Here is a 451864-nt window from a genome sequence, read left to right on the forward strand (position 1 = left end):
GCGAGGCCCGCGTCGGCGAGCACGCCCTGGACCGCGGGTGTCAGCAGCTCGGCGTGCTTCGTCCCCGACGGGACGGCACGCTCGGCGAGCACCGTGGTGCCGTGGTCGGCCGACCACCGCGCCAGGCCGGCGACGAGCGTCGGGGTGGCGGTGTCGAGCGCGAGGACCAGCACGACCGATCAGCGTAGGCGAGTGCCGGCGGCCACCTCGTGGACGATCTCGAGACCGTCCTCCTCGTCGACCTGCTCGCCGACGGCCACGAACCCCTCGGCGAGCACCAGATCCAGGGATGCCGTGTTCGACGGCGCGACCGAGGCGCGCACGGTGGTCACCGCCGGCTCGTCGGCCGCCCACGCCAGCAGGGCGCGCAGCGCCGCTCGCGCGTACCCCTGCCGCCGGTGCGCCGGATCGATGGAGTAGCCGACCTCCACCATGCCCGCGGCGTCCGGCGGGCCGTGGAACCCGGCCCGGCCGACGGACAACTGCCGCTCCGGGTCGTGGACCACCCGGGTGATCCAGGGTGCGCTGGACGGGTCCGCGAGCACCTGCTCGGCCCGGACGCCCCAGACCCAGCGGCACTCGTCGCCGGCGAGGTAGGGACTCAGGGGCACCGGGGCTGCCGCCTCGGCCGCGGTCAGGTCCCCGACGGCGAGCGCGCGGAGCGCGGTCGGGCTCAGCGCGACCAGCTCCACCCGGCGGCCCACGGGCGGAAGACTAGCCACGACCCGCCCGCTGCACCGACGTCCCGGAGTCCTCGGCAACCGGCTGCTCCCGGCGCTCAGCTCCCGTCGAGCCGGGCCGCCCAGCTGGGGCCGTGCGGCACCAGCAGGGCCGTGCGGACGTCGTCCTCGCGCCGGTCCAGCCGCACCTCGAGGTGCTCGTCGGCCAGCTGCTCGACCAGCCCCTGCCCCCACTCGACGACGGTCACCGATTCGTCGGTCGAGGCATCCAGGTCCAGGTCGTCGACGTCGGCGTGGCCACCGAGCCGGTAGGCGTCGACGTGCACCAGCGGGATGCGACCGCCGCGGTGCACCCGGGCGATGACGAACGTGGGCGAGGTGACCGGCTCCCGGAGGCCGAGCCCGACGCCGATGCCCTGGGTGAGGGCCGTCTTGCCCGCGCCCAGGGGACCGACGAGCACCAGCAGGTCACCGGGGCGCGCGAGGACGGCCAGCGCCTCGCCCAGGGCGTGGGTGTCGGCGAGCTCGGGCAGCACGTGCTCGCGGTTCACGCGACCTCCTCCAGCGACCCGGCGACGGCGGTCAGATCGGCCAGCAGCCCCGCGCGGGGGGCGCCGTTCGGACCGAACCGGATGGCGGCCGACGGGTGGTAGGTGGCCCAGACGGCGCGGCCGTCGACGTCGTGCGGACGCCCGCGGACCGCGCCGAGCACCGTGCGCGGGCCGAGGAACCACTTGGCCGAGGAGAGCCCGAGCGCCACGACGACGGGGGTGTCGAGGAGCTCCAGCTGGCGGCGGAGCCAGCCGCTGCACCGCGCCACCTCGGGCGCCTTCGGCGTGCGGTTGCCCGGCGGCCGGCACTTCACGATGTTGAGCACGGCCGCCTCGGTCCGCGACAGCCCGGCCTCGGCCAGCAACTGGTCCAGCAGCGCCCCCGACTTCCCGACGAACGGCCGGCCGGTCTCGTCCTCGGTCGCGCCGGGCGCCTCGCCCACCAGCACGAACCGGGCCCGGCCGCTGCGCGGGAGGTCCCCGATGACGACGTGCTGCCGGGCGGCCGCGAGCTCTGGGCAGGCCAGGCAGCCACGTGCCGCGGTGGCCAGGGCCGCCCAGTCGGGGGCGGCCGCAGCCGTGCGGGCCACCTCGTCGGCGGCGGCGTCGAGCCTCGGCGGGCGGGGTGCGGCCACCTGCGCACCCTAGCGAGCTAGTCCGGGGTCGCCGCCCGCGCGGCCGCCACGCGGCGCAGCAGGCCGGTGAGCGCGCGGCTCACCTCGTCCGGCGCCTCCAGCGTGACCATGTGCCCGGACCCGGGGACGACGACGTACTCGGCATCCGGCAACCGCTCCACGATCAGGTCGCTGTGCCCCTTCGGGATCATCTTGTCCTCGTCGCCGGTGAGGACCAGCGTCGGGACCCGGCGCAGCGGCTCCAGCCGCCCGGTCTCGTCCAGACCCGCCAGCGCCGAGTAGAACTCCGCGATGACGTCGACCGGGGTGCCGGCGATCATCGCGTCCACGTACCGGCTCAGCGCGGGGTCGACGTCGGCCGAGCCGAACGACAGCGAACGGGTCGCGGCGGACACCAGGTCGGCGGCGACGCGCCGGGTGCGCTCGGCGAACGCCGGACGCCGCCGCATCGTCCACGCCGCGACCGGAAGCACCGCCGAGCGCACCCGGGTGAGCAGCTCGGGGAGGCCGAAGTCCAGCTCGGCCAGGTTCCCGCTGGAGGTGGAGATCAGCGCCGTTCCGGCGATCCGGGTACCGAACAGCTCCGGCCGCAGCGCCGCCGCCCCCATGATCGTCATGCCACCCATGGAGTGCCCGACCAGCACGACCGGGCCACGGGGAACCCGGGCATCCAGGACCGCGACGAGATCGCGGGCGAGCTGCTCGATGGTCGAGTTCTCGGACGGCCCCCGGCCGGACGATCCGTGGCCGCGCTGGTCGTAGAACACCAGCCGGGCCAGGGGCCGGTGCCCGTTGGCGGTGGCCAGCTCGGCGGCCAGCGTGCGTCGCTGGAACGCCCACGAGGCCATCGAGAGCGTGTAGCCGTGCACGAAGACGACGGTCAGCGGGGCGTCCCGGGGGCCGATCTCCTCCACGGCAAGCAGGACGCCGTCGTCGGCCTGGACCAGCGCCGTGCGGTCGGCGGGGCGGGCGTCGGCGCCGAGCGGATCGGCGTGGCGCAGCTGCGCCTCGGTCAGGCCCTGCGCGATCTCGGCGGCCGGCCCGAGCTCGGCGGCCCGGACCCGCCGCGCGGCGATCCGGCTGACGGCGACCCCGGCCGCGGTGCCGGCGGCGGCCAGGCCGACGACCGCGCCGAGGACCCCGGCGGTGTGCCCGCGGGGGTGCTTGCCGGCGGCCGGCCGTGCGCGCGCCATCAGACGGCTCCCGCCGAGCCGACGTAGCGGCGGCCGAACCGGCCGCCGATGCGGGTGACCAGCTCGTAGTGGATGGTGCCGGTCGCGTCGGCCCACTGCTGGGCGGTGGGCTCACCCTGGTCGCCCGGCCCCCAGAGCACCACCTCGTCGCCGGCCGCCACCGTGGCGTCGCCGACGTCGAGGACGAACTGGTCCATGCACACCCGGCCGGCGATCGTGCGCTGCGCCCCGGCCACGAGCACCGGGGCCTGGTTGCCGGCGGCCCGGGGCACCCCGTCGGCGTAGCCGACCGGCACCAGCGCCAGCGTCGTCTCGGCCGGGGTCGCGTAGGTGTGCCCGTAGGACACGCCGGCACCGGCCGCCACCCGTTTGGTCAGCGCCACCCCGGCCCGCACTGTCATCGCCGGACGGAGGCCGTGGTCGGCGGCGTTCCCGCCGAGCGGGTCGAGCCCGTAGACGGCGACGCCGGGCCGCACCATGTCGAACCAGGTCTCGGGCAGCGCCACCGTGGCCGCGGAGTTGGCCAGGTGCCGGCGGGCCCCGGTGAGCCCGGCGGCGTGCGCGATCGCGACGGCCTCCTCGAACACCCGTACCTGCGCGCCGATCGTGGGGTGGGTCGGCGCGTCGGCGTAGGCCATGTGGCTCCACAGCCCGACGACCTCGACGTCGCCGTCCGCCCGGGCCCGCGCCGCCGCGGCGACCAGGTCCGGCCAGTCCGCGACGGCCGCGCCCTCGCGGGAGAGCCCGGTGTCGACGCACAGGTGCAGCCGGGCGGTGCGGCCCGTGGCCCGGGCGGCCGCGACCACATCGGCCAGGCCCCGGAGGTCGTTGACCGAGACCTCGACGTCGGCCTCCAGCGCCGCGGCGAAGTCGGCGCCGGGCCCGTTCAGCCAGGCGAGCACCGGCGCGGTGACCCCGGCCGCGCGCAGGGCCAGCGCCTCGTGCAGCACGGCGACGCCCAGCTGGTCGGCCCCGCCGGCCAGCGCCGCCCGCGCCGCCGGCACCAGACCGTGCCCGTAGCCGTCGGCCTTGACCACCGCCATGAGCGGGCGGCCGACCCGCTCCCGCAGCACCGCGGTGTTCGCGGCGATGGCGTCGAGGTCGACGACCACCTCGGCCCCGGTCCCGTTCGTCACGGCTCCGAGTCTGGCAGGTGCTCGGCCCGGACCCCACGCACCCGGTACACGGCCTCGGGGAGGCGCCGCACCAGGTCGCCGGCGAGCAACGGCCCCCGCGCGGCGGCGAGCTGCCCCGCCCGGCCGTGCACGTGCGCGGCCACGGCGGCCGCCTCCGCGGCCGGCAGGCCGCTGGCCAGCAGCGCGCCGGCGATGCCCGACAGCACGTCCCCGGTGCCGGCGGTGGCCAGCCACGGGGTGCCGGTGGCGTTGACGAACGCCGTGCCGTCGGGGTCGGCGACGACGGTGGCCTCGCCCTTCAGCAGGACGACGGCGCCCAGGCCGGCGGCCAGCCGGCGCGCGGCCCCGATGCGGTCGGGGCCGACCTCCTCCCCGAACCGGGCGAACTCCCGGTCGTGCGGGGTGAGCACCGTGGGTGCCCGGCGGCCGCGGACGAGGTCCTGGTCACGGGCGAGCATGGTGAGCGCATCGGCGTCCGCGAGCACCGGCAGGTCGGTGGCGAGCACCTCGGCCAGCACGCTCCGCGCGTCGTCGTCGGTGCCCATGCCCGGGCCCACCACCCAGCACTGCACGCGCCCCGCGTCACCCGGCCGGCCCGCGGTGACGATCGCCTCCGGCCAGGCGGCGCGCACCCCGTCGGCCGCCGTCCCGGCGTAGCGCACCAGGCCCGGCCGGGTCCGCAGCGCGGCGCCCGTGCACAGGACGCCGGCCCCCGGATAGGTGGCCGAGCCGGCGACGACGCCGACCACGCCCTGCGAGTACTTGTCGTCGTCGGCGTCCGGGACGGGAAGGCGGGCCGCGGCGTCGGCGTCGGTGAGCTGCTGGGCTCCCGGGGACGGCAGGACGGCACCCAGCCCGATGTCCACCAGGTGGACCTCGCCCGCGTGGCCCCGCCCGTCCCCGACGACCAGGCCGGGCTTGACCGCTCCGAAGGTGACCGTGTGGGTGGCCGGGAAGGCCGCGCCCTCGACCGCGCCGGTGTCGGCGTCCACCCCGCTCGGCACGTCGACGGCGACCATGAGCGCCGGACCGGCGGCCGCCCGCCCGGCGAGCTCGGCGGCCGGGGGCCGCAACCCGCCCGATCCGCCGATGCCCACGATGCCGTCGAGCACGAGGTGGGCGCGGTCGAGGAGCGGGCCGCCCGCCCCGGGGGACACGGTGCGCCCGCCCGCACCACGGAAAGCGGCCAGCCCGGCCGGGTGGGCCCGACCGGGCTCCAGCAGCACGGCGTGGACCCGCGCACCCCGGCGGGCGAGCTGCGCGCCGGCGATCAGGGCGTCACCCCCGTTGTTCCCGGCACCCACGAGCAGGACGACGCGGGCACCGTACGGGCGGCCGAGCAGGCGCAGGCAGACGGTCGCCAGGCCGGTGGCGGCGCGCTGCATCAGCGCGCCCTCGGGCAGGGCGGCCAGCAGCGGGGCCTCGGCGGCGCGGACCTCGGCGGCCGTGTGCAGCCCGATCACGCCGGCTTCCGCCCCAGGCCCTCGGCGACGACGACCGCCGAGGCGATGCCGCCGTCGTGGCTCAGCGAGACGTGCCAGGCGGTGACGCCCAGCTGCGCCGCCCGGCCGGCCACCGACCCGCGGACCTCCAGGTGCGGACGACCGTGGTCGCCGACCGTGACCTCGGCGTCGTGCCAGTGCAGGTCACCCGGCGCTCCGAGGGCCTTGGCCACCGCCTCCTTGGCGGCGAACCGGGCGGCCAACGACTCGCCGGTCCGCGGGCTGCCCGAGGGTGTGCGCTGCTCGTCGGCGGTGAACAGGCGGTTCCGCAGCCCCGGCGTGCGGGCGAGCGACTCCGCGAAACGGTCCACCGGCACGACGTCGATCCCCACCCCGATGATCACCCGGCCAGTCTGCCGCGCGACCGTCCGGATCGCCGCCCGGGCTCCGGGGAAGCTGGTCCTCCCTCAACTGGCGGCGTCCTCCCTCGGCGTCGGCGGTGCGGGAGGACGCTCGATGATCAGGTCACCTGATCATCGACGGGCTCACTCGACGGTGACGCTCTTGGCCAGGTTGCGGGGCTGGTCGACGTCGTAGCCCCTGGTGTCGGCGATCTCGCAGGCCAGCACCTGCAGCGGCACCGTGGTGACCACCGGCGCGAGCAGGGTCGGCGTGCGCGGCACCCGGATGACGTGGTCGGCGTAGGGCAGGACGTCGTCGTCGCCCTCCTCGGCGATGACGATCGTGCGCGCCCCGCGGGCCCGGACCTCCTGGATGTTGGAGACCACCTTGCTGTGCACCGAGTTGCGGCTGCGGGGCGAGGGGACGACCACCACCACGGGGGTGCCCTGGTCGATCAGGGCGATGGGCCCGTGCTTGAGCTCGCCGGCGGCGAAGCCCTCGGCGTGGATGTAGGCCAGCTCCTTGAGCTTCAGCGCGCCTTCGAGCGCCACCGGGAACCCGACGTGGCGGCCCAGGAACAGGATCGTGTCCGCGCCGGCGAGCGTCCGGCCCAGGGCGCGCACCGGCTCCATCTGCTCGAGCACCGTCGCGACGGCCTCCGGCAGCCGGCGCAGGTCGTCGACGATGGCGGCGACCTCGTCCTCGAACTTGATCCCGCGGACCTGGGCCAGGAACAGGCCCACCAGGTAGCAGGCGACGATCTGGCTGAGGAACGCCTTGGTGGAGGCGACGGCGATCTCGGGGCCGGCGTGCGTGTAGAGGACGGCGTCGGACTCGCGCGGGATGGTCGAGCCGTTGGCGTTGCAGATCGCCAGGACGCGGGCCTTCTGCTCCTTGGCGTGCCGCAGCGCCATCAGGGTGTCCATGGTCTCCCCGGACTGGCTGATGACGATCACCAGCGTCGACCGGTCCAGCACCGGGTCGCGGTAGCGGAACTCGCTGGCCACCTCGACCTCGACGGGGATGCGGGTCCAGTGCTCGATGGCGTACTTGGCGATCAGGCCCGCGTGGTAGGAGGTGCCGCAGGAGACGACGAAGATCTTGTCGATGTCACGGAGCTCCTGGTCCGACAGGCGGACCTCGTCGAGCACCAGCTCGCCGTCCTCGGCGAGGCGGCCCAGCAGGGTGTCGGCGACCGCCTGCGGCTGCTCGGCGATCTCCTTGAGCATGAACCAGTCGTAGCCGCCCTTCTCGGCGGCTGCGGCGTCCCAGTCGACCGTGTAGGCCGTGGGCTCGACCGTCGTGCCGTCGAAGCCGGTGACGGTCAGCCCGCGGGTGCGGTCGATCTCGACGACCTGGTCCTGGCCCAGCTCGCGGGCCTCCCGGGTGTGCCCGATGAACGCGGCGACGTCGGAGCCCAGGAAGTACTCGGCGGCACCGTCGGCCGTCTCCCCGATGCCGACCACCAGCGGGCTGCTGCGCCGCGCGGCCACCAGGGTGTCGGGCTCGGCGACGTGCGTGGCCACCAGCGTGAAGGCACCCTCCAGCCGCTGGCAGACCGCGCGCATCGACTCGGCCAGCCGCCCGGGCCCGTCCGGGGTGGCCGCGTACTCGGCGGCGAGCAGGTGCGCCACGACCTCGGTGTCGGTCTCGGAGGCGAACTCGACACCGGCGGTCTCGCACTCGACGCGCAGCGCGGCGAAGTTCTCGATGATCCCGTTGTGGATGACCGCGACCGAGCCGTCGGCGGACACGTGCGGGTGGGCGTTGCGGTCGGTGGGCCCGCCGTGGGTGGCCCAGCGGGTGTGCCCGATCCCGATCGTCGCCTCCGGCAACGGCTGGTCGGCCAGCACCTTCTCCAGGTTGGCCAGCTTGCCGGCCTTCTTCGCCGTGCTCAGCTCACCGCCGGAGACGACGGCGACGCCCGCGGAGTCGTACCCGCGGTACTCGAGCCGGCGCAGCCCCTCCAGAACGACGCCGAGGGCGTCCTGCGGACCGACGTAACCCACGATGCCGCACATTGCACCGAGGGTACCGGGAGCGGCCCCGCGATCGGACCCGCGCGGGTCCGACGGACCCCGACGGGTGAGCCGGGGCGGCGGTCAGCCCGCGGCGACGACGGCCGCGAGGCGCCGGGCCACGGCGTCGGCCTGCTCCTGGGTGGGCGCCTCGACCATGACCCGGACCAGCTGCTCGGTGCCCGACGGCCGCAGCAGCACCCGGCCGGACTCGCCCAGCTCCGCCTCCACCGCGTTGACGGCGGCGGCGACCTCCTCGCTCTCGGCGACCGCGAGCCGGTCGTGGACCGGGACGTTGACCAGCACCTGCGGCAACCGCTGCACCACGGAGGTGAGCTCCGCCAGCGAGGCGCCGGTCGCGGCCATGCGGGACAGCAGGGCCAGGCCGGTGAGCAACCCGTCCCCGGTGGTGGCGTGCTCCAGGAACACCAGGTGCCCGCTCTGCTCCCCGCCGAGGCTGAGGTCGGCGGCGCGCAGGGCCTCCAGCACGTAGCGGTCGCCGACGGCGGTGGTGCTGACCGAGATGCCGGCGTCGCGCATGGTGTGGTGGAAGCCGAGGTTGCTCATCACCGTGGCGACGACGGTGTCGGACTTGAGGGCCCCGCGCTCGTGCAGGGCCAGCGCGCACACCGCCAGGATGGCGTCGCCGTCGACGACCTCCCCGGCGGCGGTCACGGCCAGGCAGCGGTCGGCATCGCCGTCGTGGGCGATGCCGATGTCGGCGCCGCGCTCGCGGACGGCCTCGACCAGCGGCCCCAGGTGGGTGGAGCCGACGCCGTCGTTGATGTTCCAGCCGTCGGGGTCGCAGCCGATCGAGTGGACGGTGGCCCCGGCGCGGCGGTAGACCTCCGGCGCGGCGGTGGCGGCGGCACCGTGGGCGGCGTCGACGACGACGGAGAGACCGGTCAGGGGCCGGTCCACGGTCGACAGCAGGTGCTCGACGTAGGCGTCGGTGCCGTCGGCGAGCGCGCTGACACGGCCGATGAGGTTCCCGGTGGGGCGGTGCCCGTCCGAGGAGCCGGAGGCGACGGTCTGCTCGACCGCGGCCTCGACGGCGTCGGGCAGCTTGTGGCCGCCCCGGCTGAAGAGCTTGATGCCGTTGTCGGGCATCGGGTTGTGGCTGGCCGAGATCATGACGCCGAGGTCGGCGTCGTTCCGGCCGGTCAGCCAGGCCAGCGCCGGCGTGGGGACCACCCCGGCGAGGAGCACCTCGGCTCCGGCGCTCGTGAGACCCGCGACGACCGCGGCCTCGAGCATCTCCCCGCTGGCTCGGGGGTCGCGGCCGACGACCGCGACGGGACGCGAGGTCCCGTCGCGGTCGGCGAGCACGCCTGCGGCGGCACGTGCCACCGAGAGGGCCAGCTCCGGCGTGAGGTCGGAGTTGGCCCGACCCCGGACGCCGTCGGTCCCGAAGAGGCGACCCACGGACGTACCGGTCAGCGCTTGGAGTACTGAGGCGCCTTGCGGGCCTTCTTGAGCCCGTACTTCTTGCGCTCCTTGACCCGGGGGTCACGGGTCAGGAAGCCGGCCTTCTTGAGGGCCGGGCGGTCCTCGGCCTCGATCTCGATGAGAGCGCGGGCGATCGCCAGGCGCAGCGCGCCGGCCTGGCCGGTGACGCCGCCACCCTTGAGCAGGCCGACGACGTCGTACTGCTCGCCCTTCTCGAGGGTCACGAACGGCTCGCGGATGAGCTGCTGGTGCACCTTGTTCGGGAAGTACTCCTCGAGGGTGCGGCCGTTGAGCTTGAACTGGCCGGTGCCGGGCAGCAGCCGCACGCGGACGACTGCCTCCTTGCGCCGGCCGACGGTCTGGACCGGACGCCCCTCGGCGTCGGTCACGGTCAGTGCACTCGTCACTGGGCCACCTGCTTGATCTCGTAGGTCTGGGGCTGCTGCGCGGCGTGCGGGTGCTCCGGGCCGGCGTAGACCTTCAGCTTCTTGAGCATCTGCCGGCCGAGGCTGTTGTGCGGCAGCATGCCCTTGATCGCGCGCTCGATGACGCGGTCGGGGTGCGTGCGCAGCTGGTCGCCGACGTTGGTGGTCTTGAGACCGCCCGGGTGACCGGAGTGCCGGTAGGCGACCTTGTCCTCCCGCTTGGACCCGGTGAGGGCGACCTTGCCGGCGTTGACGATGACGACGAAGTCGCCGACGTCCACGTGCGGGGCGTACTGGGGCTTGTGCTTGCCGCGCAGGATCTGCGCGGTCTGGCTGGCCAGTCGACCGAGCACCACGTCGGTGGCGTCGATGACATGCCAGGCCCGGGCGACCTCGCCGGGCTTGGGGGTGTACGTGCGCACGGCGCTCGTGTCCTCCGTCGTCGTCGGGATGGCTGGTGGGATCGCCTCACCGAGCACGGGAGACGGATCTGCACGCGCGGCACCAGCCGGCACACGCGCCAACCGAGCACGATACCAGCAGCGCCGGGGCGGTCTCCCGCCCGCGTTCAGACGACCTCGCGCAGCCGCCCGGTGTCGACGTCGTAGACCGTGCCCCGCACCTCGGCGGCGAGCAGGTACGCGCTCTCGCGCACCAGGCGGATCGACTCGCGGACGTCGTCGTCGACGTCGGCGAAGGCGCGCATCGGCCACGGGGGCCGCTGCCCGGTCGCCTGCTCCACCTGCTCGGCGAAGGCGGCCTCGTCGGCTCCGGCCAGGCCGCAGCGGGTGTGGTGCACCAGGAGCACCTCGCGCGTGCCGAGCACGTGCTGGGAGATGGCCAGCGAGCGGAGCACGTCGTCGGTCACCACCCCGCCGGCGTTGCGGATGACGTGCGCCTCCCCGGGCGCGAGGCCCAGGAGCCGGTAGACGTCCATCCGCGCGTCCATGCACGCCACGACGGCCACGCCCCGGGCCGGGCGGGCCGGTCCGCCGTCGCCGGGCGCCTGCTCCGCCCACGCCGCGTTCGCCTCGAGCATCCGATCGATCTCAGCCACGGCCGGACGATAACCGGCTCACCCGGAGCGGTGCCGCCGGACCACCTCGCCGAGCGTGGCCGCATCCAGCTCCGGCCGCCCACCGGCGTGCGCGACCGTCCCGGCGGCGGCGGCCGCGGCCACCCAGGCGGCGTCCTCGGGTGCCGCGCCCCCGAGCAGCGTGGCGGTGAGGGCGGCGACCCAGACGTCGCCGGCGCCGGTGGGGTCCACCGGCGCCTCCCCGAGCAGCGGGACGACGACCTCGCCGTCGGCCCACCGCGGGTCGGCCTCCAGCTCCGTCGCCGCGACGCCCAGCGCCGGGCCCGCCCGCCAGGCCACCAGGTCCCCGGCCTCCCCCACGGCCAGCGCGACCAGCCGCGGACCGGCGGTCAGCAGCTCCGCGGCCGCCTCGCCCGCGGCGGCCACGTCCGGCAGCTCCCGGCCGACCAGCTGCGCCGCCTCGGCCGCGTTCGCCCGGACGACGTCCGCGCGCGCCAGCACCGCGGCCCGCGTCTCCGCGTCCTCCGGGGCGCCGTCGGCCACCACGACGGCGGTCCCCGGCACCCGCTGCAGCGCCGCCCGCACCGCTGCGCCCGGCTGCTGCAGCTGCAGGCTCAGCACCTGGCAGGCGGCCAGCTGCCCGCCCGCGCCGGCGACGTCATCGGCGGTCAGGTGCACGTCGGGCGGCACGTGCTCGACCAGCCGCCGGCGTCCACCGTCCTCGACCAGGTCCACCAGGAGGGCGGTCTCGGCGCCCGCGCGGGGAACGACCGAGGAGACGTCGATCCCGTCGGCGGCGGCCTGCGCCAGCACGTCACGACCGGCGTCGTCGTCGCCCACGACGCCCACCAGCGCGACCGGGACGCCGAGCTGGCGCAGGGCCACCGCCTGGTTCGCGCCCTTGCCGCCGAGCAGCTCCCGCCGCCCCGAGGCCGCCACCGAGCCCCCGGCCGCGGGCAGCCCGCTCATCCGGAGCACCAGGTCGCGGCCGATCTGACCCAGCACGACGACGTCGGCCATCCACCCTCCTCACGGTCGGTCCCCGGCGCCACCCGGCCGGCGATCAGCGAGGATGTGCCCCGTGCGCACGGTCGAGGAACACCAGGCGGTGGTGAGCGCCCTGCTGCCCGCGCTCGCGGAGGAGTCGGTGCCGCTGGCGGCCGCGCACGGACGGGTGCTGGCCCGCGACGTGGTCGCGCAGGTGCCGCTGCCCGGCTTCGACAACTCGGCGATGGACGGCTACGCCGCCCGGTGGGCGGAGGTCGGACGGGCCTCGGAGAGCCCGGTGCGGCTGCCGGTGGCCGAGGACATCCCCGCCGGCCGCACCGACGTCGTCCCGCTGGCGCCGGGCACCGTGCACCGCATCATGACCGGCGCGCCGCTGCCGCCGGGCGCCGACGTCGTCGTCCCGGTGGAGCTCACCGACGGCGGCACCGACGTCGTCCTGATCAGCGACTGCCCCCCGGCCGGCAGCCATCTGCGCCGTGCCGGCGAGGACATCGCGGCGGGCACCGTCGCGCTCACCGCGGGATCACCCCTCGGGTCGTCGCAACTGGGCCTGGCCGCCGCCGTGGGCGTGACCGAGCTGCCGGTCCGCCGACGCCCCCGGGTGCTCGTCCTGTCGACGGGCAGCGAGCTCGTCGCCCCCGGGGAGGAGCTCGCCCCGGGGCAGATCTACGAGTCCAACTCCACGCTGCTCGCCGCGGCGGTCGAGGAGGCCGGCGGCATCCCGCGCCGGCTGCACTTCGTCCCCGACGACGTCGACCAGTTCCTCACCACGGTGCGGGCCGAGCTGACGACGGCCGACCTGCTCATCACCAGCGGCGGGGTGAGCGCCGGCGCCTACGAGGTGGTGAAGGACGCCTTCGGGACGCTGGGCACGGTCGAGTTCGGCAAGGTGGCGATGCAGCCCGGCGGTCCTCAGGGCGCCGGCACCGTCGACGGCGTCCCCGTGGTCACGTTGCCCGGCAACCCGGTGAGCGCCTTCGTGTCCTTCGAGGTGTTCGTGCGACCGGCGCTGCGCCGTGCGCTCGGCCACGCCTCCCCCGACCGGCTCCGCGTCCCCGCCCGACTGACCGCGCCGCTGCGCTCGCCCGCGGGCCGCCGCCAGTTCCTGCGCGGCCGCTACGACGGCGGCGAGGTCTCGCAGGTCGGTGGGCCGGGGTCGCACCTGGTCGCCCACCTGGCCCGCGCCAACTGCCTGGTGGCCGTCCCCGAGGACGTCACCGAACTGCCCGCCGGCGCCGAGGTGCAGGTCGTGCTGATCGAAGGAGCGCTCCGATGAGCGAGCGTGCGAGCTCACGCATGGGCACAGTGACCGAGGAACGAGCCCGACGAGCGCCAGCGAGGAGGACGAAGTGACGGAACCCCGGCTCACCCACGTCGACGAGACCGGCGCGGCGCGCATGGTCGACGTCAGCGCCAAGGCCGTCACCGCCCGGGAGGCCACGGCCGCCGGCCGGGTCCTCGTGAGCGCCGAGGTCGTCGGCCTGCTCCGCGGGAAGGGGGTGCCGAAGGGGGACGCGGTGGCCGTCGCCCGCATCGCCGGCATCGCCGGGGCCAAGCGCACGCCCGACCTCGTGCCGCTGTGCCACCCCATCGCGCTGCACGGCGTCACGGTCGACGTCGAGGTCACCGACGACACCGTCGAGATCACCGCCACGGCCCGGACGGCCGACCGCACGGGCGTGGAGATGGAGGCCCTCACCGCGGTCACCGTCGCCGGGCTCACGATGATCGACATGGTCAAGGCCGTCGACCCGCGGGCGTCGATCACCGACGTGCGGCTGCTCCGCAAGAGCGGCGGCAAGAGCGGGGACTGGGCCCGATGAGCGAGTTGCCCCCGGGCGCCCGTGCGCTCGTGCTGACCGCCTCCAACCGGGCCTACGCCGGGATCTACGACGACCGCAGTGGCCGGGCCCTCGCCGAGGGTCTGGCGGCACTGGGCTTCGCCGTGGAGGGGCCGCACGTGCGCCCCGACGACCCCGACGAGCTGGAGGCGGTCATGCGGGCCGCGGTCGACCTCGGCGTCGACGTCGTCGTCACCACCGGCGGCACCGGCCTCTCCCCCAGCGACGTCACGCCCGAGGCGACCCGCCGGGTGCTGGAACGCGAGGCACCGGGCCTCGCCGACGCCGTCCGCCGCTACGGGGCCGACAACGGTGTGCCGACGGCGGTGCTCTCCCGCGGGGTGGCCGGCACGGCGGCCCGCACGCTGATCGTCAACCTGCCCGGCTCGACCGGCGGGGTGAAGGACGGGCTGGCCGTGCTCGGGCCACTGCTCCCCCACGTCGTCAGCCAGCTCCGTGGCGGCGACCATGTCTGAGCACATCGCGGTCCTCCGGACCGCACCGCGGCCAGGTGCCGTTCCCCTGGTGCGCTGAGCGTGTCCTCCCCTGCGTCGCGGGAGCCTCCGGCCCCCACTCCTCCGGTCGCCTCGCAGGGCGGCTCACGTTGCTGAGGCGGCGTGGTTCAGTCCAGCAGGATCCGCTCCTGGTGGGTGTAGACGTTGCAGCCGTCGCCGCGGAGGAAGCCGACCAGGGTGATGCCCACCTCGCGGGCGAGCTCCACGGCCAGCGACGACGGCGCCGACACCGCGGCGAGCACCGGGATGCCGGCCATCGCCGCCTTCTGGGTCAGCTCGAAGCTCGCGCGGCCGCTGACCATCAGCACGTGGCCGGCCAGGGGCAGCCGGCCGGCACGGACGCCGTCCCCGATCACCTTGTCGACGGCGTTGTGCCGGCCCACGTCCTCGCGGACCGCGACCAGGTCCCCGTCGGTCGTGAGGAGCCCGGCGGCGTGCAGTCCCCCGGTCTTGTCGAAGACCTGCTGGGCGGCCCGCAGGCGGTCCGGCAGCGCCAGGAGCACCTCCAGCGGGAGGCGCACGGGGTCGGCGGCGACATCGAACGCGGTCTTCGTCCGGATGGCGTCGATGCTGGCCTTGCCGCACACCCCGCACGAGCTGGACGTGTAGAAGTTCCGCTCGAGCCCGGTGTCGGGCATCGGCACCCCGGGGGCGAGGTCGACGTCGACGACGTTGTAGGTGTTGCGGCCGTCGGCGTCCACGGAGTCGCAGTACCGCAGGCCCGCGACCTCGTCGGCCCCCCGGATGACGCCCTCGGTGGCGAGGAAACCGTGCACCAGGTCGAAGTCGTCACCCGGCGTGCGCATGGTGATCGCCAGGGCGGTACCGCCGAGCCGGATCTCCAGCGGCTCCTCCGCCGCGACGGCGTCGGGCCGGGTGGTGCGTTGCTGACCGCGGATGCGCAGCACCGGGGTGCGGCTGGTGACTCGTCCCACGGCGTGGACGGTACCCACCTGCGGCGGCCTACGGTGCTGCCATGGAGGAGCTCCCGCCGTACGCCGCCGTGGTACTGGCCGGCGGCCGGGGCGCGCGGCTGGGCGGGCGGGCGAAGCCCCAGCTGACGGTCGGGGGCCGGACCATGCTCGCGGCCGTGCTCACCGCCGTGGACGACGCCGCTCAGCGCGTGGTGGTCGGGCCCCCGCAGCCCGCCCCGCCCGACGTGGTGCTCACCCGGGAGGACCCACCCGGGGGCGGCCCGGTGGCCGCCCTCCGGGCCGGGCTGGCGCGGGTGGACGCCGACGTCGTCGCCGTCCTCGCCGGCGACCTGCCGTTCGTGACCGGCGCCGTGATCGGTGCGCTGCGCCGGCGGCTGCGGGCTGACGGCGTCCTGGTCGTCGACGACACCGGCCGGGACCAGCTGCTGCTGGGCGTGTGGCGCACCGCGGCCCTCCGCGATGCGGTGCGGGACCCGGCGGGCCCGGGGGCGCTGCACCGGGCGGTGGCGGGCCTCGCCGTCGACCGCCACCGGCCGCCGGTGGCTCCCGACGAGGTGCCGCCGTGGCTCGACTGCGACACCCCCGAGGAGCTGGCCCGCGCCCGGGAGGTAGCCGCCCGCACGGCCGGGTAGGGCCGGGACATGCGCATCGTCCTCGCCGGGGCCCACGGGCAGGTCGCCCGCCGCCTCGGCCGCCTGCTGTCCGGCCGCGGCGACACCGTCCTCGGCCTCGTCCGCAATCCCGACCACCGGGCCGACCTCGAGTCCGATGGCGTGACGCCGGTGGTCCTCGACCTCGAGTCGGCCTCGGTCGACGAGGTCGCGGAGGTGGTCTCCGGCGCCGATGGCGTGGTGTTCGCCGCCGGTGCCGGCCCCGGCAGCGGCCCCGAACGCAAGGACACCGTCGACCGCGGCGCGGCGGTGCTGCTCGCCGACGCCGCGGAGCGGGCCGGGGTCCGCCCCTACCTCCTGGTCTCCTCCATGGGCGCCGACCTCGTCGCCGACGGCGCGACCCCCGACGGCGTCGACGAGGTGTTCGTCGCGTACCTGCGGGCCAAGCTCGCCGCGGAGGAGAACCTGCTGGCCCGCCCGGGGCTCGCGGTCACGGTCCTGCGGCCGGGCGGCCTCACCGACGAACCCGGCACCGGTCGGGTCACCCTCGCCCGGCACGTCGAGCGCGGGGAGATCCCCCGGGACGATGTCGCCGCCGTCCTGCTGGCCTTCCTCGACTCCCCGCGCGACGGCGCCGTGGTGGAGCTGGTCGCCGGCGAGACCCCGGTGGAGGAGGCGGTCGCCTCGGTGCCCTGAGCCCCTGCCGGCCGGGCCGCGCCTCAGGCCCGGCGGGCGCGGGTGACCTCCGCGCGGGCGGCGAGCTCGGCGTCGGCCGGGTAGTCCACGGCCACGAGCGTCAGCCCGTGCGCCGGCGCCACGGGCACCTCACCGGCCCGCTCCGTGCGGCTGAGCAGGCTCGCGGGCCAGTCCAGCGGCCGCCGCCCCTCACCGACGGCGATCAGCCCGCCGACGAGGCTGCGGACCATCGAGTGGCAGAACGCGTCGGCCGAGGCGTCGATCCGCACGGTCTCCGAGCCGTCGTCCTCGGTCTGCCGGGCGACGGCCAGCCGGAGCAGGGTGCGGATCGTCGTCGCGCCCTCGCGGCGCTTGCAGTAGGCGGCGAAGTCGTTCTGCCCGAGCAGCAGCCCGGCCGCGAGGTCCATCGCCGCGGCGTCGAGGCGGCGGGGCCACGCCACCGTGTCCGCACGCCGGAGCGGCGACGGGCCGGCCGGGTCGTCGGACAGCCGGTACACGTAGTGCCGGGCCAGCGCCCCGAACCGGGCGTCGAACGACGGGTGCGCCTCCTGCGCCCGGGGCACGGCGATGTCGCGCGGGAGGACGCCCCGCAACCGGCGGACCAGCCTGGCTGCGTGCTCCTCCCAGACCGCGCGGGGCAGATCGCAGTGCACCACCTGGCCGGTGGCGTGCACCCCGGCGTCGGTGCGGCCGGCGACCGTCAGGTCGAGGTCGTGGCGCAGCACGGTGGCCAGCGCCTGCTCCAGCTCGGCCTGCACGGTGCGCTGCGCGGGCTGGCGGGCCCAGCCGTGGAACGCCGTACCGTCGTACTGGACCGCCAGCCGGAGACGGACGAGCCCGCCACCGGTATCGGTGGCGGGCTCGTCACGGTGGTCGTGCTCGGTCAGCGACCGCTCACTTCGGGTCGGGCGCGGCGTCGCCGCCCTGGTACTGCTGGCTGGCGGTCGCGGCGTCGCCGAGCTCGGCGGCCTCGATCTCCGCCGCCGCCGCGCGGGCGACCTCGGGCGAGAGCACCGGGTCCTCGACGACGGCGGCGTTCTGCCGCTCGGGCTCGGGCGTCACGTCGGCGTCGTCCTGCCGGTCACCGTCGGGGTTGAAGACGTCGGTGACGATCTCCTGCGCCTCGTCGGTGACGCTGCCGTCGGTCACGGCCGGGGAGGTGTCGCCGCCGGGGCCCGTGGTCTCGCCCTCGAACGTGGCCCCCTGGTCGCCGCCACCGGCGGACACGCCGGCCGCGCCCGCGCCCGGGACGTCCTGGGGCTCGCTCATCGGGCGTCCGTGCCCTCGGCGTCGGCGGCGGGCGCCTCGGCGTCGGTGTCCTCGGCGACGGCCTCATCGGCGGCCGGCGCGGCCGCCGTCTCGTCCGAGGCGGTCTCCTCGACGGTGGTGTCCTCGGGCGTCTCGACCGCGTCCGCCGTCACCTCGCCCGCCGCGGACGCCGCACCGGCGCCGCTGGCGAACGTCGTGCCACGGGCGCGCTCGGCCTCGCCGACGGCCTGCTGAGCGACGGTCAGCGCGTCGACGAGCTCGATGACCGCCATGGGGGCGTTGTCACCCTTGCGGGGACCCACCTTGGTGATGCGCGTGTAGCCGCCGGGACGGTTCTCGAAGCGAGGACCGATCTCGGCGAACAGCGTGTGGACGACGTCCTTGTCACGGATGGTCGTCATGACCTGACGACGGGCGTGCAGGTCACCGCGCTTGGCGAAGGTCACCAGCTTCTCGGCCAGCGGACGGAGCCGCTTGGCCTTCGCCTCGGTCGTGGTGATCCGCCCGTGCTCGAACAGCGAGGTGGCCAGGTTGGCCAGCATCAGCCGCTCGTGCGCGGGGGACCCGCCGAGACGGGGGCCCTTGGTGGGGGTGGGCATGTCGGTCCTTCCTCAGGCGGCCGGGCGCTCGCTGCCGGCTGCATCCGTGATGCTGCTGTCGTCCGTACTGCGGTGGTGCTGCACTGCTCGGCGCGTCAGTGTCGCGCGCTCCGCGGCCGGGCCGGACGGCGGGTGCTCCCCGCCGTCCGGCCCGCACCGGTCAGAGCTGCTCGGTCTCCTGGTAGGAGCCCTCGTCGTACTGCGCCTGCTCGTAGCCCGCGGCGTACTCGCCGGTGCCCTGGTAGGCGTCGGTCTCGTAGCCCTCGTCGTAGCTCTCGATCGAGGTGGGGATGAACCCGGGCGGGCTGTCCTTGAGCGCGAGGCCCATGGCCGCCAGCTTCATCTTGACCTCGTCGATCGACTTGGCCCCGAAGTTCCGGATGTCGAGCAGGTCGGCCTCGGACCGCGTGACGAGCTCACCGACGGTGTGCACGCCCTCGCGCTTCAAGCAGTTGTAGGACCGGACGGTGAGGTCCATGTCCTCGATCGGCATCGAGAAGTTGGCGATGTCGGCGGCCTCGGCCGGGCTGGGCCCGACCTCGATGCCCTCGGCGTCGACGTTCAGCTCGCGCAGGAGGCCGAACAGCTCCACCAGCGTCGAGCCCGCGGACGCGATAGCGTCGCGCGGCGCGATCGACGGCTTGGTCTCGACGTCGACCACGAGGCGGTCGAAGTCGGTGCGCTGCTCGACACGGGTCGCCTCGACCGCGTAGGTCACCTTGAGGACCGGGGAGTAGATCGAGTCGACGGGGATCCGACCGATCTCCTGGCCGGGCTGCTTGTTCTGCGGGGCGGGCACGTAGCCACGACCGCGCTCGACGACCAGCTCGATCTCCAGCCGGCCCTTGCCGTTCAGGGTGGCGATGTGCAGCTCGGGGTTGTGCACCTCGACGCCGGCCGGCGGAGCGATGTCCGCGGCGGTCACCTCACCGGGGCCCTGCTTGCGCAGGTACATGGTCACCGGCTCGTCGGAGTCGGAGCTGACGACCAGGCCCTTGAGGTTGAGGATGATCTCGGTGACGTCCTCCTTGACGCCCGGCACGGTGGTGAACTCGTGCAGGGTGCCCTCGATGCGGATGCTGGTGACCGCCGCACCGGGGATGGACGACAGCAGCGTGCGCCGCAGGGAGTTGCCGAGGGTGTAGCCGAAACCCGGCTCGAGCGGCTCGATGACGAACCGCGAGCGCTGCTCCGAGATGGTCTCCTCGGTCAGCGTGGGGCGCTGTGCGATGAGCATTGCTTCTCCTTGAGGTCCTCCGGCACCCGCCATATGACGCCGTGAGGGGTGGTGCTGGCTCCGGCGGGCATCTGTCCGCCCGCCGGAGCCGGTGGTGCTGTGGTGCCTACTTCGAGTAGAGCTCGACGATCAGCTGCTCCTGGACCGGGGTGTCGATCACCTGGCGGGCCGGGATGCTGTGCACGAGCACGCGCAGCTGGCTGCTGATGACCTCCAGCCACGCCGGCACGGGACGCTCGCCGGCGCGCGCCTGGGCGATCTCGAACGGCAGCATCGTGCGCGACTTCTCGGCCACCTCGATGATGTCGTTCTCGCTGACCCGGTAGGACGGGATGTCGACCTTGCGGCCGTTCACCCGGATGTGGCCGTGGCGCACCAGCTGGCGCGCCATGTCGCGGGACTCGGCGAAGCCGGCCCGGTAGACCACGTTGTCCAGCCGCGACTCGAGGATCTGCAGCAGGACCTCACCGGTCTTGCCCGTCTTGCGGTTCGCCTCTTCGTAGTAGCCGCGGAACTGCTTCTCCAGCACGCCGTAGATGCGGCGGGCCTTCTGCTTCTCACGCAGCTGCAGCAGGTACTCGCTGTCCTTGCTGCGGCCCCGGCCGTGCTCGCCCGGCGGGTAGGGCCGGATCTCGATCGGGCACTTCGGGGACTCGCACTTGCTGCCCTTGAGGAACAGCTTCATCTTCTCGCGCCGGCACAGGCGGCAGTCGGCTCCGGTGTAGCGGGCCACGTCAGGTACTCCTCGTTCGTCTCAGCGGTGGCCGGTCAGACCCGGCGGCGCTTCTTGGGGCGGCAGCCGTTGTGCGGCTGGGGGGTGACGTCCTGGATCTGGCCCACCTCCAGGCCGGTGGCCTGGAGCGAGCGGATCGCGGTCTCGCGGCCGGAGCCGGGACCCTTCACGAAGACGTCCACCTTGCGCATGCCGTGCTCCTGCGCCTTGCGGGCCGCGTTCTCGGCGGCCATCTGCGCGGCGAAGGGAGTGGACTTGCGCGAGCCCTTGAAGCCGACGTGGCCGGCGGAGGCCCAGCTGATCACGTTCCCGTTGGGGTCGGTGATCGAGACGATCGTGTTGTTGAACGTGCTCTTGATGTGCGCAGCACCGTGAGCGACGTTCTTCTTTTCCTTGCGGCGGACCTTCTTGGCGCCGGCCGCGGCGCGAGCCCTGGGAGGCATGTGTCTGTCGGATTCCTTCTCTTCGTGGCCTAGAGAGGCAGCACGCGTGCGCGCCGACGCTCCCCCCTCACGGGATCTGCGGCGACGCGCTCTCGCGGCTTACTTCTTGCCGGCCTTCTTCTTGCCGGCGATGGTCTTGCGCGGGCCCTTGCTCGAGCGCGCGTTGGTCTTCGTGCGCTGACCGTGCACCGGGAGCCCGCGGCGGTGCCGCAGACCCTGGTAGCAGCCAATCTCCACCTTGCGACGGATGTCGGCGGCCACCTCGCGGCGCAGGTCACCCTCGACGCGGAAGTGCTCGTCGATGTAGTCACGGAGCTTCAGCAGGTCCTCGTCACTGAGGTCCTTGGCGCGCAGGTCCGGGCTGACGCCCGTCGCGGCCAGGGTCTCCTTGGCGTGGTGCTTGCCGATGCCATAGATGTAGGTGAGCGCGATCTCCATCCGCTTCTCGCGGGGCAGGTCGACGCCAGCCAGTCGTGCCATGTTCAGGTACTCCCTCAGCCCTGGCGCTGCTTGTGCCGGGCGTTGTCGCAGATGACCATGACCCGGCCGTGCCGGCGGATCACCTTGCACTTGTCACAGATCTTCTTCACCGACGGCTGGACCTTCACCGGTGCCGCCCCTCATTCCTGTCGATCGTGTGCCGGTCCCGCGCTGCCCAACGGCACGACGCGGTCCGGGCGATTACTTGTACCGGTAGACGATGCGACCGCGGGTCAGGTCGTAGGGCGAGAGCTCCACGACCACGCGGTCCTCGGGCAGGATGCGGATGTAGTGCTGCCGCATCTTGCCGCTGATGTGGGCGAGCACCCGGTGCCCGTTCTGCAACTCGACCCGGAACATCGCGTTGGGCAGCGGCTCGACGACGCGACCCTCGACCTCGATGGCCCCGTCCTTCTTCGCCATGCCCGACCCGCACTCCTTGACTCGGTGGTACTGGATCCTCGTGCGCCCGCGCCGGGACCCGGCTGGACGCGCTCGGAGATTGCAGAACAGGTGGTGCTGACGCTCTCGCAGAGGGCGTTCCGGATCATGCGGCCACAGCACGACCACGGAACGGCGCTAGCGCCACAGAAGATCGTACCCCGATGCCCGACCAGTCACCAACCCGCCTCCGGAGACGGATGGGTGACAGCGAGCACTCAGGTGCGCGGGGTGATGCCGAACGGGGCGAGCCCGGCGACCCCGCCGTCCTCGGCGGTGAGGACCCACGGCCCCTCGGGGGTGATGGCGACCGTGTGCTCGAAGTGGGCCGCGCGGGAGCCGTCCTTGGTGACGACGGTCCAGCCGTCCTCCAGCTCCACCGTCGCCGGGTCGCCCACGGTCACCATGGGCTCGATGGCCAGCGCCAGCCCGGCGACCAGCTTGGGCCCGCGGCCGGGGCGTCCGTAGTTCAGCACGTGCGGGTCCTGGTGCATCTCGGTGCCGATGCCGTGCCCGCCGTAGTGGTCGACGATGCCGTAGGGGTGGTCCTCGGCGCGGATGACCTGCTCCACCGCGGAGCTGATGTCGGTGAGCCGGCCACCGGCGACGGCCCGGGCGAGCCCCGCCCACATCGACCGCTCGGTGACCGCCATGAGCGCCGCGTCCTCGGCCGAGGGCTCCCCCACCGTGAGGGTCACCGCGGAATCACCGTGCCACCCCTGCAGGATGGCGCCGCAGTCGATGGAGATGTTGTCCCCCGCGGCGAGCGCGCGGCTCCCGTGCGGGATGCCGTGGACGATCTCGTCGTTGATCGACGCGCAGATGCTGCCGGTGAAGCCGTGGTAGCCGAGGAACGACGGCACGGCGCCCGCGCTGCGGATGTGGTCCTCGGCGATGGCGTCGAGCTCCCCGGTGGTCACCCCCGGCCGGATCGCGGCGCGAACGGCCGCGATGGCGCCGGCGACCACGAGTCCGGCGCCACGCATGAGCTCGATCTCGTGCGGTGTCTTGATCTGGATCATGCGTCCACTCCACTTCGCGAGCAGCGGGAGACGGCCCAGGATCCCGCCCGTCATCTGCCGCGCCCGTTCCTCAGCCTGCGCTCGGACGCCCGCACCCATCGAGAGCGGCCAGCGCACGCGCGGTGACCTCCTCGACGGAGCCGATCGCGTCGATGCGAGCGAGCATGCCCTCGGTCTCGTAGAACCCGGAGAGCGGCGCGGTCTGTTCCCGGTAGACCTTCAGCCGGTGCCGGACCGTCTCGGGCTTGTCGTCGTCACGCTGGACCATCTGGCCGTCGACGAGCATCCGCCGGCCGGACAGCCGTCGCACGAGCTCGTCCTCGTCGACGACCAGCTCCAGGACGCAGTCGAGCCGGTCGCCCAGGTCGGCGAGGGACGCGCGCAGCTGCTCGGCCTGCGAGATGGTGCGCGGGAAGCCGTCGAGGAGGAAGCCCGACTTCGCGTCGGGTTCGGCGAGCCGGTCCTTGACCATGGCCACCGTGATCTCGTCGGGGACGAGGTCGCCGGCGTCCATGTAGACCTTGGCCTGCTGGCCGAGCTCGGTCTTCCCGCTGACGTTCGCGCGGAAGATGTCGCCGGTCGAGATCGCCGGCACGCCGAGCTCACCGGCGATGATCTGGGCCTGGGTGCCCTTGCCCGCTCCGGGAGGGCCCAGGAGGACGACGCGCACTACTTCAGGAACCCTTCGTAGTTCCGCTGATTCAGTTGCGTCTCGATCTGCTTCACCGTCTCCAACCCCACTCCGACCATGATGAGCACCGCGACCCCGCCGAACGGGAAGTTCTGGTTCTGCCCCGGCTGCGTGACGGCGAGGAAGAAGTTCGGGAGCACCGCCACGATGCCCAGGTACATCGATCCGGGCAGGGTGATCCGCGAGAGCACGTACTGCAGATACTCGGCGGTCGGCCGACCGGGGCGGATGCCCGGGATGAAGCCGCCGTAGCGCTTCATGTCGTCCGCCCGCTCCTCCGGGTTGAACGTGATCGACACGTAGAAGTACGTGAAGAACACGATCAGGCCGAAGAACACCGCGATGTGCACCGGGCTGCTCTGGTCGATGATGTAGGTCTCGAAGAACTGGCGCACCCCGCCCGTCTCGGCACCCTGCAGCTGGGTCAGCAGCTGAGGCAGGTACAGCAGCGACGACGCGAAGATCACCGGGATGACGCCGGCCTGGTTGACCTTCAGCGGCAGGTAGGTCGAGGTCCCGCCGTACATGCGGCGCCCCACCATGCGCTTGGCGTACTGCACCGGGATCCGGCGCTGCGCCTGCTCGACGTAGACGACCGTGCCGATGATGACGACGGCGAAGGCGCAGACGACGGCGAAGACGACACCGCCGCGGGCCTGCAGGATCGAGCCGCCCTCGGCCGGGATGCGCGCCGCGATCGAGGTGAAGATCAGCACGGACATGCCGTTGCCGATCCCCTTCTCGGTCAGCAGCTCGCCGAGCCACATGATCAGCGCGGTGCCGGCGGTCAGGGCGATCACCAGGATGACCGTCGTCCAGACCGATTGCGACGGGATGATCTGCTCGCTGCAGTTCGGGAAGAGCTGACCGCTGCGGGCGAGGGCGATGATGCCGGTGCTCTGCAGGACGGCGAGGGCGATGGTCAGGTACCGGGTGTACTGGGTCAGCTTGGCCTGACCCGACTGCCCTTCCTTCTTCAGCACCTCGAACCGTGGGATCACGACGACGAGCAGCTGCACGATGATGCTCGCGGTGATGTACGGCATGATGCCGAGCGCGAAGACGCTCAGCCGCAGCAGCGCGCCGCCCGAGAACAGGTTGACCAGCGAGTAGATGTCGCGCTGGTCGGAGGCCTGCGCCTGCTCGAGGCAGCTGTTGATCGCCTCGACCGAGACCCCGGGCCCCGGCACCGCGGCGCCCAGCCGGTAGACGGCGATGATCGCCAGGGAGAACAGCAGCTTGCGCCGGAGGTCTGGCGTCCGGAACGCCGCGGCGAACGCCTGCAGCACGTGCCCTCCCCTGATCGGTCGAGTGAGGTTAGCAACGAGCCCGCCCCGTGGAGCGGGGCGGGCAGCAAGCGAGCCCCGCGGCAGCAGTATGTCGCTCCCGCGGGGCTCGCCGGCGTCAGATACGGGTGGTGCTGCCTCCGGCCGCGGCGATCTTCTCGGCCGCGGAGGCGGAGAAGGCGTTCGCGTGCACGTCGACCTTGACGCCGCCGAGGTCGCCGGTGCCGAGCACCTTGACCGGCTGGCCGCGCCGGACGGCGCCGGCCTCCGCCAGCGTGTCCGGGTTGACCTGACCGCCCTGCGGGAACAGCGCCGCGATCCGGTCGAGGTTGACGACCTGGAAGACGACCTTGTTGTTGTTCTTGAAGCCCGAGAGCTTGGGCAGCCGCATGTGCAGCGGGGTCTGCCCACCCTCGAACCGCGCGTTCACGTTGCCACGCGCGCCGGTGCCCTTGGTACCGCGCCCGGCCGTCTTGCCCTTGGAGCCCTCACCGCGACCCACACGGGTCTTGGCGGTGTGGGCACCGGGGGCCGGACGCAGGTGGTGGACCTTCAGAGTCATAGCGAGTCTTTCCTCAGACTTCTTCGACGGTGACCAGGTGGGGCACCGTCGCGACCATCCCGCGGATCTCGGGACGGTCCTCCTGAACGACCGAGTCGTTGATCTTCTTCAGGCCCAGCGAGCGCAGCGTCTGGCGCTGGTTGGGCTTGGTGCCGATCGCGGACTTGACCTGGGTGACCTTCAGCTGCGCCATCTCAGACCCCCTGACCCGCACGGGCACGCAGCATGGCGGCCGGGGCGACGTCCTCGAGCGGCAGACCACGGCGGGCCGCGATCTCCTCGGGGCGGACGAGGTCCTTCAGCGCCTGCATCGTGGCGTGCACGATGTTGATCGGGTTCGACGACCCGAGGCTCTTGGAGAGCACGTCGTGGATCCCGGCGCACTCCAGCACGGCACGCACCGGGCCACCGGCGATGACACCGGTACCCGGGCTCGCCGGCTTGAGCAGCACGACACCGGCCGCCGCCTCACCCTGCACCGGGTGCGGGATGGTGCTGGCGATCCGAGGCACCTTGTAGAAGTGCTTCTTGGCCTCCTCGACGCCCTTGGCGATCGCCGCGGGCACCTCCTTGGCCTTGCCGTAGCCGACGCCCACGGTGCCGTCACCGTCGCCCACGATCACGAGGGCGGTGAAGCTGAAGCGCCGACCGCCCTTGACGACCTTGGACACGCGGTTGATGGCGACCACGCGCTCGATGTAGTTGCTCTTCTCGGCGGGAGCGCCACCGGGGCCCCGCCCGCCGTCACGACGGTCGCGGCGGTCGTTACCGCCGCCGGCGCCGCCGCCGCGTCGCTGTGGTCCTGGCATCAGACGTCCCTCTCGATCTGCTCGCTGGTGCTGCTGGCATGGGTGGTCATCAGAAGTCCAGCCCACCCTCGCGGGCACCGTCGGCCAGGGCGGCGATGCGCCCGGCGTAGCGGTTGCCTCCGCGGTCGAAGACGACCGACGAGATGCCGGCCGCCTTGGCGCGCTCGGCCACCAGGGCACCGACCTGACGGGCCTGGGCGGACTTGTCGCCCTCGGCGCCGCGGAGGCCGGCGTCCATCGTGGAGGCGCTGACCACGGTGCGGCCGACGGTGTCGTCGACGACCTGCACGTGGATGTGCCGCGAGCTGCGCTTGACCACCAGGCGCGGACGCTCCGGCGTGCCGGAGACCCGCTTGCGCAGCCGGTTGTGACGACGCAGCCGCGATACGCGGCGCGCCGTGCTGATGTCGGTACCGACGGGCTTGTGGACCCGAGCGGCCTTGTCTGCCTGAGCCATCACTTACCCGTCTTCCCGACCTTGCGCTTGACGACCTCGCCCTGGTACCGCACACCCTTGCCCTTGTACGGGTCGGGCTTGCGGATCTTGCGGATCTTGGCTGCGACCTCACCGACGAGCTGCTTGTCGATGCCACTGACCCGCAGGCGGGTCGGGGACTCGACGGCGAAGGAGATCCCCTCGGGGGCCTTCACCGGCACGGGGTGGCTGAAGCCCAGGGCGAACTCGAGGTCCGAGCCGCGCGCCTGGACGCGGTATCCGACACCGACGATCTCGAGGGTCTTCGTGTAGCCCTCGGTCACGCCGGTGATCATGTTGGCGATGAGCGTCCGCGAGAGCCCGTGGAGGGCGCGGTTCTGCCGCTCGTCGTTGGGGCGCTGCACCCGCAGCGTGCCGTCCTCGTCGCGCTCGACGGTGATCGGCGTGGCGACCGTGTGGCGCAGCTCGCCCTTGGGTCCCTTCACGCTGACCGTCTGACCGTCGATGGCGACGTCGACACCACCGGGCACGGCGATCGGGAGTCGTCCGATCCGTGACATCTTCGCTCGCTCCTCTTACCAGACGTAGGCGAGGACTTCCCCACCCACGCCCTTCTTGTTCGCCTGCTTGTCGGTCAGCAGCCCGGTCGAGGTCGAGATGATCGCCACGCCGAGCCCGCCGAGCACCTTGGGCAGGGCGGTGGACTTCGCGTACACCCGCAGGCCCGGCTTCGACACCCGGCGCACACCGGCGATGCTGCGCTCACGGTTCGGGCCGTACTTGAGGTCGATCACCAGCTGCTTGAAGGTGGTGCCGTCCTTCTCGACGTCGTCGACGGTCCAGCCGGCGATGTAGCCCTCCTGCTGGAGGATCTCGGCGATGTGCGTCTTCAACTTCGACGACGGCATGACCGCGGAGTCGTGGTACGCCTGGTTGGCGTTCCGCAGACGCGTCAGCATGTCCGCGATCGGGTCGGTCATGGTCATGGCGTGTGGTGCCTCTCTCGCCGCGGTTCCTCATGCGCCGGGTCTTCCGGACTTGGCGCGTGGGCCTCTCGGCGATCGGTGGTGCTCGGATGGAAATCGGCCCTGCGGACCGGTGCTGCTGCTAGCCAGCGAACTGGACCACGGTGGTGGCTCGGGTCACCAGCTGGACTTGCGCACGCCGGGGAGCTCCCCCGCGTGGGCCATCTCCCGCAGGCAGATCCGGCACAGGCCGAACTTGCGGAAGACGGAGTGCGGGCGACCGCACCGCTGGCAGCGGGTGTAACCGCGGACCGCGAACTTCGGCTTGCGGGCCGCCTTGTTGATCAGCGCCTTCTTGGCCATTGGTTTCTCCTACCGGCTCAGCGGATGGTGGTCACGACGGGCTGGCCGGCGAAGGGGAAGCCGAGCTGGCGGAGCAGCTCGCGACCCTCCTCGTCGTTCGTGGCGGTGGTGACCAGCGTGATGTCCATGCCGCGCTGCCGGTCGATCTTGTCGACGTCGATCTCACGGAACATCGACTGCTCGTTCAGGCCGAACGTGTAGTTGCCGTGGCCGTCGAACTGCTTTGGGTTCAGCCCGCGGAAGTCACGGATACGGGGCAGGGCCAGCGACAGCAGCCGGTCCAGGAACTCCCACATCCGGTCGCCGCGGAGGGTGACCTTCGCGCCGATCGGCATGCCCTCGCGCAGCTTGAACTGCGCGATGGACTTGCGGGCCTTGACCACGGCCGGCTTCTGGCCGGTGATGGCCGTCAGGTCGCGGACCGCGCCGTCCATCAGCTTCGCGTCACGGGTCGCCTCGCCGACGCCCATGTTGACGACGATCTTCGTCAACCGCGGGATCTGCATGACGTTCTCGTAGCCGAACTCCGACTGGAGCGCCGGCGCGATGGTCTCGCGGTAGTGCTCGAGCATGCGGGGCAGCTCACGCGTGGGTGCGCTCATGGGGATCAGAGGTCCTTACCGGTGCGCCGCGAGACCCGGATGCTGCGGCCTTCCTCGTCCTTGCGGTAGCCGACCCGGGTCGGCTTGTCCTCGGAGTCGATCACCATCACGTTGCTCACGTGGATGGGCGCCTCCTGCGTGACGATCCCGCCCTGCTGGGCGCCGCGCTGCGTCGAGCTGATGCGGGTGTGCTTCTTCACCCGGCCGACGCCCTCCACCAGCACCTTCTGGAGCTTGGGGTAGGCGGCGATGACACGGCCCTTCGCGCCCTTGTCCTTGCCGGACAGCACGAGGACGGTGTCGCCCTTCTTGACCTTCATCGACGGGGTCTTCCCGCTCGTCGGCTGAGCCATGATCACAACACCTCCGGGGCGAGCGAGATGATCCGCATGAAGCGCTTGTCGCGGAGCTCACGGCCCACCGGGCCGAAGATGCGCGTGCCGCGCGGGTCGCCGCTGTCGCGGATGATCACCGCGGCGTTCTCGTCGAAACGGATGTAGGAGCCGTCCGGACGACGACGCTCCTTCACCGTGCGGACGACGACGGCCTTGACGACGTCGCCCTTCTTGACGCCGGCGCCGGGCAGTGCGTCCTTGACGGTGCCGACGATGATGTCGCCGATGCCCGCGTAGCGTCGCCCGGAACCGCCGAGCACCCGGATGCAGAGGATCTCCTTCGCACCGGTGTTGTCGGCGACTCGCAGTCGCGACTCCTGCTGGATCACGTCCAACTCCCCAAATACTTGTGGTGACAGCCGGGCCGGAACGGTGAACCGGCTGTCCGGCACCCGCGTGCGGACGCACCGGCGGCGCTGGGCCGCCGGTGCGTCCGAAGCACGGGTACCGGGATGCGGCGCGCGCCCTGAGACGCGCGCCAGTCGTTCAGCGTACTCCTACCTGCGCCGGCCCCGGAGGGCCGGCCCAGGTGCGAGGCCTTCGCTACTTCGCCTTCTCCAGGACCTCGACCAGCCGCCACCGCTTGGTGGCCGACGTCGGCCGGGTCTCCATGATCTGCACGCGGTCACCGATACCGGCGACCCCCTGCTCGTCGTGCGCCTTCAGCTTGCTCGTCCGGCGGATGACCTTGCCGTACAGGCCGTGCTTCACGCGGTCCTCGACCTCGACGACGATGGTCTTCTCCATCTTGTCGCTGACGACCAGGCCCTCGCGGACCTTGCGGTAGCCGCGGCCGGCCAGGCCGGGTCCGCTCGACTCCTGGGTCTCGCTCATGCCACACCCTCGCTCGGGGCGACGGAGAGACCGAGCTCGCGCTCACGCATGATCGTGTAGATCCGCGCGATGTCGCGGCGGACGGTCTGCAGTCGCCGGTTGTTGTCCAGCTGGCCGGTGGCCACCTGGAACCGCAGGTTGAACAGTTCTTCCTTCGACTCGCGCAGCCGCGAGGCGAGCTCGTCGACAGACAGCTCGCGCAGCTCGGGAGCGGTCAGACCAGCGGCCATCACACTTCTCCTTCACGCGTGATGAAGCGGCACTTCATCGGCAGCTTGTGGATCGCGCGGCGCATGGCCTCACGGGCCACGGGCTCGGCGACACCGGACAGCTCGAACAGCACGCGCCCGGGCTTGACGTTGGCGACCCACCACTCGGGCGAACCCTTACCGGAACCCATGCGGGTCTCGGCCGGCTTCTTGGTGAGCGGACGGTCGGGGTAGATCGAGATCCAGACCTTCCCGCCTCGGCGGATGTGCCGGGTCATCGCGATACGCGCCGACTCGATCTGCCGGTTGGTCACGTAGGCCGGCTCCAGGGCCTGGATGGCGTACTCACCGAAGTTGATCTCGGTGCCGCCCTTGGCCCGGCCGGAGCGGCTCGGGTGGTGCTGCTTGCGGTGCTTCACGCGCCGTGGGATCAGCACGTCTCAGCCCTCCGTCGTCTGGTTCTGGGTGGCCGTGGTCTCGGCCGCCGCGGTGGCCTCGGGGCCGGCGGCCTGGGCGACCGTCTGCTCGCTGACGGCCTGCCCGGACGTCTGCGCCACCACGGCCTCCGTCGTGTCGGCGGCCGGCCCGGTCGTGGACTGGGCCGCGCGGCCGGCCTCGGTCCCGCCCGCGGTGGTGCCGGAGGAACCCGAACGACGCTGCGGGCGCTGAGCCCGCTCACGCCGCTGCTGACGGTCGGCGAGGGCCTCGAGTGCCGCGCGCTCGGCGCGCGAGCCGCTCACGTCACCCTTGTAGATCCACACCTTGACGCCGATGCGACCGAAGGTCGTGCGGGCCTCGTAGATGCCGTAGTCGATGTTCGCGCGGAGCGTGTGCAAGGGCACGCGGCCCTCGCGGTAGAACTCCGAACGGCTCATCTCCGTGCCGCCGAGGCGACCGGAGCACTGCACCCGGATGCCCTTGACCTGCGGGCTGCGCTGCGCCGACTGCATCGCCTTGCGCATGGCACGCCGGAAGCTGACCCGGCTGGAGAGCTGCTCGGCGACACCCTGGGCGACCAGCTGCGCATCGGACTCGGGGTTCTTGACCTCGAGGATGTTCAGCTGCACCTGCTTGCCGGTGAGCTTCTCGAGCTCACCGCGGATGCGGTCGGCCTCCGCGCCGCGACGGCCGATGACGATGCCCGGCCGGGCGGTGTGGATGTCGACGCGGACCCGGTCACGGGTGCGCTCGATCTCGACCTTGGAGATGCCGGCCCGCTCCATGCCCTTGGACATGAGCTTGCGGATCGCGACGTCTTCCTTGACGTAGTCCTTGTACAGCTTGTCCGCGTACCACCGGGACTTGTAGTCGGTGGTGATACCGAGTCGGAACCCGTGCGGGTTGACCTTCTGACCCACTAGCGGGTCCCTCCCCTCGTGTTGCTGCTGGACTGCTGGGTCGCCGGGCCGGACTGGCCGGTGTCCCGGCGCGCCTTGCGCGACTTCTGCGCGAGGACGGCGCTGCCGGCGACCTCGCTCACCTCGATGGTGATGTGGCTGGTCCGCTTGTTGATGCGGAACGCCCGGCCCTGCGCACGCGGACGGATCCGCTTGAGCGTGGGGCCCTCGTCGACGTAGGCGGCGCTGACGACCAGCGCGGCCGGGTCGAGCTGCAGGTTGTGCTCGGCGTTGGCCACCGCGCTGGCGACGACCTTGGCGACGGGCTCACTGGCGGCCTGCGGCGCGAACCGCAGCAGCGCCAGGGCCTCGTCGGTCGGCAGGTAGCGGATCAGGTCCACCACCCGGCGGGCCTTCATGGGGGTCACGCGGACGAACCGGGCCGTAGCCCGGGCGACCGGTGCCTCCTGTCCCAACTGGGAAGTCATCTGAATCTCTCTCTACCTGGTCAGCCGCGCCGGGAGCGGCGGTCGTCCTTGATGTGCCCGCGGAAGGTGCGCGTGGGCGCGAACTCCCCGAGCTTGTGCCCGACCATCGCCTCGGTCACGAACACCGGGACGTGCTTGCGGCCGTCGTGCACCGCGAGGGTGTGACCCAGCATGTCGGGGATGATCGTCGAACGGCGTGACCAGGTACGGATCACGTTCTTGGTGCCCTTGGCGTTCTGTGCGTCCACCTTGGCGAGCAGGTGGTCGTCGACGAACGGGCCCTTCTTCAGGCTGCGTGGCATGTCTGTCGGACTCCTTTACCCGCTCAGCGCTTCTTGTTGGTGCGCCGGCGGCGCACGATCAGGGCGTCACTTGCCTTCCGCTTGCGCGTCCGGCCCTCCGGCTTGCCCTTCGGGTTCACCGGGTGGCGACCACCGGAGGTCTTGCCCTCACCACCACCGTGCGGGTGGTCCACCGGGTTCATGGCGACACCGCGGACGGTCGGGCGCTTGCCCTTCCACCGCATGCGGCCGGCCTTGCCCCAGTTGATGTTCGACTGCTCGGCGTTGCCCACCTCACCGACGGTCGCGCGGCAGCGCACGTCGACGTTGCGGATCTCCCCCGACGGCATGCGGAGCTGCGCGAAGCGACCCTCACGGGCGACCAGCTGGACACTGGTACCCGCGGAACGGGCGATCTTCGCGCCGCCACCGGGACGGAGCTCAATGGCGTGAACCACGGTGCCGACCGGGATGTTCCGCAGCGGCAGGTTGTTGCCGGGCTTGATGTCGGCCGCGGGGCCGCACTCGACCGTGTCGCCCTGGTGCAGGCGGGCCGGCGCGATGATGTAGCGCTTCTCGCCGTCGGCGAAGTGCAGGAGCGCGATCCGCGACGTGCGGTTGGGGTCGTACTCGATGTGGGCGACCTTGGCCGGCACGCCGTCCTTGTCGGCCCGACGGAAGTCGATCACCCGGTAGGCGCGCTTGTGACCGCCGCCCTGGTGACGAGCGGTGACCTTCCCGTGCACGTTGCGCCCGCCGCGACCGTGCAGCGGTCGGACCAGCGACTTCTCGGGGTGGTCGCGGGTGACCTCGGCGAAGTCGGCGACGCTGGACCCGCGGCGGCCCGGCGTCGTCGGCTTGTACTTGCGGATAGCCATTGCTGACTCAGTCCCTGTCTTCTATCTCTGGTCCGTGGGTCCGGGGTGGCGGTTGGGCTGGACGCCCAGCCGCTCAAACCCCCGGGCCCCCGAAGATCTCGATGCGGTCGCCGGCAGCCACGGAGACGATGGCGCGCTTGGTGTCCTTGCGCTTCCCCATCTGCGCGCCCCGGCTGCGCTTGCGCTTGCCCTGACGGTTGATCGTGTTCACGCCGAGGACCTTCACCCTGAAGATCTGCTCGACCGCGATCTTGATCTGCGTCTTGTTGGCGTCCGGTCGCACGATGAACGTGTACTGGTTGCCGTCGAGCAGCCCGTAGCTCTTCTCGGAGATGACCGGGGCGAGCAGGACGTCCCGGGGGTCGCGGACGCTCATGCCTTCTCCTCGGTGGTCTCTTCGACGGTGCCCTCGCCGGCGGCGGGGGCGATGGACGGGATGCCACCGGGGGTCTCGTGGGTGGCGAGGTCCGGCAGGTCGGTGCCCGAACGCTTGCCCTTCACGGGTCCGGCCACGTACTCGGCCAGCGCGGCCTCGGTGAAGATGACCTCGTCGGCCACCAGCACGTCGTAGGTGTTCAGCTGCCCGGCCTCGATCAGGTGGACCTCCGGCACGTTGCGCAGGCTCACCCAGTTGAGGACGTCGTCCCGGTCGAGCACGATGAGCACGCGCTTGGCCTGGGTGACCGAGTTCAGCGTGGCCAGGGCCGCCTTCGTCTTCGGGGCGTCCCCGTCGACGAACGCGGAGACCACGTGCACCCGGCCCTCGCGGGCCCGGTCGGAGAGGGCGCCGCGCAGGGCGGCGGCCTTCATCTTCTTCGGGGTCTTCTGCTCGTAGTTCCGCGGCTGCGGGCCGTGCACGACGCCACCGCCGGCGAACTGCGGAGCGCGGGTCGAGCCCTGACGGGCGCGACCGGTGCCCTTCTGGCGGTACGGCTTGGCGCCACCACCGCTGACCTGGCCACGCGACTTGGTCGAGTGCGTGCCCTGGCGGGCAGCGGCCAGCTGGGCCACGACGACCTGGTGCATCAGGGAGACGTTCGCGCTGGCGTCGAAGAGCTCACCGGGCAGCGTGACGCTGCCGGAGGTCTCCCCCGCCGGGGTGCGGACGTCGACCTGGCGGTCGGTGCGCGTCTCGGTCGACTGGGTCACTTGTCGTCACTCCCCACGGGGCCACCCTTGACGGCCGAACGGACGAGCACGAGGCCGCCCTTCGGGCCGGGGATGGCGCCCTTGATCAGCAGCAGGCCGCGCTCGGCGTCCACCTTGTGGACGTTCAGCGACAGGGTCGTGGTCTTCACCGCGCCCATGCGGCCGGCCATGCGCAGACCCTTGAAGACGCGGCCGGGGGTGGACGCGCCACCGATGGAGCCCGGCGACCGGTGCTTGCGCTGGGTGCCGTGCGACGCGCCGAGGCCCTTGAAGCCGTGACGCTTCATGACACCGGCGGTGCCCTTGCCCTTGCTGGTGCCGATGACGTCGACCTTGGCCACGCCGTCGAACACGTCGGTGGTCAGCTCCTGGCCGACCGTGTAGCTGCCGGCGTCCGAGGTGCGCAGTTCCACCAGGTGCCGCCGCGGCGTCACGCCCGCCTTGGTGAAGTGCCCGCCCTCGGGGCGGTTCACCTTGCGCGGGTCGATGTCACCGAAGCCGAGCTGGACGGCCGAGTAGCCGTCGACCTCGGGGGTGCGCACCTGGGTCACCACACACGGGCCCGCCTTGACGACGGTCACCGGCACGAGGCGGTTGTTCTCGTCGAAAACCTGGGTCATCCCCAGCTTCTCACCGAGGAGACCGCGAAATGTGCTCGCCATGTCTGCTGACTGCCCTTACTGGATGTTGACGTCGACCGAGGCCGGCAGGTCGATGCGCATGAGCGCGTCGACCGTCTTCGGCGTCGGGTCGAGGATGTCGATGAGCCGCTTGTGGGTCCGCATTTCGAAGTGCTCGAAAGAGTCCTTGTACTTGTGCGGAGACCGGATCACGGCATAGACGTTCTTCTCCGTCGGCAGCGGCACCGGACCGACGACGCGCGCTCCGGTCTTCGTCACCGTTTCCACGATGCGCCGCGCCGAGGCATCGATCGCCTCGTGGTCGTAGGCCTTCAGCCGGATGCGGATCTTCTGTCCCGCCATCGCCTGTTCTCGCTCCTGCCGATCGGTTGTGAAAGTTCAAGTGGGTCTGCTGACCCGCGAGTGGGCCCGTGGACCCTTCAACGGGCGGCGGCCGTTCCCCGGCCGCCGCCCGTCGAGGTGTTACTTGAGGATCTTCGTGACGCGCCCGGCGCCGACGGTGCGGCCACCCTCGCGGATGGCGAAGCGGAGGCCCTCCTCCATGGCGATGGGCTGGATCAGCTCCACCGTCATCTCGGTGTTGTCGCCCGGCATGACCATCTCGGTCCCGGAGGGCAGGGTCACCACACCGGTCACGTCCGTCGTCCGGAAGTAGAACTGGGGACGGTAGTTGTTGAAGAACGGCGTGTGACGACCGCCCTCGTCCTTCGAGAGGATGTAGACCGAGCCCTCGAAGTTGGTGTGCGGGGTGATCGAGCCCGGCTTCACGACGACCTGGCCGCGCTCCACGTCCTCGCGCTTGATGCCGCGGAGGAGCAGACCCACGTTGTCGCCGGCCTGGCCCTGGTCGAGCAGCTTGCGGAACATCTCGACGCCGGTGACGGTCGTCTTCGTCGAACCCTCGCGGATACCGACGATCTCGATCTCCTCGGAGACCTTGACGATGCCGCGCTCGACGCGACCGGTCACGACGGTGCCACGACCGGTGATGGTGAAGACGTCCTCGACGGGCATGAGGAACGGCTTGTCGATCTCGCGCTCCGGCTCCGGGATCGCGGTGTCGACGGCGTTCATCAGCTCCATGAGCTTGTCGCCCCACTCGGCGTCGCCCTCGAGCGCCTTGAGCGCCGACACGCGGACCACGGGGACGTCGTCGCCCGGGAACTCGTACTCGGAGAGCAGCTCACGGACCTCCAGCTCGACGAGCTCGAGGATCTCCTCGTCGTCGACCATGTCGGCCTTGTTGAGCGCCACCACGATGTAGGGGACGCCGACCTGGCGGGCCAGGAGCACGTGCTCCTTGGTCTGCGGCATCGGGCCGTCGGTGGCGGCGACCACCAGGATGGCGCCGTCCATCTGCGCGGCACCGGTGATCATGTTCTTGATGTAGTCGGCGTGCCCGGGGCAGTCGACGTGCGCGTAGTGCCGGTTCTCGGTCTGGTACTCGACGTGCGCGATCGAGATCGTGATGCCGCGAGCCTTCTCCTCGGGCGCCTTGTCGATCTGGTCGAACGCCGAGGCCTCGTTGAGGTTCGGGTACTTGTCGTGCAGGACCTTGGTGATCGCCGCGGTCAGCGTCGTCTTCCCGTGGTCGATGTGCCCGATGGTCCCGATGTTGACGTGCGGCTTGGTCCGCTCGAACTTGGCCTTGGCCACTGGGGTTCCTCTCCTCGTGGTTACGCAGGTGGTGCGTGCTCTGGGGTGGTGGCACTGCTCGGAGAACGCGGGCGGTGGGCCCGCATTCCGGTCGTTCGACTGCTACTCGCCGGTCACCTTGGGGGCGACCATGGCTCGATTCCGGGATCGCTCCGCTCCTCGGGCCACGGACGGCCCTGCGATGCTCACTCCCCCGTCACCTTCGCGATGATCTCCTTGGCGACGTTGGCCGGGACCTCGGCGTACGAGTCGAACACCATCGAGTAGCTCGCCCGTCCCTGGGTGCGGCTGCGCAGGTCGCCCACGTAGCCGAACATCTCCGACAGCGGCACCAGGGCCTTGACGACGCGGGCGCCGGAGCGCTCCTCCATCGCCTGGATGGTCCCGCGGCGGGAGTTGAGGTCGCCGATGACGTCACCCATGTTGTCCTCGGGCGTCGTCACCTCGACCGCCATCAGCGGCTCCAGCAGGGCCGGGCTGGCCTTGCGCGCCGCCTCCTTGAAGGCGATCGATCCGGCGATCTTGAAGGCCATCTCCGAGGAGTCGACCTCGTGGTACTGGCCGTCGAGCAGGCTCGCCTTGACGCCCACCATCGGGTAGCCGGCCAGCACGCCGTACTGCATGGCGTCCTGCATGCCCTGGTCGACCGAAGGGATGTACTCCTTCGGGATGCGACCGCCGGTGACCTTGTTCTCGAACTCGTAGGTCGCCGAGTCGGCGGACATCTCCAGCGGCTCGATCGCGATCTGGACCTTTGCGAACTGCCCGGAGCCACCGGTCTGCTTCTTGTGCGTGTAGTCGTAGCGCTCGACGGCCTTGCGGATGGTCTCGCGGTAGGCCACCTGCGGCTTGCCGACGTTGGCCTCGACGTTGAACTCGCGCCGCATGCGGTCGACGAGGATCTCCAGGTGCAGCTCGCCCATACCGGAGATGACGGTCTGGCCGGTCTCCTCGTCCAGCTTCACCTGGAAGGTCGGGTCCTCCTCGGCGAGCTTCTGGATCGCGGTGCCGAGCTTCTCCTGGTCGCTCTTGGTCTTCGGCTCGATGGCGACCGAGATGACCGGGGCGGGGAAGCTCATCGACTCGAGGATCACCGGCTTCTGCGGGTCGCAGAGGGTGTCACCCGTCGTCGTCTGCTTGAGGCCGTTGACCGCCACGATCTGACCCGCGCCCACGCCGGCGCGCTCTTCACGCTTGTTGGCGTGCATCTGGTAGATCTTGCCGATCCGCTCCTTGCGGTCCTTGGTGCTGTTGAGCACCGCGGACCCGGCGTCGAGCCGGCCGGAGTAGACGCGGACGTAGGTGAGCTTGCCCAGGTGCTGGTCGGTCTGGATCTTGAAGGCCAGCGCCGAGAACGGCTCGTCCTCGTCGGCGTGCCGCAGGACCTCGGTCTCGCCGTCCAGCGCGGTGCCGACGATCGCCTCGATGTCCAGCGGGCTGGGGAGGTACTCCACGACCGCGTCGAGCAGGGGCTGCACGCCCTTGTTCTTGAACGCGGTGCCGGTGAGGACCGGGTTGACCTGGCCGCCGATCGTGGCCTTGCGGATGGCCGCCTTCAGCCGGTCGACCTCGATCTCCTCGCCGCCGAGGTAGTCCTCCATCAGCGAGTCGTCGAAGTCGGCGATGTTCTCGAGCAGCTTCTCGCGGTACTCGGCGGCCTGGTCGGCGAGCTCGGCGGGGATCTCCTCGATGGCGTAGTCCTCGCCCATCTTGGTCTCACCACGCCAGGTGAGGGCCTTCATGGTGACCAGGTCGACGACGCCGATGAAGTCGGCCTCGGCACCGATCGGCAGCTGCAGGACCAGCGGGTTGGCCGCCAGCCGCTCCACCATCATGTCGACGCAGCGGAAGAAGTCGGCACCGGTGCGGTCGAGCTTGTTGACGAAGCACATGCGCGGGACGCCGTACTTCTCCGCCTGCCGCCACACCTGCTCGGTCTGCGGCTCGACGCCCGCGACACCGTCGTAGACGGCGACCGCGCCGTCGAGGACGCGCAGCGACCGCTCCACCTCGACGGTGAAGTCGACGTGCCCGGGGGTGTCGATGATGTTGATGTCGTGGCCGTTCCAGGAGCACTTCGTCGCGGCCGACGTGATGGTGATGCCGCGCTCCTGCTCCTGCTCCATCCAGTCCATCGTGGCCGCGCCGTCGTGGACCTCACCGATCTTGTACGTGATACCGGTGTAGAAGAGGATGCGCTCGGTGGTGGTCGTCTTGCCGGCGTCGATGTGCGCCATGATCCCGATGTTCCGGGTCTTGCGGAGCTGGGCCTCGTTGCTGGCCATTGCTTCTCCTCTTGGATCAGGTCCGTGTGCGGGTGCCGGGGCTACGACATCGAGAAGCGCCCCGGGAGTCCCGCCGACGGCGGGCGCTGGTGATTACCAGCGGTAGTGCGCGAAGGCCTTGTTCGACTCGGCCATCTTGTGCGTGTCCTCGCGCCGCTTGACGGCGGCACCGAGACCGTTGCTGGCGTCGAGCAGCTCGTTCATGAGGCGCTCGGTCATCGTCTTCTCGCGGCGGGCCCGGCTGTACTGGATGAGCCAGCGCAGGCCGAGGGTCGTGCTGCGGGAGGCGCGGACCTCGACCGGGACCTGGTAGGTCGCGCCACCGACACGGCGGCTGCGGACCTCGAGGGCCGGCTTGACGTTGTCCAGCGCGCGCTTGAGCGTGACCACCGGGTCGGTGTCGGTCTTGGCGCGGGCACCCTCGAGGGCGCCGTAGACGATCGCCTCGGCGACCGAGCGCTTGCCGTCGACCAGGACCTTGTTCACCAGCTGGGTCACCAGCGGCGACTGGTACACCGGGTCGGCGACCAGCGGACGCTTCGGCGCGGGGCCCTTGCGCGGCATTAGCTCTTCTCCTTCTTCGCGCCGTACCGGCTGCGAGCCTGCTTGCGGTTGCGGACACCCTGGGTGTCCAGCGACCCGCGGATGATCTTGTAGCGCACGCCGGGCAGGTCTTTCACACGGCCGCCGCGCACGAGCACCATCGAGTGCTCCTGCAGGTTGTGGCCGACGCCCGGGATGTAGGCGGTCACCTCGATGCCACTGGTCAGGCGGACGCGAGCGACCTTGCGCAGCGCCGAGTTCGGCTTCTTCGGCGTCGTCGTGTAAACGCGCGTGCAGACTCCGCGACGCTGGGGCGAACCCTTGAGCGCCGGGGTCTTGGTCTTCTCGACCTTGTCCTCGCGGCCCTTGCGGACCAGCTGGTTGATCGTGGGCATGGGTGGCCTGGATCTCCTACCTGCGCTGGGGTGAAGCTGTCGATTTCCTGCTGACTACGTCGTGCTCTGCGGGGTGGTGCTCGGGTGCCGGCTCCTGGCGGAACCTTCCCGACCCCGGCCGTGTTCCACCGTCCGGTCCACGCGGTCGGGTGTGTCGCCCTCCCCGGGACCGGCCCGTGTCGGACCGAACTCGGTTGCCCCTCGCGACTCGGCGCCGCCACCCTCCCCGGCAGGGCCGGGAGGACGGTCCCCGGCGACCTCGAGATTGTCATCTCTGGCCGCCCAGGCGCACCGCGAACGGGAGCAGGCCCAGGGCACCCTGGGCACGGCTGACCACGATACCCGCGCCTGCGGAGCCGGTCAAAGCCGGGTGCCTCACACCCGTCGACAGGTCGACCGGGAACGGCGCGGGCGGCAGCCGGGGTGACCGGACACTACCGGCGCCGGCCTCTCCCGGACAGCTCCACCGGGCCCCCCGTGCCGGGACCGATAGCGTGCGGACGGCGCCAACGGTGGCGCCGGGAGACAGAGGAGTGCACGTGCGCATCGGCATCCAGGCCAGCTACAGCGGTGGCTTCCAGGAGACGGCGGCGGAGATCCGCGACCTGGAGGCCGCCGGTCTCGACCTCGCCATGGTGGCCGAGGTCTACACGTTCGACGCGGTGAGCCAGCTGGGGTACCTCGCGGCCGTCACGGAGCGCGTGGAGCTGCTCAGCGGCATCCTGCCCATCTACAGCCGGACGCCGGCGCTCACCGCGATGACGGCGGCCGGCCTGGACTTCGTCTCCGGCGGCCGCTTCACCCTCGGCCTGGGCGCCTCGGGGCCGCAGGTGATCGAGGGCTGGCACGGGCTGCCCTACGACGCGCCGCTGCAGCGCACCCGCGAGGTCGTGGAGATCTGCCGGCAGGTCTGGCGCCGCGAGCGGCTGGACCACCAGGGCAAGAAGTACAGCGTGCCGCTGCCCGCCGACCAGGGCACCGGCCTCGGCAAGCCGCTGAAGCTGATCAACACGCCGGTGCGCGAGCGGATCCCGGTCATGCTGGCCGCCCTCGGCCCGAAGAACGTCGAGCTCGCCGCGGAGATCGCCGAGGCGTGGGAGCCGATCTTCTTCGTGCCCGAGAAGGCGGCGTCGGTGTGGGGCGAGTCCCTGGCCGCCGGCAAGGCCAAGCGCGACCCCGCACTGGGCGACCTGCAGGTGATCACCGGCGTCCCGGTGGCGATCGGCGACGACGTCGAGGGCATGCTGGACTTCGTCCGGCCGGCGCTCGCCCTCTACATCGGCGGCATGGGCGCCCGCGGCAAGAACTTCTACAACGACCTCGCCGTCCGCTACGGCTACGCCGACGAGGCGAAGACGATCCAGGACCTCTACCTCGACGGGAAGAAGGACGAGGCGGCCGCCGCGGTGCCCGACGAGCTGGTGCGGGCGTCGTCCCTCATCGGTCCCGAGTCCTACGTGGCCGAGCGGATCGCCGCCTTCCGCGAGGCGGGCGTCTCGACGCTGATGCTCCAGCCGCTCGACGGCAGCCGCGAGGGTCGCCTGAGGACCGTGGAGACGATGAAGCGTCTCGCCGGCTGAGCACCCCGCGCCGCGCCTCCTCCCCCACCGCCGCGCGTCCTCCCTCACCGTCCGCGCTGGGGGAGGACGCGCCACGATCAGGTCACCTGATCCCGGCGCACCCGCCCCGGCACGCGAAAGGGCCCCGCAGGTCAGCCGACCTGCGGGGCCCTTTCGTCACTGCCTAGGCGAGGGGATCAGCCCCGCCAGTCGTACTCCTCGAGCCGCACGGCCTCGCCGGTGCCCTGCCCGAAGACGTCCGGGCTGTAGTACTGCCCGTCCTCGTAGCCGGCCATCGTGTAGACCGCGGCGCGCGCCTCCTCGGTGGGCTCGACCGTGATGTTCCGGTAGCGGCTGATGCCCGTACCCGCCGGGATCAGCTTTCCGATGATCACGTTCTCCTTGAGCCCCAGCAGGCTGTCGCTCTTGCCCTGGATCGCGGCGTCGGTGAGCACCTTGGTCGTCTCCTGGAAGGAGGCGGCCGACAGCCACGACTCGGTCGCGAGCGAGGCCTTGGTGATGCCCATCAGGACCGGACGGGCCGAGGCCGGCTCGCCGCCCTCGGCGACGACGCGGCGGTTCTCCGTCTCGAAGATCGTCCGCTCGACCAGCGCACCGGGCAGGAACTCCGTCGCGCCCGAGTCGATGATGGTCACCCGCTTCAGCATCTGGCGGATGATCACCTCGATGTGCTTGTCGTGGATCGACACACCCTGCGAGCGGTAGACCTCCTGGACCTCGCGGACGAGGTGCAGCTGCACCTCGCGCGGGCCCATGATCCGCAGCACCTCGTGCGGGTCGACCGCACCCTCGGTCAGCTGCTCCCCCACCTCGACGTGCGCGCCGTCCTCGACCCGCAGCCGCGACCGGCGCGACAGCTTGTCGTAGACGACCTCGTCCGAGCCGTCGTCCGGGGTGATCGTCAGCTTGCGGAACTGCTCGCCGTCCTCGATCCGGACGGTGCCCGCCAGCTCGGCGATCGGCGCCTTGCCCTTGGGGACGCGGGCCTCGAAGAGCTCCACCACACGCGGCAGACCGTGGGTGATGTCCTCACCCGCGACACCACCGGTGTGGAAGGTGCGCATCGTCAGCTGGGTGCCGGGCTCACCGATCGACTGGGCGGCGATGATGCCGACCGCCTCGCCGACGTCCACGAGCTTGCCGGTCGCGAGGGACCGGCCGTAGCAGGTGGCGCAGGTGCCGAGCAGCGACTCGCAGGTCAGGACGCACCGGACCTTGACCTCGGACACCTGGGCGTCGATCAGCGCCTGGATCAGCACGTCACCCAGGTCGGAGTTGGCCTGCGCGATGACCGTCCCGTCCTCGGCCACCACGTCGGCGGCCAGGGCGCGGGCGTAGACGCTGGTCTCCACGTGGGCGTCACGGGTGACCCGGCCGTCGACCACGGTGCCGATCGGCATGAGGACGCCGCGGTCGGTGCCGCAGTCCTCCTCGCGGATGATGACGTCCTGCGAGACGTCCACCAGACGACGGGTGAGGTACCCGGAGTCGGCGGTCCGCAGCGCCGTGTCGGCCAGACCCTTGCGGGCACCGTGCGTGGAGATGAAGTACTCCAGCACCGACAGACCCTCCCGGAAGTTGGCCTTGATCGGCCGCGGGATGATCTCGCCCTTCGGGTTGGCGACCAGACCACGCATACCGGCGATCTGGCTGATCTGCATCATGTTGCCTCGGGCACCCGAGTTGACCATGACCCAGACGGGGTTGGTGGTCGGGAAGTTGTCCACCATCGCCTGGGAGACCTCGGCCCGCGCGCGGGTCCAGATCTCGATCAGCTCGCCACGACGCTCGGCGTCGGTGATGACGCCGCGCTCGTACTGCTTCTCGATCTTGGCGGCCTCGGCCTCGTGCCGGTCCAGGATCTCCTGCTTGGCCGGCGGGGTGACCACGTCGTCGATGGCGATCGTGATCCCCGCGCGGGTGGCCCAGTGGAAACCGGCCGACTTGAGGGCGTCCAGCGTCGCCGCGACCTGCACCTTGGGGTAGCGCTCGGCGAGGTCGTTGACGATCGCCCCGAGCTCCTTCTTCGGCACCTGGTAGTTGACGAAGCGGTAGTCCTCGGGCAGGGCCTCGTTGAACAGCACCCGGCCCAGGCTGGTCTGCACGATCGCGGGGGCGCCCGGCGTCCAGTCCTCCGGCTGCTCCCACGGATCGTTGACCGCACCGTTGTCGACGCCGTAGACCTCGTCGAGCCGGATCCAGGCGCGCTCCTGCAGCGCCAGGTCACCCTTGTCGTAGGCCATGACGGCCTCGGCGGCCGACGAGAAGGCACGCGGCTGGCCACCGTCGGCCTCCAGCGGCGAGGCCACCAGGGTCGTCAGGTGGTACAGGCCCAGCACCATGTCCTGGGTCGGCGCGGTGATCGGACGACCGTCGGCCGGGCTCAGGATGTTGTTGCTGGACAGCATCAGGATCCGGGCCTCGGCCTGAGCCTCGGCCGACAGCGGAAGGTGCACCGCCATCTGGTCACCGTCGAAGTCCGCGTTGAACGCGGTGCAGACGAGCGGGTGGATCTGGATGGCCTTGCCCTCGACCAGCTGCGGCTCGAAGGCCTGGATGCCCAGGCGGTGCAGCGTCGGCGCCCGGTTCAGCAGGACCGGGTGCTCGGTGATGACCTCTTCCAGCACGTCCCAGACGACGGGGCGGGCGCGCTCGACCATCCGCTTGGCGGACTTGATGTTCTGCGCGTGGTTGAGGTCGACCAGCCGCTTCATCACGAAGGGCTTGAACAGCTCCAGCGCCATCTGCTTGGGCAGGCCGCACTGGTGCAGCTTCAGCTGCGGGCCGACGACGATGACCGAACGGCCGGAGTAGTCGACGCGCTTGCCGAGCAGGTTCTGGCGGAACCGGCCCTGCTTGCCCTTGAGCAGGTCGCTCAGGGACTTCAGCGGACGGTTGCCCGGACCGGTGACCGGCCGGCCGCGACGGCCGTTGTCGAACAGCGCGTCCACGGACTCCTGGAGCATCCGCTTCTCGTTGTTCACGATGATCTCGGGGGCGCCCAGGTCGAGCAGTCGCTTCAGCCGGTTGTTCCGGTTGATCACGCGGCGGTACAGGTCGTTCATGTCGCTGGTGGCGAAGCGGCCACCGTCGAGCTGCACCATCGGGCGCAGGTCCGGCGGGATGACCGGGACGCAGTCCAGCACCATGCCCATGGGCGAGTTGCGGGTCTGCTGGAAGGCCGCGACGACCTTCAGCCGCTTGAGCGCCCGCAGCTTGCGCTGGCCCTTGCCGCTGCGGATCGTCTCGCGCAGGGAGACGGCCTCGGCGTCCAGGTCGAAGCCGGCGAGCAGCTTCTGCAGCGCCGCGGCGCCCATGCCGCCCTCGAAGTACTCACCGAAGCGGTCGCGCAGCTCCCGGTAGAGGCCCTCGTCGGCGATGAGCTGCTTGACCTCGAGCTTGCGGAAGGTGTCCATCACCTCGTCGAGGCGGTCGATCTCCCGCTGGGAGCGGTCGCGCAGCTGGCGCATCTCGCGCTCGCCGCCCTCGCGCACCTTGCGGCGGACGTCGGACTTGGCGCCCTCGGCCTCGAGCTCGGCCAGGTCGGCCTCGAGCTTCTGCTGGCGCGCCTCGACGTTGGCGTCCCGCTGACCCTCGAGGTTGGACTTCTCCGCGCTGATCTCGGCCTCGATGGTCGGGAGGTCGCGGTGGCGCGCCTCGTCGTCGACCGAGGTGATCATGTAGGCCGCGAAGTAGATGATCTTCTCGAGGTCCTTGGGCGCCAGGTCGAGCAGGTAGCCCAGCCGCGACGGCACCCCCTTGAAGAACCAGATGTGGGTGACCGGCGCGGCCAGCTCGATGTGGCCCATCCGCTCACGGCGGACCTTGGCGCGGGTCACCTCGACGCCGCAGCGCTCGCAGATGATGCCCTTGAACCGGACCCGCTTGTACTTGCCGCAGTAGCACTCCCAGTCCCGGGTGGGACCGAAGATCTTCTCGCAGAAGAGACCGTCCTTCTCCGGACGCAGGGTCCGGTAGTTGATGGTCTCGGGCTTCTTCACCTCACCGTGCGACCACTGGCGGATGTCGTCGCCGGTGGCCAGGCCGATGCGGAGCTCGTCGAAGAAGTTGACGTCGAGCAAGGTGGTGACCCCTTTCCGGGGCTAGTTCTTCGCTTCTAGGTCAGAGGTGGGGAGCCGGCCGGCCCCGATGGCTCGGGGCCGGCCGGCGGCCGATCAGACGTCCTCGACGGACGACGGCTCGCGGCGGGACAGGTCGATGCCCAGCTCCTCCGCGGCCCGGAAGACCTCGTCGTCGGTGTCGCGCAGCTCGATCGCCTGCCCGTCGCCGGAGAGCACCTCGACGTTGAGGCACAGCGACTGGAGCTCCTTGAGCAACACCTTGAACGACTCCGGGATGCCCGGCTCGGGGATGTTCTCGCCCTTGACGATCGCCTCGTAGACCTTGACGCGGCCGAGGATGTCGTCGGACTTGATGGTGAGCAGCTCCTGCAGCGCGTAGGCCGCGCCGTAGGCCTGCATCGCCCAGCACTCCATCTCGCCGAAGCGCTGGCCACCGAACTGCGCCTTACCACCCAGCGGCTGCTGCGTGATCATCGAGTACGGGCCGGTCGAGCGGGCGTGGATCTTGTCGTCGACCAGGTGCAGCAGCTTCAGGATGTAGACGTAGCCCACCGAGATCGGCTCGGGGAAGGGCTCCCCGGACCGGCCGTCGAACAGCCGCGCCTTGCCGGTCTCCTTGACCATCCGGTCGCCGTCCCGGTTCGGGATCGTCGAGCCGAGGAGTCCGACGATCTCGTCCTCCTTGGCGCCGTCGAACACCGGGGTGGCGGTACGGGTGCCGGGCCCGGCGGCCTTCGCCTTCTCGGGCAGGTTCTTCGCCCAGTCCGGATCCCCGTCGACCTGCCAGCCCTGCTTGGCGACCCACCCGAGGTGGGTCTCCAGGACCTGGCCGACGTTCATGCGGCCGGGGACGCCGAGCGGGTTCAGGACGATGTCGACCGGGGTGCCGTCCTCGAGGAACGGCATGTCCTCCTGCGGCAGGATCTTCGAGATGACGCCCTTGTTGCCGTGGCGGCCGGCGAGCTTGTCGCCGTCGGAGATCTTGCGCATCTGGGCGACGTAGACCCGGATCAGCTCGTTGACGCCGGCGGGCAGCTCGTCGCCGTCCTCGCGCGAGAACACGCGGACGCCGATGACCTTGCCGGACTCACCGTGCTTGACCTTGAGGCTGGTGTCGCGGACCTCGCGGGCCTTCTCGCCGAAGATCGCCCGCAGCAGCCGTTCCTCGGGGGTCAGCTCGGTCTCGCCCTTGGGGGTCACCTTGCCGACGAGGATGTCGCCGGGGACGACCTCGGCACCGATGCGGATGATGCCGCGCTCGTCCAGGTCGGCCAGCACGTCCTCGGAGACGTTCGGGATGTCCCGCGTGATCTCCTCGGCACCGAGCTTGGTGTCGCGGGCGTCGACCTCGAACTCCTCGATGTGAATCGAGGACAGGACGTCGTCCTGCACGAGGCGCTGCGACAGGATGATCGCGTCCTCGTAGTTGTGGCCCTCCCACGGCATGAAGGCGACGAGCAGGTTCTTGCCCAGCGCCATCTCGCCCTTGTCGGTGCACGGACCGTCGGCGATGACCTGGCCGACCTCGACCCGCTGGCCCTCGTCGACGACGGGGCTCTGGTTGATCGAGGTGCCCTGGTTGGAGCGACGGAACTTCAGCAGCCGGTAGGTCTGCCGGGTGCCGTCGTCGGCCATGACCGTGACGTAGTCGGCGGTGGAGTCCTCGACCACACCGGCCTTCTCCGCCACGACGACGTCGCCGGCGTCGACGGCGGCACGCAGCTCCATGCCGGTGCCGACCAGCGGCGCCTCGCTGCGCAGCAGCGGGACGGCCTGACGCTGCATGTTCGCGCCCATGAGCGCGCGGTTGGCGTCGTCGTGCTCGAGGAACGGGATCATCGCCGTCGCGACCGAGGTCATCTGCCGCGGGGAGACGTCCATGTAGTCCACGTTCTCGGGGGCGAGGTAGTCGACCTCACCGCCCTTGGTGCGGACCAGGACGCGCTCCTCGGCGAGGCGACCCTGCGCGTCGAGCGGGCTGTTGGCCTGCGCGACGACGAAGCGGTCCTCCTCGTCGGCGGTCAGGTAGTCGATCTGGGTGGTGACGGTGCCGTTCTCGACCTTGCGGTACGGCGTCTCGATGAAGCCGAAGGCGTTCACCCGGCCGAACGAGGACAGCGAGCCGATCAGGCCGATGTTCGGGCCTTCCGGGGTCTCGATCGGGCACATCCGGCCGTAGTGGCTGGGGTGCACGTCGCGGACCTCCATGCCCGCGCGCTCACGGGACAGACCACCCGGGCCCAGCGCCGAGAGGCGGCGCTTGTGGGTCAGGCCCGCGAGCGGGTTGGTCTGGTCCATGAACTGCGAGAGCTGGCTGGTGCCGAAGAACTCCTTGATGGAGGCGACGACCGGCCGGATGTTGATCAGCGTCTGCGGCGTGATCGCCTCGACGTCCTGGGTGGTCATCCGCTCGCGGACGACGCGCTCCATGCGGGACAGGCCGACCCGGATCTGGTTCTGGATCAGCTCGCCGACGGTGCGGAGGCGGCGGTTGCCGAAGTGGTCGATGTCGTCGGTGCCGTGCTCGGGCTCGCCGGCGTGCAGGCGCACGACGTACTCGATGGTGGCGACGATGTCGTCCTCGGTCAGCGTCTGCGTGCCCTGCGGGACGTCGACACCCAGCTTCTTGTTGACCTTGTACCGGCCCACCTTCGCCAGGTCGTAGCGCTTCGGGTTGAAGAACAGGTTCTCCAGCAGCGCCTGCGCCGACTCACGCGTCGGCGGCTCGCCCGGCCGCAGCTTGCGGTAGATGTCGAGCAGGGCCTCGTCCTGCCCGGCGATGTGGTCCTTCTCCAGGGTGGCGAGGATCGTGGGCGACCACTGGAAGTGCTCGCGGATGCGGTCCTCGCCCCAGCCCAGCGCCTTCAGCAGCACGGTGACCGGCTGGCGGCGCTTGCGGTCGATGCGGACGCCGACGGTGTCGCGCTTGTCGACGTCGAACTCCAGCCACGCACCGCGGCTCGGGATGACCTTGGCGGAGAAGACGTCCTTGTCCGAGGTCTTGTCCAGCGTCTTGTCGAAGTAGACGCCGGGGCTGCGGACCAGCTGCGAGACGACGACGCGCTCGGTCCCGTTGATGACGAAGGTGCCCTTGTTCGTCATGATCGGGAAGTCGCCCATGAACACCGTCTGGCTCTTGATCTCGCCGGTGGTGTTGTTCATGAACTCGGCGGTGACGAACAGCGGCGCCGCGTACGTCATGTCCTTGTCCTTGCACTCCTCGAGGGACGCCTTGACGTCCTCGAAGCGCGGGTTGGAGAAGGACAGGGACATCGAGCCGCTGAAGTCCTCGATCGGCGAGATCTCCTCGAGGATCTCGGCCAGGCCGCCGACGGCCGCGGCCTGCTCCTCGGGCGAGAGGGTGGCCCGCCACTCGGGGCTGCCGACCAGCCAGTCGAACGACGCGGTCTGCAGCGCCAGCAGGTCGGGGACCTCGAGCGGCTCGGAGATCTTGGCGAACGAGACGCGGAGCGGCGCGCCCGGGATCTTCGCCTGGTCGGCCTCGCCGGTGCGGGGACCCGCCGCGGGAGACTGGTTCTGCATGCCCGAGGGGCCGGATTCGGTGGTGCTGGGGTTGATGCTGGTGGGGCGAGAGCCTGCCAAGATGCGTCCTTCCAAGGACCTCACGACGTGCGGGCGGTGTGCTGCGGGGTCGTCCTGGGTCGTCGTCGGTAATGGCGAGGCTGTCCGCGACGGCCGTACGCCCTGCGACGGGTCAGCGCGGGAGTCACCCGGAGGATTCCCGGGCACCCGTCGTGACCCGTCTTGGCGGGCAGGCAGTCAGAGGGCAGCGCAACAGGAGACCCTACCCCTGCTCTTGCGCGTTGTCCACGCGGGGGGTACCGGTGCGACCGGCACCACATCCCGGGACGCGCGGGCCCGGGATGACCGGGGCCGGCGGGGTGTGCGCCGGCTCCATGATGCCAGCCGGCCGTCGTCACCGGGACCGCCACGCCGAGGGGCAGGACCCCTCCTCCCCGCCCTCCCGCGCCCGGGGACGGGACCTGCGCACATGCCACAGGGGCCGCCCTCCGTGCGGAGGACGGCCCCTGTGCGGGGTGGTGCGATCCCCGGCTCACGCCGGGGAGGGGTCACGTGACCGTGACGTACCCGGCGATCGAGACCGCCGGGCAGGGGGTCACTTGACGGTGACGGTGGCGCCGGCGCCCTCGAGAGCGGCCTTGGCCTTCTCGGCGGCGTCCTTGGCGACCTTCTCCAGGACCGGCTTCGGCGCGTTGTCGACCAGGTCCTTGGCCTCCTTGAGGCCGAGCGAGGTCAGGCCGCGCACCTCCTTGATGACCTGGATCTTCTTGTCGCCAGCAGCCTCGAGGATGACGTCGAACTCGTCCTGCTCGGCGGCGGCCTCGTCGCCACCGCCGCCGCCACCGGCGGCCGGGGCGGCCGCGACGGCGACCGGGGCAGCCGCGGTGACGTCGAACGTCTCCTCGAACTGCTTCACGAAGTCGGACAGCTCGAGGAGGGTCATCTCCTTGAAGGCGTCGAGCAGCTCGGCGCTGGAAAGCTTGGCCATGGTGTCTCCTTCTGGGATCAGTCGTCGCTGGCCGCGTCGGCGGCCGGCGATTCGGTGGCCTCGGCGGCCGTGTCAGGGGTGGTGTCGGCAGCAGCGGTCTCGGCGGCGGGAGCCTCGGCAGCCGGTGCGTCGGCGGCCTTCTTCTCCTGCAGCGCGGCGGCCAGCCGGGCGACCTGCGACAGCGGGGCCTGGAACAGCCCGGCAGCCTTGGTCAGGTTGCCCTTCATCGCGCCGGCCAGCTTGGCCAGCAGGACCTCACGGCTCTCGACGTCGGCGAGGCGGGTGACCTCGGCGGCGTCGACCGTGCGGCCCTCGACCACGCCGCCCTTGACGACGAGCAGCGGGTGGGCGCGCGCGAAGTCACGGATGGCCTTGGCGGCGTTCACCGGGTCGCCCTGGATGAAGGCGATCGCGGTGGGGCCGTTGAGCAGCGGGCCCAGGTCGGAGAACCCGATCTGGTCCGCCGCACGCTTCGTCAGGGTGTTCTTGACGACGGCGTAGCTGCTGCCCTCACCGAGGGAACGGCGCAGCTGGGTCAGCTGGGCCACGGTCAGCCCGCGGTACTCGGTGAGCACCGCTGCGCTGGACGACTGGAACCGCTCGGTGATCTCGTCGATCACCGCGGCCTTCGCCTGCGTGGGCATGGGCCTCCTCTCGTCTGTCGGGCGACCTCTGGCCGCGGCACGACGACGGGCGATCGACGCCCCGGAGACACGAAACGCCCCGGCGCAGGGCGCACGGGGCGAAGGGCGGGCGCACATCGGCACCCGACTCTCGAACCGTCCTCCTGCGCGGGCCGCCCGGTATCCGGGCCCTTCGATCGCACGCGGACGTGCGACGACCAGCGGTCTTGGGGGGAACAGCCAGAAGGATACGCCATCCGGTGGCGCCGGCGGCGACCACCCGGTCGGAAGGGACGTGGATCACGCGAACCCACCCCCGGGACGGCGGAGGCCCCGCCGCGCAGCTGCGCGGCGGGGCCCCTTCGGTCGCGTGTCAGGCGGTCGGCTCGTCCACCGTGAGGTTGCGGGTGCGGTTCGGGTCGACCGGGATGCCCGGGCCCATCGTCGTGGAGATGGTGACCTTCTTGACGTACCGGCCCTTGGCGGCGGCGGGCTTGGCCCGGAGCACCTCGTCGAGCGCGGCGGCGTAGTTCTCGACCAGCTTGGTCTGGTCGAACGACGTCTTGCCGATCACCAGGTGCAGGTTGGCCTGCTTGTCGACGCGGAAGTTGATCTTCCCGCCCTTGATGTCGTTGACGGCCTTGGTGACGTCGGGGGTCACGGTGCCGGTCTTCGGGTTCGGCATCAGGCCGCGGGGGCCGAGGATGCGGGCGATCCGGCCGACCTTGGCCATCTGGTCCGGCGTCGCGATCGCCGCGTCGAAGTCCAGGAAGCCGCCCTGGATGCGCTCGATCAGGTCGTCGGAGCCCACGACGTCGGCGCCGGCGGCCTCGGCCTCGGCGGCCTTGTCACCGGTCGCGAAGACGATGACGCGGGCGGTCTTGCCGGTGCCGTGGGGCAGGTTGACCGTGCCACGGACCATCTGGTCGGCCTTGCGCGGGTCGACACCCAGCCGCATGGCGACCTCGACGGTGGCGTCGTAGGCGGTCGTCGACGTCTCCTTGGCCAGCGAGGCGGCCTGGAGCGGGGTGTACAGGTTGTCGCGGTCGACCTTGTCGGCCGCGGCGCGGAACTTCTTGCCGTGCTTCGCCATGGTGATTCCTCTCCGGGCTGCGCCCGGTCGTGTGGTGCACGGGCCGGCGTGGCCCTCCCACAGTTGCTGCTGGAGCGGCCCGCTGCGTGCGCAACGGGATCCTGCCTACTTGACCGTGATGCCCATCGACCGCGCGGTGCCGGCGATGATCTTCTCGGCCTGCTCGAGGTCGTTGGCGTTGAGGTCGGCCATCTTCGTCTGGGCGATCTCGCGGACCTGGTCACGGGTGACCGAGGCGACCTTGGTCTTGTGCGGCTCGCCCGAGCCCTTCTCGACACCGGCGGCCTTGAGCAGCATGCGCGCCGCCGGCGGGGTCTTGGTGACGAACGTGAAGGTCCGGTCCTCGAAGACCGAGATCTCCACGGGGATGACGTTGCCGCGCTGCGACTCGGTCGCGGCGTTGTACGCCTTGCAGAACTCCATGATGTTGACGCCGTGCTGGCCCAGCGCCGGACCCACGGGCGGCGCGGGGGTGGCCGCACCGGCGTTGATCTGGAGCTTGATGACCGCGGTCAACCGCTTCCTGGGGGGCATGCTCTGTTCTCCGGTTCAGGTTGGGTGGTGAAGTCTTCGGGGCTCGTCCGTCAGATCTTCTGGACCTGGCTGAACGACAGCTCGACGGGCGTCTCGCGGCCGAAGATGGAAACCAGCACCTGCAGCTTCTGCTGCTCGGCGTTGATCTCGTTGATGGTGGCGGGCAGCGTCGCGAACGGGCCGTCCATGACGGTGATCGACTCGCCGACCTCGAAGTCGACGACGGCGGCCGGGGCGGCGGCAGCGCCGCCACCGGTCGACGCGGCCGCCTCGGCGGCCCGCGGTGCCTGCGGGGCGGTCGCCGGGACGAGGATCTTGACGACCTCGTCGAGGGTGAGCGGCGAGGGCTTGGACGTGGCGCCGACGAAGCCGGTGACGCCGGGGGTGTTGCGGACCGCGCCCCACGACTCGTCGTTGAGCTCCATGCGGACCAGCAGGTACCCCGGCAGGACCTTGCGGTTGACCTGCGACCGCTTGCCGTTCTTGATCTCGGTGACCTCCTCGGTGGGCACCTCGATCTGGTAGATGTAGTCCTCCACGTCGAGGGACTGGATGCGCGCCTCGAGGTTGGTCTTCACCTTGTTCTCGTAGCCGGCGTACGAGTGGACGACGTACCAGTCGCCCGGTGCGATCCGCAGCGCCTTCTTCATCGCCTCGGCCGGGTCCTCGTCCTCCTCGACGGCGAGGTCGGAGTCGGCGGCTGGCTCGGCGAGGGGGTCGGTGCCCAGGGTGTCGGGGTCGCCGCTCTCGATCTCCGGGGTCACGTCGGCCACCTCGCCGTCGGAGATGGGGACGCCTGCGGCGATGTCGGCGGTGTCGCTGGAGCCCTCGGCGGCGTTGGCCTCGCCGGCGCCGGTCTCGACGTCGGCGGTGCCACGCGCGTCGAAGCGGGCGTCGTCCAGATCGATGCCCTCGACCGCGCTGTCGGTCTCGAAGGGCTCGCGGGGGTCGGTCACAGAAGTCTCTTCTTTCTCAGGGGGCGTTCAGGCACGGGACGACGGGTCAGCCGAAGACGGCGATCACGCCCTGTGCGAAGAGCAGGTCGAGCCCGGCCACCAGGGCGACGATGAACGCCACGAACACGATGACCACGGTGGTGTAGGTGATCAGCTCGCGCCGGCCCGGCCAGATGACCTTGCGCAGCTCGGCGGCCACCTCGCGGAGGAACCGCAGGAGCGAACGCCGGGGCCGGTTCTCCTCGGCCCGGTCACGCTCCGCCGCTGCCCGGGAGCGCGTCGGGGCGCCCTCGCGGGCCGGGACCGACGCGGTGCTGGCGGCGCGCCGTGTGCGGGGCGCCGGCTCCTCGTCCTCGTCGTCGTCGGCGGTGATCCGGCCGCGCCGCCGACGGGTGGGCCCGGCGACGACCTTGTCCTCCTCGGACTCCGCCTCGCCGACCACCTCGTCCTCGGCGGCCTCGAGCGCCCCGGCGTCGTCGACGCCCGGGGCCTCGTGGTCGAGCTGCTCGTCGGTGAGCTCGGCGTCGGAGGCGGCGCGAGCGTCGTCCTCGCGGTCCGGCTTCTCGTCGCTCACTGCGCCTCGCTCGCCTCGTCGTGGTGGCCGCTCGCGCGAGGGCCGTCTGCCGTGTGGTGCGGGATCGTGCTGGCAGGGGTGACAGGACTTGAACCTGCAGCCTGCGGTTTTGGAGACCGCTGCTCTGCCAATTGAGCTACACCCCTGTGCCCTGAGCGGGCCCCGGGACCGCCGTCCCGCCGCGGTGGCACCCGACCTCGGGAGAGATCCGGGGCACGCCGGTGGCGGGGTCAACTGCCCCGAGGCCAGCAAGTGTACGGGACCGGCCCGGCGGTCGGCCAACCTCCTGCCGGGCCACCACCCGGCGGCGGCCCGCGCGGCCACGGCGGCGGTCGCCCCGCCCGCCCGCCGCCGTCTTTGACACGATGGGCCCATGACCGCCGCCTCCGCCCCGGAGCCCGCCCACCCGACCGACCAGCCGGCCACCGAGCGTCGCATCTCCCGCCGCGTCGGCGCGATCGCCGAGTCCGCGACGCTGGCGGTCGACGCCAAGGCCAAGGCGCTGAAGGCCGCCGGCAAGCCGGTGATCGGGTTCGGGGCCGGGGAGCCGGACTTCCCGACGCCGGACTACATCGTCGAGGCCGCCGCCGCCGCGTGCCGCCAGCCGGCGATGCACCGGTACACCCCGGCCGGCGGCCTCCCCGCGCTCAAGGACGCGATCGTGGCCAAGACCGCGCGCGACTCCGGCCTGCAGGTCGCCGCCAACCAGGTGCTGGTCACCAACGGCGGGAAGCAGGCCGTCTACGAGGCGTTCGCCGCCCTGCTCGACCCGGGCGACGAGGTGCTGCTGCCCGCGCCGTACTGGACGACCTACCCGGAGGCGATCGCGCTCGCCGGCGCGGTGCCCGTGCCGGTGGTCGCCGACGAGCAGAGCGGCTACCTGGTCTCGGTGTCGGAGCTCGAGGCGGCCCGCACGCCGCGGACCAAGGTGCTGCTGTTCTGCTCGCCCTCGAACCCGACCGGTGCGGTCTACCCGGCCGAGCAGGTCGAGGAGATCGGCCGGTGGGCCGCCGAGCACGGGCTGTGGGTGCTCACCGACGAGATCTACGAGCACCTCACCTACGGCGGGGCGACCGCCCCCTCGATGCCGGTGCTGGTGCCCGAGCTGGCCGACCGCTGCGTGGTCGTCAACGGCGTGGCCAAGACCTACGCCATGACCGGCTGGCGGGTCGGCTGGATCCTCGGCCCGGCCGACGTCGTCAAGGCGGCGACGAACCTGCAGTCGCACGCCACGTCCAACGTCGCCAACGTCTCGCAGGCGGCGGCGGTGGCGGCGCTGACCGGTGACCTGTCCGCGGTGGCCACGATGCGCCAGGCGTTCGACCGGCGCCGGCAGACCATCGTGTCGATGCTGCGGGAGATCCCCGGCGTCGCCTGCCCCGAGCCGCAGGGGGCGTTCTACGTCTACCCGTCGGTGAAGGGGCTGCTCGGCCGGGAGATCGCCGGCCGCACGGCGCACAGCAGCGTGGAGCTGGCCGAGCTGATCCTGGACGAGGCCGAGGTCGCCGTCGTGCCCGGTGAGGCGTTCGGCACCCCCGGGTACCTGCGCATGTCCTACGCCCTGGGCGACGACGACCTCGTCGAGGGCGTCGGCCGGCTGCAGCGGCTGCTCGGTCAAGCCGACTGAACGAGGACCCCGTCCCCCCTCACGCCTCCGCGAGAAGGGGGACGGGGCCTCAGCGGGCTGCGCGAGGGGTCACCGCAGCTGCACGGTGGCCCGGGCCAGGGAGAGCACCTTCTCGCCGTCGCTGGTGACCGTCAGGTCCACGCGGGCACGCCGGCCCTCCAGGAGGGCCCCCACCTTGCCCCGGACCGTCACCTCGGCACCGCGGTCGTCGTCGGGGACGACGACCGGGCGGCCGAACCGGACGTGGTACTCGACGAGGGCCGCGGGATCACCGCTCCAGGCGGTCACGGCGCGGGCCGCGAGGGCCATCGTGAACATCCCGTGGGCGATGACACCGGGCAGGCCGACCGAGGTCGCCACCCGGTCGCTCCAGTGGATGGGGTTGAAGTCACCGGAGGCGCCGGCGTACCGGACGAGGTCCGCGCGGGTGACCCGGACGACGAGTTCGGGGAGCTCGGTGCCGACGGCGACGTCGCCGTGGTCGAGGGTCACGCCGCGCCCCGGGCGACGAGCATCGACGTCGCCGTGCAGACGGGCTCGCCGTCCTCCGTGGAGAGGTCGACGCGGGTGGTGAGCAGGTCGTTGCCCGCCACGCTCCGGACGGCGTCGATCGTGGTCGTCGCCACGAGCCGGTCGCCGACGCGGATCGGGCGGTGGTGGGCGAACTTCTGCTCGCCGTGCACCACCCGGCTGAAGTCGAGCCCGACGTCGGGGTCGCTCAGCACGACGAACGCCGCCTCGAGGCTGACCACGATGGCGAAGGTGGGCGGCGCGATGACGTCGGGGTGGCCGGCGGCGCGGGCCGCGTCCGCATCCCGGTGGAGCGGGTCGTCGGCGCCGATCGCGGCGGCGAACTGGGCGATCGCGGCCCGGCCCACCTCGTAGACGGCAGAGGGCGGGTAGCTGCGCCCGACCAGGTCCAGGTCCAGCGTCATGCTCCCGCCCTCGCTCAGCCGCGCCGGACCGTCAGCGGGTCTCGCGGTGCAGCGTGTGCTTGCGGTCGCGCGGGCAGTACTTCTTCAGCTCGAGCCGGTCGGGGTCGTTCCGCCGGTTCTTGCGGGTGATGTAGTTGCGGTTCTTGCACTCCTGGCAGGCCAGGGTGATCTTCGGACGGATGTCGGTGGCTGCCACAGGAGTGCTCCTAGCCTTGTCGGGCGAGGACCCGCTCCGGGTCCTCGTGCCGTGGCGGCCGGGGGCCGACACGGCGACGGACCCCGGGGTGCGGGGTCCGTCGGGAGTAGCGGTGACCGGACTTGAACCGGTGACACAGCGATTATGAGCCGCTTGCTCTACCAGGCTGAGCTACACCGCCGGGATGACCACGCGGCCCGGTCTCACGACAGGACCGGTAGGTCAGCTTACTGCCAGAGCCCCTTTACGGAATCGAACCGTAGACCTTCTCCTTACCATGGAGACGCTCTGCCGACTGAGCTAAAGGGGCGTGCTCCGAGCCGTCGAAGACTGTACCTGGCCGTGCTGGCCGGGTCTGCGCCGGGGGCGCAGGTCCCCTCCGAACCGTGCGGGAGGACTCTATCAGTCAGGTCCGGACGAACAGTCGGCGGTGGGTGGCACCGGGGGCGACGGAGCGGATCCCGGTGCGCGCCAGCAGCCACTTCTCCAGCCGGTCCTCGGGCAACGGCCGGCTGATCAGGAAACCCTGCAGCTTGTCGCAGCCCATGGTCGCCAGCTGGTTGCGGGTCATCTCGTCCTCGACGCCCTCGGCGACCACGCAGAGCCCCAGGTTGTGCGCCAGCTCGATGATGGAGCGCGCGATGGACGACTCCCCCTGGCTGGTGGCCATCGTCAGCACGAAGGACTTGTCGATCTTCAGCTCGTCGATGGGCAGCTGCCGCAGCTGCGACAGCGACGAGTAGCCGGTGCCGAAGTCGTCCATGGACAGCGAGATCCCGAGGTCGTGCAGGTCCTCGAGCACCGTGGACTCGCGGACGGAGTCGTCGACGACGCTGCTCTCGGTGAGCTCCAGGACGAGCAGCTGCCCGGGCACCTCGTGCCGCTCCAGCGCGCGCCGGATCCGGTCGACCAGGTCCGGCTCGGTCAGCGACCGGGCGGAGATGTTGACCGACACCGAGAGCGAGATGCCCTGGTCCAGCCATCGCCGGCAGCGCGCCAGTGCCAGGTCGAGGACGTGGTCGGTCACGGCGCCGATGCGGCCGATCTGCTCGGCCAGGCCGATCACGTCCTCGGGCGGGATGCTGCCGTACCGGGGATGGGTCCAGCGGACGAGCGTCTCCACCGACACGATGTCCGACGTCTGGGCGTCGATGACCGGCTGGTAGACCACGCCGATCTGCCCGTCGGCCATGGCCTGCTCCAGCTCGGTGCCCAGCTGCAGCCGGCGCAGGCTCTGCTGGTCGAGCACCGGGTGGTAGCTGGCGACGCCGCCGGAGCCACCGGCGGCCAGCAGGGCGACGTCGGCCCGCTGCATGAGCGTCCCGGCGTCGGTCCCGTGCACCGGGGCGGCGGCGACGCCGATGGTGAGCGACACCTCGAGGTCCAGCCCGGCGACGCGCACGCGGGTCGCGGCCGCCTCCCGCAGCCGGCGGGCGGCCTGCTCGGTCGCCGCCAGCGAGAGCCCGGGCAGGAGCACGGCGAACTGCTCGCGCTCCATGCGGGCCAGGAGGGCGCCCGGCGGGGCGTGCTCGCGGAGCAGCCCGGCGGTGACGAGCAGCAGCTCGTCGCTGGCCGCGTGACCCAGGGTGTCGGTGACGTCGCCGTAGGTGCCCAGGCAGGCGAGGATGAGGCCGGCCCGGCCACCCCCGGGCTCGGCCGACAGGAGCTGGCCGATCTCGGCGGCCATGCGCTGCCGGTTCGGCAGACCGGTCAGCCGGTCGTGGTCGGCGTCGTAGCGGATCCGGGTGAGCAGCTGCTGCTGCCGGATCGCGGCGTTGACGTGGGTGAGCATCGAGTCCAGCGCGCCGCGCTCGCTGCGCCCGAAGGACGCCGTGTCGCTGCGCCGGTCGCACACCTCGAGGTATCCGGGCTCCCCCGCGGCCGTGGTCACCGGCGCGCCCAGCAGCTCGGTCGCCCCCCGGCGGCCGAGCGCGGCGATCTCCACCTGGTCGGCCCGGGCCAGGGAGACGTAGACCGCACCGCCGGTCGACGCGACCGCCCGGCGCCGCAGTGGGTCGTCGGGGTCACCGGGACCGTCGTACCAGTCCGCGCCGTCCTCGGCGGACACCACGAGCCGCGGCCCCTCGTCGAGGTAGGGCGGCAGCCAGAGGGCGACGCGCTCGGCGTTCAGGAGCTCCCGGACCGCCTGGACGATCTGGCGGGTGCCGGCTTCGTCGGGGCCCACCTGCTCCACCGTGCGCGCGAACTCGTAGACCCGCTGCACCGAGTGCGCCTCGCGGGTCACCTCCGCGAACCGGCGGTAGAGGAGCACGAGCGCCGCGGCCAGGGGGGCGATGAGCAGCCAGCCCCAGAGGGTGGCGTGCAGCAGCAGCACGATGGCCAGGCCGATGAGCACCGCCACGGGCTGCACGACGACGACGGGCACGAGCAGGCTCGTCCAGACGGTGCGGCCCGGATAGCCCTGGGTCACGGTGATGGCGCCGGCCACCAGGCACGCGGCGACGGCGTTGGCGGCGAAGATGGCGGCCAGGCTGGACAGCCAGGTCAGCGGCGAGGTCACGTCGCCCGCCGGCAGCAACGAGAGGACGAACACCGCGACGGCGGTCTCGATCACCGCCACGGCCACGTTGAAGACGATCTTGGGCGCCGGGAACCGCTGGATCACCAGCACCAGCCCGACCGCGCCGGCACGGGTCACGGCCGTCCACACGCCGCCGATCTCGAGCAGGGCGATCACGAAGGCCAGTTCGCTGGCCGAGTTGACGAAGCTCTGCGTGCGGAACTCGATGTGGACGTACACCCACTCGGCCACCACGGCGGTGAGGAACACCGCGATCAGGACTGCGAGGTCCACGTCCTCGGGGCCGCGCGTGAGGACGGCCGCACCGAGCGGGACGGCGAGCGACACCGCCAGCAGCGCGACCGCCCACGGGCTGCGCGCCGGGTGCGGCCGGCCAGGCGCGCCAAGGTCCTGCTCAGCCACGTGTACCTGCGCTCCCCGGGTCGGTTGGGCGGGCGAAGGCTAACAGCGAGATCGGTCACCACCAGCCCCATCCGCCCCGGAAGAGTCAGTCGGCCGGAAGGGGAAATCGGCGTCCACGTGCAGGAACGCCACGGGGCGGCCGCTCCGGGGAGCGGCCGCCCCGTGGTGCGGGCGTTCGGGTCGGTCAGGCCTGGGCGCGGCCCCAACGGACCCCGCGACCCCAACGGACGCCGCGACCCCAACGGACGCCGCGGGCGGACTGGGACTCTCGCTGCATGCTGCTGTTCATGGACGTCTCCCTCTGAGCACGACTGATTGGCTGGCGCGGCAGCCATCCACGCGCGGGGCAAGGCGTCGTCGAATACGGACCGCGCGGGAGACACTCCTTCCCGTCACGACCGGCGGCAAGCTTGTCGGCGAGGACACGCCGCGAAGATCGTCATGTCGTGACCATCCGTCACTTTGATCACACGATGCGTATCCACCGAGGAGGCAGACCCGTCCTGGACGCACCGTCGGGGCCGTCGGCGTCCACAGGGAGAGCCGGGTGCCACGGGGACGGGTGAACCGTCGTCCACAGTGTCCACAGATCGTGTCCACAGGTGGTGGACGGCGACGGACCGGTGCTTACGCTCCGGCGCGTGCACCCCGGCCAGGACGATCGCGAGCGCGGCTCGACGCTGCCCTTCGTGCTGGTCTGCTGGCTGGTGGCGGCCCTCATGGTGGTCGGCGGCATCGCGGCCTCCGACGCCTTCCTGGAGCAGCAGGAGGTCCAGTCGGTCTGCGACGGCGCCGCGCTCGCCGCGGCCAACCAGGCCGACGAGGCCGTCCTCTACGCACGGGGGGTCGGCACCGAGCTGCCGCTCACCCGCGCCGCCGCGCAGGCTGCGGTGGCCGACCAGCTCGCCGACGGCGGGGTGCGGCTGGACAGCTGGTCGGCCGAGACCGACGGCGCCGAGGTGACCGTGCGGTGCACCCGCCACGTCGACATCGCGTTCGGCTGGCTGTTCCTCGGCGGGCAGCCGCTGGAGCGGACCGCCGTGTCGGGCGCGCGGGCGCCCACGCTGCCGTGAGCCGGCCGGGACGGCGACGGCCCCCGACCGGGTGGTCGGGGGCCGTCGTACCGGGTGTGGCGGGTGAAGGATTCGAACCTTCGTAGGCTAAGCCGACGGATTTACAGTCCGCTCCCATTGGCCACTCGGGCAACCCGCCGCGTTTGGTACGCGGGAGAGACTACAAGACGGGGGACCCCGCGTGTGACGGGTCCCCGGCGACGGCGCCCGGGACCGGGCCCGTCCGGGACGGAGAGGAACGACATGGCCGACGCATCCTTCGACGTCGTCAGCAAGGTCGACCGGCAGGAGGTCGACAACGCCCTCAACCAGGCGGGCAAGGAGCTCTCGCAGCGCTTCGACTTCCGCGGCACGAACGCCACCATCGCGTGGGCCGGCGAGGACGGCGTGACGCTCCAGGCCGACACCGAGGAGCGGGTGGCCGCGGCGCTGGAGGTCTTCAAGGAGAAGCTCGTCAAGCGGAGCATCTCGCTCAAGGTGCTCGACGCGGGAGAGCCGCAGGCCTCCGGCAAGAGCTACAAGATCGGCGCGAAGATCAAGCAGGGCATCGAGTCCGACACCGCGAAGAAGATCGCGAAGATCATCCGCGACGAGGGCCCCAAGGGCGTGCAGGCGCAGATCCAGGGCGACCAGCTCCGGGTGACCGGCAAGAAGCGGGACGACCTGCAGGCGGTGCAGCAGCTGCTGCGCGGCAAGGACCTCGACGTCGCCCTCCAGTTCGACAACTACCGCTGAGCCGCCGACCCGGCGGGCGGCGGAGCCCCGGGACGGCGTCGGCGGTCCGGTCGCACCGGGTCGTACTGTCGAGGGCCGACGCCCGTCCCGGGCGCCGCCCGACCCGTGGAAGGCCCCTGTGACCCCCCGCAGAAGCATCGCCGCCCTGACCGGCGCGGTGGTCGTCGGCGGCTTCGCCGTCTTCGTGGCGAGCTACGTCCCGCCCAACGAGCGCAGGAGCGTCGACGAGGGGGTCGAGCTGCTCAGCGGCCCCCTCGTCGGCGCCGGCTCCAGCGCCCAGCAGGCGGCCATGCAGGGCTGGACCGCCGGCTTCACCGCCGTCCAGCCCCGGGTGACCGTCAGCTACGACCCCATCGGCTCCGGCGGCGGCCGCGAGCAGTTCCTCGCCGGCGGCACCGACTTCGCCGGCTCCGACGCGGCGCTGGACTCCGAGGAGCTCGCGCAGGCCGAGGAGCGCTGCGGCCCCTCCGGCGTCTTCGAACTGCCGAACTACATCTCCCCCATCGCCGTCGTGTACAGCCTCGAGGGAATCGAGCAGCTCAACCTCTCCCCCGAGACCCTCGCCGGCATCTTCGACCAGCGGATCACCACCTGGAACGACCCGGCGATCGCCGCCGACAACCCCGGCACCGCGCTGCCGGACCTGCCGATCACGCCGGTCAACCGCGCCGACGACTCCGGCACCACCGAGAACTTCACCGAATACCTGGCCGCCGCGGCAGGCCCTGGGTGGCCGCACGAGCCCGACGGCACCTGGCCGGTCGCCGGCGGTGAGGCGGCCCAGGGGAACTCCGGCGTCGTGGCCGCCGTGGGTGGCGGGCAGGGCACCATCGGCTACGCCGACCTGAGCCAGGCCGGAGACCTCGGCGTCGCGAACATCGGCGTCGGCGACGAGTTCGTCGCCCCGACGGCCGAGGCCGCCGCCGCCGTCGTCGAGAACTCCCCGCGCCTCGAGGGGCGCAGCGAGCACGACGTCGTCATCGAGCTCAACCGGGACACCACCGGGTCCGGCGAGTACCCGATCGTGCTCGTCAGCTACCACATCGGCTGCATGGAGTACGAGGACCCGGAGGTCGCCGAGCGGCTCCAGGCCTTCATGACCTACGTCGTCAGCCCCGAAGGGCAGCAGGCCGCCGCCGAGGTCGCCGGGTCCGCGCCCATCTCCGACGGCCTCCGGGAGCAGGCCCTGGACGCGATCGACGCGGTCCGGGCCACCTGACCCGAGCGCGTCAGCCGCGGCCGGACTCCCGGGCCATCTGCTCCAGCCGGGCGATCCGCTCCGGCATCGGCGGGTGGCTGGCGAACAGCGACGCCAGGCCCTGGCCGCGGAACGGATTGGCGATCATCAGGTGGCTCTGGGTGACCAGCCGCTCCTCCTGCGGGAGCGGCCGGGCCGCCGTCCCCCGCTCGATCACCCGCAGGGCGTCGGCCAGCGCCAGCGGGTCCTGCGACAGCTCGGCACCCGAGGCGTCGGCCTGGAACTCGCGGCTGCGGCTGACCGCCATCTGCACCATCCCGGCGGCCAGCGGGCCGAGCAGCATGAGCAGCAGCCCGCCGATCATGTTGCCGCCGCCGCGGTCCGCGTCGGACCGGCCACCGAACAGCGACGCGAACATCGCCATGTGCGCCAGGTAGGTGATCACCGTGGCCATGGCGCCGGCGACCGAGCTGATCAGGATGTCGCGGTTGTAGACGTGCGAGAGCTCGTGGGCGAGCACACCGCGCAGCTGCCGGCGGTCCAGCAGCTCCAGGATTCCCTGGGTGACGCAGACGGCGGCGTTGCGTGGGTTGCGACCGGTGGCGAAGGCGTTGGGCTGCGCCGTCGGGCTGACGTAGAGCCGCGGCATCGGCTGCCGCGCCTCGGTGGCCAGCTCGCGGACGATCGCGTAGAGCGCGGGCGCCTGGGTCTGCGTGACCGGGAAGGCCCGCATCGACCGCAGCGCCAGCTTGTCGGAGTTGAAGTACGCGTAGCCGTTGACGCCGAGCGCGATCACCAGCGCGATGAGCAGGCCACCGCGCCCGCCGATGAGCGCACCCGCCATCAGGATCAGCCCACCCATGAGGCCCAGGAGCAGGGCGGTCTTCAGTCCGTTGTTCCAGCGATGCACGTCCGCTCCAACGTCGTCCTCCGGGCCCCCGTTCCCGCCGTCCCCCGGTGGAATGACGGAGCCACCGGCACGGTTGTCACCCCCGAACGCGGTGAAATCGTCGCCGCTGCAGCGTGTCCGGTTGCACAGCCCGGCCGCCGACACACGCACGTAACCTCGCCCGGTGGAGGTAGACCGCTGATGACTGGCACCAACCCGACCGTCGCGCCCTCGGACTCGAACGGCGCCCTGGCCACCACGGTGTCCAGCTCGGCCCCCGGCGGGCTCGTCAAGAGCGTCGTGGAGCTCGACCGCGTCGTGATCCGGCTGGCCGGTGACTCCGGCGACGGCATGCAGCTGACCGGCAACCGCTTCACCAGCGAGACGGCGTCCTTCGGCAACGACCTGAAGACGCTGCCCAACTTCCCCGCCGAGATCCGGGCGCCGACGGGCACCCTGCCGGGTGTCAGCTCCTTCCAGCTGCAGTTCGCCGACCACGACGTCATGACGCCGGGCGACGCCCCGGACGTCCTCGTGGCGATGAACCCGGCCGCGCTCAAGGCCAACCTCGGCGAACTCCCCGGCGGTGGCCTGCTGATCGTCGACTCCGACGAGTTCACGCCGCGCAACCTGGCCAAGGTCGGCTACGCCACCAACCCGCTCGACGACGGCTCGCTCGAGGGGTGGCAGACCGTCAGCGTGCCGCTGACGTCGATGACCCTGGACGCGCTCGCCGACTCCGGCCTGGGCAAGAAGGAGGCCGAGCGCAGCAAGAACATGTTCACGCTCGGCCTGCTCTCGTGGATGTACCACCGCCCCACCGAGGGCACGATCCGCTTCCTCGAGCGCACCTTCCGCCGGAAGCCGGAGATCGCCGCGGCCAACATCGCCGCGTTCCGCGCCGGCTACAACTACGGCGACACCACCGAGGCCTTCGCCGTCTCCTACGAGATCAAGCCGGCCCCGATGAAGCCGGGCCGCTACCGGAACATCTCCGGCAACCAGGCGCTGGCCCTCGGGCTCGTCGCCGCCGGCCAGCGGTCGGGGCTGCCGGTGTTCCTCGGCGCCTACCCGATCACCCCGGCGTCGGACATCCTCCACGAGCTGTCCCGGCACAAGGCCTTCGGCGTGCGCACGTTCCAGGCCGAGGACGAGATCGCCGGCATCGGTGCGGCCCTCGGCGCCTCCTTCGGCGGTGCGCTGGGCATCACGACGACGTCGGGCCCCGGCGTGGCGCTCAAGGCGGAGACGATCGGGCTGGCGGTCATGACCGAGCTGCCGCTGGTCATCGTCGACGTCCAGCGCGGTGGCCCCTCCACAGGTCTGCCGACGAAGACCGAGCAGTCGGACCTGCTGCAGGCGATGTTCGGCCGCAACGGCGAGGCGCCGGTGCCGGTCATCGCCCCGCGCTCCCCCGGCGACTGCTTCGACGCGGCCGTCGAGGCGGCGCGGATCGCGCTGACCTACCGGACGCCGGTCATGCTGCTGTCGGACGGCTACCTCGCCAACGGCGCGGAGCCGTGGGCGATCCCGGCCACCGACTCGCTCCCCGACCTCACCGGGTCGGCCGCCTTCGCCACCGAGCCCAACGGCGAGGACGGCGAGTTCCTCCCCTACCTGCGCGACCCCGAGACCCTGGCCCGCGCCTGGGCCATCCCGGGCACCGCGGGCATGCAGCACCGCATCGGTGGGCTGGAGAAGGCCGACCGGACCGGCAACATCTCCTACGACCCGGCCAACCACGACTTCATGACCCGCACCCGGCAGGCGAAGATCGACGGCATCGCCGCCTCGATCCCGGCCACCGACGTCGAGGACCCGGACGGCGACGCGCGCGTCGCCGTCATCGGGTGGGGCTCCACCTACGGCCCGATCGGCGCCGCCTGCCGGCGGATCCGCACCTCCGGCCGCAAGGTCGCGCAGATCCACCTGCGGCACATCAACCCGTTCCCGGCCGACCTCGGCGAGGTCCTGGCCCGGTACGACCGGGTGATCTGCCCCGAGATGAACCTCGGGCAGCTGGCGCTGCTGCTGCGCGCGAAGTACCTGGTCGACGTCCAGAGCCACACCCAGGTGCGCGGGCTGCCCTTCCGCGCCGCCGAGCTGGCCGCGGTCATCCAGGACGCCATCGACACCGGAAACCCTGCCGCTGTGAACGGAGCACTCCAGTGACCACCATCGACCTCGGTATGCCCGTCGAAGGCCCGATCGCGGACGCCATCACCGCCTCGGTCGCGAGCCAGGGCGAGAAGCAGACGGCGCTCAAGGCCAAGGACCTCAAGACCGACCAGGAGGTGCGCTGGTGCCCCGGGTGCGGTGACTACGTCATCCTCAACGCGGTCCAGAGCTTCCTGCCGAGCCTCGGCATCGCCCGCGAGGACATGGTGATCGTCTCGGGCATCGGCTGCTCGTCGCGCTTCCCGTACTACCTGAACACCTACGGGATGCACTCGATCCACGGCCGCGCCCCCGCGATCGCCACCGGCCTCGCCGCTTCCCGCCCCGACCTGTCGGTGTGGGTCGTGACCGGGGACGGCGACGCGCTGTCGATCGGCGGCAACCACCTGATCCACGCGCTGCGCCGCAACGTCAACATGACGATCCTGCTGTTCAACAACCGGATCTACGGGCTGACCAAGGGCCAGTACTCGCCCACCTCCGAGGTCGGCAAGGTCACCAAGTCCACGCCGATGGGCTCGCTGGACCACCCGTTCAACCCGGTGTCGCTGGCCCTGGGCGCCGACGCCACCTTCGTCGGGCGTGCCATGGACTCCGACCGCAAGGGCCTCACGGAGGTGCTCCGGCAGGCCGCCGAGCACCAGGGCACCTCGCTGGTGGAGATCTACCAGAACTGCAACATCTTCAACGACGGCGCGTTCGACCTGCTCAAGGACCCGGCCACGGGCCCGATGTGGACGATCCCGCTGGAGCACGGCAAGCCGCTGGTGTTCGGCCCGGACGGTGCCTCGTGCGTGGTCCGCGACGAGTTCGGCGGGCTGCGGATCGCCGAGACCAACCAGGTCGACGCGAGCGAGATCGTGGTCCACGACGCGACCCGCGAGGACCCGTCCTACGCGTTCGCGCTGTCCCGGCTGTCCAGCCAGGACCTCCGCTACACGCCGATGGGGGTCTTCCGGAAGGTGGCGAAGCCCAGCTACGAGGCGATGATGGCCGAACAGCTCCACGAGGCCACCCTGCAGGGCCCCGGGGATCTGGACGCCCTGCTCGCCGGCGGCGACACCTGGGAAGTGAAGGCCTGACGATCTAGGCCGGGACCGCGGGCCCGTCCTCCTCCGGGAGGGCGGGCCCGCGGTCGTTCCCGGGGCGTTCGCGCAGGACATCGCCCAGCACGGCCAGCGCGCCGCGCAGCTCCTCGCGGGTCGGGGCGGCGAAGCCCAGCACCAGACCCGACCGGTGGCTGCCGGATCCGGCGAGGTGGTGCCGGCCGAGCCCGTCGAGCGCGATCCCCCGCCGCGCGGCGCGCGCGATCACCTCCGCCTCGACCACGGCATCGGCCAGCGGCACCAGCACGTGGGCACCGGCCGGATCGCCCTCGGCGGTGCACCCGGCCGCGGCCACCGCGGCACGCACCTCGTCCCGCCGGGCCACCAGCTCGCGGCGCAACCGGCGCAGGTGCCGGGCGAGATCCCCGGACTGCGCCAGCGCGGTCAGCACCCGCTGGCCGGCCCGCGCGGGGCGGGTGCCGGTGGCCACGCGACGGGCCAGCAGATCGTCCCGCAGCGGCTCGGGCGCCACCAGCCAGCCGACGCCCAGCGTCGGGCTGACGATCTTGCTCGTGGTGCCGAGGTGGACGACGACGTCGGACCCCAGGGCGCCCAGCAGCGGCAGCGGAGCGACGTCGTAGCGCAGTTCGCCGTCGTAGTCGTCCTCGAGCACCCACCAGCCCTCGGCGCGGGCCCGGGCAACCAGCGCCACCCGCCGGGCCGCCGACATGCGGCGGCCGAGCGGGTACTGGTGCGCCGGCGTGCAGTAGACGGCGGCCAGCCGCGACGGCAGCGCGTCGACGACCAGGCCGTCCGCGTCGACGGGCACCGGGACGACCTCGGCGCCTGCGTCGCGCAGCGCGCCCACGACCCGCTGGTAGCCGGGGTCCTCCACCGCGACCCGGCTGCCCGGCGCGAGGGTGCTCGCCACCTCGCCCACCGCCGCGGAGGTGCCCGCGGTGGCGAGCACGTCGTCGGGACCGGCGACCAGGCCCCGGTGGCGGAGCAGGTGCTCGCTCACCGCCGTCCGGAACCCCGGGTCGCCGGCGGCGTCGGGGCGGAGATCGGCCGGCAGGTCACCGGCCGCCCGCCAGCCGCGCCGCCAGGCGGCCCGGTCGAGCACCTCCAGGCACGGTGAGCCGGCCCGCAGGTCGACCAGCGCGGGGACCGCCGCGCCGGGCCGGGCCGGAGACACCGGAGCGACCGGGGACGTGGGCGCGGCGCCCAGCACGAAGGTCCCGACACCCCGCCGACCACCGGCCCACCCCTCGGCGAGCAGCTGGTCATAGGCGGCCGCCGTGACCGTGCGACTGACCCGCAGGGCGCCGGCGAGCTCGCGGGTGGACGGCAGCCGGTCGCCGGGCCGCAGGCTCCCCTCCGCGGCGGCGACACGCAGGGCGTCGGCGAGCTGCACCGACAGCGGAACGCCGGCGCCGCGGTCGAGCACGAGGGGCGGGATGCCGGTCACGGGTCCTCCTCGGGGCAGCGGTGGCCTGCCGGAAAGCTAGCCGATTGGCCGTTCCGTACGGCCACCACCGCCCCGGAGGATGACGGCATGGACACCGCCGCCCCGCTCTCCCCCACCGACCGCAGCACCGTGCGCCGGGGCAGCAAGCGCGCCCGTAGCGACCGCGCGGACCTCTACGCGGTGCTCGACGCGGGCCTGATCGGCCACCTCGGCGTGCAGCTCGGCGGCGCCCCGGTCGTGCTGCCCACCGGCTACGGCCGTCGCGGCGACACCCTCTACCTGCACGGCTCGACGGGAGCCGCGACGCTGCGGGCCGCCGCCGCCAGCGTGCCGGTCTGCTTCACCGTCACCCACCTGGACGGCATCGTGTACGCGCGCTCGGCGTTCCACCACTCGGTCAACTACCGGTGCGCCGTCGTGCACGGCACCGCCCGGCTGCTCGACGACCCGGCGGAGCGGCTGCTCGGCCTGGAGGTGCTGACCGAGCACCTCGCGCCCGGCTCGTGGTCGGCGACCCGGCTGCCCGACCGCAAGGAGCTCGCCGCCACCGCGGTGCTCGCGCTGGACCTGGCCGAGGCCAGCGTGAAGATCCGCACCGGGCCGCCCGGCGACGACGATCGCGACCTGCCGGCCGCCGGCACTCCCGACCCCGTCTGGGCCGGGGTGCTCCCGCTGCGCACGGTGGCCGGGGAGCCCGAGCCCTGCCCGCGGCTGCCCGCCGGCACACCCGTCCCCGGGCGGGTGCGCGACCGGGCGCTCAGCCCGTCGGCGTGACCCGCAGCAGCACGTCCTGGTCGTCGCCGTTGTCGGTGGTCACGTAGAGCGCGCCGTCGGTGCCCTGCTCGACGGTGCGGATGCGCCCGTAGGTGCCGTCCAGCTCGGGCAGCCGGAACTGCTCGACGAGGGAACCGGCCTCGTCCAGGCGGAGCGCCAGGACGTGCTGCCCGCGGAGCGCGCCGAGCAGGAGGAGCCCGTCGTAGTCGGCCCACTGATCGCCGTCGAGGAAGGTGCCGTCGCTCGGTGCGATGGGCGGGGCGCCGGAGTCCCAGACCGCCGGCACCGCCCCCTCGATCTCCGGATCGGTCATCGGGACGCTCTCGTCGTACCCCCCGCCGCCCACGGGGTCCCAGCCGTAGTTGCCGTCGGGCTGCAGCAGGTTCACCTCGTCGTTCCGGTCGGGGCCGTGCTCGACCGAGTAGAGCTGCTCCGTGCCGGGCCGCGCCGCCAGGCCCTGCACGTTGCGGTGCCCGTAGGTGTAGATCAGGTCGGCGGCGCCGTCGTCCGGAGCGACGAACGGGTTGTCCGGCGGCGCTTCCCCGGTGGCCGGGTCGGCGCGCAGCACCTTGCCCGCCAGCGAGCCGAGGTCCTGCGGGTAGCTGCCGACCGCGTTGTCCCCGGTGCCGACGAACAGCGCACCGTCCGGGCCGAACTCGAGCCGGCAGCCGCCGTGCCGCCCGATGCGCTCGTTGAGCGGGATGCCGCCGATCAGCGGGGCGTCGACCCGGGTGGCCGACGACCAGTCGTCCGCCACCGTCCACGCGACGACGCCGATGAACCCGTCCTGGTCGCCCTGGCACGTGTAGAACCGCCGGTTCTCGGCGAACGCCGGATCCAGCGCCAGGCCCATCAACCCGGTCTCCCCCGCGACGAACAGGTCGCCGAAGTCGGCCTGCACCTCCTGGACGGTGCCGTCCGGGAGCACGGCGGTGAAGCCGCCCGCGCGCTCGTCGAGCAGGAGTGTTCCGTCCTCGGCCTGGGCGACGTCCCACGGGTGGTCCAGACCGTCGGCGATCACCTCGATCTCCAGCGCCGGGGCACCGGTGGGGGGCGACGTCGTGGGAGGTGTCGAGACGGACCCGGCCTCCTCCTCCGCCACCCCGTTCGAGCAGGCCGTGAGCGGAAGCGTCAGCACCAGCACGCAGGCGAGGGAGGACCGCATGCCTGGTCCGTGCCCACCTCGCTCAGCTGGTACGCGTGACCACGTAGTCGCAGAGCGCCGACAGCGCGTCCCGGACGTCGCCCTCGGGGACGGCGTCCAGCCGGCGGCGGGCACGGTCGGCGTACTCCCGCAGCACCTCGGTGGCCCGCTCCAGCGACCGCGAGGACCGCAGCAGCGCCAGCGACTCGGCGTGCTCGGCGTCGTCGGTGACCGGGCCGGCCACCAGCTCGCGCAGCCTCGCCTCGGCGGGGTCGTCCCCGGCCAGGGCGAACAGCACGGGCAGCGTGGCGATCCCCTCGCGCAGGTCGGTGCCGGGCAGCTTCCCCGAGACGCCGTCGACGCTGACGATGTCGATCAGGTCGTCGGAGATCTGGAAGGCGACCCCGACCTCCTCGCCGAACTCGGTCAGCGCCGCCACGAGCTCCGCCTCCACGCCGGCGAAGGAGGCGCCGAACCGGGCCGCCGTCGCCACCAGCGAGCCCGTCTTGTCGGCCAGCACGTCCAGGTAGTGGGCGATCGGGTCGTCCCCGGGCTGGGCGCCCACGGTCTCCCTGATCTGCCCGGTGACCAGCCGCTCGAAGGTGCGGGCCTGGATCCGCACGGCCTCGGGACCGAGGTCGGCCAGGATGTCCGACGCCCGCGCGAACAGCAGGTCACCGGTGAGGATGGCGACGCTGTTGCTCCACCGGCTGTTGGCGCTGGGCGCCCCCCGGCGCACGGCGGCCTCGTCCATGACGTCGTCGTGGTAGAGCGTCGCCAGGTGGGTGAGCTCGCAGACGACCGCGCCCTGCGTGACCTGCGGGGCGGTGGGATCCCCGAGCTGCGCGGCGACCAGCGCGAGCATGGGGCGGAAGCGCTTGCCGCCGGCGGCCATCAGGTGGCCGGCCGCCTCGCGCACGAACGGGTGCTCGCTCCCGACGGCGACGACCAGCTCGGCCTCCACCCGGGACAGGCCCTCGGCGAGCGCCTCGCCGAGGGCGCCCTCGGGCAGCCAGGGGCCGATGGTCGACGCCGGGGTGGACATCCGGTGCCAGACCTCGGGGGGAGTGCCATCGACTGCGGCACGGGCTCCGGTCATCAACCGACGAAGATAGCCGCCTGCCGCGCGAGGTCGAGCACCGCCCCGGGCAGGATGCCGAGCGCCAGCGTCGCCGTCGCGGTCACCGCGAGCACCACGGTCGTGGGCAGGCCGGGCACGCCCACGGTGGGGCCGTCGGCGGCCGGCTCGGAGAAGTACATGAGCACGATCACCCGCAGGTAGAAGAAGGCGGCGACCGCGCTCGCCAGCAGGGCCACCACCACCAGCGGCCACGCGCCCTGCTCGATCGCCGCCCGGAAGACGGCGAACTTCCCGGTGAACCCGGCGGTCAGCGGGATGCCCGCCAGCGCCAGCAGGAACAGGCTCATCACCGCCGCGGTGACCGGGGACCGGGCGCCGAGACCGGCCCACTGGGAGAGGTGGCTAGCCTCGCCGTCGCCGTCGCGCACGAGCGTGAGGACGGCGAAGGCCCCCAGCGTGGTGAACCCGTAGGTGAGCAGGTAGAACATCGTCGCCGCGAGGCCGGAGCCGCCCCCGCCGTCGGCCCCGAGCCCGAGGACGCCGGTCAGCAGGAAGCCGGCGTGCGCGACCGACGAGTAGGCGAGCATGCGCTTGAGGTCGGTCTGGGTGAGCGCGAGCACCGCGCCGACGACCATGGAGACGATGGCGGCGGCGTAGATCAGCGGCCGCCAGGTCCACTCGGCGGTGCCGAACGCGACGTAGAGCAGCCGCAGGATCGCACCGAAGGCGGCGACCTTGGTGCACGCGGCCATGAAGGCGGTGACCGGCGTCGGGGCGCCCTGGTAGACGTCCGGCGTCCACGAGTGGAACGGCGCGACGCTGGCCTTGAACAGCAGCCCGACGATCAGCAGGGCCAGCCCCAGGACCAGGAGCACGCCCCCGGTCTCGCCGGTGGTGGCCTCACGGATGTCGCGGAACCGCACGCTGCCGGTTGCCCCGTAGACCAGCGCGAGTCCGTAGAGGAAGAACGCCGAGGCGAAGGCGCCGAGCAGGAAGTACTTGACCGCCGCCTCCTGGGACAGCAGCCGGCGCCGCCGGGCCATCCCGCTGAGCAGGTACAGCGGAAGGCTCAGCACCTCCAGCGCCACGAACATGACCAGCAGGTCGTTGGCCGTGACGAACAGCATCATCCCGCCGATGGCGAACAGCGCCAGCGGGTAGACCTCGGTCTGCACGCGCGGGACCGTCGTCAGCTCCCGGTCCCGCGGGCTGCCCGCCGGGACGGCGGCGCTCACCACGAACGCCGACCGCGCGGGGTCGAGCGCGCGCTCGGCGAACAGCAGGATCGACAGCGCGCCGAACCCGGCGATCATGGCCTGCAGGAACAGCCCGGCGCCGTCGACGGCGAGCGCTCCGACCGCGGTCACCTCCTCGGCGCCGGCGAGCAGCAGCGTCGCGACGAACCCGCCGACGGTGCCGACGAGGGCCAGCCCCACCTGCAGCGGGTGCCGCGACTCGCGGGGCGCGAACGCCTCCACCAGGACCCCGGCGCAGGCCGCGCCGAAGACGAACAGCAGGGGCGCGAGAGCCGCCCAGGAGAGGTCGGGCGCCTCGATCATCGGTCGGTCCCTCCAGGGACACCCAGGTCGCCCATGGTGGCGACGACGGCGGGCTCGATCAGGTCCAGCAGTGGCTGCGGGTACACACCGAGGCCGATGATCAGGGCGATCAGCGGCGCCACCACGGCCAGCTCCCGCCGGTCGAGGTCGGTGAACCGGCGCAGCCCGCGGGCGGGCGCCGGTGCGGTCACGGTGGCGGTCGCGGCCGAGGCGCCGCCCCGGGCCGGCTCGGACCCGGGACCGGGCGCGGGGTCGCCACCGTGGACGTCGTCGAGCAGCACCCCGCGCGGCGGGCCGTGCATGGTCCGCTGGTACATCAGCAGCACGTACAGGGCCGCCAGGATGATGCCGACGGTGGCCAGGACCGTGAACACCGGCCGCTCGGGGAACGAGCCGATCAGCACGAGGAACTCGCTGACGAAGCTGTTGGTGCCCGGCAGCGCGAGGGAGGCTAGACCGGCGATCAGGAAGGCGCCGGCCAGCAGCGGTGCGTGCGCCGCGACGCCGCCGTAGTCGGCGATCCGGCGGGAGCCACCCCGGCTGATCAGCATGCCGACGACGATGAACAGCAGCCCGGTCGCGATGCCGTGGTTGACCATGTAGAGCACGGCACCGGTGGCGGCCTCGGTGGTGAACACGAAGATGCCCAGGGCGATGAAGCCGAAGTGCGAGATCGACGTGTAGGACACCAGCCGCTTCATGTCGGTCTGGCCCATGGCCAGCAGCGCGGCGTAGAGGATGCCGACGACGGCGAGGACGAGGACGAACGGGGCGAAGTACCGCGAGGCGTCGGGGAACAGCGGCAGGCAGTAGCGCAGGAAGCCGAAGGTGCCGACCTTGTCGAGCACGCCGACCAGCAGCACCGAGCCGCCGATCGGCGCCTCGGAACCGGAGTCGGGCAGCCAGGTGTGGAACGGCACCAGCGGCGCCTTGATGGCGAAGGCGATGAAGAAGCCGAGGAACAGCAGCTTCTGCACGTCCGGGTCGATGTCGAGCTGTCGCAGCGCGTCGAAGGCGAAGGTGCCCTCGCCCAGCTGGCTGGTGCTCACCACGTAGAGCCCGATCACCGAGGCGAGCATGACGAGCCCGCCGACCAGGCTGTAGAGGAAGAACTTGACCGCCGCGTACTGCCGGCGTGGCCCCCCGAAGCTGCCGATCAGGAAGTACATCGGGACGAGCATCGCCTCGAAGAACACGTAGAACAGCAGCACGTCGGTGGCGGCGAAGACGCCGACCATCATCGCCTCGAGCAGCAGCAGCCAGGCGAAGAAGACCCGGGCCGGCCGGGGTCCGGCGTCGGCCTCGTGCCAGGAGGAGGCGACCACCAGCGGCACGAGCACGCCGACGAGCAGCAGCAGCACCAGGGCGATGCCGTCGACCCCCAGCGCGAACTCGGAGCCGAAGTCGGGGATCCAGGAGACCGACGTGGTCAGCTGGAACCGTTCGCCGCCGACGTCGAAGGCGGCCGTGGCGAGCACCACCAGCGCGAGCACCAGCAGGCTGATCCCGAGGGTCACCTGCTTGGCCAGCAGCTCCCGGCCCCGGGGCAGCGCGGCGACGACCGCGGCGCCGATCGCCGGGACCGCGATCATCGCGATCAGGAACGGGAAGTCAGCCACCGAGCACGTCCTCTCCGACAGACCGGTCGGCGGTCATCGCCGTCCGATCGCTACTGCGGAGCGCTCCGCTCCTCGCTCGTTCCGCACTGCGCTCCTCACGCCCCAGTGCGCTCATCCGGCCGTCACCGCCAGGAGGGCACCCGCCACCATCACGGCACCACCGAGCATCCCCAGCGCGTACGTGCGCACGAAGCCGGTCTGCGCGCGGCCGAGCCGCGACGACGAGCCGCCGAGCCCGGCGGCCAGGCCGTTGACCGCGCCGTCGACGCCCCGGTTGTCGACCCAGACCAGGGCGCGGGTGAGCCACTGGCCGGGGCGCATGAACAGCGACTCGTTCACCGTGTCGGCGTAGAGCGCGTTCCGGGCCGCCCGGGTGACCGGCGAGACCCGCACCGGGGCGGTCACCGGCACCTCGCGGCGGCCGACGAACAGCCAGGCGAGCGCGACACCGGCGAAGGCGACGAGCGTGACGACGAGCCCGATGACGGCGGGGGCCACCACGTGCGCGGCCTCCGCCGGCTCGCCGTAGACCGGCGCCAGCCAGTCGGCGAGCGGGAACACCGCGACCAGCAGCGCACCGGCGAACACCGAGCCGAACGCCAGCACGACCATCGGCGCGGTCATCACCGCCGGCGCCTCGTGCGGGTGGACGCCCTCCTCCCACCGGGCCCGGCCGAAGAAGGTCATCAGCATCAGCCGGGTCATGTAGAAGGCGGTCAGCCCGGCGCCGAGGACCATCACGCCACCGAGCACCCAGCCCCAGACGTCGTCCCGGTCCAGCGCTACCTCGATGATCGCGTCCTTGGTGAAGTAGCCGGACAGGAACGGGAAGCCGATCAGCGCGAGGTAGCCCAGACCGAAGGTGCCGAAGGTGACCGGCAACCTCTTCCACAGCGCGCCGAAGCGGCGCATGTCCACCGAGTCGTTCATCGCGTGCATCACCGAACCGGCGCCCAGGAACAGCCCGGCCTTGAAGAAGCCGTGCGCCAGCAGGTGCGCCAGGCCCGCCACGTAGCCGGCCGGGCCGAGCCCGACGGCCAGGAACATGTAGCCGATCTGGCTGACGGTCGAGTACGCCAGGACCTTCTTGATGTCGTCGAAGGCGCAGCCGGCGATCGCGCCGATCAGCAGCGTCACCGCGCCGATCGCGAGGATGACCGCGCGGGCGGTGGGCGTGAGGTCGTAGATCGGTGCCGAGCGGGCGATGAGGTAGACCCCGGCGGTGACCATGGTCGCGGCGTGGATCAGCGCCGAGACCGGGGTGGGGCCCTCCATGGCGTCGGGCAGCCACGCCTGCAGCGGGAACTGGCCGGACTTCCCGCAGGCGCCGAGCAGCAGGAGCAGCCCGATCGCGGTGACCGTGCCGCCCGCCAGCGTGCCGACCGCGCCGAAGACGCCCGCGTAGGACGTCGTCCCGAGCTGGGCGAACATGATGAAGATCGCCAGCGCCAGGCCGACGTCGCCGACCCGGTTCATGATGAACGCCTTCTTGGCGGCGGTCGCCGCGGCCGGGCGGGTGTACCAGAACGCGATCAGCAGGTAGGACGCCAGACCGACGCCCTCCCACCCGACGTACAGCAGCACGTAGCCGTTGCCGAGGACCAGCAGCAGCATCGCCGCGACGAAGAGGTTCAGGTAGGCGAAGAACCGGCGGCGCGCGGGGTCGTGCGCCATGTAGCCGATCGAGTACACGTGGATCAGCGAGCCGACGCCGGTGATCAGCAGGGCGAACGTCGCCGACAGCGGGTCGAACAGCAGCCCGGCGGTGACGTCGAGGTCGCCGGTGGCGATGAACGTGAACAGCTCGACGTCGGCCGCGCGCTCGTCGAGGCCGGCCAGCTGCGCGGTGCACGCCACGGCGAGGATGAAGGCCGTGACGACCGTCGCCGTCCCCAGCAGGTGACCCCAGCGGTCGGTGCGCCGGCCACCCAGCAGCAGCACCGCGGCGCCGGCCAGCGGCAGCGCGATCAGCAGCCACGACCAGCCGAGCAGCCCGTCGGCCGGCAGCGTCTCAGACACAGATGTCCCCGTCTCGCCGTCAGTACTTCAGCAGGTTGGCGTCGTCGACCGAGGCGGACCGGCGGGTCCGGTAGATCGACATGATGATGGCGAGGCCCACGACCACCTCGGCGGCGGCGACGACCATCACGAACAGCGCGATGATCTGGCCGTCGACGGTCCCGGTGGACCGGGCGAAGGTGATCAGCGTCAGGTTCACCGCGTTGAGCATCAGCTCGATGCACATGAAGACGACGATCGCGTTGCGCCGAACGAGGACGCCGACGGCGCCGATCGTGAACAGGATCGCCGCGAGCACCAGGTAGTAGCTGAGCGTCATCGGTGCTCCCCTCCCGTGCGGCCGCCCGGGGTGTCGCTGAGCGTGGGGTCGAGGGCGCCGAGCGCGGCGTCCGGGGAGCCGAGCTGCTCGCGGCCGGTGGGCCGGGGCATCTGCTCGACCTGCTCCGGCTCGATCCCGGTGCCGAAGCTGTCCTCGGCCAGGCTGCCGTCGGGCAGCAGCGCGGGGGCGCCGACCGAGGTGGCGCGGGCGTGGACGCCGGGCCCGGGGAGGGTCTGCGGGCGGTCGGTGAGGAAGCGTGCCCGCGACCGCTCCTTCTGCGTCTGCTTGGTGCCCGGTTCCCGCTCCACGTGGGTGAGCAGCAGCGCGCCGACGGCGGCCACGATGAGCAGCGCGCCGGTGACCTCGAAGGCCAGCAGGTACCGGGTGTAGAGCAGCGCCGCGATCACCTCGACGTTGCCCGACGTCGGGCCGCGCACCCCGCCCTGCACCGCCTCGAGGCCGAGGACGGGCAGGTCCTGGGTGGCGCGGGCGATGCCGGCGCCCACGAGCGCGGCGAAGCCGGCGCCCAGCACGAGCGCCGCGACCCGCTGCCCGCGCAGCGTCTCGACCACCGAGTCGGAGGAGTCCCGGCCGACGAGCATGAGCACGAACAGGAACAGGATCATGATCGCGCCGGTGTAGACGATCACCTGCACGACGCCGAGGAAGGGCGCCTCCTGGACGACGTAGAAGACACCCAGCGAGAGCATCGTGAGCACCAGCCACAGCGCCGAGTGCACCGCGTTGCGGCTGAGCACCATGCCCAGCGCCCCGGCCAGGGCGACCGGGCCGAGGATCCAGAAGACGACGGCCTCGCCGGTGCCGATGACGACGGTCTCGAGCCCGTTCACACCTTCTCCTCGGCGACCGGTTCCGCGGTCGAGCCCTTCTCGGGCGCGCGCAGGTAGTAGTCCTTCTCGTCGTCGCCGAGCCGCATCGGGTGCGGCGGCTGCTCCATGCCGGGCAGCAGCGGCGCCATCAGCTGCTCCTTGGTGTAGATCAGGTCCTGGCGGTTGTCGTCGGCGAGCTCGAAGTCGTTGCTCATCGTCAGCGAGCGGGTGGGGCAGGCCTCGATGCACAGCCCGCAGAAGATGCAGCGCAGGTAGTTGATCTGGTAGACCGCGCCGTAGCGCTCGCCGGGCGAGAAGCGGGCGTCCTCGGTGTTGTCACCGCCCTCGACGTAGATGGCGTCCGCCGGGCAGGCCCAGGCGCACAGCTCGCACCCGACGCACTTCTCCAGGCCGTCCGGGTGCCGGTTGAGCACGTGCCGGCCGTGGTACCGCGCCTTGGTCACCTTCGGCTCGTACGGGTACTGCTCGGTGGTCACCGTGCGGAAGATCTGCGCGAACGTGACGCCGAACCCCTGCACCGCGGCGGGCAGCAGGCTGTCGCGCACCGCCGGCCGGTTCCGGCCGCCCTCGGACGAGCGTTCGACCTCCCCCCGGGAGCGCCGCACCATGTCCTGCTCGCCGGGCTTGCTGCGTTCAGGCATCGCCGTCCTCCTCGGATGTGGTGGCGCCGCGCCGCCCGGTGCCGACGACCGCGCCGGGCACCGGCTCGCCGCCGGTGCTCACCGGCTGGCGCCGCAGCCGCGGGGACGGCGGCACCGTCAGGTCCATCGGCGGGACCGGGAAGCCGCCCTCGGCCCGGCTCGGGCCTCCGCTCGGCTGCCGGCGCGCGCCGGCCGGGGGCAGCACCTCGGGCTCGGTGCTCGTCGGGTGGTTGGAGCCGGCCGCCGCCTCGACGGCGGCCAGGCGGGTGTCGCGGTGGCCGGCCCGGCCGGCGAGCCAGAGGCCCAGCAGCAGGACGACCGCGATGGGCACGCCCACGTAGAACGCGACCTCACCGGCGGAGAGTTCGGCCTCCCGGGACACGGCGCGCATCGTCGCGACGACGAGGATCCACACCAGCGAGACCGGGACCAGCACCTTCCAGCCGAACCGCATGAACTGGTCGTACCGGAGCCGCGGCAGCGTGCCGCGCAGCCAGATGAAGACGAACAGCGCGACGACGACCTTGAGGAAGAACCACAGCAGCGGCCACCAGCCGGTGTTCGCGCCGTCCCAGATCGAGATCGGCCACGGCGCCCGCCAGCCGCCGAGGAACAGCGTCGCGGCCAGGGCGGAGACGGTGACCATGTTGATGTACTCGGCCAGGAAGAACAGCGCGAACTTCAGCGACGAGTACTCGGTGTGGAAGCCGCCGACCAGCTCGCTCTCGGCCTCGGGCAGGTCGAACGGCGCGCGGTTGGTCTCGCCCACGACGGCGATCGCGTAGATGACGAAGGAGACCGGGAGCAGGACCACGTACCAGCTCGGCCCGGTGAACTCCCAGCCGAAGAAGGACAGCTGCGACCCGTCGGCCTGGGCGGCGACGATCTCGGACGTGGACATCGTCCCGGCGTAGAGGAAGACGGCGACCAGAGAGAGCCCCATCGCGATCTCGTAGCTGATCATCTGGGCCGCGCTGCGCAGGCTGCCCAGCAGGGGGTAGGTCGAGCCGGACGCCCAGCCGCCCAGGACGATGCCGTAGATGCCCATCGCCGACATCGCCAGGATGATCAGCACGCCGATCGGGGCATCGGTGAGCTGCAGCGGCGTCTGCTCGCCGAAGATGCTCACGACCGGCCCCATGGGGATGACGGAGAACGCCACGAACGCGGGGATCGTCGCGATCACCGGGGCCAGGAAGTAGACCGGCTTGTCGGCCATCGCCGGCATGATGTCTTCCTTGAAGGCCAGCTTCAGCCCGTCGGCGAGGCTCTGCAGGTAGCCGCGGGGGCCGACCCGGTTGGGGCCGATCCGCTGCTGCATGCGGGCAACGACCTTGCGCTCGAACACGATGGCGAACAGCGTCATCGCCACCAGCACGCCGAAGACACCGACGATCTTGATGAGGACGATCCACCAGACGTCGTTGCCGAAGTCCTCCAGGGTCGGCTGGTCGGCCGCGGCCCACACGTTCATCGCACGCCCTCCACGCCGGTGCGGGCCAGCCGCACGACACCGCCGGGCCCGGTGCCCAGCGCCGTCCGGATCTCGCTGCCGGGCGAGCGCATCGGCAGCCACACCACCTGGTCGGGCATCGCCGTGACCGTGACAGGGAGGCTGACCGAGCCGGTGAGCCCGCTGACGGTCAGCCGGTCGCCGTCGGCGAGGCCGAGCCGGGCGGCCGCCTCCGGGCTGATGCGGGCGACCGGGCGCCGCGCCGTGCCGGCCAGCTCCGGCTCGTCCCGCTGCAGCGTGCCGACGTCGAGCAGCTGCCGCCAGGAGGCGAGGACCGCCTCGTCGTCGCCCAGCCGCGGCGCGGCGGGCGGTGCGACGTCGAGGCCCGGGGCCTGCGCCGCCGAGCGACGGGCACCGAGCGCCGACAGCGCCGCGCGGGCGGTCTGCGGGCTGGGCAGCCGGAGGTCGACGTCCATCTCCTCGGCGAGGCCGTGGAGCACCCGGCCGTCGGTCAGCCGTCCGGTGCCGTGCAGGGTCGCGTCGAACGACCGCAGCCGGCCCTCCCAGTCCAGGTAGCTGCCCGCCTTCTCCGGCGCGGCCGCGACCGGCAGCACGACGTCGGCGCGCTCGGTGACCGCGCTGGGGAACATCTCCAGGCTGACGACGAACGCGGCCGCGTCGAGCGCGGCGACCGCCAGGTCGGGGTCGGGCAGGTCGGCGGGGTCGACCCCGCCCACCAGCAGCCCGGGCAGCCGGCCGCTGCGCGCGGCGGTGAGGATGCCGGTGAGGTCCCGCCCGGGGGCGTCGGGCACGGCCGCGGGGTCGATGCCCCAGACGGCGGCCACCTCGGCGCGGGCCGCGGCGTCCTCGACGCTGCGGCCGCCGGGCAGCAGGGTCGGCAGCGCGCCGGCCTCGACGGCTCCCCGCTCGCCCGCGCGGCGGGGCACCCAGGCCAGGCGGGCCCCGGTCGCGCGGGAGAGCTCCAGCAGCGCGGTGAACGCGCCGGGCATCTCGGCCAGCCGCTCGCCGGCGAGGACGACGGCGCCCGGCTCGCGCAGGGCCGCCACGGCCGGGCCGCCCCAGCTGCCCTCGGCCAGCGCGTGCAGCGAGCGCGCCTCGGCCCCGGGCAGCGTGGTGAGCACCGTGGCCTGGAGCTTCTCCGCCGCCCGGGTGGCGAAGGGCGCCAGGTCGAACACCGACAGCCCCCCGGTGCGCACGGCCCGGCGCAGCCGAAGGAACAGGATCGGCGACTCCTCCTCCGGCTCCAGCCCGGCCAGCAGCACGGCGGGCGCCGACCCGACGTCGTCGTAGGTGACGGCGCCGGTCGCGGGACCGGTGCCGGCGATGGCGACCTCCAGGAACGCCAGTTCCTCGGCCGAGTGCGCACGGGCGCGGGCGTCCACGTCGTTGGTGCCCAGCGCCACGCGGGCGAAGGTCGCCCACGCGTAGGCGTCCTCGAACGTCAGCCGGCCGCCGGGCAGCACCCCGACGCCGCCGTCGGCGCGGGCCTGCCGCAGGCCGGCGGCGGCCGCGGCCCACGCCTCGGGCCACGAGGCGGGCTCCAGGACCCCGTCGCGCCGGACCAGCGGCGTCGTCAGCCGCTCGTTCGCCGTGGCGTAGCGGAACGCGTAGCGGCCCTTGTCGCAGGTCCACTCCTCGTTGACCGCGGGGTCGTCACCGGCCTGCCGGCGGGTGATCTTCCCCCGCCGGTAGTCGGTGCGCATCGCGCAGCCCGACGCGCAGTGCTCGCACGCGCTGTCCTCGCTGCGCAGGTCGAAGGGCCGGGCGCGGAACCGGTACTGGGCGCTGGTGAGCGCGCCGACCGGGCAGATCTGGGTGGTGTTGCCGGAGAAGTAGGACTCGAACGGCTCGTCCTCGTAGATCGCCACCTGCTCCAGCGCACCGCGCTCGAACAGCTCGATGAACGGGTCGCCGGCGACCTGCTGGGAGAACCGGGTGCACCGGGCGCACAGCACGCAGCGTTCGCGGTCGAGCAGCACCTGGCTGCTGATCGGCAGCGGCTTCGGGTAGGTCCGCTTCTCGTCGACGAACCGGCTCTCGGTGCGGCCGTGGCCCATCGCCTGGTTCTGCAGCGGGCACTCGCCGCCCTTGTCGCACGTGGGGCAGTCCAGCGGGTGGTTGATCAGCAGCAGCTCCATCGTGCCCTGCTGCGCCTTGTCGGCCACCGGGCTGGTCAGCTGCGTCTTGACCGCCATGCCGTCGGTGACGGGCATGGTGCAGGAGGCGACCGGCTTGCGCTGCCCCTCCACCTCGACCAGGCACTGCCGGCAGGCGCCGACCGGCTCCAGCAGCGGGTGGTCGCAGAACCGCGGGATGAAGACGCCGACCTGCTCGGCCGCGCGGATGATGAGCGTCCCCTTCGGGACGGCGACGTCGAAGCCGTCGATGGTGCAGTGGACGGCGTCCGGCGGGGTGTGCGGACCCGGGGCGCCCGGGGGCACCGCGGGTGCGGGTGGCGGGTTGGTGGGCGTGAGCGTCATGATGCGGCTCCGACCGGCTCGAGGCGGAGGGAGCGGCCGATCCGGGCCTGCTCCTCGGGCGGCAGCAGGGCGACGTAGTCGTCCTTGAAGTACTTGAGCGAGCTGGTGATGCAGCTGGTCGCACCGTCTCCGAGGGCGCAGAACGACCGGCCCAGGATGTTGTCGCAGGTGTCGACCAGGATGTCGAGGTCTTGGGCGGTCCCCCGCCCGTGCGCGATCCGCTCGAGGATCTGCACCAGCCAGTAGGTGCCCTCGCGGCAGGGCGTGCACTTGCCGCAGCTCTCGTGCGCGTAGAACTCGGTGAACCGCAGGGTGGCCTCGACGATGGAGTCGGTCTCGTCGAACACCATCAGCGCGGTCGTCCCGAGCATCGAGCCGGCCGCCGCCACGGAGTCGAAGTCCAGCGGGACGTCGAGGTGCTCGGCGGTGAAGTAGGGCGTGGACGAGCCGCCCGGCGTCCAGAACTTCAGCTCGTGGCCGGGGCGGACGCCGCCGGCCATCTCGAGCAGCTCGCGCATCGTCGTCCCCATGGGGGCCTCGTACTGGCCCGGCCGGACGACCCGTCCCGACAGCGAGTAGATCTTGGGCCCCGGCGACTTCTCCGGCCCGAAGGCCTTGAACCACTCGGCGCCGCCGCGGACGACGAACGGCACGCTGGCCAGGGTCTCCACGTTGTTGATGACTGTGGGCGCCCCGTACAGGCCCGCGACGGCGGGGAACGGCGGCTTCAGCCGGGGCTGGCCGCGGTAGCCCTCGAGCGAGTCGAGCAGCGCCGTCTCCTCGCCGCAGATGTAGGCGCCGGCCCCGGCGTGCACGATGAGCTCGAGGTCGTAGCCGGAGCCGAGGATGTCCGAGCCCAGGTAGCCGGCGGCGTAGGCCTCCCCCACGGCGTTCATCAGCCGGCGGTGCGCGTGCACGGCCTCGCCGCGGACGTAGATGACGGCGAAGTTCGACCGGATCGCGTAGGCGGAGATGATCACGCCCTCGATGAGCGAGTGCGGGTCGGCCATCATCAGCGGCAGGTCCTTGCAGGTACCCGGCTCCCCCTCGTCGGCGTTGACCACGAGGTACTTGGGCATCGCCGCGGGGCCGCTCGGCTCCTCCCCCGGCTTGGGCTGCGGGATGAAGCTCCACTTCATGCCGGTCGGGAACCCGGCGCCGCCGCGGCCGCGCAGCCCGGAGTCCTTGACCAGCGTGACCAGCTCGTCGGGCGCCATCGACAGCGCCGTGCGCAGGGCCGAGTAGCCGTCGAGCCGCTCGTAGGTGGACAGCCGCCACGAGTTCTCGGCGCCCCAGCGGGTGGTGAGGACAGGAGTGAGGGGCATGGCTCAGGCCTTCCCGGGACCTTGGCCGGAGGTTCCCGGCTCGGACCCCGCAGGGGTGTCGGTGCCTTCCCGGCCGTCGGGCAACCGCCGTCCGGCCGGTTCGGGGGCGTCCGGGTGCGAACCGGCGGCGCCGGCCTTCTCCGCCGGGGTGTCGGCGGCGGCGACCCGGGCGTCCGCCGCCTCCTTGCCCGGGGTCTCCCCGGTCTCCCCGGAGGGACGCACGGTCTCGCGCGGCTCGCCGGCGTCGGGCTCCTTCGGCGCCGGGCCGGGCATCGGTGGCGCCGACTCGCCGCGCTCGGCGGCCAGCGCCAGCCCGGCCAGCGTGGGCCCCAGCGAGCCGGGGGCGTCGACGGCAGTCGCAGCCCCGGCCTCGTCGGCGTGCTGCGAGAAGCCGGCCAGCTGCCGGGAGATGCCCCTGAAGTCGGTGAGCGGGGCGCCGCGGGTCGGCAGCGGCTTCTCGCCCCGGCGCAGCGCGGCCACCAGGGCCCGGGCGCTGTCGACGTCCTGCTGGTCGTAGAACTCGTAGTCGACGGTGACCACCGGCGCGTAGTCGCAGGCGGCCAGGCACTCGGCGTGCTCGAGGGTGATCGACCCGTCGGCGGCGGTCTCGTCGTGGTGGACGCCCAGGTCCGCCGACAGCGCGTCCATGATCCGCTGGCCGCCGAGCACGCTGCACAGCGTGTTCGTGCAGACGCTGACCAGGTGCCGGCCGGTCGGGCGGCGCTTGTACATCGTGTAGAAGGTCGCGACCGCGCCCACCTCGGCCTTGGTCAGCCCCAGCTCCTCGGCGCACAGCGCGACGCCCTCGGGCGTGACGTAGCCCTGGTAGCTCTGCACCAGGTGCAGCATCGGCAGCAGCGCCGAGCGCGGCACGGGGTAACGGGCGATGATCGCCCGCGCCTCGAGCCGGGCCTGCTCGGGCAGCAGTGGGACCTCGGCCAGGGACGCGGTGTCGACCGGGCTCGAGTCGAGCCCGGTGACCGCCGTCCCCTCGGGGCTCCCCGGAAGTGCGCTCATCGGTCCACACTCCGTCCCTGGGTCGTCTCCGCGGCCGCTCCGCTCCTCGCTCGCTGGCGCTCGCTGCGATGCTCACTCACCTGTCGACTCCTCCCATCACGGGGTCGATCGATGCGATGGCCGCGATGACGTCGGCGATCATGCCGCCCTCGCTCATCGCCGCCGTCGCCTGCAGGTTGACGAAGCTGGGGTCGCGCACGTGGACCCGCCACGGCCGGGTGCTGCCGTCGCTGACCACGTGGTAGCCGAGCTCCCCGCGGGGCGACTCGATCGGCACGTAGACCTGCCCGGCCGGTACCCGGAAGCCCTCGGTGACCAGCTTGAAGTGGTGGATCAGGGCCTCCATCGACTGGCCCATGATGTGCCGCACGTGGTCCAGCGAGTTCCCCATGCCGTCGGCGCCGAGGGACAGCTGCGCGGGCCAGGCGATCTTCTTGTCCTCGACCATGACCGGGCCCGGCTCCAGCCGGTCCAGCGCCTGGGCGATGAGCTTCAGCGACTCGTTCACCTCCGCCATGCGGACCAGGTAGCGGCCCCAGGCGTCGCAGGTGTCGGCGGTCGGCACCTCGAAGTCGTAGGTCTCGTAGCCGAGGTAGGGCTCGACCTTGCGCAGGTCCCAGGCCAGGCCGGTGGCCCGCAGGATCGGCCCGGTGACGCCGAGCGCGACGCAGCCGGTGAGGTCGAGGTAGCCGGCGTCCTTGAGCCGGTTCTGCCAGATCGGCTGGCCGGTGAGCAGCCGGTGGAAGTCGGCCACCCGCTTCGGGAAGACCTGCAGGAACTCGCGGATGTGCTCGACGGTGCCCTCGGGGAGGTCCTGCGCCAGGCCGCCGGGGCGGATGTAGGCGTGGTTCATCCGCAGGCCGGTGATCTCCTCGAGCAGGTCGAGAACCGTCTCGCGCTCGCGGAAGCCGTTGGTCATGCCCGTGAGGGCACCCATCTCCATGCCGAACGTGGCCAGGGCGACCAGGTGCGAGGCGATCCGGTTGAGCTCCATGACGAGCACGCGGATCGTCTGGGCCCGCTGCGGGACCTCCACGCCGAGCAGTTTCTCGACGGACATGCAGTAGCCGGCCTCGTTGAACAGCGGGGCCAGGTAGTCCATCCGGGTCACGAACGTGGTGCCCTGCACCCAGTTCCGGTACTCGGTGTTCTTCTCGATGCCGGTGTGCAGGTAGCCGATGACCACCCGCGCCTTGGTCACCGTCTCGCCCTCGAGATCGAGGACCAGCCGCAGCACGCCGTGGGTGGACGGGTGCTGCGGGCCCATGTTGACGACGAGGCGCTCCTCGCCGTGCGGGTCGGCCCCCAGCGTCAGGTCCCAGTCCCCACCGGTCACGGTGTAGACGCGGCCCTCGGTCGTCTCGCGGGAGCCGGCGTAGGGGTCGCTCGGGTTGTAGACGGTGCTCATCTCTGCCCCTCCTCGACTCCGGACTCGTTCCGCTCCTCGGTCGCTGGCGCTCCCTGCGATGCTCGCTCGCCCGTCGTCATCGGTAGGCCCTCCGGGTGTCCGGCGGCGGGATGGTCGCGTCGTGGTACTCCACGGGGATCCCGCCGAGCGGGTAGTCCTTGCGCTGGGGGTGGCCGTCCCAGTCGTCGGGCATGAGGATCCGGGTCAGCGCCGGGTGCCCGTCGAAGACGATCCCGAACATGTCCCACGTCTCGCGCTCGTGCCAGTCCGCCGTCGGGTAGATGCCGGTCACCGACGGCACGTGCGGGTCCTCGGCGGTCACCGCCACCTCCAGCCGGATGCGGCGCCGGTAGGTCATCGAGGTCAGGTGGTAGACGACGTGCAGCCGCGGGCGGCCGGGCTCCACGGCGGGGCCGCCGCTGTCGAGGTAGTCGACGCCGGAGACGCTGCTGCAGAGCTCGAAGCGCAGCGCCTCGTCGTCGCGCAGGGGCTGCACGAGGGTCAGCAGGTGCTCGCGGGCAACGAAGTAGGTGATCTCGCCGCGGTCGACCAGCACCCGGGTGACGGCGGCCGCCCAGGTGGCCTCGCCCACCGCGTCGATCAGCGCGTCGGTGACCTCGTCGAAGTAGCTGCCGTAGGGCCGCTCGGTGGAGTGCAGCGCCACCGCGCCGCCGGGCTCGACGCGCACGAGCCCGCCGAACCCGGAGGTGTCGCCGCTGCCGCTGACGCCGAAGGCGCCCTTCCGGAAGCCGCCCGAGGGCGCCGTGCTGTCGTCGTACCCGGCCTCCTCGCGGCCCGGGACGACCTCGCCGCCGTCGTTGCTCATCGCCGGTCCTCTGCCCCGGGGAGCAGCACGGCGTTCCCGCCGCGCCGCTCGATGGCGAACTGGCCGGCGCGCCCCTCGGCGGCCGCCTGCTCGTAGGCCCGGCGGGCGTCCTTGTCCACCCGCACGGTCGACGGCATCTCGACCAGCAGGTCCCGCGCGGTGCCGTCCTCGCGGGCCTGCCGCTGCTGCCGGGCCCGCTTCTCGCCCAGCGGCTCGTGCTGGATCTTGTGGTGGAGCTTGAGGATGGCGTCCATCAGCATCTCGGGCCGGGGCGGGCAGCCGGGCAGGTACATGTCCACCGGGACGACGTGGTCGACGCCCTGGACGATCGCGTAGTTGTTGAACATGCCGCCGGAGCTGGCGCAGACCCCCATCGCGAGCACCCAGCGGGGCTCGGGCATCTGGTCGTAGATCTGCCGCAGGACCGGCGCCATCTTCTGGCTCACCCGGCCGGCGACGATCATCAGGTCGGCCTGCCGCGGCGAGGCGCGGAAGACCTCCATGCCGAACCGGGCGAGGTCGTAGCGTCCGGCCCCGGACGCCATCATCTCGATCGCGCAGCAGGCCAGCCCGAACGTCGCGGGCCACAGCGATGACTTGCGGGTCCAGTTGACCAGCTTCTCGACGCTGGTCAGCAGGACCCCGCTGGGGATCTTCTCCTCGAGTCCCATGGTCAGGCTCCCCTCAGTCCCACTCGAGCCCGCCGCGCCGCCACTCGTAGGCGAAGGCGAGGAAGACGGTGCCGATGAACACGACCATCGCGACCAGGCCCCACACGCCCAGCGCGTCGTTGGCGACGGCCCAGGGGTAGAGGAAGACGATCTCGATGTCGAAGACGATGAACAACATGGCGGTCAGGTAGTACTTGACCGGGAAACGGCCGCCGGTGAGCGGCTGGTCGACCGGCTCGATGCCGCATTCGTAGGCCGCCAGCTTGGCCCGGTTGTACCGGCGCGGACCGACGAACGGCGCGACGGCGACCGAGAAGAGCGCGAACGCCGCGGCCAGGACGAACAGGCCGACGATCGGGGCGTAGGTCGAGAGCATCATCGCCACCCTAGGGTGATCCCGGTCACGCACGGGTCACGGTCCGGACACGGAGAGTTCGTGTCGGGTCGACATGTCGTCATGGCGGCCACCTCAGGTCGCCGGGGTCAGGCGGAGGAGGACGGCCAGGGCGCGGTCGACGGCGTCGCCGTCGCGACCGTCGGTCAGGTTGCCCATGAGCCGCAGCGCGGCGTCGGCCTGCGCCGGCCGGCGCAGGCCGCGGGCGGCCAGCAGCCGGACGACGGCGGGACGGGCCAGCAGCGCCAGGAACCCCAGCCCGAGCCGGTGGTGGCGGCCCAGCTCGGCGCGCAGCCGCGCGGGGTAGCGGTGCAGCGCCGCCTCGCGCGCGGCCCCCTCCGGGAGGGCGAGCGCCGCGGTGGCGGCCTCGGCGGCCATCCGGCCGCTCTCGATGGCGGAGCTGATGCCCTCCCCGTTGCAGGGGTTCACCGTCCCGGCCGCGTCCCCGGCCAGCAGGAGCCCGCGGGTGTAGGCCGGGCCGCGGCTCAGCGCCATCGGCAGGCCGGCCCCGCGCAGCGCGCCGACCGCGTCGTCCTCCCCCAGCCCGTCCGCCGCCGGGAAGGTGTCGAGCCAGCGGCGGAGGATCGCGCGACGGTCCGCCCCGGTGCCGCGGCGGGTGTCGAGCAGGCCGTACCCGACGTTCGCCGTCCCGTCGCCCATCCCGAAGATCCAGCCGTAGCCGGGCAGCGAGTCCCGGGTGGGGCCGTCGGCGGTCAGGTCGAAGGCGATGTCGAGGTAGGTGTCGTCGCTGCGGCGGCTGCGCGCGTAGCGGCGGAGGGCGACGCCGAGCGGCCGGTCGGTGCGGCGCAGCAGGCCGAGGCTCTTCGCCAGCCGGCCCGACAGCCCCTCGGCCGACACGACCAGCGGCGCCCGCCACGTCACCGGCGCGCGGTCCTCCCCCGCGTCGCCGTGGACCCCGACCACCCGGCCGGCGTCGTCGAGCAGCGGCCCGGTGACGGTCGTGCCGGTGACCAGCCGCGCGCCGGACCGCTGGGCGTGGGCGGCCAGCAGCGCATCGAGCTCGCGGCGGGTGCGGACCAGCCCGTGGTCGGGCCAGGAGTCCAGCCGCGGCCAGTCGACCTCGGCCACGCGGCCGCCGCCGTGCACGCGCAGGCCCCGGCGGCGCACCCAGCCGGGGGCGGAGGTGTCCACGCCCATGTCGCGCAGGGCCTGCACGCCGCGTGGGGTCAGCCCGTCGCCGCAGACCTTCTCGCGGGGGAACTCGGCCTTCTCGAGCACCGCGACGTCGACACCGCCGCTCGCCAGGTGCCAGGCGGCGCTCGACCCGGCCGGCCCGGCTCCGACCACGACGACGTCGGCGTGCTGCACGGTCCCGCGCTCGGTCATGGTCACCCCCGGCTCGTCGTCGGCCCCCGGCACTTTGTGAAAAGGTTCACAAGGTGCCACGGTCCGAGTCTAGGCCCGGGTGTGAGCTAGGTGACAACGGCCCCTCTACGGAAGCCCCTCCGCGCCACGGCGCCGGTCGGCCGATCCGGGTCAGGAGGGGGCCGGCAACCAGGTCCTCAGCCAGGCCACGGAGCGGTCGATCACCTGCTCGAGGGCGCCCGGCTCGGGGAACAGGTGGGTGGCCGCGGGGACGACGGCGACCTCGTGCTCGACGGCGAGCCGGTCGGCGGCCTGCCGGTTGAGCTCGATGACCTGCGCGTCGGCGCCGCCCACGATGAGCAGCACGGGCGCGCGCACCTGGTCGAGCGCGCTGCCGGCCAGGTCGGGACGACCACCGCGGGAGATCACCGCCCGGACCCGGTCCGGTCGCTCGGCCGCGGTGATCAGGGCGGCCGCGGCGCCGGTGCTGGCACCGAAGGTGGCGACCGGGAGGCCGGCGAGACCGGGCCGGCCGAGCAGCCAGTCGGTCGCGCCGGTCAGCCGCCCGGCCAGCAGCGGGATGTCGAAGCGCAGCTCGCGCGTGCGCGCGTCGACCTCCTCCTCGGCGAGGGTCAGCAGGTCCAGCAGCAGGGTCGCGTACCCGGCGGCGTGCAGGCCCTCGGCGACCTGCTGGTTGCGCGGGCTGCGCCGGCTGCTCCCGCTGCCGTGCGCGAAGACCACCACACCGTGCGGATCAGCCGGGCCGACGAGGTCGGCACGCAACACCGCCCCGGGCACGTCGACGACGACGTCCTCCTGGAAGGCGGGCACGCCCGGGTCAGCCGGCACCGCTGCCCTCCTCCGGCTCGCCGGGGCGGGCCTGCGCGAGGGCGGCGCGCACCTCGTCGTCCTCCGTCGCACGGAAGTCGGCGTAGCCCTGGCCGACGGCGGAGAAGTCCTCGGGAGCCCAGAGGCAGAGCAGTTCCTCCACGTCCGGCGCGATCTGCCCGCAGGCGTTGGGCGAGGCCACGGGGACGGCGACGGTCAGGTGCGCGGGCTCCTGGTGGCGGACGGCGGCGACCGCGGCGCGCATGGTCGAGCCGGTGGCCAGGCCGTCGTCGACCAGGACGACGCGCCGGCCGGCCAGGGCCAGCGGTGGGCGGTCGCCGCGGTAGGCCGCGGTGCGCCGGCGCAGCTCGGACACCTCCTCGGCGCGCACTCTCTCGAAGGTGGCGGCGTCCACCCCGGCGCGGTCCAGGACGTTCTCCTGCCGGACCGTCTCGATCTCGTCCCCCACGGCGGCGATCGCGCCCATGGCCAGCTCCGGGTGCCAGGGCAGGCCCACCTTGCGGACGACGACGATGTCGAGCGCTGCGTCCAGGGCGGCGGCGACCTCCGCCCCGATGACGACGCCGCCCCGCGGCAGGCCGAGCACGACCACGTCGCTGCGCCCGGGGGGCACCAGGCCGTCGTCCACCAGTCGCGCGGCGAGCGCCCGCCCGGCCTCCCGGCGATCTGCGAAAGGTCTCCGGTCTCCAACCATGCGTGTCGGGCTACCCGGCCTGACGGGCGGTTAACGATCGGGCGCCGCCGGGGTCAGACCGGGCGGGGGCCGGCGGGCGGCGGCGCGGTGGGGTCCGTCGGACCGGGTGTCGGGTAGGGGGCCGGCCCGGGTGGCGGCGTCGGGTCGGTCGGCGTCGGCGAGGGCGACGGCGGCTGCGGGGGTGGCGGCGGTGTCGTCATGCGCCGACGCTAGTGCCGGCCGGCCCTCCGCAGGGCCGGATGGCCCCTTCCTGCGCCCCACCGCACCGCGATCCCGGGTCCCGGGACGACGGGCGGCACGGCCTCAGGGCTTGCGGCCCCGGTGCAGCGCGACGATCCCACCGGTCAGGTCGTGCCACGCGACGTCGGCCCAGCCGGCCTCCTGCAGCCGGCCGGCGAGCGCCGGCTGGTCGGGCCAGGCGCGGATCGACTCGGCGAGGTAGACGTAGGCCTCCGGGTTGCTGCTCACCGCGCGGGCGATCCGGGGCAGCGCCTTCATCAGGTACTCGGTGTAGACCGTCCGGAACGGGGCCCAGGTGGGGCTGGAGAACTCGCAGACCACGAGCGTGCCGCCGGGCCGGGTGACCCGGGCGAACTCGCGCAGCGCGGCGTCCGGGTCGGCCACGTTGCGCAGCCCGAAGGAGATGACGACGCCGTCGACGCTCTCGTCGGCGAGCGGCAGGGCCATCGCGTCACCGGCCACCTTCGGCACGGGCCGCGCCGCCCCGGCACGGAGCATCCCCTGGGAGAAGTCGCACGCGATGGCCCGCACCCCACCGGCGGCCAGCTCCACCGTGGAGACGGCCGTCCCGGCGGCGACGTCGAGCACCGTCTGCCCCGGGCGGGCTCCCAGCGCCTCCCGGGTGGCCCGCCGCCACCCGGCGTCCAGGCCCGCGGAGAGCACGGTGTTGGTGATGTCGTAGCGCTCCGCCACGCGGTCGAACATGGCCGCGACGTCGGCCGGTCGCTTGTCCAGCCCGGCCCGCGTGCCGGCGGTGTGCGGGTTCTCTCGCCGGTCTGCCACGGCGTCGACGCTACAAGGCCTCCTACTCTGGACCCGTGACCGCGGCGGCCCTGACCTCACCGGCGGCGGCGTCGCGCAGCGTCACCACGGTCCGCTCGGACGCCGCCGGAGAGCTGCTCGACCTCCTCCCGGCGCGGGGCGGGCTGTCCTGGGTGCGCCACGGCGAGGGGCTGGTCGGCTGGGGCGAGGCCGCCCGCCTGGAGGTCTCCGGCCCCCGGGCGCTGGCCTCCGCGGCCGCGTGGTGGGCGGACTACACCGCCGGCCTGGACGTCGCCGACGAGCTGGGTGTGCCCGGCAGCGGTCCGGTCCTGTTCGCCAGCATCGCCTTCGACCCCGACGCGGGGACGTCGGTCTTCGTCGTCCCCGAGGTCGTCGTCGGACGGCGCGACGGCGTCGGCTGGGTGACCGCCCTCGGCACCGCCCCGGAGCTCCCGGAACCGGTGCCGCACGACGAGGGTCCCGCCCCCCGCCTGCGCTACGCCGACGGTGCGATGGACCCGGCCCGCTGGTGCGCCGCCGTGTCCGCCGCCGTCAGCCGCATCGACGCCGGCGACCTGGAGAAGGTGGTGCTCGCCCGCGACCTGCTCGTCTCCGCCGACGTGCCGCTCGACCCGCGGCGGATCCTGCGCCGGATGGCCGCGCGGTTCCCCGGCTGCTGGACCTTCGCCGTCGACGGCCTGCTCGGCGCCACCCCGGAGCTGCTGCTGCGCCGCACCGGCCGGCAGCTGTCCTGCCGCGTGCTGGCCGGGACCGCGCCGCGCGGGGCCGGCGCCGAGGACCAGCGGCTGGCCGCGGCGCTGCTGAACTCGGAGAAGGACCGCGGCGAGCACGCGCTCGCCGTCGACTCCCTGGTGCGCGCGCTGGAGCCGTACTGCCGGAAGCTGTCGGCACCCGCCGAGCCCGAGCTGCTCACCCTGGCGAACGTCCGGCACCTGGCCACCGACGTCGTCGGGACCCAGCGCGGCTCCGCGGGCCTGCTGGAGCTGGTCGGCGCGGTGCACCCGACCGCCGCCGTGTGCGGCACCCCGACGCCGGACGCGGCCGCGCTGATCGGCGAGCTCGAGGGCATGGACCGCGGCCGGTACGCCGGCCCGGTCGGCTGGCTGGACGCCGCCGGGGACGGCGAGTTCGGCCTGGCGCTGCGCTGCGCCGAACTCGTGGGCGACGACGGTGCGCGGCTGTTCGCCGGCTGCGGGATCGTCGCCGGCTCCGACCCGGCCGCGGAGCTGGCGGAGACCCAGTCGAAGTTCGCCGCCTTCCAGGCCGCGCTCGAGGGCTGACAGCCTCAGCCGCGCGGCGCAGGAGGCGCCCCGCGGCCGATGGCCGCGCCGATCGCCACCCCGAGGACCAGCGGGATCAGGCCGAGCAGGGCGACGCCGACCGCGGCATTCACGAGGTGGTCCGTCCATCCCTCCTGGCCGGGCACCAGGAGGGTCCAGCCGAGCGCGAACAGCGGCAGCGACACGACCCCCGTGCCCAGCGCGGCCGCGGCGCGCACGGTCCGGCCGGCCCGCCGGAACGGCAGCGCCCCGAGGACGGCGGGCACGAAGGTGAACAGCCAGTGCAGCACCGGGATGAGCGCGTCCACCACGGTCGTCGAGTAGGCCGCCGAGTAGAGGGCGTTCCACGCCAGGACGGCGGCCGTCAGCACGAGGACCGTCAGCCACGCCACCGCGGCCGGCCCGCGGAACCACGGCCCCGCCGCACGCCGGGTCGCGGCCGCCGCGACGACCAGGCAGACCACGGTCAGCCCGAGGACGAGCGCCCAGAGCGCCGCGGGCACGTCGTCGACCATCAGCCCGCCCCTGGTCAGCCGGGGGAGCGGCCAGTCCGCGATGCCGAGGGCCATCGCGGCGACGGTCAGCCCGGCGACGGCGAGCACGAGCGGCCAGGACCGCGCGGGCGCTGCGGGGGATCTCATGGTGCGCACCGTCCCACGCGTCAGCGCGGGGCGAGGGCCTGGGCCGCCACGACGCGCAGGTCGGCGGCGAGCGCGGCCTCCGCACGCTGGTCGGTGCCGACGACGACGACCCGCGGCCCGCCGAGCCCCAGCACCTCCGGGAGCTCCTCGGCCGAGCCGACCCGCGACGCGGCCCACCCGAGCGCCGAGGCCACCGCCACCAGGTCGCGGCCGTGCGGCGTCCCGAACACCCGGCGGTAGTTCCGGGCATGGCGGTCCTGCCCCGGCTCGAGCTGGGCGAAGATCCCGCCGCCGTCGTTGTCGGGCACGACGACCGTGAGGTCGGGACGGGGCTCACCCTCGCCCAGCAGGAGCCCGGTGAGGTCGTGCAGGAACGTCAGGTCGCCCATCAGCGCGAACGCCGGCCCGCCGTGCACCAGCGCCGCACCCACGGCCGTCGAGACCGTGCCGTCGATGCCCGCGACACCGCGGTTGGCGAGCACCGTGAGGTCGGGCCGCGGCACCGCGAGCCGGTCGACGTCGCGGACCGGCGTCGAGGACCCCAGCACCAGCAGCGCCCCGGACGGCAGCGCGGCGACGACGTCGCGGGCCAGCCGGGCGGCGGTCAGCCCCGGAGCGGCGTCGAGCGCCGCGTCCACGGCGTCGCCGACCCGTTCCGCGGCGACGCGCCAGGCGGCCGCCCACGGCTCGTCGGCCGCGTCGTCGGGCCCGGTACCGGCGAACAGCCGCGCGACCCGGCTGCTCGACCGGCCGGCGTCGGCCCACCGCGGGGACGCGCTCACCGTCTCGACCGCGACCGCCGGGTCGGCCAGCAGGGCGCTGACCGGCCGGGAGAGCGTCGGCCGCCCCACGACCAGCACCCGCTCGGGCCGGTGCGCGGCCAGCCAGGTGCCGGCACCGAGGAGCAGCGCACCGCCCCGCAGGGCCGCCCCGTGCCCCCAGAAGCCGCTGCTGGGCTCGGCGAGGACCGGCCGGCCGACGCCCTCGGACAGCCCCGGTGCGGCGTGCCGCGGCCCGTCGCCGGCGATCACCAGCATCCGCGGCGGCAGCCGGTGCGCCTGCGCCGCCCAGCCGGCCGACGGCTCCGCCGCGGTCCAGGGCCGCCCGCCGGGGCGGCCGGCCCAGGGCGCGGCGAGCTCGGCCGGCGGCTCCTCGTCGGGGAGCAGCGGGTCCCGCAGCGCGAGGTTGAGCTGCACCGGCCCCGGGTCGGCCGAGAGCGTGCCGGCGGCGATGGTCAGCGCCTTGGCCACCACGGACCGCCAGTAGCGGTTCTGCTCGGGCTCGCGGCCGCCCTCGGGGACGCCGACGTCGGCCGCCCAGCGGACCGCGCCGCCGTAGAGGCCGGGCTGCTCGATCGTCTGGTTGGCCCCGGTGGCCCGCAGCTCCGGCGGGCGGTCGGCGGTCAGCGCCAGCAGGGGCACCCCGCTCGCGTCGGCCTCGAGCACGGCGGCGTGCAGGTGCGCGGTCGCCGTCCCGGACGTGGTGAGCACCGGCACCGGGCGGCCCGAGGCCTTCGCCAGCCCCAGCGCCAGGAAGGCGGCGGTCCGCTCGTCGATCCGCACGTGCAGCCGCAGCCGGCCGTTCCGCTCGGCCGCGGCCAGGGCGAGCGCGACCGGCGCGGACCGGGAGCCGGGCGAGAGCACGGCGTCGCCGACCCCGCCGCGCACCAGCTCGTCGACCAGGACGCGGGCGAACGCGGTCGAGGGGTTCACGCGGCCCGCACCTCGGCGATCCGGGCGAGCCACCGCGCGGCCGTCGCCTCGCCGGCGGCCACCGCGGCGAGCCGGTCGGGCTCGGGCCGGCCGACGGGCAGCGCGCCGTCGACCGGCAGCAGCGGCGTGCTGCTCACGTCGTCGGCGAGCAGGGCCACCGTCGCCAGCCCGCAGGCGAACGGCAGCTCCGGCAGGGCGGCCGCCAGCGCGACCCCGGCGGCGATCCCGACCGAGGACTCCAGCGCCGAGGAGACGACGCACGGCAGGCCGTGCGCCTCGGCGACCCGCAGCGCCGCCCGCACCCCGCCGAGGGGCTGCACCTTGAGGACGACGACGTCGCAGGCCTCGCGCAGGTCCACCCGCAGCGGGTCGTCGGACCGCCGCACCACCTCGTCGGCGGCGATCCGCACGTCGATCCGCCGGCGCAGCGCGGCCAGCTCGGCGAGGGACGCGCACGGCTGCTCGACGTACTCGAGGCCCGTCCGGTCGAGCTCGCGGATCCGGGCGACGGCGGTGTCGACGTCCCAGGCCGCGTTCGCGTCCACCCGGATCGCGCCCCCGGGGCCCAGCGCGTCGCGGACCGCCTCCACCCGCGCCACGTCCTCGGCCGCCGGCCGGCCGGGCTCGGCCACCTTCACCTTCGCCGTCCGGCAGCCGGAGGCGCGGACGATCGCGTGCGCCCGCTCCGGCCCCACCGCGGGGACCGTGACGTTCACCGGGACCGCGTCCCGCACCGGCGCCGGCCAGCCCTCGACGGCCGACTCCACGGCCGAGGCCCACCAGCGGCGGCTCTCGGCGGCGGGGTAGTCCCAGAACGGCGAGAACTCACCCCAGCCGGCCGGGCCGCGCAGCAGCACGCCGTCGCGGACGTCGATCCCGCGGAAGCGGGTGCGCATCGGCACCTCGTACACCCGCAGGTCGGTGATCCCCGCCGGGAGCGCGGCGGCGGGGGCGGCGGTCATGCGGATCAGCGTAGTTCGGCAGGGTCGTAGGCTTGCGCGTCGTGGCGGGATCCGGAGGGGGCGGCGCAGCGAGGCGGCTCACCGCCGTGCCGGCGGCCGGGCTCACCTCCGCCGACGTCCGCGCCGCCCTCGACGGCGAGCGCCCGCTCGCCGTCCTCCCCGCCGGTCCCCCGGCCGTGGTCGACGCGGCGCGCGCGGTCCTGCGCCCCGGCGAGCCGCTGGAGCCCGGCGCCGACCTGGTCGTCGTCACCTCCGGCTCCACCGGGGGCGGGCGCGGCGTGCTGCTGTCCGCCGATGCTGTCCACGCCTCGGCGGCGGCCACCCACGACCGGCTCGGTGGCCCCGGCAGCTGGCTGCTCGCGCTCCCGGTGTCCGCCGTCGCCGGGCTGCAGGTGCTGTGCCGCAGCGCCCTGGCCGGCCGGCCGGTGACCCGGCTGGAGGTCGGGGAGCCGTTGGCCGCGGCGCTGGACCGGATGCCGGGCGACGGCCGCCGCTACACCTCGATGGTGCCCACCCAGCTGCGCCGGTTCCTCGACGCCGAGCCCGGCGCGCTGTCCGCCTTCGACGCGGTCCTGGTCGGCGGGGCCGCGGCTGACCCGGCCCTGCTGACCCGGGCCCGCGCGGCGGGCGTCACCGTCGTCACCACCTACGGGATGACCGAGACCGCCGGCGGCTGCGTGTACGACGGGGTGCCCCTCGACGGGGTCGGCGTGCGCGTGACCGCCACCGGGCCCGCAGGACCCGGCGGTGGGCACGTCGAGCTGGCCGGGCCCACCCTGGCCCTCGGCTACCGCGGTGACCCGGCGGGCACCGCCGCGGCCTTCGCCGACGGCTGGTTCCGCACCCGCGACGCCGGCACGCTCGACGCCGCCGGCCGGCTCACCGTGCACGGTCGGCTCGACGACGTGGTGATCAGCGGTGGGGTGAACGTGGCGCCGGCCGCCGTGGAGGCCGCCCTGCGCGAGCACCCCGACGTCGCCGACGCGGTGGTCTTCGGCCGGCCCGACGCCGAGTGGGGGCAGCGCGTCGTCGCGGCCGTCGTCCCCTCCCCCGGCGCGATGCCGGAACTCGCCGTCCTGCGACCGTGGGTGGGCGAGCGGCTGGGCGTGCCCGCCGCGCCGCGCGAGCTGCACGTGATCGCCGCCGTCCCGACCCTGCACACCGGCAAGCCCGACCGCCGCGGCGTCGCCGCCTCGATCCCCCAGGGAGCGCACTGACATGGCCACCCCCGCCCAGTGGCTGGCCGGCGCGCGCCCGCGCACGCTGCCCGCGGCGCTGGCGCCGGTGCTCGTCGGCACCGGCACCGCCGTCGCGCTCGACGGCTTCCGCCTCGTCCCGGCCCTGCTGGCGCTGCTCGTGGCCCTCGCCCTGCAGGTCGCGGTGAACTACGCCAACGACTACTCCGACGGCACGCGCGGCACCGACGCCGACCGGGTCGGCCCCGTGCGCCTGGTCGGCTCGGGCGCGGCCACCCCGCGGCAGGTGCTGGTCGCGGCGATGGCGTCCTTCGCCGTCGCCGGGGTGGCCGGGCTGGTGCTCGCGGCGCTGTCCAGCTGGTGGCTGGTCGCGGTGGGCGCGGTCTGCATCGCCGCCGCGTGGACCTACACCGGCGGCCCGCTGCCCTACGGCTACCGGGCGCTGGGCGAGGTGTTCGTCTTCGTCTTCTTCGGCCCGGTCGCCGTCGTCGGGACGACGTACGTGCAGACCCGGACCCTGCCGGGGCTGGCCTTCGCGGTCTCGGTGCCGATCGGGCTGCTCATCGTGGCGATCCTGGTGGTGAACAACCTGCGCGACATCGAGGGCGATGCGCAGGTCGGCAAGCGCACCCTCGCAGTGCTCCTCGGTGACCGCGCCACCCGCATCGGGTACGCGGCGCTGCTCGTCGTGCCGTTCCTCGTCATCGCCGCGGTCGGCACCACCCGGCCGTGGGCGCTGCTCGGGCTGGCCGCCGCGCCGCTGGCGCTCTCCCCGGCCCGCACGGTGCTCGCCGGCGCCCGCGGCCCGGCGCTCATCGGTGTCCTGCAGTCCACCGGCCTGCTCACCCTCGCCACCGGCGTGCTGCTCGGCACCGGGCTGGCGCTGAGCTGACGGCGGCTACTGCCCGCCGCTGAGCCGGTCGCGCAGGTCCTGCTTCGCCTGGCGACGGGCCACGCTGCGCGCCGCCAGCGCCTCGGTGAGCCGGTCGCGGGACGGGCGCAGCAGCACGTAGGACACCGGCATCGACAGCAGCAGCCCGAAGAGCAGGCCGGGGAAGCTGCCCAGGCCGGCCCACCAGAGGACCAGCACGAGCGTGGCCGCGATCGCGAGGCGGCCCACCGTGTACATCAGCAGCCACGGCAGGACCTTCGGCGGCGTCGCCGTACCGCCCGCCGGGCTCACCGGCGTGCCGGTGGTCGCGTTCTTCTCAGCCATGTCGGCCCTCCCACTTGGTCGAGAGAACGACCGTCGTCCTCGTCCGTGCGACCCCTCGGATCCTGTTCAACGCGTCGATGGCGGCCTCGAGTGCCGGGATGTCGGTCACGCGCACCTTCAGCACGTAGCCCTCGCTGCCGGCGACCCGCCAGCAGTCCTCCACCTCGGGGATCTCCCGCAGCCCCGCCTCGAGTCCGGTGTCGTCGACCGCGTCGCTCTCGATGACGCTCACGAGCGCGGTCACGTCCAGCCCGATCGCCGCGGGATCGACGTCGGCCCGGTACCCGGTGATGACGCCGGCGGCCTCGAGCTTCCCCACGCGCTCGTGCACGGCGGGCGAGGACAGGCCCACCTGCCGGGCGAGCTCGGCGTAGCTGGCGCGGCCGTTGGCCCGCAGCAGGTCGATCAGCTGCCGGTCGACGGCGTCGATGGTCGTTCTCCGTCCTGCCCCGGAGCGGAATCCTCCGCTCGTCGGCACCGAGTATCGCCGCGGACGTACGCTGGATGGCGACGAGGGGGTGGGCATCGTGGCTTTCCTGGTGGTGCTGGTGTTGGCAGTGGTGGTCGTGGCGCTCGTGATGCGTGCCGCGGCCAACTCCGGTCCGGACGGCCGGCCGGGCGGCGAGCGCCGGCCGCAGCGGCCGCAGGGGCCGGTCCGGTTCGTGGCTCCCGACGACGACCCGGAGTTCCTGCGGGAGCTCGAGCGGCGGGCGCGGCGGGACGACGGCTCCCCCACCTGACCCCGCGCGGACCGGCCGCCGGCGCTCAGGCGCCGGCCGGCCCGCCGTCCCGAGCGCTGCCGTCCTCCGGCCAGCCGAGCTCACCGCTGCCCTCGCGGGGCGCGCCCGGCCAGCCGAGGTCGCCCTCCTCCGCGCCGGCGCTCGACGCCGCCCCCGCGCTCGATGCCGCCACCGCGTCCGGCCCGGCCACCGCGTCCGGACGGGTCACTCGAGCCCGCCGTAGCTGTGCAGGCCGGTCGAGACCATGTTCACGTAGAGCAGGTTGAACAGCACGACGGCGAACCCGAGGACGTTGATCCAGGCGGCGGGCCGGCCACGCCAGCCGGCCGTCGTCCGGGCGTGCAGGTAGGCGGCGTACACGACCCAGGAGATGAACATCCAGGTCTCCTTGGGATCCCAGCCCCAGAACCGGCCCCAGGCGCTCTCCGCCCAGATCGCCCCGGCGATCATGGCGAAGGTGTAGATCGGGAAGCCGAAGACGGCGGTGCGGTGGGCCACCCGGTCCAGCCCCGCGGCCGACGGCAGCCGGGACAGCAGACCCGACTCAGCCCCCGGAGCACCCGCGCTCCGGCGGGTGCGGACCAGGTACAGGGCGCTGGCGATGCCGCTCACCAGGAAGACGCCGGAGCCGAGGACCGCGCTGGTCACGTGCACGGCCAGCCAGCTGGACCGGAGCGCGGCGACCAGCGGCCCGGCCTCGGCGTAGAGGAACAGGCCGATGCCGACCATCGCGAGCACCACCGGCCCGAGCACGAAGACGCCCATGTGCCGCAGCGTCGGCTGGCGCACGGCCAGCACGAAGAAGGCGACCATGGCGACGAGGACCACCGCGGTGGCGAACTCGTACATGTTGCCCAGGGGCATCCGCCCGGTGGCCACCCCGCGGGCGACCAGGACACCGGCGTGGGCCAGCACGCCCAGCGCGGTCACCGCCATGCCGAGGACGCCCCAGCGGTTGGCCCGGGCCGGCTCCGGCGTCTCGGCGTCCGGGGCCGGGACGACCGCCGGGCCGCCGCCGGCGGCGACCAGCTCCCGCGCCCGGGCGGTCCGCCGGCCGAAGGCCAGCTCCGCGCAGAAGGCGAGCAGCGCCACCGAGTAGAGCGCGACGCTGACGGAGAAGAGGCTGTCCGACAGCTCGGCCAGCGAGGAGTCAGTCACGCGGGGGGACCTCCGGTTCGGATGCGGTGCGGGCGGGTGGGGCGCTCAGCGCCCCGCGCAGGTCGTCGGACAGGGCGGCGAAGCGCGACCCGCTCTCGCCACCGCCGCGGGCGAGCGCGGCGAGCGTCAGCACGGTACCGCCGCCGTCGGCGCCGGGTTCGGCCCGGGCGAACACCCGCTCGCGGCGGAGCAGGAGCATCCCGAGCAGCCCGACCAGCACGGCGATCGCCGCACCGAGCACCCAGAGCTGGCCGGGGTCGTGCGAGTACTGCATCGCCGCGAACTCCTTGACACCGCTGAAGGTGATGCGGGTGCCGTCGGGCAGGTCCATCGACTCGCCCACCGAGAGGTTGGCCGCGCCGACCTCGCTGAGCCGGCCGCGCTCGATCTGGCTGGCGTCGAGCGAGTACACCGACTGCGGCAACCCGGAGTCCAGACCGAGATAGCCCTGGTAGGCGACGAGCGCGACCTGCGGTGCGAGCGGCCGCGGGTCGACGGAGGTCAGCACCCCGCCCTGCACCAGCCCCGTGGGGGCGAAGAAGCCCTCGAGGGCCAGTTGGTCCTCCTGGCCGGGGACGTCGGGCAGCTTGAGCGCGCCCTGGCTGGCCAGCGTCGTCTGGTCACTGGGGAGGAACGGGGCGCAGACGTCGGTGAACGTCGTCCCACCGGGCGCGGCCACGGTGAAGCACGGGGTGAAGCCGTGACCGGTCACGTACACCCGGTCGCCGTCGACGCGCAGCGGGTCGTTGACCCCGATGGTGGTCGGTCGCCCCTCGGCGGAGGGCGGGCCGTAGCTGATGTCAGCGGTGAACGAGGCGGCGGTGAGGTTCTCCTCGTACTCGGCCCGGAACTGCTCCAGGTCGACGCAGAGCGCGCCGAGATCGCCGCTGTCGACCAGCGGGCCCGCGGAGTAGGTGTCGTACTGCTGGAACGAGTTGCAGAAGCCCTGGCCCTCGGTGACCAGGATGCTGCCCTCGTAGCCCCACAGCTTGCCGCCGGCCAGGCCGAACAGCAGGGCGAGCAGGGAGAGGTGGAACAGCAGGTTCCCGGTCTCCTTGAGGTGGCCCTTCTCGGCCGACAGCTCGGGGCCGCGCGCCCCGTCGCGGCGGACCACGCGGAACCGGCGGACCCGCAGCTCCTCCTCGACGGCGTCGAGGGCGGCACGTTCGGCCAGCGGGGTGCGCAGCGCCGTGGAGTCGGGCAGCCGCAGCAGGTTCCGCGGCGCCGGGGGCGGCGGGGTGCGCAGCGCGCGGGCGTGCTCGACGGCGCGCGGGACCACGCAGCCGATCAGCGAGATGAACAGCAGCAGGTACACCGCGGCGAACCACGGCGAGCTGAAGACGTCGAACAGGTAGAGCCGGTCGAGCCACGGCCCCAGCTCGGGGTGATCGGCGAGGTACTGCCGCACGTTGTTCTGCGACAGCGAGCGCTGCGGCAGCAGCGAGCCGGGCACCGCGGCCAGCGCGAGCAGGAACAGCAGGATGATCGCCGTCCGCATGGCCGTCAGCCGCCGCCACCAGCGCAGCAGCTGGCCGCCCAGCCGCCGGGCCGCGGAGGGCCGCGGCGCCGGTGCGGGCGTGGCCGGCCGCGGGGGTGCCTCGACGCTCACAGCGCCGACTCCCCGAGCCCGGTGACGGCCAGCCACGAACGCAGCCAGCCCATCATCTCCGTCCACGCGCCGGTGACCAGCAGCAGCCCGACGAGCACCAGCACCGCGCCGCCGAAGCGGGTGACCGCCCGCGCGTGCCGGCGCAGGAACGTCGTCGCCCCCACGGCCCAGCGGGCGCCGAGGGCCACGAGCACGAACGGCACGCCGAGGCCGAGGCAGTAGGCCAGGCCCAGCAGGGCGCCGCGGCCGGCGGTGGCCTCCTGGAAGGCGAGGTTCTGGACGGCGGCCAGCGTGGGGCCCAGGCACGGCGTCCAGCCGAGCCCGAAGACGATCCCGAGCAGCGGCGCGCCGGCAAGCCCCATCGTGGGCCGCAGGGTCAGCCGCTTGGTCCGCTGCAGCATCGGCAGCCACCCGAGGAACGCCAGGCCGACGACGACGGTGACCACGCCCATCACCCGGGTGATGGCCTCGTTGTGCACCAGGAGCAGCCGGCCGAGCCCGCCGAACGCCGTGCTGATCGCCACGAACACCGCGGTGAACCCGAGGACGAACAGCAGCGCCCCGAGCACCATGCGACCGCGGGGGGCCCGCTCGTCCACCGGCCGCACCGCGGTGGCCGTGCCGCCACCCCCTGCAGCGGTGGTCTGCGCCGTCGTCGCCGTCGTCGCCGTCGTCACCGTTCCGCTGCCGACCAGGCCGGTGACGTACGACAGGTAGCCGGGCACCAGCGGCAGCACGCAGGGCGAGGCGAAGCTGATCAGGCCGACGAGGGCCGCCACCGCCGCGGCCACGAGCAGCGGCCCGTCGGCGACCAGCCCGGCGAAGGTCTCCCCCACGGCTCAGCCCTCCGCCGTCAGCAGGTCGAGCGTGCTCCGCAGGTCCTCCTGGGACACCTCGGCGGTGTACACCGCGGCCACCCGCCCCTCGCGGTCGAGGAGGATCGTCGAGGGGACGGCGGTCGCCGGGTAGTCGCGGAACGCGAGGGCGACCTCGCCGCGCGGGTCGTAGATGGAGGGGAACTCGATCCCGAACCGGTCGATGAACGCGAGCGCGAACTGGTCGCTGGTCTCCTTCACGTTCAGGCCGAGGAACTGCACGCCCTCGTCCCGCACGTCGGCGTAGACCTCCTGGAACTCCGGCGTCTCCACGCGGCAGGGCCCGCACCACGAGCCCCAGAAGTTGAGGACGGCGACGTCGCCGGCCAGCTGCTCGGAGGAGAACTGCCCGCCCCCGAGCAGCGAGCCGGAGAACTCCGGCGCCGACGCGCGCTCGGACTCGGGGATCACCTCGCCGCGCGGCGTGCCGGCGACGAACCGGAACTCGCCGCCGTTGTTCACCTCGACCGCGTCGGAGCCGGTGCTGCACCCGGTGAGCAGCGCAGCCGCCAGCACGGCAGGAAGCAGTCGTCTCATGCGCCGGGCACCGCGTCGGGGTCGGTGGCGCCGGCCGGCTCGGCGTAGGAGACGCCCTGCAGCTGGTCGCCGTCGTAGGTCAGGGACGTGATGCTGGCCAGCGAGCACTGCCGGCGGCGCGGGTCGTGGGCGAACCGGCGCCCCTCGACGTGCAGCCGGGTGGTCCAGATGGGCAGCTGGTGGCTGACCAGCACGGCCTCGCGCCCGCGGGCGGCGTCGCGCGCCGCCTCGACCGCGGCCAGCATCCGGGCGGCGATCTCCACGTACGGCTCACCCCAGGACGGCTGGAACGGGTTGCGCAGCTTCCACCAGTTGCGCGGCGCCCGGAAGACCCCGCCGGCGCCGCCGACGATCCTGCCCTCGAAGGCGTTGCCGGCCTCGATGATCCGCTCGTCGATCCGGACGTCGAGCCCGGTCGCCTCGGCGAGGGGGCGCGCGGTCTGCCGCGCCCGCTCCAGGGGGCTCGACACCAGGTGGGCGACGTCGTGCCCGGCGAACCAGTCCGCGGCGCGACGGGCCATGTCCTCGCCCGCGGTGGACAGCCGGAACCCCGGCAGCCGGCCGTAGAGCACGCGCCCGGGGTTGTGCACCTCGCCGTGCCGGAGCAGGTGGACGACGGTGAGCTCGCTCACGAGGACCGCTCGCTGTCCAGCGCGCCGGTGCGGTGGGTCTCGACCTCGGCGGCGGCGCGGGCCGCGGCCGGCAGCGCATCGAGCACCCGCTCCAGCGCCTCGCCGGAGAGCTGGGCGTTGACGAACCAGGCCTCGAACGCCGACGGGGGCAGGTACACGCCCCGGGCGAGCAGCGCGTGGAAGAACGCGGTGTAGCGGGCGACGTCCTGGGTGCGGGCGTCGGCGTAGTCGCGCACCTGTCGCTCGTCGGGCACGAAGAAGATCGAGAACATGTTGCCGGCCTGCTGCACCCGGTGCGGCACGCCGGCGGAGAACAGGGCCGCGCTGGCCGCTCCGCGGAGCACGGCGGAGACCTCGTCGCAGTGGGCGTAGACCTCGTCGGTGCAGTTGCGCAGCGTGGCCAGCCCCGCGGCCACCGCGACCGGGTTCCCGGAGAGCGTTCCGGCCTGGTAGACCGGGCCGCTCGGCGCGAGGTGGTCCATCAGGTCCGCCCGGCCGCCGAACGCCGCGGCCGGCAGGCCACCGCCCATGACCTTGCCGAAGGTGAACAGGTCGGCGTCGACGGGGTCCAGGCCGTACCAGCCCGAGGCCGAGACGCGGAACCCGGTCATCACCTCGTCGAGGACCAGCAGCGCACCGTACGCGGCGGTGATCCGGCGCAGCTCGGTGTTGAACCCGTCCAGCGGGGGCACCACGCCCATGTTGCCGGGGGCGGCCTCGCTGACGACCGCGGCGATCTGCGGGCCGCGCTCGGCGAAGACGGCCTCGACGGCGGCGACGTCGTTGTAGGGCAGCACGATCGTGTCGGCGGCCGCGCCGGTGGTGACGCCGGGGGTGTCCGGGAGCCCCAGGGTGGCCACGCCCGAGCCGGCGGAGGCCAGCAGCGCGTCGACGTGGCCGTGGTAGCAGCCGGCGAACTTGACCAGCAGCGGGCGGCCCGTGGCCCCGCGCGCCAGGCGGACGGCGGAGAGCACCGCCTCGGTGCCGGAGTTGACCAGCCGGACCCGCTCCACCGGCGCGACCCGGCGCCGGATCTCCTCCGCCAGCTCCAGCTCGCCCTCGGTGGGGGCGCCGAAGGAGAGCCCCCGGCGGGCGGCGGTGCCGACCGCGTCGACGACGTCGGGGTGGGCGTGCCCGAGGATCATCGGCCCCCAGGAGCTGACCAGGTCGACGTAGCGGCGCCCGTCGGCGTCGGTGATCCACGGGCCGGAGCCCTCGACCATGAAACGCGGCGTGCCACCGACGGCCTGGAACGCACGGACCGGGCTGTTCACCCCGCCGGGGGTGACCTCCTGTCCACGGGCGAAGAGGCCGGCCGACACCGGGGCCTCGTAGGTGTAGGGCGAGCTGTCCAGCGAGGTCACGGTCCCAGTGTCCCCTCTGATCCCGTGCCGCGGCCGGAGGCATCGCGCACACCGGCCAGGAGCGCGGCCCGCAGCGCCGCGGGGTCCCTCGTCGGCACCAGGACCGTCCGGCCGTCGGCGAGCCGCAGCGGCAGACCCGTGCGGCCGCGGGGCAGCGACCCGGCTCCGCCGAGGACGGGGGCCCCGGCGTCCACGCCCGAGTCGCCCGACCGCAGATGGGCGGTGTCGACGTCGGCCAGCGGCACCCGCTCGCGCCCGACGGTGAGCGCCGCGTCGGGGCCCTGCCCGTCCACCCGCACCGTCCAGACCCGCCGCGCCGAGAGACAGCCCACCGCCACGACGCCGGGGACGACGACGAGTGCGAGGCCCCGGAGCAGCGGCGGCACGTCCGGGCCCGGCAGCGCCAGGTCCGCGACGAGGAGGAGACCGAGGACCCCGACGACCGTCCAGAACGGCCGCCAGGAGCCCCCGGGCTCGACGTACGGGTCCACCGGGGTCAGCGCGAGACCAGGCGCGCGGCCTCGACCGCCCAGTAGGTGAGCACCTGGCCCGCCCCGGCGCGGCGGATGGCGATCAGCGTCTCCAGGATCGCCCGCTCGCGGTCGATCCAGCCGTTGGCCGCGGCCGCCTCGACCATCGCGTACTCGCCGCTGACCTGGTAGGCGCTCACCGGCACGTCGACCGCGTCGGCCACCCGGGCCACGATGTCGAGGTAGGGCAGCGCGGGCTTGACCATGACGGCGTCCGCGCCCTCGGCGAGGTCCTGCCGGACCTCGCGCAGCGCCTCGTCGGCGTTCGGCGGGTCCATCTGGTAGGTCGACCGGTCGCCGAACTGCGGGGCGCCCTCGGCCGCCTCGCGGAACGGCCCGTAGAAGCCCGAGGCGTACTTGGCGGCGTAGGCCAGGATCGGCACCTCGGTGAACGCGGCGCTGTCCAGCCCGGCGCGGATCGCCGCGACCTGGCCGTCCATCATCCCGCTCGGCGCGACGAGGTGGGCGCCGGCCTGGGCCTGCGCGATCGCCACCGCCGCGTACCGGTCCAGCGTCGGGTCGTTGTCCACGACGCCCGCGGGCGTGACGACGCCGCAGTGCCCGTGGTCGGTGTACTCGCACAGGCACAGGTCGGCCATGAGCACCAGCTCGTCGCCCAGGTCCGACCGGAGCTGCTGCAGCGCCACGTTGACGACCCCGTCGGCGGCGTCGGCCTGGGAGCCGACCGGGTCCTTGTCCGCGGGGATGCCGAAGAGCATCAGCCCGCCGATGCCGGCCTCGGCCGCCTCCTGCGCCGCCTTCCGCAGCGAGTCGGGCGTGTGCTGGACGACGCCGGGCATCGAGCCGATCGGGACCGGCGAGTCGATGCCCTGCTTGACGAAGACCGGCAGCACCAGGTCGGCCGGGGCCAGCCGGGTCTGCGCGGTCAGCCGCCGCAGCGCGGGCGTCGAGCGCAGCCGGCGCCCGCGCGCGAAGCCCGGGTTCGCACCGCCCCGGTGGGCGTCGCTCACCTGCCCTCGCCGTCCTCCGCCTCGCGCAGCGACAGCGCGTACTCGGCCAGCGCGTCCACCAGCGGGGCGACCGCGGCGGTCTCCGGCTGGACGTCGACGCGCAGGCCGAACTCCTGGGCGCTGGCCGCCGTCGCCGGGCCGATCACCGCGACGACGGTCTTGGCGTGCGGCTTGCCGGCGATGCCGACCAGGTTGCGGACCGTGCTCGACGAGGTGAAGCAGACGGCGTCGAAGCCACCGCCCTTGATCGCCTCGCGCACCGATGCGGCCGGCGGCGCGGCGCGCACCGTCCGGTAGGCGGTGACGTCGTCGATCTCCCAGCCCCGCTCGACCAGGCCGGCAGCCAGGGTCTCGGTCGCGATGTCGGCGCGCGGCAGGAGGACGCGGTCGATCGGGTCGAACACGTCGTCGTAGGGCGGGAAGTCGGCCAGCAGTCCCTGGCTGGACTGCTCGCCGGTCGGCACCAGCTCCGGCTGGATGCCGAAGTCGCGGACGGCCTCGGCGGTCTGCTCCCCGACGCAGGCGACCTTCACCCCGGCGAAGGCGCGGGCGTCGAGGCCGAGCTCCACGAACTTCTCGCGCACGGCCTTCACCGCGTTCACCGAGGTGAACACGATCCAGCCGTAGCGGCCGGTGACCAGGCCCTTGATGGCGCGGTCCATCTGCGCGGGGCTGCGCGGCGGCTCGACGGCGATCGTCGGCACCTCGACCGGCACCGCGCCGTAGGCCCGCAGCCGGTCGCTCATCTCGCCGGCCTGGTCCTTCGTGCGCGGCACCAGCACCCGCCAGCCGAACAGCGGGCGGCTCTCCCACCACGACGTCCGGGCGCGCTTGTCGACGGCGGCGCCGACGGTGGCCACGACCGCGCCGCTGAGCGGGTCGAGCCCGGCGGTCTTCTCCGCGACGGCCGACAGCTTGGTGACGATGCTCTTCTGGCCGGTGCCCGATCCGCCGGTGGTGACCACGACCGGGGTGCTGCCGGAGAGCCCGCCCTCGACCAGCCGCACGGCCGCGTCGGGGAGCTGGTCGGCCGTGCCCTGCAGCACCAGCGTGCCGCCGGCGCCGGCGGTCGCGGCGGCCAGGGAGGCGACGTCCACCCCGCTGCGCAGGTCCGCGGTGAGCGCGGTGCTGCCCATGGCCACACCGGCGAAGGCGGGGACGGCGGTCGCGGTGGCCACGCCGGGCACGACGTCGAAGGGCACCGAGGTGCGGCCGACGGCGAACACCTCCTTGACCACGTCGTCGGAGGTGTACGGATCGCCGGTGACGAGCCGGACCACGACCGACCCGTTCTTGGCGCTCGCGACCGCGCCCTTGGCGATGTCGGCCGGCTCGCCGGAGACCGGCGTCAGCTCCGTCTCGGGGTTGGCCTCGCGGACGGCGTCCTGGACGGCGGGCGGGACGTCGGGGTCGACGAGGACCACCGCCGCCTCGGCCAGCGCCGCGGTCGCCCGGGCGGTGAGCATGCCGGGGTCACCGGGGCCGGCGCCGACGAACACGACCCGGCCGGACTGGCCTGCGGTCTTGCGGAAGCGCGTCATCGCGTGCTCCTGATCCTGGCCCGGGGGTCCCGGGCTTCTGTCATGGCCCGGTACCGGGCCGTTGGGGGGGTCTGTGGGGGTCGGGAGCTCACTCGCCGGCCGCCATGAGCGCGGCCGCGCCGCGGTCGAGCAGCTCGGCGGCGAGCGTGCGGCCGAGCGCGGCGGCGTCGGCCAGCGGCCCGGTGGTGGAGCCGCGGACGGCATCGCTGCCGTCGAGCGCGGTCACCGAGGCCCGGAGGTAGAGCTCCGGGCCGGTCTCGCCCTCGGCGACCTCCGCGTAGGCGGCGACCGGCGCGCTGCAGCCGGCCTCGAGCGTGGCCAGCGTGGCCCGCTCGGCCACCACGCAGGCGCGGGTCGAGGCGTCCTCCAGCCGGCCCAGCAGCTCCCGTGTCCGGGCGTCGCTGGTCCGGCACTCCACCGCCAGGGCGCCCTGGGCGGGCGCGGGCAGCACCTGCAGCGGATCGAGGGTCTCGGTGATCCGCTCCAGGCGGCCGATCCGGCTGAGCCCGGCGCGGGCCAGCACGACGGCGTCCAGGTCACCGGGGCCCGTGCCGGCGCCGGCCACGCGGCCGAGCCGGGTGTCGACGTTGCCCCGGATCGGCACGATCTCCAGGCCCAGGCCGAGCGCCCGCAGCTGGGCGACCCGCCGGGGGGCGCCGGTACCGATCCGGGATCCGGCCGGCAGCTCGCCGAGCGTCAGCCCGTCCCGCGCCACCAGGGCGTCCCGCGGGTCCTCGCGACCCGGGACCGCCGCGAGGCTCAGCCCGGGCTCCGGCGCGGTGGGGAGGTCCTTGTAGCTGTGCACCGCCAGGTCGACCTCCCCGGCCAGGAGGGCCCGGCGGATGGCGGTGACGAACACGCCGGTGCCCCCCAGCTGGGCGATCGCGGCCGACGAGCGGTCACCCTCGGTGCTGATGAACACCAGCTCGACCGGTACGCCGGTCGCGGCGGTGAGTGCGTCGGCGATGGTCTGCGACTGGGTGCGGGCCAGCTCGCTGGCGCGGGTGCCGAGGCGCAGCGGCACGCCGCCGCCCGCGGTGACGGCGGCCGCCGGCTGCAGGTCGGTGGCGGTCACGCGGAGCCTCCCGGACGCTCGGGGTCGACGGTGACGGCATCGGCCAGCCGGCCCGCACCGGGCGTGACGTCGGCGTCGATGCCGAGGCCGAACAGGGCCCGCAGCGCCCCGGCGTAGTCGGTCTCCCCGGGCGTGGCGGCCAGCTCCTTGACCCGCACGGTCGGCTCGTGCAGCAGCTTGTCGACGACGCGGCGCACCGTGCGCGCGATCTCCGCGCGTGCCCGGGCGTCGAGATCGGGCAGCCGCCCGGCCAGTCGCAGCAGCTCGGCGTCGACGACCTCCGCCGCCTGGCTGCGCAGCGCGGAGACGGTGGGCCCGACCGCGGCGGCCTGGCGCTCGGCGCGCAGCAGCGCGGTCTCGGCCTCGATCATGGCGCGCGCGGTGCTGATGTCGTCGGCGGCGACGGGTCCTCCGGGAGCGCCGTCCCTCCGCTCCCCCTGCAGGAGGGCCAGGTCGACGACGTGGACGCCCGGCAGGGCCGCGACCCCCGGGTCCACGTCCCGGGGCAGCGCCAGGTCGACGACGACCAGCGGCCGGTTCCCGCGGCCGGCCATCGCCGCCGAGACGACGTCGGTGGTCACCACCAGGCCGGTCGCGCCCGTGCAGGTCAGCAGGACGTCGGCGGCGGCCAGCTCCTCGGGCAGGTGGTCCATGGGGGCCGGCCGGCCGGCGACGGCCTCGGCGAGCCGGCGGGCCGAGCCCTCGGTGCGGCTGCTGACGACGACGTCGGCGCCGCGACGGGCCAGCGTGGTGGCGGCCAGCGCACCCATCGAGCCCGCGCCGACCACCAGCACCGGGCGGCCGGCGAGGTCGCCGATGCGCGCCTCGGTGCGGTCGAGCGCGACCGAGACGAGCGAGGCGCCGGCCCGGTCGATGCCGGTCTCGGAGTGCACCCGCTTGCCCACCCGTAGCGCGCGCTGGGCCACGGGGTGCAGCGCGCGGCCGACGGTGCCCTCCTCCCGGGCCAGCGCGTACGCCGCGCGCAGCTGGCCGAGCACCTGGGTCTCGCCGACGACCATCGAGTCCAGCCCGGCGGCGACGGTGAACAGGTGGGCGACGGCCTGGTCCTCGTAGTGCACCGTGACGTACGGGGAGAGCTCCTCCACCGTGGCCCCGGCCTGGCGGGCGAGCACCCGGCTGACGTCGGTGACGCCGCCGTGGAAGCGCTCGACCTCGGCGAACACCTCGACCCGGTTGCAGGTCGCCAGCACGAGGGCCTCGCTGACGTGGTCGCTCTCGACCAGTTCGTGCAGCGCCTTCACGCGGTCGTCGGCAGCCATCGCGAACTGCTCGAGCAGCGCGACGGGTGCGGTCTGGTGGCTCACGCCCACCGCCAGCAGACTCACGCCGACTCCTCCCCCGCGGGCACGGCGCGCTGCTGGCCCAGGAAGGCCAGCACCTGCAGCTCGACGGACAGGTCGACCTGGCGGACGTCGACGCCCGCGGGCGCCGCCAGCGTCACAGGTGCGAAGTTCAAGATGCTCCTCACCCCGGCCGCGATCAGCCGGTCGCAGACCGGCTGGGCCACGTCGGCCGGCGTCGCGATGACCCCGATGGAGGCCTCCCGCGCCGGAACGGTGGCTTCCAGTTCGGCCAGGGACTGCACCGTCAGCCCCCCGATGCGCTGGCCGACGCGGGCCGGCGCGGCGTCGAAGAGACCGACGAACCGGAAGCCCCGGCTCCCGAAACCCGCGTAGTCGGCGAGCGCCGTGCCGAGGTTCCCGATGCCGACGAGCACGCAGGCCCGCGACTGCTCGGCGCCGAGCACGCGGGCGATCCGCTCGCGCAGGGCACGGACGTCGTAGCCGACCCCGCGCACGCCGCAGGAGCCCAGGTGGGACAGGTCCTTGCGCAGGCCGGCCGGGTTGACCCCCGCGGCGGAGGCGAGGTCCCCGGAGGAGACGGTGGTCCGGCCGCCGTCGGCGAAGCTGGTCAGCACCCGCAGGTACACGGCCAGACGTGCGACGGTGGCCTCCGGGATGGTCCGGGGCCGCGGCTGGATCACGGGCTCTCCACAGCGGTCGCACCCGGGAGACCCGGCGGGCGCCGGGGGCGGGAACTGCGACATCGGGACACGCGAGCAGCACGTGCTCGCGTCCGCCACGGTAACCGCTTGTGAACGCAGGAACAAAGTTGCCGAGGGGGCAGGGGCCCCCTGACCTGGCCGATTCCGGCCGGTTGTGGCAGAGACCACCGTAACCGCCCTCCGGGAGCCACCCGGACGGGGGGCCCGCGGCCCCCGGAGGGATCAGCGAAGGCCCAGGTCGCGGCGCAGCCGGGGCACGTCGAGGGTGAAGTAGGAGTGCTCGCGGCCGTCGAGCAGCAGCACCGGGACCCGGTCGCCGTACTCGGCCTGCAGCTCCGGGTCGGTGTCGACGTCGACCTCGTGGACGTCGACACCGGCCTCGGCGGCGATCGGGACGAGCTGCTCGGCCGCGGTCAGGCAGAGGTGGCAGCCCTCGCGCCCCAGCAGCTGCAGCCGCGGCTCACTCACCGGCGGCCTCCTCCGCGCCCGCGGCCACCGCCGCCGGCTCGGCGCCCGTGAGCCCGAGCTCGCGCAGCCGCGCCCGGCTGACCTTGCCGGTGAGCGAGTGCGGCAGCGACGGGAGGAACTGCACCGACGTCGGCACCTTGTAGCGGGCCAGCGACTCCGCCGCATGGGCCTGCAGCTCCTCCACCGCCGGCTGCTCCCCCGGCGCCGCGACGACGACGGCCCGCACGGAAGCGCCGGTGCGGGGGTGGGGGACACCGATCACCGCGCTCTCCACGATCGCGGGGTGCTGGTCGAGCACCCGCTCCACCTCGGCCGGGTAGACGTTGAAGCCGCTGACGAGGATGAGGTCGCTGCGCCGGTCGACCAGGTGCAGATCCCCGTCCGCGTCGCGGTAGGCGAGGTCGCCGGTGCCGATCCAGCCCTCGGCGTCCGGCCCGTCGGCGCCGTCGGGCCAGTAGCCGGCGAACAGGTTCGGACCGCGCACCCAGATCTCCCCCGGGCCCTCGTCGTCGGAGTCGTCGGAGGCCGAGGTGGCGTGCGGGTCGGCCGGGTCGGCGGATCCGTCGGGTGCGGTGGCCTCGTCCGCGGCCGGCTGGTCGGCGGGCGGCAGCCCGCTCGTCGCCGTGTCCCGCAGCACCAGCTCCAGGCCGGGCACGGGGCCGCCGATGCAGGCGGGCTTGGCGCGCCCCGTGGCCAGGGTGCTGGCGACCACCGGCGCGGCCTCGGTCAGCCCGTAGCCCTCCCACACGGTGACCCCGGCGCGCTCGCGCATCGCCGTCCAGACGTCCTCGGGGAGCGGCGCCGCTCCGGCGGAGGCGACCCGCACGGCGGCGAACCCCCGCCGCAGCTCGGCGTCGCTGCAGGCGGCGAGCCATGCCTGGTACATCGGCGGTGCGCCCGGCACCGCGGTGACCTCTTCCTCGGCCATGACCGTCAGCGACGCCCGGGGGTCGAAGCTCTCCTGCAGGACGGTGCAGGCTCCGGTGGCGGCCGCCAGGCCGAAGCCGGCGTTGAGGCCGTAGACGTGGAACAACGGCAGTACCAGCAGCACCCGGTCGTCGGTGCGCACCGGCGGCGACGCCATCGCCAGGCACTGCTCCTGGTTGGCGCGCAGCGCGCCGGAGGTGAGCATCGCGCCGCGCGGCCGCCCCGTCGTCCCGCTGGTGTAGCAGAGGAAGGCGAGCGCGTCGGGGTCGTCGGCGACCCCGGCGGCCGGGTCTTCCGCCTCGGGCGGGCCGGGGCAGACGGGCACCTCGGCCGGCGAGCCCCGGTCCCCGGCGGCCACCAGGAGCGCCGCGCCGGAGTCGGTGAGCACGTGCTCGAGCTCGGGATCGGTGTAGGCGGTGTTGACCGGGACCACGACCAGCCCGGCGCGCAGGGCCCCGACGACGGCGCGCAGCCAGTCGATCCCGTTCGGCAGCTGGACGGCGACCCGGTCCCCCGGAGCCAGGCCGCGGGCGGCGTACCCCGCGGCCACCCGGTCGGCCAGCTCGTCCAGCCGGCCCCAGGTCAGCCGCCGGTCGCCGGCCACCACCGCCGGGGCGTCGGGATCGCGCTGCGCCGCCGCGCGCACGAGCGCGGCGAGCGACGTGCCTGCCTCGGACACGGGCATCTCCTGTCGTCGGTGCGGCAGGCAACCGGCCGTCGGCGCGCGGTGACGGGCGCGCCAGGGCAAGCTGCCGTGGACGAGCTGGGGCGATGTTGTCACCATGGCGCCTGCGCCGCAGCCCGCGTGCGCCGTTCCGGCGCGCCCCGGGAACCAGGACGGTCCAGGACAGCGGGCCGACGAGGAGGTCGATCGCCCGCATGCCGCAGCCGCTGGACGCCGAGCTGCCCGCCGGGGCGGTTCCGCACTACCGGCCCGGGGCACGCCCCACGCCGTTCCCGCGCGCGAGCACGGAGGCGCTGTCCGCCGACGCCGGCCTCGGTCGGAGCGCCGGGGCAGCGCACGCCGGCTCCGCAGCGACGGCGGAGCTGCCCGCCGGGGTGGCCGCTGAGCTCGCCGCGGCCGAGGCCGGGGCCGCCGCCTCCGGGAACGTCGACGTCTGGCACCTGGTCGGGCGGTCGCAGGCCGGCGACGCGGAGGCGTTCGGCCGGCTCTACGACCACTACGTGACGCTGGTGCACCGCTACGCCTACCACCGGGTCGGTGACCGGGCGACGGCCGAGGACATCACCAGCGAGACCTTCGTGCGCGCTCTGCGGCGGATCGACTCGCTGTCCTTCCAGGGCCGCGACGTCGGTGCCTGGCTGATCACGATCGCCCGCAACATCATCCGCGACCAGGTCAAGAGCAGCCGCTTCCGCCTCGAGGTCACCATCGCCGACATGCGCGACGCCGACCGGGCCACCGACGGGCCCGAGGACGCGGTGCTCCAGCACCTGACGAACGAGCAACTGCTGGCGTGCGTGCGACAGCTGGGGAGCGAGCAACAGGAGTGCATCGTGCTGCGCTTCCTGCACGGTCTGTCGGTCTCGGAGACTGCCGAGATCATGGGCAAGAAGGACGGCGCCATCAAGGCGCTCCAGCACCGGGCGGTCCGGCGGCTGGCGAGCCTTCTGCCCCACGGGCTGCGATGAGCCCGGGCCGGGGCATCCGCGTCACCGACCCGTTCCGCCGCCCGTCGGCCGGATCGGAGCGGGCCCGCGGCGGGAGCGGCCGCCGGAACGATGTCAGGACGGGAGGTCGCCGGTGAACCAGCACGACGACGGCGCACCCCCACCCGGTCCCACGGTGCTGCAGGACCGCGAGGAGGCGGTCGCCCACCGCCTCCGGGCTCTCTCGGGGCAGCTCGACACCGCCCCGGACCCGCAGTACCGGGCCCGGGCCCGGGCTCGCCTGGTCGCGATGACCGCGGTGCGCGGTCCGGCGCCCGCTCACCGCCCGCTGCGGGACCGGCTGCTCGCCGCCCGGGCGGCCGACCGCCCGCCCTCGCGCTGGCGCACCCGGCTCACCGCCGGGCTGGCCGGCGCCGCCGTCGGCGTGACCGGGCTGGCCGCGCTCGTCGCCGTCGCGGCGGGCGCCCAGCCCGGCGACCCGCTCTACGACCTCAAGCGCGGCACCGAGCAGACGCAGCTGGCGCTCGCCGGTGAGAGCCGCGGGCAGACCCTGCTGGAGCTGGCGCGCACGCGGCTCGCCGAGCTCGAGCGGCTGGACCCCGGCGGTGACGCCGGCCTGGCCCTGGCCACCCTGCGGGCGATGGACCGGCACACCCTGGAGGGCGCCGCCTGGCTCACGGAGCGGGCGGTCCAGGCGCGCGACGCCGGGGCCCTGGACGAGCTGCTGAACTGGGCGGCCACGCAGTCGGGACGGCTCCGCGCGCTCGGGGCGAACCTGCCGATGGGTGCCCGGCCGGCGTCGGACGACTCGGCGACCCTCCTGGACCAGGTCACCGTCCGCACCGACGGGCTGAGCGCGGCGCTGGGCTGCCGGTCCGGCCCGGTCGTCATCGGCGCCGACCGGCTGGGCCCGGTGCCCGGCGACTGCCCCGGGGACGCCGCGCCGTCCCCCGCGCCCGAGGAGCCCCCGGTGCCCGCCGTCCCCTCACCGGGAACCGACGGCCCGCCCCCGGCGGCGCCGCAGAGCCCGTCGGCGCCACCGACCACCGAAGGCCCTCCTCCGGCCGGTGCGCCGGGCGGCGCGCCGGGCCGCGCACCGGGCGGTGCCCCCAGCGATTCCCCCGGCTCCGGCGCACCGCCCCTCACCGGTGGACCCGCGCCGTGGGCGGTGCCGGAGGTGTCGGTTCCCGGCCGCGGCACCGGGACGCCGCCCGTGCCACCGGTGGTGGACGTCCCGGCGCCCGGGCCGCTGAGGCTCTGCCTGCCGCCGCTGGCCACCATCGGCGACTGCTGACCGGGACCTCGACCGCCACCCGGAACCGGTTAGGGTTCCGTGCACCGACCCTGACGCTCGGGGCGGAGCCAGCCAGGGAGGTCCCGTGCCGCGACTGCCGGTGCCCGGCCGCCGGGCCGCACGGTCCGGGGGGCGTCTCGACGAGGAGACGCGCGCGCACGTCGCCGGGGCGGCGTCGGCCGCGGCGGCAGATGTCGCGGCACCGGCGATGGTCCGTCCCGACCTCACCGGGGCGGCGTTCTTCGACGTCGACAACACCATGATGATGGGCGCGTCCCTGTTCTGGTTCGCTCGCGGGCTGGCCGCGCGGGAGTACTTCTCCAGCCGGGATCTCGCGCGCTTCGTCTGGCAGCAGGCGAAGTTCCGGATCGCCGGCAACGAGAGCGCCGACGACATGATCACCATCCGGGAGAACGCCCTGGCGTTCGTCGCCGGCCGCGAGGTCAGCGAGATCATGGAGGCCGGCGAGGAGATCTACGACGAGCTGATGGCCGACCGGATCTGGTCGGGCACTCGGGTGCTGGCGCAGCAGCACCTCGACGCCGGCCAGCGGGTGTGGCTGGTGACGGCCACCCCCGTGGAGCTCGCGTCGATCATCGCCCGGCGGCTGGGTCTGACCGGCGCCCTGGGGACCGTCGCCGAGGTCGTCGACGGCCGGTACACCGGCCGGCTGGTCGGTGAGCTCATGCACGGCCCGGCCAAGGCCGAGGCGGTGCTCGCCCTCGCCGAGCGGGAAGGGCTCGACCTCTCTCGCTGCACCGCCTACAGCGATTCGGCCAACGACCTGCCGATGCTCTCCCTCACCGGGACGGCGGTCGCGGTCAACCCCGACACCGAGCTGCGGGCGGCGGCACGGGCCCGCGGCTGGACCATCCGCGACTACCGCACCGGACGGAAAGCGGCACGGATCGGCGTCCCCACGATCGCCGCGGCCGCGCTGTCCGGCGGTCTCGTGGGCGGCGCGCTGGCCCTGCGGCGGCGCAACAAACTGCCCTGGTGGACCACCGAACCGATCGTCCCGGTCGCCGAACCGGGGCTGACGCTGCAGGCGCTTCAGGCGCCGAAGACGCTCTTCCGGCGCAGGAGCAGCTGGTAGAGCGAGTGCTGGATGGTCTCACGCACCTGATCGGTGAGGTTGAAGACCAGCATCGGGTCCTCGGCGGCGGCCGGGCCGTAGGACGCCGTCTCGATCGGCTCCCCGAAGGCGATGAGCCACTTCGACGGCAGCGGCACCAGGCCGAGCGGGCCCAGCAGCGGGAACGTCGGCGTGACCGGGAAGTAGGGCAGGCCGAGCAGCCGCGCGGCCGTCTTCGCGTTCCCGACCATCGGGTAGATCTCCTCGGCGCCCACGATCGCGCACGGGATGATCGGTGCCCCGGTCCGCAAGGCCGCCGAGACGAAGCCGCCGCGGCCGAACCGCTGCAGGGTGTACCGCTCGCGGAACGGCTTGCCGATGCCCTTGAAGCCCTCCGGGAAGACGCCGACCAGCTCGCCCTCGGTGAGCAGCCGCTCGGCGTCCTCGTTGCAGGCGAGCGTGGCGCCGAACTTGCGGGCCAGCGCGCCGACGACCGGGAGCTCGAACACGAGGTCGGCGCCGAGCAGGCGGAAGCGCCGGGCCGCGGGGTGCTCGTCGTGCAGCGCGACGGTCGTCATCAGCGCGTCGACGGGGATCGTGCCGGAGTGGTTCGCGACGACGAGCGCGCCCCTGTCGGCCGGCACGTTCTCCAGGCCGACGGTCTCCACGCGGAACCACTTCTGGAACAGCGGGCGGAGCGCCGGCAGCAGGACGTGGTCGGCGAGGTCCGGGTCGAACCCGAACTCGTCGGTGTCGTACTCACCGGTGAGCCGCCGCTGCAGGAACTGGAGCCCTCCGGCGAGCTGGTCCTCCCAGCCCGGCGCCGGCGGGGGCGGCACGAACTGGTCGTCGTCGTCCGGCCGCAGCGGGATCACGCGCGCCTCAGGCATCGCGCACCGCCCGGAGACCCGGGACCGGCGGAGCCGGCCGCAGCCAGCGCTCGACCGCCGTGGCGGTGCCGCCGACGTGGCCGAGCAGGGAGCGCAATCCGCCGGTGACGGAATGCACCGCTTCCGGAGCGACCACCGGCGAGACGGTACGGGCGTAGTCGGCCAGCGCCGCGGCCGTCGAGTACCGGGGGGTGTAGCCGAACTCCGTGCGCAGGACCGTGGTGTCCACGACCCGGCCGAAGTTGAGGAACCGCATCTGCTCCGGGGAGTAGTCGACGAAGCCGAACCGGCGCGAGAGCCGGCCGATCGAGCCGAGCGTCGGCGAGGGCAGCGGCACCTCGATCCGGCCGAGCCGGCGGATGGCCTGGGACAGCAGCAGGGTGCCCTGACCCCCCACGTTGACCGTGCCGACGAAGTCGCCGGTGGTGGCGCGGGTGAGGACCGCGAGGGCGTCGTCCTCGTGCAGGAGCTGCACGCGGGCGTCGTATCCCAGGGCGGTCGGGACCACCGGCATGCGCAGGAACCCGGTGAGCAGCGAGTCGATCCGCGGACCGATGAAGTTCGTGAAGCGCAGGACCGCGACGTCCACGTCGGGACGGCGGCGGCCGAACGAACGCACGTAGCCCTCGATGTCGACGCTGTCCTTCGCGAACCCGCCGGACGGCACCTGCCGCGCCTGCATCGCCTCGCTGAAGACCGCGGGATCGCGGGACGAGGCGCCGTAGACGGCGCTGGTCGACTTGAGGACGAACCGGCGCACCGACGACGCCCGCTGGCAGGCCGCCAGCAGCTGCATGGTGCCGATGACGTTGAGCTCCTTCATCGGCACCCGCCCACCGGACCCGGCGGGGGTCGAACTGATGTTCATGTGCACGACGGTGTCGACCGACGCCGCGGCGATGACCTTGCCTATCAACGGGTTGCGAATGTCGGCGCGCACGAACTCGGTGCGACCGAGCCGGCGCAGCATCGCCGGCGACGGCGGGACGGTGTCCACGCCGATGACCCGCTGGATGCTCGGGTCTGCTGCGAGCTCGGCCGCCAGCGCGCCACCCAGCCACCGGCTCACACCGGTGACGAGGACGACCGCGGGCGGCACGAGCGTCAGCTCACTTCTTGTTGCGACGCTGAACGCGCGTCTTCTTCAGCAGCTTGCGGTGCTTCTTCTTCGCCATCCGCTTGCGCCGCTTCTTGATGACCGAACCCACGTGGTGCTCCCGACGTCGTCACTACTCTGATCAGCTCGAATGCGACAGCGGGTCGCCCCCGGTGCCGCTCGGCGACCGAGCGTACCCGAGCCGCCCCGCGGCGATGCTGCCGCGGGCGGCCGGTACCGGGACGGGAGCGGGCTCAGGCGATGCCTCCGGCGCGACTCCGCGCGCCGGTCCGCTCCTCGCTCGTTCCTCGCTGCGATGCTCCCGACGCTGTCGTCACGCGATGTCGGTGTAGGCGTCTCGCAGGTAGTCCTGGACGGCGCGCTCCGGCACGCGGAAGGACCGGCCGACGCGCACGGCGGCGAGCTCGCCGGCGTGCACGAGGCGGTACACGGTCATCTTGGAGACGCGCATCATCGAGGCGACCTCGGCGACGGTCAGGAAGGCGACGGCGGCGCGAGGGGCCGGGACGGCCGGGCGGCCGATGGGCATGGCGGCGGGGTGCTGAGCCGGCACCGGGCGGGCCATCGCGGCGGCGTTCATCGGGCGACCCATCTGACGGGGCATGGGCATCCCCGGACGGACGACGGTGGCGGCAGCGTGGCGCTGGGGCATGGTCATGTCTTCGTCTCCGGTACCTAGCTCGTGTCGTGGCGCCGGCTTCCCCACCGGCAACTGAACACGCACGCGCTGGTACTGAGAGTAAGGGGACGCACGGGGCTGAAGCGATGGTTGAAACGAACAGGCGGACCGGTCCGTCCTAGGCAGAACTACACCTATGCAACACGGTGCACACCCGTTCCGGCGCGTGTAGCGACACGGTGAGCAAATAGTGACGCAGCGTCGACCACATTCGCCCCTGGGTGCACTACCGTGTTCGACCCTTGACGCTCAGTGGCCGTCGACCTGTCGACGACCGGGACCGCCCGGTGTCGACAGGTCGACCCCGCTCCGCGCGGACGACGTCGCGCCCGGACGTCGACGTCAGGACGTGTCGCGGCCCAGCTCCACCGAGCGGGCGTGCGCCGCCTCGATGGCGGCGATCAGGGCCGCACGCACCCCGTGCCGCTCCAGCTCCCGGACGGCGGCGATCGTCGTCCCGCCGGGACTGGTGACGGCCTCGCGGAGCTGGACCGGGTGCTCACCCGAGTCGCGCATCATGACCGCCGCGCCGAGCGCCGTCTGCACGATGAGGTCGGCGGCCAGCGCCCGCGGCAGGCCGAGCAGGATGCCCGCGTCGACCATGGCCTCGACCAGGAAGAAGAAGTACGCCGGGCCGCTGCCCGACAGCGCAGTCACCGCGTCCTGCTGCGACTCGGGCACCCGGCGCACCTGACCCACGGCCGCCAGCAGTGCCTCGGCCTCGTCCAGGTCCTCGTCCCCCGCGTGCGCGCCGGCGGAGAGCACGCTCATCCCCTCGTCCACCAGCGCCGGGGTGTTCGGCATGACCCGGACCACCGGGACGCCCGCCGGCAGGGCCGCCTCGATCCGTGCCGTCGGCACCCCGGCGGCCACCGAGACCACGAGGTGGCCGTGGTCCACGTGCCCGGCCACGAGCCCGAGGAGCGTGTCGATGTCCTGAGGCTTGACCGCGAGGAGCAGGACGCGGGCCCGGGCGGCCGCGTCGGCCAGCCCCACCGTCGGCACCCCGTAGCGCTCGGTCAGCTGCGCGGCACGTTCCGGGCTCCGTTCGACCACCAGGATGCCGTCGGCTCCCCCGCGCCGCACCAGCCCCGACAGCAGCGCCTCGCCGATCTTCCCGCCGCCGATGATCGCCAGCCCGCGGCGGCCGGTCGCGGTCACGACGGGCTCCCCTCGACGGGCGCCGGCAGACGGACGGCGTGGCCGGCGGCCAGCACGCGGTGCTGGTCCTCGGTCGGTTCTCCCCAGGGCATGACGTGCTCCCAGCTGTCGGGCGTCCGGCCGTTCCAGGCCGGGCGCGCACCGGTGATGGCGATCTGTCGTGGATCGACGGCCGTGCCGGCGGGCACCCCGCCACCGGCCATCAGGACGCTCAGGCAGCGCACGAGGAGCAGCTCCCCACGCGTCCCCCGGCGGTCCGGACGGCGTCCTCCGCTCCGGACCCCGGGCGCGCGGGCCGGCCGGGCAGCCGACGGGAGCGCGGACGGACGGGCACGCCCGAAACCGTAGTGCGCGGGCGTGTGCCCGCTCCGGGGGCCGGGTAGCGCCGCCCACATGGCAGGAGAACTGAACGGGATGAGGGTGGCCGTGCTGGCCACCGACGGTGTGGAGCAGGTCGAGCTGGACCGGCCCTGGCAGGCCCTCGAGGACGCCGGCGCCGAACCGGAGCTGGTGTCGTTCAGCACGGGGACCATCACCGCCTACGAGCACATCGACAAGGGGGAGCGCCGCACGGTCGACACCGACCTGGGATCGGCCGATCCGGACGACTACGCGGCGCTGGTGCTGCCCGGCGGCGTGATCAACGGCGACTTCGTCCGCGCCGACGCCGACGCGGTGACCTTCGTGAAGGCGTTCTTCGACGCCGGCAAGCCGGTGGCCGCGATCTGCCACGCCCCCTGGGTCCTGATCGAGGCCGGCGTCGTCCGCGGTCGCCGCATGACGTCGTGGCCCTCGCTGCAGACCGATCTGCGCAACGCCGGCGCCGACTGGGTGGACGAGGAGGTCGTCGTCGACGGGACGCTGATCACCAGCCGCAAGCCCGACGACCTCGACGCGTTCGGCGCCGCGATCGTCGAGGAGTTCGCCGCGTCACGGGATGAGGAGACCGCCGACGCCTGACCGCTCCGGCCGGTCAGGAGGCGGCGAGCAGCCCGGCCGCCGGGGCGATGGTGAGCAGGGTGCCGGCGAACACGAGGACGGCGAGCATCCGCGCGCCGACCGGCTCGGCACCCTGCCGCTGGCGCCACAGGTTGACCCCGCCCACCAGGCCGGTGACGGCGAGCGGCGCCAGGAGGACCGCCAGGTACGGGACGATCTCCCAGATCACGGTGGCCGCGAAGTAGATCCCCACCCCGGCCGCCAGCGCGATCGCCAGCTCGCCCGCGAAGCGCAACCAGGCCAGTGCGCTCTCGCGCGGCGTGCTGTCGGCGTCGACGTCCCCGGCCCGGACCACCGGGATCGGGCCCGTCGAGGGGTTCCCGGCGCGGTCGTCGGCGGCGGTGCTCCCGGCCGCGCGTGCGGTGACCCGCTGCGCTCCGGCGGCCGTGTCGTCCGGGCGCCGCAGCGAGGGCACCGGCTGCGAGAGCTGCGGGACCCCGGGCTTGCGGTCCGGCCGCAGGCCCGGGATGGCGGCCGTGACCGGGTCGGCCGCGGCGGGGCGCCTGGGTGACCGGGGCGCGCGGGCGGGCGCCGGGTCGGACGCCTGCTGGTCACTTCGCCGCCGGCCGTACCCGGCCCGCTCGGAGGCGGCGGTGTCGTCGGCGCGGCGCTGCCGGATGCCGGTGTCGTCGTCGTCGACACGGCGGCGGCGGGCGGTGCGGGCCGCGGACTCGATGCCGGCCTCACGGAGGATCTCGGCCAGCGAGCGCCCCCCGGTGTCCGGGTTCCAGTCCGGTTCGGCCATCACGCCCCTCCCAACGAGTCCAGCCTGCGCAGGATGACACCTTCGCGCAGGGCCCACGGGCAGATCCGCACGCACCGTACGTCGAGCGCACGCAGAGTTGCGGCAGCGACAACCGCTCCCGCGGGAACCTGGTGCGCACGATCGGGCGAGACGCCCGGCAGTTCGGCCAGCGCGTCGGACTCGATCCGCGACACGAAGCCCACCAGCTGACCGAGGCCCGTCGCGGTCAGCTCCCGCGGCGTCCGCAGCCCCGCCGACGACGGCGCGGCGCCGGCGAGCCGGGCGAGGGTCCGGAAGGTCTTGCTGGTGGCGACCACCAGGTCCGGGGGGCCGACCGCGGCGATCTTCTCGGCAGCCGGCGCGAGCAGGTCGTCGGCGTGCCCGGCGAGCGCGTCGAGCGCCGCCAGGTCGGGGCGCCCGCCGGCACGGGCCGCGGGGAGGTAGCGCCGGGTCATGCGACCGGCGCCCAGCGGGAGCGACAGCGCGACGTCGGGGTCCTCGTCGATGCCGGCGGCCAGCTCCAGCGATCCGCCGCCGATGTCGAGCACCAGCAGCCGGCCGGCGCTCCAGCCGAACCAGCGCCGGACGGCGAGGAAGGTCAGCCGCGCCTCGTCCTCCCCGCTGAGCACCTGCATGTCGACGCCGGTGCGCACGCGGATCCGGTCGAGCACCTCGAGCCCGTTGGCCGCCTCGCGGATCGCGGAGGTGACCAGGGCCATGAACTCGTCGCAGTTCTGCCTCTCGGCCTGCTCGCAGGCGTTCTGCACCGCGCGCAGCAACGCCTTCTCCCCCGCCTTGGAGAGGACGTCGTCGGGCCCGACGTGCTCGGCCAGGCGCAGCACCGACTTGTCGTCGTGCATCGGGGTGGGGTGCGCCCCGCGGTGCGCGTCCACGACCAGCAGGTGCACCGTGTTCGATCCGACGTCCAGTACCCCGAGGCGCATGGGGCCGATTCTGCCGGTCACCGTCGGCCTAGGCTGGGCCGGTGCGGAACGAGCCCCCCGAGGAGGTCGGCGCGGACTTCGCCCGGGAGTGGGTGGAGTTCCCCGATCCCGCCGATCCCGGGCACGTGGTGCGGGCCGATCTCACCTGGCTGACCTCGGCCTGGACCTGTGTCTTCGGGCGGGGGTGCGCCGGCGTCGTCGAAGGCCGCCCCGACGACGGCTGCTGCAGCCACGGGGCGTTCTTCACCGACGAGGACGACCTGGCGCGCGTGACCGCCGCGGTCGCGGAGCTGACCGACGAGGACTGGCAGCTCGCGCCCGCCGGGCGCGGCGCGTGGACCGAGGAGGACGACGCCGAGGACGCCCCCACCGACGGCGCCGAGGCCGTGCGGTCGCTGCGCACCCGGGTCGTCGACGGGGCGTGCGTGTTCCTCAACCGGCCCGGCTTCGCCGGCGGCAGCGGCTGCGCCCTGCACGGCATGGCCGTGCGCACCGGCCTGCACCCCCTCACGACCAAGCCGGACGTCTGCTGGCAGCTGCCGGTGCGGCGGGAGCAGGAGCACGTCGACCGGCCCGACGGCACCCAGGTGCTGATGTCGACCGTCGGGGAGTTCGACCGGCGGGGCTGGGGGCCCGGGGGTCACGACCTGCACTGGTGGTGCACCGGCTCGCCCACGGCGCACGTCTCCCCCGAGCCGCTCGTGCTCACCTACGCCGCGGAGCTGACCGCGCTCCTCGGCGCCCCGGCCTACGCCGAGCTACGCCGGCTGACCGAGGCCCGCCTCGACCAGGGGCTGGTCGCCCCCCATCCCGCCAGCCCGGAGCTCCCGGCCCGCCGGGGGCCGGTGCCCGTCGAGGTGCACCGGCGTCGTCCCGGCGTCTGAACGACCGCCGGCCCGGAAGGTCTGCCGGTAGGCCCGCGGGGACACCCCGCGCCGCCGGCCGAACTGCTCCCGGAGACCGGCCGCGGTGCCGAAACCGACCAGTCTGGCGATCTCCTCGACCGGGGCGTCGCTGTTCTCCAGCAGTTCCTCCGCTGCGGCCAGCCGCTGGCCCAGCAGCCAGGCGTGCGGTGTCGTGCCGGTGGTCGCCTTGAACCGGCGGGCGAAGGTGCGCGAGCTCATGAGGGCACGGCGGGCGAGGTCGTCGACGCTAATGTCCTCGCCGAGATGGGCGGCCGCCCAGGCCAGGGCCACGCCCAGCAGGTCGTCCTGGCAGGCCGGCACCGGGGCGTCGATGAACTGCGCCTGGCCGCCGTCGCGGTGCGGCGGGACGACCATCTCGCGGGCGAGCGCGTTCGCCGCCGCCGCGCCCCACTCCCGGCGGAGCAGGTGCAACAGGGCGTCCACGCCGGCGGCGGTGCCGGCCCCGGTGATGATGCTGCCGTTGTCGACGTAGAGCACCGCCGGGTCCACGTCGAGCGCCGGGTACCGCGCGGCCAGCTCGCCGGCGTACTTCCAGTGGGTCGTGACCCGCTTGCCGTCCAGCAGCCCGGTCTCGGCGAGCACGAACGCGCCCGTGCAGTGGCTGACCAGGACCGCGCCCCTGGCATGGGCCGCCCGCAGCGCGTCGAGCAGCGGCCCGGCCGGCGCCTCGTCGAACAGCTCCCAGGCGGTGATCAGCACGATGTCGGAGCGGTCGAGGCGGTCCAGCCCGTGCTCCACGGTGACCGGGATGCCGGTGTCGGTGCGCAGCACCCCCGGCCGCTCGGTGACCAGCGCGAAGTCGAACCGCGGCAGCCCGAGGTGGCGGCGGTCGTAGCCGAACACCTCGGCGGCGACGCCGAGGCCGAAGCTGCCGATCTGGCCGTCGGCGACGACGACGCTGACCACGACGGGACGCTCGCTGCCGGTCATGGGCACACTATGGCAGAAAAGATGCGGTGACGGTCGGTCCGGCCACTCGTCCCGGCGACCCGTCCGGCGCAGGCTCGCCACATGCTGCTGATCACCTGCCCCGTGACCCGGTCCGACGAGCTGGTCGCCGACCGGCGGATCCGGTCGGCCACCAACCACCCGACGCACATCGCCCTGCACGTGGAGTGCCCGGCCTGCCAGGGGGTGCACGTCTACCGCACCGGTCGCCGCTGGGACGCCGTCCGGGAGGCCCGGGCGACAACTCCCGCTCGGGAGGCGAAGCACCTGGCTCACGCCTAGCATCGAACACATGAGCGAAGCCAACTCCGCGGACCAGACCACCGAGAAGGACCCCGACACCTGGGTCACCGGCGACGAGCCGGCCACCGGCGCGCAGAAGAGCTATCTCGAGACCCTCGCCCGGGGCACCGACGAGGAGGTCCCCGAGGATCTCTCGAAGGCCGACGCCTCGAAGAAGATCGACGAGCTCAAGAACGACTGACGGCTGCCGTCAGGCCCTACCCCTGAGCCCGACTCCGCGCCCCGGTCCGCTCCTCGCTCGTTCCTCGCTGCGATGCTCCCGTGGCTGTCGTCAGGCCCTACGCCTCGAGCTTGTAGCCCAGACCCCGCACCGTCAGCAGGTACTTCGGGTTCGCGGGGTCGGGCTCCACCTTCGCGCGCAGCCGCTTCACGTGGACGTCGAGGGTCTTCGTGTCGCCGACGTAGTCCGAGCCCCAGACACGGTCGATCAGCTGCGCCCGGGTGAGCACCCGGCCGGCGTTGCGGAGCAGGAACTCCAGCAGGTCGAACTCCTTGAGCGGGAGCGACACCTGCTCGCCGTCCACCGCGACCACGTGCCGCTCCACGTCCATCCGGACCGGCCCCGCCACGAGCACGCCGTCCGAGGATGCCGCCTCGGCCGCCTCGCCGCGCCGCCGCAGCACCGCACGGATGCGGGCGACGAGCTCACGCGCCGAGTAGGGCTTCGTGACGTAGTCGTCGGCTCCCAGCTCCAGGCCGACGACCTTGTCGATCTCGGAGTCCTTCGCGGTGAGCATGATGATCGGGACGTTGCCCCGGGCCCGGAGCGCCCGGCACACCTCCGTGCCCGGCAGTCCGGGCAGCATCAGGTCGAGGAGCACGATGTCGGCCCCGTCGCGGTCGTACTCGGCCAGCGCGTCGGGGCCGTTGGCGGCCACGACGGTGTCGAAGCCCTCCCGCCGCAGCATGTAGGACAACGCGTCGGAGAAGGACTCCTCGTCCTCGACGACCAGCACACGGCTCATGAACGCTCGTTCTCCAGACTCAGGGGGGTGGCGACGACAGGAGTTCCGGCCGCCGGATGATCGGCAGGGCCGGCGAGCGGGATGCGCAGGGTGAAGGTCGACCCCAGCCCCTCCTCGCTCCACACGGTCACCGAGCCACCGTGGTTGCTCGCGACGTGCTTGACGATGGCCAGCCCGAGGCCGGTGCCACCGGTACTGCTGGCCCGGGACTGGTCCACGCGGTAGAACCGCTCGAACACCCGGTGCCGGTCCGCGCGCGGGATGCCGATGCCGCTGTCGGTCACGGCGATCTCGGCGAAGCCCGAACGGGCGCGGGCCGCGACGGCCACCCGGCTCTTGCCGGTGCTGTAGGCCACCGCGTTGGCCAGCAGGTTCGTCACGGCGGTGACCAACTGGCTCTCCACCCCGCGCACCACCAGCCCGGGCTGCCCGCCCACGACGATGTCGAGCTCCCGGGCCCGGGCCGCGGTGCGCGTCCGGTCGACCGCCTCGGCCAGCACCCGGTCCACGTCCACCGGCACCAGGTCCGGCAGGGGCTCACCGCCCTGGAGCCGCGACAGGTCGATCAGCTCGCGCACCAGCCGGGCGAGCCGGTCGGCCTCGTGGGCGATCCGGGCCGCGAACCGCTGCACCGCCTCCGGGTCGTCGGCGGCGCCCTCGATGGCCTCGGCCAGCAGGGCCAGCGCACCCACCGGCGTCTTCAGCTCGTGGCCGACGTTCGCGACGAAGTCCCGGCGGACCGCCTCGACCCGCCGGGCCTCGGTGACGTCCTGCAGCACCAGCGCGACCGGTCCGGCCGGGCGCGCCGTGCCGCTGTCGAGCCGGACGCCGTGGACCCCGACCAGGCGGGGACCGGAACCGACGAGGTCGCCGGGCAGGCGGACGTCCCCACGGCGACTGCCGCCGGTCCGGGCCGCGCGCGAGAGCGCGAGCAGCTCCGGGACGAGCAGTCGGGTCCCCCGCACGATGCCGAGCGCCCGGGCCGCCGGGTTGGCCAGGATCACCGCGTCGTCGGCGTCGACCACCACGATCGCCGGGTCCATGAGGTCGAACAGCCGCCGGGCCAGAGCCGCCTCGGGCAGCGGGACGGCCGCCCCGTCGGAGGACTGCCCAAAATCGGAACGGGAGCGGAGAATGACCGTGGCGGCCACCACCCCACCCAGGAGGAGGCCGACCACCAGGGCGACCAGTGGACTCACGCTCACGATGCTAGGTCCGGGAACACCAGTGAACAGCGATCCGGAAGAGGTTCACCGCTCGAACGAGCCACTGTTCACCACAGCGTGGGCAGTCGTTCACCGGGCGGCGGCCGGGCCAGCCCCGGGCACGCCTACTGTCGGCCGAGGATCACGACGAGAGGACGACCGTGCGGGACAGCTACCGCGAGGAGCTCGACGACATCAACGACTGCCTGGTGGCCATGGCCAACTCGGTGGGGTCGGCGATGGGTACCGCGACGACCGCGTTGCTCGACGCCGACGTCGCCCTGGCCGACCTGGTGATCGCCGGCGACGAGGAGATCGACGCCACCCGGGAGAGCATCGAACAGCGCTGCTTCACCCTCCTGGCCCGGCAGCAGCCGGTCGCCTTCGACCTGCGCATCATCACCACCGCGATGCGGATCGTCAGCGACCTCGAGCGCATGGGTGACCTCGCCGAGCACATCGCGAAGGTCGCCCGGATGCGGTTCCCCGACCACGCCGTGCCGCAGGACGTCCGCCCCGCGTTCCTCGAGGCCGGTCAGGTCGCCGAGCTGCTCATCACCAAGGCGGCGACGGTGATCGCCAAGCGCGACCTCGACGCCGCTCGTGAGCTCGAGACCGACGACGACGCCATGGACCGGATCCACCGCGGCCTGTTCCGGCAGCTGCTGTCGGAGGAGTGGCCGCACGGCGTCGAGACGGCGATCGACATCACGCTGCTCGGCCGCTACTACGAGCGGTTCGCCGACCACGCCGTCAGCGTCGCCCGTCGCGTCGTCTACCTGGTCACCGGCGAGCGCTACGCGGCCTGAAGCCGTGACGTCGTCGTCCGCCGGACGGCGACGTCACGGCTCTGACACCGTCACCCTCCGGGCGACACCGCGGCCAGGTGCCGTTCCCCTGCTGAGCCGAGCCCGTCCCCACCCGCTCCTCGGGTACCCTCCGGGCCCCGCTCGTCGCGGGGCCACGCAGGGCGGCCGTCACACTGTCGTCCTCCGGACGACGACCGCGGCCAGGTGCCGTCCCCCGGCCGCGGTGAGCCGCTGCATCGCACCTGCGCGGACCCCTCCGGGGCCCACTCGGCGCGATCGAGCTGCTACTTCTTGCCCTGGTTCTTGACGGCCTCGATGGCGGCTGCGGCCGCGTCGGGGTCGAGGTACTCCCCGCCCGGCTTCACCGGGCGCAGGTCGGCGTCGAGGTCGTAGCGCAGCGGGACACCCGTCGGGATGTTCAGCCCGACGACCTCGTCGGCGCCCATGCCGTCGAGGTGCTTCACCAGGGCGCGCAGGCTGTTGCCGTGCGCGGCGACCAGGACGGTCTGCCCCAGGCGCAGGTCCGGCACGATCGCGTCGTACCAGTAGGGGAGCATCCGCACGACGACGTCGGCGAGGCACTCGGTCGCCGGCCGCGCCTCCGGCGGCAGGAAGGAGTAGCGGGCGTCGCCGTCCTGCGAGTACTCGCTGCCCGGCTTGATCGGCGGCGGGGGCGTGTCGTAGGAGCGGCGCCAGGTCATGAACTGCTCCTCGCCGTACTCGGCGAGCGTCGCGGCCTTGTCCTTGCCCTGCAGCGCGCCGTAGTGCCGCTCGTTGAGCCGCCAGGAGCGCTTCACCGGGATCCACTGCCGGTCGGCCTCGTGCAGCGCCAGCTCGGCGGTCATGATCGCCCGGCGGAGCAGGGAGGTGTGCGAGACGTCGGGCAGCAGTCCGTGCTCGGCCATGAGCCGCCCGCCGCGCGCCGCCTCCTCACGCCCCTTGTCCGTGAGCGGTACATCCACCCAGCCGGTGAAGAGATTGGCCTTGTTCCACTCGCTCTCGCCGTGGCGGAGCAGCACCAGCGTTCCCGGGGAGGTCGTCACGGCGATCATCCTGCCCGACGCCACCGGTACGGGCAGCAGCGCCGTCGGACAGCGTCCGCGAGCCCGACCCGTGCCGTCAGGCGAAGGCGAGCTCGCGATCCCCGTCCCGGGTGGCCCGGACCGCGGCCGCCACGACCTGCGCGGCCTCGCGCAGCTGCTCGTCGGTGTGCGTCGCCATCACCGTCAGGCGCAGCACGCCCTTGCCGCGCGGGACCGCCGGGTAGGCCACGGCATTGGTGTAGACGCCGGCGTCGAAGCTGGCCCGCCACGCGGCCGCGGTGACGTCCTCGCTGCCCGTCGGGACGGCCAGGACGGCCCCGCGCCCCGGCACCGGGTCGGCTCCGGCAGCCGCCAGCTCGCGGCGCAGCAGCTCGCCGTTGTGCTGGAGCCGGAGCAGCCGCTCGGGCTCGGCGCGCAGGATCCGCAGGGCGGTGAGCGCGGCGGCGACCGACGCCGGGTCGTTGGCGGCGCTGAACACGTAGGGCATGGCGCCCGCGCGGATGCCGTCGGCGACCGCGCGCGAGGTCAGCACCGCCCCGCCGACGCTGGCCAGTGACTTGCTGAGGGCGACGGTCACCGCGTCGACCCGGTCGAGGACGCCCACCTGCTCGGCGGCGCCCCGCCCGGTCGCCCCGAGGACGCCCAGGCCGTGGGCCTCGTCGACGACCAGACGCACCCCGTACCGCTCGCAGAGCGCGACGATCCCGGCCAGCGGCGCCAGCTCCCCGGTCATCGAGTAGACGCCGTCGACGACGACGATCCCGCCCGCGCGGGGGTCGAGGGCGGCGAGGCGCGCCTCCAGCGAGCCGAGGTCGTTGTGCCGCCAGCGCACCACCGTGCCGCGGCTGGCCGCGGCGGCCGCATGCAGGCTGGCGTGCACGTGGGCGTCGACCAGCAGGACGTCGTCCGGCCCGCAGGCCGCCGAGAGCAGCGCCAGGTTCGCGTTGACCCCGGACGAGGTGAGGACGGCGGCCTCGGTCCCGTAGTGGTCGGCCAGCTCCTCCTCCAGCGCGAGGTGCAGGGCCGAGGTGCCGTTGAGCACCCGGCTGCCCGAGGCGCTCGTGCCGTACCGGTGCAGCGCGGCTTCCGCGGCCTCGATCACCCGCGGGTCGCCGGCCAGCCCGAGGTAGTTGCCGGTGCCGAGGTTGATCCGCGCCCGGCCGTCGGCGTAGGTGGTGACCGGCAGCGGCGCCCCGGCGGTGGGGACCGCGTGGGTGGCCCGATCGGTGCTGAGGTGCTGGCGCAGCATGGCGGCGAGCGGGTTGTGCAGCAGGGGCGCGAACGGGTCGCGCCGCCGCGCGCTCGCGCTGTCGACGTACTCGGGCACGGGAGGCTCCCTCCGGATCGGCGCGGGGAGCCCCGCCTGCGTCGCGCGCCAGCCTGGGCAACGGACCGGCGATCGTCAACTGTCCGTTGCCCTATCGAGTCAGCGAGTGACCGACGGCACCTCCGGCCGCCGGCCCGGCAGCCAGATGAGCACGACGACGGCGGCCACCAGGCTGGCGGCCGCCGTCCCGACGGCGGTCACGTGCATGGCCGAGATGAAGGCCTCGCGAGCCGGCTGCACCACTCCTGCGGCCGCGCGGGTCGCCTCGGGTTCACCCTCGGCCTGCACCCGGCGGACCGCTTCCAGGGTGCCGATGATCGACTCGCTCGCCTCCGCGCGCGCCGCGGGAGGCAGGTCGTCGACCACCGGGCGGAGGTAGGCCGCGTAGGAGGCGGCCAGCAGCGACCCCAGGATGGCGACGCCGAGCGCCCCGCCCACCTGGCGCACCGAGTTGTTCACAGCCGCGCCCGCGCCCGCCTTGTCCCGGGGCACGACGGACATGATCGACTCGGTGGCGGGCGCCATGACCGCCCCCATGCCCAGGCCCTGCACCGACAGCACCGCCAGCAGCAGCCAGACCGGTGACGTGAGGTCGAGGAGCTGCACCCCGAGGAACGACAGGGTGATGAGCAGGAAGCCGGTCGCGCAGACGGCCTTGGCCCCGAACCGTTCGGCCAGCCCGGAGCTCCGGGGCGCCATGAGCGCCATGCCGAGCGCGACGGGGATCAGCGCCGCGCCGCTCTGCAGGGGCGAGTAGCCGCGCACGCCCTGCAGGTAGAACACCAGGTAGAACGTGGCGCCGAGGAGCGCGAAGAAGTTCAGGCCCAGTGCCGCGGCGGCGGCGGAGAAGGCCGGGTTGCGGAACAGCGAGACGTCCAGCGCCGGGTGGGCCGACCGCCGCTGCAGCCAGACGAAGAGCGCCAGCAGGACCAGGCCGCCGAGCAGCGGCACGAGCACGCCCGGCGTCGTCCACCCTGCGCCGCCACCGCCGTGGATGATGCCGTAGACGAGGCCGGCGAGCGCGACGATGGACAGCAGCACACCCGGCAGGTCGAGCCGTCCCGGGGAGGGGTCCCTCGACTCCGGGACGAAGGCGAGCACCGCGACGATCCCGAGCACCGCCACGGGGACGCCGACGAGGAAGACCGCCCCCCACCAGAAGTGCTCGAGCACCGCACCACCGGCCAGCGGGCCACCCGCGACCGCGATCCCCGCCGTCCCCGCCCAGACGCCGATGGCGCGCCCGCGCTCGCGGGGCGGGAAGACGTTGGTGATGACCGCGAGCGTCGTCGGCTGGACCGCCGCCCCGCCGATGCCCATCACCGCCCGCCAGGCGATGAGCTCCAGGGGGCTGTCGCTCAGCGCGGCGAACACCGACCCCACCGCGAAGACGCCCAGCCCGATGAGCAGCACCCGCCGGCGGCCGATCCGGTCGCCGATGACGCCCCAGGTGAACAGCAGGCCGGCGAACACGAGGATGTAGGCGTCGACGACCCACTGCAGTTCGCCCTGGCTGGCGTCCAGCTCCCGCTGCAGCGTCGGGAGCGCGACGTTGAGGATCGTGTTGCCCATGATCACCACGAGCAGGCAGACCGTCATCGTGGCGAGCACCCACCACCGCCGCGCGTAACCGGTGGGCAGCGCCTCGCCGGGCACGACCGCGCCCGGCTGCGACTTGTCGGTCGCCGTCACGCCTCGCCGTCGGAGTGACGGCGGGTGGGGTCCGCGAACGCGGCGAAGGCCTCGAGGTTGCGCAGCGACTCCCCGCGCTTGACCCGCCACTCCCACTCCCGGCGGATCGACGTGCCGAAGCCGATCTCCAGCATCGTGTTGAAGTGGTCGTCGGCGTAGCTGAGCACCGCGCCGAGGATGCGGTCGAGCTCGTCGGGGGTGACGGCGGCGTGCGGCAGCCGGCCCGTGAGGTAGACGTCGCCGACCGCGTCGATCGAGTAGCTGACGCCGTACATGCGCGCGTTGTGCTGCAGGAGGTAGGTCCACAGCTGCTCGCGGTTCTCGTCGGGCTGGCGGCAGACGAAGGCCTCCACCCGGAGCGAGTGCTCCCCGACGATCAGCCCGCAGACGGTCTTGAGCTTCTTGGTGCCGGGCAGGTCGACCAGCCACGTCCCTGGCGCGGGGTGCTCGTGGACCAGTTCGCCGTCGCGCAGCACCTGCTCGATGACGGCGTCGAGCTCCGCCGCGCCCCTCCCGCCGGCCGGACGGCTCACCGGGCCACCCCCATCCCTGGCAGCGCCCGCAGCGGCCCGCCGCGCCGCGCCGGCGGCGCGATCACGGCCATCTCCGCCGCCGCCGCGGCGTAGGCCGCCACGAGGGCGTCGGCCGTGCGGTCCCAGGAGAAGCGGGCGGCGTGGCGCCGGGCGCCGGCGGCCAGCAGCTCACGGCGGGCGAGGACGGCCCGCACGGCGGCCGCGTAGTCGACCGGGTCGTGGCCGTCGACGAGGACCCCGGAGACGCCGTCGCGGACCGCTGTGGGGAGGCCGCCCACCGCGGCGGCGACGACGGGGGTGCCGCAGGCCTGCGATTCCAGCGCCACGAGACCGAAGGACTCGTTGTGGCTGGGGACGACGGTGACGTCGGCCGCGCGGTAGAAGTCGGCGAGCCGCTCGGGGGGCTGCGGCGGGTGGAACCGCACCAGGTCCGCGATGCCGAGGGAGACGGCCAGCTGCTCGAGCTGGCGCGGCGCAGCGAGCCCGGAGCCACTGGGCGCGCCGACGACGTGCACCTGCAGCCGGCGCCGGAGGGCCGGATCGGCGGCGAGCATCCGCGCGGCCGTGCCGAGCAGCACGTCGGGGGCCTTGAGCGGCTGGATGCGACCGACGAAGAGCAGGACGACGGCGTCCTCGGCCACCCCGACCGCGCGGCGAGCCGCCGCCCGGTTGCCGGGGGTGAACCGGTCGAGGTCCACACCCGGCGGGACGACGAGGGTGCGCGCCGGATCGGCGCCGTACAGGCGCACCAGCTGGCGGGCCTCCTCGTCGGTGTTCGCGATCAGCCGGTCGGCCTCGGCGACCACCTGCTCCTCGCCGATGACGCGGGAGCGGGGCTCGGGCCGGTCGCCGGCGGCGAGCGCCTCGTTCTTCACCTTGGCGAGGGTGTGCGCGGTGTGGATCAGCGGCACGCTCCACCGGTCCCGCGCCAGCCAGCCCACCTGCCCCGACAGCCAGTAGTGCGAGTGGACGACGTCGTAGTAACCGGGCTCGTGCTGCGCCTCCTCGCGGAGCACGGCGGCCGTGAACGCGCACAGCTGGGCGGGCAGCTCCTCCTTGCCGAGGCCCTCGAAGGGGCCGGCGCTGACGTGCCGCACGGTGACGCCCGGGCTCATCTCGACCACGGGCGGGAGGTCGCTGGAGGTGGCACGGGTGAAGACGTCCACCTCGATGCCGCGCGCGGCCAGCCGGCGGGAGACCTCGACGATGTAGACGTTCATGCCCCCGGCGTCGCCTGCACCGGGCTGGTCGAGCGGGCTCGTGTGCACCGAGAGGGTGGCCACCCGGGACGGCACGCGGGAGCCGGGGTAGCGGCGAGCGGACACGTGGGACCTCCGCTCTGCGCCTGCCGGGTCGGGGCCGCACGGCACCCCTGTCGGTCCCCCATCCTGCATCAGCGCCAGGATGGGCACATGTCAGGTTCCTCACCCACGACCCCGTCGGGGTACCGCGCACTGCCCGGGAGCGGCCGCACCGCCGTCGTCACGGGGGCCTCGAGCGGGATCGGGGCCGCCACCACCCGGCGGCTGGCGGCCGAGGGGTTCGACGTCGTCGTCGGGGCCCGTCGCACCGACCGGCTGGCTGCGCTCGCGGAGTCGATCGGGGCCCGCGCGCTCCACCTGGACGTCACCGACCCCGGCTCGGTGTCCGCGTTCGCCGGCGCCCTCGACCGGGTCGACGTCCTGGTGAACAACGCCGGTGGCGCCTTCGACACGGCGGCGGTGGCCGACGCCGACCTGGATTCGTGGGCGCGCACCTACGAGGTGAACGTGCTGGGCACGGTGCGGCTGACCAAGGCGCTGCTGCCGGCGCTGCGGGCCTCCGGCGCGGGTGACGTGCTCTTCGTCGGGTCGACGGCCGGGTTGATCTCCTACGAGGGCGGGGCGTCGTACACCGCGGCCAAGCACGGGGTGCACACGCTGGCCGAGACGCTCCGGCTGGAGCTGTGCGGCGAGCCGGTCCGGGTCATCGAGATCGCGCCCGGGATGGTGCGGACCGAGGAGTTCTCGCTGAACCGGACCGGTGACCAGGCCAGGGCCGACGCCGTCTACCGCGGGGTCCGCGAGCCGCTGGTCGCCGAGGACGTCGCCGACTGCATCGCCTGGACGCTCACCCGGCCGCACCACGTGAACGTGGATCTGCTGGTGGTGCGCCCCCGCGCGCAGGCCGCCCAGCACAAGGTCGCACGGGAGGAGTGACCGGTCACCGCACCGGCGCGGACCACCGGCGTCCGTTGCGCTGGCCGGGATGGGCCCGTGCGGCAGCGGCCTGGGCGACGCTCTTCGCCGCGCTGCACGTGTTCTGGGCGCTGGGTGGGTCCTTCGGGCTGGCCGGGTCGGCCGGCCGGGACCTGGCCGAGCAGCGGCCGGCGTGGTTCGTCCTCGGAGGCCTCTGGGGCGTCGCCGTCCTCCTGCTCGTCGCGGCCGGGCTCGGGATGGTGCTGGCGAGGACGGAACCGCCGCCTCGGCCGGCCGTGGTCGTCCTCGGTGCGGCCGTGGGGCCGCTCCTCCTGCTCCGGGGCCTGGTGATCGAGGTCCTGCTGCTCAGCGGCGCACTGGACGGCAACACCGCCATCGCGGCCGACCAGCGACGGTGGTCGCTGTTCCTGTGGAATCCGTGGTTCCTCGTCGGTGGGGCGTTCTTCGCGCTGGCGGCGCTGGCGGCCTACCAGCGGAGGAGGTGATCACGGCCGGACGGCGGTCGGCTCGCGCTCGAGCGTGACGCCGAACTTCTCCCGGACGGTCGCGACGACGCGGTCGGCGAAGGCCAGCAGTTCGGCGGCGGTCGCGCCGTCCTCGGTCGTGAGGGCGAGGCTGTGCCGTGACGACGTCCCGACGTACCCGTCGCGGGTGCCGCGGCCGAAGCCGGCGTGCTGCACCAGCCAGGCGGCGCTGAGCTTGACGTGCCCGTCACCGGCCGGCCAGCCGGGGCACCCGTCGACGGCCTGCCCGGCGGGCACGATCGGGTTGGTGAAGAACGACCCGGCGCTGCGGCTGTCGGGGTCGGCCGGGTCCCACACCATGCCCTTGCCGCGGCGCAGCGCGAGCACCGCGTCGCGGACGTCGGCCAGCGGTGCGGTCTGCCCGACCGCGATGCCGAGGCTGCGGGCGAGCTCGGCGTAGCCGACCGGCCGGGAGAGGTCGCCGGGGTCGAGAGCGAAGGTCACGTCGAGGACGACGAACCGCCCGGGCTCCCGCTTGAGCCGGCTGTCGCGGTAGGCGAAGCCGCACTCGGCGGGCGTCAGCGTGCGGTCGGTCTTCTCGGCGCGGTCGTACACGCGGACGGCGGTGATGGTCTGGGCCACCTCCTGGCCGTACGCGCCGACGTTCTGCACCGGCGTGGCGCCCGTGGAGCCGGGGATGCCGGACAGCGCCTCGATCCCGGCCAGCCGGTGCGCGACCGTGTGGGCGACCAGCGCGTCCCAGTCCTCCCCCGCCTGCACCGTCAGCCGGTCGCCGTCGCGCTCGATGCCGCGGGTCCGGACGGCGACGACGTCGCCGGGCCACCCCGCGTCGGGCGCGATCAGGTTGGAGCCACCGCCGATCAGCAGCAGCGGCCGGCCGGACTCATCGGCCTCGCGGACCGCGGCGACCAGCTCGTCGGCGGTCTCGGCCTCGATCAGCCGCTCGACCGGGCCGCCGACGGCGAGGGTCGTCAGCTCCGCCAGCCGGACGTCGGTTCGCACCTGCACGGGGTCGACGGTAGCCGGGACTAACCTGGGACCCCGTGGGCGAGCCGGGCAACGAGCACAAGCGCCGGGCCTCCCTGCCCGGTCAGCCGCAGCGGAAGGCGCCCCGGCTGGCCGCCGGACGGGCCCGGGCCCTGGGGCTGCCCACCCGGGGCACCACGAACGCCAACCGGTTGCGCCGGGTCGACCGCTGGCTCCTGGCCACCCAGGTGCCCCGGCTGCGCGACTCCGCGCGCCCGCTGGTCGTGGACCTGGGCTACGGCTCCTCGGCCGTCACCACCCTGGAACTGGTGGAGCGCCTCGGCCCCGAGGTGGACCGCCTGGAGGTCGTCGGGCTGGAGATCGATCCGGAGCGGGTGCGGGCCGTGGCAGCCGACCGCGACCCGCCGCGGGTCGACTTCCGGGTGGGCGGGTTCGAGCTGGCCTGCCTGCGCCCGGTGCTGGTGCGGGCGTTCAACGTGCTGCGCCAGTACGACGAGGAGTCGGCAGCCAGGGCCTGGGACACGATGCGCGGCGCGCTCGCGCCCGGGGGCCTGATCGTCGAGGGCACCTGCGACGAGTGGGGCCGCCGCTCGGCCTGGGTGGCGCTGGACGCCGACGGCCCGCTCACCCTCACGCTCGCCACCCGGGTCTCCGACATCGCGACGCCGTCGGACCTCGCCGAGCGCCTGCCCAAGGCGCTGATCCACCACAACGTCCCGGGTCAGCCGGTGCACGAGTTCCTGCGCGCCTTCGACGCCGGCTGGGCCGCCGCGGCGGGCATGTCGGCGTTCGGCCCTCGGCAGCGCTGGACGGCGGCGGTCGAGGCGCTGGGCGAGCAGGGCTGGCCGCTGGTGGGGTCGAGCCGGCGGTGGCGGCACGGCGAGGTGACGGTGCGCTGGCCGGCGGTCGCCCCGGTCCGCGCGTGAGGATCCCGCCGGGGCCCGTCGCCGTCGCCGGCGGCACGGCCGAGCTGCTCGCCGACGCCGACCGGGACGGCTCCTGGGTGCTGATGGTGGACGGCACCCCGCAGTCGCACGTCGACCTCGACGACCCGGCGCACCTGGAGTTCGAGTACGTCCGCCGGATGGGCCACGTGCTCGACCTGGCCGGGCAGCCCGGTGCCGCCCTCGACATCGTGCACCTGGGCGGGGGCGCGCTGACCCTGCCCCGCTACGTCGCGCACACCAGGCCCGGGTCCCGCCAGCGGGTCGTCGAGATCGACCAGCCGCTCACCGACCTGGTCCGCGAGCACCTGCCGCTCCCCCGCCACGCCCGGATCCGGGTGCGCGCGGCCGATGCGCGCGAGGCGCTCGCCACCCTGCACACGGCCGCCGCCGACGTCGTCGTCACCGACGTCTTCGCCGGTGCCCGCACGCCGGCGCACCTCACCAGCGCCGAGTTCGCCGCCGAGGCCGCCCGGGTGCTGCGCCCCGGGGGCGTCTACGTGGCCAACGTCGCCGACGGTCCGCCGCTGCGCTTCGCACGCGGCCAGGTCGCCACCTTGCGCACGGCCTTCCGCCACGTCTGCCTGCTCGCCGAGCCGGGGACGCTGCGCGGCCGCCGGTTCGGCAACCTGGTCGCGGTCGCCTCCGACGTCGAGCTGCCGCTGGCCGAGCTCAGCCGCGCCTGCGCGCGCGACCCGATGCCGTCGCGCGTGGTCGACGGCGAGGACCTCGACCGCTTCACCGGCAGCGCCCAGCCGGTGCGCGACGTCGACGCGGCGCCGTCACCGGAGCCACCTGCCGGCGTCTTCGGCCGCTGAGCCCGACCGGTGCGCTCAGCCGGTGCGAAGACCTACCAGTTGCTGTTGCCGCGCTGCAGGCCACCGACCGCGGGACGGACGTCGACCAGGTAGACGATCGCCGCGATCACCGCGGGCAGGCCGAGCAGCGACATCGGGGTCTTCTGCCAGAAGATGATCAGCAGCGCGAGCCCGGTGATCGCCGCCCAGCCGGGCTTGCTGAGCTTCCCGGCGGCGACGTACCCGGAGGCCGGCCGGATCAGGGCGTCGATGAACGCCCAGGCGGTCAGCGCCAGGGACGCCCAGTACAGGAGCAGCATCAGCCACCCGTCGAACACGCCCATGGGCCGAGCCTACCCGCGCCCGCGGCCACCGCGGCCCCCTCCGGCTGCCGACTCGCCCGAAGGAGGGCCCGGACGGCACAGGGCCCCGGAGCGCTGGTGGCAGCTCCGGGGCCCTGGTCGGACGCCGTGGGGTCAGTTCTTCTTGGCGGGCACGGCGGTCGGGTCGCTCCGGCGGGCGGTACGCGCGCGGGTGACCCGGGCGGACGCGGCCGGAGCCTTCGAGGTGGCGGCGCTGCTCTTCTTCGCGGGCGCCTTCCGCTTGGGGGCCTCGGCGGCCGGCTCGGTGGTCTCGGCGACGGCCGACTTGGTCGACTCGGCCGTCTCGTGCACGGCCTCCTCGGCCTTCGCGGCGGCCTTGCCGGCCTTGGCCGCGGTCTTCTGCGCGACCGAGGTGACCTCGTCCGACGCCTCGGACACGGCCTCGGCGGCCTCGTCGATCGCGTCCTCGAGGCTGCCCTCGACGGTCTCCACGACCTGCTCGGTGCGGCGGCCGATCCGCCGGACGCTCGGCTGGCGGCGCAGGTCCTCGAGCACCTCGGCGCCACGCCCGGCCAGCGTCTCCACCGTGGTGGAGGCCTGGGTCCGCGCGGTGCCGACCAGCCCGGTGACGGTGCTGAGCAGCGTCTCGGGGCGGACGGCCCCGGCCACCTGCTGCGCCGTCGTGCGGGCGGTGCCGGCGGCCTCGGTGGCCCGGGTGCGGGCCTCCTTCACGGCCAGGTCGGCCTGGACCTGGGCCTCGCCGGGCAGCGCCAGCACCGAGGAGGCGGCCTGGGTACGGAACTGGCCGAACACGGTCCGGGCGCGCTCGACGGCCAGGTCACCGGCGCCGATGGCGGCGAGCACGGCGGGCCGGGCGGCGGTCACGGCGAACTCGCCGTACTGCTTCACGATCTGGGTGGTGCTCATGTCGACTCCTTGGGAGGAAATGGGGGGAGCTAGCTGGCAGCCGCGGAGGACGCCCGGTGCTCCCGGACGTAGGTCTCGTAGAGCTCGAGCAGGACGGCCTTGTGCCGCTCGGACAGCTCATCGTCGGAACGGATCGCCGCCACGGTGTCCGGGTTCCCGGGACGCCGGTCGAGGATCCCCGCCTGCTCGTAGAGCGTCTCGGCCGAGATCTTCAGGCCCCGGGCGATCGCCGCGAGGATCTCCGCCGAGGGCTTGCGGAGGCCCCGCTCCACCTGGGACAGGTAGGGATTGCTGACCCCTGCGGTGCGGGCCAGCTCGCGCAGGGAGACTCGCGCGGCACTGCGCTGCTCACGGATGAAGTCACCCACCGAGGAGCCCACCGCCGAGACGCCCGGCGACTCGCCGACCGAGTCGGCCACGCTGCCGGCGACCCGGTCCACCGTCTCGCGGACCGAGGTCACCTGGTCGCGGACGAACTCACCGGGGGTCTGCACCTGTCCCACGGTAGTCCGGAGTGCTAGCTCCTGCAAGCGGAGGAGTTAGCACCGGACGTGAACAGCCTCACAGTCACCGACGCCCAGCTCAGGCGTTCAGCTCCGCCGCTTCCCGGACCTCGCCGACGACGCCGTTCCCACCCTGGACCGCCGGCCGCGCCCACGGAGCAAGCACCTCCGCCGGCACCCCGAGCCGCCGCAGGCCCGCCCCGAGCGCCGGCGTGCGGCCGCGGTCCCCGCCGTCGTCGAGCTTCAGGGCCACCGCCCCGGCGCCCGGCAGCGCCGCCACGTGCACCCCGTCGGCGCCGCCCTTGACCAGCAGCCGCGGCACCGCCCGCATCAGGTCGGTGTCCTCGCGGCCGGTCCCCGCCACGAACCACGGGTGCGCCCGCATCGCATCCGCGACCGCCCGTTCCCGCGACCCGCCGGGCGCCTCGACGAGGGACAGCACACCGCGGGCCAGCCCGGTGAGCGACAGGGCGTGCTGCGGAGCCCCGCAGCCGTCCACCACGACCGCCGCCACGGGTTCCCCGGCCGCCTCGCCCAGCCGCACCTCGATCGCCTGCTGCAGCGGGTGCCCGCGGTCGAGGTACCCCGCGGTCGGCCAGCCCGCCGCGACGCACGCCGAGAGCATCGCCGCGTGCTTGCCGGAGCAGTTCATGGCGAGGGGGTCCGGGGACCGGCCGGCCGCCAGCCAGCCCGCCTTCGTCGTCTCGTGCTGGGGCAGGGCCGGCGGGCAGCCCAGGTCGCCGGGCCCGAGGCCGACCGCCGCGAGCATCCCCGCGGCCAGCTCCCGGTGTCCGTCCTCGCCGGTGTGCGACCCGGCGCCGATCGCCAGCTCCTCGCCCGAGCGCGGCTCCCACCCGGCGGCCAGCATCGCCGTCGCCTGCACCGGCTTGTTGGCCGAACGCGGCAGGACCGGCCGGGTGACGTCGCCGGCGGCGAACCGCAGGCCGCCGTCGGCGCCGAGCACCACGAGCGCACCCCGGTGCACCGACTCCAGGAACCCGGAGCGGTGGACCTCGACGAGGACCGGGTTGTCCGGCCAGCCCGCGGTCGCCCCCAGGGCGTTCAGTGCCGTCCCTCGTCGGCCAGCAGCGCGGCGACGTCGGCCTCGCCGTCGCGGTACCGGCGGCCCAGCTCGGCCGCCAGCCCGTCCATCACCTGCTGCACCCCGCGGCGGCGCTCCGACAGGCCCGTCTCGGCCGCGGCCAGCGCCCGCGCCGCCGACTCCAGCGACTCGTCGGACAGATCGGTGATGGCCGACAGGTCGGCGCCGGGAGTCAGCGAGTTCACCCAGGCCTCGTAGTCCTCCGGGCTCGCCGGCTGCACCGTCTGGTGACGCCCCAGGCCGTGCGCAGGCCCGCGGCCCTTCTCGGCGAGGATCTCGGGCAGGAGGTCGACCAGCGACCGCCCGTCGTGCTCGGCCCGCCGCTGCAGCTCCCGGCGCACGATGTCCAGCCGGCCCTGGAGCAGCCGGCGGGTGTAGGAGAGGTTGACCTCCTCCTGCTCCGCCTGCCGGCGCAGCCGCCGGACGTCGCTCATCGGCTGCCGCACCGCGTCCTCGAGGAACGACGGGTCCAGCAGCGCGTCGACGGCGGCGCCGCCGGCGGGGGGCGTCGGGGAACTCACGGGGCGGCCTCCAGGATCGGGACACCCGGCACGCGGGCATCGGCGAGGGTCATCGGCGGGCGCCGGCGGGGCGGTGCGGCGCGGTCACGGCGCGATCGTCCCAGACCGGACGGCCCGGACGCGGTCGCGCGTCGCCGCCTGGGTGTCGTCGAGCGCCGGCGGGGCGTCGTCGGGGTCGACGGCCGCGGTCGACCCGCCGACCGCGAGCCCGGCGCCCTGCGCCACGGACTGCTTCACCAGCGCCAGCGCGACCACGCCCAGCTCGTGGTGGCGGACCACGGTGCCGACCCGGCCGACCGTCCGGCTCCCGGCGAGCACCGGCTCACCGGGGGCCGGCAGGTCCTCGCTGACGCCGTCGAGGTGCAGCAGCACGAGCCGGCGGGGCGGGCGGCCGAGGTTGTGCACGCGGGCCACCGTCTCCTGGCCGCGGTAGCAGCCCTTCTCCAGGTGGACGGCGGTGCTCAGCCACTCCAGCTCGTTCGGAATGGTGCGGTGGTCGCTGTCCACGCCGAACCGCGGACGCCGGGCCTCGACCCGCAGCGCCTCGTAGGCCGCGATGCCGCTCGGGGTGGCCCCGGCGGCGAGCAGCCGGTCCGCCACGGCGTCCAGCTCGGCGCGCGGCACGAGCAGGTCGAACACCACGGCCCCGCCGTCCCCGACCGGGGGCATCCGCCGCACCCAGCCGGCCCCGGCCGGCCGGACCTCGTAACTCGCATCCGGCACCGGCAGCCCGGCCGCGGCGAGCACCTCGGGGCCGCGCGGCCCGACGACGGAGAGCACCGCCCACTCGGCGGTGACCAACTGCGGCTCCACCCGCAGCATGAACCGCATCCGCTCGAGGTAGGCCTGCAGCGCCGCGCCGGTGCCCGGCTCGACGTCGGCCCACGTGGTGCCCGCCAGCTCGGCGACGACGAGGTGGTGCTCGACGTGCCCGTGCGGGCTGAGCACCAGCGCCTCGCTGCCGGCGCCGTCGGGGAGGCGCTCGACGTGCTGGCTGGTGATGCTGTGCAGCCACGAGAGGCGATCGGCGCCCGGCACCGCGAGCACGTCCCGGTCGCTGCGGTCGACGAGCCCGGCGCCCTCCGCCAGGACCCGCTGCTCGCGCAGGGGGTCCCCGTAGTGGGCGGCGACGGTGCGGACGGCCTCGGCGCGGGACTCGTCCGGGGCGACCTCCACGGGCACCGCCCCGGGACGGGCGAGCAGGGGCGAGGGGGTGGTCATGAGGGCTCCGTTCCGGCGCGTTCTCGGCAGGCGCGGCACGTGCCCGAGAGCGCCACGTGCCCGACGTCCACGGTGAAACCCAGCTCGGCCGCCAGACGTTCCGCCGCCTGGTCCAGGAGGTCCGGCGCGGCCGACGCGATCTCCCCGCAGGAGGCGCAGACGACGTGCAGGTGCGGCCGCTCGGCGGCGTGGTAGACCGGCGCGCCGCGCCCCAGGTGGGTGTGCCAGACCAGGCCGAGCCGTTCCAGCAGCTCCAGGGTGCGGTAGACGGTCGAGGTGTCGGGCGCACTCCCGCCCGGCCCCGCCTCCTCCCGCAGCCGCGCGCCGATCGCCTCCGGTGTCGCGTGTGCGAGCGCCCCCACCGCCGCCAGCACCCGCGCGCGTTGCGGGGTCAGCCGCAGGCCGCGGGCCCGCAGCTGTTCGGCCAGCGGCGCGGCGACGTCGTCCGGGCCCATGGCGGCAGCCTATGCCGGGGGTGCGGCAGGCTGGGACCCGTGACGGAGCAGCGCAGGGTCGCGACCTGGCGGGACGGCGCGGTGACGGCCGTCCCCGCGGAGCAGCCGGTGGTGACGGCCTTCGACCTGGGCCTCGCCCGCGGTGACGGCGTCTTCGAGTCCGTGGCCGTCGTCGACGGGGGCACACCACACCTCGGGGCGCACCTGGCCCGGCTGGCCCGCTCCGCCGACCGGCTGGCGCTGACCGATCCCGGGGACGGCGTCTGGCGGGCGCTGGTCGCCACGGTCCTGGCCGACTGGCCCGCCGGCGTCGAGGGCGTCTGCCGGCTGCTCCTCACCCGCGGGCTCGGGCAGGGGGCGCCACCCACGGCGCTGGCCCTGCTCGCCCCCGTTCCCGCCGAGGTGCTGCGCCAGCGCAGCGCGGGGATCTCCGTCGTCACGCTCGGCCTGGGCGTCCCGGCCGACTTCCGCGAGCAGGCGCCGTGGCTGCTCGGCGGGGCGAAGACGCTGTCGTACGCGGTGAACATGGCCGCCCAGCGGCACGCGCACGACCTGGGCGCCGACGACGTCGTCCTCACCAGCCTGGAGGGACAGCTGCTGGAGGGCCCGACCTCGACGGTGGTGTGGGCGGCCGGCGGCGCCCTGCACACGCCGCCCCAGGAGACCGGCATCCTGCCCGGCACCACCCAGGCCCGGCTGTTCGCCGCCGCCGAGCGGGACGGCTGGCCGACACGGGTGCGGCCGGGCACGGTGGACGACCTGCACGCCGCCGACGCCGTCTGGCTGCTCTCCGGCGTGCGCGGAGCCGCGCCGGTGCACACGATCGACGGGGTCCGCCGCGGGGACGCCGGGCTGTCCGGGCGGGTCAGGGAACTTCTCGCCAGGTAGCGTGATCACCAGGTGCGCCGGGAAGTCTGGTCGGCAGTCCTTTCGCCGTCCCCTATCGCCGGAGCCGTTCTGTGACCTCTCCCCCCTCCACCCGCCTCCTCGGTCGCGGCTCCTGGGCCGAAGCGCAGCGGGTCACCTCCGTCCTCCGCAAGGAGACCGTCGGTGGTGCCCTGCTGCTGATCGGCGCGGCGATCGCGCTGATCTGGGCGAACTCCCCCTGGGGGGAGACCTACGAGGCCCTGCGCGACACCCGCGTCGGGCCGGCCGCCCTGCACCTGGACCTGACGCTGGGCACGTGGGCCGCCGACGGCCTGCTGGCGATCTTCTTCTTCGTCGCCGGCCTGGAGCTCAAGCGGGAGTTCGTGGCCGGCGACCTCCGTGACCCGCGCCGCGCGGCGCTGCCGATCGCCGCCGCCGTCGGCGGGATGGCGGTGCCCGCCGTGTTCTTCGTGCTGCTCAACCTGGGGGGAGCCGACAACGCGCTGCGCGGCTGGGCCATCCCGGCGGCCACCGACATCGCCTTCGCGCTCGCCGTCCTCGCGGTGATCAGCACCCACCTGCCCAGCGCGCTGCGCACGTTCCTGCTCACCCTCGCCGTCGTCGACGACCTCCTGGCCATCGTCGTCATCGCGATCTTCTACACCGCCGAGCTCGTCGTCCCGGCGCTGCTGCTGTCCCTGGTGCCGCTGGCGATCTTCGGCTTCCTCGTGCAGAAGCGGATCCGCTCGTGGTGGCTGCTGCTGCCCCTGGCGGCGGTCACCTGGGTCCTGATGCACGAGTCCGGCGTGCACGCGACGGTCGCCGGCGTGCTGCTGGCCTTCACCGTGCCGGTCGTCCGCAGCCAGGCGGCCGGCGGGCCGGAGGCCGGGCCGGGGCTCGCCGAGCACTTCGAGCACCGCATCCGGCCCCTGTCGGCCGGCGTCGCCGTCCCGGTGTTCGCCTTCTTCTCCGCGGGCGTGGCCGTCGGCGGCCTCTCCGGCCTGGGCGAGTCCCTCGGCGACAGCATCGCCATCGGCATCATGGTCGGCCTGGTGGCCGGCAAGGCGATCGGGATCACCGGTGCCACGTGGCTGGTCTCCCGGTTCACCCGCGCCCAGCTCGACGAGAACCTGGGGTGGCCCGACGTCGTGGGGCTGTCCCTGCTCGGCGGCATGGGCTTCACGGTCTCGCTGCTCATCACCGAGCTGGCCTACGGCGCCGAGACCGAGAGCTACGAGCACGCGAAGGTGGGCATCCTGTTCGGGACGCTGCTCGCCGCGGTGCTCGCCGCGGTCATCCTGCGGCTGCGGAACCGCCGTTACAAGCAGATGTACGCGGCGGAGATCTCCGACGTCGACCACGACGGCATCCCCGACGCCTGGGACACCGTCGACGACCGGGCGGAGCACGACCCCGACTGGGACGGCACCCTGCCGCCGGGACGGACCCTGGCCGACGTGGAGGTCGACAACACCGACCCCGACGCCGCTCCCCCGCCCCACTACGAGACGGTCGACGACGAGGCCGAGCACGACCCGGACTGGGAAGGCACCCGTCCGCCGGGACGCACCCTCGGGCCCGGCAGCGGCAGCTGAGCGGGGCCGACACGCCGGTCAGGGTCCGCGACCAGCGCGTTCGCTGAGAGCTGAGCAATCCGCTTGCCCGGCCCGTTCCGGTGGTCGTACCGTCGTGGCACACGAGAGAGGAGGTGGTCCGTAACTTTGCTTAGCTACAGGACTCGTGAGGTGGCTGTCCGCTAGCCGCCGTCCAGATGGGCCGCCCGTTCGGAGTGGAATCCGAACGACGGCACTCTTCGCCCGTCCGTCGCACGGCGGCGAGCGAGAACCGGACAGTCACCCGACCCCCGGGCTGCCGACAGTTGTCCAGTCGGCCCGCGTGCTGCTCCCCCCGACCGGGGGCTGGGCGCCGCGGAGCGGCCCGGGGGTTGTCCGTTGTCCAGGGGAGGTCCGCGTGCAGCTCGGCGGCTTGCCGATCGAGCACGACGTCTCCGCCGGCACCTGGCTCGCCGACGCCGTGGGCCGGTCGCACTGGAGCACCGTGGGGTCGCTCGTGCCACCGGTCTTCCCCGCCTACGCGCGGGTCCTCCACCCCGCCTATCGGTACGACGGCGACGACGACGTGGAGATCCCCTGGGCCGAGGTCGCGCGACTCAACGGCACCGTCCACCACCCGCGCATGCAGTGGCCGGCGGTCACCCGCGGCTGGGAGTACCTGCACGAGGACAGCCAGCCCCCCACCTGGGACGGCATCCCCGCCGAGGGCCATCTGCCCGGCACGCTCGCCGCGCGCATGGCCACCGTGCTCGCCCGGCACACCGCCACCCCGGAGCGGTGCTTCTTCGGGCGGTGGGCCGGCTCCGGGTACGACGCCGCCGATCTCCGGGACACCCCCCGGCTGCCGCTGCCGCGGGCACGCGACGTCGTCCTGGTCCGCGGCCGGGTGGAGGACGCCGTCCGCAACCTCGCCCCCGAGCCGTCCGAGCAGAGCGCCAACCTCTGGTGGCCGGCCGACCGGGCGTGGTCCGTAGCCACCGACATCGACCTGATGTGCACCTACGTGGCCGGCAGCCGGGCCTGCATCGACGACCTGCTGGACACGCCCGGCCTGGAGGCCCTCCCCGCCGACCCCGCCGACCGCGTCGGGCACGCCGACGACCCGGTCAACGAGGTCCCACCGCGCTGATACCGGCCCTCACGGGTCGAGGACGACCCACTCGCCGGCCACGTCGACGACCACGCCGGCGTCGACCAGGCCGATGTCGGTGACCCGCTGGGCGAACGGCAGCGGGTCCAGCGGCACGCGGAAGGTGAACCGCTGGTCCAGCAGCAGTTCGCTGACCCGGTCCAGGCCCTCGATGCCGCCGAACCGGGTCGGCTGCACCACCAGCTCGCCGTCCTCCGACCCGATGTCGGCGTCCGCGGAGGCCTCCAGGGTGGCGCCCAGCACGTCGACCGAGCCGTTGACCATCAGCTCCCCGTCGTCGGCCTCGGCCAGGGTGAGCGGGCGGCCGGTGAGGTCGAGGTACTCGTTGAGGTCGTCATAGGTCAGCAGCGCCTCGGCCTCGGTGTACCGGATGACGACCTCGTCGGTCTCGCCGTGGAGCAGGTCGTGGAAGGAGAGGTAGACGTCGTCCAGCTCGGCCCGGACGGAGTCGATCCGCAGGGGGCCGGACACCAGCCCCTCCATCGCGATGTCGACCTCCTCGTAGCGGCCGCGGAGGACCTGGGGCAGGAAGAACGCTCCGCGCACCTGCACGGTGGGCCGCTCGAACGTCCCGGTCTGCTCCTGCAGCGCCTGGGCGACCAGCCCTTCCGCGGCGCGACGCGCCAGCAGGTCGGCGGCCCAGAGCAGTGCCGCGGTGGTCAGCAGCACGCCGAGCGCGAGGACCACCGTCCGCGTCTCCGGCCCCCGTCTCCTGCGCCGCCCCCCGGGCTCGGCCGGGCCGGGGCGCCCCTGGCCCCCCGTCCCCGGGTCGGCCGGCCCGGCCACCGGGTCCGCCGGCCGTCCGGTGTCCGCACGCCCGGCGGTGGCGGCGGCCGGGGCAGGAGCGGGCGGACGCGCCGGCGCGGAAGCCAGCGACCGGGTGCTGTGGTCGGCGGGCTCGACCGCGGGACGTCCGCCCCCTGCCCCGGTCCCCCGGGAGGGACGCGCGCCGGCCGCCCAGAGCAGCGCCGCGGCGCCCAGCAGCAGCCCGAGCGCGAGCCCCAGCACCCGCCGGCCCGCTCGCGTGCCCATGCCCTCGCCTCCCGTCACGTGCCCGGCGCACCGGCCCCGGCGAGAACCGGCTCCTCGCGGGCGTCGTCCTCCCGCTGCTCCAGGAGCGCGTTCTGCTCGGCCGCCCCGATCGGCTGCTCTGAGATCCGGATCCGCCGGCTCGGCCACCCCGCCGCCCGCCCGAGCAGGGTGAGGATCGCCGGCGTGAGCACCGGCCGGATGAGGAAGGTGTCGATCAGCAGGCCGAGCGCCATGATGAAGGCCACCTGCCGGAAGCTGTCCAGCGGGATGATCGCCACCATGGCGAAGGTCGCGGCGAGGATCACCCCGGCCGCGCTGATGGCCCGCGACGTGGCGGGCATGGCGACGGCGATCGCCTCGCGCAGGGGTCGCCGGCCCGCCTCGTCCCAGATGGAGCCCACCGCGAAGACGTTGTAGTCCGATCCGAGCGCGAGCAGCAGCACGGCGGTGGTGAACGGCACGTAGAACGTCAGCCCGGGGTCCTCCAGGAGATCCTGGAACACCAGGACGGCCACGCCCAGTGAGGCGGCGACCCCCAGCGCGCTCGCGGCCAGCAGGAACAGCGGGGCGAGGACCGCCCGCAGGTAGAACGCGAGGATCACGAACTCCACGATCAACACGGCGATCATGGTGCGCCAGAGGTTCTCCTGCGTGATCAGCGCCAGCTCGGAGGCGACCGCCGTCTGCCCGGCGACGCCCACCGTCGCGCCGTCGACCCCGGCCTGCTCGAGCAGCCCCGGCAGCCGGTCCTCCAGCCGGCGGAGGTCGCTGATCGCGGTCGCGGCGAGCGGATCGCTGTCGAAGATGACCACGAACCGCGCCGCGTCGCCGTCGGCGGAGAAGACGATCCCGTACTCCTCCGCCAGCGGGCTCTGGGCCGCCCCCAGCACCTCCGCCACCCCCGGCTGCCGGTTCAGCAGCTGCTGGAAGCGCTCCAGGGCCGCCCGCTGGTCGGCGACGTCGGGGCCCTCCACGAGCAGCTCGGTGGGCGCGACCACGCCGCGCACCCCCGCGTCGTCGAGGACCTCGGCCCCTTGCCGCACCGGGTCGCCCGAGGGCAGTCCCGAGCTGAACGACAGGTCCAGCCGCAGGCCCGTCACGGGCAGCGCCGCCGGCAGGAGGATGCCGACCCCCACCAGGAGGGCCACCCACGCGCCCCGGCGGGAGGAGGCCGAGCGCGCGAGCCACCGGGCGCCGCGGCCGGCCCGGCGGTCGAGCGCGTGCCCGCGGGCGACCCCCGAGGGGAAGAACAACCGCGGCCCCAGCACCGCCATCATCGCCGGCACGAGCGTGAGCGAGACGACGACCCCGACGACGACGGTGAGCGAGAGCGCCGGCCCGAACGCCCGGAACAGCTCGAAGTCGGCCACCAGGAGGGCCGCCGTCCCCGCCGCGACCGTGATCCCGGCGACCGCGATGATCGGGCCGTCGGTGGTGACCGCGCGCCGGGCCGCCTCGTGCGACGGGAGACCGGCGTCCAGGTGCCGGCGCATGCCGGAGAAGAAGAGGACGCAGTAGTCGGTGACGACCCCGATGAGCAGGGCGGCGGTGAGCGGCTGGAGCTGGTCGGGCAGCGCGAACCCGAGGGCCGCGGCCGCCCGGGCGAGCAGATGGGTGGCGACCAGGTAGCCGATCCCCGCCGCGAGCAGCACCACGAGCGGGGCGACCGCCGAGCGGAACGTCAGGGCGACGACCACCGCGATGAGCACGAGCGTGGCGACCTCGAAAAGGTGCAGCCGCGACTCGAGGTGGTAGGCCTGCTGCACCCGCGCCGGGGTGATCCCCGTGACGTAGGCGTCGACGCCGGCCTGGTTGCGGAAGTGGGCCGCGTACTGGCGGGCCAGCGCGGTGCTGTCGGCCAGTGACGTGCCGCCGGTCGTGTAGAGGTAGGTGACCGCCGTCTCCGGCGTCGAGGTCGGCAGGGGGACGGCGGCGATGATGTTCCCGCGCCCCGTCGGCGCCTCGCCCCGCAGGAACTCCTGGGTGTGCTGCAGTGCCCACAGCGCGATGTCGGCCCGGGTGAGCGCGCTGAGCCCGCCCGGGTCGTGGACGACCACCGCCGTCTGGGACAGGACCGGCACGCTGAACTTCTCGATCGACCGCTGCTGCACCTGCGCGGCCTCGCTGCTGGGCGGCAGGAGACTGCCGAAGTTGTTGCTCCCCCCGCCGCCCGACGGAGTGGGCAGGAGGACGGCGGCGACGGCGGCGGCCAGCCAGGCAGCGATGACGAGCCACCGCCCGGCCACCACCGCCGACCGGAAGGCGCGCCCGGCCGCGGACGCGGCGCTCGCCGGCGCCCTGAGCGCTGACCGCGCCGACGACCGTGCAGCCAACACGGCCTCCAAGCCTGTGCTCGGCACTCCGAATACCGGTGGTGGGAGAAGGGTAGGACGGCGCGCGACGGATCGCCCGGCGAGAGGAGCCCGATGCCCGAGGACCGAGCCGAGCCGACGGCCGGTGCGTCGGGGGCCTCGGGCGTCCACGAGGGGACCACCGTCCGGAGCGCCTGGACCTGGTGGCTCGCGGCGCCGGCGTTCGTCCTGGGCATGATCGTCGGCGCGGTGACGCTGGGGCTGCTCCGGGAGGATCCTCCCCTCCCCGCCGCCGCGGCGGAGGCGCCGCCGGACTCCGCCGAGGAGTCGCCCGGGGCGGCCCCGACCCCGTCACCGGGAGCGTCCGCGGAGATCACCGTCAACGAGGCGTGCCTGCGCGTGGTCAACGAGACCCAGGACCTCGTCGACGTCATCGAGGGACTGGGCAGCTCGGCCGCCGACCTGGACATCGCGGGCGTGGACCAGTCGATCCGGCGCCTGCAGCCGCTGGAGACCCGGTTGCGGGCGGACCTCGCCGCGTGCGAGGCCGACACGGACCTCCCCGCCGACCTGTCGCCGACACCGGACACCGGGGAGCCGGCGGACGACACGGCCGACCCCGCGCCGACCTCCGCGCCGGGCTGACGCCCGAGCCCGACGGGTCAGGTCCCGGTCACAGCCGGGCGAGCTCCGTGGCGAGGTCGTCGAGCCCCAGCGAGCCCTGGGAGAGCGCGGCCATGTGCCAGGCCTTGAGGTCGAACTCCGCACCGCGGGCCCGCTGCGCCGCTTCCCGGCCCTCCCGCCACGCCCGCTCACCGAGCTTGTAGCTGATCGCCTGCCCCGGCATGCCGAGGTAGCGCACCAGCTCGCTGTCGAGGAAGGCGACCTCGGCGCCGGAGTGGTCGGCGAGGAACGCCCGGGCCAGCGACGGCGTCCAGGGCTGCCCGCGGTGGTCGGCGAGGACGCCCTCGGCGTCGTCGGGGACCGGGAGCCGCAGGTGCATCCCGATGTCGACGACCACCCGGATCGACCGCAGCTGCTGGGCATCGAGGTAGCCGAGCCGCTCCCCCGGGTCGGCGAAGTAGCCGAGCTCGTCCATCAGCCGCTCCGCGTAGAGCGCCCAGCCCTCGACGTTCGCGCCGACCGAGCCCAGCGACGTCTGGTAGGCCGACAGGCGGCCCGAGACCAGCGCCCACTGGGCCAGCTGCAGGTGATGCCCCGGAACGCCCTCGTGGTACCAGATCGAGACCAGGTCCCAGAGCGGGAAGCGGGTGCGCCCGAGGGTGGGCAGCCAGGTGCGGCCGGGCCGGGAGAAGTCCTGGGCCGGCCGCGTGTAGTACGGCGCCGCCGCGCTGCCGGCCGGGGCGATCATCGCCTCGACCCGCTTCACGGGCTCGGCCAGGTCGAAGTGCGTGCCGTCCAGCGCGGTGATCGCGCCGTCCATCATCGCCTGGAGCCGCTCGCGGATCGCCTCGACGCCGTCGACCGCCGGGCCGTGGAGCGACAGCCAGCGCATCGCCTCCAGCGGCGTCGCCCCCGGGCGCACCCGCTCCGCCTCGGCGCGCTGCTCCGCGAGGATCCGGCGGTGCTCGGCCCAGCCCCACGCGTAGGCCTCCTCGAGCCCCTGCCCGGTGCCGAGATCCGAGCCCGTCCACCGCCGGGCCGCGACCGCGTACCGCTCGCGGCCGACGGCGTCCGGGGTGCCCTCGGCGCGCGGCGCGTACTCGTCGCGGAGGAAGTCGCGGATCTCGGCGACGGCGCCGTCCGCGGCGCGGGCGGCGGTGTCCAGCTCGGCCCGCAGCCCCTCGGGGCCGGCGGCCGCCAGCCCGCTGAAGAACCGGCCGGCCAGCCACGCGTCCAGCTGGCCGACGACGGTGTCCACCTGGCGGGGGGCCACCAGGAGCCCGCGGCGGGCTCCCTCCGCGAGGGTCTCCCGGTAACCGCGGTAGGCCTCGGGCACGCGGGCCAGCCGGCGGGCGAGGACGGACCAGTCCTCCTCGGTGACCGAGGGCATCAGCAGGAAGACCTGCCGCACCGAGTGCAGCGGGGTGAACAGGTTGTTCAGCGAGCGGAAGCCCTCGCCGGCATCGTGCGATGCGAGCTCGGCGCCCAGCCGCTCCCGCAGCAGCCGGGCGCAGCGGCGCTCCACCGGGTCGTCGGCCACCGACGGAGAGGCCAGCACCCGGTCCAGCTCGGCCAGCGTGGCCCGGGCGAGGGCCGCCTCGGCCTCGAGCCCGGCCGGGCTCGTGTCGGGGAGCCGGTCGTCGCCCCGGCGGGTGCCCAGCGAGGTCGCGACGATCGGGTCCAGGTCGCAGACCGCGTCGACGTAGCGGTCGGCGACCTGCCGCGGGGTGGTGGCCGGAGCCGTCACCGGATGCGCTCGAGCCGGGCCGACATCGTCGGGCGCAGCGGCTCGTCCGCACCGGCGCGGTCGATGGCGTACATCAGCGCACCCTCGACGATGCCGTACAGCCGCACCGCCCGGGTGACCTCCGGCGCGTCGGGGGTGCGGGCCAGCACGTCGCTGGTCAGCTCCCAGCTGGTCGTCGTCCGCGCGGTGCCCACGTAGATCTCCACCAGCCCGTCGGGGCTGGCGACCAGCAGTTCGACGTCGTCGTTCCCACGGGGTCGCCAGAAGCCCGACTCCCGCACGTCGGGGCCCGCGATCCTCCCGTCGTCGGTGAGCCGCCAGGTCCGGGACTCGTAGGCGAGGAACCCCCGGCCGTCGTGGCCGAACCGGATCCACTGACCGAACCGGAGATCCTGGTCGGAACCGGCCACGGCACCGCTCAGGACGCCCTCCCCGTGCCACTCCCCGAGCAGGGGCAGGACCGACAGGATCTCCTCGGAGACCTCCGGCCCGCTGCGCACGTCGGCGGTGTCGGGCACCGGCAGCTCGGTCGGCCCGGTCATCGCCGGGCCGCCTTCGGGCGGCGGGACAGCCGGACGGCGCCGTAGCCGAGCCCGCCGGCCGACAGCGCCGTCAGGGTGATCAGGACCCAGGCGGAGAGCATGGCGACCACCGTAGTGACGGCGCCGCCGGCCGGCCTCAGCCGGCCACCGGGGCGGTCCCGGCCGTCGCGGCCACCACCTCGGTCCACGGCGTCGGGGCGATGCCGAAGGTGGCGGTCGTGGCCGCGGCGTCGATCACGTACTCCTGGTCGAACTGGTGCCGGACGGCGACCACCTCCCGCATGACCGGGACCGCGAGACCGATCGCCCGCAGCACCGGCCACGGGATGCCGCGCACCGTGGGTGCCGGTGCCGACATGGCCGCGGCCAGGTCGCCCAGCGCCTCCCGCTGCGACCGCGGCCTGCTGCTGGGGACGTGCCAGGCCTGTCCCAGCGCCCGCTCGTCGGTGCCCAGGGTGACCAGCGTGGTGGCCACGTCGGGGAGGTAGGCCCAGCTGCGCGGCGCGTCGGGGTCGCCGACGACCCAGGCGGTGCGGCCGCGGCGCAGGGTGGCCAGCTGCCGGCCGAGGTGGGAGTTCCCCGGCGGCACCTGCGGGCCGATGAAGTCCGCGGCCCGCGCCTCGGTGACCCGCACCCGGCCGGCCTCGTGCGCGGCCCGCGCGTCGGCCCACATCCGCGCCCGCACGCGCCCCTTGGTGTCGGCGGCGGCCAGGGGGCTGTCCGGCGACATGGGCCCGTCGGGGCGCCCGTACCCGTAGAGGTTGGACATCGTGACCAGCACGGCCCCGGCACGCTCCGTCGCCGCGAGCAGCGCGGCGGCGACCGGGGGCCAGTCGGTGGCCCAGCGGTGGTAGGCGGGGTTGACGGCGTTGTAGACCGCCGCGGCTCCTCGCGTCGCCGAGGCCAGCGCTGCCGGGTCCGCCGCGTCGGCCCGGTGGTGCTCGATCCCGTCCCCGGAGGCGCCGCCGCTGCGGGAGACCACCCGCACCTCGTGTCCTCGATCGCGCAGCTGCCGTGCGGTGGTCAGGCCCACCGGCCCCTTGCCGACGACGACGTGCAGTGCCATGGGTGCTCCCCGGGTCGCTGATGTGAGCGGTGCTCTCGTGCGAGACGGATGCTCTCGGTCGGGCCGGCGCCTGTCAAGAGCACTGCTCACAGTTGCGTGCAGCGCTCTCACCACGGCACACTCCCGGCATGCCTTCCGCCCGCGAGCGCGTCCGTGCCGAACTCACGACGGAGATCGCCGACGCGGCCCGGCGCCAGCTCGCCGAGGTGGGGGCGGCCGCCCTCTCGCTGCGCGCCGTGGCCCGCGAACTGGGCATGGCGTCGTCCGCGGTCTACCGCTACGTCCCGAGCCGGGACGACCTGCTGACCCGGCTGATCATCGACGGCTACGACGACCTCGGCGCCGCCGCGGAGGCGGCCGACACCCCGTCCGCGCCGCCCCGGGCCCGCTGGGTCGCCGTCTGCCGCGCGGTCCGGGCCTGGGCCCGTGACCATCCGCACGAGTACACCCTCCTGTACGGCTCCCCCGTGCCGGGCTACGAGGCACCGGAGGACACCGTGCCGGCGGCGTCGCGCGTAGGCGTCGTCCTCGGCCGGATCCTCGGCGACGCCGCCCGGAGCGGGCAGCTGCCGGAGACGTCCGGGGAGCGGGACCCCTCCCTGATCAGCGACGGCGCGCTGGCCGTCCTGGGCGGCGAGCACCCGGCGCTGGACGAGGCGGTGCGCGTACGCGCCCTGCTCGCGTGGTCCTCGCTCTTCGGGACCATCAGCTTCGAGCTGTTCGGGCACTTCGTAGGCTCCGTGCAGGACGGCGACCGGTACTTCGACCGGGCGATGACCGACCTGGCCGCCCTCCTCGGCCTGTAGCGGCGCCGCCGGGTCCACCCGGGCGGGGAGCCGGCGCGGCGCGGCCGACAGGGCGAGCCGCTGGTCTGCCCGGGAGTTGTGCGGCAGGCTGGACGGGGGACCGCCGCCGGCGGGCAGCAGCGAGGAGGAGCAGTCATCGAGAAGGCCGAGGCCGGCCGGGGCGCGACGCCGACCCCGGACGACGAGGCGCTACCGGGCACCCCCTCGTGGTTCTCGGTGCTGCACGAGTCCTCGTTCATGTTCGCCGCGGTCTGCGACACCGCCGGGACGCTGCTCACCGCCAACCGCCTGGCCATCGAGGGCCGCGGCTTCGACCGCCGCCGACACCTGGGCCGCCCCTTCTGGGAGGCCGGCTGGTGGGCCGGTGACCCGGACGTGGGCGCCACGATCCGCGAGTGGTGCCTGAAGGTGGCCGCCGGCGGTGAACCGGTCCGCGCGGTCACCAGCTTCTTCCGCGCCGACGGCACGCGGCGCACCGCCGACCTCACCATGCAGCTCGTCCGCGAAGGTGAGCAGCAGGAGTTCCTCCTGGTCACCGGTCTGGACATCACCGATCGGCTGCAGACCGAGCGGGTCACCGCCGAGGCGCGCGCGGCGGGCATGGAGGCGTCCACGCTGCGCCAGATCGCCACCGCCCGGGCCCGCGACCTGGAGGTTCTCCGCGAGACGGAGGCCAAGCTCACCCGCGCGCTCGCCATCTCCGAGCGGGTGCTGGCCAACGTGGCCGACGGCATCTACGGGCTCGACATCGACGGCCGGGTGGAGTTCCTCAACCCCGCCGCCGCGCGGCTCACCGGGTACCGGCCCGAGGACCAGCTGGGCTGCGACCAGCACGCGCTGATCCACGCCCGGCGCCCGGACGGCTCGCCCTACCCACGCGAGGAGTGCCCGGTCTGGCGGGCCCTCCGGACCGGTCGCACCGTGTTCGCCGACGACGAGACGTTCTGGCGCAGCGACGGCACGGCGATCCCGGTGGAGATGGTCGTCGTGCCGACGGTGGAGGAGGGCGCGTTCACCGGCGTCGTCGTCTCGTTCCGCGACCTCACCGACCGGCGGGCCGCCCAGCGGCAGGCGGCCGAGCTCGAGGCGCTCGCCGCCCGCGCCGCGGCCGAACGGGCGCTGTCGGACCGGCTGCAGCAGTCGCTGCTCACCCCGCCGCCGGAGCCCGACCACCTGCAGATCGCCGTCCGCTACCGCCCGGCCGCGCACGAGGCGCACGTGGGCGGCGACTGGTACGACGCCTTCCTCCAGCCCGACGGGGCGACCATGCTCGTCATCGGCGACGTCATCGGCCACGACAGCCGCGCGGCCGCGGCGATGGGCCAGGTCCGGGGGCTCCTGCGCGCCCTCGCCTACGACGACGAGGAGGGGCCCGCGGCCACGCTCACCCGCGTCGAGCACGCCGCCCGGGGGCTCGCGGTCTCGACCATGGCCACCGGCGTCCTCGCCCGGATCGAGCGCCACCCCGACGCGCCGGACGCCGTCAGCCGCCTCCTCCGCTGGAGCAACGCCGGCCACCTGCCACCGATCCTGCTGGCGCCCGACGGCACGAGCACGCTGCTCACCACCCCGCCGGAGCTGATGCTGGGCATCGACCCCGACGCCCCGCGCACCGACCACGCCGTCGACCTGCCCGACGGGTACACCCTCCTGCTGGTCACCGACGGCCTGGTCGAGCGCCGCGACATCGATCTCGACCAGGGCTTCGAACGGCTGCAGGACGCGCTGCGGGACCTCGGCGGCACGCCGCTGGAGGAGCTGCTGGACACGGTGCTCGCCCGGCTGCTGCCCGAGGCGGGCGCCGACGACGTCGCGATCGTGGCCGTGCGCACCTTCCCCGAGGACCGCCCGCGGCCGCCGGAGGCCGGACCCAACCGGCTGCCGCCCGGGATGGGCTGACGGCGCACGACAGCGCCCGCCCCGGAGGACCGGGACGGGCGCTGTCGGTCGTTCGGCCCCCCGTGAGGAGGGCAGCTTCTCAATCGATGACGACGGTGGTCTCGTTCAGCCCGACCTCGGCCGACAGGACCCGCTCGCCCTTGCCGACCGCGGCCAGCGAGCGCAGCTTCCACGGGCCCGGCGCGGCGAAGAAGCGGAACTCACCCTCGGGGCTGGTGACCACCTCGGCGGTGAACTCGTCGGTCGAGTCGAGCAGCCGGACGTAGGCGCCGGCCACCGGAGCCCCGTCGTGCCACACCTGGCCCTGGATGACCGTCTGGGTGTTCAAGTCGATCCCGGCGAGGGAACCGCCCTGCTCGGGCGCTGCGCACATGTCAGCTCACTTCTCGATCGGGACGCCGACGAGCGAGCCGTACTCGACCCAGCTGCCGTCGTAGTTCTTGACGTCGGTCTTGCCGAGCAGCTCGCGCAGCACGAACCAGGTGTGGCTCGAGCGCTCGCCGATGCGGCAGTAGGCGATGGTCGGCTTGCTCTCGTCGTAACCCTGCTCGGCGTAGAGCGCCGCGAGCTGCTGGTCGGACTTGAAGGTGCCGTCCTCGTTGGCCGCCTTGCTCCACGGGATGTTGATCGCCGTGGGGACGTGGCCGGCCTTCTGCGACTGCTCCTGCGGCAGGTGCGCGGGGGCGAGGATCTTGCCGGAGAACTCGTCGGGCGAGCGGACGTCGACGATGTTCTTGCTGCCGATGGAGGCCACGACCTCGTCGCGGAACGCACGGATCGACAGGTCGGGCTCGCCGGCCTTGTACTGCGTGGCCGGGCGCTCGACGGCGTCCTTGGACAGCGGACGGCCGTCCAGCTCCCACTTCTTCCGGCCGCCGTCCATGAGCTTCACGTCGGAGTGGCCGTAGATCTTGAAGTACCAGTAGGCGTAGGCGGCGAACCAGTTGTTGTTGCCGCCGTAGAGGACGACGGTGTCGTCGTTGCCGATGCCCTTGGCCGACATGAGCTCCTCGAAGGCGCTCTTGTCGAGGAAGTCGCGGCGCAGCGGGTCCTGCAGGTCCTTCTTCCAGTCCAGCTTGACGGCGCCCTCGATGTGGCCGCCGTCGTAGGCGCTGGTGTCCTCGTCGACCTCGACGAGGACGATGCCGGGCTGGCCCAGGTGCTCCTGGACCCAGTCCACCGAGACGAGTACGTCGTTACGGCTCATGGGTGGTGTTCCTCCGGATGATCGGTGTGCGGTCGGTCGGTCTGGTGGTGCAGGGACGACGCGGATCGCTCAGACCGCGGAAGTCACGGGAGAAAGGGGCATCCCGACGGCGCGGAGAGCGCGTCTGGACGGCGCGGTGCCGCCCTCAGAGGGGCGGACACAGGCAGCTGCCGACGCGGCACAGGTCGACCGTGCGGCGCGAGGTCAGCAGGATGCCCACGACGCGAGGGTATCCGATCACCACCGGTCCCCCGCATGCGCGTCTACCAGAGCCGTCAGCTCCGCCGGCACCGGCGCGCCGCTGCTGCGACCGAGCACCCGGCCGGCGCGGTCGAGGTAGAACAGCGTGGGCGTGCGCCGGACGTCGAGTGCGCGCACCTCGTCGAGATGGCTCTCCGCGTCGACCTGGACCACGGCCAGTCCGGGACGGGTGGCCTGCAGCTGGGCGAGCCGGGCCCGGGTCACGCGGCAGGGGGCGCAGAAGGCGGTCGAGAACTGGACGACCGTGAGCTCCGCATCGGCCGGGCGCACGCCCAGCCGCTCGAGCACCGCGGCGGTTCCGCCCACACCCACGGTCCGGTCCACCCGCGGCACAACCCACCCGGCCGGGCGGGCTATTCCGCCGCGAGCACGGTGTCCACGGCCTCCACCCGGACGTCCACCCCGTCCTCGGCCGGCTGCACCTCGAGCAGGCGCAGGCCGAAGGGCAACTCGATCGGGTAACGGAGGTCGAGCAGGTCGTTCGCCCGCTCCACGAGCTCGTCGGGCACCGGTAGCCCCGCGCCTGAGGCCCGCTCGACGTCGATGACCAGCTCGTCGCCGTCGAGGGCCACCGTCCCGGCGGCGGTGAGCGGCACCGAGCGGCCGAGCAGCTCGACGGTGCGGGTGATCCGCAGCCCGTCGCCCTCGCGCCGCAGCACGGTGTCACCACCGAGCTCGTCCGAGAGCAGGGCGTAGGACAGCGTCGCCGTGCCGTCGATCCGCTCGACCGGCACCTCCTGCACCTGGCCGGAGAGCACCGCCGACAGCGGCACCCACACCCCGGTGAGCGCGACCTCGGCCTGCGTGCCCTCGCGCCGGCCCAGCGTCTCGGCGTCCAGCGAGATGCGGACGTCCTCGTACCGGCCGCCGACCGCCTGGGTGAGGAACGGGAAGCCGCGGATGTCCACATCCGGCGGGCCCGCCAGCGCGCTCTGCGCGGCCAGCTGCCGGGCCACCTGCCCCTCGGCGATGGCCATGGCGACCCGGTCGGCCAGCACCCCGAGGCCGAGGAGCACGAGCAGGACGACGGCGAGGGCCTTCACAGGACGGCCTTCACAGGACGGTCAGGAGGCCGAGGGCGACAGGCGCGCCGGCGGCGAGCGGCAGCACCACCTGGACGGTGCTCGTCGCCCAGGGGGACAGCGTCTCCGCCGCGCCGCCCATGGCCGTCTCGACGGCGAGATAGCTGCCGGCGACGGCCACCAGCGCGACGACCCCGGCGACGACCGCGCCCGCCGCCAGCGCCCGCAGTGCGCCGAGGTCGGCGACGTCCCGGGCGGCCCAGGCGGTCGCCGCCCCGGCCAGGACGGCGAGCACCGCCCCCGTGAGGCCGCGGGGCACGCCGACAGCCAGCCGCGGCCGGGGCAGCACCTGGTCGGTGAGGTGGCCGACCAGGAGGGCGGCGCCGGTGACCAGCGCCGCGACCACCAGGCGCTCCTCGGCCAGGCGGCCGAGGAGCAGGAACGCGGCGAGGGCGCCGACCGCGGTGAGCAGCACGGCCGACCCGGCGAGCGAGTCGACCAGGGCGTGCCGCGGCGTGCGCAGCATCTGCTGCAGCACGGCGCCCAGGAATCCGACGCCCAGCACGGCCAGCAGCCCACCCAGGTGCGGCCGCTCCGGGAGCAGCAGCGCGAGGTCGGCCGCGACGGCGGCGGCCGTGCCCACGGCCAGGGAGGCGGCGAACCCCTGCATCCCGGCGGCGAGCACCCAGGAGAGCACCAGCGCCAGCTGCAGCACCAGGACGGCGGCCAGCGTCCCCACCTCGCCCAGCGCCGGCGGCAGCCCCGCCAGCAGCCCGGCCGCGACGACCGAGAGCCCGGCGGCCGGGAGGTGGTGCGCCCGGGCCGGCGTCGAGGGGAGGACGGCGGGGGAACTCACGGACCGATGCTCTCAGAAGCCCGGCCTCCGGTCCGCTCGACGAGCGGACCGTCGCCGGAACGGGGACCACCGCACCCCTCGACCGACCGTGCGCCGACGAGATCCGCCTGGTCGACCAGCACCTCCGCTATCCTGCGAGCTCACCTCGACAGCGTTGTCGTAGGTCCGGCCGGTGCCCCGCCGGCCCCGGACCCCTGAGGGAGACGACATGCGACTCGTGCTCATGACCGCGGCGCGGCAGGCCACGACCGAGGTGCTGCCCGCGCTCGGGCTGCTCGGCCACCAGGTGCGCGTGATGGCCCCGGAGCTCTCCAGCCTCCTGGACGGCGACTCCGGGGACGTGGTCCTCGTCGACGCCCGCCACGATCTGATCCGGGCCCGCACCCTCTGCGGCCTGCTCTCCTCCACCGGCGTGGCCGCGGCCCTGGTCGCCGTCCTCTCCGAGGGGGGCCTGGTCGCGCTCTCGGCGGACTGGGGGGTCGACGACGTGCTGCTCGACACCGCCGGCCCCGCCGAGGTCGACGCCCGGCTCAAGTGGGCCACCGCGCGCCGGCTGGCGGCCGCGACGCCCGCCGACGGCGCCGACGGCGGCGTCACCCAGGCCGGCGAGCTGGTCATCGACGAGCACAGCTACTCGGCGAAGCTGCGCGGCCGCCCGCTCGATCTCACCTACAAGGAGTTCGAGCTGCTGAAGTACCTGGCCCAGCACCCGGGCCGGGTCTTCTCGCGGGCCCAGCTGCTCCAGGAGATCTGGGGCTACGACTACTTCGGCGGCACCCGCACCGTCGACGTCCACGTGCGCCGGCTGCGGGCCAAGCTGGGCACCGAGCACGAGGCGCTCATCGGCACGGTGCGCAACGTGGGCTACAAGCTCGACCAGCAGGTGGCCGACGCGACCGCCAAGGCCGCCCGGGCGGAGACCGACGCCGAACTGGTCTGATGGCCCGGTGAGCAACGATCCCGACGTCGCCGAGGTCCTCGCGCTGCTGCGCGCCGCCACCGCCGCCGACGGGGTGCGCCCGGTCTCCGAGGAGGCCGAGCTCCGCCTGCAGCACCGCTCGCCCGGCGGACGCGACCTCGTCGTCCGCACCGGCGACGGCGCCCTGGCCGGCTACGCCCGGATCGACGACGGCACCGCCGAGCTGGTCGTGCACCCCGCCCACCGGCGCCGGGGCCACGGGACGGCGCTGCTGCGGCAGCTCCTCGATCTGACCGCCGAGCGGCCGCTGAGCATCTGGGCCCACGGGGACCTGCCGGGCTCGGCCGAGCTGCTGGCCCCGCACGGCTTCACCCGGGCCCGGGTGCTGCTGCAGATGCGCCTGCCGGACCTGACTGCCGCCGCGGTCGACCCGAACCCCGCGCTGCCCGAGGACGTGCGGGTGCTGCCGTTCCGCCGCGGACGGGACGAGGAGGCGTGGTTGCGGGTCAACGCCCGCGCGTTCGCCTGGCACCCGGAGCAGGGCCGGATGACCCGGGAGGACCTGGAGCTGCGGGAGGCCGAGCCCTGGTTCGACCCCGAGGGCTTCCTCATGGCCTGGCGCGGGGATCCCCACGCGGACGGCGAGCTGCTGGGCTTCCACTGGACGAAGGTGCACCCGCCGGGCGACGCCGCCGAGGACGCGGTCGGCGAGATCTACGTGCTGGGCGTGGATCCGGGGGCCCAGGGGCTGCGGCTGGGGCGCGCGCTCACCGACCTGGGGCTGGCGCACCTGCGCGGGCGGGGCCTCGGGGAGGTGCTGCTCTACGTCGAGGAGGACAACACCGCGGCCGTCGGGCTCTACGAGGGGCGCGGGTTCCGGCGGTTCGCGGTGGACGTCGCCTGGCGGCGCGAGCCCGCCGGGGACTGAGGCCCGAAGGGCGCTCCTGCCCGGATCGTGACCCGCGGCACGCATGGTCATCAAGATCCTCAACGCCCGTTCATCGACCGTTCACCTCGGTACGGGGAGCACGCCACCTGCGCTCCCTAGCGTCGCTCCCGTCGGTCCAACGCTGCCCGGAACGGGTCCGGGCGAATCTCGAGAGGCCCTGAGTTGAAGCTCAGCACCAAGACGCGCGCCACCACGCTCTCCGTGGCGCTCGCCAGCACCCTCGCGCTCGCCGCCTGTGGTGCGTCCAACGAGTCCGAGAACGCCGTGGGCGGCAACGTCAGCAGCAGCGAGGAGTCGCTCAGCGGCACGCTCGTCGGGGCCGGCGCCAGCAGCCAGCAGGCGGCCATGCAGGGCTGGACCGCGGGGTACAACAGCGTCCAGCCCGACGTGACGGTCAACTACGACCCGGTCGGCTCGGGCGGCGGCCGGGAGCAGTTCCTCGCCGGCGGCACGGACTTCGCGGGCTCGGACGCCGCGCTGGACGAGGAGGAGCTCGCCCAGGCCGAGGAGCGCTGCGGCACCTCGGGGATCTTCGAGCTGGTCAACTACATCGCCCCGATCGCGGTCGTCTACAACCTCGAGGGCGTCGACGAGCTGAACCTCTCCCCCGAGACCCTCGCCGGGATCTTCAACCAGGAGATCACCAACTGGAACGACCCGGCGATCGCCGCCGACAACCCGGGCGCCACGCTGCCCGACCTGGCCATCACCCCGGTCAACCGCGCGGACGACTCCGGCACCACCGAGAACTTCACCGAGTACCTGGCCGCGGCGGCCGGCGAGGCGTGGCCGCACGAGCCGGACGGCGTCTGGCCGGTGCCCGGCGGCGAGGCCGCCCAGGGCACCTCGGGCGTGGTCAGCGCGGTCGGGGCCGGCGACGGGACCATCGGCTACGCCGACCTGAGCCAGGCCGGCGACCTCGGCGTGGCGAGCATCGGCGTGGGCGAGGAGTACGTCGCGCCGTCGGCCGAGGCGGCCGCCGCCGTCGTCGAGAACTCCGACCCGATCGAGGGCCGGGGCGAGTACGACTTCGCCATCGAGCTCGCCCGCGACACGACCGAGTCGGGCAACTACCCGATCGTGCTGGTCAGCTACCACATCGGCTGCATCGAGTACGACGACCAGGAGACCGCGGACCTGGTCAAGGACTTCATGGGCTACGTGATCAGCGAGGAGGGCCAGCAGGCCGCGGCCGAGGCCGCCGGCTCGGCACCGATCTCGGACGGCCTGCGGGAGCAGAACCGGTCGGCGGTCGACGCGATCACCGCTGGGTGATCCGGCACCATCATCAGTAACGGCCCGGAGCGTCTGAGACGCTCCGGGCCGTTACGCCGCCCGCCGCACGCGGGCACCGAGCCCCGACGGGCACCTACCGACGCGCAGCAGACGGAGCAGCGGTGACAGTCACCAGTCCCCCGCAGGAACCGACGGCTCCCCGGGCCGTACGCCGGCCAGGCGACCGGATCTTCGCCGGCAGCGCCAAGGGCGCCGGGATCCTGATCCTCGTCATCCTCGCCGGGGTGACGCTCTTCCTCCTCGCCGAGTCCTTCCCGGCGCTGACCGCGCCGGCCGAGGAGCTCCCGGGCGAGGGCGGGCTGGTCTCCTACATCTGGCCGCTGATCTTCGGCACGCTGCTGTCCGCCGCGATCGCCCTGCTGGTGGCCACGCCGCTGGCGGTGGGCATCGCGCTGTTCATCACCCACTACGCGCCGCGCCGGCTGGCCCAGGCCCTCGGCTACGTCGTCGACCTCCTCGCCGCGATCCCGAGCATCGTCTACGGGTTCTGGGGCATCTTCTGGCTCGCGCCGCGGCTGGTCCCCTTCTACCGCTGGCTCGAGGAGAACCTCGGCTTCATCCCGCTGTTCGCCGGCCCGGTCTCGGCCACGGGCCGGACGATGCTCACCATCGGGCTGGTGCTGGCGGTCATGATCCTGCCGATCGTCAGCGCCATCTCCCGCGAGGTCTTCACCCAGGTGCCCACGCTGCACACGGAGGCCGCGCTCGCCCTGGGCGCCACCCGCTGGGAGATGATCAAGATGGCGGTCATCCCCTACGGCAAGAGCGGCGTCATCGGTGGCGCCATGCTCGGCCTGGGACGCGCACTGGGCGAGACCATGGCGGTCGCCATCATCCTCTCCGGCTCGGCCGCCGGGATCACCTTCGCGCTGATCTCCAGCGCCAACCCGCAGACCATCGCGGCCAACATCGCGCTGCAGTTCCCGGAGTCCACCGGGCTGGACGTGAACACGCTGATCGCCAGCGGCCTGGTGCTGTTCCTGATCACGCTCCTGGTCAACATGCTCGCCCGCTGGATCGTCAACCGCCGGGCCGACTTCTCCGGAGCCAACTGATGAGCACGTCGATCCAGCAGCGCGAGACCGGGACCGGTTCCCCGAGCGCACCCCCCGAGCGGCGAGGTGCCGGCCGGCTGCCCCGCTGGGCCCCCTGGGCCGCGTTCGGCGCAGCGCTCGCGCTGGCGGCTCTCCTGGGCGCCCTGACCGGTTCGAACATCGTCCTGCTGGTCATCTACACCGTCGTCCTGGGCACCGTCCTGCTCTACGTGGCCTCGCGCGTCGTCGAGGGCCGGCGACGGGCCGTGGACCGGCTCGTCACCTGCCTGGTCGTGTCGGCGTTCGGGATCGCCATGGTGCCGCTGGTGTCCCTCGCCTACGAGGTCATCCGCCGCGGCGCCGAGCGGTTCGACGGCGAGTTCTTCGGCTCCTCGCTCCTCGGCGTGATCGGTGAGGGCGGCGGCGCCTACCACGCGATCATGGGCACCCTGATCATCACCGCCCTGACGACGTTGATCTCCGTGCCGATCGGCCTGATGACCGCCATCTACCTGGTCGAGTACGGCACCGGCAAGCTCAAGCGGTCGATCACCTTCTTCGTCGACGTGATGACCGGCATCCCCTCGATCGTCGCCGGCCTCTTCGCCTACGCCCTCTTCGTGATCTTCTTCGGCCCGGGTATCCGGCTCGGCATCATGGGCGCCGTGGCGCTGTCGGTGCTGATGATCCCGGTGGTGGTCCGCTCCGCCGAAGAGGTCCTGAAGCTCGTGCCCAACGAGCTGCGCGAGGCCGCCTACGCCCTCGGCGTGCCGAAGTGGCGCACGATCCTCAAGGTCGTCATCCCCACGGCGATCGCCGGCCTCGGGACCGGCATCACGCTGGCCATCGCCCGCGTGATCGGCGAGACCGCTCCGCTCCTGGTGACCGTCGGCATCACCAACGCCACCAACTTCGATCCGTTCGACGGCCGCATGGCCACGCTGCCGGTCTACGCCTACTACCAGCTGACCCAGCCGGGTGTGCCCCCCGAGTACGCGATCGACCGGGCCTGGACGGCAGCCCTGGTCCTCGTCATGCTGGTCATGGGCCTCAACGTGGTCGCCCGCCTGATCAGCCGCTTCTTCGCCCCCAAGACCAGTCGCTGAGCGTCATCCACCCAGGAAGGGACCACCCGTGGCCAAGCGCATCGAGGTGTCGGACCTCGACATCTACTACGGCAAGTTCCTCGCCGTGCAAGGCGTCAACGTCTCGATCGAGCCACGCAGCATCACGGCGCTGATCGGGCCGTCGGGCTGCGGCAAGTCGACGTTCCTGCGCACGCTCAACCGCATGCACGAGGTCATCCCCGGCGCGCGGGTGGAGGGCAAGGTCGTCATGGACGGCCAGGACCTCTACGGCTCCGACACCGACCCGGTGACCGTCCGCCGGCAGATCGGCATGGTCTTCCAGCGGCCCAATCCGTTCCCGACGATGTCCATCTACGACAACGTCGCGGCCGGTATGCGCCTGAACGCCAAGCGGATGAGCAAGTCGGACACCGACGAGCTCGTCGAGCGCTCGCTGCGCGGGGCCAACCTGTGGGAAGAGGTCAAGGACCGGCTCGACCGGCCCGGCTCGGGGCTGTCCGGCGGTCAGCAGCAGCGGCTCTGCATCGCCCGCGCCATCGCCGTCGAGCCCGACGTCCTGCTGATGGACGAGCCCTGCTCGGCGCTGGACCCCATCTCCACGCTCGCCATCGAGGACCTGATGACGGAGCTCAAGGAGCGGTTCACCATCGTCATCGTCACGCACAACATGCAGCAGGCCGCTCGCGTGAGCGAGCAGACCGGGTTCTTCAACCTCAACGGCGTCGGGCAGCCGGGGCGGCTGATCGAGTTCAACCCGACGGAGAAGATCTTCAGCAATCCCGACCAGAAGGCCACCGAGGACTACATCTCCGGTCGCTTCGGCTGAGTCGCCGCACCCGCCCGGCCAGGACCCCGCCCCCACCAGGGGCGGGGTCCTGCTCGTTCCGGGGCCTTGTCTCAGCCGCGGACCGGCTCTCCGGGCGGCTGGATCAGGCGCAGCTGACCGGCTCGGCCGCTGCCGGCTCGGGCGCCACGGCCGTCGCCTCGGTCTGCAGCTGCGCGGGCGCCGGCCCGCCGATCTCCACCGGGACGACCGAGGAGTAGCCCGGGCCGATCACCAGCTGCACCGCCGACGGCCCGATGGAGTCACTCTGCTCGACGACCGCACCCGGGACCGCGGCCGCCACGGTGCGGGCCTGCTCGAGCGCCGCGGGGCCGTGCCGTACGACGCTCTGGGTGACCGTGCCGAGCTCGTTGCCGACCGCGCCCACGGTGAAGCCCTGGCCGCGGAGAGCATCGGCCACCGTCGCGGCGAGGCCCGTCGTCGCCGTGCCGTTGAGGACGTCCACGGTGATCTCCGCGGGGGCGGCGGTGAGCGGCTCGGGGCCGGCCGGGGCCTCCGGCGCCGGTTCCACGGCGACCTCGGGCGGAGCGGTCTGCGCGGCCCGTTGCGCCTCGAGCACCTCGGCCGGGAGCCGTGTGCCGTCGATGACCTCGTCGAACACCGCGCGCGTGGCGGCGCGGTCCAGCACCACGTACGCCTGGTCGGTGCCGGCCGGCACGTAGCCGACCTGGGCCACCGGCAGCCCGGCCCGCTGGACGGCGTCCCCGGACAGGTCGCCCAGCGCGCCGGCGACCACGCGCAGGTCACCCAGGGTGGTCTGCGCGTCCAGGGTGAGGGCGTCGGAGGCGCGGGTGAGGAAGCGTGCCAGGCGCACCGGGTCGAGCAGCGTGTCGGCCGACATCGCCGTCCGCAGCGTGGAGGTGAGCAGACGCTGGGCCCGCTCCGCGACGGCCGCACCGGCCACGTCAGCACCCGCGTCCCCCGGCTCCAGGAAGCCGGAGGCGTCGTCCGCCGACAGCTCGGAGGGGCCGGCCGGCGGGGGGACGGCCGCGGCGGCGACCGCGTCGGAGGGCACCACGCAGACCGGGACGCCACCGAGGGCCTCCACCATGCCCGGCACGCCGGCGAGGTCGACGCCGAGGTAGTGGTCGATCCGCAGCCCGGAGAGCTGCTGGACCGCTCGGACGGCGCATGCCGGCCCGCCGTCCAGCAGCGAGCTCGCGAACGCCTCAGTGACCGGGTTGCGCAGCTCGCCGTCCGAGGTGCGGCAGGCCGGTGTGTCCACCAGCGCGGTGGGCGGGATGCTCACCAGCACGGCGCGCTCGCGGTCGGCCGACAACGAGACCACCTGCGTGGCCACGGAGGCCGTACCGGTCTGGCCGGGGATCCCGTTGCTCACGACGAGGTAGGTCTCCGAGCCGTCCTGCAGTCGAGGGGCCAGCACCTCGGGCCCGTCGAGGGCCAGTGCCTCGACGCGGTCGATGCGCTGGTCGACGTAGAAGTACAGGCCCAGGTGGTACAGGACGATCACGCCGACGATCCCTGCCAGGGCGATCCCCGCCCGCACCAGCCGTCGCCGCCCGGGACTCCGCGGCGGACGGTCGACGGACGGCCGACGACGGCGGGAACCCGCCGGCGGCGGTGGCGGTGCCAGACCCGGCAGGGGCGGGACGGGGCCGCTGCGTCGCGAGGGCCGCTCCTCCGGAGCCCACGCGGCCGGCCCGGGAGTGGGCACCGGCGGCAGCCCCGGCTGCACCTGCGGCGGGCCCGGTTGCGCGGCGGGCACCGGCGGGACCCCGGGTCGGGCAGCGCCGGACTCCTGGGGACGCGCGACCGGCCGTGCGGCCGGCACCGGCGGCAGCCCCGCTCGGACGGCGGGTGCATCGCCGGGTGCAGCGGCGGGCGCGGGGGAGCCGGCGGAGGCGGCGGAGGCGGCGGTGGCACCCCGGCCGGCGCGTGGTGCCACCGACGGGGTGGCCTCGCCACGGCGGGCGGCGCGTCGGCTGCCCACCGCGCTCCCCTGCCGGGCGATCAGCTGCTCGACGGTCACCGGCTCGGCGCCCCCGCCGCCGCCCGCGCGCCCGCGACGGGTGCGGCCGGGGAGGTCGCGGTCGCCCGCGCCGTCCCTCGTCGGCTGATCACCCACAGGTGTCGACACCTTCTCGTCGTCCGCACGTCCGTGTCCCGTCGTCCCACGATACGGGCGGCCGGCCGTCCGCCACGCCGACGCGCGGCAACGACCGGTCGTGACGCAGGCAATCGAATGGTGGCCCACGGGCGGAGTGCGTAGCGTTTCCGCGGTGCGCCTGCCTTCCGTCCCCGGCCCCTCCGACGTCGCGGCCCTGGTGGGAGGTGTGCGCGACGGCATGAGCGAGGTCCTCGCCCTCGTTCCGCGTGTGGCCGGCGCGCTCGGGCAGCTGGAAGGGCTGCTGGGCCGCGTGTCGAAGCTGGTCGACCGGGCGGAGGAGATCGTCGACCGGGCGGACGTGGCGATCACCGGTCTGGATGCCACCCGGATCGCCGCCGACGAGGCGATCGTCGCCGTCGGCCGGACCCGGATCGCCGCGGACGAGGCGATCGTCGCCGTCGGCCGGACCCGGATCGCCGCGGACGAGGCCGTCGACGCCGTGGGCCTCACCCGCGCCAAAGCCGACGACGCCATCGACGCCATGGGCCACACCCGCGCCAAAGCCGACGACGCCATCGACGCCATGGGCCACACCCGCGCCAAAGCCGACGACGCCATCGACGCCATGGGCCACACCCGCGCCAAAGCCGACGACGCCATCGACGCCATGGGCCACACCCGCGCCAAAGCCGACGACGCCATCGACGCCATGGGCCACACCCGCGCCAAAGCCGACGACGCCATCGACGCCATGGGCCACACCCGCGCCAAAGCCGACGACGCCATCGACGCCATGGGCCACACCCGCGCCAAGGCCGACGAGGCGGTCGAGCAGGCCCGGGGCACCACCGCTCGTGCCGAGGGCATCGTCGGCCGGACGGAGGGGCTGGTGGGGCGGATCGAGCCGATCGTCACCGACTACGAGCCGGCCCTGACCGCCCTCGCCCCGGCGATCCGCCGACTGGCCGCCACCTTCGACGCGTCCGAGGTCGACGCGCTTATCACGCTCATCGACCGGCTGCCCCAGCTGGTCACGCACCTGGACGAGGACATCCTCCCCGTGCTGGAGGGCCTCGAGAGCGTCGGCACCGACGTCCACGACCTGGTCGACACGGTCCAGGACATGCGTCAGATCGTGAAGGGCTTCCCCGGCTCGAAGCTGTTCCGCCGGCGCGGCGCGGAGGAGATCGCGGACGGCGAGGCGCGGGAGAGAGAAGCGGAGGGCGCCGGCTCCTGAGCCGGCGCCCTCCGCCTCGGACGCGGTCGGGTCGACCGCGGCGCCGGGGCTATGCGCCCGGGCCCGGCCCGGTCTCCGTCGGGTAGCCGAGGGCCCGCGCGACGTCGCCGATCCGCTCGAACGTCTCACCCTCGGGGAGCCGCTGCAGCTCTGCCACGACGGCGTCGGGCGCCCGGCTGTCCCGCGCCGCCTCGACGAGGTCGTCGCGGCTGCCGGGGAAGGGCTCACGGGTCAGCCAGCGCGCCAGCTCCGCGCGGGCGACGACGGCGTCGTCGGTCATCCCCACCGGCGTGCCGCCGACGAGGGTGCCGGCCGGGTCGGCGTCGACGTCGGGGTCGCCCTCGGCGACCGGCTCGACCTCGCGCCACTCGTGCGCCCGGGTGGCCCGCTCGGCCTTCATCATCCCCTGCGTCTCGTGCTCGAGCTCCTCGTCGAGCCGCGGGTTGTGCTTGGTGCTGCGCGAGCCGGCGAATTCGCCTGGGGACTCGGTCACGTGTGCCTCCTGGTGTTCGGGCCCGGCACCGCCGGGCCGTGGATCGTCCGCGAGGGGTCAGGCCTCGTCGAGCGCGCTCGGCTTGTGCACCGCGGTGCGCCCGCTCTTGTCGCTGCGGACCTCGTACTGCGGGTCGTCCTCACTGGCGCGCACGGTGCGGCCGGATGCCTCGGTGTCGGAGGTGATCTTCCGTTCCACCGTGCCCTCGGTCGTGCTCCCGTGGCTGTTCCAGGTGACGTGGTCACCCTTCTTCAGGTCGGACATCGCCTCTCCCCGGCTCGCGGACGGTGCTGTTCTGCCGTGCCCCCGGCGACCCCCGGGCACACATCGGTCGGCCGCGACCGCGGGCACACCTAGGCTGGGCCGACGTGACCTCTCCCGACGGCGCCGTCTTCACCGACGGCCTGCGACCGGTCGACGTCCTCACGGTCGTCGCGGTCACCGACGTGACCCCCTCGGTGCGCCGGGTGACCCTGTCCGGGGACGCCGCCGTCGTGGCCGCGGCCGGGCCCACCGTGAACCTGCTCGTGCCGCGGGTGGACGACCCGGACCCGCGCTGGCCGCGGATCCAGCGGGACGGCCGGATCGTGTGGCCCGAGGGGAGCCACGGCATCGCGCTGCGCAGCTACACCGCACGCCGGCAGGACCCGGCCGCGGGCGAGGTGGACATCGACTTCGTCCTGCACGGCGACGGCCCGGCCGCCGCCTGGGCCGCCGCGGCGCGGCCGGGCGCGCTGCTCGGGATCGCCGGTGCCGCCTCGCTGGCCGAGCGACCGGCCCGGTGGCTGCTGCTCGTCGCCGACGAGACCGCGCTGCCGGCCGTGAGCCGCATCCTCGCCGCCGCGGCACCGGACACGACGGGGGTCGCCTTCCTGGAGGTGGCCGGCCCGGAGGAGGAGCAGCCGCTCCCCGCGCCCGCCGGGGTCGCCGTGCACTGGCTGCACCGCGGGGCGACCGCTCCCGGGGAGAGCACCCTGCTGACCGATGCCGTCGCCGGCCTCGATCGGCCGCCGGGCGACGACGTGTTCGCCTGGGTGGGCGCCGAGTCCGCGGCCGTCCGGGCGATCCGCGCGGACCTGCGCGGGCGCTGGGGTCTCGGCCGCGCGCAGCACCACGCGATCGGCTACTGGCGCCGCGGCCGCTCCATGGCCCCCGCCGGCTGACCGCTCCGCTCCAGGCATAGGAAGCTATGCCTATGGATTCCGGGTCGGAACCACAGGCATAGCTTCCTATGCCGATGGGGCCGGGGCGGTGGCGATGACCGGCGTCGGCGCAGACGCAGCGCTCCCAGGTGCTTCACAGGTAGCGTCCAGTCCCACCGCAGCCGGACCCCCGATCCTCGGGGCATGACCACCGCATCGGCACACGCGACCGGAGGAGCAGTGTCCGGGAACCAGCCCACCGGGCGCACGGCCCCGGAGGCCCGCCTGCTCGTGGTGGACGACGAGCCGAACATCCGCGAACTGCTCTCCGCGAGCCTGCGCTACGCCGGGTTCGAGGTGGCCACGGCCGCCGACGGCCAGCAGGCCCTGTCGATGGCCGCCTCGTTCCACCCCGACCTGCTGGTGCTCGACGTGATGATGCCCGGGCTCGACGGCTTCGGCGTCGTCCGGCGCCTGCGCGAGACGGGCCGGCACACCCCGGTGCTGTTCCTGACCGCCCGGGACGCGCCGGAGGACAAGATCTCGGGGCTGACCCTCGGTGGCGACGACTACGTGACCAAGCCGTTCAGCCTGGACGAGGTCGTCGCCCGCATCCGGGCGGTGCTGCGGCGCACCAGCGGTGCGCAGCGCGCCGCCGAGGCGCCGCGGCTGACCTTCGCCGACATCGAGCTCGACGAGGAGACCCACGAGGTCATCAAGGCCGGGGAGGTCATCAGCCTCTCCCCCACCGAGTTCAAGCTGCTGCGCTACCTCATGGCCAACGCCGGGCGGGTGCTGTCGAAGGCGCAGATCCTCGACCACGTGTGGAACTACGACTTCAACGGTGAGGCCAACGTCGTGGAGTCCTACATCTCCTACCTGCGCCGGAAGATCGACACCACCGAGCCCCGCCTGCTCCAGACCATCCGCGGGGTCGGCTACACCCTCCGGCTGCCGCGCGGTACGTGAGCCGGGCACGACGCAGCCGCGTCCCGCTGCGGGTCACCCTGGTCGCTCTGCTGGTGGCCCTGGTGGCCGTCGCCCTGGCCGCGACCGGGTTCGCGGCGACGTCCCTGCTCAAGGACTACCTGCAGGACCAGCGCGACGCCGAGCTCGTCGCGGAGGCGCGCTACTACGACGACGCGCCCGGGCTCCTCGATGCCTGCATGGACCCACCACCCAGGCCGCAGCCGAACCGGACCTACGTCGCGTGCCTGGCGCCCGGCGACGACGCCCCGGTCGTCCTCGCCGGACCGGACCGGCGCGGCCTCGGCCTGCCCGAGCTGACGCCGTCCGTCGTCGACGGCCTCCGTGGCGGCGCCGGCCCCACCACCGTGGATTCCAGCGGCCGGACCACCTGGCGTGTGGCGGCGGAGGAGCTCCCCGCGGGGTGGACGGTCGTCGTCGGCAGCGACGGGGGCGGCGACGAGGCCGCCATCGGCCGCCTGGTCGCGATCGAGCTCGTCGTGGGGCTCATCGTCCTGACGCTCCTCGGCGCCGCCGGCTACCTGCTCGTCCGCAACTCGCTGCGGCCGCTGGCCGAGGTGGAGCGCACCGCCGCGGCCATCGCCGCGGGCGACCTCTCCCAGCGCGTGCCGGAGGGTGACGAGCGCACCGAGGTGGGGCGGCTGTCGACGGCGCTCAACGGGATGCTCGCCCGGATCGAGAGCGCCTTCCGCGCCCAGCAGGCGTCGGAGGAGCAGGCGCGGGGTTCCGAGCAGCGGATGCGCCGCTTCGTCGCCGACGCCAGCCACGAGCTGCGCACGCCGCTGACGTCGATCCGGGGCTTCGCCGAGCTGTACCGCCAGGGCGCCGCTCGCTCCGAGGAGGACGTCGCCCGGCTGATGCAGCGGATCGAGGCCGAGGGCGGCCGGATGGGCCTACTGGTCGAGGACCTGCTGCTGCTGGCCCGCATGGACCAGCAGCGACCGCTGGCGACGGCGCCGGTGGACCTGGCAGCGGTCGCCGGCGACGCCGTGCACGACGCGCGGGCGGTGCAGCCCGACCGGCCCATCGCGCTGCACCTCGACGAGTCGCTCACCGACGCGCCGGTGGTCCGCGGGGACGAGAGCCGGCTGCGCCAGGTGGTGGGCAACCTGGTGACCAACGCCCTCACGCACACGCCGCCGGGCACCCGGGTGCAGGTCTCGGTGGCGCAGGACCCGGCCCACGACGACGTGCTGCTGCTGCGCGTGGCCGACGACGGCCCGGGCATGGCCGCCGAGGACGCGGCGCGGGCGTTCGAGCGGTTCTACCGCGCGGACGCCTCCCGTACCCGCGCCGCGGGCGGGACCGGCCTCGGCCTGTCGATCGTCTCCTCGCTCGCCGCGGCCCACGGTGGCTCCGCCGATCTGCGCACCGCACCGGGCGCGGGTGTGACCGTCACCGTCCGCCTGCCCCGCGGCGGCCCGGACGGCGGCCCGGCCGGGGGTGCCGCGCGGCCGCGCTGAGCGGCCCTGGGACGATCCCGCGGTGACGACGAACGACGGCGGCCTCGACGGCGGGGCCCCTGACGCCGGGCTGCTGGCCGCGGCCGAGGACCTCGCTGCGGCGCTGCGCGAGCTGATCGAGCTCTCGGCGACCACCACCGCCGGGGCTGCCGAGGTGGCCTCCGCCGCCGAGCTGGTGCGGTCCGCCGCCGAGCGGATCGAGGGGCCGCGCCGGCCGCTGACCCAGCTGCCACCCCTGGACGACCGCGCGCGTGGCCGCCGGGTGTTCAACCCGGTGAGCGGTTCGGCCAGCGGCATCGCACCGCCGCTGCGCTTCGTCCGCGAGGACGGCGTCGTCTCCGCCGTGGCCACCCTCGGGGCGGCCTACGAGGGCCCGCCGACCTTCCTGCACGGCGGCATGAGCGCGCTGTTCATGGACCAGGTGCTCGGGGACACCGCCGCCGTCAACGGGCTGTGGGGCATGACCGCGCACCTGGAGCTGGACTACCGGGGGCCGGTGCCGCTCGGTCGGCCGCTGCGCTTCCGCGGCTGGGTCGAGGAGACGGTGGGCCGCAAGTCGGTCATCGCCGGCTCGATCGCGCTCGACGACGCGCCGGACCGGCCGCTCGTCGAGGCTCGGGGGGTGTTCGTCATGCCGCGGCCGGAAAAGCTGGCGGCCTACTTCGGCTCGGTCACCGACGTCTCCGGCACGCACCGCCCGCCGGGCAACGCCGGCGACGCCAACGCCGTCGAGCGGGGCTGAACGCCGTGCGCACCGACGTCGAGGTCGCCGCACTCGCCGCCCGGGCGGCGGCCGAGGCGCTGCTGCCGCTCCGCTCGTCGGGGCTGTCCGGCCGGCAGTTGGGCGACGTCGGGGACGCGGCCGGTCAGCGCGCGATCGCCGGCGTGCTCGCGGCCGAGCGGTCCGGTGACGCCGTCTTCAGCGAGGAGGCCACCGACGACGCCCGGCGGTTGTCGGCCGACCGGGTCTGGATCGTCGACCCGCTCGACGGCACCCGGGAGTACGGGGACCCCGAGCGCGCCGACTGGGCCGTGCACGTGGCGCTGTGGGTCCGGGGGGAGCTGTCGGCCGCCGCCGTCGCCCTGCCGGCGCTGGGCGAGGTGCACGTCACCGACCCGGCGCCCGCACTGCCCGCCCGCCCGGACGGACCGGTCCGGATCGCCGTCAGCCGGACCCGCCCGCCGGCCGAGGCCGAGGCGGTGGCCGCCGCGCTCGGTGGCCGGCTGGTCCCGCTGGGCTCGGCCGGGTACAAGACGCTGGCCGTCGTCCGCGGGGAGGTCGACGCCTACGTGCACTCCGGCGGCATGTACCAGTGGGACTCCGCCGCGCCGGTGGCGATCGCCCGCGCCGCGGGGCTGGTGACCTGCCGGCTCGACGGCTCCCCACTGGTCTACAACCGGCCCGATCCCTCGCTCCCGGACCTCGTCGTCAGCCGCCCGGAGCTGGCCGACCGGGTGCTGGCTGCGGCCGGCGCCGCGCGATAGCGGACACTGGACGGGAATCCCCACCATGCCGATCGGGTTTGTGCACGTCGAACCGGTCCCGAGTCCCTGGAGCTTCCGCGCGTGACGACCCCCGACTACCGGCTGAGCCAGCTGGAGACGCTGGAGGCCGAGTCCATCCACGTCCTCCGTGAGGTGGTCGCCGAGCTCGAGCGGCCGGTGCTGCTGTTCTCCGGCGGCAAGGACTCCATCGTGATGCTCGAGCTGGCCCGGAAGGCGTTCGCCCCGGCCCGCATCCCGTTCCCCGTCATGCACGTGGACACCGGGCTGAACTTCCCCGAGGTGCTGGAGTTCCGCGACAAGCGGGTGGCCGAGCTCGGCGTGCAGCTGGTCGTCGCCTCCGTGCCCGACGCGATCGCCGCGGGCACGGTCAAGGAGGAGCCCAACGGCTCGCGCAACCGGATCCAGACGCCGGTGCTGCTCGACGCGGTGGAGGAGCACGGTTTCACCGCGCTGTTCGGCGGCGCCCGCCGCGACGAGGACAAGGCCCGCGCGAAGGAGCGAGTCTTCTCCTTCCGCGACGAGTTCGGCCAGTGGGACCCGAAGAACCAGCGCCCCGAGCTCTGGGACCTCTACAACGGCCGCATCCATCTCGGCGAGTCGATCCGGGTCTTCCCGCTGTCGAACTGGACCGAGCTCGACATCTGGCAGTACATCGCCCACGAGCAGATCGCGATCCCGGAGCTGTACCTCGCGCAGGAGCGCGAGGTCGTGGAGCGCCAGGGCATGCTCTACGCGGTCAACGAGTTCATCCGGCCCCGCGACGGCGAGCAGGTCCGCCGGGAGAGCGTCCGCTACCGCACCGTCGGGGACGCCAACCTGACCGCGGCCGTGCCGTCCACCGCGACGACGGTCCACGAGGTCATCGCCGAGATCGCGGTGACCCGGATGACCGAGCGCGGGGCGACGCGGGGCGACGACAAGGTGAGCGACGCCGCCATGGAGGACCGGAAGAAGGAGGGCTACTTCTGATGCCCGCCCGCCTTCCGACGGCGGCGCCACAGGGCCACCAGCACGCGAGCCACCACGGCGAGCAGCACCAGGCCGGTGATCCAGCCCGCCACCTCCGGCGTGCCGGCGGGTTCACCGGCCACCAGCGTGCAGAGCCACTCGGTGGCCGCGAAGCCCACGACGTAGCCCACGACGACCACCATCAGCGCGGGCACCGCCGCGACCAGCACGAACATGCGGTCCTCTCCGGGGGGTCGGGTTCCAGCGTCCGCCCTCCCGCCGTCGCCTGCCAGGAGAACTCCCGATGACCCCCGTCGACAGCGCGGACACCGCCGCCCACACCCCGATCGACGTCCACTCCCCCGCCGCGGAGGCGGCCGCCGAGATCGCGACGGCGCGCAAGGACATCCTGCGGATCGCCACCGCCGGGTCGGTCGACGACGGCAAGAGCACCCTCATCGGCCGGCTGCTCTACGACAGCAAGGCCGTGTTCGAGGACCAGTACGAGGCGGTCGAGCGGGCCAGCGCCGGTGGCGACTACGTGAACCTGGCGCTGCTCACCGACGGGCTGCGCGCCGAGCGCGAACAGGGCATCACCATCGACGTCGCCTACCGGTACTTCGCCACCCCCCGGCGCACGTTCATCCTGGCCGACACCCCCGGCCACGTTCAGTACACGCGGAACATGGTCACCGGCGCCTCCACCGCCGACCTGGCGATCGTGCTGGTCGACGCCCGCAAGGGCATGGTCGAGCAGAGCCGCCGGCACGCGTTCCTCGCCTCGCTGCTGCGGGTGCCACACCTGGTCGTCGCGGTCAACAAGATGGACCTCGTCGACTGGTCGGAGGACGTCTACGAGTCCATCCGCGACGAGTTCACCGCCTTCGCCGCCAAGCTCGAGGTCCCCGACCTCACCGTCGTCCCGATCTCGGCGCTGCACGGCGACAACGTCGTCCGCCGGTCCGAGCACACCCCCTGGTACCAGGGCTCCTCGCTGCTGCACCACCTCGAGCACGTGCACGTCGCCAGCGACCGCAACCTCGTCGACGTCCGCTTCCCGGTGCAGTACGTGATCCGCCCGCAGTCCGACGCGCACCACGACTACCGGGGCTACGCCGGGACGGTCGCCAGCGGGGTGCTGCGGCCGGGGGACGAGGTGCAGGTGCTGCCCAGCGGGCTGACGACGACGATCGCCGGCATCGACGGCCCGCGCGGCCCGGTGGACGAGGCCTTCGCCCCGATGTCGGTGACCGTGCGGCTCGCCGACGATCTCGACGTCTCCCGCGGCGACCTGATCTGCCGGCCGGCGAACGCCCCGCACGTGGTCCAGGACCTCGACGCGCTGGTGTGCTGGATGACCGACGAGCCGCTGCGCCCGCGCCAGCGTCTGGCCGTCAAGCACACGACCCGCAGCGTGCGGGCGGTGGTGAAGGACGTGCAGTACCGGCTCGACGTCAACACGCTGCACCGCGAGCCGGAGATCGGCGAGCTCGGCCTCAACGACATCGGCCGGGTGCGGCTGCGCACCACCCAGCCGCTGTTCGTCGACGAGTACTCCCGCAACCGGGTGACCGGCCGGTTCATCCTCGTCGACGAGGCGACCAACGCCACGGTCGGCGCCGGGATGCTGGTCCCGGGCAGCTAGCGCAGGACCACCGGCAGCACCTCGAAGCCACGGAGGGTCTGCAGGTTCCGGCGCACCGGCCGGCCGGCCACCCGCAGGCCGGGGAAGCGCTCGCTCAGCGCCTGCAGACCGATGGCGCCCTCGAGCCGGGCCAGCCCCGCACCCAGGCAGTAGTGGATGCCGCCGGAGAAGGCCAGGTGCTCGCGGGCGTTGGCCCGGGTGATGTCGAAGCGCTGCGGGTCGGGGAAGACCTCGGGGTCCCGGTTGGCCGCGCCCAACAGGAGCGTGACCCGGGTGCCGGCGGCGACGGTGCGCCCGCCCAGCTCGACCTCCGCACGGGCCGACCGGCCGGTGAGCTGCACGGGGCTGTCGAGGCGGAGCACCTCCTCCACCGCGGCCTCCCAGCCGGCCGGCTCGGCGCGCAGCGCGTCCCACTGCCCACGGTGGGCGTCGAGCAGCACGACGGCGTTGCCGAGCAGGTTGACCGTCGTCTCGAACCCGGCGCCGAGGAGCAGCAGCACGGTGGCGTGCAGCTCCCGGTCGGTGAGGGCCTCCTCCGGCGGCAGCGTGACCAGCCGGCTGACCAGGTCCTCGCCGGGGTCCCGCCGCAGCCGCGCGAAGTGGTCGCCGAGGAACTCGTGCATGTCCCGCAGCGCTCGCTCCGCGACGAGGTAGCGGCGCAGCGGCAGGCCGGGGTCCAGCGTGGCCGCCGCCGCTGCGCCCCAGCGCAGGAAGTCCTCCCGGCGGGCGACGGGGACGCCCAGCAGATCGGCGATCACCAGGACCGGGAGCTGGGCGGCGTAGGCCTCGACCAGGTCGACGGTCCCGGCCCGGCGCGCCAGGTCGTCCAGCAGGCGCTCGGCGGTGCGCCGGATCGTCGGTTCGAACGCCGCCGTCGCCCGTGGCGTGAAGGCGCGGCTGACCAGCCGGCGGAAGCGGGTGTGGTCCGGCGGGTCGACGACCAGCATGGACGGCGGCTCGGCGACCCCGGCCGCCGCCGGGTCGTCGCCGAACCTCAGCGCCCAGCGGATCGTCCGGGGCGCACCCGAACGATCCCAACCGACGCCGAACCGGTCGCTGCGCAGCACCTGCTGGGCGACGGCGTGCGACGTCGTCACCAGGCCGAGGCTGCTGGCCGACAACGGCCCACGGGCACGGACCTGCTCGTACAGCCCGTAGGGCTGCTCACGCAGGGCGGGGTCGCGCATCAGGCGGCCGATCGGGTCGCCCCGGCGGGCGCTGCGGGAGAGGTAGACCGCCGGCAGACCGTGCCGGACGGCCCAGCGCGCCGCTGTCCGGGCGGGCCGGGTCAGCGGCCCCAGCGGACCGGTCACCGGGGCCGGTCGCGTCGCTGGTGTGGCGCTCATCACCGCAGTCTGTCAGCGCCCACCCCGACGCGGCACCGCCCCCGTCCCGGAGCGGGGCGGGGGCGGTGCGGAGATGCGGGGTCTCAGGCCTGGTCGGTCGGCGCCGGCGCGGCGCCCGGGTCGCCGTCCCAGTCCTTGCCCGCGACGTCGGCGTTCTCCGAGGCGCTGTCGGTCTGGCCCGCGACGGTCTCGATCATCTCCTCGTCGGAGACGTTCTCACCGGCAGCATGGGTGTTCGGCTCGCTCATCGCGCAGTCCCTTCCTTCGGCTGGCTTCCTCCTCGCCGGTCCCCGATCGGGGACCGTGGCAAACCAGCCGGTGGGTCACAGCCGGGGCGGCCGGAGCTCGAACCAGACCCGCTTGCCGTCGCGGTGGTCCTCGCAGCCCCACCGGTCGGCCAGCGCCTCGACCATGAGCATCCCGCGGCCGCGCGGCCGGTCGGCGGAGAACTGCTGGACGACCGGGCGGCGGGGCGAGCAGTCGACGACGGCCAGCCGCAGCCAGTCGTCGGAGAGCGTGGCCTCCAGGGTCAGGCAGTCGCTCCCGCCCACGTGGTCCACGACGTTGGCGACCAGTTCGGTGACCAGCAGCGCCGCTTCGCCGTGGTCCTGCCGGGCCCCCCACGCCTGGAGCAGCACACCCACCAGGCGACGGGCCCCCGGCACGCTGGCGGCGACCGGCGGCAGGTCCGTGCTCGCGGTGAGGGTCGACATGCTGGTGTCCGTTTCTGCCGGCGGTGGAAGCGGTGCCCCCGTGCCGCAGCAGCGGCCAGAGCCCTGCACGCGGATAAGTTGCGGGCAACTATCTACCGACGACGGCACATGCGCAACCCCTATTGCACCCCAGGTGTGTTGCGGCGATGCTCGTGCCGGTCGCGCCGTCGCGCGCGGCTGCCCGCCCCGCCCAGGAGAGGACCATGCGCGCGTCCGACCATTCCGCCGACGACGTGACGCTCCAGGCGCTCGAGCAGCTGATCACCTGTCTCGGCGCGAGCGTCGACGAGCTGCAGCGGGCTCAGGCCCGGGCCGAGCAGCTCCTGGCCGACCGCCGAGCGGGCCGCCCCTGGCTGGATCTGGTGACCGAGGAGGCCCGCCCCCTGGTCGTGGAGAGCGTCTCGTCGGTGCTGTCCGCACTCGCCGGCGCAGGACACGACTGGCGCCGGGAGGAGGCGGCGGCGCTGCGACGCGAGGAGGTGAGCATCAACCGGATCGCCGCCCTGTTCGGCGTCACCCGCCAGCGCATCTCCGCTCTCCTCCGCGAGTCCCGCGACGACCCGACCGCCTGACCTCCCCCGGGCGGTCGAGCGCACGACGTGCTCAGGGCAGCAGCGCGTCGATCGCCTTGTAGATGCGCTGCTCCGAGACCGGGCGCGGCGTGCCGACGCCCTGGGCGAACAACCCGACCCGCAGCTCCTCGACCATCCAGCGGATCCGCGTGACCGGGTCGTCGGGCGCTCCGGTCGGTGGCACCTGCCGCCGAAGCTGCTCGAACTCGGCCGTCACCGCGGCGACCTGCTGCATCCCCAGCTCGTCCCGGGCGGCGTTGGCCGGGAGCTTCTCCAGCCGACGGGACATGGCCGTGAGGTAGCGCACGACGTCGGGCAGCCGCCTGCGTCCGGTGGCGGCCACGAAGCCGCGGTGCAGGAGCCCGGTCATCTGCCGGCGCAGGTCGGCGACGGCCGCCTCCGGCACCCGGCGGGCCGGCGCGGCGCCGATCGCCACCGCCGTCTCCCGCGCCTGCGTGAGCACCGCCTCGACCCGGCCCACGGTGTCGGTGGTCAGGTGGAGCAGCTGCCCCTTCGCCGCCGCCACGAGCGCGTCGAAGGCCGCCTGATCGTGCGGCGGGCCACCGGCGGCGGCGATCAGCTCGTCGGCGGCGGCGTCCACGCAGTCGGCGACGAGGTCGGGGATCTCCCCGTCGGGGTTGAACTGCAGGGCCAGCCGGGTGGCCGGCCGGAGCCCCTTGACCACCTGCTTGACCGGCGAACCCGCGACCAGCACCAGCAGCCGCCGCGCCCCGCGCCAGGACAGCCGGGTGGCCTCGGCCTCGGTCGGCACCACGCGGACGCCGACGGTCGCGCCCTCGTCCACCAGCGCCGGGTACGCGGTCACCACGTGCGATCCGCGGCGCACCTCCACCGTCCGCGGCAGCGTGCCGACGTCCCAGGTGGTCAGACCGGTGCGTTCCAGCTCGGACGCGGCCCGCGCCAGGCTGGCCCGCGCCTGGGGGGCGACCTGCGCCTTCAGCGCCGCGAGGTCCTTGCCGGTGGCCAGCGGCCGGTGCTGGTCGTCGAGCACCCGGAACGTGGCGCGCAGGTGGTCGGGCACCTGGTCCGGCTGCCAGGCGTCGGGCGGGACGACCACGGCCGCCGCCCGCCGGAGCTCCCGCTCCAGGGCTGGCAGCAACGGCTCCCCGGGGTCGACGTTCGGCAGCACGGCCCGGACCCGGTCCGGGATCGGGACCAGGGCCCGGCGCAGCTGCTTGGGGAGCGTGCGCAGCAGCGCGGTCACCAGCTCCTCCCGCAGGCCGGGCACCGTGAAGGCCAGGGACTCCCCGGAGGTCCGCTGCGCGACGCTGTCGAGGACGCCGAGCGGCACGTCGACCGTCACGCCGTCCTCGGCCGCGCCGGGCGCGAAGGCGTAGGACAGCGGCAGGGTGAGCCCCTGGGTCAGGCGCACCTCGTCGGGGTAGTCGTCGGGGCGGACCTCGGCCGCGACGGCGGCGTTGGTCAGCATCTCCGGGGTGAAGGTGAGCAGCTCCGGCTGTCGGTGCCGGGCCTGCTTCCACCAGCGGTCGAAGTGCCGGGTGGAGACGACGTCGGCGGGGATGCGCGCGTCGTAGAGCTCGAACAGCGTCTCGTCGTCGACGGCGATGTCCCGCCGCCGGGCACGCTCCTCCAGCGCCGCCACCTGCTCGATGGCCCGCTGGTTCTCGGCCCAGAAGCGGTGATGGGTGGTCCACTCCCCCTGCACCAGCGCGTGCCGGATGAACAGCTCCCGGGAGACGACCGGGTCGATCGAGCCGTACTGCACCCGCCGGCCGACGACGAGCGGCAGCCCGTAGAGCGTGACCCGCTCGGTGGCGACGACGGAGCCGCGCTTGGCGTCCCACCGGGGCTCGGAGTACTGCCGCTTGACCAGGTGCTCGGCGAGCTTCTCCACGGTCTCGGGATCGATCCGTGCGACGGTGCGGGCGAACAGCCGGCTGGTCTCGACCAGCTCGGCGGCCACCACCCAGCGCGGCGGTTTCTTCGCGAGCGGGGTACCGGGAGCGATCACGAAGCGGGTGTTCCGGGTGCCCAGGTACTCGCGGCCGGGGCGCTTGTCCCCCTTCGCCTGCTCGACCTGGAGCCCGACGTGGGAGAGCAGCCCGGCCAGCAGGGCGGCGTGGATGCCCCGCTCGTCCGGCTCGGCGGCCGGCTCGCCGACCGTCATGCCGAGCCGCCGGGCGGTGCCGCGGAGCTGCCCGTGCAGGTCCTGCCACTCCCGGATGCGCAGGTAGTGCAGGAACTCCCGCTTGACCGTGCGGCGGAACTGGTTGCCGCTCAACGCGTCGGCCTGCTCGCCGAGGTACCGCCACAGGTTGAGCAGGGCCAGGAAGTCGGAGTTCTCGTCGGCGAACCGGGCGTGCATCTGGTCCGCGGCCTGCTGGTGCTCGGTCGGCCGCTCGCGCGGGTCCTGGATGGTCAGGCCCGCGGCGATGACGAGGACCTCGTCGAGCACGCCCCGCTTGTCGGCCTCGACCACCATCCGCGCCATCCGGGGGTCCAGCGGCAGCGCGGCCAGCGCCCGGCCGGTCTCGGTGAGCTTCCCGTGCTCGTCCAGGGCGTGCAGCTCCTCCAGCAGCGCCAGGCCGTCGGCGACGGCGCGGCGGTCGGGGGGATCCACGAACGGAAAGTCCTCGACGGCGCCCAGGTCCAGGGCGGCCATCTGGAGCAGCACCGAGGCCAGGTTGGTGCGCAGGATCTCCGGGTCGGTGAACTCCGGCCGGCTGTCGAAGTCGGCCTCGGTGTACAGCCGGATCGCGATGCCCGGGCCGAGCCGGCCGCACCGGCCGGAGCGCTGGCGGGCCGAGGCCTGGCTCACCGGCTCGATGGGCAGCCGCTGGACCTTGGTCCGATGGCTGTACCGGGAGATGCGGGCGGTGCCCGGGTCGATCACGTAGCGGATCCCCGGAACCGTCAGTGACGTCTCGGCCACGTTGGTCGAGAGCACGACCCGCCGTCCGGCGTGCGGCGCGAAGACCTTGTGCTGGTCGGCGGCCGACAGCCGCGAGTACAGCGGGACGACCTCCGTGCCCGGCATCGCGCGCTCGGCCAGGGCGTCCTGGGTGTCGCGGATCTCCCGCTCGCCCGCGAGGAAGACCAGGACGTCGCCCGGGCCCTCGGCCACCAGTTCGTCGACGGCGTCGAGGATCGCGCTGACCTGGTCGCGGTCGGGGTCGGCGTCCTCGTCGTCGGAGTCCACGACCGGTCGGTAGCGGACCTCGACCGGATAGGTGCGGCCGCTGACCTCGACCACCGGGGCGCCGGAGAAGTGTGCGGCCACCCGCTCGACGTCGATCGTCGCCGAGGTGATGACCAGCTTGAGGTCGGGCCGCTTCGGCAGCAGCTGGGCCAGGTAGCCCAGCAGGAAGTCGATGTTGAGGCTCCGCTCGTGGGCCTCGTCGAGGATGATCGTGTCGTACTGGCGGAGCAGCCGGTCGTGCGCGATCTCGGCGAGCAGCACGCCGTCGGTCATCAGCTTGACCAGCGTCGAGTCCGACACCTGGTCGTTGAACCGCATCTTGTAGCCGACGGCCTCGCCCAGCGGCGTGCCCAGCTCCTCGGCGATCCGCTCCGCGACGCTCCGGGCGGCGATGCGGCGCGGCTGGGTGTGCCCGATCCGCCCGCGCACGCCCCGCCCGAGCTCGAGGGCGATCTTGGGCAGCTGGGTCGTCTTGCCCGACCCGGTCTCGCCGGCCACGACGACGACCTGGGCGTCGCGCAGCGCCGCGGCGATGTCGTCCCGTCGCCCGCTGACCGGCAGGTCCTCGGGATAGCTGATCGCCGGGACGGCGGCGCGGCGGCGCGCGATCCGCTCCTCGGCGGCGGCGACGTCGGCCTCGATCCGCTCCCGCTGCCGCGCACGGGCCTGCGGGTCGCGCGTCTTCCGCAACCCGTCCAGGCGGCGGCGCAGCCGGTGCTCGTCGGCCAGGGTGAGGTCCGGAAGGCGATCCCGGAGGTCGTCGCGCGCCCGGACGGCGTCTGGCGGGGCACTCACGGGCGGGCTCGCGTTCCTCTCGGGTCGACAGGGGTACCGACGGGTCGCCCCACCGGGGACGACCAGGGGCCACCACCCAGGATCGCACTGCCGGGCGGCGACGCGGGCCAGGTGCCTCGAATCACCATCCGTGCACGGTGCAACTGGTTGCTTGCACTGCACAACGGGTTGTAGTGTGCACCTGTTTCCACCGTCCTTGGAGTCCCATGTCGCCCTCGTCCCCGGACGCGGCCTCCGGCGCCGATCGGCTCGCCGCCGTGGCTGCGCTCTCGGAGCAGCTCCCCCGGTTCATGCGGGTGGTGCACGCCCTGAAAGCCCAGCTCGCCGGCCCGGACTCGCGGGACCGCGCCGCCCTGGTGCTGCTCTTCCCACTGGCCCGGCAGGGTCCGCTCCGGCAGAGCGCACTCGCCGAGCTCGTGCACGCCGACCCCTCCACGGTCAGCCGGCACGTCGCCGCCCTCGTGGACGAGGGCCTGGTCCGCCGGGTGGCCGACGAGACCGACGGCCGCGCCAGCCGCCTGGTCGTCACCGAGGCCGGCCACGCGGCGCTGGACTCGCTGCGCGCCGAGCGGACGGCCCACCTCGAGCAGGTGACCGCCGACTGGGACCCGACCGACCTCGCCACGCTCACCACCCTCTTCGGGCGACTCGTCGACGACATCGCGGCCGGCCTGCCCGGAACCGCCGCGGAGCCCGCCCCCACGCGAACGACCACCGACCAGCCGAGAGAGAACCGATGAGCCAGTCCACCCGCACCACCGCGGCCGTCCGCCGGGACGCCCGCGCCGCGGCCGCCGCCCCGGATGCCGGCGGCAGCTTCACCCACCGGCAGATCGTCACGATCCTGGCCGGGCTCATGGTCGCGATGTTCCTGGCCGCGCTGGACCAGACCGTGGTGGCGACGGCGATCCGGACGATCGCCGACGACCTGCAGGGCTACGACCTCCAGGCCTGGGCGACGACGGCCTTCCTGATCACCTCCACGATCTCCACCCCGCTGTACGGGAAGCTCTCCGACATCTACGGACGACGGCCGTTCTACCTGTTCGCGATCCTCGTCTTCGTGGTCGGCTCGGCGCTGTGCGGCCTCGCCGACTCGATGTACCAGCTGGCCGCCTACCGGGCGGTCCAGGGCATCGGTGCCGGGGGCCTGATGTCGCTCGCGCTGGCGATCATCGGGGACATCGTCCCGCCGCGGCAGCGGTCGCGGTACCAGGGCTACTTCATGGCCGTCTTCGGCACCTCGAGCGTGCTCGGCCCGGTCATCGGGGGCTTCTTCGCCGGCCACGACTCGATCCTCGGCGTGGACGGCTGGCGCTGGATCTTCTGGATCAACGTGCCGCTCGGCGTGCTCGCCTTCGCCGCCGTGTGGCGGGTGCTGCACCTCCCGCACGAGCGCCGAGAGCACCGGATCGACTGGCCCGGCGCCCTGGCGCTGATCGCCTTCCTCGTCCCACTGCTGGTCGTGGCCGAGCAGGGCCGCACGTGGGGCTGGGCATCGTCGGGCGCCCTCACCTGCTACGTCATCGGCGCCATCGGCTTCGTGCTGTTCGTGCTGGCGGAGCGGGCGTACCGCGACGACGCGCTGCTGCCGCTGCGGCTGTTCCGCAACCGCAGCTTCGCCGTCAGCGGCATCGGCAGCGCGGTCATGGGCGCCGGCATGTTCGGCGGCCTGCTGCTGCTCCCGCAGTACCTGCAGATCGTGCAGGGCTCCAGCGCCACGGTCGCCGGCCTGCAGATGATCCCGCTCGTGGGCGGCATCATGGTCGGGGCGCTGAGCTCGGGCATCGCCATCTCGAAGACCGGCAGGTACAAGGTGTTCCCGCTGGTCGGCATCGCCCTGATGGTGGTCGCGCTGCTGTCGCTGTCCTTCCTCGTCGGCGCCGACACCTCCATCCTGGTGCTGATGCCGTTCATGGTCCTGCTGGGCCTGGGGCTCGGGTTCAACTTCCAGCCGGTGATCCTCGCCGTCCAGAACGCCGTCTCCCCCCGGGAGATGGGCGTGGCCACCTCGTCGGTGACCTTCTTCCGCCAGATGGGCGGCACGATCGGGACGGCGGCCTTCCTGTCGATCCTGTTCACCCGGCTGCCCCAGGACATCGGGGACGCCGTCCAGGAGACGGTGCGGGCGAACCCGGAGCTGGCGCCGCAGTTCCAGCAGCTGGGCGCCGGCAGCGGTGACATCCTCGACGACACCTCTTTCATCCAGGAGCTACCCGCCGCCCTGGCCGAGCCGTTCAAGGTCGGCTTCTCGAACTCGATCGACCTGGTGTTCCTCATCGCCGCCGGCGTCGTGGCGATCGGGTTCTTCGTCTTCCTGTTCCTGCCGGAGCTGGCGCTGAGCGACAAGTCCGGCATCCAGGCCCGGCAGGGCGCGGCGGCCGGGACGGCGACGAGCGACCCGGACGACCCGGCCGAGGAGGCGACCGAGGCCGTCGGCGCCGCGGCCCCGACCTCCGTGCCCCCGCCGGTGGGCCAGCCGGGCGACCGCCCCGACGCGCCCCGCTGATCACCCACCCCGGGGACGCCCCTCGGCGGCACACCGACGGCCCCTCCCGGCACCCGGAGGGGCCGTCGTGCGCCTGAGCTCAGGCCAGCGGCCGACCGGGCCTGACGAGGTCGACTCGTGCGTGAGCGTTCGGGTTCTGCGGTGAGGCGGGGGAGGATGAGGATCTCGGTGCCGTCGGGCCGGTAGGCGTGCCATCGGCCGCTGGTATCTCGTTCGATCCGGAAGCCGTGGTGGACCTTGGTGTGGTGGCGTTCGCACAGCAGCCCTGAGTTCTCCAGCGAGGTCTCTCCGCCGTCGGCCCAGTGCACGAGGTGGTGGACGTCGCACCAGGAGGCGGGGGCGTCGCAGCCGGCGAACACGCATCCCCGGTCGCGGTACTCCACCGCGCGGCGCAGGGCCGGCGGGACCACCCGGTGCCGGCGGCCCAGGTCCAGGAGCTCGCCGTCGGGGCCGATGACGATCCGGGAGACGTTGCCGTCACACGCCAGCCACCGGGCGCGGGCGGCGGAGATCGTCGCCCCGAACCCGGTGGTGGCCGCGCCCGGTCCGGTGGCGGGGTCGACCAGGTCGGTGAGGTCGATCCGGACGATGACGTGCGGCTTGTGGGTGCGCAGAACCGGCAGGGCGCCCGAGGCGAGCTGGTTGTCGCACAGCTGGACCAGGGCGTCGGCGGACTGCTGGGCGCGGGTGCGCGTGTCCCCGGCCGGGCGGGATGCCTGCACGATCGACTCCACCGCGGCCTGGAACTTCTCACCGCCGACGGCATCCAGGTCGAACCGGCCGGTAATGCTGCCGTCGGCGTGCCGGACCACCACCAGCGACCGGCCCTCGGTCGGATCGGGTTCGGGGCCGTCGGGGTCGAGCCGGGCCAGGTAGTGCTGCACCACCTGGCGCAGTTCGTCCAGCGGGCGGGCCGCGGCCACCTCGGCCAACGTCGCGTCGACCCCGGCCAGCTCCACGTCCTGCGCCTGCGCGGCCGCCACGTTCCGCGGTGCGGCGACCGGGGCGATCACCGCGACCTGCTCGGCGGTGATCGCGCCCACGGCGGCGGCCTCGGCCACCGCCGGCAGCTCGGCGAGCGCCCGTCCGGAGCGCACCATCCGCGACGCCGCCGCGGGGGACAGCCGGGCGTGCCCGCGCAGCCAGGAGGTCATCGCCTTCTGCCCGTCGTGCTCGGCGGCGGAGGTGACCTCGCACTCCCGCACCGTGCGGGTGACCTCCGCCGCCAGCCGGTTCTGCGCGGTCAGCAGCGGCCGCAGCCGGTCGAGCAGCTGTGAGCCGAACCGACCGGACAGGTCCTCGGCCGCCAGGTCGTCCAGCGCGGCCGTCAACCGATCCAGCGCATCACCCGCAGCCGTCGAACGCACGTACGAAGACTACCGGGATCGATCTCTGCCGACAACCCGAAACCGCAGGTCAACGCCGTGAAACGCCGCCGAAGCGCAGGGCAGCGATCGCATTCACTGGCCGGACACCCGCAGCGGGCATCGGGTGTCTCCCGCCCTCAGGGCTGGAAGACCGCGCGCACGCAGCCGTCCTCCTTCTCCTTGAACATCCGGTAGCCGCGGGGGGCCTCGGCGAGCGGCATGACGTGCGTGGCCAGGTGCTCGGTGACCAGCTCGTCGCGCTGCATGCGCTCGAGCAACTCCGGGATGTAGCGCTGGGCGTGGACCTGCGCGCCGCGCAGCGTCAGCCCCTTGTTCATCGCCGCCCCGAGCGGGAACTTGTCCACCATCGCGGCGAACACCCCGAGGGTGAACACGCTCCCGCCCTTGCGGCAAGCCATGATCGCCTCGCGCACCGCCGTCGGCCGGTCGGTCTGCAGCCGCAGCTGCTGCTTGACCTGGTCGTAGATCCCGGGCGCACCGGGGGCGTGCGCCTCCATCCCGACGGCCTCGATGCAGACGTCCGGGCCCCGCCCGCCGGTGCGCTCGCGAAGCTCCGCGACGACGTCGGTGGCCGTGTAGTCCACCGCCTCGGCGCCCACGTGATCGCGCACCTGCGCCAGGCGCTCGGGGATCCGGTCGATGACGACCACCTGCGCGGCGCCCAGCAGCATCGCTGCGCGCGCGGCCATCTGGCCCACCCCGCCGGCGCCCCAGACCGCGACGACGTCACCGGGCCGGGTGCCCCCGAGGTGCGCGCCCATCCACCCGGTCGAGGCGGCGTCGGAGGCGAACAGTGCACGGGTGTCCGAGACGCCCTCGGGCACGACGAAGGTGCCGACGTCGGCATAGGGCACCCGCATGTACTCGGCGTGGCTGCCGGCGTAGCCCCCCATGGCGTGCGAGTAGCCGAAGCAGCCACCGGGGCTCTGACCCCACAGCCCCTCGGTGATCCCCGGGTCCGGGTTGCCGTTGTCGCACAGCGAGAAGAGCTCCTGCCGGCAGTACCAGCAGTTGCCGCAGGCGGCGAACGGCGCGACGACGACGCGGTCGCCGACCTTCCGGTGCTTCACGGCCTTGCCGACCTCGGCGACGTCGCCGATGAACTCGTGGCCCAGGACGTCACCGGCCCGCATGAACGGGATGTACCCGCCGAGCAGGTGCAGGTCGGTGCCGCAGGTGACGCTCTGCCGGATCTCCAGGATCACGTCGTGGTCGTTGAGGATCCGCGGTTCGGGGACGTCCTCCACCGACACCTCGTCCACCCCGGTCCAGGTCGCCGCCTTCACAGCACGCCCTCCTCGTCCGCCCGCTCCGTCATCCCCGCGAGCGCGGCACCCTGCGGCGTCGGCTCGCGGTGGCCGTGCGGCTGCGGGTCGACCCGGAGGACCTCACCGGTCTCGAGCCGCTGCTTGGCCTCCCGCAGCGCGGCGCGCAGCTCACCGATCTCCTCGTCCGACGGCGTCCCGCGGAACCGCGCCGCGAGCTCGGTGCCCTTCTCGCCAGGGGCCGCCCCGACACGCACCTCGACGCGGTCGCCGAACCGGTCCAGCGGAGGCGGCGGCGCCTCGGGGGTCCCGACACGGTCCGGGGACCGGAGCACGGTGACCGCGCGCCAGCGCCGGGCTGCGGTGGCCGGGTCGTCGGTGACCGACGCCTGGCCCACCCCCGGCAGGCGGACGTGCTGCAGCGTGCCCAGCAGGGCGCTCCCCGCACGGCTGGCGATGGCTCGTAGTTCCACGCGTGCTCCTCGGTCGACGGCGGGGTCGGGACCTACCCCTGCCAGGCCGTCGGGGAACCGGCCTAGTGTGAGGTGGTTCGCACCCGCCGAAGCACCCGCGCTGGAGACCTCGTGCCGTCGTCGCTGATCCTGTCCCGCCGTGACCTGGACTTCCTGCTGCACGAGTGGCTCGACGCCGAGTCGCTGACCAAGCGGTCGCGGTTCGCCGAGCACTCGCGCGAGACGTTCGACGCGGTGCTCGACCTCGCGGAGCAGATCGCCACCGAGCACTTCGCGCCGCACAACCGCACGGCCGACGAGAACGAGCCGCGGATGGTCGACGGCAAGGTGGAGATGATCCCCGAGGTCGCCCGGGCGCTGAAGGTGTTCGCCGAGGCGGGCCTGATGGCCGGCGAGTTCGACGAGGAGTTCGGCGGCATGCAGCTGCCGCACGTCGTCGGCCAGGCGGTGTTCGCCTGGTTCAAGGCGGCCAACGTGGGCACCTCGGCCTACCCGTTCCTGACCATGGCCAACGCCCGCCTGCTGCTCACGCACGGCAGCCGCGAGCAGATCGACACCTACGTGGCGCCGGAGATCGAGGGCCGCTGGTTCGGCACCATGGCCCTGTCCGAGCCGCAGGCCGGCTCGTCGCTGGCCGACATCACCACCAAGGCGGTGCCGCAGGACGACGGCACCTACCGGCTGAGCGGCAACAAGATGTGGATCTCCGGCGGCGACCACGAGCTGACCGAGAACATCGTCCACCTGGTCCTGGCCAAGATCCCCGGCGGCCCGCCCGGCGTGAAGGGCATCTCGCTGTTCATCGTGCCGAAGTTCCTGGTGAACGAGGACGGTTCGCTCGGCGAGCGCAACGACGTCGTCCTCGCCGGGCTCAACCACAAGATGGGCTATCGCGGGACGACGAACACCCTGCTGAACTTCGGCGAGGGCGTGCACACCCCGGGCGGGCAGGCGGGCGCGGTGGGCTACCTCGTGGGCGAGCCGCACCGCGGCCTGACCTACATGTTCACCATGATGAACGAGGCGCGGATCGGCGTCGGCGTGGGCGCGACCGTCCTCGGCTACACCGGTTACCTGCACGCACTGGAGTACGCGCGCACCCGCACCCAGGGCCGCCCGCCCGCGGGCAAGGACCCCGCCTCGCCGATGGTGCCGATCATCGAGCACACCGACGTCCGCCGGATGCTGCTGGCCGCCAAGTCCTACGTCGAGGGCGGCATGGCCCTCGGTCTGTACTGCGCCCGCCTCGTGGACGAGGAGCAGACCGCCGAGACCGAGGAGGAGCGGGCCCGCGCCCACCTGCTGCTGGAGATGCTCACGCCGATCGCCAAGGCGTGGCCGTCCCAGTGGGGCCCGGTCGCCGACGACCTGGCGATCCAGGTGCACGGCGGCTACGGCTACACCCGCGACTACCCGGTCGAGCAGTTCTACCGGGACAACCGGCTGAACCCGATCCACGAGGGCACCCAGGGCATCCAGTCGCTGGACCTGCTCGGCCGCAAGGTGGTCATGCGGGACGGCGCCGGGCTGGCCCTGCTCGGCGAGACGATCACGGCGACGACGGCCCGCGCCGCCGGCACCCAGTGGGCCGGGTTCGCCGCCGACCTCGACGCCGCCGTCGCTCGCATGGCATCGGTCACCGCGACCCTGTGGGGGGCCGGGGACCCGGACGTCACCCTGGCCAACTCGCACGTCTACCTGGAGGCCGCCGGGCACCTCGTCGTCGGCTGGCTCTGGCTGGAGCAGGCGCTGGCGGCCGAGAACGGCAGCACCGACTTCCACGAGGGCAAGCGCGCCGCGGCCCGCTACTTCTGGCGCTGGGAGCTCCCCCGCACCCGCGCCCAGTTCGACCTGCTGGAGTCGCTGGACCGCACCGTCCTCGACACCCGGGACGCCTGTCTCTGAGCGAGGCCCTCCCTGCCCGGGAGGGATCGTCGGCCGAGGCCGCACAGCACGGCGCCCCGCCCTCCGTGCGGAGGACGGGGCGCCGTCGCGTGCTGGGGTGCTGCGGGGCTCAGGCCCGGACGGCCTCGGAGGCGTTCTGCCGGCCGCTCGAGGCGCGGGTCGCCGCCCGCTTCTCCTGCTCGTACCGAGCGGTGGACTGCGTGCCCATGGCAATGACCAGGGCCGTCAGGACCAGGAAGCCCAGCAGGGTCACGGCCGCCCACAACATCATCAGATCGCTCTCCTCAGTACTCCGGGTATCGCCGCCGGGTCAGGGGCTGGCGGCACGTCGTCGAGCCACTCTTCCCCCGTTCCACGCCGTCTCAATCGTCCGATCCGGCACTTCACCTGACGGGGTGTGAGGCGGAACACAAGAACGGCTGCCCGGGGCCGCGCCGTCCCGGGGTGTCCGGGGCTCGTGGTCTGATCAGCGGGTGTCCGACCCCACAGCCGCCACGGCAGCCCGGGCCGGAACCCGTCCCGGGGCGCTGATCCTCGCGCTGTCGCTCGGCGTGACGACGCTGTCGCTCCTGCAGAGCCTGGTCGTCCCCGCGCTGGGCCGGATCGAGGACCAGCTCGACGTCTCGGCCGCCGCCGCCGGGTGGGTGCTCACCGCGAACCTGCTCGCCGCGGCCGTCCTCACCCCCGTGCTCGGCCGGCTCGGCGACCTCCGGGGCGAGCGGCCCGTCATCCTCGGCATCCTCGTGGTCGTCTCGCTCGGCACCCTGCTGGCGATCGTGACGACGTCGCTGCCGCTGCTGCTCGTCGCCCGCGTGCTGCAGGGCGCCTCCTACGGCCTGTTCCCCCTGTCGATCAGCGTGCTGCGCCGCGAGCTGCCCGAGGCGCGGCTCAGCGTGGCGATGTCGATCGTCAGCAGCACCCTCGCCGTCGGCGGGGTGGCCGGACTCGTGGCGACCGGGCTGCTCACCGGGAACGGCGGCGACTACCGGCACCCCTTCTGGATCGGGCTCGCCGTCGCACTGCTGTCCCTGGCGCTCACCGCGTGGCTGCTGCCGGCCCGTCCGGTCACCGGGAGCGGCACGGTCGACTGGTGGGGCGCGATCGTGCTCGGGGCCGGCCTGGTGCTCCTGCTGCTGCCGGTCTCGCAGGGCCACCGCTGGGGGTGGGCGTCCCCGGCCACCCTCGGCTGCCTGGCCGGAGCCGTGGTGGTGCTCGCCGGCTGGGTGGTGCTGCAACGGCGCACCGCACAGCCGCTCGTCCGCCCCGCCATGCTCGCCGACCGGCGCACCGTCGTGCCGAACGTGGCCGGGCTCATGACCGGCATCGCCCTGTTCGCCTCGTTCCTCGCCGTCCTGCAGTACGTGCAGGCGCCGCCGGAGATCACCGGGTACGGCTTCGGGGCCAGCGTGCTGGAGGCGGCGGTGGTCTACCTGCTGCCCGGCGGCGTCGTCGGCATCGTCGTGGCGCCGTTCGCCGGCCGGGTCGTCGGCCGGTTCGGCGCCCTGCCCACCCTGGCCGCCGGGGCGCTGTCCGGGGTCGCCGGGTTCGGCGTGCTGGCCGGGCTGCGCGGGGAGCCGTGGCTGGTGATCGTCGCCGGCATCCTCACCCAGTTGTCCGTCACCGTCGCCTACGCCGCGCTCCCCGCCCTGGTCGTCGACGCGGTGCACGAGGAGGAGACCGGGGTCGCGAACGCGGTGAACTCGATCGCCCGCTCGGTCGGCCAGGCGCTGGGCAGCACCCTCGCCGTCACCCTGATCGCCGGGAGCATCGACCCGGCCACCGGCTTGCCGCGGGCCGTCGCCTTCACCCTGGTGGCGCTCATCGGGGTGGTCTCCACCGCGATCGTCGTGGCCGTGGCGCTCCTGGCGATGTTCGGCGACCGGCGACGGGCTGCCCGGCGGGGTCCCGACCCGCTGACCGACGTGGAACAGGCCACCGCCGGCGCCGGGGAGTGGTCACCGGTCTCGGGCATCCGCTGACGCATTCGGGCGACACGCCGCGGCACTCGGCATGGAACCGATCCGTGCGGGGCATCGGGGGATGCGACCGCACCCCATGTCCGGAGGACTCTCCATGGCCCGACCCACCGGCTCGTCCAGCCGCACCGCGGCGGACACCCGCTTCCACGGCAACCGTGCCGCGACCGACCCCGCACCCGACGACGACGTCGTCAACGGAACACGGGCCGACTACGCCCCGACCGGCGCCGACACCGGCACCGGAACGGGCGCGACGGTCAAGCGCGCCGCCAAGGAGTTCAGCGAAGACGGCATGACCGACTGGGCCGCCTCGCTGACGTACTACGGCGTGCTGGCCCTCTTCCCCGCGCTCACCGCCCTGGCGGCCATCGCGGGCATCTTCACCACCCCGCAGCAGCTCACCGACGCGCTGACCGCGGTGGTGCCCCAGTCCGCGGCGGAGACCCTCAACCCGGTCATCGAGGACATCGCGGGCAACAACAGCGCGGCCGGCTTCGCCCTCGTGCTCGGTCTCATCGGTGCGCTGTGGACCGCGTCCGGCTACGTCGGGGCGTTCACCCGCGCGGCGAACGTCGTCTACGAGACGCCCGAAGGCCGCAAGTTCTTGAAGCTGAAGCCGCTGCAGCTGCTGATCACCCTGGTCGGCATCCTGTTCGCGGCGCTGATCGTCGCCATGCTCGTGCTCAGCGGGCCGGTGGTCGACGCGGTCGCCCAGGCGATCGGCCTGGGCGACACCGCCCTGACCGTCTGGACCTGGGCCAAGTGGCCGGTCATCCTCGTCGTCCTGGCGCTGATGATCGCCGTGCTCTACTACTCGACCCCGAACGTGAAGCTGCGCGGGTTCAAGTTCATCAGCCCCGGCGCCGCCGTGGCCATCGTGGTCGCGGTCGTCGCCTCGGCGCTGTTCGCGTTCTACGTGGCCAACTTCGGCAACTACAACGCCACCTACGGCGCGCTCGCCGGCGTGGTGATCTTCCTGATCTGGTTCTGGCTGATCAACCTCGCCCTGCTCTTCGGCATCGAGTTCGACGCCGAGATGGAGCGGAGCAAGGAGCTGAAGGACGGCGTCCCGCGGGCCGACAAGGAGATCCAGCTCGACGCCCGCGACGAGCCGAAGGACCAGCAGACGACGTAAGCGCGGACTGCACGCAGCACGGCCCCCTCCCGATCCGGGAGGGGGCCGTTCTCGTCAGCGGCTGGTCGGCGGCCCATCGCCCCGGCGGGCGAGCGGCACCCGCTCGACGACGCCGGCGACGGCGGCCAGGCCCTGGCTCACCGCCCGGCCGACCGGGGCGAACCGGTCCGGCACGCGGCGGACGCCCGCGTCGACGACGTCGCGGGTGCGGTCGACGAGCGTCAACGGCAGGCCCGAGAGGGCGTTGCCCGGTGGCCGGCGGGAGACGGTGGGGTGCGGCCGCGTCGGGGACACGCGGCGCACGATCGCCCAGCGGCGGCCCAGCGCGCGGAGCTCCCCGGGGGTGAGCCGCTCCTGCAGCCGGGGGAACAGCACGTCCTCCTCGTCGCGCGCGTCCTCCCGGAGCACCTCGGCGAGCCGAGCCAGCCGCTCGGGACGGCGCGGGTCGTCGAGCCCGTCCCGCTCGAGGGCGCTGACCAGCTCGTTGACCTCCTGGTGCTCCTCCTCGACCTGGCGGGTGAGCTGGTCGCCGTCGGGCAGGACGCGACGGAGCACCGGCCACAGCACCACCTCCTCGGCGAACGCGTGGCTGAAGACCAGCCTGTCCAGGCGCGTCAGCACCTCCTCCTGGGCGGTGCCGGTGGTGGTGCCGAGCTCGTGCAGCAGGCGCTCGAGCTCGGCGTGGTCGCGGCGCTGGTGGACGAGCACGCTGGCGTGCCCGCCGAGCTCCGCGATGGTCTGGTCGGCGATGGATCGGGTCACGGGAGCCTCCGGGGGTCACGGGTGGGCGACCTCCTGCCCGATCCGCCGCCCGCCCATGCCCGGGGGCCGCCCCGACCCCGGTTGCGCGGGGACCCCACGGGTAGGTGCCCCGCACAGTTCCCCGCCGAGGAGGCAGCACCGCGATGAGCGACCGGTCGACGATCACGTCGGACTTCTACGACCTCGAGGCCCTGCTCGACGACGACGACCGGGCGCTGCTGCACCGGGTGCGCGGGTTCATGGACGAGCAGGTCGAACCGATCATCAACGAGTACTGGACGCGAGCGGAGTTCCCGCACCAGCTCATCCCGGCCATGGCCGAGCTGGGCATCGCCGGCACCTCGATCCAGGGGTACGGCTGCCGGGGCCGCTCGCCGCTGCTCGACGGGATGATCTCCATGGAGCTGTCCAAGGGCGACCCCTCGATCTCCACGTTCATGGGCGTCCACGGCGGCCTGGCCATGGGGTCGATCTACCTCTGCGGCTCCGAGGAGCAGAAGGAGCGCTGGCTGCCGGCCATGGCCCGCATGGAGCTGATCGGCGCGTTCGGGCTCACCGAGCCCGAGCACGGCTCCGACGTGGCCCGCGGCCTGCAGACGACGTGCCGGCGGGACGGCGACTCCTGGGTGCTCGACGGCGAGAAGAAGTGGATCGGCAACGCCAGCTTCGCCGACCTGACCATCATCTGGGCCCGGGACGTCGACACCGAGCGGGTGCTCGGCTTCGTCGTCGAAGCGGGGACACCGGGCTTCACCACCGTGAACCTCGAGGACAAGATCGCGCTGCGCGTGGTGCAGAACGCGCACATCACCCTCGCGGGCGTCCGGGTGCCCGAGGAGAACCGGCTGCAGGAGGCGCACAGCTTCCGCGAGACCGCCGACGTGCTGCGGATGACCCGCGCCGGCGTCGCCTGGTCGGCCGTGGGCTGCTCCCGCGGGGCCTACGAGCACGCCCTGCGCTACGCCCTGGGGCGGGAGCAGTTCGGCCAGCCGATCGTGGAGTTCCAGCTCGTGCAGGACCTGCTGGTGCGCATGCTCGGCAACATCACCTCCTCGGTGGCGATGTGCGCCCGCCTGTCGCAGCTGCAGGGCGCAGGGACGATGACCGACGAGCAGGCGTCGCTGGCCAAGGCCTTCTGCACCATGCGGATGCGCGAGACCGTCGGCTGGGCCCGCGAGCTCATGGGCGGCAACGGCATCCTGCTGGAGAACCACGTGGGCCGCTACGTCGCCGACGCCGAGGCCATCTACTCCTACGAGGGCACCCGCGAGGTGAACACGCTGATCGTCGGCCGGGGCGTGACCGGCGCCAGCGCCATCGTCTGAGCCATCGGCCCGCACGGCCTGCCGGGGCCGGTGCCCTGTGGTTGAGTGGGACAGGTCACAACCGCGTCTCGGGAGACGGCGCCGCCGCGTCCCGGGGCAGCGCGCCGAAGGAGAACCGCGATGGCCCAGCCTGCGACCGAACCGGCCCGGACGGCGTCGGCTCCCCCGCCCGGGCGCCCCGACAGCGCGCCCGCCGCCGGCGCCCCCGAGGAGGCGGTGGAGGCGGCGACGGGCCTGGACATGGTGCTCGTCGACGCCGCCTCCGGGCCGCTGCGCCGGCTGGTGCCGCCGGCGGGGACCGCGTTGCGGTTCGGCGCCGCGCTGGCCCGCCGGCCCGACACGGTCGCCCGCCGCGGCGGTGAGCTGGCCCGGGAGCTCGGGAAGGTCGCGCTCGGCCGCTCCGAGCTGGCACCGGGCAAGAAGGACAAGCGGTTCGCCGACCCCGCCTGGAGCGGCAACCCGCTGCTCAAGCGCACCATGCAGGCGCACCTGGCGACGGCGCGGGTGGCCTGGGAGCTGATCGAGGACGCCGACCTCGACTGGCAGGACGACGAGCGGATCCGCTTCACCGCCACGAACCTCGTCGACGCGCTGGCCCCCAGCAACGTCCCGGTCCTCAACCCGCTGTCCCTGAAGGCGGTGATCGACACCGGCGGGGCCAGCGCCCTCAAGGGCCTGCGGCGCATGCTCTCCGACCTGACGAGCCCGCCGCGGGTGCCGTCGATGGTGGAGCCGGACGCGTTCACCGTCGGCGAGGACCTGGCGGTCACCCCGGGGGCCGTGGTCTTCCGCACCGACGTCTTCGAGCTCATCCAGTACCGGCCCACGACGGAGACCGTCCGGTCGGTGCCGCTGGTGATCGTGCCGCCGACGATCAACAAGTACTACATCACCGACCTCGCACCCGGCCGCAGCATCGTGGAGCACTACGTGGCCGGCGGCCAGCAGGTGTTCATGATCGTGTGGCGCAACCCCGACGAGCGGCACGCCGACTGGGGCCTGGACACCTACGGCCAGGCGGTGCTGGACGCGATGGACGCCGTCGAGCGGATCACCGGCCAGGAGCAGGCGAGCGTCCAGGCCTTCTGCTCCGGCGGGATCATCACCGCGATGGTGCTGGCGCACCTGGCCGCCACCGGACGGCAGGACCGCGTCCGCTCGGCCAGCTACGCCGTCACCGTCCTCGACTGGGAACGCGCCGGCACCATGTCCGCGCTCATGGACCCCGAGGCCGTCCAGGCCGCCATCGAGCGCTCGCGGCGGAAGGGCTACCTCGACGGCGCCCAGCTGGCCGAGGTGTTCGCCTGGCTGCGCCCCAACGACCTGATCTGGAACTACTGGGTCAACAACTACCTGCAGGGCAAGCCGCCGCCGAACTTCGACATCCTCTTCTGGAACGCCGACACGACCCGGATGAGCGCGGCCCTGCACCGCGACTTCATCGAGGTGGCGCTGGGCAACGCGCTGACCGAACCGGGCCGGGCCGGCATGCTCGGCTCGCCGGTGGACCTCTCGGCGGTCACCGTCGACTCCTACGTCACCGCGGGCATCGCCGACCACCTCTGCCCGTGGCAGGCCTGCTACCGGACGACCCAGCTCGTCGGGGGCGAGAGCCGGTTCGTGCTCTCGACCAGCGGGCACATCGCCTCGCTGGTCAACCCGCCGGGCAATCCGAAGTCGACGTTCCAGGTGGCGTCCTCCACCCCGCCAGACCCGCAGGAGTGGCTGCGGCAGGCCGAGACGGTGCAGGGCTCCTGGTGGCCCGACTACGTGGCGTGGCTCGGCGAGCGGTCGGGCGAGGAGATCCCCGCCCCCCAGCAGCTGGGGGGCAACGGTCTCGAGCCGCTGGCCGACGCCCCGGGGACGTATGTCTTCGACAAGTAGCCCGGAGGTCGTGCGCAGCCTGACCGTCGGCGGCCGCACGCTGCGGGTGGCGGTGCGGCCGGGTACCGACGACGCGGTGCCCCCGCTGCTGCTGATGAACGGCATCGGCGCCAGCCTGGAGGTGCTGCAGCCGTTCGTGGACGCCCTCGACGCCCGGCGGACGGTGATCCGCTTCGACGTGCCCGGCGTGGGTGGGTCGCCACGCCCCGTCGTCCCCTACGTGCTGTCCACGCTGACCCCGGTGGTGACCGGGGTGCTCACCCGGCTCGGCTACGACCAGCCGGTCGACGTCCTCGGCCTGTCCTGGGGCGGCGGGCTGGCCCAGCAGTTCGCCGTGCAGCACCGGCGGCGCTGCCGGCGGCTGGTGCTGGCCGCGACGGGGACCGGGACGCTGATGGTGCCGGCGCACCCGCGGGTGCTGGCGCGGATGCTCACCCCGCGCCGGCACCGTGACCCGGCGTACGCCCGGGAGATCGCCGGGCTGATCTACGGCGGCACGATGCGCACCGACCCGGAGCGGGCCGCGCAGGCGCTGCACTCGCACACGCGGGTCGGGCCCCGGCGCGGCTACTACTACCAGCTGGCGGCGAGCACCGGCTGGAGCAGCCTGCCGTTCCTCCGGCTGATCCGGCAGCCGACGCTGGTCATCGCCGGCGACGACGACCCGATCATCCCGGTGGTGAACGCACGCGTCATGGCCCGGCTGATCCCCCGCGCCCAGCTGCACGTCTACCGGGGCGGGCACATCGCGCTGATCACCGAGGCCGAGGAGCTGGCCCCGGTGATCGAGGACTTCCTCGACGCCTGACCCGGTGGCTCAGCCGGCGCGCGTCCGGGTCTCCAGGTGCCGCTCGAACTTCTGCAGGACGTCGTCGATCAGCTGGGCGTGGGTGTAGTTCATGACGTCGTAGCCGGCCTCCTCGGACTCCCGGTCCCCGGCGCCGAGGCGGACGTCGAGCCGCGAGTCCGGCGCGTCCGCCCACGGGCGGGACGCCTGACCGGGCTGGATCCGGTAGCGGAAGGGGGCGCCGCCGTCGACCTCCGCCGTCAGCTCCACGGAGCGGCTCCCGGAGTCGTCCACGACCCAGCGGGCATCGGACGCGAGGTTGCGGGCCCGCAGCTCGGCCGCCGCGTCGCCCAGGGCCGGCCGGGCGGTCTCGGAGAGGTACTGGGCGGCCCGCTCCCGGCCGCTGGGGACCGGCGCGCGGCGGCGTCGCAACCGCGCCCGCCGCCGGGCACGGGGCCGGCGGGAGGGCAGGACACCGTGCCGGCCGGCGGCCCGGTCGGCCTCGTTCCGCAGTGCCCGGTACAGGCCGACCATCACCAGCACCATCACGAAGCCGAACGGCAGCCCCATGATGATGGTCGCGTTCTGCAGCGCCGGCACGCCACCGACCACGAGCATCGCCGCGGTCAGGACGCCGGTGGCGAACGCCCAGACGATCCGCACCCCGGCGGACGCGTCGTCCTGCGGCCGAGCCAGCCGCGAGGAGAGGTTCGCCATCACCAGCGCGCCCGAGTCGGCCGACGTCACGTAGAACAGCAGACCGACGAACGTCGCGATCGCGGCGACGAACAGGAAGGCCGGGTACTCCGCGAGCAGCGTGTAGAAGCCCCGCTCCGGGGTGTTCATCGCCGTCTCGCCGAACGCCGCGTCCCCCTGCCGGATGCGGTCGATGGCGCTGTTCCCGAAGATCGACACCCACATGAGGATGTAGCTGAACGGCAGGAGCAGCGTGCCCGCGACGAACTGCCGGATCGTCCGTCCCCGTGAGATCCGGGCGAGGAAGAGCCCGACGAAGGAGGCCCAGGCGATCCACCACGCCCAGAAGAACAGCGTCCAGCCGTTGAGCCACTCGTCCGGCCGGTCGTAGGCGAAGGTCTGCATGGTCAGCCCGGGGAAGCTGCTCACGAAGTCGCCGACGTTGAGCACCAGCGCGTTGAGCAGGAAAGCGGTGTTGCCGGTGACGAGGACGAAGCCGGCCAGGCCCAGGGCGAGGACGACGTTCAGCTGCGAGAGCCGCTTGATCCCCCGGTCCACCCCGCTCACCGCGGAGACCGTGGCCACGCCCACGGCGAGCGCGATCAGGCCGAGCTGCGCGGCCCGCCCCTCGGGGATGCCGAACAGCACGAAGAGCCCGTAGTTCAGCTGCACGACGCCGATGCCGAGCGAGGTGGCGACGCCGAAGATCGTCCCGAGCACGGCCGCGATGTCCACCCCGTCGCCCAACGGGCCGTGCACGCGCCGGCCGAAGATCGGGTAGAGCACCGAGCGGATGGCCAGCGGCATGTTCATGCGGTAGGCGAAGTAGGCCAGCGCCATCCCCATCAGCGCGTACATGCCCCAGCCGTTGACGCCGTAGTGGAACAGCGTCCACACCGTGGCCTCGCGGGCCGCCTCGACCGTCTCCCCCTCCCCGACCGGCGGGGCGAGGTACTGCGTCACCGGCTCGGCGACGGCGAAGAACATCAGGTCGGTGCCGATCCCGGCGGCGAAGAGCATCGACGCCCAGGCGAAGGTGCTGTACTCCGGGGCGGAGTGCTCGGGGCCGAGCTTCACCCGCCCGTACCGGGAGAACGCGATGGCCAGCACGAAGACGAGCACGGCGGTGGCGAAGGCGATGTAGAACCAGCCGAACCACTCCGACGTCCAGCCCACCAGCGAGCCGATGGTGCCGGCGGCGGAGACCGGGCTGGACATCGCCCAGAGGGCGACGAGCAGGACGCCGGCGACCGAGCCGTAGAAGACCGGGCGCTTCAGCCCGTTGCCCTGTTCACGACGTTCGTTGTCCGCATCCACCGGGCGGATGGTGGCACACCCTGCCGCCTGCGGCTCGGTGAGCGCCCATCGGCGCCGCTCATCCCCCGGGGCGGCCCCGGCCCGGGGTGAACGTCCGCCGGACCCGGCTCCAGCGGTCGGGGGTGCGTTCGGCGTCGAGCAGCTCGGTCGCGGCCAGCGCGCGGTCGACCACGTGCTGGGGCGGCGGCTCGAACGGCCGCAGCGACCGGCCGGTCGTGGTGCGCAGGCTGTCGACCGCGCGGACGAGCGACCCACCGGATGCCCCGACCGCGGCGGCCACCGCGGCGGGTTCGACCCCGAGGTGCTCGCCGAGCAGACGGTGGCGCATCCGGACGACGACCCCGGCGAGCCCGGCGCGGCCGGGGTCGTCCGGACGCGCCTCGACGGTGAGGTCGCACTCGGTGTCCAGGCCCATGGAGCGGTTGTTCAGGTTCGAGCTGCCGATCCGCATCAGCCGGTCGTCGACCAGCAGCACCTTCGCGTGCACGTACACCGGCCGGCCGCCTTCGGTCACCGGCACGTACATCCGGAAGCGGTCGTGGACGTCGGCCTGCCGGACCATCGCGAGCAACCGGGCGCGGGCGGCGCCCATGGCCTTCTCCTCGAGCCATCCCTCCGCCGACTCCGGGGTCACGAGGACGAACTCCGGGCCGTCGGCCTCGCCCAGCCGCTCGGCGATCGCCTCCGCGATCCGACGGTTGGCGAAGTACTGGGCCTCGATGTAGACGGTCTCCCGGGCGGCCGCGATCGCGGCCAGCCACAGCAGCTCGACCTCGTGCACCAGGTCGTCGCCGCCGTGCCGCGGGCGGGTGCGCGAGATCGCGACGTCGACGTCGGTCAGCAGCGGCTCCACCTCCGGGGGCCAGCACGGTTCGGCCCCCTCGACCGGGTCCAGTCGCCGGCCGGTGCCGCTCTCCCACCGGGCGCGCGCCAGATCACCCAGCGCCCGTGCGGCGGGGCCGGAGACCAGGCTCGTCACGTCGTGCCAGGGGCCGGTCGGGCGGGGCGAGTGCGGCCGGTGCCGGTGCCGGTGCCAGTCGAGGTGGTCGGAGGTGTCCCACCGGTCGGCCGTGACGTCGATGCCGCCGGCGAAGGCGAGGCAGTCGTCGATGACGACGATCTTCTGGTGGTGCGCGGCGCCCAGCGGATGGTGGTGGTCGACGGCGAACCTGAGCCGCTCGTGCGTCCGGCGGCGGAGCAGCGGAACGGGGAGCACCCCGCGCCGCAGCGACTCCAGCATCCCCATCCCCCACTGGAGGACCCCGATCTCCAGGTCGGGGTTGGCCCGCACGGCCGCCTCGAGCACCCGGACCAGCCGGTCGTCCCGCGCCCGGCCGGGCGTGCGGGGATCCATCCGGATCCGGGGCTCGAAGTCCCAGCCGATGAACAGCACCCGGCGCTCCGCGCGCAGGACCGCCTGCTTGAGGACGGCGAAGTAGTCGGCGGCGTCGACGAAGATCGCGTACCGGTCCGCCCGCTCGATCCGCCAGCACGTCTCGCCGGGCACCAGGACCGTGTCGTACCCGACCCGCGGGATCGTCCGCCCCGCGCCGTCCGGTGCCGTGGTTCCGGCGTCAGCCACCCTCGCCTCCCGTCCGGGAGCGTGGCGACGGCCTCCGGCCGGGGCGTGGCCGGAAGGCGCGACGGTCGTTCACGCCGGGGAGTCTGCCCCAGCCCGACGGCCGAGGGCATCGGTGATCACCCGGCCGTGGGGTCGCCGCCGCCCGACCGGTCGTCGGGCCGGTCAGCTCGCACCTGCCCTCGCCCCCGTGCGCAGCAGCGCACCGGCCTCGGCGGCCCGCATCGGCCGGTGGATCAGGTAGCCCTGCGCCTGGTCGCAGGCCTGCTCCTTGAGGCGGGCCAGCTGGGCGGGCTCCTCCACGCCCTCGGCGACGACGGTGAGCCCGAACGTGTGCGCCGCCCGGATCATCAGCGCGACCAGCTCGCGGTGGGCGGGCTCGGCCGAGGCGACGAAGCTCCGGTCGATCTTGAGCGTGTCCACGGGCATGTTCCGCAACTGCCCGATGGAGGTGTAGCCGGTCCCGAAGTCGTCGATGGCGATGGCGACGCCCATGGCCCGCAGCTCGGTGAGGTGGTCGAAGGCGACGGGGTCGTCCACGAGCACGGTCTCGGTGACCTCGAGGACGAGCAGCCGGGCCGGCAACCCGGAGGCTTCCAGCGCATCGGCGACGTCGGCGACGATCCGCCGGTCGGCGAGGTGCCGCCCGGAGATGTTCACCGCCACGGTGGCCTCGGGCCGGCCGGGCACCGCCGGGCAGCCGGCCCGCCACTCGGCGAGCTGGCGGGTCGCCTCCCGCAGCACCCAGCGGTCGACGTCGCCGATGAGGCGGGAGCCCTCCGCCACCGGGATGAACTCGTCCGGCGGGACCATGCCCACGCCCGGGCGCTCCCAGCGGATCAGGGCCTCGTAGCCCGCCAGCCGGCCGCGCGCCACGTCGACGACCGGCTGGTAGTGCAGCTCCATCTCCCCGTTCGCCAGGCCGTGCAGGATGGCGGCCTCGAGCTCGGTCCGCCGGCTGAGCTGGGCCCGCAGTGCCTCGTCGAAGATCTCCGCCCGGCCGCGGCCGTGTGCCTTGGCCCGGTACGCGGCGGTGTCGGCCTCGGCGAACAGGACGTCGGCATCGGTGCCGCCGTCCCGGCTGACGGCCACGCCGACGCTGGCGCCGACGCGCACGGCGGTGTTTCCACCGAGCGTGATCGGTTCGCTGACCGAGGCGATCAGCCGGTCGGCGAGCTGGAGCAGGTCGTGCTCGCTGTGCACCGGTTCGACGAGCACGACGAACTCGTCGCCCCCGAGGCGGCACACGACGTCCCCGGGCCGCACGGCGTCGCGCAGCCGCCGGGAGACCTCCCGGAGGACCTCGTCGCCCACGGCGTGGCCGTGGGCGTCGTTGACGGCCTTGAACGCGTCGAGGTCGACGAACAGGAGCCCGGTCATCTCGCCGGCCCGCCGGCCGCGGTGCAGGGCGGAGGTCACGAGCGTGACCGCCTGGGCGCGGTTGGGCAGTTCGGTGAGCGGGTCGTGGGTCGCCTGGTGGGCGAGGGCGAACTGCAGCTCCTCGCGCTGGCGCACCGAGTGGACGATCTGCTTGACCGAGGCGTGGACGACCTCGCCCAGCGGGCCGGGAAGGGGCTGGTCGAGCAGCGCGTCGTCCAGGTCGCCGCGGGCCACGGCCTGGGCCTGGGCCTGGATCCGGCGCAGCCCGGCGACGGCGGCGCCCAGGGCGGCCGAGACGGTGCGCACCTCACGGGGGCCGGCGACCTCGACCTCGACCAGGGAGCCCTGGCTGATCTCCGTGGCCTGGCCGGCGAGCAGCCGCAGGGCCCGGGCGACGCTGCGTCCCAGCAGGACCGCCCCGAGCAGCGAGCCGGCGAGGAGGCCGCCACCGAGCACGAGGACGAGCTGCAGGCTGTCGTTGGCGCGCTCCCGGTCGGCGGCCGCGAGGGCCTGGGCCTCGCCGGCAGCCGTCTCCACCAGGCCGGTGAGCATGGCGTTGCGCTCCTGCCCCCCGAGCAGCAGGGAGGCCAGCTCGGTGATCGGCAGGTGGCGGACGGGGTTGCCGGAGAGCCCTCCGGCCATCGCCCCTTCCACCCGGGACACCACGGAGGACGTGCGGACCTCGTCCCACGCGACCCGCAGCGACTCCTGGGAGAGGGTCTGCATCTGGCGCCGCACGTCGAGGTAGTCCAGCCAGACCGTCTGCCAGGCCGTGCGCGAGCCGATCAGCTCGTCGCCGCCGCCCCCGAGGAGCGAGCCGAGGAACAGCGGCAGCTGCCGGCTCGCGCTCTGCGCCAGCTGCGCGATGGTCTGCACGTCGCGGATGGCCCGCAGGGTCGCACCCGGGATCCCCTGCGAGGTCGCGGCCGCGGCGGCCGCGATCTCCGCGTGCATCAGGTCGTTGGAGACGGTCAGGAACTCCATGTAGACGCCTTCGACGTCGAGCGCGCCGGCGTCGCTGCCGGCACGCAGGACCGCGAGGTCCTCGGCGGCACGCTCGGCCGCGTCCTCGCCCACCGAACCGGCGGGCACCATGGCCAGCGCCAGGTCGGTGACCTCCCGGGCGCGCTGGGCCTCGGCGAACGCGGTCTTCCGCTGGGCCTGCAGCAGGAAGTCCGGCAGCCCGAGGGCGGCCGCGGCCGCCGGGTTCTCGATCACCCGCAGCGACAGGACGGGCATCATCTCCTGCTCGACCGCGCTCCGTGCCGCGTCCAGCAGGGCGAGCGTCCGCACGGCCTGCTCGGCCCGTTCGGCGCCCGCCGCCTCCGCTGCCCGCGCCTGGGCGGCGGCGGCCGCGAGGACGACCACACCGATGAGCGGGAGCAGCACGAGGGCGGTCAGGTACCGCCACAGCGGTGCACCGCGCCGCCGGCCGTGGCCCGCTGCCCGGATGATTCGCACGATTCCGTATCGGCATCGCCGGGCACGCCTTGAGGAAGCCACCCACCCCCTTCGGGTCGGTCGCTCCGGGGACGGGTGGTCAGGGAGTTCACAGCCGTCCGCCCGGGGAATGTCAGACCCGGCCGCGATGCTCGGCGGGACTCCAGCCCCGAAGGGAACCGTGCCCGACATGCCCGACCGCCCCACCCGCTCGACCCCGGCGGCGATCTCGCCGGCCGCCCGCCGTCTGCCGGCGAGGTTGCGCGGCCGCCCCACCCTCGTGGTGCCACCCGCGTCGAGCGCCCCCGCACTCCGGCCCTGACGCACGGCCGGCGCCGCGGCCGGCGCCCGGCGGCGCCCCGCCACCGGCGACGGCGGCCTCCGGCTCCCGCCCGCGCTCATCGGGGCGACGTGGTCACCAGGTGGGCTCCGGTGGATCCCACCTCCTCGACCGGGAAGCCCAGCTGCCGCAGCACCGTGACGACGGCGGTGGTCATGGTCCGCTGCACCGCGGCGTCGGCCGCCGCGCCCCGCACCTGCTGCAGGCTCATCCGGTCGTGCTGACGCCAGGTGACGACGACGCCCAGGCCGGCCGGATGCGGCGTCAGGCAGACCCCGCCGGCGCCGTCCGGCCCGTCGCAGTCGTGCAGCGCCAGGCCTGCCTCGAGCACCGCCGCGGTCACCTCGACCGCCAGCGTGGTCAGCGCGTCGTCGTCGTCGGAGACGTACGGGTCCCAGTCCTCGGGGAGCCGGTCCAGCTGGTGCCCGAGCTCGGCCAGCCAGCTGCGCTCCTGCGGCGACTGCCGCCGGACCACGGAACCGTCGGGACGGCGCACGCCGTAGACGGCACGCGCGCTGTCCAGCCCACTGCCGGACACGGCCGCCCAGTCGGCCTCGAGCGAGTCGGCGAACGGGCCCGCCAGCGCCGTCCCCTCCAGCTCGTCGACCAGCCACCAGGCCGTGGCCGCCGGGCCGTCGGCGAGCCGGCGCCCGGCCGGGTGGGTGGCCAGGCCCACGGCCGTCCGCTCGGGGGCGGAGCGCTCCCGGCCCTCGCCACCACCGGCCGGCCGGCCGGCCGCACCCATCGGTGCCTCCGTCCGCTCCGGCGGGGCCTCGTGGAGCTGCCGCGCCGGCACGTGGTTGCGCTCGAACTCGTAGCGCGCCGTGGAGCTGGCACCCAGGACGACGATCAGCGCGATCAGCCCGAGGCAGCCCAGCATCGGGGCCACGACCGCCACCAGCTCACCAGGCACGCCAGGCCCCCTGCGGTCCCGCACCCCAGGACGACGCCCACCGCGACAGCTCCTGCACGCGCGTGGTCCACGGCGGGCTCGGGGGCCCGGCCGGCCGCGGCGGTGCGACGGGTTCGTCAGCCATCAGGTCGAGCAGCAGGGCCAGACCGTCGCCGTCGAGCTCGTCGTCGAGGTGGGTGGAGGGATGGTGGACGGGAACCGCGGTCGCGTGCACAGGTACTCCTCGCAGGTGCTGCTCCGCGGCTGGGGAAGCGCCGCGGACGACCCGAAGGCTAGGTCCGGACGAGCTGCGGGACGGCCGCCCGGACGGCCTCGGGAACCGGCCCGTGTCCCATTCGTTGCGGAGGGCTTCCCGGGGGTCGGACGACCCGTCTTCCACGGCGACGACCTGTCGACAAGGCGGCCGGTTCCGAGCGTGGAACGGCCGATCCGGCGGCCGGTCACTCCGCCCGGCCGGCGGCGCGCCGGCGTGTCGTCAGCCGGCTGCGGCCAGGAATCCGAGCACGCGCTCCCGCACCAGCGCCGCGGCCACCGCGTCGTGGTCGGGCAGGCTCCGGTCGGTGAACAGGTGCCGGTCGCCGGGGTAGAGGAACAACTCCGCGCCGTCGATCCGCGCGGCGAGGGCCCAGGCGACGTCGACGTCCCCCCGTTCATCGGCGTCCATCGTGTGGATCTGCACCGGGACGCCGTGGGGCCAGGTGTCCCCGAGCTCCCCCAAGGGGACGGCGGCGTGCATCAGCACCGCTGCGGCCGCGCCCGGCCGGGTCTGGGCGAACAACTGCGCCGGCAGCACCCCGAGGGAGAACCCCGCGTAGACGAGGCGTTCCGGAAGGCCCTCGACGGCGGCCCGGGCACGCTCGACGACGGTGTCGAACCCGACCGCCTGCACGTGGGCCATGCCGTCGTCGAGGGAGCCGAACGTGCGGCCGTCGTACAGGTCGGGGGTGTGCACCACGTGCCCCGCCGCCCGCAGCTCGTCGGCGAAGGCCACGCACCCGGCCGTGAGCCCCTGCGCGTGGTGGAACAGCACCAGCTCCGCCATGCCTGCACGCTAGCTGCGCGGTACGACATGACCGACGCCGAGAACGCCGACCGGGTGGGCCCCGTGGGGATCGAACCCACAACCCGCGGATTAAAAGTCCGCTGCTCTGCCAGTTGAGCTAGAGGCCCGGTGGGTGCAGGAAACCCTCCGGAGATCCACGCGACGACGCACGAGGCCTACGGCCGCCTCGCGACCCCGGTGCCAGGCTACCGCCGGGCACTGCGCCCACCCGATGGACGCGGGTCCGCGGCGGGCGGCCGGGCAGCCGCCGCGGCGACCAGCACGGTGACGGGGATGCCCGGCCCGGGACCGTTCGCTCCGATGTCACCGGAAGAGCACTCGTGAGGTCCGCACTGCAACGTGTCCGGCTGGACGAGGATGGCGCAATGGACGTCCTGAGCAGCCGCACCCTCCTGCGACCGTCGGATCCGCGACGGTCGCAGTCGTTCTACCGCGACGTCCTCGGGCTGGCGGTGTACCGCGAGTTCGGCCCGGCGGAGCATCCGGGGGTCGTCTTCTTCCTCGGGAACGGACTGCTCGAGGTGTCCGGTCAGGCGGAGCAGAGCCCCGAGGGGCTGGCGCTGTGGCTGCAGGTCCGGGACGTCGTCGCCGAGCACCATCGGCTCGCGGCGGCTGGCGTGACCGTCGTCCAGCCGCCCCGGCTCGAGCCATGGGGGCTGGTCGAGATGTGGATCGAGGATCCCGACGGGGTCCGGATCGCTCTGGTCGAGATCCCCCACGACCATCCGCTGCGCCGCGACCAGCGCTGAGTTCGCGACCGGCCGGCGCTCACCCGGCAGGGGTGAAGGTGCCCACACCGGTACCGCATCAGCAGGCCGATCGCGCCGGTCATAGCCTTGACACCGGTTCTCCCGACCACGCGGTGATCGAGTTCACAAGCCCGCGGTCGCACGTACCGGCCACTTTCGGCCGACGATCGAAAGCAAAGCGCGAGCGCCGCAGTGCCTCGCTGAGCACAGCCAGAGAGGCAGACGTGACTTCCGAGCGCAGCGTTCCCGACAGCGCGAACCCCGACGTCGTACTCGTCGGGGGCGGCATCATGAGCGCCACCCTGGCGGAGCTGCTGCGCGTCGTCGCCCCCGAGTGGAGCGTCGCCGTTTTCGAGTCGGGCAGCGCCGTCGCCGGCGAGAGCTCCGGCCCCTGGAACAACGCCGGCACCGGGCACGCCGCCCTCTGCGAGCTCAACTACACGCCCGCGGGCCCTGACGGCCAGGTCGACCCGACCAAGGCCGTCACGATCAACGAGCAGTTCCAGGTCTCCCGGCAGTTCTGGTCGCACCTCGTGCGCGGCGGCCTGACCGGGTCCCCGAAGGACTTCATCACCCCGGTCCCCCACCTGAGCTTCGTCACGGGCGAGAACGGGCGCCGGTACATGCGCAACCGGCACGCCGCGCTCGCCGCCCAGCCCGTGTTCGAGGGGCTCGAGTACACCGACAGCCCGGCCGTGATGGCCGAGTGGCTGCCGCTGATGATGGAGGGCCGCGACCCCGAGCAGATCGTCGCCGCCACCCGCTCCGTCGCCGGCACCGACGTCAACTTCGGCGCCCTCACCCGCCTCATGCTCGACGACGTCGCCGGCCACGGGGTCGACGTCCACGTGAACCAGCGGGTTGAGGGCCTGGAGAAGGAGACCGACGGGCGCTGGAAGGTGACCGTGCGCGACACCGTCTCCGGAGAGCGCCTGACCCTGCGCACCCGGTTCGTCTTCGTCGGCGCCGGTGGCGGCGCCCTGCCGCTCCTGCAGAAGGCCGGCATCCCGGAGATCCGCGGCTTCGGCGGGTTCCCCGTCAGCGGCATGTTCCTGCGCACGCGGTCGCCCGAACTGGTGGCCCGACACCAGGCCAAGGTCTACGGGCAGGCCGCCGTCGGCGCCCCGCCCATGTCGGTCCCGCACCTCGACCTCCGCCTCATCGACGGCGACCACTCCCTGATGTTCGGCCCCTACGCCGGCTTCTCGCCCAAGTTCCTCAAGGCCGGGTCGATGTTCGACCTGCCCAAGAGCGTCAAGCCCAACAACCTGGGCTCGATGCTGGGCGTCGCCCGCACCGAGATGGCGCTGACCAAGTACCTGGTGGGCGAGCTGCTCCAGTCGCGCTCGGCCCGGCACCGCACGCTGGAGGGCTTCGTGCCCACCGCCGAGCAGGACGACTGGGACATGGTCACCGCCGGCCAGCGGGTCCAGGTCATCAAGCAGGACCCGAAGAGCGGCAAGGGCGTCCTGCAGTTCGGCACCGAGCTCATCGTCGGGGGCGACGGCAGCATCGCCGGCCTCCTCGGCGCCTCCCCCGGCGCCTCGACCGCCGTGTCCGCGATGCTCACCCTGCTCGAGCGCTGCTTCCCGCAGCGCATCGACGCCTGGCGCCCGCTGCTGCAGCAGGCCATCCCGTCCTACGGCCACTCGCTGAACGCGGAACCGGCGCTGCTCGCGCAGGTCCGCACCGACACGATGCAGACCCTCGAGCTCAACGGCTGATCCGCAGCCACCCGGCCGTACGCAGGGGGCCACCGCTTCCCTGACGCCCGGGTGACCGGCCCCGCACGGACCGGTCACCCGGGCGTCAGATCACGTTCAGGACCATCAGCAGGATCAGCGTCAGCACGGCCGAGATCAGCAGGGAGCCCAGGCAGCCCAACCGGCTGGAGAAGAGGAAGAACATCCTCCCCCGGTGCCCGCCGGGCCCCCGCACCTACACCTCGTGTGCGGCGGGTCACCGGGGCCGGCCGCGGACCACCCGTTCAGGGGATCGCCGGGGACGGCTCCGGTTACGTACGGTCATCACCACACCGGTCGGGGCGCGACACCGCAGTCCTGACCGCCGAACCGTCCGTCTGCGCCCACGCGCCGGCGGGTACGACCCCGGCCCGGCTGACCCGTTCCCCCCGGGCGGCCGGGCCGGCTACTTTCCCGGCACCCGGCGCCCCGCACCTCCTGCGCCCCGCACCTCCGGCACCCGACACCTCCGGCCCCCGCGGGCGGTCCTCAGCCCCCGCGCTCGCACACCCGCGCGACCAGGTCGGTGAGCGCCCGGCGCAGCTCGACCGCGACCCGGCCCCGGGCGGTCAGCGATGGCGGCTGGGCACCCGGGCCTTCACCCGGCCGGCCTCCATGCGGATCACCAGCTTCTCCTGCGGGTTGGCCGCCGGGCCGCGCCGCGGCTGGCCGTCGTCGAGGTCGAACGCGGACCCGTGCCACGGGCACACCAGGCACTCGCTGCCGCGCACCGTCTCGACCACTCCTTCGTCGAGCGGACCCGACAGGTGCGAGCAGGCGCCCACGAACACGTCGACCCGCGCCCCGCGACGGACCACGGCCAGCGGCACCGACATGCTGCTGCCCTTCCCGGTGCGCATCGTCGGCCGGCCCTCCGGCAGGTCGTCCAGCGGCCCGAGGTCGATCCAGTCCGTCGACAGGGCACGCACCGCCGTCGCGGCGTGCGAGGCACCGGAGGACTGCGCGTAGGACATGTGGCCGCCGATCGCCGCGGACCCGCCGGCGACGCTCAGACCGCCGTAGGCCAGCACCCGCCCGAGCGTGCCGCGGCCCTGCGCCCGGGCGACCAGCGAGCCGACGTAGAGCCCGAGGGCCGCGGTGTTCATCAGCGCGTGCAGCGCCCCCAGCCGGCGGACCCCGGAGCCCTGCTCCGACCAGTCGGCCGCCCCGGACAGCGCGGCCGGGACGGCGACGACCACACCGGTGCCGATCAGCGCCGTCGCCGCCGGCCGCAGCGGCGGGATCGCGTCGAGCAGGCCGGCGGACACCCAGCTCCCCACGGGAACCTGCACCAGCACCGGGTGCAGCGGGTGCCCCAGCCACGTCCCGTGCAGCACGTCCTTGACCGCGCTGGGCATGCCCTGGACGGCACGCCGCGCGGGCTCGATCGCCTTGTCGAACGCCGACACGTCCGCGATGCGGTCCAGGAACCCCATGAGACTCATGGGCGCCCCCTACCCCGGTGTCCCCGGCACGATGCCCCGCCTGCACGGGGAACCAGCGGGAACCCTGCCGTGCGATGCACAGGTGACCGTGAGGAAGGACACGGGTGAGCCACAGGTCGCCCCGGCATGGTCAGGGGTGACAAGGGCATTGCCGAGGAGGAGCCTTGACCCCGCTCACCACTTCCCGCTCACCCGCCCCACGAAGGACCCCCGTGACCTGCCCGTCCCTGCTCCGCCGCCACCACGCGGCCGAGTCCGTCGGCGACCTGCCGCGGACGACGGCGCAGTGGCCGCAGGAGCGCGAGCCGGGCATCGCCGCTCGCCTGCGCCGGGACGACACGACGGCGCAGTTCGTGCGGTTCGTCCTCGTCGGGGGAGTCACCACCGTCGTCTACGCGCTGCTGTTCGTCGCGCTGGGCGGCTGGCGCGGCTACCTGACCGCACACCTGGTGGCGACGGCGGTCTCCACGGTGCTGGCCAACGAACTGCACCGCCGGCTGACCTTCCACGCCGACGAGCGGGTGCACTGGTTCACCGCGCAGTGGGAGGCCGGCGGCGTCACGGTCGTCGGTCTGCTGGCCACGAGCAGCGCCCTGGGCTGGCTCCACGCCGTCACCGACGGCACCCACGCGGGTCTGCAGATCGCGACCGTCGTGACGGTCACCGCCGTCATCGGCCTCATGCGGTTCCTGGCGCTGCGCTGGATCTTCCGCCCGGCGCCGGCGACGGCGTAGGGGCTCGCCCGACGCGCCCATCCCCGGCTCCTCACCGGTTGTCGCTAGCCTCGTCGCGATGAGCGAGCCCAGCACGCCGACCTCCCCGTGGCCGGGTCGCACCCGACTGGCGGGGCGGTGGGCCGCCCGCCTCGCCCTCGCGCTCGGCGGCGCGCTCGTGGCCGTCCTGCTCCTCGCCCGCGTCTCGGCGCCGATCGGGCCGTTCGACGCCACCCTCGCCTTCCGCCCTGCGGCGGGCGGCGCCGAGGTCGCCGTCCCACCGCTGGGATCGCTCGCCGTCGACGTCTACGACGGCCCGCTCCGGCTGGACATCTCCCTGGAGCGGGTCGACCGGGAGCGGGTCGAGCTCCTCGCCACCGACCCCGTGCGGCTGGCCGGCGTCGTCGACCAGGTGACCGAGGACCTGAGGTCCGCCGTCGTCCGGCTGGTGTGGGTGACCGTGCTGGTCGCGCTCGGCGGCGCGGCGCTCACCTCGTGGGCGGTGCTGCGCCGCCGTCGGGAACCCCTGATCGCCGCGGGGCTCACCACGGTCCTGCTGGCCACCACGGGCGCCCTCGGAGCCGCCACCTGGCGCCCGGAGGCGCTGTCCCAGCCCACGTACACGGGCCTGCTCGTGAACGCCAACAGCCTGATCGGCAGCGCCGAGGACATCATCGCCCGGTTCGACGCCTACCGGGCCTCGCTGGAGGACCTGGTGGCCAACGTGGGCACCCTGTACTCGACGCTGGCCGCCCTGCCCGCGCCGACGGGTGGGATCGACTCGGTGGCGCTGCTGCACGTCTCCGACATCCACCTCAACCCGTCCGGCTTCGACCTCGTCCGCCAGGTGGTCGAGAAGTTCGACGTCGACGGCGTCCTCGACACCGGCGACCTCACCGACTGGGGCAGTGAGCCGGAGAACCGCCTGATCACCGCGGTGGGCGACATCGACGTCCCCTACGTCTACATCCGCGGCAACCACGACTCGGCGGTGACCGCCGCCATCCTCGCCGCCCAGCCCAACGTCACGGTGCTCGACGACTCCGCGGTCACCGTCGCGGGCATCCGCGTCGTCGGCACCCCCGATCCCCGCTTCACGCCCGACAAGAGCACCGGCGACGACGACGCCTCGCCCGACCTCCTGGAGGCGTCCGGCGAGGAACTGGCGGACTTCGTCCGGACGCTGCCGGAGCCGCCGGCGGTCGCGCTCGTGCACGACCCGAAGCAGGCCGCTCCCCTGGACGGCCTCGCCCCGTTGGTGCTCGCCGGGCACACCCACGAGCGGAAGATCGAGCGGCTGTCCGACGACACGCTGCTGATGGTGCAGGGCTCCACCGGCGGCGCCGGGCTGCGCGCACTGGAGGGCGAGTACCCCGAGCCCCTCACGTGCACCGTGCTCTACTTCGACCCGTCGACCGGGGCGTTGCAGGCCTACGACGAGATCACCCTGGGCGGGCTCGGGTCCACGGAGGTGACCGTGCAGCGTGTCCTCGTGTCGGCCGACGCGGGCGGCAGCGAAGCGGCGGTCGCTCCCGCCGAGGGCGGTGCCGCGACGCCCGGGACCCCGGGCCCCGGCACCGTCGACGGCGCGGTCGACCCGGCCTCCCCGCCGGGATGACCCCGTCCTCCTAGGGTGACGGCATGTCGTCGACGACCCGCACCCACCGGCTCGCCGGGGGACTGCTCGCCGCAGGCCTGTCGCTGGCCTCCCTCGCCGGGTGCAGCCTCTCCTCCGAGAACGTCTCCTGCTCGACCTCGTCGTGCACGGTGACCCTGTCCGACGCGGGAGCCGAGGCCGACATCTTCGGCACCACGGTCTCGTTCGGGGGCACGGAGGACGGCCGCGCCTCGCTCACCGTCGGCGGGACCAGCGTGTCCTGCGGTGAGGGCGAGAGCCTCAGCGCAGGTCCGCTGCAGGTCTCCTGCTCCAGCGTCACCGGGGACTCCGTCCAGCTGACGGCGACGCTGGGCTAACCGTGAGCCCGGCCGGGGACGGCCCACCGGCCGCTCTCGTTCAGCCCTCGTGGGTGACCTCGACGACCACCCGGGCCGGGTCCTCCAGCAGGTAGACGCGGAACGGCGCCTGCGTCCCGGTCCCGACGAACGCCGTCGTCGTGCCCTCGTACGTCGCCCCGAAGACGACCTCCTCGACGGCCCCGGTGCCCGTGCCCGTCAGCGGCCCGCCCGCGTACTCCTCGACACCCGTGTCGAAGGGGTAGCCGGCACCGGTGATCCGCACCTGCAGGACGGCGTTCCCGGCCACCTCCACCGGCCGGCCGCTGCCGGGGGCCGACGCCTCGTCGACGTACCGGACGTCCCAGCCGGGCACGCCGGTGCCACCGGTCTCGAAGACCAGCCGGTCGTGGCCCTCGTGCCCGCCGAGGCGCACGTCGCGCACGGTGACGCGGGCGTCGGCGGACGGATCGGCGGTCTCGGCCCCGGTGTCGCCGTCGGAGGGCGCCTGCGGCACGGAGGACCCCGACGCCTGCTCGACGCCCGCGCCGGAACCGTCCCCACCCTGAGCCGCGCAGCCGGAGAGGAGGAGCAGCGACGTCACGAGAGCGGGGACGACCACCGCGGAGCCAGTTCGCACGGGGACACCCTCGCACCCGGGGGACCCCCCGTCGGAGGAGGCGCGGCGGGCATGTATTGTTCTCGCTGCCCCCGGCGAACACGAGCCCCCATCGTCTAGCGGTCCAGGACGCCGCCCTTTCAAGGCGGTAGCACGGGTTCGAACCCCGTTGGGGGCACGCACGATCAGCAAGGCCCTGTAGCGCAGTTGGTTAGCGCGCCGCCCTGTCACGGCGGAGGTCGCGGGTTCGAGTCCCGTCAGGGTCGCTTCCCCGGGTGGAGACACCCGGGAGGGGCAGGTAGCTCAGTCGGTACGAGCGCTCGCCTGAAAAGCGAGAGGTCGGCGGTTCGACCCCGCCCCTGCCCACACTCTCTGGATCGGGCCCGGCATCCGCCGGGCCCGTTCGCGTTCCTCAGGCCCAGCCGCGGTCGGCGGCGACCTGCGCGTAGACGTCGGCGTGCACCTGCTGCACCGCGGCCCGCTGCTCGAGCCGCCATGCCCGGTCCGCCGGTCGCGGCATGGGCCGGGTGAGCGCCGCGCCGATCGCCGCGGCGAGCGAGACCCCGTCCAGGCCCCCGCACCGGTCGTGCCCGTAGAGCACGACCTCCGACCACTGGTCGCCGAACCAGCCGCAGCTGGGCGCCACCACACCGGTACCGACGTCGCGGCAGATCTCCAGGTCGCGGGAGTGGCTGCCGCACCGCTCGGCCACGACGGCCACGTGCAGCTGCTGCAGCTGGGCCGCCCGGTCAGCGGCGCGGTAGCGCACCAGTTCGAACTCACCGGCGTCGGCCAGCTCGGTGACGGCCGGGACCGGCACCGTCGTCTCGTCGACGAGGACGCGCAGCCGGCCGCCGCCCGACACCGCGCCCGACAGCGCCGCCCGCACCAGCCCGGTGGGATCGGGAACGGCCGGGGACGGCGGGCCCAGCAACACCCCCACGAGGCCGCGCTCGGCGCCCAGGTCGGGATCGGGGGTGACGATCGAAGGATGGGCGACGACGATCGCCGTCCGCCCGTACCTCCCGGCGATCTCGTCGGCCGCGCCGGGGGTGAGGGTCAGCACCACCTCGGCGGTCGCCAGCACCGCGGCCAGGTGCGCGTCGGACCGGGAGGCCAGGGCCTGGTGCGGGTCGCTCAGCTGGTGGACCGTGACCACGAGCGGGATGCCCAGCCGCTGCAGCTCCTCGGTCCAGACCTCCAGCTCCGCGGTGGCGAGGTCGGCGTGGCCGACGTGCAGGTGCACCACGTCGACGTCGCCGGCCTGCGCGGCCAGGTGAGCGACGTCCAGCCACGGGCTCGGCTCGCTCGCACGCCCCACCGGCATCACGCCGTCCGGGAGGACGGCGGTGACGTAGGGGTCGGCGCCCGGGATCGAGAGCACCCGCAGACCGGCCCACGGCATCGTGGGCAGCCCTGGGTGCCGGGTCTCTGCGTGGCTCACGCGGTGGTGCGTCTCCTCGTGCGGTCGAGTCCTGCGACAGCACGACGGTGCCGCTCGACGTCCTCAGGACCTGGCCGCGGGTCTCGAGCCGGTCCGGTCCGTCCTACCCCATGGCTGCCCGCCCCAACCGGTGATCAACTCCATCGGGTGAGGTGGCGCGTCCATCCTGTCACCGGTTCCGCGGATGTCCGAGCAGGCGTGCGGCGGCATAGGCGGGCTCCCGGAAGCGGGCCATCGGACCGTCGGCCGACAGGCCCGGGGGCGCATGGCGCACCGCGTCGAAGCGGACGGCCGGATCCAGCGGCTCCCGCGGCCCGGTGGTGCGCAGCCGCGCGAACGGTCGCCACTCCCCCAGCCCGACGGCCGCCGCGAGCGTGAAGGAGAGCGTCCCGTCCGCGGCCCCGGCGGCGACCGCACCGGGTTCGGTGGGCACCTCGGCGCGCTCGGGCAGGGCCGCCAGGCGCACCGGACCGGCGGCCGACCGGTAGGCCATGATCGAGCTGTGGGTCGCCGCCCCGTCGACACGGGGGACCGGCACCAGGCGGGTCAGCGGCCCCCGGCCGGTCGTCGAGAGCAGGAGATCCACGTGGCTGCCGCCCTCGGCGGGAAGCCGTATCGCCAGGCCCAGCACGTCGGGGAGCGGAGCCGGGAGCCCGGCCCCGCGGGAGAGCCGGACGAGTGCCGGATCGGTGCGCTGCTGGTCCAGCCACGGGACGCCGAACGGCGGCGTGCCGCCGCGCCGCTCCAGCACCGCGTCGAGGACGGCGCCCCGGGGATGGATGGGTCTGCCGCGCCACCGCGCCACGGCGCCCATCGGCACCGCCACCAGCCGACCGGCGGTCTCGGCCAGACTCCCCACGACGCCCCCCTCGGTCCCGCGACGGCGACTGCCTACCCCCTCCGGCGCACCGGCTATGCAGGCGGAACGCGGCCCGTTACCGTGGGCCGGGTCGGTCGCCGGAGCGAAGTCTGCGCATGTCGGCGGTGATCTTCAGAGACATCTGCCCGGCCGGTCCCGGTGACACGGAACAGTCCTCCCCCTACGCTGAGTACATGCTCTCGACGCTCCTGGTCATCGGCGGTGTGCTGGTCGGTCTTCTCGTGCTGCTGGCCGTGATCGTGAGCCTGAGTGCCCGCCCGGCGACGGTCACCCGCGGTACGCAGACGGGTCCCCGCACGCCGGCCTGGGCCGCCGACGCCGGCCGCCCGCATCCCGACGCGTGGTCGCCGGCGAACTCCACGACCACCAACGAGATGCCCGCCGTCCGCTGACCCGCAGACCCCAGGAGGTCCCGGCGGCTGCGACGGCGCGCCGCCGGGACCTCCTGGCCGTGGCCGCGCGGGCCGGTCACGGCTCAGCGACCGGCCATGAGCTCCGCGGCACGTTCCCCGACGAGCACGGCGCTGGCGGCCGGCCCACGGCTGGGCACCCGCGGCAGCACGGACGTGTCGGCCACGCGCAGCCCCTCGACGCCGCGCACGCGCAGCTCCTGGTCGACCACCGCCGACGGATCGCTCTCCGGCCCCATGCGCGCGGTACCGGCGAGGTGCACGGCGGTGGTCAGCCGCGCCGTGATCCAGCCGTCCAGCGCCGCGTCGTCGGCCAGGACGGCGCCGGTCAGGCCGCCCGCGGGCGTGCCGACGGACGCCAGCGCTGCGGTGCGCAGCAGCTCGGCGGTGAGCCGGACGCCCTCCCGCATCCGCCGTCGGTCGGCCTCCTCGGCCAGGTGCCGGTACTCGGCCACCGGCGGCCGTGCCGGGTCCCCGTCGGCCAGGACCAGCCGCCCCCGCCCCACGGTGCGCTGCAGCCCGACGCCGATCTCGACCGGCTCCCCGGCCGGCGCCGGCCGGCCGGTCATCACCTGGGCGAACGGCGCCAGCCAGGGCAGCACCTCCAGGTCGCCCGGCACCTCGGCGCCGTCCGAGGTGACGTGGAGGACACCGTGCAGCGGCGACCGTCCCGGGGCGGCCCCCGCGCCGTCGGCGGCGGAGAAGGGCACGTGGACCAGCGGGTGGTCGGTGCACCCCTCCCCCACACCCGGGGCGTCGACCAGCAGCTCGATGCCCGCGGCGCCCAGTGCGGCCGCGGGGCCGATACCGGAGAGCAGCAGCAGGTGCGCCGACCCGACGGCCCCGGCGGTGAGCACGACCTCGTCGGCCCGGACGTCCCCGGCCGTCGTCCGCACGCCCACCGCACGGCCCCGCTCGACCAGGACCCGGAGCACCTGCACGCCCCCGCGGACGGTCAGGCCGGGATGCACGCGACGCGGGGCCAGGTAGGCGTCGGCGGTGCTGATCCGCCGTCCGCCGACGACGTTGCGCGGCAGTGGGCCGTACCCCGGCGCGCCCCCGGCGTTCTTGTCCTGCTCGGCGGGCAGCCCCAGTTCCTCGGTCGCGCGGCCGAAGGCCTCGGCCAACGGCGGCCCCCCGGCCGGTCGCACCACTGGCACCGGCCCGTCGGCCCCGTGCCCGGGGCGGTCGCCGAAGTCGTGGTCGCTCTCCAGCCGCCGCAGCGCCGGGAGCAGGTTCTCCCACGACCACAGGTCGTTGCCCGCGGCGGCCCAGTCGGCGGCGTCGTCGGGGGTCGGCCGCACGAAGTAGCCCGCGTTGACGGCGCTCGAGCCACCGACCACCCGCCCGCGGGGCACGCGGATCGGGCGTCCGCCGGGGAGCAGACCGGGCAGGTCCCAGTTCGCCGGGTGCCCGCTCACCGCGGCCCGCAGGCTCGAGCCGTCCCGCAGCTCGGCGGGCGCCTCCCGGTGGTCGGCGCCGGCCTCCAGCAGGAGCACCCGCCGTCCGGCGTCGGCCAGCCGCGCGGCCAGCGGGCAGCCCGCCGTCCCGGCGCCGACGACGACGACGTCCCAGTGCTCAGCCATCCGGGAGCCCCAGCACCCCCGGCAGGTCCAGCCGCCGCACCTTGCCGGTGGAGGTGCGGGGCAGCTCGGCCACCGCGTGCAACGTCTTGGGCCGCTTGGCCGGCGCCAGCCGCTCCCGGGCCCAGCCGGCCAGCTCGACCGGATCGGCGTCGCCCACGAAGGCCCCGACCACCCGCTGACCCCAGTCGGCGTCGGGCACCCCGAACACGGCGCTCTCGACGACGCCCGAGTGGGCGTCGAGCACCGCCTCCACCTCGGCGGGGTAGACGTTGACCCCACCGGAGATCACCAGGTCCTCGCGGCGGCCGTCCAGCCACACCGTCCCGTCGTCGTCCACCCGGCCGAGATCGCCCACGGTGACCAGGTCGCCGCGCCAGGCCGCCGCCGTCTTCTCCGGTGCCCGCCAGTACTCGAACCGCGCCCAGCGGGGCACGGCGCACCACAGCTGCCCGCGCTCATCGGCCTCCAGCCGGCGGCCGGGGCGGGCGCGCCCGACGCTGCCCGGGTGCGCCCGCCAGTCGTCGGGCGAGCAGACGGTGAACTGGGCCTCCGTGCTGCCGTAGAACTCCCAGACGCTGCCCTCCGGCAGCGCCGCCAGGACGGCCCGCTTGAGCGGCTCGGGGCACGGCGCCCCGGCGTGCACCAGCCGCCGGAACGACGACCAGTCGACGTCGCCGTGCGCGAGGAGCCGCTGCAGGTGCGTGGGCACGCAGAACGTCGTCGTCGGGCGCAGCGTGGAGATGGTCCGGGCTGCCCGGCCGACGTCGAACGGGCCCGGCAGCACGACCTCGCCACCGGCCAGCAGGGTGTGGACGGCGAACCGCAGGGGGGCGCTGTGGTGCAGCGGCGAGAGGACGAGGTGCCGGTCCCGCGGGCCGAACGCCCACAGGTCGATCTCCTCGCGGGCCAGGGCGGCGGCGTCGTCCTCGGCCAGGACGCCGGACCACACGCCCTTCCGCCGGCCGGTGGTGCCCGACGTGTAGTGCATGGGGCGGGCGAGGGGGACGGGGGCCAGCTCTGCCTCGGCCTCCCCGAGCAGGCGGGCCGGGTCGTCGCCGGCGTCCAGCGCCGGGTCGGCGTCCGCGGCCAGGGCGGCGCGCTCGGCCGACGGCAGCGCCGGATCCAGCACGACCGGGACGATGCCCGTGCGCAGCGCGCCCAGGACGACCGCCAGCAGCGCGGGCGAGGCGGCCGCGGAGACCAGGACCCGTTCGCCGGGCCGCAGACCCGCGGCGGCCAGCGACGCGGCGGCCCGGCGCTGGTCGCGTTCGCTGTCGGCGGCGCGGACGATCGGCGGAGCGCTCACGCCGGGCGCACCCCACCGTCGTCGTCCAGCTCGACGCGCCCCTCGGCGGCCAGCTTGGCCAGCGTCGCCCGGGTGGACTGCGCCGCGGCGGGCCACAGCTCGCGGGGCACCTGGGCGTAGACGGCCGCGACCAGCTCGTCGACGCTCCGGGCGCCGTCCGCCAGCGCATCGAGCAGCTGCCGCTCCCGGTAGGCGCGGTGCGCCAGGTAGAACTCCAGCACCGCGCCCGGATCCTCGGTCAGCGCGGGGCCGTGGCCGGGGTAGAGGGCGCTCGGTCCCAGCGCGTGCACCCGCCGGAGCGACTCCAGGTAGGCGAGGACGTCGCCCTCGGGGTGGGTGACGACCGACGTCCCGCGGCCGAGGACGTGGTCGCCGACCAGGACCGCACCGGACTCCACGCGGAAGGCCAGGTGGTCGGCCGTGTGGCCGGGGGTGGGAACGACGTCGATCACCGTCCCGGCCAGGCGCAGCCGTTCCCCCGGCTGCAGGACCCGCCCACCCGGACCGGCCACCGCCGGCGCCGCCGCGGCGACGACGGCACCGAACCGCGTCCCCCACGGGAGGGCGGCCTCGGCGTGGTCGCCGTGGTGGTGGGTGACGAGGACCGCGACGCACCGGGCGTCGCGGCCGGCCAGCGCGGCCTCGACCGCCGCCAGGTGCGCCGGCTCGTCGGGGCCGGGGTCCACGACGACCGCCTGCCCGCTGCCCGGTGCGCCCACGAGGTAGGTGTTGGTGCCGTCGAGCGTCATGGGCGAGGGGTTGGCGGCCAGCACGCGGCTGACCAAGGGCTCCAGGTCGGCCGTCCTCGGCAGGGCACCGGGCGGCGGCAGGAGCCACGAGCCCCGGGGATCGATCGGTACGGTCACGACCGCACGCTAGCCGCGCGGCCCCCACGATGCGCACCAGGCGACTACCCTGCGGCCATGCGCCGATCTCTCCTCCGCTGCGGGATCCTGCCCGCGGCCGCCGCCCTGGCCGTGCTCACCGGCTGCACCTCCGACGAACCGGACATCACCGGGTCCGAGGAGACCACCGCCGCCGAGACCACCAGCGGGTCCGGCACGGAGACGGAGACCGAGACCGAGACCGGAGCCGCCGCCGACGAGGAGTTCTGCACGGCGGCGAGCACCATCCAGGAGCGCATCGCCGGGAGCGCCTCCGCCAACCCCGCCGACCTGCCGCAGACCTTCCGCGACGCGGCGGAGGAGATCCGGTCCATCGAGGCGCCCCCCGAGCTCGCCCCCGACTGGACCGCCCTCGCCGACGGTGTCGAGCAGTTCGCCGCGACGCTGCAGGACATCGACCTGACCGACCCGAACGCGCTGGCCACCCTGGAGCAGCAGCTCGCGCCGCTGGAGCAGGAGCTCACCCAGGCCTCGGCCAACGTGGAGACCTACCTGGCCGAGGAGTGCGGCATCGGCACGACCGAGGAGAGCACGCCCACGAGCTGAGCTCCGGCGCCCCGAGCGGCTGCGGCCCGCCACCGATCCCCGAGGTGGCGGGCCGCAGGCCTGTCCGGACGGATCAGCAGCGCTCCATCGGGACGCCGCGGGCCCGCAGCCACGGCACCGGGTCCACCTGACCGCTGTGCCGGGCGCCGTTCGGGTGCACCTCGAAGTGCAGGTGCGGGCCGGTGGACTGGCCGCGGTTGCCGACCTCGGCGATGACCTCCCCGACGGTGACCCGGTCCCCGGTGCGCACGAACTCCTCGTTCACGTGGCCGTACACGGTCATGGCCCCGTCGTCGCCGAGGATGTAGAGCGCCAGCCCGAAGCCGTTGGCGTACCCGTGGCGGACGACCCGGCCGGACGTGGCCGCGTAGACCGGGGTGCCCACCGGTGCCGCGATGTCCACGCCGCCGTGCAGGGCGCCCCAGCGGAAGCCGTAGCAGCTGCTGATCCGGCCCGACGTCGGCCGCACGTAGCCGGCCCCGCTCACCGCATTCCGGTCGCCCCCGTCGGAGCCGCCGCCGCCACCGGAGCTGCCGCCGCCACCGGAGCTGCCGCCGCCACCGGAGTTCTCCCGCGCGCGGGCGGCCGCCTCGGCCGCCTCCCGGGCGGCGCGTTCGGCAGCGGCCGCTGCGGCGGCCTCCTCGGCCCGCTTCTGCGCCTCCCACTGCTGGTAGGCGTTGCGCGCCCCCTGCAGCTCCAGCAGGCGGATCTGGGCGGCCTGCAGCTGCTGCTCGTGCTCTGCCTTCTGCGCGAGGACCTGCTCGTAGGCCGACTGCTGCGCGGCGAGCTGCGCATCGGCGGCCTCCTTGGCCGCCTCCGCCGCGTCCTCCGCCGCCGCCCGCTCGTCGCGGGCGGCGCGGGCGGTGGAGTCGGCGTTCGCCTGCCGGATGCGGGCGACCTCCAGCTCCCCGAGCACGTCGAGCTGGTTGCTGGCCACGTAGTCGAGGATGGCGGCGCGCTGGATGAGCTCACCGGGGCCCGCGGAGTCGAGGAGGGCGGCCGAGCTGGTCAGCGACGAGCCGTTCATGTAGCTGTCCCGGGAGAACAGCGCGATCCGCGCCTCCGCGGCGGCGACCTGGTCCGCGGCGGCCCGCAGCTCGGCGGCGGCGACGTCCGCCGCCTGCTGGGCGAGCAGCAGCGCCTCCTCGGCCGCGAGGTAGGCGGTGCCGGCGGCCTCGGCCTGATGGGCGACCCGCTCGAGCTCGGACTCCGAGGCGGCGACGAGCGCGGCGATGCGCCCGACCTCGGCCGCGGCGGCGGCCTGGGCGCCCTGCGCCTCCCCGAGCTGGGTGTCGCTCGGGTTGACCGGCGGGCCGGGGACGGCGACGGCGGAGGTGGCCGTGGTGATCAGCGCTGCGCCGACCACGGCTCCGACGAGGACGGTGCGCAGGGACCGGGCCGGGCGGCCGTGCGCGTTCCGGCGGTGGCCGGATAGCGGGCCGGCCGGTCCGGTCGGACGGCGCTGGGGCATGTGCTCGCTCCCTGGGGAAGAGGGTGAGGCGGTCTGGCCCACGCACCGTCCCACTGTCACCGGGAGTCACAAAGGCAACACGCAGGACTTGTGGCGCGCCGCGTCAAGAACGATCGGTGACCGCTCCGTGGCTGTCGGTATGTCGATACCGATGGCAGCCTGCACCCTCCGGGCGGCCTCGCGCTAGCTCCCCGGCCGCTCCAGTTCGTGGCCGAGCGCCTCCAGCTCGGCACCCCCGGCCATCAGGCGGGTCAGCTCGTCCCGGCTGATGTCGGCCTTGGCGAACTCGCCCATGCTCCGGCCCCGGTTCAGCACGAGGAACCGGTCGCCCACCGGGTGGGCGTGGTGCGGGTTGTGCGTGATCAGTACGACGCCGACGCCGCGGTCCCGCGCCTGGGCGACGTACCGCAGCACGACGCCCGCCTGCTTGACCCCCAGCGCCGAGGTCGGCTCGTCCAGGATGAGCAGCCGCGCCCCGAAGTGCACCGCCCGGGCGATCGCCACCGACTGCCGCTCCCCGCCGGAGAGCGTGCCCACCGGCTGGTCCGGGTCCCGGACGTCGATGCCCATGGCCGCCAGCTCCCGTCGGGTGGTCTCCCTGGCCCGGGCGACGTCGAACCGGCGGAACGGACCCACGCCGCGGGTGGGTTCCGCGCCGAGGAAGAAGTTCCGCCAGATGGACATGAGCGGGATCATCGCGAGGTCCTGGTAGACGGTGGCGATGCCGGCGTCGAGCGCCTCGCGCGGCGATCCGAACGCCGCCGGCCGCCCGTCGAGGAGCACCTCCCCGCGGTCGGGCCGGTGGACGCCGGCCAGGATCTTGATCAGCGTCGACTTCCCGGCACCGTTGTCCCCCAGGACGCAGGTGACCTCGCCGGCGCGCACGGTGCTGCTCACGCCGTCCAGCGCGATCACCGACCCGTAGTCCTTGCCGACGTCGCGCAGCTCGAGCAGCGGCGGCCGGGCCGGGTCCGTGCGCGGCGCAGTCATCGCCGGGCCGCCTCGGCGTAGCGCCGGACCAGCCGGTTGGCCAGCACGGCGAGCAGCAGCATCGCGCCCAGGAAGAAGTAGAACCAGTCGGCGTCCCAGCGCAGGTACGGGATGCCGAGCTGCGTCATCCCGAAGATCAGCGCGCCCAGCGCCGCACCGACCGCCGACCCGAACCCGCCGGTCAGCAGACAGCCCCCGATGACCGCGGCGACGATGTAGATGAGCTCCTGGCCTATGCCGGTGTTCGCCTGCACCGAGGTCAGGCGCACGGCGAGCGTCGTGCCGACGAACCAGGCCGCCGCCGCCGTCGTCATGAACAGCGCGATCGTGGTGCGCCGCGCCGGCACGCCCACGTTGCGGGCGGCCATCTCGTCGCCGCCGGTGGCGAACACCCAGTTGCCGAAGCGGGTGCGCAGCAGCACCCAGGTGGCCAGCGCCGTGAACAGCAGCCACCAGAGCACCGCGACGCGGATCTCGGCGCCGAGGATCTCCACGCGCGAGGCGAACACCCACTCGGCGGTGGCGTAGCCCGGCACGTCGTCGATGCCGCCCACGGTGACCGTGTCGGTGAACAGCTTGGTCAGGCCCAGGTTCAGCCCCTGCAGCATCAGGAACGTGCCGAGCGTGACGATGAAGCTGGGCAGCCGGGTGCGGGTGACCAGCCAGCCGTTGCCGAAACCGATCGCCAGCGCGACCACCAGCGCGATCCCGATGGCCACCCACAGGTTCTGACGGAACTCCACGGCGACGATGCCCACCGTGAGCGCCGTCGTGCCGGTCATGACCCCGGCCGACAGGTCGAAGTGCCCACCGATCATGAGCAGCGCGACGGCGACCGCCATGATCCCCAGCGTCGAGGCCGGGTCCAGCCAGTTGGCGATGCCCCTCGGCGAACGGAAGGCCGGCGACTGCACCGCGAAGAAGACGAACACCACCACCGCGCCCACCAGCGCGCCCAGCTCCGGCCGGGCCAGCAGCCGGCGCAGCGGCCCGGGAGGGCTCAGCCGCTCGTCGGCCCGCGGACCCGCCGGTGCGGCGGCCTCCCGGGTGCTCAGCGGGTGCCGGCCGAGGCCAGGTCGGCGATCGCGTCGACGTTGTCCGCGTCCACGATCCCGGGCCCGGTCAGCACCGGCTGCCCCCCGCCGACCGTGTTCAGGTTCTCGGCGTACAGCTTGAGCATCACGACCGGCAGGTAGCCCTGCGTGTACTGCTGCTGGTCGACGGCGAAGGCGATGTCGCCGTCCTGGATGCCGCTGATGACGTCCTCGTTCAGGTCGAAGGTGGCCACCTGCGCGTCCGACCCGGCATCCGCCGCGGCCTCCACGGCCACGCCCGCGACCGCCGAGTTGAGCGTGAGCACCGCGTCGATGCCCGTCGTGCCCTGCAGCTGCGAGGTGATCGCCGACTGGGCGCCGGTGAGGTCGTTGATGTCGACCTGGAGCGTGTCGAACGAGCCGCCGAAGCCCTCGTCCGCGCCGGAGCAACGCTGCTCGAGGCCCACGTTGCCGGGCTCGTGGATCACGCACAGCACGCTGGTGGCGCCCTCCTCGGCGAGCCGCCGACCGGCGCCCAGCCCCGCGATCCGCTCGTCCTGGCCGACGTGGCCGATGGCGCCGAACTCCGTCGACCGCTCACCGCCGGAGTTGATGGTGACCACGCCGATCCCCGCCCCGACCGCCGCCTCGATCGACTCCTGGAGCGCATCGGGGTTGGCCATCGAGACCACGAGGCCGTCCACGCCGCGGTTGACCGCGGCCTCGATGAGCTGCGCCTGCCGCTGCGGGTCGCCGTCGCTCTGGTAGTCGACCTCGATGCCGAGGTCCTCACCGGCCGCCACGGCGCCGTTCTGGACTACATCCCAGAAGGCGTCACCGGCGGAGCCGTGCGTGACGACCGCGACGGCGAGGTCACCACCACCGGCGTCACCCCCGCTGCCGGCCTGGCCGGAGCCGTCCTCGCTCGAGTCCGTGGTGCAGGCCGAGAGGAGCAGGGGCCCGGCCAGGGCCAGTGCCAGCAGTCGCTTGGGTGCGGCCATCGAGAGTCCTCCTGTGCTCGCGGGCCCGGGCCCACGCCATCGTTCCGACCCAGGATCATGCTCCTCCGCCCCGGCGACCGGTCCGCCGGAGGCGCCGGCGCGGCTGGGAGCCTCCTCCGACCGGGCGACGGCCGCCGGGCGATCTAGGCTCCTGGCGTGGACGTCCTGGGTTCCGGTCATGAGCAGGTCGTGTTCTGCAGCGACCCCGAGTCGGGGTTGCGGGCGGTCATCGCCATCCACTCCACGGCCCTGGGGCCGGCGCTGGGGGGCACGCGGTTCTATCCCTACGCCGGCGAGGAGGCCGCCGTCGCCGACGCGCTGCGACTCTCGGCCGCCATGTCGTACAAGAACAGCCTCGCCGGACTGGACCTCGGCGGCGGGAAGGCCGTGATCATCGGCGACCCACGCACTGACAAGACCGAGGCGCTGCTGCGCGCATACGGCCGGTTCGTCGAGTCGCTGGGTGGCCGGTACCTCACCGCGTGCGACGTCGGGACGTTCAACGCCGACCTCGACGTGGTCGCCCGGGAGACCCGGTTCGCGCACGGCCGGTCGGAGGCCTACGGCGGGTGCGGCGACTCCTCCGTGCTGACCGCCTACGGCGTCTTCCAGGGCATGCGGGCGGCCGCCCAGCACTGCTGGGGCTCGCCGTCGCTCGCCGGGCGCACGGTGGCCGTGGCGGGTGTGGGCAAGGTCGGCTCGTGGCTGGTGGGCCACCTGGTGGACGACGGCGCCGACGTCGTCGTCACCGACGTGGATCCGGGCGCCGTGGAGCGCCTGCGAGCCCGGCACCCCGCCGTGCGCGCCGTCCCGGACACCGCCGCGCTGGTGCGCACCCCGCACGACGTCTACGCGCCGTGCGCACTGGGCGGCGCCCTCGACGAGGAGACGGTCTCGGTCCTGCCCGCGCGGGTGGTCTGCGGCGGGGCGAACAACCAGCTGGCCACCCCGGAGATGGCCGAGCGGCTCCGCGCCCGGGAGATCCTCTACGCCCCGGACTTCCTGGTGAACGCCGGCGGCGTGATCCAGGTCGAGGACGAGCGGCACGGCTTCTCCTTCGCCCGTGCTCAGGCCAAGGCCTCGGGCATCCACGACGTCGCCCTGCGGGTGTTCGCGCTCGCCGACGCCGAGGGGATCTCCCCCGCCGTGGCGGCCGAGCGGCTGGCCGAGGAGCGGATCCGATCGGTCGGCCGACTGGCCACGATCCGGCTGCCCCGCTGACCCGGCGCGGCGCGCGCACCACCCGGAGGGGGAGGGCGTGTGCCCGCCGCCGATCCGTGTCGTAATGTTGTCCGAGACATAGTCACTCAGTCGGGGTCGCCACGCGGGCCGCATCAGCCGCTTGGCTGGGCCTCCGCACTCCGTAATGAGGGGGTCGAGCCGATGGGGCGCGGCCGAGCGAAGGCCAAGCAGACACGCGTGGCCCGTGAGCTCAAGTACAGCTCACCCAACACCGACCTCACCGCGTTGCAGCGGGAGTTGGCCGGTTCGTCGTCGTCGCCGTACGCCGCGCCCAGCGCGGCGAACGACGACGAGGACGACGAGGACGAGTACGCCGACCGCTGGGCGGACGACGACTCGGACGACGACTGGGCGGCCAGCCGCTGACCCGCGGCTCGACGTCCCGATCCGTCTGACACCACGACACCGCTGCCCTCCGGGACAGCGGTGTCGTGGTGCTACGGGCGCACGCGCAGGCGACCCCGGGCCGGGGTGGCGCGGGTCGCCTCAGCGGTAGGCGCCGGTGAGCTCCGCGGCGGGAGCGTCGCCGGCGGGGCGCTCGCGCACGCTGCCGGCGATCCAGGCGGGCACCCCGCGGGACGTGAGAAACGTCACGGCTTCCTCCGCCCGGTCCGGGGCGACGGCGGCGACCATGCCGACGCCGCAGTTGAAGGCGCGCTCGGACTCCACCCGCGGCACCCCGTGCTCCTCCATGAGGCGCACCGCGGCCGGCAGCGCCCAGGTGCCGCGGTCCAGGACCGCCTGAAGCCCGTCGGGGACCACCCGGGCGGTGTTGCCGGCCAGCCCGCCGCCGGTGATGTGCGCGTAGGCGTGCACGCCTTCGACGCCCAGCCGCTCGACGAGCGCCAGGCAGTCGAGCGCGTAGATGCGGGTGGGCTCCAGCAGCTCGTCACCCAGTGGGCGGTCCAGCCCCGCCGGGGTCCCGGTCAGGTCCAGCCCCGCCGACGCGACCACGCGGCGCACCAGCGAGTAGCCGTTGGAGTGGAAGCCCGACGACGCCATGGCCACGACGACGTCGCCCGCGCGCACCCGCTCGGGGCCGAGGACGGCGTCGGCCTCCACCACACCCACCGCCGTGGCGGCGAGGTCGTACTCGTCGGCGTCCATGAGGTCGCCGTGCTCCGCGGTCTCCCCGCCCACGAGCGCCGCCCCGGCCTGGGTGCAGCCGGCCGCGATGCCGGTGACGATGGCCGCGATCCGCTCGGGGACGACCTTCCCGCAGGCCACGTAGTCCTGGAGGAACAGCGGCTCCGCGCCGCAGGCCACCAGGTCGTCCACGACCATCGCCACCAGGTCGATGCCCACGGTGTCGTGCCGGTCCAGCTGGCGGGCCAGCGCGATCTTGGTCCCGACCCCGTCGGTGGAGGAGGCCAGCAACGGCTTCCGGTACTTCGCCGTGTCGAGGGCGAACAGCCCGGCGAACCCGCCCAGGCCGCCGACGACCTCCGGCCGGTTGGTGCGCTCCACGGCCGCCCGCATCAGCGTGACGGCGCGCTCACCGGCGTCGATGTCGACACCGGAGGCGGCGTAGGTGAACGTCTCGCTCACGGCCGCCTCAGCGCGTCCTCGGCGCCACCGGGCACGATCGCGCTGCCGGCCTGCTGCCCGGTCCAGCCGCTCACGGCGCGCTGGCCGATGCCCTCCAGCACGTGCTTGCCGAGCACCTCGGGCTCGCCGAGGTCGATCGGGTACTCACCGGTGAAGCAGGCCGTGCACAGCCGGTTGACCGGCTGCTCGGTGGCGGCGATCAGGCCCTGCTCGGAGACGTAGCCCAGCGAGTCGGCGTTGATCGAGGCGCGGACGCCGTCGACGTCCAGGCCGTTGGCGATGAGCTCGGCCCGGCTGGCGAAGTCGATCCCGTAGAAGCACGGCCACTTGACCGGGGGGGAGGCGATCCGCACGTGCACCTCCACCGCCCCCGCCTCGCGCAGCATCCGGATCAGCGCCCGCTGGGTGTTGCCGCGCACGATCGAGTCGTCGACGACGACCAGCCTCTTGCCGCGGATGACGTCGCGCAGGGGGTTCAGCTTGAGCCGGATGCCCAGCTGCCGGATGGTCTGGCTGGGCTGGATGAACGTGCGGCCGACGTAGGAGTTCTTGACCAGACCCAGCCCGTAGGGGATGCCCGATGCCTCGGCGTACCCGACCGCGGCCGGGACGCCGGACTCGGGGACCGGGATGACCAGGTCGGCCTCGGCCGGGTGCTCGGCGGCCAGCCGCCGGCCGATCTCGACGCGGGCGGCGTGCACCCCGCGCCCGGAGATCGTGGTGTCGGGGCGGGCGAGGTAGACGTACTCGAAGACGCAGCCCTTGGGGTCGGCGGGGGCGAAGTGCTGGCTGCGCAGGCCGTTCTCGTCGATGGCGATCAGCTCACCGGGCTCGACCTCGCGCACCACCGAGGCCCCGACGATGTCGAGCGCCGCCGTCTCGCTGGCCACGACCCAGCCGCGCTCCAGGCGGCCGAGCACCAGCGGCCGCACGCCCTGCGGGTCGCGTGCGGCGTAGAGGGTGTCCTCGTCCATGAAGGTGAGGCTGAACGCACCGCGCAGCTGCGGCAGCACCTCCATCGCGGCGGCCTCGACCGAGAGGTCGGGGCGGGCCGCGATGAGCGCGGTGACCAGATCGGAGTCGTTGGTGGCCACGAAGGCACCCGGCACCCCGGCGTCGGCGGCTCTGCTGGCCAGCTCCGCGGTGTTCACCAGGTTGCCGTTGTGGCACAGCGCCAGGCCGGTGCCGGCCTCGGTGGTGCGGAACGTGGGCTGGGCGTTCTCCCAGGTGGAGGCCCCCGTGGTGGAGTACCGGGCGTGGCCGACCGCCAGGTGGCCGCGCAGGCTGCCGAGGGTCGGTTCGTCGAAGACCTGGCTCACCAGGCCGAGATCCTTGTAGACGACGACGGAGACGCCGTCGGACACCGCGATGCCCGCCGCCTCCTGACCGCGGTGCTGGAGGGCGTACAGACCGAAATAGGTCAGCTTCGCGACCTCCTCCCCTGGCGCCCAGACACCGAAGACGCCGCAGGCATCCTGAGGTCCGGGGGACTGGGGATCGAGGTCGTGCGTCAGCCGTCCATCACCGCGAGGCACCTCACGAGACTACCGGCGTCAAGCCGCCTGCCCACCCCCGCACCGGTGGTCCGCGTCACCGTGCCGCGTGTCCCTCCGGTTCGGGGGTCGATTCCGGGGCACGGAACTCAAGCCGGGAGCGATGCGTTGACGTCTGACCCGCTCACCGTCCGGCCGCTCCGCGCCGGACGACGTGCTCGCGACGAGCGACAGGAGACATGGGATGGCAAGCAACGGACCCGATCCGCGCGACTTCCTCGACATGGCGCAGCGGATGCTGCGCCAGCTCTTCGACGAGCCGCGCCGCGACGACCAGCCGTGGGCGGACGTGACGCGCGAGGCCGCGCGGCGCCGTCCCGAGCCGAGCCCCGAGGAGCAGCGGGAGAACCTGACGTTCGCCCTCGCGACGCGCGCCGTCGAGGCGCTCGAGGACCTCGCGCTCAACGTCGCGGCGATCCGCCAGCGGCTCGAGCGCGCGGACGCGGAGTCGCACGACCGACCCACGCAGGGCGATCCGCCGGGGCGGTGACCGGGCCGGGCCCGGCCACGGACACCGCCTCAGCGGACGTTCGACAGCTCCGCGGCGATCGTCGTGTCGTCGCCGTGCCCGGTCTTCACGACGGTGTCGCCGTGCAGGCTGAGCAGCTGCGCCCGGATCGAGTTCACGATCGTCGGGTGGTCGGTGAAACTGCGGCCGGTGGCGCCCGGCCCGCCGCAGAACAGCGTGTCGCCGGTGAAGACCGTGCGCAGGTCCGCCGCGTGAAGGCACGTGCTGCCCGGCGAGTGGCCCGGCGTGTGCAGGGCCACGAGCCGGGTGCCGGCGACGTCGAACCGGGTTCCGGCCTGCAGGTCCTCGTCGGGCGCGGTGTCCGGGTGCGTCATGTCCCAGAGCATCCGGTCGGCGCTGTTGAACCAGATCGGGGCGCCGGTGGCCTCGCGCAGGGCGGGCGCGGCGGTGATGTGGTCGTTGTGGCCGTGGGTCAGGACGATCGCGGTGACCCGTCGGCCGCCGATCGTCTCGACGATCGGGGCGGGGTCGTGCGGGGCGTCGATCACCAGCACCTCGTCGTCGTTCCCGACGAGCCACACGTTGTTCTCGACGTCGAAGTCCTGCCCGTCCAGGGAGAAGACGCCCGGGACGACGACCTTGTCGATGCGCGGGCCGCTCACTTGTCGAACACCACCACGGAGCGCAGCACCTCGCCGTGGTGCATCTTCTCGAACGCCTTCTCGACGTCGCCCAGCCCGATCGTCTCGGAAACGAAGGCGTCCAGGTCGAAGCGGCCCTGCAGGTAGAGGTCGACGAGCATCGGGAAGTCGCGGCTGGGCAGGCAGTCGCCGTACCAGGAGGACTTGATCGATCCACCCCGGCCGAAGATCTCGATCGCCGGCAGGGTGACCTCCATGCCCGGCGTCGGGACGCCGACCATGACCACCCGGCCCGCGAGGTCGCGGGCGTAGAAGGCCTGCTCGAACACCTTCGGGTGACCGACGGCGTCGATCGCGACGTCCACACCGAAGCCGCCGGTGAGCGCCTTGATCGCCTCGACGGCGTCGGTCTCCTTCGAGTTCACCGTGTGGGTGGCGCCGAACTGCTTCGCCCACTCGAGCTTCCGGTCCTCGATGTCGACGGCGATGATCGTCGTCGCCCCGGCGAGCTTGGCCCCGGCGATCGCGGCGTCACCGACGCCGCCGCAGCCGAACACGGCCACGGTCTCGCCGCGCTGCACGCCGCCGGTGTTGATCGCGGCGCCGACGCCGGCCATCACGCCGCAACCGAGCAGGCCGGCGGACGTCGGGGGCGCGGCGGGGTCGACCTTCGTGCACTGGCCGGAGTGGACCAGGGTCTTCTCGGCGAAGGCGCCGATGCCCAGGGCCGGGGAGAGCTCGGTGCCGTCGGTGAGGGTCATCTTCTGCGCCGCGTTGTGGGTGTTGAAGCAGTACTGCAGCTCACCCTTGCGGCAGGCGCGGCACTCGCCGCACACCGCCCGCCAGTTGAGGACCACGTAGTCGCCGACGGCGACGTTGGTGACGCCCTCACCGACGGCCGACACCACCCCGGCCGCCTCGTGACCGAGCAGGAACGGGAAGTCGTCGTTGATGCCACCCTCGCGGTAGTGCAGGTCGGTGTGGCAGACCCCGCAGGCCTGCACGTCGACCACGGCCTCCCCCGGCCCCGGGTCCGGCACCACGATCGTCTCGACGCTGACCGGCTGCCCCTTGCCGCGGGCCACGACCCCACGCACCTCGTATGCCATGCGCCGGAGCCTAGGTCGGCAGCACGGCGGCAGCGAGGGGCGCTTCCGTCCTGTGGAGGTCGGATCACGTGCTGGTCACGTCCGCCTGTTCCCCGCGCGGGACAGCGCACGAGGACGTAGCGTGCCACCAGATCGCGACCTATGTCACAGGCCGCGTCCCGGTTGTGCCGCCCGGCCGTACCGGTCCCGTCCCCGGAGGTTCCTCGTGGCAGTTCCCGGCTTCCTGGCGCGCGAGCGGATCATCGCCCGCCCAGGATTCAACCGCTGGCTGATCCCGCCGGCGGCCCTCGCCGTGCACCTGAGCATCGGCCAGGCCTACGCGACCAGTGTCTACAAGGTGGCCCTCGTCGAGCACTTCGACACGGGCCTCACCCAGATCGGGATCATCTTCTCGATCGCCATCGTGATGCTTGGCCTCTCGGCCGCCGTCTTCGGCACCTGGGTGGACAAGAACGGCCCCCGCGCCGCGATGTTCGCCTCGGCCGTCTTCTGGGTCAGCGGCTTCCTCGTCGGCTCGCTCGGCATCTACACCAACCAGCTGTGGCTGCTCTACCTCGGCTACGGGTTCCTCGGCGGCATCGGCCTGGGCATCGGCTACATCTCGCCGGTCTCCACGCTGATCAAGTGGTTCCCCGACCGCCCGGGTCTGGCCACCGGCATGGCGATCATGGGGTTCGGTGGCGGTGCGCTCATCGCCTCGCCGCTGTCCCGCCAGCTGATGAACTGGTACGACCCGAACTACGACCCCGCCGTCGCCGGCACCGTCCCCAGCGGCAACGCCGTCGCGGGCCTGTTCCTGACCCTCGGGCTCATCTACCTGGTCTTCATGATGTTCGGCGCCTTCATCATCCGGGTGCCCGCCGCCAACTGGCGCCCCCACGGGTTCGACCCGGCCACGGTGAAGTCCAAGTCGCTGGTGACCACCGAGAACGTCTCCGCGAACAACGCCATCAAGACGCCGCAGTTCTGGCTGCTCTGGACGGTGCTGTTCTGCAACGTGACCGCGGGCATCGGCATCCTCGAGCAGGCCGCGCCGATGATCCAGGACTTCTTCCGCACCGGTGAGACCTCCGCGGTCCTCGCCGCGGCGGCCGCCGGCTTCGTCGGCCTGCTGTCGCTGTTCAACATGGCCGGCCGGTTCGTGTGGTCCTCGACCTCGGACTACATCGGTCGCAAGCCGATCTACATGGTCTACCTGGGCGTCGGCCTGATCCTGTACGTCCTGCTGGCCACCATCGGCAGCACGGCCACGTGGATCTTCGTCGTCCTCGCCGCGGTCATCATCTCCTTCTACGGAGGTGGCTTCGCGACCGTCCCGGCCTACCTGCGCGACCTCTTCGGCACCTACCAGGTCGGCGCCATCCACGGCCGGCTGCTGACCGCGTGGGCGGCCGCGGGCGTCGTCGGTCCGCTGATCATCAACGGCGTCCTCGACGCCCGCGGTACGCCGGGTCAGCTGGTGGCCGCCGACTACCGGCCGGCGCTGTTCATCATGGTCGGCCTCCTGGCCGTCGGCTTCGTCGCCAACCTGCTGATCAAGCCGGTCGCCGAGAAGTGGTGGGAGCCCAAGCCCACCGACGTCCCCACCGCCGCATCCACGACCGGAGACCGGAGCCTGACCCGATGAGCACTCCCGCGTCCACGCAGGGCGAGCAGCCGACCACGCACACCCCCGTCGGGCTGATCGCGTTCGCCTGGGCCCTGGTCGGCGTCCCGCTGGCCTACGGGCTCTACAACACCGTGGTGGCGGCCAGCGCGCTCTTCGGCTGACGCATCCGCGCACCCGCGACGGCGGGGATCCCTCCGGGGGTCCCCGCCGTCGTCGTCTTCCGGGGCGTCATGTGCGCATGACGCCGCGGCGGTCAGCGGAGGGGGCGCAGCGGCAGGTGGGCGGAGAGGTCGGCGCGGTTGCCGCTGGCGGAGACCCTGCCCCCGGCCAGCGCCTCGTCCCAGGTGACCGACCCGGTGGCCAGCCCCAGCCACGTCGCGGCATCGGTCTCGACGACGTTCGGCGGGGTGCCTCGGGTGTGCCGGGGCCCCTCGATGCACTGGACGGCGACGTGCGGGGGCACCCGCAGCTCCACCGCGCGGCCCGGTACCTGCTGGGCCAGCCAGCGCGCCGTCGTCTTCACCGCGGCGCCGACGACCGCGCGGGGCGGCTGCTCGGCCTCCCCCTCGAGCCAGGGGCGCACCGGCTCGAGCACCGCACGGAGCTCCTCGGCCGGGATGGGGCCGACCGCCGGCATCAGGAGGTGGGGACGGTGCCCGCCGGAACGGTGCCGACCGCGTCCTCCGGGCGGCCGAACAGCGCCGGGAGCGTGGCGCTCCACGCCGCCCGGAGCTCGTCCAGCGGCAGGTCCAGGAGCCCGTCGGCGACCAGCGCGCCACCGCCCGTCGTCCCCAGCTCCGTGACCGGCACACCGGCCCACTGCGCCGTCGTCTTCACGCCGCCGGGGTCCGACGTCGTGATGACCGCGCGGGCGGTGGACTCGCTGAACAGCGCGGTGAACGGGTCCTCACCCAGCTCCAGCCGGGCGCCGACGCCGTAGCGGAGCGCCGACTCGGCCAGCGCCTGCGCGAGCCCGCCGTCGGCGAGGTCGTGGGCGGAGCTGATCAGGCCCTCCCGGCCGAGAGCGCCCATGAGGTCACCCAGCGCGCGCTCGGCGGCCAGGTCGACCCGCGGCGGGGTCCCGCCGAGGTGACCGTGGACGACGCTCGCCCAGGCGGAGCCGCCGAACTCCGCCGCCGTCGTGCCGAGGAGCAGCACCGTCTCCCCCGCCGTCCGCCAGCCGGTGGACACCCGGGTGCGGACGTCGTCGTGCACGCCCAGAACCCCGATCACCGGCGTCGGGTTGATCGCGACGTCGCTGGTCTGGTTGTAGAGGCTCACGTTGCCGCCGGTGACCGGCAGGCCCAGTTCCCGGCAGGCGTCGGCCAGGCCGCGGACGGCCTCGGCGAACTGCCACATCACCTCGGGCTCCTCGGGGGAGCCGAAGTTGAGGCAGTTGGTGACGGCCAGCGGCTTCGCGCCGGACACGGCGACGTTGCGGTAGGCCTCCGCCAGGTTCAGCTGCGCACCGGCGTACGGGTCGAGCCGCGCGTACCGGGCGTTGCCGTCCAGGGAGAGCGCGATGCCGCGGTGGCTCTCCTCGTCGATGCGGATCACGCCCGCGTCGTCGGGCTGGGCGAGCACGGTGTTGCCGCGGACGTAGCGGTCGTACTGCTCGGTGACCCAGGTCTTGTCCGCGCCGTCCGGGCTGCTGACGACGGCCAGCCAGTGGGCCTGGAGCTCCGCACCGGTGGCCGGGCGGGCCAGCGCCCCGGCGTCGTCGGCCCGCAGCGCGTCGAGGTCGGCGGGGCGGGCCATCGGCCGCTCGTAGACCGGCCCCTCGTGGGCGACGGTGCGCGGCGGGACGTCGATGATCCGCTCGCCGTGCCAGTCGACGGTGAGCCGGTCCCCGTCGGTGACCTCACCGATGACGGTGGCCAGCACGTCCCACTTGCGGCAGACGGCGAGGAAGGCGTCGACCTTGTCCGGCTCGACGATCGCGCACATGCGCTCCTGCGACTCGCTCATCAGGATCTCGGCCGGGGTGAGCGTGCTGTCGCGCAGCGGGACTGTGTCGAGGTCGACGTGCATGCCGCCGGTGCCGGCGCTGGCCAGCTCGGAGGTGGCGCAGGAGAGCCCGGCGCCGCCGAGGTCCTGGATGCCGGTGACGAGGTCCGCGGCGAAGATCTCCAGGCACGCCTCGATGAGCAGCTTCTCGGTGAACGGGTCGCCCACCTGCACGCTCGGCCGCTTGGCCGGGCCCTCGGCGTCGAAGGTCTCGGACGCCAGGACCGAGACCCCGCCGATGCCGTCACCGCCGGTGCGCGCGCCGAACAGGATGACCTTGTTGCCGACGCCCTCGGCCTTGGCCAGCCGCACGTCCTCGTGCTTCATCACGCCCACGCACAGGGCGTTGACCAGCGGGTTGCCCGCGTAGCAGTCGTCGAAGAGGAGCTCGCCGCCGATGTTGGGCAGGCCCAGGCAGTTGCCGTAGCCGCCGACGCCCGCCACCACGCCGGGCAGCACGCGGGCGGTGTCGGGGGCGTCGGCCCGGCCGAAGCGCAGCGAGTCCATGACCGCGATCGGGCGGGCGCCCATGGTGAGGATGTCGCGGACGATGCCGCCGACGCCGGTGGCCGCGCCCTGGTAGGGCTCGACGTAGCTCGGGTGGTTGTGCGACTCGACCTTGAAGGTCACGGCGTAGCCGTCGCCGACGTCGACCACACCGGCGTTCTCGCCGATGCCGACCAGCAGGGCGTCGCTGGGCGGGAGGTCGCCGAACCGGCGCAGGTGGACCTTGGAGCTCTTGTACGAGCAGTGCTCGCTCCACATGACCGAGTACATGGCCAGCTCGGCGGTGGTGGGCCGGCGGCCCAGGATGCCCTTGATCCGCGCGTACTCGTCGGCCTTGAGCCCGAGCTCGGCGTAGGGCTGCGCGTCGTCGGGCGTGCCCGCCGCCAGATCGACGGTGTCGAGCCGGTTCGCGAGCCGGCCCGGGCCGGTGTCGAGGTCGGAGAGCCCCGCCGTTGCCGACTCACTCATGCGCTGACGACCGCCTTCAGGATGCTGGTGAAGAACCCGAGCCCGTCGGTGCCCGGCCCGGTCAGGTCCTCGACGGCGTGCTCCGGGTGCGGCATGAGACCCACGACCCGGCCGTTCTCGCTGGTGACGCCGGCGATGTCACGGCTGGACCCGTTGGGGTTGCCGCCCACGTAGCGGAACACCACCCGGTCCTCGGCCTCGAGGCGGTCGAGGTCGGCGTCGGACGCGACGTACCGGCCCTCGCCGTTCTTCACCGGGATGACGATGTGCTGGCCGGTCGTGTAGTCCTGCGTCCAGGCGGTGTCGGCGCGCTCGACGCTCAGCACCTGGTCGCGGTTGCGGAAGTGCAGGTGGCTGTTGCGGGTGAGCGCGCCCGGCAGCAGGCCCGCCTCGCACAGCACCTGGAAGCCGTTGCAGATGCCGAGCACCGGGAGGCCGCGGTTCGCCGCGGCCACGACGTCCTGCATCAGCGGGGAGCGCGCGGCGATGGCACCCGCACGCAGGTAGTCGCCGTAGGAGAAGCCGCCCGGCAGGACGACGGCGTCGACGTCCTTCAGGTCGTGGTCGGCGTGCCAGAGGGCGACCGGGTCCCCACCGGCGAGCCGCACCGCGCGCGCGGCGTCGACGTCGTCCAGGGAGCCCGGGAAGGTGATGACACCGATGCGCACGGTCGCTCTCTCAGTCGGTGGGGAGGTGCAGTTCGACGTCCTCGATGACCGGGTTGGCCAGCAGCGTCTCGGCGATCTGCTTCAGCTCCGCCTCGTCGGGGGTGCCGTCGACCTCGAGCACGAAGTGCTTGCCCTGGCGGACGCTCCGGACGGAGTCGTGGCCGAGCCGGCCGAGGGCGCCGAGGACCGCCTGCCCCTGGGGGTCGGAGATCTCTGGCTTCAGGACGACGTCGACGACCACCCGGGACACACCGACGAGGGTACCTGGGCGCGTTTTGTCCCTCGAGGACGGCGCGGTGTGCACACTGAGCCGCCCAGTTCCACAACCCCCGTTGAGCTGGGCGTTTCCGGTGCCTGCCGAGGAGATGAGTGTGCGTTCGCTGAAGGTGGCCGTGGCCGCCGCGCTGGTGGTCCTCTCCGCCAGCCCCGCCTCGGCCGAGCCGGTGAACCAGTCGCCGGTCGCCGTCGACGACGCGGTCACCTACCGGAACTACGGGGGCGTCGACTACCCGGTCGCCGTGCTGGCGAACGACAGCGACGCGGACGGAGACCCACTCACCGTCACCGCCGTGACGCCGGCCGCCAAGGGCAACGCCTACCTGCGCGACGGCACCGTCTTCTACAAGCCGTACTTCGGGGAGTCCGGCTCCGACTCGTTCACCTACACCGTCTCCGACGGCCAGGGCAACACCGCCACCGCCACCGTGAGGGCCACGCTCTGGCTCGACCCGGCGATGCCTGGCAGCCCCTTCACGATCACCATCCCGGCCCCCGGCTCCGCGACGCTGACCTGGTCCGCGGCCACGCGCGCTGACCAGTACCGGATCTACCGGGACGACCGGCTCGTGCACACGACGTCCGAGCTCACCTGGACCGACTCGGGGTTGCTCGACGAGTCCTACTACAGCTACCGGGTCGCGGGCGTCAACGGCGGCGGCTGGGAAGGTCCCAGCCAGCGTCTGTACCGGGAGCGCCAGCGGCTGACGCCGACGGCCCTGGCGGTGACCCCCATCGACGACCCGACGGCGGTGTCGCTGACCTGGGAAGCCGGCGGCCAGTGGGGGCCCTGGCTCGTGTTCCGGGACGGCGTGCACGTGGCCACGACCAGGGAGGCGAGGTTCGAGGAGTCCGGTCTGGTGACCGGGCGCGAGTACAGCTACCAGGTGCAGCTGGTCGATGCGCCGTCGCCCAACGGCTACGACTACGACGTCAGCCCCGACAGCCCCCTGTCCGAGCCCGTACGCGCCACTCCTGCGCCACTCACCCCCATCGCGCGGTTCTTCATGGAGCGCGGCGCGGCACGCAGCGATCTGGGGTCGGTGACGGTGCCGGAGCGCGCCGTTCCGGGCGGGCGCCAGCAGGACCACGTCAACGGGATCGTCGTCCAGAAGGACGGCGGTGACCCGTACGCGGTCCTCCACTACTTCGCCACCGCCTACGCGGCGGTCGGCGGCGTCTCCGGCGACCTGGGCTTCCCGCTCATGGAGCTCGAGTGCGGGTTGCGGGACGGCGGCTGCGGACAGCTCTTCGAGGGCGGCAGCATCTGGAGCTGGTGGCACTTGACCCATGCGGTCCTGCAGGTCATCGAGGACGGCTGGGCCGCGGCGGGCTGGGAGGAGGGCCCGCTGGGCTACCCGGTCGGCGATCAGGTGGTCCTTCCCGGGGGCCTCTCGCAGCCCTTCCAGGACGGCGGCGTGTACTGGAGCGCGGTCACCGGATCCCATGGGGTGGCCGCCGAGACCCACGACACCTACGCCGCGTGGGGTGGTCCGACGGGTCGCCTGGGCTTCCCCACCACCGGGGACAACTGCGGCCTGCGCGGTGACGGCTGCTGGCAGGCCTTCCAGGGCGGCACCATCCACTGGTCCCCTGCCACCGGAGCGCACGTCACCGACGGCATGATCCGCGACGCCTGGGCCCGCACCGGCTGGGAGAACGGCCGGCTGGGCTACCCCACCACCGACGCCGTCTGCGGCCTGCGCGGCGGCGGCTGCTGGCAGGGCTTCCAGGGCGGCACCATCCACTGGTCCCCTGCCACGGGCGCGCGCGTGACCGACGGCGCGATGCGCGACGCCTGGGCCCGTGCGGGGTGGAAGAACGGCCGGCTCGGCTACCCCACCACCGACGCCAACTGCGGTCTCCGCGGCGGCGGCTGCTGGCAGGGCTTCCAGGGCGGCACCATCCACTGGTCCCCCGCCACCGGCGCCCACGCCACCGACGGCGCCATGCGCGACGCCTGGGCCCGCACCGGTTGGGAGAACGGCCGCCTGGGCTACCCGACCACCGACGCCGTCTGCGGTCTGCGCGGCGGCGGCTGCTGGCAGGGCTTCCAGGGCGGCACCATCCACTGGTCCCCCGCCACCGGAGCACACGCCACCGACGGCGCCATGCGCGGCGCCTGGGCCCGCGCCGGTTGGGAGAACGGGCGCCTGGGCTACCCGACCACCGATGCCGTCTGCGGGCTGCGCGGCGGCGGCTGCTGGCAGGACTTCCAGGGCGGCACCATCCACTGGTCGCCCACCACCGGAGCACACGCCACCGACGGCGCCATGCGCGGCGCCTGGGCCCGCGCCGGCTGGGAGAACGGGCGCCTGGGCTACCCCACCACCGACGCCACCTGCGGGCTGCGCGGCGGCGGCTGCTGGCAGGGCTTCCAGGGCGGCACCATCCACTGGTCCCCGGCCAGCGGCGCGCACGCGACCAGCGGCGCGATCCGCGACGCCTGGGCCCGCGAGGGCTGGGAGAACGGCCGCCTGGGCTATCCCGTCGGCATGGAGGGGATGGGTCTCTCCTCTGGAGGAATCCGGCAGCGGTTCCAGGGTGGGGAGATCACGGTCGACCAGCGCACCGGCCGGGTCACCGTCCGCTGACTGGTTCCACGACGTCGGGCGCGTGGGCCGTCAGGCGAAGCGGCGGCCGGTGAGCTGCTCGTAGGCGGTCACGTAGCGCTCGCGGGTGGCGGCGACGACGTCGTCCGGCAGCTCCGGCGGCTCGGAGACGCGATCCCAGCCGGACGACGTCAGCCAGTCGCGGACGAACTGCTTGTCGTACGACGGCTGGACCGCCCCGGGCGACCAGGTGTCCGCCGGCCAGAAGCGGGACGAGTCGGGGGTGAGCACCTCGTCGCCCAGGACCAGGGACTCCCCCGCCAGCCCGAACTCGAACTTGGTGTCGGCCAGCACGATGCCGGCGTCCCGGGCGATCTCCGCACCGCGCCGGTACAGCGCCAGCGTCAGCTCGCGCAGTTCCGCCGCCCGCTCGGCACCCACGGCGGAGACGACGGCGGCGAAGTCGATCGCCTCGTCGTGCTCCCCCACCTCGGCCTTGGTCGACGGCGTGAACACCGGCACGGGCAGCTGCGAGCCCTCGACCAGCCCGGCGGGCAGCGGGACGTCGCGGATCGACCCGGTCCGCTCGTACTCCTTGGTCCCCGAGCCGGACAGGTAACCGCGCGCGACGCACTCCACCGGCAGCATCTCCAGCCGGCGGACCAGCATCCCGCGGCCGGCCACGGAGGCGGGGACGTCCGACGCCGACACCAGGTGGTGCGTCGCCCCGAAGGAGTCCAGCACCGGCGTCAGCTGGTCGAACCACCACACCGACAGCTGGGTGAGCACTCGCCCCTTGTCCGGGATCGGCGTGGGCAGCACCCAGTCGTAGGCCGAGATGCGGTCCGAGGCGACCAGCAGCAGCCGGTCGGGGGCGGCCGGGGAGGAGGCGTCGTAGATCTCCCGCACCTTGCCGCGGGCGATCAGCGGGAGATCGAGGCTCATGAGAGCGCGGCCAGGCGGTCGAACAGCGGACCGAGGTTGGCCACGTACCGCTCCGGCCGGCAGATCTCGTCCAGCCGGGCCTCGTCCAGCGTCACGCCGGAGGCGGCCGCACGCTCGCGCAGCGTCGACCGGAACGGCGTCCCGGTCTTCCAGGTCTCCATCGCCGCGGACTGGACGAGGGCGTAGGCGTCCTCGCGGGACTGCCCGCTCTCCACCAGCTCCAGCAGCACCGACGAGGTGTAGATCAGCCCGCCCGTGGACTCCAGGTTCGCCCGCATGCGCTCGGCGTCGACGACCAGGTTCTCCACCAGGCCCGCCGTCAGGTCGAGCAGGTAGTCGGTGGTGATCGCGGCGTCGGGCAGGAACACCCGCTCGGTCGACGAGTGCGAGATGTCGCGCTCGTGCCACAGCGGGATGCCCTCCATCACCGGCACGATCGCCGCCCGGACGACGCGTGCCAGGCCGGCGATCCGCTCGGAGCGGATGGGGTTCTTCTTGTGCGGCATCGCGCTCGAGCCCTTCTGGCCCGACCCGAACGCCTCCGACAGCTCCCGCACCTCGGTGCGCTGGCCGTGCCGGACCTCCAGCGCGATCGCCTCGCAGACGGTCGCGATGATCGCCAGCGCCGAGACCCACTCGCTGATCGAGTCGCGCAGCACCACCTGGGTCGAGGCCTCGGCCGGCCGCAGCCCCAGGGCCTCGGCGACCGACACCTCCACCGACGGGTCGATCAGCGAGTACGTGCCGACGGCGCCGGAGATGGCGACGACGCCGACGCGCTCGCGGGCGGCCCGCAGCCGGTCCCGGGAGCGGGCCGCGGCGAAGGCGAGGTCGGCGACCCGGTGGCCCCACACGTCCGGCTCGGCGTGCACGCCGTGCGTGCGGCCGACCTTGATCGTGTCCCTGTGCGCCAGCCCGTGGTCGCGCAGCGCGGCCACGAGCCGGTCGGCCTTGGCCAGCAGGACGTCGGTGGCGTCGGTGAGCTGGACGGCCAGCGCGGTGTCCAGCAGGTCCGACGACGTCATCCCGTGGTGCACGTACGCCGCGGCCGACCGGGGCTCGGTGTTGTCGGCCCACGCGGTGAGGAAGGCGATGACGTCGTGCTGCGTCGTCTCCTCGATCTCGGCCACCCGCTCCGGGGTGGGCGGCGGCGCGTTGCGCACCGGCTCCACGACGTCGGCGGGCACCCGGCCGGCGTTCGCGTGCGCCTCGAGCACGAGGGTCTCCACCCGGCACCACAGTTCGTACTTGTGCTGGTCGCTCCAGACCCGGCCCATCTCGGGGAGCGTGTAGCGCTCGATCATCCGGGTACCGCCTGCCACTGCTCAGCTCGTCGCACCACGGGCACATCCTCCCGCAGGGCCGACGGCGCCCACCCCGTGGGGCTGCGATGATCATCGCGGCCCCCACTGCCCCGCCGGAGGTGCACGATGCTGCGCCGCGCCAACGTCCTCGCCGCACGGGCGCGGGAGCGCATCCGCGCCGCCCGCGAGCACGACCCGCACGCCTGGCCGGAGGCGTACGACGACGTCGTCCTCCCCGAGGTGGACGGCGCGCCCACGACCGCGCCCGGCGGCCACGGGGCCACCGCCGCGGCGGACGGCGACGGCGCGCGGCCCCCGCTGGGCAGCCCCGAGCCGGGCGCGCCCGATCTGGACGGGCCGCTCGGGCCCAGCGGGGTCAGCGGCCCACCGGAGGGCGGGCGCCCGCCACGGCCCGGTGAACGCACCCGTACCCTGCTCGCGCCGCAGCGGCGCGGACGCATCGAGGACGGCGTGCCGACGGCGCTGCGCACGGCGGCCGCGTGGTCGTGGCGGCTGCTGGTGGTGCTGGCCGGCCTGTACGCACTCCTCTACGCGATGGCGCACGTGGCGGTCGTCGTGGTGCCGGTCATCGTCGCGCTGCTGCTCGCGGCGCTGCTGCAGCCGGGCGCCGCCTCGCTGGTGCGGCACGGCTGGCCGCGCCCCCTGGCCGCCTTCACGATGCTCGTCGTCGGCCTCGGCGTCGTCGCGGGGATCATCACGCTGGTGGTGAACCGGGTGCTCGCGGGGTTCACCGACCTCGCCAGCCAGGTGAGCGAGGGGCTGGAACGGGTCGAGAGCTTCGTCGTCCGCAGCTTCCCGATCACGGCGAACCAGCTCGAGGACGCGGTCGGCCAGGCCCAGGAGTTCCTGGTCAGCAACGAGCAGGAGCTCGCCACCGGGGCCATCAGCACCGCCACGACGGTCGGCGAGGTCTTTACCGGCATCGTCCTGGCGCTGTTCACCCTCTTCTTCTTCCTGAAGGACGGCCGGTCGATCTGGCTGTGGCTGGTCGGCCTCTTCCCGCGCGAGTCGCGGGCCTACGTCGACGAGGCGGCCCGCCGCTCGTGGCGGACGCTCATCTCCTACGTGCGCGCCACCGTGGCCGTCGCCCTCGTCGACGCGATCGGCATCGGCATCGGCCTGGCGGTTCTCGGCGTGCCGCTGGTCATCCCGCTGGCCGCGCTGGTGTTCCTCGGCGCGTTCATCCCGATCATCGGCTCGTTCCTGGCCGGCTCGGTCGCGGTGCTCGTCGCGCTGGTCGCCGCCGGCCCGATCAAGGCGCTGATCGCCCTGGCGATCGTCGTCGCGGTCATGCAGCTGGAGGGGCACGTCCTCCAGCCGCTGCTGCTCGGGCGCGCGGTGCACGTGCACCCGCTGGCGGTCGTGCTCGCCATCGCCGCGGGGCTGCTGGTCGGCGGCATCTTCGGGGCGCTGATCGCCGTTCCGACGGTGGCCTGCGCCAACGTCGCCGGCACCTACCTCAGCCGCCGCCACGAGGGGCCGCGGCCGCCCGAGCCCAGGCCGGAACGCGCCCGGCCGGTGGTCGGCACCGGCTGATGACTGCGCGGGAGCCTCAGCCGTCCAGGGGTGCGTAGGCCTCCGGGTGGCGGTCGAGGTGGGCCCGGAACGCTCGGTCGATCGTCTCGTCCCCCTCGGGCAGCGCCTCGTCGTAGCGCCGGTCCGCCTCGGCCTCGAGCCCCTCTGCGGCCTCGAGGTCACCCTCGGGGAGGTCGGCCGTCGCCCGGGCGACGTCCTCGACGGCCTGCGCGGCCGCGTCCAGGCCGAGCAGGCGGAAGCCGGCCACCGCCCGGGCCCGCTGGTCGGGCTCCAGCCCCTCGACGGCGGAGAGCAGGCCGCCGTTCATGGCCATGCCGTGGCAGAGCAGCACCGCCGCCAGCGCGGCGTCACCGGGGTGCCCGACGGGGACGGAGGGATCGCAGGCGCGGGTCCAGATCTCGTCGGCGTCCTCGGCGCGGGGGGTGGTCACGGGGTGATCCGGCCCTCGACGGCGGCCAGCGCGATGTCGGTGCGCCAGTGCGCGTCGGCCAGGCGCACCCCGGCGACCCGCTCGTAGGCGGCCTGCCGGGCAGCGGCGAGGTCGCTCCCGGTCGCGGTCACCGCGAGCACCCGCCCCCCGGCGGACAGCACGGTGCCGTCGGCGGCGAGCACCGTGCCGGCGTGCAGCACGCCGTCGGCGTCCGCCCCGGTCACCGGGTCACCGGTGCGCGGTGCCTCCGGGTAGCCCGCGGCCGCGACGACGACGGTGACGGCGGCGCCGTCGCGCCAGCGCAGCGGCGGGTGGTCGGCGAGCGTGCCCGTGGCGGCGGCGTGCAGCAGCCCGCCCAGGGGCGTCTCCAGGAGCGGCAGCACGACCTGGGTCTCGGGGTCGCCGAAGCGGGCGTTGAACTCGACCACCCGCACGCCGCGGGAGGTGAGCGCCAGGCCGGCGTAGAGCAGCCCGGCGAACGGCTCCCCGCGGCGGGCCATCTCGTCGACGGTCGGCTGCAGCACGGTGGCCAGCACGTCCTCGACCAGGCCGGGAGGCGCCCACGGGAGAGGCGCGTAGGCGCCCATGCCGCCGGTGTTCGGGCCGGCGTCGCCGTCGTCGCGCCGCTTCGCGTCCTGGGCGGGCACGAGGGGCAGCACCGTCGCGCCGTCGGTGACGGCGAACAGCGACACCTCCGGCCCGTCCAGGTACTCCTCGATCAGCACCGACCCGCCGGCGTCGAGCACCCGGCGGCCGTGATCCGCCGCCGCCGCACGGTCGGACGTCACGACGACGCCCTTGCCGGCGGCCAGGCCGTCGTCCTTGACCACGTAGGGCGCGCCCCCCGTGAGGGCGGCCACCTCGTCGAGGGCGGTCTCCAGCTCGGCCGGGCCGCCCACGGCCCAGGACCGCGCAGTCGGGACGCCGGCGGCGGTCATGACGTGCTTGGCGAAGGACTTGCTGCCCTCCAACCGGGCGGCCTGCGCCGACGGGCCGAAGCACGCGATGCCGGCCTCGCGGACGGCGTCGGCAGCGCCGGCGACCAACGGGACCTCCGGGCCGACGACGACGAGGTCGGCCCGCCACTCGCGGGCGGCGGAGGCGACGGCCACCGGGTCGGCCGCGTCCACCGGGAGGGCGTCGGCCAGCGTGCGCGTCCCGGCGTTGCCGGGGGCGCAGGCGAGCGCGCTCACCGCTGGGTCGGACTGCAGAGCCACGCACAGGGCGTGCTCCCGGGCACCGGAGCCGATCACCAGCACGCGCACGAGCGGCGACCCTACCGACTGCGTGCTGCGGGTCGGCGGGGGAGGCGTGGGCGGCGGCCTCCGGGCAGGTGCCGGAACTCCTGCGGGTGCCCGGCACACACCGGCTTCATCCCACCAGCCACACACGCATCGTAAGATGTGCGTCACATACGGTTCTGAAGACCGCTGGTCAGCGCAACGGCTGCTCGATTGTGCGCAATCCGTCCCCTCCAGTTCCCCCCTGATTCATCCGATTCATGTGTTGTGGGAGTCATGCGCGCGACCGAGTCGCTGGCGAATCGGCCAGTGACACGTCTTCCCCGCCCTGTCGTCATCGGACACCGCGGCGCCCCGGCCTACCGGCCGGAGCACACGCGGGCCAGCTTCGAGCTGGCCATCGACCTCGGCGCCGATCTCATCGAGCCCGACGTCGTCGTCACCGGGGACGGGGTGCTCGTCGTCCGGCACGAGAACGAGCTCTCGCTCTCCACCGACGTGGCCGAGCACCCCGAGTTCGCCGACCGCCGCACCAGCAAGGTCGTCGACGGCGAGCTCTGCACCGGCTGGTTCACCGAGGACTTCACCTACGCGGAGCTGCGCGCCCTGCGCTCGGTCGAGCGGATGCCCTCGCTGCGCCCGCTGAACACCGCCTACGACGGCCGGTTCGGCATCCTCACGCTCGCCGAGGTGATCGAGCTGGCCCGCTGCCGCTCGACCGCCGAGCGCCCCGTCCGCGTCCTGGCCGAGCTCAAGCACCCGGAGTGGGCGACCTCGCTGGGCCTGCCGATGGGCGAGCTCGTGGCCGACGATCTGCGCCGGCTGGGCGCCGACACGGCCGACGGCACGGTCGTGATCCAGTCGTTCGACGCGTCGGTGCTCCGCGAACTGCGCACCCGCCTCGGCGAGGACGGCCCCCAGATGGCCCAGCTGGTCGGTGACGCCCCCGCGTCCGACGTCCTGGTGTCACCGTCCGGACTCCGCGAGATCTCCACGTACGCGCAGGCGGTGGCCCCGAGCCGGGAGCGGGTCCTGGCCAGCGCCGACGACCACTTGCTCACCGGCACGCCGCACCTCGTGCAGCAGGCGCACGCGGCCGAGCTGGCGGTGTTCTGCTGGACGCTGCGGGCGGAGAACGCCTTCCTCCCCGAGCACCTGCGCCGCGGCGACGCCCCCGACGCCCACGGCGACGCGGTCGGCGACGCCCTGCAGCTGCTGGCCCTGGGCGTCGACGGGCTGATCACCGACTCCCCCGACCACGCCGTCCGGGCCCGGACGGCCGTCACCGCACAGCTGGTCTGAGCCGGACGGGTCAGACCAGCCGGGGGACGGCGCCCGGCCGCGGTGCCGTCCGGAAGACGGCAGTGACGGAGATCAGCCGATCAGGTCGTGGAGGACCACGTTCTCCTCGCGGCCGGGACCGACGCCGATCACGCTGATCCGCGCACCGGAGAGCTCCTCGAGCCGGCGCACGTAGGCCTGCGCGTTCGCCGGCAGCTCGTCGAAGGTCCGGCAGTGCCGGATGTCCTCGAACCAGCCCGGCATCTCCTCGTAGACCGGCTTCGCGTGGTGGAAGTCGGTCTGCGTCATGGGCATCTCCTCGTGCCGGACGCCGTCGACCTCGTAGGCCACGCAGATCGGCACGGTGTCCAGCCCGGAGAGCACGTCGAGCTTGGTGAGGAAGTAGTCGGTGATGCCGTTGACCCGGCTGGCGTACCGGGCGACGACGGCGTCGAACCAGCCGCACCGCCGGTCGCGGCCGGTCGTCACACCGACCTCGCCGCCCTGCTTGCGCAGGTACTCGCCCCACTGGTCGTGCAGCTCGGTCGGGAACGGGCCGGAGCCGACGCGGGTCGTGTAGGCCTTGAGGATGCCGACGACCCGCTCGATCCGGGTCGGACCCACCCCGGCCCCCACGGCGGCGCCGCCGGCGGTCGGGTTGGACGACGTCACGAACGGATAGGTGCCGTGGTCGACGTCGAGCAGGGTGCCCTGCGAGCCCTCGAGCAGCACCCACTCCCCGGCGTCGAGGGCCTTGCCCAGCAGCAGCCGGGTGTCGACGATGCGGTGCCGGAGCGCCTCGGCGTACGCCGTGTACTCCTCGACGACCTCGTCGACGTCGATGGCCTTCCGGTTGTAGACCTTGACCAGGATCTGGTTCTTCTCCTGGAGCGTGCCCTCGAGCTTCTGGCGGAGGATGGACAGGTCGAGGAGGTCCTGCACCCGGACGCCCGCGCGGGCGACCTTGTCGCCGTAGGCGGGGCCGATCCCGCGGCCGGTGGTGCCGATCTTGCGCTTGCCCAGGAACCGCTCGGTGACCTTGTCGAGGGCACGGTGGTGCGGCATGATCAAGTGCGCGTCGGAGGAGATGACCAGTCGCGAGGTGTCCACCCCCCGCTCCTCCAGTCCGGCGAGCTCCCTGATCAGCACCTCGGGGTCGATCACGACGCCGTTGCCGATGACCGGCGTGCAGCCCGGCGTCAGGATCCCCGAGGGGATCAGGTGCAGGGCGTACTTCTCCCCGTCGGGCGTGATGACGGTGTGCCCGGCGTTGTTGCCACCCTGGTAGCGGACGACGTAGGGGACGCGGCCGCCGAGCAGGTCGGTGGCCTTGCCCTTGCCTTCGTCGCCCCACTGGGCACCGATCAGCACGACAGCGGGCATCGGCTCCTGGTTCTCCTGTCCATCGACACCCGGGTCGATCCCGGCCGGCAGGTGGCAGGGTATCGGCATGCCGTCGGTCGAGCTGGACCTCCGCCGCCTGGACCCCACCGAAGCGCCCCGCGCCGCCCTGCTGGAGCCCGTCGCCACCGCCGATGCGCTGGTGGTGCGCGGCCCGGTCGCCGGCCTGAACGCCGTGCTCGCGGCCCTGGTGAAGTCCGGGCGGAACGCGGAGGTGCCGGTGGCGTGGGAGCCGGCCCGGGACAAGGCGTCGGCCGCCCTCGCCCGCGACCTCGGGATCGGCACCGGCGCGCCGCGGGACCTGACCCTGGTCCGTGACGACCACGGTGGCGTGCTGCTGCACCACGGCCGCATCGAAGCGGCCGGCGGCGGGCGGCGGTCGCTGTCCCGCCGGCTGGGGCTGCAGGCCCACCACGACGAGATCAAGGTCGCCGACGGCGAGATCACCCGGATCGACGTCCGGCCCGACTGGTCGGCCGTCGACACCATCGGCGTGACGGTGATGACCCTGCCGTTGCGGCCGACCCGGCACACCAGCGGCCGCGCTCTGCAGACGGCGTCGGACCCGGCGCGGATCGTGCGCGACGGCGTGCCGTACCTGCGGCCGGTCAGCCGCTGGACGTGGTACGCCGACATGCGGGTGCGCTGGCGGCTGCAGCCCTGAGCGGACCGTCCTCGTCCCCGCGACCCGCACGCTCGGCGCGGGCCCGTGCGGGTGGCTGGCGGCGTCGTGGACACTGGGGGCACCCCGCTCGCCGAGGAGGACCCGCTGCCGACGTCCTGCATCCCCACCGGGGAGCCCCGCCGGTGACCAGCGACCGCCTGTCCACCTTCGGCCACCGCCCCGCCCCGCTGCCGCTCGGACGCCGGGTGCTGGGACGTGCGCTGGCCCGGCCGAGCCTGCCCGCCGTCGTCGGGCTCGTGCTCGTCGTCGTCTTCTTCGCCCTGCAGGTGCCGGACCTGCTGACCCCGTTCGGGCTGGCCACGGTCCTCGACACCGCCGCCCTGCTGGGGATCGGCGGCGTCGCCGTCGCGCTGCTGCTGGTGGCCGGCCAGTTCGACCTGTCGGTCGGGGCGCTCGCGGTCTCCAGCTCGCTCCTCACCGCGCTGCTGATCGGCTACGGGGGCTGGGGCACCTGGCCGGCGCTGCTCGTCTCGCTGCTCGCCGCACTGGCGGTCGGGGTGGTCAACGGCGTGCTGGTCGTCAACACCGGCCTGCCGAGCTTCCTCGTCACGCTGGCGACGTTCCTGATCCTCCAGGGCACCTCGCAGGCCGGCGCGCAGGCGGTCGCGGGGTCCACCCGGGTCAGCGGCCTGGACCGGACGCCCGGCTGGTCGTCGGCGAGCGCCATGTTCGACGCCACCGTGGAGGTTGGCAACGGCCGGTTCAGCGTCGCCATCCTGTGGTGGCTGGGCCTGACGGCGCTGGCCACCTGGGCCCTGTGGCGCACCAAGTTCGGCAACGCGGTCTTCGCCAGCGGCGGCGCCCGCCAGGCCGCGCGGGAGCTCGGCGTGCCGGTCCGGCGGACCACCGTGGCCCTCTTCTGCCTCACCGCGACGGCGGGCTGGCTGCTGGGCACCTTCACGCTCGTGCGGCTGGGCAGCGTGCAGGCGGGCGGCACCGTGGGGATCCTCAGCGGTATCGACTTCATCGTGATCGCGGTCATCGGCGGCTGCCTGCTCACCGGCGGCTACGGCTCCGCGATCGGTGCCGCCGTCGGCGCCCTGCTCTACGCGGTCGCGCGGCAGGGCATCACGCTCGCCGACTGGGACACCCGCTGGTTCTCGGCGCTGCTGGGAGTGCTCCTCCTGGTGGCCCTGCTCGCCAACGGCGAGGTGCATCGCCGGCTCAAGGCGAGGCCCCGGTCGTGAGCACCGCCCTGCCAGCCGACGGCGAGACCGGCCCCTGCCCCGTCGTGGAGCTGCGCGACCTCACGGTGCGCCACGGCAACGTGCCGGCGCTCAGCCGCGTGCACGCGACACTGCTGCCCGGCCAGATCACCTGTGTGCTGGGGGAGAACGGCTCGGGCAAGTCGACGCTGGTGTCGGTCCTGTCCGGGCTGCGCCGGCACGACGAGGGCGAGCTCCGGGTGGACGGTTCCCCGGTGCGGTTCCGCTCCGCCCGCCAGGCCCGCGAAGCCGGCATCGCCACGGTGTGGGAGGACCTCGCCGTCGCCCCGCTGCTGTCGATCTGGCGGAACTTCTTCCTCGGCGCGGAGCCCACTCGAGGGATCTGGCCGCTGCGCCGGCTCGACGTGACCGGAGCCCGCGAGACGACGGTGCGGGCGATGGCCCGGGTCGGGATCACCGGCCTGGACCCGGACCAGCCCGCCAGCAGGCTGCGCGCCGGGGAGCGGCAGAGCCTCGCCGTCGCCCGGGCCCTGCACTTCGGTGCCCGCATGCTGGTCATCGACGAGCCGGTGACTCCCATGACGGTCGCCCGGCAGACGCTGTTCGGGCAGGCGATCCTCGCCGCCCGGAGCCAGGGGCTCGCGGTCGTCGTCGTCACCAACAACCCGCGGTACGCGCACCTCATCGGCGACCGGTTCCTGCTGCTGGCGCACGGCCAGGTGGCGGGGAACCTCACGCGCGAGGACGTCGACGCCGACGTGCTCACCGCGCTGATGGCCGGTGGTGAGCAGCTCACCACCCTGACCGACGCGCTGACCTCGCTGCACCCGGAGCTCGGCGACCGCTGAGGCGGCCGCCGAGCCCGGGTGATCGGTCAGGTGAAGATACTGACTCCGCCGGGGCCGACCAGCAGACCGAGCACGATCAGGACGATCCCCCAGACGATCTCCTTGCGGACGATCGCGACGACGCCGGCGACCACAAGGACGACGGCGAGGATCCACAACAGGGTGGCCATCAGAGAGTCCCCTCTCTAGGGCGCCGGGACGACGCCGTGCACTCTCCGTGGTGGACAACCGCAGCGATTCTCAAACCCCGACCGGAAGAAGGCCTGCTCACGGGTGAACCGGTGGCAGGCAACCTGATCGCCTGTCACCCGTTGTGACCGTCAGGGCGCCAGCGTCGGATCGCAGTCGCGCAGCAGCTGGATGCAGCGCTCGTGCTCTCCGTGCTCCCCGATCGCCTCGGCGGCCGTCGCCAGGGCCTGCACGCACCGCAGGAAGCCGCGGTTGGGCTCGTGCGACCACGGCACCGGGCCGAAGCCCTTCCACCCGTTGCGGCGCAGCGAGTCCAGCCCGCGGTGGTAGCCGGTGCGGGCGTAGGCGTAGGCCTCGATGGTGTCGGTCAGCTGGCGCTCGGGACGGGTCAGCGCCGCCTCGGCCAGCGTGGCCCACAGGGCGCTCACCGTGGGGTGGTGGGCGACGGTCTCGGCGGCCGTCGCGCCCTGCGCCAGCTCGGCGTCGGCCTCCGGGGTCGGCGGCAGCAGCGTCGCGGGCGGCTCGCCCAGCAGGTTGTGGTGGGAGTGGCTCATGCTCACGCCCCCTGCGACTGACCGGCCGAGAGCAGGTGCTCGCAGGCCTCGACGATCCGGGCGGCCATGCCGGTCTCGGCCGCCTTGAGGTAGCCGCGCGGGTCGTAGGCCTTCTTGTTGCCGACCTCGCCGTCGATCTTCAGCACGCCGTCGTAGTTGCTGAACATGTGGCCGGCGATCGGGCGGGTGAAGGCGTACTGGGTGTCGGTGTCGACGTTCATCTTCACCACGCCGTAGGAGAGCGCCTCGCGGATCTCCTCGGGCGCGGAGCCCGAGCCGCCGTGGAAGACCAGGTTGAACGGCTTGGCGCCCTCGCCCAGGTCGAACTCCTTGGCCACGAGGGCCTGGCCGCGCTGCAGCACGTCGGGGCGCAACTTCACGTTGCCGGGCTTGTAGACGCCGTGCACGTTGCCGAAGGTGGCGGCCAGCAGGTAGACGCCCCGCTCGCCCAGGCCCAGCTGCTGGGCGGTGCGCAGGAAGTCGCCGTCGGCGGTGTAGAGCTTCTCGTTGATCTCGGCGACGACGCCGTCCTCCTCGCCGCCGACGATGCCGATCTCCAGCTCGAGCACGATCTTGGCCGCCGCGGCCTTCTCCATGAGCTCCTCGGCGATGTCGAGGTTCTCGGTGAGCTCGATCGCCGACCCGTCCCACATGTGCGACTGGAACAGCGGCGCCTGGCCGGCGTCCACCCGGTCCTTCGACAGCGCGATCAGCGGGCGGACGTAGGAGTCCAGCTTGTCCTTGGGGCAGTGGTCGGTGTGCAGCGCGACGTTGACCGGGTACTTCTCGGCCACCACGTGCGCGAACTCGGCCAGGGCCACCGCGCCGGTGACCATGTCCTTCACCCCGGTGCCGGAGCCGAACTCCGCACCCCCGGTGGAGAACTGGATGATCCCGTCACTGCCGGCGTCGGCGAAGCCGCGCAGCGCCGCGTTGATCGTCTCGGAGGAGGTGCAGTTGATCGCCGGGTAGGCGAAACCGCCCTCCTTGGCCCGGCTGATCATGTCGGCGTAGACCTCGGGGCTGGCGATGGGCATGCGGGCACTCCTCCGTCGGGAACGGCTGTACTGCGCTGTACGTGCGGACGTCGGTGATCAGTATCGCGCTGCGCCCCCCGCCTGCGACAGCGTGGGCGGCAGCGGAGCCCGACCGGGCGACACCGGGGCCGGCCGGTGGTGGCGGCTCAGCCCTGCTCGATCCGGCTGACCACCCGCGCGGCGACGACCACGGGGTCGTAGGTCGGGGAGAACGGCGGCGCGTAGGACAGGTCGGAGCCGGCGAGGTCCTCGGCGGTCATCCCCGCCCAGATGGCGGCGGCCAGCACGTCGATCCGCTTGCCGGAACCGGGGCCACCGACGATCTGGGCGCCGAGCAGCCGCCCCGACCCGGCCTCGCTCAGCAGCTTGATCGCGATCTCCTCGGCGCCGGGGTAGTAGCCGGCCTTCGTCGTCGCCTCGATCGTGTCGGTGCGGTAGTCGAACCCGGCCTGCTCGGCCTCGGTGGTGCACAGCCCGGTGCGGCCGATCTCCAGGTCGCCCACCTTGGTCAGGGCCGTGCCCAGGACACCGGCGAAGCGGGCCGCCCGGCCGCCGATGACCGAGCCGGCCACCCGGCCCTGCTTGTTCGCGTGGGTGCCCAGCGCGATGTGGGTGGCCTCGCCGGTGACCCGGTGGAAGGTCTGCGAGCAGTCGCCGGCGGCGTAGATCTCCGGGTGCGAGCGGGTGCGCTGCGTGCGGTCGACGGCGATGGCGCCGGTGGTGCCCAGCCGGATCCCGGCGCGCTCGGCCAGCCCCACCTCCGGGCCCATGCCGAGGCCGAGCACGATCAGGTCGGCGTCGTAGCTGCCGGCGTCGGTGCGCACGCCGCGGGCGCGGCCGGACTCGTCGACCAGGATCTCCCGCACCGCCTGGTCGGGGTGCATCTCCATGCCCATGGCGCCCATGCCGGCGCACACCCGTTCGGCCATGTCGGCGTCGAGCAGCTGCATCGGCAGCGGGTCGGCGAGGACGACGGTGACCTCCAGCCCGCGCCGCTGCAGGGCCTCGGCCATCTCCAGCCCGATGTAGCCGCCGCCCAGGACCAGCGCCCGGCGCGGCCCGGCGTCCAGCGCGGCGCGGATCGCGGCGCCGTCGTCGAGCCGGTGGACGCCGAAGACACCCGGGGCGTCCAGGCCGGGGATCGGCGGCCGGTTCGGGCGCCCCCCGGTCGCCACCAGCAGCCGGTCGTAGCCGATCCGCTCGCCGGTGTCGGTGACCACCTTCCCGGCGCCGGCGTCGATCTCCGTCGCCCGGGTGCCGGTGTGCACGGTGATGTCCCGGGCGGCGAACTCCACCGGCGTCCGAGCGATCAGGTCGTCCCGGTCCTCGACCTGCCCACCGACCCAGTACGGGATGCCGCAGGCGGAGTAGGAGACGACGTCGCCCTGCTCCAGCACGACGATCTCCAGGTCGTCGGCCGTCCGCAGCCGGCGGGCCTGGGCCGCCGCCGACATCCCCGCCGCGTCGCCGCCGATGACGACCAGTCGCTCGGTGCTCATGGGTCCAGCCTGGCATCCGGGGGCGACGGGCGGCAGCTCATCGGGAGCGGAACCCGGGCCCGGCCGCCGTCCCGGCGCGGAAGACCTTGCCGGGGTTGAGCAGGCCGCCGGGGTCGAGGGCGGACTTGATCGAGCGGTGCACGTCCAGCGCCACCGGGCCGATCTCCCGCTCCAGCCAGTCCACCTTCAGGTTCCCCACGCCGTGCTCGCCGGTGATCGTGCCGCCGAGGGCCAGCCCGAGCTCGAGGATGTCGTCGAACGCGCCGAAGGCCCGCGCTCGCTGGCCGTCGTCGGTGGGGTCGAACACGACGGTGGGGTGCATGTTGCCGTCACCGGCGTGGCCGACGACGCCGATGACCAGCCCGCGCGCCGCGGCGATGGCGTCGCAGCCGTCGAGGAACGCGGCGATCCGGGACCGCGGGACGGCGACGTCGTCGATCAGCGTGCTGCCCAGCCGCTCCAGCGCGGGCAGGGCCATCCGCCGGGCGGCCAGCAGCAGGTCGCCCTCGGCCTGGTCCTCGGTCGTGTGCACGAACTCGGCCCCGGCCTCCCGGCAGAGCCCGGCGAGGACCGCGATCTCCGCGGCGGCGGCCGCTCCCCCGGTGTCGGACTGCGCCACCAGCAGCGCGTGCGCCGAGCGGTCGAGGTCGGCCTTCAGCAGGTCGTCGACCGCGCGGATGCAGGTGTTGTCCATGACCTCCAGCAGGCTGGGTACCAGCCCCGCGGTCACGACGCGCTCGACCACCTGACCGGTCTGCGCCGTCGTGGCGAAGGTGGCGACGAGGGTCACCGGCTCCTTCGGGGCCGGGCGGAGCGCGAGGGTCGCCTCGGTGATGATCCCGAGCGTCCCCTCCGAGCCCACGAACAGCCGGGCCAGGTCGTAGCCGGCCACGCCCTTGACCGTGCGCCGGCCGGTGCGCAACACGCGCCCGTCGGCGAGCACGACCTCCAGGCCGAGCACGTAGTCGGTGGTGACCCCGTACTTCACGCAGCACAGGCCACCGGAGTTCGTGGAGAGGTTGCCGCCGATCGTGCACCAGTCGTAGCTGGAGGGGTCCGGTGGGTAGAACAGCCCGGCCCCGGCGACGGCGTCGCGCAGCTGCTTGTTGACCACGCCCGGCTGGACGACGGCGAGCCGGTCGGCCGGGGAGACCTCCAGGACGGCGTCCATCCGGGTCATCACCACGGTGATCGCGCCGTCGACGGCGTTGCTGGACCCGGCCAGGCCGGAGCCGGCGCCGCGCGGCACCACGGGGATGCCGTGGCGGGTCGCCGTCCGCAGCACCGCGACGACGTCGTCCGTGCAGCGCGGGAAGACCACCGCGGCCGGGGTGCCGGCCGGGGCGAGCATGGCCTGGTCGCGGGCGTACGAGGAGGTGACGCCGGGGTCGAGGAGGACGCCGTCGGCGCCCAGCGCGTCCTGCAGTTCGGCCACCCACGCCGTCGTCACTGTGGTCACCGTCACACGGTACGACTCCGCCGTCACCACGATCAGGGACCCTGATCGTGGCGCGTCCTCCCTCATGTCCCACGGTGAGGGAGGACGCTCGATGATCAGGGAAGCTGATCCCGGCGGGTCAGGCGAGGCCGAGGTCGGCGAGGGTGAAGGCGGCGCGGTACTGGAACCCGGCCTCCTCCACCGCCGCGCGCCCACCCCGGTCGACGATCACCGCGACCGCCACCACCTCGGCGCCGGCCTCCTGCAGCGCCTGCGCGGCGGTGAGCGGGCTGCCGCCGGTCGTGGAGACGTCCTCGACCACGAGCACCGCCCGGCCGGCGACGTCGGGGCCCTCGATGCGGCGCTGCAGCCCGTGCGCCTTGCCGGCCTTCCGCACGACGCACGCGTCGAGGAAGCCCTCGCCCGCCGCCGCGGCGTGCAGCATGGCCGCGGCGACCGGGTCGGCGCCCAGGGTCAGCCCGCCGACGACGTCGTAGCGCAGGTCGCCGGTGAGCTGGCGCATCACGCGGCCGACCAGCGGTGCGCCCTCGTGGTGCAGCGTCAGCCGGCGCATGTCGATGTACCAGTCGGCCTCCTTGCCCGAGGAGAGCGTGACCTTCCCGTGCACCACGGCGAGGTCGACGATCAGCTGGAGCAGCCGGTCGCGATCGGGCAGGGTCGGGGCAGCCGTCATGCAGCCGACCCTACTGAGGCGCGGGGACGGGGCACGTCGCTGCGCGGACGCACCCGGGCGAGCACCCGTCCTCAGGAGGTGGGGGCGAGCACCTGGTCGATGATGTAGACGGTGGCGTTGGCGGTCTGCACGTTCCCGCAGATCACCGAGGCCTCCATCTGGCCGAGGAGGGTGCCGTCGGCGCCGATCGTGAAGTCCTCGCCGGAGCCCTCGATGGTGACCTCGTCGTTGTTCAGCGTGGTGTGCGTGCCGGCCAGCTCGTCGGGCGCCAGACGGCCGGGGATCACGTGGTGGGTGAGCACCGCGGTCAGCTGCGGGGTGTCGGCCAGCAGTTCGTTCAGCGCGTCGGCCGGCACGGCCTCGAACGCCGGGTCGGCCGGAGCCAGCACGGTGATGTCCTCGGTCGTGTTGAGGGTGTCGACCAGTTCGGCGGCCTGGACCGCCTGCGCGAGCGTCGACAGCGCCGGGTTGTTGCTCGCCGCAGTGGCGACCGGGTCGTCGGCCATCCCCTCGACGCTGCCCTCGCCCTCGGTCGGGACCGCGGCACAGCCCTCGCCGAACGGCTCGTCCGACGTCGGCACCGGGCTGGTCTCGACGGCCTCCGGGACCGCGGGGGTCGTGGCCTCGCCCAGGGCGACCTCACCGGTGGTCCCGGTGCCTTCCTCCGCGCCGCAGGCGCTCGTCGTGATGGCGAGGGTGGAGACGGCGGCGAGCAGGATGCCGCGGGTGAGGCTGCGCTTCATGGTGGTGCTCCTGTCGTGTGTCCGAGCGACGGCGGTGTCGCGCTCGGGTGGTACGCCGGCCGTGCCCGGTGACGGTGACGACTGGACTTCCCGGGCCGACGACGATCCGGATTCATCCCGGCCGGGATTTCTCCCGGCCACCGACGCCGTCCCGGGGGCCGCCCGCCGGTCTGCCAGGCTGAGCCGGTGCCGGCCTCACCCTCTCCCCGTCCCGCCGGCGACGCCAGCCCGCAGATGCCGGTGTCGGCGCGGGTCGCGGTCGCCCTGCTCGCCACGCTGGCGGTCCTGCTCCTGCTCTACGTGGTGATCACGTGGCTCGGCCGCGACGGCCTCCTGGAGGTGCTCACGGAAGCCGGCCTCACCCGGGCCGAGGCGGAGCAGTACGTGATCGTCAACACGGCCGCGCCCGCCGTGCTCGGCCTGGTCTTCGCGGTCTCGGCGTGGGCCCTGGGGAGCCGCCGGTCGTGGGGTCGCTGGACCGGGGTGGCGGCTGCCGCGGTGCTGGGCCTGCTGGTGCTCTCCACGATGGTCACCGCCGGCGGGATCACGGTGATCTCGCTGCTGCTCCTGGTGCTGTCGATCGCCGCTGCGACCAGCCTGCTCGCGCAGCCCACGCGGGAGTGGCTCGCGCCGGCCCGCGGCTGACGAGGGGCCGGCGCGGGCCCGCGCCGGCGGTCAGCGCTGGCCGGTGGCCCGCTGCCACTTGCGGAAGCGGTACCAGTCGTTGGAGGGCTTGAGCGCCAGCAGCACCACGCCGACGGCGACCAGGACGACCTGGAACCAGGTCAGCGCGGTGACGAACGGGAACGGGCCGGTGGACATCGTGTTGAACGGCGCCGTCAGCAGGGTCAGGCCACCCAGCACCCAGAGGATGATCCGGGCCCAGTTGCGGCCCTGCCAGGCGAACCAGAGCACCAGCAGCTGCAGCAGGAGGAAGAGGACCGAGAACGCCAGACTGACCTGCAGGATCAGCTCGGACATGGCCTCGACGTCGAAGCCCTCCAGCTCCGGGTCGTCGATCCCGGCGCCGGACTGCGCGAGGGTCCAGTCCAGGACCTCGTCCCAGTTGAGCAGCATGGCGACCGACGCGATCGCGCTGAGGACGAGGGAGGCCATGAAGGCGCCGATGCCCGCGCGCACGGTCAGCGGGCGCTCCATCGGTGTCGGGGCATCGGGACCCCAGCCGGGGGCGGACGGCGCGGGCGCGTACCCGTACGGCTGCTGCCCGTAGGGCAGCTGGCCATAGGGGTGCTGGCCGTACGGGGGCTGCCCGTAGGGCGGAGCCTGACCGTACGGGGGCTGCTGGCCGTGCGGCGGCTGCTGGCCGTACGGCGGCTGGCCCTGCTGGGGCGCCGGCGGCCAGCCGGACGGCTGCCCACCCTGGGCCTGCGGCTGCTCGTCCTGGCCCTGCGGCCGGCCGTCCGGCTGCCCCTGCTGGTCGCCCTGACCCGCCGTCATCGCGCCTCCGCTCCTCGGTCCCCGTCGTTCGCCGCGATCATGGACGACGACGGGGACCGAGGACCAGCCGGGCGCGCGGGTGCACCCGATCGGACGCGGCGGCGCGCGAGGTCAGCCGCGGGCGACGCTGAGCCCGGCGTCGGCCTGCCCGGCGACGTCGGACCGCCAGTCGACGACGACCTCGTCGCCGTCCCGGATCTCGCCCGACAGCAGCGCCTTCGCCAGCTGGTCGCCGATCGCCGACTGCACCAGCCGGCGCAGCGGCCGCGCGCCGTAGACGGGGTCGAACCCGTTGAGCGCCAGCCACTCCCGCGCGGCGTCGGTCACCCGCAGCGTGAGCCGGCGGGCGGCCAGCCGGCGGGCCAGCACCCCGACCTGGATGTCGACAATCCCGGCCAGCTCGTCGGTGCCGAGCGCCCGGAACACGACGACGTCGTCGAGCCGGTTGAGGAACTCCGGCTTGAAGTGCGACCGGACCACCTCCAGGACGGCGTCCCTGCGCCGGTCCTCGGGCACCGACTGGTCGGCGATGATCTGCGACCCGAGGTTCGAGGTGAGGATCAGGATGGTGTTCCGGAAGTCCACCGTCCGGCCCTGGCCGTCGGTGAGCCGGCCGTCGTCGAGCACCTGCAGGAGCACGTCGAAGACGTCCGGGTGCGCCTTCTCGACCTCGTCGAGCAGGACCACGGTGTACGGACGGCGCCGCACCGCCTCGGTGAGCTGTCCGCCGGCCTCGTAGCCGACGTAGCCGGGGGGCGCCCCGACGAGGCGCGCCACCGAGTGCTTCTCGGAGTACTCGCTCATGTCGATGCGGACCATCGCCCGCTCGTCGTCGAAGAGGAACTCCGCGAGCGCCTTGGCCAGCTCCGTCTTGCCGACACCCGTGGGGCCGAGGAACAGGAACGAACCGGTCGGGCGGTCGGGGTCGGCGACCCCGGAGCGCGCCCGGCGGACGGCGTCGGACACCGCCCGCACCGCGTCGGGCTGGCCGACGACCCGACCGGTGAGGCCCTCGTCCATGCGCAGCAGCTTCTGCGTCTCGCCCTCGAGCAGCCGGCCGGCCGGGATCCCGGTCCAGGCCTGGACGACCTCGGCGATGTCGTCGGGGCCGACCTCCTCCTTGAGCATGGAGTCACCGGTCTCGACGGACGCCTCGGCCTCGGCCAGGGACTTCTCCAGCTGCGGCAGCCGGCCGTAGCGCAGCTCGGCGACCCGCGCGAGCTCACCGTCCCGCTCCGCCCGCTCGGCCTCGAGGCGCAGCCGCTCGAGCTCCTCCTTGATCGCCTGGATCCGGCCGATGGCGCTCTTGTCCTGCTGCCAGCGGGCGGTCAGCTCGGCGAGCTCCTCGCGCTTGTCGGCGAGGTCCTCGCGGAGGGCGGCCAGCCGCTCGATCGAGGACGGGTCGTCCTCCTTGGACAGCGCCATCTCCTCGATCTCCAGCCGGCGCACGGCGCGCTCTACCTCGTCGACCTCGACCGGGCGGCTGTCGATCTCCATCCGCAGCCGGCTGGCGGCCTCGTCGACCAGGTCGATCGCCTTGTCCGGCAGGAACCGGGACGTGACGTACCGGTCCGACAGGGTGGCCGCGGCGACGATCGCGCCGTCGGTGATCCGGACGCCGTGGTGGACCTCGTAGCGCTCCTTGAGCCCGCGCAGGATGCCGATGGTGTCCTCCACCGAGGGCTCGCCCACGAAGACCTGCTGGAACCGGCGTTCCAGCGCCGCGTCCTTCTCGATGTGCTCGCGGTACTCGTCCAGCGTCGTCGCGCCGACCATGCGCAGCTCACCGCGGGCCAGCATCGGCTTGATCATGTTGCCGGCGTCCATCGCCGAGTCGCCGGTGGCACCGGCGCCCACGATGGTGTGCAGCTCGTCGATGAAGGTGACGACCTGCCCCTCGGCCTCGGTGATCTCCTGGAGGACGGCCTTGAGCCGCTCCTCGAACTCGCCGCGGTACTTCGCGCCGGCCACCATGGCCCCCAGGTCCAGCGCCATGAGGCGCTTGCCCTTGAGGCTCTCCGGGACGTCGCCGGCCACGATCCGCTGCGCGAGCCCCTCGACGATCGCCGTCTTGCCGACCCCGGGCTCGCCGATCAGCACCGGGTTGTTCTTGGTCCGGCGGGACAGCACCTGCACCACGCGGCGGATCTCGGTGTCCCGGCCGATGACCGGGTCGATCTTCCCGTCGCGGGCCCGCTCGGTGAGGTCGACGGCGTACTTCTCCAGCGCCTGGAAAGTGCTCTCCGGGTCCGCCGTCGTGACCTTGCGGTTGCCGCGGACCGTGCGGAAGGCGGCCAGCAGTGCGTCGCGGGTGGCGCCGGCGCTGGTCAGGACGGCGGCGGCCTCTCCCTCGGAGCCGGCCAGGCCCACCAGCAGGTGCTCGGTGGAGACGTACTCGTCCCCGAGCGCCCCCGCCTGCTCGGACGCGGCGTTGATGACCCGCAGGAACTCGCGCGACGGCGCGGGTGCGGACACGGTGGCGCCACTGACGCTCGGCATCCGGCGCAGCGCGGCGTCGGCCTTGCTGCGCACGTCCACCGGGTCGGCGCCGACGGCGGTCAGCAGCGGGCCGGCGATGCCGTCGGACTGCTCCAGCAGGGCGGCCAGCAGGTGCAACGGCTCCAGCGCCGCCTGACCCCGGTCGACGGCGAGGCGCTGGGCCCCCGCGACGGCCTCCTGCGAACGGGTCGTGAGCTTGCTGTCCATGCTCGGGCGACGTCCTTTCGTCTCTCGGGATGCGCCGTCCTTCCGTGGACGACGCGGTTCGCCGGGTGCAACGACCGATGGGTTGAGTCTGTTCCGCTCAACTCTGCCAGCCGCGGGGGCGTTCCCGCAGCCCCCGCGGCCCCCACCCCGAGGGGCCGGCCGGGACCGCGACGTTTGCTCCCCCGCGCGGCGCGCCCCGTAGACTGGGGGGATGACCGCCCTGCCGGCGCCGAGCGTGGCGCTCGACGACCAGCTGTGCTTCGCGCTGTACGCCGCCTCGCGCGCGGTGACCGCGCGGTACCGCCCCATGCTCGACGCGATCGGTCTGACCTATCCGCAGTACCTGGTGATGCTGCTCCTCTGGGAGTCGGACAACCAGACCGTCGGGCAGCTCGGCTCGCGGCTGGCGCTGGACAGCGGCACGCTGTCCCCCCTGCTCAAGCGGCTCACGGCGGCGGGCCTGGTCACCCGTCACCGTCGCGTGGAGGACGAGCGGTCGGTCTCGATCGCCCTCACCGACGCCGGCCGCGCCCTGCAGGACAAGGCCGTCGCCATCTCCGAGGAGATGATCGGCGCCATCGGGTTCGACGCCACCGAGTTCGACGACCTCAAGGCCCGGCTGCGGCTGCTCACCGAGCGGGTCAACGGCGTCGCCGCGGTCGAGGCCGGTTCCGGGCCGCGACGGTAGGCCGGCGCCACCCCGGGTAGGAGGACGGCCACGGCGCCGCCCGAGCCAGGGGCGGCCATGGCCCGGAAGGGGCAGCATGCCCACACGTACCGCCCGCACCGCCTGGAACGGCACCCTCCAGGAGGGCTCCGGACAGGTCGAGCTCTCCAGCTCCAAGGTCGGCACCTACGAGGTGTCCTTCCCCAAGCGTGCCGCTGACGAGGCCGGCGGCACCACCAGCCCCGAGGAGCTCATCGCGGCCGCGCACTCGTCCTGCTTCGCGATGGCCCTGTCGAACGAGATCGGGAAGGCCGGGGGCACCCCGCAGTCCCTGGAGGTCTCCGCCGAGGTCACGCTGGGCCAGAAGGACGGCGCCCCGGCGATCACCGGGATCCAGCTGACCGTGCGCGGCGAGGTCGAGGGCCTCGACGCCAGCGGTTTCGAGAAGGCCGCGCAGGCGGCCAAGGTCGGCTGCCCGGTCAGCAAGGCGCTCACCGGCACCGAGATCACCCTGGACGCGTCACTGGAGCAGTGACGCGGCACCCCTGACACCACGACGGCCCGCCTCCCGACCGATCGGGAGGCGGGCCGTCGTCGGTCGTCAACGGGCGGCGTGAGCCGATCCGGCGTGCGCCACCTCGCCGGAGCGCTCTCCCTCGGCACCCCGGCCCTCGATGCGGTCGGCGTCGATGCGCACCGCCTCGGCCCGCTCCGCCTGCCGGCGCTCGTCGCCGGTCTCGGTGCGCAGCGCGACCTCCCGGATGAAGAGGACGGCGACCACGGTGACCACCGACACCGCGGCGGCGACCAGGAAGACCCGGTCCGTCGCATCCCCGTAGGAGATGCGGATGAGCTCCTGGATCGGAGCAGGTGCGTCGGGGAGGTCCGCCAGACCGACCTGCCGGCCACCGGCGGCGGCCTCACTCGCCCCCGGGGCGCGGCCCAGCCCGTCCTGGATGAGGTCGCCGACGTGGTTGCCGAGCACCGCCCCCAGGACCGAGACGCCGACGGTGCCACCGAGGCCGCGGAAGAAGGCGACCGCGGAACTGGCCGCGCCGAGGTCGCCGGCCGCCACGGTGTTCTGCACGGCGAGCACCAGGTTCTGCATGCTCATCCCGATGCCGGCGCCGAGGACGAACAGGAAGACGCTCAGGAGCACCATGTCGGTCCGATGGTCGATCGTGGCCAGCAGCCCGAACCCGGCCATGATCAGCACCGCCCCGGCCGAGAGGTAGGCCTTCCACCGGCCGAAGCGGGTGATCAGCAGGCCCGAGACGGTGGAGGAGATCAGCAGCCCACCGACCATGGGCAGGGTGAGCAGGCCCGCCGCGGTCGGGGAGTAGCCGCGGGACATCTGCAGGTACTGGCCGAGGAAGACCGTGGACCCGAACATCGCCACGCCCACGGGGATGCTCGCGACGATCGCGAGGGTGGTGGTGCGGTCCCGGAACAGCCGCAGGGGCACGATCGGCTCGGACGCCCTCAGCTCGGTGGCGACGAAGGCGCCGAGCGCCAGCACCGTGCCGCCCAGGAAGAGAACCGTCTCGGCCGAGGCCCACGCGAAGCTGCTGCCGGCCAGGGTGACCCAGATCAGCAGTGCGGAGACGCCGGCGGCGAGGAAGGCGGCGCCGAGGTAGTCGATCGTCACCTTCCGCCTGGTGACCGGCAGGTGCAGGGTGCGCTGCAGCAGGACGAGCGCGACGGCGGCGAAGGGCACGCCGACGTAGAAGCACCACCGCCAGCCCAGCCAGCTGGTGTCGACCAGCAGGCCGCCGAGCAGCGGACCACCGACGGTCGCGACCGCCATGACCGCGCCCATGAGCCCGGCGTACCGGCCCCGCTCCCGGGGGCTGATCATCGCGGCGATCGCGATCTGCACGAGCGCCTGCAGGCCGCCGAGGCCCAGCCCCTGCAGCACCCGCCAGGCGATCAGGGTCTCCACCGACTGCGCGAGACCGGCCAGCATCGAGCCGACGATGAAGACGACGATCGAGAGCTGGATGAGCAGCTTCTTGCTGAACAGGTCGGCGAGCTTGCCCCAGACCGGCGTCGACGCAGTGGACGACAGCAGCGTCGCCGTGATCACCCAGGTGTACTGGTTCTGCGTGCCGCGCAGGTCGGTGATGATCGTGGGCAGGGCGTTCGAGACGACGGTCGCGGACAGGAACGCCACGAACATCGCCAGCAGCAGCCCCGACATGGCCTCGAGCACCTGCCGGTGCGTCATCCTCCCCTGCCGCTCGACCGGCGCCTGGGGCGTGTCGGTCGGGGCGGTGCGCACGGGACTCCGGGTCGGGTCTGCTGCGGTGGCGGGACGAGGCAACGGGAAGCGGAGCGTCATCCGGCGACCCCCACCGCACCGGCCACGGCGGCCACGGGCCGGTCCCGGGTCTGGGGAGTGAGCGACACGGCGACGTCCTCGGCGTGGACAAGTAATTGCAGACCGCAACCATACGCCCGTATGGTTGCGGTCTGCAACGCCCATGCGCTGTGTCCCGGCTCACCTCACCGGTCGGGCGGCGGCTCCTTCGACTCGGCCTCGCGCGCGTCGCCGATCCGGTTGAGCCGCCCGAGCAGCGCCGCCAGCGTCGCGACGTCGTCGGCCGGCCATCCGGCCAGGTCGCTCTCCCAGCGGGCCCGGCGGGCCGAGCGGATCCGGCTGAGCCGGGCCGAGCCCTCCGCCGACGGGCTGAGCACCTGGGCCCGACCGTCCTCGGGGTCGGCGGCGCGGTCGACCAGCCCCAGGTCGACCAGGCTCGCGACCTGCCGGCTCACGGTGCTCTTGTCCAGCCCCAGGCGGGCCACCAGGTCGCTGGCGCGCAAGGGTCCGGCGTCCTCCAGCAGGGCGAGCAAGCCGTAGGCGGCGCCGTCGAGATCCGGGTGGAGCTCCCGCGCCAGCCGGGCGGAGATGGCGCGGGAACGGCGCAGCAGCAGCCCGATCTCCCGCTCCAGCGCCACGTACGCCGCGTGCGACTCCGAGGGTGCGCCGGTCACCGGGCGGCCCCTGGCCGCCAGACCACCAGCGCGGAGCTCGACCGGCGGTGCGGCACCAGGTCGGCCCGGTAGGCGGCCGGGACGGCTGCCTCCGCCGCCATCCGGCGGTTCTCGGAGTGCTGGAGCTCCTCGAGCAGCTCGTGCACCCGCGCCCGGAGCGCCTCGACCTGCGACTCGAGGTCGATGATCCGCTTGATGCCGGCCAGGTTGACGCCATCCTCCTGCGACAGCCGCTGCACCTCCCGGAGGAGGGCCACATCGCGCGGGCTGTACCGGCGGCCACCGCCCGGCGTCCGGCCGGGGCTGACCAGACCCAGCCGGTCGTACTGGCGCAGCGTCTGCGCGTGCATGCCGGCCAGCTCGGCCGCCACGGAGATGACGAAGACCGGCGCGTCCTCGGCCACGGCCCGCCCGGCGTCGGCGGCGGCCCGGCCCGGTGGCATCGTCACGACCCGCCTCCCGCCCGCACCGCGGCGGTGATCTGCGGCCGCGGGTCCTCGTCCATCTCCTCGGCCAGCGTCTCGATCACCTTGCGCTGCGCCGCCGTCAACCGCACCGGGACGGCGATCTCGACCGTGACCAGCAGGTCCCCGGCCCGGCCCTTGCCCGGCGCACCGCGCCCGCGGACCCGCAGGGTGCGACCGCTCGCCGTGCCGGCCGGCACCTTGAGCGAGACGGTGCCGTCGAGGGTCGGCACCGTGAGCGTGGTCCCCAGCGCCGCCTCGGCGAAGGTGATCGGCACGGTGAGCGTGAGGTCGTCGCCCTTGCGCCCGAACAGCGAGTGCTCGGACACGTGCACGACGACGAAGAGGTCGCCCGCCGGTCCACCACGGCGGCCCGGCGCACCCTTGCCGGCCAGCCGGATGCGCTGGCCGTCCTTGACGCCGGCCGGGATCCGCACGGTGATCGTGCGGGTCTGGCTGGTGATCCCGCTCCCCGCGCAGGTGGGGCACGGGTCGTCGACCACCTGGCCGCTGCCGCGACAGCTGCGGCACGGCTCGGAGAAGGCGAACGCCCCCTGGCTGCGGCTGGTCACGCCGGCGCCCTGGCACACCGGGCAGGTGTGCGGTGACGTGCCGGGCTTGGCACCGCTGCCGGCGCAGGTCGGGCAGCTGCCCGGGCTCTGCATGCGCAGCGGCACCGTGACCCCCAGCACCGCCTCCTCGAAGGAGAGCGTCGCCTCGGTCTCGACGTCCTGCCCGCGCGCCGGCCCGGACGCCGCCTGGCTGCGGGCCCGGGGGCCCCCGGCCCCGCCGAACAGGCCGCCCAGGATGTCCCCCAGCCCACCGGCCCCCCGGGGGCCCGCACCGCCCCCGGCACCCCCGAACAGGTCACCGAGGTCGAAGGCCTGGCCCCCGGCTCCGGGGAAGCCGCCGGGGAACCCGGCACGGGCACCGGCTCCCCCGGCACCGAACAGCCGCCGCGCCTCGTCGTACTCCCCGCGCCGCTTCGGATCGGAGAGGACGTCGTAGGCCTCGGAGACGTCCTTGAAGCGGGCCTCGGCGTCGGTGTTGCCCGGGTTCTTGTCCGGGTGCAGCTCCGTGGCCAGCTTGCGGTACGCCTTCTTGATGGTGGCGGCGTCGGCGTCCTGGGGGACGCCGAGCGCGCCGTAGTAGTCCTTCTCGATGAAGTCACGGGTGCTCATCGGACGCCCCCTCTCGTCGCTGTCGTGCGGTTCAGTCGGCCGCCGGGCCGGCGTCGCCGCCGTCCTGCGGCTGGGCGGCGGCCGGGGACTCCGGCTCGGTCACCGCCACCATCGCCGTCCGCAGCACGCGGTCGCCGCGGCGGTAGCCCTGGCGCAGCACCGTCGTGGCGGTCGGCACGCTCACCTCGGCGGAGGTGTCGTGCATGACGGCCTCGTGCAGCGACGGGTCGAACTCGTCGCCGGCCTTCCCGAAGGCCTCCACGCCCAGGCCGTCGAGCAGGCCCAGGATGCGGTCGGCGACGAGCTTGAAGGCCCCGGTGAGGTCACCGTGGTCCCGGGCCCGCTCGATGTCGTCGACGATCGGGAACAGCTGGGTCGCGAACCGCTCCGCCGCCTGGTCGACGACGAGCGACCGGTCCCGGTCGATGCGCCGCCGGTAGTTGGCGTACTCGGCGGTGACCCGCTGCAGGTCCTCGGTGCGCTCGGCCAGCTGGCGGGCGAGGTCGCCCTCCGGGGCGCCGTCGCCGGACTGCGCCGTCGCCGGCTGGTCGGCCACCGGCGTCTCGTGCTCGCTCATCTGCTCCCCTGGGAGATCGGTGCCGGGCCGGACGCCGGCCGGCTGCTCGCCGGCCGGCGTCCGGACTGCGCCACTGGTCGGATCGATGCGCCGCTTGTCGCGGATGACGACCCGCGGCTGCTCCTCCCCCTGCGGCACGTCGCTCATCGGCGGTCGTTGTCCTCGTCGACGATCTCGGCGTCGACGACGTCGTCGTCACCGCCGGCCTGGGTGCCGGTGGCACCGGTCGCGCCCTCGGCACCGGCGTCGGCGCCGGGAGCGCCGGCACCGGCCGCACCGGCCGCACCGGCCTCGGCCTGCTGGGCGTAGAGCGCCCCGCCGACCTCCTGGGACACGCGGGCCACCTTCTCCTGCGCGGACTTGATCGCCTCGATGTCGGACCCGCCCAGCGCGCTGCGCAGCTCGGTCAGCGCCTCGCCGAGCTCGTCCTTCTTCTCGGCCGGGATCTTGTCGCCGTTCTCGGCCAGGAACTTCTCGGTCTGGTACTGCAGCGACTCGGCGAGGTTGCGGGTCTCGGCCTCGTCGCGGCGGCGCTTGTCCTCCTCGGCGTGCGCCTCGGCGTCCTTCATCATCCGCTCGATGTCCTCCTTCGGGAGGGCCGAGCCGCCGGTGATGGTCATCGACTGCTCCTTGCCCGTGCCGAGGTCCTTCGCGTGGACGTGGACGATGCCGTTGGCGTCGATGTCGAAGGCGACCTCGATCTGCGGGACGCCGCGGGGCGCCGGCGGCAGACCGGTCAGCTCGAACATGCCGAGCTTCTTGTTGTACATCGCCATCTCGCGCTCGCCCTGGAACACCTGGATCTGCACGGACGGCTGGTTGTCGTCGGCCGTCGTGAAGATCTCCGAGCGCTTGGTCGGGATCGTGGTGTTGCGCTCGATCAGCTTCGTCATGATGCCGCCCTTGGTCTCGATGCCCAGGGACAGCGGGGTGACGTCGAGGAGCAGGACGTCCTTGACCTCGCCGCGGAGGACACCGGCCTGCAGCGCGGCGCCGATGGCCACGACCTCGTCGGGGTTGACGCCCTTGTTGGGCTCCTTGCCACCGGTGAGCTCGCGCACCAGGTCGGAGACGGCCGGCATGCGGGTCGAGCCACCGACCAGGACGACGTGGTCGATCTGGCCGACGGAGATGCCGGCGTCGCGGATCGCCTGGTTGAACGGCGCCTTGGTGCGGTCGAGCAGGTCCTGGGTCATCCGCTGGAACTCGGCGCGGGTGATCGTGACGTCGAGGTGCAGCGGACCCTCGGCGCCGGCGGTGATGTAGGGCAGGTTGATGTTGCTCGACTGCGCGCCCGACAGCTCGATCTTGGCCTTCTCGGCGGCCTCGCGGAGCCGCTGCATGGCGAGCTTGTCCTTGGACAGGTCGATGCCGTTCTGCGCGTTGAAGGTCTGCACCAGGTGCTTGACCACGCGCTCGTCCCAGTCGTCACCACCGAGGTGGTTGTCACCGGCGGTGGCCTTCACCTCGATGACGCCGTCCCCGATCTCGAGCAGGGAGACGTCGAAGGTGCCGCCACCGAGGTCGAAGACGAGGATCGTCTGCTCGGTCTCGCCCTTGTCCAGGCCGTAGGCCAGCGCGGCCGCGGTCGGCTCGTTGACGATGCGCAGGACGTTGAGGCCCGCGATCTCACCGGCCTCCTTGGTGGCCTGGCGCTGCGCGTCCTCGAAGTAGGCCGGCACGGTGATGACGGCGTCGGTGACCGGCTCGCCGAGGTAGGTCTCGGCGTCCCGCTTGAGCTTCTGCAGCACCCGGGCGGAGATCTCCTGCGGGGTGTACTGCTTGCCGTCGATGTCGGCGGACTTCCAGTTCGTGCCCATCTCGCGCTTGACGCTGCGGATGGTGCGGTCGACGTTGGTGACCGCCTGGTTCTTGGCCGACTGGCCGACGAGGACCTCGCCGTTCTTGGCGAAGGCGACGACCGAGGGGGTGGTGCGGGAGCCCTCGGAGTTGGCGATGACCGTCGGCTCGCCGCCCTCCAGGACGGTGACGACGGAGTTGGTGGTGCCGAGGTCGATACCGACCGCTCGAGCCATGGAGATGGCCTCTCTTCCGTGTGCTGGGGTGGTTCTGGTCCTTGGGGGAAGCCGGTGTCCGCCCTTGCGCGGGGTCCACTCAACTTTCCTGCCCAGCCTAACGGCAGTCCGGCCGGTCGTGTTCCCGGGGGGCACATCCCTGGTCGCCCCGCCCACTCGACCTCGCCGCGCATCCGCCGACCACGCCGCATCCCGCGAGGAAGGGTGACGCACCGCGCGGTCGGCGCCGTGGCTGTCCACAGACCTGGGCGGACCGACCACCACGCGCACCGCCGTCGCCCAGACTCCCGCCGTGCACCCCCTCCTCCGCGCCGCGACCGAGCGCCAACTGGGCCTGTTCACCGCCGCCGATGCCCGCCGCGCCGGCTACGGCCACCCGGAGATCAGGCGTCACCTGGCCGCGGGCACCTGGGCGCGACTGCGCCGCGGCGTCTACGCGACCGCCGAGACGATCGCTGCCGCCGACACCGCTGCGCGGCGGCACGTCCTCGACTGCCTCGCCGTGCTGCTGGACCTCGGCCGCCCTCTGGCCGTGGTGAGCCACGGCTCCGCCGCCCGGCTGCACGGCTTCACCGTGCGTCGCGACCTCGATCCGACCGTGCGCCTCACCGACCCGTCGTCGTGGCGGCACGGACGCGGCTCCCTCGTGGCCCGCGCGCCGCTCGCCGCCCACGACCTGGTGGGCCGGCACCCCTTCGGCGCGACCGCTGCAGCCCGGACGCTCGTCGACTGCGCACGCGAGTGGGACCTCGACGACAGCGTCGTCGCCATGGACGCGGCGCTCCTGGCCGAGCGGGTCACCGCCGGCGACCTCCGGTCCGCGGCCGCCGCGGCGGGGAGCCGGCCGGGGGGTATCGCGGCCCGGCGCGCGGTGGGGCTCGCCGACGGGCGCGCGGAGTCGCCGCTGGCGAGCCGCGGCCGGGTCCGCATGCTCGGCGCCGGGCTCCCGCCGCCCGAGCTGCAGGTGGAGATCCGGGCCGAGGGCCGGCTCGTCGGCGTGGTCGACGCCTGGTTCGACGCCGCCGCCGTCGCGGTGGAGTTCGACGGGAAGGTCACGTACACCGATCCGTGGCGCGGGCGGACGCCCGCCCAGGTCCTCTGGGAGGAGAAGCGCCGCGAGGACGAACTGCGCGCGCTCGGCATCCGCGTGGTCCGGGTGGCTGACGAGGACGTCGACCGCGGCTGGCCCCGGATCGAGACGCGGCTGCGCGACCTGCTCGCCACCCGGGGCCCGGTATCGCGCACGTTCCGTGCGACCCCCCGGGACCGGAGCCGTCGCCGCGCCGGCTGACCGGTCCTCCTCGCCGCGGATCCGCCGACCACGCGGCACACCGCGAGGAGGAGGACCGCACCGCGCGGTCGAGCGAGCCGGGCGGGGGTGGGCGCGGCGCACGGGGAGCGGCGGCGAAGTCGTTGCTCAGCGCCCGGGGTTACCAGTGAGTAGCCCGTGTCGGGGCCAGCTATCGTGCGACGCAGTGCGGGCAGCGGCGCCCGCACGCGATCCGCGCGCCGGCCACCAGCCGGGGCGGGCGACGGTTCGGGCACCAACCAGCGCCCTGTCGCCACCGCGCGGCCGACGCGAGTCAACCGGCGCCGCCAGGCGTACGGGGGAGGAAAACATGACGGGCCCCTTGCAGATCGTCCTGGGCACGATCAGCGTCCTGTTCCTGATCGTGGCTTCCGTGATGGCCTACCGGGCCGTGCGGGCGATGGTGCGGATCATCCGCACCGGCCAACCCGACGGCACCCGGTTCGGCCCGTTTTGGCCGCGCATGAAGACGCTGGTGGTCGAGTCGCTGGCGCACACCCGCATGCTCAAGTGGACGCCCCAGGGGATCGCCCACTGGTTCGTCTTCGTCGGCTTCTACGGCCTGTTCCTCACGCTGATCGAGGCCTTCGCCGAGGTGTTCAACCCCGCGTTCCACCTGCCGCTCATCGGCGCGTGGAGTGTGTGGAACCTCTTCGTCGACTTCATCGGCACCGCTACGGTCCTCGGGATCCTCGTCCTGATCGCGCTCCGTCAGCGCGACCACCCGCGCCGGAAGGGCCGGAGCAGCCGGTTCGCCGGATCCAACGAGGGCCGCGCCTACTTCGTCGAGTCCGTCGTCCTGCTGGTCGGCCTCTGCATCCTGGGCATCCGCGCGGCGAAGATCGCCTCCGGCCTGGACTTCGCGCCCACCTGGTCGCATCCGGTGTCCAGCGCGCTGTCGACCTTCTTCCCGGACAACCCGGACCTGGTCTCCATCATCGCGTTCATCAAGATCGTGGTGTCGCTGACCTGGCTGGTCGTGCTCAGCCGCACCCTGAACATGGGCGTTGCCTGGCACCGGTTCAGCGCCTTCCCGAACATCTACTTCAAGCGGGAGGGCACCAGCGGCGCCCCGGCGCTCGGCCCGATGCTGCCGATGACCTCGGGTGGCAAGCCGATCGACTTCGAGGACCCGGGCGAGGACGACGTCTTCGGTCGCGGCAAGATCGAGGACTTCACCTGGAAGGGGATGCTGGACTTCACCACCTGCACCGAGTGCGGGCGGTGCCAGAGCCAGTGCCCGGCGTGGAACACGGGCAAGCCGCTCAGCCCCAAGATGGTGATCATGGACCTCCGCGATCACCTCTACGCGAAGGCCCCCTACCTCCTGGGCGAGAAGACGGCGTCCGAGTCGGCGCCCGACTACGACCTCCTCAAGCCCAGCGACGAGCAGGTCTGGGCGTCGGGCTACGCCCGGATCGAGGGCACCAACGACGCCCAGGCGCACCGCCCGCTGGTCGGCACCCTCGAGGAGGGCGGGGTCATCGACCCCGACGTCCTGTGGAGCTGCACCAACTGCGGCGCCTGCGTCGAGCAGTGCCCGGTGGACATCGAGCACGTCGACCACATCAACGACATGCGCCGGTACCAGGTGCTGATCGAGTCGAACTTCCCGTCCGAGGCCGGCGTCATGCTGCGGAACATCGAGAACCGCGGCAACCCGTGGGGCATGGGCGGGAGCGCCCGCACCGACTGGATCAAGGAGGTCGACTTCGACGTCCGCGTCGCCGACGGCCCGCTGCCCAACGAGGTCGAGTACCTGTTCTGGGTCGGCTGCGCCGGCGCCATCGACGACCGCGCCAAGAAGGTCACCAAGGCCGTCGCGGAGCTGCTGCACACCGCCGGCGTCGAGTTCGCCGTCCTCGGTGACGGCGAGACCTGCTCCGGCGACCCGGCCCGCCGCCTCGGCAACGAGTTCGTCTTCCAGATGCAGGCGATGCAGAACGTCGAGACGCTCGACGGCGTCTTCGAGGGCCGGGTGCCCGGCACCCGCAAGATCGTGGCCACCTGCCCGCACTGCTTCAACACCCTGGGCCGGGAGTACCCGCAGGTGGGCGGCGAGTACGAGGTCGTCCACCACACCCAGCTGCTCGGCAAGCTGGTGGAGGAGGGCCGGCTGACCCCCGTCACGCCGGTCGACCGCAAGGTGACCTACCACGACCCGTGCTTCCTGGGCCGGCACAACAAGGTCTACACCCCGCCGCGCGAGATCCTCGACTCCGTCCAGGGCCTCACCACCCAGGAGATGCACCGCTGCAAGGACCGCGGCTTCTGCTGCGGCGCCGGTGGTGCGCGCATGTGGATGGAGGAGAAGATCGGCAAGCGGATCAACGTCGAGCGCACCGAGGAGGCGCTCGAGCTCGATCCCGACGTCATCTCCACCGCGTGCCCGTTCTGCATCACCATGCTGTCCGACGCGCTCACGGCGAAGAAGCAGAACGGTGAGGCCGGCGAGCACGTCGAGGTCCTCGACGTCAGCCAGATCCTGCTCCGCTCGCTGACGCCGGTCGGCGTGAGCGCCCCGGGCGAGGAGTCCGGCGCGGACGTCGGCACCAAGGCCGACGACGTGGTCGGGCTCGACTCCGCGGCCACGGAGCACGACCCGAAGGGCTGATCCACCCGCACGACCGCCGACGGCGCGCGCTCCCCGCGAGGGGGACGCGCGCCGTCGTCGTTCCGGCGGTCCACCGCACCGGCCCGGCATGGTTGCGGTACGCACCCACCCGGGGCGGGTGTGGGCCACGTCATGGAGGACGATCGAGCGAGTGACCAGCACCGCCCCGTCCGCCGTGGCAGGACCGGCCGGCGGGACGGCCCGCCGAGGCCTGACGCTCGTCGCGGTGGCCATCGTGCTCACGGGCCTGAACCTGCGCACCGCCGTCAACAGCGTCGGGCCGGTGCTCGAGGAGATCCAGCGCGGGCTGGGCCTGTCCAGCAGCCTGGCCGGACTGGTCACGTCGCTGCCGGTCCTGTGCTTCGCCGCCCTGGCGTTCGCCGGGCCCCCGTTGTCGGCGCGTTTCCGCGACTCGCACGTCCTGGCCGGCGCGATGCTGGCCATGGCCGCCGGGCTGGTGCTCCGCAGCGTCGCCGGCTCGTTCGCGGTCTTCGTGCTCGGCACCGCGGTGGCCATGACCGGCGGCGCGCTGGGCAACGTCCTGCTGCCGAGCATCGTGAAGCGGTACTTCCCGCACCGCACCGGCCTGCTGGTCGGCGCCTACAGCACCGCCCTGAGCGTGGGCGCCGCGGTGGCCGCGGTCGTCACCCAGCCCCTCGCCGACGCGGTGGGGCCCGGCGGCTGGCGCTGGGCGCTCGGGGTGTGGGCGGTCCTGGCGCTGGTGGCGGCGCTGCCCTGGCTGCCGGTGCGGCCGGCGCCCGGCGCGTCCCGCGCCTCGCACACCGCCGTCCCGCTGCGGTTGCTGCTGCGCAGCCGCCTGGCCGTGGCGCTCACCGTGTTCTTCGGCCTCCAGGCCATGCAGGCGTACGTGATCGTGGGCTGGTCGGCCCAGTACCTGCGGGACACCGGGCTGAGCGCCGCCACCGCCGGGCTGCTGCTCGGGATCAACTCGATCGTCGCGATCCCGGTGAACGCGGTCGTGCCGGTGCTCACCGTCCGGGCGCGCCTGCAGTGGCCGCTGCTGTGCGTCCTCATGGTCTGCTACGCCGTCGGCTGGCTGGGCCTGTGGACGGCGCCGCTGGCCGCCCCGTGGCTGTGGATGATCCTGCTCGGCTTGGGGCTGGGCACCTTCTCGATGGTGCTGTCCCTGCTCGGGCTGCGGGCCCGCACCCCGGTGACGACCGCCGCGCTCTCCACGGTCACCCAGGGCTGGGGCTACCTGATCGCCGGTGTCGGGCCGCTCCTGGTCGGCGTGCTGCGCGGGGTCACCGGCGGCTACGACGGCATGTTCGTGCTGATGCTCGCCGGCGTCGCCGGGCTGTGGGCGCTGGGGTGGCTGGTGACCCGCGACCGGCACGTCGACGACGAGCTGCCCCCGTGGCTGCCCGGCCCGCGGCAGGGCGACGCCGACGCCGACGCCGGCGACATCGAGGTCGCCGGCGTCGAGCCTCCGGTCAGCCCGCGGGCGGAGCGGGACGGCGCGTCTCCGCGCGGGTGAAGTTGCGGAAGGCCCGCGACGGCGTCGGCCCGCGCTGGTCCTGGTACCGGGAGCCGTAGACCGCCGACCCGTACGGGTGCTCGGCGGCACTGGTCAGCCGGAACAGGCAGAGCTGGCCGATCTTCATGCCCGGCCACAGCGTGATCGGCAGGTTCGCCACGTTGGACAGCTCCAGCGTGATGTGCCCGGAGAACCCCGGGTCGACGAAGCCCGCCGTCGAGTGGGTGAGCAGTCCCAGCCGGCCCAGCGAGCTCTTGCCCTCGAGCCTGGCCGCCAGGTCGTCGGGGATGCTCACGACCTCCAGCGTGGAGCCGAGCACGAACTCCCCCGGGTGCAGGACGAAGGGGTCGTCGCCGTCGGGCTCGACCAGGGTGGTGAGGTCGTCCTGCTGCTTCGCCGGGTCGATGTGGGTGTAGCGCGCGTTGTTGAAGACGCGGAAGAACCGGTCCAGCCGCACATCGATGCTCGACGGCTGCACCAGCCCCGGGTCGTAGGGCTCGATGCCGAGGCGTCCCCCGGCGATCGCGGCCGTGATGTCGCGGTCGCTCAGCAGCATGGCGCGGAGTCTAGGGAACGCCGGCTGCCCTCCCTCCGGGTGAACCGGCCCCCGCGGACCTCAATCCCACCGGTGGGTGGGCCGACGTGACGAGGAGGCGCCCGCCGCGACCCGTGCCCCCGGTCCCGGCGCGCGCTCCGAGCCACCGCGCCCCGTCCGACTTCCCCGTGCGGACGGGGCGCGGTGCCCGCTCCCGAGGGTCCCGGACGACGTCCCGGCTGCCGATGTACCGGAGGCAACCGGACGACCCCAGGGAGACCTCCACGTGCTCGACACCAGGCCGGCGCCTCGCGGCCCCCGTGCTCCCGTCCGCCCCACCGGGCGGGAACGGAGCTTCTCCGCCGACGAGCTGATCGTCTCGAAGACCGACCCGCGGGGTGTCATCACCTACGCCAACGACGTCTTCCTCCGGGTGAGCGGGTACGGCCAGGAGGAGGTGCTCGGACAGCCGCACAACCTCATCCGGCACCCCGAGATGCCGCGGGCCGTCTTCAAGCTCCTGTGGGACACCCTGGGCGCCGGCCAGGAGGTGTTCGCCTACATCAACAACCTGGCCGTCGACGGCGGCCACTACTGGGTGCTGGCCCACGTGACGCCCTCCTACGACGCCGCTCACCGGCTCACCGGCTACCACTCCAACCGCCGCCGGCCCGCGCGTGGCGCGGTGCAGCGCATCGTGCCGATCTACCAGCGGCTGCTCGCCGAGGAGCGGCGGCAGCCGAACGCCCGCGCCGCGGTCGAGGCGTCGGCGCGGGTGCTCGCCGACGTGCTGGCCGAGCAGGGGCAGACCTACGAGGAGTTCGTCTGGTCGGTCATCAACCGGGAGGAGAGCTGAGATGGGCATCCGATCCGCCCGCGGCGCCGACACCGACGAGCTGGCGGTGTACCGCGCGTTCGTGCGCCAGCTGACCGCGGCCTGCGAATCGGCGTCCCGTGGCGACCTCGAGGCCCGCAGCCGCCTGGAGCCCGACGCCGGCGCCGTCCCCGAGCTCGCGGCGCTGCACCACGCCCTCAACCGGGTGCTCGACGTCTCGGACGCGTTCGTGCGCGAGTCCTCCGCCGCCCTGGGCTCGGCGGCCGAGGGCCGCTTCCACCGCACGCTGCTCACCACCGGGCTGCACGGCTCGTTCCGGCGCGGCGCCGTCGACATCAACGCCGCCCGCACCGCCATGCGCGAGAACGCCGGGCGGGTCACCGAGGCGCAGAGCAGCCGGCTGCGGCTGGCCGACGACTTCGAGTCGGTGGTGCTGTCGATGTCCGAGCAGGTGGCGACGGCGTCGACGGAGCTGAGCGCCTCGGCGTCGGGGCTGACCGCCGCGGCATCGGCGGCGACCGCGGAGGTGGGCACCGCGCGGGGCACCATCGGCTCGCTCACCCGCTCGTCGGCCGAGATCGCGGAGATCATCGCGCTGATCGACTCGGTCGCGGCCCAGACCCGGCTCCTCGCCCTCAACGCCACCATCGAGGCCGCCCGCGCCGGTGAGGCCGGCAAGGGGTTCGCCGTCGTCGCCTCCGAGGTCAAGGACCTGGCCGACCAGACCGGCCGCGCGACCGAGCGGGTCACCGCCCAGGTCGAGCAGATCCGCCAGGCGTCGGAGGACGTCGCGGAGGTGATGAGCAGCGTCGGCGCGACCGTCGACGAGATGAACGGCCTCGTCGACGGCATCGCCGCCGCCGTGGACGGATCGGGCTCGCTGAACACCGGGGCCGACGACGTCACGGGGCTGTCGCGGATGGCGGAGACGCTGCGGTCGGAGGCCACCGGCTTCCTGGCGGAGATGCGCCGCTGATCCGGGGCGCTTGCCGCGGGGACGGGGCGACCAGGTAGTCTCGTCCTCGAACGCGGGTGTAGTTCAATGGTAGAACATCAGCTTCCCAAGCTGACAGTGCGAGTTCGATTCTCGTCACCCGCTCCACGACGCCCCGAGGCCCCGGTCCACCGACCGGGGCCTCGTCGCGTCCGGGGGTGCGGCCGGCCGGTCAGGCGGGCAGCAGCAGCGCGGCGTACAGCGTGAGCCCGGGGCCGAACGCCATGGCGACGATCGGGCCGTCGACGTCGGCCAGCTCCTGCAGGACCAGCAGCACGGTGGCCGAGGAGCAGTTGCCGTGCTCGGCGAGCACCCGGCGGGAGGCGCCCACCTGCTCCTCGGTGAGGCCGAGCTCGTCGCGGACGACGTCGATGATCCGCGGGCCGCCCGGGTGCACGGCCCAGCCTGCGACGTCCTCGGCCCGCAGCCCGGCCGCGCTCAGCAGCTCGTCGACGACGTCACCGACGTGCCGGGACAGCACGTCGGGCACCCGCGGGGACAACCCCATGCGGAAGCCCAGGTCGGTGACGTCCCAGGTCATGTGGTCGGCCGTGGAGGCGTCGGTCCGGGCGACGATCCCGGCCAGCCGGTGCCCGCGCGAGGCCCCCGGCTCGACGACCACGGCCGCCGCGGCGTCGGAGAACAGCGCGTGCGCGACGACCTGCTCGAGGTCGGCCTGGGCCGGCTGCACGTGCAGGCTGGTCAGCTCGCAGCAGAGCAGCACCGCCGGGCGGGCGCGCGCGGTGACGAAGTCGCCGACGGCGGCCAGCCCGGGGATCGCCGCGTAGCAGCCCATGTGGCCGACGAGCAGCCGCTGCAGACCCGGCGGCATGCCCAGGTCGCTGGCGAGCCGGATGTCCAGGCCGGGCGTGGCGTAGCCGGTGCACGTGGCGACGGCGAAGAGCCCGACGTCCCCCGGCGCCAGCCCGGCTGCGTCGAGCGCACCGGCGACGGCCTGCTTGCCCAGCGGCAGCGCCTCCTCGACGTACCGCGCCATCCGCGCGCCGGTGCTCCAGCCGCTGAGGTCCTCGTCCATCGGGTTGGCCACGGCGTGCCGGCGGCGCACCCCGGCACCCAGGAAGATCCGGCGGGCGGCCCGCACGCCCTCGTAGTGGGCGGCGAAGAAGCCGTCCCAGGCGGCCTGCTGGTCCAGGGTGGTGGGCAGCGCGGCGCCGGCGCCGGTGACGACGGCCGCGGTCACGGGCGCGACTCCACGGCGGACGTGCTCGGGATCATGCGTGCGACGGTACGTGCGCGGCCGCGGCGTCGCCCGCTGGTCGCTTGCGCCCGTAACCGGCGAAGACGACGGCGGTGGAGCGGAGCGGCTTCATCCGCACGCCCTCGCGGCGGCCCAGCCGCCAGGCCACCGCGTCGCGCACCGACGGGCGCAGGCCGACCAGCCGGAGGTCCAGCCCCAGCCGGTCGGCGGCGGCCAGCAGCCGCTCGCGGTCGACGAACAGCGCGGGATCGTGGATGCCCGGGGGCGGGCCGCCGGGAAGCCGCTCGGCCACCGTGACCATGAGGAACCGGCCGAGCCGGGTGGCGGCCAGCGCGTCGATCACCAGCGTGCCGCCGGGACGCAGCAGACGGGCGCACTCGGCCAGCACCGCGACGTCGTCGTCGACGTGCTCGAGGATCTCGCCGGCGACCACGACGTCGGCGCAGCCGTCGGCGAGGGGAACGGCCAGCACCGATCCGCGCACCGCCAGCACGCCGTGGGCGGCGGCCCTCCGCAGCCCCTCCAGCCCGAGGTCGACGCCGACGTGCCGGTAGCCGAGCCGCGCGACGTGCGGCGCCATGAGCCCACCGCCGCAGGCGAGGTCGACCAGGACCGCGCCCGGTGCCGCGGCGGGCGGGATGTGCTCGGCCCGCGAGGCGGCCAGCCAGTGGAGGGCCGCGAACCCCCCGGCGGGCTCCCACCACTGGTCGGCGAGCTCGTCGTACTGAGCGGGGTCGTTGCGCGGTAGGACGGTGTCTCGCACGGCGGGCCTAGCCCTTCTTGAGCGGATCGTGCCCCCAGTTCATCAGGGAGTACCGCCACCGGGAGGTCTCGACGTCCTCCTCGGCCGGGCGCTGGGCGAGGTGGCGCGCCACGTAGCCGTGGACCTTGCGCATGTGGGCGAGGTCGTCGTCGGTGAGGTCGTCCTTCTTCGTGCGCAGCAGGTCGACGATGCGCCGGCCGGAGGCGTGGCCGGTGGACTCGCCGTCGCCGTCCTTCTGCCCGACGGCCTGCGACTCGTCGGTCACCAGCCACTCCTCCAACTCGCCGGCGGTCATGTTCACCGCCTCGCGGAACTCGCGCCGGACGTCGTCGTGGTCCTCGCTGGTCATCGTTCCTCCGCTCGGTCGTCGTCCACCCGTACCGCGGCGCCGTCCGGGGGAAACGGCGGATCTGGTACTGCTGGTCCTCTGCCCAGCCCCGGAGGTCCGCCCGTGTCCGTCACCGTCGTCGGCAGCCTGAACGAGGACGTCCTGGTGGCCGTCGACCGGCTGCCCGGGCGCGGGGAGACCGTCGTCGCCCGCGCCGCCACCGCGGCCCCGGGCGGCAAGGGCGCCAACCAGGCCGCCGCCGCCGGGTTGCTGGGGCCGGGCGTGCACATGGTCGGCCGGGTGGGCGAGGACGCGGCCGGCCACCGCCAGCTGGCGGCGCTGGCCGCGTCGCGGGTGAACGTGGGCCGGGTGCTGCGCACCGCCGGCGCACCGACCGGCAGCGCCACGATCCCGGTGGAGGAGGGCAGCGGCGAGAACCTGATCGTCGTCGTGCCGGGTGCCAACGGGCGGCTGACGCCGGAGGACGTCGACGTGGCCTCGGTGCGCGAGGCCCGGGTGCTGCTGCTGCAGCTGGAGGTGCCGATGGCGGCGGTGGAGGCGGCCGCGCGGATCGCGACCGGCACCGTCGTGCTCACCCCCGCTCCCCCGCAGCCGCTGCCTGCCGGGCTGCTCGGCCGGGTGGACGTGCTCGTCCCGAACGAGCACGAGCTGGTGGAGCTGGCCGGCGCCGGGCCGGGCGACCGCTCCCCCGCCGAGCTCGCGGAGCTGGCCCGCCGGGTGACGCCGGGCGCCGTGGTGGTCACGCTCGGCGCGCGCGGCGCCCTGGTGGTCCCCTCCGACGGTGGCCCGGTGGTGCTGCAGGCGCCACCGCCGGTGGTCGCGGTCGACACGACCGGGGCCGGCGACTGCTTCTGCGGCGCGCTGGGCCAGGCACTGGCCTCCGGTGCCGGGCTCCCGGACGCGGTGCGGCACGCGGTCGCGGCGGCGGCGCTGTCCACGACCGGGCCGGGGGCGCGCGGTGCACTCCCCGACGAGGACGCCGTGCGGGCGCTCCTCCCCCGCGTGCCGGAGGCGACCGCGTCGGCTGAGCTGCGGTTCACCGGCCGGGGGACCGGGCACAGTCCCATCCGATCGGTGAACCGACGAGGAGGAACCCCATGAGCGAGCCCCACCGCACGCCGCACAGCGCCGAGCGCGCCGAGGGCGACCCGGCCGGCGAGGAATCCGGCAGCGGCCGCACGCCGCACCCGGAGGAGCCGGCCGAGGGCCGGCAGGACGCCGCGGGCGGCGGCGCGGACACCCCCGACGTCTGACCCCCGGCGGGGCCGGGGCGCGGGCGCCGATCCGGTCTCCCCGGGGACCCGTGGGCCGCCCGCACCGTGGCCCGAGAATGATTGTCAGTGGCAGTACGATCGGATCCGTGACCGCCCGAGCCTCGACCCCCGCGACCCCGGGGGCGGTCGGAGCGCTCCCCGGCGGCCCCGCCTCCGGTGCCTCCGTCCCGTGGCAATCCGCTCGGCGCCAGGACGCCGCCGACGCGCTCCGGACGGCTCCGTGAGCCTGCCGGCGGTCGCGGCGGCCCGGCCCGGCACCGCTCCCGCCGACCGTCCGCCCGCGCTGGTCCTCGACGACGTCCACGTGGCGCGGGGCGGCCGGACGGTGTGGTCGGAGGGCAGCCTCTCGGTCGCGGCCGGTGCCGTCGTCGGTGTGATCGGCCCGAACGGCGCCGGCAAGACGACCCTCTTCCAGGTGGTCCTCGGCCTGCTGCCGGTCACCTCCGGCCGGGTCGAGGTGCTGGGCGCGCCTCCCCGCCGGGGGAACCGCCGCATCGGCTACGTGCCGCAGAACTACACCGCCGCGCTGGGCGAGGCGGTCCGTTGCCGCGACCTGGTCACCCTCGGGCTCACCGGCACCCGTTTCGGGCTTCGCCGCACATCGGCCGCCGAGCGCGCCCGGGTCGACTCCGCCCTGGAGCGGGTGGGGGCCACCGGCTTCGCCGACCGACGGATGTCCGAGCTCTCCGGCGGCCAGCAGCAGCGGGTGGCGATCGCCCAGGCCATCGTCGACGACGCCGACCTGCTGCTGCTCGACGAGCCGCTGGCCAACCTCGACCTGCGCAACCAGCAGGAGGTCGTCCAGCTGCTGGGCGACCTGCACCGGGAGCGGGACGTGACGATCATGGTCGTGGCGCACGACCTCAACCCGCTGCTGCCGGTCCTGACCGAGGCGATCTACCTGCTCGACGGCCACCCGCACCACGACCCGATCACCGACGTGGTGCAGGAGGACCTGCTCACCCACCTCTACGGGACGCCGGTCGGGGTCGTGCGCACCGCGCAGGGCGATCTGTTCACCCGCGCCACCTGGCGGGACCCCCGGCCGTGACCCTCACCCTCGCCGCCGTGGAGTTCCAGTCGAACTGGCTGGACGTCCTGCAGGCACCGTTCATGCGTCACGCACTGATCGGCGGCTCCCTGGTCGCGATCGCCGCCGGGCTGCTCGGCTACTTCGTGATCACGCGGCAGAACGCCTTCGCCGCGCACGCCCTGGCCCACATCGGCTTCCCCGGGGCCACGGGCGCGATCCTGGTCGGCGCTCCGGTGACCCTCGGCCTCGCCGTCTTCTGCGTCGTCGGCGGGGTGCTCATCGGCCTGCTGGGGCGGCGGGTGGCCGACCGGGAGATGGCCACGGGCACGATCCTGGCGCTGGCGACGGCGCTGGGCGTGCTGTTCGCGTCGCTGGCCAGCGCGAACGCCAGCACGACGACGGCGGTCCTGTTCGGCAACCTGCTCGCGATCACCACCGACCAGCTCGTCGTCTACGGGCTGTTCACGGCGGTGGTGGTGCTGGCGCTGGCCCTCATCGCGCGCCCGCTGGTGTTCGCCTCGGTGGACCCTGCCGTCGCCGAGGCCCGGGGGGTCCCCGTGCGGGCGCTCGGACTGGCCTTCGTCGTCCTGCTGGCGCTCACCATCACCATGGCCGTGCAGGTGGTGGGCACCCTCCTGCTGTTCGCGCTCGTGGTGACCCCGGCCGCCACCGCGCTGCGGGTCACCGCCCGCCCGGGGCGCGTGGCCGCGCTCGCCGTGGCGCTGGCGCTCGGCTCGGTCTGGGGCGGGCTGGTGCTGGCGGCGATGGTGAACCTGCCGCCGAGCTTCCTCATCGTGGCCCTGGCCGTCCTGGCGTGGATCGTGGTCCTGGTGGCGACCGGACCCCGGGCCGCCCGGCGGGTCAACCGACCGTTGCCGGACACCCACCACGCGCACGCGCATGCGCACTGAGGTGCGGGCGGTGACCGACGTCTCAGCGCCCACCGGTTTCGGGCGGGACCCTGCCAGGGCAGGGTCGGGAACATGGAGAAGACCCTGAACCAGCACCGGTCCACCGAGGAATCCGCCACCGCAGCGCACGAGGACGCCCGCACCGAGGCGACGGTCCGCGCCGTCGCCCAGCTGCTCGCCAACCCGCGCCGCACGCGCCGCGACTGATCGATCCCGGAGCCGGGCAGGCCACGCACGGTAATCACATCGGTACCACAGCCCCCCGGCGCCCCGGGCAACCCGCGCGCCTCTCGTCACCCAGCGCGACCAGGACGGCGTGCCGCGAACTGCTCCGTCACGTCCTGGTGCACCATCGATGACGTGACCGCCGCCCTGCCCCTCGCCGCCGACGACACCTCGGCACCGGTCCGCCGCAGCCGCGCCGAGCGGCAGGCGATCGTGCTGGACACCGCGGAGCGGCTCTTCTCCAGCCGCAGCTCCCGTAGCGTCGGCATGGACGAGCTGGTCCGCGAGACCGGCCTGGGCAAGATGACGGTCTACCGGTTGTTCAAGAGCAAGGACGACCTCGTCGGCGCCTACCTCGCCCGCAAGGCCGCCACCGTGCTGGCCTTCATCGACGCCGAGCTGGACCGTCTCGAGGGCGACCCGCGCGCCGCGCTGCTGTCCGTCGTCGACGCCGTCGAGCGGGACGTGACCCGCACCGGGTTCCGGGGCTGCCCGTTCACCAACGTCAGCAGCGAGTACGACGACCCGCAGCACCCGGCGCGCAGCGCCGCGGCCGACTACAAGTTCGAGCTGCACACCCGGCTGGAGCGGCTGGCCGACGAGATCGTGCCGGGCAACGGGGACGACCTCGCCGCGCAGATCCACCTGATCATCGACGGCATGTACCTCTCGGGCGGCCTGCTGGGTCCCGACGGTCCCGCCGCTCACGGCCGGCAGCTGGCCGAGCGGCTGATCGAGATCGCGGCCACCCGCTCCTGACCTGCGGGCCGCTCCGGCGGCCCCCAGGATGGGCCGGTGACGAACGACCGCACCCGACCCGACCTGGACGACGCCACCGTCGAGGGGCTGGGGAAGCTCTCCGAGGCCCTCGAGACCGTCGACCAGGCGCGTGGCTTCCTGTACGCGTTCCACCAGCTCACCGGCAAGGCCGACCGGCTGCTGCAGGAGGCCGTCGACCTGCTGGGCGACGCCGGGCACACCGAGCTGGCCGGCGACCTCGACCGCGACCTGGTCGGCCGCAACGTCATCGCCGACCGGTGGACCTTCCAGATCGTCGAGGACTTCGACGACAACTACTGGGCCACCTTCCGCGCCTTCGACGCCCGGGCCCGCGACGAGCTGTCCGGCGGCGACCGGCACGTGTTCGAGGCCCGCATGAAGCAGCGCGAGCGCACCCAGGGCCACCCCGCGCACGAGGCCGGCCCGGCGCTCAGCGACTGAGGAGCAACCGGGGCCGGCAAGTGGCCGCGGTGTCGCCCGGAGGGCGACAATGAGCAGGTGACCATGCCCGACGAGAACAACGTAGGCTCCGACCGCGACGCCCAGCCGCTCGGCGCGCAGAAGGCACCCGGCGAGGACCGCGACTCGCTCGGCGCCACCGAAGGGCCGGCCGACGGCATCGCCGGCCCCGCCTACCCGCCGGCCGACACCGAACCGGACGCCCAGTGACCGGCCCCGACCAGCGCCCGGCGGCCGGCAGGTCCGACGATCCGTACGACGTGGGGCTGGGGCAGCAGAACTCCGCCGGCACGCCGCTCAGCGACCCTGCGCAGCCGGCGGCCGCCGAACCGGCGCCCGCCCCCGCCAAGGAGAAGCACACCGGCCGCGCGATCGGTCGCACGCTGGCGCTGGTGCTCCTGCTGTTCGTCACCGTCGTCCTGGTGCTGTTCGTGGTGTTCAACGGCCAGACGGTGCAGATCAGCCTCGTCTTCACCGACGTCCAGGCACCGCTGGTGGTCGCGCTGGTCATCGCGGCCGCACTGGGCGGGCTGCTGGTGTGGCTCGCCGGCATCGCCACCCGGGCCCGGCGCCGCCGCCGCTGAACCCGGTTCCGACTCACCCCGAGGGGCGTGTCGGCTCAAGTGCTTGCTCCTTCCTACCGACCAGTAATAGCGTTTGTTACTAGTCGGTAGGAATCGCCGGCCGTCGGCAAGGAGCACGGGAGCCAGCGCGCATGAGTCACTACACCGCCAACCTGCGGGATCTCGAGTTCAACCTCTTCGAGTTCCTGGACACGAAGGACCACCTCGGCACCGGGCCGTTCGCGCAGATGGACGCCGAGACCGCCCGTGGCGTGCTCGCCGAGATCCGCAAGCTCGCCGAGGGCCCGATCGCCGCGTCGTTCGCCGACGCCGACCGCAACCCGCCGGTCTTCGACCCGGCCACGCACTCGGTGACGCTGCCCGAGTCGTTCAAGAAGTCGGTGCAGGCGCTCAACGACGGCGAGTGGTGGCGGCTGGACCTCTCGGAGGAGCTGGGCGGGTTCGGCGCCCCGGCGGCGCTCACCTGGGGCGCCTACGAGATGGTGCTCGGCGCGAACCCCGCCGTCTTCATGTACGGCTCCGGCCCCGGCTTCGCCCAGACCCTGTTCGACCTGGGCACCGAGGACCAGAAGAAGCTGGCCCGCCTGATGATCGACAAGGGCTGGGGCGCCACCATGGTGCTCACCGAGCCCGACGCCGGCTCCGACGTCGGCGCCGGCCGCACCAAGGCCGTGCAGCAGCCCGACGGCTCCTGGCACATCACCGGCGTGAAGCGCTTCATCACCTCCGCCGAGCACGACCTCAGCGACAACATCATCCACCTGGTCCTGGCCCGCCCCGAGGGCGCGAAGGCCGGCACCAAGGGCCTGTCGCTGTTCGTCGTCCCCAAGTTCCACGTCGACCTCGAGACCGGCGAGCTCGGCGAGCGCAACGGCGCCTACGTCACCAACGTCGAGAAGAAGATGGGCCTCAAGGTCTCCACGACCTGCGAGGTCACCTTCGGCGACGGCCCGGTGCCGGCCCAGGGCTGGCTCGTGGGCGAGGTGCACGACGGCATCGCGCAGATGTTCAGGATCATCGAGTACGCCCGCATGTTCGTCGGCACCAAGGCGATCGCCACGCTCTCGGCCGGCTACCAGGTGGCGCTGGACTACGCGAAGAACCGCGTCCAGGGGGCCGACCTCACCGCCACCAGCAAGGACGCCCCGCGGGTGACCATCACGCACCACCCCGACGTCCGCCGCTCGCTGATGCTGCAGAAGTCCTACGCCGAGGGCATGCGTGCGCTGTACCTGTACGCCGCGAGCTTCCGCGACCAGGTCACCGCCGCCGAGGCCGAGGGCACCGCGGAGAGCGCGGACGCGACGCTGGCCGAGCGGGTCAACGACCTGCTGCTGCCGATCGTGAAGGGGTTCGGCTCCGAGCGGGCCACCCAGCTGCTCACCGCCGAGTCGCTGCAGACCCTGGGTGGCTCCGGCTTCCTCCAGGACTACCCGATCGAGCAGTACATCCGCGACTCCAAGATCGACACCCTCTACGAGGGCACCACGGCGATCCAGGGTCAGGACTTCTTCTTCCGGAAGATCGTCAAGGACGGCGGCGTCGCCCTGACCTGGCTGGCGTCGCAGATCCAGTCCACGATCGACGCCGAGGCGGGCAACGGCCGGCTCAAGGAGGAGCGGGCGCTGCTGGCCACCGCCCTCTCCGACGTCCAGGGCATGCTCACCGCCATGTTCGGGCAGCTGACCGCGGCCCAGGAGGACATGACCAGCCTCTACAAGGTCGGGCAGAACACCTCCCGCCTGCTGCTCGCCGTCGGCGACCTGGTCACCGCCTGGCTGCTGGTCCGCCAGTCCGGGGTGGCCCTGGCCGCGCTGTCGGGCGAGGTCAGCGAGAAGGACCGCCACTTCTACGAGGGCAAGCTCGCCGCCACCCGCTTCTTCGCCACCCAGGTGCTGCCCCGGCTGAGCTCCGAGCGGGTCGTCGTCGAGAACACCGACAACGCCCTCATGGAGGTCGACGAAGCCGCCTTCTGATCCCCGCACCCCGGCGGCGGCCGTCTCCCTTCCCGGGAGACGGCCGCCGGCCGTTTCGCGACGCCGCCGGCGGGCATGGGCCCGGGGGACAGCGCCGACGGACAGGAGGCCGGCATGACCGATCCGCAGGGCAGCGACCGCATCCAGCAGGACGTCCCCACCTCGTCCGGCACCGGGGACAACAGCGACCTCGCCTCGTCGTTCGACGACGTGCCCCTGACCGCGGACGACGCGATCGAGCGGGACGCCGCCCAGGGCGACGACCTGCCCGCCCGCGCGGACGGCGACATCGCCCGCGCCACCCGGGCCGGCGCGTCCGGCGAGGTGCCCGCCCCCACCAACCGATCCGGAGACGACGGCCGATGACCGAGTCCCAGCCGACCGGCTACCGCGAGTCCCCCGACACCGCCGACGACGGCAGCACGCCGGCCCGCGGCGACGACGAGGTCACCCTCACCACCGACGACGACGCCCAGCTCGACGAGTCGGTGGCCCGCCCGGGCAACGAGGCGGACTGACCCCCCGCTCCACCACCTGGAGCCGCCCGCCAGGGCATGCCCGCCACCGTGCGGCACGTCACACCGGGGGCCTACCGTTCCCACCATGTCGGTCAACGGTCCCCTGGTCGGGCGGCGAGCACTCATCACCGGTGGGGCGTCGGGCATCGGCCGCGCCTGCGCGGTCCGGCTGGCCGCCGAGGGAGCCGACGTCGTGGTCGTCGACCGGGACGCCGAGGCGGCCCGGGCCGTCGCCGCCGACGTGGGGGGCACCGCGGTCACGGCGGACCTGTCCGATCTCGCCGCCGTGGACGACCTGGACCTGGCCGTCGACATCCTCGTCAACAACGCCGGCGTGCAGCACGTCGCACCCGTCCACGAGTTCCCGGTCGACCGCTTCTCCTCCATCCTGCGGCTCATGGTCGAGGCGCCGTTCCGGCTGGTCCGCGGCGCGCTGCCGCACATGTACGACCGGGGGTGGGGCCGGGTCGTGAACATCAGCTCCGTCCACGGGCTGCGCGCCTCGCCGTACAAGGTGGCCTACGTGACGGCCAAGCACGGCCTGGAGGGGCTGTCGAAGGTGGTCGCCCTCGAGGGCGCCACCCGGGGCGTCACGTCGAACTGCGTGAACCCCGCCTACGTGCGGACCCCGCTGGTCGAGGGCCAGATCGCCGACCAGGCGAAGGCGCACGGACTGTCGGAGGACCAGGTCGTCGAGCAGGTGATGCTGGCGCCGGCGGCGATCAAGCGGCTGATCGAGCCGGCGGAGGTGGCCGACGCGGTCGCCTGGCTGTGCTCACCCGCCGCTGCATCGGTCACGGGCACCTCCCTGGTGATGGACGGCGGGTGGAGCGCGCGCTGAGCCCCCGGCCGGTGCCCGGTGCCGCTGGGAGCTGTGACTCGCCGCTCTAATCTGGACGGGTGCAGCCGGTCCTCGCTCAGCCGTCGGTCCTGCCGGCGGAGGAGTGGCGGGCGCGGGCCACCGCCCACGAGGCACGTGTCGACCGGTGGGTGGCTCCCCACCGTGACCGCCGCCGCCGGGGCGAGACGCATCCCGTCCTGGACTTCCTGTTCACCTACTACTCCGAGACGCCCGGCCGGCTGCGCCGCTGGCATCCCGGCCCGGACGTGGCGCTGGCCGGTCCCGCACCGCATGCCGGCTGGCGCTGGTACGCGTCCGACGGCGGCCGGGTGCGCCTGGACGTCGACGCCTTCGCCGCCGACCGCGGCGACACCCTGCGCTTCGTCCGCAGGCTGCTCGCCGCCACGGCCTCGCGCCCGGCCTTCAGCGGCTGCTTCGGTCTGCACGAGTGGGCGATGGTGTACCGCGACACCGGGACGCGGCACCCGGTCCCGCTCCGCCTCGGGCAGCAGGGCACGGACGCCGTCGTCGAGGCGCACCCCATCCGGTGCAGCCACTTCGACGCCTTCCGCTTCTTCACCGCGCCCGCCGTCGGCCGCAACCGCCTGCAGCCCACCCGCGCGACCCAGGTCGAGCTCGAGCAGCCGGGGTGCCTGCACGCCGGCATGGACCTCTACAAGTGGGCCTACAAGCTCAGCCCGGCGACGCCGGGCGAGCTGGTCGCCGACTGCTTCCAACTCGCCGTGGAGATCCGCGAGCTGGACATGCGGGCCTCCCCGTACGACCTGCGCGACCACGGGTACGAGCCGGTCGCGATCGAGACGCCGGAGGGGAAGGCGCAGTACGTGGCCGCGCAGCGGACGTTCGCCGAACGGGGGGCGGCGCTGCGGCGACGGCTGGTGTCGGTGTGCGAGCGGCTGCTCGCTGACGCTCCCGCCGACGCCGTACCGTCGCAGCCGTGACCTCCACGCACACCGGCCGCTGGATCCGGCTCGACGGCACCACGAACATGCGGGACCTCGGCGGGCTGCCGACCACCGACGGCGGGCGGACGGCGCCCGGGCGGATCCTGCGCAGCGACAACCTCCAGACGCTCAGCGACGCCGACGTGCGGCGGCTGGTCGGTGAGATCGGCCTGCGCCAGGTGATCGACCTGCGCACCACGGCGGAGATCCTGCTGGAGGGCCGCGGGCCGCTGCGCGCCGTTCCCGAGGTGACCCACCAGCACTTCACGCTGCTGCCCGAGCGGGGCCACCACACCGACGTGTTCGCGGTGGAGGAGGAGGACGTGCGGCTCGACCTCCCGGCCGGGTGGGCGGAGTCGCTGCTGCCCCGGCAGGTCGCCGCCCACGACGAGGGCGAGCCGCCGGCCGTGCGGTCCTACCTCGGGTACCTCGGGCAGCGCTCGGACAACGTGGTCGGCGCGCTGCGGGCGCTGACCCAGGCCCAGGACGGGGCGTCGGTGGTGCACTGCGCGGCGGGCAAGGACCGCACCGGCGTCGTCTGCGCCCTGGCGCTCGCGGTCGCCGGCGTGCCGCACGACGAGATCGTGGCCGACTACGCCCTCACGGCGGAGATCATCGACGCGCTGGTCGCCAAGCTGGCCGCGTCCCCGACGTACGCCGACGACATGGTCACCCGTGACGTCTCCAGCCACACCCCGCGCGCGGAGACGATGGACCGGGTGCTCACCCTGCTCGACGAGCGGTTCGGCGGCGCGAGCGGCTGGCTCGACGCGCACGGCTTCGGCGCCGACGAGCAGGCGGCTCTCCGGGCGCGGCTGCGCGACTGACCCCGCGGGGTCACCGGCCGGCGGCTGCCACGGCGCGCCGGAGCTGCTTGTGCCGGTACATCGCCGCGTCCGCCTCGCGGAGCAGCTCGTCGGCGGTGCGGTCGCGGTCGGCGCCCAGCACGGCCACGCCGACGCTCGTGCCGACCGGCACGGGGGTGCCGTCCAGCCGGAACGGCTCGGCGAAGCAGCCGGTGACCCGGTCGGCCAGGTGGCGCGCGTCGTCGTCGTCGGCCAGGTCGGGGAGCACGACGGCGAACTCGTCGCCGCTGAGCCGGCCCACGGTGTCCCCGGGGCGCACGACGGCGCGCAGCCGGGCGGCCACCTGCCGCAGCAGCTCGTCGCCGGCCGCGTGCCCGAGGGTGTCGTTGACCTGCTTGAATCCGTCGAGATCGCAGAACAGCACGCCCGGGCGGCCGTCCTGGCCGGCGTCGGCGAGCGTGGCCTGGAGCCGCTCCAGGAACAGCACGCGGTTGGGCAGGCCGGTCAGCGCGTCGTGGGTGGCCTGGTGCCGCACGGTCTCGAGCAGACGGGCCTTCTGCAGCGCGGTGGAGGCCTGGTCGCCGACGCCGCGCAGCCGGGCGAGGACGTCGCCGTCGAGCTCCGCCGGCGCGCGGCCGGCCTCCCAGCTGGCCGTCGCCACCCCCAGGAAGGTGCTGCCGGCCAGCAGCGGCACGGCGACCACGTCCGACACGTCGATGGCGGCCATGAGCTGCCGCAGGGCCGGGCTGCTGTCGGCGGCGCGGATGATGCGCGGTTCCCGGTCGGTGAGCATCCCCACCAGCTCGGGGGTGTCCTCGGGGTGCAGCGGGGTGTTGAGGAACAGGTCCCGCGCCACCCCCGTGCCGATCGAGGACCGGCCCTGGAGCTGGCCCCGGGTCGGGTCCCAGAGCATCACCGAGGCGCTGCTGCAGCCGATCACCCGGGGCAGCGCCGCGGAGACGATGGCGCTGACGGCCGTCGGGTCGGAGGCCCCGGCCAGCTGGTGCGCGAGGGCGAGCAGCGCACCCGCCCGGTCGGCCTGCCGCCGCGCGTCCTGGAGCGCGAAGAGCAGGTCCAGAGCGGCCGCGGCGTGGCCGGCGTACGCGGCGAGCATGGTGTGCTCGTCGACCGTCGAGCCCTCGCCCGACGGATAGATCGCGGCCAGCCGGCCGTGCCGGCGGCGCGCGGAGGCCACCTCCACCACGACGGCCGTGGGGCCCAGGTCCTCACCGGCCAGGAGCCGGTCGGCCAGGTCGTCCAGGTCGTCCGCGGGGACGCCCGCCCCGTGGACCAGCGGCGGCCCGCCGTCGGGGGCGGCGACGGCGAGCAGGTGGGCCGGCGCGAGGACCGCCTCACCGGCGCGGGCGACGATGCGGTGGAGCACGGAGTCGAGGTCGTCGCTGGCGACCAGCTCGCCGGCCGCGGACTGCAGGGTGCGCAGCTGACCGCGCAGCGCGGCGAGCTCCGTATCGGCGGCCCCCCGGTCGCGGCGCCGCCGGGGCAGGCGGGACCGGCGCTCCCAGACCACGCGGTAGGTGCAGACCCGGCTGCCGTCGGCCTGGCACTGCGCGGTGGCGATGACGCCGGGCGGGAGGCCGAAGATGGTGGGCACCGTGACCGCCAGGCCGCGGGCGTACTCGCAGTCGAGCACGGAGTGGGGGTAGCCCTCGGCCAGCCGCAGGGCCATGGTCGCCGACGTCGGCGTCGTCTCCACCACCTCCATGGTGGAGACCGTGGTGAACTTGGCGGTGGTGCGCGGCAGGGTCCGGAAGACCTGGCGCGGCGTACCGAGCGCGCGCAGCACCAGGAGCAGCGAGTGGGCAAGGCCGCTCTCCACCGCTGACGCACCGATGCGGAACATGGCGTCCGGGTCGTCGAGCACGTCGATCGTCGACCGGAACAGCCTGATGCGGGTGTCGTAGCTCCACCAGCGGGACTGGTCGGCCAGCTCGTCCGCGCGGGAGGACAGCCCCGCCCCGCGGAGGACCGCCGCGACGGCGTCGTCCCCGCCGTGGCGGCGGACGTACCGGAGCACGCCGGAGGTGGTCGCGCCCGACGTCTCGCGCGCCTCCTCCGGCGGGGGTGCGGTCATGCCGCTGCCGCCCGGCGCTCCTGTACCCACCGTGCGAGCATCGGTCGGACCTGTGGACAGCTTGAGCGGAACCGACCGGTTCGGGTGAGACGGGCCCGGGTCAGCCGCGTGCCGAGGTCGGGCGGCTCGCGTGCTTGTGGCGGTACATCGCGGCATCGGCCTCCCGCAGCAGCTGCTGGGCGGTGTCGCAGCCGGCGCGGTGCACGGCGACCCCGACGCTGGTGCCCACCGCCACGTCGGTGCCCTCGAGCCGGAAGGGCTCGGTGAAGCAGTCCACGACGCGCGCGGCGAGGCCGTCGGCGTCGGCGGCGTCAGGGAGACCGGGGAGGATGACGGCGAACTCGTCGCCGCTGAGCCGGCCCACGGTGTCCCCGGGCCGCACGACGGCACGCAGCCGGGCGGCCACCTGCCGCAGCAGCTCGTCCCCGGCCGCGTGCCCGAGGGTGTCGTTGACCTGCTTGAAGCGGTCGAGGTCGCAGAAGAGCACGGCGAGGTGGGTGCGCCGGTGGGCCGCCGCGATCGCGGCGGTGAGCCGTTCCAGGAAGAGGACCCGGTTCGGCAGCCCGGTGAGCGCGTCGTGCGTGGCCTGGTGCCGCACCGTCTGGAGCAGGCGGGCCTTCTGCAGTGCGGTCGTCGCCTGGTCGCCGATCCCGCGCAGCCGGGTGAGGACCTCGCCCTCGAGGTGCACGGGGGCCTCGCCCCGGCGCCAGCCGGCGGTGGCCACGCCGAGGAAGACGCCGTCGGCGAGCAGGGGGACGGCGACGGCGTCGGTGGTACCCACCCCCTCGAGCAGCTGCCGCATGACCGGACTGCTGGTCGCGGTCCGCACGACCTGCGGCTCCCGGCTGGTCAGCATCCCCACCAGCTCGGGGACGTCCTCGGCCCGCAGCGCCGTGGCCTGCAGCAGGTCGTGCGCGGCCCCGCCCAGCCTCACCGACGAGTGCGAGCGCAGGGTTCCGGTGGTCGCGTCCCACAGCAGGATGCCTGCGGTGGTGCAGCCGACGACCCGCGGCAGGGCCTCGGTGACCAGCTCCGCCACCTCCGCCGCATCGGTCGTGGCGGCGAGCTCGTGCGCCAGTGCCAGCAGGGCGCCGGCGCGCTCGGCCTCGGTGCGCGCCTCCTCCAGCGCGATGATGAGGTCCAGCGCGGCGGCGGCGTGCCCGGCGTAGGCCGACAGCATGGCCGCCTCCTCACCCATGGCGCCGTCCCCGGCGCGGTAGAGGGCGGCCAGCCGGCCGTGCGACCGGCGGGCCGAGGCCACGTCCACGACGACGGCGCCCGGCCCGAGGTCACCGCCGTCGAGCAGGGCGGCGGCCAGCTCGGGGATCCGCTCCGGCGGCAGCCCCGAACCGTGCACCAGCGGGGCGCCGCCTCCGGGAGCGTGGACGGCGAGCAGGTAGGCCGGCGCCAGCACGGCCTCGGCGGCCCGGGACACGATGCGCTCGAGGACCGTGTCGACGTCGTCGCTGGCGACGAGGTCGCCGGCGGCCGACTGGAGGATCTGCAGCTGCCCCCGGAGGGCGTGCAGCTCGGGGTCGACGGCCGGCGTGCCACGGCGGCGCCACGGCAGTCGCGACCGGCGGTTCCAGGTCACGTGGTAGATGCACGCCTCGTACCCGTCGGACTGGCACTCCTCGTGGACCACCCGGGCCGGCGGGAGGGTGAAGATCTGCGGGACGGTGCTGAGCAGCCCCTGGGTGTAGTCGCAGTCGAGCCGGGAGTGCCGGTACCCGTCGTGCAGCCGGTAGCGGACCGTCGCCGACGTGGAGGCCGCCTCGAGGACCTCCATCGTCGAGGTGCTGCTGAACTTCTGGACGGCGCGGGGCAGCTGGCGGAAGACCTGGCGTGGCGTGCCCATGGCGCGCAGGAGGATGACCAGCGAGTGGGCCAGGCCGGTCTGCAGCACGGCCCGGCCGACGTCGAACATGGTGCGGGGGTCGTCGAGGACCTCGGTCGCGGCGGCGAACAGGGCGATCCGGGTGTCGTAGCTCCACCAGCGGGACTGGTCGTCGAGCTCGGCCGGTGTGGCGCTGATGCCGGCCTGCGCCAGCACCTGGGCGACGGCGTGGTCGCCGCCCCGGCTGCGGACGTAGCGCAGCAGTCCCCCGGTGGTGGCACCGGAGGTCTCGCGCCCGTCGGCGGGCTGCATCATCACGTCTCCCCTGCACCCGTCGCGGCAGCCCGAGTGCACTGCCGCCGCGCGGGGACGAATCGGGTGCGGCACCCACTCGACACGGATGGTGCGCGCACCGCTACAGAGTGACAGCTTTTCGTCAGTGCGGCATCTCCTGTCCCCCGAACGCATGCGACCCCGGTCTCACGGAGACCGGGGTCGGGATGTCGCGGGCCGCTCGGAGCGACCGCAGACTCAGCGGCCGAGGACGTCGCTGCTGTTCGCCAAGGTCAGGAGCTCGTCGCGCATGGCCGGGCTACTGGTGCGAGCGAGGGCCCGGTCGAGCGCCCGCCGGGTACGCGCCACCTGCCGACGCCGCCGCCAGCTGGTCGTCACGCTGCTCATGATGTGGTGCCTCTTTCGTCGGAGTTGATCGCCTGCAGCCGTAGTAACGCAGGCAGGCACCACGATAATCCGACGAAACGTCGGCGAACCTGAGACATGACCGAGGATTGGTCACCAGTTCGGGTGAGAGTCGTCACCCGGCCATGTTCGGCGCCCCATCGGCACCGGCCCCGGACGGACGACGGCGCCCGCCCCCGGAGGGGCGGGCGCCGTCGGCGGTCCGGGATCGCGTCAGCTCGGGCGCGGCACGTCCCCGCGCCAGGCACCGGTCTCGGTGCCGCGGCTCTCGATGAACTCCTTGAACTTCTTCGCGTCGGCCTTCACCTGGCGGTCGTCGAAGCCGAGCGCCGCGCCCGCCTTCTCGACCAGGCCCTCGGGCTCCCAGTCGATCTGGATCATCACGCGGGTCTTGGCGTCGTCCAGCCGGTGGAAGGTGACCACCCCGGCGTGCTTGGCCTCACCGCTCGTGCTGGTCCAGGCCACCCGCTCCTCGGGGTGCTGCTCGGTGATCTCCGCGTCGAACTCCCGCTTCACACCGTCGATGTTGGTGACCCAGTGGGTGTGGGTGGCATCGAGCTGCGTGATGCGCTCGACCCCGCCCATGAACTGGGGGAACGACTCGAACTGGGTCCACTGGTCGTAGGCGACCCGGATCGGGACGTCGACGTCGATGGCTTCCTGCACGCTGGCCACGTTCTCAGCTCCTCGTGTCGCTTGTTCGGTCGTGCACCAGCTACCCGGGGACACGAGACCCGACACGTGGGAACCGGCAGCTCAACGAAGCGCGGCGGCCAGGCTCCCCCGCACCGGCCGGCCGTCGAGCAGCAGCATCTGCGCCAGGTGGTAGGCATCCGGCTGCCCGGCCCAGGTGCCGGAGGCGGGCTCTCCGCCCGGCGTCAGCTCGTGGTGCCAGCTGCCCGTCGCGGGATCGGCGAACCGCGCCTCCCCGTGCGCCCGCCAGCGGTCGGCCAGCTCCCGGTAGCGGCGCGCTCCCGTGACCTCGGCCAGCACGGTCGCGGCCGCGACCGCCTCGCAGAGCGCCCAGTGCATGCGCGCACCGACGACGGGCCGGTCGGCCCAGTCGAGGGTGTACGGGAACCCGTCCTCCCCGTCGGCGGCCCAGCCCCGGTCGGTGGCCGCGTCGAACAGCGCGACCGCGTCCTCCAGCAGCCAGCCGGGCGGATCGGCCAGGGTGGCCCGAAGGTGCAGGCACAGCCGCGCCCACTCGAACTGGTGCCCGACCGTCACGCCGTACGGCCGGAACGGGTCGGCCGGGCGGTCGCGGTTGTACTCGGGCAGCGGCTCCCAGGCGGCCGTGAAGTGCTCGGGCAGCCGCCAGTCGCGGTCCCGCGCCCAGCCGTGGACGACCCGCCCGGCGCTGCGCAGGGCCTGCCCTCGGAGCCGGGCCGCCAGCGCCGGGTCGCCCACGGCGTCCGCCGCGGCCAGGGTGGCCTCGACGCCGTGCATGTTGGCGTTCGCACCCCGGTAGTCCGACAGCCGGGTCCAGGCCCGGTCCCACTCCTCGACCGCGAGCCCGGCGTCCTCGTCCCAGAAGTCCCGTTGCCAGACGGCGAGGGCCTCCTCGAGCAGCGCCCGCCCGCCCTCGACGCCGGCCACGGTCGCGGTCGCGCCGGCCAGGACGACGAAGGCGTGCACGTAGGCGGCCTTGGTGTCGTCGTCGGTCGCCGACCGCCAGCCGCCGTGCTCGCCGTCGTGCAGGGGTCCGGTCCGCAGTGCGTCGACGCCGTGACGGACCAGTTCGCCCGCCCCCGGCCGGCCCAGCAGGTGGGCCAGCCCGAACACGTGCGTCATCCGGGCGACGATCCACGTCTCCTGCGGCCGGCCGGGCAGCACCCGGCCGTCGGAGCCCAGGTAGCCGAAGCCGTCGGGCAGCCGCGAGCGGGCGGCGAAGTCCAGCAGCCGGTCGAGGTCGGTCACGCGGCCCAGGCTAGGGGGAGCGGTGACCGCCCCGTCAGAACGCCAGGGCGCTCCCCGGGTCGTGCAGCAGCGCGCCGACGTCGGCCAGGAACCGCGACCCCAGCTCGCCGTCGACGATGCGGTGGTCGAACGAGAGCGCCAGCTGGGTGACCTGCCGGACGCGGATCTTCCCCTTGTGCACCCACGGCATCTCCCGCACCGCGCCGAAGGCCAGGATCGCCGACTCCCCCGGGTTGAGGATCGGCGTCCCGGTGTCGACGCCGAAGACGCCGACGTTGGTGATGGTGAGGGTGCCCCCGCTCATGTCGGCCGGCGCGGTGCGCCCGGCGCGGGCGGTCTCGGTCAGTTCCCCGAGGGCCGCGGCCAGCTCGGGCAGGGTCAGCCGGCCGGCGTCCTTGATGTTCGGCACGATCAGGCCCCGCGGGGTGGCCGCGGCGATGCCCAGGTTGACCTGGCCGTGGACGACGATCTCCTGCGCCGCCTCGTCCCACGAGCTGTTCACCATCGGGTGGCGCTTCGCGGCCAGCAGCACCGCCTTGGCCACGAACAGCAGCGGGCTCACCTTCAGGTCGGCGAGCTCCGGCCGGGCGGCCAGCCGGGCGCGTAGCTTCATCATCCGCGTGACGTCGACGGTCAGGAACTCGGTGACGTGCGGCGCGGTGAAGGCGCTGGCGACCATCGCGGCCGCGGTCGCCTTGCGCACCCCCTTGATCGGGATCCGCTCCCCCCCGGTGACGACGCCCTCGCCCGTGTCCGCCGGAGCCGTGCGGGCGGCGACGGCGGCGTCGACGTCGGCCCGGGTGATGCACCCGTCGGTGCCCGAACCGGTGACCGTGGTCAGGTCGACCCCGAGGTCCTTGGCGTACTTCCGCACCGGTGGCTTGGCGAGCGGACGTGGCCCCCGGCGTCCGGGCTGGGCTCCCTGCGCCGTCGCGGCGTCCTCGCGGCGCGCCGCGGCCTCCGCCTGCCGGCCCACCTCCAGGCCCCCGTGCCGGACCGGCTTGCTGCGCATGTCCGGAGCGGTCGCCAGCAGCGGCGGGCCGTCGTCGGACGGCGGCGGTGGGCGGTCGGTGCCGCCCGAGCCGTAGTCGGCGCCGGGCAGCTCGGTGGCGCGGGCCGCGGCCCCGGCACCCGACCGCCGCGGTCGGCGCCGGGCCTCGGTGGTGCGCGGGCCGTAGCCGACGAGCACCGCCGTCCGGCCGCCGGGAGCGGAGCCGCCGATCAGGCCGTCGGCGGGCTCGGCATCGGCCGCCGGTTCTGCGGAGGTCTCGGGCTCCGGCGCGGCGCCGCCACCGCCCACGTCGATGGTGATGATCGGCGTCCCGACGTCGACCATCGTGCCGGCCTCGTGCAGCAGCTCGGTCACCGTGCCGGCCCAGGGCGAGGGCAGCTCCACGGCAGCCTTCGCCGTCTCGATCTCGCACAGCGGCTGGTTGACGGTGACCGTGTCACCGACGGCGACCAGCCACTGCAGGATCTCGCCCTCGGTGAGGCCCTCACCGACGTCGGGCAGCGGGAACTGACGGAGCGTGGACGTCTGCGTCATGGCTCAGAACCCCATCGCGCGGTCGACGGCGTCCAGCACCCGGTCGAGGTCGGGGAGGTACTCCTCCTCGAGCTTCGACGGCGGGTAGGGGGTGTCGTACCCGCCCACCCGCAGCACCGGCGCCTCCAGGGAGTGGAAGCAGGTCTCGGTCACCCGGGCGGCGATCTCGGCGCCGAGGCCGAGGGTCACCGGCGCCTCGTGGACGACGATGCAGCGGCCGGTCCGGCGCACCGACTCGAACACCGGCTCCAGATCCAGCGGCGACACCGTCCGCAGGTCGACGACCTCCAGCGACCGGCCCTCCTCCGCCGCGGCCTCCGCGGCCTGCAGGGCGGTCTTCACCATCGGCCCGTAGGCCAGCACGGTGACGTCGTCCCCGCCGTGGACCACGCGGGAGGCGAAGAGCGGGTCGGGCGTCGCGTCGACGTCGACCTCCGCCTTCTCCCAGTAGCGGCGCTTGGGCTCGAGGAAGACGATCGGGTCGGGGTGGGCGATGGCCTGCTGGATGCCCCAGTAGGCGTCCACCGGGTTGCTGACGGCGACCACCTTGAGGCCGGCGGTGTGCGCGAAGTAGGCCTCGGGGCTCTCGCTGTGGTGCTCGACCGCGCCGATGCCGCCGCCGAACGGGATGCGGATGACGATCGGCATCGGCAGCTTGCCCTTCGAGCGGGCGTGGATCTTGGCGACCTGGGTGACGATCTGGTTGTAGGCGGGGAAGACGAAGCCGTCGAACTGGATCTCGCAGACCGGCCGGTAGCCGCGCATGGCCAGGCCGACGGCGGTGCCGAGGATGCCGGCCTCGGCCAGCGGCGTGTCGACGACGCGGGCCTCGCCGAAGTCCTTCTGCAGGCCGTCGGTGATCCGGAAGACCCCGCCGAGCTTGCCGATGTCCTCGCCCATGAGGACCACCTTCGCGTCGTCCTCCATCGCCTTGCGCAGGCCGAGGTTGAGCGCCTTGCCGATCGTGAGCATCTGGCCCATCAGTGCTCGCCCCCCTCGAACGACGCCTGGTAGGCGACGAAGTCGGCCCGCTGCTGCGCCAGCTGCGGGGTCTGCTCGGCGTAGACGTGGTCGAACATCTCCGTCGGTGCCGGGGCGGGCATGTCGACGGTGCCGCTGCGGATGCGGTCGGCCAGCTCGTCGGCCTCGGCCTCGACACCCTGGAAGAACGCGGCGTCGGCGATCGAGCTGCGCGAGAGGTGGGCCTTGAGCCGGGCGATCGGGTCGCGCAGCTTCCACTCCTCCAGCTCGCTGGCCAGCCGGTAGCGGGTGGGGTCGTCGGAGGTGGTGTGCGCCCCCATGCGGTAGGTGAAGGCCTCGATGAACGTCGGGCCCTGGCCCTCCCGGGCGGCCGCGAGCGCCGACCGGGTCACGGCGAGGACGGCGAGGACGTCGTTGCCGTCGACCCGGACGCCGGGGAAGCCGAAGCCGGCGGCCCGCTGGTACAGCGGCACCCGCGACTGCCGCTCCAGCGGGACGCTGATCGCGTACTGGTTGTTCTGGCAGAAGAAGACGACGGGGGCGGAGAAGCTGGCCGCCCAGATCATCGCCTCGTTGACCTCGCCCTGGCTGGTCGCGCCGTCGCCCAGGAAAGCCAGCGCCGCGCTCTCCGCGCCGTCGCGCTGCAGCCCCATGGCGTAGCCGGTGGCGTGCAGCGTCTGCGCGCCGATCACCACGGTGTAGAGGTTGAACCCGGTGGCCACCGGGTCCCAGCCGCCGTTGTCGACGCCGCGGAAGAGGCTGATCACGTGCAGCGGGTCGACGCCGCGGGTCCAGGCGACGCCGTGCTCCCGGTAGGTGGGGAACGCCATGTCCGACTCGGCCATCGCGCGGCCGGCGCCGATCTGGGCGGCCTCCTGGCCCAGCAGCGAGGCCCAGATGCCCAGCTGGCCCTGGCGCTGCAGCGCGGTGGCCTCGACGTCCCACCGGCGGACCAGCACCAGGTCGCGGTAGAGCTCGCGGAGCTCCTGCTCGCCGATGTCCAGGGAGTAGTCGGGGTGCTCGACCCGGTCACCCTCCGGCGTGAGGAGCTGGACCAGCTCGGCCCGCTGCGGCAGGTGGGGCGCGGCGGCCCCCGGGACGGGATCGACCATCTCCGTGGTCTCGGGCAACGCTGTCACGGGTCGCGCTCCTCGTCGTCGGCCACCGCGGCCGGGGTCACCGGGGTGGCGGTGGTGCTGGACGTTCCGCACCGCCGGGTGTGGCGACGCTCACATCCATCCTGGCACGGCCGGGCGGCGGAGACCAGCCCTTGTCGAGTGCGATCTGCACATCGGGTTCTTCGTCAACTGCGCAGAAAGCGAGCCGATTCCGGCCGCCACCTGTCAGACTGCGCAACGTGTCCGAGATCGATGCCACCGACGCGCGGCTGCTCCTGGCGCTGACCGAGGACCCCCGGGCGAGCGTGATGGCCCTGTCGCAGCGGCTGGGGCTGGCCCGCAACACGGTGCAGACGCGGCTGGCCCGCCTGGAGGGCAACGGTGTCCTGGCCCCGCTGGACCAGCGGGTGCGCCCGGAGTCACTGGGCCACCACCTGGGCGCCTACATGTCGGTGCAGGTCGCCCAGCGCGGGCTCGCCGAGGTCAGCTCCGCGCTGGCCGACCTGCCCGAGGTGCTCGAGGTGACGGGCCTGTCCGGAGCCACCGACCTGCTCGTGCACGTGGCGGCCACCGACGCCGACCACCTGTGGCGGATCACCGAGGCCGTGCTCGCCATCGGCGGGGTGCAGCGGGTCGACACCGCGCTGGCCATGCGCCGCTTCGTCGACCGCCGGACGGTGCCGCTGCTCCGGCTGGCCGCGGGCCACCCACCAGGAGAGGCAGAGCGGTCAGGAGCGGCGCCGACCGGCGACGGAGCCTCGCGGGACGGGTGACCCGGCCCGCCGCCGGGTACGGCGGGCAGATGGCGAAACGGACCTCGGTCGGGACGATCGGCAAGGGCAGGCGAGGGATCAGCACGCTGGGGTGGGCGCTGCGGGGCGCGGCCGCCGGTGCGGCGGGCACGACGGCGCTCAACGCGGTCACCTACCTGGACATGGTGGTGCGCGGCCGCGGCAGCAGTTCCACCCCGGAGAAGACGGTGGAGAAGCTCGCCGACAAGGCCCACGTGCAGATCCCCGGGGACGACGAGACGCGGCAGAACCGGCTGCAGGGGCTCGGCCCGATGACCGGGCTGCTGGCCGGCGTCGGCGTCGGCGTCACCGTGGGCCTGGTGCGGGCCTCGGGCTTCCGGGCGCAGCCGCTCGTGGGCACCCTGCTGACCACCCTCGGCGTGCTCGTCGCGGCCAACGGGCCGATGACGGCGCTCGGCGTGACCGACCCCCGCACGTGGTCGGCCACCGACTGGCTCAGCGACCTGGTGCCGCACGTCGTCTACGGCGCCGTCGTCAAGACCACGATGGACGCGTTCGACCGCCCCTGAGCCCGGCCCGGCAGGGCAGGATGCCCAGCGTGCACGAGATCACCAGCGAGGACGAGCTCCGGGCCCTGCTCGGCGAACCCGCCCCGGCGGCCCTGGCCAAGGAGCGGACGGCGCTCGCCGACGTCGACCGGACCTGGCTGGCCGCCTCCCCGTTCTGCCTGGTCGCGACCAGTGCCGCGGACGGCAGCTGCGACGTCTCGCCGAAGGGTGATCCGCCCGGGTTCACCCTGGTGCTCGACGAGCGGACGATCGCCCTGCCGGAGCGGGCCGGCAACCGGCGGGCCGACGGGTACCGCAACATCCTGGCCAATCCGCACGTCGGGCTGATCTACCTGCTGCCCGGCCGCACCGACACGCTGCGCATCAACGGCCGGGCCCGGCTCACCACCGACCCCGACCTGCTGGACCGCATGGTGGTCAAGGGCCACCGTCCCGTCCTGGCCGTCGTCGTGGAGATCGACCAGGTCTTCCACCACTGCGGCAAGGCCTTCCTGCGGTCGCAGCTGTGGGACGCCGAGAGCTGGCGGCCCGACGCCGTTCCGCCGCGGGCCCGCATCGCGCACGCCCTCGAACGCCGGCACGAACGGCTCGAGGACCTCGAGCGGTACTACGCCGAGCAGTACGCGGCGGGCCTCTACCCCACCGGCTGATCCCGCCCGCGCTCCGCGCGACGATCAGCCGACCTGATCATCGAGCGTCCTCCCTCACCGCCCACCGTGAGGGAGGACGCAGCATGATCAGGTGAGGTGGATTCAAGGAGTGGTCGCAACACCGGTTGATTGATCACTGGAGAGTAGGGCGGCCATGGCTTCGGCGGGGGTGTCCCAGCCGAGTGTTTTGCGGGGGCGGCCATTGAGTTCGTTGGCGACGAAGGTCAGTGCCTCGGGGTCATGGACTGAGAGGTCGGTGCCTTTGGGGAAGTACTGGCGCAGCAGCCCGTTGGTGTTCTCGTTGGTGCCTCGCTGCCAGGGTGAGCGCGGGTCGCAGAAGTAGACCGGCAGGTCGGCGGCGAGGATGATCTCGGTGTGCCGGCGCATCTCCAGGCCTTGGTCCCAGGTCAGGGAGCGCCGTAGGAATGCGGGCAAGGTGCCGATGGTGGCCACGATCTGATCGCGGACGGCGATCGGGTCCCCGGGCCCGCCCGGCAGGTGCAGCAGCATGCAGAAGCGGGTGGAACGCTCGACCAGCGTGCCGATCGCGGAGCGGTTGTTCTTGCCCAGGATGAGGTCGCCCTCCCAATGCCCAGGAACCGCCCGGTCGGCGACCTCGGCCGGCCGTTCGCTGATCATGACCTTGTCCGGAATACGCCGGTCGGGATCGGCGCGGCCATCGACCCGCTTGCGCGGCTTGCGGATCGCCCGGCCGGTGCGCAGGCAGCTAGCCAGCTCCCGACGTAGTTCACCGCGGCCTTGGACGTAGAGCGCCCGGTAGATCGTCTCGTGAGAGGCCTCCATCGCCTCATCGTCGGGGAACCGCCGCCGCAGTCGGGCGGCGATCTCCTCCGGGGACCACTTCCTGGACAGATCGGCCTGCACCGCCACCCGCAGCGGCTCGTGCTCCAGCTTGCGCCGCTTGGGTCGCCGAGCCCGCGCCTCGGCAGCCCGCTGAGCATGGACTGCCCGATACGGCTTGCGCCCCGGCGGCCGGTTGCGGCGCAGCTCGCGGCTGATCGTGGACCGATCACGGCCGATCCGACGGGCGATCTCGGCCTGGCTGCACCCGGCGGCCAGGCCCCGCGAGATCTCTTCCCGCTCGGACAACGACAACAACCGGCCGCTCGGCTCGCTCAGGTCTACAGGTGCCACCCCGCCACACTCACGGAACCATCGCCGCGCCACGACCTGATCCACCCGGGCCTCAGCGGCGGCTGCAGCGGTCGAGGCACCCCGCCTCACCACCGCCCGCCAGAACCGCCGCTCCTTCTCCCGCGTCACCGCCACGCCCACCCCCGGGCTCAGGGAGTTGCAACGACCCCCTGAGCCCGGGTGAGCTGATCGTGGCGCGGGGTGAGCCGGACGGTCCTTCAGCAGCGCCAGCCGCGCTCGTCCACGCCGCCGGGCACGGGAGCCGCGGGGTCGTAGGGCCTGCGGGTGAAGACGAAGGTGTCCAGGTCCAGGTGGTCGGCGGCGATGCGCAGCGTCTCGCCGGCGAAGTAGCCGTCCAGGCCCACCCACCTGCCGTCGGCGCCGCGGGCGAACCGGCTCGCCCGCCCCGGCCGGCCGGGCAGCGGGCCGAGGTGCAGCAGCCCGCCGCCCACCGCCCGGAGCGCGTACGGCGCCGGCCCCCAGAACCAGACGCCGAGGCTCTCCAGCGGCACCGGTGACGGCGAGGGCGCCCACGGCTCGACGATCCGCGGCTCGGCGGCCCGCAGGTCGGCCAGCAGCCCGAAGACCAGCGGGTCCAGGCCGCTGGTGGTGTTGGCCAGCGAGACCGCGCCGGCCTGCTCGTCCCGGTCGACGAAGACCCCGGCGAGGAAACCCGGCATCGACCCGCCGTGCCCGACGAGCGTCCGGCCGTCCACCCGCACCACCTGCAGGCCCAGGCCGTACCCCGACCAGCCCGGCGCCGACGAGTCCACCCCGGCGGGCACGGTCATCTCCTCGAGCGTGGCCGGGTCGAGGACGTCGGCGGTGTCGCCGAGCAGGAAGGCCGCGAACCGCCCGAGATCTGCCAGCGTGGCCCACAGCTGACCGGCGGCGGCCATCACGCCGGCGTGGTGCTCGGGCTCGGGGAGCACGACGTCGGCCCACGGGTGCACCGCGCGGCCCTCGGCGGCGGGGGCCACCGGTCGCGGCGTCGTCCGGTCCATGCCGAGCGGCGCGAGCACCTCCGCCCGCACCGCGTCGTCCCAGGAGGTGCCCCGCAGGCGGGCCACCAGCTCCCCGAGCAGGCCGAAGCCGAGATTGGAGTAGTGGAACCGGCGGGCGGCGCCGAGGACGACATCGGTGTCCCCCAGCCCCAGCTCGTCGAGCGAGCCGCCCGGGGTCCGCTCCCACCAGCCGCCTGGGCTCTCGGCCGACGCACCGGCGAGGTGCGACAGCAGCTGCCCGACCGTCCGGTCGCCGAACGGTGTCCCCGGCAGGTGCCGGTCCAGCGGGTCGTCGAGGTGCAGGCGCCCCTCGTCGCGCAGGCGCAGGACCACCACCGCCGTCACGCTCTTGCTGATGGACCCCAGCCGGTACTGGACGTCGGTGTGCGGCCCGGGCACGTCGCCCCGGCCGGTCGACCACACCAGGCCGCCGTCGCGGACCACCCCGGCGACCAGGCCGGGGGCCCGCCCCTCGCGCTGGACGCGAGCGGTCCGCGCCAGCAGGAGGCGGGCGGTGCTGGGGAGGACGGCCTCGGGCATGACGGCGACCGTAGCGAGCCGCCCCGCCCGGCGGGTCAGGCGGTCAGGGCCTCGCGCGTGGGCAGCTCACCGGAGCGGGTGGCCCGCCGTTCGAACCAGACCGTGGCCAGCGGCGGGACCGAGGCGGCCAGCGCGAGCACCGTGGTGCCCCGCGACCAGCCCAGCACGCGGGCGGCGACGAGCGCGACCACGAGGTAGAGCACGAAGATCCCGCCGTGGATCGGGCCGAAGACCTGGACGCCGACCTCTGAGGCCTCGAGCACCCGCTTGACGAACATCCCGGCCAGCAGGCCGATCCAGGACAGCGCCTCGGCGACGGCGACGATGCGGAAGGCGGTGGCGGCGGTGCGGGGGTTCAACGGACGTCCTCCGGTCGGTGGGGGTTCCCGATCCTCAACGCCCCGGGGCGCGACCGGGTCCCCGTCGCGGGTGTGACCTTCGCGGCAGCCGGCGGCGTGGCAGGGTCGGGCACGTGCGCGGACTGGCCCGGCGGGAGTTCTGCCTGGTGCTGCTGCGCCGGATGGCCGACGTCCGTCCCGACCTCACGGCCGCGGCGCTCCCGCGGCTCGGCGCCACCCGGGCCGAGGCGCACGCCGCGCACACCCGCTGGCAGGCGCTGCAGCACTCCCCCCGGGCCCCTCGCGGGCTGGCGCTGCGCGTGGCGGTCCTCGGCCCACCGGAGGAGCTGGAGGACCGGCGCTTCGGCGACCTCGACGTCCAGGTCCGCCGCTGGCCGTTGCCGCTGTGGCCGCACCTGTGGTGGGAGATGCTCACGGGCCCGGGTGGATCGGTGCTGAACGAGCACCTGGTCCGGGCGCCGGGGTCCCGCGTCCCCGCGGCGTCGGCCGGCCGGCTGCTCGTCTGGGAGCACGTGCTCGACGACGTCGTCGGCCTGCCGGGTGCACGCGGGGTCGATCCCCGGGTGGTCACCCGCTGGGAGGTACACCTGCCCGGCGGCGTCCGTGCGGCGTTCGTCTGGGGGCTGCTCCAGCAGGTGACCGGGCCGGGTCGGGCGGCGTTCCCGCCCTGACCCGGCCCCGCAGCTGAGCCGTCAGCTCGCGACGCGGTTGAACTTGGGGGTGGCGCCCATGGAGTCGACGCTCGCCACCTTCACGACGTCACCGGACGTCGGCGCGTGCACCATCTGGCCGTTGCCGATGTAGATGCCGATGTGGCTCACCGGGCTGTAGAAGGACACCAGGTCGCCGGGGCGGGCCTCGGCGCGGGACACCGGCTGGCCGGTGGCCGCCTGGTTGCGGCTGGCGCGCGGAAGGCTGATGCCGGCCGCCCGGTACGCGTAGCTGGTGAGTCCCGAGCAGTCGAAGGAGCCCGGCCCCGACGCGGCCCACACGTACGGCTTGCCGCGCTGGGCCATGGCCGTGTCGACGGCGATCTGCGCGGCCGAACCGTTCGCGACGACCGGCGCCGGCGGCGCGGCGCCGGGCGCGGGGGCGGTCCGCTCGGTACGGCTGGCCCGCTCCGGCGCGGCGCTGCGCTCCTCCGCCACCTCGGCGGCGTGCGCGGTGGCGTGGGCGGCCGCGGCGGCCGCTGCGGCCGCCTGCTGCTCCGCGGCGCTGAGCCGCTCGTACTGGGCCTGGTAGTCGGCGACCTGCCGCTCCAGGTCGGCCTGCTGCGCGGCGACGGCGTCGTAGGCGGCCTGCGCGTCCGCGGCGGTCGTCTCGGCGGCGGCCTGCGCCTGTGCGGCGGCGACGTTGGCCTCCGCGGCGTGGTCGAGGACGCCGTTCTGGTGGCCGGCGATCGCCTGCAGCGTGGCGACGCGGCTGACGAACTCGTCGGCCGACTCGCTGGTCATGAGGGCCTGCAGCGACCCGAGGCTCTCGCCGGTGAACGCGCTGCGCGCGACGCCCCGTACCGCCTCCTGCGCGGCGGCCAGGGCGGCGGTGGCCTGCTCCAGCTGAGCGGCCGCGGCCTCCGCGGCGGCCTGCTGGGCGTCGAGCGCATCGCGCGCCTCGTTGAACTGCTCGGTGATGATCTCGAGCTCGTGGCCGCGCTCGGCGATCAGCTGGGCGGCCTCCGCCGAGGTGCTCGGGTCTCCGGGGTCCGCGGACGCGGGAACCGCGGTCAGCAGGAGCCCGACCGTGCCGGCGAGGGCCAGACCGGCCCGGACGGTGCGGCGGCGGGCGGGCGTGCGCAGGGGGGTCGCCATGGTGCGGCGGCTCTCCGATCTCATCCACGAGCCGCCTACCGGGTTAGCTGACGGGTTCGAGCGGGAGTTCGCCCGGCGCGACGGCACATGGCCGCCCGCGCTACACCCCAGTGCTGCGGTGGGTCCCCGGCCCGCGCACCCACAATTGTGGATGACCGGCTCGACGGCGCCCGGCGGGGTGTCACTCAAGCAGTGACGTGGGGCCCCGGCGGACGGACCCACCGTAGGGCCGTGACCGGACCGTGACAATCCCTGGGCCACATTTCCCGACCTGGACGGCTGCGCGCCTCGTCACGTTGCGCGGCACCGCCGGTCTGCGATCCGTCATCTCCCGGCCGGCGCCCCGCACGCGGCGGCGGGCGTGCGGACGGTGCGCCGGCCCCGTTTCGGCACCCCACGCGAGGACCACTACGGAGGGATGCTCCCGTTCGGCACCCGGCCGTGGCCGCGTGCCCTGCTGACCGGCGTCACCTCCGGCGTACGCACCCGGCTGCGGGGCCGGGACCTGGCGCTGATCGCCGCCGGCCTGACCTTCTACGCCGGGATCGCGGTGGTGCCCCTGCTCGTGCTGGCGTTCGGCCTGACGACCTGGCTCACCTCCGCCGGCCGCGTGCACGACCTGGGGGCCCGGCTGGCCGACCTGCTGCCCGGTGACCTCGGCGCGCCGGCCGCCGTCGCGCGCCTGGTGGACGCCGGCGTGGACCTGGATCCGATCGGGGCGCTGCTGGCCCTGCTCCCGATGTCGCTCTACGGCGAGGGCCTGCGCCGCGCGCTCATGCGGTTCAGTGCCCGGAAGGAGGGGATGACCGGCTGGCGCGGCCGGCTGGCGACCCTTCCCCTCCTCGTCCTCGCGCCGGCGCTGCTGTACCCGCTCCTGCTGGTCGCCTCGCTCATGGCCGACCTCGCCGACCGAGGTGGCGTCGCCGCCACGCTGGGGCAGGTCGCGGTGGGGTTCTACGCGGTCCTCGCGGCCCTCACCGTCCCGCTCGCGTGGGGGTTCCAGGTGGTGGGCGGCGGCCGGGTCCGCTGGCCGGCCCTGGCCGCGGGCGCGCTCTTCACCGCCGCCTGCCTGTCGGGCTTCCTCCAGGGCTTCGTGCTGTTCCTCTCCCTCCCGCTGGACCTCGGTGCACCGTTCGGCGGGCTCGACGTCGTCGGCGGGGTGGTCGCGCTCGGCCTCTGGCTGTTCCTGCTGCACCTCGTCGTGCTGTGCGGCTGGCTGGCGACGGAGTCGCTGGACGACCTGCTCGGCCGGCGGCCCGGGCCCGCCCGGCGGTCAGGAGGGCAGCCGGTCGCGCCAGGACCGGGTCTCGACCACGTCCGGTGAGTCCGGCGGCTCCGTGCCGCCGTCCGGAACTGTGTCCGGTGCCGGCGGTGCCGGCGGGGCCGGCGGCTCGGGAACGGGCGCCGGCGGCGGCTGGGGAACGGGCGGCGGAGGCAGCGGAGGGGGTGGCGGCGGCGGGACGTGGCGCGAGCCGTTGCTGACCAGGATGGCGACCACCTGGCCGCGGACGGCGCGGCCTCCCGCCGGCGGGCTCGTGCCCACCAGCTCCCCCGGCGCCAGGTCGCTGTCCACCCGGATGACCCAGTCGACGAGGCCGGCCCGCCGCAGCGCGTCCTGGCAGTCGAACGGGTCCGAGCAGCTCGGCACCCGGATCGTGTTGCCCCGGACCACGGCCGGGTCGGCCGGCGGGAAGTCGCTGCTGCCGCGGGCCGTGAGGATCGGCGCCATCGCGTCGTGCCAGATGGTGGCGCCCTTGCCGCCGCCGAAGCCGCCGACGTCCTCCTTCTCCGTGGGGTTGAAGACCATGACGCTCGCCGCGATCTCCGGGGTGTAGCCGACGAAGGCGACCGAGACGTTCTCCTGGGTGGTGCCGGTCTTGCCGGCGATCTGGTGGCCGGGGACGTAGGCGCGCCGGCCGGTCTGCCCGGCGTAGCCGGGTTCGACGTCCTTGCGCAGCATCTGGTTGAGGGTGTTCGCGACCCCGGCCGGGATGGCGTCGGAGGTGCACCGGTCCCCGCCGACCAGCGGCTCGCCGTCGTCGTCGAGGACCGGCTCCCCGGAGCGGTCGAGCAGCGCGGTGACCGGGACGACGTCGCACTGCGTCCCGCTCGCGGCCAGCGTCGAGTAGGCACCGGCCAGCCCCAGCGGGCTGGTGGCCTCGGGGCCGAAGGCGAACGAGCCGTTGTTCTGCTCGATCGTCTTCTCGGCCAGCCCGGCGGGGCCGTGCTCGTACAGGCCCATCCGCTCGGCGATGCGCACCGGCTCCTCGATGCTGCCCAGGGCGTCCTCGAGGGCCAGGAAGTAGGTGTTGGACGACTGGTACAGCGCCGTGGTCAGGTCCAGGGTCGCGCGGTAGGTCCCGGAGTTCCGGACGTCGTACGGGCCGCCCTGGTCCCGGTAGACGCGGGAGTGGTACGGGCTCGGGGCGGTGAGGGTGTACTCGGTCGAGTACCCCCGGGCCAGCGCGGCCGCCGCGACGAAGACCTTGTACGTCGACCCGGCACCGCGGCTGGGCGCGGCGTTGAGGTTGACCGACTCCTGGGTCCGGTCGTTCTCGTCGTAGCCGAAGACCCGGTTCACGCTCATCGCCAGCAGGTGCCCGGTGCCCGGCTCGACCGCCGTGAACGTCGCCGCCAGCGAGCTGTCGAGGGGCTCGGTCGCCAGCACCGCGGCGTCACCGGAGCGCTGCAGCTCCGGGTCCAGCGTGGTCTGGATGACGTAGCCGTTGCGGTCCAGGTCCTCCTGGGTGAGGCCGAGCTCCCCGATCAGGTAGCGCTGCACGAAGTCGCAGACGTAGGCGCCGACGGTCGCCTCGGCGCAGCCGCGGGCGGGGGCCGCCCCGGGGGCCAGCCCGAGGGGCTCGGCCGATGCCGTGGCCTGCTGCTCGGGGGTGATGTACCCCTGGTCGGCCATGCGGGCCAGCACCTGGTTGCGACGGATCGTGGCACCCTCGGGGTTGACGAACGGATCGTGGTCGGACGGGTTCTGCACCAGCCCGGCCAGCATCGCCGCCTGCGGCAGGGTGAGGGCCGCCGCATCGACCCCGAAGAACGCCTGGGCCGCGGGCTGGACCCCGTAGGCGTTGCGCCCGAAGTAGACGATGTTGAGGTACCGCGTGAGCAGCTCGTCCTTGGAGTGGGTGGCCTCCAGCGCCAGCGCCAGGCGCGCCTCGCGCAGCTTGCGGGCGACCGTCTTCTCGACGGCGGCGTCCCGCTCGGCCTGCGTCCGGGCGGCCTGCAGCAGGGTCTGCTTGACCAGCTGCTGGGTGAGCGTGGAGCCGCCCTCCTCGATCTCCCCCGCGGCGAGGTTGGTGACCAGCGCACGGACGGTGCCCTGCACGTCGAGGCCGCCGTGGTCGTAGAACCGCGCGTCCTCGATCGCGATGAGGGCCTGCCGCACGACCTCGGCCATCTGGTCGGCCTCGACCGGCGCCCGGTTCTCGGCGTAGAAGTGCGTGATCGGCTCACCGTCGGCCGCGAGCATCACGGTGTTGCGGCGGGGCGGGCCGATGGTCAGCTCCTCCGCGGGCTCGCCGAGCAGCGCCGACGAGCTCTGGGCGCCCAGCGCCGGGCCACCGACCCAGGGCAGGAGCAGCCCGGCCAGCAGGACGCCGGCCAGCAGCACGGCCCCGACCAGGGACAGCAGCGTGCGGCCCGTTCCCCTGCGCGACTGCATGACCTTCCCTCCCGGCTTCGGCGACCAGCTCAGCGGGGATGATCTCGGGTTCCGACCACGGTTCCGGCGAAGGCGCGACCGGGACGGTCCCGGGAGCCCCGCCCGCCCCATCCGCCGCCGGGCGCCACGGCCCGCGGCCCCGGGGGACCGCTCGGGCACGGGCACCGGTGGTGTGCCGCGCGGGCCGGCTCGGTAGGAACGGACCATGACTGACTCGATGCTGGCCGGCCGGCTGAACGTGCGGACCCGCGAGTTCGTGGTGAAGGAGGTGCCGAAGCCGGTGCCGGGGCCGGGTGAGGTGGTGATCGCGGTGGCCGCCGCGGGCATCTGCCTCTCCGACGTGCACCTGATCGAGGGGCAGCTCTCCCCGCTGTTCCTGGCCGGCGACGAGGTGACCCTCGGCCACGAGGTCGCGGGCACCGTGGCCGAGCTGGGCGACGGCGTCACCGGCCGGACGCTGGGCCAGCGGGTGCTGCTGCAGGCCGGCGAGGAGAAGGACGGCTGGGTGCACACCCGCGGGGTGGACTACGACGGCGGCTGGGCGCAGTACGCCCTGGCCACCGCGGACACGGTCGTCCCGATCCCCGACGACCTCCCGTTCGAGCAGGCGTGCATCGTGCCCGACGCGGTGTCGACGCCGTGGGCCTCGATCGTGCGGACCGCCCAGGTGCGCGCCGCCCAGCCGGTCGGCGTGTGGGGCATCGGCGGACTGGGGGCGCACGCGGTGCAGCTGCTGCGCCTGGCCGGGGCCGCCCCGATCGTCGCCGTCGACCCGGTGCCGGCCGCCCGGCAGCGCGCGCTGGACTTCGGCGCCGACCTGGCCCTCGACCCGGCCGAGGACATCGCCGCGCGCGTCCGGGAGCTCACCGGGGGCGCCGGGCTGGCGTACGCGTTCGACTTCGCCGGCGTCGCCCCGGTCCGCGAGCAGGCGGTGCGCTGCCTGGAGCGGGACGGGGCGCTGGTGCTCGTCGGCCTCACCGACCAGCCGCTGTCGATCCGCAACGGCACCCAGTTCAGCTACTTCGGGCAGCGGATCCTCGGCCACTACGGCTCCGAGCCCGGGCACGTGGAGGAGCTGGTCTCCCTCGTCCGGCACCACCGGCTCGACCTCTCCCGGTCGATCTCCGGCACCCTGCCGCTGACCGAGGCCGCCGACGGCGTCGAGCGGCTGGCCCGCAAGGAGGGCGACCCCATCCGCCTGGTCATCACGCCGTGACGCCGTCGTCCTCCGGGCGACACCGCGGCCGGGCGCCGTCGCCCCGCTGACCGGAGCCGGCCGGACGACGACGTCAGGAGCGGTCCTGCGGCTCCACGATGTGCACGTCGACCGCGCGGAACTGCCTCGGCGTCTCCAGCAGGACGGCCTTCGTCGGGTCCCCGACGTCCAGCGCCGGCTCGCGGCGGGCGGCCGCCAGCGGACGGAGCCGGGGATCGGCGAGCACGTCGTCGACCAGCCCGCGGTCACCGCCGGTGAAGAGCCCGGCGAGCTCGCCGGCGTGCGGCAGCAGGACCCGCGCGGCCGTCCCGATCGCGTGCTCGACGACGGCGTCGGTCTGGTTCCCGCGGCGGCGGGCGAACCGCTGCTGCGACCAGCCACCGGCCGCCGTCCGGCCCTGCACCTGCCGGGCGTCGACCTTCGAGACCACGAGCTCCGGGCCGTCGAACACCCCGACGGCCCACCGGCCGCGGCGGACCAGCAGCACCGCGGCGCGGCGCGGCCGGCCGGCGGCGGCCGTGAACTCCCCGATCAGTGGCGGGGCGGGCGCCCAGCCGAACGGCGCCCGCAGCACGACCGTGGTGGTGTCGGCGCAGGTGATCCGCAGCCCGTCGCCGGCCGGGACCACGTCGGTGAAGGCGCCGTGCCGGGACGCGACGCCGTCGAGCCAGCGGCCGAGCCGCTCGGGGGCGACCCCGAGGCGCCGGCCCCCTCCCGCGGCCGGCCGGGGCCGGGTCACGGCCGGCTCAGCCGGCCAGTGCCGGCTCGGCGGCGTGCTCGGCGGGCACGTGCAGCAACCGCTGGAACGCCGCGACGACGACGGCGGCGATCGCGGCCGCCACCGTGGACACCAGGAAGGCGGTGTTGGCCCCGGCGACGTCCACGAGCTTGCCCGCCACCGACGCGCCCACGGCGACGCCGAGGCCCAGTGCCGTGCCGATCCAGGTGAACGCCTCGGTGACCGACGCCCGCGGCACCAGCAGCTCGGCCAGCGTGAAGGAGCTGATCAGCGACGGCGAGACGGCGATCCCGGCCACGATCACGAACGGCACCATGAGCCAGACGTCGCGGACCAGCGTCAGCGGCACGGTGAGCAGGGTGAGGACCGCGAGCGCGACGGCCAGGCGGAGGCGCAGCGGGATGCGCCAGTGGACCATCCCCCAGCCGATGCCGCTGGCCATCGACCCGACCGCGAGGCCGGCGATCAGGACGCCTGACAGCGCCATGTAGCCCTGCTCGTCGGCGAAGGCGACCAGCGCGATCTCGAGGGTCCCGAGGATCGCGCCCACCGCGGCGCCGACGACGAACAGCACCCGCAGGCCGGTGGTGCGGATCGCCGAGGGGCCCTGCCGGCTGGCGTGCCCGTGCGGCTCGGGTTCGGTGCGGCGCTGGGCGGCGAACAGCAGGCTGCCCACGGTGGCGAGGGTGAACGCCGTGACCACGCCCGAGGTGGCGTGCCCGGTGGTGGAGAGGAACGTCACCAGCACCGGGCCGATGATGAACACGAACTCGTCGACGACGGACTCCATCGACAGCGCCGTGTGCAGCCGGTGGCTGCCCCGCAGCAGGTGGGTCCACCGGACGCGGATCATCGACGACACCGGCGGGATGCAGGCTCCGGCCAGCCCGGCCGAGGCGAAGACGATCCACAGCGGCCAGGCCTCGCGGACCGAGAACAGGAAGACGAACCCGGAGGCGACGAAGACCGCCAGCACCGGCAGCAGCACCCGGCGCTGACCGTGGGTGTCGGCCCACCGGCCCAGCAGGGGCCCGGCGATCGCCGTCGTCACCGCCCCCACCGCGGCGACCGCCCCGCCGAGGCCGTAGGAGCCGGTCTCGGAGGCCACCAGGAGCACCGAGCCCAGCCCGACCATCGACAGGGGGAGCCGGCCGACGAACGCCGCCAGCACCATCGGCAGGGCATGCGGCGTCCGGAGGACCTGCAGATAGGGATTGGCCACGAGTGGGGTTGCCTCCGGGGACGGGAAGGGGCGGCAGCCACGCTAACCGACCGGGCGCCGACACGCTGTGAGGGCGGACCGGTCGGGGAACGGCCGAGGCCCGGGACCACGACGGTCCCGGGCCTCGGTCGGCCCCCTTCCCGGATCGGGAAGGGCCCTCGATCAGGCGAGTCGGCTCTTCAGGATCTCGAGCTCGTCCCACATCGTGCTGGGCAGCTTGTCACCGAACTTCTCGAACCACTCGGTGATCTGCGGGATCTCCTCCCGCCACTCCTCCGGCTTGACCGCGAGCGCCTTCTCGACCTGCTCGGGGGCCATGTCGAGCCCGGAGACGTCGAGCGAGTCGGCCGTGGGAACGTGGCCGACCGGCGTCTCGACGGCGGCAGCGGTGCCCTCGAGGCGCTCGACGACCCACTTGAGGACCCGGCTGTTCTCGCCGAAGCCCGGCCACAGGAAGCCGCCGTCCTCGTCGCGCCGGAACCAGTTCACGTAGAAGATCCGGGGCAGCTTGCTGGCGTCGTGCTGCTTGCCGGTGTTCACCCAGTGGCCGAAGTAGTCACCGGCGTTGTAACCGATGAACGGCAGCATGGCGAACGGGTCGCGGCGGACGACGCCGACGGCACCGGTGGCGGCGGCGGTGGTCTCCGAGGAGAGCGTCGCGCCCATGAAGACGCCGTGGTTCCAGTCCCGGGCCTCGCTGATCAGCGGGATGGTGGTCTTGCGGCGGCCGCCGAAGAGGATCGCCGAGATCGGCACGCCCTTCGGGTCGTCGTACTCCGGCGCCAGGATGGGGCACTGGGTGATCGGGGTGCAGAACCGCGAGTTCGGGTGCGACGAGAGCTCGTCGGACTCCGGCGTCCAGTCCCGGCCCTTCCAGTCGGTCAGGTGGGCCGGCGGCTCGTCGGTCATGCCCTCCCACCAGATGTCGCCGTCGTCGGTGAGAGCGACGTTGGTGAAGACCGAGTTGCCCTGGTCGATCGTGCGCATGGCGTTGGGGTTGGTGTCCCAGCCGGTGCCCGGCGCGACGCCGAAGAGGCCGAACTCGGGGTTGAGGGCGTAGAGGCGGCCGTCCTCACCGAAGCGCATCCAGGCGATGTCGTCGCCCAGGGTCTCGACCTTCCAGCCGGGGATGGTCGGCTCGAGCATCGCCAGGTTGGTCTTCCCGCAGGCCGAGGGGAAGGCGGCGGCGATGTAGTAGGTCTTCTGCTGCGGGTTGGTGAGCTTGAGGATGAGCATGTGCTCGGCCAGCCAGCCCTCGTCGCGGGCCATGACCGAGGCGATGCGCAGCGAGTAGCACTTCTTGCCCAGCAGCGCGTTGCCGCCGTACCCGGAGCCGTAGGACCAGATGGCCCGCTCCTCGGGGAAGTGCACGATGTACTTGGTGTCGCTGCAGGGCCACGGGACGTCGGCCTGGCCCTCCTCGAGCGGGGCGCCGAGGGAGTGCATGGCCGGCACGAACGGGCGGTCGGTGCCCATCGCCTCGAGGATGCGGCTGCCGATGCGCGCCATGACCCGCATGGAGACGACGACGTACTCCGAGTCGGTGAGCTCGACGCCGAACATCGGGTTCTCGGCCTCGACCGGGCCCATGCAGAACGGGATGACGTACATCGTCCGGCCGCGCATGCACCCCCGGTACAGCTCGGTCATGACCGACTTCATCTCGTTCGGGTCCATCCAGTTGTTGGTGGGACCCGCGTCGGCCTCGTCGACCGAGCAGATGTAGGTGCGGTCCTCGACGCGCGCGACGTCGCTGGGGTCGGAGGCGCACCAGAACGAGTTGGGCTTCTTCGCCAGCGGCGTGAAGGTGCCGGCGTCGACGAGCTTCCGGGTGAGCCGCTCCCACTCCTCGTCGGTGCCGTCGACCCAGACCACCTGGTCCGGCGTCGTCAGCTCGGCCATCTCCCGGACCCATGCCAGGAGGCGCGCATGCGTGGTGGGGGCGTTGTCGAGACCGGGGGTGGCCACTGAAGTCACGGCGTCTCCATCCTCTGGTGGCCGGGCGACTGTGGCCCCGGCGCTGGTGCTGCCTGCCCGGGTCGGTGCTGGTGCAGCGATCCGGGTCAGGTGAGGTTACCGGCGGCTGGCCCCGGTGTAACCGTGAGAGATGTTACGTCTAGGACGTCTGGTTTACAGGTTTTGGGGGGCCCTGACCGGCCGGGGAAGACCGCGGTCGACGGGAGGGTTGCGCCGCTCGTGAACGTTCCCACCGTGCTGTCGCCCCTGCACCTCCGCGGCGTCACGCTGCCGAACCGGCTCGTCGTCGCCCCCATGTGCCAGTACTCGGTGACCGACGGCCTCGTCGGCGACTACCACCTGGCCCATCTGGGGCGGTTCGCCCTGGGCGGGTTCGGGCTGGTCGTGGTCGAGGCGACCGGGGTCACCCCCGAGGGCCGGATCAGCCACGGCGACGTCGGCCTCTGGTCGGACGAGCACGTCCCCGGCCTGGCCCGGGTGGTGGAGTTCCTGCACACCCACGGATCCGCGGCCGGGATCCAGCTCGCCCACGCCGGGGCGAAGGCCAGCAGCCGGCGCCCGTGGGAGGGCGACGGCCCGGTCACCCCGGAGAACGCGCGCCCGGGCGAGGAGCCCTGGCCCACCGTCTCGGCCGGCCCGGTCCCCGCCGGTCCGGGGTGGCCGACGCCGCACGCGCTGACCGTCGAGGAGCTGACCGAGGTCCGGGAGGCCTTCGTCGCGGCCACGCGCCGCTCGCTGGCCGCCGGTTTCGACGTCGTCGAGGTGCACGCGGCCCACGGCTACCTGCTGCACCAGTTCCTCTCACCGCTCTCCAACCACCGCGAGGACGGCTACGGCGGCTCCCGGGAGGCGCGCATGCGCTTCCCGCTGGAGGTCGTGGCGGCCGTGCGCGCCGCCTGGCCGGCGGACCGGCCGCTGTTCGTCCGCGTCTCCGCCGTCGACGGGTCCACCGGCGGCATCACGCTCGAGGACACCGTCGCGTTCGCCCGCGAGCTGAAGGAGCGCGGGGTCGACGTCGTCGACGCCTCCGGCGGGGGCCTCGGCGGCGGCTGGCAGCATCCGATCGGCTACGGCTACCAGGTGCCACACGCGGCTCGGATCCGGGCGGAGGCCGACATCGCCACCATGGCCGTCGGGCTCATCGTCGACGCCCGGCAGGCCGAGGCGATCGTCGCGCAGGGCCACGCCGACCTGGTGGCGGTCGCGCGCGAGGCGCAGGACGACCCGAACTTCGCCGCCCGCGCGGCGCGCGAGCTCACCGGCAGCCACGACGGCTACCCGGTGCAGGCGGGCCCCCGGCTGGCGGCCCGCGACCGGCTCCTGGGGCGGCTGGGACCCTGGACCGGCCCGGACCCGGTCCAGGTGCAGCCCGCCTGACGAGACCGGGGCGACCCGGCGGACGACCGGGCGCACCGGCTCGGGCGGCGCGGTGGTGACGGCCGTGCCGGCCCGGCGTCAGCACCGGCCGTAGGCGGGCCCGACCTCCGCCGAGAAGGTCTCCCACCCGCCGGGCACCGGGCGCCCGCTCACCTCGGCGTCGAGCTTGTCCAGGTACCAGTGCCAGCCCATGGCGAAGTCGGCGACGTCGGCCCCGGCCGGGAAGACCTGGGTGAACCGGAGCTCGGTCCGCCCGTCCTCGGTCCACAGATCGAGGGCGACCGACCAGTCCTCGGTCTCCTGCTGGGTCCACTCGACCACGACCCGGCGCGGCGGATCGCACTCGCGGATCGTCATCGGCTCCCCGATCTGCTGCTCCTCCTGGGTCATCGTGAACGTGCCGGTGCCACCGGGCCGGCGCTCGCCCTCGTACGTGCCGATCCACCGCGCCATGCGGTCCGGCTCGGTGAGCGCCGCCCAGACGTCGTCGATCGGGTCGGGCCAGCTGCGGCGGAACTCCAGCCGCTGCCGGCCGTCGTCCTCGGTGGTGACGGTGCCTCGCCGGGTGTCCAGGTCCTCGGTCATGCCGGTCCTCCAACTCTGCGCGCCCGCCGGCCGCGGGCGATCTCGGTGTCCAGCGCGTCCAGCCGCTGCGCCCACAGGTCGCGGTACGACTCGAGCCACGCGTCGATCTCCTTCAGCGGCCCGGTGTCGAGCGCGTACAGCCGCTGCCGCCCGTCGCTGCGCACCCGGACCAGGCCGGCCTCGCGCAGCACCCGGAGGTGCCGGCTGATCGCCGGGCGGCTGACCGGGAAGCGCTCGGCCAGCTCCCCGGCCGCCAGCTCGCCGCCCGCGAGCAGGTCGAGCAGGGCCCGCCGGGTCGGGTCGCCGAGCGCCTGCATCGCCTCCACGCGGAACACGTAACACCTCGGTTACGCGTTCTGCCAGGGGTTGGTGCGTGGCGCCCCGGGAAAGGAGGACGCCATGACCGTCACCGATCCGGACGTGCCCGACCCGCTCAACGACCCCCGCACCCTGCAGGCGGACCCCGGCGCGCTGGGTGAGGGCGAGGACCTCGCCTCGGCCGCCGACGACCCCGTCGCCGCCGGCGAGGACGAGCTCGCCTCGAGCGCGACGCCCGAGGACGAGGCCGGCGGCGGCGACGTCACCGGCGGCGCGTTCTCCGACCGCCCGTCGACCTGACCTGCGGTCGCCCGTGTCGAAGCGGTCCGTTTCGATCCGGGGCGCCGCGGGGCACTGACCCGGATGTCCGAACCCGCACGACCGAGGAGGACCGATGGCAACCGGTGAAACCGGCTTCGAGGACGTCTTCTACGACCTCGTCTCCGTCCAGTACCACTCGCTCAAGGCCGGGCACGACTACGGCCAGTACGTCCGGGACGCCGAGAACGCGGGCCTGGACGACGTCGCGGCGTTCTTCCGCGAGGTGATGGAGCAGGACTCCCAGCGCGCGCGTCGCTGCCACGAGTTCCTGGGCCGGCTCCAGGGCACCGAGCAGGGCGGCCCGGCGACCCAGTGACGCCGCGGCGGGTCGGCGGGACGATGGGCGCGTGCTCACCACCCCGCTGACCCGCCGGTTCGGCCTGTCCGCCCCCGTCGTCGGCGCGCCGATGGCCGGCGTGGCCGGGGGGGCGCTCGCGCGGGCGGTGTCCCTCGGCGGCGGCCTCGGCATGATCGGCGTCGGCAGCACGACGCCGGCGTCCTTCGTCGTCGAGCAATGCGCGATCCCCCGCGCCGAGGCCCTGCCGTTCGGCGTCGGGCTGATGGCCTGGGCGCTTCCCGACCGGCCCGACCTGCTCGAGGCCACCATCGACGCGACACCCGACCTGGTCTCGATCTCGTTCGGCGACCCGGCGCCCTGGGTGCCGCGGCTGCACGACGCCGGGATCGCCGTCGCGGCGCAGGTCAACACCGTGGCCGACGTGCACCGCGCGCTGGCCGCCGGGGTCGACGTCGTCGTCGCACAGGGCAGCGAGGCCGGCGGGCACACCGGGCACCGGGCCACCCTCCCGCTGCTGCAGGAGGTGCTCGCGCTCACCGACCGCCCGGTGCTGGCCGCCGGCGGGATCGCCACCGGCGCGGGCGTCGCCGCCGTCCTCGCTGCCGGTGCGGCGGGCGCCTGGATCGGCACGCCGCTGCTGTCCTGCCCGGAGGGGCTCAACTCCCCCGCCGCCCGCGCGCGGGTGCGGGCCGCGGCCGGGGAGGACACGGTGCTCACCCGGTCGTTCGACGTCGCGCAGCGCCTGCCCTGGCCCGAGCGCTGGCCGGGCCGCGCGCTGGAGAACGAGTTCTCCCGAACGTGGCACGGCCGCGAGGCGGAGCTCGCCCGGGACGACGCCGCCGCGCAGCGGGTGGCCGACGCCCGGCAGACCGACGACCTGGAGCAGGCGCCGCTCTACGCCGGGGAGTCCGTCGGGCTGGTGACGGCGGAGCGCCCGGCGGCCGACGTCGTCCGCGACCTCACCGCCGGCGCCGAAGCGGCGCTGCGCCGGGTCGCGGGGCTGCTGGGTTAGACGGCGCAACTGTCGTCGGTGCAGCCGTCGGCGGCGGGGACGGTGACCAGCGGGTTGGCGTCCGCCCAGGCCCGTTCGAGCAGCTGCAGCAGCAGCTCGGCCGGCTGGGCGCCCGCGGCGCCGTACTTGCGGTCGACGACGAAGAACGGCACGCCCGTGGCGCCCAGCGACTGCGCGGTGGCGCTGTCCTGCCGCACCGCGGCGAGGTAGCGCCGGTCGGTCAGCGCCGCGCGCACCTCGGCCTCGTCCAGGCCCACCTGGACGCCGAAGGGGACCAGCGACTCGACGTCGAAGACCGGCCGCCCCTCTTCGAAGTAGGCGTGCAGCAGCAGCTCCTTGAGCTCGTTGCGCCTGCCGTGCTCAGCCGCCAGGTGCAGCAACTCGTGCGCCGGGAGGGTGTTCCCGCTCACGGCGTCGGTCAGGTGGTACTCCAGCCCCTCACCGGCGGCGACCTGCTCGACCTGCGCCATGTTCTGCCGCATCTGCTCGACGCTGGTGCCGTACTTGCGGGCCAGCGCGGGCAGCGTCGGGTGCGTCTCGCCCTCCGGCGCGGTGGGGTCGAGCTGGAACGACCGCCAGACGACCTCGACCTGGTCGCGGTGCGGGAACTTCTCCAGCGCGGCCTCCAGGCGGCGCTTGCCGATGTAGCACCACGGGCACACGACGTCGGACCAGACCTCTACCTGCATGCCCGGCCCAACGTCGTTGCCTCTTCAACCATTCCGTCGAGCGGTCAGCCGCCGGTGAAGGGGCGGACGCCGACGAGGTCGACCACGAAGACCAGCGTCGCGCCGGGCTTGATGACGCCGCCGGCGCCGCGGTCGCCGTAGGCCTTGTGCGGCGGGATGGTCAGCCGGCGGCGCCCGCCGACCTTCATGCCGACGATGCCCTCGTCCCAGCCCTGGATGACCATGCCGACACCCACCCGGAACTCCAGTGGCTCGCCGCGGTCCCAGGAGGCGTCGAACTGCTCGCCGCCCTCGTGGGTGACGCCGACGTAGTGAGTGCTCACCAGGTCGCCGGCCTTGGCCTCGGCACCATCACCGATGACGAGATCCTCGATCACCAGGTCGTCGGGCGCCGGCCCGGTGGGGGGCTCGACCTCGGGTCGGGTCAGCTCGGCCACGGTTCTCCCTCCCGCGCCGGGTCGGTCCCGGCGCCGTCGTCCTCCATCCAAGCAGCGCACCGCGACCGGTGCCGGAGAGCGGTCCTCCTCGCTACGGTCCGGCCATGATCGACCACCTGGGTCTGCAGTGCGCCGACGCCGAGGCGGCGGCGTCCTTCTACCAGCGCGTATTCGCGGCCTGCGCCATCCGCGAGGCCATGCGCATCGACACGCCGCACGGGCCGGTGATCGGACTGTGCGGGCCCGACGGGCAGCCGCAGCTCTGGACCAGCCCGGCCGAGGACACCGGCCACCGCCCGGTGCACCTGGCGCTGTCCGCACCCTCCCGGGAGGCCGTGGACGCGGTCTTCGACGCCGCCCGGGAGGCCGGCGCGGAGGTCCTGCACGAGCCGCGGGAGTGGCCCGAGTACCACCCGGGCTACTACGGCGTCTTCCTGCGCGACCCCGACGGCAACAACGTGGAGGCCGTGCACCACGGGTTCTGACCGTGCGGGGCGCCGCGGCGCGTGCTGGGCTGGGCACATGGCCGCTGACCAGCCCGCGTGGTGGACCCGCGCCGTCGTCTACCAGGTGTACCCGCGCTCGTTCATGGACTCCGACGGCGACGGCATCGGCGACCTCGGCGGCGTGCTGCTGCACCTGGACCACCTGGCCGACCTCGGCATCGACGTCCTGTGGCTCTCGCCGGTCTACCCCTCACCGCAGGCCGACAACGGCTACGACATCAGCGACTACCAGGACATCGACCCGCTGTTCGGGTCGCTGGAGCAGCTCGACGAGCTGATCGCCGCGCTGCACGCCCGCGGGATGAAGCTGCTCATGGATCTGGTGGTCAACCACACCAGCGACCAGCACCCGTGGTTCCTCGAATCCCGCTCGTCGACGGACAACCCGAAGCGCGACTGGTACTGGTGGCGGTCGCCGCGGGAGGGCATGGAGGCCGGCGCCCCGGGTGCGGAGCCGACGAACTGGCAGTCGTTCTTCTCCGGCCCGACCTGGGAGCTGGACGAGGCCAGCGGCGAGTACTACCTGCACCTGTTCGACCGGCGGCAGCCGGACCTGAACTGGGAGAACCCGGAGGTCCGGGAGGCGGTGTACGCGATGATGCGGTGGTGGCTCGACCGCGGGGTCGACGGCTTCCGCATGGACGTCATCAACATGATCAGCAAGGACGTCGGCCCGGCCGGGGAGCTGCACGACGGACCGCCGCTGCCCGGCTCGTCGCTGGGTGACGGCTCGGCCTCCTACCTGAGCGGGCCGCGGATCCACGAGTACCTGGCCGAGATGCACCGCGAGGTGTTCACCGGGCGGTCGGACGCGCTGCTGACCGTCGGCGAGATGCCGGGGGTGACGGTGGACCAGGCGCGGCTGTTCACCGACCCGGCCCGCGGCGAGGTGGACATGGTGTTCCAGTTCGAGCACGTGGGGCTGGACCACGGGACGTCGAAGTGGGACATCCAAACGCTGCGGATGCGCGACCTCAAGGCGTCGTTCGGTCGCTGGCAGGCCGGGCTGGCCGACATCGGCTGGAACTCCCTCTACTGGGACAACCACGACCAGCCACGGGCGGTGTCCCGCTTCGGCGACGACTCCCCCGAGCACCGGCGCGACTCGGCCACCTGCCTGGCCACGCTGCTGCACCTGCACCGCGGGACGCCCTACGTCTACCAGGGCCAGGAGATCGGGATGGCCAACTTCCCGTTCACCGCGCTGGAGGAGTTCCGCGACGTCGAGTCGCTCAACCACCACGTGCAGGCCGTGTCGGCGGGCCACGACCCGACCGAGGTGCTCGCCGCGCTGCGCTGCATGAGCCGGGACAACGCCCGGACGCCGGTGCAGTGGGACGCCTCCCCGAACGCCGGTTTCACCACCGGGACGCCGTGGCTGGCGGTGAACCCGGACCACGTGGAGTGGAACGCCGCCGCGCAGCGGGACGACGAGACCTCCGTGCTGGCCCACTACCGGCGGCTCATCGCGCTGCGGCACGACCTGCCGGTGGTCGCGCTCGGCGACTTCCACATGCTGCTGCCCGACCACGACGACGTGTACGCCTTCACCCGCACGCTGGACGAGGACACGCTGCTCGTCGTCTGCAACCTCTCGCGCACGCCCTACCGGCTGGCCGAGCTGCTGCCCGAGGCGCCGGCGGCCGAGCTGGTGCTGGGCAACCTGTCCGACGACGACCCCGCCGACCTCCGCCCCTGGGAAGCCCGCGTCCTGCGCCTGCCGTGACGCCCACTGCCGGTCGCGGGCTGACCGGCGCGGCGGCGCTCCCCGTGGTGCAATGCCAGACCGGGCACAGCAGCCGCCGGGGACCGTGAACAGGACGACGATGCAGCTCCACACCCCCCGCACCGGGAACGCGGCCGGCGGCCGTCCGCACGGCTGGGGTTCCGTGCGGCGGACCTGGGCCCGCCATCCCCGGCTCGGCCTGGCCGTCCGCGCGGCCGTCGCCGCGGTGGTGGCCTGGTCGCTCGTCCAGCTGGTCCCCGGCCCGGCCGCCGACTATCCCTACTACGCCCCGCTCGGCGCGGTCGTCGCGACGACGGCGTCCACGCTGGCGAGCTCGGTCCGGGCGTCGCTGCAGACGGTGGCCTCGATCGCGCTGGGTGCGGCGGTCGCGCTCGTCGGCGACGCCCTGCTCGACAACCGGCTGCTGACCCTCGCCCTGGTGATCGCCGTCGGGGTGCTGCTCTCCGGCTGGTCCCGACTCGGCAGCTCCAGCACCTGGCTGCCGACGGCCGCCCTCTTCGTCCTGATCCTCGGGCAGGACAACCCCAGCGGCTACGTCGTCGCCTTCGCCGGCCTGACCTTCGGCGGCGCGGTCGTCGGCATCCTGGTGAACGCCGCGTTCCCGCCCCTGCCGCTCGCGCCGGCGGAGGCCGCCCTGACCGAACTGCGCGACACGCTCGCCGGGCAGCTCGACGACGTGGTGGACGGGCTGCGGCAGGAGCACCCGCCGACGCAGGACGAGTGGCGCGGGCGCATGCGGACGATCGACCCGCTGCTCGCCCAGACGCGGGACACGGTCCAGCAGACCGACGAGGCCCGGCGCGGCAACCGCCGGGCCGCCCGGTACCGGGACAGCGCCGAGCGGCTCTACCGGCAGGCCCGCGCGCTCGAGCGCCTCACCCTCCTGGTCGAGGACCTGACCGTGGTGATCGCCGAGACCGAGGTGGCGGAGAACGAGCGGGTCGCGCTCGGACCGGAGCTCCGCCCGGCGGCGGCCCGGGCGCTGGACGCGCTGGCCGACGCGCTGCGCTCGGTCGACGGGGCGGCCGCGGACCCCGAGGTCGTCCACCGGGCCGACGACGCCGTGGACGCATTCACCACCGAGCTCCGCCGCGCCCGGGCGACGACCGACGACGACCTGCTCGAGGCCGCGAACATCGTCGAGAGCGTCCGCCGCTCGCTGACGGCGTTGCGCCCGCCGGAGAAGTCTTGACCCTCGACCGGGTCGAGGCCCCACGGTGACGGGCGTGGAGGGACGCATGCGGGGGATCGGCCGGCTGGCCCGGGAATCCGGCCTGACGGTGAGCGCCCTGCGGTTCTACGACGGCGCCGGTGTGCTCGTACCGGCCCACGTGGACCCGCGGAGCAACTACCGCTGGTACAGCGACGACCAGGTGCTCATCGCCCGGCTGGTGGCCCGGCTCCGGCGGGTGGGCATGCCGCTCGCCGGGATCAGCCGGGTGATCGAGCACCGGGACGACCCCGCCGTCGTCGACGCCGTCCTCCAGGCGCACCTCGCGCGCCTGGAGGAGGGCCTGGCCGACGCCCGCCGTGAGCTCCTCCACGCCCGATCCCTACTGGCCCAGGAGAGCCCGATGACCAGCATCAGCACCACGACCACCGCCCTGCTCGACGCCCTGCGCGCCGTCCGCTTCGCGGTCGGCACCGACCCGGGACTGCCCATGCTCACCGGCGTGCTGCTCGACGTCGCCGACGACGCCGTCCGCGTCGTGGCCTCCGACCGCTATCGGCTGGCGGTCCACACCATCGCCGCCGACGTCACCGGCCCGCAGGGCAGCGCCATCCTCCCGATCTCCCTCGTCGACGAGCTCCTCGGGACGACGACGTCCGGCCCGGCGACGGTGCGGGTGGCGGGGGACGACGTCGCGGTCGAGCTGGCGGGGCGCACCGTGCGCGGTCGGCGTGTGGACGCCGACTTCCCCGACTACCGCCGCATCCTGCGCGGCGCGGGCAGCGCCCAGGTGGAGATCGACGTCGCCCGGTTCCGCGGCGAGCTGGCCGCCGCGCCCACCCGGACGGTGCGGCGCGCGGAGGACGGTGTCGAGCAGATCGCCACGGTGCTCACGTTCGGGACGGTCGAGGTCGGCGTGAACCGGGAGTTCCTGCTCCAGGCCCTCGACGCCGAGGCCGCCGGGCAGCTGGTCCTCGACCTCGACGGGCCGATCGCCCCGCTGGTGCTCCGCGGCGCCGGCCGCGACGGCGACGTCAGCATGCTCATGCCGATCAAGCTCGACTGACGCCGCTGGTGCGTTCGAGGACCAGCCGGACGGTCTCCTCCGGCCGGTCCCACTGCGGGAAGTGCCCCGACCCCTCGAACCAGTACAGCTCGGCGTCCGGGAAGGCCGCGGCGGCCCGGGACGCCTGGCGGGCGAGGGTCACCCGGTCGCGCCGTCCCCAGCCGATCGTCAGCCGCCCGGGCAGCGTGCCGGCCGGCGCACCCTGCTGCTTCGGGCCACGCGCGAGGTCGTCCAGGACCGCGTCGAAGGACGGCGAGTCGACGTAGCCCTCCAGCTCGGTGCGGACGACGTCGGCGTCCAGGGCCCAGGGCCGGGCGGAGAACTGCGCCAGCAGCGCCGTCCGGCCGGCCGGGTTGCCCAGCAGCGCGGGCAGCACCGGGCGGATGCGGCGCAGCAGGCCCACCGACGCGGCGATGCTGGCGCGGAAGACGGCGGCCTCGCGGTCGGTCCAGAAGCCACCGGGGTCGAGGGCGACGCTGTCCCCGCCGATCCCCCGACGGCTGAGCTCCAGCACCATCCGGGCGCCCATCGAGCTGCCGATTAGCGGCGCGTCGGCCAGCCCTTCGGCGCGCAGCCATTCCTGGAGGGCGTCGGTGAGCGCGGTCATCGACGGATCGGGCAGCGGCGGGGTGTCCCCCGCGAAGCCGGGGAGGTCGACGACGACCACGGTGCGCTCGGCCGACAGTGCCGGGAGAACCGTCTCCCACGACCGCCACGAGCCCCCCAGGCCGTGCACGAGGACGAGCGGCGGTCCGGACCCTGCGCGGTGCGCGGCGAGCTGCATCCCACGCATCTACCCGCGCGGGCCGCCGTCGACCGTCCTCAGCCCAGCGGGCTGCGGGGGAGCAGGCGGTCGCTGATGATCCGCTTCTGGATCTCGCTGGTGCCCTCGAAGATCGTGGTGAGCCGGGCGTCCCGCCAGTGCCGCTCGACCTGCCGCTCGGTGGTGTAGCCGTTGCCGCCGTGCAGCTGCATGGCCTGGTTGGTCACCCGGACCGACATCTCGGTGGCCTCGAGCTTCACCATCGACGCCTCCTTGGCGACCGGCAGCCCGAGGTCGAGCAGGTGGGCGACCTGCCGGTAGAAGGCGCGGGACTGCTCGATCTGCGACGCCATCTCGGCGACGGCGAAGCGCAGCGCCTGGAAGTCGCCGATCGGGTGGCCGAACTGCTCGCGCTCCTGCAGGTAGACGATCGAGTCCTCGAGCGCGGCGCGGGCCAGGCCGACGGCGCGCGCGGCCGTGTGCACCCGGGCGGTGTTGAGGAACTTCTGCGCCTCGGCGAAGCCGGCCTGCTTGGCGGCCTCCCCCTCCTCGGCGCTCTCCTCCCGCGCGGCGCGGGCCTCGTCGATGACGTTGTCCTTCGGGATCCGGACGCCGTCGAAGGTGAGGTCCCAGGTGAGGAAGCCGTGGTAGCCGATCTTGTCGATCGGGTGCCCGGTGAGCCCCTCGGGGAACTCGCCGCGCTCCTTCTCCAGCAGCAGGTTGACCAGGCCGGCCGAGCGGGACTCCCCCTCCTCCGGCTCGCGCTCCCGGACGAGCACCTGGATGAAGTCGGCCGCCTTGGCGTTGCCGCACCAGCGCTTGCGCCCGGTGACCACCCACTCGTCACCGTCGAGCACCGCGCGGGTCGAGACACCGGCCAGGTCGGAGCCGGCGTCGGGCTCGGACAGCGCGATCGCGCCGATCCACTCGCCACGGGCGCTGCGGGCCATCAGCTCGTGCCGGCGATCCGCGTCGGGCACCGCCGTCCCCAGCCCCTGGGACCGGGCGAGGATGCTCGCCGTCGACATCCAGGCGCGGGCCAGCTCCTCGCTGACCATGCAGTACTCGAAGACGCCGAGGCCGAGGCCACCCTGCTCGGCGGGCACCGTGATGCCGAAGTAGCCGAGCTCGGCGATCCGCTCCAGCAGGGAGGCGGGGATCTCGCCCTTCTGCGGGTCCAGCTCGTCGGCGACGGGCAGCACCTCGTCCATCGCGAAGCGGCGGGCCTGCTGCTGCAGCGCCTCCCGCTCCGGGGTGTGCCACGGGGGCAGCAGCGCCGGGGGCCGGGGCTCCCAGATCTCGGACTGGGTCGACACCACTGTCGGCCTCCTCGGTCAGGCGGGTGATCGCGTGTTCGTTCCCGGTGCACCTCGCGCTCATCCACGAGGTGACCGGGTTCACCGCGAGGAGCCCGATGACCGCTCCCGCGCCAGCGCGACGTAGTGCTCGACCAGCGCGGCGTCGTCGACCGTGCCGGTGTTGACCGCCTTCGCCGGGTCGACGCCCTGGAACAGCCGCTTGAGCGGCACCTCCAGCCGCTTGCCGGTGCGGGTGTGCGGCACCCCGGGGACGGCGATCACCTCGTCGGGCACGTGCCGCGGCGAGGCCTCCGCCCGGATCGCCGCCTTCAGCCGGTCGACCAGCTGACCGGTCAGCTCCTCCCCCGGCGCGAGCTGCACGAACAGCGGCATCCAGTAGCCGCCGCCGGGCAGCTCGACGCCGAGCACCACGCAGTCGACGACCTCGGGGAAGGCCTCGACGACGGCGTAGATGTCGGCGGTGCCCATGCGCACGCCGCCGCGGTTGAGCGTCGAGTCCGACCGGCCGGTGATCAGGCAGGTGCCGCGCTCGGTGATCTCCAGCCAGTCGCCGTGGCGCCACACCCCGGGCCACGGCTCGAAGTAGGCGGCGCGGTAGCGGGAACCGTCCGGGTCGTTCCAGAAGCGCAGCGGCATCGAGGGCATCGGCTCGGTGATCACCAGCTCGCCCAGCTCGCCGACCACCGGCTCGCCGCGCTCGTCCCACGCTTCCGCGGCGACGGCGAGCATCGGCCGCTGCAGCTCCCCGGCGGTCACGGGCAGCAGCAGCGAGCTGCCGATGAAGCCGGTCGCGACGTCGGTACCCCCGGACAGCGAGCCCAGGAAGACCTCGCCCGACACCGCGTCGTACACCCACCGGAACGTCGACGCCGGCAGCGGCGATCCGGTGACGCCGATCGACCGCACCGCGGAGAGGTCGTAGCGCTCGCCGGGCCGCTCCCCGGCCTTCTCGCAGGCGCCGAGGTATCCGGGGCTGGTGCCGAAGTAGGTGATGCCCGTGCGGGCGGCCAGGGCGAACAGCGCGTCCACCGCCGGGTAGGCCGGCGCGCCGTCGTAGACCACCACCGTCGCCCCGCAGAGCAGGGCGGAGGTGGCGATGTTCCACATGATCCAGGCGGTGGAGGCGTACCAGAAGAACCGGTCCTCGGGGCCGATGTCCATGTGCAGCGCCGCCTGCTTGCGCTGCTCGAGCACCACCCCGCCGTGCCCGTGCACGATGCCCTTCGGCAGCCCGGTGGTGCCCGACGAGTAGACGATCCACAGCGGGTGGTCGAAGGCCGTCGGCGCGAACTCCGGGTCCTGCTCGTCGGCGACCGCGTCGGCCCAGGCCAGCGCCCCGTCGGGCACCTCGGCCGGGAACAGCCGCGGCACCGAGATCGTCGTCCGGACGGTCGGCAGGGCCGCGCGCAGCTCGGCGACGACGTCGCGCCGGTCGTGCGCGCGCCCGTTCCAGCGGTAGCCGTCGACGGCCACCAGGACCGTCGGCTCGATCTGGGCGAACCGGTCGAGGACGGCGCGGGTGCCGAAGTCGGGGGCGCACGAGGACCACACCGCCCCGATCGACGCCGCGCCGAGGAAGGCGACGACGGCCTCGGGCACGTTCGGCAGGTAGCCGGCCACCCGGTCACCGGGGCGGACGCCGAGCCGGCGCAGGGTGGCGGCGAAGGCGCCCACCTGGCCGCGCAGGGTCGCCCAGGAGATCTCCTGGGGCTCGACGTCCTCGGCGACCGCGACCAGCGCCGGCCGGTCGTCGGCGGCCTGCCGGAACACCTCCGCGGCGTAGTTGACCGTGGTCCCCGGGAACCAGACGGCACCGGGCATCTCCCGACGGGTGAGCACCTGCTCGTCCGGAACCCCGGGCAGCACCCCGGTCCACTCCGCCAGGTCGGCCCAGAACTGGTCGAGGTGCTCCACCGACCAGCGCCACAGCCGGTCGTAGTCGACGGGCTCGCCGAAGGAGAGCCCGCGCCGCTGCGCCACCCAGCCGGCGAAGGCGGCGCTGCGGGTGGCGGCGATCGTCGCGGCGGTGGGCTGCCAGAGGACCTCGGGGGCGGGCGCGTCGGCGGGCACGGCCGCACCCTGCCATCCCGGGCCCGCCGCGGCCACGGCATCCGCGCCCGGCCCGGGCGTGCCAGGCTGCACGACCATGGAGTCCGCCGACGGGCCGGCGCCCGTGTTCGCCGAGCTGCTCACCGGCTTCGGCGTCTCGATGGTGGTCACCACCGGCCGGAGCGGCCGGCTGGTGCTGGTCCGGGCCGACGACCGCGGGCTCGAGACGCGGCTGCTCGCCTTCGAGTCCCCGATGGGTGTGGCCGTCCGCCCGGACCGGCTCTGCCTCGGCACGCGGCGCCAGGTCTTCGACTACCGCAACCAGCCGGCCGTCGCCGCGCGGCTGGACCGGCCGCGCGGCGTCGACGCCTGCTACGTCCCACGCGGCGCGCACTGGACCGGGGACATCGGCGCGCGCGACCTGGCCTGGGCCGGCGACGAGCTGTGGCTGGTGGCGACGTCCTTCTCCTGCCTGGCCACGCTGGACGCCGACCACAGCTTCCGGCCGCGCTGGCGCCCGCCGTTCGTGTCCGCGCTGGCGCCGGAGGACCGCTGCCACCTGAACGGGATCGCCGTGCGTGGCGGACGGGTCCGGTACGCGACCGCACTGGGCCGCACGGATACCGCGGAGGGGTGGCGGCAGCGGGCGCTCCGCGGCGGCACCCTGCTGGACGTCCCCGGCGGAGAGGTGCTCGCCGGCGGCCTGTGCCTGCCGCACTCGCCGCGCTGGCACGACGGGCAGCTGTGGGTGCTGGAGGCCGGCCGGGGGTCGCTGACCCTCGTCGACCCGGACAGCGGGTGGCCGACCGTCGTGGCGACCGTGCCGGGCTTCGCCCGCGGCCTGGCCTTCGCCGGCCGGTACGCCTTCATCGGCCTGTCGCCGGTGCGCGACGGCGCCCCCGACGGCCTGCCCGTCGCGTGGACCGCCGACCGGGCGTGCGGCGTGGCGGTCGTGGACACCCGCTCGGGCGAGACGGTGACCCGGCTGCGCCTCGAGGGCCCGGTGGAGGAGGTCGAGGACGTGCAGCTCGTGCCGGCCCGCTACCCCGAGATCCTCGAGCCGGACTCGCCGTTGACCGCGAGCTCCTTCGTCCTGCCCACCGAGGCGCTGGCTGACGTCCCCCCGCCGATCGCCCCCCGCTGAGCCGACGCCCGGCGGGAGCGCGCCGTCGGTGCCATCCTGACCCGGTGCTGCCCGACCCCACCGACGAGCGCAACGTCCTCGGCGGCCCCCTGGAACCCTGCGGCACCGACCCGGTGACCGGCTTCTACCGGGACGGCTCCTGCACCAGCGGCCCGGACGACCTCGGCTCGCACACCGTCTGCGCCGTCGTCTCGGCCGAGTTCCTGGCGATGCAGCGGGAACTGGGCAACGACCTGGCGACGCCGCGGCCGGAGTACGGCTTCCCCGGGTTGCGGCCGGGCGACCGCTGGTGCGTCGTCGCCACCCGCTGGCTTCAGGCGTACCAGGCCGGGGCCGCGTCGGGGGTGGTGCTGGCAGCCACCAACGCCCGGGCGCTCGAGATCGTGCCGATGGAGGCCCTGCGCCAGCACGCCGTCGACGTCCCGGACGACCTCAGCGGCCTCGGCTGACCGGGCCCGCCGTCACCCGCCGCCGCTCCCGCCGCCCAGCATCCAGCTGTTCTTGTTGACGGCGCCGCGGGCGTCGGGGCCGTCCAGGCGGTCCCGGTCGAGGCGGCCATCGGGCAGCTCGTCGGTCCACTCGTCGGGCGCCCCCCGCCGGCGACCGACGTACCAGGTGGCCGCGACGACCACCGCGACGGCGAGCACGACGAGCACCCACTCCATACGACCTCCCGGGACGACTGCACCTCACGCTAGACGGGCATCCGCTCGCCGGCGGGTCGACGCCGACGGACCTGCCGTGCGCGATGGGCCGGAATGAAGGCCCGGCGGACGGCGCTGGGCCGGGCATGGACGACCTCCTCGACCGGCCCGTGACCACGCTGCAGGGCACGGCGACGACGCTGCGCGAGCTGACCGGCGGCGGGGCGGCCCTCGTCGTCAACGTGGCCAGCCGGTGCGGCCTCACGCCGCAGTACGCCGCGTTGGAGGCCCTGCACGAGGAGTACCGCGACCGCGGGTTCACCGTGGTGGGCGTGCCCTGCAACCAGTTCATGGGGCAGGAGCCCGGCACCGCCGAGGAGATCGCCGGGTTCTGCTCGGCCACCTACGGCGTCACCTTCCCGATGACCGAGAAGGTCGAGGTCAACGGGGCGGGCGCGCATCCGCTGTTCCAGGAGCTCACCGCCGTCCCGGACGTCGACGGGCAGGCCGGCGACGTCGCCTGGAACTTCGAGAAGTGGGTGATCGGCGGGCACGGCCAGGTGGTGGCCCGCTTCCGCCCCCGCACGGAGCCCGACGCCCCCGAGGTGCGCGCCGCGATCGAGTCGGTGCTCCCCCGCTGACCGGGTTACCGTCGGGCATGGCCGCCCCCGACCTCCGGTTCTGGTTCGACCCGGTCTGCCCGTTCGCCTGGATGACCAGCAAGTGGGTCCGCGAGGTGAGCGCGCAGCGGGAGTACGCGGTCGAGTGGCGGTTCATCTCGCTGCGGCTGCTCAACGCCCACGTCGACTACGACACCCACTTCCCGCCGGAGTACGAGGCCGGGCACACCGCGGGGCTGCGGCTGCTGCGGGTGGCCGCCCGGACCCGCGCCGAGCACGGGCCGGACGCCGTCGGCCCGCTGTACGCGGCGCTGGGCGGGCAGATCTTCGAGACGCCGAACGAGCGGGGCGACGAGGTCCGCCGCGGCACCCGCGAGTTCGTCGAGCCGGTCCTCGCCGAGGTGGGCCTTCCCGCCGACCTCGCCGCCACCCTGGACGACGACGCCTGGGACGCGCAGATCCAGGCCGAGACCGACGAGGCGCTCGCGCTGACCGGCAAGGACGTCGGCACGCCGATCCTGCACTTCCGCCCGCCGGAGGGCGTGGCCTTCTTCGGCCCGGTGATCAGCCGGCTGCCCAGCGCGGAGGAGGCGGTCCCGCTGTGGGACCACGTCGTCGGACTGGCCTCGTTCCCGGGGTTCGCCGAGCTCAAGCGCAGCCTCCGCGAACGGCCGCAGCTGCCGGCCTTCGGCGTGCAGCCCGGTGAGGCCGGGACGCAGGAGGACTGGCACGGCGGGAGCAGGCGGCAGAAGCGCTGACCGGCACCGGGGATGCCGGGGAGCGGACGGGCTAGCTAAGGTTAGCCTTATCTGATTCTCGCCGTCCGTCCCTGGGAGCTGCCCGTGACCACCACGGTCGAGGTCCCGGTACGGGGCCCGGCGCCGCCGTCGTCGCGGTCGCCGCGCGGGCGGCGGGTGGCCGTGGTGCTGCTGTTCCTCGCGCTCGTCGTGGCCGCCGCGCTGGCCAGCATCGCCGTCGGCACCCGCTCCATCGGGCTGGGCACGGTCTGGCAGGCCCTGATCGACCCGTCGCCGGCCACCGAGGAGTCGGTGATCGTCCGCGAGCTGCGGGTGCCGCGCACCGTGCTGGGGCTCATGGTGGGCGCCGCCCTCGGCATCGCCGGCGGCCTGATGCAGGGGCACACCCGCAACCCGCTGGGCGATCCCGGCCTGCTCGGCGTCACCGCCGGCGCGAGCCTCGCGGTCGTCCTGGCCATCTCGATCCTCGGCGTCACCACGCCCGCCGGCTACGTGTGGTTCGCCTTCGGCGGTGCGCTGATGGGCACCGTGCTCGTCTACGCGATCGGCTCCGCCGGCCGGGGCGGGGCCACGCCGGTCACCCTGGCGCTGGCGGGGGCGGCGCTGTCGGCGCTGTTCTTCGCCCTCGTCCGCACCGCCGTCGTCATCGACCAGCAGACGCTGGACAGCTTCCGGTTCTGGGTGGTCGGCTCGCTGGCCGGCCGGGACGCCGGCATCGGCTGGCAGCTGGCCCCCTTCTTCGTCGCGGGCCTGGTCCTCGCGCTGGCCAACGCCCCCGCCGTCAACCTGCTGGGGCTGGGCGAGGACGTCGCCCGCGGGCTCGGCCAGCGGATCTGGCTGGCGCGCGCGACCGGGCTGGCCGCGATCACGCTGCTCTGCGGCGCCGCGACCGCCACGGCCGGGCCGATCGCCTTCGTCGGGCTGGTGGTGCCGCACGTGGTCCGCGCCCTCACCGGCCCCGACCACCGCTGGCTGCTGCCCTGCTCCGGCCTCCTGGGCGCGGCCCTGCTGCTGGCCGCCGACGTGGTGGGCCGGATCGTCGCCCGCCCGGCCGAGCTGCAGGTCGGCATCGTGCTGGCGCTCATCGGCGCCCCGTTCTTCATCGCGCTGGTGCGCCGGCGCCGGACGATGGCGCTGTGAGCGTCGCCGCCCCGGCCCGCGACCCGGGGACGCGTCCGCGCTCCGGGACGGCGGTCCGCGTCGGCCCGGTGTCGGGTGTGCTGCGCTGGCGCCAGCTCGCCGTCCCGGCGGCCGGATTCGTCGTCCTGGTGCTCACCGCCGCGCTCAGCATGGGACGCGGCGACTTCCCGATCGGCGTCGGGGAGGTGCTGCGCACGCTCGTGGGCCTCGGCGAGGGGCCCCAGGAGTTCATCGTGCTGGAGCTGCGGGCGCCCCGCGTCGTCGTCGGCGCGCTGGTCGGGCTGGCCCTGGGCGTCTCCGGCGCGCTGTTCCAGACCTTCGCCCGCAACCCGCTGGCCTCGCCGGACACCCTCGGCATCACCAGCGGCGCCTCCGTGGGCGCGGTGGCCGCGATCGTGCTGACCAGCGGGACCTCCGCCGGAGCGCTCCTGGGCGGGCTCGGCCTCCCGCTCGCGGCCCTGCTGGGAGCGCTGCTCACCGGGTTCCTGCTGTTCGCGCTGGCCTGGCGCGCCGGGGTCGACGGGTACCGGCTGGTGCTGGTCGGGATCGCCCTGTGGTCGGTGGCGGCCGCGCTCGTCGACTGGCTGCTCACCAACGCCGAGATCCACGACGCCGCGTCGGCCTACGTGTGGATCACCGGCTCGCTCAACGCCCGCACGTGGGGCGACGCCGTCCCCCTGGCCGTCGCCGTCGCCGTGCTGGTCCCGCTCGCCCTCGCCGCGGGCCGGGTGCTGTCGGTGCTCCAGTTCGGCGACGACACCGCCCGCGGGCTCGGCGTCCGGCTGGCCGGTGCGCAGGCCGCCGTCGTCCTCCTGGCCGTGGGCCTGGTGGCCTTCGCCGTGTCCGCCGCCGGGCCGATCACGTTCGTGGCCCTCGTGGTGCCCCAGATCGCGGTGCGGCTCACCGGCGGGTCGCGGCCGCCCCTGCTGGCCTCGGGCCTGCTCGGCGCGCTGCTCGTGGTCGCGGCCGACCTGGTCACCCGGACCGTCCTGCCCGAGGCCCTCCCGGTCGGCATCCTGACCGCCGTGATCGGCGCCCCGTACCTGCTCTGGCTCCTCGTCCGCGGAAGGCGGCTGTCGACAGCATGACGATCCACCCGGGGACCGGGCTCCTGCACCGTCCCGAGACCACCACGCCCCCCGCCCCCGTGCGGCTGGCCGCCGAGCGCGTCCGGCTGGCCTACGACGACCACGTCGTCGTCGACGACCTCGACCTGCAGCTCACCGAGGGCTCCTTCACCGCCATCGTGGGGCCCAACGGCTGCGGCAAGTCCACGCTGCTGCGCGCTCTGGGCCGGCTGCTGCGCCCGTCGTCCGGGCAGGTCCTCCTTGACGGTCGGGCGATCGCCCGCACACCCACCCGCGAGGTCGCCAAGGTGCTCGGCCTGCTGCCGCAGACACCGGTGGCCCCCGAGGGGCTCACGGTCGGCGACCTGGTGGCCCGCGGGCGGCACCCGCACCAGACCTGGCTGCGCCAGTGGTCCCGGGACGACGAGACGGTCGTGGCCGAGGCGCTGTCCTGGACGGACATGACCGCGCTCGCCGACCACCCGGTGGACACGCTTTCGGGCGGCCAGCGGCAGCGGGCCTGGATCTCCATGGCCCTGGCGCAGGGCACCGACCTGCTGCTGCTCGACGAGCCGACGACCTACCTCGACCTCTCGCACCAGATCGACGTCCTCGACCTGGTGGGGCGGCTGCACGCCGAGCGCGGGCGCACCGTCGTCCTCGTCCTGCACGACCTCAACCTCGCGGCGCGCTACGCGCAGCGCCTGGTGGCCATGAAGGACGGCGCGCTGGTGGCCTCCGGGGCGCCGGCCGAGGTGCTCACCGAGGATCTGCTGGCCGACGTCTTCGACCTGGAGGCCCGCGTGCTGCCCGACCCGGTGTCGGGGACGCCGATGGTCGTCCCGGTGCGCCGGCTCCGGTGAGCCGGGGCCGCGGCGGGGTCCCCCGATCGGGGGGAGTTAGGTAAGGCTAACCTTTGCGTCACCCGGGGACGACCGTCCCCTGATGACCGAGGAGCATCCCGTGCACCGGATCCCCCGTCGCCTGGCCGGCGGCCTGCTGACGCTGGCCGTCGTGGCCACCGCGAGCGCCTGTGGCGACGACGACGCCGCCGAGCCCGCCGCCGAGCCCACGACCGCGGAGGGTGGCGGCTGGGAGTACACCGACGACCTGGGCACCCCCGTGGAGCTCGACGAGACCCCCACCCGGATCGCCGGGCTGAACGACGTCATGGCCTCGCTGTGGAACTACGGCGTCGAACCGGTCGCCACGTTCGGTCAGACCTCGGCCGCCGACGACGTCGCCTTCGAGGGCCGGGACCTCTCCGAGGTCGAGATCGTCGGCGAGACCTACGGCCAGATCGACCTCGAGCAGCTGGCCGCCGCCGACCCCGACCTGATCATCACCTCGGTCTACCCGGTCGACTCCGAGGGGACGCTCGACCCGACCTCCCCGCCGTACGGCATCGAGTCGCCCGAGCAGCTCGACCAGCTCGAGCAGATCGCCCCCGTCGTGGCGATCGCCTACCGCGGCTCGGCGGCCGACGTGATGGAGCAGGTGGCCGACCTCGCCGAGAGCCTGGGCGCGGACACCGGGACCATCGAGGCCGCCCGCGCCGACTACGAGGAGGCCGCGGCGGCGCTGACCGAGGCCGGCGAGCAGGGGATCACCGTGCTGCCCGTGTACGCGACCCCCTCCGAGGGCTGGTGGATGGCCAAGGCCGGGGACGACCCGCAGCTGCGCCTGTACTCCGACCTCGGCGTCGACTTCGTCGACCCGGGCGGCGAGGGGTACTTCTGGCAGACCGCCGGCTGGGAGGACGTCCCGCAGTACCCGAGCGACGTGATCCTGTACTCGCTGCGCGGCGGCATGACGCCGGAGGAGATGGCCCAGCAGCCGACCGCGGCGCTGCTGCCCGCGATCCAGGCCGAGCAGGCCTACCCCTGGAAGTACATCGGCATGGACTACGCCGCGCAGGCGGAGTACATGCAGGAGCTGGCCGACTGGCTCGACGAGGCCGACGACGTCACCCCGTGACACCGGGCCCGGCCGCGCTCACGAGCCGAGCGGGGCCGGGCTCTCGGGCAGCGGCGGCACGGCCCGCGCCGTGCGCGCCGTCTGCGCCAGGGCGATGCCGGTGAGGACGACGATCCCGCCGGCCACTTGCCAGCCGGTGAGCACCTGCTCCACCCACAGCCAGGCGACGACGGAGGCGAACACCGGCTCGACGGTCGCCACCAGCCCCGCCGTGGTGGGCGCCAGGTGGGGAAGCGCGGCGATGGAGAGCCAGAAGGGCAGCACCGCACCGAGGACGACGATCCAGCCGACCAGCAGCCACAGCGGCAGCCGCAGCTCGCCGACCGACACCGGCACGGTGGCGCCGAGCACCCCGGCGTCGAAGGTCCACCACGGCGCGGCCGCGGCCCAGAACAGCGCCGCGGCCACGAAGCTCCAGCAGGTCAGCGTGACCGGGTCGCGGCCGACCGTGCCGCGCTCCCCGAGCAGGTAGTAGGTGGCGAGGCAGAGCGCCGCACCCAGCGCCGCCGCCACGCCGACGGCGTCGAGCGAGCCGCCGCCCTGCCAGACCTGCGCCACGAGCACCAGCCCGGACAGCGACAGCAGCAGCGCCGCCCACAGCCGGCTGCGCACCCGCTCGCGGCGGACCAGCCAGACGTACAGCGCGATGAACACCGGGGCGGTCATCTCGAAGACCAGCGCGATCCCGACCGGCAGCCGCCCGATGGCGACGTAGTAGAGGAACTGGGTCAGCGCCACGCCGACGACCCCGAAGGCGGCGAGCAGCGGCAGCTCCCGCGCCTGCACCCGCAGCCGGCCGGGCGCGCGGAGGGCCAGCGCGAGGAGCAGGACCTCGGCCGCCCCGGTGCAGCGCAGCGCCGTCAGCCGGGTGGGCGGGATGCCCGCCTCCAGGGCCAGGGTCGAGACCGTGCCGTTGACGGCGAACAGCCCTGCCGCGGCGAGGGTGAAGGCGTACCCGAGGGCCGGGCGGGCGGGGCGGCGCACCAGCGCACGGTAGCGGGCTACCGGTGCCGAGACACCTACCGCGTCAGAACAGGGCCAGCTCCTGCTCCGGCGCCCGCGGACCCGGCACCGACGCCGTGAAGGCGACGTCGAGCCCGGTCGCCTCGAACACCCGCCAGACCGACGGCTGCACGTCGCGCAGCCGCAGCTCGATGCCGTGCTGCAGGCACCACCGCCGAACGGCGAGCAGCGCGGACAGGCCGGCCGATCCGGTCGACGGCACCCCGCCCAGGTCGAGCTCCAGGACGACGCACCCGGCCAGCGGTCGTTCGGCGACGAAGGCCTCCAGCTGCGGTGCGGTCACCAGGTCGAGGTCTCCCTCGACCGCGACGACGGCCTGCCCGCCGGCGGCCTCCCAGCGCAGCCGCAGCGCGGGCGGCCCGGGCGCCTGGTTCCCGACCCACCACGGGCGCCGGCCGCCCGGCGCCCGCGCCAGCCGTCGCGTGACGTCCCATTCGTGCGGCCGAACCATGCGCTGATCCCCCTGTTGCCGACGGCATCGGCCGTCGTGCCGGACCGTACGCAGACGCATGCACCCGGTACAACGGGTTCCGGCACCGGATCGGCCGTCGAGCCACGCCCGATGCGCGTGCTGTCACGGCGGGTGAGCGCATCGTCTCGGCACGTCGGTGGGTGCGCGCCGGTGTCCGTGGGCACGCCTCTGCCGAGCCGAGGAGAGGAGTCCGCGTGGAGAGTCGCCCACCGTGGTCGGGGCGCCGGCGTCGCACCCTGGGCGTGCTGGCGGCCGGGGTCGTCGCCGGGGGGCTGGGTGCCTTCGTGCTCCCGGCGGAGTACGGGGTGACCGCCGGCATCGTCGGTGCGCTCTGCGCCTTCCTCCTCGCCGTGGCCGTCATCGTCTTCGTCGTCGTCCCGGGGCCGGGGACGGCCGGCACGCTGGCCCGCATGCCACCGCTGGCGGGTGCGGCCCTCGTCGTCGCCGTCCTGCTCCTGCTCTCGACCTCCGCCGAGCTGCGCTGGGTGTGGTCGCTGGCCGCCGTGGCCGCCGGCTGCTGGACCGCCTACGCCGTCTGGCAGACCCGGCGCTCGGAGGAGTGAGCGCCGGCGACAGACTGCGGGCCATGGATCTGCCCGAGGCCCTCTACCTGCCCGATGGCGACGGCTTCACCGCCACGGCGCTGACCATCGGCGCCTGGGACGTCGGCATGCAGCACGCCGGGCCACCCGCGGCGCTGCTGCGCGCGGCCGAGTAGGCGGGTGGGATCCCCGACGGCCAGACCGTGCGGCTGGCCTACGACATCCTCGGGCCGGTGCCGGTGGGCCCGGTGCGGGTGGGCGCCTCCGTCATCTGCCCCGGCCGGCGGATCGAGCTGGTGGAGGCGGTCCTCGACGCCGGGGATGGCCCGCTCATGCGGCTGTCGGCCTGGCGCATGCGCAGCCGCGCCGACGGCCCACCGGCCTCCCCCGGCCCGCACCCGGTCCCGGCCGGCCCGGACGACGGCCGCCCCAAGCGCCCGGCGTTCTTCCCCACCGAGCTCGCCTACCACCGCGCGCTGGACTGGCGGTTCGTGTCGGGCACCTTCAACGGCCCGGGCCCGGCCGCCGCGTGGACGCGTCCGGAGTGCACGCTGGTGGCCGGCGAGCCGATGACGCCCCTGCAGCACCTCCTCGTGATGACCGATGCGGCCAGCGGCATCTCGGCGACCCTGGACTGGACGGAGGCGACCTTCGCCAACGTCGACCTCACCGTGGCCCTGCACCGTCCGCCCCGCGGCGAATGGCTCGGTATGGACGCCACCACCGTGCTGGGCGACTCGGGCCCGGCGCAGTGCTTCGCCGTCCTCGTCGACGCCGACGGGGCCGTCGGCCGGTCCAGCCAGTCGCTGTTCGTCGAGCCCCGCTGACGGGGTGAGGGATCTCTCGTACCGGGAACTCCCTGGTCAGGGCGGTGGCGTGGACCTCCGGCGCGGGTACCCGGAGGATGTGGTTGGCATCGGCGGGCGCCGGTGCGCACTGTGGAGAGGTCGCTTCCCCCGACGATTGGAGTGCGCTGACCGTGGATGCGTGGACAGACGTCCTGCGCTGGCTGTCCGGACGCGGTCTCGAGGTCGTGCTCATCGTGCTCGGCTCGGTGCTGCTGGCCCGGTTCATCGGCTGGGCAGGCACCCGGATCACCGACCGGATCGACCGCAACTCCACCGACGGGGACGCGCTCGTGCGCTCCGAGGCCGCCAAGCACCGGCACTCGCTCACCCAGGTGCTCACCTGGGCGGCGGTGGTGCTCGTCTACTCGATCTCGGTCTTCTTCGTCCTCGACCGCCTCGGCATCCCGGTGACCGGCCTGGTCGCGCCGGCCACGGTGCTCGGCGTGGGGCTGGGCTTCGGCGCCCAGCGCATCGTCGGTGACGTCCTCGCGGGCTTCTTCATCATCACCGAGCGCCAGTACGGGTTCGGCGACGTCGTCTCCATCCAGGTGGTCGGCGGCGGCGAGCCGGCCGAGGGCACCGTCGAGGACGTGACCCTGCGCGTGACCCGGGTGCGCTCGCCCAACGGCGAGGTCGTCACCGTGCCGAACGGCCAGATCGTGAAGGTCGTCAACCTCTCGCGCGACTGGGCCCGCGCCGTCGTGGACGTCCCGGTGCCCACCAGCGTCGACGTGAACCGGGCCAACGAGATCCTCCGCGAGGTCGGCCGGTCGGCCTTCCGCGACCCGGCGATGCGCCCGCTGCTGCTCGACCCGCCCACCGTCATGGGCGTCGAGACGCTCGGGCTCGACGAGGTCAACGTGCGCGTGGTGGCCCGCACGCTGCCCGGCAAGCAGTTCGAGGTCGGCCGCGACCTGCGGGCCCGCATCGTGGACGCCTTCCGCAGCCAGGGCATGCAGGTGCCGCAGCCCACCTCGGTCGCGGTGCCTGACGGCGCGACCGCCGTCCAGGAGGCGGTCCGATGACCGCGCCCGAGGACCGCAGCCCGGACGGCGGGGAGCCGAGGGTCAGCACCGCTCCCGCCGTGGCCCCCGCCGCGCCCGCCGCGTCCGCGCCGCCGGACGAGCCGCGGCGTCCCCGCTGGTGGTCGGCCATCCCCCGGCACCTGGGCCGGGCCCGCACCTCGACGGTCGCGCTCAGCCTGCTGTTCCTCCTGATCGGCGCCCTCTACCTCAACGTGCGCCCGGACCCGGAGGGGACGACGCGCACGCCGGCGGACACGGGGGTCGAGGAGACGGCCGAGCAGACGACGGAGACCACCCCGCCGACCACCGAGACCACCGAGCCCGCCGAACCCACCGACGAGGCGCCGGCGACCACCCCCGCGCAGCCGACCGGGGAGCAGGCCGAGCCGACCCAGCAGACCGGGGAGCCGGAGCCCGAAGAGACGGCGGACGAGACGGCGCCCACCACGTCGGCCCCGGAGACCAGCGCGCCGAGCCAGCCGACCGCACCGACCGGCTGAGTCAGAACGAGGTCACGACGGCGATCCCGGGTGCCGCGCCTACCGTGGCGAGCGCGGCCCCGGCGTCGTCCAGGGCCAGCCGGCGGGTGACCAGCCGGCCCGGGTCGAGCCGGCCGGCCGCGATCAGGCCCAGCAGCTCCGGATAGGCGTGCGCGGCCATGCCGTGGCTGCCCAGCACCGCCAGCTCGAGCGCGACCACCCGGTCCATCGGCACCTCGGGGCGGCCCTGCGCCGGCGGCAGCAGCCCGACCTGGACGTGCCGGCCGCGCGGCCGGAGGCTGCGGACGGAGTTCGCGCAGGTGACCGCGGCGCCGAGGGCGTCGAGCGAGGCGTGCGCGCCGCCGCCGGTCAGCTCGGCCACGGCCGCGGGCACGTCGCCGGCGCCGTCGACCGCGTGCTCGGCGCCCAGCTCGCGGGCGAGCTCCAGCGCGCCGGGCGCGACGTCGACGGCCACCACCCGGGCGCCGGCGGCCACCCGCGATCTGGACGGCGGAGAGCCCGACGCCGCCGCACCCGTGCACCGCCACCCACTCCCCGGCCCGCACGCGCGCCACCTGGACGACGGCGCGGAAGGCGGTGGCGTACCGGCAGCCCAGCGCGGCGGCGGTGGTGAGGTCCAGCCCCTCGGGCACCGCGACGAGGTTGACGTCGGCGGCGTCGAGGGCGACGAACTCGGCCAGCGAGCCCCAGTGGGTGAAGCCGGGCTGGGTCTGCCGGGCGCAGACCTGGTGCTCACCGGCGGCGCACTGCGCGCACCGGCCGCAGGCGTTGACGAACGGCACCGTGACCCGGTCGCCCACCCGCCAGTTCCGGACGCCCGCGCCGACGGCCGCCACGGTGCCGGCCAGCTCGTGCCCGGGCACGTGCGGCAGGACGACGTCGGGGTCGTGCCCCTGCCAGGCGTGCCAGTCGCTGCGGCAGATGCCGCCGGCGCCGACCCGGACGACGACGCCGCCCGGCGCGGGATCGGGCGCAGGGACGTCGTCGACCCGCAGCGGTCCACCGAACTGCTCGAACACCAGGGCGCGCACGCCGTCAGCCTGCCGGGTGGTCGAGTTGATCATCGCCTCCGGGTCCGCCGCGCCGGCGTGTCCCGCCGTGTCCCGGACCCGCAGCCGATGATCGACTCCGAGTGGTCCCTGCGGCGGGTGTTTCACGTGGGACATCGCGGCCCGTAGGATCGCGCTGGCTCCTGAGAGGCAGCGCGAAGCACCTGGCTGGCTGCCCGGCAACCTCTACTCCGTCTGAGGTGCTCCAGGGGAAGAGCCGGCCGGACGGCGCCCGCCGCCCGGCAAGGACGGAGCTCCCGTGCGCCGCGGGTCTCCGCGAGCGAGAGGAGACGGCGCATGAGCGACCCGCAGAGCTGGAGCTTCGAGACCCGGCAGATCCACGCCGGCACGAGCCCCGACCCCACGACCGGCGCCCGCGCGCTGCCGATCTACGCGACCACCGCCTACCAGTTCCGCGACACCCAGCACGCCGCGGACCTGTTCGCGCTGGCCGAGATGGGCAACATCTACACGCGGATCATGAACCCGACGCAAGACGCGCTCGAGCAGCGCGTGGCCTCGCTCGAGGGCGGCGTCGCGGCCCTGGCCGTCGCGTCGGGCCAGGCGGCCGAGACCCTGGCCATCCTCAACCTCGCCGAGGCCGGCGACCACGTCGTCGCGTCGGCCTCCCTCTACGGCGGCACCTACAACCTGCTGCACCACTCGCTGCCGAAGATGGGGATCACGGTCTCCTTCGTCGAGGACCCCGACGACCCGGAGAACTGGCAGTCGCTGGTCCAGGACAACACCCGGGCGTTCTTCGCCGAGTCGATCGGCAACCCGAAGGGCGACATCCTCGACATCGAGACGGTCGCCGGGGTCGCGCACCGCAACGGGGTGCCGCTCATCATCGACAACACCATCGCGACGCCGTACCTGATCCGCCCGTTCGAGTTCGGCGCCGACGTCGTCGTCCACTCGGCCACCAAGTACCTGGGCGGCCACGGCACCGTCATCGCCGGCCTGATCGTCGACGGCGGGACGTTCGACTGGACCGGGGGCCGCCACCCCATGTTCACGACGCCGGACCCGACGTACCACGGCGTGGTCTACGCCGACCTGGGCGCGCCGGCCTTCGCGCTCAAGGCGCGGGTGCAGCTGCTGCGCGACCTGGGCCCGGCGGTCTCGCCGTTCAACGCCTTCCTGGTGGTGCAGGGCATCGAGACCCTCTCGCTGCGCATGGAGCGGCACGTGAGCAACGCCCAGCGGGTGGCGGAGTTCCTCGAGGCGCACGACGAGGTGGACCGGGTCAACTACCCGGGGCTGGCCTCCTCGCCGTGGCACGCCGCGCAGCAGAAGTACGCCCCGAAGGGCGCCGGCGCCGTCCTCACCTTCGAGCTGCACGGCGGCGTCGAGGCGGGGAAGCGGTTCGTGGAGGCCCTGGAGCTGCACAGCCACGTCGCCAACATCGGTGACGTCCGCAGCCTGGTGATCCACCCGGCGTCGACCACGCACTCGCAGCTCACGCCGGAGGAGCAGCTCACCACCGGCGTCACCCCGGGTCTGGTGCGGCTGGCCGTGGGCCTGGAGGGCGTCGAGGACATCCTGGCCGACCTCGAGGCCGGGTTCCGCGCCGCCAAGGGCGCCTGAGCGGTGGGCGGGTGGGTCGAGGGCGACCCGGTCGGCGACCGGCGCTTCCTCGACCTGCCCGCCCCCTTCCCGCTGGACCGCGGCGGGACCCTGCCCGCCGTGCGGATCGCCTACGAGACCTGGGGCACCCTCGCCCCCGACGGCGGGAACGCCGTGCTGGTGGAGCACGCGCTCACCGGCGACAGCCACGTCGTCGGCCCGGCCGCGGAGGGGCATCCGACGCCCGGCTGGTGGAGCGGCATCGTCGGGCCGGGCGCGGCCCTGGACACCGACCGCTTCTTCGTCGTCTGCGCCAACGTGCTCGGCGGCTGCCAGGGCACGACCGGGCCGTCGTCGACCGCGCCGGACGGCCGCCGCTGGGGATCACGCTTCCCCGAGGTGACCGTGGGCGACCAGGTGCGCGCCGAGGTCGCGCTCGCCGACGCGCTCGGCATCCCCCGCTGGGCGGCGGTGGCCGGCGGGTCGATGGGCGGCATGCGGGCGCTGGAGTGGGCCGTGGCCGAACCGGCGCGGGTCGAGGCGCTCTTCTTCCTCGCGTCGGGCGCCGTCGCCTCGGCCGACCAGATCGGCACGCAGACCACCCAGCAGGCCGCCGTCCGGGCCGACGCGCGCTGGGCGGGCGGGGACTACGCGCCCGACGCCCCGCCGGTGGACGGCCTGGGGATCGCCCGCCGGATCGCCCACCTCACCTACCGCAGCGGGCTGGAGCTCGACGCCCGCTTCGGCGTGCAGGTGCAGGACGACGGCCGCTACGCCGTCGCCTCCTACCTCGACCACCACGCCGACAAGCTCGCCCGCCGCTTCGACGCCGGAAGCTACGTGCTGCTCACCGAGGCGATGAACAGCTGGGACGTCGGCCGGGGCCGCGGCGGCGTCGAGGCCGCGCTGGCCCGCGTGACCGCCCGCGCGCTCGTCGCGGGCGTGGACAGCGACCGGCTGTACCCGGTGGAGCAGCAGCAGCGGGTGGCCGACGCGCTCGGCGTCCCGCTGCGCGTCATCTCCTCGCCGTACGGGCACGACGGCTTCCTGATCGAGACCGCCGCCGTCGGCGCGCTGCTGACCGAGCTGCTGGGGAAACCGTGAACGACGACGACCTGCTCCCGCTGCGCGAGGCGTGCGACCGCGCGCTGACCGGGCACGGCGACTGGCGTCCGGCGGACCAGCTCGCCATGGTCCCGCCCGGGACGGCCCCGGACCGGTACGGCGACGGCGGCGTGGTCGCCGAGCTCGAGGCCGAGGTCGCCGGGCTGCTCGGCCTGCCCGCGGCGGTGTACCTGCCCAGCGGCGTCATGGCGCAGCAGGCGGCGCTGCGGGTGCACGCCGACCGGCGGGCCCGGCGCACCGTGGTCTGCCACCCCGAGAGCCACCTGATCCGGCACGAGGAGCAGGCGTTCGAGCGGCTGCACGGCATGGTGCTGCGGCCGGCCGGGAACCGGTACCGGCTGCTCGTGCGCGCCGACCTCGACGCGGTCGCCGAGCGCCCCGCCGCGTTGCTGGTGGAGCTGCCGCAGCGCGACCTGGGCGGGCAGCTCCCGGCGTGGGACGACCTGGTGGAGCAGGTCGGCTGGGCCCGGGGCCGCGGCGCCGCCGCGCACCTGGACGGCGCCCGCCTGTGGGAGGCCACCGCCGGCTACGACCGCACGCCGGCCGAGATCGCCGGGCTGTTCGACACCGTCTACGTCAGCTTCTACAAGGGCATCGGCGCGCTGGCCGGCTGCTGCCTGGCCGGCCCGGCGGACGTCGTCGCCGAGGTCCGGGAGTGGCGCCGCCGGCTGGGCGGCACGCTGTTCGGCCTGTGGCCCGGGGCGGCATCGGCGCTGAGCTGCCTGCGCCGGCGGCTGCCGCTGATGCCCGCCTACCTGGAGCGCGCCCGCGAGATCGCCGGCGCGGTGCGCGACCTGCCGGGCGTCACCGTCGTCCCCGACCCGCCGCAGACGCCGATGCTGCACCTGCTGCTGCGCACCACCCCGGAGGAGTTCACCGCGGCCGCCCGCCGCCTGGCCACCGACGAGGGCCTGTGGACCTGGCCGCGTGCCGGGCGCACCGGCGATCCCGGCGCCGTGCGGGTGGAGCTGGCCGTGGGCGACGCGACGCTGGCGCTCCCGGTCGAGGAGATCCGCGCGGCGGTCGCCACCCTCGCCGGGGAAACCTGACGACCGGCGGTTAGCGTCCGGCGCATGAGCTACGACGTCGCCTCGGTGCGGGCGCACTTCCCCTCCCTCGCGAGCGGGACGGCACACTTCGACGGCCCCGGCGGCACCCAGGTGCCCGAGCAGGTGGGCCGGGCGGTGGCCGCGACCCTGACCGCGCCGATCGCCAACCGCGGCTCGGTTACCGCGGCGGAGAGGGTCGCCGACGAGACGGTGCTGGCGGCGCGGGCGGCGGTGGCCGACCTGCTCGGCGCCGACCCCGCCGGGGTCGTGTTCGGCCGCAGCGCCACCCAGCTCACCTTCGACCTCGCGCGCACGCTGGCGGCCGGCTGGGGGCCCGGTGACGAGGTCGTCGTCACCCGGCTCGACCACGACGCGAACATCCGGCCGTGGGTGCTGGCCGCGGAGAACGCCGGCGCGACCGTGCGGTGGGCCGCCTTCGACCCCGCCACCGGCGAGCTGACCGCCGACGACGTCGCCGCGGTCCTGACCGACCGGACCCGGCTGGTGGCGGTGACCGGGGCGTCCAACCTGATCGGCACCCGCCCGCCGATCGCCGCGATCGCCGAGCGGGTGCACGCGGCCGGCGCGCTGCTCGTCGTCGACGGCGTGCACCTGACCGCCCATGCGCCGGTCGACGTCCGGACCCTCGGCGCCGACGTCTTCCTCTGCTCCCCCTACAAGTTCCTCGGCCCGCACTGCGGCGTCCTGGCCGCCGACCCCGGGTTCCTGGCGACGCTCCGGCCGGGCAAGCTGCTGCCCTCGACGGACACGGTGCCCGAGCGCTTCGAGCTCGGCACGCTGCCCTACGAGCTGCTGGCCGGGACGACGGCGGCGGTGGACTTCCTCGCCGCGCTCGGGGAGGGCGGCAGCCGGCGCGAGCGGCTGCTCACCGCCATGAGCACGCTGGAGGAGTACGAGGACGGCCTGCGGGCGGACCTCGAGACGCGGCTGGCCGCGCTGCCCGGCGTCCGCCTGTGGTCGCGGGCGGCGCACCGCACCCCGACGCTGCTGCTCACCGTCGACGGGCGGGACCCCGCCGACGCCTACCGCTTCCTGGCCGACCGCGGCGTCAACGCACCGGCCGGGCACTTCTACGCGATCGAGGCCAGCCGGTGGCTCGGGCTCGGCGACACCGGGGGCCTGCGGGCCGGGCTGGCCCCCTACAGCGACGCCGACGACGTCGACCGGCTCGTCACCGGCCTGCGGGAGTGGCTCGCGACCTGATCAGGACGAGCCGTCCCCCGGCACCATCCCCGCCGGGGGCAGCGGCCGGCGGACGACCGGGCGGACCTTCCGCGCCTCGGGCAGCCGCTCGTAGTAGGCGGCCGCGTTGCCGCGGATGTGCAGCAGGTCGTCGTCGGTCGCCTCGCGCACGACCTTCGCCGGGACGCCGGCGATCACCGACCGCGGTGGGAACTGCTTGCCCTGGGTGACGACGGCGCCGGCGGCGATGATCGAGCCCGTGCCGATGTGCGCCCCGTTCATGACGACGCTGCCCATGCCCACCAGCACCTCGTCGTCGATCCGCGCCCCGTGCAGCACGACCCGGTGCCCGACGGTGACGTCCCGCCCCAGGACCAGCGGGAAGCCGGGGTCGGAGTGGAGGGTGCAGCCGTCCTGCACGTTGGAGCCCTCGCCGATCTCGATGGTCTCGTGGTCGGCGCGGGCGACGGCGCCGTACCAGATGCTCGAGCGCGGGCCCATGGTCACCGCGCCCACCACCACCGCCGTCGGCGCCACGAAGGCCTCGTCGTCGATCTCCGGGGCACCGAACGGCAGCTCCGCGATGTAGTTGTCGGCCACGCCGTCCTCCTGCGTCAGATCAGGCCGTGCGCGTGCACGGCCTCGGCCACCTGGATGAACCCTGCCACGTTGGCGCCCAGCACCAGGTCACCCGGGGACCCGTACTCCTCGGCGGTCTCGTGGCAGCGGGTGTGGATGTCGCGCATGATCTCGGCCAGCCGGGTCTCGCTGTGCTCGAACGTCCAGCGGTCGCGGGAGGCGTTCTGCTGCATCTCCAGCGCCGAGGTGGCCACCCCGCCGGCGTTGGCGGCCTTCCCCGGCGCGAAGGCGACGCCGGCCTCGCGGAGCGCCTTCACCGCCGTGGGGGTGGCGGGCATGTTCGCCCCCTCCACCACGTAGCGGCACCCGTTGCGCGCCAGGACGGCGGCGGCGTCGCCGTCCAGCTCGTTCTGCGTGGCACTGGGGATCGCGACGTCGCAGGGCACGTCCCAGATGCTGCCGCCGGCGACGAAGCTCGCGGAGCCACGTCGCTCGGCGTAGTCGGAGATCCGGCCGCGCTCGACCTCCTTGACCTGCTTGAGCAGGTCGAGGTCGATGCCGGCGTCGTCGACGACGTAGCCGCTGGAGTCCGAGCAGGCCACCGCCGTCCCGCCGAGCTGGTGCACCTTCTCGATGCCGTAGACGGCGACGTTCCCGGAGCCGCTGACGACGACCCGCTTGCCGTCGAAGGACTCGCCGCGGACGTCCATCATCGCCTCGGCGAAGAAGGCGGCGCCGTAGCCGGTCGCCTCGGTGCGGACCAGCGCCCCGCCCCAGCCCAGCCCCTTGCCGGTGAGGACGCCGGACTCGTACCGGTTGGTGATCCGCTTGTACTGGCCGAACAGGTAGCCGATCTCCCGCGCGCCGACGCCGATGTCGCCGGCGGGCACGTCGGTGTACTCCCCCAGGTGCCGGTAGAGCTCGGTCATGAACGACTGGCAGAACCGCATGACCTCGGCGTCCGACCGGCCCTTGGGATCGAAGTCGGAGCCGCCCTTGCCGCCGCCGATGGGCATGCCGGTGAGCGCGTTCTTGAAGATCTGCTCGAACCCGAGGAACTTGACGATGCCCAGGTTCACCGAGGGGTGGAACCGCAGCCCGCCCTTGTACGGGCCGAGCGCGGAGTTGAACTCGACGCGGAACCCGCGGTTGATCCAGACCTCGCCGCGGTCGTCTTGCCACGGGACGCGGAAGATGACCTGCCGCTCGGGCTCGCAGATCCGCTCGACGGTCTTCATCTCGGTGTACTCGCTGTGCCGGTCCAGGACGACGGCCAGCGATTCCAGGACCTCTCGGACGGCCTGGTGGAACTCGGTCTCGCCGGGGTTGCGTCGCAGCACCTCGTCGTAGATCGCGTGCACCGTGGCCGGCACGTCACCGCTCATCGAACCCCCTCGTCCCGTGCGTCGCCGTCCTCAGCAACGTACGGTGCCGGGGCCCGGTCCGCGGGTCGGGCTCGATCGGGTCGGCGGATGTCACCCCCCCACCGCCACCATGTCCCCGTGCCCGAGCCGACCGACCTGCCCGCGCGGGCGTTCCCCGACCAGGCCGCCCTGGAGGCGTGGCTCGAGGCCAACCACGCCTCGGCCCCCAGGCTCTACGTGCGGATCGCCAAGAAGGGATCCGGCGTGCCGTCGGTGAACTGGGAGGAGCTGGTCGAGGTGCTCCTCTGCTTCGGCTGGATCGACGGCCGGGCCAACCGGCTCGACGACTCCGCCTACCTCCAGCGCATCACCCCGCGGCGGCCGCGCAGCGTCTGGTCGCTGAAGAACGTGCAGACGGTGGCCCGGCTGACCGAGGAGGGCCGGATGCGGCCGGCCGGACTGGCCGCGGTCGCGGCGGCGAAGGCCGACGGGCGGTGGGACCGTGCCTACCCTGGTTCGGCCACCATCACGGTGCCCGACGACCTCGCCGCGGCCCTGGACGCCTCACCCGGCGCCCGCGCGGCGTTCGACGGCCTCAGCGGCGCCGACCGGTACGCCGTGCTGTGGCGGGTGCACACCGCGGCCACGCCGGCCACCCGTGCCGAGCGGATCGCCACGTGCGTGCGGTCGCTGAGCGAGCCCCCCGGGCCGCGGCCCGGCGTCAGCCGGTGAGCCGGACGCCGAACCGGAAGCCGCCCTGATCGACGGTGGTGACCGACAGCGGCGTGCCGTAGGTCCGGGCGTGCACGATCATCCCGTCACCGATGTAGAGCGCCACGTGGCTGATCGGCGTGTAGTAGAAGACCAGGTCACCGGGCTGCAGCTCCGACCGCGAGACCTGCCGGCCGATCTCGGCCTGGGAGCGGCTGGTGCGCGGGAGGGTGACCCCCGCGGCGGCGTAGGCGTAGGACGTCAGCCCGGAGCAGTCGAAGCTGCCCGGCCCGCTGGCGCCTCGCTGGTAGGGGGCGCCGACCTTCGACAGGGCCACCTGGATGGCCGTCGCCGCGGCGCTGCCCGGTGCGACGGGCAGCTCGGCGACCGACGGCGTCGCCAGCCGGGGCCCGGCCACGGCGGTGACCACCCGCGCCTGCTCGGCGGCCGAGAGCCGGTCGAAGTCGGCCTCGTAGGCGGCCGCCTTGCGTTCGACCTCCGCCTGCTGGCCCTGCAGCTGCTCGAGCCCGGCTTGGGCGGTGGCGGCCGCCTGGTCGGCGGCCAGCTGGGCCTCCTCCGCCGCGGAGCGGGCCGCGGCCACGGTGGAGATGACCGTGTTGGTGTGGGTGGCGATCATGTCCAGCGTCGTCATCCGCCCCACCAGGTCCTCGGCGGACTCGCTGGTGAGGAAGGCGGCGACCCGGGACTGGGTCGGACCGGTGAACCCGCTCTGCACGATCGCCCGGATCTGCGGCTCGTGGACGGCGAGGGCCTGCCGGGCCGCCTCGGCCTGCGCGGCGGCGGCCGCGGCGGCCTCCTGCTGCGCCCGGACGATCTCCTCGGCCTCGTGGACCTGCGCCTCGACGAGGGTGAGCTCCTGCGCGGCCTGGGCGACGAGCGTGGCCGCCTCGGCGGCGGTGCCGGGGGCGGCGCTCGCCGCTGTAGGGGGGAGAACCGCCGTCGCGCCGGCCACCAGGGCGGCGCTGACCGCCAGCAGGGCGCGCGAGCGGCGACGGGTGGTCATGCGCTGCGACGGCACCGGAGCCTCCGATCACCTGCGCCGGGCCCGGGGGAAGGGGCCCTGATCAAGCGCGTCAGGACGGACGGTAGGGATCCGGTGCCGGTTGGTAGTGGGCGGCGCGCGGGCTGCGGGGCGGCGTCGGATCCCGCTGGTCACACCAGCCCCAGCGGTGATCACCCGCCCCGGGAGGACCGGTCAGCGGCGGCGGGGGCCCGCGGCGGTGCCGTCGGGGAGGCGGTCGGCCGCGAGGGACACCAGCCGGTCGGCGACGGCGCCGGTGACGAAGGAGTAGACGGTCTTGTGCGCGAGGTCGACGACCCGGTCGCGCCGGTTCCAGGTCCACGGCGGTGAGCCGACGCCCGTCGCGTTCTCCAGCGTCTGGTCGGTGGCCAGCCGGATCGCGGTGTGCCAGGCGGAGGCGCGCCAGCCACGCAGCCCGCTGGCGGCCCACACGCCGCGCAGCGCGCCGACGGCGGCACCGGTGCCCCAGTGCATGAGGTGGTTGCGGACCGGCGGCCGGGCGCTGCCGGGCAGCCGCCGGCCGGTCGCCACAGCGGTCATCGTGCGCGCCGGCACGTAGCTGTTCGGCCGGTGGGTGACGGCCTGCTCGGCCTTCTCCCCGAGGGTCATCACGGCGACGCCGGCGAGCCCGGCGAGAGAACCCCGGAGGGCGGCACGTCCCAGCATGGGAGCCGATCTACCCCGGGGGCAGCCGCCGGGAACACCGGCGGCGGAACACACCCCGCCCCGGGCGCAGGACGCGCACCGGGGCGGGGGAGGTCTCAGCCGGCGAGGGGCTCCTGGGCCTCGAGGCCGGCGAGGGACTGGAAGTCGCGGAGGATCGCCGAGAGCTCCTCGGAGGTCCACGGCTCGCAGCAGTCGCAGCCACCCTCGCGGAAGCTGACCAGCCCGATGGACCCACCGGCCTGGTCCTCGGCGATGGCGAGGTGCCCGGCGGACGGGTGGCGGTGGCAGGCGCAGCCCGCGGCGCAGAGGCCGAGGCCCCAGCCGGAGATCACGACGGTGTACCCGTCGTCGCGGACCTTGCCCACCTGGAAGACGGACGGCTTGCGACTCCTGCTCACGGAGTCCTCCCCTCGACGGCCCGGATGCCGGGCCCGGTGCAGTGTACGGAAACGAGCTACGAGAGGTTTCGGCAGAATCGGGCTCTGGGTAAAGCCCCGTCTCGGCTCCTCTTCCGGCACCCAGAGTAATTCCGTCAGTACGGTTCGTCGCCGTCAGTTTCCGCCAGCCGTGCCGCGATCCACTTGTCGGAACTACGCCGTTGTCATTCGACGCGCCGGGGTCAGCTGGCCGGGCTCACGCTGCTCATGTTGAAGTCCGGCACCCGCAGGGTCGGCATGGCCGTCCGGGTGAACCAGTCGTTCCACTCCCGGGGCAGCGTCCGCTCGGTGCGCCCGGCCTGCACCGCGCGGCCGAGCAGGTCGACCGGCGACTCGTTGAAGCGGAAGTTGTTCACCGCCCCGGTCACCTCGCCGCCCTCCACGAGGAAGACGCCGTCGCGCGTCAGCCCGGTCAGCAGCAGGGTCTGGGGGTCGACCTCGCGGATGTACCAGAGCGTGGTCAGCAGCAGGCCCCGGTCGGTGGCCGCCACCATCTCCTCCTGGGTGGCGGTCGCTCCCGGGTGCTCGAGGACGAGGTTGTCGACGGTCACCGTGGCCGGTGCGGTCGTCCGGAGCGCCCAGGCCCGCGGGCGGACCAGGTTGGCGAGCACGCCGCCGGAGATCCAGTCCACCGCCGGCGCCGCCATGCCGTTGTCGAACACCGACGCCGAGCCCGACGACGCCCCGACCACCTGGAACGGGGCGGCCTCCAGGCCGGGGGCGTGCGGATCGCTGCGCAGGGTCAGGGGCAGCGCGGCCAGCCGGTCGCCGGTGCGGTTGCCGCCACCGGGCCGCGCGAAGACGTTGCGGCCCTCGTCGGCGTCCCGGGCCTCCATCGTCCAGTAGAGGTAGATCATCAGGTCGCTGACCGCCGAGGGCGGCAGCAGCGTCTCGTAGCGCCCGGCCGGCAGCTCGATCCGCCGCTGCGACCACGCCATCTTGCGCGCGACGTCGGCGGCGAGGTCGGCCACGGAGACGTCGGAGAAGTCGCGGGTGCCGACGCCCGCCCACACCGAGCGGCCGAAGTCCCGCGACTTCCCGTTCAGCTCGACCCGGCCGGTCGGCTGGTCGTGCCGCAGCCGCAGCCCGGTCGAGCTGCCGAGGTAGGTGGTGCGCATGCTGTGCTCGGCGAACCCGAACAGCAGGTGGTCGCGGTCGCGCGCCTCCCCGAACGCCTGGCCGAGCGCCGGCGCGAAATCGGCGAAGACGCCGATCGAGGTCTCCGCCGGGTCGGCGTCCCAGTCGCCGGCACCGGGCGGGCCTCCGCGGTCGGGATCCGGGGCGACCAGCGGCATCGCGTCCTCGGCGGGGCCGGCGTCACGGGCGGCCTGCTCGCTGGCCGCCACGAGCTCGGCGACGTCCGGCGTCCCGGAACGGGTCACCGTTCCGGCGGCCATGCCGGCGCCGCCGTCGACGAAGGAGATGACGACGACCTGCCGGGAGCGCATGGCGCCGTTGGTGGTCAGGCTGTTCCCCGCCCACCGCAGGTTCGCCTCCGACCCCTCCACGACGACGGTCACCTGGCCGTCGGCGGTGGAGGCGGCCAGCGCCTGCTCCACGACGTCCTGCGGACGGCGCTTCCTCATCGCCCGGCCTCCTCGACCGTGTTGAGCACGGCCACGTCCTCGAACAGCGCCGTCGGGCAGCCGTGGCTGACCGCGGCGGTCTGGCCGGGCTGGGCCTTGCCGCAGTTGAACGCGCCGCCCAGCACGTAGGTCTGCGGGCCGCCGACCACCGACATCGAGCCCCAGAAGTCCGTCGTCGTGGCCTGGTAGGCGACGTCGCGGACCTGGCCGGCGAGCTTCCCGCCCTCGATCCGGTAGAACCGCTGGCCGGTGAACTGGAAGTTGTAGCGCTGCATGTCGATCGACCAGCTCTTGTCGCCGACGACGTAGATGCCGTGCTCCACGCCGGCGATGATCTCGTCGGTCGACGGGCCCTCCGGCGCCGGCCGCAGGGAGACGTTGGCCATCCGCTGCACGGGCACGTGCCCCGGCGAGTCGGCCAGGGCGCAGCCGTTGGACCGCCCCATGCCCTGCAGCCGGGCCATGTTCCGGTCGACCTGGTAGCCGACCAGGACGCCGTCCCGGACGATGTCCCACTGCTGGGCGGCGACGCCCTCGTCGTCCCAGCCGACGGTGGCCAGCCCGTGCGGGGCGATGCGGTCCCCCGTCACGGTCATCAGCGGCGAGCCGTACCGCAGCGTGCCCAGCTTGTCGGGGGTGGCGAACGAGGTGCCGGCGTAGGCGGCCTCGTAGCCGAGCGCGCGGTCCAGCTCCGTGGCGTGACCGATCGACTCGTGGATGGTCAGCCACAGGTTCGACGGGTCGACGACCAGGTCGTAGCGCCCGGCCGCGACCGTCGGGGCCATGGTCTTCTCGCGCAGCAGCTCGGGGATCCCGTCCAGCTCGGCCCGCCAGTCCCAGCCGGTGCCGGTGAGGTACTCCCAGCCGCGGCCGGCCGGCGGGGCCAGCGTGCGCATGCTCTCGAACGAGCCGGTGGCCCGGTCGACGGCCATCGCCGTGAGGTCGGGGTGGATGCGCACGCGCTGCTGCCGGGTGCGGGTGCCGGCGGTGTCGGCGTAGTACTTCTGCTCCTTGACCAGCAGGCAGGTGGCCTGCACGTGCTCCACGCCGTCGGCGGCCAGCAGCTGCTCGGAGAGCTCGGCGAGCAGCGCCGTCTTGTCCGCGTCGGGGACGGTGAACGGGTCGACGTCGTAGGCCGACACCCAGGTGCCGTCGTAGGTGGGCTCCGGCGCCAGCTCCACGCGGTCCCGGTTGAGCGCCGCGGCGACCGCCGCTACGGCGACGGCCTCCTCGGCGAGCCGGACGGCCTCGGCCGCGGTCAGGACGACGCCGGCGGCGAAGCCCCAGGTGCCCTCGTGCACCACCCGGACGGCGAGGCCGAGGTCCTCGCCGTGGGTGAACGCCTCGGGCCGGGCGTCGCGCAGGCTGATCGACTGCGTGCGGATCCGCTCCACCCGGATGTCGGCGTGCTCGCAACCGAGATCGGTCGCGCGGGTGAGGGCGGCGTCGGTGAGCGCGGACAGCGGGAGCGCGAGGAAGGTCTCGTCGACGGCGGGAGGAGGTGGCACGGACCCCTGTCTACCAGCGGACGGAGAACGGGTGAGGTGGCACGCCCCGGGTATCCGCCGGGCATGGCCGAGCAGGCGGACGACGTCACCATGACCTTCGGCGGCAACGCCACGATGCTGCTGCGCATCGGTGGCTTCACGCTGCTCACCGACCCGAGCTTCCTGCGCCGCGGGCAGCGGGCCTACCTGGGCAAGGGCCTCTGGACGAAGCGGCTCACCGACCCCGCGCTCCAGCCGGCGCAGCTGCCGGCGCTCGACGCGATCCTGCTCAGCCACCTGCACGGGGACCACTGGGACGACGTCGCCACCCGGCACCTGGACAAGGAGACGCCGCTGGTGACGACGCAGGAGGCCGCAGCGGCGCTGAGCCGGAAGGGGTTCGCGGCGACGTCGGACCTGCGGCCTTGGCAGCAGCACGTGCTGGCCGGCGGGCCCGCCGGCGAGGAGGAGCTGCGGATCACCGCCGTCCCGGGGGTGCACGGCCCCGGCCCGCTGGCCCACGTGCTGCCGCCGGTGATGGGCAGCGTGCTCGAGCTGGTGCGGCACGGCGAGGTGGGCTGGCGCGGCTACATCAGCGGCGACACCCTCTACCGGCCGTTCCTCGGCGAGGTGCTGGAGCGGTGCGGCCCCCTCGACGTCGTCATCCCGCACCTGGGCGGCACCAAGGCGCTCGGGCTCACCGTGACCATGGACGGCCGCCAGGGCGCCGACCTCGTCGAGCTGCTGAAGCCGCCGGTCACAGTGCCGGTGCACTACGACGACTACGACCGGTTCGCCTCACCGCTGGGCGAGTTCGTCGCGGAGGTCGCCCGCCGCGAGCTGCCCGGCACCGTGCGCCCGGCCTACCGCGGCGAGACGATCAGCCTCCGCGCGTGACCGGGGACGCATGGGACCTGCTCGTCGTCGGCGGCGGGACGGCGGGCATCGTCGGCGCCACGACGGCCGCGGGGCTCGGCGCCCGGGTGCTCCTGGTGGAGGAGACCCGCACCGGTGGCGACTGCCTGTGGACGGGGTGCGTGCCCTCCAAGGCACTGCTGGCCGCTGCCGGTGCGGCGGCCTCGGCCCGGGCGGCGGCCGGTTTCGGCGTCGACGTCGGTGAGGTGAGGGTCGACTTCGACCGGGTCCGGTCGCACGTGCGGGCCGCGATCACCGCGATCGAGCCGGAGGATTCCCCCGAGACGCTGCGCCGGGCCGGGATCGTGGTGGAGAGCGGCACCGTGGTCCTGACCGGGCCGGACACCGCCCGGGTGGGTGACCGCGACCTGCGGTTCCGCGCCGCCCTGCTGGCGACCGGCTCCTCGCCGGCGTCGCCACCCGTCGCGGGACTGGCCGACGCCCGCCCGCTGACCACCGAGACCGTCTGGGACCTCGCCGAGCTCCCCGGCCGGCTGGTCGTGCTCGGTGGCGGGACGATCGGCTGCGAGCTCGGCCAGGCGTTCGCCCGGCTGGGCTCCGCCGTGACGATCGTCGACGGTGCCGACCGGCTGCTGCCTGACGAGGACGGGGAGGCGTCCGCGATCGTGACCGCCGCCCTCCGCCGGGATGGCGCCGACGTGCGGACCGGCAGCCCGGCCACCCGCGTCCGGGCGGGGGCCGTCGAACTCGGGAGCGGGGACGCGCTGCCCTACGACGTCCTGCTCGTCGCGCTCGGGCGCCGTCCCCGGACCGCCGGGCTCGGCTGCGCCGCGGCGGGCGTGGAACTCGCCGGAGACGGCAGCGTGGTCGTCGACGACCGGCTCCGGACGTCCAACCCGCGCATCGTCGCCGCCGGTGACGTGACGGACCGCTCCCGGTTCACCCACACGGCCGGGGTGCACGCGAGCCTGGCGGTCAGCAACGTGCTGCTCGGACGGGGCCGCACGATCGACCCCGTCGTCCCGCGGGTCACCTACACCTCGCCGGAGGTGGCCGCGGTCGGCGCGCCCCCCGCCGACGCGGACGCCCACGGGTGGACGACGCGGCGGATCCCGCACAGCACCGTGCACCGGGCCGTCACCGAGCGGACGACGGAGGGGTACACGACCCTCGTCCTCGATCGGCGCCGGCGGATCGTCGGCGCCACTGTCGTCGGGCCCCGGGCCGGCGAGACCCTGGGGGAGCTCGCCCTCGCCGTCCGCGCGGGGCTGACGGCGGGCGACCTCACCGGGACCACGCACCCGTACCCCACCTTCAACGACGGGGCCTGGAACGCCGCGATCGCCGCGACCCGCGGCCGGCTCGCCGCGCCGCCCGCCCGGGCGCTGATCGGTGCGGCGATGGGCCTGCGCCGCTGGTGGCTGGACCGCCACCCCCCAGGTCGCGAGTAGACGTCCGCCCGGGGAGGGACACCGGAATCATCCCGCCGGCCGACGCCCGCGGACGGCGGAGCGGGCGACGCTCCTCCCGGCCACCGCACCGGTGGCCCGTCGGGAGGAGCACAGGGTGGTCAGCAGGAAGAAGGCGGCGCTGGGGACGGTCGCCGGGGTGCTCGCGGTCGGCGCGGTCGCCGTCGCAGGGGTCGCGGTGGCGATGCCCGCGGGCGTGGACGGGCCTGGCGCGATGCTGGCGGAGCTGCAGGGGCACACCGTCACCTCCGACCACGCCGGCGCCGACGACGCCCCGCGCGGTGACGTCCCGGCCTGGAGCCGGACGGTGGGTCGCGACGTCACCGTCGTCCGGCCCGGCGACGCTTCCGGCGACGACTCGGGCAGCGTGCGGGCGGAGATGACGCTGGACGAAGGGGCGCGGCTGCCGGCGGGCTGCACCGCGCTGCCGCAGGTGGGCATGCCGTTCGACGGGGGAGGGAACTGGCCCGACCTGGGCGAGGAGGCGCAGCTGTGCGAGGGCTGGGTGACCGTCGTGCTCGGCGACCGGCTCTACACCTGGACCGACGACGTCCTGCGGGCCGAGGCCGGCTGAGCTCAGCCCGCGGCGAGCCGAGCCGCCCGCGCGGCGACGTCCTGCCGGAGCGCCGGGCGGTCCACCGTGGTGGACACGCCGTCGCGCACCACCGGCCGGCCGCCCACCCAGACGTCGCGCACGTGCCGCCCGGCGCCGGACCAGACGAGGTGGGCCAGCACGTCGGCCGGGTCGCCGACGGGCTCGAAGACCAGGTCGCGGGTGTCGACGTGCACCAGGTCGGCCCGCCGGCCGGCGACGAGCTGCCCCAGGTCGGGGCGGCCGATCGCCTCGGCGGCACCGCCGCTGGCCAGCCAGAACGCCTCCGCGGCGGTCAGCGCCGTCGCCGACGCCTCGCGCAACCGCGCCATCCCGGCGGCCAGCCGCAGGTCGGCGAAGAGATCGAGGGAGTCGTTCGACGCCGGCCCGTCGGTGCCCAGCCCCACCCGGATGCCGCGGTCGAGCATGGGCCGCAGCGGCGCGATCCCGCTGGCCAGCTTGGCGTTGCTGGCCGGGCAGTGGGCGACGGAGACGGCGTACTCCTCCCACAGCTCCAGGTCGCCGTCGTCCATGTGCACGCAGTGGGCGGCGAGGACGCGACCGCCGAGGACGTCGTAGGCGGCCAGCAGGGCGGGGACCGACAACCCGTGCGCGGCGAGCAGGTCGGCGCCCTCGGTGGCGGTCTCGGCGACGTGCAGGTGCAGCAGCAGCCCGTGGTCGCGGGCAGCCGCCGCCGCGTCGGCCAGCACCGGTAGCGGCACCGTGTAGGCCGCGTGCGGACCGAGGCCGTACTCGACGACCCCGTCCGCCGGCGCCCCGGCGGCCAGGGCGACGGCGGCGTCGAGCTGCTCGGCCATCGGTGGCATCCCGGGCAGCGGCAGCAGCGGGGTGGCGATGACCGCCCGGGCGCCGGTGGTGGCCACGGCGGCGGCGATCCGCTCCGGGTGGAAGTACATCTCGACGCTGGTGGTGATGCCGCCGGCCAGCATCTCCGCCGACGCCGCGGTCATCGCCACCTCGACGTCCTCGGGCGTGAGCCGTGCCTCACGCGGCCACATGACCTCGCGCAGCCAGCGGTCCAGCGGCAGCCCCTCGCCCTGACCGCGGAACAACACCATCGGGGCGTGCGAGTGGGCGTTGACGAGCCCGGGGGTGAGGACGCCGGGCAGCTCGACGACGTCGGCGCCGGCCACCGGAGGCGCCTCGGCGGCCGGGCCGACCCAGTCGATGGCACCGTCGGTGACGTCGACGACGGCGTCGGGGACGACGGTGCCCACCCGGTTGCCGACGACGACGGCCCGGGCGGTGAAGCGCTGCCGCATGGTGTCCGAACCTAGCCCGCGCTCGGCCCGGGAGCACGGCGGCGGATCGGGGCGCCTCTACCGTGGGGCCATGTCGTTCCTCGCCGCTGTCTCCTCCGACGAGGGTGGCATCACCGGCTTCCTGCTCGAACTCGTGGAGACCCTCGGCCCGGTGGGCGTGGGTCTGGCCATCCTGCTGGAGACGGTGGTCCCGCCCATCCCCAGCGAGGTGGTCCTCGGCCTGGCCGGGGTGCTCATCCGCGGCGGCGACATGGCACTCGTCCCGGTCGTGCTGTTCGCCACGCTGGGATCGGTCGTGGGCGCGGTCTTCTTCTACTACATCGGGAAGGCGCTGGGCCCCCGCCGCTCGCACGCCTTCCTCGACCGGCTGCCGCTGGTGCAGACCGAGGACGTCGACAAGACCTTCGAGTGGTTCGCCCGGCACGGCCGCGCCGCGGTCTTCTTCGGCCGGATGGTGCCGATCGTGCGCAGCTTCATCTCCGTGCCCGCGGGTGTGGTGCGGATGCCGTTCTGGCAGTTCGTGCTCTACTCCGCCGCGGGCAGCCTGATCTGGAACAGCGTGCTCATCGGCCTGGGCGTGGCCCTCGGCGAGGTCGTGTACGAGTACCTCGAGTACTTCGACTACCTGATCTACGCAGCCGCCGCCCTGGGGATCGGCTGGCTCGTCTGGAAGCGCGCCAAGGACGTCCGCCGCCACCGGCAGGCGGGGACGACCGCCCCCGGGCCGCGGACGCCGAGCCAGGACCCCGGCCACCCGGCGGCGTGACAGGAGAGCGGCGCGAGGAGCCACGGGACGCGCGCACGACGGCCGAGGCGGAGCCGCTGGACATCGGCACGCCGCACGGCCCGGCCCGCGCCCACCTGACCGACGGCGGCTCCCGCGGGACGGTGCTCCTCGGGCACGGGGCCGGCGGGGGCGTGGAGTCGCCGGACCTGCTCGCCGTGGCCCGGGACGCCGCCGAGGCCGGCTGGCGGGTGCTGCGCGTCGAGCAGCCCTGGCGGGTGGCCGGGAAGAGGGTCGCTCCCGCACCGGCGCGGCTGGACGAGGGCTGGCGGGCCGTGCTGGCGCACCTGTCGGGCACCGGGCACCTGACCGGGCCGCTGGTCGTGGGCGGCCGCAGCGCCGGGGCCCGGGTGGCCTGCCGCACCGCTGCCCAGGTGGGTGCCGACGGCGTGCTGGCGCTGGCCTTCCCGCTGCATCCGCCGGGCCGGCCGGAGAAGAGCCGCGCCGGGGAACTCACCGCCGTCCCGCTGCCGCTGGTGGTCGTCCAGGGCGAGCGGGACGCCTTCGGTGCGCCCGCCGACGTGGCCGCCGTGCTCGCCGGACGGTCCGGCGCCTCGGTGTACGCGGTGCCCGGCGACCACGCCCTGAAGCGGAACCCCGACGTCGTCGGCGCGGCCGCCGCCTCCTGGTTGTCCGAGCAGGCCTGAGCCACTCGCCGGCCACCCGCAGCACCCCAGGCCGCACCACTTCTCGGCCGACGTGCCCGTAAGCGGGGCGGTCACGTCGGCCGACTCAGAAGGGGGCGGGTTCGCTCTCGTCCGCGGTGGGGCCGGTGGGTGATGTGGGGGGTGATCCGGTGGGTGGTGGGCCCGTGGTGTTCCGGTGGAGCGCTGCCATGCCGGGTGGTCGGGTGGTGCGGGTGACGCCGCTGGGCGTGGTCACCGACAGGACGCCGTCGGCGGTCATCTCGAAGCGCCAGCCGGGTGCAAAGGTCTTGAGCCGGTGGTGACGGCGGCACAGGCAGCAGAGGTTCTCGCAGGTGGTCGGGCCGCCCTCGGCGTGGGGCAGCACGTGGTCCAGGTCGGCCCAGCCGGCGCGGGTGGCGCAGCCGGGATGCCGGCAGGTGCGGTCGCGGGTGGGCAGGAACCGTTGCTGGGCGGCGGTCGGCCGGTAGGCGTCGGTCGGGGCGGGCCGGTCCAGCACCGGGCAGCCGCAGTCGCTGTTGGGGTCGTTGTTCGGGTGCGCGGGGCAGCCGCGGCGGGCCAGCCGGCCCAGCTCAGCGCGGGTGACCGTGGCCCGCAGCGCCCCGGTGGCCGGGTCGACCAGGGAGATGCCCAGGCTGCCACCGGCCGGGGCCTGCAGCCCGCCAGGACACAGCGCGTCCAGCGACTCGAGCAGGTCACGCAGCTGGCCGGCGGTGATCGGCTGCCCGTTCACCTCCGCCGGGGCGATCTCCCGGCAGCCGGCACCCGCCCCCGGCGGCCTGGCGCCCCGCCCCGCCCCGCCGAGTCGCCCCGCACCGCCGAGTCGCCGGGCCCTGCCGGGTCGCCGGGCCCTGCCGGGTCGCCGGGCCGGGTGGGATCGGTGGAGTGGGGGAGCTGGTGGCCGACCGCGCAGGCGTCGTGCCCGGCGGCGGCGGCGACCAGCGCGCCGGCCGGGGCGAGCACGTCGAGGTGGGCGGTGACCGGGGGCCGGCTGGTGTCCCACGGGCGCAGCACCAGATCGGCCAGCGCGGCGACCCGCAGCTGCCCGATCGGCCGCCGGTCACCGTCGGCCTTGGCCATCCGCGCGTAGACGTCCGCGGTCTCCCGGATCGCGGCGGCCAGCGGCTGCGGGGCGAACATCGACAGCTCGGCCATCCCGTCCCGTGCCGGCCGCACGGTCACGTCGGCGCAGCGTTCGGCGTGCGCGCGGCGGCGTTCGGCCGCCGCGGCGTCGCGGGCCAGCAGCTCCCGCCGCACCGCCGCCCGCAGCCTGCTCACCAGCAGCTCCTCGGCACCGGGCAGCACCGCGGCCTCCACCGCGCCGATCAGCTGCGGCGCCAGCTCCCGCGCCGGCCCGGCCAGCTCGGCGGCCATCGCCCGCGCCCGCGGCCACATCAGCTGCCCGTCGGCCAGCACCCCCCAGGTGGCCGGCAGGTGCTTGACCAGCGTCGTGGACAGCTCCGCCTGCGTGGTGGCCTCGGCCCGCGAGCAGTTCAGCACCATCGCCAGCTCGTCGGCGAAGAACTCGCTCACCCCCGCCGCCGGCTCGTTGCCCACCCCCGGCGCCCAGTCCGGTGACGCGGCACCGGGCTCACCGACCTGCCGGTCCAGCGCATCGGGCCGGCGCGCGGCCAGCTCGCAGATCAGCTCGGCCCGGTAGGCGGCCAGCCGCGCCTCGGCCTGCTGGATCCGCCGCAACTCGGCGGCGATCCCGGCATCGGTGCGGGCCGCCACCGGCATCGCCTCACCCAGCCGCGTCGGCCGCGCGGCCACACCCGCCGGGACCAGCTCGCCCGGCCACGACGGCACGTCCAGGACATCGACCGTCAGGCCGACCCCGAACCCACCACCGTCGAACACATGAGCGAATCTACGACCCGGGTACGACAGTTCCGGGGCGTCCCGGTGCAGGTCCTCTCACCAACCCGGCGGGGGCCGGGCGGGCTCCACCACGATGTACGGGTCGTCCCCTTGCTCGGACGCCGGGGGCAGGTCGTACTCCTGGCTGCCCATGACGACGACCGCAGGGGCGCCGGGATCCAGACCGGACGGCGTCTCGATGACGGTGACGTACGCACTCAGGTCGGCGCTGATCACCCCGCCGCCGGGGTTCCGGCGTTCCGCCGTCGACGTCAGCCGCTGGCCCTCCGCGCGGGCACCGGTGACCACCGCCGGGGCGCTGCTGCTGCCCCAGGTCGTGACCGCCAGTCGCACCCCGCCGTCCAGCCACCGGACGGGCGGCGCCGACCGTGACGCGGGTGCCCGACCGGGGAGCGGCGGCAGCCCGGACATCGGACGGTTCACACCGTCCGGCGGCCCGTCGTCGACGACCCGCACGGGTGCCCCGACCGGTCCCGGCGGATCCGAGGCGCTCACGACTCAGCGACGGCGGCGGCGGACGAGCAGCGCGATCACCAGCACCACGCCCGCGAAGCCGGCGGCCGGGGCGGCATAGCGGGTCATCGCTGCGCCGCCGGCGACCTCGAGGAGGTCGATCGGCTCGGGCTCCTCGCGCGCGTGCTTCGGGCCGTCGGTCGAGGGGCCGGTCCCGGGCACGCTGCGCAGCGGAGCCCCGGTGGCGGGCCGGTTCGGCGGCGCGGTGGGCCCCTTGGGCGGGGCGCTGGGCCCCTTGCCGGCCGGCGCGGTGTCCCGCGCGCCCGAGGGGGCGGTGTCGACGGTCGGTGGGGTCGGCTCGACGCCCGGTGCCTTGTCGGCGGTCACCTTCGCCGCCGTCTCCTTGGCCGGGGTCTCCGTCGTCGCCGTCTCCTTGCCCTCGGGAGTCGTGCCGGCGGCGGCCTTCTTGGCGGGCGCGGCCTTGGCCGCGGTCACCTTCGCGGCCGTCTCCTTGGCCGGGGTCTCCCGGGTCGCCGTCTCCTCCGCCGGGGCCTCCCCCGCCGGAGCAGCCTCGGCACCGCTCACCTTGTCGGTGGCCGACGCGGCCGCCTTCTTGGTGGCGGCGGCGGCCTTCTTGGCCGCCGTCCCCTCGCCCGCCGCCTGCTCGGCCGAGGCGGCGACCTCTTCCACCGCACCGGTCGCGGTGGCGACGGCCTTGGCGGTCGTGCTCTCCTGGGCCGCGGCGGTCGCCCGATCCGCGTCGCCCTGCGCGTCGCCCTCGCCCAGCTGCGCCGCCAGCTTGTCGGCGAACTGGCCGAGCAGCTTGTTGCCGACGTCGGTCATGACCCCGCGGCCGAACTGGGCCGGCCGGCCGGTGATGTTGAGGTCGGTGAGGACGTCGACGCGGGTCACCGAGCCCTCGGCCTTCAGCTGCGCCGTCACCGTCGCCGAAGCGGTGCCGTTGCCCCGCTGGTCCTTGCCGCGCGCGTCGATCACCGCCCGGTGCGCGGCCTCGTCCTTCTCGATGAACGAGGCCTTGCCCTGGTAGGTGAGGTTGATCGGGCCCAGCTTGACCTTCACCCGCCCGGTGAAGTCGTCACCGTCGACGGAGTCCAGCGCCGCGCCGGGCATGCACGGGGCGATCCGCTCGATGTCCAGCAGCACCCGCCACGCCTCGTCGACGGGCACCGGCACGGTGAACGAGTTCTCCAGCTGCACGACAGGACCTCCTGGAAGGAGCGCCCGGCGCCCCGTGGGAGGCGGGGCGCCGGGACCGACGACGACGAACCGGGCGGGAGACCGACGCTACAGCCCGGCGGCGGTGCTCACCGCACGGCGCGTGAGCACCGTGGCCAGGTGCTGGCGGTAGTCCGCCTGCGCGTTCAGGTCGCTGCTCGGCTCGGTGCCGTCGGCCGCGTGCTCCGCGGCGGCGGCGACCGCCTCCACGGTGGCCTCGGCCCCGGCCAGCGCCTGCTCGACCTGCCTCGCCCGCAGCGGGACCGGCCCCATGTTGGTCAGCCCGATGCGCGCCTCGGCGATCCGGCCGTCCTCCCGCCGCACCGCGGCCGCCACCGCCACGATCGACCACGCCTGGGCGACCCGGTTGAACTTCTCGTAGTGCATCCCCCACTGACCGGTGAGCTTGGGGATCCGCACCTCGACGAGCAGCTCCCCCTCCTCCACCGCGGTCGTCAGGTAGTCGACGAAGAAGTCCCGCACCGGCACCGTCCGACGCCCCGCGGAGCCGACGATCACGAACTCGGCGTTCAGGGCGAGCGCCACCGCCGGCAGGTCACCGGCCGGATCGGCGTGCACGAGCGCCCCGCCGAACGTGCCGCGGTGACGGACCTGCCGGTCGGCCACGGTGGCCGTCGCCTCGGCGACCAGCGGAACGTGCTGCCGGATCAGCGGGTCGGCGAGGACGTCGGAGTGCGTCGTCATCGCGCCGATCACGACGGCGTCGTCCTCCTCCCGCACGCCCCGGAGCTCGGCCACCCGGCCCAGGTCGACGACGGTCTCCGGCGCGGCCAGCCGCAGCCGCATGACCGGGATGAGCGACTGCCCGCCGGCGAGGACCTTGACGTCCTCGCCGCCGTCGGCGATGGCCTGCAGCGCCTCGTCCACCGTGGTCGGGCGGGCGTAGGCGAACGATGCGGGGATCACTGCTCTGCCTCCTCGTAGCCGGACTCGGTGGTGCGTGCGCCGCCGTAGGCGTTGGAGCCCTCGGCGACCCGGTCCCCGCCGTCCCCACCGCCGTGGAGCGCCCGCCAGACGCGTTCGGGTGTCAGCGGCATCCGGATGTCGGTGACGCCCAGGTGCCGGACGGCGTCGAGCGCCGCGTTGACCACCGCCGGCGTGCTGGCGATGCAGCCGGCCTCGCCCACGCCCTTGGCCCCGATCGGGTTGCCGGGCGCGGAGTGCACGGTGTTCCCGGTGTCGAAGTGCGGCAGGTCGTTGGCCGAGGGGACCAGGTAGTCGACGAAGGTGCCGGTGGTGAGGTTGCCGTCGGCGTCGTAGATCGCCTCCTCGTACAGCGCCTGCGCGATCCCCTGCGCCAGCCCGCCGTGCACCTGCCCCTCGACGATCAGCGGGTTGACGATCGTCCCGACGTCGTCGACGCAGGCGTACTTGCGGATCTTCACGAACCCGGTCTCGGTGTCGACCTCCATGGCGCACAGGTGCGTGCCGTGCGGGAAGGAGAAGTTCTCCGGGTCGAAGGTGGCGTCGGCGTCGATCGAGGGCTCGATGCCCTCCGGGTAGTCGTGCGCGGCGAAGATCGCCAGCGCGATCTCCTGGATCCCGAGCCCGGTACCGGGGGTGCCGCGCACGGAGAACTTCCCGCCGGAGAACTCGAGGTCGTCCTCGCTGGCCTCCAGCAGGTGCGCGGCGATCTTCCGGGCCTTGGCGATGACCTTGTCCGCCGCCTTGACCACCGCCGAGCCGCCGACCACCAGCGACCGGGAGCCGTAGGTGTCCAGCCCCCGCGAGGAGATGGCGGTGTCGCCGTGCAGCACCTCGACGTCCTCGAACGGGACGCCGAGGGAGTCGGCGACCAGCTGGCTCCACGCCGTCTCGTGGCCCTGGCCGTGCGGCGTCGAGCCAGTCACGACCTCGACCTTGCCGGTGGGCAGCATCCGGATGGAGGCGTGCTCCCAGCCGCCCGCGCCGAACGAGAGCGAACCGAGCACCCGGGAGGGGGCCAGGCCGCACATCTCGGTGAACGTGGAGATGCCGATGCCCAGCTGGACCGGGTCGTTCGACTCCCGCCGCCGCCGCTGTTCGGCGCGCAGCTCGTCGTAGCCGAGGAGCTCCAGCGCCTGCTGCGTGGCGGTCTCGTAGTCGCCGCTGTCGTAGGCCAGCCCCGCGACGGTGGTGAACGGGAACTCGTCGGCGTTGATCCAGTTCTTCCGCCGCAGCTCGAGCGGGTCCATGTCCAGCTCGACGGCGAGCTCGTCCATGATCCGCTCGATCGCGAACGTGGCCTCCGGCCGTCCGGCGCCGCGGTAGGCGTCGGTGGGCACCTTGTTGGTGAACACCCCGTCGCACTCGAAGTGGTAGGCCGGGATCTTGTAGATCCCCGGGTACATGAAGGCGCCGAGCGCCGGCACACCCGGGGTGATCAGCCGCAGGTAGGCGCCCATGTCGGCCAGCAGCCGGACGCGGAGGCCCTTGATGCTGCCGTCGCGGTCGGCGGCGATGTCCACGTACTGGATCTGGTCGCGCCCGTGGTGGGCGGTCATCAGCGACTCGCTGCGGGTCTCCGTCCACTTGACCGGCTTGCCGAGCCGCCGCGCGATCAGGAGGCAGAGGATCTCCTCCGGGTTGACCTGCAGCTTCCCGCCGAACCCGCCGCCGACGTCGGGGGCGACGACGCGCAGCTTGTGCTCCGGGATGCCGGTGACCATCGAGGCCATCACCCGGAGGATGTGCGGGATCTGGGTCGCCGACCACATCGTGTAGTTGTCGCCCTGCGGCTGGACGACGACCGAGCGCGGCTCCATGAACGCCGGGATCAGCCGCTGCTGGATCAGCCGGCGGCTGACCACGACGTCGGCGTCGGCGAACGCCTGCTCGGTGTCGCCGCCGGTGCCCATCTCGCCGGCGTCGAACACGAAGTGGTAGCTGGTGTTGGACTCCAGGTGGTCGTGGACGAGGTCGGCCCCGTCACGGACCGCCTCCTCCATGTCCAGCACCACCGGCAGCGGCTCGTAGTCGACGTCGGCGAGCTCGACGGCGTCCTGGGCGGCGACCTTGCTGCGGGCGACGATCACCGCGACCGCCTCGCCGACGTGGTTGACCTGGTCGACGGCGATCGACGGGTGCCCGGGGTTGACCATGTCCGGCGTCACCGGCCAGGCGCACGGGATCGAACCCTGCTCCTCGGCGAGGTCGCGGCCGGTGAAGACGGCGATGACGCCGGGGGCCTCGCGCACGGCGCTGACGTCGAGGTTCGTGATGCGGGCGTGCGCCGCGGGGCTGCGGACGACGGCGAGGTGCAGCATCCCGGGCAGGACCATGTTGTCGGTCCAGGTGGTCTCGCCGGTGATCAGCCGGGCGTCCTCCTTGCGGCGGCGCGCCTTCCCGATCTCGGGCGTCGGCGCGTCGGTGGCGGCCCGGTCCTCGACGGCGGTCATGCCTGGCCCACCACGTGCGGCGCGGCGGCGGTGTCGACCTCGGCCGGCGCGACGTGGCCGTTCCCGCCGGATCCGCGCATCTCGGCCGCCGCGGACCGCACGGCCCGGACGATGTTCTGGTAGCCGGTGCAGCGGCAGAGGTTGCCCTCGATGCCCTCCCGGACCTCGGCCTCGCTGGGCTCGGGGTTCTCCTTCACCAGGTCGATCGAGGCCATGATCATGCCCGGGGTGCAGTAGCCGCACTGCAGGCCGTGCATCTCGTGGAACGCCTTCTGCATCGGGTGCAGGCCGTCGTCCCCGGCGATGCCCTCGATGGTGGTCACCTCGGCGCCGTCGGCCTGGACGGCCAGGACGGTGCAGCTCTTCACCGCCTCGCCGTCGAGGTGCACGGTGCAGGCCCCGCAGTTGCTGGTGTCGCAGCCCACGACCGTGCCCACCTTGCCGAGCTGCTCGCGCAGGTAGTGGACGAGCAAGGTCCGGGGTTCGACGTCGTCGTCGTACGACGTCCCGTCCACCCGCACGCTGATCCGGGTCATCAGTCCTCCGCTTCGTTGCAGGGGTCCCTTGTCGCAGGGGGAACTGCGCCCACGGCCGGCCGCGGGCCCGATGCGGAGTCTGACCCGAAAGGAGTGACTTAGGCCACGCTTAGCTGCGCGACGGAGCCGCCGCGGGCCCGATCCACGCCGCGGACGAGCGCGGTGCGGACGTTGCAGCGCCGTTGCACGGGCAGCTGGGTGCCCTGCTCCGCTGACCGTCAGCGGGCGGCGGCCGGCTCCTCGCGCGGGGCGGGCGCCGCGGCCCCGGCCACCGGGGCGCGGGCCTCCCGGCGGCGCAGGACGGCGGAGGCCGCGAGCGGGATCAGCCCGGCGGCCGCCAGCGCGGCGCCGACGGCGCTGGGCGCGCGGTAGCCGAGGCCCGCGGCGATCACCAGGCCGCCGACCCAGGCGCCGAGGGCGTTGGCCAGGTTGAGGGCCGAGTGGTTGAGCGCGGCCCCCAGCATCTGGGCCTCCCCCGCGGTCTCCATCAACCGCAGCTGCAGCAGGATCGCCAGGGTCGAGCCGCTGACCGAGACCAGGAAGACCCCGGCCACCAGGCCGGGCACCCAGGACGCCACCACGGCCACCACGGCGAGCAGCACCATGAGCGCCACCAGCGCGCCGACCAGCGACCGGAACAGCGACCAGTCGCCCAGCCGCCCGGCCAGCGCCGTCCCGATGATCCCGCCGATCCCGTAGACGAACAGGACCACGGGCAGGGTGCCCCGGGAGAGCTCCGCGACGTCGGTGACGACGGGCGCGATGTAGCTGTAGAGCGCGAACATGCCGCCGAACCCGACGACGCCGACCGCCAGCGTGAGCAGCACCTGCGGCCGGCGCAGCGCACCCAGCTCGCCGCGGACCGTGGCGTCGGACCGCCCCGGCGACGGCGGGACGACGACGAGCACGGCCGCCACGGTGGCCGCGGCCAGGACGACGACCAGCCAGTACGCCGCCCGCCAGCCCGCCGCCTGGCCCAGCCAGGTCGCGGCCGGGACGCCGGCGACCAGCGCGACGGCCAGCCCGAGCATCACCGAGCTGACCGCGCGGCCCCGGAGCCGCGGCGCGACCAGCGACGCGGCGACCAGCGACGCCACGCCGAAGTAGGCGCCGTGCGGCAGGCCGGCGAGGAACCGGGCGCCCAGCAGCGTCGGGTAGGCCGGCGCCACGGCGGTGAGCACGTTGCCGACCAGGAAGGCGCCCATCAGGCCGACCAGCAGGGCGCGCCGGGGCAGGCGGGCGCTCATCGCCGCGATCACCGGGGCGCCGACGACGACGCCGAGGGCGTACGCGGAGATGACGTGGCCGGCCGAGGGGATGTCGACCCCCACGCCCTCCGCGATGTCGGGCAGCAGGCCCATGGTCACGAACTCGGTGGTGCCGATCGCGAACCCGCCGAGCGCCAGCGCCACGATGGCCACCACGACCCGGACCGGGCTCAGGGGTGGTCGGTCGGTGGGGAGCGCGGCGGTCACGCCACCAGCGAAGTCACGACCCGGGCCCGGCATTCCCGCCGGTGGCGCACGTCTCCCCGGTTCAGCGTGGGCGGCCGGCGGCGCGCAGCCGCAGCAGGTGCCCGGTCACCGCCGCCCGGCGCGGCGAGCCCGGCGGCAGCGCCTCCAGCAGCGCCTGCCACACCCCGGCGTCGTCGCGCCCCTCGGGCAGCTGGGCGTAGCGCAGCAGCAGCTCCGGACGGCGGGCCGACAGCACGGCCCGCCGGAGCGCCGCGGTGAGGCGGCCGCGCGCACGCAGCACGCCCGGCGCGTGCGAGCCGGGGAGCACCGGCCCGCGGTAGCGCTCGAGCGCCGCGCCGACGTCGCCGCGGGTCAGCAACCGGCGCACCTGGTCGACGTCGGTGTCCAGCCGGCCGGCCAGCCGGTACGGGCGGGAGCCGAGCAGGTCCTCGCCGACCAGCCGGCGCAGCCGCGACAGCTCGGCCCGCACGGTCACCTCGGCCGCGGCGCCGGCGTGGCACTCGGCGGCGAGCTGGGTGGCCGAACGGCCCTGCCCCGACGCGGCCGCCTCGGCCAGCAGGAGGAGCAGCTCCGAGTGCCGCACCGACAGCTCCTGCGGTCCGGCGGCCAGCGTCAGCCGGGCGCGTTCGCGGCCGAGCACCTCCAGCCGCGCCGCGGGAGGCGCCGGGGCGGGCGGCCGGGGCGCGCCGGCGGCGAGCCGTTCCCGGTGCAGCCAGCGCAGCTCCGACTCGACGGCGGCGACGGTGGCCCGCACCAGGGTCAGCACCTGCGGGGTCGCGACGTGGTCGCCGCCGGTCACGTCGATGGCGCCGAGCAGGGCACCGGTGACCGGGTCGTGCACCGGCGCGGCCGAGCAGCTCCACGACTGCACCGGGCGGCGGAAGTGCTCGCTGCCGTAGATCTGCACCGCGCAGTCGACCGCCAGCGCCGTCCCCGGGGCGTTCGTGCCGGCCACGTCCTCCGACCAGCGGGCGCCCTCGACGAAGTTCACGCCCTCCGCCCGCGACCGCAGCCGGTGGTCACCCTCCACCCACAGCATCCGCCCGGCCGCGTCGGTGACCGCGACGATCATCTGCCCCGCCTCGGCGTCCTGGACCAGCAGCCGCCGGATCACCGGCAGCACCGGCGCCAGCGGGTGGGCCGCGCGGTAGGCGAGCAGGTCGTCGTCGAGCAGCTCCACCGGTGGCAGGCCGCCGTCGGGGTCGACCCCGCTGCCCATCGACCGGCGCCAGGAGTCCAGGACGACCGGCCGGACGGCGTCGTCGCCGGGCAGGGTGCTCACGGTGACCAGCCGTTCGTGGGCGGCGCGCAGCCGCCGGGTGCGCGCCGCGGTGGGCAGCCCGTCGGGGAGCGCCAGCCACGGGTTGACGGCGGTGGTCAGCGGAGGCTCCGCGGGCGGTGGCTCATGTCCCGGTCATCGTGACTGGTGGTGGCGCTTTCCACCAGAGATCAGGCGGCGGCCGCCTCCTCCGGGACCGGCAGCTGCCAGGGCCGGACGACGACGGCCAGGACGGCGATCGCCAGGACCAGCGCCGTGACGACGACCAGGCCGATCGCCACCGCGTCGTTGCCGAGCAGCCCCACCACGGGCGAGACGAGCGCCCCGACGCCGAACTGGACCGCGCCGAGCAAGGCGGCCGCGCTCCCGGCGGCCTCGCCGTGCCGGGAGAGCGCCAGCGCGGGCGCGTTGGGCAGGGCCAGCCCGCAGGCGAACAGCACCGCCCACAGGGCGCCGGTGACCGCGGGGAGCCCCCCGGTGCGCGTCCCCGCCAGCACGACCAGCGCGGCCCCGGCGAGCGCGCCGGCCACGGTGCCCGCGACCAGCAGCTGCTGCGGGGACCACCGGCGCAGCAGCAGCGGGTTGAGCTGGGTGGCGGCGATCAGCCAGAACGCGCCCGCGCCGAACAGCAGCCCGAACTGCTGCTCGTCCAGGCCGAACTGGCGCTGGTAGACGTAGGTGGACCCGGACACGTAGCTGAACAGCCCGGCCATCGTCAGCCCGGCCACCAGGATCAGCCCGACGTAGGTGCGGTCGCGCAGCAGGCCGCGGTAGACCCGCAGGGTGCCGCGCACGCCGCTGCTGCGCCGCCGCTCGGGCGGCAGCGTCTCGCGCATGGTCGCCCAGCCGACCACGAGCATGAGCACCCCGTAGCCGGCGAGGAAGGCGAAGACACCGCGCCAGGTGGTGAACCGGAGGATCTCGCCACCGATCGTGGGGGCGAGCACGGGAGCCGCGCCGAGCACGAGGAACAGCCGGGAGAGCATCGTCGCCGCGGCCCGGCCGTCGTACAGGTCGCGCACCACCGCGAGGGCGATCACCGCGCCCGAGGCGGCGCCGATGCCCTGCAGCAGGCGCAACCCGCCGAGGACGGCGATGTTCGGGGCGACCAGCACGAGCAGGGAGGCCAGGACGTGCAGCGCGGTGCCGGCCAGCAGCGGCCGCCGGCGGCCGAACGCGTCCGACAGCGGGCCGATCACCAGCTGGCCGAGCGCCAGGCCGATCAGGGTGCCGGTGAGGGTCAGCTGCACGGTGGCCGAGGTGGTCATCAGGTCCCGGCCGATGGCGGGCAGCGCCGGCAGGTACATGTCGATGGTCAGCGGGCCGATGGCGACGAAGGCGCCGAGGGTCAGCGCGGTGCGCGCGGCGCCGGGCCGCGGGATCGGGGCGGTTGCCGGCGTCGCCGGCACGGCAGCGTCCGGGGTGCCGGCGTCCTGGGTGGCGGTCATGGTCATCCCGTCGATCGATGTGGAGCGGGACCCACGCTGGTCGAACCGCAGTACGGCGACGACAAGGCGCCGGACGGCGCGGGCATTCCGCGTCCCGGCGGGTCCGGTGCCGTCAGCGCGGCGGGCGCGCCGGCAGCAGGGCCCGGGGGTCGCGGGCGCGGGCCGCGCCGGTCCAGAGGCCGGCCCCGTACGCGAGGTCGTCCAGCCGCCGGGCCAGCCCGTGACGGACCGGTCCGATCCGGCCCCGGTGCGGCCACCAGGCGGCCAGCGCATCGGCCAGGGCGGCGGCCGGCACGACCCGCCGCGCGCGGCGGGAGACGACGGCGGCCGCGATGGCGACCGGCCAGTGGTGGCGGGTGACCGCGCGGGCGAGCGACTGCCCCGACGCGGCCAGGCCGCGCGCCACCAGGGCTGCGGCGAGCGCAGCAGGCACCGGCTCCGACGGTCCGGCCAGCCGGCGCGCCAGCCGGACCCCGGTCAGACCGAGCACGGCGGTGGCGACCGCTCTCCCCCGTCGGCCGCCGGCCACCAGCAGCGCCCAGGTGAGCGCCGTCTCCGGCGCGATCACCAGCGGGGCGACCGCGGCGCCGTGCCGGGCGGCGAGCAGGGCTGCGCCGGTGCCGTAGAACGCCCGGCGGCGCAGCCAGTCGGACAGCGCGGCCGGGTGCTCGTGCGCCACCTCCGCGCCCGGCTCGTAGCGCACCCGCCACCCGGCCGCGGTCAGCCGCCAGACCAGGTCGACGTCCTCCGCCACCCGCAGGTCCTCGTCGAAACCGCCGCCGAGCGCGGTCCGGCGGACCAGCAGCGCCGCGCTCGGCACGTACGCGACCGCCGAGAGCGGGCGCACCGCCGCCGCGTGCGGCCCCATGTCGAGAGCGCCGGCGACGTCCTCGTAGGGGGTGATCCACCCCCGCGGTGCGCCGGACAGCGACACGATCCGGGGGGCGACCACGGCCAGCCGCGGATCGGCCAGGTGCGACCGCAGCCGGGCGAGCCAGCCGGGGCGGGGCGCGCAGTCGGAGTCGAGGAACGCGACCAGGTCGGTGCCCGCCGCGGCCAGGCCGGCGTTGCGGGCGGCCGCCGGGCCCCGGGCGACCGCGTGCCGGAGGACGCGGACGCCGTCGGGAGCGGCTACCGGCACCGCGGAGCCGTCGTCGACCACCACCACGGGCAGTCCGGCGGTCGCGGGGTCGGCGCGCAGCGCCGCGAGCAGCCGGGCCAGGCCGGCCGGGCGGTCCTTCACCGGGACGACGACGGTGACGTCCGCCCCGCCGGCGTCCGGCGCGAGGTCGGGGTGGGCGAGACCGTTGTCCAGCAGCCGGGCGGCCAGCGCCGCGCTCGTCGCGTCGCGGACGGCGAGGCGGTCGGTGGCCAGCAGCGCGGCCGCGCGGGGCGCGAGCCGGAGCAGCCGCAGCGGGGAGCCGCCGAGCAGGGTGGCGCCACCGTCCCGGCGGCGGGTGCGCGGGTCCAGGCGGACGGCGAACCCGTCGGGCAGCCGGTCGCCGGGCGGTGCGGGGATCACGCCCCCGCCAGGACCTCGTCGGTGGTCGCGAACGACACCAGCGGCGCGTAGCCGGCCATCACCTGCAGGGCCCGCTCGTGCTCCTCGTCGCCGGCCCCCGCGCAGGCGTCGGTGACCACGCGCACGTGCACCCCGGCGTCGGCGGCCGGGAGCACGGTGGAGAGCACGCAGCAGTCCGTGGCCACGCCGGCGACGGTGAGCGGCCCCTCCCCGACGACACCCGCCAGGGCCGGACCCCACTTGCCGAAGGTGGTCGCGTCCACGACCGGGTGGCCGCCCGGGTCCTCGACGAGCCGGTAGCACTCCGCGTCCGGCGGCTGCAGCGCGAAGTCGTACTGCTGGTAGTACTCCTTCCAGCCGCCGGTGGGCCGGTCCGGCGCCACGAAGCGGGTCCAGACCACCCGGTCGCCGAAGGCCGCCACCAGCCGGCGGACCCGGGGGCGGACCTCCTCGAACCGCGGCGCGGTCCACGGCGAGTCCGGCTCCCCGAAGACGTGCTGGAGGTCGACGACGACCAGCCAGCCCTCCGGCCGTGTGGCCTGCTCGTTCATGCCCCGCTCCCCGCGTCCCGGTCGTCCGGCCCGCCCGGGCCGCGCTGTCGACGAGCGTAACGACGCCTCCCCGGACGTTCCGCGCCCGAACACGTGTGCTGTGCTTAGGGAAGCCTTACCTGATCGTCCGAGGAGTTCCGCATGTCGTTCCGTCCCGCCCTCCGCGGCGCCGCCGCGCTCGCGGCCGCCGCCCTCGTCGTCACCGGCTGCGGCGCCGGCGAGGAGCCCGCCGCCACCGACGACGCGGGCGCGGGGAACGCGTCCGGTCAGTACCCGGCCACCGTCGAGACCGCGTTCGGCGACGTCACGGTCGACGAGGAGCCCGAGCGCGTGGTGGCGCTCGGCTGGTCCGACGCGGAGACCGCGCTGGCGCTCGGCGTCCAGCCGGTCGGCGCGAGCGACTGGCTCGCCGTCGGCGGCGACGACGGCCTCGGCGACTGGGTCGAGCAGGGCTACGACGAGCCGCCGGTGCTGATCGAGACCCTCGAGCCCAGCTACGAGGCGATCGCCGCGCTGGAGCCCGACCTGATCCTCGCCACCCGTTCGTCCGGCGACCAGGACCGCTACGACCTGCTCAACGAGATCGCCCCCACGATCGGCCCGCCCGAGGGCGTGGGCCCCTACCAGACCACGTGGCAGCAGCAGCTGGAGATGATCGGCCAGGCGCTGGGCCGGACCGAGGCGGCCGAGGAGCTCGAGGCCGAGGTCGAGGCGGCGTTCGAGCAGGCCCGCGAGGAGCACCCCGAGTTCGAGGGCACCGAGGTCGCCGTCGGCGCGTACACCGCCGAGGGCTGGGGCGCCTACGTCAGCGGCGACTCGCGGGTGCAGTTCATGGAGCAGTTGGGCTTCGAGAACAAGAACGAGATCGAGGAGCTGGCGATGGAGAACTTCTTCGTCCCGATCAGCGAGGAGCAGCTGAACCTGCTCGACGCCGAGCTGACCGTGGTCTTCCCGATCTTCGTCGAGGCCTCGGAGTTCACCAGCAGCCCGGTGTGGCAGGCGCTGCCCGTCGTCCAGGAGGGTCGCGCCGTCGTCCTGGAGGATCTGACGGTGCTGAACGCCTTCTCCAGCGCCTCGGCGCCCGGGCTCCTGTACGCCATCGACGCGACCGTTCCCCAGTTCGCCGACGCGCTGGACTGAGCCGGGCACCGTTCTCCACGACGCGGGGCGGTTCCAGGGGCACTACCCCTGGAGCCGCCCCGCGTCGTCGATGCGCCAGGCCCGCGCGGCGGCGGCGAGCCGGTCGACCAGCCCCGCGAGCAGCTGCGCACCCTCCTCGGCGCTCGCGCCGGCCGGGTCACCGAGCACGCCGGTCGGGCTGACGGCGCGGACGCCCTCGGCCCGCAGCCGGGGCAGCAGCTCGCCGATGGGCGCGGTCTCGCCGGGCACCGCACGGTCGCGCGGCACGCTCCCCGGTTCCACGTGCAACATCAGCGACGTCTCGGCGCGGCCGGCGTGCGCGTCGGCGCCCGGGACACCGCACGGGAACCACGCCACGTCCCGCCCCTCGGCGCGCACCGCCGGGACCGCCGTCCGCAGCGCGTCGAGGTTGCCGCCGTGGCCGTTGACGACCAGCAGGCGCCCCGCCCACCGGCACGCCGAGCGCGCGTACTCGACGAGGAGGAGGGTCAGCGCCTCGGTGCCGAGCGAGATCGTGCCGGGGAAGCCCTCGTGCTCGCCGCTGGCCCCGTAGGCCAGGGCGGGGGCGAGCAGCGCGCCGTCCAGCCGCTCCGTCGCCGCCCGCGCGGCGGCCGAGGCGATCGCGGTGTCGGTGCGCAGCGGCAGGTGCGGGCCGTGCTGCTCCACCGACCCCAGCGGGACGACGAGCAGCGGCCGCTCGGGCAGCCCCGCCCAGGTGGCGCCGGCGAGGGAGCTCACCGCCGCATCACTCCGTCGTCCGGAAGACCCGCGCGGCCAGGGCCACGAGCCCGAGGGTCAGCACGGCGACGGCGCCCAACTGCACGAGCACCGGAACCTCCCAGCCGAACCAGGTGAGCCCGGGCAGCAGCCGCTCCTGCGCCTCCGCGGTCAGGTCGAGGCGGTCGAGGGTGAACTGCCGCATCGGCTGCACCACGTAGGTCAGCGGGTTGAGCCTGGTGAGGAGCGACAGCCAGTCGGGCAGGCCCGCGATCGGGAAGAGGGCGCCGGACAGGAACATCATCGGCATGATCAGCAGCTGGCTGACCGGCATCGCCGTCTGGATGGTCCTGATGCGGGTGGACAGCAGCACGCCCAGCGCGGTGAGCAGCAGCGCGCCGAGGAAGAGGCAGCCGGTCAGCTGCAGCAGCAGCACCGGCGAGTAGGGGATGTCCACCAGCCCCACCAGGGCCAGCAGGACCATGCTCTGCACGGTGGCCACGATCGCGCCGCCCAGGCACTTCCCCCAGATGATCGAGCCCCGGGAGATCGGCGCGACCATCATCTCGCGGAGGAAGCCGAACTCCCGGTCCCAGACGAGCGAGATCCCGGCGAAGGCGGCGGTGAACAGCACCGACGTCGCCAGGACGCCGGGGAACAAGAAGGTGCGGAAGCTGACGTCGCCCCCGGTGTCCACGATGCTGCCCAGGCCGGTGCCCATCACGAAGACGAACAGCAGCGGCTGCAGCAGCATGGTGAGCATGCGGGCCGGATCGCGCCGGAGCCGGTGGAGCTCCCGGCGGGTGACCACCCAGGTGGCGCGCAGCTGGTGGGACCGGTCGCTGCGGACCTCGTCCGGCGGCGGGGCGACCGGGGTGGCGGGCGCGGCGGTGTCGCGGGTGGTCATCTCATCGCCTTCCGGCGGACGCCGAACGTGCGGCCCTGCGGCCCGTCGGAGTCACGGATCGTGCGGCCGGTGTAGGTCAGGAACACGTCGTCCAGGCTGGGCCGGTTCACCGTCACCGACCGGATGCCCACCCCCAGCTCGGTGAACAACCGGGGGACGACGGCGGCGCCCTCCGGGACGGCGAGGGTCACCTGGCCCTCGTGGACCCCGGCCTCGATGCCCAGCCGTTCCCGGATGCGCGCGATGGCCAGCTCGTCGTCGTCGGTGCGCAGCGCGATCCGGTCGGTGCCGACACTGGACTTGAGCGCCTCCGGGGTGTCCTCCGCGACGATCTCGCCGTGGTCCATGATCGCGATGCGGTCGCAGTGCTCCGCCTCGTCCATGTAGTGGGTGGTGACGAAGACGGTGATGCCGGTGCGGCGTCCCAGGTCGTGCAGGTAGTCCCAGATCGCCGCGCGGGTCTGCGGGTCCAGCCCGATGGTGGGCTCGTCCAGGAAGAGCACCTGCGGGGCGTGCACGAGGCCACGGGCGATCTCCAGCCGCCGCTTCATCCCGCCGGAGAACTTCGTGACCGTGTCGTGCCGCCGGTCGGCCAGGTCGACCATCTCCAGCACCTCGTCGATGCGACGCGCACCCTCGGCCCGGGAGAGGCCGTAGAGGTCGGCGTGGAAGCGCAGGTTCTGCTCGGCGGAGAGCTGCAGGTCCAGCGTCTGCTGCTGGAAGACCAGGCCGATGCGCCGGCGCACCTGGTCGCGCTCGCGGACGACGTCGTAGCCGGCCACCCGCGCGGTCCCCGACGTGGGGTTCCGGATGGTGCAGAGCATCTCGATGGTGGTCGACTTCCCCGCGCCGTTGGGGCCCAGGAACCCGTAGGTCTGGCCGGCCTCGACGCGCAGGTCGATGCCCTTGACCGCCTCGACCACCCCGCCGGCGGACGGGTAGCGCTTGGTGAGCCCGCTGACCTCGATCGCCGGCGCCCTCAGGGTGTCTGACACACCGGACACCATGCTCCACCGGGGAACGGCTCCGCCACCGAGTACCCGACCGGCACCCGGGCGGTGCCGGCGGACACGGCGCGGCGGGTTGGGGACACTCGGTCCGTGCCTCCTCGTCGCTGCCCCTGCGGAACCGGACTGCCCTACGACGAGTGCTGCGGGCCGCGGCACGACGGGTCGGCGCCGGCGGCGACCGCCGAGCAGCTGATGCGGTCGCGGTACAGCGCCTTCGCGATCGGCGACGCCGCGTACCTGCTGGCCAGCTGGCACCCCACCACCCGCCCGTCGTCGGTGGAGCCCGACCCGGCGGTGCGCTGGACCGGCCTGGACGTGCTCGCCACCACCGGCGGCGGGCTGCTCGACCGCGAGGGCACGGTCGAGTTCCGGGCGCACTGGCGCTCGGGCGGGGAGTCCGGCGACCAGCACGAGGTCAGCCGGTTCGTGCGGGAGGACGGCGCCTGGCGTTATCTCGACGCGGAGTGAGGGTGTCGGGCGCGGCCACCGTGGGCACCTGCCCGGGCATGAGTGCAGAGGAGACCCGCAAGGTCGCCGAGCTCCTGAAGGGCGAGCGCTTCGGCTTCCTCACCACGATCGCTCCGGGCGGGAAGCTGACCAGCCGCCCGATGACGCTGCAGGAGGTCGAGTTCGACGGCGACCTGTGGTTCTTCGCCGAGCGCGGCTCCCACCCCGTGGCGCACGTCGCGGCGTCCCCGCAGGTCAACGTCGGCGTCGGCTCCGGTGGCACCTGGGTGTCGCTGACGGGGCACGCCCGCGTGGTCGAGGACACCGCGAAGAAGAAGGAGCTGTGGAACGGCGGCGTCGAGGCGTGGTTCCCGAACGGGCCGGAGGACCCCGATGTCGTGCTGATCAGGGTCGAGGCCGACTCCGCGGAGTACTGGGACAGCCCCGGCGGCCGCCTGGCCACGGCGTTCAGCTTCGTGAAGGCCAAGGCCACCGGCGAGCGGATCGACGCCGGGGAGAACAAGAAGGTCGACCTCTGACCCCTCGGCGCCGGCCCGCGCTGGCCGGCGCCGAGGATCAGCGCAGGTCGAGGCCCGCCAGCGGCGACTCGTCGCAGGCCTTCGCCGGCGGCAGCGCGGGCATGCCGAGCAGCGTCGGCTGGCCGCGCACCGGGCCGGAATGCGAGTGGTCGATGTGGCTCCGCGGCGTGGTCAGCTGCTGGTCGCGGGCGGCCAGCGCCGTCTCGCCGTAGCCCTGCACGCACTCGGGGTCGGGGCCGTCCAGCGGCAGGCCGGTGAAGAACTTCGCCGCCATGCAGCCGCCCCGGCAGGCGTCGAAGTGCGCGCACTTCGTGCAGGCGCCGCCGGTCTGCGGGCTGCGCAGATCGGCGAAGAGCTCGCTCTGCTGCCAGACCCGCTGGAAGCCGCCCTCGTCGCGCACGTTGCCGGCGAGGAAGTTCTCGTGGATGGCGAACGGGCAGGCGTAGACGTCGCCCACCGGGTCGATCAGGCAGACGACCCGGCCGGCGCCGCACAGGTTCAGCCCCGGCAGGGCCTCGCCGAACGCGGACAGGTGGAAGAACGAGTCACCGGTCAGCACCTGCTCGCCGTTGGCCAGGAGCCAGTGGTACAGCTCCTTCTGCTGCTGCTGGGTGGGGTGCAGCTGGTCCCAGACGTCGGCCCCGCGGCCGGAGGGGCGCAGCCGGGTGATCCGCAGCTGGGCGCCGAAGGAGTCGGTGAGCGCCTTGAACGCGTCGAGCTGGCCGGCGTTCTCGCGGGTGACGACGACGGAGACCTTGAAGTCCTTCATCCCGGCCTCGGCCAGGTTCTCCAGCGCCCGGACGGCGGTGGCGAAGGAACCGGCGCCGCGCACGCGGTCGTTGACCTCCGCGGTGGCGCCGTCGAGGGAGATCTGCACGTCGACGTAGTCGGTGCGAGCCAGCTGCCCGGCGCGGGTCTTGTCCAGCTTCACGCCGTTGGTGGAGAACTTGACGCCGACGTCGTGGCCGATGGCGTAGTCGAGCAGGTGCCAGAAGTCCGGCCGGACGGTGGGCTCGCCGCCGCCGACGTTGACGTAGAAGACCTGCATCCGCTGCAGCTCGTCGATGACCGCCTCGGCCTCGGCGGTGGAGAGCTCGCGGGGGTCGCGCCGTCCCGAGGAGGACAGGCAGTGCACGCACGCCAGGTTGCAGGCGTAGGTGAGCTCCCAGGTCAGGCAGATCGGGGCGTCCAGCCCGTACTCGAACTGGTCGATCAGGCGCCCGCCGGTGGGGCGCTCGGGGCGGGCGGGCAGGACGGCGGTCACGGGGCCTCCCGGCGTTCGATCATCTGCGAGCGGGCGAGGTCGGCCAGCGCCTTCACGTAGGCCCCGCGCTGGGCGTCGGGGACGCCGCAGGCGGTGAGCGTGGCCGCGGCGCTGGGGTGGTCGCCCAGGGCCTCGACGACGGCGACCAGCGTCTTCGACTTCAGGAAGGAGAGCTTCCGGTTGCCGAAGTGGTAGACGAGCGCGCCGAACGGCTCGGGCCGCAGCGCGACGGACCGGGCCCGCCGCCAGGGCAGCTCCGCGTCGAAGGCGGGGGCCGCCCGGACGGCCGGGCCGGCCCGGTCCGTCATCGGCACGGCGTCGATCAGTACACCCCGCACATGCCGTCGATGGAGACCTCCTCGACGAGCGACTCCTCGACGAGGGCCTCCTCGGCCGCGGGGGCCTCCGGGGCGACCTCGACGGGGGCCAGGTCGGTCTGGATGGGCTCGGGCATGGGGACCTCCGTGAACACGGTCACATGGACGAGCGGGACGTTAGTGACACCGGGTGCCAGCGGCAACAGCGGGGGTCCGGCCCGCCGGGTGATCCACCGTCTCGGGGACTGCGGGCAGAATGCGCGCGTGGCGGAGACGACGACGGCGCCGGGCAGCCCGCCGGCCGGGCGCGCGCGGGTCGAGCGCGCGGCGCTGGACCTGTTCACCGTCCGCGGCTTCGAGGACGTCACCAGCGACGAGGTCGCCGACTCGGCCGGGATCAGCCGGCGGACCTTCTTCCGCTACTTCCCGACCAAGGCCGACGCCGTCTGGGGCGACTTCGCCGGGCACGTCGCGCGCCTGGCCGGGCTGCTGGCCGCGGCCGACCCGGCCCGGCCCGTGCTCGCGTCGGTCTGCGCCGCCTACGTCGAGGTCAACGACTACCCGGAGTCCGAGCTGCCGCTGCTGCGCGAGCGCATGCGGCTGATCCTCACCGAGCCGGCGCTCCTGGCGCACAGCCAGCTGCGCTTCGCGGAGGTCGACCGCGTGGTGGCGCGGCACGTGGCCGCGCGGACCGGGACCTCCCCCACCGGGCTGCTCCCCCGGCTGGTCGCCGCGAGCACCCGGGCGGCGGCCACGACCGCCTTCGAGGCCTGGCTGGCCGACGAGGACTCCCGCCTGGCCGAGCACCTGCGCCAGGCGTTCGAGGAGATGGCCGCCGGCTTCCCCAGCCTGCAGAGCTGACCCCTCCCGGTCAGCGACCCCCGCCCGTGTGGTGGCGGTCTCACCTCCGGCGGTAACCTGGCACTGAGTGCCACCGGCCGTCGGGCCGGCCACCAGCCCGGTCGACCGGGCCGACGAGGAGGTTCCGATGGCCAACGCGTGGTTCGAATCGGTCGCCGAGGCGCAGCGCCGGGCGAAGAAGCGGCTGCCCAAGGGCGTCTACGGAGCGCTGGTCGCCGGCTCCGAGCGCGGGCTGACCCTCGAGGACAACCTCGCCGCGTTCGCCGAGATCGGCTTCGCCCCGCACACGGCCGACCTGGCCAACGAGCGGAACATGGGCGTGACCGTCATGGGCCAGTCCATGTCGATGCCGATCATCATCAGCCCGACCGGCGTGCAGGCGGTCCACCCGGACGGCGAGGTCGCCGTCGCGCGGGCCGCGGCCGCCCGCGGCGTCGCCATGGGGCTGTCCTCGTTCGCCAGCAAGCCGATCGAGGAGGTCGTTTCGGCCAACCCGCAGACGTTCTTCCAGATGTACTGGGTCGGCAGCCGCGAGGAGATGCTCGGCCGGATGGAGCGGGCCCGCCGCGCCGGCGCCGTCGGGATGATCGCCACCCTCGACTGGTCGTTCGCCTACGGCCGCGACTGGGGCAGCCCGTTCATCCCCGAGAAGATCGACTTCGAGGCAGCCCGCAAGTACGCGCCGCAGGTGCTGGTCAAGCCGCGCTGGCTGCTCGACTTCGCCCGGACCGGAAAGCTCCCCGACCTCACCGTGCCGAACATGGTGGCCACCCCCGGCGACCCGGCGCCGACGTTCTTCGGCGCCTACGGCATGTGGATGCAGTCGCCGATGCCCACCTGGGAGGACGTCGCCTGGCTGCGCTCGCAGTGGGACGGCCCGTTCATGCTCAAGGGCGTCATGCGGGTCGACGACGCCAAGCGCGCCGTCGACGCCGGCGTCACCGCCATCTCCGTGTCCAACCACGGGGGCAACAACCTCGACGGCACGCCGGCCTCGATCCGCGCCCTGCCAGCGGTGGCCGAGGCGGTGGGCGACCAGGTCGAGGTGCTGCTCGACGGCGGGATCCGCCGAGGCGGCGACGTCGCCAAGGCCCTGGCCCTCGGCGCGAAGGCCGTCCTGATCGGCCGCGCCTACCTGTGGGGCCTGGCGGCCAACGGCCAGGCCGGCGTGGAGAACGTGCTCGACCTGCTGCGCGACGGCCTCGGCTCCGCGATGGTCGGCCTCGGCCGCCCGAACGTGTCGGACCTGTCCCGTGACGACCTCGTCGTCCCCCCGGGCTTCGAGCGGGCGCTGGGCGACACCGCCGTCGAGAACGCCCTGCTGGCCACGTCCCCCGCCCGCCGCCGCCGCGAGGCCTGACCCGCCGCGCGCAGGCCGGGGGATCTCCGCCACCGGAGGTCCCCCGGCTGCCAGGATGACCGCCGTGACCGAGCCGGTGCGCCCCGACGACCTGCGCATCTCCGACGCCGAGCGCGCGGACGTCGCGGCCGGGCTGCAGCGCGCCCATGACGCCGGCCAGCTCGACCTGCTCGAGTTCGACCAGCGGGTGCAGGCGGTGTGGGCGTCCCGCACCCGCGGCGACCTGGCCCGCGTCACCGCCGACCTGCCCGCGCTCCCCGCGCCGGCCGGCCCCCGGCAGCTCTTCAGCGACGACGACGCCGGCGGCGCCATGAAGGTGCTCATCATCATCTGGCTCTGCGCCGGCCTGGTGAACCTGCTCGTCTGGAGCATCCTCGAGGCGACCGTGGAGGGCATCCACCCCTGGTGGCTCTACGTGGCCCTACCGCCGGGCGCGGTGCTCGGCGTGCTCTACGCGATCGGCATCGGCCGGCCCCAGCGCTAGGAAGCACCCGTCCGGGGGCTCACCTGCGCACGGACCGGACGATGCGGTCGGGGCGGATCCGCACCAGCGAGACGTCGCGCAGCCAGTGCCGGAGCGCCCCGGACGGGTCCTCGATCGAGAGCGCCGTGCCGTCGGGGCGCCGGATCCGCAGGTCCGAGGTGATCTCGACGTAGCCGTCCCCCAGGACGTCGTCCAGCCGGCGGGGGCGGCCGTCGACGAGGACCTCCGGCTGCGGGAGCAGCGTGCCCGCCAGGCGGCGGCCGGCCCGGCCCCGGCGCGCCACCAGCGGACCGCGCGGCAGCGGCGGGGTCCGGCTGTCGGTGGCCAGCCGGGCCACCGCGGGGATCCGCCGGACAGCGGCCAGCACGGCCCGCCGGACGACGGCGCCGCCACGGCCGCCACCGGTCATCAGCGCGCCCAGCAGCAGCGCCACCCGGATCAGCGCGCGGGCGTGCGGCTCCCGTTCGGCCTGGTAGGTGTCCAGCAGCGTGTCCGGCGCCTCCCCGCGCAGCACGGCGGCGAGCTTCCAGGCCAGCTGGTGGACGTCGCGCAGCCCGAGCCCCAGCCCCTGGCCGACGAACGGCGGGGTGAGGTGGGCGGCGTCGCCGGCCAGCAGCACCCGCCCGGCCCGCCAGCGGTCGGCGACCTGGGCCCGGAACGTGTACTCGACCGCGCGCAGCACCTCGACGTCGGCCGTACGGGCGACGGGCGCCAGGAGCGACGCCAGCCGGTCCGGGCCGGCCAGCTCCGCCGCCGTCTCCCCGGGCGCGAGCCGGAACTCCCAGCGGTAGCGGTCGCCGGTCACCGGCATGAACGTCGCCGCCCGGCGGGGATCGCACACCTGGTGCACGCCCGGCCAGACCGGCAGCGGCTCGGTCGCCCGCGCGTCGACCACCAGCCAGCGGTCGGCGGGGCCCAGATCGCGCATGCGGGCGCCGATCAGCTCCCGGACGGTGCTGTTGGCGCCGTCGCAGCCGAGCACGGCCGCCGCCCGGACGGACCGGTCCGCCCCGGTCCCGCGGTCGGTCCACCGCACGGTCACCCCGCCGGCGTGCTGCTCCAGCCCGGTCACCTCGCCGCCGCGGTGCACCTCGATCCCGGGCGCCGACGCCACGGCCGCGGCGAGCACGGCCTCCAGGTCCGGCTGGTGCACGAAGGAGCCCTGCGGCCACCCGTTGCTGCCGGCGTCCGGGGCTCGGCGGAACTCCGCGAGCACGCGGTGGGCGCCGTCGAGCACCCGCAGCCCGGCCATCGACCGGCAGACCGCGGCCACCTGGTCGGCCACGCCGACGGCCTGCAGCACCCGGAACACCTCGTCGTCGAGGTGCACCGCGCGCGGCAGCGGATACGGCTCGGCGTACCGCTCGACGACGACGACCGGGAGACCACGCCGGGCGAGCAGCAGGGCCGCCGTGAGCCCGACCGGGCCGGCGCCCACCACGACCACCGGGGCGCCGGACACCTCGCCATCATCCCGGCGCCCACCGCCCGTTGCACCGCGACGGGACAACGTTGCATGCTCTGTGCCCGATGTGACGTAGGGCATAGCGTGCGACTCGGACGTGCGCGTTCGCGCATGCGTGAACAGCCCTCGACGAGGAGGTTCCTGTGCCCGTGAACACCCGTGGCGCGATCCTGCGCTCCGCCCCAGGACAGTGGGAAGTCACCGATCTGGTCGCCGACGACCCGCGAACCGGTGAACTGCAGGTCAAGCTGGCCGCATCCGGCATGTGCCACTCGGACGACCACATCGCCACCGGCGACATGCCGGTCGGCCACTACCCCTTCCTCGGCGGCCACGAGGGCGCGGGCGTGGTCACCGCCGTCGGCCCCGGCACCAAGGACTTCAAGGAGGGCGACCACGTGGTCTTCTCCTTCCTCCCCGGGTGCGGTCGCTGCCGGTACTGCGCGAACGGGCAGCAGTACATCTGCGACTCGGGTGCCAACCTCCTGATCGGCTCCCGCTGGGACGACGCCGAGAGCTTCCGCTTCCAGACCTCCGACGGCACCCCGGTCGGCCAGATGTGCGGGCTGGGCACGTTCGCCGAGGTGACCACCGTCGACGTCCGCTCCACGGTCAAGATCCCCGACGACATCCCGCTCGACGTCGCCTGCCTCGTCGGCTGCGGCGTCGGCACCGGCTGGGGCACGGCCGTGCAGGCCGGCGAGGTGCGCGCCGGCGACACGGTGATCGTCATGGGTATCGGCGGCATCGGGATCAACGCGGTCCAGGGTGCGGCGCACGCCGGGGCCAGCCATGTCATCGCCGTCGACCCCATCGACTTCAAGCGCGAGAAGGCGATGGAGCTCGGCGCCACCCACGCCTTCGCGAGCATCGAGGAAGCGGCCGACTTCGGCCGCAGCGTCACCAACGGGCAGGGCGCGGACAAGGTGCTGATCACCGTCGGCGTGCTGAAGGGGGAGCACGTCGCCCAGGGGGTCGAGGCGCTCGGCAAGGGCGGGCGGGTCGTCATCACCGGCCTCGGTGACCTCACCGACGTCGGCATCCCGATCAACCCCAGCATGCTGGCGCTGTTCACCAAGGAGATCCGGGGCGCGCTGTTCGGCGACCAGAACCCTAGCGCCGACATGCTGAAGATGCTGCGGCTCTACCAGGAGGGGAACCTCAAGCTCGACGAGCTGATCACCAAGCGGTACAAGCTCGACGACATCAACCAGGGCTACGAGGACCTGCACGCGGGCAAGAACATCCGCGGCGTGATCGTCTACGACTGACCCCGCGCCGCCCAGGCATAGGAACCTTCACCTACGTCCGGTGGCGTCATCGCACAGGTGAAGGTTCCTATGCCTGCGGCAGGAGGATCGTGACCGCCACCCGCACCGCTGCCCGGCTGGACGTCGGCGGCATGGTGCGGGTGGCCCGCGACCGCGTGGTCGCCCGCATCCGCGAGGCGGAGGTGGTCGCCGCCGCGCTCTCGGCCGGACGCAACGTCGTGCTGGAGGGCCCACCCGGCACGGGCAAGACGACGCTGCTGCGCTCGCTGGCCGACGGCGCCGGCGTCCCACTGGTGCTGGTGGAGGGCAACGCCGAACTGACGCCCACCCGGCTGGTCGGCCACCACGACGCCTCGCGGGTGCTCACCGAGGACTACCGGCCGGAGAACTTCGTCCCCGGCCCGCTGACCCGGGCGATGACCGAGGGCGCTCTCCTCTACGTCGAGGAGTTCAACCGGGTCCCCGAGGAGACGATGAACGTCCTGCTCGGCGTGCTCTCGGAGCGCGAGATGCACGTCCCCCGGTTCGGCCGCGTAGCCGCTCGTCCCACCTTCCGGCTGGTCGCGGCGATGAACCCGTTCGACGCGGTGGGTACCGCACGGGTGACGCCGGCCCTCTACGACCGCTCGTGCCGGGTCGCGATGGGCTACCAGGACGAGGCCGCCGAGCTCGCCGTCGTCACCTCGGTCACCGAGGGGCCGGCCGAGCTCGTCGCGCGGGCGGTGCGTGCGGTCCGGATCACCCGCGACCACCCCGAGCTGCGCATCGGCGCCTCGGTGCGCGGCGCGATCGACACCGTGCTGATCGCCGTGGAGCTGGCGACGGTCCGGGGCGCGGGATCGGTCGACGAGGACACCGGCCTGGACGCTGCGCTGGCCGCCATGACCGGCAAGGTGACCCTCGGCGACGGCGTGGCCCGCCCGGTGGAGGACGTCGTCGCCGACATCTGGCGCCGGGCGGGTGAGGAGCTGGGAAAAGGCTGACGCCCGAGGCCACCGAGCCCGGGCCCGGGCATCCGCCGCCGCCGGGCCCGGGCGGCGAACCGCCGGGCAGCCCGCCGCCGAAGGTGGTCAGCGACCCCGCCGAGGTCGAGGAGCTGCTCCGCTCCCAGGCCGCGCGCCGCGCCAGCCGCGACCAGCTCTCCCGCAGCAACCCCGACTTCGACGCCGTCTCCCCCGCGGCCGGGCAGCTGGACGCCGCGGCGGTGGCCGACCTCGCCGCCCGCGACCCCGACGCCGCGGCGCGGGTCCTGGCGGCGGCCGCCCGCGCCTTCGACCCGGCGCTGCGGGCCGCGGCCCGGTCGCTGGCCGCCCGGTTCCCGGTCGGCCGGCCCCGGACCGGCGTCGCGGACCGGCCCGGCACCAGCCGGATGGTCACCCGCCGGGAGCCCACCGGCTCCGACGTCGACCTCGACGCCTCGCTGGCCGCCCGCGGCGCCGAGCCGCACTGGCGCGCGGAGCACCTGCACACGCGCGGCTGGCGGTCCACCGGCCGTGCCGTCGTGCTGCTGGTGGACGCCAGCGGCTCGGTGGCCGGCGACGAGCTGGCCGCCGCCGTCCTGACCGCCTCGGCGCTGGTGCAGCGGATGCGGCCGGGCGACGAGCTGGCGGTCGTCGCGTTCTGGTCCAGCGCCGTCGTCCTCCGCCCGATGTCCGCCGACCCGCGGGTCGACCTCGTCGTGGACCGGCTGTGCGACCTGCGCGGCGGCGGCACGACCGACCTGGAGCTGGCGCTGCGGACGGCGGCGGCGCAGCTGGCCCGCTCGCGCGCCGCCGACCGGCAGGTGCTGCTGCTGTCCGACGGCCTGGCCACCGAGAGCCCCGACCCGGTCGACGCCGCCCGGGCGCTCGCGCGCGTCCCGGCCCGGCTGCAGGTCATGGCGTTGTCGGCCGAGGAGGAGGCGACCGTCTCCTGCGCGGCCCTCGCGGCAGCGGGCGGCGGCCGGGTGGCCCCGCTGCACCGCCCCTCCCAGGCCCCCGCGGCCGTGCGCGAACTCCTGGGCTGACTGCCCTGCCGGCCGGGCGCCCCGCTCGGGACGCCCGGCCAGGGGTCACGCTCCCAACTGCTCGAGGTCCAGCGCGTCCTCGGGAGCGGAGATCTCCTCCTGCTCGCCGAAGTCGCTGAAGGTGACCGTGCCCTCCGAGTCGTCCGCGCCGGTCATCTCGAGCGGGTAGGCCGGGTCGTCGTCGGCGACGGTGAGGGTGCTGCCGTCCTCCTGCTCGACGATGCGAACGGGCTCGCCGTCCACCTCCTCCGCGCGGGTCTCCTCGCGGATCTCGCCGTCGGGGTCGCGCAGGTCGTCGGCGAACCCGGCCAGGGTGAAGTCCGCGAACTCGCCGGCGGCCTCCGGGGGCATGAGCACCCAGGTGCCGTCGAACATGCCGAGCGCCTCCTCCGGCATCCCGAAGCCGGCCCAGAACTCGCTCGGGGCCTGCATGAAGACGTCCCCGCCGACGCTGATGATCCCGATCTCGGTGCCGGCGATGGTGAGCGTGCCTGCGGCGTCGTCGCCCTGCAGCTGCAGGTCGACATCCATCTCCTCGCCGTCCTCCGTCATGGTGCCGGAGATGTGCACGGCCCCGGCCTCCTCGAGCGCGTCGGCGGCGGCCGCGGCGACCTCCTCGCCGGACCTGCCCTCGAGCGGGGTGTCACCGCCACAGGCGGAGAGCAGCAGGGCGGCAACGGGCACCCCGGCCGTGGCGGACAGCGATCGGATGCGCATGGATCTCCTTCGACGCGGACGGACCCGGAGCTCCCGGGCCGCGCACATCGTGATCACCCGGGGGGTCGCGCGGGCACCGGGCCGCGGCGTGTCGGGGAACGTCGGACGCCTGCGCGACGTGGGTCGAGTGGGACGGTAGTGCGCAGCACAGCCGGCCCCAGCCGCAGCACACCGTCGGACAGGACCGCGCAGCGCACACCGCCCCTCCCCCGGAGCCCACGGTGGGCCCCCGGGGCCAGCACGGTGTCCATCCAGGCGCAGGGGTTCGCCGGGCGCCCGCCGCGCAGCAGGACGGCGCCCGCGCCGCAGTCGAGCGCGAACTCGCTGCCGCGCAGCGCCTCGACCTCGGCGCCGCGCAGCACCACGTTCCGCCGGGTCAGGAGCGGGTCGAACGGAGCGGCGCCCAGGTCGCCGGCGAGCGCCTCGAGCGACTCCACCGCCAGCACGGTCACCTGCGCGTCCCGGTGCGCGGGCCGGCCGGCGTAGCGGTCGCCGACGATGCCCAGCCCGGCCCGGAGCTCGATCCGCTCCCGGCGGTCCCCCGCCTGGCCGGGCGGCGCCGCCCCGGGCCGCCCGCCGTAGCGGTGCACCGGCGAGGCGAGCAGCCCGACCACCTCGACGTCGTAGCGGTGCGTCAGCGCTCCGCCGTCTCGTGGATGGGGCCCTCCACCTCGGCCAGCCGCCGGCCGGTCCCGCCCCAGCGGCCCTGGATGATCTCCGCCGCGATCGAGACCGCCGTCTCCTCCGGGGTGCGGGCGCCGAGGTCCAGCCCGATCGGCGAGGACAGCCGGGCCAGCTCGTCGTCGGTCAGCCCGGCCTCGCGCAGCCGCGCCAGCCGCTCGTCGTGGGTGCGCCGCGAGCCCATCGCCCCGACGTAGGCCACCGGGGTGCGCAGCGCGACCTCCAGCAGCGGGACGTCGAACTTCGGGTCGTGGGTGAGCACGCACAGCACGGTGCGCTCGTCGATCCGCCCCGCCTCCACCTCGGCCCCCAGGTACCGGTGCGGCCACTCGACGACCACCTCGTGCGCCTCCGGGAACCGCCGAGGGGTGGCGAACACCGGGCGGGCGTCGCAGACGGTCACCCGGTAGCCGAGGAAGGCACCCACGCGCGCGACGGCGGCGGCGAAGTCGATCGCCCCGAACACCACCATGCGGGCCGGCGGGGCGAAGCAGTTCACGAACAGCGTCAGGTCGTCGCCGCGGCGCTCGCCGTCGTGCCCGACGTGCAGCAGCGCGGTGCGCCCGGCCACCAGCATGCCGCGGGCGTCGGCGGCGACGGCGTCGTCGAGCCGCTGCGAGCCGAGCGTCCCCGAGGCCCGGTCGGGCCAGAGCACCAGCCGGCGGCCCAGCCGGTCGTCGGGCCCGGCGACCACGGTGACGACGGCGACCGGCTCGTGCCGCCCGACCGACTCGGCGATCTCCCCCAGTTCGGGGAACGACTCGCGGGAGACCGGTTCCACGAAGACGTCGAGGATCCCGCCGCAGGTCAGCCCCACGGCGAACGCGTCGTCGTCGCTCACCCCGTAGCGCTCCAGGAGGGGGCGGCCGGTCGAGACGGCGTCCCTGGCCTCCTCGTAGACCGCGCCCTCCACGCACCCGCCGGAGACGCTGCCGACCGCGGTGCCGTCGGGGCCGACCAGCATCGAGGCGCCGGCCGGCCGCGGCGCCGAGCGCCAGGTGGCCACCACCGTGCCCATGCCGACGGTCTCCCCCGCCTGCCACCAGCCCACCAGGTCGTCCAGGACGTCACGCACGCGAGATCACTCCCGTCAGCTCTTCGAAGGCGGCCATGCTGTGCCCGGCCACGAAGTGGTCCACCGACGGGAGCGCCGCCTGCATCCCGCCGGTGAGCGGCTCGTACCCGACCCTGCCCTTGTGCGGGTTCACCCACACCACGGCGTGCGCCAGCCGCCGCAGCCGCGCCATCTGCTCGGCGAGCAGCTCGGCGCCGCCGCGCTCCCAGCCGTCACTGCAGACGACGACCACCGCACCACGGGCGGTGCCCCGCTGGCCCCACCGGTCGAGGAACGCCTTGAGCACCTCCCCGAGCCGGGTGCCGCCGGACCAGTCGGGGATGGCCTGCCCGCCGGCGGCCAGGGCCCGGTCGGGGTCGCGCAGCCGCAGCTCGCGGGTGACGCGGGTGAGCCGGGTACCGATCGTGAACACCTCGGTCGACACCGGGCGCGCCCGCACGACCGCGTGCGCGAACCGCAGCAGCGCGTCGGCGTACGGCGTCATCGACCCGGAGACGTCGATCAGCAGCACCACGCGCCGGGGGCGGGGCCGCGCCCGGCGGTGCAGCAACCGGCTGATCTCGCCGCCGTCCCGCAGCGCGCGCCGGACCGTCCGCGCCGGGTGCACCGAGCCGTGCGCGGACGGCCGCCGGCGCCGCGCCGGGCGCATGGGGGCGGCGGGGACCAGCAGGGCGAACAGCCGGCGCAGGTGCTCGCGCTCGGCGTCGGTGAGCCCGGCGACGTCGCGGTGCCGCAGCACCTCGTCACCGCTGGCCCTCGCCGCGAGGTCGGGGGCGTCGCTGTCGTCGCCCTCGCCGGTGCCCGGGTCGAGCGGCGCGCTCGCCGCCAGCCGGGGCGTCGCCTGCGCCGGGGCCGGGGCCGGGCGGGGGCGGCGCCCGGAGAACCAGGCGGCGAAGGCGGTGTCGTAGCGGTCGAGGTCATCCGGGCCCGAGCAGAGCGTCAGCCGCCCGGCCCAGTAGACGGCCGACGGGTCGAGCACGTCGAGCCGGCCGAGCGCGGCGAGCATCGCCTCGACCCGGTCCGGGGAGGCGCCGACGCCGGCGTGGCGCAGCGTGCGGGCGAACCCCAGCACGGTGTCGACGACGTCGCGCTCCACCACCGCCCCGTCAGCCACCGACGAGGGCCTCCGGTGCCAGCGACCGCACCCGCTCGGTGTCCTCCCGGTACTTGAGCACCGCTCCCAGGGTGCGCGCGGCGAGGTCGGGGTCGAGGTCCCGGGCGCCCAGGGTGTGCAGCGCCGTCGCCCAGTCCATGGCCTCGGCGATCCCTGGTGGCTTGAGCAGGTCGAGCGTCCGCAGGTTGGCCGTCGCCCGCGCCACCTCGCGGGCCAGCTGGTCGGTGACCTCCGGCAGCCGGCGGCGCAGGATCGCGACCTCGCGGTCGAAGTCGGGGTGGGCCAGCCAGTGGTAGAGGCAGCGGCGCTTGAGCGCGTCGTGCACCTCGCGGGTGCGGTTGGAGGTGAGCACGACCAGCGGCGGGGTCTGCGCGCGCACCGTCCCGAGCTCGGGGATGGAGATGGTGAAGTCGCTGAGCACCTCGAGCAGGAACGCCTCGAACTCGTCGTCGGCCCGGTCGACCTCGTCGATGAGCAGGACGCTCGGGGAGTCCTCCAGCGCCTGCAGCAGCGGCCGGGCGAGCAGAAAGCGGCGGTCGTAGAGGGAGGCCTCCAGCCGCTCGGGGTCGTCGGCGGCGTGCGCGGCCTCCGCGGCGCGCAGGTGCAGCAGCTGGCGGCCGAAGTCCCAGTCGTAGAGCGCCTGGCTGGCCTCCAGGCCCTCGTAGCACTGCAGCCGGTAGATCGGCCGGCCGGTGACCTGCGCCAGCGCGTGCGCCAGCGCCGTCTTGCCGACGCCGGCCTCCCCCTCGAGGAACAGCGGGCGGTGCATGACCAGCGCGAGGTACGCGGCGGTGGCCAGCCCCTCGTCGGGCAGGTAGCCGGTCGCCTCCAGCGCGGCGGCGAGCTGGTCGGGGCTTCCGGGGACCGTGGGCTCGCTCACGTCCAGCAGCATCCCACCGACAGCCGCCGGGCGGGACCCGGGTGCCCCGGCCGGGCGGCCGCCACGAGCGGCGGGGCACGATGACCCGCATGCCGACGCCGGATCCCGCCCCGACCGACGAGCTCGCCCTCGGCGACGACCTGCGCGCGTTCGTCGACGCCTCGCCCTCCCCGTCGCACGCGGTCGCCGAACTGGTGCGCCGGCTCACGGCCGCCGGGTTCACCGAGCTCGCCGAGGCCGATTCCTGGGCGCCGGCGCCCGGGGGGCAGCACTTCGTCGTCCGGCACGGCAGCCTGATCGCCTTCCGCGTGGGCAGCGGCCCGCTGGCGGAGACCGGCATGCGGCTGGTCGGCGCGCACACCGACTCCCCGACCTTCAAGGTCCGCCCCTACTCCGACGTGCGGCGGGCCGGGTACCGGCTGGTCGGCGTCGAGCCCTACGGCGGCGGGCTCTGGCACACCTGGCTGGACCGGGAGCTGACCGTCGCCGGCCGGCTCGTGCTGCGCTCCGGGTCGCCGGACCGGCCGAGGACGGCGCTGGTGCGCCTGCCCGGCGCCCCGCTGCGGCTGCCCTCGCTGGCCATCCACCTCGACCGGGGGGTGCGCGAGGGCCTGACCCTGGACCCGCAGCAGCACCTGGTGCCGGTGTGGGACCGCGACCTGGACACCGGTCCGGGGCTGACCGAGGCGCTCGCCGCCGCGGCCGGGGTGGCCGCCGACGACGTCGTCGGATCGGACCTGGTGCTGGCCGACACCCAGCCGGCGGCGCGGGCCGGCGCCGACGGCAGCTGGGTGGCCGCGCCGCGCCTGGACGACCTGGCCTGCTGCCACTCGGGACTGCTGGCCCTGCTGGCCGCACCGGCCGGGGCACGCACGCAGCTGCTGGTCTGCAACGACCACGAGGAGGTCGGCAGCGGCTCCATGTCCGGCGCCCGGGGCAGCTTCCTCGAGGACGTCGTCCGGCGGCTGGCCGCCGCGACCGACCCCGCCGATCCCCAGGCGGCGCACCGGGCGCTGGCGCGATCGGTGCTGGTGTCGGCGGACATGGCGCACGCGGTGCACCCCACCCGCGCCGAGCGGCACGAGCCGGCCCACCAGCCGCAGCTCGGCGGCGGCCCGGTGCTGAAGGTGAACGCCAACCAGGCCTACGCGACGGATGCGGCCGGCGCGGGCTGGTTCCGGGAGCGGTGCGCCGACGCCGGCGTCCCGGTGCAGGCGTTCGTGACGCGGGCCGACCTGCCGTGCGGCAGCACGATCGGGCCGCTGACCGCGACCCGGCTGGGCGTGGCCACCGTCGACGTCGGCGCGCCGATGCTGGCGATGCACTCCTGCCGGGAGCTCGCCTCGGCCCACGACGTCCCGTTGATGGTCGGGGCGCTCACCGCCTGCCTGGGCAGCTGAGCGACCCCGGGCACGACAGCGGCGGCCGACCGGAGTCTGGTCTCGGTCGGCCGCCGTGCGTCGCGGTCCCGGCGTAGCCGGGAGTCGATCACATGCGCCGGTCGCGGTCCGTGTCGACGCCCTCGGCCTCGATCTGCTCCTTGCGCACGGTCTCGTTCACGGTGACGTTCTCCGTGTGGCTCTCCTTGCCGAGGCGGACGCGCTCCACCGGCACGGCCTCCTTCTCGACGACCGGGCGCTCGTTGCGGAGGGTCACCTCGTGCTCCTCCTCGCTGATCGCGGGCCCGTCCATCGCCTTGCCGGCGTTAGCGTCGGTGATGGGCTCGCGCTCGAGGGTGACCTCTTCACGGGTCACCGGCACGGTCTCGGTCACGTTCTCGCTCACGACGTACTTGCGCAGCCGGGCCTTCTGCGCGCCCTCGCTGGTCGTGCCGACGACGAGCCGCTCCTCGGAACGCGTCATCGCGTCGTCCGTGGTCGGGCCGGAGGTGTCCCGGCCGACGGTGCCGGTGGTGGTGTCGGTCCGGCCGGTCGTGGTGGTCTCGGTGCGGCCGGTGGTGGTCTCCCCGGTCGTGCCCGTGCCGAGGCCGTAGTACCGGTAGAGCTCCTGCTCCTCCGCGGGGGAGAGGTGCCCGTCGGCGTCGATCTTCGGGGCGTCCTTGACGCGGTCCTTGGTGACCGCCACCGTGACGCCGTCGTTGGTGAGGTTGGCGTCACGGATCGGGACGAAGGACTCCTTGGTCCCGAACAGACCCGTCTTCACGGTGACCCACTCCGGCTGGCCGGTCTCGTCGTCGAGGTAGACCTCCGAGGCGGACCCGATCTTCTGGCCCTCCGTGTCGTACACGTCCTGGCCGATCACGCGGCTGATGGTGTCAGTGCCGATCATCGTCTTCGTCGCTCCTTCACTGAGCTCGGATGGTGTCCGTCGCAGCAATGGGTGACCGAGATGCGCACGACCAAACGAGGCCCACCGGATAGTCACGGGCGCGCAACGTCGTCGTCACCCTCTCCGGCCGCACGGACGGTGGGGTCCGCAGGGGATATGCCCAGGTCAGCGCTGCACCGCGGCGCACAACCGGACCAGCCGTTGCACGAACCAAGACAGCCACCGATCGTCACCCTCCGCGATTACCCGCGGGCCGGGCGTGTCCCACGGAACGGTCGCGCCCGACTCCGCACGCGGATCGGCGCGTCGCCCACGACCGGGGGCGCGCCGTGCTTAGCGTCGTGGGGTGCCTCCCCGCTCGCCCTACGACGACCTCGTCCACCCGCGCACGGTCAAGAAGCCCAGCCCCCAGGTGGAGGCGGAGCACGATCTGGTGGTCGAGGACCCGAGCTCCGGGTTCGTGGGCGCCGTGGTGCGCTGCGAGAAGGACGTCGTCCACCTCGAGGCCCGCAACGGCCGCGTCCGCGCCTATCCCCTGGGACCCGGTTTCTGGGTCGACGGCCGCCCGGTGGTGCTGGTGCGCCCGAAGCCGAAGGCGCCCGCCGGCCCCGCCCGGAGCGCCTCCGGGTCGACCTACGTGGCCGGGGCACGGGCGCGGGTGGCCCGGGAGGGGCGCATCTACGTCGAGGGCAAGCACGACGCCGAGCTGGTCGAGAAGGTCTGGGGCCACGACCTGCGGATCGAGGGCGTCGTCGTCGAGCCGCTGCACGGCGTCGACGACCTGCCGGGCATCGTCCGCGACTTCCGGCCGTCGTCGGGGCGGCGGCTCGGCGTGCTCGTCGACCACCTGGTGACCGGCTCCAAGGAGTCGCGGATCGCCGCGCAGATCACCGGGGACCACGCGCTCGTGGTCGGGCACCCGTTCATCGACATCTGGCAGGCGGTCAAGCCGTCGGTCGTCGGCATCAAGGCCTGGCCGACCGTGCCCAAGGGCGAGGACTGGAAGACCGGCGTCTGCACGCGGCTCGGCTGGGAGGACGACACCGGCTACGTGTGGGCGCAGCGCATCCTCGCCCGGGTGAAGACCTGGACCGACCTCGAGCCCGCCCTCATCGGCCGGGTGGAGGAGCTCATCGACTTCGTCACGACCGACTGAGGTCTTGCGCCGGCGCCGGTCACCCGCCATTGTCTCAATGACTTGATGCATTGAGGTAGTGGAGGACGACGTGGCGCTGCTCCCCCTGCTGTTCGTGGTGACCGCGGCGTTCACCCTCGGGGTCGGGGCGACCCTCGTCCGTCGCTCACCCCCGAGCACGGAGGCCACGGTGGCCGCCGCGCGCAGGCACGCCCGGTGGACCTCCGGCGCGGCGATCGGTCTCGGGGTGGCGGCCGCGGTCGTCGTCGCCGACACCGGTGCGTTCGCGGGAGACCGCCCCGGTGGGCAGGGCATCACGGTGCTGCTGGTCCCGGTGGCATTCGCCGTCGTGCACACGCTCGTCCTGCTCCTCGGCGAGCTGACCTGGCCCCGGCCGGTGGGCGAGGTCCGCCACGCCCGGCTGGCCCGGCGTGGGACGTTCGACACCGCACCCCGGTGGCTGCTCCGGTCGGCCGCCGGCGCTGCGGTGGGCTTCCTGGCCGTCGTGACCGTGGGCGCCCTCGCCGCCGACCCGGACGGCCGCAGTTTCAGCTACCTGCGGGGCACCGGCATGGGGGCCGGCGACCTGGGCCAGACCGCCAGCCCGTTCCCGGGCTGGTTCTACGGCCGCCCGGCCGTGCTCGGCCTGGTGGTCGCGGGCGTGGTGACCCTCGTGGCCCTGCACGTCGTCGCCACCCGGCCGGCGGTGGTCACCCGGGACGAGCGCATCGAGGCCGCGCTGCGGCGCGCGTCGGCCCACCGCGTGCTGCGCGGGGCGACCGCGGCCCTGCTGGTCGACACCGGCGGCCTGCTGTTCATCGCCGGGACCGCCATGCCCGACATCGGACCCGCCGCCTTCGACTGGCTCGAGGGCGGGGCAATGGCGATCGGGGTGCTGTCGATGCTGGCCGGCGCAGCCGTCGCCTTCTCCCCCGCGCCCCGGGTGCCGGCCGAGGCGCCCGCCGTCCCGGTCGGCTGACGCGGATGGCACCGGACATCACCGTCGACGTCGGCAACCCGACGCCGCCGTACGAGCAGATCCGCGGCCAGATCGCCGCGCACGTGCGCAGCGGGCGGCTCGCCGTAGGCACCCGGCTGCCGACCATCCGGGCGCTGGCCGCCGACCTCGGCGTCGCCGCCGGCACGGTCGCCCGGGCCTACACCGAGCTGGAGGCCGCCGGCCTGGTCGCCAGCCGGCGCCGCACCGGGACCGTCGTCACCGGCCGGCCCGACCCGGTGGCGACCCGCGAGCAGCGGGTGCGTGGCCTGGCGGCCGAGCTGGCCCGGACCGCGCAGGCCGACGACGTGGACGACGAGACCGTCCTCGCCGCCGTCCGGACCGCGCTGCGCGACACCGCCGCGGCGCGTCAGGCCGCCAGCCGCCGGGTCAGGGGGAGCCGGGAGCGCACGACGAGCCCGGTGACGAGGACGGCCAGCAGTGGGACGGCGACCGCGATCCCGGCGAGCAGCGACCACGGGACGTCGACCACCGGGTTCGCGCCCGCCCCGTAGTCATTGCTCGTCAACGGGTAGGCGACGGCGATCCCTGGCGCGAGCCCCACCAGCACGCCGAGCAGCGCGCCCCCGCCACCGACGACGGTCGCAGAGCCCATCGCGATCAGCCGGCGCATCCGTGGGGCGGCCCCGAGCGCGGCGAGGGTGGCGAAGTCCGGCCGCGCGTCGGTCAGCGCGAGACCGGTGGCGGTGCCGGTGGCCACCAGGACCAGCACCGCGCCGAGCACCAGCAGCACCAGCCGGGGCAGCGCCAGGGCGTCGCTCCAGCCGCGCTCGACCCGGAGCTCCCCGGCGCCCAGGGCGCTCAGCAGCCGGTCGGCCCGCGCCTCCTGCTCCGGCGTGACCGGATCGTCCGGCCCTCCGGTCACGAGCTCCAGCGGCGTCACCTCGACCGGCAGCCGGTCGGCCAGCGCCGGCGGCACGAGCACCAGCGCGGGCACCCTGGTCAGGCCTCCCTCGTTCGGGGGCGGCGGAGGGGACTCGACGGCGGGGAGCGTCGTCGTCCCGGTGACGCGGCCGTCGCCGCGGTCGTCGTAGGCCACGGCCGCGAGCCGCAGCTCGCCGGCCTCGTCCACGGCACCGGAGCCGAAGATCACGGCCGAGCCCTCGGCCAGGGCACGGGAGGCGGGGGCCGGGAGCCCGCGCGGCGTGAGCGCTCGGGCCCCGGCTGCGTCGACCACCAGCACGTGGCCGCTCATCGACGTCCCCCCGGCCGCATCGGGATGCCAGCCGCAGTCGACCGGTGGGCCGGCGCACCCCGGTGCGAGCGGCACCAGCTCCCGCCACCCGCCGGGCCCCCCGGACTCCGCGACCTGCACCAGGTGCACGTCTCGGCCGGGGACCTGGGCGCGCAGCGCAGCCGCGACGTCGACCCGGCTCTGGGCGTCCAGCCCTCCGAGGTAGGCGGTTCCGGCACCGGCCGCCGACGCGGGCTGGTAGTCCCGCCGCGCCTGCGCGCTGTCGCTGGCGCTGCCGATCAGCAGGGCGGTGATGCCGGCGACCGTGGCCATGACCGCCGCCAGCGCCGGTGCGGTGCGGCCGCGGTTGCGGACGGCGTCCCGCACGGCGATCCGGCCGGGCGTCGGCAGCCGGCGGGCGAGTGGGGCGAGCAGGCCCAGCAGCCATGGGATCGCCGCCACCACCCCGAGCACCAGCAGCACGGCGCCGCCGGCGATGCCGAGCTCGGTGCCCCGGGCGCCCAGGGCGACGAGCGCCAGCCCGGCCGCGGCCAGGAGCAGGCCGAGCACGGGTGACCGCCACGAGGTGCGGACCTGCCTCCGGCGCCCGGCCAGCGCATCGACCACGGAGGAGCGGCTCGCCTGCGAGGCGGGCACGGCCGCGGCCAGCAGCCCGGCCAGCACCGCGACGGCGACCAGGCCGAGCAGGTCGGGCACCGGCACCTCCACCGGTCCGGCAGCGAGCTCGACGAACGCCCCCACCACCGGCACGAGCAGCACACCGAGACCCGCGCCGAGGGCGGCGCCGAGCAGGGCGGCGACGCCGCCGAGGAACAGACCGGAGGCGAGCACCACCCGGCGCAGGTCGGCGGGCGCGCCTCCCCCCACTGCCAGCAGCGCGAGATCACGCCGCTGCCGGCGAGCCCCGACGGCGAACGCCGGTCCCGCCAGGAGGACGACCTCCAGGACGATCGACACCCCGATCAGGGCGAGCACGGCGACCCCCGCGGCATCGGGCCCCGTCGACCACCCGCCCGACGGCTGCCACGCCGCGGCCGGTGGCGGAGCCTCGGCCACCTCGCGGGACAGCACGGCCAGCCCCTGCCGGTTCAGGTCCTGCACGGCCGGCCAGTCCAGGCCACCGGGGACGTCGGCGTAGAAGGTGGCGCCGGTGCGCACCAGCAGATCGGCCCGCTCCGCCGGGACCAGCAGCAGCACGCCGGTGAACTGGCGCGGTTGCCGGACGACACCGACGATCCGGGCGGGCACGTCGTCGCGGGTCAGCGCCAGCTCCTGGCCTACCGCCAGGCCTCGCTCGGCCAGTTGCGGGCTGATCGCCACCTCGCCGGCCCGGCCGGGCAGCCGGCCCTCGACCAGCTCCAGCGTGCCGGAGAGCAGCGGGTCGCCGGGGTCGGCGGCCAGCGCGTTCACCCGGGCGTAGCCGGAGTCGGTCCGGTACCGGGTCCGCCCGTGAACCGTCTCCACCACGCGCGACCCGGCCGGCAGGGCGGCGGCGACCTCCGCGCGGCTCCACGGCTCCGGGCCGGGTGCTCCCTCGCTGGAGACGATCTCGCCGCTGGACGGGTCGGCCCGGACGGGGGTGCGGTGATCGGCGGTGATCCGCGCGTCGGCGCCGCCCAGCAGCGCGGGCCGGGCTTCGGCTGCGCTGACGTCGACGGTCCGGGAGAAGGTGTCCGCCGCCGAGACGGCCAGCACCGGCAGGCCGATCATGAGCAGCACCAGCGCGGTGCGCCCCTTCGCGCGACGGGCGTCGCGGCGGGCGATCCGGAGGGCCAGGCGCCAGCGGGTGAGGCAGCGGCCCATCACGCCCCGCCGGCCGCGAGCAGCGACTCCGCGGGCGACACGGGACCGCTCTGGTCGACGACGACGCCGTCGCGCAGGAAGACCACCCGGTCGGCCCAGGCCGCGTGCCGTGCCTCGTGGGTGACCAGCACCCCGGCGGCCCCGGCCTCACACCGGGCGCGGAGGACCCGCAGGACCTCCTCGCCCGTCGTCGAGTCCAGCGCGCCGGTGGGCTCGTCGGCGAGCAGCAGCCGGCGGGGACCGACGAGCGCGCGGGCGATGGCCACCCGCTGCTGCTGCCCGCCGGACATCTCGTCGGGGAAGCGGCCGGCCAGCGCCGCGACGCCGACCTCGTCCAGCGCCTCCCGGGCCGCCCGCCGGGCCATCCCGCCGCGGACGCCGTCCAGCTCCAGCGGCAGCGCCACGTTCTCGACCGCCGACAGCGAGGGCAGCAGGTTGAGGTCCTGGAAGACGTAGCCCACGCTGCGCCGCCGGACGGCGGCCACCTGCGCCGCCGACAGGCCGGCCAGGTCGCGCCCCTCCACGACGACCGAGCCCGACGTCGGGGTGTCCAGCCCGCCGGCGAGGTGCAGCAGCGTCGACTTCCCCGACCCGGACGGGCCCATGACGGCGACCAGCTCCCCGGGCCGGACGGCGAGGTCGACCCCGCGCAGGGCCTGGACGACGGCGTCGCCCTGGCGGTGCTCGCGGGTGACCCCGGACAGGACCAGGACCGGGTTGCTCATCGCCGGCTCCCCTCGACCGCCGGGGCCGCGGCCGCGTCGTCGGCGGGCGCGGAGGCGGGGCGCGCCGCCGCCGCGCGGGCGACCCGCGCCTCGCAGTGGTCGAGCCAGCGGATCTCCGCCTCCGCCCGGAAGACCAGGGAGTCCAGGACCAGCGACCACGCCAGGTCGCGGTCGGTGGCCCGGCTCTTGAGACGGGTCAGCTCCTGCAGCGACGACATCGTCGCCGTGCGCTGCGTCTGCACCACGGCGAGGACGTCGACGCCCGGGGTGGTGACCGCGAGGGCCAGCTTGATGGCGAGCTCGTCGCGCGGGGCGGCCTTCGCGCCGACCGGGGAGCCGAACCACGAGCGCACCTCCGCGCGGCCGAGGTCGGTCAGCCGGTAGGCGATCCGGCCGTCGCCGTCCGCCTGCCCGTCGGGCGTGACGAACCCGTCCCGTTCGAGACGGTCGAGGGTCGTGTAGACCTGCCCGACGTTCAGCGGCCAGGTGGCACCGGTCGCCGCGTCGAACTCGGCGCGCAGCTGGTAGCCGTGGCTGGGGCCGCGCTCCAGGAGCGCGAGGAGACCGTGCCGGATGGACATGGATACGGAGTATGCATACTCCGTATCCATGTCACAAGGGGCTCGCGTCCGCGGCGGGGATCAGTTGCCGTAGCGGCGCAGCAGCGGCTTCTCCTCGGCCGATGCGGCGACGTTCCGCTGGGCCTCCGGGGGATCCAGCGGACCGCTGACCTGGTCCTGACTCGTGGCCGGCTCGTCCCCCGCCTCGTGGCGCGGCGTCCCGGCGGTCCCCCGGTGCTCGGCGTCGACCGGGTGCGCCGGCTCGGTCACCGTGCGCAGCTCGGATTCCTCCCCCGCGACACCGCCCACGACGTCCCGCTCGATGCCGTAGTGCCGGTAGAGCTCGCGCTCCTCGGCCGGCGACAGGCGGCCGTCCGGGTCGATCCGCGGAGCGTCCTTGGCGACGTCCTTGGCGACCGGCACCCGCAGGCCCTCGGTGGTGAGCTCGGCGTCCCGCAGCGGGACGAAGGTCTCCTTGGTACCGAAGAGCCCGGTCTTCACGGTCACCCACTCGGGCAGGCCGGTGTCGTCGTCCAGGTAGACGTCGGAGGCCTCTCCGATCCGGCTGCCGTCGACGTCGTAGACGTCCCGCTGGCGGATCTCGGCGACGCTGGCTCGGTCGATCATCGTGCTCTCCTTCACCGTTCGGCTCGTGCTGACCCTCCTGGGGTGTCCGCTCGCCGCAGCCGGAAACCGGCGCCGGCCCGCCGTAAGGACTTCGTGAGACGGCCGCCACCCCCTCCCGCCCGCGACGGTGACCCCGGCGCGGGCGGGAGACAGGGCTCAGCTCAGCGGGGGATCCAGTTGAAGTCGTCCGGGTCCGGGCCGATGCGGCCACCCCGGTCCAGCGCGGTGATCGCGCTCATCTGCTGCTGGTCCAGCTCGAAGTCGAAGATGGCGAAGTTCTCGGCCATCCGGTCCTTCGACGAGGACTTAGGGAAGATGACGTCGCCGCGCTGGACGTGCCAGCGCAGCGTCACCTGCGCCGGCGTCTTCCCGAGCTGCTCGGCGAGCTGCACGATCGCCGGGTCGCCGAGCACCTGGCCCTGACCGATCGGCGACCACGCCTCGGTGACGATCTCGTGGTCGGCGTCGAAGGCACGCAGGTCGTCCTGGGCCAGGAACGGGTGGATCTCCACCTGGTTGACCGCCGGCCTGGTCTCCGACGCCGCGAACAGGTTCCGCAGGTGGTGGGGGTTGAAGTTCGAGACCCCGATCGCCTTGGCCCGGCCGCTGGCGTAGATCTCCTCGAGCGCCTTCCAGCGGGCGACGTAGTCGCTCACTGCCGGCAGCGGCCAGTGGATGAGGAACAGGTCGAGGTAGTCGAAGCCCAGCTCCTCCAGGCTCCGGTCGAACGAGCGGAGGATGTCGTCGCGCTCGAGCTTGTTGTTGTTCAGCTTGCTCGTCACGAAGACCTCGCCGCGGTCGATCCCGGACTCGCGCACGGCCTGGCCGACCCCGGCCTCGTTGCCGTACATCTGCGCGGTGTCGATGTGCCGGTACCCGATCTCCAGGGCGGTGCGGGTCGCCTCGGCGGTCCGGTCCGGCGGGATCTGGTAGACGCCGAAGCCCAGCTGCGGGATCTCGACGCCGTTGTTCAGGGGGATGGTGGGGACTCCGGGGGCGGGCGTGGCAGCCACAGGCATTCCTTCCGGTAGAGGGGAGGCGGTGCGACATGTCGTGTGCAACCGGCCTGTGGTGCGGCTACCCGTCGATCGGCGGCTCAATCCGCACCGCGCCCACCGCGGCGACCACCGGCTGGTCCCGCACGAACCGGCCCCCGGCCACCGCCAGCAGCGCGGCCACGGCTGCGGCCCCGGCCGGGACGGCGAACGCCGCCTGCGCACCCCAGGCGTCCACCGCGGCGCCGGCCAGCGCCGACCCGGTGGTGACACCGAGCGTCAGCCCCGAGATCGTCCAGGCCAGCGACTCGGTGAGCACGCCCGGCCCGACGCGGGACTCGACCAGCGACGTCCCCGACACCAGCACCGGCGCGATGGTGAGCCCGGCGAGGAAGCCGCAGCCGGCGAGCACGGGCAGCGAACCGACGCCCCACAGCAGCTGGGCGGCCAGCCCGAACGCGACCGCCGTCCCCACGAAGCGGGCGGCGAGCGTGCCGGGCAGCGGCGCCAGGCCGTAGACCAGCCCGGCCAGCAGGCTGCCCGCGGCGAAGACCGCCAGCACGGCCCCGGACAGCGCCGGCGCCCCCTCCGCCTCGGCGAACCCGACGACCACGACGTCCAGCCCGCCGAACACCGTGCCCACCGCGAGATAGGTGACGACGACGACCAGCAGCGTCGGCGTCAGCACCGCCCACCACCGGGGCCGCGGCCCGGTGCCCAGGGGGTGCGCCGGGGGCTGGCTCACCCGCAGGCCGGCCAGCCAGAGCCCACCGACCGCGCCGAGGACCACCCCGGTGAGGAAACCGACCGGCGGGGCGATCAGCGTCGCGAGCACGGTGACCAGGGGCGGGCCGATGACGAAGACGATCTCGTCGGCGACCGCCTCGAAGGCGAAGGCGGTCTGCCGGCCGGCCGGATCCAGCAGGGCCGACCAGCGCGCCCGTACCAGCGAGCCGATGTTGGGGCTGCTCGCGCCGACGGCCGCGGCCAGCAGGAACCAGCTCCACCGCGGGCCGTCGGCGACGACCGTGGCCACGAAGGCGATGCCGGTGAGGAGGAAGGCGCCCATCGCCCAGGGCAGCACCTCGGCCTGACCGCGGCGGTCCATGGCGCGGGCCCACTGCGGGCCGGCCACGCCGTAGCTGAGGGCCAGCGTCCCGGACACCGCGCCGGCCAAGCCGTAGCTGCCGGTCCGGTCCTCGACGAGGAGCACCGCGCCGAGGCCGAGCATGGGCGCGGGCAGCCGGCCCACCCAGCCGGCCAGGGAGAACGCCACCGACCCCCGGACGGCGAACAGGCGGCGGTAGGGGCTGAAGACGGTGCGGGCCGACACGGTTCTCTCGCGCTTCCTGGCCACAGGCGAGTGCGGGAGGTCCTCCGCCGGTCTCTCGGGTGGCGCTGCGACGGTAGCAACGCCACCGGTCGGGGGTCGCCGTGATTTCCGGCCCACGCCCGTCGGCGGTCGCGGCTACATTCGGCCCATGACCAGCGCCTCGCTCCCGGACCCCGCGGTGCGTCCCGTCGTGGGGGCGGTGCCCGCGGGTTCGGGTGGGCTGGTCGACCGGTACGGCCGCACCGCCACCGACCTGCGGGTGTCGCTCACCGACCGCTGCAACCTGCGCTGCACCTACTGCATGCCGCCCGAGGGGCTGGACTGGCTGCCCAAGGTGGAGGTGCTCACCGACGCCGAGATCGTCCGGCTGGTGCGCATCGGCGTCGAGCAGCTGGGCATCCGCGAGGTCCGGTTCACCGGCGGGGAGCCGCTGCTGCGCCCGGGCCTGGTCGGCATCGTCGCCGCGGTCACCGCGCTGCGGCCGCGCCCGGAGGTCAGCCTCACCACCAACGCCATCGGCCTGGCCCGGGTCGCCCCGGCGCTGGCCACCGCGGGGCTGGACCGGATCAACGTCAGCCTCGACACCGTCGACCGCGACCGCTTCAAGGCCCTGACCCACCGCGACCGGCTCGACGACGTCCTCGCCGGGCTGGCGGCCGCGCAGTCGGCCGGGCTCACCCCGGTGAAGGTCAACGCCGTCCTGCTGCGCGGGATCAACGAGGCCGACGCGGTGCCGCTGCTGGACTTCTGCCTGGAGCGCGGCTACCAGCTGCGGTTCATCGAGCAGATGCCGCTGGACGCCCACCACGCCTGGACCCGCGGGGAGATGGTCACCGCCGAGGACATCCTCGCCCGGCTCTCGGCCGCCCACACGCTCACCCCGGACACCGAGGCCCGCGGCTCGGCGCCGGCCGAGCGGTGGCTGGTCGACGGCGGCCCCGCGACGGTCGGGGTGATCGCCTCGGTGACCCGCTCGTTCTGCGGCTCCTGCGACCGCACCCGGCTGACCGCCGACGGGCAGATCCGCAACTGCCTGTTCGCCCGCGAGGAGTCCGACCTGCGCACGGCGCTGCGCGGCGGCGCCACCGATGCCGAGGTCGCCGACCGCTGGCGGATCGCCACCCTCGGCAAGCTGCCCGGGCACGGCATCGACGACCCGTCCTTCCTGCAGCCCAACCGGCCGATGTCGGCGATCGGGGGCTGAGCGTGTCCGTCACCGTGCGGTACTTCGCCGGGGCCCGGGCGGCCGCAGGCGTCGGGACCGAAGCCCGGGACGCCGGCAGCCTCGACGAGCTGGTCGGCCAGATCGTCGCCGACCACGGCGAGAAGCTGGAGCGGGTGCTCGCCGCCTGCTCGTTCCTCGTCGACGGCACCCAGACCCGCGACCGGGCGGCACGGTTGTCGCCCGGGCAGGTGGTCGACGTGCTGCCGCCGTTCGCCGGAGGCTGACGAGCACGGGAGGATGAGTCCCATGGGCATCTTTGACAAGGCGAAGGCCAAGGCCGAGGAGCTGTACGGCCGGGGCGTGGAGCTGTACGGGGAGTCGCACGGCGACGCCGCGGCGAAGATCGACGGCGAGGCGCACCGGCTGGAGGCCGAGGCCGAGGAAGAGCAGCTCGAGCGCGAGGAGAAGCGGGGCGACGACGGCCTCGCCGGCGCCCGCTGACCCGCCGCGAGCGCGGTTGACCGGGCCCCGGCGGGGGAACACCCCACGGCATGGTTCCGGCGGGGGTCGCCGACGTCACGCCGTGGCGGGACTGGTGCTCCGCCGCGGAGGGAGTCATGCGCTTCCTGGCCGAGTACGTCGGCTGGGACTTCTGGATGGTCACCCAGGTCATCGACGACCGGCAGGTGGTCCTGCTGGCCTACCCGCCCGACACCGTCCGGCCCGGGATCGAGCTGCCGTGGGAGCGGAGCTTCTGCCGCCAGATGATCGAGGGCAACGCACCCCGGCTCGCCACCGTCACCGCCGTCATCCCCGCCTACGCCTCCCGCACCACCGGCCCGCTGCGTGATGTCGCCGCCTACGTGGGGGTGCCGCTGCTCCGCGCCGACGACACCCTCTTCGGCACGCTCTGCGGCGTGGCGTTCCGTGCGAAGCCGCGCAGCGCGGCGCGCGACCTGGACGTGGTCGAGACGAGCGCCCGGATGCTCAGCACCATGATGGCCGCCGGGATGGAGCCCCCACCCCCGCCCGACACGTCGGCCGGGGGCTGAGCGGGCTGGCGGCCGGGCCCCCGGTGCGATCAGATCGTGCGATGCGCGCCGAACAGATCACCGGACCGGTTGCCCACCACGCCGAGGGGCCGGTCTGGTCGCCCGCATGGGGTGGGCTGCGCTGGGTGGACATGCTGGCCGGGGACGTCCTCGCCCTGGCGGCGGACGGATCGGTCCGTCGCGAGCACGTGGGTGACGTCGCGGCGGCGCTGCGTCCGCGCCGGGGCGGCGGAGCGGTCATCGGCGTCGAGCGCGGTTTCGCGTTGCAGGACGCCGACGGCACGCTCGTGCACCTGGATCCGGTCTGGGACGACCCCTCGATCCGCATGAACGACGGCGGCTGCGACCCCGACGGCCGGTTCTGGTGCGGATCGATGGCCTACGACCAGCGGCCGGGTGCCGCCTCGCTGTACCGGCTGGACCCGGACGGGTCGGTGTCCCGGGTGCTGGGCGACGTCACCGTCTCCAACGGGCTGGACTGGAGCCCCGACGGGTCGCTGGCCTACTACAACGACACCGCCACGCACCGCGTCGACGTCTTCGACTACGACCGGGACACCGGGCTGACCGGGCGGCGGCCGTTCGTCACCTTCGACGACGACGGCAACCCCGACGGGCTGACCGTCGACTCCGAGGGTGGCGTGTGGGTCGCGCTCTACGGCAGCGGCACGGTGCACCGCTACGACGCCTCGGGTCGGCTCGACGCCGTGGTCGAGGTGGCCACGCCGCAGGTCACCGCCTGCACGCTGGGCGGCCCGCAGCTGGACCAGCTGTTCGTCACCACGTCCGCCGAGGGCAGGGACGACGACCCGGTCGCCGGCTCGCTGTTCCGGGTGGACGTCGGGATGCGCGGCCGCCCCGCCAGGGAGTTCGCCGGCTAGGGAACTCCTCAGGGGCAGGCCACCCACTCCTCCTCGCCGTCGCCGAAGACCTGCCGCTTCCAGATCGGGAGCCGCTTCTTCACCTCGTCGACGAGTTCGGCGCAGGCGGTGAACGCCTGACCGCGGTGGGAGGCGCTGACCGCGCAGGCCAGCGCGACATCACCGATGCCCAGCAGGCCGATGCGGTGGCTCACCGCGACGGCGTGCACGTCGGGCCGGGCGGCGAACTCCGCGGCCAGCCCGGCGATCACCTCGGCGGCGGTGGGGTGACCGACGTACTCGAGCTCGGTCACCGACCGGCCGCCGTCGTGGTCGCGGACCACACCGGCGAACGAGACGACGGCGCCCGCGGCCTCGTCGGCCACGGCGTCCTCGTGCTCGGCGACGGACAGCGGCTCGTCGACGACGCGGGCGATCACGGCGCCGAAGGTACCCCGGGCGGCGGGACGTCGAGGTCGGCCGGATCGGCCAGCCCGCTGCAGTCGACCTCCGTGACGTCGCGGTCGGCCAGGTAGCGGCGCGCCCCCTCGTCCCCCGTCACCGTCTCCGCGACGCCCGCCCAGTGCTCCCGGCCTAGCAGCACCGGGTGGCCGCGGACGCCGTCGTAGGCGGCGACGGCGAGCGCGTCCGGCGAGGCGTGCGCGGCCACGGCCGCGAGCGCCTCCGGCGTCATCCCGGGCATGTCGACCAGGGTGATCAGCGCGGCGTCGATCCGGCCAGGCCAGCTGCGGAGCCCGTCGAGGCCGGTGCGGAGCGAGGAGGCCATTCCGGTCTCCCAGTCCTTGTTGGCCAGGACGACGGCGTTCCCCAGGCCGGCGCTGCGCCAGACGTCGACCGCACGTGCCCCGAGCACCACGAGGACCGGATCGCACACGGCGCTCGCCGTCGCCACCGCCCGCTCGACCAGCAGGCTGCCCTCGTACTCGACCAGCGCCTTCGGCATCCCGTAGCGACGGCCGCCCCCCGCGGCGAGGACGACGGCGGCGACGACGGGAGCGCTCATCCCCCCACCCTCTCAGGGCCCGCGATGATCAGGTTCCCTGGTCATGACGCGTCCTCCCTCACGGTCTGCGGTGAGGGAGGACGCCCGATGATCAGGTGGGGTGATCGTCGATGCCCCTCAGCGGGCGTAGACGGCGACCTCGGAGGCCTTCACGGTCGCCCAGACCTCCGCGCCGGGGGCCAGCCCCATCTCCGCGAAGGACGCCGCGGTCACGTCCGCCACCAGCGGCACCTCGCCGGACAGCTCGCACCGCACCGTGGCGCCGTGCGGGGTGGCGGCCACGACCCGGACCGGCCAGACGTTGCGCGGGCTGCCGTCGGGACGGGTCGCGTACAGGGCCACCGACTCGGGGCGGACGGCCGCGAAGACCGGGCCGGCCGCCTCCTCGGCGACCGCCACCACCGCGCCCGAACCCAGCCGCACCAGCCGGCCCTCGCCGGTGCCGGGCAGCAGCGCCAGGCCGACCAACCGGGCCACGTAGTCGGTGCGCGGGCGACGGGCGACGTCGGCCGGCGCGCCGGTCTGCACCACCCGGCCCTCCTCGACCACGACCACCCGGTCGGCCAGCGCCATCGCGTCCACCGGGTCGTGCGTGACCAGCACCGTGCTCCCGTCGAAGCCAACCAGGTGCCGGCGCAGGTCGGCCCGGACGGACAGCCGGGTGCGGGCGTCCAGGGCCGACAGCGGCTCGTCGAGCAGCAGCAGCGCCGGATCGCCCACCAGCGCGCGGGCCAGGGCGGCCCGCTGGGCCTGGCCGCCGGAGAGCTCGGCGGGACGCCGGTCGCCGAGGCCGTGCAGCCCCACCCGGTCCAGCCACGCGGCCGCCGTCGCCCGCCGCTCGGCCTTCCCGGCGCCCCGCGTCCGGAGCCCGAACGCGACGTTCTCCGCCACGCTCAGGTGCGGGAAGAGCAGCGCGTCCTGGAACACGACGCCCAGCGGGCGCCGGTGTGCGGGCAGGTGCGTTCCGGCGGGGACGTCGTCCCAGACCGCGCCGTCGACGGCGACGCGGCCGTCGTCGGGCGCCAGCAGCCCCGCGAGCACCCGCAGCAGCGTGGACTTCCCGGCCCCGTTCGGCCCGAGGACGGCGAGCACCTCGCCGTCGGCGACCTCGACCGGGACGTCGAGCACCAGCGAACCCCTCCGGACCGCGACCCGCGCCGAGACGCTCACGACCCCACCCGTCCCAGCCAGCGGTCGCGCAGCAGGAGCAGGGTGGCCAGCGAGACGGCCAGCAGCACCAGCGACAGCACGATCGCCGCCTCCGGCTCCCGCTGCAGCGCCAGGTAGACCGCGATCGGCATCGTCTGCGTCGTCCCCGGGAAGTTGCCCGCGAAGGTGATGGTGGCGCCGAACTCCCCCAGCGCCCGGGCCCAGCAGAGGACGGCGCCGGCAGCCACACCCGGGGCCACCAGCGGGAGGGTCACCCGGCGGAAGGTGGTCCACCGGTCGGCGCCGAGGGTGGCCGCCACGTCCTCGAACCGGGCGTCCGCGGCCCGCAGCGCCCCCTCGACGCTGACCACGAGGAAGGGCATGGCGACGAACGTCTCGGCGATGACGACGGCGGTCGTCGTGAACGGGATGGTGATGCCGAAGGCGTCGTCGAGCCAGCTGCCGATGATCCCCTGCCGGCCGAGCACGAGGAACAGCGCGACGCCGCCGACGACGGGCGGCAGCACGAGCGGGACGGTGACCAGCGCGCGCAGCACGCTGCGGCCGCGGATGCGGGACCGCGCCAGCACCCACGCCAGCGGCACCCCGAGCACGAGCGAGAGCAGCGTCGCGAGGGTGGCCGAGACGAGGGAGAGGCGCAGGGCCTGGACCACGCCCGGGCCGGCGAGCTGCTCGCCCACCGACGACCACGGGGCGCGCACCACCAGGCCGACCAGTGGCAGGACGAGGAACGCGACGCCCAGCGCGGCGGGGACGAGGAGGGGAGCCGGGATCCGCGAGCCGGGCCGCACCCGGCTCACCGCACCACGAAGCCGGCGCGGAGCAGCGCCTCCTGCCCCTCGGAGGAGAGCACGAGGTCGACGAACGCCCGGGCGGCGTCGGGGTTGGGGGCGTCGGCGAGGCGGGCCACCGGATAGTCGTTGAACGTCACCACGGCCTCGTCGAAGCCGTAGAAGTCGACGCCGTCGCCGGCCGCGGTGAGATCCGAGTGGTAGACCAGCCCCGCGTCGACCTCGCCCAGCTGCACCTTCGTCAGCACCGCGCGGACGTCGTCCTCGTAGGTGTCCGGGGCGTCGGAGAGCCCGGCGGCGTCCAGCACCTCGGCGGCGGCACGACCGCACGGCACCTCGGGGGCACAGACGGCGAGCGTCGTCCCCTCGTCGATGATCTCCGCCAGCGAGGAAGGGGCACGCTCCCCCGGCGGCACGGCGACGTCCCCCGGATCCTCCGTCGGCACGGCGAGGACCAGGGAGTTCCCCGCGAAGACCTGCGGCTCCTCGACGAGGCCGGCACCGGTCAGGCGAGCCATCTGCACCTCGTCGGCGGAGGCGAAGACGTCGGCCGGCGCACCCTGCTCGATCTGAGCGGCGAGCGCGGTGCTGCCGGCGAAGTTGAACCGGATGTCGAGGCCGGGCTCGTCGGCCACCAGGTCGTCCCCGAGCTGGGTGAAGACGTCGGTGAGCGATGCGGCGGCGAACACGGTGAGCGTTCCCGACAGCTCCCCGCCGGAGGAGGAACCCGGCGCATCGGACGAGGCCGCACCGCTGCAGCCGGCGAGCACCAGTGCCGCCGTCCCGAGGATCGCCGCGCGCCGCTGCGCGCTCATCGTGGTGACCCGGGCGCGGATGCCACGATCAGCGCGCACTCGCGGACCCTCACGGCACGTCCACACTGACCTGGGTGGCCTTGACCGTGGCCACCGCGCGCACCCCCGGCTCGAGGCCCAGCTCGTCGGCGGCCTCCCGCGACATCAGGGAGACGAGCCGGAACGGCCCCGCCTGCAGCTCGACCTGGGCCATCACCGTGTCGCGGACGACGCGGGTGACGATGCCGGTGAGCCGGTTGCGGGCCGACGACGGCGTCGCCCCGGGCTCGGGGGCCTCGTGCAGCTCGGTCGCCACCCGCGCGAGCGCGACGCCGTCGACGAGGGCCGGCCCGCCCCCCTCGCGCGACGCCGGAAGCCGCCCGGCCTCGATCCAGCGCCGCACCGTGTCATCGCTCACTCCGAGCAGGCGGGCGGCCTCGGCGATCCGGTGTTCGGTGGCCATCGCGGACACCCTAGCTCCGCAGGTGCGGAACGACAACGCCGAGGGATGCCGCGTCTGCGGCGGCCCGTGGCGCCTCGGATCACCGCTCCCGCCGGACCCGTGGTGGCCGTAATTGATTCGTAACCACCTATTGGCGTGTAGCCCGGGCCTCAGCGGACATGCAACGAGCCGACCCCAGTCCGCACGTGAACAAGGGATTCGACATGAACAAGCTCACCCGCGGCATCGCTGCCGCTTCCTTCTCCGGCTTCCTCGCGCTCGGCCTCGCCGCCTGCGGCGAGGAGGAGGGCACCGTCGAGGTCACCGAGACCGAGGAGCTCACGGAGACCGAGGAGCTCGAGACCGAGGTCACCGAGACCCTCGAGCCCACCGAGACCGAGACCGAGACCGAGGAAGAGGTCGTGGAGACCGAGACCGAGGTCAACACCGAGACCGAGACCGAGTTCGAGACCGAATGATCCGGTGAGCACCGCCGTCGCACCGGCGGAGCAGCACACAGCGGGCGGCGCCTCCGGGCGCCGCCCGTTGTCGGCCTGGGTGGTCCCCCTCGCGTTGCTCTGCGTGGCCGCAGCCGTGCGGCTGTGGGACCTCGGCGACCCCGACCGGCTGTACTTCGACGAGAAGTACTACGGGGTCGACGCGTACGACTACGTGACCCGCGGCGTCGAGGAGGGCCGGCCGGCCCATCCACCGATGGGCAAGTGGGTCATCGCGCTCGGCATCCAGCTGTTCGGCTACACGCCGTTCGGCTGGCGCATCGGTGTGGCCGTGGCCGGGTCCCTGACGGTGCTCCTCGTCCACCTGTGCGGCCTGCGGCTGTTCCGCCGCACCGCACCGGCCGCCCTCGCGGCGCTCCTGGTGGCCCTGGACGGGCTCGCGGTGACCACCAGCCGCATCGCCATGCTCGACGCGGTGCTCGCCCTGTTCGTGGTCGCCGCCTTCTGGCTGGTCCTGCTGGACCGGGACGCCCGGCGGCACGGCCGCGGGGGCGGGGAGTCCCTGCGGCGCTCGTTCCTCGGGTCCCGCTACCGCTGGCTGGCCGGGGTCGCTCTCGGGCTGGCGGTCGCCACCAAGTGGTCCGGCCTGCTGGCCATCGCCGCCGCCGGTCTGCTGATCCTGGGCACGGAGCTGTGCTCCCGCCGCGAGGGGCTCCGCCGCGGCGCCCAGCGGGCGGCCGCCGTCACCGCCGGGGCCGTCCTGAGCCTCCTGCTGCTGCCCGCCGCCGTCTACGTCGCCGCCCACGCCGGCTGGTTCGCGAACTACGCGGACAGCTACGCCGCCGAACGCGCCTGCGACGCCGGGGACTGCGGCTCCGGGCCCGGCGACCGGCTCGAGACCTGGTGGGAGATGCACGTCGACCTGGTCGACATGCACCGCAACCTGGAGGCGACGCACCCCTACCGCTCGGACCCCCTGGGCTGGCCCTGGCTGGAACGGCCGGTGCTCGCCTACGCCGAGAGCTGCACGACGTCCCAGCAGGAGGCCGGGGAGTGCGAGGTCCCGCCCGGGACTGTCGCGCGGATCACCCTGGTCGGCAGCCCGGCGCTCTGGTGGCCGGCCCTGCTGGCCTACCCGGTGCTCCTCTGGCGGGCGGCGGTCCGTCGGGACGGCGTCGCCGCGACGATCCTGGTGCCGCTGGTGCTGCTCTGGCTGCCGTGGCTGGCCGCCGGCAAGCCCGGCTACTTCTTCTACCTGCTCCCGGCGGTGCCCTTCATCGCCCTGGGCCTGGTCCGGGCCGTGCAGGTCAGCCCCCGCCCCCGCCTGCTCGGGGGCGGGCTGCTCGTCCTCGCCGTGGCCTGCTTCGCGTTCTTCGCGCCCATCTGGCTAGGGATCCCGCTGGACCGGGACGCCCTCGACCTGCGGTACTGGCTGCCGTCCTGGCGGTGAGCCGGCCGGCCGGCGCACCACCTCGACGACGACCCACACCAGCGCGAGGGCACGGAGGACGACGGCCACGGCCAGCACCGGGTACGGCAGCCCCTCGCCGAAGCCCGCGCGGCCGCCGAGGTAGGGGAACTCGACGGCGTGCACCAGGACGTCGCTGAGCACCACGGCGACGAACGGCGCGGCGCGACGCAGGACCAGGGCCATGAGCGGCACCAGCCACAGCGTGTACTGCGGCGAGTAGACCTTGTTGGCCAGGATGAAGCAGACGAGCACCGGCAGCAGCAGCTGCCACCAGTCCTCGGGGCGGCGCCGGCGCACCCCGAGGACGACGACCGCGGTGGCAGCCAACCCGAACACGAGCAGGCTGGCGAGGCTCAGCGCCGCCGGATCCAGGTTCGGACCACCCAGCCGGGCGAGGAGGAACCAGAGGCTGTCGACGTGCGCGCCCCGACTGCTGCTCAGCTCGTAGAAGCGGTCCCAGCCGTCGGGCGCGAGCAGGTAGGCCGGCACGTGCACCGCCACGAACACCAGCGCCGCGGCGCCGCCGTGCAGGAGCGCGGCACCGGGCCGGCGCCGCGCCAGGAGAGCCAGCACGACCAGGGGAACGAGGAAGCCCGGGAACACCTTGGCGGCGGCGCCGAGGCCCGCGAGGACGCCCGAGGCGGTGTGCCGCCCCCGCACGTGGAGCAGGACCGCCCCGAGCAGCAGCGCCACCGGCAGCGTGTCCCAGTTGAAGAAGGCGTAGAGGAGCAGCGTGGGTGCGGCGGCCCACCACAGCAGCCGCCCCGGCCCCAGGCCCAGCCGACGCAGCAGCACCAGCGCCACCAGGACCTCGACCACCACGAACAGGCCGTTGGTCGCGGCGAACGTCATGGTGGTGGGGGCGCCCGGCAGCACGTGCGCGAGGACGGCGGCCAGCCAGATCCGGACGGCGAGCACCGGCGGGTACTCCAGCGGCTCGTCCCCGTAGGGCCCCGCCCCCTCGTCCAGCCCCCGGCGGGACCACAGCGGGGCCACGTCGGAGTAGCAGTAGCCGTAGAACTGCTCACCGCCGGACCAGCCACCGGGCAGGCAGCGGGCCCGCATCCACCAGCCGCCGGCCAGCACCAGCAGGGCGACGCCGACCGCCGCCAGGGTGCCGGCCCGCCGCCGCCTGGTCGATGCGGTGGTGACGGGCACCGCAAGACCCTAGCCGCGCCTGTGGACGGCGCGCCTCCTCCACAGGCCACCGGCTCCGGGCGTCGGCCCGGGCGGGCAGCATGCCGATCGTGATCGACGACGCCTGGCTCGCGAACCTGCTCCGGCACCGGGCTCCGGCGCTCAGCGACGCCCGAGTCGCCGCCGAGGTGGCGGCCACGCTCAGCGCGCACGGGTTCGCCCTCGACGAGGGTGGCCTGCTCACGCGGACGCTGGGCGACGCACTCGACGCCACCTGGGAGCGGGGATGGCAGCCGGCCGATGTCGCCCATGCCGTCCGGCGGCAGGTGGGCGCGGGAGCGGTGCCACTGCTCGTCGCCCTGGTCGCCGACCACGCGCGCCGCACGGATGCGGCCTCCCGGGCGCCCGAGGACTGGGTGGAGCAGCTGCACGAGCTCGGAGCACGTGATGGCGGGGCCGCGGCCGGGGACGCAGGTGGCACCACCACGGTCGTCCTGGCCTGGCACCGGGCCTCTCGGCGGGCACCGGCCGAGGCGTGGCGGATCGTGCTGCAGCTGACCGGGATGCTGCGCACCACCGCGCGGATCGAGCTCCTCGTGCCGCCGCCGTCGCGGTGGAGCGCAGCCCCGCGACGCGCCGATCGGTCGGGCGCGACCGACGACGACCGGGCGTTGCGGCGCATCCGCGCGCTGCTGGCAAAGGCGGAGTCGACGGGATTCCCCGACGAGGCGGAGGCGCTGACGGCCAAGGCGCAGGAGCTCATGACCCGGCACGCGGTGGAGGCGGCGCTGCTCGGCGGCGGCTCGCCGGCTGCCGTCGACGTCGACACCCGGCGGGTGCACGTCACCGATCCCTATGCGCGCGCCAAGACCCGGCTGCTGGGCGCCGTCGCGGAGGCGAACGACGTGCAGCTCGTCTGGTATCAGGGCCTCGGCATCGCCACCCTCGTCGGCCTCCGGTCGGACCTCGACGCGGTGGAGCTGCTGTTCACGTCGTTGCTGCTCCAGGTCGTGCAGGCGCTGGCCGAAGCGGAACGGCAGCAGGGTCGCGGCGCGGCGCGGTCGTTCCGCCGCGCGTTCCTGCTCGGCTACGCCCACCGCATCGGCGAGCGGCTGGCCGCGGCACGCCGGGGGGCGACCGCCGAGGCGGAGGAGGAGCGGGGCCTGGATCTGCTCCCGGTGCTGCGGTCGCGGCAGGAGGCGGTGGCGGCCCGGACGGCGGAGCTGTTCCCCGGGGTCCGGCGCAGCCGCGACCGGTCCTCGGTGGACGCGGGCGGGTGGCACGCCGGCCGGGCCGCGGCCGAGCGAGCCGACGTCGCGCCCCGGCGATCGTCCCTTCGCTGACGCCCTTCCTTTCCCGCCACCACAGCGATCGAGGGGCCGCCCCGACCACCGGGACCACCGAGCCGCTGCGTCGGCGTTCCCGCGGGAACGTGACGTGGGCCAGGGCACGGTTTGCCGCGGACCGCCGCAGGGGAGAGGCAGCCGGTGCCTCCCTCCCTGGAGCGGGACAACCCCGCCGGCGCCAGCGCCTCCGTCCGCACCCGCCGCATCCGCGAGTTCGCCCGCGACGTCCTGGGCCACGCGGAGTTCCGCCCCGGCCAGGAGCGCGCGATGCAGGCCGTCGTCGGAGGGCGGGACACGCTCGCCGTCCTCCCGTCGGGAGCCGGGAAGACGGCGGTCTACCAGGTCGCCGGGCAGCTGCTCGACGGGCCGGTCGTCGTCGTCTCGCCGCTCATCGCGCTGCAGCGCGACCAGGTCGACCGGCTGACCGAGTTGCCCGGCGAGGCGGGGCGCGCCGCCCAGCTCAACTCGAGCCTGTCGGCCGGCGACCAGCGGGAGGCGCTGGACGGCATCGGGGACGGAACGGTCCGCTTCCTGTTCCTCGCGCCCGAGCAGCTGGCCAAGCCGGAGGTGGTGGACACGATCGCCGCGGCGGATCCGGCGCTGTTCGTCGTCGACGAGGCGCACTGCGTCTCCGCCTGGGGCCACGACTTCCGGCCCGACTACCTGCGGCTGGGCGGCGTCATCGAGCAGCTGGGCCACCCGACCGTCCTGGCCCTCACCGCCACCGCCGCGCCGCCGGTGCGGGCCGAGATCGTCGATCAGCTCGGGATGCGCGACCCCGAGGTGGTCGTGGCCGGGTTCGACCGTCCCGAGATCCGGCTGGAGGTCGACCAGTACGCCGACGCGCACGCGAAGGACCAGGGCGTGCTCGACCGGGTGCTCGCCGAGATCGGCGACGGCCGGGGGCCCGGGATCGTCTACGGCGCCACCCGCCGGGGCACCGAGGAGATCGCCACCGCGCTGGCCGACCGCGGGTTGCGCGCCCGGCACTACCACGCGGGGCTGACCAAGTCCGACCGCGAGGAGACCCAGCGCGCCTGGATGGCCGACGAGCTCGACGTCGTCGTCGCCACCACCGCGTTCGGCATGGGCATCGACAAGCCCGGCACCCGGTTCGTGGTCCACGCCGAGCCCGCCGACTCGGTCGACAGCTACTACCAGGAGATCGGGCGGGCCGGCCGGGACGGTGAGCCCGCGCTGGCCGTCCTGGTCTACCGCCAGGAGGACCTCGGGCTGCGCCGCTTCTTCGCCGCCGGCGCCCCGGCCGAGGAGGAGCTGCAGCAGGTGGCCGGGTTGGTGGCCGCCGCGCCGGCGGCGGGCCTCGAGGACGGCGTCGACGTGAAGACGCTGCGCGCGGAGACGGGCCGCGCCGCCACTCCCCTGGCCAGGGACCTCAACCTGCTCGAGCAGGTGTCCGCCGTCGTCCTGGACGAGGACGGCGCCGCCCACCCGGCCGAGGGCGCCCCCGCCCCAGGGGCGGCGGCCGCCGCGGCGCGCGAGCTCGCGGAGCACCACGAGAAGGTGGACCAGAGCCGGGTGGAGATGATGCGCGGCTACGCCGAGACCACCGAGTGCCGCCGGCAGTTCCTCCTCGGCTACTTCGGTGAGCAGCTCGACCAGCCCTGCGGCAACTGCGACACCTGCTCCGCCGGCACCGCCCGCGAGCACACCGACGACGACGCGGGCACGCCCTTCCCGGTGGAGACGCCGGTGTCGCACAGCGAGTGGGGCGCCGGGGTGGTGATGCGGGTGGAGGACGACCGGATCACCGTGCTGTTCGACGAGGTCGGCTACAAGACGCTCGCCGTGGCCGCCGTGCTGGAGCACGACCTGCTCCACCGCCGCTGACGGCCGCCGTCCTCGACCTGCGGGACGGCGTGGGCAGGCTCATGATCATCGAGGGAACGACGGGTCGGTGCCCGGAGCAGACGGGCAAGGACCCAGGAGGAGGAGTGCGCGCGTGAAGGTCCTCGGCATCAACGCGATCTACCACGACCCGGCGGCGGCGCTCGTCGTCGACGGGAGGATCGTCGCGGCGGCGGAAGAGGAGCGGTTCAGCCGGCGGAAGCACGGCAAGCGCCCGCTGCCGTGGAGCGCGTGGGAGCTGCCGGAGCTGTCGGCCGCCTGGTGCCTGGCCGAGGCCGGCATCCGCCCCGAGGAGCTCGACGCCGTCGCCTACTCCTTCGACCCGGCGCTGATGGGCACGCCGGAGGAGTCCGGTCTGTTCGACGACGGCGACACCATGCGCAGGAAGTACGCCGAGATGGCGCCGGACTTCCTGGCCCACGCCCTGCCCGGGCTGGACCCGGCGAAGGTCCGCTTCGTCAAGCACCACGTGGCCCACGCCGCCTCCGCGGGCAAGGCCGCGCCGCAGCGGGACAACGCCGTCCTCGTGCTGGACGGCCGCGGGGAGGCGCACAGCCACCTCGCCGGCCGCTACGTCGACGGACAGCTGGAGGTGCTCGCCGGGCAGGCGCTCCCCCACTCGCTCGGGCTGATGTACGAGGAGCTCACCGACCACCTCGGGTTCCTGCGCAGCTCCGACGAGTTCAAGGTCATGGCGATGGCCTCCTACGGGAAGCCGCGCTTCCTCGGCGAGCTCACCGAGCTCATCCGGGCCACCGACGACGGCGGCTTCCGCACCGAGACCATCGACTTCGCCGAGTTCGCGCCCCGCCTCGGCAAGGGCGACGACTGGACCGAGGCCCACGCCGACCTCGCCGCCAGCGTCCAGACGCGCCTGGAGGAGGTGCTGGTCGACCTCGCCCGCTGGGTGCACGAGCAGACCGGCGAGAAGACGCTCACGATGGCCGGCGGCACCGCGCTCAACTGCGTGGCCAACACCCGCATCCTGGCCGAGAGCCCGTTCGAGCAGGTGTGGGTGCAGCCGGCCGCCGGTGACGCCGGCACCGCGCTCGGCGCGGCGCTGCACGTCGCCGCCGAGCTGAGCGAGCGCACCGAGCCGATGGCCGGGGCCGACCTGGGCCGCGGCTGGGGCGACGACGAGATCGAGAAGGTGCTGCAGACGGCGGCGATCGTCTACGAGCGCCCCGACGACGTCGCCGAGGCCGTCGCCGAAGTGCTCGCCGACAACGGGATCGTCGCGTGGTTCCAGGGCCGCAGCGAGTACGGCCCGCGTGCGCTGGGCCACCGCTCGCTGCTCGCCCACCCCGGCTTCGAGGCCAACCTGGAACGGATGAACGACGTCAAGGGCCGCGAGCAGTTCCGCCCCGTCGCGCCGATGGTGCTGCTGGAGCGCGCCCCGGAGATCTTCAGCCGCGGGCCGATCCCCTCGCCGTACATGCTGTTCGTCCACGACGTCGCCGAGGAGTGGCGCGACCGCATCCCCACGGTCACCCACGTCGACGGCACGGCCCGGATCCAGACCATCGACCCCGCGACCGAACCGCTGGTGCACCGCATGATCTCGGGGTTCGAGCGGCGCACCGGCCTGCCGGTGGTGGTCAACACCAGCCTGAACACCGCGGGCCGCCCGATGGTCGACGACCCGCGCGATGCCCTGGAGTGCTTCGGCTCCGCCCCGGTCGACCTGCTCGCGATCGGCCCGTTCGTCGTCCGCCGGCCGAGGGCGACGTCCCGCACCGGGCGGGACTGAGCGGGCAGGTCACGGCCGGGTATCGGTTCGGGGCCGCCGGGCGTCCGGACCGGCCATCGCCGTTAGTCCTCCCCTGCCCCGGGTACCGGGCTCCTGGCAGCCACCTGTCAAGAACCTGGCAGGTCTCACGACCCATGGGAGGACACGATGTCTGCAACATCCGGCAACACCGGCGCGGACCGGGGCATGACCTGGCCGCAGATGCTGGCCCTGGCCATCGGGGCCATCTACACGCTGATCGGCGTCATCGGGTTCTTCATCACCGGATTCGACGACTTCGCGGCGCACACCGACGAGACCCTGCTCGGGTTCTCCATCAACCCGTTGCACAACATCGTGCACATCGTCATCGGGGTGGCGGGCCTGGCCCTGTTCCGGACCCTGAGGGGAGCCCGCACGTACGGCTGGCTGCTCGCCATCGGCTACGGCGCCGCGTTCATCTACGGCCTGTTCGCCGCCGGCGAGGAGGAGCCGCTGAACTTCCTCAGCATCAACTGGGCGGACAACTGGCTGCACCTGGTCAGCGCCCTGGCCGGTCTCGCGATCGCGCTGGGCCCGGTGCGCAACGCCGTCGAGGGGCGTACGCGCGCCTGACACCGGCAGCACCGGCCGCCGAGCGGTCACCCGGCAGAGCCGGGCCCTGCCGTCCCCCGGGGGCGGGAGGGCCCGGCTCTGCCGCGTCCGGGGGCCTGGGGCACCCCCGGTGCGACGGCGGTCACGTCCGGCGCTACGTTGCCGGGCATGGACTTCGCTCTCTCCGCCAAGGCCGAGGACGTCTGCGCCCGCGCGTGGGACTTCATGCGCGAGCACGTGTTCCCCGCCGAGCCGGTGTACGACGCCTGGCGCGCCGAGCGCGGCCATGACAACCACGAGCACCCGCCCGTGCTGGAGGAGCTCAAGGCCGAGGCGCGCAAGCGCGGCCTGTGGAACCTCTTCCACCACGAGGTCGGCGGGCTCTCCAACCTCGAGTACGCCTCGGTCGCCGAGATCACCGGCTGGTCGCCGGTCATCGCGCCGGAGTCGATGAACGTCGGCGCCCCGGACACCGGCAACATGGAGACGCTCATGCTCTTCGGGACGCCGGAGCACAAGGAGCGCTGGCTCAACCCGCTCCTCGAGGGCGAGATCCGCTCGGGCTTCGCCATGACCGAGCCCGACGTCGCCAGCTCCGACGCCCGCAACATCCAGACCTCGATCGTGCGCGACGGCGACGAGTACGTGATCAACGGCCGCAAGTGGTGGACCTCCGGCGCTGCCGACCCGCGCTGCCAGATCTTCATCGTGATGGGCAAGACCGACCCCGACGGCCCGCCGCACCGCCAGCAGTCGATGGTCCTCGTCCCCCGCGACACCCCGGGGCTGGAGATCATCCGGCACCTGCCCGTGTTCGGGTACCAGGACCAGCACGGCCACTCCGAGCTGCGGTTCACCGACGTCCGCGTGCCGGTCGGCAACATCCTCTCCGGCGAGGGCGACGGCTTCATGATCGCCCAGGCCCGGCTCGGCCCCGGCCGCATCCACCACTGCATGCGCGCCATCGGCATGGCCGAGCGTGCGCTGGCGCTGATGGTCGAGCGCAGCAAGAACCGCGTCGCCTTCGGCCGCCCGCTGGCCGACCAGGGCACCGTGCGGGAGGCCATCGCCCTCTCGCGGATCGAGATCGACCAGGCCCGCCTCTACGTGCTGAAGACCGCCGACCTGATCGACAAGTACGGGGCCAAGGGCGCCCGCACGGAGATCTCGGCGATCAAGGTCGCCGCCCCCAAGGTCGCGCTCGACGTCATCGACCGCGCGATCCAGGTGCATGGCGGCGCCGGCGTCAGCAACGACACGGTGCTCGCCCGGTTCTACGCCAGCGCGCGCACGCTGCGGATCGTCGACGGCCCGGACGCGGTGCACATCCGCGGCGTGGCCAAGGAGGAGCTGGCCCGGGAGCGCCCCTTCTCCGGCTGAGCGAGCCCCGCACGACCGGTGGCCCGGAACCGCTCGCGGTTCCGGGCCACCGCCGTCTCCGGCTCAGGGGCTCGGCGCTCTCAGGGGCTGGGCGCCCTCAAGGGCTGAGCGTCGTCCCGAACCCGCCGCCGGCCAGCTTGGCCATCAGCTGCGTCCGGTCCAGGCCCATCTCCGCCAGCGCGTCGCCGTCCCGGTCGGTGTCGATCTCGTCAGGAAGGCGCCCCTCGACCTGATCGGCCGTGTCGTTGTCCCCCTCGGTGCGCAGCACCCGCACCAGTTCGTCCTTGTCCAGCTTCACCGGTCCTCCGTCCGCCGCCCGTCGGGCGTCGTCGTGAGTGTGGTGCGGATCACCACGGGCCGCAACGACGCCCGAGCGGAACCGCTCAGATCACGATCCGGTCACGGCGGCGTTCATCCGCCCACCCCTCGGCCGTCCTAGACAGTGACGACGGGGGGAGGCCCGGTGGGACGAACGGACGACGACGCCTTCGAGGCCTTCGTGGCGGCACGGTCGGGGGAGCTGCTGCGCACCGCCGTGCTGCTGACGAGGGACCGCGGTCACGCGGAGGACCTGCTGCAGACCGCGCTCGTGAAGGCCTACCGCCGCTGGGGCCGGATCTCCGGCGACCCGTTCCCGTACGTGCGCCGGGTGCTCGTCACCAGCGCCGCGAGCTGGTGGCGCTTGCGCAGCACCCAGGAGATCGTGTCGCTGCCGGCCCACGACCCGGCCACCCCTGACGGGACCGATGCCGTCGCCGAGCGCGAGCGGCTGGCCGAGGCGCTCGCGACCCTGCCGCCCCGCATGCGGGCGGTGCTCGTCCTCCGCTACGCCGAGGACCTCAGCGAGGCGGCCACCGCCGAACTGCTCCGGTGCTCGGTCCACACCGTGCGGAGCCAGACCGTCCGGGGCCTCGCCCGGCTGCGCGCCGTCCTCGGCGCCGCCGTCCCCGCCGCCGTCTTCGAGGAGTGCTGACGTGACGATCTCCGACAGCGAGCTGGAAGCCGGCCTGCGCGACCTGCGCTATCGCGCCGACGTCCTCGCGCCTCCCCCGGCCGACCTGGCCGAACGCACCCGTGCGCGCTACCGCGCCCAGCGACGGTCCCGGACGGCGATCGCCGCCGGCGGCCTGGTGGCCCTGGCGCTCGTCGTCGGGGTGCCCGTCGCGACCTCCGGCCTGCTGAGCGGCGACCGGGGCGGCGAGGTCGCGGTGCCGAGCAGCCCGACCCAGGACCCGGCGCGCTCCCTCTACGACCTGCCGACGCGCGGCTCGTTCGCCGGGGACGAGGAGTGGCTGGCCGGGGTCCGGGAACTCGACTGGATCCCCCCGGAGCTGGCCGCCCAGCTGCCGCCGGGCGTCGAGCTGCCCGATCCACCGGTCGACACCCGCCGGGTCGCCTGGGCTGGGGAGGTGGCCGGTGGGCGGGTGGCGCTCGTCCTCGGCCGGGCCGAGCAGGAAGTCCTCGGCCGGACCGGACAGGAGGGCCTGGTCCAGACCTGGTTCACCGGTCCCGGTGACGCCGTGCCGGGCGAGATGGTCCCGGTCGGCTTCCCCGGGCCAGGCTCCGAACTGGACCCCACGGCGCTGTTCGCCGCCCCCTACGGGTCGCCCGCGCAGCGCGTGCTGGTGGTCGTCGGCGCGCCCGGGGACGAGGCCCGGATGCTGACCGGCCGGACGGTGACGGCCTCGGCCGACGTCGTCGACCGCTGGGAATCGGTGCTGATGGAGGAGGGCGCCGGCGCACTGGCGCTCGGCGACTCCGCCGACTGGCCGACCGGCCTCTCCGTGGAGATGTCCCGGCCCGGCCAGAGCCGGCCCCTCTACCCGCAGACCACCACCGGGGAGGGCCTGGACAGGGCCTGGAACGAGCCGGTGGAGGTCGCCGACCCCCGCGGGCTGCGCGGGCTCGCCCACGAGTTCGTCCTGCAGGAGGCGGCGCGGCAGCTCGCCGGGCGGTACGGGCTGCCGCTCCGCGACCTCCGCCCGACCCTGCTCGCGGCCGGCCCCGTGGGTGGCGGCTCGGAGGACCGGACCCTCCTGGTCGGCCTGACCTTCCCCTCGGGCGCGACGGGCGCCGCGCTCGTCGACTACTGGACGGACTCCTTCGACATGGCGCAGGAGGACTCGTTCCGCGTCACGCTGGCCGCGGCCGGCACCCCGCTCCTGGAGCAGGTGTTCGCCGTGCCCACGGCGAACTCGATCACGATCAGCGGGCCGGAGTCCGGCGCCCTGGCCGAGGTCCTCCTCGCGGACGGCATCCTGCACGCCACGGTGCCGCTGGTGGACGGCGCCGGGGTGGGCCCACTGGGCCCACCGGCGGCCGACCGGGTGCGGATCCTGGACGCCCGCGGCGCGGTCGTCGCCGAGGCACCGCTGTCGGAGCCCAGCGGATGAGCGAGCCGGCGTCGGTCACCGCGATGCGGCAGCTCGCCGAGGAGGCGCGCCGGGGCCGGTCGGCCCCTCCGCGGCGGCCCCGGCGCTCAGTCCCGGCCGGCCCGTCGGACCAGAAGGGCGCCGACGACCGCGAGGACGGCGGCGACCACGAGCTGGCCGATCCCCACGCCCGCCTGGTCGGCGGCGAACCAGGTCGGTGACGACACGAGGAGCACGAAGGCGACGCCGAGGACGAGCAGTCCGACCAGGCGCTCGCGGCGGGCGTTGCGGGAGACGGGAGCGCCGGGGGACGGGTCGGTCATGCCCCCACCCTGCCAAACCGGCCCGCGCGGCGAGCGGCGGCGGCACGCCGTGTCGACGTGATCGAGGGGTAGCGGCAGGCCGGACGGGGAACTCCCGTACGAGCACGACCGAAGGTTCCGTCGGCGTAGGTTGCGACGACGCAGGTCGAGTCGACCCGGAGGTCCCCATGCCCCAGACGTCCCCGCAGGCCGCAGTGCTGACGGAGCTCGAGCCCGTGGTCGCGGAGAACCTCGACCGGCACATCCGGATGGCGAAGGAGTGGCACCCGCACGACTACGTCCCGTGGGACGAAGGGCGCAACTTCGCCTTCCTGGGCGGCGAGGACTGGTCGCCCGAGCAGTCCCGGCTCGACGCCACGGCCAAGGCCGCGATGTTCGTGAACCTGCTGACCGAGGACAACCTGCCCAGCTACCACCGCGAGATCGCCACCCGGTTCGGCCGGGACGGCGCCTGGGGCCAGTGGGTGGGCCGCTGGACGGCGGAGGAGGGCCGGCACGGCGTCGCGCTGCGCGACTACCTCGTCGTCACCCGCGGGGTCGACCCGGTCGAGCTCGAGCGGGCCCGGATGGACTACATGACCACCGGCTACGACTCCGGTGACAAGACCCCGCTCGAGGCCGTCGCCTACGTCTCGTTCCAGGAGCTGGCCACGCGGGTCTCCCACCGCAACACCGGGAAGGCCACCGGCGACCCGGTCGCGGACAAGCTGCTGGCCCGCATCGCCACCGACGAGAACCTGCACATGATCTTCTACCGCAACCTCGTCACCGCGGCGTTCGACATCGACCCGGACGAGACGATGAAGGCCGTGGCCACCGAGGTCATGAACTTCGAGATGCCGGGCGCGAACATGGCGAACTTCCGGAAGAACTCCACGATCATCGCCAAGGCGGGCATCTACGACCTGCGGCTGCACCACGACGAGGTGGTCAGCCCGATCCTGCGCACCTGGAAGGTCTTCGAGCGCACCGACCTCGGGCCCGAGGGCGAGCAGGCCCGCGAGCAGCTGGCCGGGTTCCTCACCGGCCTGGACGCCCAGGCCTCGAAGTTCGTGGAGAGCCGCGAGCGGATGCGGGCCCGCATGGCGGCCAAGGGCGAGGTCCCCGTCCAGGTGTGAGGGGCCTCCGGACCGCGTACCGGTGCCCGGGCCCGGCTCAGAGCGGGCAGGACATGACGATCTCGTCGCGGTCGTCGCCGGGGGCCACCCGGATCGCCCCGGGCAGACGGCCGACCTCCCGGTAACCCAGTCCCCGGTAGAACCCGTCGACGCCCGTACCCCCGCGGGTGGTCAGGTGGAGGAACTCCCACCCGCGCTCCCGGGCGATCCGGTGCACCCCGTCCATCAGCACCCGGCCGAGCCCCTGGCCCTGGCGGGAGGGGTGCACCTGCACCCGCAGCACGGTGCCCCAGTGGCGGCGCAGCGGGCTCAGCGACCCGACGACGCTGGCGAAGCCCGCCGTCGCACCGTCCACCTCGAGCAGGGCGAGCACGTCCCGGCCGGAGTGGACGCCCTCCAGCAGCTTGTCGAGCAGCGGGGCGACGTCGTCCTCGGTGACCGGGGGCACGAACCCGACGGCGCCGCCGGCGTTGGTGACGTCGGTCCAGCAGCGGAGCAGCTCGGCCCGGAGCGGGTCGTCGACGGAGGTGACGGAGCGGACGACGGCGGCAGACACGCGGTCATTCTCCGCCCCCGCCTCCGCGCCGACGCGGGGCCGTGGCCGATGGGCTTGTCATGCAAGCAGCCGCTTGCCTATTGTCCGGGCGTGGGCGACGTGTTCAGAGCCCTCGCGGACCCCACCCGGCGCGCGATCCTCGACGTGCTCCAGGAGCGCGACGGCCAGACGTTGTTCGAGCTGATCAACCGGCTGGTCACCCGGCACGGCGTCAGCTGCTCGCGCCAGGCCGTCTCCCAGCACCTGGGCGTGCTCGAGGCCGCGGGCCTGGTGTGCACCCGCCGCGAGGGGCGCTACAAGTTCCACCACCTGGACACCACCCCCCTGAAGGCCGTCACCGAGCGGTGGCGGATCGACCCCTGAGGAGGGCACCGTGCGGATCACCCTGACCAGCGTGTTCGTCGACGACCAGGAGAAGGCGCTGCGCTTCTACACCGACGTCCTCGGCTTCACGAAGAAGAACGACGTCCCGCTCGGCGAGCACCGCTGGCTCACCGTCGTCTCGCCCGAGCAGCCCGACGGCGTGGAGCTGCTCCTCGAGCCCGACGAGCACCCGGTCGCACAGGCCTACAAGACGGGGCTGGTCGCCGACGGCATCCCGTACAACTCGTTCACGGTGGCCGACGTGCAGGCCGAGTACGACCGGCTGACCGCCCTGGGGGTCGCGTTCACCCAGCCGCCGGCGGCCATGGGACCCGTGACCACCGCCGTGCTCGACGACACCTGCGGCAACCTGCTGCAGATCGCCGCCACGAACTGACCGCTCAGCCCCGCCGGGTCGGCGGCTCGCCCTCGGCCAGCGCCTGCTCCGCCCGCTCGGGGTCGTAGGCGCAGGCGTCGGCCAGGTCGGCCGACGGGTCCGGCGCCGCATCGGGCGCCTCGTCGGGTGCCGGGGCGGGCGCCTCGTCGGGTGCCGGGGCGGGCGCCTCGTCGGGTGCCGGCGGGGCCGGGTCCAGCGCCTCGTCGACCAGCGTGCGGATCCGGTCGTAGTCGGGATAGGCGGGGTCGATCACGTCGGTGTCGAACACGACGCTGCGGATGTCGGCGTCCTGCACGAGGAACGCGAGGTCGACGAAGTCGTCGAGCACCGACCGCGGGATGTCGGTCCGGACGATGTCCTCGGTCGTCCGCGCCAGCCGCTGGTAGCGCTGCAGGAGCGTCACGGGGTCGGCGGCCTCGACGATCGCGTTGATCGCGCAGCGCTGCCGGGCCATCCGGTCGTAGTCGCTGAGGCCGAACCGGCCGCGGGTGAAGTCCAGCGCGCGCTCGCCGCCCATGTGCTGGTCCGGGCCCGGCGCGATGTAGTCGTCGGGGAGGATGCCCAGCGTCGGCTCACCGCCGATGGGGACCCAGTTGTTCACGTCGACGGTGATGCCGCCCAGCGCGTCGACCAGCTGGCTGAAGCCCTCGAGGTTGACCAGCACGTAGTAGTCGATGTCCAGGCCCAGCGCCTCCCCGACGCCCAGCTTCAGGAAGTCCGCACCCGGGTTGGCCGTGGGGCCGATGACGTCGGGGTACCAGGCCGGGCCGTTGCGGTAGACGGCGTTGAGCAGGCTCTCGCTCTCGCTCCCGGCCCAGAAGCCGTCGGGGTAGACCTCGGCCAGGGGGCTGTCCTCGGGGAACGGCAGGTCCTGCAGGTTGCGCGGCAGGCTGAGCAGCACCGTGTCGCCGGTGTCGGTGTCGATGCTGGCCACCATCACGGTGTCGGTGCGCACGCCCTCCCGGCCCTCCCCGCCGTCGCCGCCGAGCAGCAGGACGTTGACCCGCTCCTGGTCCGCGAAAGGGTCCGGGTCGTCGTCGTCGACGTCCACGGTCGCGGACTCCACGTCGTCGGCGAACACCCCGTCGATCAGGTCGCGGGACGTGGTGACCAGCTGCCCGACGAAGGCCGCCGGGACGGCGATCCCCGCGACGAGGACGGCGACCACCAGCGCGCCGACCATGTGCCGGCCCCGCGAGGTGCCCGGCGGCACCAGCATGCGGTAACCGGCGACGACCACGGCCGCCCACAGCAGCGCCAGCACGGCGCCGCCGATACCGATCCAGAGGAGCACGTCGGTGTCCACCGCCGTGCGGGCGGCGAAGCGGCGCCCGCCGGTGGCCAGCCAGACAGCACCGGCGACGAGCACCAGGAACACGGCGAGCACGACCGCACCCAGCCGCCGGCGACCCGCCGCGAGGAACGCCGTGCCGGGGACCAGGGCGCCCAGGACGGTCCAGCCCAGCGCCGCCCCGAAACCGCGGGCCGGCCGCCGGTCGCCGAGGCCGGAGGCCCGGCTACCCGGGTCGGGGACGGGGGACGTCGTCCCGCCGTTCATCCCACCACTCCTCGTCGCAGCTCGGTCATCGGACCATGATCCCACCGTCCTCCCAGGTCGGCGGCCCGGTGATCGCGCACGGCGGTCGGCCGGCGCGACACCGGGGCGGCCGGCCCGGACCGTCCGCGGCCGTCCGTAAGCTCGCCGCCGTGCGCCTGGCCACCTGGAACGTCAACTCGATCCGCACCCGCGCCGACCGCGTGGCGGCCTTCCTCGAGCGGCACGACGTCGACGTCCTGGCCATGCAGGAGACGAAGTGCCGGGACGACCAGTTCCCGGAGATGGTCTTCAGCGCCCTGGGCTACCAGGTCGCGCACCTGGGCCACTCGCAGTGGAACGGCGTCGCGATCCTGTCCCGCGTCGGCCTGGAGGACGTCACGGCCGGTTTCCCCGGCATGCCGTCCTGGTCGTCGAAGGAGGGCCAGGACCCGGTGCCCGAGGCCCGCGCGCTGGGCGCCACCTGCGATGGGGTGCGGGTCTGGAGCCTCTACGTGCCCAACGGCCGCACGCTGGCCGACCCGCACTACACCTACAAGCTCGAGTGGCTGGCCGCACTGCGCGACACCGGAGCGGGCTGGCTGGCCGACGACCCGGCCGCACCGGTGGCCCTGGTCGGCGACTGGAACATCGCCCCGCAGGACGACGACGTCTGGGACATGTCGGTCTTCAGCACCTCGACGCACGTCTCCGCGCCCGAGCGGGCGGCGTTCCGGGCGGTGGTCGACGCCGGGTACGCCGACGTGGTGCGCCCGCGCGCCCCGGGCCCCGGCGTCTACACCTACTGGGACTACACCCAGCTGCGCTTCCCCCGCCGCGAGGGCATGCGGATCGACTTCGTCCTCGGCTCCCCCGCCCTGGCCACCCGGGTGACCGGCGCCTTCATCGACCGCGAGGAGCGCAAGGGCAAGGGCGCCAGCGACCACGCCCCGGTCGTCGTCGACCTGACGTAAGGGGCACGTAGCCTGGCGCCTCGTGCTCGTCCTGCTGCCCCCGTCGGAGACCAAGGCCCCGGGCGGGGACGGTGCCCCGCTCGACCTCGGAACCTTGGTCGCGCCCGAGCTCACGCCGGTGCGCGCGGAGCTGACCAGGGCCCTGCTGGAGCTGGCCGCCGACGTCCCGGCGTCACGGGCGGCCCTGGGCCTCTCGGCGAAGCAGGACGGCGAGATCGCCCGGAACGCGGCGCTGTTCACCTCGGGCACCATGCCCGCCCTGCAGCGCTACACCGGCGTGCTCTACGACGCCCTGGACGTCGGCTCGCTGACCCGTGCGCAGCGGGCCCGGGCCGATCGCCGGCTGGCCGTCGGCTCCGCGCTGTTCGGGCTGGTCGGCGCCGCCGACCGCATCCCGGCGTACCGCTTGTCCGCCGGCTCGGTCCTGCCCGGGCTGCCCACGCTGCGCTCGCTGTGGAGGCCGGCGCTGGGACCGGTGCTCGCCGGGAGGGAGGGGCTGGTGGTCGACCTGCGCAGCGGTTCCTACGCCGCGCTCGCCCCCGTCCCCCGGGCGGTGACCGTCTCCGTGCTGAGCGAGCGCCCCGACGGCACCCGGTCGGTGGTGAGCCACTTCAGCAAGGCGCACAAGGGCCGACTGGCCCGCATCCTGGCCACCACCACCGCGGAGCCGGACGGCGTCGTGCGACTGCGTGGGCTGCTGAGGCGGGCGGGGTTGCACGTGGAACATGACGGCGGCATGGCGCTGACCCTGGTGGTCCCGGCGGACTGATGGCCGCGTCCTCGGCCGGCGTACCGGCGGTTGGTTGCGCACAACGGGTCCGTCGTGACATAAACTCCTGGGACCACGCGACTCGAACAACGCGGGTGCGCTGGTCCCGAGACCCGGCGACCGCCGGGACAGAAGGGCTTCGGTGGACGGATCGGACCGCACGGTCGACTCCGGGCGCGGCCTCGGCGACCGCGCGGCGGCCCAGCTCCGCGGTGACGCGGCACGGCTGGCCGCGGCTCGCCGGCTGCTGCCCCCGGGCGACCGGCCCGGCCTCGGCCGGATCGCCGAGCTCGCCGCCCGGCTGCTCGGTACGTCCGGCAGCCAGGTGTCGCTGCTGGGCGAGGTGCAGCTGGTCGCCGCCGGGACCGGCGACGTGGCCGTGGGGACCACCGGTCCGCTCGAGGAATCGCTCTGCACCGTGACAGCGGCGCTGCCCCGCGGCGAGGCGCTCGTGGTCACCGACGCGCGATCGGACAGCCGGGTCAACGACCTGCCCCCCGTGCGCGCCGGCGTCGTCGGCTCCTACCTGGGCACCCCGCTGGCCGACGCCGAGGGCCGCCCGATCGGCGCGCTGTGCGTCTTCGACCCCGAGCCGCGCGCGTGGGTGCCCTCCGAGATCACCACGCTCCGCCAGCTGGCCGCCTCGGTCATGACCGAGCTGGAGCTGTCGGCCATGCTGCGCCGGTACGAGGACGACCGGGTGCGCTGGGAACTGGCGACCGAGGCCGGCGGCGTCGGTACCTGGGACTGGGACCTGGAGACCGGGCACCTCACCTGGGACGACCAGCTGATCACGATGTTCGGCTACGACGTCGAGGGCTTCACGCAGACGATCGAGGCGTTCAACGACCGGCTGCACCCCGACGATCGGGCGTGGGTGGCCGAGGCCCTGCAGCAGGCGATCGACGCCTGCGGCGACTTCGACGCCACCTACCGCGTCGTCCGGCCCGACGGCGAGACCCGGTGGATGCACGGCCGGGGGCGGGCGGTCCCCGGCCACCGCGGCGAGGCCACGCGAGTGCTCGGCGCCGCGTACGACATCACCGGCGAGCGGGAGGCGGCCACCCTGGTCACCCGCATCCTCGAGGCCATGCCGGCCGGCTTCTACAGCCTCGACCGGGAGTGGCGATTCACCCACGTCAACGCCGAGGCCGAGCGGCTGCTGCAGACGACGCGGGACGAGCTCCTCGGCCGGGTGCTGTGGGAGGCGTTCCCCGATGCGCTGCACAGCGTGTTCGAGGTGAGCTACCGCGAGGCCGTGCGCACCGGGCTGCCGGTGTCCTTCGACGCCTACTACCCGCCTCCGCTCGACGGCTGGTACGAGCTGCGCGCCTGGCCGAGCCCCGACGGCCTGTCGGTGTACTTCCTGGAGGTCACCGAGCGACGGCGGGTGCAGGAGCAGGCCGAGCGGTCGGCCCGGCGGCTGGCGCTGCTGGCCCAGGTCAGCGCCGACCTCGCGGGCGCTCTCGACCCGCAGACCGCGATGGCCCGCCTGCCGGAACTGGTCGTCCCCGCGCTGGCCGACTTCTGCATCGTGACCGTGGTGGACGCCGACGGCCGGCCGCGGGACGTGGGCTGCTGGCACGACGACGCGCAGATGCGGCCGGTGCTCGAGCGCTACGCGACCGTCCGCCTGGACGCCATGCCGCTGGACTCGCCGGCCGCGACCGCGCTGCGCACCGGTGAACGCACCCGCAACCAGTGCAGCGCCGTGCTCGACCAGCTCGGCGCCGGGGAGGCGTACGACCTGCTCGCGCGGCTGGGGCCCCGGGAGGCCGTCGTCCTGCCGATGCGCGGACGCAACCGCACGCTGGGGCTGCTCACCCTCTACTACGGCCAGGGCACCCCGGCGCGGACGGAGGACCTGGAGATCGCCCAGGAGGCCGCCGACCGCGCGGGCTTGGCGCTGGACAACGGGCGGTTGTACAGCGTCCAGCAGCAGCTGGCCGAGGGCCTCCAGCGCAGCCTGCTCACCGAGCCGCCGGAGCCCGACCACGCGGAGATCGCGGTGCGCTACCTCCCGGCCGCCGAGGCCGCCCGCGTCGGCGGCGACTGGTACGACGCCTTCCTGCAGCCCGGTGGCGCCACGATGCTCGTCATCGGCGACGTCGTCGGCCACGACACCGAGGCGGCGGCGGCGATGGGGCAGCTGCGCGGCCTGCTGCGCGGCGTGGCGACCTACAGCGACGCCGGGCCGGTGGAGGTGCTGCGCGGGCTCGACGCCTCGATGACGACCCTGCAGATCACCACCCTCGCCACCGCCGCGGTCGCCCGGTTCGAGCAGACCCCAGACGAGCTGCGCCAGGGGATCACGCGGATGCGCTGGGCCAACGCCGGTCACCTGCCGCCGATGGTCATCGACGAGAAGGGCGCCGTCGCCGAGCTGGCGGAGTGGACCGGCGACCTGCTGCTCGGGGTCGACCCCGAGGTCCGCCGACGCGAGTCGGTCGCCACCCTTGCGCGCGGCTGCACGGTGCTGCTCTACACCGACGGGCTCGTGGAACGCCGCGACTCCGACCTCGACGAGGGCATCCTCCGGCTGCGGGAGGCCCTGGTGGACCTCGCCGACCGGCCGCTGCAGGAACTGCTGGACGAGCTCCTCGACCGCCTGGTGCACGGCCGCCCGGAGGACGACGTCGCGCTCGTCGCCGTCCGGCTGCACCCCCAGGACCGGCCGCGCCCTCCGGAGGCCGGGCCGACGAGCGTGCCGCCCACCGTGCCCCCGGACCCGGCGCTCACCTGACCGCCGCGCTTCAGCAGGCATAGGAAGCTATGCCTACGCGTTTGCCGCCACATCCGTAGGCATAGCTTCCTATGCCCGTGCTGCCGATCAGGCGCGGTCGCGTCGGACCTGGGCCTTGCGCCCCTTGATCATCGTGGCCCGCAGCGCCTGCACGACCTCGTCGGCCGCGGACTCGGGCACCTCGACCAGCGCGAACCGCTGGTGGATCTCGATCGACCCGACGTCCCGCCCGGTCAGGCCGGTCTCCCCGGTGATGGCGCCGACCAGGTCACCCGGACGGATCCCGGCGTCCCGCCCGACCCCGACGAAGAGCCGGGCGGCCGCGCCGCCCACCGACCGCGCCCGGGCCGGCGGCTTCCGGTCGCCACCCCGGCCGGCCGGCGCGCGGCCGCCGTCCCGCTCGGGACGGAAGGCGACCTGCGGGATCTCCTCGTCGTCGTCGACCGGGCCCGCCGCCTCGTGCGCCAGCTTCACCGCCGCCAGCGCGACCTCCATGAGGTCGAACTCGTCGGTGAGGGTCTCGACGACGACGCGGAACCGGTCCAGGTCGTCGGTCAGCAGGCTCTCCCGGAGCGCGCCCCGGGTGAGGTCGAGCCGCCGGGCCCGCAGATCGGCGACCGTGGGCACCTTCTCGACGGTGATCGGGGCGCCGGCGACCCGCTCGATCGTCTTCAGCATCCGGTGCTCGCGCGGCTCGGCGAGGGTGATCGCCACGCCCTCGCGGCCGGCGCGGCCCACCCGGCCGATGCGGTGCACGTACGACTCGGGCGCCGAGGGGACGTCGTAGTTCACGACGTGGGTGAGCTGCTCGATGTCCAGCCCCCGCGCGGCGACGTCGGTCGCCACCAGCAGGTCCGCCGTCCCGCCGCGGAGCCGGCCCATCACCCGGTCGCGCTGCTCCTGGCTCATCCCGCCGTGCAGCGCCTCGGCCCGGTAGCCGCGGCCGTTGAGGGTCTCGGTGAGCGAGTCCACCTCCTCGCGGGTGCGGCAGAAGACGATCGCCGCCGCCGGGGCCTCGACGTCCAGGATCCGGCCCAGCGCGGCGGGCTTGGCGCCGCGGGGCACCACGTAGGCGGTCTGCCGGACCCGCGGGGCCTCCCCCGCGGCCGCCTGCTCCTTGGCGATGGTGATGCGCACCGGGTCGCTGAGGTGCCGGCGGGCCAGCGCGTCGAGCCGGCGCGGCATCGTGGCCGAGAACAGCACGGTCTGCCGCTGCTCCGGGGTCTCCTCGAGGATCGCCTCCAGGTCCTCGGCGAAGCCCATGTCGAGCATCTCGTCGGCCTCGTCGAGCACGACGGTGGTGATCTCCCCCAGGTGCAGCGCGCCGCGGTTGAGCAGGTCCAGGGCGCGGCCGGGGGTGGCGACGACGACGTCCACGCCGGACTCCAGCGAGCGCAGCTGCCGCACGATCGGGGCGCCGCCGTACACGGGCAGGACGCGGGCGCCGAGCTCGCGGCCGTAGCGGTGGAACGCCTCCGACACCTGCACGGCCAGCTCGCGGGTGGGCACGAGCACGAGCGCGACCGGGGCGCGGTCGGTGCGGTGCGCGGGCAGCCGCTGCAGCACCGGGAGCGAGAAGGCGGCGGTCTTCCCGGTCCCGGTCGCGGCCTGGCCCAGCAGGTCACGGCCCTCGGCCAGCGGCGGGATCGCCTCCTGCTGGATCGGGGTGGGCTCCTCGTAGCCGAGGGTGGCGAGCGCCTTCAGCAGCTCCGGGCGCAGGCCCAGCTCCTCGAAGGTGGCGCCGTCGCTGGTGGCTCGTTCGTCGGTCATCACCGAGCATCGTTCCCCGGCCGCAGCCGTCGCACGCACCCGGGCTTCTGGCAGGCTGCACGGGTGACCGCCGACGACGACCTCTGCAGCCGCCCGGCGACCGAGCTCGCGGCGCTCGTGCGCGCCCGCGAGGTGTCGGCCCGGGAGCTGCTCGACGCGCACCTGGCACGGATCGAACGGGTGAATCCGCAGGTGAACGCGATCGTGACCCTCGACGCCGACGGAGCGCGGGCGGCCGCCGACGCCGCCGACGCCGCGCAGGCGGCCGGGGAGCCGCTGGGCCCGCTGCACGGCCTGCCGGTCGCGCACAAGGACACCCACGCCACCGGCGGCATGCGGACGACGTGGGGCTCGCCGGTGCACACCGACACCGTGCCGGCGGCCGACGAGCTGGTGGTGGCGCGGCTGGTGGGCGCGGGCGCCGTCCGCGTGGGGAAGACCAACGTGCCGGAGTTCGCGGCCGGCTCCCACACGTTCAACCCGGTGTTCGGGGTGACGCACAACCCCTACCGGCACGGTCTCTCCGCGGGCGGCTCCAGCGGCGGGGCCGCTGCGGCGCTGGCGGCCGGGCTGGTGCCGCTGGCCGAGGGCAGCGACATGGGGGGCTCGCTGCGCAACCCCGCGGCGTTCTGCAACGTCGTCGGGCTGCGGCCGACGCCCGGGCGGGTACCCACCTGGCCCGCGCCGATGGCCTGGTCCCAGCTGTCCGTGCAGGGGCCCATGGGGCGGACGGTCGCCGACGTGGCGCTGCAGCTGTCGGTGCTCGCGGGGCCCGACCCCCGGGTGCCGATCGCGCTCGACGACGACCCGGCGGGCTTCCGCGCCCCGCTCCCCGACCGGCTCGACGGGCTCCGGGTGGCCTGGGCGCCGGACCTCGGTGGTCAGGTGACCGTGGATCCGGCGATCACCGCCGTGCTGGCGCCGTCGGTCGCGGTGTTCGAGTCCCTCGGCGCGTCCGTGGAGGAGGCCTGCCCCGACCTCTCCGGTGCCGACGACGTGTTCGGCACGCTGCGCGCGTGGCTCTTCGATGCGGCGTTCGGCGACCTCGCCCGGCGCCGCCCGGACGAGGTCAAGGAGTCGATCCGCTGGAACGCGGAGATGGGCGCGCGGCTCACCGGCGCCGACCTGGCCCGGGCCGAGCAGCTGCACACGACGCTGTACGAGCGGATGGTCGAGTTCTTCGGCCGTTACGACGTCCTCGTGGCGCCGACGACGCAGGTGCTGCCGTTCCCGGTGGAGATCGAGTACCCGACCGAGATCGCCGGGGTGGCGCAGGAGAACTACCTGGAGTGGATGCGCTCCTGCACCGTCGTCTCGGCGACCGGCTGCCCGGCGCTCTCGGTCCCCGGGGGGTTCACCCCCGACGGGCTGCCGGTCGGGCTGCAGGTCGTCGGCGCGCCGCGGGCCGACCGCCGGCTGCTCGAGGTCGGGCACGCCTTCGAGCAGGCCACCGGCTTCGGCCGCCGTCGCCCCGCCCTCTGACGCGGTCTACGGTTCTCTAGCGACAGCGGTAGAGAACGCGATATCCGCCGAGAGGTCCTGGCTGATCATCCGGGGACGGGGCCGTCGGAGCCGGCGGGGTACTCCCCCAGCGGCACCTCGCCGGCCTGCCACGCGGCCAGGATCGGCTCGACGATCCGCCAGGACTCCTCCGCCTCGACGTCGCTGATCGACAGCGCCGCGTCTCCGGCCAGCATCTCGCGCAGCAGCAGCCCGTAGGCCGACAGCCCGGCCGGGGGCAGGGCGATGTCCAGCGTCCGCCGCTCGAGGTCGAAGGGGTCACCGGCGCCGTTGAGGTTGACCTCCAGCTCGATGCCGTCGGGGTCCAGGCGGAGCCGGAGCACGTCGGGCTGCGGCTCCTCGTCGGTGAAGGCCAGGTGCGGCACGGGCTTGAACCGGATCACGATCTCCCGCCGGCCGGCCCGCAGAGCCTTGCCGGTCCGCAGCCGGAACGGGACCCCGGCCCAGCGCCAGTTGTCCACGGTCACCGTGAACTCGGCGTAGGTCTCGGTCTCCCGGGCCGGGTCCACGCCCTCCTCGGCGGCGTAGTCGGGCAGCTCCCGCTCCCCGACGGTGCCGGCCGTGTAGCGGGCCCGGACGGAGTCCCCGGCCATGTCGACCGGCGGCCGGACGGCGCGTAGCACGTCGCCCTTGCGGGCCGAGAGCCCCGCGGCGTCGACGGTCAGCGGTGGCTCCATCGCCACCAGCGCGAGCAGCTGGAGCAGGTGGTTCTGGAGCATGTCGCGCAGCGCGCCGGCGGTGTCGTAGTAGCCCGCCCGCCCTTCGAGCCCCAGCGTCTCGTCGAAGACGATCTCCACCTGCTCGATGTGCCCGGCGTTCCACACCGGCTCGAACAACCGGTTGGCGAAGCGCAGGCCCAGGACGTTGAGCACCGTCTGCTTGGCCAGGAAGTGGTCGATGCGGAACACCGCGTCCTCGGGCGCCAGCCGGTGGAGGATGCGGTTGAGCTCGGCCGCGTCGGCCCGGTCGCGGCCGAACGGCTTCTCGACGGCGAGGATCCCGCCCTCGGGCAGCCCGACCTCGGCCAGGGCCTCCAGGGTCGGCCGGAAGACGGTGTTGGGCAGGGCCAGGTAGACCACCGGCACGTCGCCGGCCCGGTCCAGCGCCCGGCGCAGGTCCGCGGCCTCGGTGACGTCGCCGCGGAGGAAGCCCAGCCGACCGATGACCCGGTCGCGGGTGGCCTCGGGCACGTGCGGCGCGTGGTCGGCCAGCCGGTGGCGTGCCCAGTCCTGGTACTCCTGGTCGCTCCAGTCGTGCCGGCTGACCGCGAGGACGTCGACGTCCTCGTCGAGCACGCCGGCCTCGAACAGCTCGGCCAGCCCTGGGAGCAGCAGCCGGCCGGTGAGGTCACCGGTCCCCCCGAGGACGACGAACGACCGCTTCATGCCCGCTCCTTCCGCGTCCGGGCCACCTCGGCCGCGCGGCCGAGGTTCCACCCGCTGGTGATCACGCCGACGTGACTGAACGCCTGCGGGAAGTTCCCGAGGAAGGCCCCGGTCGATGGGTCGATCTCCTCGGCCAGCAGCCCCACCTCGTTGGCACGCCCGCACAGCGAGTCGTAGAGGTCGTGCGCCTCCTCCAGGCGGCCCTGCCCGGCCAGGTTGTCGACCAGCCAGAAGCTGCAGAGGACGAACGCCCCCTCCCCGCCGGGCAGCCCGTCGGGCGACTGGTCGTGCAGGTATCGGTACAGCAGCCCGTCACCGGCGTCCAGGCGACGGCGGACCGCCTCGGTCGTCGCCACCATGCGCGGGTCGTCAGCGGCGATCACCCGACGCAGCGGGAGGGTGAGCAGCGAGCCGTCCAGCCCTCCGCGATCGCCCTGCCCCTCGGGGGTCAGCTGCTCGGTGAAGGTCTCCCGCTCCGGGTCCCAGGCCTGCTCGAGCAGGGTCCGCCGGATCGCGTCGGCCTCCTGCTGCCACCGTTCCCGCGGATGCGGCAGGCCGCACTGGTCGGCGATCCGGCGGGCGCGGTCGACGGCGACGTGGCACAGCGCCACCGAGTAGGTGAAGGGGCGGCCCGCGTCCCGGATCTCCCAGATCCCGTTGTCCGGCGTCCGCCAGTTGGCGATCGCCTGCTCGGTGAGCTCGCACAGCGCCCCCCAGAGGGGCTGGTCCACCTCTCCCCCGGACCGCACCCACTGGTAGGCGACGTCCAGCAGTTCGCCGTAGACGTCGTGCTGCACCTGGCGGGCCGCACGGTTCCCCCACCGGACCGGGCCCGAGCCGCGGTACCCCGACAGCGCGAGGTCCTCCCACTCCAGGCCCGGGCGCCGGCCGTCGAGGGTGTAGACGATGCTGGTCCGTTCGTCCCGCTCGACGTTGCGCAGCGTCCAGGCCAGGAACGAGTCGGCCTCGGCGTGCATCCCGATCCGGCGCAGCGCGTAGGTGGTGAACGCCGCGTCCCGGACCCAGGTGTACCGGTAGTCCCAGTTCCGGACACCGCCGATCTCCTCGGGGAGCGAGGACGTCGCCGCCGCCATGATCGCCCCGGTGGAGGCGTGGTCGAGGAGCTTGAGCGTGAGCGCGGAACGGCGCACCAGCGCGCGCTGCGGTCCGTCGTACGAGATGCACCCGATCCAGTTCCGCCATGCGGCGGCGGTCTGGTCGACCAGCCGCTGGGGGTCGGTCCGGGACCAGGTGTGCGTCTGGCCCGACCAGTGCAGGGTGCAGGTCAGCCGCTCGCCCTCGCGCAGCCGGACCCGGGTGGTCAGCGCGCCGTCCCGGCTCATGGCCAGCTCGTGCGAGCACCACAGGCTCAGATCCATCTCCGGGTGCGCGGGCCAGAGGAGGCGCCAGACGCCGAGCTCGCGGCGCACCAGCACGCCGTCCATCGGCGCCAGCCGGACCGTGACCTCGACGGTCCCGGACACCACCGTCGCCATCCGCAGCAGCTCTCCCCGGCCGGGGGGCACCTGCTCGGCGAGGTCCGACCCCGAGCGCAGGGTCATGCAGTCGGTCAGCTCGAGCCGGCCGTCCGGGCCCTCCAGCTCGGTGACCAGCACGCCGGTGTCCTCGAGGTAGCGCTGGGCGGAGGCCTGCAGCCCCACCGGAGTCACGTGGAACCCGCCGCCGCGCTCCGCGTCGAGCAGCCCGGCGAGCAACGGGCGGCTGTCGAAGTCGGGCAGGCAGAGCCACGGGATCGCTCCGTCCCGCCCCACGAGGGCGCAGGTCGCCCCGTCGCCGATCAGGCCGTGGTCCTCGATGGGCAGGTAGCCGTCGGTACGGGAGATGGGGCGCAGCTGCACGGGTCGGGTCCTCGGATCGGGGGCGGGTCCCCCCGGGGCTGCCCGTACGCGTCGGCGGCCAACCCTCCCCCGGCGACTCGCGGCCTCTATCGCTTTCTAGCGCATGAGCTAGAGAGCCCGATAACCGCCCAGATGCGCCACGACGCCGCAGCTCCCGGGGGCTACTTCTCCCCGGGGCGGGGGAGGCGGCGGGCCTGGCGGCGGCGGCGCAGCCCGCGCAGCGTCCGGACGGCGACCAGCAGCTCGGCCAGCTCCTGCCGGTCACCGGAGGTGATGTCGGCGAGCTGGGCGGCCGCCCGGTGCTGCGCGGTGTCCCAGCCCTCTTCCCAGCGGGCCACGAGTGCGTCCGGCGGGTCGGCGTCGGAGGCGCGCAGGGTCAGCACGTCCTCGGTCAGCGACGACTGCTCCATGCCGAGGTCGTCGCGCAGCGAGGCACGGGCCATCGCGGGCCACCGCCGGTCGCGCGGCAGCGCGATCACCAGCTCGCGCAGCGCCACCAGACCCAGCCGCTCGGCCAGCCGCTGCTGGACCTGCCCGGCCAGCGCCACGGGCGCCCCGGTCCGCTCGGCGACCACCGCCAGGTCGAGCGCCGCCGGGAGCAGGCCGGCGGCCGCCACCTGGGCGGCCAGGTCCGCCGGCACGCCGGCCTCCTGCAGCCGCGCGGCCCGGGCGGCGTAGGCCTCCGCCTCGCTGCCCAGCAGCCAGCCGGGCAGGCCGGCCTGCACCTCGGCCACCGAGCCGGCGAACCGGGCGGTCACCTCGGCCAGCGGGAGCGGGGTGTCGGCCGTGAGGTCGGGCTGGCGCAACAGCCAGCGGGTGGCGCGCTCGGCCAGCCGGGTGGCCTCGGTGCGCACCTCCACCTGGACGGCGGCGGCGACCTGGTTGTCCAACGGCCGCATCGCGTCCCACATGCGGTCGATCCCGAACACCGACCGCGCCACCACGTGCGCGCGCACCACGGTGGTCAGGGGCAGCCCGGTCTCCTCGACCAGCCGGAACAGCCCGGTGACGCCGGCGACGTTCACCGCCCGGTTCGTCAGGACCGTCGCGATGATCTCCCGGCGCAGCGGGTGGCCGGCGACCGCGCCGGGGAACCGGCGGCGCAACGGGGCCGGGAAGTAGTCGACCAGCAGCTCCTCGAGGGCCGGGTCGTCAGGCAGCGGGGAGGCCACCACCGCATCCCCGGCCTGCAGCTTGGCGTAGGCGAGCAGCACCGACAGCTCCGGGCCGGTCAGCGCGTGACCGTCGCGGCGTCGTTCCGCCAGCGCGCGGGCGTCGGGCAGCGCCTCCACGCTGCGCAGCAGCCGGCCCGAGCGCTCCAGGGCCCGGATGAACCGCTCGTGGGAGTCCATCAGGCTGCGCGCCGAGGCGGTCTCGGTGGCGAGGGTGGCATTCTGCGCGTGGTTGTCGGTGAGCACGGCGGCCGCGACGTCGTCGGTCATCTCGCCGAGCAGCGCCGCGCGGCCCTCGGCGTCGATCCGCCCCTCGTCGACCACGCGGTTGAGCGCGACCTTGATGTTCACCTCGTGGTCGGAGGTGTCCACACCGGCGGAGTTGTCGATGGCGTCGTTGTTCACCCGGCCGCCGGCCAGGGCGTACTCGACCCGGCCACGCTGGGTGAGCCCGAGATTGCCGCCCTCGGCCACGACCCTGACCCGGAGCCGGCCGCCGTCCACCCGCACCGCGTCGTTGGCCTTGTCCCCGACCTCCAGGTGGCTCTCGGTCGCGGCCTTCACGTAGGTGCCGATCCCGCCGTTGAACAGCAGGTCGACCGGCGCGAGCAGCACCGCGCGGATCAGCTCGACGGGGCTCAGCGACCCCACCCCGGCGGGCAGGCCGAGCGCGACGCGCATCTCCTCGCTGACCGGGATCGACTTGGCGGTCCGCGGCCAGACGCCGCCCCCGGCGCTGATCAGCGCGGGGTCGTAGTCGGCCCACGAGGAACGCGGCAGGTGGAACAGCCGCCGCCGCTCGGCGAACGACGTCGCCGCGTCGGGGCTGGGGTCGACGAAGACGTGCCGGTGGTCGAAGGCGGCCACCAGCCGGATGTGCTCCGACAGGAGCATCCCGTTGCCGAACACGTCGCCGGACATGTCGCCGACGCCGACGACGGTGAAGTCGTCGCGCTGCACGTCGAGGCTCAGCTCGCGGAAGTGCCGGGTCACCGACTCCCAGGCGCCGCGGGCGGTGATGCCCATGGCCTTGTGGTCGTAGCCGACCGAGCCGCCCGAGGCGAACGCGTCGCCCAGCCAGTACCCGCGTTCGAGCGCCACGGCGTTGGCCAGGTCGGAGAACGTCGCCGTCCCCTTGTCGGCGGCGACGACGAGGTAGCTGTCGTCGCCGTCGTGCCGGACCACCTTCTCCGGCGGCACGACCCGCCCGTCCACCAGGTTGTCGGTGAGCGTGAGCAGCGCGCCGATGAAGAGCTTGTAGCAGGCCTGGCCCTCGGCGAGGATCTCCTCCCGCGAGGCCGCGCCGCCGTCGGCTCCCGTCGGCGGCTTCTTGACGACGAAACCGCCCTTGGCGCCGGTGGGCACGATGACGGTGTTCTTCACCATCTGCGCCTTGACCAGGCCGAGCACCTCGGTGCGGAGGTCCTCGTGGCGGTCGGACCAGCGCAGCCCGCCGCGGGCGACCTTGCCGAACCGCAGGTGCACCCCGGTGACGCGCGGCGAGCTGACCCACACCTCGTGGGCCGGCCGGGGCTCCGGGAGGTCGGGCACCACCGCCGGGTCGAGCTTGAGCGCCAGCGGGCCGCCGGCGTAGTAGGTGGTGCGCTGGGTCGCGATCACCGCGGCCAGCAGCGAGCTGAGCACCCGGTCGGCGTCGAGGGAGGCGACCTCGCCGATGGCGCGGCGCAGCGCCTCGACCAGGTCCGTCTGCCGGCCCTCGCGCCCGTTGACCCGCCCGGGCGAGAAGCGGGTCTCGAACAGCGCCACCAGCCGGGCGACGACGCCGGGATGGGCGGCGAGCGTGCGCTCGACGTAGGACTGGCTGAACGGCAGCCCGGCCTGGCGCAGCCACTGCACGTAGGCCCGCACCACCGTCACCTGCCGCCAGGTGAGCCCGGCGAGCAGGACCAGCGCCCCGAGGCCGTCGTCCTCGGCCTGCCCGCGCCACACCGCGGCGACGGCGTCGGTGAACCGCTCGGGCAGCGAGCGCAGCAGCGGCAGGTCGACCGGGGGGACGGCGACGCCGAAGTCGTAGATCCAGGTTGGCGGCGCGCCGATCCGGTCGATCTCGTAGGGCCGCTCGTCGACGACGTCGACACCCATGTTCTGCAGCACCGGGAGGATGTCGGACAGCAGCAGCCGCTCCCCCACGCGGTACACCGTCAGCCGGCGGTCACCGGGAGCCGCGCCGGCCGGCGTCCACAGCCGCAGCGCCAGGTCACCGGCGGCCAGGCCGTCCAGGCGGGCGAGGTCCTCGACGGCCCGCTCGGCCGGGAAGTCCTCCTGGTAGGCGGCCGGGAAGGCGTCGGCGACGCGGGCGAAGATCCGCTCGGCGTCCGCGCCGAACCGGCCGGCCAGCGCGTCGGACAGGTCGTCGGTCCAGCTGCGGGCGGCCGCCGCGAGCTCGGCCTGCAGCGCGTCGACGTCGACGTCCACGTGCTGGCGCGCCCCCTGCCGGCCCACCGGACGGCGGACGACGAAGTGCAGCCTGGCCAGCACGGACTCGGTGGAGCGCGCGGTGAACTCGATGCTGGTGCCACCGAGGCGCTCGAGCAGCAGGTGCTGCATCGCCGTGCGGACGGCGGTGGTGTAGCGGTCCCGGGGCAGGTAGACCAGCGCCGACCAGAACCGCCCGGTCGGGTCCTGCCGCAGGAACAGCCGGGTCTGCCGGCGCTCCTGCAGGTGCAGCACGGCCATCGCCACGGGGAGCAGCCGCTCGGCCCCGACCTGCATCAGCTCGTCGCGGGGATAGGTCTCCAGGACGTCGAGCAGCTGCTTGCCGGTGTGGCTGTCCGCGGGGACGCCGGAGCGCTCGATCACCTCGGCGACCCGGCGGCGCACGAGCGGGACGTCGAGCACGCTGGTGCCGTAGGCGGTGGACGGGAACAGCCCGACGAAGCGGCGCCGCCGGGTCACGCCGCCGCTGCGCGGGACGGTCACGGCGACCAGGTCCAGCCACGCCCGGCGATGCACCGTCGAACGGGTGTCGGCCTTCGTGACGGTGAGCCGGTGCCGCCCCGTGACCCCGGCGGCCTCGGGCGGGGCGGTCGCGGAGCGGGCCACGTCGGTGTCGCTGCGGAGCACGCCGAGGCCCGTGCCCGGCACCGGACGGGCGACGCTCTCCCCCTCGTCGGGGACCACCTCCACGTCGCGGGCGCCGAGGAGCACGAAGTTGCCGTCGGCCAGCCAGCGCAGCAGGGCCGCCGCCTCGGCGGGGTCGTCCGCGGGGTCGTCCGCGGGGTCGTCGACCGGGACCGGCGCGGTCCCGCCGCCGGCGAGCACGTCGAGCTCGGCGGCGAGGTCGACCATGCGGGCGCGCATCCGGGCGCCGTCCTCGTGGACGGCCCGCACGTCGTCCAGGACGGTGCGCAGGCCGGTCACCAGGTCGCCGGCGGACTCGCCGTCGAGGGGCCCGTCGAGGACGACGGCCATCCAGGACTCGGTGACGGCGTCGCTACCGCAGGAGGCGGCGTCCCCGCTGTCGCAGAAGGTGATGATCCGGCCGCTCACGTCGCGGCGGACGACGAGCACCGGGTGGACCACGTGCTCGAGGGCGAAGCCCTGCCGGACCACCTCGGCGGTGACCGAGTCGACCAGGTACGGCATGTCGTCGGTAACCAGCCGGACGACGGTGCGGCCGGCCCGCCTGCCGCCGGGGAGCGGCTGCAGGTCGACGGTCGCCGCGCCGGGCGGGCGGACCTCGGCCAGCGCGAGGTGGCCGAGGGCGAGCGCCGCGAGATCGGCCGCGTCGGTGTCGAGGACCTCCTCGGACGGCTCGCTCCAGTAGTAGCGCCGGAGGAACGCCGGCAGGTCGTCGGCCGTGCAGCCCGGCGGCAGCGCGGCCTCCCCGCGCTCGGCCGCGGCCGCGGCGGTGCGCGCCGCCCGGCGCAGGAGCTGCTTCTTCTCGTCGCGGCCGGCCTCGAGGGCGGCCAGATCGGTGCGGGATCCGCCCGCGGGACCGTCGTGCACCGGAGCGTCCGGGACGACTCCGGTGTCACTCGCCATGTCAGGCCACGCTACTGCTCTGCGAGACGCTCGTCACGGCGACGCGGGTGCCGGGGTGCGGCTCAGACCTTCTCGGTGATCTGGTCGGCCGCCCAGCCGCCGATGGCCAGGAGCAGTCCGCCGAGGACCGCCGTGGCGAAGCCGTCGACGGTGAGCCGGTCGGTGAGCGCCGCGGTGAGGCCGAGCAGGGCCGCGTTGATCACCAGGAGGAACAGCCCGAGGGTCAGCAGCACGAACGGCAGCGCCAGCAGGCGCAGGATCGGCCCGACGACCGCGTTGATCAGCGCGAAGACCAGCGCGATCCACAGGAAGGTGCCGACCGCGCCCAGCGGGGCGTCGGGGTTGCCCTCGACGTCGACGCCGTCGAGCGCGAGGGTGACCAGGTAGAAGACACCGGCCATCAGGACGACCTTGAACAGGAACCCGAGCACGGCCCCACGCTAACGCCCAAGATCGCAGGTGGGCCGTATTCACCGGTCTAGCGGTCTCTGGCGTCGGAGCTAGACGCGGGCAGACGGGCCTCGACTTCCGCGGGTGCCGACACGCGCTAGAGCGTTCTACCGATCTCTAGTGCCCGGCGCTAGAGGACCCCATACGGTGGTCGACATGGATCCCGTCCGGAACCCGTACGCCCCCGGCGCCGGACAGCGCCCGCCCGAGCTGGCCGGGCGCGACGGCGAGCTCGGGGCCTTCGACGTCGTGCTGGAGCGGATCGCCCGCGGCCGTCCCGAGCGCTCGCTCGTGCTCACCGGGCTGCGCGGCGTCGGCAAGACGGTGCTGCTCAACCAGCTGCGGTCCGCGGCCATCGCCCGCGGGTGGGGCACGGGCAAGATCGAGGCGCGCCCCGAGCAGTCGCTGCGCCGCCCGGTCTCCTCCGCGCTGCACATGGCGCTGCGCGAACTGGGCCCCCGGCACGGCGACCAGGAGTCGATCGCCGAGGTGCTCGGCGTCCTGAAGGCCTTCGCGCAGCGGGTCAACCCGGCCGACGCGAAGGTCCGCGACCGCTGGCAGCCCGGCATCGACGTGCCGCCCGCCACCGGCCGGGCCGACTCCGGCGACATGGAGATCGACCTGGTCGAGCTGCTCAGCGACGCCGCGGGGGTGGCGGCGGACATCGGCAGCGGCATCGCCCTGTTCATCGACGAGATGCAGGACGTGCAGCCCGACGACGTCTCGGCCATCTGCGCCGCCTGCCACGAGCTCTCCCAGCAGGGAGCGCCGCTGATCGTCGTCGGCGCCGGGCTCCCCCACCTGCCGGCCGTCCTGTCGGCGTCCAAGAGCTACTCCGAGCGGCTGTTCCGGTACCTGCGCATCGACCGGCTCGACCGCGAGGCGGCCGACCGGGCACTCCTGGCCCCGGCCGAGCGGGAGGACGTCGAGTTCGAGCCGGCCGCGCTCGACGCGCTCTACGCGGCCGCCGACGGCTACCCGTACTTCGTCCAGGCCTACGGCAAGGTCACCTGGGACGTCGCGGCCTCCTCCCCCATCACCGCCGCCGACGTCGCCATGGCGGCCCCGGTCGCGGAGGCGGAGCTCGCGGTGGGCTTCTTCGGGTCGCGGTACGACCGGGCCACCCCGGCCGAGCGCGAGTACATGCACGCCATGGCCGAGCTGGGCGGGGACGCCGGGGCGGCCGTGGCCACGTCGGAGGTCGCCGTCTCCCTGGGGCGCAAACCAGCGTCACTGTCCCCCGCGCGCGACTCGCTGATCAAGAAGGGGCTGGTCTACTCGGCCGAGCGCGGTCAGATCGCGTTCACCGTGCCGCACTTCGGCCGCTACCTGCTCCGCCACCCCGACTAGCACCGGCTGCGCCGGGCGTCCTTGACGAACACGATCCCGTCGGTGCCGGCCACGTAGGCCGGATCGAGCGGGGCGTAACCGAACCAGGGCGACACGCGGGCAGCGGGCGTTCCGTCGGCGAGGACCGCGGCCAGTCGGCGGGCGTCGACGACGCACCGGTCCTCCGGCAGCGCGTACAGCAGCCCTTCGACGGTGTCGGGCGGAGGAGCGGCCACTCCCCGGTGGACGATCGTGCCGAGGGCCGTGGCCATGAAGGCGTACCCCTCGCCCAACCGGACGCCGACGATCGCGCCGGCGCTCCACCACTCCACCGGCATCCCACCCATCCGCATCGTGCTCCGGTCCCGCTGGAGGTGGCTGTTGTGGGCGTGCACCAGCGTCGGACCCCGTTCGGCGAGGGCGAGCAGGTTGGCGGCCATCATCGAGTCCCGCACGCCGAGCAGCCGCGCCATGCGGCCGGGTGAGGCGTCGGCCATCCCGAAGTGGTACCGCAGCAGGCCGGTGGCGGTGCGCCCGTACAGGCGTGCCCGGTGCCAGTCCTCCGGGGAGGACGCCGCGATCAGCTGCGGCGCCTGCGCGTCGAGCGCGGCTCCCAGCTCGTCGGCGAGCAGCCGCAGCTGCGTGGCGTCGGGCGTGCGCCCGACCGACCGGGACGGATCCATCATCGCGCCGGGGTCGGTCCACCGGTCGTCGGCGCCGAGCAGGCGGTCGAGCACCTGCTCGGTGCAGGGCAGCAGGTCGGCATCCACCCAGGCGGCGAGGTAGGCGTGGAGCCCGGTGAGGGCCTGCCGCGGGCTCGCGGCGCCGGTGATCTCCAGCGGGCCGTCGAACCCGGCGAAGCGCACCCGCTCGGACTCCGGCCGGCCGTCGTTGTACGCACGCATCCAGCGCACTAGCTCCCGATTGGCCTCGAAGGCGCCCCACTCGTGGCTGAAGCCGTGCGCCATCACCTCGTCGAGGCTCCCGGCGCCCGAGTTGACGTGGTCGTCCACGACCACGCCCATCAGGCAGTCGCTCTCGAGGGCGATCGTCCGGTAGCCCTCCCGCTCGACGAGCTGCCGGAAGAGGTCGTTCCGCAGCTCCAGCAGATCCTCCTCGCCGTGGGTCGGCTCGCCCAGGGCGAGCAGCCGCGGCCTGACCGGGAGCAGTGCCATGACGGCGGCGGCGTCGACGGCGCGGACGGACTGGGCGATGCCGGTATTCATGACCTCGACGGTATCGTTGAAGGAACGGTGGAGACTTAGCCTCGGGATGGGCCGGATCTTGCTGCGAAAGCCCCAAAGAGGTGTGCGGCTCAGGCCGGTCGATCTGGCGCGTGCGCACGGGCTGTCCACCCAGGCCATCCGCAACTACGAGGCGGCCGGAGTCCTCCCGGCGGCCGAACGCACCCCGTCCGGGTACCGCGCCTACACACCGCTGCACGCCCACGCCCTGCGGGCCTTCCTCGCCCTCGTGGCCGGGCACGGGCACCGGACCGCCACGGCGATCATGCGGGCGGTCGACGAGAACGCGACCGACGAGGCGCTCCGGCTCGTCGACGAGAGCCATGCGCAGCTCGTCGAGGACCGCCGCACCCTCCGGGACGTCGACGCCGCCGTCCGTGGCCTCGAACCGGTCCCCCCGGGACGGGGCGACGTGTTCGTCGGCCCCCTCGCGCGACGGCTGGGCATCCGCCCGGCCACGCTGCGCACCTGGGAACGCGCCGGCCTGATCGAGCCTCGCCGTGATCCGCGGACGGGCTACCGGGTCTACAGCCCTGCCGACGTGCGCGACGCCCTCCTGGTCCACCAGCTCAGGCGCGGTGGCTACCTGCTGGACCAGATCGCCCCGCTCATCAGCCAGGTCCGCTCCGCCGGAGGCGTCGCGCCGCTGGAGTCCATGCTGGCCGACTGGCGGGCCCGCCTGTCGGCCAGGAGCCGCGCCATGCTCCGCGGGGCCGCAGCGCTGGAGGCCTACCTCGGCCACCGCCCGTCCCCGCCCGAGGAGGAGCCGGCCGCAGGCACGGCGCGACGTCCGGCCGCGACCTAGGAGATCGCGGCCGGCGGCGGGGCCATCGGGCCGGCCTCGGCCGGCCGGGGCCGGTCCATCGCGTGGGCGCGGACCGCCAGGACGGCGACGTCGTCCTCGACGTCCTCCTCCAGCATCTCCTCGAGCAGCCGGTCGCACAGCTCGGCCAGGGGCAGCCCCGCCGAGCGCTCCAGCAGGGCGCGCACCCGGGCCCGCCCGTCGTCCAGCGGGATCCCCCGCCGCTCGAACAGGCCGTCGGTGAACAGCAGGAGCGTGCTGCCGTCGGGCATGGCCGCCTCGCCGCCGGCCAGCCGCCCCACCCAGCCGGTGCCCAGGGGCGGGCCGACCGGCACCGTCAGGTCGCGGACCTCGCCGCCGGCCAGCAGGAGCATCGGGTCGGGATGGCCGGCCGACGCCCAGTGCAGGCGCCGGAGGCCGGCCGCGCGGTCGGCGTCGCCCTGCTCCACCCGGCAGACCAGCGCCGTGGCCATGGCGGGGACGGCGAGCCCCACGAGGGCCTGGTCGACCCGGCGGAGCAGGCCACCGGGCTCCTCCAGCCGGTCGAAGGCGATCGCCCGCACGAGGGTCTTGATCTGGCCCATCGCGGCCGCGGCCGCCACGTCGTGGCCCATCACGTCCCCGATGACCAGGACCGTGTCCCCGTCGGGCTGGAGGAACGCGTCGTACCAGTCGCCACCGATCGAGACGCCGCGGGTCGCCGGCCGGTACCGCACGGCCAGCTCGAGGTGGTCCGGCTGCACCGGCGGGGACAGCAGGCTCAGCTGGAGCCGCTCCGCCACCTGCTGGTTGAGCGCGAGCAGCCGGGCGTTGTCGAGGGCCAGTGCCGCCCGGCGGGAGGCGATCTCGGCGGTGCGCAGTTCGATGGCCGTGTGCGCCCCCCGCTCGGGCCCGTTGACCAGCGTGAGCGCGCCGAAGACCTCGCCGCGCGCGACCAGCGGGAACGCCGCGACCGCCACCGGGCGCAGCGGCTCGAGGGCCGCCCGGCTGCGCGGGTCGGCGATCATCGTCTCGAAGTGGCGGGCGGTCAGCTCGGGGATGACGACCGGCGTCGCGCTGCGCAGCGCGGTGGGCACCGGCGCGGTCGCCCGGTTGGAGGCGACCCGCGCGTCGGCGTAGCGGTGCATCGCCTCGACCAGGGCGGGATCGCGGTGCGCCCGGCCGACGTCGCGCCGGGTGCCGTCGGCGTCGACCACGCTCACCAGGCACCAGTCGGCCAGCTGCGGCACGACGCGGGCGGCGAACCGGGCGGCGGCCTCGTCGATGTCCGGCGTGGAGGTCATGGCCTGGCTGATGTCCCCGAGGAGCATCAGGTGCCGGCCGGACTCCTCGGCCTCCTGCCCGGCGCGCGCCGCCTCCGCGGCGGCCTACTCGCGGGCCGCCACGGCCGAGGCCCACTCCTCCTCGTTCCGCCGCCGGACGGTCACGTCGTCGTAGGTCACCACCAGCCCGGCGTCGGTGAGGAACG

Annotated in this window: 453 protein-coding genes, 9 tRNA genes, 7 pseudogenes and 2 riboswitches (2 of these 471 cut by a window edge); of the genes and pseudogenes, 176 read left to right on the forward strand and 293 right to left on the reverse strand. The window is 74.2% G+C overall.

The features are described from left to right. The 14 genes from tsaB to ABDB74_RS17910 all read right to left on the reverse strand — a co-directional run. A protein-coding gene (tsaB, locus tag ABDB74_RS17845; RefSeq protein ID WP_346620104.1) for a tRNA (adenosine(37)-N6)-threonylcarbamoyltransferase complex dimerization subunit type 1 TsaB crosses the window boundary here: on the reverse strand, window positions 1–173 show its start. The gene continues 463 nt to the left of window position 1, outside the view; the window shows 173 of its 636 coding nt (coding positions 1–173); the start codon lies at window positions 171–173; the stop codon falls past the left edge of the window. Between the two features lie 6 nt (window positions 174–179). Further along, entirely contained in the window at window positions 180–704 is a 525-nt protein-coding gene (locus ABDB74_RS17850; RefSeq protein WP_346620105.1) for a GNAT family N-acetyltransferase, read from the reverse strand. A 74-nt stretch (window positions 705–778) separates the two neighbouring features. Beyond that, a complete protein-coding gene (tsaE, locus tag ABDB74_RS17855) occupies window positions 779–1231 on the reverse strand; it encodes a tRNA (adenosine(37)-N6)-threonylcarbamoyltransferase complex ATPase subunit type 1 TsaE (protein WP_346620106.1) in 453 nt (150 codons plus the stop codon). Beyond that, entirely contained in the window at window positions 1228–1866 is a 639-nt protein-coding gene (locus tag ABDB74_RS17860) for a uracil-DNA glycosylase (protein ID WP_346620107.1), read from the reverse strand. The genes tsaE and ABDB74_RS17860 overlap by 4 nt, the downstream gene beginning before the upstream one ends. 17 nt (window positions 1867–1883) lie before the next feature. Beyond that, window positions 1884–3059 (reverse strand): alpha/beta hydrolase, encoded by a 1176-nt coding sequence (locus ABDB74_RS17865; protein WP_346620108.1) that lies wholly within the window; start codon window positions 3057–3059, stop codon window positions 1884–1886. Then, complete coding sequence (gene alr, locus ABDB74_RS17870) at window positions 3059–4195, reverse strand: alanine racemase (RefSeq protein WP_346620109.1); 1137 nt, start codon at window positions 4193–4195, stop codon at window positions 3059–3061. The genes ABDB74_RS17865 and alr overlap by 1 nt, the downstream gene beginning before the upstream one ends. Continuing rightward, on the reverse strand, window positions 4192–5658 hold the full coding sequence (locus ABDB74_RS17875; protein WP_346620110.1) for an NAD(P)H-hydrate dehydratase: 1467 nt from the start codon (window positions 5656–5658) through the stop codon (window positions 4192–4194). Before ABDB74_RS17875 ends, alr begins: the two co-directional genes overlap by 4 nt. Next, on the reverse strand, window positions 5655–6041 hold the full coding sequence (locus ABDB74_RS17880) for a holo-ACP synthase (protein ID WP_346620111.1): 387 nt from the start codon (window positions 6039–6041) through the stop codon (window positions 5655–5657). Before ABDB74_RS17880 ends, ABDB74_RS17875 begins: the two co-directional genes overlap by 4 nt. Before the next feature lie 141 nt (window positions 6042–6182). Next, window positions 6183–8060, reverse strand: coding sequence for a glutamine--fructose-6-phosphate transaminase (isomerizing) (gene glmS / locus ABDB74_RS17885; protein WP_346620112.1), 1878 nt, complete (start codon window positions 8058–8060; stop codon window positions 6183–6185). 81 nt (window positions 8061–8141) lie between these two features. Beyond that, complete coding sequence (gene glmM, locus ABDB74_RS17890; RefSeq protein WP_346620113.1) at window positions 8142–9482, reverse strand: phosphoglucosamine mutase; 1341 nt, start codon at window positions 9480–9482, stop codon at window positions 8142–8144. Window positions 9483–9493: 11 nt separating this feature from the next. Further along, on the reverse strand, window positions 9494–9913 hold the full coding sequence (gene rpsI, locus ABDB74_RS17895) for a 30S ribosomal protein S9 (RefSeq protein ID WP_346620114.1): 420 nt from the start codon (window positions 9911–9913) through the stop codon (window positions 9494–9496). Continuing rightward, the gene (gene rplM, locus ABDB74_RS17900; protein WP_346620115.1) at window positions 9910–10353 is read right to left on the reverse strand and encodes a 50S ribosomal protein L13; all 444 of its coding nucleotides are present in this window, start codon (window positions 10351–10353) and stop codon (window positions 9910–9912) included. Before rplM ends, rpsI begins: the two co-directional genes overlap by 4 nt. Before the next feature lie 146 nt (window positions 10354–10499). Further along, on the reverse strand, window positions 10500–10988 hold the full coding sequence (locus tag ABDB74_RS17905; protein WP_346620116.1) for a carbonic anhydrase: 489 nt from the start codon (window positions 10986–10988) through the stop codon (window positions 10500–10502). Window positions 10989–11006: 18 nt separating this feature from the next. Continuing rightward, on the reverse strand, window positions 11007–11987 hold the full coding sequence (locus tag ABDB74_RS17910) for a PfkB family carbohydrate kinase (protein WP_346620117.1): 981 nt from the start codon (window positions 11985–11987) through the stop codon (window positions 11007–11009). A gap of 52 nt (window positions 11988–12039) precedes the next feature. Here ABDB74_RS17910 and glp point away from each other — a divergent pair, with 52 nt between their 5' ends. From glp to ABDB74_RS17925, 3 genes are all read left to right on the forward strand, one after another. Continuing rightward, window positions 12040–13251, forward strand: a complete 1212-nt coding sequence (gene glp / locus ABDB74_RS17915; RefSeq protein WP_346620118.1) for a gephyrin-like molybdotransferase Glp — start codon at window positions 12040–12042, stop codon at window positions 13249–13251. Between the two features lie 73 nt (window positions 13252–13324). Next, entirely contained in the window at window positions 13325–13798 is a 474-nt protein-coding gene (gene moaC, locus ABDB74_RS17920) for a cyclic pyranopterin monophosphate synthase MoaC (RefSeq protein ID WP_346620119.1), read from the forward strand. Next, window positions 13795–14292, forward strand: a complete 498-nt coding sequence (locus tag ABDB74_RS17925) for a MogA/MoaB family molybdenum cofactor biosynthesis protein (RefSeq protein WP_346620120.1) — start codon at window positions 13795–13797, stop codon at window positions 14290–14292. The genes moaC and ABDB74_RS17925 overlap by 4 nt, the downstream gene beginning before the upstream one ends. Window positions 14293–14438: 146 nt before the next feature. On the opposite strand, the gene fdhD is transcribed toward ABDB74_RS17925, so the two are convergent. Continuing rightward, window positions 14439–15266, reverse strand: a complete 828-nt coding sequence (gene fdhD, locus ABDB74_RS17930; protein ID WP_346620121.1) for a formate dehydrogenase accessory sulfurtransferase FdhD — start codon at window positions 15264–15266, stop codon at window positions 14439–14441. A 41-nt stretch (window positions 15267–15307) separates the two neighbouring features. On the opposite strand from fdhD, the gene ABDB74_RS17935 reads away from it, so the two are divergent. Beyond that, window positions 15308–15898 carry an NTP transferase domain-containing protein gene (locus tag ABDB74_RS17935; protein ID WP_346620122.1) on the forward strand — a complete coding sequence of 197 codons (591 nt, stop codon included), beginning with the start codon at window positions 15308–15310 and terminating at the stop codon, window positions 15896–15898. Between the two features lie 9 nt (window positions 15899–15907). Beyond that, window positions 15908–16573, forward strand: coding sequence for an SDR family oxidoreductase (locus tag ABDB74_RS17940; RefSeq protein WP_346620123.1), 666 nt, complete (start codon window positions 15908–15910; stop codon window positions 16571–16573). Between the two features lie 23 nt (window positions 16574–16596). Here ABDB74_RS17940 and truA read toward each other — a convergent pair whose 3' ends face one another. The 37 genes and pseudogenes from truA to rpsL all read right to left on the reverse strand — a co-directional run bounded on the left by truA (window position 16597) and on the right by rpsL (window position 39602). Then, complete coding sequence (gene truA, locus ABDB74_RS17945) at window positions 16597–17460, reverse strand: tRNA pseudouridine(38-40) synthase TruA (protein WP_346623913.1); 864 nt, start codon at window positions 17458–17460, stop codon at window positions 16597–16599. 7 nt (window positions 17461–17467) lie between these two features. After that, window positions 17468–17842 carry a hypothetical protein gene (locus ABDB74_RS17950; protein WP_346620124.1) on the reverse strand — a complete coding sequence of 125 codons (375 nt, stop codon included), beginning with the start codon at window positions 17840–17842 and terminating at the stop codon, window positions 17468–17470. 251 nt (window positions 17843–18093) lie between these two features. After that, a pseudogene (gene rplQ / locus ABDB74_RS20755) lies at window positions 18094–18441 on the reverse strand (50S ribosomal protein L17); the annotation flags it as partial. 160 nt (window positions 18442–18601) lie between these two features. After that, entirely contained in the window at window positions 18602–19678 is a 1077-nt protein-coding gene (locus ABDB74_RS17960; protein ID WP_346620126.1) for a DNA-directed RNA polymerase subunit alpha, read from the reverse strand. Between the two features lie 106 nt (window positions 19679–19784). Further along, entirely contained in the window at window positions 19785–20411 is a 627-nt protein-coding gene (gene rpsD / locus ABDB74_RS17965; RefSeq protein WP_346620127.1) for a 30S ribosomal protein S4, read from the reverse strand. 35 nt (window positions 20412–20446) lie between these two features. Then, window positions 20447–20854, reverse strand: coding sequence for a 30S ribosomal protein S11 (rpsK, locus tag ABDB74_RS17970; RefSeq protein ID WP_014377968.1), 408 nt, complete (start codon window positions 20852–20854; stop codon window positions 20447–20449). Window positions 20855–20953: 99 nt separating this feature from the next. Then, window positions 20954–21334, reverse strand: a complete 381-nt coding sequence (gene rpsM / locus ABDB74_RS17975) for a 30S ribosomal protein S13 (RefSeq protein ID WP_104527727.1) — start codon at window positions 21332–21334, stop codon at window positions 20954–20956. Between the two features lie 14 nt (window positions 21335–21348). Continuing rightward, on the reverse strand, window positions 21349–21462 hold the full coding sequence (gene rpmJ, locus ABDB74_RS17980) for a 50S ribosomal protein L36 (protein ID WP_012950458.1): 114 nt from the start codon (window positions 21460–21462) through the stop codon (window positions 21349–21351). A gap of 73 nt (window positions 21463–21535) precedes the next feature. After that, window positions 21536–21757 (reverse strand): translation initiation factor IF-1, encoded by a 222-nt coding sequence (gene infA, locus ABDB74_RS17985; protein WP_012950459.1) that lies wholly within the window; start codon window positions 21755–21757, stop codon window positions 21536–21538. A 236-nt stretch (window positions 21758–21993) separates the two neighbouring features. Further along, window positions 21994–22797 (reverse strand): type I methionyl aminopeptidase, encoded by an 804-nt coding sequence (map, locus tag ABDB74_RS17990; RefSeq protein ID WP_346620128.1) that lies wholly within the window; start codon window positions 22795–22797, stop codon window positions 21994–21996. A 70-nt stretch (window positions 22798–22867) separates the two neighbouring features. Further along, the gene (locus ABDB74_RS17995; protein WP_346620129.1) at window positions 22868–23467 is read right to left on the reverse strand and encodes an adenylate kinase; all 600 of its coding nucleotides are present in this window, start codon (window positions 23465–23467) and stop codon (window positions 22868–22870) included. Beyond that, a complete protein-coding gene (secY, locus tag ABDB74_RS18000; RefSeq protein ID WP_346620130.1) occupies window positions 23467–24777 on the reverse strand; it encodes a preprotein translocase subunit SecY in 1311 nt (436 codons plus the stop codon). Before secY ends, ABDB74_RS17995 begins: the two co-directional genes overlap by 1 nt. A 115-nt stretch (window positions 24778–24892) precedes the next feature. Further along, a complete protein-coding gene (rplO, locus tag ABDB74_RS18005; protein ID WP_407062136.1) occupies window positions 24893–25336 on the reverse strand; it encodes a 50S ribosomal protein L15 in 444 nt (147 codons plus the stop codon). Between the two features lie 13 nt (window positions 25337–25349). Continuing rightward, entirely contained in the window at window positions 25350–25529 is a 180-nt protein-coding gene (gene rpmD / locus ABDB74_RS18010; RefSeq protein WP_163204992.1) for a 50S ribosomal protein L30, read from the reverse strand. Window position 25530: 1 nt separating this feature from the next. Next, window positions 25531–26145, reverse strand: coding sequence for a 30S ribosomal protein S5 (gene rpsE, locus ABDB74_RS18015; RefSeq protein ID WP_026857030.1), 615 nt, complete (start codon window positions 26143–26145; stop codon window positions 25531–25533). Between the two features lie 49 nt (window positions 26146–26194). Continuing rightward, a complete protein-coding gene (gene rplR, locus ABDB74_RS18020) occupies window positions 26195–26602 on the reverse strand; it encodes a 50S ribosomal protein L18 (protein WP_346620131.1) in 408 nt (135 codons plus the stop codon). After that, window positions 26602–27141: a 50S ribosomal protein L6 gene (gene rplF, locus ABDB74_RS18025; protein WP_346620132.1), complete on the reverse strand. Its 540-nt coding sequence runs from the start codon at window positions 27139–27141 to the stop codon at window positions 26602–26604. Before rplF ends, rplR begins: the two co-directional genes overlap by 1 nt. A gap of 15 nt (window positions 27142–27156) precedes the next feature. Next, window positions 27157–27567, reverse strand: coding sequence for a 30S ribosomal protein S8 (gene rpsH, locus ABDB74_RS18030; protein WP_346620133.1), 411 nt, complete (start codon window positions 27565–27567; stop codon window positions 27157–27159). Between the two features lie 156 nt (window positions 27568–27723). Then, on the reverse strand, window positions 27724–27909 hold the full coding sequence (locus tag ABDB74_RS18035; RefSeq protein ID WP_089336472.1) for a type Z 30S ribosomal protein S14: 186 nt from the start codon (window positions 27907–27909) through the stop codon (window positions 27724–27726). Between the two features lie 17 nt (window positions 27910–27926). Beyond that, on the reverse strand, window positions 27927–28511 hold the full coding sequence (gene rplE / locus ABDB74_RS18040) for a 50S ribosomal protein L5 (protein WP_346620134.1): 585 nt from the start codon (window positions 28509–28511) through the stop codon (window positions 27927–27929). Between the two features lie 5 nt (window positions 28512–28516). Then, the gene (gene rplX, locus ABDB74_RS18045; protein ID WP_166532043.1) at window positions 28517–28831 is read right to left on the reverse strand and encodes a 50S ribosomal protein L24; all 315 of its coding nucleotides are present in this window, start codon (window positions 28829–28831) and stop codon (window positions 28517–28519) included. A 35-nt stretch (window positions 28832–28866) separates the two neighbouring features. Then, window positions 28867–29235: a 50S ribosomal protein L14 gene (gene rplN, locus ABDB74_RS18050; protein ID WP_305998210.1), complete on the reverse strand. Its 369-nt coding sequence runs from the start codon at window positions 29233–29235 to the stop codon at window positions 28867–28869. A gap of 214 nt (window positions 29236–29449) precedes the next feature. Continuing rightward, window positions 29450–29740, reverse strand: a complete 291-nt coding sequence (gene rpsQ / locus ABDB74_RS18055) for a 30S ribosomal protein S17 (RefSeq protein WP_346620135.1) — start codon at window positions 29738–29740, stop codon at window positions 29450–29452. Beyond that, complete coding sequence (gene rpmC, locus ABDB74_RS18060; RefSeq protein WP_236825794.1) at window positions 29737–29970, reverse strand: 50S ribosomal protein L29; 234 nt, start codon at window positions 29968–29970, stop codon at window positions 29737–29739. The genes rpsQ and rpmC overlap by 4 nt, the downstream gene beginning before the upstream one ends. Next, a complete protein-coding gene (gene rplP, locus ABDB74_RS18065; RefSeq protein ID WP_014377986.1) occupies window positions 29970–30386 on the reverse strand; it encodes a 50S ribosomal protein L16 in 417 nt (138 codons plus the stop codon). The genes rpmC and rplP overlap by 1 nt, the downstream gene beginning before the upstream one ends. 3 nt (window positions 30387–30389) lie before the next feature. Further along, on the reverse strand, window positions 30390–31307 hold the full coding sequence (gene rpsC, locus ABDB74_RS18070) for a 30S ribosomal protein S3 (RefSeq protein WP_346620136.1): 918 nt from the start codon (window positions 31305–31307) through the stop codon (window positions 30390–30392). A 116-nt stretch (window positions 31308–31423) separates the two neighbouring features. Further along, window positions 31424–31774, reverse strand: a pseudogene (gene rplV / locus ABDB74_RS18075) (50S ribosomal protein L22); the annotation flags it as partial. 20 nt (window positions 31775–31794) lie between these two features. Beyond that, entirely contained in the window at window positions 31795–32076 is a 282-nt protein-coding gene (gene rpsS / locus ABDB74_RS18080; RefSeq protein ID WP_089336464.1) for a 30S ribosomal protein S19, read from the reverse strand. 23 nt (window positions 32077–32099) lie between these two features. Continuing rightward, complete coding sequence (rplB, locus tag ABDB74_RS18085; protein ID WP_346620137.1) at window positions 32100–32933, reverse strand: 50S ribosomal protein L2; 834 nt, start codon at window positions 32931–32933, stop codon at window positions 32100–32102. A 73-nt stretch (window positions 32934–33006) separates the two neighbouring features. After that, window positions 33007–33309, reverse strand: a complete 303-nt coding sequence (gene rplW / locus ABDB74_RS18090) for a 50S ribosomal protein L23 (RefSeq protein ID WP_346620138.1) — start codon at window positions 33307–33309, stop codon at window positions 33007–33009. Next, window positions 33306–34082, reverse strand: a complete 777-nt coding sequence (rplD, locus tag ABDB74_RS18095) for a 50S ribosomal protein L4 (RefSeq protein ID WP_346620139.1) — start codon at window positions 34080–34082, stop codon at window positions 33306–33308. The genes rplW and rplD overlap by 4 nt, the downstream gene beginning before the upstream one ends. Next, window positions 34079–34744, reverse strand: a complete 666-nt coding sequence (rplC, locus tag ABDB74_RS18100) for a 50S ribosomal protein L3 (RefSeq protein ID WP_346620140.1) — start codon at window positions 34742–34744, stop codon at window positions 34079–34081. The genes rplD and rplC overlap by 4 nt, the downstream gene beginning before the upstream one ends. 15 nt (window positions 34745–34759) lie before the next feature. Next, window positions 34760–35065 carry a 30S ribosomal protein S10 gene (rpsJ, locus tag ABDB74_RS18105; protein ID WP_014377994.1) on the reverse strand — a complete coding sequence of 102 codons (306 nt, stop codon included), beginning with the start codon at window positions 35063–35065 and terminating at the stop codon, window positions 34760–34762. Window positions 35066–35185: 120 nt separating this feature from the next. Beyond that, window positions 35186–36379 carry an elongation factor Tu gene (tuf, locus tag ABDB74_RS18110; protein WP_346620141.1) on the reverse strand — a complete coding sequence of 398 codons (1194 nt, stop codon included), beginning with the start codon at window positions 36377–36379 and terminating at the stop codon, window positions 35186–35188. A 185-nt stretch (window positions 36380–36564) separates the two neighbouring features. Further along, complete coding sequence (gene fusA / locus ABDB74_RS18115; protein ID WP_346620142.1) at window positions 36565–38664, reverse strand: elongation factor G; 2100 nt, start codon at window positions 38662–38664, stop codon at window positions 36565–36567. 93 nt (window positions 38665–38757) lie between these two features. Continuing rightward, window positions 38758–39228, reverse strand: a complete 471-nt coding sequence (gene rpsG, locus ABDB74_RS18120; RefSeq protein ID WP_091929116.1) for a 30S ribosomal protein S7 — start codon at window positions 39226–39228, stop codon at window positions 38758–38760. Beyond that, on the reverse strand, window positions 39228–39602 hold the full coding sequence (gene rpsL / locus ABDB74_RS18125; protein ID WP_012950487.1) for a 30S ribosomal protein S12: 375 nt from the start codon (window positions 39600–39602) through the stop codon (window positions 39228–39230). Before rpsL ends, rpsG begins: the two co-directional genes overlap by 1 nt. A 539-nt stretch (window positions 39603–40141) precedes the next feature. Here rpsL and ABDB74_RS18130 point away from each other — a divergent pair. Next, window positions 40142–41182 (forward strand): LLM class F420-dependent oxidoreductase, encoded by a 1041-nt coding sequence (locus tag ABDB74_RS18130; protein ID WP_346620143.1) that lies wholly within the window; start codon window positions 40142–40144, stop codon window positions 41180–41182. Window positions 41183–41358: 176 nt separating this feature from the next. Here the strand turns inward: ABDB74_RS18130 and ABDB74_RS18135 are convergent, their stop codons facing one another. The 9 genes from ABDB74_RS18135 to ABDB74_RS18175 form a co-directional block, all read right to left on the reverse strand. Then, window positions 41359–45264, reverse strand: a complete 3906-nt coding sequence (locus ABDB74_RS18135; RefSeq protein ID WP_346620144.1) for a DNA-directed RNA polymerase subunit beta' — start codon at window positions 45262–45264, stop codon at window positions 41359–41361. A gap of 93 nt (window positions 45265–45357) precedes the next feature. Further along, window positions 45358–48867: a DNA-directed RNA polymerase subunit beta gene (gene rpoB, locus ABDB74_RS18140; protein ID WP_346620145.1), complete on the reverse strand. Its 3510-nt coding sequence runs from the start codon at window positions 48865–48867 to the stop codon at window positions 45358–45360. Window positions 48868–49402: 535 nt separating this feature from the next. After that, window positions 49403–49795, reverse strand: coding sequence for a 50S ribosomal protein L7/L12 (gene rplL, locus ABDB74_RS18145; protein WP_346620146.1), 393 nt, complete (start codon window positions 49793–49795; stop codon window positions 49403–49405). A 17-nt stretch (window positions 49796–49812) separates the two neighbouring features. After that, complete coding sequence (gene rplJ / locus ABDB74_RS18150) at window positions 49813–50439, reverse strand: 50S ribosomal protein L10 (protein WP_346620147.1); 627 nt, start codon at window positions 50437–50439, stop codon at window positions 49813–49815. Between the two features lie 352 nt (window positions 50440–50791). After that, window positions 50792–51511 carry a 50S ribosomal protein L1 gene (gene rplA / locus ABDB74_RS18155; RefSeq protein WP_346620148.1) on the reverse strand — a complete coding sequence of 240 codons (720 nt, stop codon included), beginning with the start codon at window positions 51509–51511 and terminating at the stop codon, window positions 50792–50794. Window positions 51512–51616: 105 nt separating this feature from the next. Beyond that, a complete protein-coding gene (gene rplK, locus ABDB74_RS18160; RefSeq protein ID WP_346620149.1) occupies window positions 51617–52045 on the reverse strand; it encodes a 50S ribosomal protein L11 in 429 nt (142 codons plus the stop codon). 50 nt (window positions 52046–52095) lie between these two features. Next, entirely contained in the window at window positions 52096–53001 is a 906-nt protein-coding gene (nusG, locus tag ABDB74_RS18165; protein ID WP_346620150.1) for a transcription termination/antitermination protein NusG, read from the reverse strand. A gap of 46 nt (window positions 53002–53047) precedes the next feature. After that, window positions 53048–53575 (reverse strand): preprotein translocase subunit SecE, encoded by a 528-nt coding sequence (gene secE / locus ABDB74_RS18170; RefSeq protein WP_346620151.1) that lies wholly within the window; start codon window positions 53573–53575, stop codon window positions 53048–53050. A gap of 70 nt (window positions 53576–53645) precedes the next feature. Next, a tRNA-Trp gene (locus ABDB74_RS18175) sits at window positions 53646–53721 on the reverse strand. Window positions 53722–53948: 227 nt separating this feature from the next. Here ABDB74_RS18175 and ABDB74_RS18180 point away from each other — a divergent pair. Beyond that, window positions 53949–55202 carry a pyridoxal phosphate-dependent aminotransferase gene (locus ABDB74_RS18180; protein WP_346620152.1) on the forward strand — a complete coding sequence of 418 codons (1254 nt, stop codon included), beginning with the start codon at window positions 53949–53951 and terminating at the stop codon, window positions 55200–55202. 69 nt (window positions 55203–55271) lie between these two features. Here the strand turns inward: ABDB74_RS18180 and ABDB74_RS18185 are convergent, their stop codons facing one another. From ABDB74_RS18185 to ABDB74_RS18210, 6 genes are all read right to left on the reverse strand, one after another. Continuing rightward, a complete protein-coding gene (locus tag ABDB74_RS18185; RefSeq protein ID WP_346620153.1) occupies window positions 55272–55694 on the reverse strand; it encodes a MaoC family dehydratase in 423 nt (140 codons plus the stop codon). Next, a complete protein-coding gene (locus ABDB74_RS18190) occupies window positions 55691–56137 on the reverse strand; it encodes a MaoC family dehydratase N-terminal domain-containing protein (protein ID WP_346620154.1) in 447 nt (148 codons plus the stop codon). The genes ABDB74_RS18185 and ABDB74_RS18190 overlap by 4 nt, the downstream gene beginning before the upstream one ends. Before the next feature lie 31 nt (window positions 56138–56168). Next, a complete protein-coding gene (gene rpmG / locus ABDB74_RS18195) occupies window positions 56169–56333 on the reverse strand; it encodes a 50S ribosomal protein L33 (protein ID WP_346620155.1) in 165 nt (54 codons plus the stop codon). Between the two features lie 107 nt (window positions 56334–56440). After that, a tRNA-Met gene (locus ABDB74_RS18200) sits at window positions 56441–56514 on the reverse strand. Window positions 56515–56570: 56 nt separating this feature from the next. Then, a tRNA-Thr gene (locus tag ABDB74_RS18205) sits at window positions 56571–56643 on the reverse strand. Window positions 56644–56739: 96 nt separating this feature from the next. Next, a complete protein-coding gene (locus tag ABDB74_RS18210) occupies window positions 56740–59277 on the reverse strand; it encodes an EAL domain-containing protein (protein ID WP_346620156.1) in 2538 nt (845 codons plus the stop codon). Window positions 59278–59918: 641 nt separating this feature from the next. Here ABDB74_RS18210 and ABDB74_RS18215 point away from each other — a divergent pair. Beyond that, window positions 59919–60350: a pilus assembly protein TadG-related protein gene (locus tag ABDB74_RS18215; RefSeq protein ID WP_346620157.1), complete on the forward strand. Its 432-nt coding sequence runs from the start codon at window positions 59919–59921 to the stop codon at window positions 60348–60350. A 57-nt stretch (window positions 60351–60407) separates the two neighbouring features. Here ABDB74_RS18215 and ABDB74_RS18220 read toward each other — a convergent pair. Further along, window positions 60408–60489 (reverse strand) — tRNA-Tyr (locus tag ABDB74_RS18220). A 104-nt stretch (window positions 60490–60593) separates the two neighbouring features. Between ABDB74_RS18220 and ABDB74_RS18225 the strand changes: the two genes are divergently transcribed. Further along, window positions 60594–61085: a YajQ family cyclic di-GMP-binding protein gene (locus ABDB74_RS18225; protein ID WP_346620158.1), complete on the forward strand. Its 492-nt coding sequence runs from the start codon at window positions 60594–60596 to the stop codon at window positions 61083–61085. A 118-nt stretch (window positions 61086–61203) separates the two neighbouring features. Further along, window positions 61204–62304 (forward strand): phosphate ABC transporter substrate-binding protein PstS, encoded by a 1101-nt coding sequence (gene pstS, locus ABDB74_RS18230; RefSeq protein ID WP_346620159.1) that lies wholly within the window; start codon window positions 61204–61206, stop codon window positions 62302–62304. 10 nt (window positions 62305–62314) lie between these two features. Here pstS (ABDB74_RS18230) and htpX read toward each other — a convergent pair whose 3' ends face one another. Continuing rightward, on the reverse strand, window positions 62315–63193 hold the full coding sequence (htpX, locus tag ABDB74_RS18235; protein ID WP_346620160.1) for a zinc metalloprotease HtpX: 879 nt from the start codon (window positions 63191–63193) through the stop codon (window positions 62315–62317). A 180-nt stretch (window positions 63194–63373) separates the two neighbouring features. Between htpX and ABDB74_RS18240 the strand changes: the two genes are divergently transcribed. Together ABDB74_RS18240 and ABDB74_RS18245 are read left to right on the forward strand one after the other, a co-directional pair. After that, window positions 63374–65344, forward strand: a complete 1971-nt coding sequence (locus tag ABDB74_RS18240) for a 2-oxoacid:acceptor oxidoreductase subunit alpha (protein WP_346620161.1) — start codon at window positions 63374–63376, stop codon at window positions 65342–65344. Beyond that, a complete protein-coding gene (locus ABDB74_RS18245; RefSeq protein WP_346620162.1) occupies window positions 65341–66432 on the forward strand; it encodes a 2-oxoacid:ferredoxin oxidoreductase subunit beta in 1092 nt (363 codons plus the stop codon). The genes ABDB74_RS18240 and ABDB74_RS18245 overlap by 4 nt, the downstream gene beginning before the upstream one ends. A 4-nt stretch (window positions 66433–66436) precedes the next feature. Here the strand turns inward: ABDB74_RS18245 and ABDB74_RS18250 are convergent, their stop codons facing one another. Next, window positions 66437–67864, reverse strand: coding sequence for a PLP-dependent aminotransferase family protein (locus tag ABDB74_RS18250; RefSeq protein ID WP_346620163.1), 1428 nt, complete (start codon window positions 67862–67864; stop codon window positions 66437–66439). An 87-nt stretch (window positions 67865–67951) separates the two neighbouring features. Here ABDB74_RS18250 and ABDB74_RS18255 point away from each other — a divergent pair, with 87 nt between their 5' ends. Further along, entirely contained in the window at window positions 67952–68638 is a 687-nt protein-coding gene (locus ABDB74_RS18255) for a pyridoxamine 5'-phosphate oxidase family protein (protein WP_346620164.1), read from the forward strand. Here the strand turns inward: ABDB74_RS18255 and ABDB74_RS18260 are convergent. The 20 genes and pseudogenes from ABDB74_RS18260 to ABDB74_RS18355 all read right to left on the reverse strand — a co-directional run bounded on the left by ABDB74_RS18260 (window position 68622) and on the right by ABDB74_RS18355 (window position 91358). After that, the gene (locus tag ABDB74_RS18260; protein WP_346620165.1) at window positions 68622–69803 is read right to left on the reverse strand and encodes a PQQ-dependent sugar dehydrogenase; all 1182 of its coding nucleotides are present in this window, start codon (window positions 69801–69803) and stop codon (window positions 68622–68624) included. The two genes, ABDB74_RS18255 and ABDB74_RS18260, sit on opposite strands and share 17 nt — an antisense overlap. Before the next feature lie 22 nt (window positions 69804–69825). Continuing rightward, complete coding sequence (locus tag ABDB74_RS18265; RefSeq protein WP_346620166.1) at window positions 69826–70827, reverse strand: polyprenyl synthetase family protein; 1002 nt, start codon at window positions 70825–70827, stop codon at window positions 69826–69828. Between the two features lie 53 nt (window positions 70828–70880). Continuing rightward, complete coding sequence (nuoN, locus tag ABDB74_RS18270) at window positions 70881–72422, reverse strand: NADH-quinone oxidoreductase subunit NuoN (protein ID WP_346620167.1); 1542 nt, start codon at window positions 72420–72422, stop codon at window positions 70881–70883. Beyond that, window positions 72419–74041, reverse strand: coding sequence for an NADH-quinone oxidoreductase subunit M (locus tag ABDB74_RS18275; protein WP_346620168.1), 1623 nt, complete (start codon window positions 74039–74041; stop codon window positions 72419–72421). The genes nuoN and ABDB74_RS18275 overlap by 4 nt, the downstream gene beginning before the upstream one ends. Before the next feature lie 111 nt (window positions 74042–74152). Beyond that, window positions 74153–76060 carry an NADH-quinone oxidoreductase subunit L gene (gene nuoL / locus ABDB74_RS18280; protein ID WP_346620169.1) on the reverse strand — a complete coding sequence of 636 codons (1908 nt, stop codon included), beginning with the start codon at window positions 76058–76060 and terminating at the stop codon, window positions 74153–74155. 19 nt (window positions 76061–76079) lie between these two features. After that, window positions 76080–76379 carry an NADH-quinone oxidoreductase subunit NuoK gene (gene nuoK / locus ABDB74_RS18285; RefSeq protein WP_014378116.1) on the reverse strand — a complete coding sequence of 100 codons (300 nt, stop codon included), beginning with the start codon at window positions 76377–76379 and terminating at the stop codon, window positions 76080–76082. Further along, on the reverse strand, window positions 76376–77230 hold the full coding sequence (locus ABDB74_RS18290) for an NADH-quinone oxidoreductase subunit J (protein ID WP_346620170.1): 855 nt from the start codon (window positions 77228–77230) through the stop codon (window positions 76376–76378). Before ABDB74_RS18290 ends, nuoK begins: the two co-directional genes overlap by 4 nt. Then, window positions 77227–77871 carry an NADH-quinone oxidoreductase subunit NuoI gene (nuoI, locus tag ABDB74_RS18295; protein WP_346620171.1) on the reverse strand — a complete coding sequence of 215 codons (645 nt, stop codon included), beginning with the start codon at window positions 77869–77871 and terminating at the stop codon, window positions 77227–77229. The genes ABDB74_RS18290 and nuoI overlap by 4 nt, the downstream gene beginning before the upstream one ends. Beyond that, a complete protein-coding gene (nuoH, locus tag ABDB74_RS18300) occupies window positions 77864–79345 on the reverse strand; it encodes an NADH-quinone oxidoreductase subunit NuoH (protein ID WP_346620172.1) in 1482 nt (493 codons plus the stop codon). The genes nuoI and nuoH overlap by 8 nt, the downstream gene beginning before the upstream one ends. Further along, the gene (locus ABDB74_RS18305) at window positions 79342–81825 is read right to left on the reverse strand and encodes an NADH-quinone oxidoreductase subunit G (RefSeq protein WP_346620173.1); all 2484 of its coding nucleotides are present in this window, start codon (window positions 81823–81825) and stop codon (window positions 79342–79344) included. The genes nuoH and ABDB74_RS18305 overlap by 4 nt, the downstream gene beginning before the upstream one ends. Beyond that, window positions 81822–83150, reverse strand: a complete 1329-nt coding sequence (nuoF, locus tag ABDB74_RS18310) for an NADH-quinone oxidoreductase subunit NuoF (protein WP_346620174.1) — start codon at window positions 83148–83150, stop codon at window positions 81822–81824. The genes ABDB74_RS18305 and nuoF overlap by 4 nt, the downstream gene beginning before the upstream one ends. A 3-nt stretch (window positions 83151–83153) precedes the next feature. Further along, the gene (gene nuoE / locus ABDB74_RS18315) at window positions 83154–84167 is read right to left on the reverse strand and encodes an NADH-quinone oxidoreductase subunit NuoE (RefSeq protein WP_346620175.1); all 1014 of its coding nucleotides are present in this window, start codon (window positions 84165–84167) and stop codon (window positions 83154–83156) included. Window positions 84168–84243: 76 nt separating this feature from the next. Beyond that, window positions 84244–85575 (reverse strand): NADH-quinone oxidoreductase subunit D, encoded by a 1332-nt coding sequence (locus ABDB74_RS18320; protein WP_346620176.1) that lies wholly within the window; start codon window positions 85573–85575, stop codon window positions 84244–84246. A 76-nt stretch (window positions 85576–85651) separates the two neighbouring features. After that, a complete protein-coding gene (locus ABDB74_RS18325; RefSeq protein WP_346620177.1) occupies window positions 85652–86401 on the reverse strand; it encodes an NADH-quinone oxidoreductase subunit C in 750 nt (249 codons plus the stop codon). A 202-nt stretch (window positions 86402–86603) separates the two neighbouring features. Beyond that, window positions 86604–87072, reverse strand: a pseudogene (locus tag ABDB74_RS18330) (NuoB/complex I 20 kDa subunit family protein); the annotation flags it as partial. Window positions 87073–87085: 13 nt separating this feature from the next. After that, a complete protein-coding gene (locus ABDB74_RS18335) occupies window positions 87086–87448 on the reverse strand; it encodes an NADH-quinone oxidoreductase subunit A (protein ID WP_346623916.1) in 363 nt (120 codons plus the stop codon). Window positions 87449–87541: 93 nt separating this feature from the next. Continuing rightward, the gene (locus ABDB74_RS18340; RefSeq protein ID WP_346623918.1) at window positions 87542–88813 is read right to left on the reverse strand and encodes a geranylgeranyl reductase family protein; all 1272 of its coding nucleotides are present in this window, start codon (window positions 88811–88813) and stop codon (window positions 87542–87544) included. 150 nt (window positions 88814–88963) lie between these two features. Then, a complete protein-coding gene (locus ABDB74_RS18345; protein WP_346620178.1) occupies window positions 88964–89641 on the reverse strand; it encodes a dienelactone hydrolase family protein in 678 nt (225 codons plus the stop codon). After that, window positions 89631–90254 carry a phosphoribosyltransferase gene (locus tag ABDB74_RS18350; RefSeq protein WP_407062137.1) on the reverse strand — a complete coding sequence of 208 codons (624 nt, stop codon included), beginning with the start codon at window positions 90252–90254 and terminating at the stop codon, window positions 89631–89633. Before ABDB74_RS18350 ends, ABDB74_RS18345 begins: the two co-directional genes overlap by 11 nt. Window positions 90255–90638: 384 nt before the next feature. Then, window positions 90639–91358 (reverse strand): demethylmenaquinone methyltransferase, encoded by a 720-nt coding sequence (locus tag ABDB74_RS18355; protein WP_346620180.1) that lies wholly within the window; start codon window positions 91356–91358, stop codon window positions 90639–90641. Between the two features lie 35 nt (window positions 91359–91393). Between ABDB74_RS18355 and ABDB74_RS18360 the strand changes: the two genes are divergently transcribed. Next, window positions 91394–92638, forward strand: coding sequence for an isochorismate synthase (locus ABDB74_RS18360; protein ID WP_346620181.1), 1245 nt, complete (start codon window positions 91394–91396; stop codon window positions 92636–92638). Between the two features lie 5 nt (window positions 92639–92643). On the opposite strand, the gene ABDB74_RS18365 is transcribed toward ABDB74_RS18360, so the two are convergent. Genes ABDB74_RS18365 through ABDB74_RS18375 form a run of 3 tightly spaced genes read right to left on the reverse strand, consistent with a single transcriptional unit; the run spans window position 92644 to window position 95953 of the window. Next, window positions 92644–93279 carry a hypothetical protein gene (locus ABDB74_RS18365; RefSeq protein WP_346620182.1) on the reverse strand — a complete coding sequence of 212 codons (636 nt, stop codon included), beginning with the start codon at window positions 93277–93279 and terminating at the stop codon, window positions 92644–92646. A gap of 20 nt (window positions 93280–93299) precedes the next feature. Beyond that, entirely contained in the window at window positions 93300–94991 is a 1692-nt protein-coding gene (gene menD / locus ABDB74_RS18370; protein ID WP_346620183.1) for a 2-succinyl-5-enolpyruvyl-6-hydroxy-3-cyclohexene-1-carboxylic-acid synthase, read from the reverse strand. Continuing rightward, window positions 94988–95953 (reverse strand): o-succinylbenzoate synthase, encoded by a 966-nt coding sequence (locus ABDB74_RS18375; protein ID WP_346620184.1) that lies wholly within the window; start codon window positions 95951–95953, stop codon window positions 94988–94990. The genes menD and ABDB74_RS18375 overlap by 4 nt, the downstream gene beginning before the upstream one ends. A 41-nt stretch (window positions 95954–95994) precedes the next feature. Here ABDB74_RS18375 and ABDB74_RS18380 point away from each other — a divergent pair, with 41 nt between their 5' ends. After that, the gene (locus tag ABDB74_RS18380; RefSeq protein ID WP_346620185.1) at window positions 95995–97170 is read left to right on the forward strand and encodes an AMP-binding enzyme; all 1176 of its coding nucleotides are present in this window, start codon (window positions 95995–95997) and stop codon (window positions 97168–97170) included. 1 nt (window position 97171) lies between these two features. Next, the gene (locus ABDB74_RS18385; RefSeq protein ID WP_346620186.1) at window positions 97172–98041 is read left to right on the forward strand and encodes a 1,4-dihydroxy-2-naphthoate polyprenyltransferase; all 870 of its coding nucleotides are present in this window, start codon (window positions 97172–97174) and stop codon (window positions 98039–98041) included. A gap of 6 nt (window positions 98042–98047) precedes the next feature. Here the strand turns inward: ABDB74_RS18385 and ABDB74_RS18390 are convergent, their stop codons facing one another. Continuing rightward, window positions 98048–98365 (reverse strand): DUF4229 domain-containing protein, encoded by a 318-nt coding sequence (locus ABDB74_RS18390; protein ID WP_346620187.1) that lies wholly within the window; start codon window positions 98363–98365, stop codon window positions 98048–98050. After that, complete coding sequence (locus ABDB74_RS18395; protein ID WP_346620188.1) at window positions 98358–98843, reverse strand: Lrp/AsnC family transcriptional regulator; 486 nt, start codon at window positions 98841–98843, stop codon at window positions 98358–98360. Before ABDB74_RS18395 ends, ABDB74_RS18390 begins: the two co-directional genes overlap by 8 nt. Window positions 98844–98892: 49 nt before the next feature. Between ABDB74_RS18395 and ABDB74_RS18400 the strand changes: the two genes are divergently transcribed. Continuing rightward, a complete protein-coding gene (locus ABDB74_RS18400) occupies window positions 98893–99105 on the forward strand; it encodes a hypothetical protein (protein ID WP_346620189.1) in 213 nt (70 codons plus the stop codon). A 25-nt stretch (window positions 99106–99130) separates the two neighbouring features. Here ABDB74_RS18400 and ABDB74_RS18405 read toward each other — a convergent pair whose 3' ends face one another. The 15 genes from ABDB74_RS18405 to ABDB74_RS18475 form a co-directional block, all read right to left on the reverse strand. Continuing rightward, the gene (locus ABDB74_RS18405) at window positions 99131–99313 is read right to left on the reverse strand and encodes a hypothetical protein (protein ID WP_346620190.1); all 183 of its coding nucleotides are present in this window, start codon (window positions 99311–99313) and stop codon (window positions 99131–99133) included. After that, a complete protein-coding gene (gene ccsB / locus ABDB74_RS18410) occupies window positions 99310–100263 on the reverse strand; it encodes a c-type cytochrome biogenesis protein CcsB (RefSeq protein WP_346620191.1) in 954 nt (317 codons plus the stop codon). The genes ABDB74_RS18405 and ccsB overlap by 4 nt, the downstream gene beginning before the upstream one ends. Continuing rightward, window positions 100256–101872, reverse strand: a complete 1617-nt coding sequence (locus ABDB74_RS18415) for a cytochrome c biogenesis protein ResB (RefSeq protein ID WP_346620192.1) — start codon at window positions 101870–101872, stop codon at window positions 100256–100258. The genes ccsB and ABDB74_RS18415 overlap by 8 nt, the downstream gene beginning before the upstream one ends. Next, entirely contained in the window at window positions 101869–102708 is an 840-nt protein-coding gene (locus ABDB74_RS18420; protein WP_346620193.1) for a cytochrome c biogenesis protein CcdA, read from the reverse strand. Before ABDB74_RS18420 ends, ABDB74_RS18415 begins: the two co-directional genes overlap by 4 nt. Before the next feature lie 3 nt (window positions 102709–102711). Continuing rightward, entirely contained in the window at window positions 102712–103284 is a 573-nt protein-coding gene (locus tag ABDB74_RS18425; RefSeq protein WP_346620194.1) for a TlpA disulfide reductase family protein, read from the reverse strand. Beyond that, window positions 103281–103916, reverse strand: a complete 636-nt coding sequence (locus ABDB74_RS18430; protein WP_346620195.1) for a histidine phosphatase family protein — start codon at window positions 103914–103916, stop codon at window positions 103281–103283. Before ABDB74_RS18430 ends, ABDB74_RS18425 begins: the two co-directional genes overlap by 4 nt. Further along, a complete protein-coding gene (gene hemL, locus ABDB74_RS18435) occupies window positions 103913–105280 on the reverse strand; it encodes a glutamate-1-semialdehyde 2,1-aminomutase (RefSeq protein WP_346620196.1) in 1368 nt (455 codons plus the stop codon). The genes ABDB74_RS18430 and hemL overlap by 4 nt, the downstream gene beginning before the upstream one ends. Further along, a complete protein-coding gene (locus ABDB74_RS18440; protein ID WP_346620197.1) occupies window positions 105277–105771 on the reverse strand; it encodes a hypothetical protein in 495 nt (164 codons plus the stop codon). The genes hemL and ABDB74_RS18440 overlap by 4 nt, the downstream gene beginning before the upstream one ends. Before the next feature lie 5 nt (window positions 105772–105776). After that, window positions 105777–106781: a porphobilinogen synthase gene (gene hemB / locus ABDB74_RS18445; RefSeq protein WP_346620198.1), complete on the reverse strand. Its 1005-nt coding sequence runs from the start codon at window positions 106779–106781 to the stop codon at window positions 105777–105779. Next, entirely contained in the window at window positions 106778–108322 is a 1545-nt protein-coding gene (locus ABDB74_RS18450; RefSeq protein ID WP_346620199.1) for a uroporphyrinogen-III synthase, read from the reverse strand. The genes hemB and ABDB74_RS18450 overlap by 4 nt, the downstream gene beginning before the upstream one ends. Before the next feature lie 88 nt (window positions 108323–108410). After that, window positions 108411–109397: a hydroxymethylbilane synthase gene (gene hemC / locus ABDB74_RS18455; RefSeq protein ID WP_346620200.1), complete on the reverse strand. Its 987-nt coding sequence runs from the start codon at window positions 109395–109397 to the stop codon at window positions 108411–108413. Then, a complete protein-coding gene (locus ABDB74_RS18460) occupies window positions 109394–110743 on the reverse strand; it encodes a glutamyl-tRNA reductase (RefSeq protein WP_346620201.1) in 1350 nt (449 codons plus the stop codon). Before ABDB74_RS18460 ends, hemC begins: the two co-directional genes overlap by 4 nt. Continuing rightward, window positions 110740–111402, reverse strand: coding sequence for a redox-sensing transcriptional repressor Rex (locus ABDB74_RS18465; RefSeq protein WP_346620202.1), 663 nt, complete (start codon window positions 111400–111402; stop codon window positions 110740–110742). The genes ABDB74_RS18460 and ABDB74_RS18465 overlap by 4 nt, the downstream gene beginning before the upstream one ends. A gap of 243 nt (window positions 111403–111645) precedes the next feature. Then, a complete protein-coding gene (locus tag ABDB74_RS18470) occupies window positions 111646–111891 on the reverse strand; it encodes a glutaredoxin family protein (protein WP_346620203.1) in 246 nt (81 codons plus the stop codon). After that, entirely contained in the window at window positions 111884–113503 is a 1620-nt protein-coding gene (locus tag ABDB74_RS18475; protein WP_407062138.1) for an AMP-binding protein, read from the reverse strand. Before ABDB74_RS18475 ends, ABDB74_RS18470 begins: the two co-directional genes overlap by 8 nt. A gap of 194 nt (window positions 113504–113697) precedes the next feature. Between ABDB74_RS18475 and ABDB74_RS18480 the strand changes: the two genes are divergently transcribed. The 3 genes from ABDB74_RS18480 (at window position 113698) to ABDB74_RS18490 (ending at window position 116840) form a co-directional block, all read left to right on the forward strand. Continuing rightward, the gene (locus ABDB74_RS18480; protein ID WP_346620205.1) at window positions 113698–114471 is read left to right on the forward strand and encodes a sigma-70 family RNA polymerase sigma factor; all 774 of its coding nucleotides are present in this window, start codon (window positions 113698–113700) and stop codon (window positions 114469–114471) included. Window positions 114472–114583: 112 nt separating this feature from the next. Further along, window positions 114584–115744, forward strand: coding sequence for a DUF5667 domain-containing protein (locus ABDB74_RS18485; protein ID WP_346620206.1), 1161 nt, complete (start codon window positions 114584–114586; stop codon window positions 115742–115744). An 85-nt stretch (window positions 115745–115829) separates the two neighbouring features. Continuing rightward, the gene (locus ABDB74_RS18490; RefSeq protein WP_346620207.1) at window positions 115830–116840 is read left to right on the forward strand and encodes an HAD-IB family hydrolase; all 1011 of its coding nucleotides are present in this window, start codon (window positions 115830–115832) and stop codon (window positions 116838–116840) included. On the opposite strand, the gene ABDB74_RS18495 is transcribed toward ABDB74_RS18490, so the two are convergent. From ABDB74_RS18495 to ABDB74_RS18520, 6 genes are all read right to left on the reverse strand, one after another. Continuing rightward, window positions 116798–117709, reverse strand: coding sequence for a lysophospholipid acyltransferase family protein (locus ABDB74_RS18495; protein ID WP_346620208.1), 912 nt, complete (start codon window positions 117707–117709; stop codon window positions 116798–116800). The two genes, ABDB74_RS18490 and ABDB74_RS18495, sit on opposite strands and share 43 nt — an antisense overlap. Then, complete coding sequence (locus ABDB74_RS18500) at window positions 117702–118808, reverse strand: NAD-dependent epimerase/dehydratase family protein (RefSeq protein ID WP_346620209.1); 1107 nt, start codon at window positions 118806–118808, stop codon at window positions 117702–117704. Before ABDB74_RS18500 ends, ABDB74_RS18495 begins: the two co-directional genes overlap by 8 nt. A gap of 10 nt (window positions 118809–118818) precedes the next feature. Continuing rightward, on the reverse strand, window positions 118819–118917 hold the full coding sequence (locus tag ABDB74_RS18505) for a 30S ribosomal protein bS22 (protein WP_012854759.1): 99 nt from the start codon (window positions 118915–118917) through the stop codon (window positions 118819–118821). A gap of 222 nt (window positions 118918–119139) precedes the next feature. After that, window positions 119140–119355: a helix-turn-helix domain-containing protein gene (locus ABDB74_RS20760; RefSeq protein ID WP_407062180.1), complete on the reverse strand. Its 216-nt coding sequence runs from the start codon at window positions 119353–119355 to the stop codon at window positions 119140–119142. 492 nt (window positions 119356–119847) lie between these two features. Beyond that, window positions 119848–120666: a pyrroline-5-carboxylate reductase gene (proC, locus tag ABDB74_RS18515; RefSeq protein WP_346620211.1), complete on the reverse strand. Its 819-nt coding sequence runs from the start codon at window positions 120664–120666 to the stop codon at window positions 119848–119850. Beyond that, window positions 120663–120890 carry a hypothetical protein gene (locus tag ABDB74_RS18520; protein WP_346620212.1) on the reverse strand — a complete coding sequence of 76 codons (228 nt, stop codon included), beginning with the start codon at window positions 120888–120890 and terminating at the stop codon, window positions 120663–120665. The genes proC and ABDB74_RS18520 overlap by 4 nt, the downstream gene beginning before the upstream one ends. A gap of 169 nt (window positions 120891–121059) precedes the next feature. Between ABDB74_RS18520 and ABDB74_RS18525 the strand changes: the two genes are divergently transcribed. After that, on the forward strand, window positions 121060–121626 hold the full coding sequence (locus tag ABDB74_RS18525) for a type 1 glutamine amidotransferase domain-containing protein (protein ID WP_346620213.1): 567 nt from the start codon (window positions 121060–121062) through the stop codon (window positions 121624–121626). 13 nt (window positions 121627–121639) lie between these two features. On the opposite strand, the gene ABDB74_RS18530 is transcribed toward ABDB74_RS18525, so the two are convergent. Both ABDB74_RS18530 and ABDB74_RS18535 read right to left on the reverse strand, forming a co-directional pair. Next, complete coding sequence (locus ABDB74_RS18530; protein ID WP_346620214.1) at window positions 121640–122410, reverse strand: hypothetical protein; 771 nt, start codon at window positions 122408–122410, stop codon at window positions 121640–121642. Beyond that, window positions 122410–123354 carry a hypothetical protein gene (locus ABDB74_RS18535; protein WP_346620215.1) on the reverse strand — a complete coding sequence of 315 codons (945 nt, stop codon included), beginning with the start codon at window positions 123352–123354 and terminating at the stop codon, window positions 122410–122412. Before ABDB74_RS18535 ends, ABDB74_RS18530 begins: the two co-directional genes overlap by 1 nt. 41 nt (window positions 123355–123395) lie before the next feature. Here ABDB74_RS18535 and ABDB74_RS18540 point away from each other — a divergent pair, with 41 nt between their 5' ends. Next, window positions 123396–124238 (forward strand): hypothetical protein, encoded by an 843-nt coding sequence (locus tag ABDB74_RS18540; RefSeq protein ID WP_346620216.1) that lies wholly within the window; start codon window positions 123396–123398, stop codon window positions 124236–124238. A 33-nt stretch (window positions 124239–124271) separates the two neighbouring features. Here the strand turns inward: ABDB74_RS18540 and ABDB74_RS18545 are convergent. Next, window positions 124272–125210: pseudogene (locus ABDB74_RS18545) on the reverse strand (helix-turn-helix domain-containing protein); the annotation flags it as partial. Window positions 125211–125291: 81 nt separating this feature from the next. Between ABDB74_RS18545 and ABDB74_RS18550 the strand changes: the two are divergent. Both ABDB74_RS18550 and ABDB74_RS18555 read left to right on the forward strand, forming a co-directional pair. Beyond that, entirely contained in the window at window positions 125292–125510 is a 219-nt protein-coding gene (locus ABDB74_RS18550; RefSeq protein ID WP_346620217.1) for a hypothetical protein, read from the forward strand. A gap of 10 nt (window positions 125511–125520) precedes the next feature. Further along, a complete protein-coding gene (locus ABDB74_RS18555) occupies window positions 125521–125712 on the forward strand; it encodes a DUF3072 domain-containing protein (RefSeq protein ID WP_346620218.1) in 192 nt (63 codons plus the stop codon). Window positions 125713–125809: 97 nt separating this feature from the next. On the opposite strand, the gene ABDB74_RS18560 is transcribed toward ABDB74_RS18555, so the two are convergent. After that, window positions 125810–126496 carry a response regulator transcription factor gene (locus ABDB74_RS18560; RefSeq protein WP_346620219.1) on the reverse strand — a complete coding sequence of 229 codons (687 nt, stop codon included), beginning with the start codon at window positions 126494–126496 and terminating at the stop codon, window positions 125810–125812. Then, a complete protein-coding gene (locus tag ABDB74_RS18565) occupies window positions 126493–127695 on the reverse strand; it encodes an ATP-binding protein (protein ID WP_346620220.1) in 1203 nt (400 codons plus the stop codon). Before ABDB74_RS18565 ends, ABDB74_RS18560 begins: the two co-directional genes overlap by 4 nt. A gap of 167 nt (window positions 127696–127862) precedes the next feature. Here ABDB74_RS18565 and phoU point away from each other — a divergent pair, with 167 nt between their 5' ends. After that, window positions 127863–128510 carry a phosphate signaling complex protein PhoU gene (gene phoU, locus ABDB74_RS18570; protein WP_346620221.1) on the forward strand — a complete coding sequence of 216 codons (648 nt, stop codon included), beginning with the start codon at window positions 127863–127865 and terminating at the stop codon, window positions 128508–128510. A gap of 284 nt (window positions 128511–128794) precedes the next feature. Here phoU and ABDB74_RS18575 read toward each other — a convergent pair whose 3' ends face one another. The 5 genes from ABDB74_RS18575 to mshA form a co-directional block, all read right to left on the reverse strand. Further along, entirely contained in the window at window positions 128795–129553 is a 759-nt protein-coding gene (locus tag ABDB74_RS18575) for a phosphoglyceromutase (protein ID WP_346620222.1), read from the reverse strand. Window positions 129554–129629: 76 nt separating this feature from the next. Beyond that, entirely contained in the window at window positions 129630–130880 is a 1251-nt protein-coding gene (locus ABDB74_RS18580; RefSeq protein WP_346620223.1) for an aminotransferase class I/II-fold pyridoxal phosphate-dependent enzyme, read from the reverse strand. A gap of 99 nt (window positions 130881–130979) precedes the next feature. Further along, the gene (locus ABDB74_RS18585) at window positions 130980–132572 is read right to left on the reverse strand and encodes an MFS transporter (protein ID WP_346620224.1); all 1593 of its coding nucleotides are present in this window, start codon (window positions 132570–132572) and stop codon (window positions 130980–130982) included. Then, a complete protein-coding gene (locus ABDB74_RS18590) occupies window positions 132569–133105 on the reverse strand; it encodes a YbjN domain-containing protein (RefSeq protein WP_346620225.1) in 537 nt (178 codons plus the stop codon). Before ABDB74_RS18590 ends, ABDB74_RS18585 begins: the two co-directional genes overlap by 4 nt. Beyond that, window positions 133102–134430 carry a D-inositol-3-phosphate glycosyltransferase gene (gene mshA, locus ABDB74_RS18595; protein WP_346620226.1) on the reverse strand — a complete coding sequence of 443 codons (1329 nt, stop codon included), beginning with the start codon at window positions 134428–134430 and terminating at the stop codon, window positions 133102–133104. Before mshA ends, ABDB74_RS18590 begins: the two co-directional genes overlap by 4 nt. 87 nt (window positions 134431–134517) lie before the next feature. Between mshA and ABDB74_RS18600 the strand changes: the two genes are divergently transcribed. Continuing rightward, a complete protein-coding gene (locus ABDB74_RS18600) occupies window positions 134518–135303 on the forward strand; it encodes an SDR family oxidoreductase (RefSeq protein WP_346620227.1) in 786 nt (261 codons plus the stop codon). After that, window positions 135300–135788, forward strand: a complete 489-nt coding sequence (locus ABDB74_RS18605) for a DUF3995 domain-containing protein (RefSeq protein ID WP_346620228.1) — start codon at window positions 135300–135302, stop codon at window positions 135786–135788. The genes ABDB74_RS18600 and ABDB74_RS18605 overlap by 4 nt, the downstream gene beginning before the upstream one ends. On the opposite strand, the gene ABDB74_RS18610 is transcribed toward ABDB74_RS18605, so the two are convergent. Beyond that, window positions 135789–136796, reverse strand: a complete 1008-nt coding sequence (locus ABDB74_RS18610; RefSeq protein WP_346620229.1) for a UDP-N-acetylmuramate dehydrogenase — start codon at window positions 136794–136796, stop codon at window positions 135789–135791. It lies immediately after the preceding gene. Window positions 136797–136831: 35 nt separating this feature from the next. Between ABDB74_RS18610 and ABDB74_RS18615 the strand changes: the two genes are divergently transcribed. Then, complete coding sequence (locus ABDB74_RS18615) at window positions 136832–137701, forward strand: class I SAM-dependent methyltransferase (RefSeq protein ID WP_346620230.1); 870 nt, start codon at window positions 136832–136834, stop codon at window positions 137699–137701. After that, window positions 137698–138537 (forward strand): fused MFS/spermidine synthase, encoded by an 840-nt coding sequence (locus ABDB74_RS18620; RefSeq protein WP_346620231.1) that lies wholly within the window; start codon window positions 137698–137700, stop codon window positions 138535–138537. The genes ABDB74_RS18615 and ABDB74_RS18620 overlap by 4 nt, the downstream gene beginning before the upstream one ends. A gap of 32 nt (window positions 138538–138569) precedes the next feature. Here ABDB74_RS18620 and ABDB74_RS18625 read toward each other — a convergent pair whose 3' ends face one another. The 7 genes from ABDB74_RS18625 to ABDB74_RS18655 form a co-directional block, all read right to left on the reverse strand. Beyond that, the gene (locus ABDB74_RS18625; RefSeq protein WP_346620232.1) at window positions 138570–138860 is read right to left on the reverse strand and encodes a DUF2516 family protein; all 291 of its coding nucleotides are present in this window, start codon (window positions 138858–138860) and stop codon (window positions 138570–138572) included. A gap of 132 nt (window positions 138861–138992) precedes the next feature. Then, window positions 138993–139766, reverse strand: a complete 774-nt coding sequence (locus ABDB74_RS18630; protein WP_346620233.1) for a hypothetical protein — start codon at window positions 139764–139766, stop codon at window positions 138993–138995. A 29-nt stretch (window positions 139767–139795) separates the two neighbouring features. Next, window positions 139796–140260, reverse strand: coding sequence for a helix-turn-helix transcriptional regulator (locus tag ABDB74_RS18635; protein WP_346620234.1), 465 nt, complete (start codon window positions 140258–140260; stop codon window positions 139796–139798). Window positions 140261–140348: 88 nt separating this feature from the next. Next, the gene (locus ABDB74_RS18640; RefSeq protein ID WP_346623919.1) at window positions 140349–141335 is read right to left on the reverse strand and encodes an asparaginase; all 987 of its coding nucleotides are present in this window, start codon (window positions 141333–141335) and stop codon (window positions 140349–140351) included. After that, window positions 141332–141892, reverse strand: coding sequence for an aerial mycelium formation protein (locus tag ABDB74_RS18645; protein ID WP_346620236.1), 561 nt, complete (start codon window positions 141890–141892; stop codon window positions 141332–141334). Before ABDB74_RS18645 ends, ABDB74_RS18640 begins: the two co-directional genes overlap by 4 nt. 84 nt (window positions 141893–141976) lie before the next feature. Then, window positions 141977–143113 carry a folate-binding protein gene (locus tag ABDB74_RS18650; protein WP_346620237.1) on the reverse strand — a complete coding sequence of 379 codons (1137 nt, stop codon included), beginning with the start codon at window positions 143111–143113 and terminating at the stop codon, window positions 141977–141979. Further along, the gene (locus tag ABDB74_RS18655) at window positions 143110–143568 is read right to left on the reverse strand and encodes a Fur family transcriptional regulator (RefSeq protein WP_346620239.1); all 459 of its coding nucleotides are present in this window, start codon (window positions 143566–143568) and stop codon (window positions 143110–143112) included. Before ABDB74_RS18655 ends, ABDB74_RS18650 begins: the two co-directional genes overlap by 4 nt. Window positions 143569–143607: 39 nt before the next feature. On the opposite strand from ABDB74_RS18655, the gene ABDB74_RS18660 reads away from it, so the two are divergent. The 3 genes from ABDB74_RS18660 (at window position 143608) to ABDB74_RS18670 (ending at window position 147138) form a co-directional block, all read left to right on the forward strand. Further along, window positions 143608–144456, forward strand: a complete 849-nt coding sequence (locus ABDB74_RS18660; protein ID WP_346620241.1) for an aminotransferase class IV — start codon at window positions 143608–143610, stop codon at window positions 144454–144456. A gap of 71 nt (window positions 144457–144527) precedes the next feature. After that, on the forward strand, window positions 144528–146030 hold the full coding sequence (gene nhaA / locus ABDB74_RS18665; protein WP_346620243.1) for a Na+/H+ antiporter NhaA: 1503 nt from the start codon (window positions 144528–144530) through the stop codon (window positions 146028–146030). A gap of 376 nt (window positions 146031–146406) precedes the next feature. Continuing rightward, a complete protein-coding gene (locus ABDB74_RS18670) occupies window positions 146407–147138 on the forward strand; it encodes a hypothetical protein (protein WP_346620245.1) in 732 nt (243 codons plus the stop codon). A 9-nt stretch (window positions 147139–147147) separates the two neighbouring features. On the opposite strand, the gene ABDB74_RS18675 is transcribed toward ABDB74_RS18670, so the two are convergent. Both ABDB74_RS18675 and ABDB74_RS18680 read right to left on the reverse strand, forming a co-directional pair. Beyond that, on the reverse strand, window positions 147148–148191 hold the full coding sequence (locus tag ABDB74_RS18675) for a DUF2993 domain-containing protein (protein WP_346620246.1): 1044 nt from the start codon (window positions 148189–148191) through the stop codon (window positions 147148–147150). Between the two features lie 14 nt (window positions 148192–148205). Next, window positions 148206–150527: an MMPL family transporter gene (locus ABDB74_RS18680; protein WP_346620247.1), complete on the reverse strand. Its 2322-nt coding sequence runs from the start codon at window positions 150525–150527 to the stop codon at window positions 148206–148208. A 90-nt stretch (window positions 150528–150617) separates the two neighbouring features. Between ABDB74_RS18680 and ABDB74_RS18685 the strand changes: the two genes are divergently transcribed. Then, window positions 150618–151148: a hypothetical protein gene (locus ABDB74_RS18685; RefSeq protein ID WP_346620249.1), complete on the forward strand. Its 531-nt coding sequence runs from the start codon at window positions 150618–150620 to the stop codon at window positions 151146–151148. A gap of 28 nt (window positions 151149–151176) precedes the next feature. Here ABDB74_RS18685 and ABDB74_RS18690 read toward each other — a convergent pair whose 3' ends face one another. The 3 genes from ABDB74_RS18690 to ABDB74_RS18700 form a co-directional block, all read right to left on the reverse strand. Further along, the gene (locus ABDB74_RS18690) at window positions 151177–152874 is read right to left on the reverse strand and encodes a DUF885 domain-containing protein (RefSeq protein ID WP_346620251.1); all 1698 of its coding nucleotides are present in this window, start codon (window positions 152872–152874) and stop codon (window positions 151177–151179) included. Then, on the reverse strand, window positions 152871–153416 hold the full coding sequence (locus ABDB74_RS18695) for an FABP family protein (protein ID WP_346620252.1): 546 nt from the start codon (window positions 153414–153416) through the stop codon (window positions 152871–152873). Before ABDB74_RS18695 ends, ABDB74_RS18690 begins: the two co-directional genes overlap by 4 nt. A 136-nt stretch (window positions 153417–153552) precedes the next feature. After that, window positions 153553–154482 (reverse strand): NAD-dependent epimerase/dehydratase family protein, encoded by a 930-nt coding sequence (locus ABDB74_RS18700; RefSeq protein ID WP_346620254.1) that lies wholly within the window; start codon window positions 154480–154482, stop codon window positions 153553–153555. Between the two features lie 128 nt (window positions 154483–154610). Between ABDB74_RS18700 and ABDB74_RS18705 the strand changes: the two genes are divergently transcribed. Together ABDB74_RS18705 and ABDB74_RS18710 are read left to right on the forward strand one after the other, a co-directional pair. Beyond that, complete coding sequence (locus ABDB74_RS18705) at window positions 154611–155288, forward strand: TetR/AcrR family transcriptional regulator (RefSeq protein ID WP_346620256.1); 678 nt, start codon at window positions 154611–154613, stop codon at window positions 155286–155288. Between the two features lie 78 nt (window positions 155289–155366). Continuing rightward, entirely contained in the window at window positions 155367–157187 is a 1821-nt protein-coding gene (locus ABDB74_RS18710; protein WP_346620258.1) for a SpoIIE family protein phosphatase, read from the forward strand. Between the two features lie 79 nt (window positions 157188–157266). Here the strand turns inward: ABDB74_RS18710 and ABDB74_RS18715 are convergent, their stop codons facing one another. From ABDB74_RS18715 to ABDB74_RS18735, 5 genes are all read right to left on the reverse strand, one after another. Next, complete coding sequence (locus ABDB74_RS18715; protein ID WP_346620259.1) at window positions 157267–157560, reverse strand: DUF1416 domain-containing protein; 294 nt, start codon at window positions 157558–157560, stop codon at window positions 157267–157269. 6 nt (window positions 157561–157566) lie between these two features. Further along, window positions 157567–158394, reverse strand: a complete 828-nt coding sequence (locus tag ABDB74_RS18720) for a sulfurtransferase (RefSeq protein ID WP_346620260.1) — start codon at window positions 158392–158394, stop codon at window positions 157567–157569. A gap of 237 nt (window positions 158395–158631) precedes the next feature. Continuing rightward, window positions 158632–158979 carry a thioredoxin family protein gene (locus ABDB74_RS18725; protein WP_346620261.1) on the reverse strand — a complete coding sequence of 116 codons (348 nt, stop codon included), beginning with the start codon at window positions 158977–158979 and terminating at the stop codon, window positions 158632–158634. A 29-nt stretch (window positions 158980–159008) separates the two neighbouring features. After that, complete coding sequence (locus ABDB74_RS18730) at window positions 159009–159698, reverse strand: DUF2993 domain-containing protein (protein WP_346620262.1); 690 nt, start codon at window positions 159696–159698, stop codon at window positions 159009–159011. A 10-nt stretch (window positions 159699–159708) separates the two neighbouring features. Next, window positions 159709–160533 carry a hypothetical protein gene (locus tag ABDB74_RS18735; protein ID WP_346620263.1) on the reverse strand — a complete coding sequence of 275 codons (825 nt, stop codon included), beginning with the start codon at window positions 160531–160533 and terminating at the stop codon, window positions 159709–159711. A gap of 208 nt (window positions 160534–160741) precedes the next feature. Here ABDB74_RS18735 and ABDB74_RS18740 point away from each other — a divergent pair, with 208 nt between their 5' ends. The 6 genes from ABDB74_RS18740 (at window position 160742) to pstB (ending at window position 166645) form a co-directional block, all read left to right on the forward strand. After that, entirely contained in the window at window positions 160742–161473 is a 732-nt protein-coding gene (locus ABDB74_RS18740; RefSeq protein WP_346620265.1) for a response regulator transcription factor, read from the forward strand. Window positions 161474–161480: 7 nt separating this feature from the next. Beyond that, entirely contained in the window at window positions 161481–162380 is a 900-nt protein-coding gene (gene mshD / locus ABDB74_RS18745; RefSeq protein WP_346620267.1) for a mycothiol synthase, read from the forward strand. Between the two features lie 183 nt (window positions 162381–162563). Next, on the forward strand, window positions 162564–163676 hold the full coding sequence (gene pstS, locus ABDB74_RS18750) for a phosphate ABC transporter substrate-binding protein PstS (protein ID WP_346620269.1): 1113 nt from the start codon (window positions 162564–162566) through the stop codon (window positions 163674–163676). A 122-nt stretch (window positions 163677–163798) separates the two neighbouring features. Further along, window positions 163799–164752 (forward strand): phosphate ABC transporter permease subunit PstC, encoded by a 954-nt coding sequence (gene pstC / locus ABDB74_RS18755; protein WP_346620270.1) that lies wholly within the window; start codon window positions 163799–163801, stop codon window positions 164750–164752. Beyond that, on the forward strand, window positions 164752–165837 hold the full coding sequence (pstA, locus tag ABDB74_RS18760; protein WP_346620272.1) for a phosphate ABC transporter permease PstA: 1086 nt from the start codon (window positions 164752–164754) through the stop codon (window positions 165835–165837). Before pstC ends, pstA begins: the two co-directional genes overlap by 1 nt. A 28-nt stretch (window positions 165838–165865) precedes the next feature. Continuing rightward, window positions 165866–166645, forward strand: coding sequence for a phosphate ABC transporter ATP-binding protein PstB (pstB, locus tag ABDB74_RS18765; protein WP_346620274.1), 780 nt, complete (start codon window positions 165866–165868; stop codon window positions 166643–166645). A 103-nt stretch (window positions 166646–166748) separates the two neighbouring features. On the opposite strand, the gene ABDB74_RS18770 is transcribed toward pstB, so the two are convergent. Continuing rightward, the gene (locus tag ABDB74_RS18770) at window positions 166749–168134 is read right to left on the reverse strand and encodes an LCP family protein (protein WP_346620276.1); all 1386 of its coding nucleotides are present in this window, start codon (window positions 168132–168134) and stop codon (window positions 166749–166751) included. 769 nt (window positions 168135–168903) lie between these two features. On the opposite strand from ABDB74_RS18770, the gene ABDB74_RS18775 reads away from it, so the two are divergent. Beyond that, the gene (locus ABDB74_RS18775; protein WP_346620278.1) at window positions 168904–169968 is read left to right on the forward strand and encodes a hypothetical protein; all 1065 of its coding nucleotides are present in this window, start codon (window positions 168904–168906) and stop codon (window positions 169966–169968) included. Window positions 169969–170017: 49 nt separating this feature from the next. On the opposite strand, the gene ABDB74_RS18780 is transcribed toward ABDB74_RS18775, so the two are convergent. After that, the gene (locus ABDB74_RS18780; RefSeq protein ID WP_346620279.1) at window positions 170018–170461 is read right to left on the reverse strand and encodes a DUF2795 domain-containing protein; all 444 of its coding nucleotides are present in this window, start codon (window positions 170459–170461) and stop codon (window positions 170018–170020) included. A gap of 57 nt (window positions 170462–170518) precedes the next feature. Beyond that, entirely contained in the window at window positions 170519–170725 is a 207-nt protein-coding gene (locus ABDB74_RS18785; protein ID WP_346620281.1) for a DUF2945 domain-containing protein, read from the reverse strand. 104 nt (window positions 170726–170829) lie between these two features. Between ABDB74_RS18785 and ABDB74_RS18790 the strand changes: the two genes are divergently transcribed. The 6 genes from ABDB74_RS18790 to cysD all read left to right on the forward strand — a co-directional run bounded on the left by ABDB74_RS18790 (window position 170830) and on the right by cysD (window position 176528). Next, window positions 170830–171624 (forward strand): siderophore-interacting protein, encoded by a 795-nt coding sequence (locus ABDB74_RS18790; protein WP_346620282.1) that lies wholly within the window; start codon window positions 170830–170832, stop codon window positions 171622–171624. A 219-nt stretch (window positions 171625–171843) separates the two neighbouring features. Further along, window positions 171844–172572 (forward strand): response regulator transcription factor, encoded by a 729-nt coding sequence (locus ABDB74_RS18795; protein WP_346620283.1) that lies wholly within the window; start codon window positions 171844–171846, stop codon window positions 172570–172572. Continuing rightward, window positions 172569–174053, forward strand: coding sequence for a HAMP domain-containing sensor histidine kinase (locus tag ABDB74_RS18800; RefSeq protein WP_346620285.1), 1485 nt, complete (start codon window positions 172569–172571; stop codon window positions 174051–174053). The genes ABDB74_RS18795 and ABDB74_RS18800 overlap by 4 nt, the downstream gene beginning before the upstream one ends. A gap of 22 nt (window positions 174054–174075) precedes the next feature. Further along, window positions 174076–174795, forward strand: coding sequence for a PaaI family thioesterase (locus tag ABDB74_RS18805; RefSeq protein ID WP_346620286.1), 720 nt, complete (start codon window positions 174076–174078; stop codon window positions 174793–174795). 5 nt (window positions 174796–174800) lie between these two features. Then, window positions 174801–175538, forward strand: a complete 738-nt coding sequence (locus ABDB74_RS18810; RefSeq protein ID WP_346620287.1) for an inositol monophosphatase family protein — start codon at window positions 174801–174803, stop codon at window positions 175536–175538. 81 nt (window positions 175539–175619) lie between these two features. Beyond that, window positions 175620–176528, forward strand: coding sequence for a sulfate adenylyltransferase subunit CysD (gene cysD / locus ABDB74_RS18815; protein WP_346620288.1), 909 nt, complete (start codon window positions 175620–175622; stop codon window positions 176526–176528). Here cysD and ABDB74_RS18820 read toward each other — a convergent pair. Then, window positions 176519–176743 carry a hypothetical protein gene (locus ABDB74_RS18820; RefSeq protein ID WP_346620290.1) on the reverse strand — a complete coding sequence of 75 codons (225 nt, stop codon included), beginning with the start codon at window positions 176741–176743 and terminating at the stop codon, window positions 176519–176521. The two genes, cysD and ABDB74_RS18820, sit on opposite strands and share 10 nt — an antisense overlap. A 68-nt stretch (window positions 176744–176811) precedes the next feature. Here ABDB74_RS18820 and ABDB74_RS18825 point away from each other — a divergent pair, with 68 nt between their 5' ends. After that, window positions 176812–178152: a GTP-binding protein gene (locus ABDB74_RS18825; RefSeq protein WP_346620292.1), complete on the forward strand. Its 1341-nt coding sequence runs from the start codon at window positions 176812–176814 to the stop codon at window positions 178150–178152. Here the strand turns inward: ABDB74_RS18825 and ABDB74_RS18830 are convergent. From ABDB74_RS18830 to ABDB74_RS18840, 3 genes are all read right to left on the reverse strand, one after another. Then, window positions 178149–179498 carry a cytochrome P450 gene (locus tag ABDB74_RS18830; RefSeq protein ID WP_346620293.1) on the reverse strand — a complete coding sequence of 450 codons (1350 nt, stop codon included), beginning with the start codon at window positions 179496–179498 and terminating at the stop codon, window positions 178149–178151. The genes ABDB74_RS18825 and ABDB74_RS18830 overlap by 4 nt on opposite strands. 83 nt (window positions 179499–179581) lie before the next feature. Further along, a complete protein-coding gene (locus tag ABDB74_RS18835; protein ID WP_346620294.1) occupies window positions 179582–179746 on the reverse strand; it encodes a hypothetical protein in 165 nt (54 codons plus the stop codon). Window positions 179747–179821: 75 nt separating this feature from the next. Beyond that, window positions 179822–180211, reverse strand: coding sequence for an ATP-binding protein (locus ABDB74_RS18840; protein WP_346620296.1), 390 nt, complete (start codon window positions 180209–180211; stop codon window positions 179822–179824). 203 nt (window positions 180212–180414) lie between these two features. On the opposite strand from ABDB74_RS18840, the gene ABDB74_RS18845 reads away from it, so the two are divergent. Beyond that, window positions 180415–180783 (forward strand): hypothetical protein, encoded by a 369-nt coding sequence (locus tag ABDB74_RS18845; protein WP_346620297.1) that lies wholly within the window; start codon window positions 180415–180417, stop codon window positions 180781–180783. Between the two features lie 31 nt (window positions 180784–180814). On the opposite strand, the gene hrpA is transcribed toward ABDB74_RS18845, so the two are convergent. Further along, window positions 180815–184759, reverse strand: a complete 3945-nt coding sequence (gene hrpA / locus ABDB74_RS18850; RefSeq protein WP_346620298.1) for an ATP-dependent RNA helicase HrpA — start codon at window positions 184757–184759, stop codon at window positions 180815–180817. Window positions 184760–184965: 206 nt separating this feature from the next. On the opposite strand from hrpA, the gene ABDB74_RS18855 reads away from it, so the two are divergent. Both ABDB74_RS18855 and ABDB74_RS18860 read left to right on the forward strand, forming a co-directional pair. Continuing rightward, the gene (locus ABDB74_RS18855) at window positions 184966–185499 is read left to right on the forward strand and encodes a MarR family transcriptional regulator (protein ID WP_346620300.1); all 534 of its coding nucleotides are present in this window, start codon (window positions 184966–184968) and stop codon (window positions 185497–185499) included. Further along, window positions 185496–187268, forward strand: coding sequence for an MDR family MFS transporter (locus ABDB74_RS18860; protein ID WP_346620302.1), 1773 nt, complete (start codon window positions 185496–185498; stop codon window positions 187266–187268). The genes ABDB74_RS18855 and ABDB74_RS18860 overlap by 4 nt, the downstream gene beginning before the upstream one ends. A gap of 239 nt (window positions 187269–187507) precedes the next feature. On the opposite strand, the pseudogene ABDB74_RS18865 reads toward ABDB74_RS18860, so the two are convergent. From ABDB74_RS18865 to ABDB74_RS18875, 3 genes and pseudogenes are all read right to left on the reverse strand, one after another. Next, a pseudogene (locus tag ABDB74_RS18865) lies at window positions 187508–188635 on the reverse strand (DUF222 domain-containing protein); the annotation flags it as partial. Between the two features lie 137 nt (window positions 188636–188772). Then, a complete protein-coding gene (locus tag ABDB74_RS18870) occupies window positions 188773–189942 on the reverse strand; it encodes a zinc-dependent alcohol dehydrogenase (protein ID WP_346620303.1) in 1170 nt (389 codons plus the stop codon). Then, complete coding sequence (locus tag ABDB74_RS18875; RefSeq protein WP_346620304.1) at window positions 189939–190394, reverse strand: hypothetical protein; 456 nt, start codon at window positions 190392–190394, stop codon at window positions 189939–189941. The genes ABDB74_RS18870 and ABDB74_RS18875 overlap by 4 nt, the downstream gene beginning before the upstream one ends. Window positions 190395–190505: 111 nt before the next feature. Between ABDB74_RS18875 and ABDB74_RS18880 the strand changes: the two genes are divergently transcribed. Beyond that, the gene (locus tag ABDB74_RS18880; RefSeq protein WP_346620306.1) at window positions 190506–192299 is read left to right on the forward strand and encodes an acyl-CoA dehydrogenase; all 1794 of its coding nucleotides are present in this window, start codon (window positions 190506–190508) and stop codon (window positions 192297–192299) included. A gap of 109 nt (window positions 192300–192408) precedes the next feature. Here the strand turns inward: ABDB74_RS18880 and ABDB74_RS18885 are convergent, their stop codons facing one another. Continuing rightward, window positions 192409–192570, reverse strand: coding sequence for a hypothetical protein (locus ABDB74_RS18885; RefSeq protein WP_346620308.1), 162 nt, complete (start codon window positions 192568–192570; stop codon window positions 192409–192411). Between the two features lie 202 nt (window positions 192571–192772). Between ABDB74_RS18885 and ABDB74_RS18890 the strand changes: the two genes are divergently transcribed. Both ABDB74_RS18890 and ABDB74_RS18895 read left to right on the forward strand, forming a co-directional pair. Continuing rightward, the gene (locus ABDB74_RS18890) at window positions 192773–194278 is read left to right on the forward strand and encodes an MFS transporter (protein ID WP_346620310.1); all 1506 of its coding nucleotides are present in this window, start codon (window positions 192773–192775) and stop codon (window positions 194276–194278) included. Window positions 194279–194372: 94 nt separating this feature from the next. Further along, entirely contained in the window at window positions 194373–195413 is a 1041-nt protein-coding gene (locus tag ABDB74_RS18895; protein ID WP_346620311.1) for a YihY/virulence factor BrkB family protein, read from the forward strand. Window positions 195414–195467: 54 nt separating this feature from the next. Here the strand turns inward: ABDB74_RS18895 and ABDB74_RS18900 are convergent, their stop codons facing one another. After that, window positions 195468–196175 carry a hemerythrin domain-containing protein gene (locus tag ABDB74_RS18900; protein WP_346620313.1) on the reverse strand — a complete coding sequence of 236 codons (708 nt, stop codon included), beginning with the start codon at window positions 196173–196175 and terminating at the stop codon, window positions 195468–195470. 143 nt (window positions 196176–196318) lie between these two features. Here ABDB74_RS18900 and ABDB74_RS18905 point away from each other — a divergent pair, with 143 nt between their 5' ends. The 3 genes from ABDB74_RS18905 to phaZ all read left to right on the forward strand — a co-directional run bounded on the left by ABDB74_RS18905 (window position 196319) and on the right by phaZ (window position 200192). Beyond that, a complete protein-coding gene (locus ABDB74_RS18905; RefSeq protein WP_346620315.1) occupies window positions 196319–197500 on the forward strand; it encodes an acyl-CoA dehydrogenase family protein in 1182 nt (393 codons plus the stop codon). 120 nt (window positions 197501–197620) lie between these two features. Continuing rightward, window positions 197621–199384 (forward strand): alpha/beta fold hydrolase, encoded by a 1764-nt coding sequence (locus ABDB74_RS18910; protein WP_346620316.1) that lies wholly within the window; start codon window positions 197621–197623, stop codon window positions 199382–199384. A gap of 10 nt (window positions 199385–199394) precedes the next feature. Further along, on the forward strand, window positions 199395–200192 hold the full coding sequence (gene phaZ, locus ABDB74_RS18915) for a poly(3-hydroxyalkanoate) depolymerase (RefSeq protein WP_346620317.1): 798 nt from the start codon (window positions 199395–199397) through the stop codon (window positions 200190–200192). A gap of 9 nt (window positions 200193–200201) precedes the next feature. Here phaZ and betT read toward each other — a convergent pair whose 3' ends face one another. The 7 genes from betT to ABDB74_RS18950 form a co-directional block, all read right to left on the reverse strand. Then, window positions 200202–202184, reverse strand: coding sequence for a choline BCCT transporter BetT (betT, locus tag ABDB74_RS18920; RefSeq protein ID WP_346620318.1), 1983 nt, complete (start codon window positions 202182–202184; stop codon window positions 200202–200204). A gap of 58 nt (window positions 202185–202242) precedes the next feature. Next, window positions 202243–203766: a phospholipase D-like domain-containing protein gene (locus ABDB74_RS18925; RefSeq protein WP_346620319.1), complete on the reverse strand. Its 1524-nt coding sequence runs from the start codon at window positions 203764–203766 to the stop codon at window positions 202243–202245. A gap of 162 nt (window positions 203767–203928) precedes the next feature. Beyond that, window positions 203929–206604, reverse strand: coding sequence for an EAL domain-containing protein (locus tag ABDB74_RS18930; RefSeq protein ID WP_346620321.1), 2676 nt, complete (start codon window positions 206602–206604; stop codon window positions 203929–203931). A 377-nt stretch (window positions 206605–206981) separates the two neighbouring features. Beyond that, window positions 206982–207836, reverse strand: coding sequence for a hypothetical protein (locus ABDB74_RS18935; protein WP_346620323.1), 855 nt, complete (start codon window positions 207834–207836; stop codon window positions 206982–206984). Beyond that, complete coding sequence (locus ABDB74_RS18940) at window positions 207826–208050, reverse strand: hypothetical protein (protein ID WP_346620325.1); 225 nt, start codon at window positions 208048–208050, stop codon at window positions 207826–207828. The genes ABDB74_RS18935 and ABDB74_RS18940 overlap by 11 nt, the downstream gene beginning before the upstream one ends. 261 nt (window positions 208051–208311) lie before the next feature. After that, entirely contained in the window at window positions 208312–208878 is a 567-nt protein-coding gene (locus ABDB74_RS18945; RefSeq protein ID WP_346620327.1) for a dienelactone hydrolase family protein, read from the reverse strand. 55 nt (window positions 208879–208933) lie between these two features. Then, a tRNA-Lys gene (locus ABDB74_RS18950) sits at window positions 208934–209006 on the reverse strand. 258 nt (window positions 209007–209264) lie between these two features. Between ABDB74_RS18950 and ABDB74_RS18955 the strand changes: the two genes are divergently transcribed. Beyond that, window positions 209265–209648, forward strand: a complete 384-nt coding sequence (locus ABDB74_RS18955) for a VOC family protein (protein ID WP_346620328.1) — start codon at window positions 209265–209267, stop codon at window positions 209646–209648. 224 nt (window positions 209649–209872) lie between these two features. Next, window positions 209873–211372: a malate dehydrogenase (quinone) gene (gene mqo, locus ABDB74_RS18960; RefSeq protein ID WP_346620329.1), complete on the forward strand. Its 1500-nt coding sequence runs from the start codon at window positions 209873–209875 to the stop codon at window positions 211370–211372. A gap of 587 nt (window positions 211373–211959) precedes the next feature. Here mqo and ABDB74_RS18965 read toward each other — a convergent pair. Further along, window positions 211960–212835, reverse strand: coding sequence for a Rieske (2Fe-2S) protein (locus ABDB74_RS18965; RefSeq protein WP_346620331.1), 876 nt, complete (start codon window positions 212833–212835; stop codon window positions 211960–211962). A gap of 212 nt (window positions 212836–213047) precedes the next feature. Here ABDB74_RS18965 and ABDB74_RS18970 point away from each other — a divergent pair, with 212 nt between their 5' ends. Genes ABDB74_RS18970 through ABDB74_RS18980 form a run of 3 tightly spaced genes read left to right on the forward strand, consistent with a single transcriptional unit; the run spans window position 213048 to window position 215522 of the window. Continuing rightward, a complete protein-coding gene (locus ABDB74_RS18970) occupies window positions 213048–213569 on the forward strand; it encodes a GtrA family protein (RefSeq protein WP_346620332.1) in 522 nt (173 codons plus the stop codon). 58 nt (window positions 213570–213627) lie between these two features. Then, window positions 213628–215166, forward strand: a complete 1539-nt coding sequence (locus ABDB74_RS18975) for a metallophosphoesterase (RefSeq protein ID WP_346620334.1) — start codon at window positions 213628–213630, stop codon at window positions 215164–215166. Between the two features lie 23 nt (window positions 215167–215189). Next, window positions 215190–215522 carry a hypothetical protein gene (locus ABDB74_RS18980; protein WP_346620336.1) on the forward strand — a complete coding sequence of 111 codons (333 nt, stop codon included), beginning with the start codon at window positions 215190–215192 and terminating at the stop codon, window positions 215520–215522. 40 nt (window positions 215523–215562) lie between these two features. Here the strand turns inward: ABDB74_RS18980 and ABDB74_RS18985 are convergent, their stop codons facing one another. Next, window positions 215563–216141 (reverse strand): hypothetical protein, encoded by a 579-nt coding sequence (locus tag ABDB74_RS18985; protein ID WP_346620337.1) that lies wholly within the window; start codon window positions 216139–216141, stop codon window positions 215563–215565. Window positions 216142–216225: 84 nt separating this feature from the next. Between ABDB74_RS18985 and ABDB74_RS18990 the strand changes: the two genes are divergently transcribed. From ABDB74_RS18990 to ABDB74_RS19000, 3 genes are all read left to right on the forward strand, one after another. Next, window positions 216226–216298, forward strand: a tRNA-Glu gene (locus ABDB74_RS18990). Between the two features lie 14 nt (window positions 216299–216312). Then, window positions 216313–216386: transfer RNA gene (locus tag ABDB74_RS18995), tRNA-Asp, on the forward strand. Between the two features lie 26 nt (window positions 216387–216412). Then, window positions 216413–216486, forward strand: a tRNA-Phe gene (locus ABDB74_RS19000). 46 nt (window positions 216487–216532) lie between these two features. Here the strand turns inward: ABDB74_RS19000 and ABDB74_RS19005 are convergent. Together ABDB74_RS19005 and ABDB74_RS19010 are read right to left on the reverse strand one after the other, a co-directional pair. Next, window positions 216533–217564: a glycosyltransferase gene (locus tag ABDB74_RS19005; RefSeq protein ID WP_346620339.1), complete on the reverse strand. Its 1032-nt coding sequence runs from the start codon at window positions 217562–217564 to the stop codon at window positions 216533–216535. Between the two features lie 169 nt (window positions 217565–217733). Continuing rightward, window positions 217734–218423 (reverse strand): phosphodiesterase, encoded by a 690-nt coding sequence (locus ABDB74_RS19010; RefSeq protein ID WP_346620340.1) that lies wholly within the window; start codon window positions 218421–218423, stop codon window positions 217734–217736. Window positions 218424–218617: 194 nt separating this feature from the next. Between ABDB74_RS19010 and ABDB74_RS19015 the strand changes: the two genes are divergently transcribed. Continuing rightward, on the forward strand, window positions 218618–218836 hold the full coding sequence (locus ABDB74_RS19015; RefSeq protein ID WP_346620342.1) for a hypothetical protein: 219 nt from the start codon (window positions 218618–218620) through the stop codon (window positions 218834–218836). A gap of 83 nt (window positions 218837–218919) precedes the next feature. Here ABDB74_RS19015 and mftG read toward each other — a convergent pair whose 3' ends face one another. Genes mftG through ABDB74_RS19030 form a run of 3 tightly spaced genes read right to left on the reverse strand, consistent with a single transcriptional unit; the run spans window position 218920 to window position 222612 of the window. Beyond that, window positions 218920–220440: a mycofactocin system GMC family oxidoreductase MftG gene (mftG, locus tag ABDB74_RS19020; protein ID WP_346620344.1), complete on the reverse strand. Its 1521-nt coding sequence runs from the start codon at window positions 220438–220440 to the stop codon at window positions 218920–218922. After that, window positions 220433–221746: an AMP-binding protein gene (locus ABDB74_RS19025; RefSeq protein WP_346620346.1), complete on the reverse strand. Its 1314-nt coding sequence runs from the start codon at window positions 221744–221746 to the stop codon at window positions 220433–220435. Before ABDB74_RS19025 ends, mftG begins: the two co-directional genes overlap by 8 nt. After that, a complete protein-coding gene (locus ABDB74_RS19030; RefSeq protein WP_346620347.1) occupies window positions 221743–222612 on the reverse strand; it encodes an MBL fold metallo-hydrolase in 870 nt (289 codons plus the stop codon). The genes ABDB74_RS19025 and ABDB74_RS19030 overlap by 4 nt, the downstream gene beginning before the upstream one ends. Window positions 222613–222669: 57 nt before the next feature. On the opposite strand from ABDB74_RS19030, the gene ABDB74_RS19035 reads away from it, so the two are divergent. Further along, window positions 222670–223197: a hypothetical protein gene (locus ABDB74_RS19035; RefSeq protein ID WP_346620348.1), complete on the forward strand. Its 528-nt coding sequence runs from the start codon at window positions 222670–222672 to the stop codon at window positions 223195–223197. 73 nt (window positions 223198–223270) lie between these two features. On the opposite strand, the gene ABDB74_RS19040 is transcribed toward ABDB74_RS19035, so the two are convergent. From ABDB74_RS19040 to ABDB74_RS19055, 4 genes are all read right to left on the reverse strand, one after another. Further along, a complete protein-coding gene (locus ABDB74_RS19040) occupies window positions 223271–224668 on the reverse strand; it encodes a M23 family metallopeptidase (RefSeq protein WP_346620349.1) in 1398 nt (465 codons plus the stop codon). 183 nt (window positions 224669–224851) lie between these two features. After that, window positions 224852–225658, reverse strand: a complete 807-nt coding sequence (locus tag ABDB74_RS19045; protein ID WP_346620350.1) for an ATP-binding cassette domain-containing protein — start codon at window positions 225656–225658, stop codon at window positions 224852–224854. Then, entirely contained in the window at window positions 225655–226605 is a 951-nt protein-coding gene (locus tag ABDB74_RS19050) for an ABC transporter permease (RefSeq protein ID WP_346620352.1), read from the reverse strand. Before ABDB74_RS19050 ends, ABDB74_RS19045 begins: the two co-directional genes overlap by 4 nt. A 104-nt stretch (window positions 226606–226709) precedes the next feature. Next, window positions 226710–227693, reverse strand: coding sequence for a sugar ABC transporter substrate-binding protein (locus tag ABDB74_RS19055; RefSeq protein ID WP_346620353.1), 984 nt, complete (start codon window positions 227691–227693; stop codon window positions 226710–226712). 156 nt (window positions 227694–227849) lie between these two features. Between ABDB74_RS19055 and ABDB74_RS19060 the strand changes: the two genes are divergently transcribed. After that, on the forward strand, window positions 227850–228914 hold the full coding sequence (locus tag ABDB74_RS19060; RefSeq protein WP_346620354.1) for a Glu/Leu/Phe/Val dehydrogenase dimerization domain-containing protein: 1065 nt from the start codon (window positions 227850–227852) through the stop codon (window positions 228912–228914). 162 nt (window positions 228915–229076) lie between these two features. Beyond that, window positions 229077–229301, forward strand: a complete 225-nt coding sequence (locus ABDB74_RS19065) for a DUF3073 domain-containing protein (RefSeq protein WP_346620356.1) — start codon at window positions 229077–229079, stop codon at window positions 229299–229301. 120 nt (window positions 229302–229421) lie between these two features. Here the strand turns inward: ABDB74_RS19065 and purM are convergent, their stop codons facing one another. Together purM and purF are read right to left on the reverse strand one after the other, a co-directional pair. Continuing rightward, window positions 229422–230483 carry a phosphoribosylformylglycinamidine cyclo-ligase gene (gene purM / locus ABDB74_RS19070; RefSeq protein ID WP_346620357.1) on the reverse strand — a complete coding sequence of 354 codons (1062 nt, stop codon included), beginning with the start codon at window positions 230481–230483 and terminating at the stop codon, window positions 229422–229424. After that, window positions 230480–232018 carry an amidophosphoribosyltransferase gene (purF, locus tag ABDB74_RS19075; RefSeq protein WP_346620359.1) on the reverse strand — a complete coding sequence of 513 codons (1539 nt, stop codon included), beginning with the start codon at window positions 232016–232018 and terminating at the stop codon, window positions 230480–230482. The genes purM and purF overlap by 4 nt, the downstream gene beginning before the upstream one ends. A gap of 202 nt (window positions 232019–232220) precedes the next feature. Between purF and ABDB74_RS19080 the strand changes: the two genes are divergently transcribed. Next, window positions 232221–232526 carry a hypothetical protein gene (locus tag ABDB74_RS19080; protein ID WP_346620361.1) on the forward strand — a complete coding sequence of 102 codons (306 nt, stop codon included), beginning with the start codon at window positions 232221–232223 and terminating at the stop codon, window positions 232524–232526. Between the two features lie 29 nt (window positions 232527–232555). On the opposite strand, the gene ABDB74_RS19085 is transcribed toward ABDB74_RS19080, so the two are convergent. After that, on the reverse strand, window positions 232556–233167 hold the full coding sequence (locus tag ABDB74_RS19085; RefSeq protein ID WP_346620363.1) for an MBL fold metallo-hydrolase: 612 nt from the start codon (window positions 233165–233167) through the stop codon (window positions 232556–232558). Then, window positions 233164–234255 carry an S-(hydroxymethyl)mycothiol dehydrogenase gene (locus ABDB74_RS19090; protein ID WP_346620365.1) on the reverse strand — a complete coding sequence of 364 codons (1092 nt, stop codon included), beginning with the start codon at window positions 234253–234255 and terminating at the stop codon, window positions 233164–233166. Before ABDB74_RS19090 ends, ABDB74_RS19085 begins: the two co-directional genes overlap by 4 nt. A 205-nt stretch (window positions 234256–234460) precedes the next feature. Here ABDB74_RS19090 and ABDB74_RS19095 point away from each other — a divergent pair, with 205 nt between their 5' ends. Next, window positions 234461–235882 (forward strand): OFA family MFS transporter, encoded by a 1422-nt coding sequence (locus ABDB74_RS19095; RefSeq protein WP_346620366.1) that lies wholly within the window; start codon window positions 234461–234463, stop codon window positions 235880–235882. After that, entirely contained in the window at window positions 235879–236025 is a 147-nt protein-coding gene (locus tag ABDB74_RS19100; RefSeq protein ID WP_346620368.1) for a hypothetical protein, read from the forward strand. The genes ABDB74_RS19095 and ABDB74_RS19100 overlap by 4 nt, the downstream gene beginning before the upstream one ends. Before the next feature lie 92 nt (window positions 236026–236117). Here ABDB74_RS19100 and ABDB74_RS19105 read toward each other — a convergent pair whose 3' ends face one another. The 4 genes from ABDB74_RS19105 to purS are packed head-to-tail and all read right to left on the reverse strand — an operon-like array spanning window position 236118 to window position 239764. Then, entirely contained in the window at window positions 236118–236501 is a 384-nt protein-coding gene (locus ABDB74_RS19105; protein ID WP_346620370.1) for a sterol carrier family protein, read from the reverse strand. Continuing rightward, on the reverse strand, window positions 236501–238846 hold the full coding sequence (gene purL / locus ABDB74_RS19110; protein WP_346620371.1) for a phosphoribosylformylglycinamidine synthase subunit PurL: 2346 nt from the start codon (window positions 238844–238846) through the stop codon (window positions 236501–236503). Before purL ends, ABDB74_RS19105 begins: the two co-directional genes overlap by 1 nt. Next, a complete protein-coding gene (gene purQ, locus ABDB74_RS19115; protein WP_346620373.1) occupies window positions 238843–239514 on the reverse strand; it encodes a phosphoribosylformylglycinamidine synthase subunit PurQ in 672 nt (223 codons plus the stop codon). Before purQ ends, purL begins: the two co-directional genes overlap by 4 nt. Before the next feature lie 10 nt (window positions 239515–239524). Further along, on the reverse strand, window positions 239525–239764 hold the full coding sequence (gene purS / locus ABDB74_RS19120; RefSeq protein WP_041776830.1) for a phosphoribosylformylglycinamidine synthase subunit PurS: 240 nt from the start codon (window positions 239762–239764) through the stop codon (window positions 239525–239527). Between the two features lie 121 nt (window positions 239765–239885). Here purS and ABDB74_RS19125 point away from each other — a divergent pair, with 121 nt between their 5' ends. Further along, the gene (locus tag ABDB74_RS19125) at window positions 239886–242384 is read left to right on the forward strand and encodes an Ig-like domain-containing protein (protein ID WP_346620375.1); all 2499 of its coding nucleotides are present in this window, start codon (window positions 239886–239888) and stop codon (window positions 242382–242384) included. Between the two features lie 30 nt (window positions 242385–242414). Here the strand turns inward: ABDB74_RS19125 and ABDB74_RS19130 are convergent, their stop codons facing one another. Beyond that, window positions 242415–243287, reverse strand: a complete 873-nt coding sequence (locus ABDB74_RS19130) for a phosphoribosylaminoimidazolesuccinocarboxamide synthase (protein ID WP_346620376.1) — start codon at window positions 243285–243287, stop codon at window positions 242415–242417. Beyond that, window positions 243284–244609 carry an adenylosuccinate lyase gene (gene purB / locus ABDB74_RS19135; RefSeq protein WP_346620378.1) on the reverse strand — a complete coding sequence of 442 codons (1326 nt, stop codon included), beginning with the start codon at window positions 244607–244609 and terminating at the stop codon, window positions 243284–243286. Before purB ends, ABDB74_RS19130 begins: the two co-directional genes overlap by 4 nt. 108 nt (window positions 244610–244717) lie before the next feature. Here purB and ABDB74_RS19140 point away from each other — a divergent pair, with 108 nt between their 5' ends. After that, entirely contained in the window at window positions 244718–246148 is a 1431-nt protein-coding gene (locus tag ABDB74_RS19140) for an AI-2E family transporter (RefSeq protein WP_346620380.1), read from the forward strand. Between the two features lie 16 nt (window positions 246149–246164). Here ABDB74_RS19140 and ABDB74_RS19145 read toward each other — a convergent pair whose 3' ends face one another. Both ABDB74_RS19145 and purD read right to left on the reverse strand, forming a co-directional pair. Further along, complete coding sequence (locus ABDB74_RS19145) at window positions 246165–246578, reverse strand: hypothetical protein (RefSeq protein WP_346620382.1); 414 nt, start codon at window positions 246576–246578, stop codon at window positions 246165–246167. Continuing rightward, window positions 246575–247843 carry a phosphoribosylamine--glycine ligase gene (gene purD / locus ABDB74_RS19150; protein ID WP_346620383.1) on the reverse strand — a complete coding sequence of 423 codons (1269 nt, stop codon included), beginning with the start codon at window positions 247841–247843 and terminating at the stop codon, window positions 246575–246577. Before purD ends, ABDB74_RS19145 begins: the two co-directional genes overlap by 4 nt. Window positions 247844–248128: 285 nt before the next feature. On the opposite strand from purD, the gene ABDB74_RS19155 reads away from it, so the two are divergent. Beyond that, complete coding sequence (locus ABDB74_RS19155; RefSeq protein WP_346620385.1) at window positions 248129–249121, forward strand: glycerophosphodiester phosphodiesterase family protein; 993 nt, start codon at window positions 248129–248131, stop codon at window positions 249119–249121. Window positions 249122–249193: 72 nt separating this feature from the next. On the opposite strand, the gene ABDB74_RS19160 is transcribed toward ABDB74_RS19155, so the two are convergent. Further along, window positions 249194–250483, reverse strand: coding sequence for an adenylosuccinate synthase (locus tag ABDB74_RS19160; RefSeq protein WP_346620387.1), 1290 nt, complete (start codon window positions 250481–250483; stop codon window positions 249194–249196). Window positions 250484–250550: 67 nt separating this feature from the next. On the opposite strand from ABDB74_RS19160, the gene ABDB74_RS19165 reads away from it, so the two are divergent. The 3 genes from ABDB74_RS19165 to ABDB74_RS19175 all read left to right on the forward strand — a co-directional run bounded on the left by ABDB74_RS19165 (window position 250551) and on the right by ABDB74_RS19175 (window position 253200). Next, complete coding sequence (locus tag ABDB74_RS19165; protein WP_346620389.1) at window positions 250551–251165, forward strand: hypothetical protein; 615 nt, start codon at window positions 250551–250553, stop codon at window positions 251163–251165. A 143-nt stretch (window positions 251166–251308) separates the two neighbouring features. After that, entirely contained in the window at window positions 251309–252373 is a 1065-nt protein-coding gene (locus ABDB74_RS19170) for an ABC transporter permease (protein ID WP_346620391.1), read from the forward strand. Then, window positions 252370–253200, forward strand: a complete 831-nt coding sequence (locus ABDB74_RS19175) for an ATP-binding cassette domain-containing protein (protein WP_346620393.1) — start codon at window positions 252370–252372, stop codon at window positions 253198–253200. Before ABDB74_RS19170 ends, ABDB74_RS19175 begins: the two co-directional genes overlap by 4 nt. 26 nt (window positions 253201–253226) lie before the next feature. Here the strand turns inward: ABDB74_RS19175 and ABDB74_RS19180 are convergent, their stop codons facing one another. The 7 genes from ABDB74_RS19180 to ABDB74_RS19210 form a co-directional block, all read right to left on the reverse strand. Next, a complete protein-coding gene (locus tag ABDB74_RS19180) occupies window positions 253227–253370 on the reverse strand; it encodes a GPGG-motif small membrane protein (RefSeq protein WP_346620395.1) in 144 nt (47 codons plus the stop codon). Window positions 253371–253520: 150 nt separating this feature from the next. Continuing rightward, on the reverse strand, window positions 253521–253943 hold the full coding sequence (locus ABDB74_RS19185) for a DUF3151 domain-containing protein (protein ID WP_346620397.1): 423 nt from the start codon (window positions 253941–253943) through the stop codon (window positions 253521–253523). A gap of 2 nt (window positions 253944–253945) precedes the next feature. Further along, a complete protein-coding gene (gene fbaA, locus ABDB74_RS19190) occupies window positions 253946–254980 on the reverse strand; it encodes a class II fructose-bisphosphate aldolase (RefSeq protein ID WP_346620398.1) in 1035 nt (344 codons plus the stop codon). A gap of 146 nt (window positions 254981–255126) precedes the next feature. After that, window positions 255127–256479 carry an FAD-dependent oxidoreductase gene (locus ABDB74_RS19195; RefSeq protein ID WP_346620400.1) on the reverse strand — a complete coding sequence of 451 codons (1353 nt, stop codon included), beginning with the start codon at window positions 256477–256479 and terminating at the stop codon, window positions 255127–255129. Between the two features lie 37 nt (window positions 256480–256516). Further along, window positions 256517–257938 (reverse strand): FAD-linked oxidase C-terminal domain-containing protein, encoded by a 1422-nt coding sequence (locus tag ABDB74_RS19200; RefSeq protein ID WP_346620402.1) that lies wholly within the window; start codon window positions 257936–257938, stop codon window positions 256517–256519. A 118-nt stretch (window positions 257939–258056) separates the two neighbouring features. After that, window positions 258057–258611, reverse strand: a complete 555-nt coding sequence (pyrE, locus tag ABDB74_RS19205; protein WP_346620403.1) for an orotate phosphoribosyltransferase — start codon at window positions 258609–258611, stop codon at window positions 258057–258059. Between the two features lie 71 nt (window positions 258612–258682). Then, window positions 258683–259354: a fasciclin domain-containing protein gene (locus ABDB74_RS19210; protein WP_346620405.1), complete on the reverse strand. Its 672-nt coding sequence runs from the start codon at window positions 259352–259354 to the stop codon at window positions 258683–258685. 186 nt (window positions 259355–259540) lie between these two features. On the opposite strand from ABDB74_RS19210, the gene ABDB74_RS19215 reads away from it, so the two are divergent. Continuing rightward, window positions 259541–259999, forward strand: coding sequence for a hypothetical protein (locus ABDB74_RS19215; RefSeq protein WP_346620406.1), 459 nt, complete (start codon window positions 259541–259543; stop codon window positions 259997–259999). A 30-nt stretch (window positions 260000–260029) separates the two neighbouring features. Here the strand turns inward: ABDB74_RS19215 and ABDB74_RS19220 are convergent, their stop codons facing one another. After that, the gene (locus tag ABDB74_RS19220; RefSeq protein WP_346620408.1) at window positions 260030–260812 is read right to left on the reverse strand and encodes a hypothetical protein; all 783 of its coding nucleotides are present in this window, start codon (window positions 260810–260812) and stop codon (window positions 260030–260032) included. Between the two features lie 111 nt (window positions 260813–260923). Beyond that, window positions 260924–263518, reverse strand: a complete 2595-nt coding sequence (gene clpB / locus ABDB74_RS19225; RefSeq protein WP_346620409.1) for an ATP-dependent chaperone ClpB — start codon at window positions 263516–263518, stop codon at window positions 260924–260926. A 211-nt stretch (window positions 263519–263729) separates the two neighbouring features. Between clpB and ABDB74_RS19230 the strand changes: the two genes are divergently transcribed. Together ABDB74_RS19230 and ABDB74_RS19235 are read left to right on the forward strand one after the other, a co-directional pair. Then, on the forward strand, window positions 263730–264206 hold the full coding sequence (locus tag ABDB74_RS19230) for a MarR family transcriptional regulator (RefSeq protein ID WP_346620411.1): 477 nt from the start codon (window positions 263730–263732) through the stop codon (window positions 264204–264206). Window positions 264207–264282: 76 nt separating this feature from the next. After that, on the forward strand, window positions 264283–264720 hold the full coding sequence (locus ABDB74_RS19235; RefSeq protein WP_346620413.1) for an OsmC family protein: 438 nt from the start codon (window positions 264283–264285) through the stop codon (window positions 264718–264720). A gap of 66 nt (window positions 264721–264786) precedes the next feature. Here ABDB74_RS19235 and ABDB74_RS19240 read toward each other — a convergent pair whose 3' ends face one another. The 6 genes from ABDB74_RS19240 to dnaK form a co-directional block, all read right to left on the reverse strand. Continuing rightward, window positions 264787–266466 (reverse strand): DHA2 family efflux MFS transporter permease subunit, encoded by a 1680-nt coding sequence (locus ABDB74_RS19240; RefSeq protein ID WP_346620415.1) that lies wholly within the window; start codon window positions 266464–266466, stop codon window positions 264787–264789. Window positions 266467–266690: 224 nt separating this feature from the next. Further along, complete coding sequence (locus ABDB74_RS19245) at window positions 266691–267179, reverse strand: MarR family transcriptional regulator (protein WP_346620417.1); 489 nt, start codon at window positions 267177–267179, stop codon at window positions 266691–266693. Continuing rightward, the gene (locus ABDB74_RS19250) at window positions 267176–267622 is read right to left on the reverse strand and encodes a heat shock protein transcriptional repressor HspR (protein WP_346623920.1); all 447 of its coding nucleotides are present in this window, start codon (window positions 267620–267622) and stop codon (window positions 267176–267178) included. The genes ABDB74_RS19245 and ABDB74_RS19250 overlap by 4 nt, the downstream gene beginning before the upstream one ends. 2 nt (window positions 267623–267624) lie before the next feature. Continuing rightward, window positions 267625–268824 (reverse strand): molecular chaperone DnaJ, encoded by a 1200-nt coding sequence (dnaJ, locus tag ABDB74_RS19255; RefSeq protein ID WP_346620419.1) that lies wholly within the window; start codon window positions 268822–268824, stop codon window positions 267625–267627. Between the two features lie 31 nt (window positions 268825–268855). After that, the gene (gene grpE / locus ABDB74_RS19260) at window positions 268856–269548 is read right to left on the reverse strand and encodes a nucleotide exchange factor GrpE (RefSeq protein WP_346620421.1); all 693 of its coding nucleotides are present in this window, start codon (window positions 269546–269548) and stop codon (window positions 268856–268858) included. Continuing rightward, window positions 269545–271437 (reverse strand): molecular chaperone DnaK, encoded by a 1893-nt coding sequence (gene dnaK, locus ABDB74_RS19265; protein WP_346620423.1) that lies wholly within the window; start codon window positions 271435–271437, stop codon window positions 269545–269547. The genes grpE and dnaK overlap by 4 nt, the downstream gene beginning before the upstream one ends. Before the next feature lie 292 nt (window positions 271438–271729). On the opposite strand from dnaK, the gene ABDB74_RS19270 reads away from it, so the two are divergent. From ABDB74_RS19270 to ABDB74_RS19280, 3 genes are all read left to right on the forward strand, one after another. Next, on the forward strand, window positions 271730–272728 hold the full coding sequence (locus tag ABDB74_RS19270; RefSeq protein WP_346620425.1) for a type IV toxin-antitoxin system AbiEi family antitoxin domain-containing protein: 999 nt from the start codon (window positions 271730–271732) through the stop codon (window positions 272726–272728). A gap of 328 nt (window positions 272729–273056) precedes the next feature. Further along, entirely contained in the window at window positions 273057–275360 is a 2304-nt protein-coding gene (locus ABDB74_RS19275; RefSeq protein WP_346620426.1) for a (Fe-S)-binding protein, read from the forward strand. 151 nt (window positions 275361–275511) lie between these two features. Beyond that, window positions 275512–276858: an MFS transporter gene (locus ABDB74_RS19280; protein WP_346620428.1), complete on the forward strand. Its 1347-nt coding sequence runs from the start codon at window positions 275512–275514 to the stop codon at window positions 276856–276858. Here the strand turns inward: ABDB74_RS19280 and dcd are convergent. Beyond that, the gene (gene dcd, locus ABDB74_RS19285; protein WP_346620430.1) at window positions 276815–277414 is read right to left on the reverse strand and encodes a dCTP deaminase; all 600 of its coding nucleotides are present in this window, start codon (window positions 277412–277414) and stop codon (window positions 276815–276817) included. The two genes, ABDB74_RS19280 and dcd, sit on opposite strands and share 44 nt — an antisense overlap. Before the next feature lie 265 nt (window positions 277415–277679). Between dcd and ABDB74_RS19290 the strand changes: the two genes are divergently transcribed. From ABDB74_RS19290 to ABDB74_RS19300, 3 genes are all read left to right on the forward strand, one after another. Next, window positions 277680–278249, forward strand: coding sequence for a PAS domain-containing protein (locus ABDB74_RS19290; RefSeq protein WP_346620431.1), 570 nt, complete (start codon window positions 277680–277682; stop codon window positions 278247–278249). Between the two features lies 1 nt (window position 278250). Continuing rightward, window positions 278251–279204, forward strand: coding sequence for a methyl-accepting chemotaxis protein (locus ABDB74_RS19295; RefSeq protein ID WP_346620433.1), 954 nt, complete (start codon window positions 278251–278253; stop codon window positions 279202–279204). A 52-nt stretch (window positions 279205–279256) separates the two neighbouring features. Further along, window positions 279257–279330: transfer RNA gene (locus ABDB74_RS19300), tRNA-Gly, on the forward strand. 64 nt (window positions 279331–279394) lie between these two features. Here ABDB74_RS19300 and ABDB74_RS19305 read toward each other — a convergent pair. Genes ABDB74_RS19305 through ABDB74_RS19315 form a run of 3 tightly spaced genes read right to left on the reverse strand, consistent with a single transcriptional unit; the run spans window position 279395 to window position 281553 of the window. Continuing rightward, window positions 279395–280423, reverse strand: a complete 1029-nt coding sequence (locus tag ABDB74_RS19305; protein WP_346620435.1) for a 3-oxoacyl-[acyl-carrier-protein] synthase III C-terminal domain-containing protein — start codon at window positions 280421–280423, stop codon at window positions 279395–279397. 31 nt (window positions 280424–280454) lie between these two features. Next, window positions 280455–281204, reverse strand: coding sequence for a methyltransferase domain-containing protein (locus tag ABDB74_RS19310; protein ID WP_346620437.1), 750 nt, complete (start codon window positions 281202–281204; stop codon window positions 280455–280457). A 7-nt stretch (window positions 281205–281211) separates the two neighbouring features. Continuing rightward, entirely contained in the window at window positions 281212–281553 is a 342-nt protein-coding gene (locus ABDB74_RS19315) for a DUF3140 domain-containing protein (protein ID WP_346620438.1), read from the reverse strand. Window positions 281554–281655: 102 nt separating this feature from the next. Here ABDB74_RS19315 and ABDB74_RS19320 point away from each other — a divergent pair, with 102 nt between their 5' ends. The 15 genes from ABDB74_RS19320 to ABDB74_RS19390 all read left to right on the forward strand — a co-directional run bounded on the left by ABDB74_RS19320 (window position 281656) and on the right by ABDB74_RS19390 (window position 291946). Then, complete coding sequence (locus ABDB74_RS19320; RefSeq protein ID WP_346620440.1) at window positions 281656–282654, forward strand: ribokinase; 999 nt, start codon at window positions 281656–281658, stop codon at window positions 282652–282654. Further along, window positions 282651–282806, forward strand: a complete 156-nt coding sequence (locus ABDB74_RS19325; protein WP_346620442.1) for a hypothetical protein — start codon at window positions 282651–282653, stop codon at window positions 282804–282806. Before ABDB74_RS19320 ends, ABDB74_RS19325 begins: the two co-directional genes overlap by 4 nt. A gap of 241 nt (window positions 282807–283047) precedes the next feature. Further along, complete coding sequence (locus ABDB74_RS19330; RefSeq protein ID WP_346620443.1) at window positions 283048–283878, forward strand: ATP-binding cassette domain-containing protein; 831 nt, start codon at window positions 283048–283050, stop codon at window positions 283876–283878. After that, on the forward strand, window positions 283875–284771 hold the full coding sequence (locus tag ABDB74_RS19335) for a metal ABC transporter permease (protein WP_346620444.1): 897 nt from the start codon (window positions 283875–283877) through the stop codon (window positions 284769–284771). The genes ABDB74_RS19330 and ABDB74_RS19335 overlap by 4 nt, the downstream gene beginning before the upstream one ends. 72 nt (window positions 284772–284843) lie before the next feature. Beyond that, window positions 284844–284978 (forward strand): hypothetical protein, encoded by a 135-nt coding sequence (locus ABDB74_RS19340; protein WP_346620446.1) that lies wholly within the window; start codon window positions 284844–284846, stop codon window positions 284976–284978. A 153-nt stretch (window positions 284979–285131) separates the two neighbouring features. Beyond that, a complete protein-coding gene (locus tag ABDB74_RS19345) occupies window positions 285132–285755 on the forward strand; it encodes a TetR/AcrR family transcriptional regulator (RefSeq protein ID WP_346620447.1) in 624 nt (207 codons plus the stop codon). Window positions 285756–285791: 36 nt separating this feature from the next. Continuing rightward, window positions 285792–286217 (forward strand): hypothetical protein, encoded by a 426-nt coding sequence (locus ABDB74_RS19350; RefSeq protein WP_346620448.1) that lies wholly within the window; start codon window positions 285792–285794, stop codon window positions 286215–286217. Window positions 286218–286274: 57 nt separating this feature from the next. Further along, window positions 286275–286445 carry a hypothetical protein gene (locus ABDB74_RS19355; protein ID WP_346623927.1) on the forward strand — a complete coding sequence of 57 codons (171 nt, stop codon included), beginning with the start codon at window positions 286275–286277 and terminating at the stop codon, window positions 286443–286445. After that, window positions 286442–286819, forward strand: a complete 378-nt coding sequence (locus ABDB74_RS19360; RefSeq protein WP_346620449.1) for a LapA family protein — start codon at window positions 286442–286444, stop codon at window positions 286817–286819. Before ABDB74_RS19355 ends, ABDB74_RS19360 begins: the two co-directional genes overlap by 4 nt. A 131-nt stretch (window positions 286820–286950) precedes the next feature. After that, entirely contained in the window at window positions 286951–288795 is a 1845-nt protein-coding gene (locus ABDB74_RS19365; protein WP_346620451.1) for an acyl-CoA dehydrogenase, read from the forward strand. A 114-nt stretch (window positions 288796–288909) separates the two neighbouring features. Continuing rightward, the gene (locus ABDB74_RS19370) at window positions 288910–289161 is read left to right on the forward strand and encodes a hypothetical protein (protein WP_346620452.1); all 252 of its coding nucleotides are present in this window, start codon (window positions 288910–288912) and stop codon (window positions 289159–289161) included. After that, window positions 289158–289313: a hypothetical protein gene (locus ABDB74_RS19375; protein ID WP_346620454.1), complete on the forward strand. Its 156-nt coding sequence runs from the start codon at window positions 289158–289160 to the stop codon at window positions 289311–289313. Before ABDB74_RS19370 ends, ABDB74_RS19375 begins: the two co-directional genes overlap by 4 nt. Before the next feature lie 85 nt (window positions 289314–289398). Next, entirely contained in the window at window positions 289399–290154 is a 756-nt protein-coding gene (locus tag ABDB74_RS19380) for a 3-hydroxybutyrate dehydrogenase (RefSeq protein WP_346620456.1), read from the forward strand. Between the two features lie 59 nt (window positions 290155–290213). Beyond that, window positions 290214–291116 carry a 3-methyladenine DNA glycosylase gene (locus ABDB74_RS19385; RefSeq protein WP_346620458.1) on the forward strand — a complete coding sequence of 301 codons (903 nt, stop codon included), beginning with the start codon at window positions 290214–290216 and terminating at the stop codon, window positions 291114–291116. Then, the gene (locus tag ABDB74_RS19390) at window positions 291113–291946 is read left to right on the forward strand and encodes a tyrosine-protein phosphatase (RefSeq protein ID WP_346620459.1); all 834 of its coding nucleotides are present in this window, start codon (window positions 291113–291115) and stop codon (window positions 291944–291946) included. The genes ABDB74_RS19385 and ABDB74_RS19390 overlap by 4 nt, the downstream gene beginning before the upstream one ends. Before the next feature lie 10 nt (window positions 291947–291956). Here the strand turns inward: ABDB74_RS19390 and ABDB74_RS19395 are convergent, their stop codons facing one another. The 8 genes from ABDB74_RS19395 to pdhA form a co-directional block, all read right to left on the reverse strand. Next, window positions 291957–294017 carry a GGDEF domain-containing protein gene (locus ABDB74_RS19395; protein WP_346620460.1) on the reverse strand — a complete coding sequence of 687 codons (2061 nt, stop codon included), beginning with the start codon at window positions 294015–294017 and terminating at the stop codon, window positions 291957–291959. A gap of 100 nt (window positions 294018–294117) precedes the next feature. After that, entirely contained in the window at window positions 294118–296169 is a 2052-nt protein-coding gene (locus ABDB74_RS19400; protein ID WP_346620462.1) for a diguanylate cyclase domain-containing protein, read from the reverse strand. 216 nt (window positions 296170–296385) lie between these two features. After that, a complete protein-coding gene (locus ABDB74_RS19405; protein ID WP_346620463.1) occupies window positions 296386–296535 on the reverse strand; it encodes a hypothetical protein in 150 nt (49 codons plus the stop codon). A 231-nt stretch (window positions 296536–296766) separates the two neighbouring features. Then, window positions 296767–297228, reverse strand: coding sequence for an SRPBCC family protein (locus tag ABDB74_RS19410; RefSeq protein ID WP_346620465.1), 462 nt, complete (start codon window positions 297226–297228; stop codon window positions 296767–296769). Window positions 297229–297309: 81 nt separating this feature from the next. Then, the gene (locus tag ABDB74_RS19415) at window positions 297310–298473 is read right to left on the reverse strand and encodes an AGE family epimerase/isomerase (RefSeq protein WP_346620466.1); all 1164 of its coding nucleotides are present in this window, start codon (window positions 298471–298473) and stop codon (window positions 297310–297312) included. A gap of 34 nt (window positions 298474–298507) precedes the next feature. After that, entirely contained in the window at window positions 298508–300019 is a 1512-nt protein-coding gene (locus ABDB74_RS19420) for a dihydrolipoamide acetyltransferase family protein (protein ID WP_346620468.1), read from the reverse strand. A 3-nt stretch (window positions 300020–300022) separates the two neighbouring features. After that, window positions 300023–301000 carry an alpha-ketoacid dehydrogenase subunit beta gene (locus ABDB74_RS19425; protein ID WP_346620470.1) on the reverse strand — a complete coding sequence of 326 codons (978 nt, stop codon included), beginning with the start codon at window positions 300998–301000 and terminating at the stop codon, window positions 300023–300025. Next, window positions 301000–302139: a pyruvate dehydrogenase (acetyl-transferring) E1 component subunit alpha gene (gene pdhA, locus ABDB74_RS19430; protein ID WP_346620472.1), complete on the reverse strand. Its 1140-nt coding sequence runs from the start codon at window positions 302137–302139 to the stop codon at window positions 301000–301002. The genes ABDB74_RS19425 and pdhA overlap by 1 nt, the downstream gene beginning before the upstream one ends. Window positions 302140–302357: 218 nt before the next feature. Between pdhA and ABDB74_RS19435 the strand changes: the two genes are divergently transcribed. The 3 genes from ABDB74_RS19435 to ABDB74_RS19445 are packed head-to-tail and all read left to right on the forward strand — an operon-like array spanning window position 302358 to window position 304089. Continuing rightward, on the forward strand, window positions 302358–302891 hold the full coding sequence (locus tag ABDB74_RS19435; protein WP_346620473.1) for an Lrp/AsnC family transcriptional regulator: 534 nt from the start codon (window positions 302358–302360) through the stop codon (window positions 302889–302891). Continuing rightward, on the forward strand, window positions 302888–303439 hold the full coding sequence (locus ABDB74_RS19440) for a hypothetical protein (protein WP_346620474.1): 552 nt from the start codon (window positions 302888–302890) through the stop codon (window positions 303437–303439). Before ABDB74_RS19435 ends, ABDB74_RS19440 begins: the two co-directional genes overlap by 4 nt. A 29-nt stretch (window positions 303440–303468) precedes the next feature. Next, window positions 303469–304089, forward strand: a complete 621-nt coding sequence (locus ABDB74_RS19445) for a pyridoxamine 5'-phosphate oxidase family protein (RefSeq protein WP_346620475.1) — start codon at window positions 303469–303471, stop codon at window positions 304087–304089. A 102-nt stretch (window positions 304090–304191) separates the two neighbouring features. Here the strand turns inward: ABDB74_RS19445 and ABDB74_RS19450 are convergent, their stop codons facing one another. The 3 genes from ABDB74_RS19450 to ABDB74_RS19460 all read right to left on the reverse strand — a co-directional run bounded on the left by ABDB74_RS19450 (window position 304192) and on the right by ABDB74_RS19460 (window position 307147). Next, on the reverse strand, window positions 304192–305397 hold the full coding sequence (locus tag ABDB74_RS19450; RefSeq protein ID WP_346623922.1) for an IS30 family transposase: 1206 nt from the start codon (window positions 305395–305397) through the stop codon (window positions 304192–304194). Between the two features lie 65 nt (window positions 305398–305462). Further along, window positions 305463–306788 carry a serine hydrolase domain-containing protein gene (locus tag ABDB74_RS19455; RefSeq protein WP_346620477.1) on the reverse strand — a complete coding sequence of 442 codons (1326 nt, stop codon included), beginning with the start codon at window positions 306786–306788 and terminating at the stop codon, window positions 305463–305465. Window positions 306789–306823: 35 nt separating this feature from the next. Continuing rightward, complete coding sequence (locus ABDB74_RS19460) at window positions 306824–307147, reverse strand: DUF3817 domain-containing protein (protein WP_346620478.1); 324 nt, start codon at window positions 307145–307147, stop codon at window positions 306824–306826. Between the two features lie 113 nt (window positions 307148–307260). On the opposite strand from ABDB74_RS19460, the gene ABDB74_RS19465 reads away from it, so the two are divergent. Beyond that, window positions 307261–307818, forward strand: a complete 558-nt coding sequence (locus tag ABDB74_RS19465) for a hypothetical protein (protein WP_346620479.1) — start codon at window positions 307261–307263, stop codon at window positions 307816–307818. Window positions 307819–307839: 21 nt separating this feature from the next. On the opposite strand, the gene ABDB74_RS19470 is transcribed toward ABDB74_RS19465, so the two are convergent. Beyond that, window positions 307840–308955 carry a C40 family peptidase gene (locus ABDB74_RS19470; protein WP_346620480.1) on the reverse strand — a complete coding sequence of 372 codons (1116 nt, stop codon included), beginning with the start codon at window positions 308953–308955 and terminating at the stop codon, window positions 307840–307842. A gap of 17 nt (window positions 308956–308972) precedes the next feature. After that, window positions 308973–309131, reverse strand: a riboswitch (cyclic di-AMP (ydaO/yuaA leader). Window positions 309132–309325: 194 nt separating this feature from the next. Here ABDB74_RS19470 and ABDB74_RS19475 point away from each other — a divergent pair. After that, window positions 309326–310279, forward strand: coding sequence for a YhjD/YihY/BrkB family envelope integrity protein (locus tag ABDB74_RS19475; protein ID WP_346620482.1), 954 nt, complete (start codon window positions 309326–309328; stop codon window positions 310277–310279). On the opposite strand, the gene ABDB74_RS19480 is transcribed toward ABDB74_RS19475, so the two are convergent. Continuing rightward, window positions 310229–312631: a transglycosylase domain-containing protein gene (locus tag ABDB74_RS19480; RefSeq protein WP_346620484.1), complete on the reverse strand. Its 2403-nt coding sequence runs from the start codon at window positions 312629–312631 to the stop codon at window positions 310229–310231. The two genes, ABDB74_RS19475 and ABDB74_RS19480, sit on opposite strands and share 51 nt — an antisense overlap. A gap of 205 nt (window positions 312632–312836) precedes the next feature. Here ABDB74_RS19480 and ABDB74_RS19485 point away from each other — a divergent pair, with 205 nt between their 5' ends. Continuing rightward, window positions 312837–313847: a zinc-binding dehydrogenase gene (locus ABDB74_RS19485; protein ID WP_346620485.1), complete on the forward strand. Its 1011-nt coding sequence runs from the start codon at window positions 312837–312839 to the stop codon at window positions 313845–313847. A gap of 73 nt (window positions 313848–313920) precedes the next feature. Here ABDB74_RS19485 and ABDB74_RS19490 read toward each other — a convergent pair whose 3' ends face one another. The 3 genes from ABDB74_RS19490 to ABDB74_RS19500 all read right to left on the reverse strand — a co-directional run bounded on the left by ABDB74_RS19490 (window position 313921) and on the right by ABDB74_RS19500 (window position 317785). After that, complete coding sequence (locus tag ABDB74_RS19490; RefSeq protein ID WP_346620487.1) at window positions 313921–314586, reverse strand: acVLRF1 family peptidyl-tRNA hydrolase; 666 nt, start codon at window positions 314584–314586, stop codon at window positions 313921–313923. Window positions 314587–314593: 7 nt separating this feature from the next. Beyond that, window positions 314594–315808, reverse strand: coding sequence for an MFS transporter (locus ABDB74_RS19495; RefSeq protein ID WP_346620489.1), 1215 nt, complete (start codon window positions 315806–315808; stop codon window positions 314594–314596). A 162-nt stretch (window positions 315809–315970) separates the two neighbouring features. Then, window positions 315971–317785, reverse strand: coding sequence for a phosphoenolpyruvate carboxykinase (GTP) (locus ABDB74_RS19500; RefSeq protein ID WP_346620491.1), 1815 nt, complete (start codon window positions 317783–317785; stop codon window positions 315971–315973). 219 nt (window positions 317786–318004) lie between these two features. On the opposite strand from ABDB74_RS19500, the gene ABDB74_RS19505 reads away from it, so the two are divergent. Then, window positions 318005–319162 carry an NADH:flavin oxidoreductase/NADH oxidase gene (locus ABDB74_RS19505; protein ID WP_346620492.1) on the forward strand — a complete coding sequence of 386 codons (1158 nt, stop codon included), beginning with the start codon at window positions 318005–318007 and terminating at the stop codon, window positions 319160–319162. 78 nt (window positions 319163–319240) lie between these two features. On the opposite strand, the gene ABDB74_RS19510 is transcribed toward ABDB74_RS19505, so the two are convergent. After that, window positions 319241–319747, reverse strand: coding sequence for an SRPBCC family protein (locus ABDB74_RS19510; protein WP_346620494.1), 507 nt, complete (start codon window positions 319745–319747; stop codon window positions 319241–319243). After that, a complete protein-coding gene (locus tag ABDB74_RS19515; RefSeq protein ID WP_346620495.1) occupies window positions 319744–320082 on the reverse strand; it encodes a metalloregulator ArsR/SmtB family transcription factor in 339 nt (112 codons plus the stop codon). Before ABDB74_RS19515 ends, ABDB74_RS19510 begins: the two co-directional genes overlap by 4 nt. Window positions 320083–320146: 64 nt before the next feature. Between ABDB74_RS19515 and ABDB74_RS19520 the strand changes: the two genes are divergently transcribed. The 3 genes from ABDB74_RS19520 (at window position 320147) to ABDB74_RS19530 (ending at window position 321696) form a co-directional block, all read left to right on the forward strand. After that, window positions 320147–320365: a hypothetical protein gene (locus ABDB74_RS19520; RefSeq protein WP_346620496.1), complete on the forward strand. Its 219-nt coding sequence runs from the start codon at window positions 320147–320149 to the stop codon at window positions 320363–320365. A gap of 94 nt (window positions 320366–320459) precedes the next feature. Beyond that, window positions 320460–320702: an acyl carrier protein gene (locus ABDB74_RS19525; protein ID WP_346620498.1), complete on the forward strand. Its 243-nt coding sequence runs from the start codon at window positions 320460–320462 to the stop codon at window positions 320700–320702. 31 nt (window positions 320703–320733) lie between these two features. Next, the gene (locus ABDB74_RS19530) at window positions 320734–321696 is read left to right on the forward strand and encodes a nitronate monooxygenase (RefSeq protein ID WP_346620500.1); all 963 of its coding nucleotides are present in this window, start codon (window positions 320734–320736) and stop codon (window positions 321694–321696) included. Here ABDB74_RS19530 and ABDB74_RS19535 read toward each other — a convergent pair. Both ABDB74_RS19535 and ABDB74_RS19540 read right to left on the reverse strand, forming a co-directional pair. After that, window positions 321693–322385, reverse strand: a complete 693-nt coding sequence (locus ABDB74_RS19535; RefSeq protein WP_346620502.1) for a DsbA family oxidoreductase — start codon at window positions 322383–322385, stop codon at window positions 321693–321695. The genes ABDB74_RS19530 and ABDB74_RS19535 overlap by 4 nt on opposite strands. A gap of 44 nt (window positions 322386–322429) precedes the next feature. After that, window positions 322430–322822 carry an FKBP-type peptidyl-prolyl cis-trans isomerase gene (locus ABDB74_RS19540; protein ID WP_346620504.1) on the reverse strand — a complete coding sequence of 131 codons (393 nt, stop codon included), beginning with the start codon at window positions 322820–322822 and terminating at the stop codon, window positions 322430–322432. A gap of 104 nt (window positions 322823–322926) precedes the next feature. Here ABDB74_RS19540 and ABDB74_RS19545 point away from each other — a divergent pair, with 104 nt between their 5' ends. From ABDB74_RS19545 to ABDB74_RS19560, 4 genes are all read left to right on the forward strand, one after another. After that, window positions 322927–323307 carry a VOC family protein gene (locus ABDB74_RS19545; protein WP_346620505.1) on the forward strand — a complete coding sequence of 127 codons (381 nt, stop codon included), beginning with the start codon at window positions 322927–322929 and terminating at the stop codon, window positions 323305–323307. 37 nt (window positions 323308–323344) lie between these two features. Beyond that, a complete protein-coding gene (locus ABDB74_RS19550; protein WP_346620507.1) occupies window positions 323345–325054 on the forward strand; it encodes an alpha-glucosidase in 1710 nt (569 codons plus the stop codon). A gap of 100 nt (window positions 325055–325154) precedes the next feature. After that, window positions 325155–326267: a hypothetical protein gene (locus ABDB74_RS19555; RefSeq protein WP_346620509.1), complete on the forward strand. Its 1113-nt coding sequence runs from the start codon at window positions 325155–325157 to the stop codon at window positions 326265–326267. Between the two features lie 34 nt (window positions 326268–326301). Next, entirely contained in the window at window positions 326302–327312 is a 1011-nt protein-coding gene (locus ABDB74_RS19560; RefSeq protein WP_346620511.1) for a MerR family transcriptional regulator, read from the forward strand. Here the strand turns inward: ABDB74_RS19560 and ABDB74_RS19565 are convergent. From ABDB74_RS19565 to ABDB74_RS19575, 3 genes are all read right to left on the reverse strand, one after another. After that, window positions 327299–328096, reverse strand: a complete 798-nt coding sequence (locus tag ABDB74_RS19565; RefSeq protein WP_346620513.1) for an alpha/beta fold hydrolase — start codon at window positions 328094–328096, stop codon at window positions 327299–327301. The genes ABDB74_RS19560 and ABDB74_RS19565 overlap by 14 nt on opposite strands. Before the next feature lie 38 nt (window positions 328097–328134). Continuing rightward, window positions 328135–329391, reverse strand: a complete 1257-nt coding sequence (locus ABDB74_RS19570; RefSeq protein ID WP_346620515.1) for an acyl-CoA dehydrogenase family protein — start codon at window positions 329389–329391, stop codon at window positions 328135–328137. 81 nt (window positions 329392–329472) lie between these two features. Next, the gene (locus ABDB74_RS19575) at window positions 329473–331464 is read right to left on the reverse strand and encodes an acetoacetate--CoA ligase (protein WP_346620516.1); all 1992 of its coding nucleotides are present in this window, start codon (window positions 331462–331464) and stop codon (window positions 329473–329475) included. 76 nt (window positions 331465–331540) lie between these two features. On the opposite strand from ABDB74_RS19575, the gene ABDB74_RS19580 reads away from it, so the two are divergent. Both ABDB74_RS19580 and ABDB74_RS19585 read left to right on the forward strand, forming a co-directional pair. Then, window positions 331541–332587: a TIGR03032 family protein gene (locus tag ABDB74_RS19580; protein WP_346620517.1), complete on the forward strand. Its 1047-nt coding sequence runs from the start codon at window positions 331541–331543 to the stop codon at window positions 332585–332587. 44 nt (window positions 332588–332631) lie between these two features. Further along, window positions 332632–333036, forward strand: coding sequence for a DUF2237 family protein (locus ABDB74_RS19585; protein ID WP_407062142.1), 405 nt, complete (start codon window positions 332632–332634; stop codon window positions 333034–333036). 12 nt (window positions 333037–333048) lie between these two features. Here the strand turns inward: ABDB74_RS19585 and ABDB74_RS19590 are convergent, their stop codons facing one another. Next, a complete protein-coding gene (locus tag ABDB74_RS19590; protein WP_346620519.1) occupies window positions 333049–333252 on the reverse strand; it encodes a hypothetical protein in 204 nt (67 codons plus the stop codon). A 125-nt stretch (window positions 333253–333377) separates the two neighbouring features. Between ABDB74_RS19590 and ABDB74_RS19595 the strand changes: the two genes are divergently transcribed. The 6 genes from ABDB74_RS19595 (at window position 333378) to ABDB74_RS19620 (ending at window position 338793) form a co-directional block, all read left to right on the forward strand. Continuing rightward, on the forward strand, window positions 333378–333872 hold the full coding sequence (locus ABDB74_RS19595; protein WP_346620521.1) for a glutathione peroxidase: 495 nt from the start codon (window positions 333378–333380) through the stop codon (window positions 333870–333872). 17 nt (window positions 333873–333889) lie between these two features. Further along, window positions 333890–334609, forward strand: a complete 720-nt coding sequence (locus tag ABDB74_RS19600) for a hypothetical protein (RefSeq protein WP_346620522.1) — start codon at window positions 333890–333892, stop codon at window positions 334607–334609. Between the two features lie 84 nt (window positions 334610–334693). After that, the gene (locus ABDB74_RS19605; RefSeq protein WP_346620523.1) at window positions 334694–335749 is read left to right on the forward strand and encodes an iron chelate uptake ABC transporter family permease subunit; all 1056 of its coding nucleotides are present in this window, start codon (window positions 334694–334696) and stop codon (window positions 335747–335749) included. Then, window positions 335746–336837, forward strand: a complete 1092-nt coding sequence (locus tag ABDB74_RS19610) for an iron ABC transporter permease (protein WP_346620524.1) — start codon at window positions 335746–335748, stop codon at window positions 336835–336837. Before ABDB74_RS19605 ends, ABDB74_RS19610 begins: the two co-directional genes overlap by 4 nt. Then, window positions 336834–337679, forward strand: coding sequence for an ABC transporter ATP-binding protein (locus ABDB74_RS19615; protein WP_346620525.1), 846 nt, complete (start codon window positions 336834–336836; stop codon window positions 337677–337679). Before ABDB74_RS19610 ends, ABDB74_RS19615 begins: the two co-directional genes overlap by 4 nt. A gap of 82 nt (window positions 337680–337761) precedes the next feature. Further along, entirely contained in the window at window positions 337762–338793 is a 1032-nt protein-coding gene (locus ABDB74_RS19620; RefSeq protein WP_346620526.1) for an ABC transporter substrate-binding protein, read from the forward strand. 18 nt (window positions 338794–338811) lie between these two features. Here ABDB74_RS19620 and ABDB74_RS19625 read toward each other — a convergent pair whose 3' ends face one another. Further along, window positions 338812–339777: an EamA family transporter gene (locus ABDB74_RS19625; RefSeq protein ID WP_346620528.1), complete on the reverse strand. Its 966-nt coding sequence runs from the start codon at window positions 339775–339777 to the stop codon at window positions 338812–338814. Between the two features lie 43 nt (window positions 339778–339820). Beyond that, window positions 339821–340267: an STAS domain-containing protein gene (locus ABDB74_RS19630; RefSeq protein WP_346620529.1), complete on the reverse strand. Its 447-nt coding sequence runs from the start codon at window positions 340265–340267 to the stop codon at window positions 339821–339823. A gap of 215 nt (window positions 340268–340482) precedes the next feature. On the opposite strand from ABDB74_RS19630, the gene ABDB74_RS19635 reads away from it, so the two are divergent. The 5 genes from ABDB74_RS19635 to ABDB74_RS19655 all read left to right on the forward strand — a co-directional run bounded on the left by ABDB74_RS19635 (window position 340483) and on the right by ABDB74_RS19655 (window position 343203). Next, window positions 340483–340851: a hypothetical protein gene (locus ABDB74_RS19635; RefSeq protein WP_346620531.1), complete on the forward strand. Its 369-nt coding sequence runs from the start codon at window positions 340483–340485 to the stop codon at window positions 340849–340851. Window positions 340852–340874: 23 nt separating this feature from the next. Further along, window positions 340875–341006: a hypothetical protein gene (locus ABDB74_RS19640; protein ID WP_346620532.1), complete on the forward strand. Its 132-nt coding sequence runs from the start codon at window positions 340875–340877 to the stop codon at window positions 341004–341006. A gap of 27 nt (window positions 341007–341033) precedes the next feature. Further along, entirely contained in the window at window positions 341034–341657 is a 624-nt protein-coding gene (locus ABDB74_RS19645) for a thioesterase family protein (RefSeq protein ID WP_346620533.1), read from the forward strand. Between the two features lie 152 nt (window positions 341658–341809). Beyond that, a complete protein-coding gene (locus ABDB74_RS19650) occupies window positions 341810–342703 on the forward strand; it encodes a mechanosensitive ion channel family protein (protein WP_346620535.1) in 894 nt (297 codons plus the stop codon). Next, window positions 342700–343203: a hypothetical protein gene (locus tag ABDB74_RS19655; RefSeq protein ID WP_346620537.1), complete on the forward strand. Its 504-nt coding sequence runs from the start codon at window positions 342700–342702 to the stop codon at window positions 343201–343203. The genes ABDB74_RS19650 and ABDB74_RS19655 overlap by 4 nt, the downstream gene beginning before the upstream one ends. Before the next feature lies 1 nt (window position 343204). On the opposite strand, the gene ABDB74_RS19660 is transcribed toward ABDB74_RS19655, so the two are convergent. Both ABDB74_RS19660 and ABDB74_RS19665 read right to left on the reverse strand, forming a co-directional pair. Continuing rightward, window positions 343205–343678, reverse strand: coding sequence for a zinc-binding dehydrogenase (locus ABDB74_RS19660; RefSeq protein ID WP_346620539.1), 474 nt, complete (start codon window positions 343676–343678; stop codon window positions 343205–343207). Window positions 343679–343898: 220 nt separating this feature from the next. Next, window positions 343899–344369, reverse strand: a pseudogene (locus ABDB74_RS19665) (alcohol dehydrogenase catalytic domain-containing protein); the annotation flags it as partial. Window positions 344370–344391: 22 nt separating this feature from the next. Then, window positions 344392–344507, forward strand: a riboswitch (SAM riboswitch). Window positions 344508–344549: 42 nt separating this feature from the next. On the opposite strand from ABDB74_RS19665, the gene ABDB74_RS19670 reads away from it, so the two are divergent. Genes ABDB74_RS19670 through ABDB74_RS19685 form a run of 4 tightly spaced genes read left to right on the forward strand, consistent with a single transcriptional unit; the run spans window position 344550 to window position 349219 of the window. Then, window positions 344550–345842 (forward strand): bifunctional o-acetylhomoserine/o-acetylserine sulfhydrylase, encoded by a 1293-nt coding sequence (locus ABDB74_RS19670; protein ID WP_346620541.1) that lies wholly within the window; start codon window positions 344550–344552, stop codon window positions 345840–345842. 3 nt (window positions 345843–345845) lie between these two features. Further along, window positions 345846–346925 (forward strand): homoserine O-acetyltransferase, encoded by a 1080-nt coding sequence (locus ABDB74_RS19675; protein ID WP_346620543.1) that lies wholly within the window; start codon window positions 345846–345848, stop codon window positions 346923–346925. Then, on the forward strand, window positions 346922–347995 hold the full coding sequence (locus ABDB74_RS19680; protein WP_346620544.1) for a beta-eliminating lyase-related protein: 1074 nt from the start codon (window positions 346922–346924) through the stop codon (window positions 347993–347995). The genes ABDB74_RS19675 and ABDB74_RS19680 overlap by 4 nt, the downstream gene beginning before the upstream one ends. 24 nt (window positions 347996–348019) lie before the next feature. Continuing rightward, window positions 348020–349219, forward strand: a complete 1200-nt coding sequence (locus tag ABDB74_RS19685) for a cysteine desulfurase-like protein (protein WP_346620545.1) — start codon at window positions 348020–348022, stop codon at window positions 349217–349219. Here ABDB74_RS19685 and ABDB74_RS19690 read toward each other — a convergent pair whose 3' ends face one another. Continuing rightward, a complete protein-coding gene (locus ABDB74_RS19690) occupies window positions 349220–349798 on the reverse strand; it encodes a gamma carbonic anhydrase family protein (protein ID WP_346620546.1) in 579 nt (192 codons plus the stop codon). A 14-nt stretch (window positions 349799–349812) separates the two neighbouring features. Beyond that, window positions 349813–351162, reverse strand: coding sequence for an NADP-specific glutamate dehydrogenase (gdhA, locus tag ABDB74_RS19695; RefSeq protein ID WP_346620548.1), 1350 nt, complete (start codon window positions 351160–351162; stop codon window positions 349813–349815). Window positions 351163–351279: 117 nt separating this feature from the next. Between gdhA and ABDB74_RS19700 the strand changes: the two genes are divergently transcribed. Next, on the forward strand, window positions 351280–351873 hold the full coding sequence (locus ABDB74_RS19700; RefSeq protein ID WP_346620550.1) for a YdeI/OmpD-associated family protein: 594 nt from the start codon (window positions 351280–351282) through the stop codon (window positions 351871–351873). On the opposite strand, the gene ABDB74_RS19705 is transcribed toward ABDB74_RS19700, so the two are convergent. The 5 genes from ABDB74_RS19705 to ABDB74_RS19725 all read right to left on the reverse strand — a co-directional run bounded on the left by ABDB74_RS19705 (window position 351863) and on the right by ABDB74_RS19725 (window position 357091). Next, window positions 351863–352876 (reverse strand): C40 family peptidase, encoded by a 1014-nt coding sequence (locus tag ABDB74_RS19705; protein WP_346620551.1) that lies wholly within the window; start codon window positions 352874–352876, stop codon window positions 351863–351865. The two genes, ABDB74_RS19700 and ABDB74_RS19705, sit on opposite strands and share 11 nt — an antisense overlap. Window positions 352877–353068: 192 nt before the next feature. Beyond that, complete coding sequence (locus ABDB74_RS19710) at window positions 353069–353560, reverse strand: hypothetical protein (protein ID WP_346620553.1); 492 nt, start codon at window positions 353558–353560, stop codon at window positions 353069–353071. Between the two features lie 95 nt (window positions 353561–353655). Then, window positions 353656–353958 carry a hypothetical protein gene (locus ABDB74_RS19715; RefSeq protein ID WP_346620554.1) on the reverse strand — a complete coding sequence of 101 codons (303 nt, stop codon included), beginning with the start codon at window positions 353956–353958 and terminating at the stop codon, window positions 353656–353658. Window positions 353959–354179: 221 nt separating this feature from the next. After that, complete coding sequence (locus tag ABDB74_RS19720; protein WP_346620555.1) at window positions 354180–355583, reverse strand: metallopeptidase TldD-related protein; 1404 nt, start codon at window positions 355581–355583, stop codon at window positions 354180–354182. Continuing rightward, complete coding sequence (locus ABDB74_RS19725) at window positions 355580–357091, reverse strand: TldD/PmbA family protein (protein ID WP_346620557.1); 1512 nt, start codon at window positions 357089–357091, stop codon at window positions 355580–355582. The genes ABDB74_RS19720 and ABDB74_RS19725 overlap by 4 nt, the downstream gene beginning before the upstream one ends. Before the next feature lie 63 nt (window positions 357092–357154). Here ABDB74_RS19725 and ABDB74_RS19730 point away from each other — a divergent pair, with 63 nt between their 5' ends. The 3 genes from ABDB74_RS19730 (at window position 357155) to ABDB74_RS19740 (ending at window position 359989) form a co-directional block, all read left to right on the forward strand. Beyond that, window positions 357155–357967 carry an MBL fold metallo-hydrolase gene (locus tag ABDB74_RS19730; protein ID WP_346620558.1) on the forward strand — a complete coding sequence of 271 codons (813 nt, stop codon included), beginning with the start codon at window positions 357155–357157 and terminating at the stop codon, window positions 357965–357967. After that, the gene (locus ABDB74_RS19735; protein WP_346620560.1) at window positions 357964–359397 is read left to right on the forward strand and encodes an FAD-dependent oxidoreductase; all 1434 of its coding nucleotides are present in this window, start codon (window positions 357964–357966) and stop codon (window positions 359395–359397) included. The genes ABDB74_RS19730 and ABDB74_RS19735 overlap by 4 nt, the downstream gene beginning before the upstream one ends. A gap of 115 nt (window positions 359398–359512) precedes the next feature. Then, window positions 359513–359989, forward strand: coding sequence for a hypothetical protein (locus tag ABDB74_RS19740; protein WP_346620561.1), 477 nt, complete (start codon window positions 359513–359515; stop codon window positions 359987–359989). A gap of 2 nt (window positions 359990–359991) precedes the next feature. Here the strand turns inward: ABDB74_RS19740 and ABDB74_RS19745 are convergent, their stop codons facing one another. Beyond that, window positions 359992–361290: an amidohydrolase family protein gene (locus ABDB74_RS19745; RefSeq protein WP_346620563.1), complete on the reverse strand. Its 1299-nt coding sequence runs from the start codon at window positions 361288–361290 to the stop codon at window positions 359992–359994. A 70-nt stretch (window positions 361291–361360) separates the two neighbouring features. Between ABDB74_RS19745 and ABDB74_RS19750 the strand changes: the two genes are divergently transcribed. Together ABDB74_RS19750 and ABDB74_RS19755 are read left to right on the forward strand one after the other, a co-directional pair. Next, window positions 361361–362056 carry a DedA family protein gene (locus ABDB74_RS19750; RefSeq protein WP_346620564.1) on the forward strand — a complete coding sequence of 232 codons (696 nt, stop codon included), beginning with the start codon at window positions 361361–361363 and terminating at the stop codon, window positions 362054–362056. Next, complete coding sequence (locus tag ABDB74_RS19755) at window positions 362053–362721, forward strand: alpha/beta family hydrolase (RefSeq protein WP_346620565.1); 669 nt, start codon at window positions 362053–362055, stop codon at window positions 362719–362721. The genes ABDB74_RS19750 and ABDB74_RS19755 overlap by 4 nt, the downstream gene beginning before the upstream one ends. 85 nt (window positions 362722–362806) lie before the next feature. Here ABDB74_RS19755 and ABDB74_RS19760 read toward each other — a convergent pair whose 3' ends face one another. The 12 genes from ABDB74_RS19760 to ABDB74_RS19815 form a co-directional block, all read right to left on the reverse strand. Beyond that, window positions 362807–363451 (reverse strand): HNH endonuclease signature motif containing protein, encoded by a 645-nt coding sequence (locus tag ABDB74_RS19760; RefSeq protein WP_346620566.1) that lies wholly within the window; start codon window positions 363449–363451, stop codon window positions 362807–362809. Beyond that, complete coding sequence (locus ABDB74_RS19765) at window positions 363448–364578, reverse strand: DUF222 domain-containing protein (protein ID WP_346620568.1); 1131 nt, start codon at window positions 364576–364578, stop codon at window positions 363448–363450. The genes ABDB74_RS19760 and ABDB74_RS19765 overlap by 4 nt, the downstream gene beginning before the upstream one ends. Before the next feature lie 57 nt (window positions 364579–364635). Continuing rightward, window positions 364636–364932 carry a hypothetical protein gene (locus tag ABDB74_RS19770; protein WP_346620569.1) on the reverse strand — a complete coding sequence of 99 codons (297 nt, stop codon included), beginning with the start codon at window positions 364930–364932 and terminating at the stop codon, window positions 364636–364638. A 165-nt stretch (window positions 364933–365097) separates the two neighbouring features. Further along, window positions 365098–366270: an SRPBCC domain-containing protein gene (locus ABDB74_RS19775; protein ID WP_346620571.1), complete on the reverse strand. Its 1173-nt coding sequence runs from the start codon at window positions 366268–366270 to the stop codon at window positions 365098–365100. Window positions 366271–366357: 87 nt separating this feature from the next. Continuing rightward, on the reverse strand, window positions 366358–367215 hold the full coding sequence (locus ABDB74_RS19780) for a xanthine dehydrogenase family protein subunit M (RefSeq protein ID WP_346620572.1): 858 nt from the start codon (window positions 367213–367215) through the stop codon (window positions 366358–366360). After that, a complete protein-coding gene (locus ABDB74_RS19785; protein ID WP_346620574.1) occupies window positions 367212–369686 on the reverse strand; it encodes a molybdopterin cofactor-binding domain-containing protein in 2475 nt (824 codons plus the stop codon). Before ABDB74_RS19785 ends, ABDB74_RS19780 begins: the two co-directional genes overlap by 4 nt. Then, window positions 369683–370222 carry a (2Fe-2S)-binding protein gene (locus ABDB74_RS19790; RefSeq protein ID WP_346620575.1) on the reverse strand — a complete coding sequence of 180 codons (540 nt, stop codon included), beginning with the start codon at window positions 370220–370222 and terminating at the stop codon, window positions 369683–369685. The genes ABDB74_RS19785 and ABDB74_RS19790 overlap by 4 nt, the downstream gene beginning before the upstream one ends. Window positions 370223–370440: 218 nt before the next feature. After that, the gene (locus tag ABDB74_RS19795; protein ID WP_346620577.1) at window positions 370441–371697 is read right to left on the reverse strand and encodes an MFS transporter; all 1257 of its coding nucleotides are present in this window, start codon (window positions 371695–371697) and stop codon (window positions 370441–370443) included. Window positions 371698–371758: 61 nt separating this feature from the next. Beyond that, window positions 371759–372979 carry a phytochrome sensor protein gene (locus ABDB74_RS19800; RefSeq protein ID WP_346620579.1) on the reverse strand — a complete coding sequence of 407 codons (1221 nt, stop codon included), beginning with the start codon at window positions 372977–372979 and terminating at the stop codon, window positions 371759–371761. A gap of 167 nt (window positions 372980–373146) precedes the next feature. Further along, window positions 373147–374424 (reverse strand): multidrug effflux MFS transporter, encoded by a 1278-nt coding sequence (locus ABDB74_RS19805; RefSeq protein WP_346620581.1) that lies wholly within the window; start codon window positions 374422–374424, stop codon window positions 373147–373149. 112 nt (window positions 374425–374536) lie between these two features. After that, window positions 374537–375946, reverse strand: a complete 1410-nt coding sequence (mftF, locus tag ABDB74_RS19810) for a mycofactocin biosynthesis glycosyltransferase MftF (RefSeq protein WP_346620583.1) — start codon at window positions 375944–375946, stop codon at window positions 374537–374539. Continuing rightward, window positions 375943–376497: a cysteine hydrolase gene (locus ABDB74_RS19815; protein WP_346620584.1), complete on the reverse strand. Its 555-nt coding sequence runs from the start codon at window positions 376495–376497 to the stop codon at window positions 375943–375945. Before ABDB74_RS19815 ends, mftF begins: the two co-directional genes overlap by 4 nt. Window positions 376498–376638: 141 nt before the next feature. On the opposite strand from ABDB74_RS19815, the gene ABDB74_RS19820 reads away from it, so the two are divergent. After that, entirely contained in the window at window positions 376639–377637 is a 999-nt protein-coding gene (locus ABDB74_RS19820; protein WP_346620585.1) for an iron-siderophore ABC transporter substrate-binding protein, read from the forward strand. A 42-nt stretch (window positions 377638–377679) separates the two neighbouring features. Here the strand turns inward: ABDB74_RS19820 and mftE are convergent, their stop codons facing one another. The 3 genes from mftE to ABDB74_RS19835 are packed head-to-tail and all read right to left on the reverse strand — an operon-like array spanning window position 377680 to window position 380256. Continuing rightward, window positions 377680–378375 carry a mycofactocin biosynthesis peptidyl-dipeptidase MftE gene (mftE, locus tag ABDB74_RS19825; RefSeq protein WP_346620587.1) on the reverse strand — a complete coding sequence of 232 codons (696 nt, stop codon included), beginning with the start codon at window positions 378373–378375 and terminating at the stop codon, window positions 377680–377682. A gap of 7 nt (window positions 378376–378382) precedes the next feature. After that, window positions 378383–379261, reverse strand: a complete 879-nt coding sequence (locus tag ABDB74_RS19830; RefSeq protein ID WP_346620588.1) for an ABC transporter permease — start codon at window positions 379259–379261, stop codon at window positions 378383–378385. Further along, window positions 379258–380256, reverse strand: coding sequence for an ATP-binding cassette domain-containing protein (locus ABDB74_RS19835; RefSeq protein ID WP_346620590.1), 999 nt, complete (start codon window positions 380254–380256; stop codon window positions 379258–379260). Before ABDB74_RS19835 ends, ABDB74_RS19830 begins: the two co-directional genes overlap by 4 nt. Before the next feature lie 105 nt (window positions 380257–380361). Here ABDB74_RS19835 and ABDB74_RS19840 point away from each other — a divergent pair, with 105 nt between their 5' ends. After that, entirely contained in the window at window positions 380362–380739 is a 378-nt protein-coding gene (locus ABDB74_RS19840) for a YchJ family protein (protein ID WP_346620591.1), read from the forward strand. Between the two features lie 38 nt (window positions 380740–380777). Further along, window positions 380778–381257 carry a pyridoxamine 5'-phosphate oxidase family protein gene (locus ABDB74_RS19845; protein ID WP_346620592.1) on the forward strand — a complete coding sequence of 160 codons (480 nt, stop codon included), beginning with the start codon at window positions 380778–380780 and terminating at the stop codon, window positions 381255–381257. Window positions 381258–381294: 37 nt separating this feature from the next. Here ABDB74_RS19845 and mftC read toward each other — a convergent pair whose 3' ends face one another. Genes mftC through mftA form a run of 3 tightly spaced genes read right to left on the reverse strand, consistent with a single transcriptional unit; the run spans window position 381295 to window position 382975 of the window. Beyond that, the gene (gene mftC, locus ABDB74_RS19850; protein ID WP_346620593.1) at window positions 381295–382521 is read right to left on the reverse strand and encodes a mycofactocin radical SAM maturase; all 1227 of its coding nucleotides are present in this window, start codon (window positions 382519–382521) and stop codon (window positions 381295–381297) included. After that, the gene (gene mftB / locus ABDB74_RS19855) at window positions 382518–382829 is read right to left on the reverse strand and encodes a mycofactocin biosynthesis chaperone MftB (protein WP_346620595.1); all 312 of its coding nucleotides are present in this window, start codon (window positions 382827–382829) and stop codon (window positions 382518–382520) included. The genes mftC and mftB overlap by 4 nt, the downstream gene beginning before the upstream one ends. 14 nt (window positions 382830–382843) lie before the next feature. Beyond that, entirely contained in the window at window positions 382844–382975 is a 132-nt protein-coding gene (mftA, locus tag ABDB74_RS19860; RefSeq protein ID WP_346620597.1) for a mycofactocin precursor MftA, read from the reverse strand. A gap of 127 nt (window positions 382976–383102) precedes the next feature. On the opposite strand from mftA, the gene mftR reads away from it, so the two are divergent. The 3 genes from mftR (at window position 383103) to ABDB74_RS19875 (ending at window position 385543) form a co-directional block, all read left to right on the forward strand. Then, window positions 383103–383699, forward strand: a complete 597-nt coding sequence (mftR, locus tag ABDB74_RS19865; RefSeq protein ID WP_346620599.1) for a mycofactocin system transcriptional regulator — start codon at window positions 383103–383105, stop codon at window positions 383697–383699. Window positions 383700–383766: 67 nt separating this feature from the next. Next, on the forward strand, window positions 383767–385059 hold the full coding sequence (mftD, locus tag ABDB74_RS19870) for a pre-mycofactocin synthase MftD (RefSeq protein WP_346620601.1): 1293 nt from the start codon (window positions 383767–383769) through the stop codon (window positions 385057–385059). Window positions 385060–385123: 64 nt separating this feature from the next. Beyond that, window positions 385124–385543 (forward strand): DUF1707 domain-containing protein, encoded by a 420-nt coding sequence (locus ABDB74_RS19875; protein WP_346620602.1) that lies wholly within the window; start codon window positions 385124–385126, stop codon window positions 385541–385543. Between the two features lie 19 nt (window positions 385544–385562). Here ABDB74_RS19875 and ABDB74_RS19880 read toward each other — a convergent pair whose 3' ends face one another. Then, on the reverse strand, window positions 385563–387005 hold the full coding sequence (locus ABDB74_RS19880; protein ID WP_346620604.1) for a bifunctional 3-(3-hydroxy-phenyl)propionate/3-hydroxycinnamic acid hydroxylase: 1443 nt from the start codon (window positions 387003–387005) through the stop codon (window positions 385563–385565). A gap of 146 nt (window positions 387006–387151) precedes the next feature. Here ABDB74_RS19880 and ABDB74_RS19885 point away from each other — a divergent pair, with 146 nt between their 5' ends. The 3 genes from ABDB74_RS19885 (at window position 387152) to ABDB74_RS19895 (ending at window position 390284) form a co-directional block, all read left to right on the forward strand. Further along, a complete protein-coding gene (locus ABDB74_RS19885; protein WP_346620606.1) occupies window positions 387152–388279 on the forward strand; it encodes an NDMA-dependent alcohol dehydrogenase in 1128 nt (375 codons plus the stop codon). 89 nt (window positions 388280–388368) lie between these two features. Beyond that, the gene (locus ABDB74_RS19890) at window positions 388369–389262 is read left to right on the forward strand and encodes a MoxR family ATPase (RefSeq protein ID WP_346620608.1); all 894 of its coding nucleotides are present in this window, start codon (window positions 388369–388371) and stop codon (window positions 389260–389262) included. Between the two features lie 83 nt (window positions 389263–389345). Continuing rightward, entirely contained in the window at window positions 389346–390284 is a 939-nt protein-coding gene (locus ABDB74_RS19895; protein ID WP_346620609.1) for a vWA domain-containing protein, read from the forward strand. A gap of 45 nt (window positions 390285–390329) precedes the next feature. On the opposite strand, the gene ABDB74_RS19900 is transcribed toward ABDB74_RS19895, so the two are convergent. Genes ABDB74_RS19900 through ABDB74_RS19920 form a run of 5 tightly spaced genes read right to left on the reverse strand, consistent with a single transcriptional unit; the run spans window position 390330 to window position 394751 of the window. Beyond that, complete coding sequence (locus ABDB74_RS19900) at window positions 390330–391001, reverse strand: hypothetical protein (RefSeq protein ID WP_346620611.1); 672 nt, start codon at window positions 390999–391001, stop codon at window positions 390330–390332. Window positions 391002–391054: 53 nt separating this feature from the next. Then, window positions 391055–391615 (reverse strand): MOSC domain-containing protein, encoded by a 561-nt coding sequence (locus ABDB74_RS19905; protein WP_346620613.1) that lies wholly within the window; start codon window positions 391613–391615, stop codon window positions 391055–391057. 20 nt (window positions 391616–391635) lie between these two features. Beyond that, window positions 391636–392757, reverse strand: a complete 1122-nt coding sequence (locus ABDB74_RS19910) for an XdhC family protein (protein ID WP_346620614.1) — start codon at window positions 392755–392757, stop codon at window positions 391636–391638. After that, the gene (locus tag ABDB74_RS19915; RefSeq protein ID WP_346620615.1) at window positions 392750–393871 is read right to left on the reverse strand and encodes a VWA domain-containing protein; all 1122 of its coding nucleotides are present in this window, start codon (window positions 393869–393871) and stop codon (window positions 392750–392752) included. The genes ABDB74_RS19910 and ABDB74_RS19915 overlap by 8 nt, the downstream gene beginning before the upstream one ends. Next, window positions 393864–394751: a MoxR family ATPase gene (locus tag ABDB74_RS19920; RefSeq protein ID WP_346620616.1), complete on the reverse strand. Its 888-nt coding sequence runs from the start codon at window positions 394749–394751 to the stop codon at window positions 393864–393866. The genes ABDB74_RS19915 and ABDB74_RS19920 overlap by 8 nt, the downstream gene beginning before the upstream one ends. An 89-nt stretch (window positions 394752–394840) precedes the next feature. On the opposite strand from ABDB74_RS19920, the gene ABDB74_RS19925 reads away from it, so the two are divergent. Then, window positions 394841–396151 (forward strand): M18 family aminopeptidase, encoded by a 1311-nt coding sequence (locus tag ABDB74_RS19925; RefSeq protein ID WP_346620618.1) that lies wholly within the window; start codon window positions 394841–394843, stop codon window positions 396149–396151. A gap of 88 nt (window positions 396152–396239) precedes the next feature. Here ABDB74_RS19925 and ABDB74_RS19930 read toward each other — a convergent pair whose 3' ends face one another. Further along, a complete protein-coding gene (locus ABDB74_RS19930; protein WP_346620619.1) occupies window positions 396240–397040 on the reverse strand; it encodes a PRC and DUF2382 domain-containing protein in 801 nt (266 codons plus the stop codon). 346 nt (window positions 397041–397386) lie between these two features. On the opposite strand from ABDB74_RS19930, the gene ABDB74_RS19935 reads away from it, so the two are divergent. The 3 genes and pseudogenes from ABDB74_RS19935 to ABDB74_RS19945 all read left to right on the forward strand — a co-directional run. Beyond that, the gene (locus ABDB74_RS19935) at window positions 397387–398196 is read left to right on the forward strand and encodes a DUF3097 domain-containing protein (protein WP_346620621.1); all 810 of its coding nucleotides are present in this window, start codon (window positions 397387–397389) and stop codon (window positions 398194–398196) included. 70 nt (window positions 398197–398266) lie between these two features. After that, on the forward strand, window positions 398267–399154 hold the full coding sequence (locus tag ABDB74_RS19940; RefSeq protein ID WP_346620622.1) for a hypothetical protein: 888 nt from the start codon (window positions 398267–398269) through the stop codon (window positions 399152–399154). Between the two features lie 5 nt (window positions 399155–399159). Next, window positions 399160–399381, forward strand: a pseudogene (locus tag ABDB74_RS19945) (GntR family transcriptional regulator); the annotation flags it as partial. Window positions 399382–399542: 161 nt separating this feature from the next. Here ABDB74_RS19945 and ABDB74_RS19950 read toward each other — a convergent pair. The 6 genes from ABDB74_RS19950 to ABDB74_RS19975 all read right to left on the reverse strand — a co-directional run bounded on the left by ABDB74_RS19950 (window position 399543) and on the right by ABDB74_RS19975 (window position 406431). Beyond that, the gene (locus ABDB74_RS19950; protein WP_346620624.1) at window positions 399543–402191 is read right to left on the reverse strand and encodes an FtsX-like permease family protein; all 2649 of its coding nucleotides are present in this window, start codon (window positions 402189–402191) and stop codon (window positions 399543–399545) included. Continuing rightward, the gene (locus ABDB74_RS19955) at window positions 402191–402916 is read right to left on the reverse strand and encodes an ABC transporter ATP-binding protein (protein ID WP_346620626.1); all 726 of its coding nucleotides are present in this window, start codon (window positions 402914–402916) and stop codon (window positions 402191–402193) included. Before ABDB74_RS19955 ends, ABDB74_RS19950 begins: the two co-directional genes overlap by 1 nt. After that, complete coding sequence (locus ABDB74_RS19960) at window positions 402913–403497, reverse strand: PadR family transcriptional regulator (RefSeq protein WP_346620627.1); 585 nt, start codon at window positions 403495–403497, stop codon at window positions 402913–402915. Before ABDB74_RS19960 ends, ABDB74_RS19955 begins: the two co-directional genes overlap by 4 nt. 60 nt (window positions 403498–403557) lie before the next feature. After that, a complete protein-coding gene (locus ABDB74_RS19965; RefSeq protein WP_346620629.1) occupies window positions 403558–404103 on the reverse strand; it encodes a PRC-barrel domain-containing protein in 546 nt (181 codons plus the stop codon). Window positions 404104–404264: 161 nt separating this feature from the next. Beyond that, window positions 404265–405116 carry an aldo/keto reductase gene (locus tag ABDB74_RS19970; protein ID WP_346620630.1) on the reverse strand — a complete coding sequence of 284 codons (852 nt, stop codon included), beginning with the start codon at window positions 405114–405116 and terminating at the stop codon, window positions 404265–404267. Between the two features lie 64 nt (window positions 405117–405180). Further along, window positions 405181–406431 (reverse strand): MFS transporter, encoded by a 1251-nt coding sequence (locus ABDB74_RS19975; RefSeq protein WP_346620631.1) that lies wholly within the window; start codon window positions 406429–406431, stop codon window positions 405181–405183. 148 nt (window positions 406432–406579) lie between these two features. Between ABDB74_RS19975 and moaA the strand changes: the two genes are divergently transcribed. Genes moaA through ABDB74_RS20000 form a run of 5 tightly spaced genes read left to right on the forward strand, consistent with a single transcriptional unit; the run spans window position 406580 to window position 409529 of the window. Beyond that, the gene (moaA, locus tag ABDB74_RS19980; RefSeq protein WP_346620632.1) at window positions 406580–407635 is read left to right on the forward strand and encodes a GTP 3',8-cyclase MoaA; all 1056 of its coding nucleotides are present in this window, start codon (window positions 406580–406582) and stop codon (window positions 407633–407635) included. A 2-nt stretch (window positions 407636–407637) separates the two neighbouring features. Beyond that, complete coding sequence (locus ABDB74_RS19985) at window positions 407638–407880, forward strand: MoaD/ThiS family protein (RefSeq protein ID WP_346620633.1); 243 nt, start codon at window positions 407638–407640, stop codon at window positions 407878–407880. Between the two features lie 22 nt (window positions 407881–407902). Beyond that, window positions 407903–408097: a hypothetical protein gene (locus ABDB74_RS19990; protein ID WP_346620635.1), complete on the forward strand. Its 195-nt coding sequence runs from the start codon at window positions 407903–407905 to the stop codon at window positions 408095–408097. A gap of 50 nt (window positions 408098–408147) precedes the next feature. Next, window positions 408148–408648, forward strand: coding sequence for a histidine kinase (locus ABDB74_RS19995; RefSeq protein WP_346620636.1), 501 nt, complete (start codon window positions 408148–408150; stop codon window positions 408646–408648). Between the two features lie 41 nt (window positions 408649–408689). After that, window positions 408690–409529: an SMP-30/gluconolactonase/LRE family protein gene (locus tag ABDB74_RS20000; protein ID WP_346620637.1), complete on the forward strand. Its 840-nt coding sequence runs from the start codon at window positions 408690–408692 to the stop codon at window positions 409527–409529. A gap of 8 nt (window positions 409530–409537) precedes the next feature. Here ABDB74_RS20000 and ABDB74_RS20005 read toward each other — a convergent pair whose 3' ends face one another. From ABDB74_RS20005 to ABDB74_RS20030, 6 genes are all read right to left on the reverse strand, one after another. Next, the gene (locus ABDB74_RS20005) at window positions 409538–409948 is read right to left on the reverse strand and encodes a molybdenum cofactor biosynthesis protein MoaE (protein ID WP_346620639.1); all 411 of its coding nucleotides are present in this window, start codon (window positions 409946–409948) and stop codon (window positions 409538–409540) included. Further along, complete coding sequence (locus ABDB74_RS20010; protein WP_346620641.1) at window positions 409945–410532, reverse strand: NTP transferase domain-containing protein; 588 nt, start codon at window positions 410530–410532, stop codon at window positions 409945–409947. The genes ABDB74_RS20005 and ABDB74_RS20010 overlap by 4 nt, the downstream gene beginning before the upstream one ends. Window positions 410533–410649: 117 nt before the next feature. Beyond that, complete coding sequence (locus tag ABDB74_RS20015) at window positions 410650–411702, reverse strand: ABC transporter ATP-binding protein (protein WP_346620642.1); 1053 nt, start codon at window positions 411700–411702, stop codon at window positions 410650–410652. Continuing rightward, window positions 411699–412502, reverse strand: coding sequence for a molybdate ABC transporter permease subunit (gene modB / locus ABDB74_RS20020; protein ID WP_346620643.1), 804 nt, complete (start codon window positions 412500–412502; stop codon window positions 411699–411701). The genes ABDB74_RS20015 and modB overlap by 4 nt, the downstream gene beginning before the upstream one ends. Continuing rightward, window positions 412499–413347, reverse strand: coding sequence for a molybdate ABC transporter substrate-binding protein (modA, locus tag ABDB74_RS20025; RefSeq protein WP_346620644.1), 849 nt, complete (start codon window positions 413345–413347; stop codon window positions 412499–412501). The genes modB and modA overlap by 4 nt, the downstream gene beginning before the upstream one ends. A gap of 10 nt (window positions 413348–413357) precedes the next feature. Then, window positions 413358–413750, reverse strand: coding sequence for a TOBE domain-containing protein (locus ABDB74_RS20030; protein ID WP_346620645.1), 393 nt, complete (start codon window positions 413748–413750; stop codon window positions 413358–413360). A 185-nt stretch (window positions 413751–413935) separates the two neighbouring features. On the opposite strand from ABDB74_RS20030, the gene ABDB74_RS20035 reads away from it, so the two are divergent. Beyond that, window positions 413936–414208, forward strand: a complete 273-nt coding sequence (locus tag ABDB74_RS20035; RefSeq protein WP_346620647.1) for a hypothetical protein — start codon at window positions 413936–413938, stop codon at window positions 414206–414208. 4 nt (window positions 414209–414212) lie between these two features. Further along, complete coding sequence (locus tag ABDB74_RS20040) at window positions 414213–415637, forward strand: phospholipid carrier-dependent glycosyltransferase (protein WP_346620649.1); 1425 nt, start codon at window positions 414213–414215, stop codon at window positions 415635–415637. Here ABDB74_RS20040 and ABDB74_RS20045 read toward each other — a convergent pair. Beyond that, window positions 415575–416816: a glycosyltransferase 87 family protein gene (locus ABDB74_RS20045; RefSeq protein WP_346620651.1), complete on the reverse strand. Its 1242-nt coding sequence runs from the start codon at window positions 416814–416816 to the stop codon at window positions 415575–415577. The genes ABDB74_RS20040 and ABDB74_RS20045 overlap by 63 nt on opposite strands. Window positions 416817–416905: 89 nt before the next feature. Here ABDB74_RS20045 and ABDB74_RS20050 point away from each other — a divergent pair, with 89 nt between their 5' ends. The 5 genes from ABDB74_RS20050 to ABDB74_RS20070 all read left to right on the forward strand — a co-directional run bounded on the left by ABDB74_RS20050 (window position 416906) and on the right by ABDB74_RS20070 (window position 423710). After that, a complete protein-coding gene (locus tag ABDB74_RS20050) occupies window positions 416906–418138 on the forward strand; it encodes a DUF2786 domain-containing protein (protein WP_346620652.1) in 1233 nt (410 codons plus the stop codon). A gap of 144 nt (window positions 418139–418282) precedes the next feature. After that, window positions 418283–419989 carry an ATP-dependent DNA helicase RecQ gene (locus ABDB74_RS20055; RefSeq protein ID WP_346620654.1) on the forward strand — a complete coding sequence of 569 codons (1707 nt, stop codon included), beginning with the start codon at window positions 418283–418285 and terminating at the stop codon, window positions 419987–419989. Between the two features lie 112 nt (window positions 419990–420101). After that, a complete protein-coding gene (locus ABDB74_RS20060) occupies window positions 420102–421757 on the forward strand; it encodes a carbamoyltransferase C-terminal domain-containing protein (protein ID WP_346620656.1) in 1656 nt (551 codons plus the stop codon). Window positions 421758–421904: 147 nt separating this feature from the next. Further along, a complete protein-coding gene (locus tag ABDB74_RS20065) occupies window positions 421905–422351 on the forward strand; it encodes a DUF4383 domain-containing protein (RefSeq protein WP_346620658.1) in 447 nt (148 codons plus the stop codon). Window positions 422352–422498: 147 nt separating this feature from the next. Beyond that, window positions 422499–423710 (forward strand): acyl-CoA dehydrogenase family protein, encoded by a 1212-nt coding sequence (locus tag ABDB74_RS20070; RefSeq protein WP_346620660.1) that lies wholly within the window; start codon window positions 422499–422501, stop codon window positions 423708–423710. Window positions 423711–423807: 97 nt separating this feature from the next. Here the strand turns inward: ABDB74_RS20070 and ABDB74_RS20075 are convergent, their stop codons facing one another. Next, window positions 423808–424008, reverse strand: a complete 201-nt coding sequence (locus tag ABDB74_RS20075; RefSeq protein ID WP_346620662.1) for a hypothetical protein — start codon at window positions 424006–424008, stop codon at window positions 423808–423810. Between the two features lie 165 nt (window positions 424009–424173). On the opposite strand from ABDB74_RS20075, the gene ABDB74_RS20080 reads away from it, so the two are divergent. Both ABDB74_RS20080 and ABDB74_RS20085 read left to right on the forward strand, forming a co-directional pair. Then, entirely contained in the window at window positions 424174–424683 is a 510-nt protein-coding gene (locus ABDB74_RS20080) for a SigE family RNA polymerase sigma factor (RefSeq protein ID WP_346620663.1), read from the forward strand. Window position 424684: 1 nt separating this feature from the next. Beyond that, entirely contained in the window at window positions 424685–426103 is a 1419-nt protein-coding gene (locus ABDB74_RS20085) for a hypothetical protein (RefSeq protein ID WP_346620665.1), read from the forward strand. Window positions 426104–426189: 86 nt separating this feature from the next. On the opposite strand, the gene ABDB74_RS20090 is transcribed toward ABDB74_RS20085, so the two are convergent. Then, complete coding sequence (locus ABDB74_RS20090; protein ID WP_346620666.1) at window positions 426190–426405, reverse strand: hypothetical protein; 216 nt, start codon at window positions 426403–426405, stop codon at window positions 426190–426192. A 167-nt stretch (window positions 426406–426572) separates the two neighbouring features. Here ABDB74_RS20090 and ABDB74_RS20095 point away from each other — a divergent pair, with 167 nt between their 5' ends. Beyond that, entirely contained in the window at window positions 426573–427523 is a 951-nt protein-coding gene (locus ABDB74_RS20095; RefSeq protein WP_346620667.1) for an acyl-ACP desaturase, read from the forward strand. 37 nt (window positions 427524–427560) lie between these two features. Here ABDB74_RS20095 and ABDB74_RS20100 read toward each other — a convergent pair whose 3' ends face one another. Further along, window positions 427561–428079 (reverse strand): GNAT family N-acetyltransferase, encoded by a 519-nt coding sequence (locus ABDB74_RS20100; protein WP_346620668.1) that lies wholly within the window; start codon window positions 428077–428079, stop codon window positions 427561–427563. Between the two features lie 90 nt (window positions 428080–428169). Between ABDB74_RS20100 and ABDB74_RS20105 the strand changes: the two genes are divergently transcribed. Next, the gene (locus ABDB74_RS20105; RefSeq protein ID WP_346620669.1) at window positions 428170–428442 is read left to right on the forward strand and encodes a metalloregulator ArsR/SmtB family transcription factor; all 273 of its coding nucleotides are present in this window, start codon (window positions 428170–428172) and stop codon (window positions 428440–428442) included. Between the two features lie 10 nt (window positions 428443–428452). After that, complete coding sequence (locus ABDB74_RS20110; RefSeq protein WP_346620670.1) at window positions 428453–428839, forward strand: VOC family protein; 387 nt, start codon at window positions 428453–428455, stop codon at window positions 428837–428839. A gap of 4 nt (window positions 428840–428843) precedes the next feature. Here ABDB74_RS20110 and ABDB74_RS20115 read toward each other — a convergent pair whose 3' ends face one another. Then, window positions 428844–430397 carry an LCP family protein gene (locus ABDB74_RS20115; protein ID WP_346620672.1) on the reverse strand — a complete coding sequence of 518 codons (1554 nt, stop codon included), beginning with the start codon at window positions 430395–430397 and terminating at the stop codon, window positions 428844–428846. Between the two features lie 149 nt (window positions 430398–430546). Between ABDB74_RS20115 and ABDB74_RS20120 the strand changes: the two genes are divergently transcribed. The 3 genes from ABDB74_RS20120 to ABDB74_RS20130 all read left to right on the forward strand — a co-directional run bounded on the left by ABDB74_RS20120 (window position 430547) and on the right by ABDB74_RS20130 (window position 434859). After that, window positions 430547–431347, forward strand: coding sequence for an exodeoxyribonuclease III (locus ABDB74_RS20120; RefSeq protein WP_346620674.1), 801 nt, complete (start codon window positions 430547–430549; stop codon window positions 431345–431347). Between the two features lie 22 nt (window positions 431348–431369). Beyond that, window positions 431370–432116 carry a peroxide stress protein YaaA gene (gene yaaA / locus ABDB74_RS20125; RefSeq protein ID WP_346620676.1) on the forward strand — a complete coding sequence of 249 codons (747 nt, stop codon included), beginning with the start codon at window positions 431370–431372 and terminating at the stop codon, window positions 432114–432116. Between the two features lie 142 nt (window positions 432117–432258). Further along, window positions 432259–434859, forward strand: coding sequence for a SpoIIE family protein phosphatase (locus ABDB74_RS20130; protein ID WP_346620678.1), 2601 nt, complete (start codon window positions 432259–432261; stop codon window positions 434857–434859). Window positions 434860–434946: 87 nt separating this feature from the next. On the opposite strand, the gene ABDB74_RS20135 is transcribed toward ABDB74_RS20130, so the two are convergent. Then, on the reverse strand, window positions 434947–436629 hold the full coding sequence (locus ABDB74_RS20135; RefSeq protein WP_346620679.1) for a DEAD/DEAH box helicase: 1683 nt from the start codon (window positions 436627–436629) through the stop codon (window positions 434947–434949). Window positions 436630–436692: 63 nt separating this feature from the next. On the opposite strand from ABDB74_RS20135, the gene ABDB74_RS20140 reads away from it, so the two are divergent. Continuing rightward, window positions 436693–438111 carry an amidase gene (locus tag ABDB74_RS20140; RefSeq protein ID WP_346620680.1) on the forward strand — a complete coding sequence of 473 codons (1419 nt, stop codon included), beginning with the start codon at window positions 436693–436695 and terminating at the stop codon, window positions 438109–438111. 65 nt (window positions 438112–438176) lie between these two features. On the opposite strand, the gene ABDB74_RS20145 is transcribed toward ABDB74_RS20140, so the two are convergent. The 4 genes from ABDB74_RS20145 to ABDB74_RS20160 all read right to left on the reverse strand — a co-directional run bounded on the left by ABDB74_RS20145 (window position 438177) and on the right by ABDB74_RS20160 (window position 447002). Further along, window positions 438177–439535 (reverse strand): glucose-6-phosphate dehydrogenase, encoded by a 1359-nt coding sequence (locus tag ABDB74_RS20145; protein ID WP_346620682.1) that lies wholly within the window; start codon window positions 439533–439535, stop codon window positions 438177–438179. Next, a complete protein-coding gene (locus ABDB74_RS20150) occupies window positions 439532–441394 on the reverse strand; it encodes a glycoside hydrolase family 15 protein (RefSeq protein ID WP_346620684.1) in 1863 nt (620 codons plus the stop codon). The genes ABDB74_RS20145 and ABDB74_RS20150 overlap by 4 nt, the downstream gene beginning before the upstream one ends. A gap of 161 nt (window positions 441395–441555) precedes the next feature. Next, window positions 441556–446571, reverse strand: a complete 5016-nt coding sequence (locus ABDB74_RS20155; RefSeq protein ID WP_346620685.1) for an NAD-glutamate dehydrogenase — start codon at window positions 446569–446571, stop codon at window positions 441556–441558. A gap of 62 nt (window positions 446572–446633) precedes the next feature. Then, complete coding sequence (locus ABDB74_RS20160) at window positions 446634–447002, reverse strand: phage holin family protein (protein ID WP_346620687.1); 369 nt, start codon at window positions 447000–447002, stop codon at window positions 446634–446636. Between the two features lie 175 nt (window positions 447003–447177). Here ABDB74_RS20160 and ABDB74_RS20165 point away from each other — a divergent pair, with 175 nt between their 5' ends. Further along, on the forward strand, window positions 447178–448371 hold the full coding sequence (locus tag ABDB74_RS20165; protein WP_346620688.1) for an ATP-binding protein: 1194 nt from the start codon (window positions 447178–447180) through the stop codon (window positions 448369–448371). On the opposite strand, the gene ABDB74_RS20170 is transcribed toward ABDB74_RS20165, so the two are convergent. Next, on the reverse strand, window positions 448368–449576 hold the full coding sequence (locus tag ABDB74_RS20170) for an erythromycin esterase family protein (protein WP_346620690.1): 1209 nt from the start codon (window positions 449574–449576) through the stop codon (window positions 448368–448370). The genes ABDB74_RS20165 and ABDB74_RS20170 overlap by 4 nt on opposite strands. Before the next feature lie 46 nt (window positions 449577–449622). On the opposite strand from ABDB74_RS20170, the gene ABDB74_RS20175 reads away from it, so the two are divergent. Next, window positions 449623–450399: a TioE family transcriptional regulator gene (locus tag ABDB74_RS20175; protein ID WP_346620692.1), complete on the forward strand. Its 777-nt coding sequence runs from the start codon at window positions 449623–449625 to the stop codon at window positions 450397–450399. Here the strand turns inward: ABDB74_RS20175 and ABDB74_RS20180 are convergent. After that, window positions 450396–451679, reverse strand: coding sequence for a GAF domain-containing SpoIIE family protein phosphatase (locus tag ABDB74_RS20180; RefSeq protein ID WP_346620694.1), 1284 nt, complete (start codon window positions 451677–451679; stop codon window positions 450396–450398). The two genes, ABDB74_RS20175 and ABDB74_RS20180, sit on opposite strands and share 4 nt — an antisense overlap. Before the next feature lie 84 nt (window positions 451680–451763). Beyond that, on the reverse strand, window positions 451764–451864 hold the 3' end of the coding sequence (locus tag ABDB74_RS20185; protein WP_346620695.1) for a PAS domain-containing protein. 337 nt of this gene lie beyond the right edge of the window; the window shows 101 of its 438 coding nt (coding positions 338–438); the start codon falls outside the window, past its right edge; the stop codon is at window positions 451764–451766.

This window comes from Blastococcus sp. HT6-4, assembly GCF_039679125.1.
In the GTDB taxonomy this organism is placed as follows: domain Bacteria; phylum Actinomycetota; class Actinomycetes; order Mycobacteriales; family Geodermatophilaceae; genus Blastococcus; species Blastococcus montanus.

Bases quoted from the DNA above. Each gene is read 5' to 3' on its own strand.
- rpsJ (WP_014377994.1), bottom strand. From the start codon at position 35,065: ATGGCGGGACAGAAGATCCGCATCCGGCTGAAGGCCTACGACCACGAG.
- ABDB74_RS18325 (WP_346620177.1), bottom strand. From the start codon at position 86,401: ATGAGCAACGACGGCGGCGAGGTCGTCCCGGGCCGCGAGGAGGCCGGG.
- ABDB74_RS18840 (WP_346620296.1), bottom strand. From the start codon at position 180,211: ATGTCGACCCTCACCGCGAGCACGGACCTGCCGCCGGTCGCCGCCAGC.
- ABDB74_RS19485 (WP_346620485.1), top strand. From the start codon at position 312,837: ATGACTGACTCGATGCTGGCCGGCCGGCTGAACGTGCGGACCCGCGAG.
- rplK (WP_346620149.1), bottom strand. From the start codon at position 52,045: ATGCCCCCCAGGAAGCGGTTGACCGCGGTCATCAAGCTCCAGATCAAC.
- ABDB74_RS19130 (WP_346620376.1), bottom strand. From the start codon at position 243,287: ATGAGCCTCGATCTCCCGCTGATCGCCCGCGGCAAGGTGCGGGAGATC.
- ABDB74_RS18715 (WP_346620259.1), bottom strand. From the start codon at position 157,560: ATGTGCGCAGCGCCCGAGCAGGGCGGTTCCCTCGCCGGGATCGACTTG.
- rpsG (WP_091929116.1), bottom strand. From the start codon at position 39,228: ATGCCGCGCAAGGGCCCCGCGCCGAAGCGTCCGCTGGTCGCCGACCCG.
- rpsH (WP_346620133.1), bottom strand. From the start codon at position 27,567: ATGACCATGACCGACCCGATCGCGGACATGCTGACGCGTCTGCGGAAC.
- nuoF (WP_346620174.1), bottom strand. From the start codon at position 83,150: ATGCCCCTCACTCCTGTCCTCACCACCCGCTGGGGCGCCGAGAACTCG.
- ABDB74_RS19595 (WP_346620521.1), top strand. From the start codon at position 333,378: ATGGACGACCTCCTCGACCGGCCCGTGACCACGCTGCAGGGCACGGCG.
- ABDB74_RS20070 (WP_346620660.1), top strand. From the start codon at position 422,499: ATGGACTTCGCTCTCTCCGCCAAGGCCGAGGACGTCTGCGCCCGCGCG.
- ABDB74_RS20165 (WP_346620688.1), top strand. From the start codon at position 447,178: ATGGATCCCGTCCGGAACCCGTACGCCCCCGGCGCCGGACAGCGCCCG.
- ABDB74_RS19510 (WP_346620494.1), bottom strand. From the start codon at position 319,747: ATGACCGAGGACCTGGACACCCGGCGAGGCACCGTCACCACCGAGGAC.
- ABDB74_RS18180 (WP_346620152.1), top strand. From the start codon at position 53,949: ATGACCGCCGCCTCCGCCCCGGAGCCCGCCCACCCGACCGACCAGCCG.
- ABDB74_RS18830 (WP_346620293.1), bottom strand. From the start codon at position 179,498: ATGAGCGCCACACCAGCGACGCGACCGGCCCCGGTGACCGGTCCGCTG.
- ABDB74_RS19815 (WP_346620584.1), bottom strand. From the start codon at position 376,497: ATGAACGAGCAGGCCACACGGCCGGAGGGCTGGCTGGTCGTCGTCGAC.
- ABDB74_RS19925 (WP_346620618.1), top strand. From the start codon at position 394,841: ATGCCGACGCCGGATCCCGCCCCGACCGACGAGCTCGCCCTCGGCGAC.
- ABDB74_RS18550 (WP_346620217.1), top strand. From the start codon at position 125,292: ATGCTGCTGATCACCTGCCCCGTGACCCGGTCCGACGAGCTGGTCGCC.
- grpE (WP_346620421.1), bottom strand. From the start codon at position 269,548: ATGAGCGACGTGCCGCAGGGGGAGGAGCAGCCGCGGGTCGTCATCCGC.
- ABDB74_RS19400 (WP_346620462.1), bottom strand. From the start codon at position 296,169: ATGATGCAGCCCGCCGACGGGCGCGAGACCTCCGGTGCCACCACCGGG.
- ABDB74_RS18265 (WP_346620166.1), bottom strand. From the start codon at position 70,827: ATGTCCACCCCGGCGTCGACCATCGGCCCCTGGCTGCCCGAGGGCGCC.
- ABDB74_RS18035 (WP_089336472.1), bottom strand. From the start codon at position 27,909: ATGGCCAAGAAGGCGCTGATCAACAAGGCGGCCCGCAAGCCGAAGTTC.
- ABDB74_RS18385 (WP_346620186.1), top strand. From the start codon at position 97,172: ATGGCCACCCCCGCCCAGTGGCTGGCCGGCGCGCGCCCGCGCACGCTG.
- ABDB74_RS19230 (WP_346620411.1), top strand. From the start codon at position 263,730: ATGACCGCCCTGCCGGCGCCGAGCGTGGCGCTCGACGACCAGCTGTGC.
- ABDB74_RS17960 (WP_346620126.1), bottom strand. From the start codon at position 19,678: ATGCTCATCGCACAGCGCCCCACGCTGACCGAGGAGACCATCTCGGAG.
- ABDB74_RS18365 (WP_346620182.1), bottom strand. From the start codon at position 93,279: ATGAGATCCCCCGCAGCGCCCGCGCGGTCCTGGCCGCTCGTGCTCGCC.
- ABDB74_RS20065 (WP_346620658.1), top strand. From the start codon at position 421,905: ATGTCTGCAACATCCGGCAACACCGGCGCGGACCGGGGCATGACCTGG.
- ABDB74_RS18650 (WP_346620237.1), bottom strand. From the start codon at position 143,113: ATGACCACCCCCTCGCCCCTGCTCGCCCGTCCCGGGGCGGTGCCCGTG.
- ABDB74_RS18845 (WP_346620297.1), top strand. From the start codon at position 180,415: ATGCGCGCGTCCGACCATTCCGCCGACGACGTGACGCTCCAGGCGCTC.
- ABDB74_RS18335 (WP_346623916.1), bottom strand. From the start codon at position 87,448: ATGCTCTCGACCTACGCCCCGATCGTCGGCCTGTTCGTCCTGGCCGCG.
- ABDB74_RS18630 (WP_346620233.1), bottom strand. From the start codon at position 139,766: ATGAGCACCACCCAGATCGTGAAGCAGTACGGCGAGTTCGCCGTGACC.
- ABDB74_RS18530 (WP_346620214.1), bottom strand. From the start codon at position 122,410: ATGGCCGAACCGGACTGGAACCCGGACACCGGGGGGCGCTCGCTGGCC.
- ABDB74_RS19845 (WP_346620592.1), top strand. From the start codon at position 380,778: ATGAGTGCAGAGGAGACCCGCAAGGTCGCCGAGCTCCTGAAGGGCGAG.
- ABDB74_RS18835 (WP_346620294.1), bottom strand. From the start codon at position 179,746: ATGAGCGAGCCGAACACCCATGCTGCCGGTGAGAACGTCTCCGACGAG.
- ABDB74_RS19730 (WP_346620558.1), top strand. From the start codon at position 357,155: ATGGCCGAGCAGGCGGACGACGTCACCATGACCTTCGGCGGCAACGCC.
- ABDB74_RS19590 (WP_346620519.1), bottom strand. From the start codon at position 333,252: ATGGAGTGGGTGCTCGTCGTGCTCGCCGTCGCGGTGGTCGTCGCGGCC.
- ABDB74_RS20180 (WP_346620694.1), bottom strand. From the start codon at position 451,679: ATGACCTCCACGCCGGACATCGACGAGGCCGCCGCCCGGTTCGCCGCC.
- ABDB74_RS17935 (WP_346620122.1), top strand. From the start codon at position 15,308: ATGGAGGAGCTCCCGCCGTACGCCGCCGTGGTACTGGCCGGCGGCCGG.
- ABDB74_RS19195 (WP_346620400.1), bottom strand. From the start codon at position 256,479: ATGAGCACCGAGCGACTGGTCGTCATCGGCGGCGACGCGGCGGGGATG.
- rplB (WP_346620137.1), bottom strand. From the start codon at position 32,933: ATGGCTATCCGCAAGTACAAGCCGACGACGCCGGGCCGCCGCGGGTCC.
- ABDB74_RS19055 (WP_346620353.1), bottom strand. From the start codon at position 227,693: ATGGCCGCACCCAAGCGACTGCTGGCACTGGCCCTGGCCGGGCCCCTG.
- ABDB74_RS19615 (WP_346620525.1), top strand. From the start codon at position 336,834: ATGACGATCCACCCGGGGACCGGGCTCCTGCACCGTCCCGAGACCACC.
- ABDB74_RS17910 (WP_346620117.1), bottom strand. From the start codon at position 11,987: ATGGCCGACGTCGTCGTGCTGGGTCAGATCGGCCGCGACCTGGTGCTC.
- rplO (WP_407062136.1), bottom strand. From the start codon at position 25,336: ATGACTCTGAAGGTCCACCACCTGCGTCCGGCCCCCGGTGCCCACACC.
- nuoN (WP_346620167.1), bottom strand. From the start codon at position 72,422: ATGATCGAGGCGCCCGACCTCTCCTGGGCGGCTCTCGCGCCCCTGCTG.
- ABDB74_RS19820 (WP_346620585.1), top strand. From the start codon at position 376,639: ATGTCGTTCCGTCCCGCCCTCCGCGGCGCCGCCGCGCTCGCGGCCGCC.
- ABDB74_RS19480 (WP_346620484.1), bottom strand. From the start codon at position 312,631: ATGCAGTCGCGCAGGGGAACGGGCCGCACGCTGCTGTCCCTGGTCGGG.
- ABDB74_RS18945 (WP_346620327.1), bottom strand. From the start codon at position 208,878: ATGGCGGAGCTGGTGCTGTTCCACCACGCGCAGGGGCTCACGGCCGGG.
- ABDB74_RS19535 (WP_346620502.1), bottom strand. From the start codon at position 322,385: ATGCAGGTAGAGGTCTGGTCCGACGTCGTGTGCCCGTGGTGCTACATC.
- nuoK (WP_014378116.1), bottom strand. From the start codon at position 76,379: ATGACGCTCAGCTACTACCTGGTGCTCGCGGCGATCCTGTTCACGATC.
- ABDB74_RS18975 (WP_346620334.1), top strand. From the start codon at position 213,628: ATGAGCGAGCCCAGCACGCCGACCTCCCCGTGGCCGGGTCGCACCCGA.
- ABDB74_RS19830 (WP_346620588.1), bottom strand. From the start codon at position 379,261: ATGACCACCCGCGACACCGCCGCGCCCGCCACCCCGGTCGCCCCGCCG.
- ABDB74_RS20000 (WP_346620637.1), top strand. From the start codon at position 408,690: ATGCGCGCCGAACAGATCACCGGACCGGTTGCCCACCACGCCGAGGGG.
- ABDB74_RS19100 (WP_346620368.1), top strand. From the start codon at position 235,879: ATGAGCACTCCCGCGTCCACGCAGGGCGAGCAGCCGACCACGCACACC.
- glmS (WP_346620112.1), bottom strand. From the start codon at position 8,060: ATGTGCGGCATCGTGGGTTACGTCGGTCCGCAGGACGCCCTCGGCGTC.
- ABDB74_RS19220 (WP_346620408.1), bottom strand. From the start codon at position 260,812: ATGACGGCGGGTCAGGGCGACCAGCAGGGGCAGCCGGACGGCCGGCCG.
- rplC (WP_346620140.1), bottom strand. From the start codon at position 34,744: ATGGCGAGCACATTTCGCGGTCTCCTCGGTGAGAAGCTGGGGATGACC.
- ABDB74_RS19785 (WP_346620574.1), bottom strand. From the start codon at position 369,686: ATGACCGCCGTCGAGGACCGGGCCGCCACCGACGCGCCGACGCCCGAG.
- ABDB74_RS19105 (WP_346620370.1), bottom strand. From the start codon at position 236,501: ATGCCGGCGGTCGGCCCCATCCCGGCCGAGGAGCTCCGTGCGGTGCTC.
- ABDB74_RS18450 (WP_346620199.1), bottom strand. From the start codon at position 108,322: ATGACGCGCTTCCGCAAGACCGCAGGCCAGTCCGGCCGGGTCGTGTTC.
- ABDB74_RS19555 (WP_346620509.1), top strand. From the start codon at position 325,155: ATGCAGCTCCACACCCCCCGCACCGGGAACGCGGCCGGCGGCCGTCCG.
- ABDB74_RS19080 (WP_346620361.1), top strand. From the start codon at position 232,221: ATGGCAAGCAACGGACCCGATCCGCGCGACTTCCTCGACATGGCGCAG.
- ABDB74_RS18860 (WP_346620302.1), top strand. From the start codon at position 185,496: ATGAGCCAGTCCACCCGCACCACCGCGGCCGTCCGCCGGGACGCCCGC.
- ABDB74_RS19580 (WP_346620517.1), top strand. From the start codon at position 331,541: ATGGAGTCCGCCGACGGGCCGGCGCCCGTGTTCGCCGAGCTGCTCACC.
- ABDB74_RS17925 (WP_346620120.1), top strand. From the start codon at position 13,795: ATGAGCGAGTTGCCCCCGGGCGCCCGTGCGCTCGTGCTGACCGCCTCC.
- ABDB74_RS19140 (WP_346620380.1), top strand. From the start codon at position 244,718: ATGCTGCGCCGCGCCAACGTCCTCGCCGCACGGGCGCGGGAGCGCATC.
- ABDB74_RS18910 (WP_346620316.1), top strand. From the start codon at position 197,621: ATGGCCCAGCCTGCGACCGAACCGGCCCGGACGGCGTCGGCTCCCCCG.
- rplA (WP_346620148.1), bottom strand. From the start codon at position 51,511: ATGGCGAAGCACGGCAAGAAGTTCCGCGCCGCGGCCGACAAGGTCGAC.
- ABDB74_RS19600 (WP_346620522.1), top strand. From the start codon at position 333,890: ATGGCCGCCCCCGACCTCCGGTTCTGGTTCGACCCGGTCTGCCCGTTC.
- ABDB74_RS20115 (WP_346620672.1), bottom strand. From the start codon at position 430,397: ATGAACGGCGGGACGACGTCCCCCGTCCCCGACCCGGGTAGCCGGGCC.
- rpsQ (WP_346620135.1), bottom strand. From the start codon at position 29,740: ATGAGCGAGACCCAGGAGTCGAGCGGACCCGGCCTGGCCGGCCGCGGC.
- nuoE (WP_346620175.1), bottom strand. From the start codon at position 84,167: ATGAGCGCACTTCCGGGGAGCCCCGAGGGGACGGCGGTCACCGGGCTC.
- ABDB74_RS20095 (WP_346620667.1), top strand. From the start codon at position 426,573: ATGCCCCAGACGTCCCCGCAGGCCGCAGTGCTGACGGAGCTCGAGCCC.
- fusA (WP_346620142.1), bottom strand. From the start codon at position 38,664: ATGGCCAGCAACGAGGCCCAGCTCCGCAAGACCCGGAACATCGGGATC.
- rplJ (WP_346620147.1), bottom strand. From the start codon at position 50,439: ATGCCCACGCAGGCGAAGGCCGCGGTGATCGACGAGATCACCGAGCGG.
- ABDB74_RS18525 (WP_346620213.1), top strand. From the start codon at position 121,060: ATGGCAGGAGAACTGAACGGGATGAGGGTGGCCGTGCTGGCCACCGAC.
- ABDB74_RS19275 (WP_346620426.1), top strand. From the start codon at position 273,057: ATGACGGGCCCCTTGCAGATCGTCCTGGGCACGATCAGCGTCCTGTTC.
- ABDB74_RS19185 (WP_346620397.1), bottom strand. From the start codon at position 253,943: ATGAGCCACTCCCACCACAACCTGCTGGGCGAGCCGCCCGCGACGCTG.
- ABDB74_RS19705 (WP_346620551.1), bottom strand. From the start codon at position 352,876: ATGACCACCCGTCGCCGCTCGCGCGCCCTGCTGGCGGTCAGCGCCGCC.
- nuoI (WP_346620171.1), bottom strand. From the start codon at position 77,871: ATGCCTGAACGCAGCAAGCCCGGCGAGCAGGACATGGTGCGGCGCTCC.
- ABDB74_RS18855 (WP_346620300.1), top strand. From the start codon at position 184,966: ATGTCGCCCTCGTCCCCGGACGCGGCCTCCGGCGCCGATCGGCTCGCC.
- purL (WP_346620371.1), bottom strand. From the start codon at position 238,846: ATGAGTGAGTCGGCAACGGCGGGGCTCTCCGACCTCGACACCGGCCCG.
- dnaJ (WP_346620419.1), bottom strand. From the start codon at position 268,824: ATGAGCACCCGTGACTTCATCGAGAAGGACTACTACGGCGCGCTCGGC.
- ABDB74_RS18965 (WP_346620331.1), bottom strand. From the start codon at position 212,835: ATGAGTCTCATGGGGTTCCTGGACCGCATCGCGGACGTGTCGGCGTTC.
- ABDB74_RS19620 (WP_346620526.1), top strand. From the start codon at position 337,762: ATGACCGAGGAGCATCCCGTGCACCGGATCCCCCGTCGCCTGGCCGGC.
- ABDB74_RS19470 (WP_346620480.1), bottom strand. From the start codon at position 308,955: ATGGCGACCCCCCTGCGCACGCCCGCCCGCCGCCGCACCGTCCGGGCC.
- ABDB74_RS18885 (WP_346620308.1), bottom strand. From the start codon at position 192,570: ATGATGTTGTGGGCGGCCGTGACCCTGCTGGGCTTCCTGGTCCTGACG.
- ABDB74_RS19040 (WP_346620349.1), bottom strand. From the start codon at position 224,668: ATGCCCCAGCGCCGTCCGACCGGACCGGCCGGCCCGCTATCCGGCCAC.
- ABDB74_RS19395 (WP_346620460.1), bottom strand. From the start codon at position 294,017: ATGACCGCACCCCCGCCGGAGGAGGCGCGCGAGACGTCGGGCGCGACC.
- ABDB74_RS19160 (WP_346620387.1), bottom strand. From the start codon at position 250,483: ATGCCCGCTGTCGTGCTGATCGGTGCCCAGTGGGGCGACGAAGGCAAG.
- ABDB74_RS18390 (WP_346620187.1), bottom strand. From the start codon at position 98,365: ATGGCTGAGAAGAACGCGACCACCGGCACGCCGGTGAGCCCGGCGGGC.
- pyrE (WP_346620403.1), bottom strand. From the start codon at position 258,611: ATGACGGCTGCCCCGACCCTGCCCGATCGCGACCGGCTGCTCCAGCTG.
- ABDB74_RS18720 (WP_346620260.1), bottom strand. From the start codon at position 158,394: ATGAGCCGTAACGACGTACTCGTCTCGGTGGACTGGGTCCAGGAGCAC.
- ABDB74_RS19370 (WP_346620452.1), top strand. From the start codon at position 288,910: ATGACCGATCCGCAGGGCAGCGACCGCATCCAGCAGGACGTCCCCACC.
- ABDB74_RS19425 (WP_346620470.1), bottom strand. From the start codon at position 301,000: ATGGGCCAGATGCTCACGATCGGCAAGGCGCTCAACCTCGGCCTGCGC.
- ABDB74_RS20030 (WP_346620645.1), bottom strand. From the start codon at position 413,750: ATGGCCACCGAACACCGGATCGCCGAGGCCGCCCGCCTGCTCGGAGTG.
- ABDB74_RS19325 (WP_346620442.1), top strand. From the start codon at position 282,651: ATGAGCGAGCCCCACCGCACGCCGCACAGCGCCGAGCGCGCCGAGGGC.
- ABDB74_RS18685 (WP_346620249.1), top strand. From the start codon at position 150,618: ATGCCCGAGGACCGAGCCGAGCCGACGGCCGGTGCGTCGGGGGCCTCG.
- ABDB74_RS18240 (WP_346620161.1), top strand. From the start codon at position 63,374: ATGACTGGCACCAACCCGACCGTCGCGCCCTCGGACTCGAACGGCGCC.
- ABDB74_RS18255 (WP_346620164.1), top strand. From the start codon at position 67,952: ATGGACACCGCCGCCCCGCTCTCCCCCACCGACCGCAGCACCGTGCGC.
- ABDB74_RS20135 (WP_346620679.1), bottom strand. From the start codon at position 436,629: ATGACCGACGAACGAGCCACCAGCGACGGCGCCACCTTCGAGGAGCTG.
- ABDB74_RS19455 (WP_346620477.1), bottom strand. From the start codon at position 306,788: ATGCCCGAGGCCGTCCTCCCCAGCACCGCCCGCCTCCTGCTGGCGCGG.
- ABDB74_RS19900 (WP_346620611.1), bottom strand. From the start codon at position 391,001: ATGCGCATCCGATCGCTGTCCGCCACGGCCGGGGTGCCCGTTGCCGCC.
- ABDB74_RS19525 (WP_346620498.1), top strand. From the start codon at position 320,460: ATGGCAACCGGTGAAACCGGCTTCGAGGACGTCTTCTACGACCTCGTC.
- ABDB74_RS18560 (WP_346620219.1), bottom strand. From the start codon at position 126,496: ATGAGCCGTGTGCTGGTCGTCGAGGACGAGGAGTCCTTCTCCGACGCG.
- dcd (WP_346620430.1), bottom strand. From the start codon at position 277,414: ATGCTGCTGAGCGACCGCGACATCACGGCCGCGATCGCCGGGGGACGC.
- moaA (WP_346620632.1), top strand. From the start codon at position 406,580: ATGACCAGCGCCTCGCTCCCGGACCCCGCGGTGCGTCCCGTCGTGGGG.
- ABDB74_RS18555 (WP_346620218.1), top strand. From the start codon at position 125,521: ATGAGCGAAGCCAACTCCGCGGACCAGACCACCGAGAAGGACCCCGAC.
- ABDB74_RS19180 (WP_346620395.1), bottom strand. From the start codon at position 253,370: ATGGCCACCCTGTTGTGGATCCTCGCCGTCGTCCTTGTGGTCGCCGGC.
- ABDB74_RS19035 (WP_346620348.1), top strand. From the start codon at position 222,670: ATGCGCCGATCTCTCCTCCGCTGCGGGATCCTGCCCGCGGCCGCCGCC.
- ABDB74_RS19750 (WP_346620564.1), top strand. From the start codon at position 361,361: ATGTCGTTCCTCGCCGCTGTCTCCTCCGACGAGGGTGGCATCACCGGC.
- ABDB74_RS20760 (WP_407062180.1), bottom strand. From the start codon at position 119,355: ATGCCCATCGGCCGCCCGGCCGTCCCGGCCCCTCGCGCCGCCGTCGCC.
- ABDB74_RS19955 (WP_346620626.1), bottom strand. From the start codon at position 402,916: ATGAGCAACCCGGTCCTGGTCCTGTCCGGGGTCACCCGCGAGCACCGC.
- ABDB74_RS20145 (WP_346620682.1), bottom strand. From the start codon at position 439,535: ATGAAGCGGTCGTTCGTCGTCCTCGGGGGGACCGGTGACCTCACCGGC.
- ABDB74_RS18305 (WP_346620173.1), bottom strand. From the start codon at position 81,825: ATGACGCTCACGCCCACCAACCCGCCACCCGCACCCGCGGTGCCCCCG.
- ABDB74_RS20155 (WP_346620685.1), bottom strand. From the start codon at position 446,571: ATGGCGAGTGACACCGGAGTCGTCCCGGACGCTCCGGTGCACGACGGT.
- ABDB74_RS17865 (WP_346620108.1), bottom strand. From the start codon at position 3,059: ATGGCGCGCGCACGGCCGGCCGCCGGCAAGCACCCCCGCGGGCACACC.
- ABDB74_RS20090 (WP_346620666.1), bottom strand. From the start codon at position 426,405: ATGACCGACCCGTCCCCCGGCGCTCCCGTCTCCCGCAACGCCCGCCGC.
- ABDB74_RS19640 (WP_346620532.1), top strand. From the start codon at position 340,875: ATGGATCTGCCCGAGGCCCTCTACCTGCCCGATGGCGACGGCTTCACC.
- gdhA (WP_346620548.1), bottom strand. From the start codon at position 351,162: ATGAGCGGTGACGTGCCGGCCACGGTGCACGCGATCTACGACGAGGTG.
- ABDB74_RS19550 (WP_346620507.1), top strand. From the start codon at position 323,345: ATGGCCGCTGACCAGCCCGCGTGGTGGACCCGCGCCGTCGTCTACCAG.
- ABDB74_RS18700 (WP_346620254.1), bottom strand. From the start codon at position 154,482: ATGGCACTGCACGTCGTCGTCGGCAAGGGGCCGGTGGGCCTGACCACC.
- fbaA (WP_346620398.1), bottom strand. From the start codon at position 254,980: ATGCCCATCGCCAGCCCCGAGGTCTACGCCGACATGATCAGCCGGGCC.
- ABDB74_RS19090 (WP_346620365.1), bottom strand. From the start codon at position 234,255: ATGGCATACGAGGTGCGTGGGGTCGTGGCCCGCGGCAAGGGGCAGCCG.
- ABDB74_RS19235 (WP_346620413.1), top strand. From the start codon at position 264,283: ATGCCCACACGTACCGCCCGCACCGCCTGGAACGGCACCCTCCAGGAG.
- ABDB74_RS18425 (WP_346620194.1), bottom strand. From the start codon at position 103,284: ATGAGACGACTGCTTCCTGCCGTGCTGGCGGCTGCGCTGCTCACCGGG.
- ABDB74_RS19990 (WP_346620635.1), top strand. From the start codon at position 407,903: ATGGGCATCTTTGACAAGGCGAAGGCCAAGGCCGAGGAGCTGTACGGC.
- rpsL (WP_012950487.1), bottom strand. From the start codon at position 39,602: ATGCCCACGATCAACCAGCTGGTCCGCAAGGGCCGCGAGGACAAGGTC.
- ABDB74_RS18895 (WP_346620311.1), top strand. From the start codon at position 194,373: ATGGCCCGACCCACCGGCTCGTCCAGCCGCACCGCGGCGGACACCCGC.
- ABDB74_RS18705 (WP_346620256.1), top strand. From the start codon at position 154,611: ATGCCTTCCGCCCGCGAGCGCGTCCGTGCCGAACTCACGACGGAGATC.
- ABDB74_RS19380 (WP_346620456.1), top strand. From the start codon at position 289,399: ATGTCGGTCAACGGTCCCCTGGTCGGGCGGCGAGCACTCATCACCGGT.
- ABDB74_RS18625 (WP_346620232.1), bottom strand. From the start codon at position 138,860: ATGGGCGTGTTCGACGGGTGGCTGATGCTGCTCCTGTACTGGGCGTCC.
- ABDB74_RS18475 (WP_407062138.1), bottom strand. From the start codon at position 113,503: ATGCCCGTGTCCGAGGCAGGCACGTCGCTCGCCGCGCTCGTGCGCGCG.
- rpsM (WP_104527727.1), bottom strand. From the start codon at position 21,334: ATGGCACGACTGGCTGGCGTCGACCTGCCCCGCGAGAAGCGGATGGAG.
- ABDB74_RS18190 (WP_346620154.1), bottom strand. From the start codon at position 56,137: ATGACGCTGGACCTGGACCTGGTCGGGCGCAGCTACCCGCCCTCTGCC.
- ABDB74_RS18340 (WP_346623918.1), bottom strand. From the start codon at position 88,813: ATGACCGAGCGCGGGACCGTGCAGCACGCCGACGTCGTCGTGGTCGGA.
- ABDB74_RS18825 (WP_346620292.1), top strand. From the start codon at position 176,812: ATGACCCCCGTCGACAGCGCGGACACCGCCGCCCACACCCCGATCGAC.
- ABDB74_RS17950 (WP_346620124.1), bottom strand. From the start codon at position 17,842: ATGAGCGAGCCCCAGGACGTCCCGGGCGCGGGCGCGGCCGGCGTGTCC.
- ABDB74_RS20175 (WP_346620692.1), top strand. From the start codon at position 449,623: ATGGGCCGGATCTTGCTGCGAAAGCCCCAAAGAGGTGTGCGGCTCAGG.
- ABDB74_RS18785 (WP_346620281.1), bottom strand. From the start codon at position 170,725: ATGTCCGACCTGAAGAAGGGTGACCACGTCACCTGGAACAGCCACGGG.
- ABDB74_RS19965 (WP_346620629.1), bottom strand. From the start codon at position 404,103: ATGATCGACCGAGCCAGCGTCGCCGAGATCCGCCAGCGGGACGTCTAC.
- ABDB74_RS19065 (WP_346620356.1), top strand. From the start codon at position 229,077: ATGGGGCGCGGCCGAGCGAAGGCCAAGCAGACACGCGTGGCCCGTGAG.
- clpB (WP_346620409.1), bottom strand. From the start codon at position 263,518: ATGGACAGCAAGCTCACGACCCGTTCGCAGGAGGCCGTCGCGGGGGCC.
- ABDB74_RS19045 (WP_346620350.1), bottom strand. From the start codon at position 225,658: ATGACTGCGCCGCGCACGGACCCGGCCCGGCCGCCGCTGCTCGAGCTG.
- ABDB74_RS18480 (WP_346620205.1), top strand. From the start codon at position 113,698: ATGCCGCAGCCGCTGGACGCCGAGCTGCCCGCCGGGGCGGTTCCGCAC.
- ABDB74_RS18980 (WP_346620336.1), top strand. From the start codon at position 215,190: ATGTCGTCGACGACCCGCACCCACCGGCTCGCCGGGGGACTGCTCGCC.
- ABDB74_RS18225 (WP_346620158.1), top strand. From the start codon at position 60,594: ATGGCCGACGCATCCTTCGACGTCGTCAGCAAGGTCGACCGGCAGGAG.
- ABDB74_RS19745 (WP_346620563.1), bottom strand. From the start codon at position 361,290: ATGCGGCAGCGCTTCACCGCCCGGGCCGTCGTCGTCGGCAACCGGGTG.
- ABDB74_RS18675 (WP_346620246.1), bottom strand. From the start codon at position 148,191: ATGGGCACGCGAGCGGGCCGGCGGGTGCTGGGGCTCGCGCTCGGGCTG.
- ABDB74_RS18655 (WP_346620239.1), bottom strand. From the start codon at position 143,568: ATGGGCCCGGACGACGTCGCCGCGCCGCTGGCCGAACAGCTGCGGGCC.
- dnaK (WP_346620423.1), bottom strand. From the start codon at position 271,437: ATGGCTCGAGCGGTCGGTATCGACCTCGGCACCACCAACTCCGTCGTC.
- ABDB74_RS19210 (WP_346620405.1), bottom strand. From the start codon at position 259,354: ATGAAGCGCAGCCTCACCCGCGGCATCCTGCTCGCCGCCGTCTCCACC.
- mftB (WP_346620595.1), bottom strand. From the start codon at position 382,829: ATGACGGACCGGGCCGGCCCGGCCGTCCGGGCGGCCCCCGCCTTCGAC.
- ABDB74_RS18740 (WP_346620265.1), top strand. From the start codon at position 160,742: ATGCGACTCGTGCTCATGACCGCGGCGCGGCAGGCCACGACCGAGGTG.
- ABDB74_RS19960 (WP_346620627.1), bottom strand. From the start codon at position 403,497: ATGTCCATCCGGCACGGTCTCCTCGCGCTCCTGGAGCGCGGCCCCAGC.
- ABDB74_RS18600 (WP_346620227.1), top strand. From the start codon at position 134,518: ATGTCAGGTTCCTCACCCACGACCCCGTCGGGGTACCGCGCACTGCCC.
- ABDB74_RS19250 (WP_346623920.1), bottom strand. From the start codon at position 267,622: ATGCCACCGGGCCGGGCCGCCGCCGACGCCGGGCGGGCCGTGGCCGAG.
- mftG (WP_346620344.1), bottom strand. From the start codon at position 220,440: ATGGCTGAGCACTGGGACGTCGTCGTCGTCGGCGCCGGGACGGCGGGC.
- ABDB74_RS19520 (WP_346620496.1), top strand. From the start codon at position 320,147: ATGACCGTCACCGATCCGGACGTGCCCGACCCGCTCAACGACCCCCGC.
- ABDB74_RS19710 (WP_346620553.1), bottom strand. From the start codon at position 353,560: ATGCTGGGACGTGCCGCCCTCCGGGGTTCTCTCGCCGGGCTCGCCGGC.
- rplL (WP_346620146.1), bottom strand. From the start codon at position 49,795: ATGGCCAAGCTTTCCAGCGCCGAGCTGCTCGACGCCTTCAAGGAGATG.
- rpsK (WP_014377968.1), bottom strand. From the start codon at position 20,854: ATGCCTCCCAGGGCTCGCGCCGCGGCCGGCGCCAAGAAGGTCCGCCGC.
- ABDB74_RS19015 (WP_346620342.1), top strand. From the start codon at position 218,618: ATGCTCTCGACGCTCCTGGTCATCGGCGGTGTGCTGGTCGGTCTTCTC.
- ABDB74_RS19315 (WP_346620438.1), bottom strand. From the start codon at position 281,553: ATGACCAGCGAGGACCACGACGACGTCCGGCGCGAGTTCCGCGAGGCG.
- rplX (WP_166532043.1), bottom strand. From the start codon at position 28,831: ATGAAGGTCAAGAAGGGCGACACCGTCCTCGTGCTGTCCGGCAAGGAC.
- ABDB74_RS18320 (WP_346620176.1), bottom strand. From the start codon at position 85,575: ATGAGCACCGTCTACAACCCGAGCGACCCCTACGCCGGCTCCCGCGAG.
- ABDB74_RS19405 (WP_346620463.1), bottom strand. From the start codon at position 296,535: ATGAGCAGCGTGACGACCAGCTGGCGGCGGCGTCGGCAGGTGGCGCGT.
- ABDB74_RS18905 (WP_346620315.1), top strand. From the start codon at position 196,319: ATGAGCGACCGGTCGACGATCACGTCGGACTTCTACGACCTCGAGGCC.
- ABDB74_RS18375 (WP_346620184.1), bottom strand. From the start codon at position 95,953: ATGACCGCCGCCCCCGCCGCCGCGCTCCCGGCGGGGATCACCGACCTG.
- ABDB74_RS19340 (WP_346620446.1), top strand. From the start codon at position 284,844: ATGGAGAAGACCCTGAACCAGCACCGGTCCACCGAGGAATCCGCCACC.
- ABDB74_RS18955 (WP_346620328.1), top strand. From the start codon at position 209,265: ATGGACGTCCTGAGCAGCCGCACCCTCCTGCGACCGTCGGATCCGCGA.
- ABDB74_RS19670 (WP_346620541.1), top strand. From the start codon at position 344,550: ATGAGCGACCCGCAGAGCTGGAGCTTCGAGACCCGGCAGATCCACGCC.
- ABDB74_RS19565 (WP_346620513.1), bottom strand. From the start codon at position 328,096: ATGCAGCTCGCCGCGCACCGCGCAGGGTCCGGACCGCCGCTCGTCCTC.
- ABDB74_RS19995 (WP_346620636.1), top strand. From the start codon at position 408,148: ATGGTTCCGGCGGGGGTCGCCGACGTCACGCCGTGGCGGGACTGGTGC.
- rpmD (WP_163204992.1), bottom strand. From the start codon at position 25,529: ATGGCGCAGCTGAAGGTCACCCAGGTCAAGTCCGCGATCGGCACCAAG.
- infA (WP_012950459.1), bottom strand. From the start codon at position 21,757: ATGGCGAAGAAGGACGGGGCCATCGAGGTCGAGGGTCGCGTCGTCGAG.
- rpsS (WP_089336464.1), bottom strand. From the start codon at position 32,076: ATGCCACGCAGCCTGAAGAAGGGCCCGTTCGTCGACGACCACCTGCTC.
- ABDB74_RS19375 (WP_346620454.1), top strand. From the start codon at position 289,158: ATGACCGAGTCCCAGCCGACCGGCTACCGCGAGTCCCCCGACACCGCC.
- nuoH (WP_346620172.1), bottom strand. From the start codon at position 79,345: ATGAACGTGTGGGCCGCGGCCGACCAGCCGACCCTGGAGGACTTCGGC.
- ABDB74_RS18820 (WP_346620290.1), bottom strand. From the start codon at position 176,743: ATGTTCGTGCTGGTCGCGGCGGTGCCCGCGCTGATGGTGGTCGTCGTG.
- rpmC (WP_236825794.1), bottom strand. From the start codon at position 29,970: ATGGCCGCTGGTCTGACCGCTCCCGAGCTGCGCGAGCTGTCTGTCGAC.
- ABDB74_RS20010 (WP_346620641.1), bottom strand. From the start codon at position 410,532: ATGAGCGCTCCCGTCGTCGCCGCCGTCGTCCTCGCCGCGGGGGGCGGC.
- map (WP_346620128.1), bottom strand. From the start codon at position 22,797: ATGATCCAGATCAAGACACCGCACGAGATCGAGCTCATGCGTGGCGCC.
- ABDB74_RS18495 (WP_346620208.1), bottom strand. From the start codon at position 117,709: ATGCCTGAGGCGCGCGTGATCCCGCTGCGGCCGGACGACGACGACCAG.
- ABDB74_RS19630 (WP_346620529.1), bottom strand. From the start codon at position 340,267: ATGGTTCGGCCGCACGAATGGGACGTCACGCGACGGCTGGCGCGGGCG.
- ABDB74_RS19950 (WP_346620624.1), bottom strand. From the start codon at position 402,191: ATGGGCCGCTGCCTCACCCGCTGGCGCCTGGCCCTCCGGATCGCCCGC.
- pstA (WP_346620272.1), top strand. From the start codon at position 164,752: ATGAGCACGTCGATCCAGCAGCGCGAGACCGGGACCGGTTCCCCGAGC.
- rpsE (WP_026857030.1), bottom strand. From the start codon at position 26,145: ATGCCAGGACCACAGCGACGCGGCGGCGGCGCCGGCGGCGGTAACGAC.
- mftA (WP_346620597.1), bottom strand. From the start codon at position 382,975: ATGCCCGAGCCCATCCAGACCGACCTGGCCCCCGTCGAGGTCGCCCCG.
- ABDB74_RS17940 (WP_346620123.1), top strand. From the start codon at position 15,908: ATGCGCATCGTCCTCGCCGGGGCCCACGGGCAGGTCGCCCGCCGCCTC.
- ABDB74_RS19720 (WP_346620555.1), bottom strand. From the start codon at position 355,583: ATGAGGAAGCGCCGTCCGCAGGACGTCGTGGAGCAGGCGCTGGCCGCC.
- rplE (WP_346620134.1), bottom strand. From the start codon at position 28,511: ATGAGCGCACCCACGCGTGAGCTGCCCCGCATGCTCGAGCACTACCGC.
- ABDB74_RS19930 (WP_346620619.1), bottom strand. From the start codon at position 397,040: ATGATCGGCACTGACACCATCAGCCGCGTGATCGGCCAGGACGTGTAC.
- ABDB74_RS19295 (WP_346620433.1), top strand. From the start codon at position 278,251: ATGGGCATCCGATCCGCCCGCGGCGCCGACACCGACGAGCTGGCGGTG.
- rplW (WP_346620138.1), bottom strand. From the start codon at position 33,309: ATGAGCGTCCGCGACCCCCGGGACGTCCTGCTCGCCCCGGTCATCTCC.
- ABDB74_RS19805 (WP_346620581.1), bottom strand. From the start codon at position 374,424: ATGACCGCCACCCAGGACGCCGGCACCCCGGACGCTGCCGTGCCGGCG.
- ABDB74_RS19165 (WP_346620389.1), top strand. From the start codon at position 250,551: ATGCCGTCGGTCGAGCTGGACCTCCGCCGCCTGGACCCCACCGAAGCG.
- ABDB74_RS18695 (WP_346620252.1), bottom strand. From the start codon at position 153,416: ATGACCGGGCCGACCGAGCTGCCGGTGCCCGACACCGCCGACGTGCGC.
- ABDB74_RS19545 (WP_346620505.1), top strand. From the start codon at position 322,927: ATGATCGACCACCTGGGTCTGCAGTGCGCCGACGCCGAGGCGGCGGCG.
- ABDB74_RS18260 (WP_346620165.1), bottom strand. From the start codon at position 69,803: ATGCGGTCCTCCCTCGCCTGCGTGCTGGTGCTGACGCTTCCGCTCACG.
- rplR (WP_346620131.1), bottom strand. From the start codon at position 26,602: ATGGCTCAGGCAGACAAGGCCGCTCGGGTCCACAAGCCCGTCGGTACC.
- ABDB74_RS20170 (WP_346620690.1), bottom strand. From the start codon at position 449,576: ATGAATACCGGCATCGCCCAGTCCGTCCGCGCCGTCGACGCCGCCGCC.
- glp (WP_346620118.1), top strand. From the start codon at position 12,040: ATGTGCCCCGTGCGCACGGTCGAGGAACACCAGGCGGTGGTGAGCGCC.
- rplF (WP_346620132.1), bottom strand. From the start codon at position 27,141: ATGTCACGGATCGGACGACTCCCGATCGCCGTGCCCGGTGGTGTCGAC.
- ABDB74_RS19790 (WP_346620575.1), bottom strand. From the start codon at position 370,222: ATGACCCGGATCAGCGTGCGGGTGGACGGGACGTCGTACGACGACGAC.
- ABDB74_RS18535 (WP_346620215.1), bottom strand. From the start codon at position 123,354: ATGCGCCTCGGGGTACTGGACGTCGGATCGAACACGGTGCACCTGCTG.
- ABDB74_RS19685 (WP_346620545.1), top strand. From the start codon at position 348,020: ATGAGCTACGACGTCGCCTCGGTGCGGGCGCACTTCCCCTCCCTCGCG.
- ABDB74_RS19420 (WP_346620468.1), bottom strand. From the start codon at position 300,019: ATGACGCAGACGTCCACGCTCCGTCAGTTCCCGCTGCCCGACGTCGGT.
- ABDB74_RS19365 (WP_346620451.1), top strand. From the start codon at position 286,951: ATGAGTCACTACACCGCCAACCTGCGGGATCTCGAGTTCAACCTCTTC.
- ABDB74_RS19655 (WP_346620537.1), top strand. From the start codon at position 342,700: ATGACCGCGCCCGAGGACCGCAGCCCGGACGGCGGGGAGCCGAGGGTC.